This window comes from Micromonospora olivasterospora (assembly GCF_007830265.1).
Taxonomy (GTDB): Bacteria; Actinomycetota; Actinomycetes; order Mycobacteriales; family Micromonosporaceae; genus Micromonospora; species Micromonospora olivasterospora.
In genome coordinates, this window is record NZ_VLKE01000001.1 from 3,551,176 (window position 1) to 4,010,458 (window position 459,283).

Annotated in this window: 401 protein-coding genes, 5 tRNA genes, 1 other RNA gene and 23 pseudogenes (2 of these 430 running past the window's edge); 252 read left to right on the forward strand and 178 right to left on the reverse strand. The window is 73.3% G+C overall.

What is annotated here, in order from left to right; genetic code table 11:
• Positions 1-290, forward strand: the 3' portion of a protein-coding gene (locus tag JD77_RS16240; RefSeq protein WP_145775151.1) for a DUF742 domain-containing protein. It extends 88 nt beyond the left edge of the window; the window shows 290 of its 378 coding nt (coding positions 89-378); the start codon falls outside the window, past its left edge; its stop codon occupies positions 288-290.
• Between the two features lies 1 nt (position 291).
• Entirely contained in the window at positions 292-885 is a 594-nt protein-coding gene (locus JD77_RS16245) for a GTP-binding protein (protein WP_145775152.1), read from the forward strand.
• A gap of 162 nt (positions 886-1,047) precedes the next feature.
• Here the strand turns inward: JD77_RS16245 and JD77_RS16250 are convergent, their stop codons facing one another.
• Together JD77_RS16250 and JD77_RS16255 are read right to left on the reverse strand one after the other, a co-directional pair.
• Positions 1,048-3,405, reverse strand: a complete 2,358-nt coding sequence (locus tag JD77_RS16250) for a transposase (RefSeq protein ID WP_145775153.1) — start codon at positions 3,403-3,405, stop codon at positions 1,048-1,050.
• A 64-nt stretch (positions 3,406-3,469) separates the two neighbouring features.
• Complete coding sequence (locus JD77_RS16255) at positions 3,470-4,462, reverse strand: DNA primase (protein WP_145775154.1); 993 nt, start codon at positions 4,460-4,462, stop codon at positions 3,470-3,472.
• A gap of 116 nt (positions 4,463-4,578) precedes the next feature.
• On the opposite strand from JD77_RS16255, the gene JD77_RS16260 reads away from it, so the two are divergent.
• A complete protein-coding gene (locus JD77_RS16260) occupies positions 4,579-4,914 on the forward strand; it encodes a PadR family transcriptional regulator (protein WP_145775155.1) in 336 nt (111 codons plus the stop codon).
• Positions 4,915-4,952: 38 nt separating this feature from the next.
• Here the strand turns inward: JD77_RS16260 and JD77_RS33660 are convergent, their stop codons facing one another.
• From JD77_RS33660 to JD77_RS16280, 4 genes and pseudogenes are all read right to left on the reverse strand, one after another.
• A complete protein-coding gene (locus tag JD77_RS33660) occupies positions 4,953-5,627 on the reverse strand; it encodes a permease prefix domain 1-containing protein (RefSeq protein ID WP_145775156.1) in 675 nt (224 codons plus the stop codon).
• A 61-nt stretch (positions 5,628-5,688) separates the two neighbouring features.
• Positions 5,689-7,437: pseudogene (gene cydC, locus JD77_RS16270) on the reverse strand (thiol reductant ABC exporter subunit CydC); the annotation flags it as partial.
• On the reverse strand, positions 7,434-9,113 hold the full coding sequence (gene cydD / locus JD77_RS16275; RefSeq protein ID WP_145775157.1) for a thiol reductant ABC exporter subunit CydD: 1,680 nt from the start codon (positions 9,111-9,113) through the stop codon (positions 7,434-7,436). The pseudogene cydC and the gene cydD, both read right to left, overlap by 4 nt.
• Positions 9,110-9,952 (reverse strand): cytochrome d ubiquinol oxidase subunit II, encoded by an 843-nt coding sequence (locus JD77_RS16280; protein ID WP_246140698.1) that lies wholly within the window; start codon positions 9,950-9,952, stop codon positions 9,110-9,112. The genes cydD and JD77_RS16280 overlap by 4 nt, the downstream gene beginning before the upstream one ends.
• A 23-nt stretch (positions 9,953-9,975) precedes the next feature.
• Between JD77_RS16280 and JD77_RS16285 the strand changes: the two genes are divergently transcribed.
• On the forward strand, positions 9,976-10,563 hold the full coding sequence (locus JD77_RS16285) for an RNA-guided endonuclease InsQ/TnpB family protein (RefSeq protein ID WP_246140699.1): 588 nt from the start codon (positions 9,976-9,978) through the stop codon (positions 10,561-10,563).
• Here JD77_RS16285 and JD77_RS33665 read toward each other — a convergent pair.
• The 6 genes from JD77_RS33665 to deoC form a co-directional block, all read right to left on the reverse strand.
• Positions 10,513-10,827 carry a cytochrome ubiquinol oxidase subunit I gene (locus JD77_RS33665; RefSeq protein ID WP_246140700.1) on the reverse strand — a complete coding sequence of 105 codons (315 nt, stop codon included), beginning with the start codon at positions 10,825-10,827 and terminating at the stop codon, positions 10,513-10,515. The genes JD77_RS16285 and JD77_RS33665 overlap by 51 nt on opposite strands.
• A 139-nt stretch (positions 10,828-10,966) precedes the next feature.
• On the reverse strand, positions 10,967-11,872 hold the full coding sequence (locus JD77_RS16295) for a M56 family metallopeptidase (protein WP_145775159.1): 906 nt from the start codon (positions 11,870-11,872) through the stop codon (positions 10,967-10,969).
• Between the two features lie 10 nt (positions 11,873-11,882).
• On the reverse strand, positions 11,883-12,254 hold the full coding sequence (locus JD77_RS16300) for a BlaI/MecI/CopY family transcriptional regulator (protein WP_145775160.1): 372 nt from the start codon (positions 12,252-12,254) through the stop codon (positions 11,883-11,885).
• Positions 12,255-12,417: 163 nt separating this feature from the next.
• On the reverse strand, positions 12,418-13,242 hold the full coding sequence (locus tag JD77_RS16305) for an aldehyde dehydrogenase family protein (RefSeq protein WP_145775161.1): 825 nt from the start codon (positions 13,240-13,242) through the stop codon (positions 12,418-12,420).
• On the reverse strand, positions 13,235-14,665 hold the full coding sequence (locus JD77_RS16310; protein WP_145775162.1) for an aldehyde dehydrogenase family protein: 1,431 nt from the start codon (positions 14,663-14,665) through the stop codon (positions 13,235-13,237). The genes JD77_RS16305 and JD77_RS16310 overlap by 8 nt, the downstream gene beginning before the upstream one ends.
• Positions 14,666-14,670: 5 nt before the next feature.
• Positions 14,671-15,630: a deoxyribose-phosphate aldolase gene (deoC, locus tag JD77_RS16315; protein ID WP_145775163.1), complete on the reverse strand. Its 960-nt coding sequence runs from the start codon at positions 15,628-15,630 to the stop codon at positions 14,671-14,673.
• Between the two features lie 162 nt (positions 15,631-15,792).
• Here deoC and upp point away from each other — a divergent pair, with 162 nt between their 5' ends.
• Positions 15,793-16,425: a uracil phosphoribosyltransferase gene (upp, locus tag JD77_RS16320; protein WP_145775164.1), complete on the forward strand. Its 633-nt coding sequence runs from the start codon at positions 15,793-15,795 to the stop codon at positions 16,423-16,425.
• A gap of 157 nt (positions 16,426-16,582) precedes the next feature.
• A complete protein-coding gene (locus JD77_RS16325) occupies positions 16,583-17,260 on the forward strand; it encodes a GOLPH3/VPS74 family protein (protein ID WP_145775165.1) in 678 nt (225 codons plus the stop codon).
• A gap of 75 nt (positions 17,261-17,335) precedes the next feature.
• Here JD77_RS16325 and JD77_RS16330 read toward each other — a convergent pair whose 3' ends face one another.
• Entirely contained in the window at positions 17,336-19,006 is a 1,671-nt protein-coding gene (locus JD77_RS16330; RefSeq protein WP_145775166.1) for a phospho-sugar mutase, read from the reverse strand.
• A 66-nt stretch (positions 19,007-19,072) separates the two neighbouring features.
• A complete protein-coding gene (locus tag JD77_RS16335; protein ID WP_246140701.1) occupies positions 19,073-21,361 on the reverse strand; it encodes a protein kinase domain-containing protein in 2,289 nt (762 codons plus the stop codon).
• Between the two features lie 210 nt (positions 21,362-21,571).
• Between JD77_RS16335 and JD77_RS16340 the strand changes: the two genes are divergently transcribed.
• Positions 21,572-23,155, forward strand: a complete 1,584-nt coding sequence (locus JD77_RS16340; RefSeq protein WP_145775167.1) for an acyl-CoA mutase large subunit family protein — start codon at positions 21,572-21,574, stop codon at positions 23,153-23,155.
• Between the two features lie 446 nt (positions 23,156-23,601).
• On the forward strand, positions 23,602-24,864 hold the full coding sequence (locus tag JD77_RS16345; protein WP_145775168.1) for an amidohydrolase: 1,263 nt from the start codon (positions 23,602-23,604) through the stop codon (positions 24,862-24,864).
• Here the strand turns inward: JD77_RS16345 and JD77_RS16350 are convergent.
• Positions 24,821-25,711, reverse strand: a complete 891-nt coding sequence (locus tag JD77_RS16350; protein WP_246140702.1) for a DUF4349 domain-containing protein — start codon at positions 25,709-25,711, stop codon at positions 24,821-24,823. The two genes, JD77_RS16345 and JD77_RS16350, sit on opposite strands and share 44 nt — an antisense overlap.
• Before the next feature lie 196 nt (positions 25,712-25,907).
• Here JD77_RS16350 and JD77_RS16355 point away from each other — a divergent pair, with 196 nt between their 5' ends.
• From JD77_RS16355 to JD77_RS16370, 5 genes are all read left to right on the forward strand, one after another.
• Entirely contained in the window at positions 25,908-26,537 is a 630-nt protein-coding gene (locus JD77_RS16355; protein WP_145775169.1) for an MBL fold metallo-hydrolase, read from the forward strand.
• A 5-nt stretch (positions 26,538-26,542) separates the two neighbouring features.
• Entirely contained in the window at positions 26,543-27,502 is a 960-nt protein-coding gene (locus JD77_RS16360) for a hypothetical protein (protein WP_145775170.1), read from the forward strand.
• Positions 27,503-27,508: 6 nt separating this feature from the next.
• Positions 27,509-28,144 (forward strand): SCO6745 family protein, encoded by a 636-nt coding sequence (locus tag JD77_RS16365; RefSeq protein ID WP_425463572.1) that lies wholly within the window; start codon positions 27,509-27,511, stop codon positions 28,142-28,144.
• Positions 28,141-28,269 (forward strand): hypothetical protein, encoded by a 129-nt coding sequence (locus JD77_RS35510; protein WP_425463573.1) that lies wholly within the window; start codon positions 28,141-28,143, stop codon positions 28,267-28,269. The genes JD77_RS16365 and JD77_RS35510 overlap by 4 nt, the downstream gene beginning before the upstream one ends.
• Positions 28,270-28,416: 147 nt before the next feature.
• On the forward strand, positions 28,417-29,379 hold the full coding sequence (locus JD77_RS16370; protein WP_145775171.1) for a GNAT family N-acetyltransferase: 963 nt from the start codon (positions 28,417-28,419) through the stop codon (positions 29,377-29,379).
• 72 nt (positions 29,380-29,451) lie between these two features.
• Here JD77_RS16370 and JD77_RS16375 read toward each other — a convergent pair whose 3' ends face one another.
• Complete coding sequence (locus JD77_RS16375) at positions 29,452-29,907, reverse strand: gamma-glutamylcyclotransferase (protein ID WP_145775172.1); 456 nt, start codon at positions 29,905-29,907, stop codon at positions 29,452-29,454.
• A gap of 106 nt (positions 29,908-30,013) precedes the next feature.
• Between JD77_RS16375 and JD77_RS16380 the strand changes: the two are divergent.
• Positions 30,014-31,416, forward strand: a pseudogene (locus JD77_RS16380) (NAD(P)H-quinone dehydrogenase).
• Here JD77_RS16380 and JD77_RS16385 read toward each other — a convergent pair.
• Both JD77_RS16385 and JD77_RS16390 read right to left on the reverse strand, forming a co-directional pair.
• The gene (locus JD77_RS16385) at positions 31,394-32,113 is read right to left on the reverse strand and encodes a DUF998 domain-containing protein (protein WP_145775173.1); all 720 of its coding nucleotides are present in this window, start codon (positions 32,111-32,113) and stop codon (positions 31,394-31,396) included. The pseudogene JD77_RS16380 and the gene JD77_RS16385 overlap by 23 nt on opposite strands.
• A gap of 92 nt (positions 32,114-32,205) precedes the next feature.
• Positions 32,206-32,853, reverse strand: coding sequence for a DedA family protein (locus JD77_RS16390; protein WP_145775174.1), 648 nt, complete (start codon positions 32,851-32,853; stop codon positions 32,206-32,208).
• 704 nt (positions 32,854-33,557) lie between these two features.
• Between JD77_RS16390 and JD77_RS16395 the strand changes: the two are divergent.
• Positions 33,558-34,445: pseudogene (locus tag JD77_RS16395) on the forward strand (aminoacyl--tRNA ligase-related protein); the annotation flags it as partial.
• Positions 34,446-34,533: 88 nt separating this feature from the next.
• Here JD77_RS16395 and JD77_RS16400 read toward each other — a convergent pair.
• From JD77_RS16400 to JD77_RS16420, 5 genes are all read right to left on the reverse strand, one after another.
• Entirely contained in the window at positions 34,534-36,561 is a 2,028-nt protein-coding gene (locus tag JD77_RS16400) for an ABC transporter ATP-binding protein (RefSeq protein WP_145775175.1), read from the reverse strand.
• Complete coding sequence (locus tag JD77_RS16405; RefSeq protein WP_145775176.1) at positions 36,558-38,291, reverse strand: ABC transporter ATP-binding protein; 1,734 nt, start codon at positions 38,289-38,291, stop codon at positions 36,558-36,560. The genes JD77_RS16400 and JD77_RS16405 overlap by 4 nt, the downstream gene beginning before the upstream one ends.
• Positions 38,285-38,767 carry a MarR family winged helix-turn-helix transcriptional regulator gene (locus tag JD77_RS16410; RefSeq protein WP_145775177.1) on the reverse strand — a complete coding sequence of 161 codons (483 nt, stop codon included), beginning with the start codon at positions 38,765-38,767 and terminating at the stop codon, positions 38,285-38,287. The genes JD77_RS16405 and JD77_RS16410 overlap by 7 nt, the downstream gene beginning before the upstream one ends.
• A gap of 134 nt (positions 38,768-38,901) precedes the next feature.
• Complete coding sequence (locus JD77_RS16415; RefSeq protein WP_145775178.1) at positions 38,902-40,341, reverse strand: GuaB1 family IMP dehydrogenase-related protein; 1,440 nt, start codon at positions 40,339-40,341, stop codon at positions 38,902-38,904.
• Between the two features lie 60 nt (positions 40,342-40,401).
• Positions 40,402-40,998, reverse strand: a complete 597-nt coding sequence (locus JD77_RS16420; RefSeq protein ID WP_145777618.1) for a LysE/ArgO family amino acid transporter — start codon at positions 40,996-40,998, stop codon at positions 40,402-40,404.
• 84 nt (positions 40,999-41,082) lie between these two features.
• Here JD77_RS16420 and JD77_RS16425 point away from each other — a divergent pair, with 84 nt between their 5' ends.
• Positions 41,083-41,979: a LysR family transcriptional regulator ArgP gene (locus JD77_RS16425; protein ID WP_145775179.1), complete on the forward strand. Its 897-nt coding sequence runs from the start codon at positions 41,083-41,085 to the stop codon at positions 41,977-41,979.
• Between the two features lie 9 nt (positions 41,980-41,988).
• Here JD77_RS16425 and JD77_RS16430 read toward each other — a convergent pair whose 3' ends face one another.
• Positions 41,989-43,740 (reverse strand): acetyl/propionyl/methylcrotonyl-CoA carboxylase subunit alpha, encoded by a 1,752-nt coding sequence (locus tag JD77_RS16430; RefSeq protein WP_145775180.1) that lies wholly within the window; start codon positions 43,738-43,740, stop codon positions 41,989-41,991.
• 145 nt (positions 43,741-43,885) lie between these two features.
• Here JD77_RS16430 and JD77_RS16435 point away from each other — a divergent pair, with 145 nt between their 5' ends.
• From JD77_RS16435 to JD77_RS16450, 4 genes are all read left to right on the forward strand, one after another.
• The gene (locus JD77_RS16435; RefSeq protein WP_145777619.1) at positions 43,886-44,497 is read left to right on the forward strand and encodes a PadR family transcriptional regulator; all 612 of its coding nucleotides are present in this window, start codon (positions 43,886-43,888) and stop codon (positions 44,495-44,497) included.
• Between the two features lie 124 nt (positions 44,498-44,621).
• The gene (locus JD77_RS16440; RefSeq protein WP_145775181.1) at positions 44,622-45,581 is read left to right on the forward strand and encodes an ATP-binding cassette domain-containing protein; all 960 of its coding nucleotides are present in this window, start codon (positions 44,622-44,624) and stop codon (positions 45,579-45,581) included.
• 204 nt (positions 45,582-45,785) lie between these two features.
• Positions 45,786-46,541 carry an ABC transporter permease gene (locus tag JD77_RS16445; protein WP_145775182.1) on the forward strand — a complete coding sequence of 252 codons (756 nt, stop codon included), beginning with the start codon at positions 45,786-45,788 and terminating at the stop codon, positions 46,539-46,541.
• Positions 46,542-46,641: 100 nt separating this feature from the next.
• Entirely contained in the window at positions 46,642-48,018 is a 1,377-nt protein-coding gene (locus JD77_RS16450; RefSeq protein WP_145775183.1) for an MFS transporter, read from the forward strand.
• Here JD77_RS16450 and JD77_RS16455 read toward each other — a convergent pair.
• From JD77_RS16455 to JD77_RS16480, 6 genes are all read right to left on the reverse strand, one after another.
• On the reverse strand, positions 47,996-48,649 hold the full coding sequence (locus JD77_RS16455) for an O-methyltransferase (protein ID WP_145775184.1): 654 nt from the start codon (positions 48,647-48,649) through the stop codon (positions 47,996-47,998). The two genes, JD77_RS16450 and JD77_RS16455, sit on opposite strands and share 23 nt — an antisense overlap.
• 9 nt (positions 48,650-48,658) lie before the next feature.
• Positions 48,659-49,315 carry a Maf family protein gene (locus JD77_RS16460; RefSeq protein WP_145775185.1) on the reverse strand — a complete coding sequence of 219 codons (657 nt, stop codon included), beginning with the start codon at positions 49,313-49,315 and terminating at the stop codon, positions 48,659-48,661.
• Positions 49,316-49,719: 404 nt separating this feature from the next.
• Complete coding sequence (locus JD77_RS16465; protein ID WP_387226029.1) at positions 49,720-50,913, reverse strand: S8 family serine peptidase; 1,194 nt, start codon at positions 50,911-50,913, stop codon at positions 49,720-49,722.
• Complete coding sequence (locus tag JD77_RS16470; protein ID WP_145775187.1) at positions 50,910-52,304, reverse strand: hypothetical protein; 1,395 nt, start codon at positions 52,302-52,304, stop codon at positions 50,910-50,912. Before JD77_RS16470 ends, JD77_RS16465 begins: the two co-directional genes overlap by 4 nt.
• Positions 52,301-52,762, reverse strand: a complete 462-nt coding sequence (locus JD77_RS16475) for a hypothetical protein (protein WP_145775188.1) — start codon at positions 52,760-52,762, stop codon at positions 52,301-52,303. The genes JD77_RS16470 and JD77_RS16475 overlap by 4 nt, the downstream gene beginning before the upstream one ends.
• Positions 52,763-52,850: 88 nt before the next feature.
• Complete coding sequence (locus JD77_RS16480) at positions 52,851-53,063, reverse strand: acyl-CoA carboxylase epsilon subunit (RefSeq protein WP_145775189.1); 213 nt, start codon at positions 53,061-53,063, stop codon at positions 52,851-52,853.
• Between the two features lie 94 nt (positions 53,064-53,157).
• Between JD77_RS16480 and JD77_RS16485 the strand changes: the two genes are divergently transcribed.
• Both JD77_RS16485 and JD77_RS16490 read left to right on the forward strand, forming a co-directional pair.
• Positions 53,158-55,200: a serine/threonine-protein kinase gene (locus JD77_RS16485; RefSeq protein ID WP_145775190.1), complete on the forward strand. Its 2,043-nt coding sequence runs from the start codon at positions 53,158-53,160 to the stop codon at positions 55,198-55,200.
• 100 nt (positions 55,201-55,300) lie between these two features.
• On the forward strand, positions 55,301-55,546 hold the full coding sequence (locus tag JD77_RS16490) for a hypothetical protein (protein ID WP_145775191.1): 246 nt from the start codon (positions 55,301-55,303) through the stop codon (positions 55,544-55,546).
• A gap of 146 nt (positions 55,547-55,692) precedes the next feature.
• Here the strand turns inward: JD77_RS16490 and JD77_RS16495 are convergent, their stop codons facing one another.
• On the reverse strand, positions 55,693-56,142 hold the full coding sequence (locus tag JD77_RS16495) for a GyrI-like domain-containing protein (protein ID WP_246140703.1): 450 nt from the start codon (positions 56,140-56,142) through the stop codon (positions 55,693-55,695).
• Between the two features lie 61 nt (positions 56,143-56,203).
• On the opposite strand from JD77_RS16495, the gene JD77_RS16500 reads away from it, so the two are divergent.
• From JD77_RS16500 to JD77_RS16510, 3 genes are all read left to right on the forward strand, one after another.
• Positions 56,204-56,947 carry a M50 family metallopeptidase gene (locus tag JD77_RS16500; protein ID WP_145775192.1) on the forward strand — a complete coding sequence of 248 codons (744 nt, stop codon included), beginning with the start codon at positions 56,204-56,206 and terminating at the stop codon, positions 56,945-56,947.
• A 301-nt stretch (positions 56,948-57,248) separates the two neighbouring features.
• Complete coding sequence (locus JD77_RS16505; RefSeq protein WP_145775193.1) at positions 57,249-57,749, forward strand: SigE family RNA polymerase sigma factor; 501 nt, start codon at positions 57,249-57,251, stop codon at positions 57,747-57,749.
• Positions 57,742-58,605 (forward strand): hypothetical protein, encoded by an 864-nt coding sequence (locus JD77_RS16510; RefSeq protein WP_145775194.1) that lies wholly within the window; start codon positions 57,742-57,744, stop codon positions 58,603-58,605. Before JD77_RS16505 ends, JD77_RS16510 begins: the two co-directional genes overlap by 8 nt.
• 67 nt (positions 58,606-58,672) lie before the next feature.
• Here the strand turns inward: JD77_RS16510 and JD77_RS16515 are convergent, their stop codons facing one another.
• Positions 58,673-60,256 (reverse strand): acyl-CoA carboxylase subunit beta, encoded by a 1,584-nt coding sequence (locus tag JD77_RS16515; protein WP_145775195.1) that lies wholly within the window; start codon positions 60,254-60,256, stop codon positions 58,673-58,675.
• A gap of 107 nt (positions 60,257-60,363) precedes the next feature.
• Between JD77_RS16515 and JD77_RS16520 the strand changes: the two genes are divergently transcribed.
• Both JD77_RS16520 and JD77_RS16525 read left to right on the forward strand, forming a co-directional pair.
• Positions 60,364-61,239 (forward strand): biotin--[acetyl-CoA-carboxylase] ligase, encoded by an 876-nt coding sequence (locus JD77_RS16520; RefSeq protein WP_145775196.1) that lies wholly within the window; start codon positions 60,364-60,366, stop codon positions 61,237-61,239.
• Positions 61,240-61,334: 95 nt separating this feature from the next.
• The gene (locus JD77_RS16525) at positions 61,335-61,907 is read left to right on the forward strand and encodes a PH domain-containing protein (RefSeq protein ID WP_145775197.1); all 573 of its coding nucleotides are present in this window, start codon (positions 61,335-61,337) and stop codon (positions 61,905-61,907) included.
• Positions 61,908-62,222: 315 nt separating this feature from the next.
• Here the strand turns inward: JD77_RS16525 and JD77_RS35515 are convergent.
• The 3 genes and pseudogenes from JD77_RS35515 to JD77_RS16540 all read right to left on the reverse strand — a co-directional run.
• Positions 62,223-62,420, reverse strand: a pseudogene (locus tag JD77_RS35515) (MaoC/PaaZ C-terminal domain-containing protein); the annotation flags it as partial.
• A gap of 308 nt (positions 62,421-62,728) precedes the next feature.
• Positions 62,729-63,442, reverse strand: coding sequence for a GtrA family protein (locus tag JD77_RS16535; RefSeq protein WP_145775198.1), 714 nt, complete (start codon positions 63,440-63,442; stop codon positions 62,729-62,731).
• 63 nt (positions 63,443-63,505) lie between these two features.
• Entirely contained in the window at positions 63,506-64,042 is a 537-nt protein-coding gene (locus tag JD77_RS16540) for a GtrA family protein (RefSeq protein ID WP_145777620.1), read from the reverse strand.
• 397 nt (positions 64,043-64,439) lie between these two features.
• Between JD77_RS16540 and JD77_RS16545 the strand changes: the two genes are divergently transcribed.
• Genes JD77_RS16545 through JD77_RS16560 form a run of 4 tightly spaced genes read left to right on the forward strand, consistent with a single transcriptional unit; the run spans position 64,440 to position 69,150 of the window.
• The gene (locus JD77_RS16545) at positions 64,440-66,284 is read left to right on the forward strand and encodes a phosphoenolpyruvate carboxykinase (GTP) (protein WP_145775199.1); all 1,845 of its coding nucleotides are present in this window, start codon (positions 64,440-64,442) and stop codon (positions 66,282-66,284) included.
• Positions 66,285-66,321: 37 nt separating this feature from the next.
• Entirely contained in the window at positions 66,322-67,182 is an 861-nt protein-coding gene (locus JD77_RS16550) for a hypothetical protein (RefSeq protein WP_145775200.1), read from the forward strand.
• Positions 67,179-68,348, forward strand: a complete 1,170-nt coding sequence (locus tag JD77_RS16555) for a geranylgeranyl reductase family protein (protein ID WP_387226044.1) — start codon at positions 67,179-67,181, stop codon at positions 68,346-68,348. Before JD77_RS16550 ends, JD77_RS16555 begins: the two co-directional genes overlap by 4 nt.
• Before the next feature lie 31 nt (positions 68,349-68,379).
• Complete coding sequence (locus JD77_RS16560) at positions 68,380-69,150, forward strand: isoprenyl transferase (RefSeq protein ID WP_145775202.1); 771 nt, start codon at positions 68,380-68,382, stop codon at positions 69,148-69,150.
• Positions 69,151-69,188: 38 nt separating this feature from the next.
• On the opposite strand, the gene otsB is transcribed toward JD77_RS16560, so the two are convergent.
• The 3 genes from otsB to JD77_RS16575 form a co-directional block, all read right to left on the reverse strand.
• Positions 69,189-70,013, reverse strand: coding sequence for a trehalose-phosphatase (gene otsB / locus JD77_RS16565; protein ID WP_145775203.1), 825 nt, complete (start codon positions 70,011-70,013; stop codon positions 69,189-69,191).
• 68 nt (positions 70,014-70,081) lie between these two features.
• Positions 70,082-70,435, reverse strand: coding sequence for a hypothetical protein (locus tag JD77_RS16570; RefSeq protein ID WP_145775204.1), 354 nt, complete (start codon positions 70,433-70,435; stop codon positions 70,082-70,084).
• 162 nt (positions 70,436-70,597) lie between these two features.
• Positions 70,598-71,038: a helix-turn-helix domain-containing protein gene (locus JD77_RS16575; RefSeq protein WP_145775205.1), complete on the reverse strand. Its 441-nt coding sequence runs from the start codon at positions 71,036-71,038 to the stop codon at positions 70,598-70,600.
• Between the two features lie 264 nt (positions 71,039-71,302).
• On the opposite strand from JD77_RS16575, the gene JD77_RS16580 reads away from it, so the two are divergent.
• The 6 genes from JD77_RS16580 (at position 71,303) to JD77_RS16605 (ending at position 76,721) form a co-directional block, all read left to right on the forward strand.
• The gene (locus tag JD77_RS16580; protein WP_145775206.1) at positions 71,303-71,647 is read left to right on the forward strand and encodes a hypothetical protein; all 345 of its coding nucleotides are present in this window, start codon (positions 71,303-71,305) and stop codon (positions 71,645-71,647) included.
• Between the two features lie 77 nt (positions 71,648-71,724).
• Complete coding sequence (locus JD77_RS16585; protein ID WP_145775207.1) at positions 71,725-72,087, forward strand: hypothetical protein; 363 nt, start codon at positions 71,725-71,727, stop codon at positions 72,085-72,087.
• A 366-nt stretch (positions 72,088-72,453) separates the two neighbouring features.
• The gene (gene phoH2 / locus JD77_RS16590; protein WP_145775208.1) at positions 72,454-73,857 is read left to right on the forward strand and encodes an RNA 5'-3' helicase PhoH2; all 1,404 of its coding nucleotides are present in this window, start codon (positions 72,454-72,456) and stop codon (positions 73,855-73,857) included.
• Between the two features lie 285 nt (positions 73,858-74,142).
• The gene (locus JD77_RS16595; protein ID WP_211372586.1) at positions 74,143-74,829 is read left to right on the forward strand and encodes an aggregation-promoting factor C-terminal-like domain-containing protein; all 687 of its coding nucleotides are present in this window, start codon (positions 74,143-74,145) and stop codon (positions 74,827-74,829) included.
• A gap of 112 nt (positions 74,830-74,941) precedes the next feature.
• Positions 74,942-75,595, forward strand: a complete 654-nt coding sequence (locus JD77_RS16600) for a rhomboid family intramembrane serine protease (RefSeq protein WP_145775210.1) — start codon at positions 74,942-74,944, stop codon at positions 75,593-75,595.
• A gap of 157 nt (positions 75,596-75,752) precedes the next feature.
• Positions 75,753-76,721: an NAD(P)/FAD-dependent oxidoreductase gene (locus tag JD77_RS16605; protein WP_145775211.1), complete on the forward strand. Its 969-nt coding sequence runs from the start codon at positions 75,753-75,755 to the stop codon at positions 76,719-76,721.
• Positions 76,722-76,868: 147 nt separating this feature from the next.
• Here the strand turns inward: JD77_RS16605 and JD77_RS16610 are convergent, their stop codons facing one another.
• Both JD77_RS16610 and glpX read right to left on the reverse strand, forming a co-directional pair.
• Positions 76,869-77,867 carry a DMT family transporter gene (locus JD77_RS16610; RefSeq protein ID WP_145775212.1) on the reverse strand — a complete coding sequence of 333 codons (999 nt, stop codon included), beginning with the start codon at positions 77,865-77,867 and terminating at the stop codon, positions 76,869-76,871.
• Complete coding sequence (gene glpX / locus JD77_RS16615; RefSeq protein WP_145775213.1) at positions 77,864-78,895, reverse strand: class II fructose-bisphosphatase; 1,032 nt, start codon at positions 78,893-78,895, stop codon at positions 77,864-77,866. Before glpX ends, JD77_RS16610 begins: the two co-directional genes overlap by 4 nt.
• A 158-nt stretch (positions 78,896-79,053) precedes the next feature.
• On the opposite strand from glpX, the gene JD77_RS16620 reads away from it, so the two are divergent.
• Both JD77_RS16620 and JD77_RS16625 read left to right on the forward strand, forming a co-directional pair.
• Complete coding sequence (locus JD77_RS16620) at positions 79,054-79,776, forward strand: DUF4245 domain-containing protein (protein ID WP_211372587.1); 723 nt, start codon at positions 79,054-79,056, stop codon at positions 79,774-79,776.
• 236 nt (positions 79,777-80,012) lie between these two features.
• Positions 80,013-80,870: a hypothetical protein gene (locus JD77_RS16625; RefSeq protein WP_145775215.1), complete on the forward strand. Its 858-nt coding sequence runs from the start codon at positions 80,013-80,015 to the stop codon at positions 80,868-80,870.
• A gap of 105 nt (positions 80,871-80,975) precedes the next feature.
• On the opposite strand, the gene JD77_RS16630 is transcribed toward JD77_RS16625, so the two are convergent.
• Positions 80,976-81,197 (reverse strand): exodeoxyribonuclease VII small subunit, encoded by a 222-nt coding sequence (locus JD77_RS16630; RefSeq protein ID WP_145775216.1) that lies wholly within the window; start codon positions 81,195-81,197, stop codon positions 80,976-80,978.
• Between the two features lie 60 nt (positions 81,198-81,257).
• Entirely contained in the window at positions 81,258-82,487 is a 1,230-nt protein-coding gene (gene xseA, locus JD77_RS16635; protein ID WP_145775217.1) for an exodeoxyribonuclease VII large subunit, read from the reverse strand.
• A 178-nt stretch (positions 82,488-82,665) separates the two neighbouring features.
• On the opposite strand from xseA, the gene JD77_RS16640 reads away from it, so the two are divergent.
• From JD77_RS16640 to JD77_RS33680, 3 genes are all read left to right on the forward strand, one after another.
• The gene (locus tag JD77_RS16640; RefSeq protein ID WP_145775218.1) at positions 82,666-83,652 is read left to right on the forward strand and encodes a 4-hydroxy-3-methylbut-2-enyl diphosphate reductase; all 987 of its coding nucleotides are present in this window, start codon (positions 82,666-82,668) and stop codon (positions 83,650-83,652) included.
• Positions 83,653-83,794: 142 nt separating this feature from the next.
• Positions 83,795-84,055, forward strand: coding sequence for a hypothetical protein (locus tag JD77_RS33675; protein WP_246140706.1), 261 nt, complete (start codon positions 83,795-83,797; stop codon positions 84,053-84,055).
• Positions 84,052-84,249: a hypothetical protein gene (locus tag JD77_RS33680; RefSeq protein WP_246140707.1), complete on the forward strand. Its 198-nt coding sequence runs from the start codon at positions 84,052-84,054 to the stop codon at positions 84,247-84,249. Before JD77_RS33675 ends, JD77_RS33680 begins: the two co-directional genes overlap by 4 nt.
• Positions 84,250-84,419: 170 nt before the next feature.
• On the opposite strand, the gene rmuC is transcribed toward JD77_RS33680, so the two are convergent.
• On the reverse strand, positions 84,420-85,598 hold the full coding sequence (rmuC, locus tag JD77_RS16650) for a DNA recombination protein RmuC (protein ID WP_145775219.1): 1,179 nt from the start codon (positions 85,596-85,598) through the stop codon (positions 84,420-84,422).
• A 54-nt stretch (positions 85,599-85,652) separates the two neighbouring features.
• Here rmuC and JD77_RS16655 point away from each other — a divergent pair, with 54 nt between their 5' ends.
• On the forward strand, positions 85,653-86,447 hold the full coding sequence (locus JD77_RS16655) for a hypothetical protein (protein ID WP_145775220.1): 795 nt from the start codon (positions 85,653-85,655) through the stop codon (positions 86,445-86,447).
• 140 nt (positions 86,448-86,587) lie between these two features.
• On the opposite strand, the pseudogene ppc reads toward JD77_RS16655, so the two are convergent.
• The 3 genes and pseudogenes from ppc to JD77_RS16665 form a co-directional block, all read right to left on the reverse strand.
• A pseudogene (ppc, locus tag JD77_RS16660) lies at positions 86,588-89,373 on the reverse strand (phosphoenolpyruvate carboxylase).
• A 130-nt stretch (positions 89,374-89,503) separates the two neighbouring features.
• Positions 89,504-89,710 carry a hypothetical protein gene (locus tag JD77_RS33685; protein WP_246140708.1) on the reverse strand — a complete coding sequence of 69 codons (207 nt, stop codon included), beginning with the start codon at positions 89,708-89,710 and terminating at the stop codon, positions 89,504-89,506.
• A complete protein-coding gene (locus JD77_RS16665) occupies positions 89,686-90,252 on the reverse strand; it encodes a hypothetical protein (RefSeq protein WP_246140709.1) in 567 nt (188 codons plus the stop codon). The genes JD77_RS33685 and JD77_RS16665 overlap by 25 nt, the downstream gene beginning before the upstream one ends.
• A gap of 90 nt (positions 90,253-90,342) precedes the next feature.
• Here JD77_RS16665 and JD77_RS16670 point away from each other — a divergent pair, with 90 nt between their 5' ends.
• Positions 90,343-91,257, forward strand: coding sequence for an IS982 family transposase (locus JD77_RS16670; protein WP_145775221.1), 915 nt, complete (start codon positions 90,343-90,345; stop codon positions 91,255-91,257).
• A 92-nt stretch (positions 91,258-91,349) separates the two neighbouring features.
• On the opposite strand, the gene JD77_RS16675 is transcribed toward JD77_RS16670, so the two are convergent.
• Positions 91,350-91,607: a hypothetical protein gene (locus JD77_RS16675; protein ID WP_211372588.1), complete on the reverse strand. Its 258-nt coding sequence runs from the start codon at positions 91,605-91,607 to the stop codon at positions 91,350-91,352.
• Positions 91,608-91,716: 109 nt separating this feature from the next.
• On the opposite strand from JD77_RS16675, the gene JD77_RS16680 reads away from it, so the two are divergent.
• Positions 91,717-92,757 carry a S66 family peptidase gene (locus JD77_RS16680; RefSeq protein WP_145775222.1) on the forward strand — a complete coding sequence of 347 codons (1,041 nt, stop codon included), beginning with the start codon at positions 91,717-91,719 and terminating at the stop codon, positions 92,755-92,757.
• Between the two features lie 142 nt (positions 92,758-92,899).
• Here the strand turns inward: JD77_RS16680 and JD77_RS16685 are convergent, their stop codons facing one another.
• Positions 92,900-93,127 (reverse strand): winged helix-turn-helix domain-containing protein, encoded by a 228-nt coding sequence (locus JD77_RS16685; protein ID WP_145775223.1) that lies wholly within the window; start codon positions 93,125-93,127, stop codon positions 92,900-92,902.
• 207 nt (positions 93,128-93,334) lie between these two features.
• Between JD77_RS16685 and JD77_RS16690 the strand changes: the two genes are divergently transcribed.
• From JD77_RS16690 to JD77_RS16710, 5 genes are all read left to right on the forward strand, one after another.
• Positions 93,335-93,643, forward strand: a complete 309-nt coding sequence (locus JD77_RS16690; protein WP_145775224.1) for a hypothetical protein — start codon at positions 93,335-93,337, stop codon at positions 93,641-93,643.
• Between the two features lie 220 nt (positions 93,644-93,863).
• Positions 93,864-97,577, forward strand: a complete 3,714-nt coding sequence (mfd, locus tag JD77_RS16695) for a transcription-repair coupling factor (RefSeq protein ID WP_145775225.1) — start codon at positions 93,864-93,866, stop codon at positions 97,575-97,577.
• Positions 97,578-97,721: 144 nt separating this feature from the next.
• Positions 97,722-98,492: a SurA N-terminal domain-containing protein gene (locus tag JD77_RS16700; protein ID WP_145775226.1), complete on the forward strand. Its 771-nt coding sequence runs from the start codon at positions 97,722-97,724 to the stop codon at positions 98,490-98,492.
• Positions 98,489-99,484: a nucleoside triphosphate pyrophosphohydrolase gene (locus JD77_RS16705; protein ID WP_145775227.1), complete on the forward strand. Its 996-nt coding sequence runs from the start codon at positions 98,489-98,491 to the stop codon at positions 99,482-99,484. Before JD77_RS16700 ends, JD77_RS16705 begins: the two co-directional genes overlap by 4 nt.
• Positions 99,485-99,571: 87 nt before the next feature.
• On the forward strand, positions 99,572-101,191 hold the full coding sequence (locus JD77_RS16710; RefSeq protein ID WP_246140710.1) for a DUF885 domain-containing protein: 1,620 nt from the start codon (positions 99,572-99,574) through the stop codon (positions 101,189-101,191).
• 7 nt (positions 101,192-101,198) lie between these two features.
• On the opposite strand, the gene JD77_RS16715 is transcribed toward JD77_RS16710, so the two are convergent.
• Together JD77_RS16715 and JD77_RS16720 are read right to left on the reverse strand one after the other, a co-directional pair.
• Entirely contained in the window at positions 101,199-101,984 is a 786-nt protein-coding gene (locus JD77_RS16715) for an NAD(+) diphosphatase (RefSeq protein WP_246140711.1), read from the reverse strand.
• A 97-nt stretch (positions 101,985-102,081) separates the two neighbouring features.
• Positions 102,082-102,774: a hypothetical protein gene (locus tag JD77_RS16720; protein WP_145775229.1), complete on the reverse strand. Its 693-nt coding sequence runs from the start codon at positions 102,772-102,774 to the stop codon at positions 102,082-102,084.
• Positions 102,775-102,983: 209 nt separating this feature from the next.
• On the opposite strand from JD77_RS16720, the gene eno reads away from it, so the two are divergent.
• The 15 genes from eno (at position 102,984) to JD77_RS16795 (ending at position 116,041) form a co-directional block, all read left to right on the forward strand.
• Positions 102,984-104,267 carry a phosphopyruvate hydratase gene (gene eno, locus JD77_RS16725; protein ID WP_145775230.1) on the forward strand — a complete coding sequence of 428 codons (1,284 nt, stop codon included), beginning with the start codon at positions 102,984-102,986 and terminating at the stop codon, positions 104,265-104,267.
• A 29-nt stretch (positions 104,268-104,296) separates the two neighbouring features.
• The gene (locus JD77_RS16730; protein ID WP_145775231.1) at positions 104,297-104,929 is read left to right on the forward strand and encodes an FtsB family cell division protein; all 633 of its coding nucleotides are present in this window, start codon (positions 104,297-104,299) and stop codon (positions 104,927-104,929) included.
• Between the two features lie 34 nt (positions 104,930-104,963).
• Positions 104,964-105,521: a DUF501 domain-containing protein gene (locus JD77_RS16735; RefSeq protein WP_145775232.1), complete on the forward strand. Its 558-nt coding sequence runs from the start codon at positions 104,964-104,966 to the stop codon at positions 105,519-105,521.
• Positions 105,518-106,027: an amino-acid N-acetyltransferase gene (locus JD77_RS16740; RefSeq protein ID WP_145775233.1), complete on the forward strand. Its 510-nt coding sequence runs from the start codon at positions 105,518-105,520 to the stop codon at positions 106,025-106,027. The genes JD77_RS16735 and JD77_RS16740 overlap by 4 nt, the downstream gene beginning before the upstream one ends.
• A gap of 159 nt (positions 106,028-106,186) precedes the next feature.
• On the forward strand, positions 106,187-107,122 hold the full coding sequence (locus JD77_RS16745) for a Ppx/GppA phosphatase family protein (protein ID WP_145777622.1): 936 nt from the start codon (positions 106,187-106,189) through the stop codon (positions 107,120-107,122).
• Positions 107,123-107,269: 147 nt separating this feature from the next.
• Positions 107,270-107,947 carry a hypothetical protein gene (locus JD77_RS16750; RefSeq protein WP_145775234.1) on the forward strand — a complete coding sequence of 226 codons (678 nt, stop codon included), beginning with the start codon at positions 107,270-107,272 and terminating at the stop codon, positions 107,945-107,947.
• Between the two features lie 105 nt (positions 107,948-108,052).
• Positions 108,053-108,595: an LppU/SCO3897 family protein gene (locus JD77_RS16755; protein WP_145775235.1), complete on the forward strand. Its 543-nt coding sequence runs from the start codon at positions 108,053-108,055 to the stop codon at positions 108,593-108,595.
• Positions 108,596-108,825: 230 nt separating this feature from the next.
• Complete coding sequence (locus JD77_RS16760; protein ID WP_145775236.1) at positions 108,826-109,512, forward strand: dienelactone hydrolase family protein; 687 nt, start codon at positions 108,826-108,828, stop codon at positions 109,510-109,512.
• Complete coding sequence (locus JD77_RS16765; protein ID WP_145775237.1) at positions 109,505-110,245, forward strand: uracil-DNA glycosylase; 741 nt, start codon at positions 109,505-109,507, stop codon at positions 110,243-110,245. Before JD77_RS16760 ends, JD77_RS16765 begins: the two co-directional genes overlap by 8 nt.
• 18 nt (positions 110,246-110,263) lie before the next feature.
• Positions 110,264-111,031: a DUF4129 domain-containing protein gene (locus JD77_RS16770; protein WP_145777623.1), complete on the forward strand. Its 768-nt coding sequence runs from the start codon at positions 110,264-110,266 to the stop codon at positions 111,029-111,031.
• Complete coding sequence (locus JD77_RS16775; protein WP_145775238.1) at positions 111,028-111,612, forward strand: hypothetical protein; 585 nt, start codon at positions 111,028-111,030, stop codon at positions 111,610-111,612. Before JD77_RS16770 ends, JD77_RS16775 begins: the two co-directional genes overlap by 4 nt.
• A complete protein-coding gene (locus JD77_RS16780) occupies positions 111,609-112,616 on the forward strand; it encodes an AAA family ATPase (protein WP_145775239.1) in 1,008 nt (335 codons plus the stop codon). The genes JD77_RS16775 and JD77_RS16780 overlap by 4 nt, the downstream gene beginning before the upstream one ends.
• 4 nt (positions 112,617-112,620) lie before the next feature.
• Positions 112,621-113,982: a DUF58 domain-containing protein gene (locus JD77_RS16785; protein ID WP_145775240.1), complete on the forward strand. Its 1,362-nt coding sequence runs from the start codon at positions 112,621-112,623 to the stop codon at positions 113,980-113,982.
• A gap of 58 nt (positions 113,983-114,040) precedes the next feature.
• Complete coding sequence (locus JD77_RS16790; RefSeq protein ID WP_145775241.1) at positions 114,041-114,610, forward strand: hypothetical protein; 570 nt, start codon at positions 114,041-114,043, stop codon at positions 114,608-114,610.
• A gap of 102 nt (positions 114,611-114,712) precedes the next feature.
• Positions 114,713-116,041, forward strand: a complete 1,329-nt coding sequence (locus JD77_RS16795; RefSeq protein WP_145775242.1) for an NAD(P)/FAD-dependent oxidoreductase — start codon at positions 114,713-114,715, stop codon at positions 116,039-116,041.
• Positions 116,042-116,178: 137 nt separating this feature from the next.
• Here JD77_RS16795 and JD77_RS33690 read toward each other — a convergent pair whose 3' ends face one another.
• The 3 genes from JD77_RS33690 to JD77_RS33700 are packed head-to-tail and all read right to left on the reverse strand — an operon-like array spanning position 116,179 to position 117,946.
• Positions 116,179-116,664: a hypothetical protein gene (locus JD77_RS33690; RefSeq protein ID WP_246140712.1), complete on the reverse strand. Its 486-nt coding sequence runs from the start codon at positions 116,662-116,664 to the stop codon at positions 116,179-116,181.
• Positions 116,586-117,347 (reverse strand): hypothetical protein, encoded by a 762-nt coding sequence (locus JD77_RS33695; protein ID WP_246140713.1) that lies wholly within the window; start codon positions 117,345-117,347, stop codon positions 116,586-116,588. The genes JD77_RS33690 and JD77_RS33695 overlap by 79 nt, the downstream gene beginning before the upstream one ends.
• Positions 117,263-117,946 carry a hypothetical protein gene (locus JD77_RS33700; protein WP_246140714.1) on the reverse strand — a complete coding sequence of 228 codons (684 nt, stop codon included), beginning with the start codon at positions 117,944-117,946 and terminating at the stop codon, positions 117,263-117,265. The genes JD77_RS33695 and JD77_RS33700 overlap by 85 nt, the downstream gene beginning before the upstream one ends.
• A 232-nt stretch (positions 117,947-118,178) precedes the next feature.
• Here JD77_RS33700 and JD77_RS16805 point away from each other — a divergent pair.
• From JD77_RS16805 to JD77_RS16820, 4 genes are all read left to right on the forward strand, one after another.
• Positions 118,179-118,262 (forward strand) — tRNA-Leu (locus tag JD77_RS16805).
• A gap of 106 nt (positions 118,263-118,368) precedes the next feature.
• Positions 118,369-119,181 carry a Bax inhibitor-1/YccA family protein gene (locus JD77_RS16810; protein ID WP_145775243.1) on the forward strand — a complete coding sequence of 271 codons (813 nt, stop codon included), beginning with the start codon at positions 118,369-118,371 and terminating at the stop codon, positions 119,179-119,181.
• A 163-nt stretch (positions 119,182-119,344) separates the two neighbouring features.
• Positions 119,345-120,145, forward strand: coding sequence for a Bax inhibitor-1/YccA family protein (locus JD77_RS16815; protein ID WP_246140715.1), 801 nt, complete (start codon positions 119,345-119,347; stop codon positions 120,143-120,145).
• A 49-nt stretch (positions 120,146-120,194) separates the two neighbouring features.
• Positions 120,195-120,515 carry a hypothetical protein gene (locus JD77_RS16820; protein ID WP_145775244.1) on the forward strand — a complete coding sequence of 107 codons (321 nt, stop codon included), beginning with the start codon at positions 120,195-120,197 and terminating at the stop codon, positions 120,513-120,515.
• A gap of 128 nt (positions 120,516-120,643) precedes the next feature.
• Here JD77_RS16820 and JD77_RS16825 read toward each other — a convergent pair whose 3' ends face one another.
• From JD77_RS16825 to JD77_RS16835, 3 genes are all read right to left on the reverse strand, one after another.
• Positions 120,644-121,906: an acetyl-CoA C-acetyltransferase gene (locus JD77_RS16825; protein WP_145775245.1), complete on the reverse strand. Its 1,263-nt coding sequence runs from the start codon at positions 121,904-121,906 to the stop codon at positions 120,644-120,646.
• A gap of 90 nt (positions 121,907-121,996) precedes the next feature.
• On the reverse strand, positions 121,997-122,827 hold the full coding sequence (locus JD77_RS16830) for an SGNH/GDSL hydrolase family protein (protein WP_145775246.1): 831 nt from the start codon (positions 122,825-122,827) through the stop codon (positions 121,997-121,999).
• A complete protein-coding gene (locus JD77_RS16835) occupies positions 122,824-123,876 on the reverse strand; it encodes an SGNH/GDSL hydrolase family protein (RefSeq protein WP_145775247.1) in 1,053 nt (350 codons plus the stop codon). Before JD77_RS16835 ends, JD77_RS16830 begins: the two co-directional genes overlap by 4 nt.
• Positions 123,877-124,005: 129 nt before the next feature.
• On the opposite strand from JD77_RS16835, the gene JD77_RS16840 reads away from it, so the two are divergent.
• Together JD77_RS16840 and JD77_RS16845 are read left to right on the forward strand one after the other, a co-directional pair.
• The gene (locus JD77_RS16840; protein WP_145777625.1) at positions 124,006-124,362 is read left to right on the forward strand and encodes a YkvA family protein; all 357 of its coding nucleotides are present in this window, start codon (positions 124,006-124,008) and stop codon (positions 124,360-124,362) included.
• 75 nt (positions 124,363-124,437) lie between these two features.
• On the forward strand, positions 124,438-125,808 hold the full coding sequence (locus JD77_RS16845) for a cystathionine beta-synthase (RefSeq protein WP_145775248.1): 1,371 nt from the start codon (positions 124,438-124,440) through the stop codon (positions 125,806-125,808).
• 50 nt (positions 125,809-125,858) lie between these two features.
• On the opposite strand, the gene JD77_RS16850 is transcribed toward JD77_RS16845, so the two are convergent.
• Positions 125,859-126,368 carry a GNAT family N-acetyltransferase gene (locus tag JD77_RS16850; RefSeq protein ID WP_145775249.1) on the reverse strand — a complete coding sequence of 170 codons (510 nt, stop codon included), beginning with the start codon at positions 126,366-126,368 and terminating at the stop codon, positions 125,859-125,861.
• On the reverse strand, positions 126,365-127,294 hold the full coding sequence (locus JD77_RS16855; RefSeq protein WP_145775250.1) for a ribonuclease Z: 930 nt from the start codon (positions 127,292-127,294) through the stop codon (positions 126,365-126,367). The genes JD77_RS16850 and JD77_RS16855 overlap by 4 nt, the downstream gene beginning before the upstream one ends.
• A gap of 478 nt (positions 127,295-127,772) precedes the next feature.
• On the opposite strand from JD77_RS16855, the gene JD77_RS16860 reads away from it, so the two are divergent.
• Positions 127,773-129,425 carry a PKD domain-containing protein gene (locus JD77_RS16860; protein WP_145775251.1) on the forward strand — a complete coding sequence of 551 codons (1,653 nt, stop codon included), beginning with the start codon at positions 127,773-127,775 and terminating at the stop codon, positions 129,423-129,425.
• A gap of 45 nt (positions 129,426-129,470) precedes the next feature.
• On the opposite strand, the pseudogene JD77_RS16865 reads toward JD77_RS16860, so the two are convergent.
• A pseudogene (locus JD77_RS16865) lies at positions 129,471-129,548 on the reverse strand (peptide-methionine (S)-S-oxide reductase MsrA); the annotation flags it as partial.
• A gap of 31 nt (positions 129,549-129,579) precedes the next feature.
• Here JD77_RS16865 and JD77_RS16870 point away from each other — a divergent pair.
• From JD77_RS16870 to JD77_RS32125, 3 genes are all read left to right on the forward strand, one after another.
• A complete protein-coding gene (locus JD77_RS16870) occupies positions 129,580-131,220 on the forward strand; it encodes a recombinase family protein (protein ID WP_145775252.1) in 1,641 nt (546 codons plus the stop codon).
• 80 nt (positions 131,221-131,300) lie between these two features.
• A complete protein-coding gene (locus JD77_RS16875) occupies positions 131,301-131,609 on the forward strand; it encodes a hypothetical protein (RefSeq protein ID WP_145775253.1) in 309 nt (102 codons plus the stop codon).
• Positions 131,610-131,641: 32 nt separating this feature from the next.
• Positions 131,642-131,803, forward strand: coding sequence for a hypothetical protein (locus tag JD77_RS32125; protein WP_170286465.1), 162 nt, complete (start codon positions 131,642-131,644; stop codon positions 131,801-131,803).
• 131 nt (positions 131,804-131,934) lie between these two features.
• On the opposite strand, the gene JD77_RS16880 is transcribed toward JD77_RS32125, so the two are convergent.
• Positions 131,935-132,126: a helix-turn-helix transcriptional regulator gene (locus tag JD77_RS16880; protein ID WP_246140716.1), complete on the reverse strand. Its 192-nt coding sequence runs from the start codon at positions 132,124-132,126 to the stop codon at positions 131,935-131,937.
• Positions 132,127-133,234: 1,108 nt separating this feature from the next.
• Here JD77_RS16880 and JD77_RS16890 point away from each other — a divergent pair.
• From JD77_RS16890 to JD77_RS16915, 6 genes are all read left to right on the forward strand, one after another.
• Positions 133,235-133,471 (forward strand): hypothetical protein, encoded by a 237-nt coding sequence (locus tag JD77_RS16890; RefSeq protein WP_145775256.1) that lies wholly within the window; start codon positions 133,235-133,237, stop codon positions 133,469-133,471.
• Between the two features lie 335 nt (positions 133,472-133,806).
• Entirely contained in the window at positions 133,807-134,826 is a 1,020-nt protein-coding gene (locus tag JD77_RS16895; protein WP_145775257.1) for a hypothetical protein, read from the forward strand.
• 297 nt (positions 134,827-135,123) lie between these two features.
• Positions 135,124-135,972 (forward strand): hypothetical protein, encoded by an 849-nt coding sequence (locus JD77_RS16900; RefSeq protein ID WP_145775258.1) that lies wholly within the window; start codon positions 135,124-135,126, stop codon positions 135,970-135,972.
• 170 nt (positions 135,973-136,142) lie between these two features.
• Entirely contained in the window at positions 136,143-136,514 is a 372-nt protein-coding gene (locus JD77_RS16905; protein ID WP_145775259.1) for a hypothetical protein, read from the forward strand.
• Positions 136,515-136,552: 38 nt separating this feature from the next.
• Entirely contained in the window at positions 136,553-136,849 is a 297-nt protein-coding gene (locus JD77_RS16910) for a hypothetical protein (RefSeq protein ID WP_145775260.1), read from the forward strand.
• 341 nt (positions 136,850-137,190) lie between these two features.
• Positions 137,191-139,941 (forward strand): hypothetical protein, encoded by a 2,751-nt coding sequence (locus tag JD77_RS16915; protein WP_145775261.1) that lies wholly within the window; start codon positions 137,191-137,193, stop codon positions 139,939-139,941.
• 74 nt (positions 139,942-140,015) lie between these two features.
• Here JD77_RS16915 and msrA read toward each other — a convergent pair whose 3' ends face one another.
• Entirely contained in the window at positions 140,016-140,666 is a 651-nt protein-coding gene (gene msrA, locus JD77_RS16920) for a peptide-methionine (S)-S-oxide reductase MsrA (RefSeq protein WP_145775262.1), read from the reverse strand.
• 142 nt (positions 140,667-140,808) lie between these two features.
• Positions 140,809-141,219: an HIT family protein gene (locus tag JD77_RS16925; RefSeq protein WP_145775263.1), complete on the reverse strand. Its 411-nt coding sequence runs from the start codon at positions 141,217-141,219 to the stop codon at positions 140,809-140,811.
• A 127-nt stretch (positions 141,220-141,346) separates the two neighbouring features.
• Between JD77_RS16925 and JD77_RS16930 the strand changes: the two genes are divergently transcribed.
• The 3 genes from JD77_RS16930 (at position 141,347) to ilvA (ending at position 145,249) form a co-directional block, all read left to right on the forward strand.
• Positions 141,347-142,486: a cystathionine gamma-synthase gene (locus JD77_RS16930; protein ID WP_145775264.1), complete on the forward strand. Its 1,140-nt coding sequence runs from the start codon at positions 141,347-141,349 to the stop codon at positions 142,484-142,486.
• Positions 142,487-142,503: 17 nt separating this feature from the next.
• Positions 142,504-143,913, forward strand: coding sequence for an amidase (locus JD77_RS16935; protein ID WP_145775265.1), 1,410 nt, complete (start codon positions 142,504-142,506; stop codon positions 143,911-143,913).
• A 115-nt stretch (positions 143,914-144,028) separates the two neighbouring features.
• Positions 144,029-145,249 (forward strand): threonine ammonia-lyase, encoded by a 1,221-nt coding sequence (gene ilvA / locus JD77_RS16940; protein WP_145775266.1) that lies wholly within the window; start codon positions 144,029-144,031, stop codon positions 145,247-145,249.
• A 117-nt stretch (positions 145,250-145,366) separates the two neighbouring features.
• Here the strand turns inward: ilvA and greA are convergent, their stop codons facing one another.
• Positions 145,367-145,867 carry a transcription elongation factor GreA gene (gene greA, locus JD77_RS16945; RefSeq protein ID WP_145775267.1) on the reverse strand — a complete coding sequence of 167 codons (501 nt, stop codon included), beginning with the start codon at positions 145,865-145,867 and terminating at the stop codon, positions 145,367-145,369.
• Positions 145,868-146,013: 146 nt separating this feature from the next.
• Entirely contained in the window at positions 146,014-146,448 is a 435-nt protein-coding gene (locus tag JD77_RS16950) for a DUF4307 domain-containing protein (RefSeq protein WP_145775268.1), read from the reverse strand.
• Positions 146,449-146,669: 221 nt separating this feature from the next.
• Between JD77_RS16950 and mca the strand changes: the two genes are divergently transcribed.
• From mca to purE, 6 genes and pseudogenes are all read left to right on the forward strand, one after another.
• Positions 146,670-147,530: a mycothiol conjugate amidase Mca gene (mca, locus tag JD77_RS16955; RefSeq protein ID WP_211372818.1), complete on the forward strand. Its 861-nt coding sequence runs from the start codon at positions 146,670-146,672 to the stop codon at positions 147,528-147,530.
• A gap of 48 nt (positions 147,531-147,578) precedes the next feature.
• Positions 147,579-147,872: a hypothetical protein gene (locus tag JD77_RS16960; protein WP_145775270.1), complete on the forward strand. Its 294-nt coding sequence runs from the start codon at positions 147,579-147,581 to the stop codon at positions 147,870-147,872.
• A gap of 305 nt (positions 147,873-148,177) precedes the next feature.
• A pseudogene (locus tag JD77_RS16965) lies at positions 148,178-150,585 on the forward strand (putative bifunctional diguanylate cyclase/phosphodiesterase).
• 33 nt (positions 150,586-150,618) lie between these two features.
• Entirely contained in the window at positions 150,619-152,682 is a 2,064-nt protein-coding gene (locus JD77_RS16970) for a thioredoxin domain-containing protein (protein WP_145775271.1), read from the forward strand.
• Positions 152,683-152,823: 141 nt separating this feature from the next.
• A complete protein-coding gene (locus JD77_RS16975; RefSeq protein WP_145775272.1) occupies positions 152,824-153,978 on the forward strand; it encodes a 5-(carboxyamino)imidazole ribonucleotide synthase in 1,155 nt (384 codons plus the stop codon).
• A gap of 218 nt (positions 153,979-154,196) precedes the next feature.
• Entirely contained in the window at positions 154,197-154,688 is a 492-nt protein-coding gene (gene purE, locus JD77_RS16980; RefSeq protein WP_145775273.1) for a 5-(carboxyamino)imidazole ribonucleotide mutase, read from the forward strand.
• 124 nt (positions 154,689-154,812) lie between these two features.
• On the opposite strand, the gene JD77_RS16985 is transcribed toward purE, so the two are convergent.
• Positions 154,813-159,711, reverse strand: coding sequence for an SCO7613 C-terminal domain-containing membrane protein (locus JD77_RS16985; protein ID WP_145775274.1), 4,899 nt, complete (start codon positions 159,709-159,711; stop codon positions 154,813-154,815).
• Positions 159,712-159,910: 199 nt separating this feature from the next.
• Entirely contained in the window at positions 159,911-161,338 is a 1,428-nt protein-coding gene (locus JD77_RS16990; RefSeq protein ID WP_145775275.1) for a UDP-glucose dehydrogenase family protein, read from the reverse strand.
• A gap of 252 nt (positions 161,339-161,590) precedes the next feature.
• Here JD77_RS16990 and JD77_RS16995 point away from each other — a divergent pair, with 252 nt between their 5' ends.
• Positions 161,591-162,754, forward strand: a complete 1,164-nt coding sequence (locus JD77_RS16995; protein WP_145775276.1) for an acyl-CoA dehydrogenase family protein — start codon at positions 161,591-161,593, stop codon at positions 162,752-162,754.
• A gap of 50 nt (positions 162,755-162,804) precedes the next feature.
• Here JD77_RS16995 and JD77_RS17000 read toward each other — a convergent pair whose 3' ends face one another.
• On the reverse strand, positions 162,805-163,473 hold the full coding sequence (locus JD77_RS17000) for a hypothetical protein (protein ID WP_145775277.1): 669 nt from the start codon (positions 163,471-163,473) through the stop codon (positions 162,805-162,807).
• A gap of 23 nt (positions 163,474-163,496) precedes the next feature.
• Here JD77_RS17000 and JD77_RS17005 point away from each other — a divergent pair, with 23 nt between their 5' ends.
• Together JD77_RS17005 and JD77_RS17010 are read left to right on the forward strand one after the other, a co-directional pair.
• A complete protein-coding gene (locus JD77_RS17005; RefSeq protein ID WP_145775278.1) occupies positions 163,497-164,021 on the forward strand; it encodes an acyl-CoA thioesterase in 525 nt (174 codons plus the stop codon).
• A gap of 161 nt (positions 164,022-164,182) precedes the next feature.
• A complete protein-coding gene (locus JD77_RS17010) occupies positions 164,183-166,171 on the forward strand; it encodes an acetoacetate--CoA ligase (RefSeq protein ID WP_145775279.1) in 1,989 nt (662 codons plus the stop codon).
• 173 nt (positions 166,172-166,344) lie between these two features.
• Here JD77_RS17010 and JD77_RS17020 read toward each other — a convergent pair whose 3' ends face one another.
• Entirely contained in the window at positions 166,345-167,667 is a 1,323-nt protein-coding gene (locus JD77_RS17020) for an IS110 family RNA-guided transposase (protein WP_145773799.1), read from the reverse strand.
• 363 nt (positions 167,668-168,030) lie between these two features.
• Entirely contained in the window at positions 168,031-168,720 is a 690-nt protein-coding gene (locus JD77_RS17025) for a TIGR03089 family protein (RefSeq protein ID WP_145775280.1), read from the reverse strand.
• Between the two features lie 151 nt (positions 168,721-168,871).
• Between JD77_RS17025 and JD77_RS17030 the strand changes: the two genes are divergently transcribed.
• Both JD77_RS17030 and JD77_RS17035 read left to right on the forward strand, forming a co-directional pair.
• Positions 168,872-170,017: a glycosyltransferase family 4 protein gene (locus JD77_RS17030; RefSeq protein ID WP_145775281.1), complete on the forward strand. Its 1,146-nt coding sequence runs from the start codon at positions 168,872-168,874 to the stop codon at positions 170,015-170,017.
• Positions 170,018-170,080: 63 nt separating this feature from the next.
• A complete protein-coding gene (locus JD77_RS17035; protein WP_145775282.1) occupies positions 170,081-171,172 on the forward strand; it encodes a mannose-1-phosphate guanylyltransferase in 1,092 nt (363 codons plus the stop codon).
• Between the two features lie 47 nt (positions 171,173-171,219).
• Here the strand turns inward: JD77_RS17035 and JD77_RS17040 are convergent, their stop codons facing one another.
• Entirely contained in the window at positions 171,220-171,801 is a 582-nt protein-coding gene (locus tag JD77_RS17040) for an NUDIX hydrolase (protein WP_145775283.1), read from the reverse strand.
• 31 nt (positions 171,802-171,832) lie between these two features.
• On the opposite strand from JD77_RS17040, the gene JD77_RS17045 reads away from it, so the two are divergent.
• Positions 171,833-172,867 carry a DUF4185 domain-containing protein gene (locus JD77_RS17045; protein ID WP_145775284.1) on the forward strand — a complete coding sequence of 345 codons (1,035 nt, stop codon included), beginning with the start codon at positions 171,833-171,835 and terminating at the stop codon, positions 172,865-172,867.
• 315 nt (positions 172,868-173,182) lie between these two features.
• Positions 173,183-174,181 carry an ArsR/SmtB family transcription factor gene (locus JD77_RS17050; protein ID WP_145775285.1) on the forward strand — a complete coding sequence of 333 codons (999 nt, stop codon included), beginning with the start codon at positions 173,183-173,185 and terminating at the stop codon, positions 174,179-174,181.
• A gap of 96 nt (positions 174,182-174,277) precedes the next feature.
• Here JD77_RS17050 and JD77_RS17055 read toward each other — a convergent pair whose 3' ends face one another.
• Together JD77_RS17055 and cofD are read right to left on the reverse strand one after the other, a co-directional pair.
• Positions 174,278-175,378 carry a coenzyme F420-0:L-glutamate ligase gene (locus JD77_RS17055; protein ID WP_145775286.1) on the reverse strand — a complete coding sequence of 367 codons (1,101 nt, stop codon included), beginning with the start codon at positions 175,376-175,378 and terminating at the stop codon, positions 174,278-174,280.
• Entirely contained in the window at positions 175,375-176,331 is a 957-nt protein-coding gene (gene cofD / locus JD77_RS17060) for a 2-phospho-L-lactate transferase (RefSeq protein WP_145775287.1), read from the reverse strand. Before cofD ends, JD77_RS17055 begins: the two co-directional genes overlap by 4 nt.
• 101 nt (positions 176,332-176,432) lie before the next feature.
• On the opposite strand from cofD, the gene JD77_RS17065 reads away from it, so the two are divergent.
• From JD77_RS17065 to JD77_RS17075, 3 genes and pseudogenes are all read left to right on the forward strand, one after another.
• Positions 176,433-177,512 carry a hypothetical protein gene (locus JD77_RS17065; protein WP_246140718.1) on the forward strand — a complete coding sequence of 360 codons (1,080 nt, stop codon included), beginning with the start codon at positions 176,433-176,435 and terminating at the stop codon, positions 177,510-177,512.
• Between the two features lie 42 nt (positions 177,513-177,554).
• Positions 177,555-180,169, forward strand: a pseudogene (locus tag JD77_RS35520) (bifunctional FO biosynthesis protein CofGH).
• Positions 180,170-180,926: 757 nt separating this feature from the next.
• The gene (locus JD77_RS17075; protein ID WP_007074725.1) at positions 180,927-181,184 is read left to right on the forward strand and encodes a WhiB family transcriptional regulator; all 258 of its coding nucleotides are present in this window, start codon (positions 180,927-180,929) and stop codon (positions 181,182-181,184) included.
• 159 nt (positions 181,185-181,343) lie between these two features.
• Here the strand turns inward: JD77_RS17075 and JD77_RS17080 are convergent, their stop codons facing one another.
• Entirely contained in the window at positions 181,344-181,793 is a 450-nt protein-coding gene (locus tag JD77_RS17080) for a metallopeptidase family protein (protein ID WP_145775288.1), read from the reverse strand.
• Between the two features lie 175 nt (positions 181,794-181,968).
• Between JD77_RS17080 and JD77_RS17085 the strand changes: the two genes are divergently transcribed.
• Positions 181,969-182,376 carry a DUF3499 domain-containing protein gene (locus JD77_RS17085; protein WP_145775289.1) on the forward strand — a complete coding sequence of 136 codons (408 nt, stop codon included), beginning with the start codon at positions 181,969-181,971 and terminating at the stop codon, positions 182,374-182,376.
• Here JD77_RS17085 and JD77_RS17090 read toward each other — a convergent pair.
• Both JD77_RS17090 and JD77_RS17095 read right to left on the reverse strand, forming a co-directional pair.
• On the reverse strand, positions 182,361-182,558 hold the full coding sequence (locus JD77_RS17090; protein ID WP_145775290.1) for a hypothetical protein: 198 nt from the start codon (positions 182,556-182,558) through the stop codon (positions 182,361-182,363). The genes JD77_RS17085 and JD77_RS17090 overlap by 16 nt on opposite strands.
• Before the next feature lie 13 nt (positions 182,559-182,571).
• Positions 182,572-183,918, reverse strand: coding sequence for an aspartate aminotransferase family protein (locus tag JD77_RS17095; RefSeq protein WP_145775291.1), 1,347 nt, complete (start codon positions 183,916-183,918; stop codon positions 182,572-182,574).
• An 872-nt stretch (positions 183,919-184,790) separates the two neighbouring features.
• On the opposite strand from JD77_RS17095, the pseudogene JD77_RS17100 reads away from it, so the two are divergent.
• Positions 184,791-185,529, forward strand: a pseudogene (locus JD77_RS17100) (DUF5753 domain-containing protein).
• Entirely contained in the window at positions 185,520-185,717 is a 198-nt protein-coding gene (locus JD77_RS17105) for a DUF397 domain-containing protein (protein WP_145775293.1), read from the forward strand. The pseudogene JD77_RS17100 and the gene JD77_RS17105 overlap by 10 nt, the downstream one beginning before the upstream one ends.
• A gap of 18 nt (positions 185,718-185,735) precedes the next feature.
• On the opposite strand, the gene JD77_RS17110 is transcribed toward JD77_RS17105, so the two are convergent.
• Complete coding sequence (locus JD77_RS17110; protein WP_145775294.1) at positions 185,736-186,248, reverse strand: Lrp/AsnC family transcriptional regulator; 513 nt, start codon at positions 186,246-186,248, stop codon at positions 185,736-185,738.
• A gap of 207 nt (positions 186,249-186,455) precedes the next feature.
• Between JD77_RS17110 and JD77_RS17115 the strand changes: the two genes are divergently transcribed.
• From JD77_RS17115 to JD77_RS17140, 5 genes are all read left to right on the forward strand, one after another.
• A complete protein-coding gene (locus tag JD77_RS17115) occupies positions 186,456-187,640 on the forward strand; it encodes an ABC transporter substrate-binding protein (protein WP_145775295.1) in 1,185 nt (394 codons plus the stop codon).
• Between the two features lie 5 nt (positions 187,641-187,645).
• Positions 187,646-188,797, forward strand: coding sequence for an ABC transporter ATP-binding protein (locus JD77_RS17120; RefSeq protein WP_145775296.1), 1,152 nt, complete (start codon positions 187,646-187,648; stop codon positions 188,795-188,797).
• Entirely contained in the window at positions 188,794-189,708 is a 915-nt protein-coding gene (locus JD77_RS17125; RefSeq protein ID WP_145775297.1) for an ABC transporter permease, read from the forward strand. The genes JD77_RS17120 and JD77_RS17125 overlap by 4 nt, the downstream gene beginning before the upstream one ends.
• Positions 189,709-189,763: 55 nt before the next feature.
• Positions 189,764-190,606, forward strand: coding sequence for an ABC transporter permease (locus JD77_RS17130; protein WP_246140719.1), 843 nt, complete (start codon positions 189,764-189,766; stop codon positions 190,604-190,606).
• A 171-nt stretch (positions 190,607-190,777) separates the two neighbouring features.
• Positions 190,778-191,980: a saccharopine dehydrogenase family protein gene (locus JD77_RS17140; RefSeq protein ID WP_145775299.1), complete on the forward strand. Its 1,203-nt coding sequence runs from the start codon at positions 190,778-190,780 to the stop codon at positions 191,978-191,980.
• A gap of 48 nt (positions 191,981-192,028) precedes the next feature.
• Here JD77_RS17140 and JD77_RS17145 read toward each other — a convergent pair whose 3' ends face one another.
• From JD77_RS17145 to JD77_RS17165, 5 genes are all read right to left on the reverse strand, one after another.
• Positions 192,029-192,373, reverse strand: a complete 345-nt coding sequence (locus tag JD77_RS17145; RefSeq protein ID WP_145775300.1) for a DUF779 domain-containing protein — start codon at positions 192,371-192,373, stop codon at positions 192,029-192,031.
• Positions 192,373-193,878: an aldehyde dehydrogenase gene (gene adh / locus JD77_RS17150; protein ID WP_145775301.1), complete on the reverse strand. Its 1,506-nt coding sequence runs from the start codon at positions 193,876-193,878 to the stop codon at positions 192,373-192,375. The genes JD77_RS17145 and adh overlap by 1 nt, the downstream gene beginning before the upstream one ends.
• 46 nt (positions 193,879-193,924) lie before the next feature.
• Positions 193,925-195,202, reverse strand: a complete 1,278-nt coding sequence (locus JD77_RS17155; RefSeq protein WP_145775302.1) for a GAF domain-containing protein — start codon at positions 195,200-195,202, stop codon at positions 193,925-193,927.
• A 142-nt stretch (positions 195,203-195,344) separates the two neighbouring features.
• The gene (gene gabT, locus JD77_RS17160; protein ID WP_145775303.1) at positions 195,345-196,613 is read right to left on the reverse strand and encodes a 4-aminobutyrate--2-oxoglutarate transaminase; all 1,269 of its coding nucleotides are present in this window, start codon (positions 196,611-196,613) and stop codon (positions 195,345-195,347) included.
• Positions 196,614-196,681: 68 nt separating this feature from the next.
• Complete coding sequence (locus tag JD77_RS17165; protein ID WP_145775304.1) at positions 196,682-198,118, reverse strand: gamma-aminobutyraldehyde dehydrogenase; 1,437 nt, start codon at positions 198,116-198,118, stop codon at positions 196,682-196,684.
• A 141-nt stretch (positions 198,119-198,259) separates the two neighbouring features.
• Here JD77_RS17165 and JD77_RS17170 point away from each other — a divergent pair, with 141 nt between their 5' ends.
• Positions 198,260-199,699 carry an aldehyde dehydrogenase family protein gene (locus JD77_RS17170; RefSeq protein ID WP_145775305.1) on the forward strand — a complete coding sequence of 480 codons (1,440 nt, stop codon included), beginning with the start codon at positions 198,260-198,262 and terminating at the stop codon, positions 199,697-199,699.
• 9 nt (positions 199,700-199,708) lie between these two features.
• Here JD77_RS17170 and JD77_RS17175 read toward each other — a convergent pair whose 3' ends face one another.
• A complete protein-coding gene (locus JD77_RS17175; RefSeq protein ID WP_145775306.1) occupies positions 199,709-200,938 on the reverse strand; it encodes an SUKH-3 domain-containing protein in 1,230 nt (409 codons plus the stop codon).
• Between the two features lie 78 nt (positions 200,939-201,016).
• On the opposite strand from JD77_RS17175, the gene JD77_RS17180 reads away from it, so the two are divergent.
• The 5 genes from JD77_RS17180 to JD77_RS17200 all read left to right on the forward strand — a co-directional run bounded on the left by JD77_RS17180 (position 201,017) and on the right by JD77_RS17200 (position 206,953).
• Entirely contained in the window at positions 201,017-201,430 is a 414-nt protein-coding gene (locus tag JD77_RS17180) for a YbaB/EbfC family nucleoid-associated protein (protein WP_145775307.1), read from the forward strand.
• A 4-nt stretch (positions 201,431-201,434) separates the two neighbouring features.
• Positions 201,435-201,779: a hypothetical protein gene (locus tag JD77_RS17185; RefSeq protein WP_145775308.1), complete on the forward strand. Its 345-nt coding sequence runs from the start codon at positions 201,435-201,437 to the stop codon at positions 201,777-201,779.
• 18 nt (positions 201,780-201,797) lie between these two features.
• Positions 201,798-206,207 (forward strand): toxin glutamine deamidase domain-containing protein, encoded by a 4,410-nt coding sequence (locus JD77_RS17190; RefSeq protein ID WP_145775309.1) that lies wholly within the window; start codon positions 201,798-201,800, stop codon positions 206,205-206,207.
• Positions 206,208-206,216: 9 nt separating this feature from the next.
• Positions 206,217-206,654 carry a hypothetical protein gene (locus tag JD77_RS17195; RefSeq protein WP_145775310.1) on the forward strand — a complete coding sequence of 146 codons (438 nt, stop codon included), beginning with the start codon at positions 206,217-206,219 and terminating at the stop codon, positions 206,652-206,654.
• A gap of 226 nt (positions 206,655-206,880) precedes the next feature.
• Positions 206,881-206,953 (forward strand) — tRNA-His (locus JD77_RS17200).
• A 56-nt stretch (positions 206,954-207,009) separates the two neighbouring features.
• Here JD77_RS17200 and JD77_RS17205 read toward each other — a convergent pair.
• Complete coding sequence (locus JD77_RS17205) at positions 207,010-208,311, reverse strand: L,D-transpeptidase (protein WP_145775311.1); 1,302 nt, start codon at positions 208,309-208,311, stop codon at positions 207,010-207,012.
• A 201-nt stretch (positions 208,312-208,512) separates the two neighbouring features.
• Positions 208,513-209,784, reverse strand: coding sequence for a L,D-transpeptidase (locus JD77_RS17210; protein ID WP_145775312.1), 1,272 nt, complete (start codon positions 209,782-209,784; stop codon positions 208,513-208,515).
• Between the two features lie 187 nt (positions 209,785-209,971).
• Here JD77_RS17210 and JD77_RS17215 point away from each other — a divergent pair.
• From JD77_RS17215 to JD77_RS17275, 12 genes and pseudogenes are all read left to right on the forward strand, one after another.
• Positions 209,972-210,047 (forward strand) — tRNA-Lys (locus JD77_RS17215).
• Positions 210,048-210,649: 602 nt separating this feature from the next.
• Positions 210,650-211,471 (forward strand): annotated as a pseudogene (locus JD77_RS17220) (IS5 family transposase); the annotation flags it as partial.
• A 229-nt stretch (positions 211,472-211,700) separates the two neighbouring features.
• Positions 211,701-212,510, forward strand: a complete 810-nt coding sequence (locus JD77_RS32855) for a DeoR family transcriptional regulator (protein ID WP_246140720.1) — start codon at positions 211,701-211,703, stop codon at positions 212,508-212,510.
• A 143-nt stretch (positions 212,511-212,653) separates the two neighbouring features.
• The gene (locus JD77_RS17235; RefSeq protein WP_145775314.1) at positions 212,654-214,021 is read left to right on the forward strand and encodes an NsdA family TPR-like regulatory protein; all 1,368 of its coding nucleotides are present in this window, start codon (positions 212,654-212,656) and stop codon (positions 214,019-214,021) included.
• A gap of 7 nt (positions 214,022-214,028) precedes the next feature.
• Positions 214,029-214,913, forward strand: coding sequence for a phosphotransferase family protein (locus JD77_RS17240; protein WP_145775315.1), 885 nt, complete (start codon positions 214,029-214,031; stop codon positions 214,911-214,913).
• A 975-nt stretch (positions 214,914-215,888) separates the two neighbouring features.
• Positions 215,889-216,212 carry a hypothetical protein gene (locus JD77_RS32860; protein ID WP_211372589.1) on the forward strand — a complete coding sequence of 108 codons (324 nt, stop codon included), beginning with the start codon at positions 215,889-215,891 and terminating at the stop codon, positions 216,210-216,212.
• Positions 216,213-216,915: 703 nt separating this feature from the next.
• Positions 216,916-218,562, forward strand: a complete 1,647-nt coding sequence (locus JD77_RS17250) for a B12-binding domain-containing radical SAM protein (RefSeq protein ID WP_246141298.1) — start codon at positions 216,916-216,918, stop codon at positions 218,560-218,562.
• Positions 218,563-218,578: 16 nt separating this feature from the next.
• Positions 218,579-219,616 (forward strand): aldo/keto reductase, encoded by a 1,038-nt coding sequence (locus JD77_RS17255; protein ID WP_170286466.1) that lies wholly within the window; start codon positions 218,579-218,581, stop codon positions 219,614-219,616.
• A 13-nt stretch (positions 219,617-219,629) separates the two neighbouring features.
• Entirely contained in the window at positions 219,630-220,184 is a 555-nt protein-coding gene (gene cyaB / locus JD77_RS17260; RefSeq protein ID WP_170286467.1) for a class IV adenylate cyclase, read from the forward strand.
• A gap of 368 nt (positions 220,185-220,552) precedes the next feature.
• Positions 220,553-221,188: a hypothetical protein gene (locus JD77_RS17265; protein ID WP_170286468.1), complete on the forward strand. Its 636-nt coding sequence runs from the start codon at positions 220,553-220,555 to the stop codon at positions 221,186-221,188.
• Between the two features lie 307 nt (positions 221,189-221,495).
• The gene (locus tag JD77_RS17270) at positions 221,496-222,158 is read left to right on the forward strand and encodes a pentapeptide repeat-containing protein (RefSeq protein ID WP_145775320.1); all 663 of its coding nucleotides are present in this window, start codon (positions 221,496-221,498) and stop codon (positions 222,156-222,158) included.
• 14 nt (positions 222,159-222,172) lie between these two features.
• Positions 222,173-222,739, forward strand: a pseudogene (locus JD77_RS17275) (kinase); the annotation flags it as partial.
• A gap of 128 nt (positions 222,740-222,867) precedes the next feature.
• On the opposite strand, the gene JD77_RS17285 reads toward JD77_RS17275, so the two are convergent.
• The 4 genes and pseudogenes from JD77_RS17285 to JD77_RS17300 all read right to left on the reverse strand — a co-directional run.
• Positions 222,868-224,130 carry an IS701 family transposase gene (locus tag JD77_RS17285; RefSeq protein WP_246140722.1) on the reverse strand — a complete coding sequence of 421 codons (1,263 nt, stop codon included), beginning with the start codon at positions 224,128-224,130 and terminating at the stop codon, positions 222,868-222,870.
• Positions 224,131-224,302: 172 nt separating this feature from the next.
• Complete coding sequence (locus tag JD77_RS17290; RefSeq protein WP_145775321.1) at positions 224,303-225,508, reverse strand: pyridoxal phosphate-dependent aminotransferase; 1,206 nt, start codon at positions 225,506-225,508, stop codon at positions 224,303-224,305.
• A 74-nt stretch (positions 225,509-225,582) separates the two neighbouring features.
• Positions 225,583-226,497, reverse strand: coding sequence for an IS982 family transposase (locus JD77_RS17295; RefSeq protein WP_145775322.1), 915 nt, complete (start codon positions 226,495-226,497; stop codon positions 225,583-225,585).
• A gap of 138 nt (positions 226,498-226,635) precedes the next feature.
• Positions 226,636-227,049 (reverse strand): annotated as a pseudogene (locus JD77_RS17300) (transposase); the annotation flags it as partial.
• A gap of 252 nt (positions 227,050-227,301) precedes the next feature.
• Here JD77_RS17300 and JD77_RS17305 point away from each other — a divergent pair.
• Entirely contained in the window at positions 227,302-228,750 is a 1,449-nt protein-coding gene (locus JD77_RS17305) for an IS4 family transposase (RefSeq protein ID WP_170286341.1), read from the forward strand.
• 16 nt (positions 228,751-228,766) lie between these two features.
• On the opposite strand, the gene JD77_RS17310 is transcribed toward JD77_RS17305, so the two are convergent.
• From JD77_RS17310 to JD77_RS17325, 4 genes are read right to left on the reverse strand one after another with little or no spacing between them, the layout of a single operon-like run.
• Positions 228,767-229,390, reverse strand: a complete 624-nt coding sequence (locus tag JD77_RS17310) for an IS5 family transposase (RefSeq protein WP_145775323.1) — start codon at positions 229,388-229,390, stop codon at positions 228,767-228,769.
• A complete protein-coding gene (locus JD77_RS17315; RefSeq protein ID WP_145774161.1) occupies positions 229,387-229,647 on the reverse strand; it encodes a hypothetical protein in 261 nt (86 codons plus the stop codon). Before JD77_RS17315 ends, JD77_RS17310 begins: the two co-directional genes overlap by 4 nt.
• Positions 229,647-230,408 carry an IS21-like element helper ATPase IstB gene (gene istB, locus JD77_RS17320; protein WP_013289162.1) on the reverse strand — a complete coding sequence of 254 codons (762 nt, stop codon included), beginning with the start codon at positions 230,406-230,408 and terminating at the stop codon, positions 229,647-229,649. Before istB ends, JD77_RS17315 begins: the two co-directional genes overlap by 1 nt.
• On the reverse strand, positions 230,405-231,070 hold the full coding sequence (locus JD77_RS17325) for a Mu transposase domain-containing protein (protein ID WP_246140623.1): 666 nt from the start codon (positions 231,068-231,070) through the stop codon (positions 230,405-230,407). Before JD77_RS17325 ends, istB begins: the two co-directional genes overlap by 4 nt.
• A 113-nt stretch (positions 231,071-231,183) precedes the next feature.
• On the opposite strand from JD77_RS17325, the gene JD77_RS17330 reads away from it, so the two are divergent.
• Positions 231,184-232,590, forward strand: a complete 1,407-nt coding sequence (locus JD77_RS17330; RefSeq protein WP_145773096.1) for an IS4 family transposase — start codon at positions 231,184-231,186, stop codon at positions 232,588-232,590.
• On the opposite strand, the gene istA is transcribed toward JD77_RS17330, so the two are convergent.
• From istA to JD77_RS17575, 5 genes and pseudogenes are all read right to left on the reverse strand, one after another.
• Positions 232,579-233,370 (reverse strand): IS21 family transposase, encoded by a 792-nt coding sequence (gene istA / locus JD77_RS17335; protein ID WP_246140622.1) that lies wholly within the window; start codon positions 233,368-233,370, stop codon positions 232,579-232,581. The genes JD77_RS17330 and istA overlap by 12 nt on opposite strands.
• A gap of 154 nt (positions 233,371-233,524) precedes the next feature.
• A pseudogene (locus JD77_RS17340) lies at positions 233,525-233,863 on the reverse strand (IS5 family transposase); the annotation flags it as partial.
• A 253-nt stretch (positions 233,864-234,116) separates the two neighbouring features.
• Entirely contained in the window at positions 234,117-259,124 is a 25,008-nt protein-coding gene (locus JD77_RS32865; protein WP_211372590.1) for a WD40 repeat domain-containing protein, read from the reverse strand.
• Between the two features lie 51 nt (positions 259,125-259,175).
• On the reverse strand, positions 259,176-259,325 hold the full coding sequence (locus tag JD77_RS32870; RefSeq protein ID WP_211372591.1) for a hypothetical protein: 150 nt from the start codon (positions 259,323-259,325) through the stop codon (positions 259,176-259,178).
• A 1,160-nt stretch (positions 259,326-260,485) separates the two neighbouring features.
• Positions 260,486-260,962, reverse strand: coding sequence for a flavoprotein (locus JD77_RS17575; RefSeq protein ID WP_246140723.1), 477 nt, complete (start codon positions 260,960-260,962; stop codon positions 260,486-260,488).
• Positions 260,963-261,215: 253 nt separating this feature from the next.
• On the opposite strand from JD77_RS17575, the gene JD77_RS17580 reads away from it, so the two are divergent.
• Entirely contained in the window at positions 261,216-261,941 is a 726-nt protein-coding gene (locus JD77_RS17580; protein WP_145775326.1) for a Clp protease N-terminal domain-containing protein, read from the forward strand.
• Positions 261,942-262,053: 112 nt separating this feature from the next.
• Here the strand turns inward: JD77_RS17580 and JD77_RS17585 are convergent, their stop codons facing one another.
• Entirely contained in the window at positions 262,054-262,572 is a 519-nt protein-coding gene (locus JD77_RS17585; protein WP_145775327.1) for a hypothetical protein, read from the reverse strand.
• Positions 262,573-262,729: 157 nt separating this feature from the next.
• Here JD77_RS17585 and JD77_RS17590 point away from each other — a divergent pair.
• The 11 genes and pseudogenes from JD77_RS17590 to efeB all read left to right on the forward strand — a co-directional run.
• Positions 262,730-262,921 (forward strand): annotated as a pseudogene (locus tag JD77_RS17590) (endonuclease V); the annotation flags it as partial.
• A gap of 153 nt (positions 262,922-263,074) precedes the next feature.
• Positions 263,075-264,352 carry a hypothetical protein gene (locus JD77_RS17595; protein WP_211372592.1) on the forward strand — a complete coding sequence of 426 codons (1,278 nt, stop codon included), beginning with the start codon at positions 263,075-263,077 and terminating at the stop codon, positions 264,350-264,352.
• A gap of 25 nt (positions 264,353-264,377) precedes the next feature.
• Positions 264,378-265,763, forward strand: a complete 1,386-nt coding sequence (locus JD77_RS17600; protein WP_145775328.1) for a phosphomannomutase/phosphoglucomutase — start codon at positions 264,378-264,380, stop codon at positions 265,761-265,763.
• 61 nt (positions 265,764-265,824) lie between these two features.
• The gene (locus JD77_RS17605) at positions 265,825-266,010 is read left to right on the forward strand and encodes a Trm112 family protein (protein WP_145775329.1); all 186 of its coding nucleotides are present in this window, start codon (positions 265,825-265,827) and stop codon (positions 266,008-266,010) included.
• Complete coding sequence (locus JD77_RS17610) at positions 266,007-267,203, forward strand: SIS domain-containing protein (RefSeq protein ID WP_145775330.1); 1,197 nt, start codon at positions 266,007-266,009, stop codon at positions 267,201-267,203. Before JD77_RS17605 ends, JD77_RS17610 begins: the two co-directional genes overlap by 4 nt.
• Positions 267,200-268,207 carry a cation diffusion facilitator family transporter gene (locus JD77_RS17615; RefSeq protein WP_145775331.1) on the forward strand — a complete coding sequence of 336 codons (1,008 nt, stop codon included), beginning with the start codon at positions 267,200-267,202 and terminating at the stop codon, positions 268,205-268,207. The genes JD77_RS17610 and JD77_RS17615 overlap by 4 nt, the downstream gene beginning before the upstream one ends.
• Position 268,208: 1 nt before the next feature.
• Positions 268,209-269,372 (forward strand): mannose-6-phosphate isomerase, class I, encoded by a 1,164-nt coding sequence (gene manA, locus JD77_RS17620; protein ID WP_145775332.1) that lies wholly within the window; start codon positions 268,209-268,211, stop codon positions 269,370-269,372.
• A 399-nt stretch (positions 269,373-269,771) separates the two neighbouring features.
• Complete coding sequence (gene ahcY, locus JD77_RS17625) at positions 269,772-271,271, forward strand: adenosylhomocysteinase (protein ID WP_145775333.1); 1,500 nt, start codon at positions 269,772-269,774, stop codon at positions 271,269-271,271.
• Between the two features lie 170 nt (positions 271,272-271,441).
• Positions 271,442-272,323, forward strand: coding sequence for an iron uptake transporter permease EfeU (gene efeU / locus JD77_RS17630; RefSeq protein WP_145775334.1), 882 nt, complete (start codon positions 271,442-271,444; stop codon positions 272,321-272,323).
• Between the two features lie 21 nt (positions 272,324-272,344).
• Positions 272,345-273,481 (forward strand): iron uptake system protein EfeO, encoded by a 1,137-nt coding sequence (efeO, locus tag JD77_RS17635; RefSeq protein WP_145775335.1) that lies wholly within the window; start codon positions 272,345-272,347, stop codon positions 273,479-273,481.
• A 44-nt stretch (positions 273,482-273,525) separates the two neighbouring features.
• Positions 273,526-274,803, forward strand: a complete 1,278-nt coding sequence (gene efeB, locus JD77_RS17640; protein WP_145775336.1) for an iron uptake transporter deferrochelatase/peroxidase subunit — start codon at positions 273,526-273,528, stop codon at positions 274,801-274,803.
• A gap of 181 nt (positions 274,804-274,984) precedes the next feature.
• Here the strand turns inward: efeB and JD77_RS32200 are convergent, their stop codons facing one another.
• Positions 274,985-275,152: a hypothetical protein gene (locus tag JD77_RS32200; protein ID WP_170286470.1), complete on the reverse strand. Its 168-nt coding sequence runs from the start codon at positions 275,150-275,152 to the stop codon at positions 274,985-274,987.
• A gap of 497 nt (positions 275,153-275,649) precedes the next feature.
• Here JD77_RS32200 and mtrA point away from each other — a divergent pair, with 497 nt between their 5' ends.
• The 5 genes and pseudogenes from mtrA (at position 275,650) to hpf (ending at position 281,551) form a co-directional block, all read left to right on the forward strand.
• Positions 275,650-276,339 carry an MtrAB system response regulator MtrA gene (gene mtrA, locus JD77_RS17645; protein ID WP_145775337.1) on the forward strand — a complete coding sequence of 230 codons (690 nt, stop codon included), beginning with the start codon at positions 275,650-275,652 and terminating at the stop codon, positions 276,337-276,339.
• A 12-nt stretch (positions 276,340-276,351) separates the two neighbouring features.
• Complete coding sequence (mtrB, locus tag JD77_RS17650; protein WP_145775338.1) at positions 276,352-278,109, forward strand: MtrAB system histidine kinase MtrB; 1,758 nt, start codon at positions 276,352-276,354, stop codon at positions 278,107-278,109.
• Complete coding sequence (locus JD77_RS17655; RefSeq protein ID WP_145775339.1) at positions 278,106-279,926, forward strand: LpqB family beta-propeller domain-containing protein; 1,821 nt, start codon at positions 278,106-278,108, stop codon at positions 279,924-279,926. The genes mtrB and JD77_RS17655 overlap by 4 nt, the downstream gene beginning before the upstream one ends.
• 7 nt (positions 279,927-279,933) lie before the next feature.
• Positions 279,934-280,658 (forward strand): annotated as a pseudogene (locus JD77_RS17660) (ComF family protein).
• Positions 280,659-280,915: 257 nt separating this feature from the next.
• On the forward strand, positions 280,916-281,551 hold the full coding sequence (gene hpf, locus JD77_RS17665) for a ribosome hibernation-promoting factor, HPF/YfiA family (RefSeq protein WP_145775340.1): 636 nt from the start codon (positions 280,916-280,918) through the stop codon (positions 281,549-281,551).
• Positions 281,552-281,583: 32 nt separating this feature from the next.
• Here hpf and JD77_RS17670 read toward each other — a convergent pair whose 3' ends face one another.
• A complete protein-coding gene (locus tag JD77_RS17670) occupies positions 281,584-282,699 on the reverse strand; it encodes a GNAT family N-acetyltransferase (protein ID WP_145777631.1) in 1,116 nt (371 codons plus the stop codon).
• On the reverse strand, positions 282,699-283,868 hold the full coding sequence (locus tag JD77_RS17675; protein ID WP_246140725.1) for a GNAT family N-acetyltransferase: 1,170 nt from the start codon (positions 283,866-283,868) through the stop codon (positions 282,699-282,701). The genes JD77_RS17670 and JD77_RS17675 overlap by 1 nt, the downstream gene beginning before the upstream one ends.
• Before the next feature lie 160 nt (positions 283,869-284,028).
• On the opposite strand from JD77_RS17675, the gene secA reads away from it, so the two are divergent.
• Positions 284,029-286,944 carry a preprotein translocase subunit SecA gene (gene secA, locus JD77_RS17680; protein ID WP_145775342.1) on the forward strand — a complete coding sequence of 972 codons (2,916 nt, stop codon included), beginning with the start codon at positions 284,029-284,031 and terminating at the stop codon, positions 286,942-286,944.
• A gap of 251 nt (positions 286,945-287,195) precedes the next feature.
• On the opposite strand, the gene JD77_RS17685 is transcribed toward secA, so the two are convergent.
• On the reverse strand, positions 287,196-287,798 hold the full coding sequence (locus tag JD77_RS17685; RefSeq protein WP_145775343.1) for an Rv3235 family protein: 603 nt from the start codon (positions 287,796-287,798) through the stop codon (positions 287,196-287,198).
• Between the two features lie 100 nt (positions 287,799-287,898).
• The gene (locus JD77_RS17690) at positions 287,899-288,126 is read right to left on the reverse strand and encodes a helix-turn-helix domain-containing protein (RefSeq protein WP_145775344.1); all 228 of its coding nucleotides are present in this window, start codon (positions 288,124-288,126) and stop codon (positions 287,899-287,901) included.
• Between the two features lie 204 nt (positions 288,127-288,330).
• On the opposite strand from JD77_RS17690, the gene JD77_RS17695 reads away from it, so the two are divergent.
• Positions 288,331-288,840, forward strand: a complete 510-nt coding sequence (locus JD77_RS17695) for a DUF6912 family protein (RefSeq protein WP_145775345.1) — start codon at positions 288,331-288,333, stop codon at positions 288,838-288,840.
• Between the two features lie 119 nt (positions 288,841-288,959).
• Here the strand turns inward: JD77_RS17695 and JD77_RS17700 are convergent, their stop codons facing one another.
• Positions 288,960-289,955, reverse strand: a complete 996-nt coding sequence (locus JD77_RS17700; RefSeq protein ID WP_145775346.1) for a hypothetical protein — start codon at positions 289,953-289,955, stop codon at positions 288,960-288,962.
• An 893-nt stretch (positions 289,956-290,848) separates the two neighbouring features.
• Between JD77_RS17700 and pruA the strand changes: the two genes are divergently transcribed.
• From pruA to JD77_RS17745, 9 genes are all read left to right on the forward strand, one after another.
• The gene (gene pruA / locus JD77_RS17705) at positions 290,849-292,477 is read left to right on the forward strand and encodes an L-glutamate gamma-semialdehyde dehydrogenase (protein ID WP_145775347.1); all 1,629 of its coding nucleotides are present in this window, start codon (positions 290,849-290,851) and stop codon (positions 292,475-292,477) included.
• A gap of 167 nt (positions 292,478-292,644) precedes the next feature.
• The gene (locus JD77_RS17710; RefSeq protein WP_145775348.1) at positions 292,645-293,163 is read left to right on the forward strand and encodes a PadR family transcriptional regulator; all 519 of its coding nucleotides are present in this window, start codon (positions 292,645-292,647) and stop codon (positions 293,161-293,163) included.
• A 192-nt stretch (positions 293,164-293,355) separates the two neighbouring features.
• Positions 293,356-294,477, forward strand: coding sequence for a peptide chain release factor 2 (gene prfB / locus JD77_RS17715; protein WP_145775349.1), 1,122 nt, complete (start codon positions 293,356-293,358; stop codon positions 294,475-294,477).
• A gap of 118 nt (positions 294,478-294,595) precedes the next feature.
• Positions 294,596-295,276, forward strand: coding sequence for a cell division ATP-binding protein FtsE (gene ftsE / locus JD77_RS17720; protein ID WP_043962078.1), 681 nt, complete (start codon positions 294,596-294,598; stop codon positions 295,274-295,276).
• 67 nt (positions 295,277-295,343) lie between these two features.
• Complete coding sequence (ftsX, locus tag JD77_RS17725) at positions 295,344-296,219, forward strand: permease-like cell division protein FtsX (protein ID WP_145775350.1); 876 nt, start codon at positions 295,344-295,346, stop codon at positions 296,217-296,219.
• 167 nt (positions 296,220-296,386) lie between these two features.
• The gene (gene smpB / locus JD77_RS17730) at positions 296,387-296,866 is read left to right on the forward strand and encodes an SsrA-binding protein SmpB (RefSeq protein WP_145775351.1); all 480 of its coding nucleotides are present in this window, start codon (positions 296,387-296,389) and stop codon (positions 296,864-296,866) included.
• Between the two features lie 105 nt (positions 296,867-296,971).
• Positions 296,972-297,347, forward strand: a transfer-messenger RNA (tmRNA) gene (gene ssrA, locus JD77_RS17735).
• A 199-nt stretch (positions 297,348-297,546) separates the two neighbouring features.
• Positions 297,547-297,999, forward strand: coding sequence for a hypothetical protein (locus JD77_RS17740; protein WP_145775352.1), 453 nt, complete (start codon positions 297,547-297,549; stop codon positions 297,997-297,999).
• Positions 298,000-298,041: 42 nt separating this feature from the next.
• Positions 298,042-299,064 carry a hypothetical protein gene (locus tag JD77_RS17745; protein WP_145775353.1) on the forward strand — a complete coding sequence of 341 codons (1,023 nt, stop codon included), beginning with the start codon at positions 298,042-298,044 and terminating at the stop codon, positions 299,062-299,064.
• A gap of 15 nt (positions 299,065-299,079) precedes the next feature.
• Here the strand turns inward: JD77_RS17745 and JD77_RS33705 are convergent, their stop codons facing one another.
• The 3 genes from JD77_RS33705 to JD77_RS17755 all read right to left on the reverse strand — a co-directional run bounded on the left by JD77_RS33705 (position 299,080) and on the right by JD77_RS17755 (position 301,671).
• The gene (locus tag JD77_RS33705; protein WP_246140726.1) at positions 299,080-299,700 is read right to left on the reverse strand and encodes a thiamine pyrophosphate-dependent enzyme; all 621 of its coding nucleotides are present in this window, start codon (positions 299,698-299,700) and stop codon (positions 299,080-299,082) included.
• A complete protein-coding gene (locus JD77_RS17750; RefSeq protein ID WP_246140727.1) occupies positions 299,628-300,674 on the reverse strand; it encodes a thiamine pyrophosphate-binding protein in 1,047 nt (348 codons plus the stop codon). Before JD77_RS17750 ends, JD77_RS33705 begins: the two co-directional genes overlap by 73 nt.
• Positions 300,675-300,867: 193 nt before the next feature.
• Positions 300,868-301,671: an S-methyl-5'-thioadenosine phosphorylase gene (locus JD77_RS17755; protein ID WP_145775354.1), complete on the reverse strand. Its 804-nt coding sequence runs from the start codon at positions 301,669-301,671 to the stop codon at positions 300,868-300,870.
• 224 nt (positions 301,672-301,895) lie between these two features.
• Between JD77_RS17755 and JD77_RS17760 the strand changes: the two genes are divergently transcribed.
• The 3 genes from JD77_RS17760 (at position 301,896) to JD77_RS17770 (ending at position 303,575) form a co-directional block, all read left to right on the forward strand.
• Positions 301,896-302,486 (forward strand): YqgE/AlgH family protein, encoded by a 591-nt coding sequence (locus tag JD77_RS17760; protein ID WP_145775355.1) that lies wholly within the window; start codon positions 301,896-301,898, stop codon positions 302,484-302,486.
• Positions 302,487-302,588: 102 nt separating this feature from the next.
• Positions 302,589-302,661, forward strand: a tRNA-Ala gene (locus JD77_RS17765).
• Between the two features lie 158 nt (positions 302,662-302,819).
• On the forward strand, positions 302,820-303,575 hold the full coding sequence (locus tag JD77_RS17770; protein WP_145775356.1) for a class I SAM-dependent DNA methyltransferase: 756 nt from the start codon (positions 302,820-302,822) through the stop codon (positions 303,573-303,575).
• 302 nt (positions 303,576-303,877) lie between these two features.
• Here JD77_RS17770 and mgrA read toward each other — a convergent pair whose 3' ends face one another.
• On the reverse strand, positions 303,878-304,867 hold the full coding sequence (gene mgrA, locus JD77_RS17775; protein WP_145775357.1) for an L-glyceraldehyde 3-phosphate reductase: 990 nt from the start codon (positions 304,865-304,867) through the stop codon (positions 303,878-303,880).
• Between the two features lie 83 nt (positions 304,868-304,950).
• On the opposite strand from mgrA, the gene JD77_RS17780 reads away from it, so the two are divergent.
• The 3 genes from JD77_RS17780 (at position 304,951) to JD77_RS32875 (ending at position 307,196) form a co-directional block, all read left to right on the forward strand.
• Positions 304,951-305,919 carry an aldo/keto reductase gene (locus tag JD77_RS17780; protein WP_145775358.1) on the forward strand — a complete coding sequence of 323 codons (969 nt, stop codon included), beginning with the start codon at positions 304,951-304,953 and terminating at the stop codon, positions 305,917-305,919.
• 7 nt (positions 305,920-305,926) lie between these two features.
• Positions 305,927-306,424, forward strand: a complete 498-nt coding sequence (locus JD77_RS17785; RefSeq protein ID WP_145775359.1) for a hemerythrin domain-containing protein — start codon at positions 305,927-305,929, stop codon at positions 306,422-306,424.
• A 67-nt stretch (positions 306,425-306,491) separates the two neighbouring features.
• Positions 306,492-307,196 carry a hypothetical protein gene (locus tag JD77_RS32875; protein WP_211372593.1) on the forward strand — a complete coding sequence of 235 codons (705 nt, stop codon included), beginning with the start codon at positions 306,492-306,494 and terminating at the stop codon, positions 307,194-307,196.
• A 145-nt stretch (positions 307,197-307,341) separates the two neighbouring features.
• Here the strand turns inward: JD77_RS32875 and JD77_RS17800 are convergent, their stop codons facing one another.
• Positions 307,342-308,862: a DUF6297 family protein gene (locus tag JD77_RS17800; RefSeq protein WP_387225905.1), complete on the reverse strand. Its 1,521-nt coding sequence runs from the start codon at positions 308,860-308,862 to the stop codon at positions 307,342-307,344.
• 34 nt (positions 308,863-308,896) lie between these two features.
• Positions 308,897-309,547 (reverse strand): ABC transporter ATP-binding protein, encoded by a 651-nt coding sequence (locus JD77_RS17805; protein WP_145775360.1) that lies wholly within the window; start codon positions 309,545-309,547, stop codon positions 308,897-308,899.
• A gap of 320 nt (positions 309,548-309,867) precedes the next feature.
• Between JD77_RS17805 and JD77_RS32205 the strand changes: the two genes are divergently transcribed.
• The 8 genes from JD77_RS32205 to JD77_RS17845 all read left to right on the forward strand — a co-directional run bounded on the left by JD77_RS32205 (position 309,868) and on the right by JD77_RS17845 (position 319,324).
• A complete protein-coding gene (locus JD77_RS32205) occupies positions 309,868-310,035 on the forward strand; it encodes a hypothetical protein (RefSeq protein WP_170286471.1) in 168 nt (55 codons plus the stop codon).
• A 169-nt stretch (positions 310,036-310,204) separates the two neighbouring features.
• Positions 310,205-311,974, forward strand: coding sequence for an alpha/beta fold hydrolase (locus JD77_RS17810; protein ID WP_145775361.1), 1,770 nt, complete (start codon positions 310,205-310,207; stop codon positions 311,972-311,974).
• Positions 311,971-312,516 carry a hypothetical protein gene (locus JD77_RS17815; protein WP_145775362.1) on the forward strand — a complete coding sequence of 182 codons (546 nt, stop codon included), beginning with the start codon at positions 311,971-311,973 and terminating at the stop codon, positions 312,514-312,516. Before JD77_RS17810 ends, JD77_RS17815 begins: the two co-directional genes overlap by 4 nt.
• A complete protein-coding gene (locus JD77_RS17820; RefSeq protein ID WP_211372594.1) occupies positions 312,513-314,051 on the forward strand; it encodes a phytoene desaturase family protein in 1,539 nt (512 codons plus the stop codon). The genes JD77_RS17815 and JD77_RS17820 overlap by 4 nt, the downstream gene beginning before the upstream one ends.
• Positions 314,048-314,797 (forward strand): class I SAM-dependent methyltransferase, encoded by a 750-nt coding sequence (locus JD77_RS17825; RefSeq protein WP_145775363.1) that lies wholly within the window; start codon positions 314,048-314,050, stop codon positions 314,795-314,797. The genes JD77_RS17820 and JD77_RS17825 overlap by 4 nt, the downstream gene beginning before the upstream one ends.
• Positions 314,757-316,259 (forward strand): magnesium chelatase ATPase subunit I, encoded by a 1,503-nt coding sequence (locus JD77_RS17830; protein ID WP_387225900.1) that lies wholly within the window; start codon positions 314,757-314,759, stop codon positions 316,257-316,259. The genes JD77_RS17825 and JD77_RS17830 overlap by 41 nt, the downstream gene beginning before the upstream one ends.
• Positions 316,260-316,261: 2 nt before the next feature.
• Positions 316,262-318,214, forward strand: a complete 1,953-nt coding sequence (locus JD77_RS17835) for a vWA domain-containing protein (protein WP_145775365.1) — start codon at positions 316,262-316,264, stop codon at positions 318,212-318,214.
• 627 nt (positions 318,215-318,841) lie between these two features.
• Positions 318,842-319,324, forward strand: coding sequence for a hypothetical protein (locus JD77_RS17845; protein ID WP_145775367.1), 483 nt, complete (start codon positions 318,842-318,844; stop codon positions 319,322-319,324).
• 10 nt (positions 319,325-319,334) lie between these two features.
• Here the strand turns inward: JD77_RS17845 and JD77_RS17850 are convergent, their stop codons facing one another.
• Complete coding sequence (locus JD77_RS17850; protein ID WP_145775368.1) at positions 319,335-320,309, reverse strand: GlxA family transcriptional regulator; 975 nt, start codon at positions 320,307-320,309, stop codon at positions 319,335-319,337.
• A 73-nt stretch (positions 320,310-320,382) separates the two neighbouring features.
• Between JD77_RS17850 and JD77_RS17855 the strand changes: the two genes are divergently transcribed.
• Positions 320,383-321,696 carry an MFS transporter gene (locus tag JD77_RS17855; protein WP_246141302.1) on the forward strand — a complete coding sequence of 438 codons (1,314 nt, stop codon included), beginning with the start codon at positions 320,383-320,385 and terminating at the stop codon, positions 321,694-321,696.
• Here JD77_RS17855 and JD77_RS17860 read toward each other — a convergent pair.
• On the reverse strand, positions 321,618-321,902 hold the full coding sequence (locus JD77_RS17860; RefSeq protein ID WP_145775370.1) for a DUF427 domain-containing protein: 285 nt from the start codon (positions 321,900-321,902) through the stop codon (positions 321,618-321,620). The two genes, JD77_RS17855 and JD77_RS17860, sit on opposite strands and share 79 nt — an antisense overlap.
• Before the next feature lie 87 nt (positions 321,903-321,989).
• Here JD77_RS17860 and JD77_RS17865 point away from each other — a divergent pair, with 87 nt between their 5' ends.
• The 8 genes and pseudogenes from JD77_RS17865 (at position 321,990) to JD77_RS32880 (ending at position 329,541) form a co-directional block, all read left to right on the forward strand.
• The gene (locus JD77_RS17865) at positions 321,990-323,387 is read left to right on the forward strand and encodes an FAD-binding oxidoreductase (RefSeq protein ID WP_145775371.1); all 1,398 of its coding nucleotides are present in this window, start codon (positions 321,990-321,992) and stop codon (positions 323,385-323,387) included.
• Positions 323,384-324,727 (forward strand): annotated as a pseudogene (locus tag JD77_RS17870) (class I SAM-dependent methyltransferase). Before JD77_RS17865 ends, JD77_RS17870 begins: the two are co-directional and overlap by 4 nt.
• Before the next feature lie 94 nt (positions 324,728-324,821).
• Positions 324,822-325,382 carry a winged helix-turn-helix domain-containing protein gene (locus JD77_RS17875; protein WP_145775372.1) on the forward strand — a complete coding sequence of 187 codons (561 nt, stop codon included), beginning with the start codon at positions 324,822-324,824 and terminating at the stop codon, positions 325,380-325,382.
• Positions 325,375-326,223, forward strand: coding sequence for an SRPBCC family protein (locus JD77_RS17880; protein WP_145775373.1), 849 nt, complete (start codon positions 325,375-325,377; stop codon positions 326,221-326,223). Before JD77_RS17875 ends, JD77_RS17880 begins: the two co-directional genes overlap by 8 nt.
• A 166-nt stretch (positions 326,224-326,389) precedes the next feature.
• Positions 326,390-326,557 carry a hypothetical protein gene (locus JD77_RS32210; protein WP_170286472.1) on the forward strand — a complete coding sequence of 56 codons (168 nt, stop codon included), beginning with the start codon at positions 326,390-326,392 and terminating at the stop codon, positions 326,555-326,557.
• A gap of 96 nt (positions 326,558-326,653) precedes the next feature.
• Positions 326,654-327,769 (forward strand): hypothetical protein, encoded by a 1,116-nt coding sequence (locus JD77_RS17885; protein ID WP_145775374.1) that lies wholly within the window; start codon positions 326,654-326,656, stop codon positions 327,767-327,769.
• Complete coding sequence (locus tag JD77_RS17890; protein ID WP_145775375.1) at positions 327,766-329,292, forward strand: hypothetical protein; 1,527 nt, start codon at positions 327,766-327,768, stop codon at positions 329,290-329,292. Before JD77_RS17885 ends, JD77_RS17890 begins: the two co-directional genes overlap by 4 nt.
• Positions 329,293-329,313: 21 nt before the next feature.
• Positions 329,314-329,541 (forward strand): hypothetical protein, encoded by a 228-nt coding sequence (locus tag JD77_RS32880; RefSeq protein WP_211372595.1) that lies wholly within the window; start codon positions 329,314-329,316, stop codon positions 329,539-329,541.
• A 74-nt stretch (positions 329,542-329,615) separates the two neighbouring features.
• Here the strand turns inward: JD77_RS32880 and JD77_RS17900 are convergent, their stop codons facing one another.
• Positions 329,616-330,569: a S41 family peptidase gene (locus tag JD77_RS17900; protein ID WP_145775376.1), complete on the reverse strand. Its 954-nt coding sequence runs from the start codon at positions 330,567-330,569 to the stop codon at positions 329,616-329,618.
• 86 nt (positions 330,570-330,655) lie between these two features.
• Between JD77_RS17900 and JD77_RS17905 the strand changes: the two genes are divergently transcribed.
• The 3 genes from JD77_RS17905 to JD77_RS17915 all read left to right on the forward strand — a co-directional run bounded on the left by JD77_RS17905 (position 330,656) and on the right by JD77_RS17915 (position 334,478).
• Positions 330,656-331,285: an ArsR/SmtB family transcription factor gene (locus JD77_RS17905; protein ID WP_246140728.1), complete on the forward strand. Its 630-nt coding sequence runs from the start codon at positions 330,656-330,658 to the stop codon at positions 331,283-331,285.
• Positions 331,286-331,361: 76 nt separating this feature from the next.
• Positions 331,362-333,641: a putative bifunctional diguanylate cyclase/phosphodiesterase gene (locus JD77_RS17910; protein WP_246140729.1), complete on the forward strand. Its 2,280-nt coding sequence runs from the start codon at positions 331,362-331,364 to the stop codon at positions 333,639-333,641.
• Positions 333,642-333,719: 78 nt separating this feature from the next.
• Complete coding sequence (locus JD77_RS17915) at positions 333,720-334,478, forward strand: MerR family transcriptional regulator (protein WP_145775378.1); 759 nt, start codon at positions 333,720-333,722, stop codon at positions 334,476-334,478.
• A 95-nt stretch (positions 334,479-334,573) separates the two neighbouring features.
• Here JD77_RS17915 and JD77_RS17920 read toward each other — a convergent pair whose 3' ends face one another.
• Together JD77_RS17920 and JD77_RS17925 are read right to left on the reverse strand one after the other, a co-directional pair.
• Positions 334,574-336,094, reverse strand: a complete 1,521-nt coding sequence (locus JD77_RS17920) for a GntT/GntP/DsdX family permease (RefSeq protein ID WP_145775379.1) — start codon at positions 336,092-336,094, stop codon at positions 334,574-334,576.
• A 48-nt stretch (positions 336,095-336,142) separates the two neighbouring features.
• Positions 336,143-337,696, reverse strand: coding sequence for a gluconokinase (locus JD77_RS17925; RefSeq protein WP_246140730.1), 1,554 nt, complete (start codon positions 337,694-337,696; stop codon positions 336,143-336,145).
• Between the two features lie 229 nt (positions 337,697-337,925).
• Between JD77_RS17925 and JD77_RS17930 the strand changes: the two genes are divergently transcribed.
• Positions 337,926-339,098 (forward strand): hypothetical protein, encoded by a 1,173-nt coding sequence (locus tag JD77_RS17930; RefSeq protein WP_145775380.1) that lies wholly within the window; start codon positions 337,926-337,928, stop codon positions 339,096-339,098.
• A 301-nt stretch (positions 339,099-339,399) separates the two neighbouring features.
• Positions 339,400-339,951 (forward strand): membrane protein insertion efficiency factor YidD, encoded by a 552-nt coding sequence (yidD, locus tag JD77_RS33710; RefSeq protein WP_246140731.1) that lies wholly within the window; start codon positions 339,400-339,402, stop codon positions 339,949-339,951.
• A 130-nt stretch (positions 339,952-340,081) separates the two neighbouring features.
• Here the strand turns inward: yidD and JD77_RS17945 are convergent, their stop codons facing one another.
• Together JD77_RS17945 and JD77_RS17950 are read right to left on the reverse strand one after the other, a co-directional pair.
• Positions 340,082-340,609: a VOC family protein gene (locus JD77_RS17945; protein ID WP_145775381.1), complete on the reverse strand. Its 528-nt coding sequence runs from the start codon at positions 340,607-340,609 to the stop codon at positions 340,082-340,084.
• A gap of 123 nt (positions 340,610-340,732) precedes the next feature.
• Positions 340,733-341,089: a nitroreductase/quinone reductase family protein gene (locus JD77_RS17950; RefSeq protein WP_145775382.1), complete on the reverse strand. Its 357-nt coding sequence runs from the start codon at positions 341,087-341,089 to the stop codon at positions 340,733-340,735.
• Between the two features lie 221 nt (positions 341,090-341,310).
• On the opposite strand from JD77_RS17950, the gene JD77_RS17955 reads away from it, so the two are divergent.
• Complete coding sequence (locus JD77_RS17955) at positions 341,311-341,868, forward strand: class IV adenylate cyclase (RefSeq protein WP_211372596.1); 558 nt, start codon at positions 341,311-341,313, stop codon at positions 341,866-341,868.
• On the opposite strand, the gene JD77_RS32220 is transcribed toward JD77_RS17955, so the two are convergent.
• From JD77_RS32220 to JD77_RS17970, 4 genes are all read right to left on the reverse strand, one after another.
• On the reverse strand, positions 341,826-341,993 hold the full coding sequence (locus JD77_RS32220) for a hypothetical protein (protein WP_170286473.1): 168 nt from the start codon (positions 341,991-341,993) through the stop codon (positions 341,826-341,828). The genes JD77_RS17955 and JD77_RS32220 overlap by 43 nt on opposite strands.
• A 193-nt stretch (positions 341,994-342,186) precedes the next feature.
• Positions 342,187-342,555: a VOC family protein gene (locus JD77_RS17960; protein ID WP_145775383.1), complete on the reverse strand. Its 369-nt coding sequence runs from the start codon at positions 342,553-342,555 to the stop codon at positions 342,187-342,189.
• A 110-nt stretch (positions 342,556-342,665) separates the two neighbouring features.
• Positions 342,666-343,562: a phosphorothioated DNA-binding restriction endonuclease gene (locus JD77_RS17965; protein WP_145775384.1), complete on the reverse strand. Its 897-nt coding sequence runs from the start codon at positions 343,560-343,562 to the stop codon at positions 342,666-342,668.
• A complete protein-coding gene (locus tag JD77_RS17970; protein ID WP_145775385.1) occupies positions 343,559-346,618 on the reverse strand; it encodes a DEAD/DEAH box helicase in 3,060 nt (1,019 codons plus the stop codon). Before JD77_RS17970 ends, JD77_RS17965 begins: the two co-directional genes overlap by 4 nt.
• Positions 346,619-347,234: 616 nt before the next feature.
• Between JD77_RS17970 and JD77_RS17975 the strand changes: the two genes are divergently transcribed.
• Both JD77_RS17975 and JD77_RS17980 read left to right on the forward strand, forming a co-directional pair.
• On the forward strand, positions 347,235-348,503 hold the full coding sequence (locus JD77_RS17975; protein WP_145775386.1) for an AAA family ATPase: 1,269 nt from the start codon (positions 347,235-347,237) through the stop codon (positions 348,501-348,503).
• Between the two features lie 44 nt (positions 348,504-348,547).
• A complete protein-coding gene (locus JD77_RS17980) occupies positions 348,548-349,498 on the forward strand; it encodes a hypothetical protein (protein WP_145775387.1) in 951 nt (316 codons plus the stop codon).
• An 8-nt stretch (positions 349,499-349,506) separates the two neighbouring features.
• On the opposite strand, the gene JD77_RS17985 is transcribed toward JD77_RS17980, so the two are convergent.
• Together JD77_RS17985 and JD77_RS17990 are read right to left on the reverse strand one after the other, a co-directional pair.
• The gene (locus tag JD77_RS17985) at positions 349,507-350,340 is read right to left on the reverse strand and encodes an inositol monophosphatase family protein (RefSeq protein WP_145775388.1); all 834 of its coding nucleotides are present in this window, start codon (positions 350,338-350,340) and stop codon (positions 349,507-349,509) included.
• Positions 350,337-351,398: a DUF5919 domain-containing protein gene (locus JD77_RS17990; protein ID WP_145775389.1), complete on the reverse strand. Its 1,062-nt coding sequence runs from the start codon at positions 351,396-351,398 to the stop codon at positions 350,337-350,339. The genes JD77_RS17985 and JD77_RS17990 overlap by 4 nt, the downstream gene beginning before the upstream one ends.
• 200 nt (positions 351,399-351,598) lie before the next feature.
• Between JD77_RS17990 and JD77_RS17995 the strand changes: the two genes are divergently transcribed.
• The 3 genes from JD77_RS17995 to JD77_RS18005 all read left to right on the forward strand — a co-directional run bounded on the left by JD77_RS17995 (position 351,599) and on the right by JD77_RS18005 (position 354,401).
• A complete protein-coding gene (locus JD77_RS17995; RefSeq protein ID WP_145775390.1) occupies positions 351,599-351,811 on the forward strand; it encodes a hypothetical protein in 213 nt (70 codons plus the stop codon).
• Positions 351,808-352,734, forward strand: a complete 927-nt coding sequence (locus tag JD77_RS18000) for an FAD-binding oxidoreductase (RefSeq protein ID WP_145775391.1) — start codon at positions 351,808-351,810, stop codon at positions 352,732-352,734. Before JD77_RS17995 ends, JD77_RS18000 begins: the two co-directional genes overlap by 4 nt.
• Before the next feature lie 110 nt (positions 352,735-352,844).
• Positions 352,845-354,401: a hypothetical protein gene (locus JD77_RS18005; protein ID WP_145775392.1), complete on the forward strand. Its 1,557-nt coding sequence runs from the start codon at positions 352,845-352,847 to the stop codon at positions 354,399-354,401.
• 272 nt (positions 354,402-354,673) lie between these two features.
• Here the strand turns inward: JD77_RS18005 and JD77_RS18010 are convergent, their stop codons facing one another.
• Positions 354,674-356,230: a restriction endonuclease gene (locus tag JD77_RS18010; protein WP_246140732.1), complete on the reverse strand. Its 1,557-nt coding sequence runs from the start codon at positions 356,228-356,230 to the stop codon at positions 354,674-354,676.
• A 91-nt stretch (positions 356,231-356,321) separates the two neighbouring features.
• On the opposite strand from JD77_RS18010, the gene JD77_RS18015 reads away from it, so the two are divergent.
• On the forward strand, positions 356,322-357,638 hold the full coding sequence (locus JD77_RS18015) for an AAA family ATPase (RefSeq protein ID WP_145775393.1): 1,317 nt from the start codon (positions 356,322-356,324) through the stop codon (positions 357,636-357,638).
• Between the two features lie 75 nt (positions 357,639-357,713).
• Here JD77_RS18015 and JD77_RS18020 read toward each other — a convergent pair whose 3' ends face one another.
• Positions 357,714-358,511, reverse strand: a complete 798-nt coding sequence (locus tag JD77_RS18020; RefSeq protein ID WP_145775394.1) for a TolB family protein — start codon at positions 358,509-358,511, stop codon at positions 357,714-357,716.
• Positions 358,512-358,660: 149 nt separating this feature from the next.
• Here JD77_RS18020 and JD77_RS18025 point away from each other — a divergent pair, with 149 nt between their 5' ends.
• From JD77_RS18025 to JD77_RS18035, 3 genes are read left to right on the forward strand one after another with little or no spacing between them, the layout of a single operon-like run.
• Complete coding sequence (locus JD77_RS18025; RefSeq protein WP_246140733.1) at positions 358,661-359,293, forward strand: hypothetical protein; 633 nt, start codon at positions 358,661-358,663, stop codon at positions 359,291-359,293.
• A 13-nt stretch (positions 359,294-359,306) separates the two neighbouring features.
• A complete protein-coding gene (locus JD77_RS18030; protein WP_145775396.1) occupies positions 359,307-359,567 on the forward strand; it encodes a hypothetical protein in 261 nt (86 codons plus the stop codon).
• Positions 359,564-359,968, forward strand: a complete 405-nt coding sequence (locus JD77_RS18035) for a hypothetical protein (protein ID WP_246140734.1) — start codon at positions 359,564-359,566, stop codon at positions 359,966-359,968. Before JD77_RS18030 ends, JD77_RS18035 begins: the two co-directional genes overlap by 4 nt.
• 120 nt (positions 359,969-360,088) lie before the next feature.
• On the opposite strand, the gene JD77_RS18040 is transcribed toward JD77_RS18035, so the two are convergent.
• Together JD77_RS18040 and JD77_RS18045 are read right to left on the reverse strand one after the other, a co-directional pair.
• Positions 360,089-360,556 (reverse strand): hypothetical protein, encoded by a 468-nt coding sequence (locus JD77_RS18040; RefSeq protein ID WP_145775397.1) that lies wholly within the window; start codon positions 360,554-360,556, stop codon positions 360,089-360,091.
• A gap of 133 nt (positions 360,557-360,689) precedes the next feature.
• Positions 360,690-361,118: an aldo/keto reductase gene (locus JD77_RS18045; RefSeq protein ID WP_246140735.1), complete on the reverse strand. Its 429-nt coding sequence runs from the start codon at positions 361,116-361,118 to the stop codon at positions 360,690-360,692.
• Between JD77_RS18045 and JD77_RS18050 the strand changes: the two genes are divergently transcribed.
• A complete protein-coding gene (locus JD77_RS18050) occupies positions 361,095-362,084 on the forward strand; it encodes an MBL fold metallo-hydrolase (RefSeq protein WP_145775398.1) in 990 nt (329 codons plus the stop codon). The genes JD77_RS18045 and JD77_RS18050 overlap by 24 nt on opposite strands.
• A 67-nt stretch (positions 362,085-362,151) precedes the next feature.
• On the opposite strand, the gene JD77_RS18055 is transcribed toward JD77_RS18050, so the two are convergent.
• The 7 genes from JD77_RS18055 to JD77_RS32885 all read right to left on the reverse strand — a co-directional run bounded on the left by JD77_RS18055 (position 362,152) and on the right by JD77_RS32885 (position 365,511).
• Positions 362,152-362,436: a TM2 domain-containing protein gene (locus JD77_RS18055; protein ID WP_246140737.1), complete on the reverse strand. Its 285-nt coding sequence runs from the start codon at positions 362,434-362,436 to the stop codon at positions 362,152-362,154.
• Positions 362,437-362,447: 11 nt separating this feature from the next.
• Positions 362,448-362,612, reverse strand: a complete 165-nt coding sequence (locus JD77_RS32225) for a CysS/YqeB C-terminal domain-containing protein (protein ID WP_170286312.1) — start codon at positions 362,610-362,612, stop codon at positions 362,448-362,450.
• Positions 362,613-362,673: 61 nt separating this feature from the next.
• The gene (locus tag JD77_RS18060) at positions 362,674-362,937 is read right to left on the reverse strand and encodes a hypothetical protein (RefSeq protein ID WP_145775399.1); all 264 of its coding nucleotides are present in this window, start codon (positions 362,935-362,937) and stop codon (positions 362,674-362,676) included.
• A complete protein-coding gene (locus JD77_RS18065) occupies positions 362,930-364,141 on the reverse strand; it encodes a WXG100 family type VII secretion target (RefSeq protein ID WP_145775400.1) in 1,212 nt (403 codons plus the stop codon). The genes JD77_RS18060 and JD77_RS18065 overlap by 8 nt, the downstream gene beginning before the upstream one ends.
• A gap of 49 nt (positions 364,142-364,190) precedes the next feature.
• Positions 364,191-364,502, reverse strand: coding sequence for a type VII secretion target (locus JD77_RS18070; protein WP_170286474.1), 312 nt, complete (start codon positions 364,500-364,502; stop codon positions 364,191-364,193).
• Positions 364,492-364,917 carry a YbaB/EbfC family nucleoid-associated protein gene (locus JD77_RS18075; protein ID WP_170286475.1) on the reverse strand — a complete coding sequence of 142 codons (426 nt, stop codon included), beginning with the start codon at positions 364,915-364,917 and terminating at the stop codon, positions 364,492-364,494. The genes JD77_RS18070 and JD77_RS18075 overlap by 11 nt, the downstream gene beginning before the upstream one ends.
• Before the next feature lie 24 nt (positions 364,918-364,941).
• Entirely contained in the window at positions 364,942-365,511 is a 570-nt protein-coding gene (locus tag JD77_RS32885) for a hypothetical protein (RefSeq protein ID WP_211372597.1), read from the reverse strand.
• A gap of 367 nt (positions 365,512-365,878) precedes the next feature.
• On the opposite strand from JD77_RS32885, the gene JD77_RS18085 reads away from it, so the two are divergent.
• Positions 365,879-366,517: a DUF6642 family protein gene (locus tag JD77_RS18085; RefSeq protein ID WP_145777641.1), complete on the forward strand. Its 639-nt coding sequence runs from the start codon at positions 365,879-365,881 to the stop codon at positions 366,515-366,517.
• Positions 366,518-366,574: 57 nt separating this feature from the next.
• On the forward strand, positions 366,575-367,039 hold the full coding sequence (locus tag JD77_RS18090; protein ID WP_145775403.1) for a PPOX class F420-dependent oxidoreductase: 465 nt from the start codon (positions 366,575-366,577) through the stop codon (positions 367,037-367,039).
• Between the two features lie 262 nt (positions 367,040-367,301).
• On the opposite strand, the gene JD77_RS18095 is transcribed toward JD77_RS18090, so the two are convergent.
• Both JD77_RS18095 and JD77_RS18100 read right to left on the reverse strand, forming a co-directional pair.
• Positions 367,302-367,943 (reverse strand): NAD(P)-dependent oxidoreductase, encoded by a 642-nt coding sequence (locus JD77_RS18095; RefSeq protein ID WP_145775404.1) that lies wholly within the window; start codon positions 367,941-367,943, stop codon positions 367,302-367,304.
• A 132-nt stretch (positions 367,944-368,075) separates the two neighbouring features.
• Positions 368,076-369,308 carry a serine hydrolase domain-containing protein gene (locus JD77_RS18100; protein ID WP_145775405.1) on the reverse strand — a complete coding sequence of 411 codons (1,233 nt, stop codon included), beginning with the start codon at positions 369,306-369,308 and terminating at the stop codon, positions 368,076-368,078.
• A gap of 74 nt (positions 369,309-369,382) precedes the next feature.
• Between JD77_RS18100 and JD77_RS18105 the strand changes: the two genes are divergently transcribed.
• Both JD77_RS18105 and JD77_RS18110 read left to right on the forward strand, forming a co-directional pair.
• A complete protein-coding gene (locus JD77_RS18105; protein WP_145775406.1) occupies positions 369,383-369,976 on the forward strand; it encodes a pentapeptide repeat-containing protein in 594 nt (197 codons plus the stop codon).
• A gap of 135 nt (positions 369,977-370,111) precedes the next feature.
• Positions 370,112-370,444: a hypothetical protein gene (locus JD77_RS18110; protein WP_145775407.1), complete on the forward strand. Its 333-nt coding sequence runs from the start codon at positions 370,112-370,114 to the stop codon at positions 370,442-370,444.
• A gap of 96 nt (positions 370,445-370,540) precedes the next feature.
• Here the strand turns inward: JD77_RS18110 and JD77_RS33715 are convergent, their stop codons facing one another.
• From JD77_RS33715 to JD77_RS34745, 3 genes are all read right to left on the reverse strand, one after another.
• The gene (locus JD77_RS33715) at positions 370,541-371,023 is read right to left on the reverse strand and encodes a D-alanyl-D-alanine carboxypeptidase (RefSeq protein ID WP_246140738.1); all 483 of its coding nucleotides are present in this window, start codon (positions 371,021-371,023) and stop codon (positions 370,541-370,543) included.
• Positions 370,966-371,697: a D-alanyl-D-alanine carboxypeptidase/D-alanyl-D-alanine endopeptidase gene (dacB, locus tag JD77_RS33720; RefSeq protein ID WP_246140739.1), complete on the reverse strand. Its 732-nt coding sequence runs from the start codon at positions 371,695-371,697 to the stop codon at positions 370,966-370,968. The genes JD77_RS33715 and dacB overlap by 58 nt, the downstream gene beginning before the upstream one ends.
• A gap of 76 nt (positions 371,698-371,773) precedes the next feature.
• The gene (locus JD77_RS34745) at positions 371,774-371,899 is read right to left on the reverse strand and encodes a hypothetical protein (RefSeq protein ID WP_281292103.1); all 126 of its coding nucleotides are present in this window, start codon (positions 371,897-371,899) and stop codon (positions 371,774-371,776) included.
• Between the two features lie 245 nt (positions 371,900-372,144).
• Here JD77_RS34745 and JD77_RS18120 point away from each other — a divergent pair, with 245 nt between their 5' ends.
• Positions 372,145-372,426 (forward strand): iron-sulfur cluster biosynthesis family protein, encoded by a 282-nt coding sequence (locus JD77_RS18120; RefSeq protein ID WP_145775408.1) that lies wholly within the window; start codon positions 372,145-372,147, stop codon positions 372,424-372,426.
• Positions 372,427-372,463: 37 nt separating this feature from the next.
• Here JD77_RS18120 and JD77_RS18125 read toward each other — a convergent pair whose 3' ends face one another.
• Positions 372,464-373,552 (reverse strand): beta family protein, encoded by a 1,089-nt coding sequence (locus JD77_RS18125; RefSeq protein WP_145775409.1) that lies wholly within the window; start codon positions 373,550-373,552, stop codon positions 372,464-372,466.
• 89 nt (positions 373,553-373,641) lie between these two features.
• Between JD77_RS18125 and JD77_RS18130 the strand changes: the two genes are divergently transcribed.
• A complete protein-coding gene (locus JD77_RS18130) occupies positions 373,642-374,535 on the forward strand; it encodes a sulfotransferase domain-containing protein (RefSeq protein ID WP_145775410.1) in 894 nt (297 codons plus the stop codon).
• Between the two features lie 73 nt (positions 374,536-374,608).
• On the opposite strand, the gene JD77_RS18135 is transcribed toward JD77_RS18130, so the two are convergent.
• The 3 genes from JD77_RS18135 to JD77_RS18145 all read right to left on the reverse strand — a co-directional run bounded on the left by JD77_RS18135 (position 374,609) and on the right by JD77_RS18145 (position 377,372).
• Positions 374,609-375,148 (reverse strand): PepSY domain-containing protein, encoded by a 540-nt coding sequence (locus JD77_RS18135; protein WP_145775411.1) that lies wholly within the window; start codon positions 375,146-375,148, stop codon positions 374,609-374,611.
• Between the two features lie 260 nt (positions 375,149-375,408).
• Positions 375,409-376,683 carry a sensor histidine kinase gene (locus JD77_RS18140; protein WP_145775412.1) on the reverse strand — a complete coding sequence of 425 codons (1,275 nt, stop codon included), beginning with the start codon at positions 376,681-376,683 and terminating at the stop codon, positions 375,409-375,411.
• Positions 376,680-377,372, reverse strand: a complete 693-nt coding sequence (locus tag JD77_RS18145) for a response regulator transcription factor (protein ID WP_145775413.1) — start codon at positions 377,370-377,372, stop codon at positions 376,680-376,682. The genes JD77_RS18140 and JD77_RS18145 overlap by 4 nt, the downstream gene beginning before the upstream one ends.
• A gap of 102 nt (positions 377,373-377,474) precedes the next feature.
• Between JD77_RS18145 and JD77_RS18150 the strand changes: the two genes are divergently transcribed.
• Complete coding sequence (locus JD77_RS18150) at positions 377,475-377,930, forward strand: septum formation initiator (RefSeq protein ID WP_145775414.1); 456 nt, start codon at positions 377,475-377,477, stop codon at positions 377,928-377,930.
• A 257-nt stretch (positions 377,931-378,187) separates the two neighbouring features.
• Positions 378,188-378,580: a cupin domain-containing protein gene (locus JD77_RS18155; RefSeq protein ID WP_145777642.1), complete on the forward strand. Its 393-nt coding sequence runs from the start codon at positions 378,188-378,190 to the stop codon at positions 378,578-378,580.
• Between the two features lie 13 nt (positions 378,581-378,593).
• Here JD77_RS18155 and JD77_RS18160 read toward each other — a convergent pair whose 3' ends face one another.
• Complete coding sequence (locus JD77_RS18160) at positions 378,594-379,784, reverse strand: threonine synthase (protein ID WP_145775415.1); 1,191 nt, start codon at positions 379,782-379,784, stop codon at positions 378,594-378,596.
• Positions 379,785-379,804: 20 nt separating this feature from the next.
• Positions 379,805-380,854, reverse strand: coding sequence for a DNA polymerase ligase N-terminal domain-containing protein (locus JD77_RS18165; RefSeq protein WP_145775416.1), 1,050 nt, complete (start codon positions 380,852-380,854; stop codon positions 379,805-379,807).
• Between the two features lie 126 nt (positions 380,855-380,980).
• Here JD77_RS18165 and JD77_RS18170 point away from each other — a divergent pair, with 126 nt between their 5' ends.
• The 3 genes from JD77_RS18170 (at position 380,981) to ctaD (ending at position 384,941) form a co-directional block, all read left to right on the forward strand.
• On the forward strand, positions 380,981-381,766 hold the full coding sequence (locus JD77_RS18170) for an aldo/keto reductase (RefSeq protein WP_145775417.1): 786 nt from the start codon (positions 380,981-380,983) through the stop codon (positions 381,764-381,766).
• 180 nt (positions 381,767-381,946) lie between these two features.
• Entirely contained in the window at positions 381,947-383,053 is a 1,107-nt protein-coding gene (locus JD77_RS18175; RefSeq protein ID WP_145777643.1) for an FAD-dependent monooxygenase, read from the forward strand.
• A gap of 130 nt (positions 383,054-383,183) precedes the next feature.
• Complete coding sequence (gene ctaD / locus JD77_RS18180) at positions 383,184-384,941, forward strand: aa3-type cytochrome oxidase subunit I (protein ID WP_145775418.1); 1,758 nt, start codon at positions 383,184-383,186, stop codon at positions 384,939-384,941.
• A gap of 196 nt (positions 384,942-385,137) precedes the next feature.
• Here ctaD and JD77_RS18185 read toward each other — a convergent pair whose 3' ends face one another.
• From JD77_RS18185 to JD77_RS18200, 4 genes are all read right to left on the reverse strand, one after another.
• Positions 385,138-386,358 (reverse strand): MFS transporter, encoded by a 1,221-nt coding sequence (locus JD77_RS18185; protein WP_145775419.1) that lies wholly within the window; start codon positions 386,356-386,358, stop codon positions 385,138-385,140.
• Positions 386,359-386,430: 72 nt separating this feature from the next.
• Positions 386,431-387,012 (reverse strand): isochorismatase family protein, encoded by a 582-nt coding sequence (locus tag JD77_RS18190; protein WP_145775420.1) that lies wholly within the window; start codon positions 387,010-387,012, stop codon positions 386,431-386,433.
• Between the two features lie 25 nt (positions 387,013-387,037).
• Positions 387,038-388,324, reverse strand: a complete 1,287-nt coding sequence (locus JD77_RS18195; RefSeq protein WP_145775421.1) for a nicotinate phosphoribosyltransferase — start codon at positions 388,322-388,324, stop codon at positions 387,038-387,040.
• Between the two features lie 16 nt (positions 388,325-388,340).
• Positions 388,341-391,013: a LuxR C-terminal-related transcriptional regulator gene (locus JD77_RS18200; RefSeq protein ID WP_145775422.1), complete on the reverse strand. Its 2,673-nt coding sequence runs from the start codon at positions 391,011-391,013 to the stop codon at positions 388,341-388,343.
• 200 nt (positions 391,014-391,213) lie between these two features.
• On the opposite strand from JD77_RS18200, the gene JD77_RS18205 reads away from it, so the two are divergent.
• The 9 genes from JD77_RS18205 (at position 391,214) to rdgB (ending at position 398,293) form a co-directional block, all read left to right on the forward strand.
• Positions 391,214-392,812, forward strand: coding sequence for a P-loop NTPase family protein (locus JD77_RS18205; protein ID WP_246140740.1), 1,599 nt, complete (start codon positions 391,214-391,216; stop codon positions 392,810-392,812).
• Positions 392,813-393,001: 189 nt separating this feature from the next.
• On the forward strand, positions 393,002-393,292 hold the full coding sequence (gene clpS / locus JD77_RS18210; RefSeq protein ID WP_145775423.1) for an ATP-dependent Clp protease adapter ClpS: 291 nt from the start codon (positions 393,002-393,004) through the stop codon (positions 393,290-393,292).
• 2 nt (positions 393,293-393,294) lie between these two features.
• Positions 393,295-393,786, forward strand: a complete 492-nt coding sequence (locus JD77_RS18215) for a DUF2017 domain-containing protein (protein WP_170286643.1) — start codon at positions 393,295-393,297, stop codon at positions 393,784-393,786.
• A gap of 52 nt (positions 393,787-393,838) precedes the next feature.
• Positions 393,839-394,327, forward strand: a complete 489-nt coding sequence (locus JD77_RS18220) for a M67 family metallopeptidase (RefSeq protein ID WP_145775425.1) — start codon at positions 393,839-393,841, stop codon at positions 394,325-394,327.
• Between the two features lie 74 nt (positions 394,328-394,401).
• On the forward strand, positions 394,402-394,683 hold the full coding sequence (locus JD77_RS18225; protein ID WP_145775426.1) for a MoaD family protein: 282 nt from the start codon (positions 394,402-394,404) through the stop codon (positions 394,681-394,683).
• Positions 394,684-394,694: 11 nt separating this feature from the next.
• Entirely contained in the window at positions 394,695-395,660 is a 966-nt protein-coding gene (locus JD77_RS18230; RefSeq protein ID WP_145775427.1) for a PLP-dependent cysteine synthase family protein, read from the forward strand.
• Positions 395,661-395,882: 222 nt separating this feature from the next.
• Complete coding sequence (locus JD77_RS18235; protein ID WP_145775428.1) at positions 395,883-396,629, forward strand: MBL fold metallo-hydrolase; 747 nt, start codon at positions 395,883-395,885, stop codon at positions 396,627-396,629.
• A 100-nt stretch (positions 396,630-396,729) separates the two neighbouring features.
• The gene (gene rph, locus JD77_RS18240) at positions 396,730-397,455 is read left to right on the forward strand and encodes a ribonuclease PH (protein WP_145775429.1); all 726 of its coding nucleotides are present in this window, start codon (positions 396,730-396,732) and stop codon (positions 397,453-397,455) included.
• A 220-nt stretch (positions 397,456-397,675) separates the two neighbouring features.
• Entirely contained in the window at positions 397,676-398,293 is a 618-nt protein-coding gene (gene rdgB / locus JD77_RS18245) for an RdgB/HAM1 family non-canonical purine NTP pyrophosphatase (protein ID WP_145775430.1), read from the forward strand.
• 152 nt (positions 398,294-398,445) lie between these two features.
• Here the strand turns inward: rdgB and JD77_RS18250 are convergent.
• A pseudogene (locus tag JD77_RS18250) lies at positions 398,446-399,077 on the reverse strand (amidohydrolase family protein); the annotation flags it as partial.
• A gap of 31 nt (positions 399,078-399,108) precedes the next feature.
• Complete coding sequence (locus JD77_RS18255) at positions 399,109-400,311, reverse strand: allantoate amidohydrolase (protein ID WP_145775431.1); 1,203 nt, start codon at positions 400,309-400,311, stop codon at positions 399,109-399,111.
• A 640-nt stretch (positions 400,312-400,951) separates the two neighbouring features.
• Between JD77_RS18255 and JD77_RS18260 the strand changes: the two genes are divergently transcribed.
• Both JD77_RS18260 and JD77_RS18265 read left to right on the forward strand, forming a co-directional pair.
• Positions 400,952-401,803, forward strand: a complete 852-nt coding sequence (locus JD77_RS18260) for a hypothetical protein (protein ID WP_145775432.1) — start codon at positions 400,952-400,954, stop codon at positions 401,801-401,803.
• Entirely contained in the window at positions 401,779-402,234 is a 456-nt protein-coding gene (locus JD77_RS18265) for a hypothetical protein (protein WP_145775433.1), read from the forward strand. The genes JD77_RS18260 and JD77_RS18265 overlap by 25 nt, the downstream gene beginning before the upstream one ends.
• Before the next feature lie 68 nt (positions 402,235-402,302).
• Here JD77_RS18265 and JD77_RS18270 read toward each other — a convergent pair whose 3' ends face one another.
• The 7 genes from JD77_RS18270 to JD77_RS18300 form a co-directional block, all read right to left on the reverse strand.
• Positions 402,303-403,367, reverse strand: coding sequence for a glycosyltransferase (locus tag JD77_RS18270; RefSeq protein ID WP_246140741.1), 1,065 nt, complete (start codon positions 403,365-403,367; stop codon positions 402,303-402,305).
• An 85-nt stretch (positions 403,368-403,452) separates the two neighbouring features.
• Entirely contained in the window at positions 403,453-404,736 is a 1,284-nt protein-coding gene (locus tag JD77_RS18275; RefSeq protein WP_145775434.1) for an acyltransferase family protein, read from the reverse strand.
• Positions 404,733-406,304, reverse strand: coding sequence for a lipid II flippase MurJ (locus tag JD77_RS18280; protein ID WP_145775435.1), 1,572 nt, complete (start codon positions 406,302-406,304; stop codon positions 404,733-404,735). The genes JD77_RS18275 and JD77_RS18280 overlap by 4 nt, the downstream gene beginning before the upstream one ends.
• A gap of 1 nt (position 406,305) precedes the next feature.
• Positions 406,306-407,436: a glycosyltransferase family 4 protein gene (locus JD77_RS18285; RefSeq protein ID WP_145775436.1), complete on the reverse strand. Its 1,131-nt coding sequence runs from the start codon at positions 407,434-407,436 to the stop codon at positions 406,306-406,308.
• A gap of 53 nt (positions 407,437-407,489) precedes the next feature.
• Positions 407,490-408,503, reverse strand: coding sequence for a glycosyltransferase (locus JD77_RS18290; protein ID WP_246141303.1), 1,014 nt, complete (start codon positions 408,501-408,503; stop codon positions 407,490-407,492).
• Complete coding sequence (locus tag JD77_RS32890) at positions 408,457-409,953, reverse strand: O-antigen ligase family protein (RefSeq protein WP_145775437.1); 1,497 nt, start codon at positions 409,951-409,953, stop codon at positions 408,457-408,459. The genes JD77_RS18290 and JD77_RS32890 overlap by 47 nt, the downstream gene beginning before the upstream one ends.
• Positions 409,954-409,969: 16 nt before the next feature.
• On the reverse strand, positions 409,970-411,226 hold the full coding sequence (locus JD77_RS18300) for a glycosyltransferase family protein (protein ID WP_246140742.1): 1,257 nt from the start codon (positions 411,224-411,226) through the stop codon (positions 409,970-409,972).
• Positions 411,227-411,740: 514 nt separating this feature from the next.
• Between JD77_RS18300 and JD77_RS18305 the strand changes: the two genes are divergently transcribed.
• From JD77_RS18305 to JD77_RS33725, 3 genes are read left to right on the forward strand one after another with little or no spacing between them, the layout of a single operon-like run.
• A complete protein-coding gene (locus JD77_RS18305; RefSeq protein ID WP_145775438.1) occupies positions 411,741-413,009 on the forward strand; it encodes a DUF1800 domain-containing protein in 1,269 nt (422 codons plus the stop codon).
• Between the two features lie 19 nt (positions 413,010-413,028).
• Entirely contained in the window at positions 413,029-413,877 is an 849-nt protein-coding gene (locus tag JD77_RS18310) for a DUF1501 domain-containing protein (RefSeq protein WP_246140743.1), read from the forward strand.
• The gene (locus JD77_RS33725; RefSeq protein ID WP_246141304.1) at positions 413,820-414,287 is read left to right on the forward strand and encodes a DUF1501 domain-containing protein; all 468 of its coding nucleotides are present in this window, start codon (positions 413,820-413,822) and stop codon (positions 414,285-414,287) included. The genes JD77_RS18310 and JD77_RS33725 overlap by 58 nt, the downstream gene beginning before the upstream one ends.
• A 21-nt stretch (positions 414,288-414,308) precedes the next feature.
• Here the strand turns inward: JD77_RS33725 and JD77_RS18315 are convergent, their stop codons facing one another.
• Positions 414,309-415,856: a sugar transferase gene (locus JD77_RS18315; RefSeq protein WP_145775440.1), complete on the reverse strand. Its 1,548-nt coding sequence runs from the start codon at positions 415,854-415,856 to the stop codon at positions 414,309-414,311.
• Positions 415,857-415,960: 104 nt separating this feature from the next.
• Positions 415,961-417,040: an LCP family protein gene (locus tag JD77_RS18320; protein WP_145775441.1), complete on the reverse strand. Its 1,080-nt coding sequence runs from the start codon at positions 417,038-417,040 to the stop codon at positions 415,961-415,963.
• A 120-nt stretch (positions 417,041-417,160) separates the two neighbouring features.
• On the opposite strand from JD77_RS18320, the gene JD77_RS33730 reads away from it, so the two are divergent.
• From JD77_RS33730 to JD77_RS18330, 3 genes and pseudogenes are all read left to right on the forward strand, one after another.
• Positions 417,161-417,340 carry a hypothetical protein gene (locus JD77_RS33730; protein WP_246140744.1) on the forward strand — a complete coding sequence of 60 codons (180 nt, stop codon included), beginning with the start codon at positions 417,161-417,163 and terminating at the stop codon, positions 417,338-417,340.
• Positions 417,283-417,840, forward strand: coding sequence for a class I SAM-dependent methyltransferase (locus JD77_RS18325; protein WP_246140745.1), 558 nt, complete (start codon positions 417,283-417,285; stop codon positions 417,838-417,840). The genes JD77_RS33730 and JD77_RS18325 overlap by 58 nt, the downstream gene beginning before the upstream one ends.
• A pseudogene (locus JD77_RS18330) lies at positions 417,837-418,237 on the forward strand (MOSC N-terminal beta barrel domain-containing protein). Before JD77_RS18325 ends, JD77_RS18330 begins: the two are co-directional and overlap by 4 nt.
• Positions 418,238-418,247: 10 nt before the next feature.
• Here JD77_RS18330 and JD77_RS18335 read toward each other — a convergent pair.
• Together JD77_RS18335 and JD77_RS18340 are read right to left on the reverse strand one after the other, a co-directional pair.
• Positions 418,248-418,799 carry a GNAT family N-acetyltransferase gene (locus tag JD77_RS18335; protein ID WP_145775443.1) on the reverse strand — a complete coding sequence of 184 codons (552 nt, stop codon included), beginning with the start codon at positions 418,797-418,799 and terminating at the stop codon, positions 418,248-418,250.
• A 95-nt stretch (positions 418,800-418,894) separates the two neighbouring features.
• Positions 418,895-418,967: transfer RNA gene (locus JD77_RS18340), tRNA-Leu, on the reverse strand.
• Between the two features lie 331 nt (positions 418,968-419,298).
• On the opposite strand from JD77_RS18340, the gene JD77_RS18345 reads away from it, so the two are divergent.
• The gene (locus JD77_RS18345) at positions 419,299-420,951 is read left to right on the forward strand and encodes a hypothetical protein (RefSeq protein WP_145775444.1); all 1,653 of its coding nucleotides are present in this window, start codon (positions 419,299-419,301) and stop codon (positions 420,949-420,951) included.
• 46 nt (positions 420,952-420,997) lie between these two features.
• Here the strand turns inward: JD77_RS18345 and bcp are convergent, their stop codons facing one another.
• Positions 420,998-421,474 (reverse strand): thioredoxin-dependent thiol peroxidase, encoded by a 477-nt coding sequence (gene bcp / locus JD77_RS18350; RefSeq protein ID WP_145775445.1) that lies wholly within the window; start codon positions 421,472-421,474, stop codon positions 420,998-421,000.
• Between the two features lie 231 nt (positions 421,475-421,705).
• Here bcp and JD77_RS18355 point away from each other — a divergent pair, with 231 nt between their 5' ends.
• The 4 genes from JD77_RS18355 to JD77_RS18370 are packed head-to-tail and all read left to right on the forward strand — an operon-like array spanning position 421,706 to position 424,370.
• A complete protein-coding gene (locus JD77_RS18355) occupies positions 421,706-422,425 on the forward strand; it encodes an energy-coupling factor ABC transporter permease (RefSeq protein ID WP_145775446.1) in 720 nt (239 codons plus the stop codon).
• Positions 422,422-422,829 (forward strand): PDGLE domain-containing protein, encoded by a 408-nt coding sequence (locus JD77_RS18360; RefSeq protein WP_145775447.1) that lies wholly within the window; start codon positions 422,422-422,424, stop codon positions 422,827-422,829. Before JD77_RS18355 ends, JD77_RS18360 begins: the two co-directional genes overlap by 4 nt.
• A gap of 13 nt (positions 422,830-422,842) precedes the next feature.
• Complete coding sequence (gene cbiQ, locus JD77_RS18365) at positions 422,843-423,613, forward strand: cobalt ECF transporter T component CbiQ (RefSeq protein ID WP_145775448.1); 771 nt, start codon at positions 422,843-422,845, stop codon at positions 423,611-423,613.
• A gap of 7 nt (positions 423,614-423,620) precedes the next feature.
• Positions 423,621-424,370 carry an energy-coupling factor ABC transporter ATP-binding protein gene (locus JD77_RS18370; RefSeq protein WP_145775449.1) on the forward strand — a complete coding sequence of 250 codons (750 nt, stop codon included), beginning with the start codon at positions 423,621-423,623 and terminating at the stop codon, positions 424,368-424,370.
• 28 nt (positions 424,371-424,398) lie between these two features.
• Here JD77_RS18370 and JD77_RS33735 read toward each other — a convergent pair whose 3' ends face one another.
• From JD77_RS33735 to JD77_RS18390, 4 genes are all read right to left on the reverse strand, one after another.
• Complete coding sequence (locus JD77_RS33735; protein ID WP_246140746.1) at positions 424,399-425,058, reverse strand: hypothetical protein; 660 nt, start codon at positions 425,056-425,058, stop codon at positions 424,399-424,401.
• Positions 425,059-425,509: 451 nt separating this feature from the next.
• Complete coding sequence (locus JD77_RS18380) at positions 425,510-426,226, reverse strand: DsbA family protein (protein ID WP_145775450.1); 717 nt, start codon at positions 426,224-426,226, stop codon at positions 425,510-425,512.
• Positions 426,219-426,740: a MauE/DoxX family redox-associated membrane protein gene (locus tag JD77_RS18385; RefSeq protein WP_145775451.1), complete on the reverse strand. Its 522-nt coding sequence runs from the start codon at positions 426,738-426,740 to the stop codon at positions 426,219-426,221. Before JD77_RS18385 ends, JD77_RS18380 begins: the two co-directional genes overlap by 8 nt.
• Positions 426,741-426,771: 31 nt before the next feature.
• Positions 426,772-427,383 (reverse strand): sigma-70 family RNA polymerase sigma factor, encoded by a 612-nt coding sequence (locus JD77_RS18390; RefSeq protein WP_344750438.1) that lies wholly within the window; start codon positions 427,381-427,383, stop codon positions 426,772-426,774.
• 107 nt (positions 427,384-427,490) lie between these two features.
• Here JD77_RS18390 and JD77_RS18395 point away from each other — a divergent pair, with 107 nt between their 5' ends.
• The 4 genes from JD77_RS18395 (at position 427,491) to JD77_RS18410 (ending at position 431,435) form a co-directional block, all read left to right on the forward strand.
• On the forward strand, positions 427,491-428,135 hold the full coding sequence (locus tag JD77_RS18395) for a zf-HC2 domain-containing protein (RefSeq protein ID WP_170286476.1): 645 nt from the start codon (positions 427,491-427,493) through the stop codon (positions 428,133-428,135).
• A gap of 34 nt (positions 428,136-428,169) precedes the next feature.
• Complete coding sequence (locus tag JD77_RS18400) at positions 428,170-429,843, forward strand: copper resistance CopC/CopD family protein (protein WP_211372599.1); 1,674 nt, start codon at positions 428,170-428,172, stop codon at positions 429,841-429,843.
• Positions 429,844-429,859: 16 nt separating this feature from the next.
• Positions 429,860-430,600, forward strand: a complete 741-nt coding sequence (locus JD77_RS18405; protein ID WP_145775455.1) for a YcnI family copper-binding membrane protein — start codon at positions 429,860-429,862, stop codon at positions 430,598-430,600.
• 238 nt (positions 430,601-430,838) lie between these two features.
• Positions 430,839-431,435 (forward strand): hypothetical protein, encoded by a 597-nt coding sequence (locus JD77_RS18410; RefSeq protein WP_211372600.1) that lies wholly within the window; start codon positions 430,839-430,841, stop codon positions 431,433-431,435.
• 179 nt (positions 431,436-431,614) lie between these two features.
• On the opposite strand, the gene JD77_RS18415 is transcribed toward JD77_RS18410, so the two are convergent.
• Positions 431,615-432,922, reverse strand: coding sequence for a glycosyltransferase 87 family protein (locus JD77_RS18415; RefSeq protein ID WP_145775456.1), 1,308 nt, complete (start codon positions 432,920-432,922; stop codon positions 431,615-431,617).
• 67 nt (positions 432,923-432,989) lie between these two features.
• Here JD77_RS18415 and orn point away from each other — a divergent pair, with 67 nt between their 5' ends.
• The gene (gene orn / locus JD77_RS18420; protein ID WP_145775457.1) at positions 432,990-433,586 is read left to right on the forward strand and encodes an oligoribonuclease; all 597 of its coding nucleotides are present in this window, start codon (positions 432,990-432,992) and stop codon (positions 433,584-433,586) included.
• Positions 433,587-433,629: 43 nt separating this feature from the next.
• On the opposite strand, the gene JD77_RS18425 is transcribed toward orn, so the two are convergent.
• The gene (locus JD77_RS18425) at positions 433,630-433,821 is read right to left on the reverse strand and encodes a DNA repair protein (protein WP_145775458.1); all 192 of its coding nucleotides are present in this window, start codon (positions 433,819-433,821) and stop codon (positions 433,630-433,632) included.
• Between the two features lie 232 nt (positions 433,822-434,053).
• Here JD77_RS18425 and JD77_RS18430 point away from each other — a divergent pair, with 232 nt between their 5' ends.
• Positions 434,054-435,154: an NAD-dependent epimerase/dehydratase family protein gene (locus JD77_RS18430; RefSeq protein ID WP_145775459.1), complete on the forward strand. Its 1,101-nt coding sequence runs from the start codon at positions 434,054-434,056 to the stop codon at positions 435,152-435,154.
• Here the strand turns inward: JD77_RS18430 and JD77_RS18435 are convergent.
• A complete protein-coding gene (locus JD77_RS18435; protein WP_170286477.1) occupies positions 435,126-436,511 on the reverse strand; it encodes a hypothetical protein in 1,386 nt (461 codons plus the stop codon). The two genes, JD77_RS18430 and JD77_RS18435, sit on opposite strands and share 29 nt — an antisense overlap.
• 148 nt (positions 436,512-436,659) lie before the next feature.
• Here JD77_RS18435 and JD77_RS18440 point away from each other — a divergent pair.
• The 4 genes and pseudogenes from JD77_RS18440 to JD77_RS18455 all read left to right on the forward strand — a co-directional run.
• Positions 436,660-437,316 (forward strand): annotated as a pseudogene (locus JD77_RS18440) (glycosyltransferase family 2 protein); the annotation flags it as partial.
• 71 nt (positions 437,317-437,387) lie between these two features.
• Positions 437,388-438,112 (forward strand): annotated as a pseudogene (locus JD77_RS18445) (TIGR04282 family arsenosugar biosynthesis glycosyltransferase).
• Positions 438,109-438,768, forward strand: a complete 660-nt coding sequence (locus JD77_RS18450; protein ID WP_246140749.1) for a class I SAM-dependent methyltransferase — start codon at positions 438,109-438,111, stop codon at positions 438,766-438,768. Before JD77_RS18445 ends, JD77_RS18450 begins: the two are co-directional and overlap by 4 nt.
• Before the next feature lie 110 nt (positions 438,769-438,878).
• The gene (locus JD77_RS18455; RefSeq protein ID WP_211372601.1) at positions 438,879-439,541 is read left to right on the forward strand and encodes a GNAT family N-acetyltransferase; all 663 of its coding nucleotides are present in this window, start codon (positions 438,879-438,881) and stop codon (positions 439,539-439,541) included.
• 267 nt (positions 439,542-439,808) lie between these two features.
• On the opposite strand, the gene JD77_RS18460 is transcribed toward JD77_RS18455, so the two are convergent.
• Complete coding sequence (locus tag JD77_RS18460; RefSeq protein WP_145775462.1) at positions 439,809-441,260, reverse strand: glycoside hydrolase family 3 N-terminal domain-containing protein; 1,452 nt, start codon at positions 441,258-441,260, stop codon at positions 439,809-439,811.
• Positions 441,261-441,428: 168 nt separating this feature from the next.
• Between JD77_RS18460 and JD77_RS18465 the strand changes: the two genes are divergently transcribed.
• On the forward strand, positions 441,429-442,604 hold the full coding sequence (locus JD77_RS18465) for an ROK family transcriptional regulator (protein WP_145775463.1): 1,176 nt from the start codon (positions 441,429-441,431) through the stop codon (positions 442,602-442,604).
• Between the two features lie 93 nt (positions 442,605-442,697).
• Here JD77_RS18465 and JD77_RS18470 read toward each other — a convergent pair whose 3' ends face one another.
• Entirely contained in the window at positions 442,698-443,705 is a 1,008-nt protein-coding gene (locus JD77_RS18470; protein WP_145775464.1) for an ABC transporter permease subunit, read from the reverse strand.
• On the reverse strand, positions 443,702-444,724 hold the full coding sequence (locus JD77_RS18475) for an ABC transporter ATP-binding protein (RefSeq protein ID WP_145775465.1): 1,023 nt from the start codon (positions 444,722-444,724) through the stop codon (positions 443,702-443,704). Before JD77_RS18475 ends, JD77_RS18470 begins: the two co-directional genes overlap by 4 nt.
• A gap of 132 nt (positions 444,725-444,856) precedes the next feature.
• On the opposite strand from JD77_RS18475, the gene JD77_RS18480 reads away from it, so the two are divergent.
• Both JD77_RS18480 and JD77_RS18485 read left to right on the forward strand, forming a co-directional pair.
• The gene (locus JD77_RS18480; RefSeq protein ID WP_145775466.1) at positions 444,857-445,699 is read left to right on the forward strand and encodes an ABC transporter ATP-binding protein; all 843 of its coding nucleotides are present in this window, start codon (positions 444,857-444,859) and stop codon (positions 445,697-445,699) included.
• A gap of 10 nt (positions 445,700-445,709) precedes the next feature.
• Positions 445,710-446,469, forward strand: a pseudogene (locus JD77_RS18485) (PfkB family carbohydrate kinase).
• A 107-nt stretch (positions 446,470-446,576) separates the two neighbouring features.
• Here the strand turns inward: JD77_RS18485 and JD77_RS18490 are convergent.
• The gene (locus JD77_RS18490) at positions 446,577-447,059 is read right to left on the reverse strand and encodes a DUF6232 family protein (protein ID WP_145775467.1); all 483 of its coding nucleotides are present in this window, start codon (positions 447,057-447,059) and stop codon (positions 446,577-446,579) included.
• A gap of 316 nt (positions 447,060-447,375) precedes the next feature.
• Positions 447,376-447,900 (reverse strand): DUF6232 family protein, encoded by a 525-nt coding sequence (locus JD77_RS18495; RefSeq protein ID WP_145775468.1) that lies wholly within the window; start codon positions 447,898-447,900, stop codon positions 447,376-447,378.
• A 97-nt stretch (positions 447,901-447,997) separates the two neighbouring features.
• On the opposite strand from JD77_RS18495, the gene JD77_RS18500 reads away from it, so the two are divergent.
• Both JD77_RS18500 and JD77_RS18505 read left to right on the forward strand, forming a co-directional pair.
• On the forward strand, positions 447,998-448,771 hold the full coding sequence (locus JD77_RS18500; RefSeq protein ID WP_145775469.1) for an enoyl-CoA hydratase/isomerase family protein: 774 nt from the start codon (positions 447,998-448,000) through the stop codon (positions 448,769-448,771).
• A gap of 80 nt (positions 448,772-448,851) precedes the next feature.
• Positions 448,852-450,473 (forward strand): annotated as a pseudogene (locus JD77_RS18505) (acetolactate synthase).
• A gap of 13 nt (positions 450,474-450,486) precedes the next feature.
• Here the strand turns inward: JD77_RS18505 and JD77_RS18510 are convergent.
• The 3 genes and pseudogenes from JD77_RS18510 to JD77_RS18520 all read right to left on the reverse strand — a co-directional run bounded on the left by JD77_RS18510 (position 450,487) and on the right by JD77_RS18520 (position 451,621).
• Positions 450,487-450,905 (reverse strand): annotated as a pseudogene (locus JD77_RS18510) (PLD nuclease N-terminal domain-containing protein).
• 27 nt (positions 450,906-450,932) lie between these two features.
• A complete protein-coding gene (locus JD77_RS18515; RefSeq protein WP_145775470.1) occupies positions 450,933-451,232 on the reverse strand; it encodes a DUF202 domain-containing protein in 300 nt (99 codons plus the stop codon).
• Positions 451,229-451,621, reverse strand: coding sequence for a YidH family protein (locus tag JD77_RS18520; RefSeq protein ID WP_145775471.1), 393 nt, complete (start codon positions 451,619-451,621; stop codon positions 451,229-451,231). The genes JD77_RS18515 and JD77_RS18520 overlap by 4 nt, the downstream gene beginning before the upstream one ends.
• Before the next feature lie 41 nt (positions 451,622-451,662).
• Here JD77_RS18520 and JD77_RS18525 point away from each other — a divergent pair, with 41 nt between their 5' ends.
• The 9 genes from JD77_RS18525 to JD77_RS18565 all read left to right on the forward strand — a co-directional run.
• Positions 451,663-452,460 (forward strand): GNAT family N-acetyltransferase, encoded by a 798-nt coding sequence (locus tag JD77_RS18525; protein WP_145775472.1) that lies wholly within the window; start codon positions 451,663-451,665, stop codon positions 452,458-452,460.
• A 2-nt stretch (positions 452,461-452,462) separates the two neighbouring features.
• Positions 452,463-452,870: a hypothetical protein gene (locus JD77_RS18530; protein ID WP_145775473.1), complete on the forward strand. Its 408-nt coding sequence runs from the start codon at positions 452,463-452,465 to the stop codon at positions 452,868-452,870.
• Positions 452,871-453,073: 203 nt separating this feature from the next.
• Entirely contained in the window at positions 453,074-453,853 is a 780-nt protein-coding gene (locus JD77_RS18535; protein ID WP_145775474.1) for an electron transfer flavoprotein subunit beta/FixA family protein, read from the forward strand.
• 11 nt (positions 453,854-453,864) lie between these two features.
• A complete protein-coding gene (locus JD77_RS18540) occupies positions 453,865-454,824 on the forward strand; it encodes an electron transfer flavoprotein subunit alpha/FixB family protein (RefSeq protein WP_145775475.1) in 960 nt (319 codons plus the stop codon).
• A 231-nt stretch (positions 454,825-455,055) separates the two neighbouring features.
• Positions 455,056-456,231: a cysteine desulfurase family protein gene (locus JD77_RS18545; protein ID WP_145775476.1), complete on the forward strand. Its 1,176-nt coding sequence runs from the start codon at positions 455,056-455,058 to the stop codon at positions 456,229-456,231.
• A gap of 143 nt (positions 456,232-456,374) precedes the next feature.
• A complete protein-coding gene (gene mnmA, locus JD77_RS18550; protein WP_145775477.1) occupies positions 456,375-457,448 on the forward strand; it encodes a tRNA 2-thiouridine(34) synthase MnmA in 1,074 nt (357 codons plus the stop codon).
• A 36-nt stretch (positions 457,449-457,484) separates the two neighbouring features.
• Complete coding sequence (locus JD77_RS18555) at positions 457,485-458,489, forward strand: uroporphyrinogen decarboxylase/cobalamine-independent methonine synthase family protein (protein WP_145775478.1); 1,005 nt, start codon at positions 457,485-457,487, stop codon at positions 458,487-458,489.
• A gap of 35 nt (positions 458,490-458,524) precedes the next feature.
• The gene (locus tag JD77_RS18560) at positions 458,525-458,893 is read left to right on the forward strand and encodes a VOC family protein (RefSeq protein ID WP_145775479.1); all 369 of its coding nucleotides are present in this window, start codon (positions 458,525-458,527) and stop codon (positions 458,891-458,893) included.
• A 355-nt stretch (positions 458,894-459,248) separates the two neighbouring features.
• Positions 459,249-459,283 carry the 5' end (the start) of an ADP-ribosylglycohydrolase family protein gene (locus JD77_RS18565; RefSeq protein ID WP_387227233.1) on the forward strand. Its footprint extends 979 nt past the window's final position, so only the first 35 of its 1,014 coding nucleotides appear in the window; the start codon lies at positions 459,249-459,251; its stop codon lies off the right edge, out of view.

Genomic DNA, 459,283 nt, shown 5'->3' on the forward strand with positions numbered 1-459,283 from the left:
TGGAGGCGCTCGTCGAGACGACGGTGCGCGGCCGGGCCGCTGCCAGTGGCAACGGCGGCCAGGGCCGCGAGCACCAGTACATCGCCGCGTTGTGTGACGGACGCGTGCAGTCGCTCGCCGAGATCGCGGCGCGGATGCAGCTCCCACTCGGCGTGGCCCGGGTGCTCATCGCCGACATGGCGACGGACGGCCTGGTCGCGGTGCACGAGCCGACCATCCTGGACGACTCCGACGACGCGGTGGGCACTGAACTGCTGGAGAGGGTGCTGAGTGGACTTCGCAGGCTCTGACATGTCGCACCGCCTGCCCGCCCCGAGCGGGCGGGTGACGTCGGCGAAGATCGTTATCGCCGGTGGGTTCGGCGTCGGCAAGACGACGCTGGTCGGCTCGGTTTCGGAGATCACGCCGCTGACAACCGAGGCCATCATGACCTCGGCCGGCGTGGGCGTCGACGACACCCGGCAGGTGCCGGGCAAGGCGACGACCACGGTGGCCATGGACTTCGGCCGGATCACCATCGACCGGGATCTGATCCTGTACCTGTTCGGCACCCCCGGCCAGACGCGGTTCTGGTTCATGTGGGACGAACTGGTCCGGGGCGCCATCGGCGCGGTGGTGCTGGTCGACACCCGGCGGCTGGCCGACTGCTTCGCGGCCATCGACTTCTTCGAGCACCGACGGCTGCCGTACCTGGTGGCCATCAACTGCTTCGACGGGATGCAGTACCACGACCCGCAGGACGTCCGGGACGCGCTGGCGATCTCCCCGGAGATCCCGGTCGTGCCCTGCGACGCCCGCAACCGGGAGTCGACCAAGCACGTGCTGATCTCGCTGGTCGAGTACGTGCTGACCATGCGCCGCTCGCGGGCCGTCGCGCCGGCCTGAGCCGTACCGGCGGACGGGTTCCGGTGGCCTGGCAGCGAGCCGGGCCACCGGACCCGTCCGCGGGTTATCCACGCGGTGTCGGCGACATGGCGGCATCCCGTGGGCTCGGACACCCCCATGTCGCCGACCTCGAGTCACACAGGCCGGCGGTCGGCGGAGCGGTCAGGAACGGTAGCCGGCGGAACGGTACTCGTACTCCCGGTCGTCGTCGCGATCGCCGGTGTCCCGGGTGAAGTCCCAGCCGCCGGCCGCCTCCCGCCCGGGGCGCCCACCGACCGCGAACCCGCCGATCTCCTGCCCCCGGCGCCAGCCGCGGAAGTAGCCGGTGGTGTTCTCGGCCAGACTGGCCGCGTCGCGGATGATCCGCAGCGGACGCTCCTCGCGCAGCGGCGAGCCGGGCACCAGGTTGGCCTGCGGGACCCGCTTGGGCAGCCCCGCCTTGGTCTCGGCGCCCACCGCCGGGCGGGCAGCCTGCTCGGCGGCCTGCCACCCGCTGTCCGCGGTGCTCGACCAGTCCAGCTCGGTCTCGTCGCTCGGACCGACGAACCAGGCTGACTTGATCGAGGCGAAGATCAGCAGGTCCCCGTCGCCCTCGTCGGACACCGGCGGGGTGCGCCGTTCCACCGGGGCGGGAGGCGCCGGCCGCTGCTCCATGGCGGGACGCTCCGGCTCCGGCTCGGGCCGGCGGGCTGCTCCGGGGTCGACCAGTCGCAGCGGCGGGTTCTCCACCGGGACGCCCGACAGGCTCGGACCCTCACGCAGCGCCCGGTCGGCCAACGGCGGCGGCTCGACCAGCCGCAGCATGGGTGGCTCCTGCGGCAGGTCGTCGGCGAGCCAGGGCGGGGTGACGCGGCTCTCGCCCGTGCCCGGTTGGGTCGGCGCGTCGATCTGCCGCGGGCCCTGCTCCCCGAAGGGCCGGGCTGCCGCCTCGGCGGCGGCGGTGTCGGCGAGATCGTCGGCGTTGTTGACCAGCGGCCAGTTCGCCCGCGAGCCCGGGGGTGCGGACTCCGTGCCGGGGCGGGGGCTCGGCACCGGCACGCTCAGGTCGGTGGCGCTGAACCCCCCGGTGGGCGGGCGGCCGGCGTCGCCGGTCGTCTTGGGTCGGGGCGGGATCACGGTGCGCTGCCGTTCGGCGCGGGCGCTCTGGATCGCCGCCGTCGTGAGGGTGGGCCGGAACGGCTCGCCCACCTCGGCCGGCGGCACGGAGCGTTCCCGCTGCGCCGGGGCGATGGGCGTGATGCCTGGCGGCGGGGGCGGCGGTGCGGAGACCGGGCGGTTGGTCGGGGCGTCCACCGTGGACCGCGGCTCGGCGGACGGCGGGGCGGACACCGGCGGGGCGGCCGAGGCGGCCGGGGCCATCGGGCGCGGGGCGACCGGCGGCGGCGCCACGGGCTCCGGCGCGACCGGCGGTGGGCCGAGCGGCCGGGGCGGCGCGGGCGGGTTGCCGCCGGAGACCGGCTCGGCCCGGCTGCGCCGGCCGCCGACCGGGGCCGGGTCCTGGTTGCGCCGGCCGCCCATCGGCCCCTGCTCGGGCGGGGTGGGCCGGATCGTGCGCAGGCCGCTGCTGGTGCCGCCGGTGAGGCCCGGCCGCTCGCCGCCCGGCTCGGCACGGCGGCCGGGCGTGGGAGCGGGAGTGGTGACGCGGGTGCTCAGGGCGCCGACGAGCGCCTCACAGGCCGCGTCGCAGGCCCGTACCGAGGCGACGGCCTGGCGGACCGTCTCGGCCACGGCCGAGGTGAGCGCGCGGCTGACCGCCGCCCGGCGTGGGGTCTCCGAGATGGCCACCCGCAGCGCGGTCACGGCTTCGTTGATCACGTCGGCGTTGGCGACACCGTCGGCGGCCAGGTGGGCGGCGATGGCGTCCGCCGCCACCGACACCTCCCGGCCCCGGGCGACCGTGCCGCCGAGCATGCCGGGCTCGGGCAGGGCGTCCAGTACGGCGAGCGCGACCGGCTCGGCCGGGTCGGGGTACGCCCGCAGCGCGGCCGGGTAGACCTCGCGCAGCACCTCGCGCAGCGCCACGGCGGCGGAGTGCCGGCCGCTGGCGAGCGCGGCGTGCGCCGCGAGGACCTGCTTGTAGCCGGCGAGGTCCCGGGGGGCGGGCAGGGTGACGGCGGAGAGCGCGCCGGCCTGCAGAGCCCGGGCCAGCCCGACCGCCCGCCGCTCGGCCGGCGGGGACTGGATCTCGTCCGCCGACTCGTCGTCGGCGAAGCGCTCGGCGAGGTCGTCCACCGAGTCGTCGTCGGCGATGGCCAGCGGACGACCGGCGGCGCTGAGCAGCGAGGTGACCGTGTGGTCGTCGCTGTCGGCGGCGATCGCGGCGCCGCTCGGCCCGCCCGACCGCTCCACGAGCAGCGCGACCAGCTGGGCGTAGCCGGCCGGGTCGTCGCCGATCTCGCAGACATGGAGCAGTCGGCCTGCGTCGTCGACCACAGCGGACGTCAGCGTCGAACCGGCCGAGGCCGGTCGGTCGGCCGGATCCGCCGAGGCCAGACCGCAGTACACGCGCACGAGCGCCACGGCGTCGTCCTCCTCCCGGGACTGAGGTCTTTCTCTGCCAGAGACTGATGCTCCCTGGAACGCGTCAGTCGCGCCAGTCCACGACCGCAGAGATCTTGCCGACAATCGTGCGCCAACCGAGGCTCGCGGTCTGCGCGCCGATTTTCTTCAGCCGCCGCCGGCCGAAGAATCCGCCGACCCCGCCGTTGACCGAGGCGCGCAGCGCCTCGTCCAGATCGTCCAGACTGGACCCCGCGGAGAGCATGTCCAGCACCGCGGGCATGCGCAGCGCGTACGCGATGTCCCGGGCCACCTCGCCGGCCTCGATGAGCAGGGTCGGGTCCCAGGTGTCGTGCCCGCCGCGCAGGTTCTCCACGACCAGGTCCAGCTCGTACGTGTCCTCGTCGAGCGGAGCGATGTCGGCCGGCTCCACCCGTTCGGACAGTTCATTCCAGCTGTCCAGCTGAGCCATGTCGTTGGGTGCGCCGGACCGGACGAAACTGACCAGCGACTCAGGCGACTTGAACAGCAGCAGATGGCCCCGGTGGCTGAGGAAGACCGGCACCTCCTCGTCGCCCGACTCCTCCTCGTCCTCCTCCTCGGCCGCCTCGTCCTCCTCCGTCTCGGCGGCCTCGGTGTCGGCCTCGGCGTCCCGGCGGCGGGGCTTCGCCTCGGCCTCCTCCTCGTCGGCCTCGGCGAAATCGGCGGCCACCTCCTCGTCGAGGATCACGACCTCGTCGTCGTCCTCCACCTCGACCACCTGGCGGCGGGCGAGGAAGGGATCGTCCTGGTCCCGCTCGGTGACGTCGGTGGGGGTCAGCTCCCGCGCCGGCCGGTAGGCCCGCAGCGTGAAGCCGGTGCCGGCGGGCAGGGCGATCTCCACCGGGTCGATCCGCAGTTCGTCCCAGAGCGAGCGGTCGACGTTCCGCTCCGCCGGGCGGTCGGCGTCCTCGTCGACGGTGGCGTCGGCGTCCTCTGCGAGAGCGGCGTCGGTGTCGTCGAGCTCGGGCTCGTCGGCGTCGGGCCGTTGGGGCGACTGGCGGGCCACGCTGACCTCCGTGTGCTTCGGGCTGCCCACCCGGCGGCGTCCGGCCGCCGAGTGACTCTGGGCACATACCCTAGTGGGCGGCCCCGGCCGGCCGGAGCCCCCACCCCGGTGGCGGTCCGGCGGATGGACAAGTAGCGTTGCTACGCATGAAGGCCCAGGCGCTGCACGGACACCTCGACGCGCTGCTGCTCGCGGTGCTGGAGCGCGGTGCGCTGCACGGCTACGCCATCATCGAGGCGCTGCGCGCCCGCAGCGAGGGCAACCTCGACCTGCCCACCGGGACGATCTACCCGGCGCTGCGCCGGCTGGAACGGGCCGGGCACGTGGCCAGCAGTTGGAGCACCGTCAACGGCCGGGAACGGCGGACGTACGAGCTGACCGACTCGGGGCGCCGCGCGCTGGCCGGCGAGCGGGCCGGCTGGCGCGAGTTCAGCGCGACCGTCGGTCGCTTCCTCGGCGACAGCCCGGCCTCCCCGGCCTGACCCGCCCACCGCGCCGGCCGGGCCCTCCGCGCGGCCCGTCACCGGGCCGCGAGCAGCCAGGACCGGGCCGCTCGGGCGATCCACAGGAAGGCGGCGGTGGTCGCGACCCCGCCGACGATCATCGGCGGCCAGGTGAGGGCCGCCTCCCACAGGCCGAGCGACCACGCGTACAGGGCCGCGCCGGCGAGCGCGCCCAGCACCGGCGCCGCCGTCAGGCCGAGCCCGACCAGCCGGGCGAGCCGGGGCAGGGCGGGGTGCGCCGACCGGGCCGAGGCGGCCACCACCAGCAGCCCGGCCACCGCGAGCACGGCGGTCGCCAGCCAGACCGCGTCGAGCGACCCGGACAGCAGCAGATACCCGGCGGGCGGGCGCGGGCCGGCACCGCTCCAGCTCGACCCCTGCCAGGTCAGGTCGCCCGCGACCACCAGCACGCCGGCGACCGCGAGCACCCGCAGCGCCAGGCCGCGCAGCGAGCCGGCCGCCAGCTCCGCCTGGTAGGCCGGGGCGAGGCCGGCAGGGTCGCCGAACTCGGCCACCGCCCGCCGCTCGGCCTCCGCCGCCGACAGGCCCCCGTCCCGGTACGCCTCGACGGCGTCCTGCAACGCGTGCCGGGCCTCGGTCAGCAGGTCGGCCTTCAGCCGGACGGGGCCGCGCAGCCGGTCGTCCAGCTCGCGCAGCCGGTCCTCCACGCGTACGACGTCGCAGCGGCCCATGGGGCGAGCCTGCCACGCCTCGGCGGCCGGCGCGTCGGGGGGATTCCCCCAGTCCCGGCTCAGGGGCGGGGGCCAGGGCCAGGTACCCGCGCTCGGCCGCCTCCTGCAGCAGCCACTGGTCCCGGTACCAGCCCGGCGTCGCGACCAGCTCGGCGTGCCGGCCGCGCTGCACCACCCGCCCGGCGTCGAGCACCACGATCTCGTCGAGGCCGGCCAGCCCGCTGAGCCGGTGGCTGATCAGCAGCACGGAGTGCCCGGCCGGGGTGGCGGCCAGCGCCGAGGCGAGCACCGCGTCGGCGGCGGCCGGGTCCAGCCCCTCGGTCGGCTCGTCCAGGACGAGCACCCGGGGCGCGGCGAGCAGCGCCCGGGCCAGCGCGAGGCGCTGCCGCTGGCCGCCGGAGAGCTGGCCGCCCTCCTCGCCGACCACCGTGCCCCAGCCGGCGGGCTGGGCGCGCACCCAGTCCAGCAGGCCGGCCGCCCGGGTCGCCGCGGCCAGCTCCGCCTCGCCGGCGCCGGGCCGGCCGAGCAGCAGGTTCTCCCGCACCGTGGCGTGGAAGACGTACGCCTCGGCGAGCAGCCCGCCGACGGCCCGCGGCAGTTCCTCGGGCGGGTACGCCGACAGGTCCACCCCGTCCAGGGCGACCCGCCCGCTCTCGGGGCGCACCGTGCCGGTGAGGACGGCGGCGAGGGTGCTCTTGCCGGCCCCGCTCGGCCCGACCACGGCGACCCTGCGGCCGGCCGGAAGGTCCAGGGTGAACCCGTCCAGCGCGGGCGCGGCCTCCGCCCGGTAGCGGACGGTGACCCGCTCGAAGCGCACGTCGTGCGGGGTGTCCGCGAGCGTGGCGGCGGGCGCCGCCGCGGGTCGGTCGGCCTCCGGGCCGGCCAGCAGGGCGGCGACCCGGGCCAGCCCGGCCCGCAGCCCGGCCCGCTGCCGGGCGGCCCCGACCAGGGCCAGCGCCACCTCGACGGCGGCCAGCGTGCCGACCGCCAGCACCCCGACCAGCACCCCGCCGACGCCCGCGCGCAGCGCGGTGACCACGACCGCCCCGGCGGTCGCCCCGGCGACCAGCACCCCGGCCGCGTCGACCGCGAAGCCCGTCGCGGCGAGCCGGCGCTCCAGCCGGGCCAGCCGGCGGGCCCGCCCGGCGGCGGCGTCCAGCGCGTACCCGGTGGCGCCGAAGGCGGCCAGGTCGGCGGCGCCGTGGGTCAGGTCGACCGCGTCGGCGGCGAGCGCGCCGCGCAGCGGGGCGACCTCGTCGGCCGCGCGGCGGGTCAGCGCGGTGGCCGCCAGCGGCAACCCGACCCCGGCGACGAGCAGCCCCACCGCGAGCACCCCGGCCGCCGCCGGGGAGACGGCCGCAGCCCCCGCCACCGCCAGCACGCTGACCAGCGCGGCGGCCGCTCCCGGCACCAGCACCCGGAGCAGCAGGTCCTGGACCGCCTCCACGTCGGAGACCAGCCGACTCAGCGCGTCCCCGGAGCGCTGCCGGGCCGCGTCGCGCCGGCCGGCAAGGGTGGCGAAGACCCGCGCCCGGACGTCCGTGACCATCCGCAGCACGGCGTCGTGGCCGGCCAGGCGCTCGGTGTAGCGGAACACGCCCCGGCCGATCGCCAGCGCCCGGACGGCGACGATGGCCACGGTGAGCCGGTCCAGCGGCGGGCGGCCGGCGGCGCTCATCAGCAGCCAGGTGGCGGTGGCCAGCAGGGCCAGCCCGGCGAGCTCCGTGGCGGCGGCGAGCAGCCCCGCTCCGAGCAGCCGGCCCAGGTACGGCCGGGCGAGCCGGAGCACGTCCCGTTCGGCCGAACTCACGGGGCGACCTCCTCGGCCGGGGCCGGGGTCAGCTCGGTCACGCGGCCGTCCTCGACCCGCAGGATCCGGTCGGCGTCCTCCAGCAGGGCCGGCCGGTGCGCCACCAGCAGGGCGGTACGCCCGGCCACGAGCCGGCGGGTGGCGGCCAGCACCAGGGCCTCGCTGGCGCTGTCCAGCCGGGCGGTGGGCTCGTCGAGCAGCACGACGGGGGCGTCCCGGAGGAACGCCCGCGCCAGCGCGACCCGCTGCCGCTGGCCGCTGGACAGGCCGTGGCCGCGTTCGCCGAGCACCGTGCCGAGCCCGTCGGGCAGGGCGGCGACCACCTCGTCCAGCGCGGCGGCGGAGACCGCCGGGGCGAGGGCGTCGTCCGGGGTGTCCGGGGCCCCGAGCCGGATGTTGTCGGCCAGCGTCGCGGCGAACAGGTGGGCCCGCTGCGGCACCCAGGCCAGCTGGCGCCGCCACGCGTCCGGGTCGGCCCCGGCCAGGTCGACGCCGCCCACGGTCACCCGGCCCTCGGTCGGGGCGACGAACCCGAGCAGCAGGTTGAGCAGGGTGCTCTTGCCGGCCCCGCTCGGCCCGACGATCGCGACCCGCTCCCCGGGCCGGATCGTCAGCGACACGTCCCGCAGCGCCACGGTCCGCTCGTACGCGACGGTCACGCCCTCGAACCGGATCTCGCCCCGCCCGTCGGGAGTCGGTCGGGGCCCGGCGGCCCGGGCGGCGGCCGGACCGGCGGCGGAGAGGGTGAACGCCTCGTCCAGCGCGGTCAGCCCCTCCATGCTGGCGTGGAACCGGCTGCCGGCCGCCCGCAGCGGCAGGTACGCCTCCGGCGTGAGCAGCAGCACCAGCAGCGCGGTGGACAGGGTGAGCCCGCCGCCGAGCAGGCGGATGCCCACCGGCACCGCCACCAGCGCCACCGACAGGGTGGCGACCAGTTCCAGGACCAGGGCGGACAGGAACGCGATGCGCAGCGTACGCATGGTGGCGGCCCGGTGCCCGTCGGCCATCCGGCGCACCACCTCGACCTGGCTCCGGGCCCGGCCGAACGCGCGCAGGGTGGGCAGCCCGGCCACCATGTCGAGGAAGTGGCCGCCGAGCAGCGACAGCCGGCGCCACTGGCGCTCGGTGGCGGCCTGCGCCTGCCAGCCGAGCAGCGCACCGAAGACCGGGATCAGCGGCAGGGTCAGCGCGATGATCACCGCCGAGCCCCAGTCGGCGAGCGCGATCCGGGCGAGCACGGCCAGCGGCACGGTGACGCTGAGCACGAGCTGCGGCAGGTACCCGGTGAAGTAGGCGTCCAGCGCGTCCAGCCCGCGCCCGGCGAGGGTGGCGAGCTGCCCGGCCCGCTGCCCCGCGACCCAGGCGGGCCCGCGCCGGCCGACGGCGGCCAGCAGGTCCCGGCGCAGCGTCGCCTTCACGGTCGCGGCCGCCCGCGCCGCCACCGTGCCCTGGGCCCAGGCGACCAGCGCCCGACCGGCGACGGCGGCCAGGAAGCCGGCCAGCGCCGGCCGGTCCAGCCGGCCGTGGATCGCGGTGGCGAGCAGCGTGGCCAGCGCGGTGGCCTGCCCCACGACCAGCAGCGCCGTCAGCCCGCCGAGGACCGCGAGCACGGCGAGGTCGCGCCGGGCCGCGGGGACCCGGCGCAGCAGACGCGGGTCGAAGGGGCGGCGGTTCACCAGTACACCGGTGCCCTGCCGTCGGTCCGTCCCCGGAACACCCACCAGCACATCGCCTGAAAGCCTAATAGGGCCGGCAGAAGGGGCACCGTGAGCCAGCCCAGCAGGGACAGGGTCGGCCGGCTGGCCGCCGCGTCGGCCACGGCCAGCGAGGCGCCCGGGTCGACGGTGGAGACCAGCGCGTACGGCCACAGCGTGGCGCCGACCGCCGCCACGGGCAGGGCCAGCGCCGCGCCGGTGGCCGCGAAGGCCAGGCCCGGCCGCCGCCGGGCGAGCGCGGCCCGGGCCGCCAGCAGCGCCGCGAACAGCGCGAACGGCAGCAGTACGGCGAACATCGGGCGCTGCGCCGCGGCGCGTACCCCGGCGGAGAGCGCGCCCGCGACGGCGGCCAGGGCGACCGCGGCGAGCGCCACCGGCACCAGCCGGCGGGCGGTACGCCCGAGCACGGCGGCGTCGGCGGTCGGCAGCCGGAGCGTGAGGAAGGTCGCACCGTGCACGGCCACCAGGGCCGCCATGGCGAGCCCGCCGGCGGCCACGAACGGGGTGACCACGTGCCCGACCCCCGCCACCTGGCCGGCGGCGGTCAGCGGCACGCCCTGGAGCAGGCCGGCGAGCAGCGCACCCCAGCCGAGCGCGGCGAGCAGGCTGCCGGCGACGACCACGCTGTCCCAGCCGGCGCGCGCCGACGCGGCGGCCGGGCGGCCGCGCAGCTGCACGCCGGCGGTCACCGCGATCACCCCGACCAGCGCGGCGACGACAACGGGGTAGAAGCCGGGAAGCAGTTCCCCCTCCGAGAGTCCTCGGCGAATGTCCGGGTGTGGGGTCCATCGTGGTGACATGGACCAAATGACACAATGAGGGTGTGAAGTTGGTGGTGCAGGTGAAGCTCCTGCCGACGCCCGAGCAGGCGGCGGCGCTGGAGGCGACCCTGCGCGCCTGCAATGCCGCAGCATCCGACGTCGCGGTGATCGCGCGGGAGATCGACTGCTACCGCAACTACGACCTGCGCCGGCACGCCTACCATCGCCGCCGGAAGGAAACGCGGCACACCGCGAACATCAACCACGCCATCGCTAAAAGCATCGTGACCGAGGCTGCACGCACCGGCCGCGGAATTGCCGTCGAGAAACTGACGGGGATCCGCGACCGGGTCCGGCTGAGGAAGCCCCAACGGGTCACGCTGCACTCGTGGGCGTTCCACCAACTCGGCGCGTTCCTGATCTACAAGGCACGCCGCGCGGGTGTACCGCTGGTCGAGGTCGACCCGCGGTACACCTCCCAAACCTGCGCGGCTTGCGGGCATCGGGACAAACGGAACCGGCCCAACCAGGAAACTTTCCACTGTCGGTCGTGCGGGGTCGTTGCCCACGCCGACCACAACGCGGCTCGCAACATCGCCTCACGTGGCGTCGCGAGCTGGGGCGCAGTCAACCGCCCGCACGCGGCCTAGCCTCGCAGCCAGCGAGGACAGTGATCCGCAAACCCGCCCATTCATGGGCGGGTAGTTGACCCCGAACTGGAACTGCCCGTAGTTGATCACATAGAGCAGACCCCAGAATCGGGTCAGCCGCTCGTACGCCGGGTTGCCGGTGACCACCCAGGCGGTCTGGAGCCCGACCAGCAGGGTGACCAGCCCGAGCGTGACGACGACGAACAGGAAGTGCACCGAGGTGGTGGTGGCGAACTGTAGCCGGGCGAGGAGCAGGGGATCCATGGCCGCCCTCCAGGAGTTGGCTCGCTTGTCATAGTCAGCCTACACGTAGGCTTTCTACCTATTGGCTCGCCCGGGTCCGGTGGCTAACTTCCGGGTGGCTGAGCTTGGGATCGGGTCGTGGGTCAGGCGCGGGCGGAACTCAGCTCAGGAAGAGGGAGATCGGCAGCGCGACCAGGGTCGTCGCCACCGCCAGCGCGGCGGCCCCCAGCAGGCGGGGCGGCCGGTCGGCGACCAGCAGCCGCTGGACCCGGACGTCCAGGTCCCGGTCGCCCACGCCGAGCGCGCCGGCCGGGGTGATCCGGTGGCCGGCCGCGGCGAACCGCCGCAGCGCGCCCGCCAGCGGCGCCTCGGCGTGCAGTTCGCGGGCCTTGTCGTCGGCGCGCATCTCGACCAGCAGGGCGACCCGCTCGTGCGCGTCCCGCACCCAGCGGAACCACGGCAGCGCCCGGCGCAGCGCCGTGAACGGCAGCAGCACGAGGTCGTGGCGCTCCTGGGCGTGCGCCCGCTCGTGGGTCAGCACCGCCTCCAGCTCGGCCCGGTCGAGCAGGTCGAGCGCACCCGCGCTGACCACCACCCGCGGCTTCACTCCCGGCAGGCAGTACGCCGCCGCGCTCGGGTGGTCGAGCACCAGCGCCCCCGGGACGGCGGGATCCCGCCGGGCGACGAGGGCGAGCAGGTCCCGGTGCCGCCGCTGGGCCCGGACCGTCGCGTGGACGCTGCGTACCGTCGTGGTGAGCAGCACCGCCCCGATCCCGAAGCCGACGCCGACCAGCCCGAGGTGGACCTCCCCGAGGCCGGCCGGAAGGGTGCCGTGGGCCAGGTCGGTGGCGAGGGCGAGCAGGGCGCCGCCGGTCGGCCGGTCGTACGCGAGCAGGCCGAGCGCCATCGGCAGGCCCATCGCGGACAGGCCGAGCGCCAGCCCGACCGCCTGCCAGCAGACGATCGCCACCCGGGGGGCGCGCCACGTCCAGGTGGAGGACGCGAGGACCTGGGCCGTCAGGTAGCAGGCCAGGACGGTGGCGGCGAAGTGCACGGCGTACGCCATGGCGGCCGCCCTACCGGTCCGTCGCCTCGTCGGTCAGGGCGGCCCGCAGCACGTCGGCCTCGGTCCCGCTCACGGAGCGGGCGAAGCGCACCAGCGCCGCGTCCCGGCTGCCGCCCAGGTCCAGGGCGTCGAGCATGAGCTGGGCGATGTGGGCCTCGCGGCTGGCCGCGGCCCGGTACCGCCAGGCCCGCCCCTCGCGCTGCCGCTGCACCATGCCCTTGCCGGCGAGCCGGTCCAACACGGTCATGACCGTCGTGTAGGCCAGCTCGCGGCCGTCGAGCGCGTCGGCGACCTCGCGCACGGTCACCCCGTCCGACGTGGCTGGGACCCTGTCCCACAGCACGTCCATCACCGCACGCTCAAGATCCCCCAGCCGAGTCACGAGCCAATCCTACCCCCGGTAGTAGACCGCCCTCCCGGGGCAGCACCCCTGAGCTGACCACCCACGCGAACCCGGCTCACGACGGGTTTCCGGGGGAGCCCGCCCGCGGAGGGATCAAGCCTGACCGCCCGGAGCGGGTGGGCTCCCCCGGAAACCCCACAAGCTAGACCCCCTTGGGGTGCCAGACCGTCTTCGTCTCCAGCAGGGACGTCATCCGGGTCAGGCCCGGGTCGGCCGTCCAGTCGTGGTCGGCCGGGGCGGGCCGGAGCACCCGCTTCAGGTTCTCCGCCGCCTTGATCTCCAGCTCCGCCGCCAGTTCGGCGTCGGTCACCCCGGTCAGGTCGATCGCGTTGACGTCCATGTGCCCGGCCAGCGTCGGCACCGTCTCCGTGATCCGTCCGGTCAGGATGTTCACCACGCCTCCGGGCAGGTCGGAGGTGGCCAGCACCTCGGCCAGCGTCACCGCCGCCAGGGGCTGCACCGGCGAGGCCGCCACCACGACCGTGTTGCCGGTGACGATCGCCGGGGCGATCACGCTGACCAGGCCCAGCAGCGCTGGCCGCTCCGGGGCCACCACGGCCACCACGCCGGTCGGCTCCGGGGTCGACAGGTTGAAGTACGGCCCGGCGACCGGGTTGGCGCCGCCGTACACCTGGGTGAGCTTGTCCGACCAGCCGGCGTACCAGACCCAGCGGTCGGTCGCCGCGTCCACCTCCTCGCCCGGCACGCCGAGGGCGACGAACTGCTCGCGGCGGCCCTCCAGCATCTCGGCGACCCGGTAGAGGATCTGCCCCCGGTTGTACGCGGTCGCCCCGGCCCAGCCCTGCACGGCGGCCCGGGCGGCGACGACGGCGTCGCGCGCGTCCTTGCGGGAGGCCAGTACGACGTTGGAGTCCTGCACGATGTACGACCGTCCCGACTCGCTGCGCGGGAACTTCCCGCCGATGAAGAGTTTGTACGTCTTGCGTACCGCGACCCGCTCAGACATTGAGGTACGCCTCCAGCCCGTGCCGGCCGCCCTCGCGGCCGTAGCCCGACTCCTTGTAGCCGCCGAAGGGCGAGGTGGGGTCGAACTTGTTGAACGTGTTGGCCCAGACCACGCCCGCGCGGAGCCGGTCGGCCAGCCACAGGATGCGGGAGCCCTTGTCCGTCCAGATCCCGGCCGACAGGCCGTACGGCGTGTTGTTGGCCTTCTCGACCGCCTCGGCCGGGGTGCGGAACGTCAGCACGGACAGCACCGGGCCGAAGATCTCCTCCCGGGCGATCCGGTGCGCCTGGGTGACCCCGGTGAAGATGGTCGGCGCGAACCAGAACCCCCGGTCCGGCAGCTCGCACGGCGGCGACCAGCGCTGCGCGCCCTCGGCGGAGCCGGCCTCGGACAGCTCCCGGATGCGGGCGAGCTGGGCGGCCGAGTTGATCGCCCCGATGTCGGTGTTCTTGTCCAGCGGGTCGCCGACCCGCAGCTGGGCCATCCGGCGCTTCAGCGACTCCAGCACCACGTCGGCGACCGACTCCTGGACGAGCAGCCGGGAGCCGGCGCAGCAGACGTGCCCCTGGTTGAAGAAGATGCCGTTGACGATCCCCTCGACCGCCTGGTCGACCGGGGCGTCGTCGAAGACGATGTTGGCCGCCTTGCCGCCCAGCTCCAGCGTGAGCTTCTTGCGGGTGCCGGCGACCGACCGGGCGATGCCCCGCCCGACCCCGGTCGATCCCGTGAAGGCGACCTTGTCCACGCCGGGGTGCTCGACCAGCGCCCGGCCGGTGTCGCCGGCGCCGGTCACGATGTTGACCACGCCCGCCGGCAGGTCGGCCTGCTGGCAGATCTCGGCGAACACCAGCGCGGTCAGCGGGGTCGTCTCGGCCGGCTTGAGCACCACCGTGTTGCCGGCGGCCAGCGCCGGCGCGATCTTCCAGGCCAGCATCATCAGCGGGAAGTTCCACGGGATGACCTGCGCGGCGACCCCGAGCGGCCGCGGGTTCGGCCCGAAGCCGGCGTGCTCGAGCTTGTCGGCCCAGCCGGCGTAGTAGAAGAAGTGGGCGGCGACGAGCGGGAGGTCGACGTCCCGGGACTCCCTGATCGGCTTGCCGTTGTCCAGCGACTCCAGCACCGCCAGCTCGCGCGAGCGCTCCTGGATGATCCGGGCGATCCGGTACAGGTACTTGGCCCGGTCCCGGCCCGGCATCGGGCCCCACACCTTCTCGTACGCCCGGCGGGCGGCGCGGACGGCGCGGTCCACGTCCTCCCCGCCGGCCTCGGCCACCTCGGCCAGCACCTCCTCGCTGGCCGGGTTGACCGACTTGAAGTTGCCGCCGTCGGTCGGGTCGACGAACCTCCCGTCGACGAACAGCCCGTACGAGGGCTTGATGTCCACCACCGAGCGGGACTCGGGGGCGGGCGCGTATTCGAACATCGCTCTCAGTCCAGGGTGAAGTAGTCGGGACCGGAGTAGACGCCGGTCTTCAGCTTGGTGCGCTGCATGAGCAGGTCGTTGAGCAGGCTGGACGCGCCGAAGCGGAACCAGTCCGGGTCGAGCCAGTCCGCGCCGACGGTCTCGTTGACCATCACCAGGTACTTGATCGCGTCCTTGCTGGTCTTGATGCCGCCGGCCGGCTTCACGCCGACCTGCCGCCCGGTGGCGGCGCGGAAGTCCCGGACCGCCTCCAGCATCACCAGGGTCACCGGCATGGTGGCCGCGACGGGGACCTTGCCGGTGGAGGTCTTGATGAAGTCGCCGCCGGCCAGCATGGCCAGCCAGGAGGCCCGCCGCACGTTGTCGTACGTGGCCAGCTCGCCGGTCTCCAGGATCACCTTGAGGTGGGCGTCCCCGCAGGCGTCCTTGACCGCGACGATCTCGTCGTAGACCTCCTGGTAGCGGCCGGCGAGGAAGGCGCCCCGGTTGATCACCATGTCGATCTCGTCCGCGCCGTCCGAGACGGCGGCCCGGGTGTCGGCGAGCTTGACCTCCAGTGGGGCCTGGCCCGAGGGGAAGGCCGTGGCCACGCTGGCCAGATGCACGCCCGAGCCGCGCAGCACCTCGGCCACGTGCGGGACCATCGCCGGGTAGACGCAGACGGCGCCGACGTGCGGGCACGAGGGGTCGGCCGGGTCGGGGCGCAGCGCCTTGGCCGCGAGCGCCCGCACCTTGCCGGGGGTGTCCGCCCCCTCCAGGGTCGTCAGGTCGACCATCCGGATCGCCAGGTCGATCGCCTGGGCCTTGGCCGTGGTCTTGATTGAGCGGGCGCCGAGCTGTGCCGCCCGCTGCTCCGCACCGACCTGGTCAACGCCCGGCAGGCCGTGCAGGAAGGTCCGCAGAGCGGTCTCGGATCGTCCCAGCTCGGAGAGGTCCGACCGGGCCGACGTCGCTGTCGCCGTCATGCCCCGAAGTTTACGCATCCACCGGTGTAGTGGTATGTGTCACTGTCGCTGGTTCGAGGGGCGCCGGCCGGCCCGGCGGCCGCCGGTCGCCGGGTTGGCGGCGTCCCTGGTCCGGCCGCTCCCGCGCCCGGGAAAGCGGAGCGTTCGGTAGGTTGGGCGATCGTGGACGTACACGTCATTGACCACCCGCTCGCCCAGTCGCGGCTGACCGCCATGCGGGACGCGCGCACCGACTCCTCGTCGTTCCGGGCGGCGCTGCACGAACTCACCACCATGCTGGTGTACGAGGCGGCGCGCTCCTTCCCCGTCGAGAAGTACCCGGTGCGGACCCCGGTGACCGACACGCTGGGCACCCGGCTGGCGAACCCGCCGCTGCTCGTGCCGGTGCTGCGGGCCGGTCTCGGCATGGCCGACGCCGCGCTCGGCCTGCTGCCCGAGTCCTCCATGGGCTTCGTCGGCCTGGCCCGGGACGAGGAGACGTTCGCCCCGCGCGCGTACCTGGAGTCGCTGCCCCGCGACCTGAGCGGGCTGCCCGTGCTGGTCCTGGAGCCGATGGTCGCCACGGGCGGCTCGCTGGAGCACTGCTGCCGGCTGCTCGCCGACCGGGGCTGCACGGACATCACCGTCCTCTGCGTGCTGGTGGCGCCGCCGGCCATCGAGCGGCTGGAGCGGTCCGGCCTGCCGCTGCGCCTGGTCACCGCCTCGGTCGACGAGGGCCTCAACGACAAGATGTTCATCGTGCCGGGCCTCGGCGACGCCGGTGACCGCCAGTTCGGCGGAATGCCCCGCTTCTGACGCCGGTGGGCCGCCGCCCCACCCGGGGCGGCCCCGACGTGTCCCGTCCACTGGGCGGGTCAGCGGCGCCACTTTCGCCGGGCGGGCCAGGGGCGCCCTTCCCGGCGGGCGGGTCGGAGGCGCGCGGAGGTGCCCTCAGGCGCTACCGTCTCGGGCCATGACTGGTGTTGCGCTCGCCGAAGAGCTGCTGCTCCTCGCCTATGACGACGAATCCGGCAAGGCGACCATGCCGCGGATCAGCCTCGACCTGGGGATGGCCGCCGCCGTTCTGATCGAGCTGGCCCTGGCCGGCCGGATCGCGTACGCCGAGGGGAACCTGGCGGCCACCGACCCGACTCCCACCGGCGAGCCGATCCTCGACGACGTGCTGGCCCGGATCGCCGCCGACACCCCGCACACGCCCTCCTCCTGGGTGCAGCGGCTGCGCCACGGCCTGCGCGACCGCATCCTCGGCGACCTCGTGGCCCGGGGCGTGGTGCGGGACGTCGACGAGACCGAGCTGGGTTTCATCCACGTACATCGCTACCCCCTCGCGGACGCGGCGGTCGAGGCCGACACCCGGGGCCGGCTCGCCGAGGCACTGGCCGGCGGGAAGGTCCCCGACGAGCGGACGGCCGCCCTGGCCACGCTGGTGGCGGTGCTGCGGATGGAGCCGGCGCTCGGACTCGGCGGCGACGCGGCCCGGGAGACGCGCGCCCGCCTGGAGGAGATCGCCGGCGTTGCCGGCTTCTCCGGCGAGGTCAGCCTGGAGGACTCGGTGGTCCGCCCGTCCGTCAGCCTCGTCGTCGCCGCCCTCGCCCAGGCGGTCGACGCCGCACTGGGCAAGCGCGTCTGACGCCGCTCTGTTGATCAAGGGGGTTGCGTCCTCGGGATCGCTCTCCGAGACGCAAACCTCTTGATCGACGCGGGTTCAGAGGCCGAGGGCCGCTGCGACCTCGGTGCGAAGTGCCGAGACCGCCGACCGGGCGCGGGTGCGGGCTGCGGCCACGTCGCCGTCCGCGACCGGCTCCACCACCTCCAGGTACGCCTTCAGCTTCGGCTCGGTGCCCGACGGCCGGATCACCACCCGGGCCGCCCCGGTCCGCAGGATCACCACGTCCGCCTCGGGCAGCAGGTCCCGTGACTCGGTCACCGGCTGGCCGAGCAGCACCGTCGGCGTGGCCGCCCGGACCCGGGCCATCGCGTCGGCGATCACCCGCAGGTCGTCCACCCGGACGGAGAGCTGGTCGGTGTGGTGCACGCCGAACTCGGCGGCCAACTCGTCCAGCCGGTCGGTGAGCGTGCGCCCCTGCGCCTTCAGGCCGGCGGCCAGCTCGGCGACGGTCAGCGCGGCGGTGACGCCGTCCTTGTCCCGGACGTGGTCCGGGGCGACGCAGTAGCCGAGCGCCTCCTCGTAGCCGAACACCAGCGGCTCCGAGCCGCCCCCGGCCCGGACGATCCACTTGAACCCGGTCAGCGTCTCGTCGTACGGCAGGCCGCGGGCCGCGCACATCGCCCGCAGCAGGGACGACGACACGATCGTGGTGGCGTACAGGCCCCGGACGCCCCGGCGCATCAGGTGGTCGGCGAGCAGCGCGCCGACCTCGTCCCCGCGCAGCATCCGCCATCCGCCCGCCGAGGGGTCGCGCACTGCCACCGCGCAGCGGTCCGCGTCCGGGTCGTTGGCGACGGCGATGTCCGCGCCGGTCCGCTCGGCGAGCGCCACCAGCAGGTCCACCACGCCCGGCTCCTCCGGGTTGGGAAAGGAGACGGTCGGGAACGCCGGGTCCGGCTCCGCCTGCTCCGGCACCACGCCGGGCACCGCGAACCCGGCCCGGGCGAACGTGGCGGCCAGCACCGCGGCGCCCACGCCGTGCAGCGGGGTGTACGCCACGGCCAGGTCACGCGGCCCGTCGGGGGAGACCACGGCGGCGGCCCGGTCCACGTACGAGGCCACCAGGTCGTCGCCGAGCACCTGCCCGGAGGGACCGAGCGGCACCTGGGCCAGCGGGCCGACCGCCCGGATGGCCGCCTCGATCCCGGCGTCGGCCGGCGGCACGATCTGCGCGCCCGCGCCCAGCGCCCCGCCGAGCTGCGCGCCGAGGTAGACCTTGTACCCGTTGTCCTGCGGCGGGTTGTGGCTCGCGGTCACCATCACGCCGGCCGCCGCGCCCAGGTGTCGCACGGCGTACGCGAGCACGGGCGTGGGCAGCGGGCGGGGCAGCAGCAACGCCGGGCGGCCCGCGCCGGTGGCGACCTGGGCGGTGCGCTCGGCGAACTCCCGGGAACCGTGCCGGGCGTCGTACCCGATCACCAGGGGGCCGGCGGCGCCCTGGGCGGCGAGCCAGCCGACCAGCCCGGCCGCGGCCTGGGTGACCACGGCGAGGTTCATGCCGTTCGGGCCGGCGCGCAGCGGCCCGCGCAGCCCGGCGGTGCCGAAGGTCAGCGGGCCGGCGAACCGGTCGGCCAGCTCGGCCGCGCTGGCCGGCAGCCGGTCGAGTACGGCCCGCAGTTCCTCGCGGGCGGCCGGGTCGGGGTCGTCGTCGACCCACCGCCGGGCCCGCTCGCGAATGTCGTCGATGTCAGTGGTGTCCGCCGCCATTGCCACTTGATAGCACGGCGGCGGATCACCTTGTCCCGTCGGCCTCGACCGGCGCGCCCCCGGGCCTCAGTTGGCCCCGGTGAGCTGGAAGGACTTCACCATCTCGTCGAATATCGGCTTGCTCTCCGCGAACCGGGCGTGCGTGGCGGAGAGGTAGAACGAGTAGACCTTGCCGTCGTGCACCACCCCGCGCCACACGCCGTGGCGCATGCTGTCGCCCTCGCCGCAGGTGTACTCGAACTCGGCGGCCGCCTGCCCGGCCAGCTCCTGCTCGCTCATCGCGATCTGGTTGTACGGCTTCTTGCAGGAGTTGGAGTTGCCCCTGAGGCCCCGGGCAGCCGTCTCGGCCCAGCGCATCGACGACGTGCCGCCCCAGTTCTCGGCGAGGATGCGCACCTTGCGCCCGCTGTCCTCCGGGTCGACGAAGTCGACCCACACGCCCGCGCTCTTACGGTCCCATCCCTTGGGGACCCGCACCGTGATGCCCTTGGTCGAGTGCTCCTGCATCTCCACCCCGGCCGCGCCGGCGGAGGCGGTCGGCTGGGCCTGCGGGGTCGTCGGCGTCTCCGGGTCGCCGCCGCTGAGCAGGACGACCGCGCCGATCAGCAGCAGCACGGCCAGGCCGCCGGCCGCCGCCAACTGCACCTTGCGGGGCCAGCCCTTGACGGTGGCGACGAGTTGGCCGCCGGCCCGCCGGACCCCGCCGAGCGCGCCGCCGTCCGCCGGGGCGGGCGCGGGGGCGGGAACCGTCCACGGCTGGCCGGTGCCGGGCACCGCCCACGGGCCGGGGCCGTACGCGCCGACCGGCTGGGTCACCCCGGGCGCGCCCGGGTACCCGTGCACCGGCTGGGTCGCCTCCGGCGCGGCCGGGTAGCCCGAGACGGGCTGGGTCGCGTCCGGCGCGGCCGGGTAGCCCGAGACGGGCTGGGTCGCGTCCGGCGCGGCCGGGTAGCCCGAGACGGGCTGGGTCGCGTCCGGCGCGGCCGGGTACCCCGTGACGGGCTGGGTGGTGTCCGGGCGGGGACCGAAGGGGGTCCGCTGGGTGGCGTCGGGCGGGCCGCCGTACGGGACCCGCTGGGTGGCCTCGGGCGCGGCGGCGGCGTCCACCCGCTGGGTGGCCTCCGACCCGCCGTACGTCCGGCCGGCGGGCGGCGGTGGCACGGTCGGCGGCGGTGGCACGGCCGCGGGCGCGGGCATCGCCCTGGTAGGGGTGTGCAGCGGGCCCGCGAGCGCGTCGGCGCTGGTGTCGTCCAGCGCGGTGGCGCTCGCGGCGGCCGCCTCGGCCGCCGGCTTCTCGCCCCGGCGCAGCGCGGCCAGTCGGTCGGTCAGCGACTCGCCGGGGGCGAGCATCGCCCGGCCGCCGATCTTGCCGGTCTGCTTCGGCTGGGTTGCGGGCGGCGGCGGGACGACGACCGGCCGCGGCTGCACGGGCACCACCGCGTACGGGTCGGTGACCGAGTTGACCGCCGTGGCGGTGCTGGTCAACGGGCCGGCCAGCAGTTCGCGCAGCATGGCGCGGGCGGTGTGTACGTCGAGTCGGCGGGCCGGATCCTTCTCCAGCAGGCCCATCAGCACCCGGGTCAGCGGGCCGCTGCGCTGCGGGGTGGCCGGCGGGTCCTCGACCACGGCGTGCATGGTCTCGATCGGGTCGCCCCGGTCGAACGGGGGCCGACCCTCGACCGCCGTGTAGAGCGTCACGCCGAGGGAGAACAGGTCGCTGGGCGGCCCGAAGTCCTGACCCATGGCCCGCTCGGGAGAGATGAAGTGCGGCGAGCCGAGGACCATGCCCGGCGTGGTGAGCTGCACGTCGGTGGGCATCCGGGCCACGCCGAAGTCGGTCAGCACGCACCGACCGTCGGTGCAGATCAGCACGTTGGCCGGCTTGACGTCACGGTGCAGCACGCCGATCGCGTGCGCCACCTCCAGCGCGCCGAGCAGGGCAATACCGATCTTGGCGACCGCGCGGGGCGCGACCGGCCCGTCCTCGATCACCATGTCGGCCAGACTGCGGGCGTCCAGCAGTTCCATCACGATCCACGGCCGGCCGCCCTCGGTGACCACGTCGTACACCTGGACCACGGCCGGGTGCTGGATCGCGGCGGCGGCGCGGGCCTCGCGCAGGGTGCGCTCGTACATCGCGTCGCGGTCGCTCGGGGCGAGCCCCGGCGGTAGGACGACCTCCTTGACCGCCACGTCGCGCCGCAACAGGGTGTCCGTGGCACGCCAGACCGTGCCCATACCGCCATTGCCCACCGGGGACCGGAGCGAGTACCGGTCGCCGATGGTGGTGCCGGATGCCGCACGTCCGTGGGGTGGACTCACTGGTCCGCCGCTCCACGTCGGGATCTGAGTCACAGAAAAGCCACCGGGGAAATCGAGGGGGCTGGGACACAACCCCCCTATCTTGCTGGTTCCGACGCCCGATGCGAAACCCGACGCGACGGACGTTTACCGAACTCGACGGTACGTGGTCGGCTGTTCACCGTGGGGTCGCCCGATCGGGGGACGATCGGATGTGCCCAATCCCTCATCCGTCGATGCCTCGGCGCGTCCTACCATCCGGGAATGAGCGAACGGCGGTCAAGCGAGTCCGGCTTCCCGATCAAGGGCGTCTACACGGAGGCCGATCTGCCCGCGGACCTGGCCGCCGGGCTCGGCGGCCCGGGCGAGTTCCCGTACACCCGTGGGGTCTACCCCACCATGTACACCTCGCGCCCGTGGACCATGCGCCAGTACGCCGGCTTCGGCACCGCCGCCGAGTCCAACGCGCGCTACCACCAGCTGCTGCGCGCCGGCACGATGGGCCTGTCCGTCGCGTTCGACCTGCCGACCCAGATGGGGTACGACTCCGACGAGCCGATCGCGCACGGTGAGGTCGGCAAGGTCGGGGTCGCCATCGACTCCATCGAGGACATGCGGGTGCTCTTCGACGGCATCCCGCTGGACAGGGTCTCCACCTCGATGACGATCAACGCCCCGGGCTCCGTGCTGCTCCTGCTCTACCAGCTCGTCGCCGAGGAGTCCGGGGTGCCGGGCGCGGCGCTCAACGGCACGATCCAGAACGACATCCTCAAGGAGTACATCGCGCGGGGGACGTACATCTTCCCGCCGAAGCCCTCCCTGCGGCTGGTGGCGGACACGTTCGCGTACTGCCGCGGCGAGGTGCCGAAGTGGAACACCATCTCCATCTCCGGCTACCACATGGCGGAGGCGGGCGCGTCGCCCGCGCAGGAGATCGCGTTCACGCTGGCCAACGGCGTCGAGTACGTCCGCGCGGCGCTGGCGGCCGGGCTGGCCGTGGACGACTTCGCGCCCCGGCTGTCGTTCTTCTTCGTGGCCCGGACGACGCTGCTGGAGGAGGTGGCGAAGTTCCGCGCCGCCCGGCGGATCTGGGCCCGGCTGATGCGCGACGAGTTCGGGGCGAAGGACCCGAAGTCGATGATGCTGCGGTTCCACACCCAGACGGCGGGCGTGCAGCTCACCGCCCAGCAGCCCGAGGTGAACCTGGTGCGGGTGGCGATCCAGGGGCTGGGTGCGGTGCTCGGCGGCACCCAGTCGCTGCACACCAACAGCTTCGACGAGGCGATCGCGCTGCCCACCGAGAAGGCCGCCCGGCTCGCGCTGCGTACCCAGCAGGTGCTCGCGTACGAGACCGACCTGACGGCCACCGTCGATCCGTTCGCCGGGTCGTACGTGGTCGAGGCGATGACGTCCGAGATCGAGGCGGCCGTCGACGAGTTGATGGGCCGGGTCTTCGAGCACGGCTCGGTGGTGGACGCGATCGAGGCCGGCTTCCAGAAGCGGGAGATCGAGCAGTCGGCGTACCGGATCGCCCAGCAGATCGACTCGGGGGAGCGGGTGGTGGTCGGGCTCAACCGGTTCACCATCGACGCCGAGGAGCCGTACGAGCCGCTGCGGGTGGACCCCACGATCGAGGCGGCCCAGGCCGAGCGGCTGGCGAGGCTGCGCGCGGAGCGGGACGGCGACGCGGTCGAGCGCGCCCTGGCCGAGCTGCGCGCCGCCGCCGAGGGCACCCAGAACGTGCTCTACCCGATGAAGGAGGCCCTGCGCGCCCGCGCCACGGTCGGGGAGGTCTGCGGCACGCTGCGCCGGGTGTGGGGGACGTACCGCCCCAGCGACCGGTTCTGACCCGCGCCCGGCTTCGCCGTGTGCGTCCCCGGGGCGGTGGGTAAGCCCTCCGGGTGGCCGGGGACGGACAGCGTGTGCGGGAGCGTGGTGCCCCGCCGTGTCACCGTCGGGAGTCTTCCAGCCGATCGTCGCGGTCGGTTAGTTGTCCGAGCAGCCGTTTACCGGCGCGACTAATGCGACAATTCGGAACGACGGCCCCGGGTCGACGGTGACTTCGTGACCGCGTGAATCGGTTACGCGTTGTAGGAGGGGTGGGGCAGATGACGGCGTTCGATCGCGATCTACCTGCTGTCCCGCAGATTCTGGAGCCCCTGAGCCTGGGCATTCGTGACGCTGCGCGTTTCGATGATCACGAGAACGATGTCGCGCAGCGTCACCGCCGGAGGTCTAGGCTGTCTGCTGTCCTACCCGAAGATCCTTCCCTTTCTAGTGATCGAGAATTCGACGTGACGAGTGCGTTGACGCTGCCGAACGGCGGCCAGCTGGAGTCGTCCCCCTGGCCCGAGGCCCCGTCCGGGTTCCCGCCCCTGCCCTTCGGGCTCGACCACCTGCTCGCCCTCCGGCTACCCGGCCTCGTCGCCACCCGTCGGCACATCCACTCGCACCCGGAGCTCTCCGGCGAGGAGTTCGAGACCGCCGCCCTGATCGCCCGCGAGCTGTCGCTCGCCGGCCTGAACCCGCGGCTGCTGCCCAAGGGCAACGGCGTCATCTGCGACATCGACGGCCGCCCGGACGGCCCGGTGATCGCGCTGCGCGCCGACATCGACGCGCTGCCGCTGACCGACGTCAAGGACGTGCCGTACCGGTCCACGAAGGACGGCGTCTGCCACGCCTGCGGCCACGACGTGCACACCACCGTGATGCTCGGCGTCGGCATGCTGCTGGCCCAGCTCGCCGACCTCGGCGAGCTGGACGGCCGGGTCCGACTGATCTTCCAGCCGGCCGAGGAGATCCTGCCCTGCGGCTCGCTGGAGGTCATCGAGGCCGGCGGCCTGGACGACGTGGTGCAGATCTTCGCGCTGCACTGCGACCCCAACCAGCCGGTCGGCCGGATCGGCCTGCGGGTCGGCCCGATCACCGCCGCCGCCGACAACGTCACCGTCCGGCTCACCGGCCCGGGCGGGCACACCGCCCGCCCGCACCTGACCGTCGACCTGGTCGACGCGCTGGGCCGGCTGGTCACCGAAGTGCCCGCCCTGGTCAGCCGCCGGGTGCCGGCCAACAGCGGGCTGCTGCTGGTGTTCGGCCACGCCGCGGCCGGCACCCGGTACAACGTCATCCCGTCCGAGGCGTCCGCCTCCGGCACCCTGCGGGTGATGGACCGAGACACCTGGGAGCAGGCACCCAAGATCGTCGCTCAGGTGGTCCGCGACGTCATCGCCCCCACCGGCGCGACCGTCGACCTGGAGTACCTGCGCGGCCGGCCGCCGGTGACCAACGACGCCAAGGCGATCCAGGTGCTGACCGCCGCCACCGCCGCCGCGCTCGGCCCGGAAGGCGTCGCCGAGACCCCGCAGAGCATGGGCGGCGAGGACTTCTCCTGGTACCTGGAGTACGTCCCCGGCGCGCTCGCCCGGCTCGGCGTCGGCCGGTCCGGCCCGAACGTCGACCTGCACCGCGCCTCGTTCGACGTGGACGAGCGGGCGATCCCGGTCGGCATCCGGGTCATGGTGCAGACCGCGCTGCGGGCACTGGCGGCGGCTCGCTGACGGCGCCGGGGCCGCCGGCGGCCGCCTGCGCGACGGGCACCCGCCCGCGCCGGCGCAGCCGCAGCAGCAGCGCGACCACGACCGCCAGGGGCACCGCGAACGGCAGCACCGCACCGAGCACGGTCAGCAGGACGTTCACCGAGGCCACGAGGGCCTTCCAGCCGCCCTCCAGGCCGGCGAGGAAGCCCGTCCCGGTCTCCTCCTCGTCGTCGCCGGCGTCCGGCCCGACGAGGGTGAGCGTGATCGTGGACAGCGCCGTGAGGTCGGCCAGTCGGCGCTTCTTCGCCTCCAGCGAGGCGAGGTCCGCCTCCCGCCGGGCCACCTCGCCCTCCAGCGTCACGAGGTCGCCGATCGAGGTCGCCCGCGCCAGCAGCTTGCGGCCGCTCTCCACCCGGGCGCGCTGGGTGGCGATCCGGGCGTCCAGGTCGACGGTCTCCTCGGTCACGTCGTCGGTGCGCACCGAGCGCTGCTGCTGCCGGCCGAGCTTCGCCAGGTCCTCCAGCACGCCGGCGAACCGGTCGGCCGGCACGCGCAGCGTGAGCTCCGCCCGGGCGTCGGCGTCCCCGCTGCGCCGCTCGTCGCCGCCGACGAAGCCACCCGCCCCCGTCACCGTCGTGACGGCCGCACGGGCGGCGGCCTCCACGTCGTCCACGGCGACCCGCATCGTTCCCGTGTAGATGATCGACCGCCGGTCGACCCGTAGATCCGGCGACCCGCCGCCGGCGCCGGCCTTCGCGTCCGCGCCGCCCGCGTCCGCGTTGTTCCCGCCCGCCGGCCCGCCGGCCGGCGCCACCGCCGACGAGTCCCGGGCGCTCTCCGAGCCCCCGAGCCGCGGAATCCGCTGCACCCGCCCACCGCGAGCAGGGCCGCCAGCCCCAGCGCCGCCAGCAGCCGATGTCTGTTCCGTCCGTCCATCCCCGCTCCGATCGTCTTCTCCCGCGGGCCTTCCGGCGCCGCGGCGATACGTCAGACGTGACGCGCGGTCGCGCCGGTTCCGGCAGACTGCGCTGAGGACGTCACGATTCGATAATCCAGGAGCCACGATGCAGGTCACCAAGTACGCCCACTCCTGCCTCCGCATCGAGCACGACGGGGGAGTGCTCGTCGTCGACCCCGGCGTGTTCAGCGACCCGGCGGCACTGGACGGGGCGGACGCGGTGCTGATCACCCACGAGCACCCCGACCACGTGAACGCCGAGGCGATCACCCGGCAACTCGATCGGCGGCCGTTCCGCGTACACGGCCCGGCGTCGGTGGCCGGCGCTCTCGGCGACGCGGCCGAGGCGCTGGACCCGGTCACCCCCGGCCAGTCGTTCACCGCGGCCGGCGTTCCGGTGCGGGCGTACGGCGGGCGGCACGCCGTCATCCACCCCGACATCCCGGTGATCGACAACATCGGCTACCTGATCAACGACGCCGTCTACCACCCGGGCGACTCGCTCGTGGTGCCCGAGGACACGCCGGTGGACACCCTCTTCGCGCCGGTCCACGCCCCCTGGTGCAAGTTCTCCGAGGTGCTCGACTTCATCCGGGCGGTCGCGCCGCGCCGCGCGTACGCCCTGCACGACGCGCTGCTCAACGACAACGGCGTCGCCGTCTACGACCGCCAGTACGCGGCCCTGTCCAAGACCGACTACCAGCGCCTCGAACCGGGCAGCCGGTTCGTCGTCTGACCGCGGTGCCAGCCCCTCGGGACCTGGTCCGGCGGCTGTACACCGAGTCGCCGGACCGGTTCGTCGCCACCCGGGACGCCGCCGTCGCCGAGGCCCGCCGGGCCGGCGACCCGGCCACCGCCCGGGAGATCGCCCGGCTGCGCCGGCCGACCGTGGCGGCGTGGCTGGTGAACCTGCTCGCCGTCCGCCGCCCCGAGCTGGTCGCCGACCTGGCCCAGCTCGCCGAGGCGCTGCGCGCCGCCCAGCGCGACCTGCGCGGCCCCCGGCTGCGGGAGCTGTCCGCCCAGCGGCGGGCGGTGGTCGCGGCGCTCGTCGCCGAGGTGCGCCAGCTGGCCGCCGAGGCCGACGGCGGACCGCCGGCCGGGAAACTGCCGCTGGCCGAGGTCGAGGCCACCCTCAACGCCGCGCTGGCCGACGCGGAGGTGGCCGAGCAGGTGCGATCCGGCCGGCTGCTGCGGGCCGCCAGCTACGCCGGCTTCGGCGAGGTGCCCCGCCCACAGCTGCGCCTGGTCACCGGCGGCGAGGAGCCGGCCCCCGCGCCCCGGCGGGGCGGCGCCGCCGAACGGGACCGCGCCGCCGAACGGGACCGGGCGCAGCGGGAACGCGACGAGCGGGCCGCCGAACGGGCGGCCCGGGCCGAGCGGGCGCGGCAGCGGCGCGCGCTGGAACGCGAGCTGGCGAAGGCGCGTACCGACCAGGAGCGGGCGGAGGCGGAGCTGGCCGACGCGGCGGACGCCGAGCACGACGGCGCGGCGGAACTGGCCGACATCGAGCGGTCCCTGGCGGAGCTGGAGCGCCGCCGGGCCGAGGCCGAGCAGGAGCTGAGCCGGCGGAAGCTGGCCCGGCGAACGGCCGAGCGCGCGGTCACCGCCGCCCGCCGCCGCACCGGAGAGGTGGAGGGGGCCGTCGAGGCGCTCGACGCCGAAGAGGGGGCTGCCGTCGGCGGCGACGGCGGGGCAGACTGACTCACGATGACGCCGGAGCAGCTCGCCGCCGCGAGCAAGCCGTACGTGCTGGAGCTCGGGGACGCCTTCAGCCGCTGCCCCGACACCCTGCGCCGGGCCCGCCTGCTCGGCATCCCGGGCTGGGCCTTCTACATCGCGGGTCGGGCCGGGGCGCTCGGCGACGTCCGGGCGCCGACGGTGGCCGCCGCCCTCGGCTTCATCGCCCCGGACGCGGTCGCCGACGGCTGGGACGCCGCCGCCCGGGTGGTCCCTCCGGTCGAGGTGGCGGTGGCGAACCTCGCCGAGTGCTGCCGGTGGGGCGGCCAGCAGCTCGCCGGCGTGGCCGGGGTGACCCGGCTGGCCGGGCTGCTGCGCCGGGTGGTCGACGCCGCGGACGACAGCGCCATGCCGCTCTTCGCCGCCTGGCGGGCCATGCCGGTGCCGGACGACTCCCCGGGCGCCCGCGCCGCCGTCGGCCTGCTGCTGCTGCGCGAGCACTTCGCGGCGGCGTACCTGCTGGCGGTGCGGGCCGGCGGGATGACCCCGCTGGAGGCGGTGCTGGCGGGCCGGAGGGCGAGGCGGGCGCGCTGGCGTGCGGCTGGGAGCCGCCGTACCCGCACGTCGCCCCGCTGGTGCGGCGCCGGCTGTGGGCGGAGGCGGTGACCGACCGGTTGGCTTCGGCCGCGTTCCGGGCCCTCGCGCCCGGCGAGGGCCCGGAACTGCTGGACCTGCTCGCCGCCACCCAGGCCGAGGTGCAAGGAAGGGCCCCTTCCCAACGCCTGCGGTAGGGCGGGCCGCCCCTCGCACCGCCGGAGCCGCCGCCCGGGCCGCCACCCTGGCCCGTCGCCCGGGCCCCCGCCCGGGCCGGCGGCGGGAGCGCCGACGCGGGCGAAAAATGGGCGGCGTGTGGCGCTGCCGCCTGCCAGGATCGCCCCGTGACCCTTCCCGCCGGCTGGACCGCCCGCCGCCCCACCCTCGACGACGTGCCGGCGATCCTGGCCGTCGTGCACGCCGCCGACACCTTCGCGATCGGCCACCCGGACTTCGACGCCGAGGACGTCAAGGCCGCGCTGGCGGCCCCCCACGTCGATCCGGCCCGCGACTCGTGGCTGGTCACCGGCCCGGACGGCGTCGCGGTCGCCTGGGCCATCGTGGACAACCCGACCGGGATCGGCCGGGAGTTCGTGGACGTCTACGTGGACCCGGAGCGGGGCGCGCCGCTGCGCGCGCCGCTGCTGGCCCGCCAGCTCGACCGCACCGCCGAACGGGCTGCCGAGCGCGGGCTGCCGGCGCTGACCGTCCGCTGCGCGGCCTGCGCCCCGGAGACCCGGTGGGCGACCGAGCTGGCCGCGGCCGGTTTCGCCCGGGTCAAGCGGTACGTGCGGATGAACCGCTCCCTCGCGGACCTGCCCGCCGAGCCGCCGCCCCCGGCCGGGGTGACCGTCCGGTCGCTGCGCCCCGGCGACGAGGCCGACCTGCGGCTGTTCCACCGCATCTTCGACACCGCGTTCCGGGACACCCCCGACCACGAGCCGCTCGACTTCGACCAGTGGCGCGAGCAGCTCCCGTCCTACGGCAAGGTCTGGGACGAGTGGTTCGTCGCCGAGGTCGACGGGGAACCGGCGGGTGCCCTCCAGTCCGCCGACCAGGCGCTGGAGCACGACTCGGGCTGGGTACGCACGCTCTCGGTGCTGCCCGCGTACCGGCGGCGCGGGGTGGGCGCGGCGCTGCTGCGCCGGGCTTTCGCCACGTACGCGGCGAAGGGCCGCGCCGCCGCCGGCCTCGGCGTCGACCTCGCCAACCCGACCGCCCCGGTCACCCTCTACCGGACCGTGGGCCTGATTGAGATGCACTGGGTCGACATGTACGAGCGGTCGGTCGCCGCCACGGGTGTGTGATAGCCGACCCGGTGCGGGGGTGCCGCCCCGCCCGCCGCGGGCGCGGCGCAGACTGGGCGCGTGGGAGACGCGCTACGCCGACGCGGTGCCGGTGGGGCGGGACCGCAGCCCGCTGACGTAGTCGGCGGGGGCGCCCGCCTTCTCGGCCGCGGTCGCGATCTCCGACAGGTACCACGACGTCGGCAGGCCGCCCTCGTACCCGTCGAACACGTAGACCCAGGCGGTCACGTCCCCGTCCAGGGTGGAGACCCGGACGTGCAGCTTGCGGTACGTCCCGGCGGCCACCCCCTCGATCTCGTCGAGCTGGGCGGCGTCGTAGGGGTGGATGTCGTACAGCGCCACGAAGACCCGGTCGCCCGGGGACTCGACGACGGTGCTGACCGCGCCCTCCCAGCCGATCACGCCCTCGCCGGCGAAGGTGAGCCGCCAGCCTTCCAGCCAGCCGGTGCCCACCATCGGGGAATGCGGACAGTAGGCCCGCATCCGGGCAGGGTCCAGGTTTGAGCCGTAGGCGGCGTAATGACGCACGGCGATGACGATAGCCCGGCGGACGGGTGGGGGAGAATACGACGGTGCGTGTCGGACGCGTTGGGGAGAAGAAAGTCACTGTGGGCATCGACGAGGGGCGGGCGCTGTGAGCCAGATCGTGATCATCGGCGGGGGCCGGCCGGGTACGAGGCGGCCCTGGTCGCGGCCCAGCTGGACGCTGATGTCACCGTCGTGGAGGCGGACGGCGCCGGCGGTGCCTGCGTGCTCTCCGACTGCGTCCCCTCCAAGACCTTCATCGCCAGCTCGGAGGTGGTGACCGGGTATCGGGACACCGAGGAGTTCGGGGTGCACTCCGACGGGCTGGAGGCGGTCACCGTCGACGCCCAGGCGGTGCACGACCGGGTGAAGCGGCTCGCACTGGCCCAGTCCGCCGACATCCACGCCAAGCTGGTGAAGGCCGGCGTCACGTTCGTCTCCGGCACCGCCCGGCTGGGCGAGGACATGCTCGGTCACACCCACCGCGTGGTCGTCGCGCCGGCCGACGGCGCCGAGGCGTACTCGGTCGACGCGTCCACGGTGCTGATCGCCACCGGCGCCACCCCGCGCCAGCTCCCCACCGCCGTACCGGACGGGGAGCGCATCCTGACCTGGCGCCAGGTGTACGACCTGCCCGAGCTGCCCGAGCACCTCATCGTCGTCGGCTCCGGCGTCACCGGCGCCGAGTTCGCCAGCGCGTACCTGGCCATGGGAGTCGAGGTCACCCTGGTGTCCAGCCGGGACCGGGTGATGCCGCACGAGGACGCCGACGCCGCGATGGCCATCGAGCGGGTCTTCCGCTCCCGGGGCATGAGCATCCTCAACAACTCCCGCGCCGAGGCGGTCCGCCGGTCGGCCGACGGGGTGGAGGTCGAGCTGTCCGACGGCCGCAAGGTGCACGGCTCGCACGCCCTGATCGCCGTCGGCTCGATCCCCAACACCGCCGGCCTCGGCCTCGCCGAGTACGGCGTCGAGCTGGCCCGGGGCGGCTACGTCAACGTGGACCGGGTGTCCCGGACCAACGTCCCCGGCATCTACGCCGCGGGCGACTGCACCGGGGTGCTGCCGCTGGCCAGCGTCGCCGCCATGCAGGGGCGGATCGCCATGTGGCACGCGCTCGGCGAGGCGGTCCGGCCGCTGCGGCTGCGTACGGTCGCGGCGAACGTGTTCACCGACCCGGAGCTGGCCACGGTCGGCGTCTCGCAGGACGAGGTGGACGCCGGCAGGGTGCCCGCCCGGCAGGTGATGCTGCCGCTGTCGGGCAACGCCCGGGCGAAGATGGACGACCTCGCCGACGGTTTCGTCAAGCTCTTCTGCCGGCCCGCGAGCGGCCAGGTGATCGGCGGCGTGGTGGTGGCCCCGAAGGCCAGCGAGTTGATCCTGCCCATCACGATGGCGGTGGAGAACAACCTCACGGTCAACGAGCTGGCCCAGACCATCACCATCTACCCGAGCCTGTCCGGCTCGATCACCGAGGCCGCCCGCCAGCTCATGCTCCACGAACTGGAGTGATCTCCCGCGCGGCCCCGGCCGGTCGGTCGACCGGCCGGCGGGCCAGCCTCGCCGCGACCACGCCGAGCAGGGCGACCTCCGCGAGGATGAGCAGGCGCTCGGCGAGCCCGATCAGCAGGCGTTCGCCGGGATAGGCGGACCAGACCATCGCGCCGGCCAGCAGCAGGCTGGCCAGGGCGAGCCCGCGCACCCAGCCGGCGGCGCGGCCGCCCAGGTGCCCGGCGAGCAGCCAGCCGGCGACCGGCAGCGCGAGGAAGGCGACCACCGAGGCGTACCGGTGCAGGTAGGCCGCGGTGTCCATGGGCAGGCCCGGCCCGTTGGTGGGCAGCACGGCGGCGGAGACCAGGCCGGCGGCCCACGCGGCCAGGAGGATCCCGGCGGCGCGCCGCCGCCCGGCCCGGCCGAGCGCCGGCCCGCCGCCGGTCGGGGCCCGTCCGTGGCCGCCGGGCCGCGACCCGCCGCGGGCCGACCCCGTTCCGGTACGCCAGAGGGCCGGGATCAGCACCGCCGTCGCGGCGGCGAGCACGGCCATGGCCGCGTCGATGACGCCGCCCCGGTCGGAGACGGCGAAGTCGCTGACGGTCAGCGACCAGGGGCTCAGATCGTCGTTCACGTCGAGGTGACCGAGGACGGCGAGCGCCGCCGCCAGGGCGATCCCGCCGAGGGCGAGGAGGCCGCTTGTCCGGGTTTCGGGCATGCCCCAGCCTGTCGCCGAGGCCACCCGAAACGGATCCGGGACGGCCACCCACCCAGGATCCGGGGAAGTCCCCTACCTGCGGTGCCGGGGCGTCAGGAGCCGGGGTGCGCCGACCGGTCGGCCCCGACCCGGACCTCGGCCTCGATTTCCGGGCGGGCGTTGCGGGCGCTGATGGCGGTCATCGCCCACCCGGCGACGGTGAACCCGGCCGCCGCGACGGCCGCGACCACCAGCAGCCGCCAGGTCGACCCGGTCAGGGCCGTCCCGCCCAGGTGCCCGACGAGTGCCCCGTACGTCGCCCAGCCGCCCGCCGCCATCGCCTCGTAGGTGAGGAACAGCCGGTACGGGTACCGACTGCGCCCGGCCGCGAAGCAGGCCGCCATCCGGCCGCCGGGCACGAAGCGGCAGAGCAGAATGACGAGCGGGCCGGGGTGGCGCAGGCCGCGGGTGACCCGGCCGGCCACCCGGCGGGCCCGGCCCGGCTCGGCGTGTCCGCACTCCCGGCGGTCCGGCGCGCCCCGGCCGAGCAGGTAGCAGGCCAGGTCGCCGGCGAACACGCCCAGCGCGCCGACCCCGATCGTCAGCGGCAGGCTCAGCCCGCCGTACACGGTGAGCGCCCCGACGGTGATCATCACGGCCTGGGTTGGGACAACCGGCACGAACGCGTCGACCACCAGCAGCCCGAGCAGCACCAGGTACGCCCACAGCGGCGACGTGACGTCAGTGAGAAGTTCGGGCACGACTGCCACCTCGCCGGGGTCGGCTGATCGGGTCTACCGAGCCTGACGGCGTGTCCGGTGTCACCGGGGGCCGACCCTGGCCCGTGGTGACCACAAACACGGCGGGGCCACCAGGATAAAACGAGGTACGGCGGCGAAAGGTGACGATCCGCCGAGGCGTCCCGGCCCCGACCAGCGCCGCCGGCGCCGCGACCTCGGCGTCCGGCTGGTGGCGGGCGGCGAATCCGCCTGCGTGCGCGTACCGTTGTCGGCGCGCGGCCCCAGGCGCGTCGGGCCCCCCGTTCCCGACGACACCGGGCCGCCCTGGGCGGCCGACAGGTCCCGTGTCGGCCGCCCGCCCCTTTCCTGGCCTGCGGTTCTGCTGCGGACTGCGCCGGGCAGGGAAACCACCTGCGTCCGAGTCGCCGGGCTTCCTCCCACGAGGGCCGGGATCATGTCCATGGACCGTAGTGCATACGTCCCACTCCAGCGAGCCGATTGCGAAAGGTGACGAATCGCCTACAGTCGGGGCGGAGGTGTGGGTTTCGCAGGCCCGGTGCCGACGGGCCGAAGCCGCGCCGAGCCGCGCCCGCGCGAAACTCGGATGCGCGCCGCGCCGTCACACTCCTACCGTCTTCCCATGCGCAGCGCGGTACGGGCCACGACGCCGGGACACCCCGGCGCGCCGCACTGACGTCACCGTCAACCGAGGCCCCGGGGCGATCCGCTCGCTGCCGCTGCGGGTGGGCGAGCTGGGCGGCATGTACCGCGCGGAGCGCTCGGGGGTGCTCGGCGGGCTGTCCCGGGTGCGGGCGATCTCGCTCAACGACGCGCACAACTTCTGCGCCCTGGAGCAGGTGGGCGAGGAGGTCGCCGTGATCCTGTCGCTGATCCGCGAGGCGCACGCCGCGCTCGGCGTCCGCCCGGCGGGGTTCCGGCTGTCGCTGCGCGGGCCCGGGCAGCGGTACGTCGGCACCGACGACCAGTGGCGGCGGGCGGAGGAGCTGCTGCGGGGCGCCCTGGCCGGGGTCGACTTCGTCGAGGCGCCCGGCGACGCCGCCTTCTACGGGCCGAAGATCGACATCCAGATCGTCGACGCGGCCGGCCGGGAGTCGACCCTCTCCACCGTCCAGCTCGACTTCGACAAGCCCGAGCGGTTCGACCTGTCGTACGTCGACGCGTCCGGGGCCCGGCGCCGGCCCGTGATGGTGCACCGCAGCCTCGTGGGCAGCATGGAACGCCTCTTCGCCTACCTGATCGAGGTGCACCAGGGCGACTTCCCGCCCTGGTACGCCCCGGTGCAGCTGGTGGTGCTCCCGGTCGACCCCGGCGACGCCGCGCAGGCGGACGTGGCCGACCGGCTGGCCCGGGACGCCGTGGCGCTCGGCCTGCGGGCCGAGGTGGACGGGGGCGGGTCGCTGGGCGCCCGGGTCCGCGACGCCGCCCGCCGCCGCGTCCCGTACGTCGGCGTGATCGGCGCGCGGGAGGCGGCCCACGGCTCCGTCGCCCTCCGGCTGCGCGACGGCCGCGTCCCGGGGCCGCTCCCCGTGTCGGACGCCCTCGCCCTGGTCGGGGCCGTGGTCGCCACCCGCTCGGCGGACCTGCTGCCCTGACCGCCCCCGCCCGGGCGGGACCCGCCGTCCCGACCCGCCCCGCGATCCGGGGCGGGTCGCCGGCGGTCGATCCCCGGCCACGCCCGCCCTACACCGACGCGGGCTCGGCGGTGGCGAGGTCCGGCCCCGCCTCGGGGATCGCGGACTGGCTGAACTGGGACTGGTAGAGGTGGTGGTACGCCCCGTTCGCCGCCAGGAGTTCCTCGTGCGTGCCCTGCTCGACGATCCGGCCGTTCTCCATCATCAGGATCAGGTCGGCGTCGCGGATGGTGGACAGCCGGTGGGCGATGACGAAGCTGGTGCGGTCCGAGCGCAGCGCCGCCATCGCCCGCTGGAGCAGGACCTCCGTGCGGGTGTCCACCGAGCTGGTGGCCTCGTCCAGGATGAGCAGCGACGGCTCGGCCAGGAACGCCCGGGCGATGGTGATGAGCTGCTTCTCGCCCGCGCTGACGTTGCTGCCCTCCTCGTCGATCACCGTGTCGTAGCCGTCGGGGAGGCTGCGCACGAACCGGTCCACGAACGTGGCCCGGGCCGCGTCGACGATCTCCTCCTCGGTGGCGCCCGGCCGGCCGTACGCGATGTTGTCCCGGATGGTGCCGCCGAAGAGCCAGGTGTCCTGGAGCACCATGCCGATCCGGCCGCGCAGGTCGTCCCGGGCCAGGGTGGTGATGTCCACCCCGTCGAGGGTGATCCGGCCGGCGTCCAGCTCGTAGAACCGCATGATCAGGTTGACCAGCGTGGTCTTGCCGGCGCCCGTCGGGCCGACGATGGCCACGGTGTGCCCGGGCTCGGCGACCAGGGACAGGTCCTCGATCAGCGGCTTGTCCGGCTCGTACCGGAAGGAGACGTGCTCGAACTCGACCCGGCCGTGCGGGTCGGCCACCCGGGCCGGCACCGCCGGGTCGGGGCTCTGCTCCTCCGCGTCGAGCACCGCGAACACCCGCTCGGCGGAGGCCACCCCGGACTGGAGCAGGTTCGCCATGGAGGCGACCTGGGTCAGCGGCTGGGTGAACTGCCGGGAGTACTGGATGAACGCCTGCACGTCGCCGAGACTCATCGACCCGGACGCCACCCGCAGGCCGCCGACCACGGCGATCGCGACGTAGCTCAGGTTCCCGATGAACATCATCGCCGGCATGATGATCCCGGAGATGAACTGGGCGCCGAAACTGGCCCGGAACAGCTCCTCGTTCTTGGCGTGGAAGGCCGCCTCGACCTCGCGCTGCCGGCCGAAGACCTTGACCAGCTCGTGGCCGGTGAACGCCTCCTCGATCTGGCCGTTCAGCTCGCCGGTGTGCGTCCACTGGGCGATGAACTTCTGCTGCGACCGCTTCGCGATCTGCCCGGTCACGATCACCGACAGCGGCACCGCGACCAGGGCCACCAGCGCCAGCAGGGGCGAGATCCAGAACATCATGGCCAGTACGCCGACCACGGTGAGCAGCGACGTGAGCAGCTGGCTCAGCGTCTGCTGGAGCGTCTGCGAGATGTTGTCGATGTCGTTGGTGACCCGGCTGAGCAGCTCGCCGCGGGGCTGCCGGTCGAAGTAGGGCAGCGGCAGCCGGTTGAGCTTGTCCTCCACGTCGGCGCGCAGCTTCAGCACCGTACGCTGCACGACGCCGTTGAGCAGCCAGCCCTGCCACCACATCAGCGCGCTGGCGGCCAGGTAGAGCCCGAGCGCGAGCAGCAGCACCCGGCCGAGCGCGGGGAAGTCGATGCCGACCCCGGGCACCACGTCCATCCGGGCGAGCATGTCGGCGAAGTTGTCGTTGCCGCTCGCCCGGGCGGCCGCGACGGCCTGCTCCAGGGTGGTCCCGGCGGGCAGTTGCCGGCCGATCACCCCGCTGAAGATGAGGTCGGTGGCGCGGCCGAGCACCTTCGGCCCGTACACGCTGAATCCGACGCTGACCACGGCCAGGCCGATGATGACGACGAGCTGGAGCCGGTGCGGCCGCAACCGGCCCAGCAGCCGGCGGGCGGACGGCCCGAAGTTCATCGACTTCTCGGCCGGCATGCCGGCGCCCATCCACGGCGGGCCGCCGCGCTGGCCGCCGGGCGGCAGCCGCTTCGGCGTCGCCGCCTCCGGGGCGCGCTTCTGTTCCGGTACGGCGGTCATGCCGTCACCTCCGCCGTCTGCTGGGAGGCGACGATCTCCGCGTACGTCGGGCAGGTCTCCAGTAGTTCGGCGTGTCGGCCCATTCCGACGATGCCCCCGTCCTCGAGCACGATGATCTGGTCGGCGTCGACGATCGTGGAGACCCGCTGGGCCACGATCACCACCGCCGCGTCCGCGGTGACCGGCCGCAGCGCCGCCCGCAGCCGGGCGTCGGTGCCGAGGTCGAGCGCCGAGAACGAGTCGTCGAAGAGGTAGATCTCCGGCCGGCGGACCAGGGCCCGGGCGATCGCCAGGCGCTGCCGCTGCCCGCCGGAGACGTTCGTGCCGCCCTGCGCGATCGGCGCGTCCAGTCCGCCCGGCATCGTGGCGACGAAGTCGCGGGCCTGGGCGATCTCCAGGGCCGCCCAGAGCTCGTCGTCCGTGGCGTGCGGGTTGCCGTAGCGCAGGTTGCTGGCGACGGTGCCGCTGAACAGGTACGGCCGCTGCGGCACCAGCCCGATCCGCCGCCACAGCTCGTCGGGGGCCAGGTCGCGCACGTCCACCCCGTCGACCAGCACGCTGCCGGAGGTGGTGTCCACCAGCCGGGGAATCAGCGACAGCAGCGTCGTCTTGCCGGCGCCGGTGCTGCCGATGATCGCCGTGGTGCGCCCGGCCGTGGCCCGGAACGAGATGTCGTGCAGCACCGGCGCGCTCGCCCCCGGGTACTGGAACCGTACGTCGCGCAGCTCCAGCTCGCCCCGCGCGGCCACCTCGGCCACCGGCTGCGCCGGGGGCGCCACCGACGACCCCGTGTCCAGCACCTCGACGATCCGTTCGGCGCAGACCGCGGCGCGCGGCACCATCATCAGCATGAAGGTGGCCATCATGACCGCCATCAGGATCTGCATCAGGTACTGCAGGAAGGCGGTGAGCGCGCCGACCTGGATCTGGCCGGCGTCGACCCGCTCCGCGCCGAACCACAGCACGGCGACGCTGGAGACGTTGAGCACCAGCATGACCACCGGGAAGATCAGGGCCATCAGCCGGCCGGTGCGCAGGGCGGTCGCGGTGAGGTCGGCGTTCGCCCGGCCGAAGCGCTCCGTCTCGTACGGCTCCCGGACGAACGCCCGGACCACCCGGATGCCGGTGATCTGCTCGCGCAGCACCCGGTTGACGGTGTCGATGCGGGTCTGCATCAGCCGGAACCCGGGCACCATCCGCCGGATGATCAGCCCCAGCCCGATCGCCAGCACCGGGACGCAGACCAGCATCAGCCAGGAGAGCCCGAGGTCCTCGCGCAGCGCCATCACCACGCCGCCGACGCTCATGATCGGCGCGGCGACGAGCATGGTGCAGCTCATCAGCACGAGCATCTGCACCTGCTGCACGTCGTTGGTGTTGCGGGTGATCAGCGAGGGCGCGCCGAAGCGGGCCACCTCCCGGGCGGAGAACCGGTTGACGTGCCCGAACACCTCGGCCCGGACGTCTCGCCCGAACCCCATCGCGGTCCGTGCGCCGAGGTAGACCGCCGCGGTCGAGCAGGCGATCTGCACGAGGCTGACCAGGAGCATCCAGCCGCCCGTGTGCAGGATGTAGCCGGTGTCGCCGCGGGCCACGCCCTGGTCGATGATGTCGGCGTTGAGGCTCGGCAGGTACAGCGAGGCCATGGTGCCGACGAACTGGAACGCCACCACCGCCGCGAGGGCCCGGCGGTACGGGCGCAGGTGGGTGCGGAGCAACCGGATCAGCACGGCGGGGCCTCCGGTCTGGACTCGGGCGTCGTCAATGTGGGTTCCTCTCCCAGGCTGATGACTTCCAGCAGGAACTCCCGGATCACGGCCGCCTTCGCCGGATCGGCGTCGACCGAGGTGAGGGGCCTGCCGGAGTGGATGATCGTGGTGAGCGCCGCGACCCGCTCCCGGCCGGCGGTGGTCAGCGCCAGGCGTACGCTGCGTCGGTCGGCGTCGTCGCGTCGGCGCTCGACGAGGCCGTCGCGCTCGAGGGTGTCGACGATGCCGGTCAGGGTGGCCGGCCGGACGAAGCAGAGTTCGGCGGTCGCCCGGTGCGGCAGCTCACCGAACCGGGCGAGGGTCATCAGGGTGGCCATGCCCGCCTGGGTGAGCCCGTGCTCCTCGGCGAGGTAGCGGTTCCACCGCTGGCCGACGACGTGACCGGCGATGGCCAGCAGGCGGCCGAGCGGCACGTCGTGCAACGTGACCAGATCCATGCCGCCAACGTTAGCGTCCTGATCGTAAGGGGCCAAACGAATTTCGTCCGACCCGCGGGTGAACCTCCGCCCCGGGTAACGTACGCGCCGCGGGCAAGGTCACTGCCCGCGGCGCGTCTCGTCACCCAACGCGTTCACCAGCTCGTCGGCAGCGGCATCCCCTCGGTGTAGCCGGCGGTGCTCTGCACCCCGACGACCGCCCGCTCGTGGAACTCCGCCAGGTCCCGCGCCCCGGCGTACGTGAACGCGCTGCGCACCCCGGCGACGATCTCGTCGATCAGGTCCTCCACCCCGGGGCGGTTCGGGTCCAGGTGCATCCGCGCCGAGGAGATGCCCTCCTCGAAGACCGCCTTGCGGGCCCGCTCGAACGGGCTGTCGTCGGCCGTCCGGGCGCTGACCGCGCGGGCCGACGCCATCCCGAAGCTCTCCTTGTACCGCCGCCCGTCCGCGTCCGTGTACAGGTCGCCCGGGGACTCGTACGTGCCGGCGAACCAGGACCCGATCATCACGTTCGACGCGCCGGCAGCGAGGGCCAGGGCCACGTCCCGGGGGTGCCGCACCCCGCCGTCGGCCCAGACGTGCCGGCCCTGCCCGCGGGCCGCCGCCGCGCAGTCCAGCACGGCCGAGAACTGCGGCCGGCCCACGCCCGTCATCATCCGCGTGGTGCACATCGCGCCCGGCCCGACGCCCACCTTCACGATGTCGGCGCCCGCCTCGACCAGGTCGCGTACCCCCTCGGCGGTGACCACGTTGCCGGCCGCGACCGGGACGCCCGGATCGAGCCGGCGCACCGCCCGCAGCGCCGAGATCATCCGCTCCTGGTGGCCGTGCGCCGTGTCCACCACCAGCGTGTCCACCCCCGCCTCCAGCAGCGCCCTCGCCTTGCCGGTGACGTCGCCGTTGATGCCGACCGCCGCCGCGATCCGCAGCCGGCCCCGGTCGTCCACCGCCGGCCGGTAGAGGGTGGCGCGCAGCGCGCCCTGCCGGGTCAGCACCCCGACCAGGCGGCCCTCGCCGTCCACCACCGGCGCGAGCCGCCGCCGGCCCGCCGAGAGCCGGTCGAATCCGGTACGCGGGTCCGCGTCGGCCGGCACGGTGTGCAGCTCGGTCGACATGACGTGCCGGAGCTGGGCGAACCGGTCCACCCCGACGGTGTCCGCCTCGGTGACCACCCCCAGCGGCCGGCCGTCGGAGTCCACCACGACCACCGCGCCGTGGGCGCGCTTCGGCAGCAGGTGGATCGCGTCCCCGACGGTGTCGGTCGGGCCGAGCGTGATCGCGGTGTCGTGCACCAGGTGTCGCTGCTTCACCCAGGCCACGACGTTGGCCACCACCTCGATCGGGATGTCCTGCGGAATGACCGCGATGGCGCCGCGTCGGGCCACGGTCTCGGCCATCCGCCGCCCGGCCACCGCCGTCATGTTCGCGACCACCAGCGGGATCGTGGTGCCGGTGCCGTCGGCGGCGGCCAGGTCGACGTCCAGCCGGGAGCCGACCTCCGAGCGGGCCGGGGCCATGAAGACGTCGTTGTAGGTCAGGTCGTGCGCGGGAGCCGCGCCGGAAAGGAACCGCACCCGGTCATCATTCCTGGCCGCCCGCGACCCCGCCGCCGCTGGTCGCGGAAACACCCGCGCTCAGCCCGCGAGCAGCGCCACCGCCACCGCGGCCATCACGGCCGCGACCGCGCCGTCGAGCACCCGCCAGGCCGCGGTACGGGCGAGCAGCGGCGCGAGCCGGTGCGCCCCCGTGCCCAGCGCGGTGAACCAGACGACGCTGGCGGCCGCCGCTCCCGCGCCGAACCACCACCGGTGCTCGTGCTGCTGGGCGATCCCGCCGAGCAGGAGCACCGTGTCCAGGTAGACGTGCGGGTTGAGGTAGGTGAACGCCAGGCAGGCCAGGATGGTGGCGCGCAGCGAGGCCGGCGGTCGGTCGGTCGGTACGAGTGCGTCCGGGCGCAACGCGCGGCGCGCCGCGAGCACCGCGTAGCACAGCAGGAACGCCGCCCCACCGAACCGGACGGCGGTCAGCAGCGCCGGCCGCCCGGCGACGACCGAGCCCACCCCGGCGACGCCCGCCGCGATCAGGAGTGCGTCCGAGGCGGCGCAGGCGGCGACGACCGGCCCGACGTGCTCCCGGCGCAGGCCCTGGCGCAGCACGAACGCGTTCTGCGCGCCGATCGCGACGATCAGGGCGACGGAGACGGAGAACCCGGTTGCCGCCGAGGTGATCAGTTCTGGGTACGGCACGTCGGGGACGCTACGGCCGGCGGGAACCTGCGTCCAGCTGAACTTTTTCACGTTCCATAAGCTGTGCTGATGGAAGGTCTCGACTCCACCCAGCTCCGTACGCTCGCCGCCGTGGCCGCCGAGGGCAGCTTCGAGGGCGCCGCCCGGCTGCTGCACGTCACGCAGTCGGCGGTGAGCCAGCGGATCAAGTCGCTGGAGGAGACCGTCGGGCAGGTCCTCGTCCGCCGGTCCCGGCCGTGCCGGGTGACCGCGGCGGGCCGCCCCCTGCTCCGGCTCGCCGGTCAGCTCGTCCTGCTGGAGCGCGAGGCGCTGGCCGACGCGCGCAGCCCGCTGGGCGGGGCGCGTACCCGGGCCCGGGTCCCCGTGGTGGTCAACGCCGACTCGCTCGCCACCTGGTTCGTCGGCGCGCTGGCTCGGCTGCCCGGGGAACTGGCGCTGTCCTTCGACATCCGGCAGGACGACCAGGACCACACCGCCGAGCTGCTCCGGGACGGCTCGGTGATGGCGGCGGTGACCGCCCAGCGGGAGGCGGTGCAGGGCTGCCGCGTACGCCGGCTCGGCGCGATGCGCTACCGCGCGCTGGCGACCCCCGCGCTGGTCGACCACTGGTTCCCCGACGGCCTCACCGCGTCCGGCCTCGCCGAGGCGCCGGTGGTCGTCTTCGACCGCAAGGACCGGGTGCAGCACCGGTTCCTGCGGGCGGTGGCCGGGCGGGACCTGGACCCGCCCGTGCACTACGTGCCGTCCGTGCCGGCGTTCGGCGAGGCGATCCGGCGCGGGCTCGGCTGGGGCCTCGTACCCGAACAACTCGCCCGCGCCGACCTGGCCTGCGGGGCGTGCGTGGACCTCGACCCCGAGCGGACCGTCGACGTCCCCCTGTACTGGCAGCACTGGCGGCTGGACTCGGCGGTGCTCGGGGCGCTCACCGACGCCGTCCACGCGGCGGCCGCCGAGGCCCTCCGCTGAGCCGGTGCCTCAGGCGATGGTGCAGATCGCGGCCCCGGCCGGGATGACCGCGCCGACCTCGGCGGACAGGCCGCTGACCGTGCCGGCCTTGTGGGCGTGCAGCGGCTGCTCCATCTTCATCGCCTCCAGCACGACCACGAGGTCGCCCTCGGCGACCGTGTCCCCGTCGGCGACGGCGATCTTGACGATCGTGCCCTGCATGGGAGAGGCGAGCGTGTCGCCGCCGACCGCCGCGCCGGCCTTGGCCCCGCCGCCCCGCCGGGCCGGCTTCCGCACGGCGGGCGCCGCGGCGGCCGTACCCGCGCCGAGGCCGGCGGGGAGGGTGACCTCCAGCCGCTTGCCGCCCACCTCGACCACGACGGTCTCGCGCTCGGCCGGCGCCTCGGCGGGGCCGCCGGCCGGCGAAAACGGCGGCACGGTGTTGTCGAACTCCGTCTCGATCCAGCGGGTGTGCACGGTGAACGGCTCGGCGGTGAACGCCTCGTCGCGGACGACCAGGCGATGGAACGGCAGCGCCGTGGCCATGCCCTCGACGACCATCTCGTCGAGCGCCCGGCGGGCCCGCTCCAGCGCCTCGGTGCGGGTCTCGCCCGTGATGATCACCTTGGCCAGCAGCGAGTCGAAGTTGCCGCCGATCACGTCGCCCGCCGTGATGCCGGTGTCCACCCGGACGCCTGGGCCGGTGGGCAGCCGCAGCGCGGTGACGGTGCCCGGGGCGGGCAGGAAGCTGCGCCCCGGGTCCTCGCCGTTGATCCGGAACTCGATGGCGTGCCCGCGCGGGGTCGGGTCCTCGGTGTGGCGCAGCTTCTCGCCGTCGGCGATGCGGAACTGCTCCCGGACGAGGTCGATGCCGGCGGTCTCCTCGGTGACCGGGTGCTCGACCTGGAGCCGGGTGTTGACCTCCAGGAAGGAGATCGTGCCGTCCGCGCCGACCAGGTACTCCACGGTGCCGGCGCCGTGGTAGCCGGCCTCCCGGCAGATCGCCTTGGCAGAGTCGTGGATCTGGGCGCGCTGGGCGTCGGTGAGGAACGGCGCGGGGGCCTCCTCGACCAGCTTCTGGTGCCGGCGCTGCAGCGAGCAGTCCCGGGTGCCGACCACGATCACGTTGCCGTGCTGGTCGGCGAGGACCTGCGCCTCGACGTGGCGGGGCTTGTCCAGGTACCGCTCGACGAAGCACTCGCCCCGGCCGAACGCGGCGACCGCCTCGCGGGTGGCCGACTCGAACAGGTGCGGGATCTCCTCCATCGTGCGCGCCACCTTGAGCCCACGCCCGCCGCCACCGAAGGCGGCCTTGATGGCCACCGGCAGGCCGTGGTCGACGGCGAAGGCGATCACCTCGTCGGCGTTGCCGACCGGGTCGGGGGTGCCGGGGACCAGGGGCGCGCCCGCGCGCTGGGCGATGTGCCGGGCGGTGACCTTGTCACCGAGGTCGCGGATCGCCTGCGGGGTCGGGCCGATCCAGGTCAGCCCGGCGTCGATGACGGCCTGGGCGAAGTCGGCGTTCTCGGAGAGGAACCCGTAGCCGGGGTGCACCGCGTCGGCGCCGGCCCTGGCCGCGATGTCGATCAGCTTGTCGATGCGCAGGTAGCTGTCCGCGGCCGTGTCGCCGCCCAGGGCGTACGCCTCGTCGGCGAGGGTGGCGTGCAGGGCGTCCCGGTCGGAGTCCGCGTAGACGGCGACGCTGCCCAGACCAGCGTCGCGGCAGGCGCGGATGACGCGGACGGCGATCTCGCCGCGGTTGGCGATGAGTACCTTGCGCACCTTGGGCTCCTCCCGAGGGGTTACTGACCGGGAGTGTATCGGCCACCCTCCCCGGCGCTGAACGATCGATCAGGGTGGGATCGCGCACTGTCCCCGAGCGATAGTCAAACTTGTCTAATACGCTTCTCCGGTGTCTGCCACCCGGATGATGATTCTCGGCCTCGTGAAGTGGATGCAGCCGGTGCACGGCTACGACGTCCGCCGCGAGCTGCTCAGCTGGAGCGCCGACAAGTGGGCGAACGTGCAGCCCGGCTCGGTCTACCACGCGCTGCGCAAGCTCACCCAGGAGGGGCTGCTGCGCGAGGTGGCCACCGAGCAGGTCGGCGCCCGCCCGGCGCGGACGACCTACGAGATCACCCCGAAGGGGATCGACGAGTTCGAGACCCTGCTGCGCGACCTGTGGTGGGGCAACCACCAGGCGGCCGACCCGTTCGTGGCCGCCTTCGCGTTTCTGCCGGCCCTGCCGCGCGAGGAGGCGGCGGCCGCGCTGCGCGCCCGGGCCCAGGTGATGCGGGTCAACAACGAGACGGCCCGCGCCTCGATGGAGTCGGCCTGGATCCGGGAGTCCAAGCCGATCGGCGTCACCTGGATGTACGAGCTGTGGATCGCCCGCGGCGAGGCGGAGGCCGCCTGGTGCGAGCGGGTCGCCGACCTGATCGAGTCCGGCGTGCCGTACCTGCCGGAGCGGCTGGCCAACGCGCCGGGGTGGGGCGGGCTGGACGCCGGGTCCGGCGGGGGCGCCGACGGCAACGCGTAATAATCAACGTTGACTAAAAACGCTATATCGCGTTAGCCTCGGTGGGACGTTCCGGGGCCACCTCCTGCGTGGCGTCCCCGGGGAACGGCCGGCCAGGTCCGGCCACGGACGACCAGGAGCGCAAATGATCGAGACCAGGGGGCTGCGGAAGTCGTTCCGCTCGCGGGCCGGCCGGGAGAAGCGGACGGTCGACGCCGTCAGCGGGGTCGACCTGAAGGTGGCCGAGGGCGAGATCTTCGGCTTCCTCGGCCCGAACGGGGCCGGCAAGACCACCACGCTGCGGATGCTGGCCACCCTGATCGAGCCGGACGGCGGCGAGGCCACCATCGCGGGCGCCGACCTGCGCGCCAACCCCGCCGAGGTGCGCCGCCGGATCGGCTACGTCGCCCAGGGCGGCAGCACCTGGAACGACTCCACGGCCCGGGAGGAACTGGTCCTGCACGCCCGGATGTACGGCATCGGCAAGGCCGAGGCCCACCGCCGGGCCGAGCGCGCGCTGGCCGCCTTCCAGCTCACCGAGTACGCCGACCGCAAGTGCAAGACCTACTCCGGCGGCCAGCGCAGGCGGGTCGAGATCGCCCTCGGCATCATCCACGAGCCACGGATCGTCTTCCTCGACGAACCGACCACGGGCCTCGACCCGCAGAGCCGCGCCCACATGTGGGACGAGATCCGCCGCCTGCGCGCCGAGGGGATGACCGTCTTCATCACCACGCACTACCTCGAGGAGGCGGACGCGCTCTGCGACCGGATCGCCATCATGGACCACGGCGAGGTGGTCGCCGAGGGCACCCCGGCCGAGCTGAAGCGGGAGATCTCCGGCGAGGTGGTGTCCGTCGGGCTCGACGCCGACGCCACCGCGCGGGCCGCCGAGTTGCTGGACGCCGAGCCGTACGTCACCAAGCTGGAGACCGCCGACGGCGGCGGCCTGCGCCTCTTCGTCGACGAGGGGGCGACGGCCATCCCGCAGATCCTGCGCCGGCTCGACCAGGGCGGCCTCGCCCTGAACTCCATCGAGCTGCACCGCCCGAGCCTCGACGACGTCTTCCTCACCAAGACCGGCCGCTCGCTGCGCGAGTCCTGAAGCCGCCGCTCGTCCGCCGCTCGTCCGCCGCTCGTCCGCCGCTCGTCCGCCGCTCGTCCGCCGCTCGTCCGTCGCCCGTCCGCCGCCTCGGCGCACCGCCTGTCCGCCGCCTCGGCGCACCGCCTGTCCGCCGCCTCGGCGCCGCCGGGGCGCGAGCGTTCCAGGAGCGCGCCGAGGGGCGCGCCCGTCCCAGGAGAAGAATCCATGAAACTCGCCCGCGACACCTGGCTGATCTTCCAGCGCCAGATGCAGCTGCTGCTGCGCAACCCGGTCTGGGTCTTCGTCGGCGTATTCCAGCCGGTGATGTACCTGCTGCTGTTCGCCCCGCTGCTCAAACCGGCGCTGGGCGCGCCGACGCAGGCCGAGGCGTACAAGATCTTCGTGCCCGGCCTCCTCGTGCTGCTGGCCATCTTCGGCGGCATGTTCCAGGGCTTCGGCCTGATCGCCGAGCTGCGCGCCGGGGTGATCGAGCGGTCCCGGGTCACCCCGGTCAGCCGGGTCGCCCTGCTGCTCGGCCGGGCCCTGCGCGACGTGGTGTCGCTGCTCGTCCAGGCCGTCATCATCACCCTGCTCGCCCTGCTGTTCGACCTGCGGGTGTTCATCGGCGACCTGCTGCTGGCGTACCTGATGCTCGCCCTGATCGCGCTGATGACCGCGGCCGTCTCGTACGGCCTCGCGCTCAAGGTCAAGAGCGAGGACGCGCTCGCCCCGCTGATGAACACCGTGGCCCAGCCGGTGCTGCTGCTCTCCGGCATCCTGCTGCCGCTCACCTTCGCCCCCGGCTGGCTCCAGGGCATCGCCGAGTGGAACCCGTTCTCCTGGGCCGTCGACGGCACCAGGGCCCTGTTCGCCGGAGACCTCGGCGACGACAAGGTGTGGCAGGGGCTGACCATCGTCGCCGTGCTGGCCGCCGCCGGCGTCGTCTGGGCCGCCCGCCAGTTCGCCCGCAGCGTCCGCTGAGGGTGCGGGGCGCCCCTACGCACCGCCGCGCGAACGAGCGGCGAGAGTTGGCTCTCACGAGGGACGGGGCGCGGGTCCGGCGCGCGTAGCGTAAACGCCCGTGCCCCGCCTCGCCCATGACAAGATCACCTGGCTGACCTACGCCCAGCTGGGCCTGTGGGGCTTCTTCCTGTACGGCTTCGGCCCCGTCGTCCCGCTGCTGCGCGACGAGCAGGGCACCAGCGCAGCCGTCGCCGGCCTGCACAGCACCGCCATCGCCGTCGGTGCGATGCTCGGCGGGGCGCTCTTCCCCCCGGTCGCCCGCCGCGTCGGCCGCGGCCCGGCCATCTGGCTCGGCCTCGCCGGGGTCGCCGCCGGCGTAACCGCGTTCGGCACCCTCCGGGCGCTGCCCGCCACCCTCGCCGCCGTCGTCGTGACCGCCACTTTCGGCATGATGGTCATCAGCGGGGTCAGCGTCGTGCTCACCGCTCACCACGGGCCGGCCGCTCCCGCCGCCCTCACCGAGGCCAATGCCGCCTGCGCCGGCATGGGCATCCTCGCCCCGCTGGTCATCGGGTCGACCGTCGACGCGGGGCTCGGCTGGCGGCCGGTGATGGCCGTCGAGGTCGGCCTGATCGCGCTGGTCGCCCTCGCCGCCCTGATCTTCCGGGTACGGCTGCCCGGCCCGGCCGCCCCGACCCCAGCCCCGGCTCCCTCCAGCACCCCGCCAGTTCCGTCCGGTGCCACGCCTGTTCCGTCCGCTGCTCCGGCTGTTCTGTCCACCGCTCCGGCCGTTCCGCTCACCGCCCCGGCTGCCGCGCCGCGGGCGGGTGGGGGAGCCCTGCCGCGGGCGTACTGGATCGCCTGGGTCCTGATGGCCGTCACCGGGTCGATCGAGGTGTGCCTGTCGCTCTGGACCGCCGACGTGCTCCGCTCGCACGCCGGGCTCGGCGCCGGGGCCGCCTCGGCAGCCGTCGCCGCGATCGTCTCCGGGATGTTCCTCGGCCGGCTGGTCGGCGGCCGGGCCGCCCTGCGTTACCCGTCCGTACCGCTGCTGCTGGTCGCGCTCGCGGTCTCCCTCGCCGGGTTCGCCGTCTTCTGGACCGCCCCGATCGGCTGGCTGGCGGTCAGCGGGCTCGTCGTGCTCGGCCTCGGCAACGCGCTGCACTACCCCTTGGCGATCGCGATCGCCCTGGCCGCCGCCGGGCCCTCCGCCGACAAGGCGGCCGGTTGGGCGTCGTACTCGATGGGGGTCGGCTTCGGGATCGCGCCGGTGGCGCTCGGCTGGGTGGCCGACTCGGTCGGCCCGCACCTGGCCTTCCTCCTGTTGCCGGGGTTCATCGCGGCGGCGGTGCTGCTCGCCCTGCGACTCGGCCGCGCGCTGCGGGCCGCGGGCGGCCTCGGGGTGCGCCATGTCGCCGACGTGGCGGTGTCACCGGTTGGCGGAAGCCCCCACGTCGGCGACATGGAGTCGATCAACGCACGCGGGCGAGCGTGACGCCGTCGGCGATCGGCAGCATCACCACGTCCACCCGGACGTCGGCCATGATTTCGTCGTTGAACGCGGCGATGGCCCGGTCGTCGGCGTCTTGCGGGGCCAGCACCCGGCCCCCGCGCAGCGTGTTGTCGACCGCGATGAGCCCGCCCGGACGCATCCGGGGCACGAGCTCGGCCCAGTAGACCGGGTAGCCGACCTTGTCCGCGTCGATGAACGCCAGGTCCAGGTGCCGCTCGTACGGCAGTTCGCGCAGCGTGTCCCCGGCCGGGCCGACGCGCAGCTCGATCCGTTCCTGCACGCCGGCCCGCTCCCAGTACCGCCGGGCGATGCCGGTGTACTCCTCGGAGATGTCGAAGCAGGTCAGCCGCCCGCCCTCGGTCAGCCCCCGGGCGATGGCCAGCGCCGACAGCCCGGTGAACGTCCCCACCTCGACTGCCTGCCGCACCCCGAGTGCCCGGGTGAGAAAGGTCAGGAGTGCGGCCTGCTCGGGCGCGACCTGCATCCTCGCCTCGGCGGGTAGCGCGGCGCGCGTCTCCTCGGCCAGGTCGCGCATCACGTCGTCCGGTGCCGCGCCGTGGGCCACGACGTACGCGTGCAGTTCCGGGGTCAGCGGCAGGGTCTTGGTGCTCATGACCGGACGCTAAACGAGTGGCTCGACCGATTGGCCGCCGGGCGCGACCTTCGTCCACAGATCGGTGATCCGCAGGTCCAGTTCCCCGAGCAGCCGGCGCAGCAGCGGCAGGGACAGCCCGACCACCGTCCCCGGATCACCCTCGATCCCCGCAACGAACGCCCCGCCCAGCCCGTCGATGGTGAACGAGCCGGCCACCGCGAGCGGCTCACCCGTCGCGACGTACGCGGCGATCTCGTCGTCGCCGATATCGCCGAAATGGACGGTGGTCGACGCGACCGCCTCGGCGCGGGACGCGCTGGACACGTCGATCAGGCAGTGGCCGGTGTGCAGCACCCCGCTGCGCCCACGCATGCGCTTCAATCGTCGGGTCGCGTCCGCCGCGTCCGCCGGCTTGCCGAGGATCTCGCCGTCGAAGCCGAGCACCGAGTCGCAGCCCAGCACCAGCGTCCGCTCGTCCGGGGACGACCGCAGCCGGTCGAGGACCGCCTGCGCCTTCAGCCGGGCCAACTCCAGGCACAGGTCCTCGGGGTGTTCGCTGACCACCTGGGACTCGTCGACCCCGCTGACCAGCACGTCGGGTTCGATCCCGGCGGCCTGGAGCAGCTTGCGGCGGGCGGGGCTCGCCGAGGCGAGCACGAGACGGAGCGGCATCGAGTTCGGCACGCCGCCGACGCTACCGGCTGATCCTTGGCGCTTGGTGGTCCGTACCCCGACGCCCCCTCGGCGGGTCGCCCGCCCGGCCGCCCGACCGCCGGCCCGACCTCCTGGGCGGGTGGCGCCGGCGCTGGGCCGGGCACCGGCCCGCCGGCGCTGCGCCGGCCCTGCGCCGGCCCTGCGCCGGCCCTGCGCCGGCCCTGCGCCGGCCCTGCGCCGGCCCTGCGCCGGCCCTGCGCCGGCCCTGCGCCGGCCCTGCGCCGGCCCTGCGCCCCATGTCGGCGACATGGCGGTATCCGAACCGCGGGATGGCCCAATGTCGCCGATGTGGCGGTGTCCGGCGAGTGGGATGGCGCGATGTCGCCGCCATGGTGCCGGGGAGAGCGCCTCGGGCCGGCTGGCGTGGACTCTGGTCACCTGCTGATGCGTGGAGGCGGGTCGTCACCGCGCCGACGACGCCGCTGTATTAGCGCGTAAGCGCCCGCGCCGGCCGCAAGGACACCGAGAACGACTAGCTGGCGTGTTGTGCTGTTGCGGCCTCGTGCCCGTCGCCCGCCATCAGTAGAGATGACAGGGCCAGCCTGCGAGCCAGGCGGTGGTGCCGCCTCAGTTGGCGGAGTTGCCACTGCATCGAATCCCAACGGCGGTACGTCTGCGGTCAGAGCCGCGACCAAGTCGACGACGCCGTACCCGTACTCGTCGTCCCGACCCGGCGGGCCCTTGTCTACAGCGGTGGCAGTGAGACGGTGAGCGACCTCTTCAGCCGAAAGGTAGGGATAATTTGCCCGTATCAACGCTGCGGCCCCCGCGACCATCGCTGCAGCATCGGAGGTGCCGGTGCCTTTGCGGTATTTGCCGTCGATGCTCGTGCTATAGATGTCCACGGCTGGAGCGACGACGTCGATTCCGGGGCCGATCACCGAAACCTGTGCATGGTTACCGGCTCGATCGACGCCGCCAACCGCGATGACGCCGGGGTGGCTAGCAGGATAGCCAATTGCGCCCTCGCGAGGCCAATTGCCAACACCGGCAACTACGACAACGTTTGCGTTGAGGGCAGCCTTAATCGCTTGCTGTAGCGGGACGGTTGGGCTGCTCGTGGCAGAGACGCTAATTACGTCTACGCCTTGGAGAATCGCGTACTCGATACTTGCTGCAAGGTCATCAGCCTCACCAAGGCCGTTTTTTGGGGTGTCGTAAAGAGGGAGAATTTTGGCCTTAGGTGCGATTCCCAGAGCTCCAACGCCTCCCTTGCGGCCGTGGGCGGCGATCAGCCCGGCCATGCCGGTGCCGTGGCTATTCTGGTCCTGTTGGCCGTTACCATGGCCGCCGGAGATGATGTCTTTACCGGGCAACAAATTGTTACGTAAGTCTGGGTGTGGATCGACGCCAGTGTCCGGTACTGCGACGACGATCCCCTCGCCTTGGCTGATTCGATGTGCCTCGGCCACCTTGAGGTAACGCAGGTGCCACTGATCCCCTCGGATCCGTTCAAAACCTTCGGGGCGCGGTACGGCGCTTACGTGCCCAGCCGGGAGCAGGGCCACTGTCGACAGGCTCAGCGTTGCCAGCGTTGCGGCAGCGGTCCAGGCGAACTGTGGCTTCAACGACCGAATCCGATGGCTGGGCCCGGATCGATAGGACCTTCCTCGTTTGGCGGGCGGACTACCGGGCTCACCCCTTGCTGCGTCTCCCAGGGATTGTCTGGATCCCATTGGCGCAATTCACTTTCATCTTGCTTGCGGCCCGGCCGTCCGGGCGTCCCAACGGTTCTGGAGGTGCTGCCCGTGCTAGGGGCGCCGTTGATCGGCGGCATTCCGTGCATACCGCCGAGTAGGTTACCGCGTCCAACTCCCGGGCGAGTGCCAGCTCCGCCGGTCGGCGCGGTACCGGCACCGCTTCCAATTATCCCGCCGACAGGGTTAACGCGGCGCGCCGGATTGGCGCCGCCCGGGTGACCCATCCCCATTCCGGGCGCTCCGCCGATCAGGCCGCCTGGCGGCATGGGCCGGGAAGGCGGTGCCACTTGTGCTGCTCCATTCGCTCCACCCGACATGGCGCGGCCGACGGGTTCGGTCTGGCCGCCGCGGGATCCCGGGGCCGCACTGCGGTCCGACGATCCAGAAACCGGATGCGAGGGCGTGGGTAGTCCGATTTCCGGCGCTGGGGTGGGCGGGCCCGGTGGCGTCACGGCTGGCGGGCCAGGCTTGACCGGAGTCGGTACCAGGCCCGGGGCCCCGCCCAACACCGGCCCGACACCCAGGCTGGTTCGTGTAAGCGCTGGCCGCACTGCCGACGCCGGCCGATTGACCGAGGGTGTAGTGCTGCCTGCCGCTGCCATCGGTACCGGGACGATTGGTGGGATGACCGGAACGTTAGCTCCCGACGGGCCTTCAGGTGCAGCATCGTCGACCCTTGGCCCAGGCTTGGAAGGCGGCGGCCTTTGGAGCATTACTTGTGCCTGCTGTAGTTCGCCGCTGAGTCCGTACATCAGGCTCCGCGCCTGAACGTTGAGCCGTTCCAGGTCGGCGTCGGTCACCGGCTTGTCGGGTACCCGGCTGCCCATCACCGCCTTGGGGTCGGCGAGCGTCGCCTCGTACGTCCGCTTCTGCTGGAGCTTGTCGACGTACTCCTCGTAGAGCGGCTTGAGTTCCACCCGGGCGCCGCTGATGGCGCGGGTGGCGGCGGCGAGTGCGTCGTAGTTCGCGGCGGCCGCGTCGTGGGTGTGTTGCACCTTCTCGATCAGGTCGTCGAGCTCGGCGAGGTACGTCCGGGCGGCGGCGTTGGTGGCCGGCGGCCACGCCTCGGCCAGGCCGCGTCGGTACTCCTGGAGGCGGCCCAGGTGGGCCTGGGCGAGGTCACAGACCTTGCGCCAGCCGGCGACCTGCTTCCAGTGCCCGGTGGTGTCGTGGTCCTGCACGCAGGCCCACATGCTGAGCAGGTCCATCAGGTGCCAGTCGGTGAGGCCGGACGTCCGGCCGCTGCCCCGTTCGATCACGGCAGCACCCGCCGCGCCGCCCCGCTCTCGGGGCTGGTGGGATCGAGCAGGATGGGCGCGGGTCGGGCCGGCGCGGCGGTGCCGGGGTCGGCGAGGGCATGCTCCACGTCGGAGACGCGGGCGGCGGCGAACGCGTCGACGTCGGCGTACTGGGTGGCGATCCGATCGGCGGCGGCGGCCAGGTGGCCGGTGGCGCCGCCGACGGACCAGACCATCGCGACGGTGGCCTGCTGGGTTTCGTTGTGAGCTTGGAGGAACTGCACCAGCTCGACGAACGCGTCGGCCGGGTTGGGGATCGGGGCCTTCATGTCGTCCGCGATGTACGACAGGTGCGGCGCGTAGTTCCGCTCGACCTCGGCCTGGAGCTTGTCGGCGAACTCACGCATCTGGCGGATGTCCGCCTCGATGCCGCCGTAGCCACGCAACCAGGGCGCTGGCAGGTCCTCCTCCGGGATCATGGCCCTCCCTACCCGTCACGGCGCCGTCTCCCTGAGTGAGGTTAACCGCTCCCCGCGACACCCGTCAGCCCCGTACGGCGGCTCCGGGTCAGCGCGGCAGGCCGGAGGCGCGCCATGCGCCGGGACCGGCGGCGAGCGCCGCGCCGGTCGGGCGGCCGCTGCGGGCCCAGGCCGAGACGGCGGCCGGGGCGGGCGCCGCGACGGGGCGGGTCCGCGCGACGAGTACGCCGACCAGGGCGGCCAGGTCCTCGGCGGTCGGTACGCCCCGGGTCACCCGGAACAGCGGCTCTTCGGCAGGCATGGCCCCCAGCGTACGCGTACCAGAATTTGACCTTCGTCGCACAGTGGCGTGCCGGCGGTGTGCGCGGTGCGCGCTCCGGGTACCGTCTTCCCCGATGTCGAACGCGCTTCCCCAACTCGTTGCCGACCGGTACCGGCTCATCTCGCCGCTCGGCCAGGGCGGCATGGGCCGGGTGTGGAAGGCGCGCGACGAGGTGCTGCACCGTGACGTGGCGATCAAGGAACTCGTCCCGCCGCCCAGCCTGACCCCCGAGGAGCGCCGCGAGATGCGGGAACGCTCCCTTCGGGAGGCTCGGGCGATCGCCCGGCTCAACCACATCAACGTGGTCCGAATCTTCGACGTGCTGCGCACCGACGGCGACCCGTGGATCGTCATGGAGTACGTCGCGTCGAAGTCCCTTCAGGACACGCTGGCCTCCGACGGCCCGGTCTCGCCGGCCCAGGCGGTGGAGATCGGCCTCGGCGTGCTCGGGGCGCTGAAGGCGGCGCACAAGTCCGGGGTGATGCACCGCGACGTCAAGCCGGGCAACGTGTTGCTCGGCAATGACGGTCGCGTGGTGCTGACCGACTTCGGGCTCGCCACGATCCCGGGCGACCCCAACGTCACGCGGACGGGCATGGTGCTCGGCTCCCCGGCGTACATCGCGCCGGAGCGGGCGAAGGACGGCACCGCCGGGCCGGAGGCGGACCTCTGGTCGCTGGGCGCCACGCTCTACGCCGCCGTCGAGGGCAAGTCGCCGTACGCCCGGCCGTCGGCGATCGGCACGCTGGCGGCACTGGCCACCGAGCCGATGCCGCCGCCGAAGAACGCCGGCCCGCTCAAGTCGGTGCTCACCGGCCTGCTGCGCAAGGACCCGGCCGAGCGGATCGACGCCGACGAGGCCGAGCGGCTGCTCCGCCGGGCCGCCGGGCGCCGGTCCAAGGGCATTCCGCTGCTGGAGGGCGTACGCCGGCCGAAGCCGGACGGGATGCGCCTGCCCCGACCGACCGTGGTGCCCGCGCCGCGTCCCGCCGGGCAGCCTGCCGACCGGCCGGTCCCGCCGACCACCGCCGCGAACGCGCCGGCCACCACGCCGCTGGGTTCCGCGGGCGCGGCGGCGACCGGCGACGACGCGACCGCCAGGGTCGCCGACGGCGCGGACGCCGCGCCGACCGCGAAGGTCGAGCCGCCCGCGTCACACCCGGACGCCGACCCGACCGCCAAGGTCGAGCCACCTGCCTCGCGTCCCGACGCCGACCCGACCGCGAAGGTCGAGACGTCGACGTCGCGTCCGGGCGACGATCCCACCGCCAAGGTCGCCCCGCCCGTACCGCTCGACGACACCCGCGTCGAGCTGGCCGCCGAGGAGCCGCGGGAGCAGGCCAGGCGGACCTCCGTGCTGCCGACCCCGGTGAGCCCGCCGCCGGCGCCGTCGGGCCGGGCCGCCGTCGTTCCCGGTACGCGCCCCGACAACCGCCGCCGGAACCTGCTCGTCGGCGCGCTGGTCGCGGTGCTGCTGCTGGGCCTGCTGGTGGCCGTCCCGCTGCTGCGCGCCGGCGAGGAAGAGCCCGGCGGTGGCGGGCAGCAGGCTGGCGCCACCACGAGCGCGGGGCCTGCCGAGCCGTCCACAGGCCCGACCTCGGCGCCCGCCCCGTCGGCGACCAGCGCCGCCCCGCCGAGCCCCACCGCGTCGGCCAGCCCGACCGGGTTGGTGCTGCCTCCCGGGTGGAAGCTGCACCGGGACCCGACCGGCTTCTCGATGCCGCTGCCGGAGGGCTGGCGGCGCAGCGCGGGCGGAACCTGGGTGCAGTTCCGGGAGCCGAACGGCGTCCGCGAGGTCGTCATCGACCGGACCAGCACGCCGCAGCGCGATGCCGCCGCAGCGTGGCGGGCGATCGAGTCCGATCGGAAGAGCAGGGTCAACAACTACAAGTACCTGAGCATCCGCAGCGTCGACGGGTTTTGGAAGACCTGCGCCGACTGGGAGTGGCTGGAGACCCGGGACAACACCCGGATCCACGTCCGCAACCGGGGCTTCGTCACCGCCAGCGATCGGGGCTACGCCATCCGCTGGGAGGTGGCGGCCTCCGAGTGGGAGGCCAACCTCGACGAGTTCGAGCTGATCGCGCAGAACTTCGAGCCGGACAGGAAGGACTGACGACGGGCCGGTCCGGGGAATTCGGGTCGGCGCGAAAGCCGTTCGCATGACCTTCCATCGGGCGGGGTACCTGAACCCCGACGACGGAAGGAGGTACGACATGGGACGCCGATTCACCGACCGCCGGCCCCGGCTGGCGCTGTGGATGCTCGTCGCGCTCGGCGACGCGGTGTTGCTGCTGGTTGGCGTGGGCCTTCCGGTACTGGTCGCGCTGCTCAGCGTCGTGGCCGTCACCGTCGCCGGGGTGGCCGCCTGGCGGATGACGCGACGGTCCACGGTGGCTTCGAAGGACGTGCGACGGCCGGCGCCGGTCACGGTGCCGCACATGGCGCGGCGGCGGGCCTGACAACCGGGCGGACGGCAACGCCGGATGGACCGGCCGGCGGCGGCAGGACCAGCTCGCGACCGTACGGTCGCAGCCGATCCCGCCGCCGCCGACCGGCTCCCCCGGGGAGTCGGAACCGGGCGGGCGCGGCGATCAGGCGGTGACCGTCACGTCGGTTCGACGGGTAGCCACAGCTCGCAGGTCGCGGTGCTGAAGTCGTCCGCGCGCTCGAGGATCGCAACCATGGAGGGACCCGGCCGCAGGCGCCACGGGTTGGAGGGGAACCACTCGGTCGCGGTCGCGGCCCAGGTGTCCTGCAGGGCCTGCGGATGGGGTCCGGCGGTGCGGAAGATCGCCCACCTGCCGGCCGGTACCTCGATGGCGTCGAGGTCGTCGGGGAGCGGCGTGTCCCGGGACACAGCGACCCCGTGCAGGTAGGTCAGTTCGCTGCCCTCGGTGCCGTCGGGGTCGAGGTCGTCGCAGACTTGTAGCAGCCCACCCGGGTCGGTGTCGCCGAGGGCCTTCAGTCGGAGATGCTCCTGCGGCGGCAGCGCGGTGAGGTGCCGCTGGATGTGCGGGTTGATGCCCGCTCCGCGCGTCGCCGCCCAGTCTCGCACGGGCGGCACCCTGCTCGGGCGACCCACCGGCCCGCAGCCGCGCGGGGTAGGCTCGCGCCCCATGGTGTCGACCGACGGGCTGACGGCGCTCTGGGACCGGCTGTTCTCCGCCCAGCCCGACCCGCCGCCGCTGCTCGTGCTCGTCACCGCGGCGGTGGCGCTGCTGGTCGTCTCGGCCCGGATGCCCTGGCGGATCGCCCGCAACGCCGTCACCATCGCCCACGAGGGCGGCCACGCCCTCGCGGCCCTGTTCACGGGACGCCGGCTGCACGGCATCCGGCTGCACTCGGACACCTCGGGTCTGACCCTGTCGGCCGGCCGGCCCAGCGGTCCCGGCATGATTCTCACCCTCTTCGCGGGGTACGTCGCCCCGTCGCTGGTCGGGCTGGCGGGGGCCTGGCTGCTCGGCGGCAACCGGATCACGCTGCTGCTCTGGGTGGCCGTGGCGCTGCTGCTGGCCATGCTGGTGCTGGTCCGCAACGTCTTCGGCGTGTTGTCGCTGCTGGTCACCGGCGGCGTGGTGCTCGCCGTCTCCTGGTACGCCTCGCCGCAGGTGCAGGCCGCGTTCGCCTGGACCTGCGTCTGGTTCCTGCTTTTCGGCGGCGTACGGCCGGTGGCCGAACTCCAGCGGCTGCGCTCCCGGGGCCGGCTGCCGGAGTCCGACGCCGACCAGTTGGCCCGGCTCACCCCGTTCCCGCCGCTGCTCTGGGTGACGCTGTTCGCGTTGGTCAACCTGGTCGCGCTGGTCGCCGGGGCGGCGCTGCTCGCCGGCCCGATCCTCGCCGACGCGGGCCTCACCGGCTGACGCGGGCCTCATCGGCTGACGCGGGCCTCATCGGCTGACGCCGGCCTCACCGGCTGACGCCGGGACGGGCCGACCCGCCGTGGCGGCGGGGCGCACGCCCGGCTGAGGGCACAGTGGGCAGGTGCGATACGGAGCGGGCCGGCGCCGACCTGGACACCCTGGTCGCGGCGGAGGAGCGGCGCGGGCGTGCCGGGGCCGGGGAACCGGACCACGCCGGGGCCGGAAACCGGGTCCGCTGAGTCGGCAACCGGCGCACCCCGCCCGCGCGTGTCCTCTGCGACCGAGGCGGGGGAGGTAGCGGGTGCCGGACGTCGACGGGTTCGACGAGTTCTACCGGGGGAGCCGACAACGGCTGCTCGGCTTCGTCTACGTGCTCACCGGGAACCTCGCCGAGGCCCAGGACGCCGTGCAGGAGGCGTACATCCGGGCCTGGCAGCGCTGGTCGACGGTGCGCGGGTACGACGACCCGGAGGCATGGGTGCGGGTGGTGGCCGGCCGGATCGCGGTGAGCCGGTGGCGCAGCCTGCGCAGCCGGGCCCGGGCGTACCTGCGGCACGGGGTGCAGGAGACGGTCCCGCCGCCCAACACCGACACGGTCGAGGTGGTCACCGCGCTGCGCCGGCTGCCCGAGGAGCAGCGCGTCGCCCTCGCCCTGTACTACCTGCTCGGCATGCCGGTCGCCGAGGTGGCGCGGGAGACCGCCGCCCCGGTCGGCACGGTCAAGGCCCGACTCTCCCGGGGGCGCGCCGCGCTCGCCGGGCTGCTCGCCGTCTCTGACCTGGAGGAGGCCGCCGATGCCTGACGATCTGAGGTTCGTCGAACAGTTGCACCGGGACCTGCTGGCGGTCCGCTGGCCGGAGCCCGCGGAGATCCGGGCCAGGGCCGGCCGCCGCAGCCGGCGTACGGCGGTGCTGGCGGCCGTGGCGGTGCTGGTCGTCGCCTCGGCCTCCGCCGTCGCTGTGGCCGCGCGCCCCGGCCCGCCACCGGCTTCGCCGCCCGTGACGGCCATCGCCGGGCCGTCGCCGTCCGGGTGGGTACCGGCCGAGGTGCCGCTGGAGGTGCTGCTCGGCCCGGCCGACGTGCGGACGACGAGCGAGGCGCTGACCCAGGCGGGGCTCGGCGAGAAGGTCAGCGTCGACGAGCTGCTGCTCTACTGCCACCACGCCCAGCGGCTCACCGCGGACTGGGAGCCGTCGCGCTACTCGCGTTCGGTGACCCTGGTGCGGCGTTCGGCCGGTGCCAAACCCGAGTTCGTGCTCTCCGAGGACGTCTACCGGGTCGCGCCGGAGGTGGGCGGGCGGTTGTTCGCCGGGATCGACAAAATGCTGGCGCCCTGCGGCAACTGGCGGTCCCGCGGTCCGGTCACCCGGCAGGGCGAGGTGATCGACGCCGAGGCGATCCACCGGTGGGAGGTGGTGGACCGGAACTTCGCCGGCGCCGAGTCGGCCCTGCTGCGGCACTCGGTCAGCAAGCCGCGGAACCTGACGACCGGCCGGACGTTCGGGTCGCCGTCGTCGCCGGCGGGCACCGCTGTCGTCCGCGTCGGCGACCTGGTCGCGGTGATCAACATGGGCCGGGGCGGCACCGAGCCGGAGCTGCGCCGGCTGGCGGGGGTCGCGGCGGACCGCATGTGCCCCGCCGCCAACCCGCCCTGCTGACGGTCCTCGCTCGGTGAGCGGGGCTCCCTGCCGTACCGAATGCGTCAACAGGGGCCCTTCCGCACACCTACAGCGGGATGTTGCCGTGCTTCTTCGGGGGCAGTGTCTCCCGCTTGGTACGCAGCACGCGCAGCGCGCGGACGACCTGCGCCCGGGTCTCGTGCGGCGCGATCACGCTGTCGACGTACCCGCGCTCGGCCGCGATGTACGGGTTGGCCAGGGTGTCCTCGTACTCGGCGATCAGCTCGGCGCGCAGCGCCGCCGGGTCCTCGGCGGCGGCCAGTTCCTGCCGGTAGAGGATGTTCACCGCACCCTGTGCGCCCATCACCGCGATCTGCGCGGTCGGCCAGGCGAAGTTCAGGTCGGCGCCGAGGTGCTTGGAGCCCATCACGTCGTACGCCCCGCCGTACGCCTTGCGGGTGATCACGGTGACCTTCGGGACGGTGGCCTCGGCGTACGCGTAGATGAGCTTGGCGCCCCGGCGGATGATGCCGTCCCACTCCTGCCCGGTGCCGGGAAGGAACCCGGGAACGTCCACGAAGGTCAGCACCGGGATGTTGAACGCGTCGCAGGTGCGTACGAACCTTGCCGCCTTCTCCGAGGCGGCGATGTCGAGGGTGCCGGCGAACTGCAGCGGCTGGTTGGCCACCACGCCGACCGGCCGCCCCTCGACCCGGCCGAAGCCGATCACCATGTTCTGCGCGTAGAGCGGCTGGAGCTCCAGGAACTCCCCGTCGTCGAGGACGTGCTCGATCACCCGGTGCATGTCGTACGGCTGGTTGGCCGAGTCCGGGATCAGCGTGTCGAGCTCCCGGTCGGCGTCGGTGACGTCGAGGTCGGCGGGGGCGTCGAGGACCGGCGGTTCGTCCAGGTTGTTCGACGGCAGGTACGACAGCAGCGCCTTGACGTACTCGATGGCGTCCTCTTCGTCCGCACCCAGGTAGTGCGCGTTGCCGCTGCGCGTGTTGTGGGTCCGGGCACCGCCCAGCTCCTCCATCGCCACGTCCTCGCCGGTCACCGTCTTGATGACGTCGGGGCCGGTGATGAACATGTGCGAGGTCTGGTCGACCATCACCGTGAAGTCGGTGACCGCCGGGGAGTACACGGCGCCGCCCGCGCACGGGCCCATGATCAGGCTGATCTGCGGGATGACGCCGCTGGCCCGCACGTTGCGGAAGAAGATCTCGCCGTAGCGGCCGAGGGACGCGACGCCCTCCTGGATGCGGGCGCCGCCGGAGTCGTTGATGCCGACGACCGGGCAGCCGATCTTCATGGCCAGGTCCAGCACCTTGACGATCTTCTCGCCGAAGACCTCCCCGAGGGAGCCGCCGAAGACCGTGAAGTCCTGCGCGAAGACGCAGACCTGCCGGCCGTCGACGGTGCCGTAGCCGGTGATGACGCCGTCGCCGTACGGGCGGGTCCGCTCCAGGCCGAAGTTGGTGGACCGGTGCCGGGCGAACTCGTCCAGCTCGACGAAGGAGCCCTCGTCGAGCAGCATCTCGATCCGCTCCCGGGCGGTCTTCTTGCCCCGCGCGTGCTGCTTCTCGACCGCCCGCGCCGACCCGGCGTGCACCGCCTCGTCGACCCGTCGCTCCAGGTCCGCCAGCTTGCCGGCGGTGCTGTGGATGTTGATCCCGGTCTCGGTAGTCACCAACGGAATATAACGATGGTTCAGGACCGCGTCGGTGTGCAGTTCGCCTCAGGCCGTCGGCGCGCACGCGCCCGGGGCGCCCCCGGCGGGGGCCGTACGCTGGCGGGATGGCCGGCTCCCCGTACACCGATCTGGACCGCCCGCCGCTGTCGGCGGCCCGGCTGCGCCGCGCGGTGGTCGAACCGCACGGCCCCTGGCGGCGGCTGGAGCTGCGCGCGGAGACCGGCTCCACGAACGCCGACGTGGCCGAGGCGGCCCACGCCGGCGAGCCGGAGGGCCTGGTGGTGGTCGCCGAGCGGCAGACCGCCGGCCGGGGCCGGCGCGGCCGGGGGTGGCAGTCGCCGGCGCGGGCGGGCATCGCGACCAGCGTTCTGCTGCGGCCCGGCGAGGCCGTCCCGGAGCGCGGCTGGCCGCCGGCCCCCGTCACCGCGTACGGCTGGCTGCCGCTGCTCGCCGGGGTCGCGCTGGTCGAGGCGGTGGCCCGGCTCGCCGAGCTGGACGCCGCCCTCAAGTGGCCGAACGACCTGCTGGTCGACGGCGCGAAGTGCGCCGGCATCCTGGCCGAGGCGGTTCCCGGCCCGTCTCCGGAGCGGGCCCCGGCGATCGTGCTCGGCGTCGGCCTCAACGTGACGTTGCGCGCCGACGAGCTGCCGGAGAACCCGACGGGCCTGCCCGCCACCTCGCTGCAACTGGCCGGCGCCGCCGCCACCGACCGCGACCCGCTGCTGCGGGCCCTGCTGCGCTCCCTCGCCGACTGGTACGGCCGCTGGCGCGCGGCGGGCGGGGACGCGCAGGCGAGCGGCCTGCGGGAGGCGTACCTGGCCGCCTGCGCGACGGTCGGCCGCCCGGTGCGGGTGCTGCTGCCGGGCGGCGACGAGCTGACGGGCGCCGCCGCGGGGGTCGACGCCGCCGGCCAGCTCCTGGTCGACACCCCCGACGGCCGGCGCGCCCTCGCCGCCGGGGACGTCCTGCATCTGCGGTGAGGGCAGGGGCACGCGCGAACCACCGCACCGGATGATCCGTCGGGATGCGCCGACCGGTTACGGTCAGCGCGTCCTGTTTCGGCGAGGAGGTTCCCGTGGCGTTCCCCGAAGACGTGCTCACCGAGGACGAGCACGTCGTCCTGCACCTGCACCCGCACTGGAAGGCGGTGCTGCGGCCGATCCTGGTGCTGGTGCTCGCCGTCGCGGCCGTCGTGGCGGCCTGGATCCTGCTGCCGGCCGGCGGCGCCGCGACGATCGCGCTGTACGTCGTCGCCGGCCTCGCCCTGCTGTCGGTGCTCTGGCTCGGGCTGTGGCCGTTCCTGGTCTGGCGCACCACCCACTACCTGTTCACGAACGAGCGGGTACTGCTCCAGCAGGGGGTGCTCTCCCGGGACCGGCGGGACATCCCGCTCACCCGGGTCAACGACCACGCGATGAACCAGCGCTTCGTCGAGCGGCTGCTCGGCTGCGGCACGCTCACCATCGAGTCGGCGGGCGAGCGTGGTCAGGCGGTGCTCCGGGACGTACCCCGGGTGGACCGGGTGCAGACCAAGCTGTACGAGCTGGTCGAGGCGCACCACGACAAGCACTCGCTCGGCGACGGCGAGATGCGCGAGATCCTGGCCGACATGCGCGAGGGCAAGCCGCTGCGCGACCCCTCGGCCTGACCCGGTTCTTTCGTTGATCAAGAGGTTTGCGTCGTGCCGGGGCATCCATCCCGACGCAAACCTCTTGATCAACCAGCGTCTGCGGGGCCGGGGCCGGGGGGTGGGGCGGGTCGGGTGGGGGCGGGGCGGGGGCGGGCGGAGGGCGAACCAGCCGCGGAAGCGGGTGCGGAGCACCTCCTGCTCCGGCCGGTCGTCGGGGCCGAGCCGGAGCATGGTGCCGGTGAGGATCACTGTGCCGAGCCCGGGGCGGGCGGCGGAGGGGCGGCTGCCCATCACGTCGAGGCGCGCCGAGAGCCGGTCGCCGGCCCGCACCGGGGCCAGCCAGCGCAGCTCCTCCAGGCCGGGCGAGGCGTCCGCCGCGGCCCGGGACAGCACGTGGTCGACGTACGCGCGCATGAACAGGCTGACCGTGTAGAACCCACTCGCGATCAGCCCGCCGTGGTGGCTCGCGGCGGCGTGCTCGGCGTCGACGTGGTACCACTGCGGGTCGAACCGGCGCGCGAAGGCGACCATCTCGTTGCCGTCGACCTGGACCACCCCCAGGTCGAACGTGCGACCCGCGGTCAGGTCCTCGAAGAACAGCTCGGCGGGCGCCCCGGTGCCGGACCGGACCAGGGGGTCGGCCGCCCCGCCGGTGCCCGTACCGGAGTCGCCGGCCGCCGCCCCGGTGCCCGGCGCCGCGACGGCTGGGTCCCCCACCTGCTGCCCGGGGACGCCGGCCGGAGCCGGGACCGGGTCGCCGGAGCGCCCGGCGCCGACGGGCGTTGCCGTGTCGTCCGCCTGTGCCGTCCCGTCGCCGACGGCTGGCGCGACCGTGTCGCTCACCGGCGTCGCCGCCGGGTGCCGGCGTGCAGCTCGTCGGCGAGTTCCGCCGCCAGTTCGCCGTCGAGCGTGGCGCCGAACGCCGCGTCGGCCGGCACGGGCCGCTGCCGCGTCGGGGCGGCCCCGAAGGAGGCGCCGTCGCGTCGGCCGGTCGGCTCCGGCTCGGCCTGCTCCAGCTCGGTGACCGACTCGGCCAGCTCGGCCACCGGGTCCAGCTCGGCCATCGTGTCCCACTCGTCGCGCGGGACGCCGTGCCAGGTGTCGGCCTTCGGCGCGGCGGGAGCGGGCTGGAAGACGAACGTCCGGTACGACCAGAAGCGGAACAGGGTGGCCAGCAGCACACCGCAGGTCTTCGCCACGTTCAGCGCCAGCAGGCTGGTCACGCCGAGGCCGTACTTGGCCGCCGCCAGGACGCCGAGCTCGATGAGCAGGCCGGTGGCGTTGAACAGGAAGAACAGGGCGTATTCGCGGCGCATCGCCGACTTCGGCCGATCGCGGTACGTCCAGTGCCGATTCATCAGGTACGACGTGATCGTCGCCACGACGGTGGCGACGACCGTCGCCTTCAACTGGCCGTTCTCGAAGACGGTGAGTGCCAGCGCGTTGAACACCGCGTAATTGATGACGGTGTTGATGCCCCCGACGACGCCGAATTTGAGCGCCTCGTGTAGGAACTTCTGCCAGCGCTCAGGCAGCAGACGGACAAGACGCATGCGGAACACCTTAGGCGAGTGGACGGGGCCGGGTCGGTCCGGCCGGACGAGGTGGGCGACGCGTCACGCGGGGCGGTCCCGCTCGCGCGCCGCCTCCGGAAGGGACCGGGTTCCCGCTTCCACGAAGACGAACCGCCGGTAGGACCAGAACCGGAACAGCGTGCCCAGGCCGGTGCCGACCAGGTAGCTGGCGACGTTGTCGGCGACCGCGGTCTGGAACACCTCCGGCCAGACGGCGCCCAGGCCGTACCGGCTGATCGCGAGGCAGGCCACCGCGATGCCCAGGCCGACGCCGTTGAAGATGAAGAACAGCGTGTACTCGCGGGCCGGGTGGGAGCGCTGGCGGTGCCGCCAGGTCCAGAACCGGTTGCCCAGGAAGGCGAGGGTCGCGGCGATCACGGTGGAGATCGTCTTCGCGGTGACCTGCTCGACCTGCTGGGCGTGGGCGAAATAGTTGAACAGCGCGAAGTCGACGAGGAACGCGATGCCGCCCACGGTGGCGAACTTGCTCAGCTCCCGGACCAGATGACCGAACCGGTCGATCAGTGCGCGCACCAGGCTGGGGCGGGTCTGCGGGGACCCCGGCTGGTCTCCGGTCATCGTGGCGGCCACCGGCCGAGCGTACCGGTTACGCGTACTTTCGGTCGGTAGCAACGGGCGAGGCGCGCTGCGCGGCCGGGGCTGCCGGCGACCCGGCGGCGCCGCTTCCCCGTCCGGCGGACCCGCGCCGGCCGGTGCGCAGCCGCGGGTCCGCGGCGGTCCGCGGCCGAGGTTGACCAGAGGATTTGCGTGAAACTGCGCGTGAAAGCGGGTATCAGCTCTCGATGCCGCAGCGTGGCCCTAGCTTGTGCAGTTCTTCACAACCAGTCCCACTGACTCGCGACGCAACCCGGTTTACGCTGAGGCCAATCCCAGGTTTCCACGAAGGCGACGCATCGCGCCGCCAAGACTCGTGCATCCCATAGATCGGTCAGCGTCGACCACAAGGAGATGTGTCATGGTTGCTCCGGCTACCGTTCGGGGTATCGATCAGGCCCCGACGTCCCACCCCAAACTGCTTGCCTGGGTCCGAGAGGTCGCGGAACTGACCACCCCCGACCGCGTGGTCTGGGTGGACGGGTCCGACGAGGAGTGGCGTCGCCTCACCGACGAACTCGTGGCGGCCGGCACGCTGATCCGGCTCAACCCCGAGAAGAAGCCCAACTCGTTCTACGCGCGCACCGACCCGGGGGATGTCGCCCGCGTCGAGGAGCGCACCTACATCTGCTCCGTCGACGAAACGGACGCCGGCCCCACCAACAACTGGATGGCGCCGGACGAGATGAAGCGCATCATGACGGACCTGTACCGCGGCAGCATGCGCGGGCGCACCATGTACGTCATCCCGTTCTGCATGGGCCCCGTCGAGGCCGCGAGCCCCATGTTCGGCGTCGAGATCACCGACAGCCCGTACGTGGTCGCCTCGATGCGCATCATGACCCGGATGGGCAGCCGGATCCTGGAGGCGATGGGCGACGACGCGGACTTCGTCCACGCGCTGCACTCCATCGGCGCGCCGCTCGCCCCGGGCCAGCAGGACGTCCCGTGGCCGTGCAACGAGACGAAGTACATCTCGCACTTCCCGGAGACCCGGGAGATCTGGTCCTTCGGCTCCGGCTACGGCGGCAACTCCCTGCTCGGCAAGAAGTGCTACTCGCTGCGGATCGCCAGCGTGATGGGCCGCGACGAGGGCTGGCTCGCCGAGCACATGCTGATCCTGAAGATCACCTCACCGGAGGGGCGGGTCTACCACATCGCCGGGGCGTTCCCGTCCGCGTGCGGCAAGACCAACCTGGCCATGCTGGAGCCGACCATCCCGGGCTGGAAGGTCGAGACGATCGGCGACGACATCGCCTGGATGCGGTTCGGTCCCGACGGCCGGCTCTACGCGGTCAACCCGGAGTACGGCCTGTTCGGCGTCGCGCCCGGCACCGGCTGGAAGAGCAACGCCAACGCGATGCGCACCCTGGACCGGGGCAACTCCGTCTTCACCAACGTGGCCCTCACCGACGACGGCGACGTCTGGTGGGAGGGCATGGGCGAGCCCCCGGCCCACCTGACGGACTGGAAGGGCAACGACTGGACGCCGGAGAGCGACAGCCTCTCCTCGCACGCGAACAGCCGGTTCTGCACCCCGATCACGCAGTGCCCGATCCTCGCCGAGGACTACTACGACCCGAACGGGGTCCCGATCGACGCGATCCTGTTCGGCGGCCGGCGGCGCGACACCGTCCCGCTGGTCACCGAGGCCCGGGACTGGGTCCACGGGGTCTACCTGGGCGCCACCCTCTCCTCGGAGACCACCGCCGCCGCGTCCGGCGCGGTCGGTGTGGTGCGCCGCGATCCGATGGCGATGCTGCCGTTCATCGGCTACCACGGCGGCGACTACTTCCGGCACTGGATCGAGATGGGCAAGGGCGCCGACGGCGACGCGGCCAAGCTGCCCCGGATCTACTACGTCAACTGGTTCCGCAAGGACCCGGAGGGCAACTTCCTCTGGCCGGGCTTCGGCGAGAACGCGCGCGTGCTGAAGTGGATCGTCGAGCGGATCGAGGGCCGCGCGGAGGCCGTGGAGACCCCGATCGGCATGGTCCCGGCGCAGGACGCGCTGGACGTCGAGGGCCTGGACATGACCCCTGAGGACGTCCGGATCGCCCTGAAGGTCGACCCGGAGGAGTGGCGCAACGAGCTTCCGCTGATCACCGAGTGGTTCGAGAAGTTCGGCGACAAGCTCCCCGGCGTCCTCTGGGCCGAGCTGGACGCGCTGCGCGCCCGGCTCGACGCGGAGCAGCCCACGCGGTAGGTGTGCCGGTTGCCCGTACCGGGCACCATCGGATCCCATGAGGACGGCCGCCGAGACCCAGGTCCGGCGGCCGTCCGCCGTCCGGGCGCTCACCGTCCTGCTCGCCGTCACGGCGGCGGCCACCGTCGTGGTCGAGCTGCTCAACTGGTGGTACGCCCCGGAGCAGGGCTTCGGCCTCGCGGTACGCACCGGCTGGGCGATGCTGCGCTCGCTCGGCTTCCTGCTGCTGATCCGGCACGTCAACCGGGGCCGCGCCGGGGCCAGGCCGGTCGGGCTGATCCTCGCGGTCACCACGGTCTTCGCGGTGGGCCGGCTCGTCGTCCCCCGGCAGGGGCTGCCGTCGCCGCCCGGGCTGGCCGGGTTCGCCCTGCTCACCGCGCTCTGCGTGGCCGTGGTCGCGCTGCTGTACCGTTCGGACGCCGTTCGCGGGCACCTCGTCCGGCACCGCCGGCAGCTCGTCGTCACCCGGGACGGGATCGCCTGGCGGGAGACGCCCCCGAAGCGGCCGCCGGTCGCCGGCTGGCTGTTGACCAGCCGGGTCGCCGCGTTCACGTACAGCCCGTTGATGCTGGTCCCGGCGCTGGTGGCGGGCGGCGCCGTGCTCGACGGCCGGCTGGTCGCCGTACCGGCGGTGCTGTTCTGGTTCGTCGCCGGCCTCGGCGTGAGCTACGCCGTGCTGTTCTGCACCGCGTTCCTGATGCGCGGCCGGCTGTGGGCCCGCCCGCTGCTGGTGGCGATCACGCTCGGCGTGCTCGCCGTCGACCTGCCGCTGTGCGCGTGGCTGCTCGGCGTCGACGGCCTGGTCCGCGACGGCGGCCCGTTGCTCGCCGCCGCCGTGCTGGCGTTGTACGGGTTGTGGCGCGCCGGCCGGGCCGAGGACCCGGCGCCGGCGAGGTGAGCCGAGCGGAGCGAGGTGACGTCGTGACCGACGAGTTCGATGTGGTGGTGGTCGGGGCCGGGCCGGCGGGGTCGGCCGCCGCGCTGGCCGCCCGCCGGGCCGGTGCCCGGGTGCTGCTGCTGGATCGCGCCGACTTCCCCCGCGACAAGGCGTGCGGGGACGGCGTCGCCGCGCACGCGCTGGACGTCCTCGACGGGCTGGGCGTGACCGGCGCGGTGGCCGGCTATCCGCCGTTGCCGAGGCTGCGACTGGTCGGGCCGGGCGGCGGCGCGGTGGCCCGGGCGCTGCCCCGGCCGGCGTACACGGTGCCCCGGGCGGTCTTCGACGCCCGGCTGGTGGCGGCGGCGGTCGAGGCGGGCGCCGAGCTGCGCCGGCACACCGTGCGCCGCGTCGAGGCGCGCGACGCCCGGGTGGTGCTCGACGGCGTCGTCGCCGGCCGGGCGGTCGTCGGCGCGGACGGGGCCGGCTCGGTGGTCCGCCGGGCGCTCGGCCAGCCGGCGAACCCGGACCGGCACCTGGCGCTGGCCATCCGCGGGTACGCCCCGGCCCGGCCCGGGCCGCCCGAGCAGCTCATCGTCACCTCCGCCCCGCGCTGGCCGGCGTACGCCTGGTCGTTCCCGATCGGCGACGGCCGGGCGAACGTCGGGTACGGGGAGGTGCTGCGCGGCGAGCCCTTGACCCGGGCGCACCTGCTGGACCGGCTGGCCGCGCTGCTGCCGGGCACCGACCCGGCGGCCGTGACCGCGCTGCGGGCCCATCACCTGCCGCTGTCGACCCACCGCCCGACGCCCGGCCGGGGGCGGCTGGTGCTCGCCGGGGACGCGCTGTCGCTGATCAATCCGTTCACCGGGGAGGGGATCTTCTACGCCCTGCTCTCCGGGGCGCTGGCCGGCGCGGCGGCGGCCGGCGGCCCCGAGCACGCCGCCCGGCGGTACGCAGACGTGCTGCGCCGACGCCTCGGCGTGCACCTTCGGCACAGCTCGCTGGCGGCCTGGCTGGCCCGGCGGCGGTGGGTGGTCGACGGCGCGGTCCGGGCGGCCCGCCGCGACGACCAGGTCTTCGGCGCCGTCGTCGAGCTGGGCCTCGGTGACGGACGGCTGGACGCGCGTACCCTGGCGATGATCGGCCTCGGTCTCGCGTCCCGGGATCTGCCACCGCGGGACTGATCCGCCCGGCGGGTCGCTACCCTGCAAGGTGATGACTCTGCGGAACCTCCTCTACTCCCTGTACGAGCGGCGGCTGACGGCCACGCTCGCGGGCAAGCCGGTGCCCCGGCACGTGGGCGTGATGTGCGACGGGAACCGCCGCTGGGCCCGGGAGATGGGCTACGTCGACCCGAACGACGGGCACCGGATGGGAGCGGAGCGGATCAAGGAGCTGCTGCGCTGGTGCGACGCCGCCGGGGTGGGGCACGTCACGCTGTGGCTGCTCTCCACCGACAACCTCTCCCGCCCGGCGGAGGAGCTGGACCCGCTGCTGCAGATCATCGAGGACCTGACGACCGAGCTGGCCGAGGAGGGCAACCCCTGGCGGCTGCGGATGGTCGGCGCGCTCGACGTCCTCCCGGCGCACCACGCGGTCGCGCTGAAGGCCGCCGAGGAGCGCACCCGGGAGCGCGCCGGCGGCGCCCAGGTCAACATCGCGGTCGGGTACGGCGGCCGGCGCGAGATCGCCGACGCGGTCCGTTCGCTGCTGGTGGAGCACGCGGCGACCGGCGGCACCCTCGAGGAGCTGGCCGAGACGCTGGACGTCGACCACATCGCCGAGCACCTCTACACGCGGGGCCTGCCCGACCCCGATCTGATCATCCGGACGAGCGGCGAGCAGCGGCTCTCCGGCTTCATGCTGTGGCAGTCGGCCCACTCGGAGTTCTACTTCTGCGAGTTGAACTGGCCCGACTTCCGCCGCGTCGACTTCCTGCGCGCCCTGCGCTCGTACGCCAACCGGCAGCGCCGCTTCGGCGTCTGACCCCGCCTCCCGGCCGGGGGGAGCGGGCACCCGGCCGGTCAGCGGAGGCGGGGGACGGCCGCGGTGAGGAAGTCGCCGAGGGCGGCGGGGGAGTCGATGGTCAGGTCGGCCGCCTCGGCCACCTCGTGCCCGGTCTCCGGATTGGCGACGGCCACGCAGACCCCGAGGAACGCCGGGTCGGCGGCGGCGCGGGCGCGCAGCGCCGAGAACGCCTTGATGTCGGACACGTCGTCGCCGAAGTACCAGGCGCCGCCGGCGTCCCGGACCACCTCGCCGATCACCATGCCCTTGTCCCGGTCGACCGGTGGCTTGAGCTCCAGCACCATCCGCCCGGCCTGCACCCGCAGGCCGAGCCGGTCGGCCTGGCGCCGGCCCCACTCCTGCACCTCGGGGCCGAGCCGCGGGGCCGTCCGCCAGTGCAGCGCCACCGCGAGCCGCTTGTACTCCACCAGCGCCCCGTCGGGCAGTTCGGCGTGGGCGAGGTCGGCCAGCTCCCGCATGGTCGGCACCCAGGGCAGCGCGGCCGGCTCGGTGACCGTCTCCCCGCCGGAATGGCTGTGTTCCAGGCCGTACAGGCCGTAGAGGTCGACGCCGTCGAGCCCGCCGAAATGTTCACGCAGGAACTCCACCGGCCGGGCGGAGACGATCGCGATGCGGCGGACCAGCGGGGCGAGGGCCTCGATGGCGGCCAGCACGTTCGGTGCCGGCCGCACTGCCGTCGGGTCGTCGTCGACCGGCGCGAGGGTGCCGTCGAAGTCGAAGAAGAGCACGGTGTCCGCGGCCCGCCCGGCGGTCGCTCGCCAGGCGTGGTCGGCGTCCAACGGGGTCTTCGGCGGCTGGTTGCCCGGATTTGACGGCGGCACGCGCGTCAGCGTACCCCGGGGTGGGCGGCTCATTCGTGGTCGAGACGGCGACCCGGGCCGGTTTGCGGTCAGCGTTCGGCGGCTCCCCGACCCCGGCGCCCGAACGGCACCACCTCGGCCTCCTGACCGTGGCTGAGCAGGTAGCCCTCCACGAAGCCGGTGTTCCGGTCGCCGGTGCGGGCCTCGAGCTCGTCGAGCCGGGCCACCAGGAGCTCGCGGAGCTCGCTGATCCGGTCGTCGAGCCGGCCGTGCAACTCGGCGACGACGGCCAGGACGACCGCCGTGCCGGCGACGGTGAGCGCGAGGAGGTTGGCGACCAGGGGAAGCTCCCCGCCGCCCAGCACGCCGCTCACCACGTTGCCGGTCACGGCCGAGGTCAGCGACACCACCGCGACCACGACTGCCAACCACTTCAGGGTCATGGACGGACCCCTCCTTCTGTCCCGCAGGGCTGGGTTCGGCCTTGTCCCGTCCCCCCACCGACGACGAGCCCAAGCAGTACGAGTAGGGACGCTAGCGTGCCCGTTCCGGCCCCGGAGCGAAACGAATGGGGCTGACCAGGCGTTCTTTCGCCATCTGAGGAACTACCCGGCCCGCCTGCCTCTTTTTCGGACATCCGTCGGAAGGGTCGGTCGATACGCGAGGTAACGGATCGTTTCCCGGATGTGGAACTTCTCCGCGTCCGACACGTTCGGGTCGACCAGCCGGCGCAGCAGCGCCTCGACGTCCGGGTCCATGGGGGGCGGGGCGGTGGCGGCGCGGGCGGCGGCCGTGCGGTCCCAGCCGAGTGCCGCGAACGCGGCGGCGGGGTTGAGGCCGAGCCCCTCGCAGAAGGCGACGACGCGCTCGGCCTCCGGGTCGCTGGCCCAGTCGCCCCGGATCCAGCGGTTGATGGTCTGCCGGGAGACACCGGTGCGCCGCGAGACCTCGGTGCCGCTCCAGGCGCGCAGGGCGCGGGCGTCGTCGAGGGCCCGGCGGACGAACGCGGCGAACGCCGTCTTACGGGTGGGAGCGCTCTCGGTCATGCCGTGACCGTACGGCCCGCCCCGCCCGCGGGCAGGGCCGGCCGCGGCATTGTCCCGCGAACGAGACGGGTTCTCGTATCCGCGCCGAACTGGTCCGATGCTGTTGTCGAGGGGTGCCACCTGGGCAGGATAGATGTCCAGGAGTGCCGAGGTAATCGGACGAAAAGCTGATACTGTCACGTTCATGGGACAACTTACCGTGTGTCACGTGCATGAGACGACTGGTGCTCGCATGCGTCCCTCGCCCGGTACGAGGGAGGTGCGGTGACGGAACTCGCCACCCGCGCCCAGGCATTCGGCCTGATCGCGGACGGGGTGGCCGCCGGGCTCAGCGCGCCGTGGCGCCTCTACCTCGCCCGGGGTTGCCGCTACCTGTCCCTGAACGTGGGCGACCGCGCCGAGTGGAACGCCTGGCGTACCCACCTCGGCTGCCCGGAGCTGAGCGTCCGGGTCTACGACGCCGGCGGCGAGATCCGCCGGTCCTCCGTGGCAGAGGTCGTGCTGGACGGCTGCCGGATCAGCGTCGAGCTGATCGAGGAGATCCGCACGGACGACCTGGAGCGACTGCTCGTCGCTGATCCGAGCTCGATCGAGCCGGAGGAGCGGTGAGCGCCCGCGGCGGGGCGGCCCGGCCCGCCGGCCGGCCCGGCGCCCGCCCGGCCGGCCCGGCGCCCGGGAGCCGCCGGATGAGTCCCTTCCTCGCGGTCTTCCTCGTCCTCGTGCTCGGCTCGACCAGCTACGCCGCCGGGCGGCTGCACGGGCAGCTCAGTTACCGGATCGGTTACCGGTTCGGATACCGGCAGGGCTACTTCGACGGCGACCGCGGCGCCTGGCACCGGCGCCGCCGGGAGGCGCAGGCGGCCATCGCCTCCGCCCTGGCCGCCCCTCCCGTGGCCGGCGCCCGGTGCGGCCCGGCCGCCCGGCAGGGCACCACCTACACGGGCTCCTCGTTCGCCGCGCCGGCCACCGTCGCCGCCGTGGCCGCCAGGGCGACGACCACGGCCAGCGGCCGGCATCCGACCGGCACTCTCGTCCGCTGGCAGGGCTGACCGTCCGGAGGGCCGGCGGGCAGCGGGGCAGGAGCACGGTGCGCCGTTCGCGGCGGACGCGCACCGTCGGGACCGCGTCAGACCGGTGACGCCGGTCCCACCGGCCGGGATGCGCGCAGGGGGCATGCATCCCGGCCGGCTCCGCCGCGCCTGTTCACGCCGTCGTCGCCGGAGATCCACCTGTCAACCTCTGGTCGCGGCGCCCGGGTGCCGTTAGCGTCTACTCATGGCGCGGGGCTCCCCCGGGCCAGCCGGCCAGCCCGGACCTGCGACCTCGCGCACGGGGCCCCGCATCCGACCCCGTGTCCCCGGGCACCGGAGGAGGCGGAACGCGGATGGCGGATGCCCATCCGTCGGAGCAGGCCTGTGACGACTCGCCGTACCCCCGCCGGTGCCGACCAGACCCCGGCGGCGACTGCCACGACCCGCCGAGCCACCCGGACCCGCCGCCCGGCCGCCCCGGTCGAGCCCGAGGAGCCCCGACCAGCCGGCCAGGCGTTCGTCCTGGACACCTCGGTACTGCTCTCGGATCCCGCGGCCTTCCACCGGTTCGCCGAGCACGAGGTGGTCCTGCCCCTCGTGGTCATCTCCGAGCTGGAGGGCAAGCGGCACCACCCGGAGCTGGGCTGGTTCGCCCGGCAGTCGCTGCGCATGCTCGACGAGCTGCGGGTGCGCCACGGCCGGCTGGATCGGCCGGTGCCGGCCAACGACTCCGGCGGCACCGTGCGGGTGGAGCTGAACCACACTGACGACGGGGTGTTGCCGCCCGGCTTCCGTAACGAGTCCAACGACGCCCGGATCCTCTCGGTCGCGCTGAACCTCGCCGCCGAGGGGCGGGAGGTGACGCTGGTCAGCAAGGACATGCCGCTGCGGGTGAAGGCCGCCTCGGTGGGGCTGCGCGCGGACGAGTACCGGCACGGGCAGGCCAGCGACCCGACCTGGACCGGCATGGCGGAGCTGGAGCTGGGCGAGGACGAGATCGGCCGGCTCTACGCAGGGGAGACGCTCGACCTGGACGCCGCCGCCGGACTGCCCTGCCACACCGGGCTGGTCCTGCACTCCGGCCGGGGCTCCGCGCTGGGCCGCGTGCTGCCCGACAAGACGGTCCGGCTGGTCCGGGGCGACCGGGAGGCGTTCGGTGTGCACGGGCGCTCGGCTGAGCAACGGGTGGCGCTCGACCTGCTGCTGGACGAGTCGGTCGGGATCGTCTCCCTCGGCGGCCGGGCCGGCACCGGGAAGTCGGCGCTGGCGCTCTGCGCCGGGCTGGAGGCGGTGATGGAGCGCCGCCGGCACAAGAAGGTGGTCGTCTTCCGCCCGCTGTACGCGGTGGGCGGTCAGGAGCTGGGCTACCTGCCCGGGTCAGAGTCGGAGAAGATGTCGCCCTGGGCGCAGGCGGTCTTCGACACCCTCGGCGCGGTGGTGCACGAGAACGTCCTGGAGGAGGTCATGTCCCGGGGCATCCTGGAGGTGCTCCCGCTCACCCACATCCGGGGCCGCAGCCTGCACGACGCGTTCGTGATCGTCGACGAGGCGCAGTCGCTGGAGCGCGGGGTGCTGCTCACCGTGCTGTCCCGGATCGGTCAGGGGTCCCGGGTGGTCCTCACCCACGACGTGGCCCAGCGGGACAACCTGCGGGTGGGGCGCCACGACGGGGTGACGGCGGTGATCGAGGCACTCAAGGGGCATCCGCTGTTCGCGCACGTCACGCTGACCCGGTCCGAGCGGTCGCCGATCGCCGCTATGGTGACGGATCTGCTGGAGGAAATATAGCTCTGACTGCCCGCGATATGCCGGTTCAGGCCGGTTTTTCAGGTGACGCAGATCACAATTTTTCCTGATGGTTTCCCATCCGCCTCACCGTGCGCGATGGTGTCCAACGAGCGCCCACGCACCGCAGAGATCGTCTGTCGTCGTCCGTCCCAGGGCGACCGGGACCGGCGGGGAACGAGTGCGTCGGCTGCGACCGGCAGGGTCGGGGCGCTCACGGCGCGGGCCAGGCCCCTCCCCTGGGGGCAGGGTCGTGCCGTGTCCTTGCCCCCGACGAAGGGACACTTCGTGAGTCGGTCGTGGAGCCGTTTCGGCGCCCGCACCGCCGCCGTCGCACTGCTCTCCGTGGGCGTTGCCGGCGGTTTCTATCTGGGCGAAGACCGCCAGACCCAGCAGCAGGGCCTGACCGCGCAGGTGGGCCTCCAGGTGGACCAGGCGGAGTACGAATACCAGCACGAGCGGCAGGCCGAGCACCGGATCAGCTCGGCGAAGCAGCGGGCCGCCGAGTACCAGGCCAAGCTGCGCGCCGCCGAGGCGGCGAAGGAGGCCGCCGAGCGGGCCCGCGAGGCCGAGGCCGCGGCGGCGTCCCGAAAGAAAAAGCGCGAGGCGAAGGAGGCCGCGGCCAAGGAGGCCAAGCCGTACGACGGGCCGATCCCCGCCTCGTGCAACGAGTACGGCGGCAACCGGAAGATCGGCTGCGCGCTGATGATCGACGCCGGGTTCGGCATCGACCAGTTCCCCTGTCTGGACAAGCTCTGGACCAAGGAGAGCGGCTGGAACCACAAGGCCCGCAACTCCTCCTCCGGCGCGTACGGCATCCCGCAGGCGCTGCCGGGCAGCAAGATGGGCTCGGTCGCCGACGACTGGGAGACCAACCCGGCCACCCAGATCAAGTGGGGGCTCGGCTACATCGAGGGCCGGTACGGCAGCCCGTGCGGCGCGTGGCGGCACTCGCAGAGCACCGGCTGGTACTGATCGCGGAACGTCGTGACGGCGGGGTGCGTCCGCGCACCCCGCCGTCGGCGTACCTGGGCCGCCGCCGGGGCGCGGGTGGCGGGTGGTGGGGATTGCTGATAGCTGTTGGGGGGTGACCCTGCACGACGACCTGCCCGGCGGCGATCCGCAACGGTTCGGCACCGAGGCCTTCTACGCCGCGATCGGCCGGGCGTTCGTCGCCATGTGCGCCGTCGTGCCGGTGCTGTTCCTGGTCGAGGCCCTCGACGTCGGCCTCGGCTACGACCTCGACCTGGCCGGCGGCATCATCCCGCGCCGCGTCGAGGGGCTGGACGGCGTCTTCTTCTCGCCGTTCCTGCACGCCGACTTCAACCACCTCTACAGCAACAGCGTGCCGCTGGTCCTGCTCGGCACCTTCGTGCTCGCGGCCGGCTTCCGGCGGTTCGTCTGGTCCACCGTCATGATCGTGCTGGTGAGCGGCCTCGGCGTGTGGTTCACCGGCTCGCCCGACACGGTGGTGGTCGGGGCGAGCGGGGTCATCTTCGGCTACCTCGGCGTCCTGCTCACCCGGGGCCTGGTCGAGCGCAGCTGGTGGAACTTCGCGGTGGTGCTGCTGGTCGGCCTGCTCTACGGCTGGCAGTTGTTCGGCATCCTGCCCACCGACGAGCGGATCTCCTGGCAGGGGCACCTCTTCGGGCTGGTCGGCGGGGTCGCCGCCGCCATCGTCTTCCGCCGCCGCTTCGACGCGGGAAACCGGCACGGCCCCACGCTGACGCCCCCGCTGTAGCCCGTTCCCGTCACACCGCGCTCGACCGCGGCCCGCGGCCCGCCGCCGGACCGGCAACGCGTGACGCCACCGTGGGACGTGCTTGCCCAGGTCAGCCTGCCGGCCTACCGTCAGCAGCAGCACGCGTTTTGCCGTGAGCGGAAGGCGACGGTACGCCATGCGCGAGGTCGATGTCGCAGTGATCGGCGCCGGTCCGGCCGGGCTCTTCGCCGCGTACTACGCGGGGTTCCGGGGGCTCTCGGTCGCGGTGGTCGACGCGCTGCCCGAGGCCGGCGGCCAGATCACGGCCATGTACCCGGAGAAGCTGATCCTCGACGTGGCCGGCTTCCCGGCGGTCAAGGGCCGCGAACTGGTGGCCAACCTCGTCGCCCAGGCCGCCCCGTTCCACCCGGAGTACCTGCTCGGCACCCGCGCCGAGAAGCTGTCGCACGCCGACGGTCGGCCGGTGCTCGGTCTCGCCGGCGGGGAGCAGCTCGCCTGCGGGGCGGTCGTCATCACCGGCGGGCTGGGCAGCTTCACCCCGCGTCCGTTGCCGGTGGCCGACAGCTTCGCCGGCAACGGGATCGTCTACTTCGTACCGGAGCCCGCCGCGCTCGCCGACCGGGACGTGCTGATCGTGGGCGGCGGGGACTCCGCGTTCGACTGGGCGCTGGCGTTGCAGCCGCTGGCCCGCTCGGTCACCCTCGTACACCGGCGGGAGAAGTTCCGCGCGCACGCCGCCACCGTCGCCCGGGTGCTCGGGCTGCCCGTACGCGTCGTCGTCAACGCCGAGGTCACCCGGCTGCACGGGGGCGGCGCCGTGACCGGCGCCGAGATCACCGTCCGGGGCGGGGCGAGCGAACTCCTGCCCGTGGACACGGTGGTGGCCGCGCTCGGCTTCACCGCCGACCTCGGCCCGCTCGCCGAGTGGGGGCTGCGGCTGGACCGCCGGCACATCGTGGTGGACAGCGCGATGGCGACGAACCTGCCCCGGGTCTTCGCCGCCGGGGACATCACCGAGTACCCGGGCAAGGTCCGGCTGATCGCCACGGGCTTCGGCGAGGCGGCGACCGCGGTCAACAACGCGGCCGTGGCTATCGACCCGAGCGCACACCTCTTTCCCGGCCACTCCTCGGACGCCGGCTGACGTTCCCGCCCCAGGGCCCGCGAGGGGCGGCGGCGCGGGACCGCGCGGCGTCGGGTCAGTCGCGGGGCAGGCCGATCAGGTCGGCCATCAGCGCGGTCTGGTGGTCGAAGTAGGCGTCCCGGTGCGGCGGCGCGCGCCTCGCCCTTTTTACCGGCGGGGCGGCGCGGCGAACGCGGCGACCAGCACCGCGACCAGGGTGAGCGCGGCGCCCAGCAGGGTCGCCGGCCCCGGGTGCGACGCCGCCGTCGGCAGCAGCACGTCGAGCAGGACGGCGCCGACGACCTGCCCGGCGATCGCCGCCAGGCCGAGCAGGAGCACGCCGGTGAACCGGACGACCGCCGCGGCGATCACGATGAACACGATGCCGATCGGGCCGCCCAGATAGAGCCACGGCTCGCCGGGGAGGGCACCGCCGGGGCGGCCGCGGACCGCGACGTCCACCGCGAACGCGACGAGCAGGGCGACGGTGCCGACGGCGAAGCTGACCACGGTGGCGGTCAGGGCGCTGCCGACGGCGCCCCGAACCCGGCCGTTCACCGCCTGCTGCCACGCGATGCCCACCCCGGCCAGCAGGGGCAGCAGGGCCAGGCCCAGGGTGCTCGGATCGCCGAGCCGGTCGCCCACCGACAGCAGCACGGCCAGCACCGTCAGCACCGCGCCCGCGAGTCGGGTCGGGGTGACGGGCTGCCGGCCCGCCGGGCCGACGCCCCACCGGTCCACGGCGAGGCTGCTGCCGGACTGGCCGGCGACCACCGCCACCGTGAACACCGCCACGCCGAGGGAGCCGATCGTCAGCCCCTGGGTGGCGACCATGAACGCGCCGCAGCCGCCGCCGAGGCACTGCCACGGCCGCAGCGACCCGTCGGCCAGCGCCGCGCGCAGCCGCGCCAGCCCGCGCCGTCCGCCGGGAGTGGCGGGGACCAGCACCAGCAGGGCCAGCAGCCCCAGGCCGAACGAGACCACCGCGGCGGCGATCCCGTCGCCGAGGCGTACACCCAGCTCGCCGTTGATCCGCGACTGCACCGCCACGGCGACCCCGGAGGCGGCGGCCAGCACCACGCCCACGACCCGGCGGGCGGCCGGCGCGGGCGGCGGGGCCGTCGTGCCGGCGCCCGCTCCGGCGCGACTCGTTGCCGCCCGGCTCACTCCTGCTCGGCCAGGGGGCGGCCGTCGAAGTCGACCGCCGAGTACAGCGCCAGCTTCTCCAGCCGGTGGTACGAGTCGATCACCCGGATCGTGCCGCTTTTCGACCGCATCACGATCGACTGCGTGTACGCCCCGCCGGCCCGGTAGCGCACGCCGCGCAGCAGGTCGCCGGACGTGATGCCGGTCGCCACGAAGAAGCAGTTGTCGCCGGCGACGAGGTCGTCGGTGGTGAGCACCCGGTCGAGGTCGTGCCCGGCGGCCAGCGCCTTCTCCCGCTCCTCCTCGTCGCGCGGCCACAGCTTGGCCTGCAACATCCCGCCCATGCACTTGAGCGCGCAGGCCGACGTTATCCCCTCGGGGGTGCCGCCGATGCCCATCAGCACGTCGACCTCCGACTCGCCCCGGGCGGCGGCGATGGCGCCGGCGATGTCGCCGTCGGAGATGAACCGGATGCCCGCCCCCGTACGGCGGACCTCCCGCACCAGCTCGTCGTGGCGGGGCCGGTCGAGCACGCAGACGTTGATCTCGGACACGTCGGTGCCCTTGACCTTGGCCATCCGGCGCAGGTTCTCGGCGACCCCGGCGTTGATGTCGACCACGTCGGCGTACAGCGGGCCGACGGCCAGCTTCTCCATGTAGAAGACCGCGCTCGGGTCGAACATGGCTCCCCGCTCGGCCACCGCGAGGACGGCCAGCGCGTTCGGCATGCCCTTGCTCATCAGCGTGGTGCCGTCGATCGGGTCGACCGCGACGTCCACCTCGGGACCCGTGCCGTCGCCGACCTCCTCGCCGTTGAAGAGCATCGGCGCGTTGTCCTTCTCGCCCTCGCCGATCACCACGACGCCCCGCATCGGGATCGAGTTGATCAACTTGCGCATGGCGTCGACGGCGGCCCCGTCGCCGCCCTCCTTGTCGCCCCGGCCGACCCACCGGCCGGCGGCCATCGCCGCGGCCTCCGTCACCCGGACCAGGTCGAGGGCGAGGTTGCGGTCGAGATTCTGGGGGGTCCGCGTCTCGGTGTTCGTCATGACGGCTTCCTCCTCGCGACGATGCGGGGTGGACCGGCAGCATGCGGCCGTCGCCGCTGCCAGCTTTGTCGCTGATCCTCACACGATCGCCAACCTATCGCCGGGCCGGGGCGGCGGTGGCCTGCTTCGCGGCAACCGGGGGCTGGAAGAATGGTGAGGTGGAGCCCGCACAGCCAGTCGACCGAACCCCCGCCGAGCCGACCCCGCCGCCGCGCGCCGGAGCCGGCGAGCCGGCCCTCGTCGAGCCCGCGTCCGCCGCCGGGGCGTCGCCCGGACCGGCCGCCGCCGACACGGGCCGTGGCGACGTGGCCCTCGCCGACCCGGCGTCCGCCGCCGGGGAGTCCCCGGTGCCGCCCGCCGGCCGCGACAAGGTCCGCTCCGAGCGGTCGCCGAAGGACATGGCGATCTCGATGCTGGTGCTGCTGATCCCGATCGCCCTGCTGCTCGCCTTCTACCGGGGGTTCCTCGGCGGCGACCAGCCGGCCACCGTCGACCCGGCCCCGGCGCTGGACCAGGCCCGCGCCGCCCAGGCGTTCCCGGTCACCCGGCCGGCCGGGCTCGGCCCCGACTGGAAGACGGTCAGCGCCAGCTACCGGAGCGTCGAGGGCGGTTCCAACCTGCGGCTCGGCTACCTCACCCCCGAGGGGCGGGGCGCGCAGGTGGTGCAGAGCGACGTACCGCCGGAGCGGCTGCTGCCCGCCGAGCTGACCGCCGAGGGCCGCCCGCAGGGGCCGACCGAGGTGAGCGGGCGGAGCTGGCAGTTGTACACGGCCCGGGGCAACGAGCAGGCGCTCGTCCTGCTCGAACCCGACCGCACCGTGATCGTGGTCGGCGACGCGCGGGAGAACGAGCTGCGCCAGCTCGCCGGGGCCCTCCACTAGTTCTCGGGTCGTCCGGCCGCCGGGCGTCCGCCGCCCCGCCCCGGCCGGGGCACCCGGCGCGTGGACGGGACCGGACAGGGATTGCGGAAGGCGGCGGCAGGGAACAGAAGGTACGCGACCTCGCCGGCTCGCTCCGCCAGCCGGACGGGACTCGTGCGCCGGAGCCAGCGTTCGGGCTGCGGCGCCACGCCTCCGGCGCCCCAGCGGGGCCGGACGACCCACGTGGAGAGGCTGACGTGACCATTCGACGCTTCAGCGCGGCGGTCTTCGCCGCGACGCTGCTCACTCCCGGGCTGGCCGCGTGCAACAGCACCGGGACCGGCGAGGTGGGGGCCTCGGCGTCCCCGACCGTGTCCGGCGGTACGGCCACCGGCAGCGCGGCCCCCGGCGCTGCCTCGCCCGGCGCCGGGGACGCCAAGCAGGCCCTGCTCAACTCGACCCGCGAGATCAGCACCGGCAACTTCCGCTTCACCATGACGGGCGTGGGCACCACCGCCGAGGGGCAGGTGCACGAGCCCAGCCAGAGTGCCCAGCTGCGGCTGACCCTCGGCGACGCCTCGTCCGACGTCATGATGAAGCTCGACGTGATCCACGCCAAGCCGGACAGCTGGGTCAAGGTCGACCTGGGCGGCCAGGCCGCCAAGCTGCCGGGCGTGCAGAACCTCAACCTCGGCAAGTACCAGCACCTCGACCAGTCCCGGATCAAGGGCAACCGCAACCTGGGCTTCGACTTCGACAAGGTCGACCCGGCCGGCAGCGAGGTGCTGACCCAGGGCGTCACCGACGTCCGGCAGACGGGCGAGGCCGCGTACGCCGGCACGATCGACGTGACGAAGGCCGCCGAGGCCGGCTCCCTGAACGCCGAACTGATCAAGGCGCTCGGCCAGCAGGCCCAGTCGCTGCCGTTCACCGCGAAGCTGGACCCGCAGGGCCGGCTCAGCGAGCTGGTCATCCAGATCCCGGCGTCCGGCCAGACCAAGGCCCAGGACATCCGGATCACGTACGCCGACTACGGCGCCGCGACCGCCGCCCAGCGCCCGCCGGCGGACCAGGTCGTGGAGGCCCCGAACGAGCTGTACAACCTGTTCAACTGACGGCTGACCGGGTGCGGGGGCGGCGCGCACGCCGTCCCGCACCCGTCGTCGCCGGTCGTCCCGGCGGGGTCCCGGGCCGCTGCCGCCGTCGGCCGGGCGGGCCCGTCAGTTGCCGGGCTGCGGGCGGGCCGCCTCGATCCGGGCCCGCGCGCCGTCGAGCCAGCGCTGGCACACCTCGGCCAGCCGCTCGCCGCGCTCCCACAGCGCCAGCGACTCCTCCAGCGAGGTGCCGCCGGCCTCCAGCCGCTCCACCACGGAGGCCAGCTCGGCCCGGGCCTGCTCGTAGCTGAGCCGCTCGTCCGGCCCGGCGTTCTTCTCGTCAGTCATCGGTCCCCATCCCAGCACATTCCGGCCTACCCGCCAGCCCCCGACCGTCGCGGTGATCCCTCACCCCGTCGCGGCTCGACCCTCGACCGTCGCCGCCAGCTCGCCCTCGGCGAGGCGCACCCGCAGCCGGTCGCCCCCGGCCACCTCGCCGGCCGCCCGGACGACGTGGCCGTCGGCCCGCTGCACGATCGCGTATCCACGGTCGAGGGTGGCGGCGGGGGACAGGGCGCGCAGCCGGGCCAGGGTGTGCCGCAGCTCGTCCTCCGCCGCGCCGAGCCGGTGGGCCAGGCAGCGCCCGGCCCGCTGGCGCAGCGCGCCGACCTCCGTGGCGCGCTGCTCCACCATCACCTGCGGCCGGGCCAGCACGGGCCGGGAGCGCAGCAGGTCGAGGCGGTGCGACTCCCGGTCGACGAGGTTGCGCACCGCCCGCTGGAGCCGGTGCCGGGCCTGCTCGATCAGGCGCAGCTCCTCGCCCAGGTCGGGCACCACCCGCTTGGCCGCGTCGGTCGGCGTGGAGGCCCGTACGTCGGCGACGTAGTCCAGCAGCGGGGCGTCCGTCTCGTGGCCGATCGCACTGACCACGGGCGTCCGGCAGGCGAAGACCGCCCGGCACAGTGCCTCGTCGGAGAACGGCAGCAGATCCTCGATGCCGCCCCCGCCCCGGGCGATGACGATCACGTCCACGGTCGGGTCGGCGTCGAGCACCTTCAGCGCGTCCACGATCTGCGGCACGGCGGTCGGGCCCTGCACCGCCACGTTGACCGTACGGAACTCCACGGCCGGCCAGCGGCGGCGGGCGTTGGTGAGCACGTCCCGCTCGGCGGCGGAGGCGCGGCCGGTGATCAGCCCGATCCGGCCCGGCAGGAACGGCAGCCGGCGCTTGCGGGCCCGGTCGAACAGGCCCTCGGCGGCCAGCAGCTTCTTCAGCTTCTCCAGCCGCGCCAGCAGCTCGCCGAGCCCGACCTGTCGGATCTCGTCGGCGCGCAGACTGAGCGTGCCCCGCGCCGCGTAGAACTCGGGCTTGGCGTGCAGCACCACCCGGGCGCCCTCGCGCAGCTCGGGGGCGCCGGCGTCGAGGACGTCCCGGTTGGTGGTGACGGTCAGGCTCAGGTCGGCCGACGGGTCTCGCAGGGTGAGGAAGACCGTGCTGGCCCCGGGGCGCCGGCTGATCTGCGCCACCTGCCCGTCCACCCACACCCAGCCGAGGCGGGCGATCCACGCCCCGACCTTCTGGCTGACGACCCGCACCGGCCACGGCTCGTCGGCGCTGCTCTTCGGGACCTCGGTCACCCGCCCACCCTACGGCCCGGGGCCGACACCACCCGAGACGATCATGACGTTGCCGGCGATGTCGATCTCCCCGGCTGCCGTCAACCTCATGATCAACGGAGTCAGGCCGGCCCCGGCCGCCGCCGTGGTGACGGTCGCAGCCGGTGTCGGCGCGGAGGGGGACACGTAGGATGGGCGGGTGACTCAGGCTGATGCGACGTCCCGGACCGGCAAGCGCGTGCTCCTGGCCAGGCCCCGCGGCTACTGCGCGGGCGTCGACCGGGCGGTGCAGACCGTCGAGGAGGCCCTGAAGCTCTACGGCGCGCCGATCTACGTGCGCAAGCAGATCGTGCACAACAAGCACGTCGTGCGCACCCTGGAGGCCAAGGGCGCGATCTTCGTGGAGGAGAACGAGGAGGTGCCGGAGGGCGCCACGGTCATCTTCTCCGCGCACGGCGTCGCCCCCGAGGTGTACGAGCAGGCGAAGGCGCGCTCGCTGAAGGCGATCGACGCGACCTGCCCCCTGGTGACGAAGGTGCACCAGGAGGCGAAGCGGTTCGCCGCGGAGGACTACGACATCCTGCTGATCGGCCACGAGGGGCACGAGGAGGTCGTCGGCACGACCGGCGAGGCCCCCGCGCACATCCAGCTCGTCGACGGCCCGGACGGTGCCGACAAGGTGACCGTGCGGGATCCGGGCAAGGTGGTCTGGCTCTCCCAGACGACGCTGTCGGTCGACGAGACGCTGGAGACGGTGGCCCGGCTGAAGCAGCGGCTGCCGCTGCTCCAGTCGCCGCCCAGCGACGACATCTGCTACGCCACCTCCAACCGCCAGCACGTGGTCAAGGAGATCGCCCCCGAGTGCGACGTGGTGCTCGTCGTCGGCTCGCGCAACTCCTCCAACTCGGTACGGCTGGTCGAGGTCGCCCTGGACGCCGGCGCCCGCGCCGGGCACCTGGTCGACTTCGCGCACGAGATCGACGACGCCTGGCTGACGGGGGCGACCACCGTCGGCCTCACCTCGGGCGCCAGCGTCCCCGACGAGCTGGTCCAGGAGGTGCTGGCGTACCTCGCCGAGCGCGGCTTCACCGACGTGGACGAGGTGGTCACCGCCAACGAGCGGCTGACCTTCTCGCTGCCGCAGGAGCTCAAGCGGGACATGCGGGCGGCGGCCGCCCGCGCCTGACCGTTCCGGCCGTCCTCGGGCGCACCTGGTGCGCCGGCCGGGCGTCCTCGTCCGCGTCCGCCGCATCGGCCCGCACCCGGCCGGTCCGCCCGGTGCCGGCGGTGGCCGGAACGGATCACGGATGCGCTGCGTCCGATCGGGTATGAAGACTCCTCGGACGCTCCTGGTGGCCCTGGCCGTCTGCGCGACGCTGGGCGCCTGCGGCGGCCAGGGCGCCGGCGACGCCACCTCCGCCACCAGCCCCTCGGAAGGGTCGACGGTGACCAGCCCGCCCAGCACCGGCCCGGCGGGCCCGACCGACCCGACCGACCCGGTCGCCCCGACCGACCCGGTCGCCCCGACCGCGCCCCGCCCACGAAGCCCACCGCCGGCCCGAGCCGCCCGCCGGGCCCCGGCGCCATGACGCTCACCGGCGTCGTGGAGGCCGGCGTGGAGCCGGGCTGCCGGATGCTCGACGGCTACCAGCTCATCGGCGGCCCCGCGGACGTCCTCGCCGCCGGGGCGAAGGTGACGGTCACCGGCCAGCCGAAGCCCGACATGCTCACCACCTGCCAGCAGGGCACCCCCTTCGTCGTGGAGTCCGCCCGTCGGGGCTGACCACCGACCGTCGAGGGCCGGGAAAGGACGGAGCCCGTCCCCGCGAAGCGGGGACGGGGACAGCGGGCCGTGAAGGAAATCCTTCGCGTCGCCGCGCGTCGAGTCACCGTGTTTGATCAACCTGTGATCAGGTCGTGACGTGAAGAGGCTCCGCCGCCGCGTCGAAGGTGCTAGTGATCGGCCGGCGTCGACCGTTCCGGCACTGTGGACGGCGGCTCCACCAGCTCGGGCGCCTGCGGCTGCCGGGGCGCCACCTCGACCTGCGCGGGGGTGGCCAGCTCCGCACCGGAGACGCCCAGCTCGGCGAGCTTGCGCGCGCTCACCAGCACCCGCGCCTCCAGCGAGCCGACCGCCCGGTTGTACGCGGTCACCGCCCCGCCCAGCGCCGAGCCCAGCTTGCCGACGTGGTCGCCCAACGTGGACAGCCGGCCGTACAGCTCCCGAGCGAGGGTGTGCACCGCCACCGCGTTGCGGGCCAGCGCCTCCTGCCGCCACGAGTACGCCACCGTGCGCAGCAGCGCGACCAGGGTGGCCGGCGTCGCGAGCACCACGTTGCGGGCGAACGCGTGCTCCAGCAGCGCCGGGTCGCGCTGCAACGCCACGTCGAGGAACGGGTCGGCCGGCACGAACAGCACCACGAACTCGGGGGCGGGGTCGAACGCCGCCCAGTAGGACTTCGCCGCGAGGGCGTCGACGTGCGCCCGCAGGTGGCGCGCGTGCGCGTCGAGGTGGCTGTCCCGGCCGCGCTCGTCGCGGGCCTCCATCGCCGTCAGGTACGCGTCGAAGGGCGCCTTCGCGTCCACCACGACCGAGCGCCCGCCGTGCAGCCTGACCACCAGGTCGGGGCGTACCCCCTGGTGGTCTGTGGCGGCGGTCACCTGCTCGTCGAAGTCGCAGTGCTCCAGCATGCCGGCGGCCTCGACGATGCGGCGCAGCTGGTGCTCGCCCCACCGGCCGCGCACCTGCGGCGCGCGCAGCGCGGCCACCAGCTGCTTGGTCTCGGTGCGCAGCTCGCCGGAGACCGCGCTCATCGCCCGGACCTGCTCGCGCAGCTCGGCGTACGCGTCGACCCGGTCCCGCTCCAGCTCGGCCACCCGGGACTCGTACCGCCGCAGGGTGTCGTGCAGCGGGGCCACCGCCCGGGCCACCGCCTCCTGCGACTGCGCGGTCGCCTCGTAGCTCAGCGCCCGCATCGACTGCTCCAGCCGCCCCTCGCCCTCGCGCACGGCCGCCAGGGTGGCCTCCAGCCGGGCGATCTCGGCCGCCGCCCGGGACCGGGCGGCGAACCAGCCCAGCCCGCCGCCCGCCGCAAGGCAGAGCAGCACCACGGCCAGCGTCGAGAAGCTCATGCCCCGAGCTTGCCAAACGCGTACGACGTGACGCCGCCGGGTACGTTCGGCGGTATGAGATTTCTGCCCGTCCTGCTCCTGCTGGCGCTGCTCGCCGCCGGGCTGCTCTGGTGGCGCCGGGAGAGCGCGGCCCGGGAGGCGCGCAGCCTGGCCGACGTACGGGCGGACGCCCTGCGCTGGTACGAGCGCCTCGGTGGGCAGGTGATGAACCTGCACGGCGACGACCCGGCGGTGCGCCAGGCGCTGGTCGACGCCGGTGAGCGGTACAACGCGGCGGGCGGGCAGCTGCAGCAGGCGCGGACGATCCAGCAGTACCGGCTGGCCCGCGAGACGGCGCTGGAGGGGCTGGCGTACGTCCGGGCGGCCCGGATCGCGCTGGGCATCGACCCCGGCCCCGAGCTGCCGCCGCTGGCCGCCGCGCAGGGCACCGGAGAGGTGACCCGGGAGCGCCAGGTGAACGTGCAGGGGCAGGTCTTCAAGGCCGGCCCGCGCCCCGGCCGGGACACGCCCTACTACTACCCGGGCGGGCGGTACGGCGGCCGGGCGGTGCCCGCCGGCTGGTACTCGACGCCGTGGTGGAAGACGGCGCTCGGGGCCGGCGCCGGGGTGCTCGGCGGCATGCTGATCGCCGACGCGCTGTTCTCGCCCGCGTTCGCCGACCCCGGCTACGGCTACGAGGCCGGCTACCAGGAGGGCTTCGGCGACGGCGCCGACCAGGCCGGCGACTTCGGCGGCGGCGACTTCGCCGGCTCTGGCGACTTCGGCTCCGGGGACTTCGGCGGCGACTTCGGCTCCGGGGATTTCGGCGGCGGCGACTTCGGCGGTGACTTCGGCGGCGGCGACTGGTAGCCCGCCCCGCGCCCCCTGATCCGCTCCGGCCCGCCCCCTGCCCGCCCCGCGTCGGACCGCGCCCGCACCGGCCGGTCCGGGGTGTTGACCAGGGCCCCCTGCTGTCCCGAAGGCGTCGACAGGGGGCCCTTCCTTACCGCTCAGCCGGTGTTGCGCATGCCGGCGGCGATGCCGTTGACCGTGGTGAGCAGGGCCCGCTCCAGGGCGGTGCCGTCGCTGGGCGCCCGCCGGCCGCCGGGGCGGTCGCGACGGCCCGGCCGGCGGCGCCCGAGTCCCGGTACTGCCGCAGCAGCGCCACCTGGAGGTGGTGCAGCGGCTCCAGGTAGGTGTCCCGCACCGCGAGGGTGCGCTGGAGCACCGGCGAGTTCTCCAGCAGGGCCGGCGAGCCGGTGACCGCCAACACCTCCCGCTTGGCCAGCTCGTACTCTTCCTCGATCTTGGTGAAGATCGGGTGCAGCTTCTTCGGCACCAGCGTCTCGACGTACCGGCGGGCGATGGCCAGGTCCGTCTTGGTCAGCATCATCTCGACGTTCGACAGGAACGTGCGGAAGAAGTGCCAGTTGCGGTGCATCTCCGCGAGCACGTCGTCCAGCCCGGCCGCGCGGGCCGCCGCCAGCCCCGAGCCCACGCCGAACCAGCCGGGCACGATCTGCCGGGTCTGCGTCCAACCGAACACCCAGGGGATGGCCCGCAGCCCGGCCAGCCCCGCGCCGGTGTTCGGGCGCTTCGCCGGCCGGGAGCCGATGTTCAGGGCGCCGAGCAGCTCGGTCGGGGTGGCCGCCCAGAAGTACGCGGGCAGGTCCGGGTCCTCCACCAGCGACCGGTACGACCGGAACGCCGCGTCGGAGACCACGTCCATTGCCGCGTCCCAGCGCTCCAGCATCTCGGCGGGCTGCCGGGGCCCGGTGTGCAGCAGGGTCGCCTGGAGCACCGCCGCCGTGGTCAGCTCCAGGTTCTCCCGGGCCAGCGCCGGCAGCGTGTACTTGTCGGAGATGACCTCACCCTGCTCGGTGACCTTGATCGCGCCGTCCAGGGTGCCGTACGGCTGGGCCAGGATCGCCTCGTGGGTCGGGCCGCCGCCGCGCCCGACCGTGCCGCCCCGGCCGTGGAACAGCCGCAGGTGCACCCCGTGCCGGGCGGCCACGTCGCGCAGCGCCCGCTGCGCCCGGTGGATCGACCACTGGCTGGTGGTGATGCCCGCCTCCTTGTTGGAGTCGGAGTAGCCCAGCATCACCTCCTGCACGTCGCCCCGGGCCGCCACGAGGGCCCGGTACGCGGGCAGCGACAGCAGCTCGTCCAGCAGGTCGCCGCCGGCATTCAGCTCCGCCGGGGTCTCCAGCAGCGGCACGAAGCCGACCCGGGCCCGGCCGCTGTGCACGTCCACCAGCCCGGCCTCGCGGGCCAGCACCACCGCCGCGAGGACGTCGTCCACGCCGAGCGTCATCGAGATGATGTACGACTCGATGACCTCCGCGCCGAACCGGTCCTGCGCGTCCCGGATCGTGCCGAACACGTCGAACGTCTTGCGGGCGCTCTGCGTCAGCGGGGTGTCCAGCGTCGAGAGCGGCCGCCGGCCGGTCAGCTCGTCGGCGAGGAGCTTGGTGCGCTCCAGCCGGCTCAGCCCCGGGTAGTCCGACACCTCGCCGACGGCCGCGTAGAGCTGGGCGAGCACCGCGTGGTGCGCCTCGGCGTGCTCGCGGACGTCCATGGTCGCCAGGTGCAGGCCGAACGCGGAGACCGTACGGATGGTGGAGGCGAGCCGGCCCACGGCGGTGAGCTGGCCGGAGTTGCGGGCCAGCGAGGCGCGCAGCAGCTCCAGGTCGGCGATCAGCTCGGCGGAGCCCCGGTAGTCCCGCCCCGGCACGTGCGCGGTGCCGTGCCGCAGCCGCTCCCGGGTGTTGGCCAGCTTCGCCTTCACGCACCGGGCCTTCAGCCGGTACGGCTCCTCGGCGTTGACCCGGCGGAACCGGGGGGCCACCTCGGGCAGCGCGTCCAGGTCGGCGGCGAGGCTCGCGGAGAGGTCCAGCGACACCCCGCGCAGCCGGCGGGACACCGAGACCTCCTTGATGAGCTGGTCCATCGCCTTCTCGGTGGCCTCGATGCCGTGCTCGTGCTGGATGCGCAGCACCTCGCCGGTGACCTGCGGGGTGACGAACGGGTTGCCGTCCCGGTCGCCGCCGATCCAGGTGCCGAACGTCAGCGGGCGGGCTGTCGGCGAGGTCTCCACGCCGAGGGCGCGCAGCGTGTCGGCGAGGTCGTCGAGGACCTGTGGGGCCGCCTCGGCGTGCAGGTCGCGCAGGTAGTAGATCGCGTTGCGGGCCTCGTCGGTCGGGTCCGGCCGGTCCAGTCGCAGCTCGTCGGTCTGCCACATCAGGTCGAGCAGCTCGGCGAGGCGCCGGTTGGCGGGCCCCTCGTCGCTGGCCCCGTACAGGATGGCGTTGGTGGTCTCGGCGTCCAGCTCGTCGGCGATCGCGCGCAGCTTCGACAGGATCGACCGGCGGGCCGCCTCGGTCGGGTGGGCGGTGAACACCGGCCGGATCGCGAGGCGGCGGGCCGCCGCGGCGATCTCCTCGGCGGGCACCCCGCGCTCCGCGATCATCTTGGCCGCCTGGTCCAGCCAGCCGCCCTGGATCGCCCGGCGGCGGCGCAGGTCGCGGGCCCGGTGCACCTGCTCGGTGATGTTGGCCAGGTGGAAGTAGGTGGAGAAGGCGCGGGCCAGCTTCGTCCCGGTGGTGACGTCGAGCCCGCCGAGCCGCTGGGCGGCGGTGGGGGCGTCGGAGCGGACGAGCGCCCGGATCTCCTCCACCAGGTCGAGTAGCGGACGGCCCTCCTGCCGGGCGAGGGTCTGCCCGAGCAGCGTGCCGAGTCGGCGGATGTCGGCCCGCAGGGCGGCGTCGGGGCCATCGTGGTCGTGCTGGTCGGTCACGGTGCGCTCCTTCCCAGAGTACGAAGGACAGCGCTGTCCGACTCCCTGGATCGTATCCGCGTCCGTCCGGGCCGCAGGAGGGGGCCTGGTCGGGTCCGTTTCCTCACGACCGGCGGCACCCGCCGGCCGCTCAGCCGTCCGGGTGCCCATCGTCGCCGCCCTGACCTGCGGGAACGGGGCGTCGAGCGGCGGGGCGCCGGCCCCGGACCAGGGCCGCCGTGAGCAATCCCACGACGCCGGCCACGGCCCAGGCCGCCAGGCCGCCCGCCGGCCAGCCCACCGACCGGCGGTCGAAGTAGACCGCCGACTTGATCAGATCCGTGGTGAGCCCCGGCACGTTCCAGCGGTGCATCCCGCGCATCCAGTCGGGCAGGAACTCGGGGGCGTAGACCCGCCGGAGCCGGGGTTGCCGAGCACCACCAACAACAGGATGACGATTCCGGTGCCGAGCAGGCCGAGCCAGCCCTGCACGGCGGCGGCGACCATCGCGGCGGCGAAGACGGCGAGCGCCCCGACGGCGGTGACCGCTCCGACGGAGTGGGGCCAGACGTCCAGCCCCGGCCCGACCAGCAGCGCACCCACGGGGCCGAGCACCACCGCGTACGCCGCGAGCGCGGCGATCCGCAGCCCGGCGCGGGCGAGGCCGCGGGGCGCGGTGCCGGTGCGCAGCCCGAGCGCGGTCGAGGCGAGGTAGCCGCCGAGGACGTACCCGACCGCCAGGTAGAACGGCACCAGTCCGCGGGGGTCGCTGCCCGCCACCGGCACCTCGTCGACGACCTGGAGCGGCAGCCGGGCCTGCTGGGCGGCCCCGGTGAGCACCTGCTCGACCAGTTCGGTGGCGGCCGGCGCGGACGCGCTGACTAGACGAGTGATAACCACGGTGGCCTGTGTGGATGGGACGCAGGTGCGGTGAACGGACGAGGGCCTCCATGATCGACGTTGCTACGCAACTATGACCATGGAGGCCATGTGCACGTCGATCTGGAGACCCTCGCTACCGCACTGTACGTGAAGATCGATGACGAGTTGAAAGCCCACCCTGATCTACGTCCGGCCCGCCCGGTGACCGGGTTCACCCCAGTGCTGTCGGACGCCGAACTGATCACGATGGCGGTCATGCAGTCGCTGCTGAACATCCGCTCCGAACGCCGGTGGGTCCGCTACCTGGCGAAGAACCTACGCGCGTTGTTCCCGGTCCAGCTGTCCCAGCCCGGCTACAACAAGCGACTGCGGGCCGCCCTGCCGCTGATCCAGCACTTCATCCGAGCATTGGCCTTCGACACCGATTTCTGGTTCGACAACCACTGGATCCTGGACTCCACCCCGGTCGAGTGCGGCCGGTCGAGGCCCACCGTGCAACGCTCGGACGCCGCCGGCTGGGCCACCTACGGCTACTGCGCGTCACACTCACGGTTCTTCTGGGGACTGCGCCTGTACCTGATCTGCACCCCGACCGGCCTGCCCATCATGTGGGCCCTGGCTGATGCGAAGATCGGCGAACGCGAGGTCGTGGAGTACATGCTCGACCGCGAGCCCGCCCTGCTCGCCGGCCGGCCCGGGCTGCTGCTGATCACCGACAAGGGCTTCGCCGCGAAACGCTTCGAGCAGGACCTGGCCGACCGCGGTGTCACCCTGCTACGACCCAACCGCAAGAAGGAGAAGCAACGCCCCGGCCAGGGCCTCCTGAAGGCCGTCCGCCAACTGATCGAGTCGGTCAACGACACGCTCAAGGGCCAACTCGACCTGGAACTACACGGCGGCCGTACCTTCGAAGGCATCGCGACCCGCGTTGCTCAACGCCTGCTCGCCCTGACCGCCGCCATCTGGCACAACCACAAGACCGGCCAGCCCGTCACCCGCAGCCTCATCGCCTACGACCACTGAACGCGCAGCAAACGCCGGTTATCAGTCGTCTAGGGCCAGCCGCAGCCCACCCTCGGGGGTGGTGGTGAGCACGCCGTACACCTCGCGGGCGGTCAGCCCGTCGTCGGCGGCGCCCGGGTTGTCGTACCCGACGGGTTTGATCGTGTCGGTCCGGCCGGCACGGCGGCCAGGACCGCCTGGGCGCGCTGGTCGCCGTTCACCAACCCGACCGGCACGTCGCGCGGCGTGGGCTTGTGCAGCGCCCCCACGTAGGCGGCGATGAACGCGGTGGCGAGCGCCAGGGTGCCGACCAGCAGCGCGGCCGCGCGGGGCAGCCAGGCGCGCACCGGGACGTCCGGCTCCTGGGTCACGTGGCCAGCCTAGGGGGCGATCTGCCCGTTCTGCGGGGTTTCGTGGTGCCCTGGTCAGGCGGCAGTCCGAGCGCCGAAAAGCGGTCGCGGGGCTCGGTAGCGTCTGTGCGTGCAGCCCCTGAGCTATCCGCCGAAGCCCCGGCCCGGTGACCGCGTCGCCGTCGTGTCACCCTCCGCCGGGCTGCCGGCGATCTTCCCCCACGTGTACGAGCTGGGCCTGCGCCGCATGCGGGAGGAGTTCGGCCTGGAGCCGGTCGAGTACCCGACCACCCGGGTGCTGGGGGCCGACCCGCGCGACCGGGCCCGGGACCTCACCGCCGCCTTCGCCGACCCGTCGATCACCGCGGTGCTCGCCACCGTGGGCGGGGACGACCTGATCACGGTCACCCCGCACCTCGACGACGACGTGCTGCGGGCCAACCCGAAGCCATACTTCGGCTACTCCGACAACACCAATCTGCTCAACCATCTGCACCGGCTCGGGATCGTGGCGTACCACGGCGGGTCCGTGCTGGTGCACCTCGGCCGCCCGGGTGCGGCGCACCCGCTCACCTTCGACTCGCTGCGCGCCGCCCTGTTCACCTCCGGCTGGTACGACCTGACCCCCGCGCCCGAGTGGGGCGACCAGCCGAACGACTGGCGCGACCCGGCGACGCTCGGCAGCGAGCCGCCGATGTTCCCCGGTGAGGGCTGGCACTGGCAGGGGCCGCAGCGGGTGGTGCGGGGCCACACCTGGGGCGGCAACCTGGAGATCCTGCACTGGCTGCTGGCCGCCGGCCGGGTCGCCCCGAACGCCGAGCTGGCCGGCTCGGTGCTGCTGGTCGAGACGTCGGAGGAGCTGCCGTCGGCGACCGAGGTGTACCGCATGCTGCGCAACATGGGTGAACGGGGCCTGCTCGCCGGCTTCCCGGCGGTGCTCGTCGGCCGGGCCAAGGCGTGGGACTTCGCGCGCCCGCACACCGTGGAAGAGCGCCGGGCGTACGCCGCCGAGCAGCGGGAGGCAGTGACCCGGGCGCTGGCCGAGTACGCCCCGGACGCCGTGGCCGTCTTCGACCTCGACATCGGCCACACCGACCCGCAGCTGATCGTCCCGTACGGCGGCGAGATCGAGGTCGACGCGGTCTCCCGCCGCATCTCGGTGCGCTACTGACCCGCGCGCCTGTGCGCGCCCGCCGCGCCCGCCGCGCCAAGATCCGCGCAAGTTCATGGAAATAGTGGCCTCGCGAGGCGCCTGATACCACTATTTCCGTGAAACTGCGCGCGAAGGACGGCGGGCGCGAGTGTGGGCCGGTTCACTGCGTGGGGTGAGCGCGGACGAAGACACCCGCGCCCGGCGCACCCTCCACGAGTCCTCGTGCCTTGAGCCAGTCGACGGCGGAGCGCACCACCTGACGGGACACGTCGAACTCGGCGCAGAGTTCGGTGCCGGAGGGCAGCTTCGCGCCGGGCGGATACTCGCCCGACTCGATGCGCTCGGTCAGGGTGTCGATGAGACGTTGTTTCTTCGTGTACGCAGGCATGGGCTGACTTCCGTGGCAGGTAACGCCCATGTGATCACGGTTGCCGGTAGAGCGTCAATGAAATGTGGTGACAGGTGTTGGCCTGGCATGACAGGTAGTCATAGGTTGATCGGGGTGACCATGGCAGGTCTCCTCAGCCAACAGAGCGGCCCGGGGCGGAGGTGGCACTCCGCTCCCCGGGCCTTGACCGGGAAGGACCCCCGGCCCATGAGCAATCTATCGAACACTGGCCATCCGCCGTGGTGCCTGCGTGGCCCGGACTGTGCCGGCCCGAACGACCTGCACCTGTCCCGCCTGGTCGGCACCGCCGTCCGAGGGGACGAGGTGATCCAGGTCAGGATCGGCCTGTGGCGGATGGATGTCGGGAAGACCCCGCCGTCCGGCCTCCTGTTGGAACTCTCCGCGGGCTCGGACGTCGAACGGTGGCCGGTCGACCTGGCCCAGTCCCGTGCGCTGGCCCACCTGTCCCAGCGGTTGGTGCGTCAGCTCGATCCGGGATCGCTTCGCGCCGCGTGAGCCCTTGCCGAGCCGCTTGATCGACTCCAGTTCCCCGACATGGCGGCATCCGGCGCGCTCGGACACCGCCATGTCGGGGAACTGGCGCGAACGGCCCCGGCGCGGCGGGCCGAGTGCCGGGCGGGGCCGGCGAGCGGGGATAGGCTGGTGGTCGTGAACCCCCCGTCCGGCCGGACGCGGGGTCGTCGTCGTGCGTCGACCTCCTGGAAGTGATCTCGAGATGCTCACCGGACTCTTCGCCGCCGCCCTGGCCGACCCCGGGCTGGCCCGGGCGCGTGACCTGGCGCGCTCCGGTGCCGCCCAGGTCGACGGCCTCGACATCACCGCCCCGGCGGCGCTGCGCCCGTTCGCGGTGGCCGCCGTCGCCGCCGACGAGCCGGCGGGCGGGGCCGGCCGGCCCGTGCTGGCCGTGACCGCGACCAGCCGGGAGGCCGACGACCTGGCCTCCGCGCTGGGCAGCCTGCTGCCGCCCGAGCAGGTGGCGGTGTACCCGTCCTGGGAGACGCTGCCGCACGAGCGGCTCTCGCCCCGCTCCGACACCGTCGGCCGGCGGCTGGCGGTGCTGCGCCGGCTCGCCCACCCGGACGCCGCCGACGCGCACGGCCGCACCGGGCCGCTGCGGGTGGTCGTCGCGCCGGTCCGCTCGCTGCTCCAGCCGCAGCTCAAGGGCCTGGGCGACCTGGAGCCGGTGCGGCTCGCCGCCGGGGACGAGGCCGACCTGGAGGCCGTCGCCCGCCGGCTCGCCGACATGGCGTACGCCCGGGTCGACCTGGTCACCAAGCGCGGCGAGTTCGCCGTGCGCGGCGGCATCCTCGACGTCTTCCCGCCCACGGACGAGCACCCGTCCCGGGTGGAGTTCTGGGGCGACGAGGTCGAGGAGATCCGCACCTTCGCCGTCGCCGACCAGCGGACCATCGAGGCCGTACCGCTGCTCTGGGCGCCGCCGTGCCGGGAGCTGCTGCTCACGCCGGACGTGCGGGAGCGGGCCGCGGCCCTCGCGGTGGAGCATCCCGAGCTGGCCGAGATCCTCGACAAGCTGGCCGGGGGCGTACCGGTCGAGGGCATGGAGTCCCTGGCCCCGGCGCTGGTCGGCCCGGACTCGCTGGAGCTGCTGCTCGACTGCATGCCGGCCGGCACGCACGTGCTGCTCTCCGACCCGGAGCGGATCCGCACCCGGGCGCACGACCTGGTCCGTACCTCGGAGGAGTTCCTCCAGGCGAGCTGGGCCGCCGCGGCCGTCGGCGGCCAGGCCCCGGTGGACCTGGGCGCCGCGGCCTTCCGCACGCTGGCCGACGTGCGCGCCGCGGCCCGCGCCCTCGGCCAGCCCTGGTGGACCCTGGCGCCGTTCGGCCTGGTCGACGGCCTTGCTGCGGACCAGGGCGGCGACCATCGGCGCGGCGGCCGAACCACGGCCGGGGCCGCCGCCCCGCAGCCGTGGGAGGACGCGCCGGGCGAGGTCGACGTGACCCCCGACGACGCGATCGCGGTGACCCTGGCCGCCCAGCCCGCCCCGCTGTACCACGGCGAGACCGGCCGGGTGGTCGAGGACCTCAAGCGCTGGGCCGGCGACGGCTGGTCGACCGCGCTGGTGTTCGAGGGGCACGGTCCCGCCCAGCGGGCCGTCGAGGTGCTGCGCGACGCCGGCCTCGGCGCCCGGTTCACCGAGGAGGTGACCGCCCCGCCCGGCCCCGGCGAGCTGGTCGTGACCTGCGGCCGGCTGATCGCCGGGTTCGTCGCCGAGGCGTCCCGGTTCGTGCTGCTCACCGGCGACGACGTCACCGGCGGCCGGGGCACCTCGACGCGGGACATGCGCAAGCTGCCGAGCCGGCGGCGCAACACCATCGACCCGCTGGAGCTGCGGGCCGGCGACCACGTCGTGCACGAGCAGCACGGCATCGGCCGGTACGTCGAGTTGGTGCAGCGCACCGTCAACGGCGCGTCCCGGGAGTACCTGGTCATCGAGTACGCCCCGAGCAAGCGCGGCCAGCCCGGCGACCGGCTCTTCGTCCCCACCGACCAGCTCGACCAGCTCTCCCGGTACGTCGGCGGGGAGCAGCCGGCCCTGCACAAGATGGGCGGCGCGGACTGGCAGAAGTCCAAGGCCCGCGCCCGCAAGGCGGTGCGCGAGATCGCCGCGCAGCTCATCCAGCTCTACGCCGCCCGCAAGGCGTCCAAGGGACACGCCTTCGGGTCGGACACCCCGTGGCAGCGGGAGCTGGAGGACGCCTTCCCCTGGCAGGAGACGCCGGACCAGCTCGCCGCCATCGAGGAGGTCAAGCGGGACATGGAGCAGACCGTCCCGATGGACCGCCTGATCTGCGGCGACGTCGGGTACGGCAAGACCGAGATCGCGGTGCGGGCGGCGTTCAAGGCGGTGCAGGACGGCAAGCAGGTGGCGGTGCTGGTGCCCACCACCCTGCTCGTGCAGCAGCACTACAACACGTTCTTCGAGCGGATGAGCCAGTTCCCGGTCACCATCCGGCAGCTGTCCCGGTTCCAGACGCCGAAGGAGTCCGAGCAGACGCTGGCGATGGTGGGCGACGGCACCGCCGACATCGTCATCGGCACGCACCGGCTGCTGCAGACCGCCACCCGGTTCAAGTCGCTGGGGCTGGTCATCGTCGACGAGGAGCAGCGCTTCGGCGTCGAGCACAAGGAGCACCTGAAGACGCTGCGCGCCTCGGTCGACGTGCTGAGCATGTCGGCCACCCCGATCCCGCGGACGCTGGAGATGGCGATCACCGGCATCCGGGAGATGTCGACCATCGCCACCCCGCCGGAGGAGCGGCACCCGGTGCTCACCTTCGTCGGGGCGTACGACGACCGGCAGGTGGCGGCGTCCATCCACCGCGAGCTGCTGCGCGACGGGCAGGTGTTCTACCTGCACAACCGGGTCGAGTCGATCGACCGGGCGGCGCGGCGCATCCGCGAGCTGGTGCCCGAGGCGCGGGTCGCCGTGGCGCACGGCCAGATGGGCGAGGACGCGCTCGAGAAGGTCATGGTCGGCTTCTGGGAGAAGGAGTTCGACGTCCTGGTCTGCACCACGATCGTGGAGTCGGGCATCGACATCCCGAACGCCAACACCCTGATCGTGGAGCGCGCGGACCTGCTCGGCCTGGCCCAGCTCCACCAGATCCGCGGCCGGGTCGGCCGGGGCCGGGAGCGGGCGTACGCGTACTTCCTCTACCCGCCGGAGAAGCCGCTCACCGAGCACGCCCACGAGCGGCTGGCGACCATCGCCCAGCACACCGAGCTGGGCGCCGGCATGTACGTGGCGATGAAGGACCTGGAGATCCGCGGCGCGGGCAACCTGCTCGGCGGCGAGCAGTCCGGCCACATCGAGGGCGTCGGCTTCGACCTGTACGTGCGGATGGTCGGCGAGGCGGTGCAGGCCTTCAAGGGCGAGCGCCCCGAGTCCGACGGCACGGTGGAAGACGTCCGAATCGATCTCCCGGTCGACGCGCACCTGCCGCACGACTACGTCGGGGTGGAGCGGCTGCGGCTGGAGATGTACCGCAAGCTCGCCGAGGCGCGCGACGAGGAGCGGCTGCGCGAGGTGGTGGCGGAGATGACCGACCGGTACGGCGAGCCGCCCGCCCCGGTGCAGAACCTGGTCGCGGTGGCGCGGTTCCGGCTGCTGGCCCGCCGGTACGGCCTCGCCGACGTCTCGATGCAGGGCAAGCACATCCGGTTCGGCCCGCTGCCGCTGCCCGACTCGAAGCAGCTGCGGCTCAAGCGCTACCACCCGGACGCGGTCTACAAGCAGGCGACCGACCAGGTCAGCGTGCCCCGGCCGAGCACCCGCCGGGTGGGGGGCGAGCCGCTGCGCGACCAGGCCCTGCTGGAGTGGTGCGCGCAACTGCTCACCGATGTCCTCGGCGAGCCCGGGGAGCGGGCCGGTTCTGCCCGGCCCGCGGTGGCGAGCGGAAGGTGACACCGGGGGAGCCGGTCGCGGCGCAGCCGGTCGGGGCGGGCGCCCGGTGAGGCGGCGCCGACGGCCCCGGCGCGCCCCCGGTGACCGGTACGTTCCTGGTGGGCGGCGTCACAGCCGGCGGGCACGCATGAGAGAGTGACCGTCATGCGTGCTCGCCGTCTTCTCGCCGCCACCGTCGCGGCCTTCGGTGTCCTCTCCCTCGGTGCGTGCGGGAAGTCCGCGCCGAGCGTCGCCGCGTACGTCGGCGACACGACGTACTCGGTCGCCCGGGTGGACGACATCTACGACGACGTCCAGGCGAAGTTCGGCGCCGCCGTGCGCGCGCAGGCCGCGCAGACCGGCGCCACCCCGCCGCCGGAGCAGCAGCGCTCCGCGGTGACCCGGCAGGATGTGGTGAACCTGCTGGTCAGCCTCGAGCTGGGCCGGCGGGCGGTCGCCGCGCGGGGCGTCAGTGTGCCCGACCAGGTCACCCCGGAGCAGCTGGCGCCGGAGCTGCGGGTGCCGGCCGATGCCGAGTACGCCAAGCTCTGGGCGGAGTGGATCGACATCTCCCAGGCCCTGGGCGCCACGCTGCCCCCGGCCGAGCTGAGCGACGACGCGGTCATGGCCGTCTACCACGCCATCGAGAAGACCGGGCAGATCCAGGCTGGCCTGCCTGTGGTCAAGGTCCGGCAGATGTTCGGCGAGGGCGGCTTCGTGCGCGCCGCGACCGCGCTCAGCTCGGCCCTGCGCGAGGAGGCGCGGCAGGCCGGCGCGTCGATCAACCCGAGGTACCGGCCGATCGGCGTGCCGTCGGTGGTCAGCACCGGCCAGGCGCTGGTCTTCTACCACCTGCCGTACATCGACCAGGACGGCCCGGTAACGGACATCTCCACCCCGCAGGCGCCGGCGGCCTCGGCGGCAGCCGGGGCATGACCGCCCGGATCGTCCTCCTGGTGACCTCGCCCCGGCTGCCGGCGGGGCTGCTGACCGCCGCCGCCTGGGACGCCGTGCGCGGCAATCCGGTGCTGGCCGGGGCGGAGAGCCCGCTGACCGCGGCGGTGCGGTCGGCGGGCGCCGAGGTGACCGTGGTGGACGGCCCGGCGACGCAGGCCCTGCTGGACGCCGCGGCGGCGCACGGCGTCGCGGTCTGGCTGGCCGGCCCGGCCGGCGACGAGGCGCTGGCCCGGGAGCTGGGTCTGCGGCTGGCCCGCGAGCCCGGCCTGGCCGAGCTGGAGCTGATGTACGGCTCGTGGGACCCGCCGGGCGCCCGGCTGCTCGACGCGGTCGAGGTGATGGACCGGCTGGCCTCGCCGGGCGGCGACCCGTGGAAGCGGGCGCAGACCCACCGCAGCCTGGCCCCGTTCCTGATCGAGGAGTGCTACGAGGCGTACGACGCGATCGGCGCCGACGACACCGACGCGCTCCGCGAGGAGTTGGGCGACGTGCTGCTCCAGGTGCTGCTGCACGCCCGGCTGGCCGAGGAGTTGCCCGAGGGCGAGCGGTGGAATGTCGACGACGTGGCCGGCACGCTGGTCGACAAGATGGTGCGGCGCAACCCGCACGTCTTCGCCGGCGCGGAGGCGGGCACGCTGGACGACATCACGGCCGCCTGGGAGCGGATCAAGCGGGCGGAGAAGGCCCGGGAGTCCGTGCTGGACGGCATCGCCCCGAGTCTGCCCGCGCTCGCCCTGGCCGCCAAGATCCTGGAGCGCGCCGGCCGGGCCGGGTTGGCCGTCCCGCCCCCGCTCGCCGAGTCCCAGGTGGACCCGGAGGCCCGCCTCGGCGCAGGTCTGCTGGCCGCGGTGGCGGCGGCGCGCGAGGCGGACCTGGACCCGGAGGCCGCCCTCCGCCGCGCGGCCCTGTCGTACGCGGAGGCGATCCGCACGGCGGAGCGCGGCGCCGTCCCCCCGCCAGAGTCGAGTTGACCAAGAGGTTTGCGTCGGGCTGGAGATCGAACGTGACACAAACCTCTTGATCACCGCAAAGCGTCGGCGGTCGGTAGGGTCGGGTACGTGCGTCCCTTTCCTGCGCTTGCCGAGAGCGTCGTCGATGCGTTGCTGGACAGTCGGCCTGCCATGGCGTCGTGGGCCGGGGACCATCGGGCCGACGACCGACTGCCCGACCTGTCGCCCGACGCGGTGGCCGCCGACCGGGCGATGCTGACCGACGCCGCGAACGCGCTCTCCGAGCTCGACCCGGACTCCCTCGACGTCGCGGATCGGGTCGACCACGCCGTGCTCAGCGCCCTGGTCGACCGGGAGCTGTTCGAGTCGACCGAGATCCGGGCGCACGAGTGGGACCCGCTGAAGCACAACCCGGGCCCGCTGCTGCACGCCCTGCTCGCCCGCCCGTACGCCCCGGCCGAGGTGCGGCTGGCCCACCTCGCGGCCCGGCTCGCGGCCGTACCGGACGCCCTGGCCACGGCCCGCGCGACGCTGCGCGACATGCCGCGGGTCCACGCCGAGACGGCGGTCGGGCAGTTCACCGGCACGGCGGCGCTGATCCGCGACGAGGTGCCGGGGCTGCTGACCGAGGCGCCCGCGCTGTACGACCGGGTCGAGCCGGCGGCCACCACGGCGATCGCCGCGCTGGAGGAGTTCGTCGCCTGGCTGCGTGCCGGCCTGGCCGCCGACGTGGGGCCGGGGCGCGACCCCCGGTTGGGCCGGCGGCTCTGGGAGGCCCGGCTCTGGCACACCCTCGACACCGAGCTGGGCGCCGCCGAGGTGCAACGCCGGGCCTGGGCCAACCTGGACCGGGCCACCGCCGAGATCCGCGAGGCGGCCGTCGAGCTGGTCGGCGGCCCGGCCGACGACGAGGCGGTACGCCGCGCGCTGGATCTGCTCGCCGCCGAGCACCCGGACGACGCCACCATCGTGGACCTCGCCTCGGTCACGCTCGACGAGGCGACCGACTTCGTCCGCGCGCACGACCTGGTCACCCTGGTCGACGACCCGTGCGTGATCCAGGAGATGCCGGAGTTCGCGCGCGGGGTGGCGGTGGCGTACTGCGACGCGCCCGGCCCGCTGGAGACCGCGCCGCTGCCGACGTTCTACTGCATCGCGCCCACCCCCGCGGACTGGCCGGCGGCCCGGGTCGAGTCGTTCTACCGCGAGTACAACGACCACATGATCCGTAACCTGACGGTGCACGAGGCGATGCCGGGACACTTCCTCCAGCTCGCCCACGCCCGCCGGTACGCGGGTCGCACCCGCGTGCGGGCGCTGGCCGAGTCCGGGCCGTTCATCGAGGGCTGGGCGGTCTACACCGAGGAGCTGATGGCCCGGCTGGGATTCGGCGGGCTGCCCGTGCGGTTGCAGCAGCTCAAGATGCAGCTGCGGATGACCATCAACGCGCTGCTCGACCAGCTCGTGCACTGCGAGGGCCTGCCCGAGCCCGAGGCGATGGCGCTGATGACCGAGCGGGGCTTCCAGGAGGAGGGCGAGGCCGCCGGCAAGTGGCGGCGGGCGCTGCTCACCTCGACCCAGCTCTCCACCTACTTCGTCGGCTACAGCGAGGTGGCCGAGATCGCCGCGCTCCGTCCCGCCGGGGTGTCGGTCCGCGAGTGGCACGACGCGATGCTCGCCCACGACTGCCCACCGCCGCGCCACCTGCGCGCCCTGCTGGGCGTGTGAGGCGAGGTCAGGCGGCCGCCGACGCCAGGTGGTCGATCAGCCACCGCGAGATCGAGTACGCCGGGGGCAGCTCCGGCGGCAGCGCGTCGAGCGGGAACCAGCGGGCCCGCACCAGCTCCCGGCCGTCCACGACCGGCTCGGCGGCCGGGTCGGCGGCGGTGGCGGTGAAGCCGGCCAGCAGCGTGCCCGGCCCGGAGATCGCCCAGGGCTGGCTGCCGAAGTAGGCGAGCCGGCCGAGGGCCAGCCCCACCTCCTCGCCGACCTCCCGGCGGGCGGCCGCCTCCAGCGACTCGCCCGCCTCGACGAACCCGGCCACCAGCGCCCACAGGTCCGTCGGCCCCTGCGCGTGGCGGACCAGCAGCAGCTCGTCGGTGCCGCCGGGCGGCCCCGGACGGGTGACCGCCACCAGGACGGCGGCGGAGAGCCGGATCGGCACGTACAGCCCGCAGTCGGGGCAGCGCCGGGAGGACTCGCCCGGCACGTCGGCCAGTTCCGCCCGGCACGCCCCGCACCACCGGTGCGTACGCCGGAAGGTGAGCACGGCCAGCGCCCGCCCGGCCAGGTCGGCGAGCGGCGCGGGCAGCCCGGCGGCCAGCTCCCGCCACCCCCGCCAGCGGCCCGGCGGCTCGTCGCCGGCATCGACCGGCCCCTGCCAGCCGTCGGGCAGCTCCGCGCCCCAGGCCGGCCTCCCGTCCAGCGTGCCCAGCGGCACCCAGGCGGTGTCGGCGGGCAGCTCGGCCACCCGGGGGAAGCGGCCGTCCGGGCCGGCCAGCAGCTTCCGGCCGGCCACCACCAGGGCGAGGTCCTCCGGGGCGGGCGGCGCGGCCGGCTCGGCCCCGGCACGAACCCGCCGCCGGACGCCCCCGGCACGAATCCCGCCGCCACGGCGGTCAGGAGCTGGTGGCGCGGTGGTCGACCACGCCGGCGCCGGGCGGCAGCTCGAAGCTGGCCCCGTCGACCTCGTCGGACCAGCGGGTCAGCGCCAGCTCCACCGACGTGCCGTCCAGCTCGCCCGCGAAGCTGCCGAGCGCGCCCTCGTTCGTCACGCAGGCGGAGAAGTCGCCGGCCGAGCGGCGTACGCCGACGCACGTGGCGTGGTGCCCGGCGAGGGTCGTGTCGCTCTGGGTGATCACCGCCTCCGCGTCGAGCGCGGCCTCGGTGAGCAGCCCGACGACCACCGGCGGGGTGACCAGGCCGCGCCGCTTCGCCTCGGTGAACAGCGCCACCGAGGGCTTCGCGTTCGGGGCGGGCGGGGCGAGCAGCGTGCAGACCGCCTTCGCCCGGTCGGTCTCGCACTGGGCGGTCGCCTCGGCGGTGACCGTGAGCTTCCCACCCGGCCAGGTGTACGCCGAGCGGGCCGGGCCCTGGGCCTGGACGATCGAGGCGGCCCGCCCGGCGGGGAGCTGGTAGTCGGCCGAGTAGGTCAGCTCCAGCGCCCGGTCCAGCCGGGCCGCGAGGTCGTTGACCAGGTCCGCCCGCCCGATCGCCTGTCCGGCGTCGTGGACGGCCTGACAGCCGGTGACGGTGAGCGACGCGATGACCGACAGTGCGAGCGCGCGGAACGTGGTCGAGGCGGCGGGCATGACGACCAGCCTTGTCGATCGGGTCCACGTCGCGCAAACCCGTTGCCGGTTTAGGCACGATAATACGGGAATGTCCGACCTGCGGCCCTCGCGGTCCACCGACCGAGGCGGTGCGCCCGACCGTCGCCCGATACGCTGGTTCAACACCTGCCTCAGCCGCACCGTCGCGGCCCATACCGGACCGGAACACACAAACGAGGAGCGACTCAGTGGCAACCATCGAGGGAATCGTCGCCCGGGAGATTCTCGACTCGCGGGGCAACCCGACGGTCGAGGTCGAGGTCGGGCTCGACGACGGCACGATCGCCCGCGCCGCGGTGCCGTCCGGCGCCTCCACCGGCGCCTTCGAGGCGATCGAGCTGCGCGACGGTGACGCCGACCGCTACCAGGGCAAGGGTGTCGAGAAGGCGGTCGCCAACATCGAGGACAGGGTCGTCGACGAGCTGATCGGCTACGAGGCCAGCGAGCAGCGGCTGATCGACCAGAAGATGATCGACATCGACGGCACCGACAACAAGGCCGAGCTGGGCGCCAACGCCATCCTCGGCGTGTCGCTGGCGGTGGCCAAGGCCGCGGCGGGCAGCGCCGAGCTGAGCCTCTTCCGCTACCTGGGCGGCCCGAACGCGCACCTGCTCCCGGTGCCGATGATGAACATCCTCAACGGCGGGGCGCACGCCGACTCGAACGTCGACGTCCAGGAGTTCATGATCGCGCCGATCGGCGCGCCCAGCTTCCGCGAGGCGCTGCGCTCCGGCGCCGAGGTGTACCACGCGCTGAAGTCCGTGCTGAAGAAGAAGGACCTCTCCACCGGGCTCGGCGACGAGGGCGGCTTCGCCCCGAACCTGCCCACCAACGCCGCCGCGCTGGACCTGATCGCCGAGGCCGTCGAGAAGGCCGGCTACCGACTCGGCACCGACATCGTGTTCGCGCTCGACGTCGCCGCCACCGAGTTCTTCGACAACGGCACGTACACCTTCGAGGGCAGCGCCAAGTCCGCCGAGGAGATGAGCAACTACTACACCAAGCTCGTCGGCGACTACCCCATCGTCTCCATCGAGGACCCGCTGTCCGAGGACGACTGGAGCGGTTGGGCGACGCTGACCGCCGCCGTCGGCGACCGGATCCAGATCGTCGGCGACGACCTGTTCGTCACCAACCCGCAGCGCATCGCCCGCGGCATCGCGGAGCAGGCGGCGAACGCCGTCCTGGTCAAGGTGAACCAGATCGGCTCCCTCACCGAGACCCTGGACGCGGTGGACCTGGCCCACCGGGCCGGCTTCAAGTGCATGATGAGCCACCGCTCCGGTGAGACCGAGGACACCACCATCGCCGACCTGGCGGTCGCCACCGGCTGCGGCCAGATCAAGACCGGCGCCCCCGCGCGTTCGGACCGGGTGGCGAAGTACAACCAGCTCCTGCGAATCGAGGAGGAACTGGCCGACGCGGCGCGGTACGCCGGGGCTGGCGCCTTCCCGCGCTACCGTTCGGCCTGAGACGGGCAGCCTTCGGGGGAGGGGTGTCGATGCAGCAGCGGCGCACACCGGGTGGTCAGCGTCCCGTCCGCCGGCCGGGTCACGCCGGCCGGCCGGGCGCCGCCCGCGCGCGGGCGGCGGCCCGCGACGGCGTCCGCGCCGAGCCGCGCGCCGGCGGTCGGTCGCCCGGCGCGGCGCGGGCCGCCGACGGGGTACGCTCCGCGAACCGTCCCGCCGCGGCCCGTCGTACGGCGGCCGCCGGCACCGTCAAGCGGCTCTCCGCACCCCACCCCCGACGGTTCACCGGGCGGGCCACCGTGCTGTTCGCGGTGCTGATCGCGCTCGCCCTCGCGTACACGTACCCGGTGCGCGTCTACCTCGACCAGCAGGCCGACATCGAGCGGATGAAGGCGTCCCAGGCGGCCCAGCGCGCGCACATCGCCGAGCTCTCGGACCGGGCGGCCAAGTGGCGTGACCGCGAGTACATCCGCATCCAGGCGCGGGAGCGGTTCAGCATGGTCTACCCCGGCGAGGTGCCGGTGATCGTGCTGAACGACCCGGCGGGCGCGGCCCGGGACGCCGCCGCCGGCGGCCCGCCCGCGCCGCCGAAGGCCCCGGAACCCTGGTACGACACCCTGTGGTCCAGCGTCCGGGCCGCGAACGCCGAGCGTCCCGCCGGCTGACCACCCGACCCAGCACCGACGAGAGATGGGCACCGTGACTGTCGTACCACCGCAGGAGCCGGCGGCGGACTCCGTACCCCCGCCACGGCGGGAACCGGCCACCGAGGCCGACCTGGCCGCGGTGGCCGCGCAGCTCGGACGCCCCCCGCGCGGCACCCGGGCGGTGGCCCACCGCTGCCCCTGCGGCCTGCCCGACGTGGTCGAGACGACCCCCCGGCTGACCGACGGGACGCCGTTCCCGACGCTGTTCTACCTGACCTGCCCCCGGGCGACCGCCGCCTGCAGCCGCCTCGAGTCCGCGGGGCTGATGCGGGAGATGGCCGAGCGGCTGGCGGCGGACCCGGAACTGGCCGCCCAATACCGGGCGGCGCACGAGGACTACCTGGCCCGCCGGGAGGCGATCGGCGAGGTGCCGGAGATCGCCGGCATCTCGGCCGGCGGCATGCCCGGCCGGGTCAAGTGCCTGCACGTGCACCTCGGCCACGCGCTCGGCGCCGGGCCGGGGGTCAACCCGTTCGGCGACGAGACGCTGGCGCTGGTGGAGAAGTGGTGGGCCGCCGGCCCCTGCGTGGACGTACCGGAACAGCGGTGAGCGACGACGACGTCGTGGTGCGGCGGGCCCGCACCTCCGACGTGCGCGGCATCCGGCGGCTGGTGGACACCTACACCGACGACCGGCGGCTGCTCAGCAAGGCAACCGTCACGCTGTACGAGGACGTGCAGGAGTTCCGCGTCGCGGCCGCGCCCGACGGGACGGTCGTCGGCTGCGGGGCGCTGCACGTCATGTGGGAGGACCTGGCCGAGATCCGCACGGTCGCCGTGGACCCGGCGTACCGGGGGCGGCGGATCGGGCACCGGATCGTCGCCGAGCTGATCGACGCGGCCCGGGAGATCGGGGTGGGCCGGATCTTCGTGCTCACCTTCGAGACCCGGTTCTTCGGCGCGTTCGGGTTCGAGGAGATCGACGGCGCGCCCGTGCCGCAGCCGGTGTACGAGCAGTTGCTGCGCTCGTACGACGAGGGCGTCGCGGAGTTCCTCGACCTGGAGCGGGTCAAGCCGAACACCCTGGGCAACGTCCGGATGCTGCTGCGCCTGTAAGCCGCCCTTGATCGCGTCCGGCATCCTGATGCGACGGGTGTCCGGCCGGGCCGCGGGGGACGGCGCTGCGGGAGGCCCGCTGGGCTCTCGCCGGGGAAGCGCCGGCTCGGCCGGCCGCGCCCGGCCCGCTGCCGTAGGGTTGCTGCCGTGACGACGCGCGTGGCCGCCATCGACTGCGGGACCAACTCGATCCGACTGCTGGTCGCCGACCTGCCCGACCCTGACGCCGGGCCGGACGCCCCGCTGGTCGACCTGGTCCGGCGGCTGGAGATCGTCCGGCTCGGGCAGGGCGTCGACCGGACGGGCCGGCTCGCGCCGGAGGCGATCGAGCGGACCCGGGTCGCGTTGGCGTCGTACGCGGCCGACATCGAGAAGCTGGGCGCGGAGCGGGTGCGGATGTGCGCGACCTCGGCGTCCCGGGACGCCTCCAACGCCGGGGACTTCCGGGCGATGGTCGAGCAGACGCTCGGCGTCGCGCCCGAAGTGGTCACCGGCGACGAGGAGGCCCGGCTCTCGTTCACCGGCGCGGTCCGCGGCCTGCCCGCCGACGCGCAGCCGCCGTACCTGGTCGTCGACATCGGCGGCGGGTCGACCGAGTTCGTGGTCGGCACCCGCGAGGGCGGCGTGCGGGCCGCGATCTCGGTGGACATCGGCTGCGTCCGGATGACCGAGCGGCACCTGCACGGCGACCCGCCGGGCCCGGACCAGATCGCCGCGGCGCAGGCCGACATCGCGGCCGCGGTGGACCGCGCGCTGGCGGCCGTCCCCGGGCGGGAGGCCGCCACGCTGGTCGGGCTCGCCGGCTCGGTCACCACCGTGGTCGCCGTCGCGCAGGGGCTCACCGGGTACGAGCCCGAGCGCATCCACCACGCCCGCGTGTCGTACGACGAGGTGGCCCGGGTGACCGCCGACCTGCTGGGGAAGACCCGTGAGCAGCGGCTGGCCATCCCGGTGATGCACCCGGGGCGGGCCGACGTGATCGGGGCGGGCGCCCTGGTGCTCCGCGTGATCATGGAGCGCGCCGGGATGCCGTCCGTGGTCGCCTCCGAGCACGACATCCTCGACGGCATCGCCTGGAGCCTCGCGCAGCGGTAGCCCACGCCGAGGCCAGCGGCTCGCCGATCTTGCACTTTGGGCCCTCGATGTGGACGTTATGCCCCCTTTGTCGGGGCACAAAGTGCAAGATCGCGGGGACGTGAGTGCCGCCCGCAACCTGGACTCACCACGGTCACCACGGGCGCGGTGTTCGGGCTGCTGCCGAGGCTGGGCGGCAGCACCCTCGCCGCGCTGCTGCTCCTCGGCGCCTGCGTGGTCGCCTCGGTGTGGCTCGGCCGGCGCGGCCCGGCGCTGCGGCGCTGGCCCCGGCTCGCCGTCAACGCCGGCACTGCGGTGCTCGCCGTCTTCGCGATCGCCGGGTTCGCCGACGCGGACGGCCAGCTGGGCCGGAACGACTCCGGGTACCGGCCGGCCTCGGTGGACGCGCCGTACGTCCGGGACATCTTCGTGTACGACAGCGAGGGGCGGCTCGTGGAGAACGCCCGGCTGTTCGACCAGGACGGCAACCCGATCCGGATCGGTTACCCGGACTGCGCCGACGGGTTCGTCGTGCCGCAGCCGGGCGCCCCGACCTACCCGTACTGCCCGGAGCAGGCGCCGTACCGGGCCGGTCCGGGAGCGGCCCCGTGCCGACGCCGTCCGGCGCACCCACCGTCGGCCCACTACCCGCGGCGTCGGCGACGGCCGCTCCCTCGGGCGCGGCCACACCGTCCGGGGCGGCCACCGCCGGCCCCGCTCCGACGCCGGGCGCGTCCGCCTCGACCGCGGCGCCGGAGCCCACCTCCTGACCTATGTGGTACGTCACACGTCGGGGGCGCCCGGTCCTCTGGGCGTCCTGACGTGCCGTGCTGCCCGGCCGGGTGAACCTCGGGTGGAAATTGGCTGAACGGACGAGCCGGACGGGACATCGCCCCACGATGGTGATCGCTACGGTTTCGTCTGCTCATCCGCACCTCGGAAGGAATCCCCGTGTCAGAGCAGGTCGCCACGCCCCCCGCCGCGTCGCCCGAGGATGCGCCCCGGCCCGCCGAGCCGACGGCGGACGGGCAGGCGACAGAGTCGACAGTGGACGGCCAGGGGCCAGAGCCGGCGGAGGCGGACGGCGAGCAGCCGGAGGCGAAGCGGTCCGCCACCCGGAAGGTGGTCGGCGTCGTCGGCGCGGTGCTCGCCGTCGGGGTGGTCGCGGCGCTCAAGTTCGGGCTCGGCACCGCCGTGGCCGCCGCGTTCCACGAGGACGGCACGGCCGACGCCAAGGCCGGCGACTGCCTCGCCGAGCTGCCGGAGGTGGCCGACGGCGAGAGCAAGGACGTCAGCGGCGCGGAGATCGTCCCGTGTACCTCGACGAAGGCGGTGTACACGGTGGCCGGCCGGGTGGACGCGCAGAGCGAGGCCCAGGCCAGGACGGGCGACGCCTGCAAGCAGTTCCTCCAGCCGGGTCAGGAGGGCTACTTCTTCTACAACGTCAAACCGGGCAGCACCGGCTACCTGCTCTGCCTGACGAAGCGAGCCTGACCGGCCCGTACGCGCGCCGGGACCGACCCGAACGGGCCCCGCCGCCGGTCGGCGACGGCGGTGCGGGCGACCGCGCCACCGTCGCCGACCGGCGGCGATCGGCGGGCGAACACGAGGTGAATGCCACTGTTCCGGCGCCTTCCGGCGGCCGTCGCGGCGTGGGACGCTACCGGCACGTAGGAACACCCTGCGACCAGCCAACGATGACTGACCGCTAGGAGGACGGGCCGATGGGCGAGATGGTGAGCTTCACCAGCAACGGAGGGGCGAGCGAGGGGTATCTCGCGATACCCTCCGGCGGTGCGGCCAGCCCGGCGGTCATCGTCATCCAGGACTGGTGGGGCCTGGTGCCCCACGTACGGGCGGTGGTGGACCGCTTCGCGGAGGCCGGCTTCGTCGCACTCGCCCCGGACCTCCGCCACGGCGGGCCGGCCAGCAGGCCGAGTGAGCCGCGGCAGATGCTGAACAGCACGCAGATGGACGAGGCGGCCAGCGACCTAGCGGCCGCCGCGGCGTATCTCGCCGGCCGGCCCGAGGCGACCGGCAAGATCGGCTGCGCCGGGTTCTGCGCCGGCGCCAGCCTGGCCCTGTGGTCGGGGACGTTCTCCGAGCGGATCGTCGCGACCGCCGGTTTCTACCCCCGGCTGCCGTGGGAGGGCATGCGCGCCGACTGGGCCGACTACGCGGGCAAGGCGGCGCTCATCCACTGCTCCGAGGCGGACGGCACCTCCGCCGCCGACGGCGTGCAGGCCGCCCGCCGGGCCATCGAGGCGGCCGGTGGAGGCTGCCAGACGTACGACTACCCGGGCACCGCGCACGCGTTCTTCAACGAGGACCGGCCGGAGCGCTTCGACCAGCGCGCCGCGGCCACCGCCTGGGCCCGCACCCTGGAACTGTTCCGGGCGAAGCTTGGCTGAGCCGCGTACACCCGGCGAGGTCGTCGCCCGCGCGGCGCGGGCGACCGACCTGTCCGACCTCGACGGCGCGGTCAGCGGCTGCTTCGCCTGCCCGCGGCTGGTCGCCTGGCGGGAGGAGGTCGCCCGGACGAAGCGGGCGGCCTTCCGCGACCAGGAGTACTGGGGGCGGCCGGTGCCCGGCTTCGGCGCCGCCGACGCCCGGATCGCCATTCTCGGCCTGGCCCCCGCGGCCCACGGCGGCAACCGCACCGGGCGGATCTTCACCGGGGACCGCTCCGGCGACGTGCTCTTCGCCGCGCTGCACCGGGCCGGCCTGGCGAACCAGCCGACGAGCGTCGCCGCCGACGACGGGCTGGCCCTGCGCGACACCCGGATCTTCTCGGCCGTGCGCTGTGCGCCGCCGGACAACAAGCCCACGCCGGCCGAGCGGGACACCTGCGCCCCGTGGCTGCACCGCGAGGTCGCGCTCGTCAGGCCGGCCCTGCGCGTCGTGGTCGCGCTGGGGGCGTTCGCGTGGGCCGCGTGGTGGCCGGCGCTGCGCGCGGTGTACGGCGTCCGCCCGCCCAGCCCGCGACCGGCGTTCGGCCATGGGGCACACTGGTCCGGCGGGGCCGTACCGGATCTGCTCGGCTGCTACCACGTCAGCCAGCAGAACACGTTCACCGGGCGGCTGACGCCGGCGATGCTCGACGACGTGTTCGATCGGGCGAAGCGACTGGCCGGAGTGGACTGACGGCATGGGGCGGTGGCGATGGACCTCGGCGTGCTGCGCAGGTGGTGGCCGGTCGCTGGGGTGACCGTCCTGCTCGCCGTCGCCGCGCTCGCCGCAGGCCACTCGTCCATCGGGGCCAGCCGTGTCCCGCCGGCCGTCGACAACGTCCCGTACGTGCCGGAGTACCCTTCCGCCGAGGCGTCGCCGTCGATCCCGGCCGAGCCCCGCGACGCCGGGGAGGCCACCCGGGCGCACCTCCCCGAGTGGCTCGGCACCGTGGCGCTGGCCCTGCTCGGCCTGGCCGTCGCCGCCGCGCTCGGCTACCTGGTCTGGACCCTGGTCCGGGGCGTGGCCCGGCGCACCACCCGGGCGCTGCCGCAGGGGCGGGCCCGGCGCACCGCCGAGGGCACCGCCCGCGACGTGGTCGCCGCGCTCGACGCCGGCCTGGTCGACCTGGACGACGCCGACGTCGACCCGCGCACCGCCGTGATCGCCTGCTGGGTACGCCTGGAGGAGGCCGCCGCCGCGGCCGGGGTCCGCCGGCGGGCCGGCGACACGCCCACCGACCTGGTCACCCGCCTGCTGCGTGGCGACGCCGAGGCCGGGGTGCCGGCGATCGTCAGCGCCGACGTGCTGGCCGAGTTCGCCCACGTCTACCGCGAGGCCCGGTACGCCACCCGGCCCGTCGGCGAGCACACCCGCGATCAGGCCCGGGCCGCCCTGCGCCGGCTGCGCGGCGAGCTGACCGCCGTGGCCGCCGGGGTGTCGGCGGGCGCCGCTGCCGAGGGCGGGGCGGTGGGCGCGTGAGCACCAGCATCCACGACCTGCTGACGTTCGAGGAGGAACGTCCGCGGCCGGCAGGGCCGGCCGGGGGCAAGCGGGTCCGCTCGGCGCTGAAGGCCCTGACCGCGGCCGGGGCGCTGACCGTGGTGGTGGTCGCCGGCCTGCGGGCCGTCGGCCTGCAGGTCTCGCTCTGGATCGTTGTCACGGGGGTGCTCGCCCTGCTCGCCGTGCGCCGGGTCACCGCCGCGCTCGCCCCGCCGCCCCCGCCCCGGGCCGGGGCGCGGGTGCCCGCCGGCGAGGAGGGCGGCCGATATCACTGGGCGGCCCGGGACGCGCTGCGCGCCGCGGTCGACGGCTGGGAGCGCCCGCTGGACTGGTGCGGGGGCAACCCCGACCGGTTCGCCAAGGTGGTCCTGCCCCGGCTCGGGGAACTCGCCGACGAGCGGCTGCGCCAGCGGCACGGCGTGACCCGCGAGTCGGATCCGGCCCGCGCCCGCGCGCTGCTGGGCGACCGCCTGTGGACGTTCCTCGACACCCCGCCCCGCCGTACCCCGTCGCCGCGCGATCTCGCGGCGATCGTCGCCGAACTGGAGAAGATTTCATGAACGACGTGGACCAGACCGTGCCCGCCGTCGAGGTGGGCCGCCTGGCCCGGGCGGTGCTGGACGCGGTCGGCTCGGTCGTGGTCGGCAAGCGGGACGCCTTGGAGTTGGTCCTCGCGGGCATCCTGGCCGGCGGCCACGTCCTGCTGGAGGACCTGCCCGGCCTCGGCAAGACGCTGACGGCCCGGTCCTTCGCCCAGGCCCTCGGGCTGGACTTCCGCCGCCTCCAGTTCACCCCGGACCTGCTGCCCGCCGACGTCACCGGCTCGTTCCTGTACGACCAGCGCAGCGGCGACTTCTCGTTCCGCGCGGGCCCGGTCTTCACCAACCTGCTGCTCGCCGACGAGATCAACCGGACGCCGCCGAAGACCCAGTCGGCGCTGCTGGAGGCGATGCAGGAGAAGCAGGTCTCCGTGGAGGGCGTCACCTACCGGCTCGACGAGCCGTTCCACGTCCTCGCCACCGCGAACCCGATCGAGTACGAGGGGACGTACCCGCTGCCGGAGGCGCAGCTCGACCGGTTCCTGCTGCGGGTGTCGTTCGGCTACCCCGACCACGAGGAGGAGTGGGACGTGCTGCGCCGGCGCATCGCCCGCCGGCGCGAGGAGGCCGAGATCAAGCCGGTCGTCGACGCCGCCACCCTCCGGGCCATGCAGGCCGCCCTGGAGGACGTGGTGGTCGAGGACTCCGTGGGCCGGTACATCGTGCAGCTCACCGCCGCCACCCGGGAGCACCCGTCGGTGCTGGTCGGGGCGTCCCCGCGCGGCTCGCTGGCGCTGCTGCTGCTCTCCCGCGCCCGGGCGGTCCTCGATGGCCGGGACTACGTGGTGCCGGAGGACGTCAAGGAGGTGGCCGTTCCGGCGCTGGCGCACCGGATCACGCTGCGCCCCGAGATGTGGCTGCGCCGGGTCGATCCGTCCTTCGTGGTCGGTGAGGTGCTCGACCAGACCCCGGCCCCGGCGAGCGGCGCGCTGCCCAGCTACGCCGCCGGCCGGCCCGGGCGTTGACGTCGTGTCGACCGGACAGGGGCCGGCGGCGGGCTGGGCACCCACCTGGGCGCTCGGCCGCGCGGTGCTGCTCACCGGACTGCTGCTGATCGCCGGGGTGCTGCTCGGCCGGGTCGACCTGGTCGTGCTCGCCGTCCCGTTCGCGCTCGGCACCGCGTACGCGCTGCGCCGCCGGCCGTCCGCCGGCCCGCAGGTGTGGGTGGCCGCCGACGACGGGCACCTGGTCGAGGGCGGGGAGTTCACGGCCACGGTCACCGTCGGCAACCCGGACACGGTCGGGTACGACGTCGCGGTGGTGCGTACCCGGGTCTCGCCGTGGCTGCTGGTGAAGCTGGCCGGCGTGGGCGGGGCCCGGGCCGACCTGTCCCGCAGCGGGGTGGACCGTCCCTTCGTGACCGTCGTCGACCCCGGTACGGCCGTCGACCTGGAACTGTGCGGCACGGCCCGGCGGTGGGGCCGGCACCCGGTCGGCCCGGCCGGCGCCCGGGTCGCCGCCGCCGGCGGCCTGCTGGTGTCCCGGGCCGCGATCACCGACCCGGTGCGGGCCCGGGTGTACCCGAAGACGGAGCCGTTCGAGGCCGTGGAGGCGGTGCCCCGGGCCGCCGGCCTGGTCGGGGCCCACCACTCCCGCCGCCCGGGGGAGGGCGGCGAACTGGCCGGCGTCCGGGTGTTCGCCCCCGGCGACCGGCTGCGGCGCATCGACTGGCGGGTCTCGCTGCGTGCCCGGCAGTTGCACGTCGCCGCCACGTTGTCCGACCGGGATGCCGAGGTGGTGATCCTGCTCGACGTGCTCGCCGAGGCCGGCCGCTCCGGCGGCGTGGACGGTGCCGCCTCCGTGCTGGACACCACCGTCCGGGCCGCCGCCGCGATCGGCGAGCACTACCTGCACCGGGGCGACCGGGTGGCGATGCTGGAGTACGGGCCGGCGGCCCGCCGGCTGCGCCCGGCCACCGGTCGGCGGCAGTACCTGACGCTGCTGGAGTGGCTGCTCGACGTGCAGGCGGAGCCGGCGCCGCAGGAGCCGTACGACCCTGTCTTCGGCCCGCACCTGCTCTCCTCGGACGCGCTGGTGGTGGTGCTCACCCCGCTGCTGGACGAGCGGTCCGCGCAGATGCTGGCCCGGATGGCCCGCTCCGGGCGGTTCGTGGTGGCCGTGGACACGCTCCCCACCGACCTGCCGCCGCCGAGCCGCAAGGGCTGGTCGGAGGTGGCGTTCCGGCTGTGGCGGCTGGACCGGGACACCATGATCGGCCAGCTCCGCGAGCACGGCGTCCCCGTGGTCCGCTGGGCCGGCGCGGGCAGCCTGGACCTGGTCCTGCGGGACGTGGCCCGGCTCGCCTCCGCCCCGCGGGCGGGCGCGCGATGAGACAGGCGGGGTGGGTCCGCCCTACGGGCGGGCGCGCGTGCGGGAAAGGACGGCGCGGGTGAACCCGGTCGAGGTGGTGACGGAACGGGCCCGGGCGGTGCGCTGGGCCGTCGACCGGGTCAGCGTCGCGCCGCTGCTGATCCGCCTCGGCGTCTTCGTGGCCGGGCTGGCCGGCCTGCTGCTGGCGTACCCGGCCCAGGTTCTCACCGGGCGGCCGCTGGCCGCCCTGGCGGTGGTGGCGCTGCTGCCGGCGGTCGGGCCGCGCCGCGTGTGGCCGACCTTCGCCGCCCTGGTCACGGTGGGCGGCTGGCTGCTCGCCACCGAGGGGTACGGGCGGCCGATCGCGCTCTGGCGGCTGCTCGCCGTGGCGGCGGCGCTGTACCTGACGCACTCGCTGTGCGCGCTGGCGGCGCTGCTGCCGTACGACGCGGTCGTGGACCCCGAACTGGTCGTGCGCTGGCTCACCCGGGCCGGCGGGGTGCTGCTCGCCTCGGCGGTGCTGGGGGTGCTGCTGCTGCGGGCCGCCGACGTCGGGACCGACCGCGGATTCCTCGCCGCGACGGTGGCGGGGCTGCTCGTGGCCGTCGCCGTGAGCGCGTTGCTGGGGTGGCTGCTGCGTCGCAAATGACGGGACGCGGCCAGGCGTTGTGCAGCTCACAGCTGTTGTGTTCCGTCACAGAAGGGGGTCTCGCTCGGGATTAGCCGAGCCGCTCGGGGAAAGATAGATGGCGTGAACCCGAAGCGGATCCTTGTCGTCGGTGCCGGGCACGTCGGGCTGTACGCCGCCCTGCACCTGTCGAAGAAGCTCAGCTCGCGTGAGGCCGAGGTCATCGTCGTCGACCCGCAGCCGCACATGACGTACCAGCCGTTCCTGCCCGAGGCGTCCGCGGGCAACATCTCCCCGCGGCACTCCGTGGTGCCGCTGCGGCGGGTGTTGCGCCGGTGCACGGTGGTGGCGGGCGCGGTCACGCGGATCGAGCACGACCGCAAGGTGGCCACGGTGCAGCCGATCAGCGGCCCGACCCGGGAGATCGCCTACGACCACGTCGTCGTGGCCCCCGGCTCGGTCTCCCGGACGCTGCCGATCCCCGGCCTGCACGAGCACGGCATCGGGTTCAAGACCATCGGTGAGGCCATCTACCTGCGCAACCACGTGCTGGACCGGCTCGACGTGGCGGCCGCGACGCCCGACCCGGACCTGCGCCGCTCCGCGCTGACCTTCGTGTTCGTCGGCGGCGGCTACGCCGGCATCGAGGCGCTCGCCGAGATGGAGGACATGGCCCGGGACGCGCTGCGGTACTACCCGGAGCTCAAGCCGGAGGACATGCGCTGGGTGCTGGTCGAGGCGACCCAGCGGGTGCTGCCGGAGGTCGACCGGGACATGGGCGCCTACACCGTGCAGCAGCTGCTCAAGCGGAACATGGACATCCGGCTGGACACCCGGCTGGAGTCCTGCGTCGACGGGGTGGTCAAGCTCTCGGACGGGGACAGCTTCCGCGCCGACACCATCGTCTGGACGGCCGGCGTCAAGCCGTCGCCGATGCTGGACGCGACCGACTTCCCGCGCGACGACCGCCGCCGCGTCACCTGCCTGCCCACGCTGCAGGTCGCGGACGGCGACCGGGTGGTCGAGGGCGCCTGGAGCGCCGGGGACTGCGCGGCGGTGCCCGACCTGACCAAGGAACCGGGCAACTTCTGCTCGCCGAGCGCGCAGCACGCGGTGCGCCAGGCGGCCCGGATGGCCGACAACATCGCCAACGTGATCCGCGGGCGGGAGCCGGTGGACTACCGGCACAAGCACGCCGGCAGCGTGGCCAGCCTCGGCCTGCACAAGGGCGTCGCCCAGGTGTACGGGATCAAGATGACCGGCTGGCCGGCGTGGGTCATGCACCGGACGTACCACATGAGCCGGATCCCCTCGTTCAACCGCAAGGTCCGGGTCGTGGTCGACTGGACGCTGGCGTTCTTCCTCAAGCGCGAGGTCGTCGCGCTCGGCCAGCTGCACGACCCGCGCGAGGAGTTCGCCGTGGCGTCCCAACCGGCGGCCCCCCGCGTCTGAGCTGTACGGAAGGGCCCCTTCCCTCGCTTCCGAAGCGGCGGAGAAGGGGCCCTTTCGCGCACCCGCCGTGGGGCGGGGGTGGCGTGCGGCACCCCGTGACGCGGTGCCCGGCGGGGACGCGGCCCGCGCGGCGGGGGTCAGGGGCGCCAGACCCAGGCGTCGGCGATCCTCGTGGACGGGCCGTAGAGCTGGTCGAGGGTGGCCCGCAGGTCCTCGGCGTGCGGCGTGTCGACGGCCAGCGCGAAGCACGACGCCCCCCACCGGTCGGCGTCCTGGGCCGCCTGCCGCCGCTCCTCGTCGCCCACCACCGGCCGCCCGCCCTGCTTCGCCACCTCGGTGAGCAGCGCGGAGGTGGGCCGCTTCCAGGTGCCCATGGCGGCGGTGCCGTTCCGCCCGTACGGGCCGATGAAGAAGCCCTCCGGCATGCCGAAGGCGGCATCGGCCCCGGTGGCCCAGCGCATCGGCCAGGGCTCCTTCGGGGTGGCCAGCGGCACCGGCACCAGCACCCCGCCCGGGCGGACGCACTGCCGCCAGTGCCCGCCCGTCACGAACTCCGGCAGCGCCGGGCGCTCCGCGGTGGGCAGCGGCGCCGGGAAGATCGGCAGCAGCGCGACGCCGACCACCGCCGGCACCAGCCGGCGGGCCCGCCCGGGCAGGCCCAGCGCCCGGTCCACGGCGAGCACCAGCAGCGTCGCGGCCAGCGGCAGCACGGCCAGCGCGAACCGCATCGGCAGCGCGCCGTCCACCACCGGCAGGCCGGCGAGCAGGGCGTACGGGCCGGGGAAGCCGGTGCGGTCGCCGCCGACCACCACGGCGGGCCGAGCGACAGCGCGCCCATCGTCAGCGCGCCGGCCACGCACGCGATCACCAGCGGGCGGCGGCCCAGCCAGGCGGCGCACCCGGCGACGACCACGAGCAGCGGCCAGCCGAGGAACGTGTTGTACTCCGCCGGCCCGGTGGTGAGCCGCGCGGCGTCGTCGCTGCCGGCCACCGACAGCGGGGAGAGCGTCCACCAGCCGCGCAGGTCGGCCGAGAAGTAGTGCGGGCTGAACATCCCGTCCGCCACGCCGAGCGGGCCGGCGAACTGGAACCACAGCGGGTACGCCAGCACGAGCAGCGCCAGCCCGGCCGCGAGCAGCACCCCGGCGGCGAAGCCCGGCAGCGCCCGGCGCAGCAGCGCCCGGTCGGTCAGGGCGTACGCGACGGCCATCACCAGCAGCGTCACCGCGCAGAGGAAGAGCACCTCCTCGCCGACGAAGACCTGGACGCTGACCGCGGCGGCGAGCCCCACGGCGGAGGTGAGCACCCGGCGGCGGTCCGGGCCGGGGCGGCCCTCGCCACCGCCGCCCGGCCCCGGCGACCGCCGAGCGGGTCGGCGGCGCGCAGCAGCCGGACCACCAGCCAGACGATCACCGGCACCAGCCACTGGGCGGTCATGTGCAGGTGGCTGTTGGTCTGCGAGATCATGCCCGGGCCGAAGCCGCACAGCCCCGCGCCGAGCAGCGCGGCCGGCCGGCGGGCCCCCAGGACCCGGGCGAACAGCAGGTGCCAGGCGAGCGCGGTGCCGGCCAGGTTGAGCCCGGCGAGCAGGGCGAACGTGGCCGGGGCGCCGAACAGCAGGGTGACCGGGGCGAACAGCACGCCGAGCGCGATGACCGTGGTGTTGGCCATCAGGTTCACCCCGTCCGGGGCGTTGAGCCGGTCGCTGAGCAGGCCGAAGTCGCCCAGCAGCGCCCGCGCGTCGACCGCCAGGAACCACTCGTACAGGGTCTGGTCCTCCGGATTGAGCGCCAGCACCCGGCCGGACGGGTCCGGCCACAGCCCGTGGGTGAGCCAACCGGCCAGGGCCGCGAACGCCAGTCCGACGAGGATGTCGCCCCGGTTCCTGGCGGCGGCGGCTCGCACGCGGGCCCACCAGGAGCCGGCGGAGGCCCGGGCGTCGGCACGAATGTCCTGTTCAGGGCGGCGTCGGGGGCCGTGGGGGCTGCGCTGCTCACGGCTTGACCCTAGTGCGGTACGGCCTCCCGGGTTCGCCGGGTCGGCCCGGAACCGCTCCGGTGCCACTCCACACGGCGTGCGTGGACCCGCTACGGTGGCACTGCACACAGCGCGGGGTCGAGCCGCGTCGGTGGCGCCCGCCCGGGTGGTGGAACGGCAGACACGGCCGCCTTAAAAGCGGCTGCCGCAAGGCGTGCGGGTTCGACCCCCGCCCCGGGCACCACACTCTCAGCTTCCCTTCAGCTTGGCGATCTCCTACGAGCCGATCCGGGCGTTTACCCTTGAAGGGCACGTCCCACGTGCGACGACCCCCTGAGGGAGGCCAGACAGTGAAGACCTCGAACCCGGTGCTCGCCCGACTCGGCCAGGCGGCCGAGCGGGAACGGGCGGCCGGGTACGCCCCGACCGGGCCGTACGGACAGCCCGGCTATCCGCAGTACCCGGGCGCGACCGGGTACCCCGTCGCGCCGCCCACCGTGACGCCGATGTCCATCGACGACGTGGTGGTCAAGACCGTGATGCTCTTGGGCATCCTCGGCGTCTCCGCCGCGGCCGCCTGGGTGCTCGTGCCGGACGCGCTGCTCGGCGCCGCCTGGATCGGCGCCGCCGTGGTCGGCCTGGTCCTCGGCCTGATCATCTCGTTCTCCCGGATGGCCAACCCCGCGCTGGTCATCGCGTACTCGGTCGTCGAGGGCGTCTTCGTCGGCCTGGTGAGCAAGGCGTTCAACTCGCTCTACGACGGCATCGTGCTCCAGGCCGTGGTCGCCAGCTTCGGCGTCTTCTTCCTGATGGCCATGCTCTACAAGGCACGCGCCATCCGGGCGACCCCGAAGTTCGTCCGCGGCGTGACCGCGGCGATGGTCGGCCTGTTCGCGGTCATGCTGATCAACCTGGTGCTGGCGCTGTTCGGCGTCAACACCGGCCTGCGCGACGGCAGCCCGCTGGCCATCGGCTTCAGCCTGGTCTGCATCGTGGTCGCGGCGCTGAGTTTCGTGCTCAGCTTCCACGAGGTCGAGCAGGGCGTCCGGATGGGCCTGCCGCAGCGCTACGCCTGGACGGCCGCGTTCGGCATCCTGGTCAGCCTGGTGTGGCTCTACATCGAGATCCTGCGCCTGCTCAGCTACTTCCAGGGCGACGACTGACCCGCGCCGCCGACCGGCGCCCGCCACCGCTAACGCGGCGGCGGGCGCCGTCGTCTGTGCGCCCGGCTGTTCCGCCGGCTGCTACCGCGGCGGCGGGCGCCGTCGTCTGTGCGCCCGGCCGCCGCCCCACCCCGGCGTTTGCCCGCCGCCGCCGACCCCTGCGGTGCAGAGTGAGTGCGAGGGGTACGTCGGCCGGGAGGTGGCGGTGCGCAGTTCCAACCCGGTGCTGACCCGGCTGGACGACACCCGCCGGCTCGAACGCCGGGTGCTCGGGACGGGCGGGGCCGAGGCGATGACGGTGGACGACGTGGTGGTCCGCACCGTCGGGCTGCTGCTGCTCACCGGGGCCACGGCGGCGGCCGCCTGGGTGGTCGTCCCGCAGGCGGTGTGGATCTCCGCCGCGCTGGCCGGCACCGCCCTGGCCGGCCTCGTCCTGGCGCTGGCCATCTCGCTGCGCGGGAGCACCAGCCCGGCCCTGATCGTCGGGTACGCGGTGCTCCAGGGGCTGCTGCTCGGGGTGGCGAGCCGGGCCTTCCAGCTGGTCTACCCGGGGATCGTGGTGCAGGCCGTGGTGGGCACCCTCGGGGTGTTCCTCGGGATGTCGCTGCTGTACCGGTTCCGGGTGCTGCGGGCCACCCCCCGGATGGCCCGCCTGGTGGCCGGAACGCTGCTCGGCATCGTGACGCTCAGCGTGGCGAACCTGGTCTTCTACCTGTTCACCGGGCGGCAGGCGCTGGAGGTCTACAGCCTGACCGCCGAGGCCGGCTGGCTGGCGTACGTCTTCTCGGTGGTGGCGATCGTCGCCGGCGCGTTCAGCTTCATCCTCGACTTCGACCTGGTGGAGCGGTCGGTGCGGGCCGGTCTGCCCCGCCGGTACGCCTGGTACTGCGCGTTCGGGCTGCTCGCCGGGCTGGTCTTTCTCTACTGGCAGCTGCTGCGCCTGCTCAGCTACCTGCGTCGCTGAGCGGCGGTGCCCCGCCTGCGCCGCTGAACGGCCTCCTAGACTCGGGGCGGTGAGCGCAGCGGAACTGGACCGGGCGGTGGAGTTGCTGGTCCGTCAGGTCGGGCACTGGCAGCAGCCACGCTGGGCGGCGACCGCCGAGGGCGGCAACGTCCCCCGGGCCGACCTGGTGCATCGGCTGATCCAGGAACTGGCCAACCTGGCGGCGGACGCGGAGGGCGAGCCCCGGCGCACCGTCCCGCGCCTCGACAACGACCTCGTCCTGCCCGACCAGCTCCGGGTGGTCGCGGCCGACCTGCTGGCCGCCGATCCGCCCGCCGAGGCGCTGGCCCGGGCCGCCGCCGAGGTGACGGCGACCCGGAGCGCGCTCTGACGAGGGGATCCACCCCAACGCGACTGGCGGCATCCTCGGACACCACGATGTCGGGGAAATGGCGGCATCCGGCGCGTTCGGACACCGCCATGTCGGGGAACTGGAGTCGTTCAGGGCGGGGCCCGGGCTCAGCTGAGCCGTTCGAGGACCATCGCCATGCCCTGGCCGCCCCCGACGCACATCGTCTCCAGGCCGATGGTCTTGTCGTGCCAGTCGAGGGCGTTGAGCAGGGTGCCGGTGATCCGCGCGCCGGTCATGCCGAACGGGTGGCCGACGGCGATCGCCCCGCCCATCACGTTCAGCTTCTCCAACGGGATGCCGAGCTGCCGGTACGACGGGATCACCTGGGCGGCGAACGCCTCGTTGATCTCCACCAGGTCGACGTCGTCGATGGTCATCCCGGCCCGCCGCAGCGCCTGCCGGGACGCCTCGACCGGGCCCAGCCCCATGATCTCCGGCGACAGGGCGGTGACGCCGGTGGAGACGATCCGGGCCAGCGGCGTGAGGCCGAGGTCCTTCGCCCGCTGGGCGCTCATGACGACCACGGCCGCCGCGCCGTCGTTGAGCGGGCAGCAGTTGCCGGCGGTGATCCGGCCGTCCGGGCGGAACACCGGCTTGAGCCCGGCCACACCCTCCAGGGTGACCCCGGGGCGGGGGCCGTCGTCGGCGCTGACCACCGTGCCGTCCGGGGTGGTCACCGGGGTGATCTCCCGTGCCCAGAAGCCGTCGGCGATCGCCTTCTCCGCCAGGTTCTGGCTGCGTACGCCGAACTCGTCCATGTCGGCGCGGGTCACGTCGTACGCCTGCGCCAGGTTCTCGGCGGTCTGCCCCATGGCGAGGTAAATGTCGGGCAACTCGCCCGCCTCCCGGGGATCGGTCCACACCTCCGCGCCGCCCTGCGCCCGCCGGGCCGAGCGCTCCTGGGTGGCGGCGAAGCGCGGGTTCTCCCAGCCGCCGCCGACCAGCGCCTGCGCCTCCGGCGGCAGCGTGTCCGAGTTGCCCCGCGCGTACCGGGACACGGTCTCGACGCCGGCGCTGACGAAGACGTCGCCCTCGCCGGCCCGGATCGCGTGCATGGCCATCCGAGTGGTCTGCAGCGAGGACGCGCAGTAGCGGGTCAGCGTCGCGCCCGGCAGGCCGTCCAGCCCCAGCAGCGTGGCGACCACGCGCGCCATGTTGAAGCCCTGCTCGCCACCCGGCAGGCCGCAACCGAGGTAGAGGTCGTCGATCTCGGTCGGGTCGAGCTGCGGGACCTTGTCCAGGACGGCCCGGACGATGGTGGCGGCGAGGTCGTCGGGGCGGACGTCGCGCAGGGATCCCTTGTGCGCCCGGCCGATGGGGGAGCGGGCGGTGGCGACGATGACGGCGTCGCGGGACGACTCAGTCGGCATGAAACCAACGTTAACTCGCCGGTAACTTGGGGTGGAAGTGGCGACTGCGGCCGGCAATGTCACCCGGGGCGGCCGTCGGGTCGCCCGGGGTCACTGGTGGGGGGCGACGTTCGCGGCCGCGGCGACCGCCGGGAGCAGGGCGTGCGCCCAGACCCGGTAGCCGTCGGCGGAGGGGTGGAAGCCGTCGTGGCAGAACGTGCCCGCGTCGGCCCGGAACACCGGGCCGGTCTCGGCGGCCAGGTCGACCACGCTGCCCCCGGCGTCCAGCACGGCCACCGTCTGGGCCCGGGCGATGCGCCGCCCGGACCAGCCGACCACCTGCCGAAGCGGGGGCGCGATGGCGCGTACGGCGCCGAGGTCGGGGCAGGTGCCGACGACCACCTCGACGCCCGCGTCGCGGAGCCGCCGTACCGCCGCGCCCAGGTACGCCGCGGCCTCCGCCGGCCGGCGCAGCGCGGTGGCGTCGTTGGCGCCGATCAGGATAACCGCGACGTCGGGACGCGGGCCGAGCAGCGCCCGCGCCACCTGAGTGGCGAGGTCGGTGGAGCGGGACCCCGACACGCCCACGCTGGACAGGTGCACCCGCCGGCCGGCCGCCCCCTCGGCGAGCAGGTGGGCGAGCTGACCGCCGACGGTGTCGCCGAGCCGGGCCACGCCCACCCCGAGTGCGGACGAGTCGCCGAGCAGGACCAGCCGCAGCGGCGGCGCGCCGGCCCGCCCGACTGTGGCGCGCAGGGCCAGCCCGAGCTCCGGCTGGGCGTACGGGCGGTTCCGCGCGACGAACGCCTCTCCGGCCAGGACGGCGACGCCGCCGATGGTCCCGGCGATCAGGGACAGGGCCGCCGCCCGGCCCAGCCGGAGCGCGAGTTCCGCCCCGGCGCCCCAGTCGCCCACCCCGTGCCTGCCGCCACGCTCGGTCATGGCCGTCCCTCCAGTGTGGGTGTGTCGGCGGCCGGGCCGGGGTGCGGCACCGCGCCGACGCCGAAGAAGGCCCGCCGGCGCAGCTGCGCCCACCGCCCCCCCGGCCCGCGGTCGCGACCGCGGACCTGGGTGGCACTGACCTCCGTGCCGGCGTGCCGGGCCGCCTCCTGGGCGGCCTCAGGCAGCGACCGTACGCCTTCGACGCGCCCGAGGCCAGGGCGGCGTTCCTGCCCGGCGCCCAGCGCGGACAGCACGGTCGGCAGCATCGCGGCGGCGGCCACCGCGTACCCCTCCGCGGACGGGTGGAACCGGTCCCAGGCGAACATCCGGGTCGGCTCGGCCGCGAACCGGGGGCCGAGCAGATCGCCGAGGGAGACCGTCCAGCCGCCCGCCTCGACCACCGCGACCGTCTGCGCGGCCGCGAGCTGCCGGCTCCACCGCCTGGCCAGCCAGCGCAGCGGCGGCTGGATCGGCCGGATCGCCCCCAGGTCGGGGCAGGTGCCGACCACCACCTCGCAGCCGGCGCCGCGCAGCGCGCGGACCGCGTCGACGAGGTAGCGCACGGCCAGGGCCAGCGGGGTGCGGTTGGTGACGTCGTTGCCCCCGATGAGAATGATCGCCACGTCCGGCTCGCACTCCAGCGCGGACTCGACCTGCGGGCGCAGCCCGGCGGAGATGGCGCCCACGACCGCGAACCGGTGCAGCCGCACCGGCCGGTGCAGCCGGCGGGACAGGCCGGTGGCCAGCAGCGCCCCCGGAGTCTCCCGGCGGCGGTGCACGCCGTACCCGGCGGCGGAGGAGTCGCCGAGGATGACCATGGTCAGCGGCGGGCCGGGCAGCTTCGCCCCGTACACGCCGTCGCAGCGCGGTGGGGGCGCCTCGGCCATCGGGATCGTGCGCCGCGCCTGCCGGGCCTGGCCGACCAGCACCCCGGTCGTCGCCACCGCCGCCGCGGCGGTGGCGCCCGTGCCGAGCGCCGCCAGGCGGACGATCTGGCGGGCGCGCTGCCAGCGCGGAACGACCGGTGCGGCGGAACCAGCGACCCCCATGAGGCGAGATTATCGCGACCGCACGACACACCGCTGTCGTCGTACCGGCCGGTGGACGGCTGGGATCCGGCCGTTGCGGGTACCACTTGCGGGGACACCGCACGCTGTCGGAGGGAAAGGGGCGTGACGATGGGAAAGACACTGAAACGCAGCGCGGCGTTCGCGGCGCTGGCCAGGGCGCTGACCGCCGGGGCGCGGGGCGGGCCGGCGCTGGGCGCCCGGCTCGCGGCGCTGCCCCGGATGATCCGGGCCACCGCCCGGGGCGAGTACGACGGTGGCCTCCGGCTGGCCCTCATGACGGCGGCGACGGCGTACATCGTCTCGCCCGTCGACCTGCTCCCGGAGATTCCGCTGGCGGTCTTCGGCCTCGCCGACGACGCCGTGCTGGTGGCCTGGCTGGCCGGCGCGGTGCTCGCGGAGACCGAGCGGTTCCTGGGGTGGGAGGCGCGTCGCCGCTCCGTCATCCCGGGCCATGTGGTGCCCTGACGACACGTACCCTGGGCGTCGAAACTACGTCTGCCCGGCCGCCGTCGCCGGCGCCGCAACGAAGGGCACAACGAGGTGCAGTACTACGACAACGTCGTCGAGCTGATCGGCAACACCCCGCTGGTGCGGCTGCGCAACGTCGCCGAGGGCATCCAGGCGACGGTGCTGGCGAAGGTGGAGTACGTCAACCCGGGCGGCTCGGTGAAGGACCGGATCGCCCTGCGGATGGTCGAGGACGCCGAGAAGGCCGGCATCCTCAAGCCCGGCGGCACCATCGTCGAGCCGACGAGCGGCAACACCGGTGTCGGTCTGGCCCTGGTGGCCCAGCTCAAGGGCTACCGGTGCGTGTTCGTCTGCCCGGACAAGGTCAGCCAGGACAAGCAGGACGTGCTGCGCGCGTACGGCGCGGAGGTGGTGGTCTGCCCGACGGCCGTCGCCCCGGAGGACCCCCGCTCCTACTACAACGTCTCCGACCGGCTGGCCCGCGAGATCCCCGGCGCGTGGAAGCCGAACCAGTACAGCAACCCGGCCAACCCGCGCTCGCACTACGAGACCACGGGCCCGGAGCTGTGGAAGCAGACCGGGGGCCGGATCACGCACTTCGTCGCCGGCGTGGGCACCGGCGGCACCATCTCCGGCATCGGCCGCTACCTGAAGGAGGCCTCCGAGGGGCGGGTCCGGGTGATCGGCGCCGACCCGGAGGGCTCGGTCTACTCGGGCGGCACCGGCCGGCCGTACCTGGTCGAGGGCGTCGGGGAGGACTTCTGGCCGGAGACGTACGACCGCAGCGTCGCCGACGAGATCGTGGAGGTCTCCGACAAGTCGTCCTTCGAGATGACCCGGCGGCTGGCCCGCGAGGAGGGGCTGCTCGTCGGCGGTTCCTGCGGGATGGCCGTGGTCGCGGCGCTCGAGGTGGCCCGCAGGGCCGGCCCGGACGACGTGGTAGTGGTACTGCTGCCCGACGGCGGCCGGGGCTACCTGTCGAAGATCTTCAACGACCAGTGGATGGCCCGGTACGGCTTCCTGGACAATTCCGGCGCCGAGCCGACCGTGGCCGACGCGCTGGCCAAGAAGCCGGGCGGGCTGCCCGAGCTGGTGCACGTGCACCCCACCGAGACGGTGCGCGACGCCATCGACTACATGCGCGAGTACGGCGTCTCCCAGCTGCCGGTGCTCAAGGCCGAGCCGCCCGTGGTCACCGGCGAGGTGGCCGGCTCGATCGCCGAGAAGGACCTGCTCGACGCCCTGTTCACCGGGCAGGCGCACCTGCACGACACCATCGAGCGGCACATGGGCGACCCGCTGCCGATGGTCGGCGGCGGCCAGCCGGTGAGCGAGGCCGTCGCCCTGTTGGAGAAGTCCGACGCGGCGCTGGTGCTGGTGGACGGCAAGCCCAAGGGCGTGCTGACCCGGCAGGACCTGCTCGCCCACCTCGGCGCCCGCTGACCCCGACCGGTGCCCGGGGCTCTCGGAGGGAGGACCCCGGGGCACCGGCGTCACAGCTCGCGCGCGTACCGGAGCTGGGCGACGACGACCGGGCCGATCCGTTCGTCCCGGCGCGTGCCGGTGGCCGTCCAGCCGCCCCGCTCGTAGAACCGGCGGGCGGGCGCGTTCCGCTCCAGCACCCAGAGCACGGCCCGCGTCCAGCCGCGCGTCCGCAGCGCGGCCAGCGCGTCGACCATCAGCGCCCGCCCGGTGCCCCGGCCGCGTTCGTCCGGTTCGAGGTGGATCGCGTTGAGCAGTCCGGTGGCCGGGTCGCCCTCGTCGTCCGGGCCGAGGTAGCTGAAACCGACGAGCCGGCCGTCGCGCTCGGCGACCGTCATCCGGTGGTCGGCCCGCTCCCACTCCCAGCGCTCGACCCAGTACCGGCCCATCTCCCGCCCGCTCGGCCCGGCCAGCGCCTCCGGCGGCAGGAACGACGAGTACGCGGCCACCCGGGACCGCTGGTGCAGGGCACCGACCGCCATCAGGTCGGCCCCGCTGGCGGGGCGCAGCGTGACCGTCACCGGATCGAGGCTACCCGCCGGGGCGGGACCGGCACGGTCGTCAGGTCCTCGGCGACGACGAGGTCTCCGTCGAAGTGCCGGCGGGCCTCGTCGGCGAAGCGCCGGGCGTCGGCGTACCGCTGGGAGAAGTGGGTGAGCACGAGCCGGCGTACCCCCGACTCGGCCGCCACCCGGGCGGCCTGCCCGGCCGTGAGGTGGCCGACCTCGGCGGCGAGCCCGGCCTCGGACTCCAGGAACGTCGACTCGATGACCAGCAGGTCGGCGTGCTCGGCGAGGGCGTACACCCCGTCGCAGAGCCCGGTGTCCATCACGAAGGCGAACCGCTGCCCCGGGCGGGTCACGCTCACCTCGTCGCGGGTGACGCGGCGCCCGTCGACGTCCAGGTGGCCGGCGCGCAGCAGCTGCCCGACGGCCGGGCCGGAGATGCCGTACGCGGCCAGCCTCTCCGGCAGCATCCGGCAGCCGTCCGGCTCCACCAGTCGGTAGCCGTACGTCTCGATCGGGTGCCGCAGCCGGCGCGCCTCCAGCGTGCCGACGCCGAGCGTGATCCGCTCCCCGTCGGCGTCGATCGGCTCCACCCGCAGCTCGGCGGTCTCGTGGAAGGAGCTGGCGTGCCGCAGCCGGGCGAAGTACTCCGCGCCGCCGCCGGGAAAGTGCACCGCCACCGGGTGGGGCACCCGGTCCAGGGAGAGCCGCTGGACGATGCCGGGCAGGCCGAGGCAGTGGTCGCCGTGGAAGTGGGTGACACAGATCCGGGTCAGGTCGGTGGCGGTGACGCCGCTGTGCAGCAGCTGTCGCTGGCTGCCCTCGCCCGGGTCGAAGAGGATCACCTCGTCGTCCCAGCGCAGCACGTACCCGTTGTGGTTGCGCTGCCGGGTCGGCGCCTGGCTGGCCGTCCCGAGCACCACCAGCTCGCGCATGGACACGGCGGTCCTCCTTCCGGGTGACCGGTCCGGCGTCCGCCGGACATGAAGCGACCCCCGGGGCGTCCGCGCTCGCGCGCGGGCCGGCTGGACTGGGCCGGCACCCCGGGGGTCGGGTGGCTGTCGTGGATTCGCCGCACCGCTGCCACACGGTCTCGACGATGGTGCCTGGTGCCCGCCTCGCGGCGGACCTGTTCACTGTCGAGGACAGCGGCTAGCGGACAGCCACCTCACGAGTCCAACTGGCATACAAGTCTGGACCACCTCCTTTCCCGTGTACCGCCACGCTATCCACTCCTCGGGGCCCCCGGCAACGGATTTCGATCACAGCCGCCCCGGCGGGGCACCCGCGGGGGCGGTCGACGCTGCCGATCGGGCTCCGTCCGCCCCTCATCGGCCGGCCCGGACCAGCCCATCGGCTCATGGAGCGCGCTGGATCCGGCGTGCCAGGGTGAGCGGGGGACGGAAGGAGGCGGCGGGCATGCCGACGAGGGGACGACGAGCCGTGCGTACGGTCGGCGGGCTCGGCATGGCCGCCCTGCTGGCCGCCGCCGGGGTACTGGTGGCGGCCGCCCCGGCGCGGGCGGTCGCCACCAGGACGGTGGCGTTCTGGAGCATGGACGAGCCGACGGGCGCCACGGCGCTCGTCGACAGCAGCGGCAACGGCCGGCGCGGCACCGTCGGCGCGGAGGTGACGACCGGTGCGCTGTACGACGGCGCGACCGCACACCGGTTCGTGTACCACAACCCGGCCGACCAGGAGTACGTCCCGGGGCACGTCGACCTGGTGCCGGCGAGCGACGACTTCAATCCCGGGGCCGGGGACTTCTCGATCAGCATCCGGTACCGGACCACCCGCTCCTTCGGCAACATCATGCAGAAGGGGCAGGGCGGGACGGCCGGCGGCTACTGGAAGTTCGAGGCGCCGGCCGGCAAGCCCCGGTGCATGTTCCGGGGTGGCGACGGGTCCACCCGCACGGGGTACACGGGCACGTCGCTCGCCGACGGCCAGTGGCACACGGTGACCTGCAACCGCACCGCGACGTACGTCGAGATGTGGGTCGACGGGGTGCGGACCAGCCGGCTGACCGGTCCCACCGGGACCATCGCCAACAACTGGCAGTTCGCGATCGGCGGCAAGAGCTTCTGCGACGGGGTCGACGTCACCTGCGACTACTTCGCCGGGGACATCGACTGGATCAGGTTGGTCAAGGGCCCCGGCGGGGCCGCGAACACGCCGCCCACGGCCGATCTCGCGCCGTCCTGCTCGGGGCTGGTGTGCGCGTTCTCGGCCGCCGGCTCCACCGACCCGGACGGGGCGGTGCAGGACCACGCCTGGGACTTCGGCGACGGGTCGGCCGCCGGCACCGGCAGCGTGCGGACCGTGACCCACACGTACGCCGAGGCCGGCACGTACCCGGTCACGCTGACCGTCACCGACGACCGGGGCGGCACCGGCACCGTCACCCGGGAGGTCACGGTCGCGCCGCTGCCCGAGCTGATCTCCTTCGTCGGGCAGGCCACCCGCAACGGGAACTTCGTCACGCACTCGGTCGTGGTGCCCGCCGAGGTGCGGGCGGGCGACGCGCTGCTGCTGTTCCTCAGCCAGAACACCCACGCCGTCACCGGCGAGCCCACCGGGGTGACCGGCTGGACGCCGCTCGACCGCCTGGACGGCGGGTACGCCACCACCACGGCCTGGTGGAAGGTCGCCGCGGCGGGCGACGCGGGGACGACGCTACGGATCACCCTCGGCAAGCAGTCGAAGGGGAACCTCGTGCTCGCCGCGTACCGGGGGACGGATCCGGCCGCGCCGGTGGCCGCGTACGCCCGGGCCGCCGACCCGGCCTCCTCCGCCGTGCGGATCACCCCGACGGCGTCCGTACCGGCCGAGCGGGGCTGGGCGGTGTCGTACTGGCTGCACGGCGACGCGACGTCCACCGAGCTGGCCCCGCCGCCCGGCGTCCAGGTGCGCAGCAACAGCTCGCAGACCGGCGGCGGCCGGGTCACGGGCCTGCTCGCCGACTCGGGCCGCTCCGTGCCGACCGGCGGCTACGGCGGCCTGAGCGCGGTGGCCGCGGCGGCCAGCAACACGACGACGACCTGGACCGTCGCCCTCCGCGCCGCGGAGTGACGCCGGTCCCGGCCGTCGCCGTCGTGCGGTCCGGTTCGGCGTGGCTCAGGAGGTACGGGCCACGCCGACCGGGCAGCTCAGCCCGTTCGGGCCGTGGTTGCAGTACCCGTTCGGGTTCTTGGTTCCTGGCGGTCGGTGCACTACTTTCCTTGACATGACCGCAGCAAGTCCCGCCACCTACGTCAGGCAGTCCAGCGCCCGCCGGAACAAGTCCGAAGCCAGCCCGGAGACCCAACGTGCCGCGACCGGCGAGCGCGCCGCGTATGACCACCCCGGCCGCGAGGTACGACGGTATGAGGACATCGGCAAGAGCGGATACGACACGGAGGTGATCCGGCCCGACTATGACCGGCTTATCGCGGACATCAAGGCCGGACTCGTCACGCACGTCTATGTCTACTACGTCTCTCGGTTGACCCGGCAAAACCCTAAGCAAGCGCTCGCCGAACTACTGCCGTTGCTGGCTGGCGGGCTGACGATCGTCTCCACCACAGAGGGCACGTTCGGCCCGGACAACACGATGGACTTGATTCACCTCTTGCTTCGCCTCGACGCCGCGCACAACGAGAGCGCTAACAAGTCGAACGCCGTGCGCGGCGCGAAGGCCCTAGCACGTGCCGCGGGCGGTCACGTCGGCATGGCGCCCTTTGGATTTACCACCGTCGAGCGCGTCGAGCGGACGCCGGACGGCGCCCCGGTCGCTATCCGCGCATTAGTAGCCGAGCCGACTGAGGCACGTGCGCTTCGGCTAGCCGCGCGTGCCGTTCGCTGGGGCCATGCCGTGCACGCGGTCAGCCGCTACTTCGACCGACGAGGTATAGCGACCCGTGGTGCCACTGTTGGCCGTTCCCGCGCGGCGTCCGCGTGGTCCGATCGGGCGCTGGCGCTCCGGCTACGTGACCCGCGCATCGCGGGATTGGCCGCTGTGGCGATCAAGAACGCAAAAGGCGACACCACCGGGTACGGGCTTGCGACCGGCGTACCGGGAGAGAACGCACTCCCGGCGCCCGATACGGCCATCATCACACCCGACGAGTTTTGGTCGCTTCAGAGTGCTCTCAACGGGCGCGCGAGTATGCCACGGAGGCCGGGCGATACGCCCTCGTTGCTCTCCGGCCTCGGCATCCTGTTCTGCGAATGTGGGTGCCCGATGAAGTCTCGTCGGTTCAACGCCGCGCCGACTCGCAATGCCTACCAATGCTCTGCGCCCGCCGGGCGGCACTCCTGCACTGTGTCGATGGCAACCCTCGACGCCTATGTGCGGTTCCGCATCGGTCGTCTGATCGGCAGTGTCGACCCGGCCGACCCTGGCGACCGCGAGACAGCAGACGTGCTCGCCGAGGCCGCTCGCCGCTTTGCCGCCGCGCACGCCGACCCGGCCACCGTTGCCCAACGCGCCGCCGTTGCGGCCGAGCTGTCCGAGGCAACCGCGTCGCTTGACCGACTGGCTAAGACCTTGGCAACCGCCTCGGGTGCCGCCGCGCGAGTAGTGGAGCAGCAAGTAACCGCCGCCGGTGCCCGCGTAGACGCCCTAACCGCGTCACTGGCCGCGCTCGACGCAGCGGCAGTGCCGGCCGTCCCACTAACCGGATGGACCTCCGGTGAGTACGGCGACGATGGCGCATGGTGGGATACCGCGCCCATTGCGGAGCGCCGCGAGTTCGTCGCGCTGTTTATCGACCGGCTGACCGTCCGCCGTGCCGCCGCGAAGGGCGGTCGACCAACCCACGCGGACCCGTGGGGGATCGTCGCCCCGCGTGTTGAGTTCCTGTGGGCGCAGCCCACCTCAGACTGACCCCCAACCAAATAAGGCAGGCCCCGGGCGAGCGATTGCAGCGCTACCCGAGGCCCTAACGGAACGACGGAGGTTCCGCTATGTCCAACTCTACCCGCCCCTCGCTGTACCTCGCCGGCTCGACCAACGCCGGCAGTGCCGCGCTCCTCGCCGCGCTGGCACTGCTGACCGCTGCCGGCTACCTCGTGTCCACGCCGACGGACGTTGCCGGCATCGAGGACGTCGAGACGTTGACCGCAGTTATGGCCGCCGACGTTGACGCGTTCGACGCCGCCTCCGCCGTCGTCGCGCTGCCGGACTCCGATGACGTCTGGGAAGTCGTTGCGGCGCACAGTCTCGGCGTTCCCGTGGTGTCGGTCGCCGACGCGCTCGCTTGGGCGGCGCAGTGACCCGGGCACAGCGCGCCGCCCTAGTCGCAGCCATGCACAACCGTCAGGGCGTCGTCTACGCCGGGTCGATCCACGTTCGCACCCTCGCGGCGCTCGCCCGGCGCGGGCTGGTGACCCTCTCCGAAGGCGGCACCGCCGCTACGCTCACGGATGACGGGCGTACCGCCGCCATTGCCCAGGTCACACGCGTGTGACCGCTGTTGTAGCCGTTACTCCGCCGCCCGGCGTACCGCCATCGTCACTCCGGCTATGGCTGTGCGTCGGGCGGCGTGTGGCGGTGCACCGCCCGAGGAATGGCGGCGTGTGGCGGCGCGCCACCACGGCCTCAGGCGTCGCCGCCTTCGCTGTCGGCGAGTCGCCGCCCGCGGCGTTCGGCGTACGCGCGGACGTCGGCGGCATCCCAGATGCGGCCAACGGTGAGGGTGTCGATAGGTGCCGGGAAGTCCGGTCGGTCGACGAGAATCGCGGCTCTCTGGCGCGACACGCCGAGGTAGTCCGCGACCTCGGATAGCGCCATGACTCGCACGGGCGGACCCTCCGGCGACACGGGTAGGCAGCTTGTCACCGGAGGGGTTGACTACCTGTCAACTGTGCGTCAGCGTGAGCGTATGCCCGCACGTCGACACTCCAAACCCGTACCGTCCGGCCCCCGCCACCGCCGCCGTTGGTGGCTATCGCGGTGGTGTATCTGCGGCATTCCGTGGCGGCGCTGCCCGGACCGCCACCACCCTCCCGCCCCGGCAGAGCCGGAGCGCAGCCATGCCGACGCCACGTCGGGGCGGCGCGCCGCCTCCGTGTGGTTACCTCCCGCCCCGGAGCGCACGCCCGCGGCCCACATGCGAGGCGGGTGGTCGCGGTGACGGGCTTTGCTGTCGGCGACGTGATCCGTGTGGCGGAACCCCATTACGCGTACGGCGCGGGCACGCTCACGATGCACGTCGCGGAGGTCGTCAGTCGCGGCCCGCGCGACGGGGCGGTTTGGGCGGAGTTGAGGGGGCGTGACGTCCGTCCAGACGGCAGCCTCGCCCCCTGCGAGCGTTTCGCGTCGGTACGCGTGGACAAAGTCGCCGTAGTCCGGGTGCCGGTCCGATGACCGCCCGCCCGCACCGACCCGGCCGTCCTCACTGGCGTTGTACGGCGTGCGGCGCCCCGTGGCCGTGCTCTCCGGCGCGGCTCGACCTCCTCGCGGAGTACGGGCGTGACCGGGTCGCGCTCTGCGTGTACCTGGTAACCCGTGCCGAGGACGCGCGGCAGGACTTCGAGCGGTTGGGCCTGACGCCTGATCCCGCGCTGCTCACGCGCTTCACGGCGTGGGCGCGGAGCAGGGAAAGTGTTACCAAAGCGTGATCCGAGAAAGGCGCGATTTTTGAACACTTGGCGGGTGCTGGCCCATACGGAGGCGACGACATTTTTGCGCCGATTATGGGCCAGTCGCCGGCCCATACGGAGGCAGGTGCTCCCGCCTTAGCGGTTGAGCAACGCCGGAGTGCGGTAGCCCTCGTCGCGGGTGCCGCTACCGCCTCCGGCGCACTCTCTTAGCTAGCCCTCGCCAGGGTTCCCGGCTCAACCCTGGCGAGGGCTTTTTGCTGGGCCGTTAACCGTGACTCACGAAGGGAGGGCCGCCCGTGTCCTGTTCCGAGTGCCCCGCGCTGTTGACCGTGACCCCCGGGGCTCCCCAGCGCCGGACATGCTCCGACGCGTGCCGTCAGCGGCGCTCCCGGCGCCTCCGCGCGGAGGCGGCAACCGCCTTCCGCGCCCAGGCCGCCGACCTCCTACGCCGGCAGACGCGCGCCGTCATCGCTGGCGACGCCGCGGAGCTACGCCGGGTCGAGGCGGACGCCGCGAGGCTGTTCGCCGCGTGACCACGCCGGGCGGCGGCGCCGGGGTGAGTGTATGAGTTGTGAAACGTGGTGAAGGAACGTCACTTCTATATTCTCTCTCTAGTTTCTTCTCCTCCTCCAATGAAGAGAAATATAGAAGTGACGAAACAATCCCCTGTTTCACAACTCATACACCTCGCCTAGACCGGGCGCCGCCCGCGTCCCGAAGTTCCTCCCCGTGCGGGTGAACACCTCGCGCCACGCTGGCCCATACGGCGGTTGTCAGTCACAGAGCGCGGAGGTTCGACATGGATTCCGAACCGTCATCACGCCCGACCGCGGCCCGCGGACGGCGCCGACCCAAGGGGACTACTGCGATGGACGAGCCTGCCTCATCATCACCCGCCCGCGGCGCTGCCGCGCCGTCACCGGCCGACCGGGTTACCGCCGCCGCGCTGAGGTTCTACGCGGGCGGTCCGTACGTCGACATCGGCATGCCGTGCGCGGTGCTGGGCCGCGAGGTATGGCGGCTAAGGGCGCGGGAGGTTGGCGAGATGCTTGCCAGCCTCTTCGGCCAGCGATACCGCCGCGTAGACGAAGGCGAAGACCGGGCGCTAGTCGTCAAGCTGCGCACGGACGACGCTTCCGCGTGCGACCACACACCGCGGGCGGCTCTCTGCGCTGGCATCGCGGCGGTACTCCTGCGCCTACCCGACCCGCCGCCGGGCTCGCGTTCGGCGCTCTCCCGTGCTGTCATCGACGTCCGGGCGATTGCCGCTCACGGCGGCGGGGACGCGTGGACGCGGGAGGTAGCGACCTACCTCGCGCGCGGCTTGCCTCCCCTGGCGGACCTCGACCCGGCGCCCCGGGTTATCCGGTCGGGCACCTCACCCGTGCCGGTGTCCGACGAGGAGCGCGCGGAACGCCGTCGAGCCGCGCTCGCCAACCACCGCGACCGGCTCGCCGCCGCGGCACGTCCGGCCCTCGTCGAAGTCGTCGAGTGGGTCGACGAATGGCGGTCGAGCGTCCCACCCGCCGCGTACCCGATCGCCGACGTACACGCGGCCTACCGGGCGGCTAAACCGTCGTCGCCCGTCGGTCGCACCACGTTCCACAGACACGCAAGCGCGGTGCTCCGGCGCCGTCGCCGGGCCAGTGGCCCGGTTTACCTCGTCGCAGCCCAGGAGGCCGGACGAATGAACGCCACCCAACGCCGGGAACTCGCGTCACTCATCGTCGACAAGCTAGCCGCGGAGTGGTCGGAGCTTGCCCTTGACGGGCTCGCCGACCTTGTCGCGGAACACCTCGACGCCCGCACCACCACCGCACCACCCGCCCCCACCCGCACCGCGGGCGGCAACGTCGTCGATTTCACCCGTCGGCGCCGCGTTGCCTGACCCGCCCCCAACCACGAGAGCCCCGGCGCCCCGCCCCGCGTCGGGGCTCTCGTGTATCTGCCGACGAGAGGAACCCCCATGCGCCGCCGCCGTTCGAAGTCCCGCGCCGCCGCTCGCGTCGAGGGCTACCCGACTCCGCCAGTGAACCGCGCCCAGGTCGACGCGATGGCGCCCGTTCTCGTGCCGTTCCGAAGCACGTTGAACGGCGTCACCGTCTACCGCCTCGCGCCGGGGCATCGTGCGTAACCCGCGATCCCGCCCTCATCCCTAGCCACTGAGCCACCCAAAGGAGCCACCATGACTGACTTCGACCCTGCCGCCGTCGCCGCGGAGATGCACTCCGGCGGTTCGTCCGGCGCCGGGTACCTGCCTGGCGAGTTCCCAGAGCCGGCACGCCCGTTGATGCCGCCCGCGGGCGCCGACCTACCGGCCGCCGTCGCCGCGTCGCTGAAGGAGTACACCGACGCTCACACGGCGTGGGAGCGCGCGTGCGACGCGGTTTCGGAATACCAGGAAACCGCCCGCATCTCTCGCGTCCGGCGTGAGGACGCGATCCGCGCCGCCGGTCAAGCCGTCGCCCAGGGTAAGCCGCGCCCGAAGATTCCGGCGGAGGTGAGCGAGGCGGACGAGGCGACCGAAGTGAAGATCCTCGCCGCCGTCGTTGCTGACCGGCGCATGTCGGCCAACCGCGCCTCCCGCGCGCTGTCTGACGCCGTGATTGCCCACGCCCCGGAGTTTGTCGCCCCGCTGACGGCGCGCTTCGCTCCGGCCATCGAGGCGATTCGGGAGAAGGCGGGGGAGTTGCGGCGCATGGTCGAGGCCGCGGAGGGAACGGTATCGGGGGTTGCGCGATACCGGGCGCTGTCGCACGTCGGGGTGCTCCGCAAGATGGGGGCCTCTGTCAGTGATGCCGGCGTGGCCTCGCTCGTCGGGGAGTACTCCGCCGCTGTCCGGTCGCCCGCCGACCGTCTCGCCGCCGCGCGCGGGCGCTCGCCGCTACACCTCCTGATCGACATGACCGACGCTGTCAACGGCCTTGCTGACGCACAGCTCGACGCGATGCCGCACCCCGACACTCTCGGCGTGGTCGGCGTGGACGGTGCTGCCCAGCGTGCCGCGATTGCCGAGATGAAGAGCGCGAAGTAACCACGTCGACCCACCGCGCCCGGCCCGTGCCGTGATGGGTGCTGGCCGGGCGCGCTATGTCCGATATGGGGGATGTGCCCCCTTCGGGCTTCCTTGTGGATCGAGATGGCATAGCGGCGCGGGCTCGCTACGTAGCGGCCCCCTGCACACGCAACCCTGCCCTGCGAAGAATGGACGTGCTCCCCGTGCCTGATTCACCGTCGGTCGAGCCGCCGGACGGCCTCAGCGCCGACGCGCTCGACCTCTTCAACGACGTCGTCGAGGAGCAAGGCGACCGCCTCACGGCGTCTCAGTTCGCATCCCTCGTGCAAGCCTGCCGGCTGGTCACCCTCGCGGACCGCGCGGACGTCGAGATTGGCGACCGTTGGATCATCGACGGTTACCGCGGACAGCCCGTAGCTAACCCGCTGGTGTCTGAGGCCCGCATGGCACGCGCCGCCGCCGTTCAGGCGTTGAAGGCCGCCCGCCTCGACGTGAGCACGGCTAGCGCCTCCGCCGCGGGTACGGCTCTGGTGGGCCACCGCTACCGGCGCGGTCGCTGATGCCCCGCCGCACCGCGGGCCGCACAGCCTCGCGCGGCGTGCCGCACGCCGTCTCCGTGGCGCTCGGTGGCGCCGACCTGCCCGCGTTCGCGCCGACGGAGTACGCCGACTGTCCGGCGGCGGGCTGGACGGTCGAGACGTTGCGGGGAGCGGCGGAAGGCTACGCCCGCGAGCACGGCCTACCCTCCGGCGCGGTTCGCGCCGCGTGGCTCGCCTTCGCGACGGCGTACGACCTCGCGACCGGTAACGCCGTCACGGTCGCCCCGGGCGTGCGTCACTACGGCGCCGCGTCCCTCCGCCGCGCGGAGATTCAGGAGCGTTTCAGCGCCCGCTGACGCTCGATAATCCGCCGCCCTATACCGACCTACCCCCGGCCGCTTTTCGGCCGTCCTGAGCCGCTACGTGCCTCGCGCGTGGCGGCTTTTTGCTGCCCCGGATGGGATGACATGAGAAATCGACTACAGGTCGAGTACGCGGGGCGCCGATACACGGTCGACGCCTCCCGCGCCGCGGTACGCGAAGCGACCGCATTGGTAGCCGCTAACCGCCCTATGGCCGCGAGTCGTCGTCTCCTCGGCGATGACGGGTACGTGGCGTTTACCGCGCGGCATCGCACCGTCGGCGAAATGACGGAGTTCCACATCGAGGTTCGCCGCGTCGTGAGGGGCGGTCGATAATGGGCGCGAATGTCGGCTACGCGACCCTGTCCGTCATTCCCAGCGCCCGGGGCTTTGGCCGCCGGCTTCAGCGGGAAATGCGGACCGAAACAGCAAGGGTCAGCGCCGACCAGGGTAAGCGCTTCGGCCGCGACTTTGCCGCCCGCGTCTCGAAGGCGTTCCGTCCGACGACGGCGAAGATGGGTGCCGAATTCGCGGGCGACATCGCGAAGGGCGCCGTTAAGGGCTTCAGTGCGGCCACCGAAGCGGCGAGCAGCTTCGCGAAGTCGGCTAACACGCTTTTGTCGGGGGTCGCTTCGTCTGGCCTCTCGGCGCTTAGCGGCGCTATCTCGACCGGCTCAACCACCGCCGCGACGGGTGGCGCGAATCTCCTCGCGGCTGCCCTCCTCGCTGTGTCCTCCGCAATCCCAGCGGTGGCTATCGGCTTCACCGCACTCGCGCCCGCGGTACTCCTCGCGGGTGGCGCCATGGGTTCGCTCACCACCCTCGCGTTAGGGGGAGCGGGTGCCCTCGCCGTTTTCAAGCTGGGTACACGCGGCTTGGGCGCTGCCTTCTCCGAGTTGAGCGCTGAGGGCAAGGTCAGCGCCGAGACGTTGAAGAAACTCGCCCCAAACGCGCGCAAGTTCGTTAAGGCCGTCGCGTCGCTCCGTAAGCCTTTCGCGGCGCTGTCGAGGAGCGTTCAGAATAAGCTATTCGCGAACATCGGTCGTGACGTCCGCACCCTCGCTAAGCGGTGGCTCCCCGCGCTGAAGCCGGCACTAGGGAACCTCGCCAAACAGTTCAACGGCGTCGGGCGCGCGGTATTCAAGGCCCTTGGTAAGCGAGATTTCATCGCCAACATCAAGGCTGCGCTAGGCGGCTTCGGCGACTTCGTTTCCCGCATCGGTAAGGGCCTGGGGCCGCTAATCGGCGCCATCGGAAAGCTGGGGAAGGCTAGCGTTCCGTTCCTGTCGGCGCTCGGCGACGGTATCGGCGGCGGGTTTGAGAGATTCGCCGCGTGGATTAGCCGCGCCGAGAAGTCCGGTGCCCTGAAGACGTTCATGAGCGACGCCGCTAAGGCGCTGAGGGACATCGGTAACATCGGCCGGCAGGTCATCGGCATCGCGGGCGAGCTGATTAGCACCTTCTTTCCATCCTCGAAGCGCGCCGGGAACACGTTCCTAGGCGGCGTGAATGAGGGACTAGGGCGCGTGCGAGCGTGGCTCGCCGATCCCGAGAATAAGAAGAAGATCCAAGAGTTTATGGATCAGGTCGGCGACTTCGTGAAGAAGATCGTTACGGAGTGGGTGCCGCAAGCAATTGAGTGGACGAAGAAGGTCGGCGGGTGGATCGACAAGGTTGATAACTGGGGTCGAAAGCTCGGCGAGTGGAAGAACCGCGCGTCAACCGCCTTCAGCGACGTATATACGGCGGCGCGAATCTTCGTAAGCGCCATCACTGGCGCCTTCAACGCCATCCTCGACCCGATCCGCAACGCGCAAGCCGCCTTTACCCGACTGCGAACCACGGTCGTTACGCAGCTCAACCGCGCCGTCGCGATCATCGCCGACTTCCCGGGCGTCGTGGCGTCCGTAATGGGCAGCCTGCCGGGGCTGCTCTACAGCGCGGGCGTCAACGCCGTTGCCGGCCTCGTCGGCGGCCTCCTGTCGGGGCGCGGATCGGTGGCGGCTGCCGGCCGCTCTCTGGCGTCCGCCGCCCTGGGCGCCGTGACGCGAGCCCTCGACATTCACTCCCCGTCGCGCGTCATGCGCGAAGTCGGCAAGTTCTTCACCTCCGGCTTCGTACAGGGCATGGTCGGCGGGTCGGCGGAGGTCAAGCGCACCGCCGACAAGATCGCCACCATGGCGGCGAAGGCGTTCCGCCACAAGGGCCTCAGCACGACGGCGACGGACAAGGCCGTCGGCCGGCTCCTGAAGTCCCTCGCGCCGCGTCAGGGCCAGATCAACGCCCTTGCGAAGCGGTGGGACTCGCTGACGTCGAAACTGACCGCGGCGAAGGAGAAGCTCGCCGACGCGATCAAGGCACGCGACGACTTCGCTGGTGGCGTCCGCGACGGGCTCATTTCCGCCGCGTCGATCGCGAGCCTCGAAGCCGGCACGCCGAAGCTCCTCATCGAGAAAATGCGCGACAGCCTCGCGCAGACTCGCGAGTTCGCGGCGGTCCTCAGCGAGCTTCGTCGCCGCGGCCTCAACGACACGTCATACCGGCAACTCGTCGAGGCAGGCGTTGGCAGCCTGGGCACCGCGAAGGCGCTCCTCGACGGCGGCCCGAACGCCGTCCGCGAAGTGAACGCGATTCAGTCGCAGCTCAACTCCGCGGCCTCTTCGCTCGGTGCGACCGCGGCGAAGAACCTCTACCAAGCCGGAGTCGACGCGGCGTCCGGGCTGGTCAAGGGCCTTCAGTCTCAGATCAAGTCGATTGAGTCGGTCATGACTCGCATCGCTGAGGCGATGGTCAAGGCCATCAAGAAGGCGCTCGGCATCAAGTCGCCGTCGCGGGTCTTCCGCCGCCTGGGCGGCTTCGTCGGTGACGGCATGGCGCTCGGCGTCGACCGCTCGCGACCGCGGGTCACGAAGGCCGTCGGTGCGCTAGTGGCGGTTCCCGACGTGCGGCCCGCCCGCCGCGCTATGGCGACGGCGCCAGCACAACCGACGGTCATCAACATGTACAGCACTCAGGCGACCGTCGCCCAGGTGGAGGCGGCGCTCCGGCGCCGGGACACCCTGTTGCGCATTGGCAGGCCCCGGTAAGCGCCGAAACCCTTGCGCCGCAAGGGAAACGCCCCCGTCTCCGGTACTCCGGCGGCGGGGGCGCTTCGGCGTAACTACACCACCCCTACCGGGCAGGTCAAGCCGTTGGGGCCAATACCACAATATCCGCTAGGGTTCTTCGTCGGCGCCAGGTACTGCTGGTGGTAGTCCTCGGCGAAGTAGTAGTCACCGAGCCGGTCGATCTCCGTGGTGATCTCACCCTTGCCGGCGCGCGCCACGATCGGCGCGAACGCGTCCCGCGACGCCTCGGCGATCGCCAGCTGCTCGTCGGTGGTGGCGTAGATCGTCGACCGGTACTGGGTGCCCACGTCGTTGCCCTGGCGCATGCCCTGGGTCGGGTCGTGGTTCTCCCAGAAGACCTTGAGCAGGTCCTCGTACCCGATCCGGGCGGGGTCGTAGACCACCTGGACCACCTCGGCGTGCCCGGTCCGGCCCGAGCAGACCTCCTCGTACGTCGGGTTCGGGGTGCTCCCGCCCGCGTAGCCGACGGAGGTGGTGAGCACGCCGGGCAGCGTCCAGAACAGCCGCTCGGCGCCCCAGAAGCAGCCCATCCCGAAGACGGCGACCTGCGAGCCCTCCGGGAACGGCCCCTTCAGCGGCGAGCCGAGGACCTCGTGCCGGTCGCTGATCGGCATCGCGATCGCGCGGCCGGGCAGAGCCTGGTCGGGGGTGGGAAGTTCGGCCTTCATGCGGCGAAGGAACACGGTGCGACTCCTCTCGTACCTCTCCCCGCGCACAACACCGCCGGGCACCCGTTCCTTACCCGCCCCGGCCAGCCTCAGCCCGGGGCGCGGGCGGAACTTCGGGCGGCACGGCGGTTCGGGGTGCGCCGACGGTCGTGATCGGTCAGAGGGCGGCGGCGATGCGCTCAGCGTACGAGGTGGCCTCCGCGTCGTCGAGGTAGCGCGTGCGGGGCCAGAAGAAGCCGCGCAGCCCGTCGCCCTTCGTCCGCGGCACGACGTGGGTGTGCAGGTGCGGGACGGACTGGGACACCCGGTTGTTCATCGCCACGAACGTCCCACCCGCCCCCAGACCGGACTCGACCGCCACGGCGAGCCGCTGGACCAGCCCGAAGTAGCCGGCGAGGGCGTCGGCGGGCAGCTCCGCCAGGGTCACCAGGTGGGTACGCGGCACGACCAGCACGTGCCCCCGGAACACGGGCCGGGTGTCCAGGAACCCCACGCCCTCCGGCGCGTCGACCACCCGGAACGCGGGCGCCCCGCCCGCCACGATCCCGCAGAACACGCACCCGCCCATCGGGGCCAGGGTAGTCCCGGTGCGTGCCGTGCGGGCCCTGACCTACCCGGACATGTCTGGATGGGCCCTGCGGATGTCCGGCCGGGTTGGGCCCACCAGGCGGGACGGGCGGACTAACGTCTCGGGAATGAGTCACGGCTTCGAGACGCTCGCCATCCACGCCGGTCAGGACCCCGAGGCCCGCACCGGTGCGGTGATCCCGCCCATCTACCAGACCAGCACCTACGCCCAGGACGCCGTCGGCGCGCCCCGGCAGGGCTACGAGTACAGCCGCTCCGGCAACCCCACCCGCGACGCCCTGCAGGAGTGCCTCGCCGCGCTGGAGGGCGGGTCCGTCGGGCTCGCGTTCGCCAGCGGCCTGGCCGCGGAGGACACCCTGCTGCGCACCGTCTGCAAGCCGGGCGACCACGTGGTCATCCCCGACGACGCGTACGGCGGCACGTACCGGCTCTTCGCCAAGGTGGCCGAGCGCTGGGGTCTCGACTTCACCCCGGCCAAGGTGTCCGACCCGGCCGCGGTGCGGGACGCGATCCGCCCCACGACGAAGATCGTCTGGGTGGAGACGCCGACCAACCCGCTGCTCGGCATCGCCGACATCGCCGCCCTGGCCGCCGTCACCCACGACAAGAACGCGCTGCTGGTCGTCGACAACACGTTCGCCTCGCCGTACCTGCAGCAGCCGCTGGCTTTCGGCGCCGACGTGGTCGTCCACTCGACCACGAAGTACATCGGCGGGCACTCCGACGTGGTCGGCGGCGCCCTGGTCGTGGCCGACGCCGGGCTCGGGGACGGGCTGCGCTACCACCAGAACGCGATGGGCGCGGTCAACGGGCCGTTCGACGCCTGGCTCACCCTGCGCGGCATCAAGACCCTCGGCGTACGCATGGACCGGCACTGCGACAACGCCGAGCGGATCGCGGCGTACCTGGACGGGCACGCCAAGGTCGCCCAGGTGCTCTACCCCGGCCTGCCGTCCCACCCCGGCCACGAGACGGCCGCAAAGCAGATGCGCCGGTTCGGTGGGATGATCTCCTTCCGGGCCGCCGGCGGCGAGGAGCACGCCGTGGAGATCTGCAACCGGGCCAAGCTCTTCGTGCTCGCCGAGTCCCTCGGCGGCGTGGAGTCGCTCATCGAGCACCCCGGTCGCATGACACACGCGAGTGCCGCCGGCTCGCCGCTTGAAGTTCCCGGCGATCTCGTGCGACTGTCTGTCGGCATCGAGACGGTCGACGACCTGCTCGCCGACCTGGAGCAGGCGCTGGGCTGACCGCTTGGCTGGGGAGGGTGGCCGTGCAGGACATCATGCCGACCTGGGTGGGGGCGACCGCGAAGCAGATCGCCCGGGGCGTACGCCGGGGGGACATCTCCGCCACCCAGGTCGTGGCGGACCACCTCGAACACGTGGCCCGCGCCGACGCCGACCTCGCCGCGTTTCGGACGGTGCGCGGCGGGGAGGCGATCACCGAGGCGGAGAAGGTCGACGAGCAGGAGGACCTGGCGAACCTGCCGCTGGCCGGGGTGCCGGTGGCGGTGAAGGAGAACACCCCGGTCGCCGGCCTGCCCACCTGGAACGGCTCGGCCGCCGTGCGTACCCCGGTGGCGGAGGCCGACCACGAGGTGGTCCGGCGGCTGCGCGGCGCGGGCGCGGTGATCCTCGGGGCGACCCGGATGCCGGAGCTGGGCCTGTGGGCCGTCACCGACGACGACACCGCCGTCACCCGCAACCCGTGGGACCCCCGGCGCACCCCCGGCGGCTCCTCCGGCGGCGCGGCGGCGGCCGTGGCCGGCGGGCTGGTGCCGATGGCACACGGCAACGACGGCCTCGGCTCGATCCGCATCCCGGCGGCCTGCTGCGGTCTGGTCGGGCTCAAGCCCGGCCGGGGTGTGGTGCCGTGCCGGCTCGGCGCGGACGACTGGTTCGGCCTGACCGAGCACGGCGTCCTCGCCGGCACGGTGGCCGACGCGGCGGTCGGCTTCCAGGTGCTGGCCGGCCACCGCCCCGAGAAGCTGGTGCCGCCGCAGCGGCTGCGGGTCGGGGTCTCCCTGCGCTCCCCGGTGCGCGGCGTCTCGCCCGACGCCCCGAACCGCGACGCCGTCGCCGCCGCCGGCCGGCTGCTGGCCGCCGCCGGGCACGACACCGTCCCCGCCGACCCGGTGTACCCGACCGCGCTCGGCCTCCAGGGCATCGCCACCTGGTTCGCCGCGGCCGCCGCCGACGTGCGGGCCAGCGGCCTCGACCGCCGACGACTCCAGCGGCGCAGCCGGCGGCACGTCGCGTTGGGGGAGTGGGCGCAACGCCGGGGGTACGTCCGGCAGGCCGACCGCGCCGCCTGGCGGGAGCGCTCGATCGGGTTCTTCGCCGACCACTCCGTCGACCTGCTGCTCACCCCGGCGCTGGCCGGCCCGCCGCCGGAGGCCATGGCCTGGTCGGGCCGGTCCTGGCTGGCGAACATGCGGGCCAACATCCGGTACGCCCCGTACGCCGCGCCCTGGAACATCGCCGGCCTGCCGGCGCTCGTGGTGCCGGTCGGCCGCCGCCCGGACGGACTGCCGGTGGCGGTGCAGCTCGTCGGGCCGCCCGGCTCGGAGCTGCTGCTGCTCGGCGTCGCCGGCCAGTTCGAGATGCAGGCCCCCTGGGCCCGGCACGCTCCCGGCTATCCCCGCGTCGGAACGGGCTCGCCGGCCGTCGCGTGATCGCCGGGGCAGCCGAGCCGCGGCTGGCGGTGACGCTCTCGTCGCCGCGGGTAGCGGACGGTGGGGCCGCGGTGTCGCCGTCAGCTGAGAGCCCCGTGGGTGGCACGATCGGGGCATGACGGAACTGGTCGGTCTCGCCGACGTGCGGGCCGCGCGGGAACTGCTCGCCGGCGTCACCCGCACCACCCCGTTGGAGTCCTCCCGTCCGCTGAGCGCCGTGCTCGGCGGGCCGGCCTGGCTCAAGTGCGAGAACGTGCAGCGCGCGGGGTCGTACAAGGTGCGCGGCGCGTACGTGCGGATCTCCCGCCTGTCGGCGGCGGAGCGCGCCCACGGCGTGGTGGCCGCGAGCGCCGGCAACCACGCGCAGGGCGTGGCGCTGGCGGCCGGGCTGGTCGGCACGCAGGCCACCGTCTTCATGCCGGTGGGAGCGCCGCTGCCCAAGGTCGCCGCCACCAAGGGGTACGGCGCCCGGGTCGAGTTGGTCGGCAACACCGTCGACGAGTCGCTGGTCGCGGCGCAGACGTTCGCCGAGCGGACGGGTGCGGTCTTCATCCACCCGTTCGACCACCCGGACGTGATCGCCGGGCAGGGCACGGTGGCGCTGGAGATCCTCGAACAGTGCCCCGACGTCAAGACGATCATCACCGGGGTGGGCGGGGGCGGATTGGTCTCCGGGATCGCGGTCGCCGCGAAGGCGCTTCGCCCGGACGTTCGGGTGATCGGCGTGCAGGCGGCCGGCGCGGCGGCGTACCCGCCCTCGCTCGTCGCCGGCGAGCCGGTCCGCCTCCCCGCGTTCGGCACGATCGCCGACGGCATCGCGGTCGGCCGTCCCGGGGAGCTCACCTTCGTACACGTGCGCAAGCTCGTGGACGAGATCGTCACCGTCTCCGAGGAGGACATCTCCCGGGCGCTGCTGGTGCTGCTGGAGCGGGGCAAGCAGGTGGTGGAGCCGGCGGGCGCGGTCGGCGTGGCCGCGCTGCTGGCCGGCGTCGTGCGGGTCGAGACGCCGGCGGTGGCGGTGCTCTCCGGCGGCAACATCGACCCGCTGCTGATGCTGCGGGTCATCGAGCACGGGCTCGCGGCGGCGGGGCGCTACCTGCGGTTCACCGTGCGCTGCTCGGACCGGCCCGGTCAGCTCGCCTCCCTGCTCGCCGAGATCGCCGAGCACCGGGCGAACGTCGTCGACGTGGAGCACCAGCGCGCCAACCCCCACCTGCGCCTCGGCGAGGTGGAGGTGGCCCTGTCGGTGGAGACCCGCGGGATCGAGCACTCCGACGCGCTGATCGGCGCGCTGCGGGCCAGCGGCTACCAGGTGGTCTTCGCCGGCGAGGCGTGACCGGCGGCCAGTTCCCGCCGCGCCGCGTGCGCGAAGTCGTAGACCGCGAGCGTGCCGATGTTGGTCTGGCCGGCGGTCAACTCGTGGCCGAACTGGTCCGGGCGGACCCGGGCGCGGTCAGCTGGTGAACGGCTCGAACCCCACCACCGTCACCTTGATGTCCGCGCCGCTCGGCGCGGTGTAGGTGACGGTCTGCCCGGAGCGGCTGCCGAGGATCGACTTCCCCAGCGCCGACTCGGGGCTGTAGACGGTCAGGTCGGTGGTCGACGCGATCTCGCGGGACCCGAGCAGGAAGGTCTCCGTGTCGTCCGGGTCGTCGTCGAAGTAGATCGTCACGACCATGCCGGGCGAGACCACGTCTGCCGTCGGCGCCTCGCCGACCTTGGCCGTGCGCAGCAGCTCCTTCAGGTAGAGGATCCGCCCCTCCTGCTTGCCCTGCTCCTCGCGGGCGGCGTGGTAGCCGCCGTTCTCCCGCAGGTCGCCCTCCTCGCGCCGGGCGTTGATCTCGGCGGCGATGACCGGCCGGTTGGCGATCAGCTCGTCGAGCTCTGCCTGGAGGCGGTCGTACGCGTCCTGGGACAGCCAGGTGGCGGGCGCCTTGTTGTCGGAGTTGGACACAGGCGGTCTCCTTGGTCGTGCGGAACTGGCTGACGGGGTGAACTACCAAGTTACCAGTGCCGCGCCCGTCGGGGGTGTCGACGATCACCGGGAGGGCGTCTGCCCGGGCCGCCTTCCGGGTGCCGGCAGGTGGCGGGCTCCGGCGGTCAGCCGGCCGGCCGGCAGCGGACCACCTCGCCGACGAACGGCCGGGCGCTGGTGGTCAGCCGGTGCCGGGCGGTGACGTGCGACTCGCCCGGGCGGGCGGTCACCGTCACCTCCTCGCGGGCCACCTCGGCGCCGTCGTGCGAACGGGCCCGCAGCGCGCAGGTGGCCGATCCGCCCGCCGGCACGGTCACCCGGAAGTCGACCACCACCTGAGAGTCGGTGATGTCGGAGTAGCTGACCAGTTGGGCGCCGTACGCGGGGTCGCCGTACTTGTCGTACAGGCTGTACGACGCCAGGCCGAGCGCCGCCACCGCGGCAGCGACCAGCAGCGCGGCCAGTGCCGGACGGCGGCGGCCCGGCTCCCGGCGGCGGCCGTACCGGCCGGGCGGGAACACCGGCGCGCCCGGTGGAATTGTGGCGTGCGTCTCGCTCACCGGCGGGTATCTCCTGGCGTTGTTGTCGGCGGTATCGGCAAGAATGGCATGGTCCATCTTCCCAGCCCGGTGCCGGCCCTGAACGAGCGCCGAGTCGTCCCTGACAGCCAGGCCCGAGCGGTTCGGCCGAGCCGGCCAGTCAAGGATGACAGGTCGGCCCGCGGACGGCGCCGGTCGGGCACAGACGAGGAGCGCCGCAAGTGGCAGAGAAGCTGCGTCTCATGGCCGTCCACGCGCATCCCGACGACGAGTCGAGCAAGGGCGCGGCGACCATGGCGAAGTACGTCGCCGAAGGGGTCGACGTGCTGGTCGTGACGTGTACGGGCGGCGAGCGCGGCAGCGTGCTCAACCCGAAGATGGACCGCCCGGAGGTCTGGGCCAACATCGGCGAGATCCGTCGCGCCGAGATGGACGCGGCCCGCGCGATCCTGGGCGTCGAGCAGGCCTGGCTCGGCTTCGTCGACTCCGGGCTGCCCGAGGGTGACCCGCTGCCGCCGCTACCCGAGGGCTGCTTCGCGCTCCAGGACGTCGAGGCCGCCGCCGCCCCGCTGGTGCGGCTGATCCGCCAGTTCCGGCCGCACGTGATCACCACGTACGACGAGGAGGGCGGCTACCCCCATCCCGACCACATCATGACCCACAAGGTGACCGTCGCCGCCTTCGACGCCGCCGGCGACCCGGAGCGCCATCCCGACCTGGGCGAGCCCTGGCAGCCGCTTAAGCTCTACTACGACATCGGCTTCTCCCGCGGCAAGATCATGGCGCTGCACGAGGCCATGCTCGCCGCCGGCGTGGCCTCGCCGTACGAGGAGTGGCTCAAGCGCTGGGAGGAACGCCCGGACAAGGGTCCCCGGATCACCACCCGGGTCGAGTGCGCGGAATACTTCCCGGTCCGCGACGACGCGCTCCGCGCCCACGCCACCCAGATCGACCCGGACGGCTTCTGGTTCCAGGTGCCGATGGATCTCCAGCAGCGCGCCTGGCCGACGGAGGACTTCCAGCTCGCCCGCTCCCTGGTCGACAGCCCGCTGCCCGAGTCCGACCTGTTCGCCGGGGTGCGCGAGACGGCCCATGCCCGCTGATCCGCCGCAGGGCTACTCTGGTGACCAGCCGCACTTCGGAGGAACGCCATGCTGACCGCTGCCCAGGTGCTCGCGGAGAACAACTTCGGTGACACCCGCACGGGTGGTCTGGCCGGTCCGATGGGCCTCTTCCTCATCGTGCTCCTGGCCACCGCCACCGTGCTGCTGATCCGCAACATGAACGCCCGGCTGCGCCGGCTGCCCGACCGCTTCCCCGCGCAGGCGGCCTCCGCCGACGCCGACCGGGCCGACGCCACGGTCGTCGATCCGACAGACGGGACGGCGGGGCAGGACTCACGCGGGAGTGGGGAACAGGGCCGCCAGCAGCGGCGCAACGGTTGATCCGGGCATGATTCACGCCGAAGCCGATCGTCGCCCCCTGTTGCGGCCACCGGCTTTGGCTTAGCCTTCCGCCGGGGGGCCATACGTTCCCCGAACCGTCAGCGGGAGGGGGCGCCGATGACCGGGTCAGCGACGGCTGCCGACCGTGCCGTGCGGCGCCCGGCGGACGGGGGAGGTCGGTGAGCTCCCGCGGGGCGGGCGAAAGGCTCGACCGGCTCGGGGTGCGCGGCACCCCGCGCCGGGTGCTCCTGCTGACCGCCGCCCTGGTGCTGACCGCCCTGGTGGCCGCCGCGGTCGGCCTGGCGATGCCGAGCCGGCTGCCGGCCGACGACCCGCTCCCGGCGGTCGCCCGATTCGGCATCGCCGTCGCCGCCTTCGCGGTGGCCCAGCTCGCCCGGCTCCGGTTCCGTGTCGGCTCCGGGATGGCGAGCATCACCTGGGGCGAGGCGGCGCTCATCGTCTGCCTTCACCTCGTTCCCGGCGGCTGGCTCCCGGCCGCCGCGCTGCTCGGCGCCGGGCTGGCCTGGACGGTGCTGTCGCTGGCAGACCGCCGCCTGCCCGTGGAGACGGTCCGGATCGCCGCCTCGCTGACCGCCGCCACCGCTCTGGCCGTGGTCGTCGCCGCGTCCCTCGGCGCGCCGCTGCTGGCGGCCCCCACCCCCGAGCTTGCCCTGGCCCTGGCGGCCGGCGCGGTGACGTACCTGCTGAGCTGCGCGTGGCTCGGCGGTGTCACCGTGGCGCTGCGGCACGGCGTGCCGATGGGCCCCCGCTGTTCGCCGCGCTCCGCGGCAAGCTGCTGATGTTCGTCGGCAACGTGGGCGTCGGGCTGGTCGTGGTGGCGCTGCTGGAGATCGACGCCCGCTGGCTGCTGCTGCTCCCGCCCGCGCTCTGGCTGCTTCAGCAGACCTACCGGCATCGCCTGCGGGCCGAGGAGGAGCGGCGCGCCTGGCGCGCCTTCGCCGACGCCACCGCCGCGCTCAACCAGCTCGACGAGCGGGGCGTCGTCGCCGCCGCCGTGGCCGGCGCGCTGAACCTCTTCGGCGCCGAACTGGTCGACGTGGACGTGGCCCGGGGGGACGGCCGGTGGCGACGCTACCGGGGCGACAGCGGCGGCCAACTGGTGGACCGGGAGATCGCCGCGCCCGCCCGCTCGGAGCCGGGGCCGGGGCCGCAGGAGCTGGTCCGCCTGCTCACCGTCGGCGCCACCCGGGTCGGCGAGCTGCGGGTGCGCTTCCCCCGCTCGGCCCCGCCGTGCGACCGGGAACGCGACGCGCTCGCCGCGTTCTCCGACGCGCTCGCCGCCGCCCTGCACGACGCCGCCACGCACCGGGAACTGCGGCTGGTCACCGCCCGGTCGTCGTACGAGGCGGTGCACGACCCGCTCACCGGCCTGCTCAACCGGGCCGCCATGCTCAGCAAGGGCGATCAGGCGTTGCGCCAGCGCGCCCACGACCATCCGGTGGCGTTGCTGCTGCTCGACATCGATCAGTTCAAAGAGGTCAACGACACCCTCGGGCACGCCGCCGGCGACCAACTGCTCCGGCTCACCGCCAACCGGCTGGGCGCGCTGACCCGCCCCGGCGACCTGCTGGGCCGCCTCGGCGGCGACGAGTTCGCCCTGCTGCTCACCACGGTCCCGGTCGTCGGTGGCCGCACCGCCCCGATGGCGTACACCCTGCGCCAGGCTCGGGAGATCGCCGAGCGGCTGGCCGCCCCCACCGAGGTGGCCGGGGTGCGGATGTCCGTGGAGGTCTCCGTGGGGGTGGTCGTCGCCGACGCCGGCACCGCCGACCTGACCGAGCTGCTGCGCCGGGCCGACATCGCGATGTACCAGGCGAAGGAGGGCGGCGGCAGCGTCGCCGCGTACGACAGCTCCCGGGACGCCGCGAGCACGGACCAGCTGGCGCTGCTGGCGGAGTTGCGGGAGGCGCTCGCTACCGACGACCAGCTCGTGCTGGCCCTCCAGCCGGCGGTGGACCTGAGCACCGGCGCGCCGACCGGGGTGGAGGCGCTGATCCGCTGGCGGCACCCCCGCCGGGGCTGGCTCGGCCCGGGCGACTTCATCCGCCCGGTCGAGAACAGCGAGCAGCTCGGCACGTTCACCCGGTACGTGTTGGACAAGGCGCTCGCGGTGGCGGCCGAGTGGGGCCGGGAGGGGCTGGACGTGCCGATCTCGGTGAACGTCTCGGCCCGCAGCCTGCTCGATTCCAAGCTGCCCGCGGAGATCGGTGAGGCCCTGCGCCGGCACCAGGTCCCGCCGCACCGGCTGGTGCTGGAGATCACCGAGACCGTGGTGATGAGTGAGCTGGAGGTCATCGACGAGGTGCTCGCCACGCTCCGGTCCATGGGCGTGCAGCTCGCGGTCGACGACTTCGGCACCGGCTTCTCGTCGCTGACGTTCCTGACCCGGGTCGCCGTGGACGAGCTGAAGGTCGACCGCTCCTTCGTCATCCGGATGGCCGAGTCGCCGGAGGCGGCCGCGATCGTCCGGACCACCCTCGGCCTCGCCCACGAGCTGGGCCTGCGGGTCGTCGCCGAGGGGGTGGAGACCGCCGAGCAGCGGCTGGCCCTGGCCGATCTGGGCTGCACCGCCGCCCAGGGGTATCACTTCTTCAAACCGATGCCGGCCGACAAGGTCGGCGCCGTGCTCGGCTCGCTGCTCGACACCGCCCAGGGCAACGTTTTCCCGCTGCGCGCCGACGGCGCCTCCTGACGGGGGCGCCCGCGGGGTGGTTATGGTCGTCGGGTGAACCGACTCGCGAGCGCCACCAGCCCGTACCTGCTCCAGCACGCCGACAACCCGGTGGACTGGTGGCCGTGGTGCGACGAGGCGTTCGCCGAGGCGAAGCGGCGCGACGTGCCCGTGCTGGTCTCCGTCGGCTACGCGGCCTGCCACTGGTGCCACGTGATGGCGCACGAGTCCTTCGAGGACGAGGCGGTCGGCGCGCTGCTCAACGAGCACTTCGTGGCGATCAAGGTGGACCGCGAGGAACGGCCGGACGTCGACGCGGTCTACATGACCGCCACCCAGGCGATGACCGGGCAGGGCGGCTGGCCGATGACGGTCTTCGCCACCCCGGACGGCACGCCGTTCTTCTGCGGCACGTACTTCCCGAAGCCGAACTTCGTCCGCCTGCTGGAGTCAATCCGCACCGCCTGGCGCGAGCAGCGCGAGGCGGTGCTCCGGCAGGGGGCTGCGGTGGTCGAGGCGATCGGCGGCGCGCAGGCCGTCGGGGGTCCGTCCGCTCCGCTCACCGCCGAGGTGCTCGACGCCGCCGCGGCCCAGCTCGCCGGGGAGTACGACGACAGGAACGCCGGCTTCGGCGGCGCGCCGAAGTTCCCGCCGCACATGAACCTGCTGTTCCTGCTGCGCCACCAGCAGCGCACCGGCTCGGCGGAGAGCCTGGAGATCGCCCGGCACACCGCCGAGGCGATGGCCCGGGGCGGCATCTACGACCAGCTCGCGGGCGGCTTCGCCCGGTACTCGGTGGACGCGCACTGGACGGTGCCGCACTTCGAGAAGATGCTCTACGACAACGCCCTGCTGCTGCGGTTCTACACCCAGTTGTGGCGGCTGACCGGCGACCCCCTGGCGAAGCGGGTGGCCCGGGACGTCGCGCGGTTCCTCGCCGACGAACTGCACCGGCCCGGCGAGGGCTTCGCCTCCGCGCTGGACGCGGACACCGAGGGCGTAGAGGGGCTCACCTACGTCTGGACGCCAGCCCAACTCGTCGAGGCGCTGGGCGAGGAGGACGGCCGCTGGGCGGCCGACCTGTTCGGGGTGACGCAGGCGGGCAGCTTCGAGCACGGCACGAGCGTGCTGCGGCTGGCCCGGGACGTCGACGCCGCCGACCCGGAGGTGCGCGCCCGGTGGCAGGACGTCGTAGGGCGGCTGCTGGCCGTCCGGGACACCCGGCCCCAGCCGGCGCGCGACGACAAGGTGGTGGCGGCCTGGAACGGCCTGGCGATCACCGCCATCGCCGAGTTCGTCCGCCTCGTCGAGGCGCTGGGGGCGGCCGGCCATGCCCCCGTGGGCGGCGCGGCCGGCGCGGACGGGGACGCGAACCTGCTGGAGGGCGTCACCATCGTCGCCGACGGCGCCATGCGCGACGCCGCCGAGCACCTGGCCAGGGTGCACGTCGTCGATGGGCGGCTGCGCCGGGTGTCCCGGGACGGCGTGGTGGGCGAGCCGGCCGGCGTGCTGGAGGACTACGGCTGCGTGGCGGAGGCGTTCTGCGCGCTGCACCAGCTCACCGGCGAGGGGCGCTGGCTGGAGCTGGCCGGTCAGCTCCTCGACGTGGCGCTGGCCCGGTTCGCCGCCCCGGACGGCGGCTTCTACGACACCGCCGACGACGCGGAGCGGCTGGTCACCCGGCCGGCCGACCCCACCGACAACGCCACCCCGTCCGGTCGCTCGGCGATCGTCGCGGCGCTGGTGACGTACGCGGCGCTGACCGGGCAGACCCGGTACCGGGAGGCCGCCGAGGCTGCCCTCGCCACGGTCGCGCCGATCGTCGCGCGGCACGCCCGGTTCACCGGGTACGCGGCGACGACCGCGGAGGCGCTGCTGGCCGGGCCGCACGAGATCGCGGTGGTGACGGACGACCCGGCGGGCGACCCGCTCGTGGCGACCGCGTACCGGCACGCCCCGCCCGGCGCGGTGGTGGTCGCGGGCCGGCCCGACCAGCCCGGCGTGCCGCTGCTCGCCGACCGCACGCTGCGCGACGGCCGCCCGACCGCGTACGTCTGCCGCGGCTTCGTCTGTCAGCAGCCGGTCACCAGCGTCGACGACCTGCTCGCCCAGCTGTAGGGGCGGCCAGCCCGCCGGGGGCCACGCTCGTTCGGGCCCTATGGAGCTGCCCGCATCAACGGGGCAGCCCCCGACCGTGACCACCCACACGCTGACCTCGGCCGGTGGCCGGTCGGGGCCCGCGGCTAGGCTGGTCCCGAGATGGATACGCGAACCGGTCTGCCAGTTGTCGGCATGGTGGGGGGCGGGCAGCTGGCCCGGATGACCCACCAGGCCGCGATCGCCCTCGGTCAGTCGCTGCGCGTGCTCGCGCAGTCCCCGGACGACGGGGCGGCCCTGGTCGCCGCCGACGTCCAGTACGGCGACCACACCGACCTCGCCGCCCTGCGCACCTTCGCCAAGGGCTGCGACGTGGTCACCTTCGACCACGAGCACGTGCCGACGGAGCACGTCCGCGCCCTCGCCGCCGAGGGGGTGAAGCTGTTCCCGCCGGCCGACGCGCTCCTGCACGCGCAGGACAAGCAGGTCATGCGGGAGCGGCTCGGCGAGCTGGGTGCGCCCAACCCGGCATGGCGGCCGGTCGCCGAGCCCGCCGACCTGGTCGCCTTCGGCGAGGCGCATGGCTGGCCGGTGGTGCTCAAGGCGGCGCGGGGCGGCTACGACGGGCGGGGCGTCTGGATGGTCGCCGACGCGGCCCAGGCCGTCGAGTTGGCCGCCACCCTGCTCGCCGGCGGGACCCGGCTGATCGTCGAGGAGCGGGTGAGGCTGCGCCGCGAACTGGCCGTGCAGGTCGCCCGCTCGCCGTTCGGTCAGGTCGCCGCGTACCCGGTCGTCGAGACGGTGCAGGTCGACGGGATCTGCGTCGAGGTGCTCGCCCCGGCGCCGGGCCTGCCGGAGGAGCGGGCGATCGCCGCGCAGCAGCTCGCCATCGACCTGGCCACCGCCCTCGGCGTGGTCGGGTTGCTCGCCGTGGAGCTCTTCGAGACCCCCGACGGGCTGGTGGTCAACGAGCTGGCCATGCGCCCACACAACTCCGGGCACTGGACGATCGAGGGTGCGCGGACCTCCCAGTTCGAGCAGCACCTGCGGGCGGTGCTCGACTACCCGATGGGGGACACCTCGCTGACCGCCCCGGTGGTGGTGATGGCCAACGTGCTCGGCGGCGAGCCGGGCGGGATGCCGGTCGACGAACGGCTGCACCACCTCTTCGCGGCCGAGCCGGGCGCCAAGGTCCACCTGTACGGCAAGCAGGTGCGCCCCGGCCGCAAGATCGGCCACGTGACGGTGCTGGGCGACGACCTGGACGACTTACGGGCGCGGGCCGCGCGGGCCGCCCGCTGGCTCCGGGAGGGGTGACCGTGAGCGCGAGGAGTGAGCTTGCGAGCCCCGCAGTCGCGAACGAAGGAGGCACCGTGAGCGCGAGGAGTGAGCTTGCGAGCCCCGCAGTCGCGAACGAAGGAGGCACCGTGAGCGCGAGGAGTGAGCTTGCGAGCCCCGCAGTCGCGAACGAAGGAGGCACCGTGAGCGCGAGGAGTGAGCTTGCGAGCCCCGCAGTCGCGAACGAAGGAGATACCGTGAGCACGGTCGGCCTGATCATGGGCAGCGACTCGGACTGGCCGACCATGCGGGCCGCCGCCGAGGCGCTGGACGAGTTCGGGGTCGCGTACGAGGTCGGGGTGGTCTCGGCCCACCGCACGCCCGGCAAGATGATCGAGTACGGCCGCACGGCCGCCGACCGGGGCCTCAAGGTGATCATTGCGGGGGCCGGCGGCGCCGCCCACCTGCCCGGCATGGTCGCGTCCGTCACCCCGCTCCCCGTGATCGGCGTGCCGGTGCCGCTGAAGCACCTGGACGGGATGGACTCGCTGCTGTCGATCGTGCAGATGCCCGCGGGCGTGCCGGTGGCCACCGTGTCGATCGGTAACGCCCGCAACGCCGGGCTGCTCGCCGTGCGCATCCTGGCCGCCTCCGACGAGGGGCTGCGGGCCCGGATGGTCGCGTACCAGGAGAGCCTGGAGAAGCTGGTCGCCGAGAAGGAAGCCGCCCTCCGCGCCTCCCTGCCCTGACCCGCTCAGGCCGAGGGGCACGCGCCCCGCGATCTTGCACTTTCGGCCCATGCTATGCGGCATTCGCACTGTTTGCCGGGGCATAAAGTGCAAGATCGCTAGTGGGCACGCCCGGGCGCCCGGTTCATCTCATTCCGCGTAGCGCCGTCTGGAGGCGTTCCTGGGCCCGGCGGCGGCGCTCGTTGCTCGCGCCGAGGACCAGCAGCACCAGCCCGACAGGGATCAGCGCCAGCCACGGACCGAGGCTGAACAGGGCGTGCACGGCGGCGATCGCGGTCACCGCCGCGCCGACGATCACGGGCGCCTGCTGCTGGCTGGTGGTACCGAAGATCAGCACCGCCACGGCACCGAGCAGCAGCAGCACCTGCCGCAGCATGCTGGTGTCGGTGGCCAGCACGATCGCCAGGGTCGGCACGAACGCGGCGAACAGCGCCGGCCCGTACGCCACCCAGCTCGACAGGTCGGGCCGGTGCCGCAGCTCCAGCACGCCGACCAGCAGGGCCAGCGCCGCGAAAGGCAGCGTGTACGCCTCCGGCAGCGCCACGTCGGCGACCCGTATCAGGATCCACCAGGCCACGATCTCGCAGCCCACCACGGCCCAGAACAGGACGCGGCGCTCGACGGGGCGCCGGCCCGGGCGGGCGGCCGCCACTCCGAGCACCGCGCCCCAGGCGGCGAGCAGCGCCGCGATGTGCCGGGACGAGTCGTAGGCCAACGCCAGCGCGATCAGCGCGGCGGCGTACCCGCTCCACTCGACCGTGGCCGCCTCGCGCTGGGCCTCGGGACGGCGTAGCCGGGGCAGGGTCGTCGCGAAGACCAGCAGCGCCGCCCCCACCGCCAGCACCCCGAACGCGGACCAGACCGCGGCGAGCCCGGCCACCAGCCCGGCCACCAGCACGAACAGCTGCGCCATCAACGAGGCGAAGAGCCAGCCCAGGATGCGGGCCCGCTGCGTGGCGCCGTACAGCGCCGCGACGGTGCCCACGCCGACCGCTCCGCCCAGGGTGAACAGGGTCAGCTCCCGGGTGGCGAGGCTACCGAGCAGGCCGGCGCCGCCCCCGGCGAGACCGATGACGAAGACCAGCACCCGGGCGGTGCGCAGCGACTGGGCCCGCTCCGCCAGCGGCGGGGGCGGGGTGAGCGCCAGCCCGAGCATCGAGATGGTGAACACGGACAGGGCGGCCAGCACGCTCTCCGGCCAGCCGCGGCCGAGCGCGGTGGGGGTGATCAGCAGGGTCACCGCGGCGCCGGGCAGCACGACCGGCACCGCCCGGGACCGCCGGCCGCCGCTGAACCCGGTCGCGGCCAGCGCCGCGGTCACCGTGAGCAGCAGCGCCGTCAGCACGTGCGTGGGGTCGACCGCGTCGGCCGGCGGGGTGGGCAGCTCCGGCGCCGGCCCCTGCCAGACCCGGGCCAGCGACCGGTACGGGTCGACGAGCGCCACCTTCAGCGCAGGGGCGAGCGAGGCGAGGGCCAGCGCGGTCGGCACCGCCGCGGCGGCCAGCGCGCCCGCCGCCGGGCTGACCCGCCAGCGCCGCGCCGTGCCGTCGTCGGGCAGCCGGCGCAGGGCCCCGTCGAGCAGCACCGACCAGCGGCGCACCGGCTGCGCCGACCCGCTCGGCGGCACGGTGGCGGCGCGGATCAGCTCGGCGAGCACCCCGAGCAGGGCGGCGGCGGCCGCGTAGACCCCGGAGGGCAGACCCGCGACGATGGCGGCGACCGCACTGGCCGTCGCGCCGCCCACCACGGCGACGCTGGCGTAGGGCAGGTACTGCGGCACCTGCCGGCGGGCCGCGGCGATCGCGGCGAGCCCGAGGCTGGTCGCGGCCAGGGCGGCGGTCAGCACCACCTGGGGTGACCGGCCGAACTCGGCGGCCAGGGCGGCCACCGCCCCGGGCAGGGCCAGCAGCGCGGCCCCGGCGGCGATGCCGCCGATCTGCGCCAGGTGCGGCGGCAGCCCGTCGGCCTCGACGTCGTCCGCCAGGCGACCGCCGAAGACGCGGGCCAGGGTCGCCACGGTCGCGCCGATCAGCACGACGCTGCCGAGCGCCAGCGCCGTCGTCCACGGGCGGACCAGCCCGGCGCCGGCGGCGTGCAGGACGACCGCCCCGGCCACGGTGACCCGGGCCAGCCCGGCCCGCGGATCGACCGAGGCCGCGGCCGCCATGCCGAAGACCGTGGCGACCGCCGCGCCGACCAGCACCGGCGACCACCAGGGCAGGTCGAACGCGGCCGGCGCGCCGATCGTGGCGAGGACGGCGGCGACGCCCGACACGTCGTACTTCCAGGGGGACGGCAGGAGCACCCCGGCGGCGACCCCGAGCAGGGCCAGGGCGACCGGAGCCTGCCAGGCCGACCCGCCGGTCGGCGCGGCCGGCCAGCCGGTCAGGTCGCCGGCCCAGATCGGGCCCGGGATGGCCAGCACGCCCCACCCGCCGCGCAGCGCGCTCCAGCCGGCGATCAGCCCGATCAGGGTGCCACCGACGACGAGCCCGAGGATCGGGCCGCGCCGCCACTCCTCCGGCGTCGCCCTGGCGGCGACGGCCACCAGCGCCACCAGGGCGGCGGCCACCACGAGCTGCCCGCCGGGGGCGAGCACGGCCGCGATCCGGACCAGGGTGGCGACCAGCGCCGCGGTGACCGCGGCGGCGGCCAGGTCGGAGCCGTCCAGCGTCAGGTCGGAGCGGCGCCCCGCGTCGATCGACGGGGCCAGGAAGAGGAGCACGCCCGCCACCAGCAGCAGCGCGCCCACCCAGGCGTCCGCGACGGTGGCCCCGGGCGCGCCGAACGCGGCGGCGGTCACCACCAGCGCACCGAGCCCGGTGCCCACCGCCAGGGGCGCCGGGATGTGTCGCTGCGACACCTGCACCATGGCGGCGTACCCGAGGGTCACGCAGACCGCCAGGAACGTCGCCGCCAGCACGGGCACGGTGACCTCGCGCAGGCTCGCCGGGGTCGGCGTCGGGTCGGTCGGCACCGTCGCGGCGACGAACGCGGCGACCGAGCCGGGCAGCGCGAACGCGGCGCCGCCGGCCGCCCACGCGGAGACGACGCCCGCCGCAGCCGGGGTGATCCGGGCCCGGGGGGCCGCCGCGACCAGGGCGCCGGCCACGAAGAGGGCGAGCAGCACGGCGGCGGTCAGCGCCGGCCGGGCGAGCGCGGCGCCCGCGCCGAGCAGCCCCACCACGGCGGCGCCCACCGCGTGCGCGGTGGCGGCGCGCACCGTCGGCGCGGTGAGCCCGGCCACCCCGATGCCGATGGCGGTGAGCACCATCGGCCACGGCGCCACCGCCCAGCCCAGGCCGAACGACGCGGGGACGGCGAGCGCGGTCAGCGCCGCCCCGGCCACGGCGAACTCGCGGCGGATCTCCGGCGGCAGGGCCAGCACCGCGGCGACGGCGAGCAGGAAGGCGCTTGCGGCGAGCTGCCAGGCGGCCGGACCGACCGCGGCGGCCAGTTCGGCCGGGTACCGGTCGAGGTCCGCCGCCCAGGCCGGGGTGGCGGCCCGGAGCGGGGCGATCCCGGCACGCAGCGCGCCGCCCGCCACCACCAGCCCGGCGACCGTCAGCGCCGCCGCGGAGGCGAGCTGCGGCCCGCGCCGGGCCGCCTCCGGTACGGCCCGTACGGCCAGCCCCGTGAGCGTGATGACGGCCGCGATCAGCAGCAGCGCCCGGCTCGGGAAGGCCACCGAGGCGACCCGACCCAGCGCGCCGATCACCGCCAGGGTGACGATGCCGGCGGCCACGTCGGGCAGCGGCTGCCGGCGCAGCACGAGCGCGCCGCCCAGCCCCACCAGGGCGGCGAGCACCAGCACGGCTCCCGCTCCGGCGGCGGCCGGCACCGTGCCGGCGCGCAGCAGCGCGGTCACCGCGTACGCGAGGGCCAGCGTCACCGCCACGCCGTGCAGCGACCACGTCAGCTCCCGCAGCGCCGGCACCGGCCGGGCGGTGGGCGGCTCGACGTCGGCGGGGTCGAGCACCTCGCCGGACTCCTCCGGCGCGCCCTCCGGTCGGCCGTCCTCGGTGGAACCGCGGGGCGGTGGGGCGCTCGCCGGCGGGGTGGCCGGCAGGTCCCGGCGCACCGGCCGTTCGACGGTCACCGCGGAGCGCGCCAGCCAGAGGTCGACCACGGCGACCGCGGTCAGCACCAGCGCCCAGCCGGCCGGCCCGGTGACCAGGTCGTACGCGAGCAGCGGCAGCACCGGCTGCGCGGCCAGCACGACGGCGAACCGGGGCGCGCGCAGCCCCGCCCAGAGGGCGTAGCCGAACCCGACGGCGGCGGTGAGCGCGAAGATCATCCCGGCGAAGACGGCCCCGGAGACGGCGCCGCCGATCCGGTCCACGGCCCAGAGCGCATACCCCGCCAGCGGCACCAGCAGCAGCCCGACGGCGGAGACCGTCTCGGCGGTCGAGGTCAGCCCGCGGCGGGCCAGCACCGGCGGGGCGAGCAGCAGCAGCACCGTAGCCACGAGCAGGATGCCCAGCCGGCCCAGGGCGTCCATCGAGCTGGTGGCCACCGCCGCGAACACCACCGCGGCCACGCCGAGCAGCAGCGCGCCCAGCCCGAGGGGGATGTTCTGCACCTCCCGGGAGGACGCCTCCGGCGGGTGCTCGGGGTTGTCGGCGTCCAGCCAGCGCGCCTCCGACGGCGGGCGCGCCGGCGGATCCTCGGGCCCGGCCGGCGGGGTGCCCTGCCGGGGCACCCGGAACGGCTCGCCGGCGGTGGCCGTCGGCGGGCGGCGGCCGGGCCGGCGGCGCAGCACCCGGCGGGGACGGGTGGCCTGCCGGGTGCGCTCCTCACCCGCGTGCGCCAGGATGTCCCGCTGGAACAGCGCGGCCTGCATCTTGGCGGCGATCTGCCGCTGCTCGGCGAGGATGGCGGCCTCGCGGGCCTTCATCTCCGCGATGGAGCGCTCGATGTCCGCCAGGTGCGCGGCCCACTGGGGCTGCTCCGCCCCGCAGTGCGGGCAGCGCGCGGCCGGCTTGATCTCCCGCCCGCACGAGGCGCACTGAAAGCTCTGCACGACACCCCTCCGCCCGCGCACTGTGGACTTCCACTGTCGCAGCATGCCGCGAGCCGGCGCGGATTTCGACACCTGTCGGCGGTTTGGCGGGAACGAATGAATCACGGCGGCGGACCGGGGGCCGCGCGGCGGTGCCGAAAAGGGGCGCGGCCGGCCGCGGAACTCCTCCGCGACCGGCCGCGCCGGGTCGGTCAGGGGGTCAGGGGCGTCCCATGCCCCGGTACTCCCAGCCCGCCTGGGTCCACAGGGTGGAGTCGAGGCAGTTGCGGCCGTCGACCACGCGGCGGCCGGCGACCAGCTCGCCGAGGGCGACCGGGTCGGCGTTGCGGAAGTCGGCCCACTCGGTGAGCACACAGACCAGATCGGCGCCGGTCACCGCGTCGGCCATGCTGGTCTCGTACGTCAGCTCGGGGGCCACCCGGCGGGCGTTCTCGATGCCCTGCGGGTCGTACACGTGCACGTCGGCGCCGGCCTTGCCGAGCAGCCCGGCGACGGCGAGGGCGGGGGCGTCCCGTACGTCGTCGGTGTTGGGCTTGAACGTGGCGCCGAGCACGGCGATCCGGGTGCCGGAGAGGTCCGGCCCGGCGGGCCCGGAGCGGCGGCCGAGCAGCTCGGCGGCGAGCTGGACGACCCGGGCCCGGCGGCGCTGGTTGATCAGGTCGACCTCGTGCAGGAACCGCAGCGCCTCACCGGCGCCCAGCTCCTGCGCGCGGGCCTGGAAGGCGCGGATGTCCTTGGGCAGGCAGGCGCCGCCGAAGCCGAGGCCGGCCTGGAGGAACCGGTTGCCGATCCGGGGGTCGTACCCGATGGCCCGGGCCAGCTGGCTGACGTCGCCGCCGGCGGCCTCGCAGACCTCGGCCATCGCGTTGATGAAGGAGATCTTGGTGGCCAGGAAGGCGTTCGCGGCGACCTTGACCAGTTCGGCGGTGGCGAAGTCGGTGACCACCAGCGGGACCTCGCGGTCCTCGGTGGCGGCGAGGTCGAAGACTCCCTTGTGGGCGGCGTAGAGCATGCCGTTGGCCCACTCGCTCTTGACGCCGACCACGATCCGGTTGGGACGTAGCACGTCGTCGACCGCGAAGCCCTCCTGGAGGAACTCGGGGCTCCACGCCACCTCCACGCCCAGGTCCGCCGGGCTGTGCTTGCTGACGAGCTGCTCCACCCACTCGGCGGTGCCGACCGGGACAGTCGACTTTCCGACAATCAGGCACTTGCGGGTCAGGTACGGGGCCAGCCCCGTCACCGCCGCCTCGACGTACGACAGGTCGGCGCCCATGCCGTCGGCCCGCTGCGGGGTGCCGACGCAGATGAAGTGCACGTCGCCGAACTCGGCGGCCTCGGCGATGTCGGTGCTGAACCGCAGCCGGCCGGCCGTCAGGTTGCGCCGCAGCAGCTCGTCCAGGCCGGGCTCGTGGATCGGCACCTCGCCGGCGTTCAGCTTGGCGATCTTGTCCGCGTCGACGTCGAAGCCGAGCACCTCGTAGCCCAGCTCCGCGTAGCAGATGGCGTACGTCGCACCGAGGTACCCGGTGCCGAGGAAGGTGACCCGGGGCCGGGCCGCGCCCGAGGGCGGCGTGACCGCGGCGATGGCCGGCATCGGTTGGGTGTTCGGGTACGGGATCGTCACGCCTGTCTTCTCCGCTCGCGTTGGCGGCGCCTCGTTGCGTCGCGTTCGGCCGGGGCGCCGGGCGGGCCGGGCCGGGCACCGAAGGGGAATGTTGTCGTTTTCTGGGCGCCCTACCGGGTCGCCGCCCTATCATGCTCGAGCCTACGCGGCGGTAAGGATCTACCGAGCCATGGTCGCTATCCTCAGTCTGCGCGGCCGGCGGTTCCGAGACGCTACAGACTGCGCATGATAGCGGTGAAGGGAGGGGCCGACATGGGCGCAGAGCAGTCGTTCGACGTCTACCGGTTACCGGAGGAGCACGAGGCGATCCGGGAGGCGGTCCGTGAGGTCTGCACGGCGAAGGTCGCCCCGCACGCCGCCGAGGCGGACGAGACCGGCGAGTTCCCGAAGGCGTCGTACGACGCGCTGCGGGCGGCCGACTTCCACGCCCCGCACATCCCCGTCGAGTACGGCGGCGCGGGGGCGGACGCCCTGGCCACGGCCATCGTGATCGAGGAGGTGGCCCGCGCCTGCGCCGCGTCCTCGCTGATCCCGGCGGTCAACAAGCTCGGCACCATGCCGCTGCTGCTGGCCGGCTCCGAGGAGCTCAAGCGCCGCTACCTCACCCCGGTCGCGAGCGGCGACGCGATGTTCTCGTACTGCCTCTCCGAGCCGGAGGCCGGCAGCGACGCCGCCTCGATGACCACCCGCGCGGTCCGCGACGGCGACCACTGGGTGCTCAACGGCGTCAAGCGGTGGATCACCAACGCGGGCGTCTCGGAGTACTACACCGTCTTCGCCGTGACGGACCCCACAGCCCGATCCAAGGGCATCTCGGCGTTCGTCGTCGAGAAGTCCGACCCGGGCGTCAGCTTCGGCGCCCCCGAGAAGAAGCTCGGCATCAAGGGCTCGCCGACCCGGGAGGTCTACCTCGACAACGTCCGGATCCCGGCGGACCGGATGATCGGCGCCGAGGGCACCGGCTTCGCCACCGCGATGCGGACGCTGGACCACACCCGGGTCACCATCGCCGCCCAGGCCGTCGGCGTCGCCCAGGGCGCGCTCGACTACGCCAAGGGGTACGTCCGGGAACGCAAGCAGTTCGGCAGGCCCGTGGCCGAGTTCCAGGGCATCCAGTTCATGCTCGCCGACATGGGCATGAAGCTGGAGGCGGCCCGCCAGCTCACGTACACGGCCGCCGGCAAGTCGGAGCGGGGCGAGGCGGACCTGACGTACTTCGGCGCGGCCGCGAAGTGCTTCGCCTCGGACGCGGCCATGGAGATCACCACGGACGCGGTGCAGCTGCTCGGCGGCTACGGCTACACCCGCGACTACCCGGTCGAGCGGATGATGCGGGACGCCAAGATCACCCAGATCTACGAGGGCACCAACCAGGTCCAGCGCATCGTGATGGCCCGCCAGCTGCTGGGCGGCTGACGGACCGCCGACGGCGGGTGGCCCGGTTCACCCGGCCCGCCCGCCGTCGTTCACTTGATCTCGGTCGTGGTCGCGTCGTCCGACCGGCCCGGTGGGCGCGGCGGCTGCGACCACGGCGACTCCCCGCCCGTCCGCCGGGGCAGCGGCTCGATCGGGGTCGGGTCCGGGTAGCCGAGGGTCAGCGGGGCGGTGTCCCGGTCCGGGCTGCCGCCACCGGCCGGCGGCCAGTCGGTGAGCGGCAGGCCCATGTCGTCGGGCCGGTCCGCGGGCGCGGGACCGGGCTTCGTGGCCGGGCCAGGCCAGCGGCGCCAGCGCTGCCCGCTGAACGCCGCCATCAGCAGCAGCGCGCCGATCAGGAAGAGGGTGCCGTTCTGGGCCGGGAGGGCCAACGGCAGCGGGTCGCCCAGGACGTGCCAGTTCTCGGGGATCCGGTCGCGCACCGTGAACGGCGCGAGGAACATCCCGACGTACGGGGTGACCAGCAGCAGCCCGGCGACGAGCGGGCCGAGCGGCGAGACACGCAGGGTGCCGAGCAGGCCGAGCAGGATGCCCGCGACGGCCAGGTAGACGGCCGGCTCGATCAGGTTGGCCGTGTTGAACGTGCCGATCTCCACCCAACGGGTGATCGTGCGCGCCGACCCGTCCTGACCGAGGGTGACCAGCACCCAGGTGACGGGTGCCACCACCAACCCGGCGAGGAAGCTCCAGAGATGTCGCATCCGCGCACCGTACCGTTTTCCGCATGACAGATCACCCCTCCGCGACCTCGGCGGGCAAGCCCACGTCGTACTCGCGGGTCACGCTCAGCCGGATCATGACCGCCGTCGACGTCAACCTGTATGGGACCGTGCACGGAGGGGTGTTGATGAAGTTCGTCGACGACGTGGCGGGCGCGGCGGCGGCCCGGCACAGCGGCGGCACGGCGGTGACGGCCGCGATCGACGAGATCGTCTTCTCCGAGGCGGTGCGGGTCGGTGACCTGGTGCACGCGCACGCCCAGGTCAACTGGACCGGGCACACCTCGATGGAGGTGGGCGTCCGGGTGGTGGCCGAGCGGTGGGACTCGGCCGAGGACGAGCCGGTCCGGGTGGCCACGGCGTACCTGGTCTTCGTGGGGGTGGACGTCGGTGGCGCCCCGCGGCCGGTGCGGCCGGTGCTGCCCGAGACGCCGGAGGACGAGCGCCGCTACCGGGAGGCGGAGATCCGGCGCGCCCACCGGCTGGCGCGCCGCCGCGCCATCCAGGCCCACCGCACGGGCCCGGTCTGAGGGCCCTTCCTCACATCCCACACAGGTGGGCGGCTCGGGGTGTGGGGCGGGCACGCCCCGACGCCGGTACCCGGTGCGGAGAATGGCGCTGCGAGGTAGGGCAAGATGGCGCCACGGCCCGATTTCACAGTGTCGTGCGGGGCCACAGGGAGGGTGGAACAGTGGATGACGTGCTGTGGACGCCGCCGGCGGACGTACGCGAGCGGTCCCGGATCGGCGACTACCTGCGCTGGCTCGGTGAGCACCGCGGGCTCGACTTCCCCGACTACGACGCGCTGTGGCGCTGGTCGGTCACCGACCTCGACGCGTTCTGGCGATCGGTGTGGGACTGGTTCGGCGTCGTCGCGCACACCCCGCCGACGGCCACGCTGACCGACCCGGCAATGCCGGGCACCCGGTGGTTCCCCGGGGCGACCCTCAACTACGCCGAGAACGTGCTGCGGATGCCGGGGCTGGGCGACGACGACCCGGCGGTGATCGCCCACGGCCAGACCCGCGCGCCCGAGACCCTGACCGCGGCCGAACTGCGCGAGCGGGTCCGCCGGGTGGCGGCCGGGCTGCGCCGGCTGGGCGTCGGCCCCGGCGACCGGGTGGCCGCGTACGCACCGAACATCCCGGAGACGTACGTGCTGCTGCTGGCCACCGCCAGCCTCGGCGCGATCTTCTCCTCCTGCGCCCCGGAGTTCGGCACCCGCAGCGTCACCGACCGGTGGCGGCAGATCGAGCCGAAGGTCCTGGTGGCCGTCGACGGCTACCGGTACGGCGACAAGCCCGTGGACCGCCGCGGCGAGGTGGCCGCCATCCGCGCCGCCCTGCCGTCGCTGGAGCACACCGTTTGCATCCCGTACCTCGACCCGGCCGGTGCTCCGCCCGAGGGCGCGATCGCCTGGGCCGAGCTGGCCGCCGAGACCGACGAGCCGCTGGCCTTCACGGCGGTGCCGTTCGACCACCCGCTCTACGTGCTGTACTCCTCCGGCACGACCGGGCTGCCCAAGCCGATCGTGCACGGCCACGGGGGCATCCTGCTGGAGCACCTGAAGATGCTCGCCCTGCACCACGACCTCGGCCCGGGCGACCGGTTCTTCTGGTTCACCACCACGGGCTGGATGATGTGGAACTTCCTGGTCTCCGGGCCGGCGGTGGGCGCGGCGATCGTGCTCTTCGACGGCAACCCGGGCCACCCCGACCTGGGCGCGCTGTGGCGGCTGGCCGAGGAGACCGGCACCACGTACCTCGGCACCTCCGCGCCGTTCCTGCTGGCCTGCCGCAAGGCCGGCCTGGTGCCGCGGGAGATCGCCGACCTGTCCGCGCTGCGCGGGCTCGGCTCGACCGGCGCGCCGCTGCCCGCCGAGGGCTTCACCTGGGTGTACGAGAATGTCGGCGACCACTTCCAGCTCCAGTCGCTCTCCGGCGGCACGGACGTGTGCACCGGCTTCGTCGGCGGCGTGCCCCTGCTGCCGGTGTACGCCGGGGAGATCGCCTGCCGGGCGCTCGGCGCGAGGGTGGAGGCCCGTTCCGCCGACGGCACCCCCGTCGTCGGCGAGCTGGGTGAGCTGGTGATCACCGCGCCCATGCCGAGCATGCCGGTCGGGTTCTGGAACGACCCCGACGGCGTCCGCTACCGGGAGGCGTACTTCGAGGTCTACCCGGGGGTCTGGCGGCACGGCGACTGGATCACGGTCAACTCCCGGGGCGGCTGCTTGATCACCGGCCGCTCCGACGCCACCCTGAACCGGGGCGGGGTCCGGCTCGGCACGGCCGAGTTCTACTCGGTCGTCGAGGGGCTGGACGAGGTGGTCGACTCGGTGGTGGTGCACCTGGAGGACGCCGAGGGCGGCGCGGGCGAGCTGCTGTTGTTCGTGGTGCTCGGCGAGGGCCTGGAGCTGGACGACGCGCTGCGGGCGAAGATCTGCCGCGAGCTGCGTTCGGCCCTGTCGCCCCGGCACGTCCCCGACGAGATCCACCAGGTCCGCGCCGTGCCGCGCACCCTGTCGGCCAAGAAGCTGGAGGTGCCGGTCAAGAAGATCCTCACCGGCACCCCGGTCGACGACGCGGCGGCCAAGGGCGCCCTGGCCAACCCCGACTCCCTGACCGCCTTCGCCACCTTCGCCCAGCGCCGCTCCCACACCGACGACCCCACCCCGGCCTGACCCCCTCCCCGCCCCGCCCCCGCCCCTCCCGCCCCCTCCCCGCCCCACGCCCCGCCCTCCCGCCCCCCCGCAGCGCCGATCTGACCGGTAAATGACCTGTACCACGACGGGTTTTGGGGGCGGTGGGCTGGCCCGGTGTTGATGGCCAGCCCGGGCGGGGTGGGGGTGTGGGGTCAGGTTGTCGGTTGCAGGGTGACGGTGTGGCCGAGGGCTTCGAGTTGCCGGACCAGGCTGTTGATCTTCCGGGTGGTGTTGATACGGCGTTCGTGGAAGTCGGCGCCGAGATCGTGGTAACGGGCGGTTGGGTCGTTGAGCAGGTGCCAGATGATCACGAGGATGGAGCGGGCGACGGCGACCTTGGCCTTGCCTCTGCCTCGACGTGTGACCAGACGCCGGTAGCGTTCGGACAGGAACGTTCCCTTGCCGCGGGCGACGGTGGCTGCGGCCATACCGAGGGCGCCTTTGAGGTACGGATTGCCTTTGCCTGTCTTGCCCGCGGTGAGGCTGGTACCGGACTGGATGGTGCGCGGACACAGCTTCGCCCAGGACACCAGGTGCGCCGCGGTGGGGAACCGTGTCATGTCCAGACCGATCTCGGCGATGATCAGTTGCGCGGACTCGGTGCTGATGCCCGGGATCTCGGCCAGGCGCCGCCGGGCGTCTGGCGCCGGGGTGTCGCCGTCGCCGCCGCCCGGCTGGGACGGTGGGTCGATGTCGTCGAGTATCTGCCCGATCCGTGTGGTGAGTTTCGCGATCTCGGTGTCGAGGCGGTCGATCTGGTCGAGCAGGATCCGGGCCAACTCGCCGTGATGGTCGTCGAAGCGGCCGGTGAGTGCCTCGATGAGGGCGTTGCGTTTGCGGCGCAGCGCTCCGTGGGCCAGCGAGGCGAGGGTCGCCGGATCACGTTGACCGGCGATCAACGCCTCAACCATGTCCCGCGTCGACACCGTCCGCAGGGTGGAGGCCACCGACGACACCTTGATCAGGGCGTCTTCAAGCAGTTTCTCCAACCTCGACCAGTAGCGGGTCCGGTCCCGGACCAGATCCACCCGCATCCGGGTGTAGTCACGCAACACCCGCACCGGAGCCGCAGGCACGAACGAGGGCCGCAACAGGCCCTTCTCGGTGAGCTTGGCCAACCACACCGCGTCCAGCTTGTCGGTCTTCGGCCGCCCGGGCACGTTCTTGACGTCACGGGCGTTGACCAACTGCACGTCCAACCCGGCTGCCTCGAACAGGTAGAACCAGATCCGCCAGTAGTCCGACGTGCTTTCCACGGTGACCTTCTCCACCCCCGCCGCCACCAGATCGGCGGCAAGGTCACTGACCGCGTTCGTGGTCGCCGTCACCTGCCACACCCGGCTCACCCGCCGCCCACCCGCGGCGGGTAGCCGGGTACACACCATCCCCGACTCCTTGGCCACATCGACCGCACACACCCGCTCCCAGACCTTCTCGCTGTCAGCGTCCGGGATCTCTTCGGGTAACCCGCGCATCCGCCCGCGTCCCTCCTCACCGTGATCGACCAGTGGGTAGGTCGCCCGGGGGCCTCGGTCGGGAACCGAAAATCTGACCGGCGTGCTCGAAGCAACAGTGCGTGACCCACAAGAGTCCGGGCCCCGGCGCCAGACTTGCAGACGGCCTCAACTAGACCAAGATCGATCGGCGTCGGCGGGCGACCTGTCCACCATTTTCACGCCTGCGAGGCGTCCCGAAAAGACCGGGTGACTTGCAGTTGCTGCCCCGACGAAAGGGGCGTATCACCCCGAATCGAGGGCCGAAACTGCAAGATCGGCGGGGCGAGGGGGTGGGGGGAGGTGGGAGGGGAGAGGGGGAGGGGGAGGGGAGGGGTGGGTGGGTCAGGGCAGGGGGCGGGTGACCTTTTCCGAGGTCGCCCGGGAGTCCAGGCGGGAGCGGTCGAGGTGGCCGCAGAGCACGATCGTCGCGCCTGCCGTCAGGGGCGCGAGCAGCCAGTCGACCGGGTCGGGGTGCGTCGCCGCGTCGAGCAGCAGGCGGTCGCCGGGGGCGATCCCCAACTCCGCCGCGCGGGCGGCGGCGCGGGCCAACAGCTCCGCGTCCTGCGGCCCACCCTGGGCGTACGGGCTGAAGTAGTCACCGTGCCGGCGCACCTCGACCACGTAGTCGGCGAAGCCGTCCGGCACCTCGCGCAGCGGAAGGGCGAACGGGGCGAGCGCCAGCGCGTACCGCTCGCCGGCCGGCCACGCGCCCGCCTCGCCGGCCCGGTCGGCGGCGGCGAACAGCACCTCCACCGGGCCCGGCCGGTCGGCCACGGCCAGCCCCGCCGACCAGCAGCCCAGCAGTACCGCGGCGGTCTGCCAGTGCGGTGGCAGCAGCACCCCGGCCGACTCGCCGGGGCCGGCGGCCACCTCGTCCACGAGCAGGTTCGCGGTCTTGGCCACCCAGTTGGCCAGCGTCGCGCCGGAGAGCTCGGTGCGCTCGCCCGTGGCGTCGTCGTACCAGGTCAGCAGGGGGCGGGCGGGATCGGGCGCGATCGCGTCGGCGAACGCCCGGGCAATGTTGTCGGCCATCGACGCGAACGATACGCCTTCGGCGCCCGCACTCGATGACGGCGACAAGTCGACGTACGGTCGGGTCGCAGTCAGCGTCGGGGCCGGGCTCCGGCGTAGGCTTGCCCGGAGTGTTGTTTCCCACAGATCCACTCTCCCAAGGAGTCGCCCCGTGACCGCCGGTCGCCCGCCCCGCGTGCTCATCGACGCCACGAGTGTCCCCGCCGACCGAGGCGGTGTCGGTCGCTACGTCGACGGACTGCTCGGTGCCCTCGGGAAGGTGTGCGGCCAGGGGGTGGACCTGGCTGTGGTGAGCCTCCGCACAGATCAGGAGCGGTACGCCCGCATGCTGCCGAACGCCGAGGTGATCGCCGCGCCGGCCGCCGTGGCCCACCGACCCGCCCGGCTCGCCTGGGAGCAGACCGGCCTGCCGATGCTGGCCCAGCAGGTCGGCGCGCAGGTGTTGCACGCGCCCTTCTACACCTGCCCCCTGCGGGCCGGCTGCCCGGTCACCGTGACGGTGCACGACGCGACGTTCTTCACCGAGCCGGAGCACTACGACAAGTCCCGCCGGACGTTCTTCCGCAGCGCGATCAAGACGTCGCTGCGCCGGGCCGACCGGGTGATCGTGCCGAGCAAGGCCACCCGCGACGAGTTGATCCGGCTGCTCGACGCCGACCCGACCCGCATCGACGTCGCGTACCACGGGGTCGACCACGCCGCCTTCCACGCGCCGAGCGAGGAGGAGAAGGCCCGGGTCCGGGCCCGGTTGGGGCTGGGCGACAGCAGCTATGTCGCCTTCCTCGGGGCCAAGGAGCCGCGCAAGAACGTACCCAACCTGATCCGCGGCTGGGCCCGGGCCGTGGCCGACCGGGACGACCCGCCCGCGCTGGTCGTGGCGGGCGGCCAGGGCCACGACGACGAGATCGACCGCGCGGTCGCCGAGGTCCCCTCCCACCTGCGGCTGCTGCGCCCCGGCTACCTCCGCTACGCCGACCTGCCCGGGTTCCTCGGCGGTGCGCTGGTCGCCGCCTATCCCTCGTACGGCGAGGGCTTCGGCCTGCCGATCCTGGAGGCGATGGCCTGCGCCGCCCCGGTGCTCACCACCCCGCGGCTGTCGCTGCCCGAGGTCGGCGGCGACGCGGTGGCCTACACCAGCGAGGATCCGGCCCAGATCGCCGCCGACCTGGCGGCGCTGCTCGACGACGAGCACCGCCGGCGGTCGCTGGCGAAGGCGGGCTTCGATCGGGCCAAGGAGTTCACCTGGGCGTCCAGCGCCGAGGTGCACATCGCGGCGTGGAGCCGGGCCCGAGCCTGACGCGCCGCCGCGGGTCGGGCTGGACGACCGCCCGGCCCGTGGTGGTTCGGGCATGATGTGCTGATGCTCTACGCCGTCATTCCGGCGGGTGGCAGCGGCACGAGGTTGTGGCCGCTGTCCCGCGCGGGCCATCCCAAGTTCCTCCACCCGCTCACCGGCACCCCGGCGTCGCTGCTCCAGGCGACCGTGGACCGGCTGGCGCCGCTGACCACACCGGACCGCACCCTGGTGGTCACCGGAGCCGCGCACGTCGCGGCGGTGGCACGGCAACTGGCCGGCCTGCCGGAGGAGAACATCCTGGTCGAGCCCTCGCCCCGGGACTCCTGCGCCGCCATCGCGCTCGCGGCGGCGGTGATCGCGCTGCGCGAGCCGCGGGCGGTGATGGGTTCCTTCGCGGCCGACCACCTCATCCGCGACGCCGGCGCCTGGGTGGCGACGGTCCGCGAGGCGGTGCGCGGCGCCGAGCAGGGGCGGCTCATGACGGTGGGCATCACCCCCACGCGGGCGGAGACCGGCTACGGCTACCTGCACACGGGCGACCCGGTCGGGGACGGGTCGCTGCGCCCGGTGCTGGAGTTCAAGGAGAAGCCGGCCGCGGAGGTGGCCGAGGGGTACCTGCGCTCCGGGCACCACCTCTGGAACGCCAGCATGTTCGTCTGGCGGGTCGACGTGTTCCTGGCCGAGCTGGCCCGGCAGCAGCCGGCCCTGCACGCGGGGGTGACCGCGATCGCCGCCGCCTGGGGCGGCCGCGAGCAGGACGAGGTCCTCGGCGCGGTCTGGCCGACCCTGCCGAAGATCTCCGTCGACTACGCGGTGATGGAGGGCGCCGCCGCCGCCGGCCGGGTCGCGACGGTGCCGGGCGACTTCGGCTGGAACGACGTCGGCGACTTCCACACCCTCGGCGAGGTGCTTCCGGCCGACCCGGACGGGAACGTGGTCCTCGGCGCCGACGCCAAGCCGGGCGTGCTGCTGCGGGACGCCGGCAACCTGGTGGTGGTGCCGCAGTCCGGTCGGCTGGTCGCCGCGCTCGGCGTGCGCGACCTGATCGTGGTGGACACCGCCGACGCGGTCCTGGTCTGCCCGCGCGACCGGGCCCAGGACGTGAAGGCCCTGGTCGACGAGCTGAAGAGCCGCGGCGAGGAGGGTTACGTCTGACCTGGTCGGGTCCCTCGTCGGAGACGGCGCGGGGCCCCTCCTGACGCTCAGCCGGCGCGACGGCGCAGGGCGGCCAGGGCCGGGGCGACGAGTTGGGCCGTCCCGTGCGCGAGCGGCTCGGGCAGCCGGTCCGGCGGGAACCAGCCGAGCGCCTCGGACTCGTCGCTGACCCGCTCCGTCGCCCCGGCCGGGGCGACGATGGCGAACCGGACGTCGTAGTGCAGGGAACCGCCCCCGCAGGCGACCGGGTGGACGTCCACGTCGATCGGGACGGGGTCGACGACCAGGCCGGCGATGCCCGACTCCTCGCCCGCCTCGCGCAGCGCGGCGCCGGCCAGGGTCCGGTCGCCGGGCTCGCAGTGCCCGCCGAGCTGCACCCACCTGCGGAACTTGCCGTGCAGGCAGAGCAGCAGCCGAGCGCCTGCCGCGTCGAGCACCAGCGCGCTCGCGGTGAGGTGGCCGGCCCGGTGCTCCCGGCCCAGCGCCGCCGGCCCCTCGGCCAGCAGCTTCAGGGTGCGGTCCCGGGCCCGGCCGGCCGCCGCGCCGGTCGGCGTCCATCCTTCGAGTACGGCGACCGCGTCGGCGTGCAGCGCCGCGTACGCGGGGAGGTCATCTGACACGCCGCCCACTCTAGGTGCACGGGCTTCGTACGCTGGCCCGGTGACGCTGCGACTGGTCGAGTTCGTCGTCGCCGGCAACGAGGCCAGCGACCTGCTGCCCGTACGCTCGCCGGCCCTGCTCGCCGCCCACCGGGCCCGGCGCGGCTTCTGGACCGTGCTGGACGAGGGGCCGGTCGAGCAGTGCCTGGTACTCCTGCTGGAACGCGAGGATGGCGAGTGGACCGCCCACCACGTCGACGCCGACGCCGGCGCGGAGAACGGCCGCACCGAGGACGGCGAGGCGCTGGCCCACCACGACGGCTGGGTGTACGTCTTCGGCTCCCACTTCGGGTCGAAGCGCGGCCCGCTGCGTCCGCGCCGGGCGTTCGTGGCCCGGTTCCGCGAGGAGGACGCCGCCGGGGGACGGCTGCCGGTGCGGGTGGTACGCAACCGGTTCCGGCTGCACCGGGCGATCAACGACGCGCTGGCCGGGGCCGCCCTGAGCACGCTGCCCCCGGGGGAGCGGGTCCGGCAGCGGTTCATCGTCGAGACGCTGGCCCGGGGCGCCGCCCGGGAAAAGGGCTGGGTGAGCCGGCTGGCCGAGGGGGACCTGCCGGTCAACGTCGAGGCGGCCGCGTTCACCCCGTACGGCACGGTGCTGCTCGGTCTCCGGTTCCCGGTGACCGCCGCGGGGGAGCCGATCCCGGTGGAGCTGACCGGGGTGCCGGAGATGTTCACCGAGTGCGGCTGGCCGTGTGCCGTCGGGGCGTACGCCCTGACCGGGGTGACCCCGCCGGGCGCCCTCACCGGCTTCCGGGCGGTGGCGCCCCTGGCGACCGGCGGGTACGCGGCGGTCGTCGGCTCGATCGACGCGCCGGGCAAGGGCTCGGTGCTGCTCGACGAGCACCCGCAGGGCGGCGAGGTGACGTCGCGGCACGTCCGGTTCTGGCCGGAGAAGGCGTCGGGGCACCTGGTGCCGGCCGAGCTGGTGGCCGACCTGGCGCCGTTCCACCACGTGGAGGGCCTGGCCGAGGCGGACGGCCGCTGCTGGTACGTCACGGACGAGGACCATCGGGTGGCGCTCTGGCTCGGCTGAGCGGCCCGCCCGGGCCGTGAGACGGGAAACCTGCTTCAGGAGGGGCCTTGCCGGGCGGCGGCCGGGCGGCACCTCTGCGGAACGCGGGCCGCAGACCCTCGTGGTGCCGCCCGGCCGCCGGATCCTCCCCAGCCCCCCGGGCACCGTGGGCCGGCGTCGGTGACGGCGGCCCCTCTCGGGCACCCCAGAGCATGCCGAAGACGGGCCCGGCCGTCGAGGTTTTTCAGCCCACGCTGAAAAGTGGAGATATTTGCCGGCCGGGTACAGTGCAAACGGTCAGTGGGCACGCCTTCTGCCGCGGCACGGGAGCGCTCCATGCTGAAGATTCACTTTTCCGCCGACGACCTCCTCCGCACCCGGGTGGCCCCGGGGGCCGATCCGCTCTGGGAACTCGTCCTCAGCGTCCACCTGCTCGGCCTGCCCAGCCACGACCCGCTGACCTCCGGCTGGCGCCGGGGGGTCACCCGGGAACTGCGCCAGCAGGTGGACCGGGACCAGCTCCGGCTGCTCTTCGCGCTGAACCCGAACCGGGGATACTTTCCCGACTTTCTCACCCCGCAGCAGAGCGCGCAGGGCCCGGAGGCCGGCCTGGACGCGATCCGGAGCACGCCGGTGCCGCGGCTGCGCCGCGATCTGAGCCTGCTGGCCGCGGAGCACCCGCTGCCCGGCTGCGCGGCCGGGCTGGCCCGGGGGGAGAGCGAGGTGCTGCGGCACCTGACCGAGTCGATGGAGCACTACCGGACGCTGGCGCTGACGCCGTACTGGCCGCGCATCCAGGCGGCCGTCGAGGCGGACCGGACGCGCCGGGCCCGGGCGCTGCTGGACGGGGGCGTCGAGGGGCTGCTGACCAGCCTCCGCCCGCACGCCCGCTGGGAGGCGGGGGTGCTGGAGGTCCACGGCTACCCGGACAGCCGGGAGCTGCACCTGGACGGGCGGGGACTGCTGCTCGTGCCGTCCTTCTTCTGCGCGAGCACGCCGGTGGCGCTGCTCGACCCGGCCCTGCCGCAGGTGCTGGTCTATCCGGTGGACCGGCTGGGCGGCCTCGTCCCGCCGGGCGACGGCGGCCGGGCGGCACCGCCCGCCCGGGAGGCGTTGGCCGCACTGCTCGGCCGGACCCGGGCCGCCGTCCTGGAGGTCGCCGACGGGGGCTGCACCACGGGTGAGGTCGCCCGCCGCCTGGGCATCTCGCCTGCCGCGGCCAGCCAGCACACCACCGTGCTGCGCAACGCCGGCCTGCTGGTCAGCCAGCGGGAACGCAACCGCGTGCTGCACACGCTCACGCCGCTGGGCCGCGCCGTCCTCGACGCCGCCTGACAGTGAGCCCCCGGGCAGGGCGCCCGGGGCCCTGAGCGCCCGGGCGAACGGCGCGGCACCGCGCCAACAGGGGGCGCCGGAGGCCCGGGCCGGCCGTCAGATCGCCAGGCAGGCGCTGGCCGTGCTGCCGGTGGGCGGCGGCAGCAGCGCCGACGCGACGCCCTCGGCCGCCAGCGCGGCGCGCAGCCGCTGCAGGTCGGCGCCGAGGCGCACCAGTCCGGCGGGGTCGACCGGGGCCGCCGGCTCGCCGAGCACCAGGCCGGTGGCCCGCTCCGGCCAGCCGGGAACGGTGGCGACCAGCGCGGCGCGTACCTCGTCGTCGGTGACGTGGGTGAGGACCGTGCCGGGGGCGACCACGTCGGCCACGGCGGCGATCGCCCGGGCCACCGCCGCCGGGTCGGCCGGGGTGTCGGCCGGGGTGTCGGCCGGACCGTCGGGCAGCACCGCGGCGGCGGCCAGCCCGGCCGCCCGCGCCTCGGCCGTGCCGAGCGAGAAGAGATCCAGCTCCGCGTCGCGGACCAGAACGGCCGCGCCGGAGCCTTCCTCCGGGCCGGTGGCTGCGAGGTACCCGCGGACCACCGCGACGGGCACCTGGTCGCACTTGCCCTTGACCAGCTCGCCCGCGCCTGCCAACTCGTCCACGACCGCCATCTGGGTGAGCTGCAGCTCGTTGCCGTACGGGTCGACCTCGCCCCGGTGGTCGCGCATCGCCGGCATGCCGGCCACCCCGAGCGCGACGTCGGTCAGCCCGTTGCGCCACGGGCGGCCCATCGTGTCGCTGACGATCACCGCGACGTCCAGGGCGTAGCGCTCGCGCAGCGCGGCCCGCAGGGCCCGGGCCGAGGCGTCCGGGTCCTCGGGCAGCAGCACCAGCCGGGTCTTGTCCACGTTCGAGGCGTCGATGCCGGCGGAGGCCAGCACGAAGCCGTGGTGGGTCTGCACGATCCGGGTCGCCCCCCGGGTGGCCACGACCCGGGCGGTCTCGGCGGCCAGCACCTCGTCCCGGGCGGCGAGCCGCTCCGGGCCGTCGGCCGGCACGTCGACCAGCCGGCCCTCCGCCTTCGACACGATCTTGCTGGTCACCACGAGCACGTCGCCGTCGCGCAGCCAGGGCGCGGCGGTGGCGATCAGGGCGGCCAGGTCGTCGCCCTCGGTCACGTCGCCGATGCCGAGCACCGGCCGGATCTCCAGCCTCACATCAGCTCCAATGCGGCGCGGACCATCGCCGCCGTCGCCGACTCGTCCGTCATCCGCAGCGGCACCGCCCGTACCGTCACGTCCGGCACCACCGTCTCCTCGTCCTCGGGGGCCACCAGCCAGCCGTCCAGCAACCCGCCTGCCGCCCGGCCGCCGTAGAGCCCGCCCACCCCGGCGGCGCTGCACTCCACACCGAGCACCGCCAGGCAGCGGTCGGCCATGCCGCGCACCGCCGCCCCGCCGATGATCGGGGAGACCCCCACGACCGGGGCCGACCCGTCCACGACCGCCTCGCGCAGCCCCGGCACGGCCAGTATCGGCGCGATGCTGACGACCGGGTTGCTCGGGGCCAGCAGCAGCACGTCGGCCGCGCCGACCGCCTCCAGCACCCCGGGGGCGGGCTTCGCGTTCTCCGCGCCGACGAAGACGAACCGGTGGGTGGGTATGTCGGCCCGGTGGCGCACCCACCACTCCTGGAAGTGGATCGCCCGCTGGGCCCCGTCGCCGTCCGGGTCGCTCACCACGGCGTGCGTCTCCAGCCGGTCGTCGGTCGCCGGCAGCAGGCGTACGCCGGGCTGCCAGCGGGTGGCCAGCGCCTCGGTGACCGCCGACAGCGGGTACCCGCCGCTGAGCATGGTGGTGCGGACCAGGTGGGTGGCGATGTCCCGGTCGCCCAGGCCGAACCAGGTCGGCTCCGCGCCGTACGCGGCCAGCTCCGACTTCACCGTCCACGTCTCCCCGGCCCGGCCCCAGCCCCGCTCCGGGTCGGCGCCGCCGCCCAGCGTGTACATGACGCTGTCCAGGTCGGGGCAGACCTTGAGGCCGTGCAGGTACAGGTCGTCGCCGACGTTGACCACCGCGGTCACCTCGGCCCCCACCTGACGGGCGTACGCCCGGACGCCGAGCAGGAACCGGGCGCCACCGATGCCGCCGGCCAGAACCACGATGCGCATGGCGTCCATCCTTCCCCACCCGACGCCGCCGGGGCGGCGGTGGCCCGGGAGACTAGGCTCACGTCGGCAAACCGTCCGACAACGCCATCAAGGGGGAGTTCGTGACCAGCCCAGCCGAGCCCGCGTCGCCGGACGCGGCGCCCGCCTCCCACGCCGCCACGCCGGCCGCCCAGCTCACCAGGCCCCTGCGCGAACTGATCGCGCTCGTCCTGCTCGGCGCGAACGCCGTGCTGCTCTTCACCGCCCTGGTCCGGCTGCTGGACCCGACCGGGAACATGACCTTCACGACCCGGGCGGCCACCACCTTCTTCTCGTTCGTGGGAGTGGAGAACGCCGGCCTGCCCCTGCTGGCTGTGCTGCTCGCCACGCACCTGGCCCCGGTGGCGCCGCGGGCGAAGCTGATCACCCAGGTGGCGCTCGGCGAGTTCGCCGTCGGCGCACTCTTCGGCGGGCTCACCTTCCTGGTCTCGACCGTCGGCCGGCTGACGGACGGGGAGGTGCTCGACGCGTTCCTCAGCCTGCTGACCAGCCTGGCCGTGCTGGCGATCTTCGCGGCCGGGGCCTTCCTTGTCTACAAGGTCTGGCGCGGCCTCTACTACACGCCGAAGCCCAAGCCGCAGCCCGGCGTGTACGGCCAGCCGCAGCCGGGCTGGCCGCAGCAGCCCGCCGGCCAGCCGGGTCCGCAGGGCGGGTGGACCGCCCCCGGGCAGCCCACCGGCTGGTCCGTTCCGCCCCAGCCCGGCGGGTACCCGGTCGTCGGCCAGCCCGGCCCGGTCGTCGGCCAGTACGGCCAGCCGGCCCCGTCGTCGGCGCCCCCGTACCCGGCCGCGCCGCAGTCGGCACCGCCGTCCGCGGCACCGCAGCCGACGCGGCCGTTCACGCCCCCGCAGTCGGCCCCGCCGTTCACGCCCCCGCAGTCCGCGCCCCGCAGTCCGTCCCGCCGTTCGTGCCGGCGCAGCCGGCGCCGCCGTTCGGGCAGCCGCCGTCGGCCGAGCCGACCCAGGCCATCCCGCGCCAGCTCACCGAGCCGGGTCAGGCCGCCGGGCGCCCGGGCGACGACAGCGACCGCACCCAGCCGTTCAACCGGGACGACCCGAACCAGTCCCACTGACCCGCCGCCCCGCCCGGGTACGTCCGTCCCGGCCGCCCGGGTCGGACGCGCCCGGCCGCGCTTCCCGTAGGGCGCGGGCCGGGACGGCCGGCACAGCGCATAGGCTGGGCGGATGGTTGATCACACCGGGTCCGGCCCCACCGCGGCGAGCGTGGACCGGGCGCTGCGCCGGGCCGCGTCCGGCCGGGCGCTGGACGTCGACGAGGCCGCCGCTCTGCTCACCGCCCGGGGCGACGCCCTGGACGAGCTGCTCCGGGTGGCCGGCGAGATCCGCGACGCAGGCCTGCGCGAGGCCGGCCGGCCCGGAGTGGTCACCTTCTCCAAGAAGGTCTTCATCCCGCTGACCCGGCTCTGCCGGGACCGCTGCCACTACTGCACGTTCGCCACGGTGCCGCACCGGCTCCCGGCCGCCTTCCTCGACCGGGACGAGGTGCTGGCGATCGCCCGCGAGGGAGCAGCCCAGGGCTGCAAGGAGGCGCTGTTCACCCTCGGCGACCGGCCCGAGGAGCGCTGGCCGGCGGCCCGGGAGTGGCTGGAAGCGCGCGGCTACGACTCCACCCTGGACTATCTGCGCGCCTGCGCGGTGGCGGTGCTGGAGGAGACCGGCCTGCTGCCGCACCTGAACCCCGGGGTGCTCTCCTGGTCGGAGCTGCAGCGCCTCAAGCCCGTCGCGCCGAGCATGGGGATGATGCTGGAGACCACGGCGACCCGGCTCTGGTCGACCCCCGGCGGCCCGCACTTCGGCTCGCCCGACAAGGAGCCGGCCGTCCGGCTGCGCGTCCTCGACGACGCCGGCCGGGTGGGGGTGCCGTTCACCACCGGCATCCTGATCGGCATCGGGGAGACCCACGCCGAGCGGGTCGACGCGATCTTCGCGATCCGGCGGGCCCAGCGCGGGTACGGCCACCTCCAGGAGGTGATCGTGCAGAACTTCCGCGCCAAGCCCGACACCGCTATGCGCGGCATGCCCGACGCGGAGCTGCACGACCTCGCCGCCACCGTGGCGGTGGCCCGGGTGCTGCTCGGCCCGCGGGCCCGCATCCAGGCCCCGCCGAACCTCATCGCGGGCGAGTACGACCTGCTGCTGCGCGCCGGCATCGACGACTGGGGCGGCGTATCGCCGGTGACCCCGGACCACGTCAACCCGGAGCGTCCCTGGCCCCGGTTGGAGGAGCTGGCGCGGCACACCGCGAAGGCCGGCTTCACCCTGCGCGAGCGGCTGACGGTCTACCCCGAGTACGTCCGGGCCGGTGACCCGTGGCTGGACCCGCGCGTGCTGCCGCACGTCAGCGCGCTCGCCGACCCGGAGACGGGCCTCGCCGTCGAGGCGGCCCGCCCGGTGGGCCGCCCCTGGCAGGAGCCGGAGGAGGTCTTCGGCGGCCGGACGGACCTGCACGCCACCATCGACACGACTGGTCGCACCGGGGACCGCCGGGGCGACTTCGACAGCGTCTACGGCGACTGGTCGGAGGTCGCCGCCCAGGCCGACGCCAGCCGGGCGACCGGGTCGGGCGTCGACCGGGCGGGCGCGGCGGCCGGAGGCGTCGACCGCGCGGCCGCGTCCGGCGGGGACGCCGGCCGGGCGCGGCGCCGGCCGGGGCGTCGGCGGGCGTCGGGGACCCGGACCTGCGTACCGGGCTGCGGCTGGCCGCCGACGACCCGGCGGCGCTGCTCGAACCGCGCCACGCCGACGCCGCGCTGGCCCTGTTCGCCGCCGACGGTCCCGCGCTGGATCGGCTCTGCCGGATCGCCGACGACGTTCGCCGCGACGTCGTCGGCGACGACGTCACCTACGTGGTCAACCGCAACATCAACTTCAGCAACGTCTGCTACGTCGGCTGCCGGTTCTGCGCGTTCGCGCAGCGGGAGCGGGACGCCGACGCGTACCGGCTCTCCGTGGACCAGGTCGCCGACCGGGCCGAGGAGGCGTGGGCGGCCGGCGCGACGGAGGTCTGCCTCCAGGGCGGCATCGACCCGAAGTTGCCGGTCACCGGGTACGCCGACCTGATCCGGGCGATCAAGGTCCGGGTGCCGGGGATGCACGTGCACGCGTTCTCGCCCATGGAGATCGCGACGGCGGCGGCGAAGGCGGGGGTGTCGGTCCGGGAGTGGCTGACGGCGCTGCGCGACGCCGGCCTGGACACCATCCCGGGCACTGCCGCCGAGATCCTCGACGACGAGGTGCGCTGGGTGCTCACCAAGGGCAAGTTGCCGACCGCCGCCTGGGTCGAGGTGGTCGGCACGGCCCACGAGCTGGGCATCCGGTCCAGCTCCACCATGATGTACGGCCACGTCGACCACCCCGGGCAGTGGCTGGCCCACTTCCGGGTGCTGGCGGGGGTGCAGGACCGCACGGGCGGGTTCACCGAGTTCGTGGCGCTGCCGTTCGTGCACACCAACGCCCCGATCTACCTCGCCGGCATCGCCCGGCCGGGGCCGACGTGGCGGGAGAACCGGGTGGTGCACGCGATGGCCCGGCTGCTGCTGCACGGGCGGATCGACAACATTCAGTGCTCCTGGGTGAAGCTGGGCGACGCGGGCACCGTGGCGATGCTCGGCGGCGGCTGCAACGACCTCGGCGGCACCCTGATGGAGGAGACGATCTCCCGGATGGCCGGCTCGGGCAACGGCTCGGCGCGTACCGAGGAGCAGTTGCGGGCGATCGCGGCGGCGGCCGGGCGGCCGGCCCGCAGGCGCACGACCGCGTACGGGGATGTCCGCGCGTAGCGTCGTACCTTCCGCCTCGCGCGCCGTACCGCCGTCGGGCGAGTCGAGGCGAGATCGTCGCCGGCCACCCCGGTCCGCCGCCCCGGCAAGGCGGCCCCGGCTCGGGCGGTCCCGCCCCGCGACCGTCCGTGTCGGACGGCCACGGATCGCCGGGAGACCAAGGTCAGCGGGGTGGGCGTCCATACCGTCTGGTGGGACGGCCCACGAAAACGGCGGGGTCGTTTTCCGTGGCCGGCGGGGCAGTCGCCGCTCCCCCGATCGACCAGCGCCGCGGCCGGTCGCGCCGCGCCCGCGGCCGGCCTGGCTGTGGCGTTCCGTCCACTATGTGGGCCGGGCGCTCGCTCCGCCTCCGCGTCGGCGGGCGGTCGCGGTCAAGTCGCGTTAACCTGTCCCACCAAGATCAGCATGGCGGTGGGTGCCCTCCGGCGGGGCCGTCGCCGGCGCGTCCGGCGGCGTCGGTCGGCGACCCGCCGCGACAAAAAGTCGGGCAACTCGCCGGGGAGGGCGTTACTCGTCCGGGGTCTGAATCGATATGGCAGGTTGCGAGGCCGGGCGGCCGGAGTGGTCGTCCGTGGCGTGTCGGGAGGGCGACTCCATTATCAAGTTCGGCTTGACGGCGCACGGATTACACACGTGTAATTTGAATGGGGTTGTTCGCGCGGAACGCAACAAATTCGGACCGGACGGACAAGCACGCCTTTCGCGTGGGGGGTTGCAGCGGCGACGACGCCGGTGCGCGACAAGGAGGCATCTTTAGATGGACGGCCAGCTTGAGGTGGCCGACCTGCTCGGAAACGCGCCGGAGTGGCAGGAGCAGGCACTCTGCTCCCAGACCGATCCGGAGGCGTTCTTCCCCGAGAAGGGCGGCTCGACCCGCGAGGCGAAGCGGATCTGCTCGCGTTGCGAGGTCAAGACCGAATGCCTGGAATACGCTCTCGGCCACGACGAGCGGTTCGGGATCTGGGGCGGGCTCTCGGAGCGGGAGCGGCGCAAGCTAAAGCGGCGGGCCGCCTGAGCGTTCCCCGGGCCGCGGCGGTGGGGGCCGCCCGGCCCGGGCAGCCGGCTTTCGGGCGGTGACCGGCCGTCCGGCCCAGGCGGTTGGGGGACCGCCGGGCACGCCGGCCTGGATCAACACGCCGGCCCCGAACGGGAGTGGCACGCCGGCCCGGCGGCCTCAGGCCAACTCGTCCGGGTCGACCCCGAGCAGGTTCGCCACCTGCTCGATGATCACGTCGTGGACCAGGTCGGCCAGGTCCTCCCGGTCCATGGCGCGGAACTCCAGCGGCCGTCGGTAGAGCACGATCCGCGGCGGCACCTCCTGCCGGCCGGGCCGCCCCGGAAGCAGCCGGGCGAGCGGCACCTCGCCGTCCTCCAGCACGTCGGAGTCGTACACGTTCAGGTCCGGTGGCACGTCCTCCACCGCGAACTCGACGCCGGCCAGTTCCTTGGCGAACCGCCGCTCCAGCGACTCGACGGTGTCCAGCACCAGGTCGTCGAAGACCTCGGCCTTGGTCCGGGCCAGCGGCACGGTCGCCGGGACCAGCCGTCCGCGCAGGCCCCGCCCGTGCCGGTCGCGGTGGGCGCGCCGGCCGGCGCCGGGGCGGCGGTGTTCCGGACTCGTCATGCAGCACAGGGTAGCCCCCGTCGCCGCCCGGCCAGCGGCTGTGCCGGTCGCGCGGCGCGCCGGCGCGGCGGGGCCGCCACCCTCCCGTCGGATGCTGCGAATTGTGATCTCCGCGATGGGCGTGTCGCAACGCGAACCGGTGCGCCGGACCCGGTATTGGAGATACCCTCCCGCCGTGAGGTCACCACGGCGCTGCTCCCGAAATGGCTGCCCCCGGCAAGCGGTCGCCACATTGACCTATGTCTACAACGAGTCGACGGCGGTCGTCGGGCCGCTCGCGGCCTTCGCCGAGCCGCACACGTACGACCTCTGCGAACCCCACGCCCGGAGCCTGACGGCCCCCCGGGGCTGGAACGTGGTGCGCCACGAGGGTGAGTTCGAGCCCCCGCCGCCCACCACCGACGACCTGGTCGCGCTCGCCGAGGCGGTTCGCGAGGCCGCCCGCCCCGCGCCCCCGCGCCCGCCGGACGACGAGGCCGTCCCGCAGCACCCCCAGACGGGCCGCCGGGGCCACCTGCGCGTCATCCCCCCGACCAACGAGACGCCGCAGGAGCGGGCGACGAAGGGTCAGTGGCTCAGGTAGCGGGCGAAGAGTGCGGCCCGGCGGGACGGGCGGCCGGTGCGCCGCTCCGCCCGGTCGGCGGAGCGTCGGCGGAGCGTCGGCGTCGGCGGAGCGTCGGCGTCGGCGGCGCCGGGCAGCGGCGGGCGCGGCGTCAGGCGCTCGTCCAGGCTGGACAGCCAGTACGACAGGTCCCGGTAGCGCATCGGCGGCCTGTCGCTACAGCCGGGCCCACGCCTCGGTGAGCACCGCGCGCAGGATCTGCTCCATCTCGTCGAACTGTTGCTGCTCGGCGATCAGCGGCGGGGCGAGCTGCACCACCGGGTCGCCCCGGTCGTCGGCCCGGCAGTACAGCCCGCCCTGGAACAGGGCCGTGGAGAGGAACCCGCGTAACAGCCGCTCGGACTCGGCCTCGTCGAACGTCTGCCGCGTCGTCTTGTCCTTGACCAGTTCGATGCCGTAGAAGTACCCGTCGCCCCGGACGTCGCCGACGATCGGCAGGTCGCGCAGCTTCTCCAGGGTGGACCGGAACGCGTCCTCGTTGGCGCGGACGTGCCCGAGCAGGTCCTCCCGGGCGAACACCTCCAGGTTGGCCAGGGCCACCGCGCAGGAGACCGGGTGGCCGCCGAAGGTCACCCCGTGGGCGAACATGCCCGTCTCGGTGAGGAACGGTTCGATCAGCCGGTCGCTGGCGATCATCGCGCCGAGCGGGGCGTACCCGGAGGTGATGCCCTTGGCGGTGGTGATGATGTCGGGCTGGTAGCCGTACCGGGTCGCGCCGAAGTACTCGCCGAGCCGGCCCCAGGAGCAGATCACCTCGTCGGAGACGAGCAGCACGTCGTACGCGTCGCAGATCTCGCGTACCCGCTCGAAGTAGCCCGGTGGCGGCGGGAAGCAGCCGCCGGAGTTCTGCACCGGCTCCAGGAACACCGCCGCGACGGTGTCCGGCCCCTCCCGCTCGATGGCGCGGCCGATCTCGTCGGCGGCCCAGCGGCCGAACGCCTCGGGCGAGTCGCCGTGTTCCGGGGCCCGGTAGAAGTTCGTGTTCGGCACCTTCACCGCGCCGGGCACCAGCGGCTCGAAGTCGGTCTTGATGCCCGGCAGCCCGGTGATCGACAGCGCCCCCATCGAGGTGCCGTGGTACGCGATGTACCGGCTGACCACCTTGAACTTGGTGGGCTTGCCGACGCGCTTGAAGTACGCCCGGGCCAGCTTCCACGCCGACTCGACGGCCTCCGAGCCGCCGGTGGTGAAGAAGACCCGGTTCAGGTCGCCCGGGGCCAACGACGCCACCTTCTCGGCCAGCTCGACGGCCTTCGGGTGGGCGTACGACCAGAGCGGGAAGTACGCCAGCTCGGCGCCCTGCTTGGCGGCCGCCTCGGCCAGTTCGGTGCGGCCGTGCCCGGCGTTGACGACGAAGAGCCCGGCGAGCCCGTCCAGGTAGCGCCGGCCCTGGGCGTCCCAGACGTACGCGCCCTCGCCGCGGACGATGGTCGGCACCTCGCCGCCGGAGTAGCTGGCCATCCGGGTGAAGTGCATCCAGAGGTGGTCGGTGGCGTTGGCCATGTCAGCCCCATCGGTCTCGGGCCGGTCAGGGGTGACACCGGCCGCTCTGCCCACGGTTATCGCACAGCAGTACGGGGAAAATCAAGTGCTATCGGTGGTGCTTGCCGCTTACGGCAACGGAATCAGCGAGTGCTTGCGTTTATGGCAACGGATTCCGCATCGATGGGCCTGCTCGTGGAGGCCCCGCCGTACGGCGCGTCGCGGCGGGGCGCAGGGGTGGCTGCGGACGCTCTGGAGCTGCCCCGTCTGTGCTACCGCCCCCGTCGGCCCGCCCCGGCGCGGCTGCGCCTCGCCTCCGGCCCCGGCGCGGCTGCGCCTCGCCTCCGGCCCCGGCGCGGCTGCGCCTCGCCTCCGGCCTGACCGCTGCCCGTTGGCCTGCATCGGCACGCGGTGCCGGCGGACTGTGCCCCGGTGGCCCGAGTCGGCGCCCGTCGGCGGCGAGCGGTCCCGATGCCCTGGAGCGGGCGTGCGCCGGTCCGGGCACCCGACGGTCGGCCCGGACACCGGGGTGCCACGTGGCACGGCTCGTCCCGGCTGGTAGCACAAACGGGGCAGCTCCACAGGGGGCGGAAAAGGTTTCCCTCTGCCGTCCGGACCCGCTGCCGCCCGGACCCGCTGCCGTCCGGACCCGCCGTCGCCGGAACCTGCCGCGAGCCGGCTTTGCCACAGGCGAGCGGCGGGGGCAACCGGGGCGCGGCGGGGGACATTGCCAGGGCCTTTCCCGACACCTTGCGCGCAGCTCGAACGCGCCCGAGAAATCCCGCCGCCACCTGCCCTTTCGGGGCCGCCACGAACACGAAGCGTCGCTATCGTGCCCACCACGAGCAGCCGCGACGGGAGGTCCGATGGCGACCGAGGCGCTGCGGGTGGCGATGGCCGCCAAGGGCGAGACGGCCGAGTCGCTGGCGCAGAAGGTCCACGTGGACCCGAAGACGGCGGGCCGGTGGGTGGCGTCGGGGCGGATCCCGCACGCCCGCACGCGGGCCGCGGTCGCCGCCGTGCTCGGCAAGGAGGCGGCCGAGCTGTGGCCCGAGCCGTACCGCCGCCGGGACCGGCCCTGGTTCCGGCCGTGGCCCGAGCTGGAGCAGGCCGCCATCTCGATCCGGTCGTACCAGTCGCTGCTCGTGCCGGGCCTGCTCCAGACCGAGGCGTACGCCCGGGCGGTGCTGGGCACCGGCGGCCTGGTGCCGCCGGCCGAGGTGGAGGAGATCGTGGCCGGCCGGCTCGGCCGGCAGGCGGTTCTGTCCACAGAGGCTCCGCCGCAGCTCGTCGCGGTGATCGACGAGGTGGTGCTGCGCCGGGTGGCCGGCGACCGGGCGGTGATGGCCGGCCAGCTCGCCCACCTCGCCACGCTGGTCGAGCTGGAGCACGTCCAGGTCCGGGTGATCCCCGCCGAGACCCCGTGGCACACCGGGCTCGCCGGGCCGTTCGTTCTCGCCCCCCGACGGGACGGAATTGGCGTATCTCGACAACCAGCTCCGCGGCGACATCGTGAGCGACCCGGTCGACATTGCTAACCTGGGGCGCAGGTGGGAGAGCGTCACCGGCGAGGCGCTGCCCCGCCGCCGGTCGATCGAGCTGATCAGGGAAGTAGCGAAAACATGGAGCTGACCGAGGCCCGCTGGCGCACCGCCACCCGCAGCAGCAACAACGGCGGTGACTGCGTCGAGGTGGCCGACAACCTGCCGGGCCGGGTGCTGGTGCGCGACAGCAAGGACCGCGACGGCGGCACCCTGCGCTTCGCCCCGGCCGCCTGGCGCGACTTCGTCGACCTCGCCCGCCGCCGGCCGCACGCCTGACCCGTTCCGAGGGTCGGCTCAGGCCGTGCCCCAGCTGTACGTCTGCTTGCGCAGCTTGAGGTAGACGAACGCCTCCGTGGAGAGCACGCCCTCGACGGCGCGCAGCCGTTGCAGGATCTCCAGCAGGTGCGCGTCGTTGCGGCAGACCACCTCCGCCAGCAGGTCGAACGAGCCGGCGGTGATCAACACATAGTCGACCTCATCGAACACCGCGAGCCGGTCGGCCACCGCCTCCAGGTCGCCGTCGGTACGCAGGCCGATCATTGCCTGCCGGGGGAAGCCGAGCTGGAGCGGATCGGTGACCGCGACGATCTGCATCACCCCGGCGTCGAGCAGTCGCTGCACCCGCTGGCGTACCGCCGCCTCGGACAGACCGACCGCCTTGCCGATCGTCGCGTACGGTCGCCGGCCGTCCTCCTGAAGCTGCTCGATGATCTGCTTGGCCACGTCGTCCAGCAGGGCGTGACTGGCACCCTCACGAACGGCGACGCGCCGCCCCCCGTTGCCGTTCTCCTGCTGCCGGATGCCCATCGCCGCTCCCGTTGTCCGATTCCACCCAGGGATCGCATTGCCCCCGCGCAGTCTGGCGTATTTCGTCGCGCATGGCTAACCCCGCAACGGAATCCCTTGTACGGCACGTCAGCGCATGTCAGGATCAGTCCTCCATCGCCTGAAGACCCTCCGCCGTCGGGCCACCCCCGTCCCGCCCGCCGACGACGAGCCCACAGGAGTCGTCACATGCGTAGTCCCCTCCGGCCTCTCACCCGGCGTGGTCTGCTCACCGGCACCCTCGGATCGGCCGCGATGCTCGCCACCGCAGGCGTGCTCGCCGGCTGCGGCACCAAGGGCGCCAAGCAGACCGAGGCCGGCTGCGTCAGCGAAGACCTCTCCGGCACGGAGAAGAAGCTCGCGTTCTCGAACTGGCCGCAGTACATGGACGTGGACGAGTCCGACGAGTCGAAGCGCCCGACGCTGGACGCGTTCGTCGCGAAGAGCGGCATCCAGGTGACGTACACCGAGGACATCAACGACAACAACGAGTTCTTCGGCAAGGTGCAGAACCAGCTCGCCGCCTGTCAGGGCACCGGCCGGGACATCGTGGTGCTGACCGACTGGATGGCCGCCCGGATGATCCGGCTCGGCTGGATCCAGAAGCTCGACCCGGCGAAGATCCCGAACGTGGCGGCCAACATGTTGCCGTCGCTGCTCGACCGCTCCTTCGACCCGGACAACCGGATCTCCATTCCGTGGCAGTCCGGCCTGGCCGGGCTCGCGTACAACGGCAGCGTCACCAAGGAGATCCGCACAGTCGACGAACTGCTGACCCGCCCCGACCTCAAGGGCAAGGTCACCGCGCTGTCCGAGATGCGCGACACGATGGGCCTGCTGCTCCAGTCGAACGGCCACGACCCGGCGAACTTCACCGCCGCCCAGTTCGACGACGCCCTCAACAAGCTCAAGAAGGCCGTCGACTCCGGCCAGATCCGCAAGTTCACCGGCAACGACTACGCCCCCGACCTGGCCAAGGGCGACATCGCCGCGTGCGTGTGCTGGTCCGGCGACGTCATCCAGCTCTCCGGCGAGAACGAGAAGATCCGGTTCGTCTCGCCGGACTCGGGCGTGATGCTGTTCAGCGACAACATGATGGTGCCGAACAAGGCCACCCACAAGGCGAACGCCGAGCAGCTGATCAACCACTACTACGAGCCGGCGGTGGCCGCGCAGCTCGCCGCGTACGTCAACTACATCTGCCCCGTGAAGGGCGCCCGGGCCGAGATGGAGAAGATCGACCCGGAGCTGGCCGCCAACCCGCTGATCTTCCCGGACGAGGCCATGCTGTCGCGGTCCAAGGTGTTCATGACCCTGGACGAGAAGCAGGAGCGCGAGTACGAGTCGAAGTTCCAGCAGGTCATCGGGGCGTGATCGAGATGGGCGACGAAGCTCCGGCCGGCGACCTGCGGCTGGTCGGCCTGACGAAGACGTTCGGGGTCTTCACCGCGGTCGACGACCTCAGCCTCACCATCCCGCAGGGCTCGTTCTTCGCCCTGCTCGGGGCGTCCGGCTGCGGCAAGACCACCACCCTGCGCATGATCGCCGGACTGGAACAGCCGACGCGCGGCCAGGTGCTGCTCGGCGACCGGGACATCGCCCGGCTACGCCCGTACAAGCGCCCCGTCAACACCGTCTTCCAGAGCTACGCGCTGTTCCCGCACCTCGACGTCCACGAGAACGTGGCGTTCGGGCTGCGCCGGCGCGGCATCCGCGAGGTCGACGACCAGGTGCGGCGGATGCTGTCGCTGGTGCAGCTCGACGGGTACGGCCGCCGCCGCCCCGCCCAGCTCTCCGGCGGACAGCAGCAGCGGGTGGCGCTGGCCCGCGCCCTGATCAACCATCCGCAGGTGCTCCTGCTCGACGAGCCGCTCGGCGCGCTCGACCTGAAGCTGCGCCGGCAGATGCAGATCGAGCTGAAGCGCATCCAGACCGAGGTCGGCATCACGTTCGTGCACGTCACCCACGATCAGGAGGAGGCCATGACCATGGCCGACACGGTCGCGGTGATGAACGCCGGGCGGATCGAGCAGCTCGGCGCCCCGGCCGACATCTACGAGTACCCGGCCAGCGCCTTCGTGGCGAACTTCCTCGGCCAGTCCAACCTGCTCGCCGCCGAGGCCGCCGGCCCCGCCGGGTCCGAGGTGCCGGTCACCGCCCACGGCGCGCGCTACTCCGTCCCCGCCGACCGCGCCCGCGCCGACCGGGGCGCGGTCTACCTGGGGGTACGCCCCGAGAAGCTGCACCTCGTCGAGTCCGTCGACCAGGTGCCCGGCGGACACCAGCACCTCACCGGGGTCGTCACGGACGCCTCGTACGTCGGGGTGAGCACCCAGTACCTGGTCCGCACCGGCTGGGGCAGCGAGGTCTCCGTGTTCGCGGCGAACAGCGGGCTCGGCGGGCGGCTCGCCGTCGGCGCGTCCGTGGTGGCGCACTGGGACCCCCGGCACGCCTTCCTGCTGGCCCGGGAGCCGGGCGCGGACGACAGCACGAGCCCCGTGCTGGACGAGCCGGTGGGTGCGTCGTCGTGACCGCCCTGGCTCACGTACCCACCACGGGGGGGCCACCGGCCGGGCCCCCGCCGCCGCCCCGGCCCGGGCGGCACCGGCTGCTGCCGTACCTGCTGTTGCTGCCCGGCGCGGCCTGGCTGTTCCTCTTCTTCGCCCTGCCGCTGCTCCAGCTCGCCGCCGCCAGCCTGTACGACCCTGCCGGCTCGCTGTCCACCGGGTACGCCATGACCTGGGCGTTCGACAACTACCCGGACGCGCTGCAGGCGTACTGGCCGCACTTCGTCCGCTCCTTCGGCTACGCCGCCACGGCGCTGGTGCTCGCCCTGCTGATGGGCTACCCCCTGGCGTACGCGATAGCGCAGAAGGCCGGCCGGTGGAAGAACCTGCTGCTGGTGGCGGTGGTCGCCCCGATGTTCACCAGCTTCCTGGTCCGCACCCTGGCCTGGAAGACGATCCTGTCCGACAACGGCTGGCTGGTCGGGCTGCTGCGCGACGTACACCTGCTCGGCCCGGACGGCCGACTGCTCGCCACCCCGGTCGCGGTGGTGCTCGGCCTGACGTACAACTTCCTGCCGTTCCTGGTGCTGCCGCTGTACGCGAGCCTGGAGCGGCTCGACCCCCGGCTGCTGGAGGCGGCGGCCGACCTGTACGCCAGCCCGGTGCAGGCGTTCCGCCGGGTCACCCTGCCGCTGTCGATGCCCGGCCTGATCGCCGGCACGCTGCTGTTCTTCATCCCGGCGACCGGCGACTACATCAACGCGGAGCTGCTCGGCACTCCCAACGAGTACATGGTCGGCAACGTCATCGACTCGGCGTTCCTGGTCCGGCTGGACTACCCGCAGGGCGCGGCGCTGTCGTTCCTGCTGATGGCGGCGATCCTCGCGGTGGTCTTCGCGTACCTGCGCCGGGCCGGCACGGAGGAGGTCCGGTGAGCGCGAGGAGTGCAGCGAAGCGGAGCCCCGCAGTCGCGAACGAAGGGCGGACGCTGTGAGGTTCTGGCGCTGGCTGGCCGACCGGTGGGTGATGGGCGTGGCCCTGCTGGTGCTCGGCTACCTGTCGCTGCCGATCCTCGTGGTGGCCGGCCTGTCGTTCAACCGCCCGTCGAGCCGCCTGTCGTACGACTTCAACGAGTTCACCCTCGACAACTGGCGGCGCCCCTGCGCGACCTCCGACATGTGCGCCGCGGTCGTGCGCAGCGTGCAGATCGGCTTCCTCGCCACCGTGGTCGCCACGGTCATCGGCACGCTGATGGCGTTCGCGCTGGCGCGGCACCGGTTCACCGGGCGGTCCGGGATCAACCTGCTGATCTTCCTGCCGATGGCCACGCCCGAACTGGTGATGGGCACCTCGCTGCTGGCCCTGTTCGTCGCGGCCGGCGTGCCGCAGGGTTTCTGGACCGTCGTCATCGCGCACGTCATGTTCTGCGTGTCGTTCGTCGTGGTGACGGTCAAGGCGCGGCTCGCCGGGATGGACCGGCGGCTGGAGGAGGCCGCCATGGACCTGTACGCCGGCCCGTGGCAGGCGTTCCGCCGGGTGACGCTGCCGCTGGTGCTGCCCGGCATCGTCGCCGCCGCGCTGCTCGCGTTCTCGCTCAGCTTCGACGACTTCATCATCACCAACTTCAACTCCGGCACCACCGTCACGTTCCCGATGTACGTCTGGGGTGCCGCCCAGCGGGGGATCCCGCCGCAGGTCAACGTCGTCGGCACGGCGATGTTCGGGATAGCCCTGCTGCTCGTCGGGCTCACCTCGCTGCGTGGCCGGCGGGCCCGCCGCGCCGACCTCCGGGCCGTCACCACGGCCGGCCGACGGGCACAGGGCCCGTCATGATCGTCCCGCATACCGGCCGGGCGCTCGCCGACGCGGCGCCCGTACCGTACCGCCTCCACCTCACCCGCTGGTCCTTCACCCGCTGGCCCGCACCCGCGCCGACGCGCGCGACGGCCGGCGCAACCTCTGGCTCCGTACGCTCGATCGTCTTGGTTTGGGGTTCGATTCCTGATGCGTATCCTGCTCGTCGGCGCCGGTGGCGTCGGCTCCGCCGCCGTATCCATCGCCGCCCGCCGAGCGTTCTTCGAGACCATGGTCGTGGCCGACGCCGACCCCGCCCGCGCCGGGCGGGCCGTCGCCGGGCACGGCGAACGCTTCGTGGCCGCGACCGTCGACGCGTCCTCGGCCGACGCGGTCGCCGCGCTGTGCCGGGCGCACCGGATCACCCACGTGCTCAACGCCGTCGACCCGCGCTTCGTCATGCCGGTCTTCGACGGGGCGTTCGCCGCCGGGGCGAACTACCTCGACATGGCCATGTCCCTGTCCCACCCGCACCCCGAGCGCCCCTACGAGGAGGCCGGCGTCAAGCTCGGCGACGACCAGTTCGCCGTGGCCGAGCAGTGGTCCGGGGCCGGCCGGCTCGCACTGCTCGGCATCGGCGTCGAGCCGGGCCTGTCCGACGTTTTCGCCCGGTACGCCGCCGACGAGCTGTTCGCCGAGATCGACGAGATCGGGGTACGCGACGGCGCGAACCTGACCGTCGACGGCTACGACTTCGCCCCGTCGTTCTCGATCTGGACGACCATCGAGGAGTGCCTGAACCCGCCGGTGATCTGGGAACGTGACCGGGGCTGGTTCACCACCGAGCCGTTCAGCGAGCCGGAGGTCTTCGACTTCCCGGCCGGCATCGGGCCGGTCGAGTGCGTCAACGTCGAGCACGAGGAGGTGCTGCTCATCCCGCGCTGGGTCGACGCCCGCCGGGTCACGTTCAAGTACGGCCTCGGCGCGGAGTTCATCGAGGTCCTGCGGATGCTGCACAAGCTCGGGCTGGACTCGACCGAGCCGGTCACCGTGCGCGGCGTGCGGATGTCCCCGCGCGACGTGGTGGCCGCCACCCTGCCGGACCCGGCCACCCTCGGCGAGCGGATGCACGGCAAGACCTGCGCCGGCACCTGGGTCCGCGGGCGGGCGAAGACCGGCGAGCCCCGGGAGGTCTACCTCTACCACGTCGTCGACAACGAGTGGTCGATGCGCGAGTACGGCCACCAGGCGGTGGTCTGGCAGACCGCCGTCAACCCGGTGGTCGCCCTGGAACTGCTCGCCACCGGCGCCTGGTCCGCCAGCGGCGTCATCGGCCCCGAGGCGCTGCCCCCGGTGCCCTTCCTGGACCTCCTAACCGAGTACGGCTCGCCCTGGGAGATGGAGGAGCGGTGACCCGTTACGGCCCCCATGTTCGGCCCCGACGCGGGAGGCCCCGGCTGGTCAGGCGAGCTGGGAGCGGATGAGGAAGCGGACGCCCTCCGGGGCTTCGAGGGAGAAGCCGCTGCCCCGACCGGGGACCACGTCGACCGTCAGGCGCGTGTGCTTCCACAGCTCCCACTGGGCGCCGGACATCCAGAACTCGACCGGCTCGGGGACGCCGTCGACGTCGAGCGACGCCAGCAGGACGTCGGAGCCGCCGGTGCGGAACTCCCCGGCCGGGTAGCACATCGGGGCGCTGCCGTCGCAGCAGCCGCCGGACTGGTGGAACATGAGCGGGCCGTGCTGCCCCCGCAGCGACCGGATCAGGTCGGCCGCCGCGGGGGTCAGGGTCACCGGGTCACCCATCAGAAGAAGCCCAGCTTCTTCGGGGAGTAGCTGACCAGCAGGTTCTTGGTCTGCTGGTAGTGCTCCAGCATCATCTTGTGGGTCTCCCGGCCGATGCCGGACTGCTTGTAGCCGCCGAACGCGGCGTGCGCCGGGTAGGCGTGGTAGCAGTTGGTCCAGATCCGGCCCGCCTGGATCGCCCGCCCGGCCCGGTACGCGGTGTTCATGTCCCGGGTCCAGACGCCGGCCCCGAGGCCGTACAGGGTGTCGTTGGCGATCTTGACGGCGTCGTCCAGATCGGCGAAGGAGGTCACCGAGACCACCGGGCCGAAGATCTCCTCCTGGAAGATCCGCATCGAGTTGTCGCCCTCGAAGACGGTCGGCTGCACGTAGTACCCGCCGGAGAGTTCGCCGCCCAGGTCGACCCGCTCGCCGCCGGTCAGCACCCTGGCGCCCTCCTGCCGGCCGATGTCCAGGTAGGACAGGATCTTCTCCAACTGGTCGTTCGACGCCTGCGCCCCGATCATCGTCTCGGTGTCGAGGGGGTGGCCCTGGCGCACCGCCTTCGTCCGCTCCACGGCCGCCGCGAGGAAGTCGGAGTAGTGGCCCTGCTGGATCAGCGCCCGCGACGGGCAGGTGCACACCTCGCCCTGGTTCAGAGCGAACATGGTGAAGCCCTCGAGGGCCTTGTCGAAGAAGTCGTCGCGGGCGGCGCTGACGTCGTCGAAGAAGATGTTCGGGCTCTTGCCGCCGAGTTCCAGCGTGACCGGCTTGATGTTCTCGCTGGCGTACTGCATGATCAGCCGCCCGGTGGTGGTCTCGCCGGTGAACGCCACCTTCGCCACCCGGGGCGAGGAGGCCAGCGGCTTGCCCGCCTCGACGCCGAAGCCGTTGACGACGTTGAGCACGCCCGGCGGGAGCAGGTCGGCGATGAGCGAGAGCAGGTAGTGGATCGAGGCCGGGGTCTGCTCGGCGGGCTTGAGCACCACCGTGTTGCCGGCCGCGAGGGCCGGGGCGAGCTTCCAGGTCGCCATGAGCAGCGGGAAGTTCCACGGGATGATCTGCCCGACCACCCCGAGCGGCTCGTGGAAGTGGTACGCCACGGTGTCGTCGTCGAGTTCGCCGAGGGAGCCCTCCTGGGCCCGGATCGCCCCGGCGAAGTAGCGGAAGTGGTCGATCGCGAGGGGGATGTCGGCGGCCAGCGTCTCCCGTACCGGCTTGCCGTTCTCCCAGGTCTCGGCGACCGCGAGGGATTCCAGGTTCTCCTGCATCCGGTCGGCGATCCTGTTGAGGATGACCGCCCGGTCGGCGACCGAGGTGCGACCCCAGGCGTCGGCCGCGCCGTGCGCGGCGTCGAGGGCCTTCTCGACGTCCTCGGCGGTGCCCCGGGCCACCTCGCAGAAGGTCTGCCCGGTCACCGGGCTGGGGTTCTCGAAGTACCGGCCGCCGTGCGGCTTCACGTACTCGCCGCCGATGAAGTGGTCGTAGCGGGACTGCCAGTGGGTGGGGGCGTCGTAGCGCGCCATGGGTACCTCCGCCGTCCGTTGCTGGTGGATGGCGGGGACGTTAGTTTCAGCGACGTTGCAGGGACGTTGCGCGCGGCAGGTCGTACTCCTCGGCGAGCTGCCGGGCCCGCGCGACGGCGAGCGGCCGGCGGGGCGCGCCCGGCGGCAGCGCCCGCGCCAGGGCCTGCCAGGCGGTGAGATCGTCGGCGCCGGCGGGCGTCGCGGTCCAGGCCGCGAGCAGCGCCGGGTCCGCGCCGGCCAGCACGGCCGCGCGGAGCTGCCCGTCGACCAGCCGGCGCAGGCGTGCCACTCCCGGCGCGTCCGACCCGGGCAGCAACGGCCCGGGGTACGCCCGCAGCGCCCCCGCCGGATCACCGCGTTCCAGCAGCTCCGTGACGGTGTGGAAGTCCGCCCGCACGGTCGGCCGCAGCCGGTACGGGCGGGAGTCGAGCAGCTCCTCGCCGAGCGCCCGGCGCAGCCGGGACAGTTCGGCGCGCAGGGTGACCGGGTGCAGCCGGTCGTCGCCGTAGAGGTCGAGGCCGAGTTGTTCGCCGGTGCGCCCCTCGGGGTGGTCGACCAGCAGCACCAGCAGCTCGCTGTGCCGCCGGCCGAGCCGGATGCGCCGGCCGCCCACGCGCAGCTCCGCCTCGTCGCGGCCGAGCGCGGCGACGTGCACCACGTCGGGTTCGGCCGGTGCGGCGCTGGCCAGGAACGCCTCGGCGGCCCGGGCGGTGGCCCGGACCAGGGCGAGGCTCTGCGGGTTGGCCAGGTGGTCGCCGCCGGTGATGTCGACCGCGCCGAGCAGCCGGCCGGTGGCCGGGTCGTGGATCGGGGCGGCGGCGCAGGTCCAGCGCTGTACCGGCCGGACGAAGTGCTCGGTTGCGAAGATCTGCACGCCGTGGTCGACGGCGAGGGCGGTGCCGGGGGCGTTGGTGCCGGCGTGGGTCTCGTCCCAGCGGGCGCCGGGCACGAAGTTCATCCGCTCGGCGTGCCGGAGCACCCCCGGATGGCCCTCCACCCAGAGCAGCCGCCCGTCCGCGTCGCAGACCGCCATCAGGTGCGCGCCGTCGAGGGCGATGCCGCCGAGCAGGTCGCGGAAGAGCGGCAGCACCCGCGCGAGGGGGTGCGCCGCCCGGTAGCTCTCCAGCGCGTCGTCGGTGAGGTCGACCGGGGCGGTGGCCTCCGGGTCGAGTAATGCGGACCGCTCCCAGGACCGCCGGACCACCTCGCGGACGCGCTCCGGCGCCCTACCGCGGGCGAGGAACGCCTCGTGAGCAGCACCGACCAGCGCGATCCGCTCCGCCGGATCGGCACCGAATTCCAGGGCGAGCCACGGGTCAGCCACCAGACCTCCTCCCGCCCATGGTGACCCACCTCACCCCGATCCGCCAAGCCACTCCGCCCGCCGCCGGGCGGCGGGCGGCGCACCATGGATGGCCCGGGGGATGGCATTCATGGTGCGCCACGAACTCGGGTTGACCGGGGGGTCAGCCGAACGCCGCGTCCAGGATCTCCAGGCCCCGGGACAGCTCGCCGTCGGAGATGACCAGCGGGGGCAGGAAGCGCAGCACGTTCCCGTACGTGCCGCAGGTCAGGGTGAGCAGACCGGCGGCGTGGCAGACCGCCGAGATCGCCGCCGTGGCGGCCGGGTCCGGGACGAGGGTGCCCGGCTGCACCAGCTCCACGGCTTGCATCGCGCCCCGGCCGCGTACCTCGGCGACGCGCGGGTCGCGGGCGGCGATCGCGCGCAGCCGGGGCTGCATCGTCGCCCCGATCCGGCGGGCGGCGGCGGCCAGGTCCAGCTCGTGCATGGTCTCGATCGCGGCCAGCGCCGCCGCGCAGGCGACCGGGTTGCCGCCGTACGTGCCGCCGAGGCCGCCCACGTGCACGGCGTCCATCAGCTCCGCCCGGCCCGTCACGGCGGCCAGCGGCAGGCCGCCCGCGATGCCCTTCGCCAGGGTGACCAGGTCCGGCACCACGCCCTCGTGCTCGCAGGCGAACCAGTCCCCGGTCCGGCAGAACCCCGTCTGGATCTCGTCGGCGACGAAGACCACCCCGGCCGCCGTCGCCCACTCGCGCAGCGCCGGCAGGAACCCCTCGGCCGGTACGACGAAGCCGCCCTCGCCCTGGATCGGCTCGATCAGCAGCGCGGCGACGTTCTCCGCCCCGACCTGCTTCTCGACCGTCTCGATGGCCCGCGCCGCCGCCTCCGGCCCGGACAGGCCGCCGTCGCGCAGCGGGTACGACATAGGCACCCGGTAGACCTCCCCGGCGAACGGCCCGAACCGGTGCTTGTACGGCATGTTCTTCGCCGTCAGCGCCATGGTCAGGTTGGTCCGGCCGTGGTACGCGTGGTCGAACACCACCACCGCCGGCCGTCCCGTCGCGTGCCGGGCGATCTTCACGGCGTTCTCCACCGCCTCGGCGCCCGAGTTGAACAGCGCCGAGCGCTTCTCGAAGCCCCCCGGCGTCAGCGCGTTGAGCTGCTCGCACACCGCCACGTACGACTCGTACGGGGCGACCATGAAGCAGGTGTGGGTGAAGCGCTCGACCTGGGCGCGTACCGCCTCGACGACGCGCGGCGCGGAGTTGCCCACGTTGGTGACGGCGATGCCGGCGGCGAAGTCGATCCACTCCCGCCCGTCGACGTCGGTGAGGGTCCCGCCACCGGCCCGGTCCACGTACGCGGACACCACGCTGCCGACCCCGCGCGCGACGGCCGCGCCCCGCCGCTTGTGCAGCTCCTCCGAATTCATGGGGCTGTGCCTTCTTTCGTTCGAGACTGCGGGGCTCGCAGAAGCGGCTCACTCCTCGCGCTCACACGTCAGCCCTCGATGTTGTGCATGACGTGCTTGATCCGGGTGTAGTCCTCCAGGCTGTAGACCGAGAGATCCTTGCCGTGCCCGGAGTGCTTGAATCCGCCGTGCGGCATCTCGGCGACGAGCGGAATGTGGGTGTTCACCCAGACGCAGCCGAAGTCCAGCCGACGGGTCATCCGCATCGCCCGGCCGTGGTCGCGCGTCCACACCGAGGCGGACAGGCCGTAGTCGACGCCGTTGGCCCAGCGCACCGCCTCGTCCTCGTCGGAGAAGCGCTGCACCGTGATGACCGGGCCGAACACCTCGTCCTGGACGATCTCGTCGCCCTGCCGGACGCCCGAGACCACCGTCGGGGCGTAGAAGTAGCCGCGCCCGCCGAGCCGCGAGCCGCCCGTGTGGACCTGGGCGTGCTCGCCGAGCCGGTCGACGAAGCCGCTGACCCGGGCGAGCTGCTTGGCGTTGTTCAGCGGGCCGTACAGCACGTCCTCGTCGTCCGGGGCGCCCGTCCGCGTGGTGCGGGCCTGCTCGGCGAGCGCGGCCACGAAGTCGTCGTGCACGCCGGGGCCGACGAGCACCCGGGTCGCCGCCGTGCAGTCCTGGCCGGCGTTGAAGTAGCCGCCCACCGCGATGGCCTCGGCCGCCGCCGCCACGTCCGCGTCGTCGAAGACCACCACCGGGGCCTTGCCGCCCAGTTCCAGGTGGGTCCGCTTGAGGTCCGGCGCGGCGGCGGAGGCGACCTCCATGCCCGCGCGGGTCGAGCCGGTGATCGACACCAGCTGCGGGGTCGGGTGCGCCACGAGGGTACGCCCGGTGTCCCGGTCACCGCAGACCACGTTGAACACCCCCGGCGGGAGGAACTCCGCGGCGATCTCGGCCAGCAGCAGCGTCGACACCGGCGTGGTGTCCGACGGCTTGAGCACCACCGTGTTGCCCGCCGCGAGCGCCGGGGCGATCTTCCAGACCGCCATCATCAGCGGGTAGTTCCACGGGGTGACCTGGGCGCAGACGCCGATCGGCTCCCGCCGCACGTACGAGGTGTGCCCCGTCAGGTACTCGCCGGCCGAGCGTCCCTCCAGCAGCCGGGCCGCGCCGGCGAAGAAGCGGAACTGGTCCACCGCCGGCGGCAGCTCCTCCTCGGTCGTGAGCTGGCGCGGCTTGCCCGTGTTGCGTACCTCGGCGTCGACCAGTTCGGCCGCCCGGGCCTCGACCGCGTCGGCGATCCGCAGCAGCGCCTTCTGCCGCTCGCCCGGCGTGGTGTCCCGCCAGGTCTCGAACGCGGCGGCCGCCGCCCGCATGGCCGCGTCCACGTCCGCCGCCCCGGAGACCGGCGCCTGGGCGAACACCTCGCCCGTGCACGGATCGAGCAGGTCGGCGTACCCGCCGTCCACCGGGTCGACGTAGTCGCCGTTGACGAAGTTGCGCAGCTGCTGCTGGTCGCTCATCAGATGTCTCCGTGGATGGCCGGGGGTGTGGTCTGCGGAGGTTATCGGAATCTGACTGCCATCTTCGCTACCGAATTCGCGGCAGACAAGGCCTTGAGCGACCGTTTCCGTGCGGAGGTGCGTCGTCTACGCTGCCGAGGTGTGGAGCCGAGAGCCTTCTTCGTCGCCGGCCGCCCCGCACACGGCGAGGGTGAGCTGACCGTCACCCATCCGTACGACGGCCGGGCGGTGGGGCGTACCACCCTCGCCACGGCCGACCAGGTCGAAGCCGCGGTCGCGGCGGCGGCCGGCGTGGCCGACCAGGCCGCGGCCCTGCCCGCGCACGCCCGCGCGGCGGCCATGGACCAGGTGTCCCGGCGGCTCGCCGAGCGGGCCGAGGAGGTGGCGCGGCTGATCACCGCCGAGAACGGCAAGCCGGTCAAGTGGGCGCGCGCCGAGGTGGGGCGGGCGGTGTCCACGTTCCGCTGGGCGGCGGAGGAGGCCCGGCGGTTCTCCGGCGAGCTGCAGCGCCTTGACACCGATCCGGCGGCGACCGGGCGGATCGCGGTCGTGCGGCGGGCGCCCCGCGGCCCCGTGCTGGGGATCGCGCCGTTCAACTTCCCGCTGAACCTGGTCGCGCACAAGGTCGCCCCGGCGATCGCGGTCGGCGCCCCGATCGTCGTGAAGCCGGCCCCGGCGACGCCCCTGTCGGCGCTGCTGCTCGGCGAGATCCTGGCCGAGACCGACCTGCCCGAGGGCATGTTCTCGGTGCTGCCGCTGCCCAACGAGCGGGCCGCCGAGCTGGTCGCCGACCCCCGGCTGCCCGTGGTGTCGTTCACCGGCTCCGGGCCGGTCGGCGCGGCCATCCGCCGGTCGGTGCCCGAGAAACACGTCACGCTGGAGCTGGGCGGCAACGCGGCGGCGGTGATCTGCGAGGACTGGGCGTCCAACGAGGACCTCACGTTCGCGGCGCACCGGATCGCGACGTTCTCCAACTACCAGGCCGGGCAGTCGTGCATCGCGGTCCAGCGCGTGTACGTGCACGAGTGGCTGTACGACGGGTTCCTGCCCCGGCTGGTCGCGTCCGTGCAGGCGCTGCGCGGCGGCGACCCGTCCGACGAGCACACCGACGTCGGGCCGCTGGTTTCCGTCGAGGCCGCCGAGCGCGTCGAGGCGTGGGTCGACGAGGCGGCGGCGGCCGGGGCCACGATCGAGGTCGGCGGGCGGCGCGACGGCGCGACCTACCCGCCGACCGTACTGAGCGGAGTGCCCGCCGACGCCAAGGTCTGCGCCGAGGAGGTGTTCGGGCCGGTACTGGTGGTCGCCCCCGTCGAGAGCGACAGGGCCGCCTTCGCCGCCGTCAACGACTCGGCGTACGGGCTGCAGGCCGGCGTGTTCACCCACCGGCTGGACGTGGCGTTCGCCGCCCACCGGGCGCTGCAGGTCGGCGGAGTGATCATCGGGGACGTGCCGTCGTACCGGGCCGACCAGATGCCGTACGGGGGCGTGAAGGGCAGCGGCGTCGGGCGCGAGGGCCTGCGCAGCGCCATGGACGACTACACCGAGCCGCGGGTCATGGTCCTCACCGGCCTGGAGCTCTGACCGCGGGACTCACCAGGTGCCGTCGTCGCGTACGCGGGGCGGGGCCAGGCCGAGCAGCAGGGTGGTCAGGGCGGCGTCGATGTCCTCACCGAGAAACCACTCGCCGGCCTGGTCCAGCGCGAACACCCGCCCTTGCTCGTCCACGGCGAAGATGCTATCGCCGTCCTCTGCGCCGATCGGGAACAGGCGCGTGTTGATGACTGCGCCGAAGTCGGCCAACGTGTCGGCGGAGTGTGCAGCCCAGGTGGGGTTGGTGTGGAAGCGGCTGATCCAAACCAGGCGGCCCGGTCCTCGCCGGACGGGTCGGATGGCAGGAAATGCCGTGAGCGCGGCCTCCGCGGCAGCGAATGGCTGGTGCCGATGTAGGCGGCCAGTCACCTGGCAGGTGTCCTCGATGGCGCCCGCTGCCATCGCCGCATTGAACATCGTGTCTTCCCAGCCGCCGGCCATTAGTGCATGGCCCACCTCCTCTGGAAACCGGCCACGATGGATTGGCGGCTGCGGCTCCGGACGCGACTCCAGTGTGTACGCCAGATCCGACCAGTCAAGGGTGTGAAAATTGACGAGGAAGTTCACGCAGGAGTCGCAGGGGCGCTCGGCCAGGCCGCCCGCCGGGTCGCCCGGCTCGCGTACGCGGTAAACCTCCAGGTGCGAGGTCTCGAAGAGGACCCGCGCGTCGTCCAGCGTCAGCGGCGGCTGGCCGTCGGTCACCCGGCGGTGGTCGTACGCGTGCAGCACGTCCGACACTACGATCACCTCCGCGTGCCGGTCCCCGCCGCGCGCCAGGCGGCCCGGGGGCAGCGTGTCGAGGTAGGCGCGGACCAGCGGGTGATGCCGCAGCTCGACGTCCCCCTTCGCGCCCCGGCCCACGTACACGCGGCCTTCGACTGTCAGGTGGGCGGCGACGCCGGGCGTGGGCAGCCGGCGTACCTCGCGGAGCAACTGGCTCGCCGGGTCCACCGTGCGCGGCACGGGCTGCGCCGGACGGCTGCGCCGGTACATCTCGCGCACCGCCGGGAACGGCAGCCGCGGCCAGCTGGAGACCTCGCCGGTCTCCTTGTCCACCACCACGGTGGGCAGATCGCCGGGCGGCACGGCGGCCGCGGCGGCCACAGTGGATGTGATCAGGTACCCCAGGTCGAACTCCTCGACCAGCGGGACGCACTCGTGCCCGAGGCGCTGCGAGTCCCGCTGGGCCCAGACGGTGGCGAGCTGTTCGGCCTGGCGACGATCGATCACCCGCCTGAAGTTACCGGACCCCACGGAATCCGTGGCGCCGGGTATGGTCTGCCGTACTGACGGTGACGGGAGGGTGGCGTGGTCGAGAGGGCGGACCGGGATGCCAACCGGGCGCTGCGGGCCCGGTTCGACGAGGTGTTCGGGCAGTATCGACAGCTGCGCTCCGGACTGGACGAACTCCAGACCCGGCTCGCACAGTTGCGCGTCACCGAACGCTCTGACGACGGGCAGGTCACCGCCGTGGTGGGTGCCCGCGGCGAACTCATCTCGGTCGACGTCGAGCCGTCGGTCTTCCAGGAACGGGACGCCAAGGCGCTGAGCCGGAAAATCACGTCCACTGTGCACCGGGCCACCGCCGCCGCCGTCGCGGCCACCCAGGAGCTTGTCGCGGGCTATCTGCCAGCCGGGTCGGGCTCGGCGGAGTTCCTGCGCACCGGAGACTTCGGCGCCCTGCTGGGGCGGGCCGACGCCGTCATGCGGCGCGGGGAGTGACGCCATGAGCGAGGGGCAGCTCTGGCTCGATCCGGGCCGCGCCCGGCGAGGCGGCGCCGACCTGAGCCTGGCCGGCGAGGCGCTCACGGCCCGGCACGGCCAGGTGGGCGGCGCGATCGCGGCGGCCAGCGCGGCCCGGCCGTGGGGTCGGGACGACATCGGTGCCTCGTTCGAGAAGCAGTACCGCGGGTTCGAGGAGACGCTGCTGCGGGCCTGGTCGGGCGTCGGCCGGGCGATCGAGAGCCTGGGGGCGGACGTGGTGCGGTCGGTGGACAACGCCGTGCAGGCGGACGCGCGGAGCGCCGGACGGCTCGGCCGGGTCACCGACGAGCGGCCCGCCGGGCGCTGACGACCGCCGAGGACGCCCGTGAGCCTGCTGCCGAGCCCGATCCCGCATCCGCTCGACTACTCGCCCTGGGAACTGCCCGGCTGGGTCTACGGGGCCCTCGACTGGGTGGTCGGGGTGGAATGGCCGGAGGGCAACGAGCGCGCGGTCTGGGACCTCGCCGACCAGTGGTACGACGTGGCCGCCGCCCTGGCGGGCCCGCGCGATGACGCGATCGTCGCCGTCGGCGAGGTGCGCGGCGGGTTCGGCGGTGTCGGGGCGGTCGCCGAGGCGTTCGACGCGGCCTGGCGCCGGGTGGCCGAGGGCGACGAGGCGCCCCTGCCGGTCCTGCTCGCCGTCAGCACCGACCTCGGCCGGCTGGTCGAGGAGTGCGGCTGTGACATCGAGGGCGCGAAGCTCGAGGTCTGGATCGAGCTGGGCATCCTGGTCGTCGAGTTGCTCGCGCTCGCGGTGGCGGCCGTGCTCACCGTTGGGGCCGCCTCGCCCGCGGCCGGCGCCGCCATCGCCGCCACGCGTGTGGTCGTCCAGCAGATCTTCAAGCGGCTGATGGCGCAGTTGGCCCGCAAAACGCTCAGGCAGGGGCTGAAAGAGGCGGGCGAGCGCGCCGCCAAGCAGGTGGCCGAGGGCGGGATGCGGGGCCTGGCCCGGAAGGCGGCGCTCGGCGGGCTGGAGGAGGCGGCCCAGGAGTCCGGGGTGACGCTCGCCACGCAGGCGTACCAGAACTCCACCGGTCGCCGCCACGGCCTGGACGTGACGGACATCGGCATGTCGGCCCTGGGTGGCGCGGCCGGCGGGGCGGCGGCGCCATTGGCGGGCCTTGGCCGGCACGCCACCGGGCGGGCGGCGCGGATAGGCGAGCACTTCGGCCGGGAAATGGGCGGCGAGGCGATCGCGGAGCAGGCCGCCAGCCTCGCCACCGGCCAGGGACTCGTCTCGCTGGAGGACGCGGCCCGGGCGGCGGCGTCGGGCGCGACCGGGTCGGCCACCGGCCAGGCCGACGTGGCGCTGCACGCCAGGCTCGACGCGCGGATGGCCGCCCTCGCCGGGGCGCCCCTCGCCCCGGCGGACCTCGCCGTCCCGCCGGATACCGCCGTCGCCCCGGCGCCGTCGGCCCAGGGACCCGCCGAGGCTGCGTACGCCGGGCTGGAGTCGTCCGGAAGCGGTAGCCCGCCGGGGCGCGACGATGAGCGGACGCCCACCGATGCGGTGGATGCCGGTGTCGGTGGCGCCGACCAGGGGCTCGGCTCGTCGCAGGCGGTGGACGGGAAGCCTTCGCTCGACCACGCCGGTGGGGGCCCGCAGCCCTTGTCGGGGCCGACCGTCGGGGACGGGGTCGCCGCGTCGTCAGTGCCGGTCGACGCGCGTCTGTTCGAGTCGTCGCCGGTGCTGTCCGCCGTCGACACCCAGGCGGCGCCTGCCGTGACCGAGGCTCCCCGCTCGGCTCTCTCGTCGGTGGCAGCAGGAGACGTCACGCAGCTCGCGGGCCGAGGAGCGGACGCAGGCACCGGGGCGGCTGTCGGCGGCACGGGGTCGCTCGCCGGTGCCAATGCGTCAGTCGCCGGCAGTGCCGGGACCGGCACCAGTGGCATGGGGCCGGCCGCCGGCGCCGAAACCGGTGCCGGTGGGCCGTCCGCCGGCACGGCGTCCAGCGGCGCGCGGACTGTGCATTCCTCGGCGGCGCCTCCCTTGGCGTCCGTTCCGAACACGGCCGCGGCGGCGCCGATCTCTCCGCACAGCACGAGTGGTTCGGCAGGGCAGCCCGTTCCCGGCCCGAGGGGCGAGCCGGTGCCGCCGCGGTTTCCGAAGCTCGAGGCGCTGAACCCGAACCCGCGACCGGCCACGCCCCAGCCTTCTGCGGAGTCCGCCGACTCTGCCGTCCCGCTGCCGCGCTCCCCCGAGTGGTGGGCGGCGAAGTGGGCGGCCGACCGCGAGGCGTTCGACCGGCGCCGGTACCGGGACTACTTCGAGCGGCAGCGAGCCTGGTTCGAGGACAAGCGCCGCCGCGGAACTGCGGCCGAACTTCGTGCAACAGCCGCGCTTCACCTTGAGCAGGCTCGCTGGCTGATCCGGCAAGCCCACAGCCTGACGAGGGCGGGCCGTACACACGCCGCCGACGAGTTCATTCTGGGCGGCCGGGAGCGGGAGCGGGAGTCCTACCGGCAGACGGACCTAGCCGACGCCGTCCTGGAGGGCAGGGTGGCTCCGCCGGTCGTCGACATCGACAACTGGGACGACTTCTCGCGGATCAACACCGACGACCCCTCCCTCGTCGTCGCCACGGTGGAGGCGGGTGGCCCGTCCGCGCTGACAGGCGACGACGACCCGCCGCCGATCGACCGGTCCCGCCGGTACGGGGAGTGGGGTGGCCTGCGGCCGCCGCTGGCGCTGCACCAGTCCGACCTCGAAGGGACGATGCCCCGCGACGCCGCCGGACAGTTCCTCCGGACCGCCGATCCTCGGCGGGGCGGCTGGTTCAGGCTGGCCAACGACGGTGGTCCGAGTGCCGACGCCACCCGCGCGATCAACTGCCTGGACTGCACCCTGTCGCTCTACGAGACCTGGGTGCACGGCCGTCCCCGGGTCTCCGCGCCCCGCACCTTCGACTCGTACGCGGAGGGGGACATCACCAGGCCCCTCGGGGGTGAGATCGGTGGCCCGGGCCGCGTGGAGGCGGTCACCGGCGGACGCTTCCAGCAGTTGGCCGCGTGCGACCCCGGCGGGTCTCCACAGGACGCCTGGAAGGCGGTCAACAGGGGGTTCCGAACCATCGAGGACCAACTGCGGGCCGGCGGTCACGGCAGCTACGCGTTCCTGATCACCGCGTACGAGGGCGGCGGCTCGCACGCCTGGGTGGCGCTGAACCAGAACGGGTCCGTGCTCTACCTGGACCCCCAGAACGGCAGCGTGTCGGACATGCCGCTCTACACCCATGACGGCTGGACGGCCAGGCACAACGTCACGGATATCGACGCGCTGATCCTCGACCCGGACGGCCGGCCCATGCCGGTGCCGGGCGCGCCGCCGGGGCAGTTCAGCCAGTTCGGGGACTTCGTCGAGCCGGAGCCGGAGGACAGGAGCCGCGAGTGGCAGCCGGGCCCTGACGATCCCACCGACGACGAGCTGTACGTCAACCGGGTCCACCTGCTCGAGGGGCCGGAGCCGACGGGGCCCGCCCAGGCAGAGAGCGGCGGTGGGTTGCCGGGGAGCTCACCGGAACCGTCGCCGAGACTGAATGACGGGCAGGACAGCGCTGACGGAGTACGGCAGCCACGCGTGCAGGCCCGCACTGACCGCCTGGAGGCGGGCGTGTCCGTGCACGATGTGGTCGCCGACAGCGCCGATCTCGATCAGGTCTTCACCGCTGGCGTGGCGCCGAGCGAGGTGGCGGCTGTGCTGGACGGCCCGACGCTGCGACGCCTGGTGCCTCAACTCGACGATGCGGCGGCGCGGGACCTGGCGCGGTTGTTCGGGGATTCGAGAGTCCGGCAGATGCTCGACGCAACCTGGCAGGAGCCGCCCAGGGGAGAACCGCTGCTCGCGGAGGAGTTGGTCAAGCAGCTCGTCGCGAACCCCGATCTGGCCCGCCTGATCCTGTCGACACCGGAACTGGCCGACTCGTTGACAGCGCGCCCGCTAACCCTGCACCACCTTGCCGCCCACCGCCAGGCGATCGGGGTGCTGGAGTCGGTCCTGCGTGAACTCAATGAGCATGGCCCGCAGCTGATGAAAGCCCACGAATCTCCCACACCTAAAGCAACTCCGTTAAACGCCAACCATCGCCGAATCAGCGCGATGATCCAGACTGGGTCAGGTGTGGTCGCTCAGTCCGGCTTTGACCGCAATCGGATGGCTGACCCGAAGTACCGCGGCGAGTACCTCGATTCCCTGTATGAAATGGCCTCGGTGGCGCAGTCCGAGTTGGTGGAGCTTGCCAACTGGATTGCTCGGGTGGACGGGCGGGAGGTTGGCGCGGCAAACTGGCGACGTGAGCCCAAGGACCGCCAGCGAGCAGAGGACAAGATTGCTGAGTACGAGGGCGATGTGTCGCGCCTGTTAGACCTTGCTGGCGCCAAGGTGGAATTCTCGACCCTTGACGATTTATATGGAGCGCTTGAGCGTCTGGCGCGTCACCAGGGCGTGAGCATCGTCAGGTATAGGGACCGTTTTCAGAATCCGCAGGACAGCGGCTACCGTGATGTGCAGCTTGTGTTGAGGATGTCGAATGGGCACCTGGCGGAGTTTCGGCTCCATCTTGCCAGTCTCGACCGGGTCGCGGTCTGGGAACACGCCCTGTACGAGGTCCGGCGCGATCTCGACGCGTTGGCCCTCCAGGAACGGCGACCACTCACGCCACGTGAGCGCGCGATGTTCAACGGCATACTTGAGCGGGAACAGCGTCTATTCTGGGACGCGTTGGTTGCAGGCCTCTAAGGGGTAACTATGAGATTTTCGTCAGGGCTTGCTCTGCCTGCCTACTACCTCTATTACGACTCGCCGGTCAAGATTGTCGCCACGTTGGACGGAGGTGCTCGTGTGTGGCGTCTATCCTCCAGCACCGGGGGGTGGCAGGAGAGGAACGATCTCTTTGAGAAGATCGTTTTTGCGATTGGTGGTGAGGTGTTCAGCTCCTCGCCCGAGGAGTTCGTGCAGGACGTAGAGGAATATCGGGCACACTATCTGTCAGGGGAGGGGCCTATCTTCGCCCTGTATGAGACGGTGAAGGCGATCGTCGACGCGGAGGAGCGAGAAGGTCGCTATCTCACCGAGACGGAAAGAGCAATAGTGCAGGGCATCAGGCGGAGGACGTTCGTCATGTTCGAGGAGGAGTTGCAGCGGGCTGGCGACCCCGGCGCGGACCCCACCATCGCCTCGTCCTAGCGGCCGCCGGGCGTACCCCTCCCGCCCCTGTCTGGGCGCCGCCCCCCGTGTCGGCTGTCGCTGGTCGAGATCTCGGTGCGAACCGGTCCTTGAGGGGCGATTCGTGCCAGGATCTACCGTCCGGGGTTCGGGCGTCGCCGGGGTCGGGGGAACCCGGTGGACGGGAAGGGCGGGGGTGTGGCTATTATTAGTCCGCGCCGCCCGGCCCTGCCGGTCGGAGAGCATGGTGGCTGTAGCTCAGTTGGCAGAGCACCGGGTTGTGGTCCCGGTTGTCGTGGGTTCAATTCCCATCAGTCACCCGTCACACGAAGGCCCCCTCCGGCTCGGAGGGGGCCTTCGTCGTACCGGATGGCCGTCAGGCCGTCGGCTCGGCGCTGGGGGACTCGCCGGCGTCGTCGGGGGTGGCCTCGGGGCTCGGGTCGGCGGTCGCGTCCGGGTCGTACGGCAGGGCGCTGCCCTTGACGTACTCGTCCCAGCTCATGTTCCAGTCGGTCCAGCCGTTGCCGTTGGCGAGCTTGCGCTCGGTGCCCTTGACGGTGATCGGGTCACCGATACGGGTGTTGGCGAACAGCCAGGCGCCGTCCTTCATCGACACGTTCACGCAGCCGTGCGAGACGTTGACGCTGCCCTGCTGCCCCTCCGACCACGGCGCCGCGTGGATGAACTCACCACCCCAGGTGAGCCGCTGGGCGTAGTCGATCTTCGTGCGGTAGCCCTCCTCGGGGCCCAGCTCCTCGAAGGTGTCGAAGACGGTCTTGCGCAGCTTCTCGATGACCACCATTGTGCCGCTGGACGACGGGGTGCTCTTCTTGCCGAGGCTGACCGGCAGGGTCTTGATCACCTTGCCGTCCTTGGTGACCGTCATCCGCTTGGTCTTGTTGTCGACCGTCATGATCAGCGCCGGGCCGGTCTTGATGTCGACCGTCAGGTCGGCCCGGCCGTACCAGCCGCTGCCGAGGGGGAGACCGCCGGCCTGGACCCGGTACTTGATGGTGCTGCCGGCCTTCCAGAACTCCTTCGGCCGGTACCGGATCTCGGTGGGGCTGACCCAGTGCCAGATGCCCTCCTGCGTGGGCGTGGAGGCCACCGTCATCCGGCGCTGCACGTCGTCGCGGTAGCTCTCGGGGACGGCGCGGCTGAACTTGACGATCAGGGGCATCCCGACGCCGACCACCTGCCCGTCGCCCAGGAAGCTGGTGATCCGGACCTGCTTGGCCGGCTTGGCCATGGTCGTGAAGGTGCTGGTCGCGCTCGCGGGCTTGCCGTCGTCGCCGGTGGCGGTGACGGTGGCGGTGTAGGTCTCGCCGTACTTCAGGGCGCCCGCGGGCAGCCAGCTGTTGCCGTCCGCGGAGAGCGTGCCCTCGACGGCCTCGCCAGCGGAGTCCTTCAGCTCGACGGAGGTCTTCTTGGCGTCCTTGGTGCTGAAGGCGATGGCGGTGGACGCCGGCACGTCCTTGGCGTCGGCCACGGGCTCGCTGATGGTGGCGGTCGCCTTCGGTGCGCCCTCGCCGCCGCCGCCCTGCCAGCCCGGCGACTTGCCCCCGTCGCCGCTGGCGGTGCAGGCGGAGGTGAGCGCCAGCGCGGCGGCGAGCACGCCCGCCGCGAACAGGCGTCGGCGCCCCCCGCGCCGGATCAGCTGATCATGGGTTGCGCGCATGATTCCCTCACAGTCGTGGTGCCCCGGTTCCTCATCGTCTCTCACTGACGCACCGGAACAGGTACCCGTTTCCGGGGGTGAAGTGAAACACGCGGATCGTGATGTCCGAATGTGGATAGTTTCTTGGCCTCGCGAGCGTTGCTCGCGTACGACAGAAGCGGGGCACCCGGCTGGGGCGCCCCGCCCCTGTGCGTTCGCGGATCAGGCCAGGGCGGGGCCGGAGCCGCCCTTCGGCACCGGCAGCGCGCTGCCCTTGATGAACTGCGACCAGCTCAGACTCCAGGCCGTCCACCCGTTGCCGGGGGCCAGCTTGCGTTCGGTCCCCTTGATGGTGATCGGGTCACCGATCTTCGTCTGGGAGAACAGCCACTTCGCTTGCGCCATGGAGACGTTGACGCAGCCGTGGGAGACGTTCTGCCGTCCCTGGACGTGCTCGGACCAGGGCGCCGCGTGGATGTACTCGCCGCCCCAGGTCAGTCGCTGGGCGAACTCGATGTCCGTGACGTACCGATTGGCCGGGTCCGGGTCGTCCCGGGTGTCGAAGACCGTCGACTCCTTCTTCTCCATGACGACCATCGTGCCGCTGGAGGAGGGAGTGCTCTTCTTGCCCAGGCTCACCGGGATCGTGCGGACGACGTTGCCGTCCTGGTAGACGGTCATTTTCTTCGTGGCGTTGTCGACCTTCATCTCGAACGCGCGGCCGATCTTGGCGGTGGCGCTGCGGTCGACGTTGCCGTACTTGCCGTTGCTGAGCGGGATGCCAGCCAGTGCGATCCGCACGGTGATCGTGGTGTCTGGCTTCCAGTACTGCGGTGCCCGGTAGTACGCCTGGGTGCCGTTGTCGACCCAGTGCCAGGCCCCCGGCTGCGGCGGGTCGGTCCGGACGAACATCCGCTTCTGCACGGCGGCCCGGTCCTTCTTGGGGATGCCCGGGTGGAACTCGGTGACCACCGGCATGGCCACGCCGTACGTCCTGTCACTGAACAGGTAGAGCCCCGAGGTCATCATCGACTTCGGCTTGGCCATTGTCGTGAACGTGCTGGTGCCCTGCCGGATGTCGCCACCCTCGCCGGCCGCGGTGACGGCGGCCGTGTAGCGCGTGCCGTACTTCAGGGGGCTGTTCGGCACCCACGAGGTGCCGTCGGCGCGCCAGCGGCCCTGGACCTTGTCGCCGCCCGCGCTGGTGAGGGTGACATCGGTCACCTTGCCGCCCTTCGGGATCTCCGCGGAGATCTCCGTGCTGACGGGCCGATTCTTCGACCCGTCCGCGGGGCTGAGCGGGAGCGTCGGACCGGCGCTCGTGGGTGCGCCGTCGGGCGCCGCCCCTGTCTCCGGGGAGACGCTGCTGCCGCCGGCTGAGGCGCCGCCGACGAACTCCGGCTTCTTCTGGTCGTCGGTGCACCCGGTCAGTGCCAGCGACGCCATCAGGCTCAGGGCGCCCACCATCGCCCCGGCCCGCGCGAACCTGCCCATTACCACCTCTGTTCTCGCGTACCTGCCGGACATCGTGCCGCACAGCCTCCATGTGGTACCGCCCGCGCGTCTCCTCGGTGGGGGATTTGGGGGCTGGTGCCCGAAAAGCATGACCGAAGAGGGGAGCCGGGGATCGGATTGGAACCCGCAACGGGGGCCGTGCTAGTGTTCTCCCCGTTGCCAGCGAGCGCCGCTAGCTCAACTGGCAGAGCAGCGGACTCTTAATCCGCGGGTTCGGGGTTCGAGTCCCTGGCGGCGCACCAACAATCAGGGCCCTGACCTGGCGTTTCACGCTGGGTCGGGGCCTTTTTCGTGTCCCCGCCGACGGCTGGGTGCTCGGTGGGTGCTCGGGAGCGGTTGGACGGTTCCGGCAAGCCACGGACGCGGTGCCGTGACCGTGGACGCATGGGTCGGCCTGGCTCACGCCAGCATGGTCTGGCTGCCGCGGCGTTCCGGCCTGGCGACGGTTGGGGGAGCTTCGACGTTACTGTCAGCGACGGTCGTCGTGATGGCTCCGACGCGACGGCGTGCCTCCTTTGAGTCGGCGAGGCGCGGCCTTGGGGGTGCCTTTCGATGATCGTTGCCGGGGCGCGACCAGTTCTTAGAGATCAACTAGAGGTCGCCTGGTTTGCCTGTATCGCGACTTTCGGCATCAGCTTTTCGGTTGATTGTTTGAACAGTGATCTCCAAAATCGGCCTCAAAACCCCGTTTTAGAGACGCGGGTGCTCGCACGGCGGCGACAGGGCTTCGCCTTGATGACCGCTGAGAGACCGTCGGGTAACCAGCTCCGAGCGTTCTGTTACGGGGAGACACGTCGATGCCGGGTGCTCGACAAATAGATCATCCCCGCCATGATCGCGTTGTGTGCGCAACTGCAACTGTGGCGGGGATGACGCCCGTTCATGCTATCCGTCGAGCTTGACCGATGCGATGTGGGCGATCCTCGCGCCCTTGATGCCGGTACGCGACCTGCGTAAAGGCGGCCGGCCGCGCAAGTGGGGAGATCGGCTGATCCTGGATTCGATCTTCTATGTGCTGCGGTCGGGCTGTCCGTGGCGGATGATGCCGCGGGATCTGGCGCCACCGGACGCGGCACATCGCTGGTTCACGACGTGGCGGAAGAACGGAACGTGGGACGCGATCCACGACGAGCTTCGCCGGCAGGTGCGGGTAGCGGCCGGTCGTGAGCCGGAGCCGACAGCGGCGGTGCTGGACGCCCAGTCCATCAAATCCAGTGAGGGCGGCGAATGCCGTGGGTTCGACATGGGCAAGAAGACCACCGGCCGCAAGCGGCACCTGGTCGTGGACACGATGGGGCTGATCCTGGTCGTGATGGTCACCTCCGCCTCGGTCAACGACCGTCCCGGTGGCCGGCGGATCCTGGCGCGGCTGGCCGAGGCGTTCACCACCATCGCCCTCGTGTGGGCCGACGGCGGCTACGCCAACAGCATCGACTCCACTCTGCTGACCTGGGCGAAAGAGCAGCTCGGCATCCTGGTGGAGATCGTCAAGCGCAACGACGACGTCAAGGGCTTCAAGGTCCTACCGCGCCGGTGGGTGGTAGAGAGGACGCTGGGTTGGCTGGTCCGTAACCGACGCCTGGCCCGGGACTACGAACGGCTGACCGTCAACTCAGAGGCCATGATCAAGGTAGCGATGATTCGACTCATGACGATACGCCTGGCCGGTCAAACGATCCGCTGGGCCAACGCCACCGAGCGCGAAGCCGCCCAACGCATCAACGTTGAGCGACTTCTCGCCACGTAGTCACCCGGTTACCCGACGGTCTCTGAGAGCGTCGGTCCCGATGGCGGTTGCCCCGGTGTGGCAGGCCCGGAAGTCGGTTCACTGACCACCCTCCGTCACGGGCGAAACCGTGTGTTCGACTGCCGGTGTGTCAGGGGATCATCGGGAGATGGGTGACCACGCGGCCGTGCGGCGGTTGCCGCCACGGCGGTGGCGGATCCTGTCGTTCCTGGCGCAGCACGGTTCGACGTCGACGCTCGACGTGGCGCTGGTCTGTGACGTGTCGAGGCTGACGGCCCATCGGGACCTGGCCTGGCTGTACGAGGCGGGGCTGGTACGTCGTAGGCGCTCCGAGGAGGACCGCACGCACACCTGGTGGTACGAGGTCACGGCCGAGGGGGTCGAGGTGCTCCGCCGCGACCGGACGGCGTCGGGGCGGTCGGTGCCTCTGCAACTGGGCCGGCGGCGTCCGAGCCTGGCGGATGCGCTGCTGTTTCTGCCGTTGCTCGAGGTGTCACGGCGGAACCCGGGGCGGTGTGAGCTGTTCCAGTGGCTGGCGACCATGGAGACCTCGGCGTGGCTGCGCCAGCACGACCTGGCGCACCTGCGGGCCGACGGCTACGGAGTCTGGCTGGAGGACGGGCGGTGCCTACGGTTCCTGGTGCACGTCGATTCGGGACCGGTTGGCGATGCTGTCGCAGAGCGTGAGAAGCGGTCGTCGGGACTTGGTGGGCTGCTGGCCGGGTACCGGCGTATCGACCCGGCGGTTCCGGTAGGAGCGGTCTTGGTCATCGCTCAGGACGCCGAGCGTGAAGAGCAACTGCTGGCGGACCTGGGCCGTGAGCCGCTACGAGCGCGGATCGCTGTGACGGCGAGAGAGATGTTGTATCGGCATTGGTCCAATGAGCAGGTGTGGAGGCTGCCCGAGGGCAGCAACGCCAGGCGGCTGACGGACCTAACGGTGGACCGGTCACCGTGAGGGCCCATCGTGGGGGTTCCGTGCGCGACGGCAGGCCTCGACGCTGTAGATGGACGTTCATTGACGTCGACCCCATCTTGACTTGATGTCACGGGGTGAATGCGTTGAGCTGCTTATCGGTGGAATAGGTCGGCCGGGCGGGGGTGGTCGTGGGCATACAGGTGGATCCCGAGTGGTGGAGTTCGGGAGTCTGGAACGGCCGGCCGATCGGTGAGTTCCTGCGGCGGCGCGACGTAGCTGCTGTCTTCCGGTTCCTCCATGCTCGCGGTGTGTCCTACGGCAGGATCGCGGCGCTCGTCGGCGTCTCACCCAACCGTGCTGCGGAAATCGCGAAGGGCGCCCGGCAGGTCACGGCCTACGAGGTGCTGGAACGGATCGCGGTCGGCCTCAGCATCCCGCGTCCGGCCGTGGGTCTCGGCCAACACGAGGACGCTGGTGGGGTACAGGACGGCAGCCGCGCGTCCAGTGTGGGTGGCGGGGCGGGCCAGACGTTGGCCGGTGAGGGGGCCAGCGTGAAGGTGAGCAGTCTTGCTCGGCTCCGTTTGGACCTGGACGAGGCCCTTGCGTCGGCGAGTGTCGCTCCGCGGCATCTTGATTTGATTGAGGAATCGGCCGGCGAGCACATGCGGGTGTACCCGTCTGCTTCGCCCCAGGTGATGTTGTCGTTGTTGGCCGCTGACTGCCGGGAGATTCAGGTCCTGTCGCGTCGGCGGCAGCCGGCGGCAGTCCAGGCCCGGTTGTCTGGGGCGGCGGCACTGCTGGCGACGATGTGCGCCGATGCGTTGATGCGGCTGGGTGATGTGGCTGAGGCCCGGCGGTGGTACCGCACGGCGATCCATGCGGCGGATGACAGCGGGCAGGCCTGGTTGAGGGTGCTGGTGCGGGCGCAGGCAGCGATGCTGCCCTACTACTACGGAGATCCGCGCCAGACCGTTGCTATCGCTGAGGCGGCACTGGCGGTAACTCCGACCGCTTCGTCGTCAGGTGCCTTGGCGGCGGCGGGCCGGGCGCGTGCCTTGGCCCGGGTCGGGGCCACGGAGCAGGCGCGGTCGGCCATCGACCAGGCACGCCGGATGTTCGACCAGGCCGGCGATGGGGACACCGACGTGGCGTTCAAGTTTCCGGCGAAGCGTCTGCTGCTCTACCTCTCCGGGACGTACACCTGGCTCGGTGACACGAGTGAGGCGTACCGGGTCCAGGACGAGGCGTTACGGCTGTACGGAGCGGCTCCGGCAGCGCCGATCGACGTGGCGCTCATTGCCCTGGACAGATCGATGTGCCTGGCCCGTGACCTGCGGGCAGCCGAAGCAGCAGTGACCGCGCGCGAGGCCGTCGCGAACCTGCCTGAGGCGCAACGGACGGAGATCATCCTGACCAGGGCCACCGATGTGGCGTCGGTAATCCCCGAGAGGTACCACCGCGGTGAGGTGGCCGCATTGACGGACTACGTGCAGGCGTGCCGCGAGCGCGCCCGTAGGCTTGGGACCACAGCCGCCGCACTCGGTCCCTAGGAGCCCCATGTTCGTCGAGGCGCGCACCCGACCGGTGCTCGCCGAGGTCTGTCGTCGCCTGGGCTACTGCGGCTCTGACGCGATCCTGCTCCGGCACCACAGCAACGCCGTCTACGCCGTTGACGACGTGGTGATCAAGATCGCCCCCGGTGATCTTGGTGTCGAACGGGTGCGCGCCGTTGTAGCTGTGGTGGACTGGCTGACGACCCGACGGTTTCCCACGGTGGAACTTCATCCGGGCCTGGCCCAGCCATTAGAGGTGGGCGGGCACGCCGTCACGGTCTGGCAGCGCCTGGACCCAGCGCACCGTCACCCGATCACTGTCTCTGAACTCGGAACGCTTCTGCGTGACCTGCACGCCCTGCCCGCCCCGCCCATGGCGCTGCCCGCTCTGCGACCGATCCACGGCATCGTGCGATCCGTTGCCCGATCGGAGATCCTGACCGAGAAGGAGCGAGCTCTGCTGACGGGCCAGCTCGAGGTGCTGGCTGCGGGTTGGGAGACGATGCGGTTTCCCCGCGGTACGAGTCTGATCCAGTCCGACCCCCAGATCCGCAACGCGCTCCGGCGATTCGACGGTACGCCCGTGTTGGCTGACTGGGATGGAGCCGCCCTCGGGCCCCGGGAGTGGGACATCGCGACGATTGCCGTTCATTGCCGCCGGTTCGCCTCTCCCGGCCCGGCGGCCTTCGCTGACTTCACCGCCGCCTACGGCTGGGATGCCACCTCCTGGCCGGGATTCGAGGAGCTGTGTCAGCTCCGCGAACTGCAGATGATCGCGACCAACGCCCGCAAGTCCCGTCCTGGAACCGAGGCTGCCGACGAAGTGCACCACCGGATCGCGGGCCTCGTCGGCGACGAGGCAGAACTCCGTCGGTGGCGGATTCTCTGAACCCAGCTCACCGAGCAGCCGGCGTTACCAACGCGCGAGCATCCGCGCAGCTCGGACACCATGGGGTCCACCGTGACCCGCCACGCTGGGTCTATCTCCCACCCCGCCACGAAGCGATCGTGGACCTCAGGAACACATAGGCGGAACGGTCCGGGCATCACTGAAGCCCCAGTCGCCGCCCGTGTCCCGGCCGGAGTCAACACCGGTCGAGTAACGGCCCGAGGTGTGGCGCGGTACGGATGGCGCTTCCAGGTCCGCATTTCCGCGCCCACCTCGGTGCCCTTCCGAGAAGGGGTAGGACCATGCCCGCACGCAGAACGGCCTCCCGCAGGGTCCCGCGACAACCCAAAAGCCCAGGGTTCATGAGCGGTCCGATGATCGGCGGTGCGAACCGGGTCAAGATCGGCCCTGCCGGTCCGGACGCCATCGATGTCCTAGCGCGGATGCGCGCGCCCGCCACGCCCACACCGCCACCGCCCTTGACGACCACAATCCCGCCAGTCCGGGCCGTGCTCTTGGGGAGCTGGCTGTGACTCTGTACGTCTCCCACATCACCCAGCCCGATGCGCAATTTCCGACACCGGCCCCTGCCGCGCTTGGCTCGCCATGGCGGGAACAGACCCTGTCGACGGCTTCCCAGAGGCTGCGCCGGGCCTGGCGCCTTCTGACCGGACGCGAGGCGACCGTACCCAGCCGGGCGGCGCAATCCGACAACCGGCATTGCCGCGCCGGTGCCCACCGGGTGACCCCAGGGAGCACCCGGCCCAGCCGGAGTCAGAGTGCGCCGGTTGATCAGCGTCCGTACCAGCACCCGGCGGCAAGATCCGCCTCGCAGCCCCGAGCGCTGGGGCCGGCTAACACTGCGGTCGAGAACAACCCGCGGTGGGCGAAGGACGCTACCGTCGCCCTGCCGATGGTGGGGCAGGCCGGTTACCCGACTGTGGCGCAGGCGTGGCGCGGGCGGGGCGGTCGGTGGTGACCCGTACCGAACCGCCTCGCCCGCACCTGCCGATGCGCCCGTTGTGGCGGTGCCGGGCCTGCGGCGCCGAATGGCCCTGCTCACCGGCCCGGCTTCGTCTGCTGCGCGAGTACGACGGATATCGGCTTTCCCTGGCGTTCTACCTCGTCGTGATGCTCAACGAGGCCGTGCAGGACGCGCAGCGGCTCGGGCTCTCCATCGACCTCGCCGCCTGGTACACCCGCATGGTCGCTTGGATCCGCCGCCCTGAGGTGCCGGTGGAGAATGCACCCGGAGTAACCACACCGGTCACGAGCGCCACCTGCGGCCCCTCAAGCTGAGTGGCGCCGACACCGTGTAGCTGATGGAACCGCGCGGCGTGTGACGCCCGCGCGCGGGCTGGTTCCCGTCAGCTCGCACCGAGCAGACCGTCGCGGCCCTGTCCCGCCGCTGCCCGCGAATCCTCGCAGCTCCTTTCCTCCCGCCGCCGCCTCGGGCGGGCATTGGCGCATGTCCATGCCCGCAATCCTCTGCTTGTCACGGAGATATTCAATGCGTGATCTGGCCACGTCTGTCCACGCTCGGCTGCTGTATGCGTGCGCGCATGCCACCGGTTCAATCCCCTCACGTCGCGGGCTGTTGGCGGCGGTGCCGTTGGAGGATCCGAACGCCGTGCGTGCCGCGCTGACCTCGGTGGTCGGCGAGAAGCGAACGGTGGTGGTGACCGGAACACTCGACCGTCGGCTGGTCCTCATCCAGCAACAGTCAGGGCCGTGGACGGCGGCCGACCTGTCCGGGACGCCGCATCGCAGCCGGTTATGGCCAGCCTGGACTGCCGGCCATGTGGAGGTGGCTGACCCGGACAGCTGGCTGTCCACCGCACAAATCACCGCAGAGGGACAGCGGCGGTTGCTGCGGCCACGGTTGCTGTTGGCGTCGCTGTACCACCCGGAGCACTTTCCGCTTCCTCGGTTCCCGCTCGCGATCTCCGACCTGGCCCGGGCAGCCCGGTCCACCCTTCTCGGGCAGGTCGAGCTGATGGACATGCAACTCGGCATCGGGTTGGACGACATCGTCGACCGGGTCCGCGACGGAGTCGAGATACTCGGTGTGTCCGTGACTTTCGGCCAGCATGACCTGGCCACCCAGCTGTTGGATGCCGTTGCCGCCCTCGACCAGCCCCCACTGGTTGTCGCCGGCGGCTCGCTGACCGCCCGCAACGAGCGCATCCTCCTGGACCGGTATCCGAACATGCTCATCTGCCGAGGGGCGGGAGAACCCACTATTGCCGACGTACTGGCTCATTGGCACGGTGACCTGCGAATTGGGCAGATTCGGGGCCTCGGCTTTCGGGACATCTCGCAGGCCCCGACCTTGATGCCGATCAACCGCTCCCGCCGGACCGCGACGGTGGCGAACCGGTCGCAGACCGACATGTGGCCGGAGCTGGATCTACTCGATCGCACCTTCGCCCACCGAGGTGTCGCGCAACTGGAGTCGTCACGGGGCTGCACCAACTACTGCTCGTTCTGCCCCCGCGGCCACAAGGGGCAATGGTCCGCGGCGCAACCTGATGTGCTGCCCTGGCTCCTGCGTCAGATGAGTGCGGTGTTCGACCGGCATCCGAACCTGAACAGGACGATCTACCTGGTCGACGAGGAGTTCATCGGACGTGGCGACGACGCGGTCACCCGGGCCCTGCAGATCGCGGACACCCTCGCCCAGGCGGGCTTCAGCTGGGAGACGAGCTGCCGGGTCGACCAGGTCGTACGGCCCGACCGGGACCGCACCTGGCACCTCGAACGAGGCCACCTGTGGCGCGGCCTGGTCGACCGGAAACTGCGCCGCTGCCTGTTCGGCGTCGAGTCCGGGGTGACCTCGATCCTGGACCGCTTCCACAAGGAGACCACCAGCGAGCAGAACGCCCTGGCCATTCGCACCCTCACCGCGCTGGGAGTACCACCACGATTCACCTACATCACCTTCGACCAGCTGATGACCGCCGCCGAGCTGCGCCAGACGTACACCTTCCAGGGCCGCACCGACCTGCTGCTGCGGCCCCAGCCCGACCTGAGCGTGGCCGAGATCATCGACGGGGTGCGCGACGAGCGGTGGGTGGCCGCCCACACCACCGGGCGTCCCTTCTACACCAGCATTAGCTACATGCTTGTCGGCATGGAATGCCTGATCGGGTCGGCCTACAGCCGCCGCGCCGAAGCGGCCGGGCTCACCGGGCAGCCGGACCCGGCGATGGGACGGGTCGAGGCCCGCTACGCCGACTGGCGCATCGGCGTGCTCGCTTACCGCTCACAGCTGTGGATCGACCGGAACTTCGCGCTGGACTACACCCTCAAGTCCTTGGAGAAGACCCTCAGCGGCGCCCCCTACGCCATGGTCCGCGACCTGCGCCGGTTGCTGAAGAACGCCGCCTACCAGTTACTCGGCACGATGCTCGACGAACTCGTCCGTACCGACCCGACCGCCGCAGACCACGGCGACCTCGATGCGCGATGCCAGGCGGCAGCCGATGTCCTTCTTGCACAGCTGCGCAGCGACCTGGAACCGGTCGTCGCCACGGTCGGCGCGGGCCTGCCAGCGGACCGCCGGGACATCCTGCGGTACGAACACCAACGGTGGATTGCCGCCCGCAGCTGGCAGCTGATCAACGCAACCGACCCGTGCGGCACCTGAACGGACCATGACCCCCGTGCCGCGCCGTTACCTGAACGGCCTCAACGCCGAAGTCTCCGCGATCGGGGCCGGCTGCTGGACCATCGGCGGCCCCGCCACCAACCGGGGCACCCCCATCGGCTGGGACGACGTCGACCCTGACGCGGCCTTCGCCGGACTCGTTCACGCTCTCGAACGGGGCGTCACGCTCTTCGACACCGCTGACGTCTATGGCCTCGGCCGCTCCGAACGCCTTCTCGGTCAACTTCTCCGCGTCAGCGCACGCCAAGATTTGACCATCTCCAGCAAGGTCGGCCATTTCGCCGGCACCGCCCGCCACGCCTACCACCCCGTGCAGATGCGCGCACAACTGGTCACCACCCTGGACAACCTCGGCACCGACTACATCGACATCTACTTCCTCCACAGCAGCGACTTCGGGCCGCACGACCGCTACCTGCCCGAAGCGGTCGAGCTCATGCGCACCTGGCGTACCCAAGGCCTCATCCGCGCGGTCGGCATGCGCGCACCACACCGGTTCGCCGAAGAGTGGGCCGCCAGCGACCGGCCGCAGGCAGCCGAAACCCGCCGCTGGCTTTACCTGTTCGACCAGGTACGCCCCGACGTACTCGCCAGCCGCTATAACCTGTTGAGCCCGCTGTACGCCGATCATGAAACCGACATCTTCCGCTTCGCCCACCGTTACGGCGTCGGCGTCCTGATCAAACAGGTCCTCGGACAGGGCCTCTTCCTACACACAGGAACTCGCCCCGACCAGCGGCAGTTCAGCCCCTGCGACCACCGCAGCACCGACCCGGCCTTCACCCCGGACAACCGCCGGCAGCTACACGCTCGACTCGCACCCCTACGCGACCGATACGGGCATAATCACGTCTCCATGGCGCGCGTCTGCGTGCAGTACGCCCTGCACCACGCCCCCGACGCCGCGATACTCGTTGGCTTCCGCGACGCCAGCCAGATCGACACCATCATCGCCAGCCTCGACCACCCACTCCACGCCGACGACATCACCCAGATCCAAGGCGTGCTTCACGCCAACCCAGACACCTACTGATAGGAACTACACCGTGCGCTACATCGAGGTCGAGAAGAAGTACAGCCTGCCCGACGCCGAGGTTCTCAAGTCCAGGCTCGTCGAGCTCGGCGCGAAACCCGCTGAGCCCACCCGGCAGATCGACGCCTACTACAACGCGCCGCACCGTGACTTCCTCGCTCCCGCCACGATGTCCGAGTGGCTACGCGTTCGCACAGAGGACCACGGAGCGTCGATCAACTTCAAGCGTTGGCACCCCGTTGACGCTGTGACCAAGACCCACGCCGACGAGTACGAGACCTCCGTCGGGGACGCCGAGGCCGTCCGCTTGTTGCTGGCGGCCCTCGACTTCCAACCCCTGGTCACGGTCGACAAGACTCGCCAAGCGTGGACCCTGTCCGATGTCGAGATCGTCTTCGACCATGTGGTGGGCGCCGGTGACTTCGTCGAGTTTGAGTTCAAGGGCGAGGCCGTCGATGTCGTCGATGCCACCCAACGGCTGGATGAGTTCATCGCCTCTCTCGACGTCGCACTCGGTCAGCAGGTCAACAAGGGATACCCGCACATCCTTCTCGGCCGCGACCACTGACCTTCGTTGTTCATCACGTGTGCCCTCAGAACGGGGGCACAGATCGTGCCGTCATCCAGTGACAACCGGTGGTACCTGTAGGTTCCGCTTCTGAAGCCTCTCCTCCTTCCAGTAGGGGCTTCGGGCGGCATGCCTGGCCGGAACGTCCGCCCACCACGAGGTTCGGCCGACCGGGGCGTTGACTGTGGTCGGGGTGGTCGTGTCCGACGGGCCCGCTGGCTGGGACAACCGGAACGAGACGCAGCTCGCTGACAGGCCGGTTGAGGTCTGATGCGCGGGGGCCTCTTCGCCCTGCGCATCAACAGCCGTGCCGGTGCCCCTCTAGATGCGCCCGCGCCGACAGCAGGCGAACAACCAGGAGAGACTTCGTGGCCTATCAACCGGGGCCGAATAACCTGCTCCGTGCGGCGCGGCTGGCGCGGCGGTCCCCTACAGGGTCGGGGCGGCCGATGTCGCGGCAGGAACTGGCCGACGCGGTCAACGCCCACGCCTATGAACACGCGGGGCATCGCGTCGCCGTGGACGCCCGCTACATCGGCAGGCTCGAACGCGGTGAGCATCGGTGGCCGTTCGAGCCGTACCGCACCGCGTTGCGGGAGGTGCTGGGCAAGGCGACCAACGTCGACCTCGGGTTCTTCATCATTCATGGACATGCCAGGGACCTTGAGGTGAACCCGGAGGAGCCTGGAACAGGTGCCGACGCGCCCGTGCCCGGCGGTGACCTCGGTCGCCCGGTAGTGGCAGAGAAGGCCACCAATAAATTGGTCGGCACGGCCAGGGCGGCGACGGTACGGGTGAGCGTGAACGTCAACGCGGACGACGTCGCGGTGGTGCGTCATGACAGCCCGGCCGGCGGCGTCACAGTCCTGGCGGGGTCTGTCGAGGTGCTCATCAAACCGTCAGATGGCGCGGTGACCAGCCTTGTGGCTCTGCCGGATGGGCTTCCCGCCGTGGCCGGCTGCCGCCAGGTGCACTGGCTTACTGATCGACGGCGGTCCCAATGACGGAGCTGCAGATCGCCCGTCGGACTTGAGTGCCCGGTACCCGTCGACCCGACGCTTTCGAATTGCGAATCACGTCCAACGCGTGGCCGAGGCGCGCAGGAACCTCGGCCGACAGGCGCGTCGTGCCGGAACATCTCGCCCGTCTCGGGGTTGAGTCGACGCGGAGGTCACCTCGGGTGACGCGCCCGAGTCCGACAGCTGAATGGCTGGGACAACTGGAACAAGAGGAGGTAACCCGCCGACACGCGGAAACGATCGGATACGCGGGGTGGCGTGCCCACCCCGCGCCTACACAGGTTGAGGACACATGCGCACCACCATGCTCGGCGACGTGAAGATCCTGCTGCCGGATCTCGACCCGGACGATCTCGACAGCGTGACCGACCCGGCGGACAGTCTCGTCGAGGCCCTTGTCGAGGGCGCGCCCTGGCGCGGCACGCGGTTCGAGGACAGCAGCGTCCGCAGCAGCCGGATCACCGGCGCGGACCTCAGCGAGAGCACCTGGGAGGCCGGAGCGATCTACGGCTGCGAGATCAGCCGCACTGACTTCTCCGGCGCGACCCTGACCGGCATCACGATCGAGCGGTGCGCCGTCACCGGTGCACGGTTCACCGGCACCAGGCTCACCGATGTCCGCCTCAAGGACGTCCTGTTCGACGGCTGCCGTTTCGACTACGCCACCTTCCAGCGCGTCACCGCTGCTGGCTCGGTCGCCTTTACCGACTGCACCCTCGCCAATGCCACCTGGTCCTCCTGCCGGCTTCCTCGCGTAGCTCTGCGGTCATGCGACCTCGCTGGCCTGGACTTGGACTCGTGTCATCTCGACGGCGCCGACCTGCGGGGCAGCCGCCTCCAAGGGCTCAAGACACCCCTCGAGAATCTGCATGGCGTCACCCTCGGCGAGGACCAACTTCCCGACTTCACCCAGTTGACGGTCGACGCCCTGGGCCTGACTGTGCGCAACGACTGACTGCGAGGAGCACCGTGGTCACTGACGCCGTCCTGACCGGCAGTCCGGACACGATTCTCGTCTGCATCCGCGGCAACTCCGGCTCGGGCAAAAGCAGCATCGCCCGGGAGCTACGGCGCCGGCACGGCCGGGGTTGCGCCCTGGTGGAGCAGGACTACCTGCGCCGCATTCTGCTGCGCGAGCGGGACAAGCCCGGCGGCGCGGCACCGGCGTTGATCGGTCAGACGGTGCGCTTCGCGCTAGACCACGGCTACCACGTGGTGCTGGAAGGCATCATGCACACCAGCCGCTACCGGCCCATGCTGGCGGCCCTACGCGATGGCCATCGGGGGCGGTCACTGTTCTGCTACCTGGACGTGTCGCTGCCCGAGACCCTGCGCCGGCACCTCACGCGCCCGCAGGCCAGCGAGTTCACCGCCGAGCACATGAGCGGTTGGTACGCCGCGCACGACGTCCTGGGCTGGCCCGACGAACTCGTCCTCCCGGAGACCACCACGCTGCAGGACGCCGTCGGGACGATCGCCGCAGCCTCCGGACTGCCTCAGACTGGACGCGACGATGACGTGGTCCCGATCGTCCCCAATGCAGCAGGAAGCCGGGCTGGTAGTGCTTTGTTAGGTTGTGTCGTCGAATGGGCGGTTGCAGGTGTGGCAAGCGCCGGCCATGACGACGAGCAGTTGTTGTAGCTCGCGTACTACGGCGTAGAGGGTCAGGCCGGCGCATCCGCTTTTGGGTCCAGGCGTAGCAGGGTGCAGAAGGCTTGGGCGAGCACGGTGAGGGTGACGTGGCGATGCCAGCCGGTGAAGCTGCGGCCTTCGAAGTGGTCGATGCCCAGGCCTGTCTTGAGTTCGCGGTAGTCGTGTTCGACCCGCCAGCGGATCTTTCCGAGTCGGACCAGTGTCTTGGGTGATGTGCGTGGCTGCATGTTGGACAGCCGGTACTTGACTGGCTCGTCGGCGTCGGGTGGCCATTCGGCGATCAACCAGCATTCGGGCAGGCTGCCGTCGCCGCCGCGGGGGATGTCCCGGTTCGCGGGGCGGATGCGTAGCCGTAGGAAGTGCGAACGCATCGCCGCGGTCGGGTTCGTTGTGCTGCGCCGGCTGCCGCGCCGCCAGGTGACCTGCCGTGCGGTGCCGCGGCCCGCGGCCAGGACCAGGTCCTTGAGGGTGACCGGCGGGTCGGGGTAGGCCGGGCGGGGTGGGCGGCCCCGTCCGGAGTAGGCCGCGGTGACCGGGACCGCGTCGGCGGGGTGGGCGGTGGCGGTCGGGTCGACCTGGACCACGTAGCGCAGGCCACGTTCGGCCAGGCCGAGCCGGAACAGGGTGCAGTCGCCGTAGCCGGAGTCCGCGGCCACCGGCAGTCTCGGCAGCCCCCACAGGTCGATCATCTGGTCGAGCATGTCCAGCGCGAGGCGCCATTTCTCCCGGTGCCGCACATCGTCGGGCAGGCGGGCCCGGCCCCGCCGAGCCCGCACCGCCGCGGCCCGGTCGGGATCGGCGACCATGGTGTCGTCCCACGATCGCGGACAGAACAACCGCCAGTTCGCGGCCACCGACGCGGTGTCGGTGACCGCCTGGACGCTTACCCCGATCTGACAGTTGCCGGTCTTGCCCAGGGTGCCCGAGTACTGGCGGGCCACACACGGCGAGGCGGTGCCGTCCTTCGGGAAGCCCGAGTCGTCGATCACGTACGCGGCCGGGTCGATCGCGTCGACCGCCCACCGTGCCACGTTCGCCCGCACCGCCGTGTAGTCCCACGTCGAGGACGTGATGAACTGCTGCAACTGCTGATGATCGACGCCGAGGCGTTCCGCCATCGGCTGCATCGACTTCCGCGCCCCATCGGTGAGCAGGCCACGCATGTACAACTCGCCCTTGACCCGCTGATCCGAACGCCGAACCGCACCATCCAACATCGCCGCGGTGAACTCGACCAGCCGCGGACGCACCTTCTCGACCTGCTCCGGAGTCACACCACCAAGCCAAACACCAACCACGATCGGCAGCTACGCGACACGCCGTGAACCTAACAAAGCACTACTAGTGCGTTGACCACGAACGTTCGCCGGTTGGCGATACACCGGGACAGGTGGCCACGGGCCTTTGGCGTGCCCACGGAGAAATGCCGGGTGCCGCGCCGCCGCGCTACTGGCGGTAGGTGGAGAGGAAGGTGCGGATCCGGGCGACGGCGTCGTCGAGGACGTCCGTGGCGGCCAGGAAGACCAGGCGGAGGTGGTCTGGTGTGTCGAGGTTGAAGCCGGTGCCGTGGGAGATCAGGAGGTGCTGCTGCTCCAAGAGGTCGATCACCAGGCGCTCGTCGTCGTGGATTTTGTGGACTTGGGGGTCGAGACGGGCGAACAGGTAGAGGGCGCCGGCCGGCTTGACGCAGTCGACGCCGGGGATGTCGACGAGGGACTGCCAGGCGTGGTCGCGCTGCTTCAGCAGGCGGCCTCCGGGGCGGGTCAGCTCCTCGATGCTCTGGTAGCCGCCGAGCGCGGTCTGGATGGCGTGCTGGGCCGGCACGTTCGGGCAGACGCGCATGTTGGCGAGCAGCTGCAGCCCGTCCAGGTAGTCCGAGTCGCTGCCGCTGAAGCCGCTGGTGGCGAGCCAGCCGGAGCGGAAGCCCGCAGCCCGGTAGGCCTTGGACAGGCCGCCCATGCTGACCACCGGCACGTCCGGCGCGAGGGCGGCGAGCGTGTGGTGTGTCGATCCGTCGTACACAATCTTGTCGTAGATCTCGTCGGCGAAGATCAGCAAATCGTGCTTGCGGGCAAGTTCGATCATGCCGAGCAGCATCTCTCGGGGGTAGACCGCGCCGGTCGGGTTGTTCGGGTTGATCACCACGAGCGCGCGGGTGCGGTCGGTGATCTTCGACGCCATGTGCTCCAGGTCCGGCGCCCAGCCCGCGCTCTCGTCACAGCGGTAGTGCACCGCGCGACCGCTGCACAGGTTCACCGCGCCGGTCCAGAGCGGGTAGTCCGGGCTCGGCACCAGCACCTCGTCGCCCGTGTCCAGCAGCGCCTGGAGCACCATCACGATCAGCTCGGAGACCCCGTTGCCGAGCAGCACGTCGTCCGGCTGCACGCCGGGCACGCCGAGAGTCTGGTAGTGCTGGGCCACCGCGACGCGGGCGGAGTAGATGCCTCGCGCGTCGCTGTACCCCTGAGCGGCCACGATGTTCTGCACGACGTCGGCGACGATCGGCTCCGGTGTGGCCAGCCCCCACGGCGCCGGGTTGCCCAGGTTCAGCTTGAGGATCCGGTGCCCGGCAGCCTCCAGTTCCTGCGCCCGGCGCAACACCGGGCCGCGGATGTCGTACCGGACACTCTTCAGCCGCTGCGCCTGCCGCATCGGACCCCCTCCGCGAAACGTCGTGTCTCCGATGATCGATGCTAGACGACTGATAACCGGCGTTTGCTGCGCGTTCAGTGGTCGTAGGCGATGAGGCTGCGGGTGACGGGCTGGCCGGTCTTGTGGTTGTGCCAGATGGCGGCGGTCAGGGCGAGCAGGCGTTGAGCAACGCGGGTCGCGATGCCTTCGAAGGTACGGCCGCCGTGTAGTTCCAGGTCGAGTTGGCCCTTGAGAGTGTCGTTGACCGACTCGATCAGTTGGCGGACGGCCTTCAGGAGGCCCTGGCCGGGGCGTTGCTTCTCCTTCTTGCGGTTGGGTCGTAGCAGGGTGACACCGCGGTCGGCCAGGTCCTGCTCGAAGCGTTTCGCGGCGAAGCCCTTGTCGGTGATCAGCAGCAGCCCGGGCCGGCCGGCGAGCAGGGCGGGCTCGCGGTCGAGCATGTACTCCACGACCTCGCGTTCGCCGATCTTCGCATCAGCCAGGGCCCACATGATGGGCAGGCCGGTCGGGGTGCAGATCAGGTACAGGCGCAGTCCCCAGAAGAACCGTGAGTGTGACGCGCAGTAGCCGTAGGTGGCCCAGCCGGCGGCGTCCGAGCGTTGCACGGTGGGCCTCGACCGGCCGCACTCGACCGGGGTGGAGTCCAGGATCCAGTGGTTGTCGAACCAGAAATCGGTGTCGAAGGCCAATGCTCGGATGAAGTGCTGGATCAGCGGCAGGGCGGCCCGCAGTCGCTTGTTGTAGCCGGGCTGGGACAGCTGGACCGGGAACAACGCGCGTAGGTTCTTCGCCAGGTAGCGGACCCACCGGCGTTCGGAGCGGATGTTCAGCAGCGACTGCATGACCGCCATCGTGATCAGTTCGGCGTCCGACAGTACTGGGGTGAACCCGGTCACCGGGCGGGCCGGACGTAGATCAGGGCGGGCTTTCAACTCGTCATCGATCTTCACGTACAGTGCGGTAGCGAGGGTCTCCAGATCGACGTGCACATGGCCTCCATGGTCATAGTTGCGTAGCAACGTCGATCATGGAGGCCCTCGTCCGTTCACCGCACCTGCGTCCCATCCACACAGGCCACCGTGGTTATCACTCGTCTAGTGCCGTGACCACCAACGTTTCGGGGTGGTTCAAGCTACGCGGGTGGCGGGTTGGCCCCAGCGTCGTTGTCGTTCGCTGCGGATGCGGGCGCGTTCGCGGCGTTGGGCGGCGAGGATGTCGGGGTTGCGGGCGTTGGCGTTGCGCCAGCGCAGGTAGGTCTGCAGTTTCCGGGTCAGCGCCGGGTGGTTGGGGTGGTTCGAGCCGGCGATGGCGAAGGTGCGTAGCGGCCCGAACTGGGCCTCGATCGGGTTGGCCCAGGAGGCGTAGGTCGGGGTGAAGCAGAGCTCGACCTTGTTGCGGGCCGCCCATGCTCGGATCTTTCGGCCTTTGTGCGCGGACAGGTTGTCCAGGATCACGTAGATTGGTGCCCCGTCCGGGCGCGCGGCGCGGATCGACTTGAGTGCGGCGAGGGTGTTCGCGGCGCTCTTGCGCCGTCGGACGACACTCAGCCGCCGCACGCGTACAAGATCTGCCACCGCCACAGCCTGACCGGCACAACGCCGCCCGGCCGACAGGCCGCACGGCGTGTCAACCAACACCGTGAACGTTCGTGGTCACGGGCACTAGGCCCAAGGCCGGGTAGTTAGGCGGCGGGCGTGGCTGTCAAGCCGATGGGCCCGGGGGCGGTAAAAGCAACGGAACTCCGGTAGAACTGGCGGTCGACCAAGATCCACCGTTTCTGCCCGGGAGTTCCGTTGCCGGATCATTCTGCCCTGTCCCGCACTGTGGCCGCCATCACCCGCACTGTCCGGGTCGCGGCGGGAGTGTTCGCCCCGGGCCATCTCGGGGAACTCACCTCGATCGTGCCCTTTGAACTCGTCGATGCGGTGCTGGCCGAGACCGGTACGGTGCAGGCAAGACTACGGAACCTGCCGTCCCGGGTCGGGGTGTACTTCGTGCTGGCGATGTGCCTGTTCCCGGAGGTCGGCTACCGGCGGGTCTGGGCCAAGATGATCGCCGGGCTGGTGGGGCTGGTCGTGGTCGTCCCATCGGGTAAAGGGCTACGTGACCTGCGCCGCCGCGTCGGTCCCGCTCCGGTGAAGGCCCTCTTCGAGGTCCTCGCCGGGCCTCTCGCGCAGCCACACACTCCCGGGGTGCGGTTCGGCCGCTATCGCACGGTGTCCTTCGACGGTTGTACCTCCCAACGCACCGCCGACACCGCCCGCAACCGTGCCTGGCTCGGCAAACGCACCGGAAACGGCTACCCGGCGGTGGAGTTGATGACGCTGGTCGAGACCGGCACCCGCGGCATGCTCGGTGCGGTGTTCGGACCGACCGCCGAGGGCGAGACCAGCTACGCCAGCAAACTGCTGCATCTGCTGGATGCCGGCATGCTCGTGCTGTGGGACAAGGGCTTCGACTCCAACATGTTCCTGACCGCGGTCGCCGGCACCGGCGCCCAATTCCTGGGCCGGCTGCGCGGCAACCGCCGCCTGCCGGTCCTGGCCCGCCTCGACGACGGCTCATACCTGAGCGTCCTCAACCACGTCCCCGTCCGGGTCATCGACGCCACCGTCACCGTCACCTGCGCCGACGCCACCACCTACACCGGCGTCTACCGCCTCGTCACCTCCCTGCGCGACCCCCGCCGGCACCCGGCACACCGCCTGGTCGAGCTCTATCACCAGCGCTGGGAACACGAATCGGCGTACTACGCCCTGCGCCACACCATCCTGCACGGACGAATCCTGCGCTCCGGCGACCCGACCGGCATCCAGCAGGAACTGTGGGCACTGCTGACCGTCTACCAGGCGCTGCGCACCGCGATGGTCCACGCCACCGAAACCCGGCCCGGGACCGACCCCGACCGGGCCAGCTTCACCATCGCCCTGCACACCGCCCGGGAACAACTCACCAACGCCGCCGACGTCCTGCCCGAGAACACCGACCTCACCGGCGCTATCGGCCGCGCCGTCCTCGCTGAACTCCTCCCACCACGCCGAGCACGCACCAGCACCCGCCGCGTCAAATCACCACTGTCCCGCTACGCCAAACACCCACCCGGCAGACCCACCACCAACCAGAAGATCACCAACCTCGCCATCACCATCCACGACGACACCACCGAACCACTCCCACCACCCACACCATCCCCACCCCGCAAACCCCGCAAACCCCGCTTGACAGCAGCCGCAACGCCCTAACTACCCGGCCTTGGCACTAGGCCGTGTCTCGTCGATCTTGGGTGAGGTCACGTAGCCAGATCTTCATCGTGGCGATGTCGACGGTGGCCTGGTACATGTAGTCGCGCTTGTCGTACCTGGTCGCGACCGCCCGGAACTGCTTGAGCTTGTTGAACGCCCGCTCAGCGGTGTTGCGCTGCTTGTAGCGCTCCCGGTCGAAGTTCGGTGGCCGGCCGCCGCGGGATCCCTTCTTGCGGCGGTTGGCCGCCTGATCGGCCTTGATCGGGATCGTGGCCTTGATGCCGCGGCGGCGTAGGTGAGAACGGATGGCCTTCGAGCTGTACGCCTTGTCAGCCAGGACATGCCCGGGGCGGGTACGCGGCCGGCCGACCCGGCGGGGAATCCGGATAGCGGCCATGACCTGCGTGAAGCCGGTACAGTCGGCCCGCTGCCCGCACGTGGTGTGCCGGGCGATCGGACGGCAACGCCGGTCAGCGGCCAGGTGCAGCTTGGTGGTCAACCCGCCACGGGACCGGCCGAGGGCTTCCCTTCCGCCCTTTTCGTCCCTGGCGGCTTCCCCCTTTTCGGGTGATCCGCCGCTGGGGTGTCGGGGTACTCGTTGGAGTGCAGAGGTGAGTACGGCTGATCTTGCAGAGGTCAGGTGTCGCGGTGGGCGCCTTGTTCGTCACGGTGGGTTGCGTCTTGCAGGCGCAGGCGGGTGAGGCCGAGCATGTCGATCAGCCATCCGGGTCCGCCGGTGATGCCGCGGGCGCGTAGGAGGGTGTCGACCTCGTGGTGGGTCGCCGGAGTGGTGCGGGCGAGGAAGTCCTCGCAGATCTGGAGCAGGAGTTGCAGCAGGTCGCCGCGGTTGGTGTCGCTGGTGGCTGCGGGGTCGTCCGGGGTGGCCGGGGTGGGCATCAGGCGACGTTCTCGATGGCGGTGAGGCGGTTCTTGAGTCGGTAGCTGGGGCCGTTGATGGGGACGACGTCGCAGTGGTGCAGGAGCCGGTCGAGGATGGCGGTGGCCAGGACCTCGTCGCCGAAGACTTGGCCCCATTCGCCGAAGCCTTTGTTCGAGGTCAGCAGGGTGGAGCCCTTCTCGTAGCGTTTCGAGATCACTTGGAAGACGAGGTTGGCCTCGGGTCGTTCGAGGGGTTGGTAGCCCACTTCGTCGATGACCAGGACGGTGGGGCGTAGGTAGGTTTGCAGCTTGCGGGCCAGGCGGCCGATCGCGTCGGCGGCGGTGAGGTGGCGGACCATGTCGTCGAGGGTGGTGAAGTAGACGGTGAATCCGGCTCGGCAGGCGGCGACCGCGAGGGACACGGCGATGTGGGTCTTGCCGACGCCGGGTGGGCCGAGGAGAGCGACGTTGGCCTTGGCCTGCACGAATGCGAGGGTCGCGAGGTCACGGACCTTGCGGGGGTCCAGGTCGGGTTGGAAGCTGAAGTCGTAGTCGTCGAGGGTCTTGTGGTGCGGCAGCTTCGACAGGCGTAGCCCGGCGCGGAAGCGGCGTTCGTCGCGGACGGCGAGTTCCTCTTCCAGGACGAGGTCGAGGAACTCCAGGTAGCCCATGGCTTCGGTGTCGGCCCGGCCGGTGAGTTCCCGCAGCGTCTTGGCCAGGTGAGGCAGGCCGAGTTTGGTGGCGCTGGCGTGGATGCGGTTGGTGACCAGCTCACTCACTTCGAGACGTCCTTCAGGTGTGGGCGGTTGGTGAACGGGCTGGCCGCAGCGATCTGCTCATAGACCGACAGCGGCCGGGCCTCGACGGCGATCTGGGCGGCGGCGGCCCGGTTGAGCAGGGCTTGCAGCGGCCCCTGGCCGCCGTCGTGACGGGCCGGTCGGCGTGCGGTCGACTGCCCGCTGTCGGGGTCGCCGATGGTGACGGCCCGGGTGTGTCCGTCGGGCAGACCGTCCCAGTGGCTCTCGTCGACCACGCGGGCGCCGCGGCCCACGGCCCGCTGGTGCGTGGCCAGCAGCGTGGTGCCGTCCAGACCGGGCACGATGGCGTGAATAGTGATCGTGGCGGCGGTCGCCCGAATCTCCACGAGTTGGCGGTGGCGGACCCGTCGGGCCGGCACGGAGTAGAGGTTGCCGGCGTAGGCGACCAGGCAGTCCTTGCCGACGTGCCGCAGATGCCGGTCGGCGACCACATACGGCCGGGCGGGGATCGGTCGCAGCGCGGCGTGGTCGCGGACCGCCCGCACGCCGATGATCTCGCCGTGGGTGCGATGCCTTACGGCCCGCCGCTGTGGCACCCAGGCCATGAACGTGGCGTCGAGTTCGGCCAGCGACGAGAACGCCCGCCCGGCCAGGACATGATCGCGGATGATGGTGACCTGCAACGCCGTTGCGTTTGGCGATCGGCGGATGAGTCAAGGGGGACTTTGAAGACGCGAACGGGACTTCTGATAGATCAACTTGTGTCGAGCAAGAAGATCATGCCTCAGGAGTCCCGTTGCAGGAGAAGTCTGTCATCACCCGGTCGATCGAGGTAGCCGGGGGTGTGCACGCGCCCGGACATCTGGGCGAGTTGACCCAGATCATCGACTTCGACCTGGTCGACGCGGTGCTGGAAGAAACCGGGACACGCGAGAAGCGGCTGCGGCTGCTGCCGTCTCGGGTCGTGGTGTACTTCGTCCTCGCACTCGCCCTGCTCGACCGCTGTTCCTACCGAGCGACGTGGGGGAAGCTGACCGCGGCCCTGGCCGGCTTGTGCCTGACGCGGCCGAGTATCTCCTCACTGTCACGCGCTCGCCGCCGGGTCGGAGTAGCGCCGCTACGGCGCCTGTTCGAGACCCTGGCCGGTGCCGTCGGTCTGCTCGGCCAGCCCGGCGTGTTCTACCGGGGCCTGCGTACCGTGGCCATCGACGGCACCCACCTGCACGTGCCCGACGAGGAACGGGTCACCTGGCGCTACCCCAAACGCGTAGGAGACAAGCTGGAGTTCGGCTACCCGCTGCTACGGCTGCTCGTGGTGATCGAGTGTGGGACCCGCGCCCTGCTCGCCGCGGCCTTCGGCCCCGAAACAGAAGGCGAACTGGCTTACGCGCGGCGGCTTCTGGGCGTCCTGGACCGCACGATGCTGCTGCTGGCCGACGCCGGCTTCGACGCCGCGGAATTCCTGCGCGACGTCGGCGCCACCGGCGCGCAGTTCCTGGTCCGCTCATCCGCCCGCCGCTGCCCGACCATCCAGCGTCGCCTACCCGACGGCTCCTACCTGGCCCGCATCGGCTACGGCAGCCTACCCGCTCTCATCCTGGTGCGGGTCATCGAAGCGCAGGTCACCGTCACACTGGCCGACGGCAGCCTGCGGCGCGAGCAGTGGCGGCTGATCACCAGCCTGACAGACCACACCCGCTACCCCGCCCACGAACTCGTGGACCTCTACCACGAACGCTGGCAGGCCGAAACCACGTATTTCTCGATCAAAGCGACCATGCTCGACGGCCGCGTCCTGCGCTCCCGCAGCATCCCCGGGATCGAGCAGGAGGTGTACGCCCTGCTCACCGCCTACCAGGCCCTCATCCGCGCGGCAGCAGACGCCACCTGCACCCAGCCCGGCCTGGACATGGACCGGATCAGCTTCACCGTCCTCATCGACGCCGCCGCCGACACGATCACCACCGCCAGCGGAATCCTTCCCGGCAGCTCAACCGACCTCCTCGGCACGATAGGCCACGCCGCGCTGGCCGACCTCCTACCCGCCTGGCGCCGCCCTCGAATCAAGGCCCGCTCCCGCAAGAACCCGACCAGCAAGTACAGCCCGAACGCCGGACAGCACCCCGCAACCACGCAGACCTACACCTTCCACGCCGACATCACAATCTTCGAAAAGGGGCTTGCCTCCCGCTCACGGCGCTAAACGCAACGGTGTTGTGGTGACCTGCCGTTCGACCCGCCCTTTGCCGGTCGGCCGATAGGCGGCCAGCACATCGATGTCGAAGTCGTAGTGCCCGGCGAACGCGACCGCTTCCGGGTGCAGCGGCACCGCCTGGCCCGGGGCGACATGCCGGCGGACCACGGTCTTGGTCCGGTCGTAGACGATCGCCCCGGGAACCCCGCCGAAGTGCGCGAACGCCCGCCGGTGACACTCCCAGAACGCGGCCAGGTCCCGGCTGGTGGTGAAACAGCAGAACGGGTCCCGCGAGTACGACAGCACCATGTGAAACGAGTACACCTTCGGGATCCCGACATGGGCCAGGATGCCGCCTTCGTCGCCCCAGTCCACCTGCGCCTGGGCGCCCGGAACGACCTCGAACCGGCGGTGCAGCCCGGCCAGCTGATCCGGACTGATCCCCAACTCCGCAGCGATCCGCGGCCGGGCCTGCTGCAGATACAGCTTCACCCGCTGATAGTTGCCGGTGAACCCGTACTGCTCGACAAGGCGTTCATGGATCACCGTGCCCTTGAGCAGCAACTCCGCCCGCAGCCACGCATCGACCACGTGCGCGAACACGTCGATCAACTGCCCCCGAGCCGGCCGCGCCCGAACCGGCGGCACCACCTCGCCGCTACCAGCAGCCAGGTACTTCTTCACCGTCCGCCAGTTCAGGCCCGTCTCACGAGCGATCTCCGAGACACTCGCACCAGCCTCGTGCAACGCCCGGAACCGGCGCACATCCAGCCACCGCTGCTCATCCATCGCTCCCATCGCCAGCCGCCCCACGTCTGCCCGATCACGACCCGAGCAGCCTCACCCTCAGTCACCCGCTGACGACGGACAAACAGTGCGCACCTCTGCAAGATCAGCTGTACTTAGCTCTGCACTCCAGGCCGTACCCCGACACTGGGGCGTGCCGCGCATCCGCCGCGTGCTGGTGCGCCCGGATCGAGGAGGTGTCCACTCCGACCGTCCACTCGTCGCCTTCCTCGGCGTCGCAGTCGATCCGCAACGCCGCGCAGATCCGCGACCAGGTCCCATCCATCGCCCACCTGCGTTTGCGCTGGTAGACCGTCTTCCACGGACCGAACCGCTCCGGCAGGTCACGCCACGGAATCCCGGTACGTTCCCGGTACAAGATCCCCGAGACCGTCGTCCGATGGTCACGCCATCGGCCCCCACGCGGCGGATCCGCTGGCAGCAACGGCGCCAGAAGCGCCCACTCGTCATCGGTCAACTCATGCCGTCGAGACACGCCAATCTATCTACCAAAACCCGCCCCGAAGATCCACGAGACATGCCCTAGCGGTGCATCCGTCGCCCACCAGTGTCGCTTGGGTTGTCGAGTTCCGGCTGGTTGAGGATCTGGTTTAGTACTGCAACGGCGGGTCGTGGCTTCGAGTTGTGATCGCTCGTTAACTGGTTGTGGTGGATGCGCATGCCCGTACGAAGCCATCCACCGACCCACCATCGAGCGGAGTCAACAACGGCGTCGCTACCTCGTCGATCTACGACATGGACGAGTCCGGGTTGTCGTCCGCATCTTCCATTGGCGAGTCCGGGTCGTCATTCACATCTTCCATTGGCAAGTCCGGGTTGTCGTCCGCATCTTCCATTGGCGAGTCCGAGTCATTTTGGGCGGTCAATGCCGCAGGTTCGGGGTTGTTTCCAGCGGCAACCCGCCCACCCGGCACGGCAGGCAACCCCGCCAGCCCTGCGGCACCATCTGGCAGGGGCCACAACCGCACTGTCTCGTCCTGGCTTGCGGAGGCCAGCATCCGCCGGCCCGGCCCCGCCTGCCAGGATGTCACCCCCCACACCGGGCCGGTGTGGCCTTCCAACGTCTGGAGCAGGCGGCCGTCGGCCGTATCCCAGATCCGCACCGTCCGATCCGCGCTGGCGGAGGCCAGCAGCCGCCGGCCCGATTCCTCCTGCCACGACGTCACCGCCAACACCGGGCCGGCGTGGCCTTCCAACGTCCGGAGCAGGCGACGGTCGGCCGCATCCCAGATCCGCACCGTCCGATCCCTGCTGGTGGAGGCCCGCATCCGCCGGCCCGACGCCTCCTGCCACGATGTCACCGCCCACACCGGGCCGGTGTGGTCCAACGTTTGGATCAGGCGGCCGTCGGCCGCATCCCAGATCCGCACCGTCCGATCCGTGCTGGTGGAGGCCAGCATCCGCCGGCCCGACACCGCCGGCCACAACGTCACCGCCCACACCGGGCCGGTGTGGCCTTCCAACGTCTGGAGCAGGCGGCCGTCGGCCGCATCCCAGATCCGCACCGTCTGATCCATGCCGGCGGAGGCCAGCATCCGCCGGCCCGGCCCCGCCGGCCACGACGTCACCGCCCGCACCGCGCCGGTGTGGCCTGCCAATGTCCGGAGCAGGCGGCCGTCGGCCGCATCCCAGATCCGCACCGTCCCGTCCCCGGCGGCGGAGGCCAGCAGCCGCTGGCCCGACGCCTCCTGCCACGACGTCGACGCGTACACCGGGCCGGTGTGGCCGGTCAGCAGCTGCGGGGACACCACCGGTGGCGGCGTGGCAGCACCGGCGGGAGCCTGTCCGGCGTGCGCGTCCGATTCCGCGGCCGCTGCCTCACCCTGGCCAATCCGGCCGCTCAACTCCCCGACACTGGTCGCGGGCACAGGTGCGGGGTCGTTTCCAGCGGCAGCCCGCCCACCCGGCGCGGCAGGCAATCCCGCCAGCTCTGCAGCACGATCCGGCAGGGGCCACAACCGCACCGTCTGATCCCCGCCGGCGGAGGCCAGCATCCGCCGGCCCGGCCCCGCCGGCCACGACGTCACCGTCAACACCATGTCGGTGTGGTCTTCCAACGTCTGGAGCAGGCGGCCGTCGGCCGCATCCCAGATCCGCACCGTCTCGTCGTCGCTGGCGGAGGCCAGCAGCCGTCGGCCCGACGCCTCCTGCCACGACGTCACCGCCGACACTTCGTCGGTGTGGCCTTCCAACGTCCGGATCAGGCGGCCGTCGGCCGCATCCCAGACCCGCACCGTCCGATCCTCGCCGGCGGAGGCCAGCAGCCGCCGGCCCGACGCCTCCTGCCACGATGTCACCGCGTACACCGTGCCGGCGTGGCCTTCCAACGTCCGGATCAGGCGGCCGTCGGCCGCATCCCAGATCCGCACCGTCTCGTCCGCGCTGGGGGAGGCCAGCAGCCGCCGGCCCGACGCCTCCTGCCACGATGTCACCGCGTACACCGTGCCGGCGTGGCCTTCCAACGTCCGGAGCAGGCGGCCGTCGGCCGCATCCCAGATCCGCACCGTCTCGTCCCCGCTGGCGGAGGCCAGCATCCGCCGGCCCGGCCCCGCCGGCCACGACGTCACCGCCGACACCGTGCCGGTGTGGCCTTCCAACGTCTGGAGCAGGCGGCCGTCGGCCGCATCCCAGATCCGCACCGTCTCGTCCGCGCTGGCGGAGGCCAGCAGCCGCCGGCCCGGCCCCGCCGGCCACGACGTCATCGCCAACACTGTGCCGGTGTGGCCTTCCAACGTCTGGAGCAGGCGGCCGTCGGCCGCATCCCAGATCCGCACCGTCCGATCCCCGCCGGTGGAGGCCAGCAGCCGCCGGCCCGACGCCTCCTGCCACGACGTCACCGCCCACACCATGCCGGTGTGGCCGGTCAGCAGCTGCGGGGACACCACCGGTGGCGGCGTGGCAGCACCGGCGGGAGCCTGTCCGGCGTGCGCGTCCGGCTCCGCGGCCGCTGCCTCACCCTGGCCAATCCGGCCGCTCAACTCCCCGACACTGGTCGCGGGCACAGGTGCGGGGTCGTTTCCAGCGGCAGCCCGCCCACCCGGCGCGGCAGGCAACCCCGCCAGCTCTGCAGCACCATCTGGCAGGGGCCACAACCGCACCGTCTGATCCCCGCCAGCGGAGGCCAGCATCCGCCGGCCCGGCCCCGCCGGCCACGACGTCACCGTCAACACCATGTCGGTGTGGTCTTCCAACGTCTGGAGCAGGCGGCCGTCGGCCGCATCCCAGATCCGCACCGTCTCGTCGTCGCTGGTGGAGGCCAGCAGCCGCCGGCCCGACGCCTCCTGCCACGATGTCACCGCCGACACCGCGTCGGTGTGGCCTTCCAACGTCTGGAGCAGGCGGCCGTCGGCCGCATCCCAGATCCGCACCGTCTCGTCCCAGCTGGCGGAGGCCAGCAGCCGCCGGCCCGATTCCTCCTGCCACGACGTCACCGCCGACACCTCGTCGGTGTGGCCTTCCAACGTCCGGATCAGGCGACGGTCGGCCGCATCCCAGATCCGCACCGTCTCGTCCCCGCTGGCGGAGGCCAGCAGCCGCCGGCCCGACGCCTCCTGCCACGATGTCACCGCGTACACCGTGCCGGCGTGGCCTTCCAACGTCCGGAGCAGGCGGCCGTCGGCCGCATCCCAGATCCGCACCGTCTCGTCCCCGCTGGCGGAGGCCAGCATCCGCCGGCCCGACTCGTCCTGCCACGACGTCACCGCCGACACCGTGCCGGTGTGGCCTTCCAACGTCTGGAGCAGGCGGCCGTCGGCCGTATCCCAGATCCGCACCGTCTCGTCCGCGCTGGCGGAGGCCAGCATCCGCCGGCCCGACTCGTCCTGCCACGACGTCACCGCCAACACTGTGCCGGTGTGGCCTTCCAACGTCTGGAGCAGGCGGCCGTCGGCCGCATCCCAGATCCGCACCGTCCGATCCCCGCCGGTGGAGGCCAGCATCCGCCGGCCCGGCCCCGCCGGCCACGACGTCACCGCCCACACCATGCCGGTGTGGCCGGTCAGCAGCTGCGGGGACACCACCGCCGGCGGCGGTGTGGCAGCACCGGCGGGAGCCTGCCCGACGTGCGCGTCCGGCTCCGCGGCCGCTGCCTCACCCTGGCCAATCCGGCCACTCAACTCCCCGACACTGGTCGCGGGCACAGGTCCGGGGTCGTTTCCAGCGGCAACCCGCCCACCCGGCACGGCAGGCAACCCCGCCAGCCCCGCAGCAGCGCCCGGCAGGGGCCACAACCGCACCGTCCGATCCCCGCTGGCGGAGGCCAGCATCCGCCGGCCCGGCCCCGCCGGCCACGACGTCACCGCGAACACCGAGCGGGTGTGGCCTTCCAATGTCTGGAGCAGGCGGCCGTCGGCCGCATCCCAGATCCGCACCGTCTCGTCCGCGCTGGTGGAGGCCAGCAGCCGCCGGCCCGATTCCGCCGGCCACGACGTCACCGCCCACACCGCGCCGGTGTGGCCTCTTAATGTCTGGAGCAGGCGGCCGTCGGCCGCATCCCAGATTCGCACCGTCTGATCCCCGCCGGCGGAGGCCAGCAGCCGCCGGCCCGATTCCGCCGGCCACGACGTCACCGCCCACACCGTGCCGGCGTGGCCTTCCAACGTCCGGACCAGGCGACCGTCGGCCGCATCCCAAATCCGCACCGTCCCGTCGAAGCTGGCGGAGGCCAGCAGCCGCCGGCCCGACTCCTCCTGCCACGACGTCACCGCCGACACCGCGTTGGTGTGGCCTTCCAACGTCCGGATCAGGCGGCCGTCGGCCGCATCCCAGATCCGCACCGTCTCGTCCCCGCTGGCGGAGGCCAGCAGCCGCCGGCCCGACGCCTCCTGCCACGACGTCACCGCCCACACCGGGTCGGTGTGGCCTGCCAATGTCCGGATCAGGTGGCCGTCGGCCGCATCCCAGATCCGCACCGTCTCGTCCCCGCTGGCGGAGGCCAGCAGCCGCCGGCCCGACGCCTCCTGCCACGACGTCACCGCCTGCACCGTGCCGGTGTGGCCTTCCAACGTCTGGAGCAGGCGGCCGTCGGCCGCATCCCAGATCCGCACCGTCTCGTCCATGCTGGCGGAGGCCAGCAGCCGCCGGCCCGACTCCTCCTGCCACGACGTCACCGCCCGCACCTGCTCGGTGTGGCCGGTCAGCAGCCGCGGGGACACCACCGGCGGCGGCGTGGCAGCACCGGCGGGAGCCTGCCCGACGTGCGCGTCCGGCTCCGCGGCCGCTGCCTCACCCTGGCCAATCCGGCCACTCAACGCCCCGACACTGGTCCCGGACACAGGCCCGGGGTGATTTCCAGCGGCAGCCCGCCCACCCGGCACGGCAGGCAACCCCGCCAGCCCCGCAGCAGCGCCCGGCGGGGGCCACAACCGCACCGTCCGATCCTCGCTGGCGGAGACCAGCATCCGCCGGCCCGGCCCCGCCGGCCACGACGTCACCGCCACCACCGGGCCGGTGTGGCCGTCCAACGTCTGGAGCAGGCGGCCGTCGGCCGCATCCCAGATCCGCACCGTCCGATCCCCGCCGGCAGAGGCCAGCAGCCACCGGCCCGACGCCTCCTGCCACGACGTCACCGCCCACACTTCGTCGGTGTGGCCTTCCAACGTCTGGAGCAGGCGGCCGTCGGCCGCATCCCAGATCCGCACCGTCGAGTCGTCGCTGGCGGAGGCCAGCAGCTGCCGGCCCGACTCGTCCTGCCACGACGTCACCGCCGCCACCGGGCCGGTGTGGCCTTCCAACGTCTGGAGCAGGCGGCCGTCGGCCGCATCCCAGATCCGCACCGTCTCGTCCCAGCTGGCGGAGGCCAGCAGCCGCTGGCCCGATTCCTCCTGCCACGACGTCACCGCCGACACCGCGTCGGTGTGGCCTTCCAACGTCTGGAGCAGGCGGCCGTCGGCCGCATCCCAGATCCGCACCGTCTCGTCCCAGCTGGCGGAGGCCAGCAGCCGCCGGCCCGATTCCTCCTGCCACGACGTCACCGCCGACACCTCACCGGTGTGGCCTTCCAACGTCCCGAGCAGGCGACCGTCGGCCGCATCCCAGATCCGCACCGTCTCGTCCATGCTGGCGGAGGCCAGCAGCCGCTGGCCCGATTCCTCCTGCCACGACGTCACCGCCCACACCGGGTCGGTGTGGCCTGCCAATGTCCGGATCAGGTGGCCGTCGGCCGCATCCCAGATCCGCACCGTCTCGTCCCCGCTGGCGGAGGCCAGCATCCGCCGGCCCGACGCCTCCTGCCACGACGTCACCGCGAACACCGTGCCGGCGTGGCCGGTCAGCAACTGCGGGGACACCACCGGTGGCGGTGTGGCAGCACCGGCGGGAGCCTGCCCAACGTGCGCGTCCGATTCCGCAGCCGCTGCCTCAACCCGGCCAATCCGGCCGCTCAATTCCAGGTATTCGCGCAGGGTGGTGGGGCCACCATCGCGGGGCCGCCACTCCCCGACACTGGTCGCGGACACAGGTGCGGGGTTGTTTCCAGCGGCAACCCGCCCACCCGGCACGGCAGGCAACCCCGCCAGCCCCGCAACACCATCCGGCAGGGGCCACAACCGCACCGTCCGATCCTCGCTGGCGGAGGCCAGCATCCGCCGGCCCGGCCCCTCCTGCCACGACATCACCGCCCACACCCAGTCGGTGTGGCCTTCCAACGTCTGGAGCAGGCGGCCGTCGGCCGCATCCCAGATCCGCACCGTCTCGTCCCAGCTGGCGGAGGCCAGCAGCCGCCGGCCCGATTCCTCCTGCCACGACGTCACCGCCGACACCGAGCGGGTGTGGCCTGCCAACGTCCGGACCAGGCGGCCGTCGGCCGCATCCCAGATCCGCACCGTCTCGTCCCAGCTGGCGGAGGCCAGCAGCCGCCGGCCCGACTCCTCCTGCCACGACGTCACCGCCGACACCACGTCGGTGTGGCCTGCCAACGTCCGGACCAGGCGACCGTCGGCCGCATCCCAGATCCGCACCGTCTCGTCCCAGCTGGCGGAGGCCAGCAGCCGCCGGCCCGACTCCTCCTGCCACGACGTCACCGCCGACACCTCGCCGGTGTGGCCTGCCAACGTCCGGACCAGGCGGCCGTCGGCCGCATCCCAGATCCGCACCGTCTCGTCCAAGCTGGCGGAGGCCAGCAGCCGCCGGCCCGATTCCTCCTGCCACGACGTCACCGCCGACACCTCGCCGGTGTGGCCTGCCAACGTCCGGACCAGGCGGCCGTCGGCCGCATCCCAGATCCGCACCGTCTCGTCCAAGCTGGCGGAGGCCAGCAGCCGCCGGCCCGATTCCTCCTGCCACGACGTCACCGCCCGCACCGCGCCGGTGTGGCCGTCCAACGTCCGGACCAGGCGACCGTCGGCCGCATCCCAGATCCGTACCGTTCGGTCGTCGCTGGCGGAGGCCACCATCCGCTGGCCCGACGTCTCCTGCCACGACGTCACCGCCCGCACCTCCTCGGTGTGGCCGGTCAGCAGCCGCGAGGACACCACCAACGCCGACGGCGGTGTGGCAGCACCGGCGGGAGCCTGCCCGACGTGCGCGTCCAACTCCGCGGCCGCTGCCTCAATCCGGCCAATCCGGCCGCTCAACGCAGCGATGTCGGACACCGATCGGACGTACTCGCTCAGGTCACGCGACCCCCGCGCGAGCCTGAGGTCCCGCAGCCCGTCGAGGTACCGGTCGGACAGCCGATCCAGGACCGACCGCGCCTGGCCGACGTCCTGGCCGCGTTCGGCCGCCTCCACCAACGGCCTCTCAGCGGCTTGAAGTCTGTCAATACGCGCCGCATGGCCACCGACCAGAGCCTCCCACCGCTGGATGAGATGATCGGTGATGGTGGCCGCGCCACCGAGAGCAGCGGCATGCACCGTATCGACGAACAACGGATAGAACGTACCCATTTCCTCATCGGCCGGACCGCGCCGACCACCCGAACCGGGTGACACGAACTCGACCAACATCAACGGCGCGTTTCCGTCGCGTCCCACCACCGGGTGTCCGTACCACCTGCGGTCGCCTCCTTGCTCGACGACCTGGACCCGCACCTGGAAAAGCTCCGCCAACTCGTTGAGGAACCCACCCGAATACACTTCGGCACCGCGCGCAGACCGCAGATCCCGGATCACCACATGATCGGAACCCAGCCGCCCCTCCATCCGGTCCAGCAGCGCCTGCGCCCGTGTCTCCACGTTGTCGAACCCGTGATACTGGCCCGGCCGCACACCATTGAGCGTCTGCGCCAACGAGTCCAGCAAACACAGCAGCCCGTCGCCCCGGCGATCCCCCCGGTGCATCCACTCCGGCAACCCACCCGCCGACGGCTGCCCCCCACCCGGAGCCACACCGTCCGGCCCGGCCACCCACTCGTACACCACCGGAGCATCGCCGGCGTGTGGTGACGGTGCCGGTTGCGGTGGTGGCACGGTTACGCTGGCCTGCCCCGGCAACACCGCCGCCCGAGCCGGCAGCAACCGGATCTGTTCCTCCAACAACTCCCGCGCCAACCCGAACGCGCTCACCGCGGAGAGCAACTCCGCGCTCCGCTGCTCGGACACCCCCGGCACCCGCCCCACCACGTCCACCCGCCGCGGCACCAGCGGCACGTCCAGGGCAGCCCGGAGCCTGGAAACCCACGCTCGCGGGTCTGCCGGACCGTCCGCCGACCACAACAACGCCACGTCCCCGCCATGATCAGCCAGGAACCGGGTGAACTCCGCCCCACTGCCAGACCGCACGCGGGACAGGTCAGCCTGCCGCCGCCCAGCGTATCCTCGAACCACGACCGGTCCGTCCGATCCCGTAAAGAGGACCCAGGCGCCCAGATACACCGCCCGCAACACGTCCCGGACGGCGTCCGGGACCGTCGCGCCCCCTGCGGCCAAGACGATCCCCGGTGGCACCGCCGCGGCCCACACCCGCCCAATCTGGTCCGCTACCAGGCCTTCCACCTCACCGGTCAGCCCAGCCCTCGCGAACGCCGTCACCAACTGCTGACTGTCGCCGTGCCCCGCCCATTCCTCCAGCCGCAGATCGAGCCGATCCGTTACCGCAGCCCCACCCACCCACTCGCGTGTATGCCGGACCAACTCCGCACCCAACGCGACCAGCTGCTCCACCCGCTCACCCATCCGGCGGTGCGCCCGCACCCCTACCGTGCCGGCGGCGTCCGGGGTCGACAGGTCGACCGCCAGCGGATCGGTCACGGTCACATCGGGAAGCATCGCCGTCAGTTCCGGAACCCGAGCCCGCCACTGCTCAGCCGCCCCGCCCGGTTGCAGCGCCGCCGCGATCGGGGGCAACTCGGACCGCACCCGGGTCCAACTCTGCGCCTCGACGAGGTTCGACGCCTCCCGAGTGCCTACCACCGGCTGGCCGGCGGCCATCTCACCCATCCGCACCGGCCACAGGTCACCCTCCGCCACATGCGCCAACACCACCGGCGATGCCCGCCCACCGAACCCGTGCACCACCACATACACCGGCTCCCGCAACCCCGACTCCACCGGCGGCAACGCACTGTTCAGGAACGTGTCGAACAATGTGTCCACGACCGCCGTGGGATGCACCGGATGCGGTTGCGGCACACCCACCACCAACACCCGCGCGCCATCCGGCACCCACCCCACCGGCCCCACGTCCGGCGTCGCCCCCGCCACACTCTCCCCGGCAAGCAACCCCGCCTGCCGCAACTCCACCACCCGCCACCGACCAAGCCCTGACGACGGCACCGGAGGGAACACCCAATCCCGCATATACGAGGCCGCCTGCTGCCCGAACCGCGCCCAACGCCGGTCCGGCGGCAGAAGATACGGCGCATGCACACCGTGCAATCCCCGCGCCTCCCGGTAGAACTGAGCCGACCGGGCATCCTCCGGACGGATCGGACGCGCGTGGAACTCCCACAGCAACGCCCCACCCGCGAACGTCTCCCGACCCGAGAAATCGACAGGAATCAGACCCTGAGGAACAGACCTCGCCCCCACGCCCGCCACATAACGCGAACGGATCGCTACCGCCCCCGACTGGCCACGCCTTACCCGCAACGCCGCGACCTCGACCACCGTCCGAGGCTCCACCAACGGACCAGCACCATACGGCGACAACTCGATCACCGCCGTCGCAGGCACCTGCACCCCCGGGAGCCGGCCATCAAGCAATCGCCTCACGAGATCCAGCACACCCTCATGCCCGCGATCGCCGAACGCCAGCACCACCCGCCACACCCCACCACGGCCCTGCACCTCGTCCAGCAGCTCATCCGCAGACCGATTCCACGTCCTCTCAACCGCCCTCGCCGCCCACGTTTCGGCATCCGTCACCGCCTGCCGCTGCGCCACCACCGACAGACCTCGCGGATCAACCTCAGCGCCCACACCATCCGGATACACCACCACCGCCTCGGCGGGGCCGGCAGCACTGGCGACACCCCGAACCGTCAGGAACACCTCCAGGGGCCACAACCGCACCGTCTCGTCCACGCTGGTGGAGGCCAGCATCCGCCGGCCCGGCCCCGCCGGCCACGACGTCACCGCCGTCACCGCGCGGGTGTGGCCTGCCAACGTCTGGAGCAGGCGGCCGTCGGCCACATCCCAGATCCGCACCGTCCGATCCTCGCTGGTGGAAGCCAGCATCCGCCGGCCCGACGCCGCCTGCCACGATGTCACCGCCCACACCGCGCGGGTGTGGCCTTCCAATGTCCGGATCAGGCGACCGTCGGCCGCATCCCAGATCCGCACCGTCCGATCCTCGCTGGCGGAGGCCAGCAGCCGCCGGCCCGACTCGTCCTGCCACGACGTCACCGCCAACACCTCGTCGGTGTGGCCTTCCAACGTCTGGAGCAGGCGGCCGTCGGCCGCATCCCAGATCCGCACCGTCCGGTCCCTGCTGGCGGAGGCCAGCAGCCGCTGGCCCGGCTCGTGCCACGATGTCACCGCCGACACGTCGTCGGTGTGGCCTGCCAATGTCCGGAGCAGGCGGCCGTCGGCCGCATCCCAGATCCGCACCGTCCGGTCCCTGCTGGCGGAGGCCAGCAGCCGCTGGCCCGCCTCGTGCCACGATGTCACCGCCGACACCGGGCGGGTGTGGCCTCTTAATATCTGGAGCAGGCGGCCGTTGGCCGCATCCCAGATCCCCACCGTCCGGTCGTAGCTGGCGGAGGCCAGCAGCCGCCGGCCCGACTCCTCCTGCCACGACGTCACCGCCAACACCGCGGCGATGTGGCCGTCCAACGTCCGGAGCAGGCGACCGTCGGCCGCATCCCAGACCCGCACCGTCCGATCCACGCTGGCGGAGGCCACCAGCCGCCGGCCCGACTCCTCCTGCCACGATGTCACCGCCGACACCGGGCCGGTGTGGCCGGTCAGCAGCCGCGGGGACACCACCGCCGGCGGCGTGGCAGCACCGGCGGGAGCCTGCCCGACGTGCGCGTCCGATTCCGCGGCCGCTGCCTCAACCCGGCCAATCCGGCCACTTAACGCCCCGACACTGGTCGCAGGCACAGGTCCGGGGTCGTTTCCAGCGGCAGCCCGCCCACCCGGCACGGCAGGCAACCCCGCCAGCCCCGCAGCAGCGCCCGGCAGGGGCCACAACCGCACCGTCCGATCCCCGCTGGCGGAGGCCAGCAGCTGCCGGCCCGGCCCCGCCGGCCACGACGTCACCGCGAACACCGAGCGGGTGTGGCCTTCCAATGTCTGGAGCAGGCGGCCGTCGGCCGCATCCCAGATCCGCACCGTCTCGTCCGCGCTGGTGGAGGCCAGCAGCCGTCGGCCCGACGCCTCCTGCCACGACGTCACCGCCCACACCGCGCCGGTGTGGCCTCTTAATGTCTGGATCAGGCGGCCGTCGGCCGCATCCCAGATCCGCACCGTCTGATCCCCGCCGGCGGAGGCCAGCAGCCGCCGGCCCGATTCCGCCGGCCACGACGTCACCGCCCACACCGTGCCGGCGTGGCCTTCCAACGTCCGGACCAGGCGACCGTCGGCCGCATCCCAAATCCGCACCGTCCCGTCGAAGCTGGCGGAGGCCAGCAGCCGCCGGCCCGACGCCTCCTGCCACGACGTCACCGCCGACACCATGCGGGTATGGCCTTCCAATGTCTGGAGCAGGCGGCCGTCGGCCGCATCCCAGATCCGCACCGTCTCGTCCATGCTGGTGGAGGCCAGCAGCCGCCGGCCCGACGCCTCCTGCCACGACGTCACCGCCCGCACCGGGCCGGTGTGGCCTTCCAACGTCTGGATCAGGCGGCCGTCGGCCGCATCCCAGATCCGCACCGTCCGATCCATGCCGGCGGAGGCCAGCATCCGCCGGCCCGACGCCTCCTGCCACGACGTCACCGCGAACACCGTGCCGGTGTGGTCTTCCAACGTCTGGAGCAGGCGGCCGTCGGCCGCATCCCAGATCCGCACCGTCTCGTCCATGCTGGCGGAGGCCAGCAGCCGCCGGCCCGACTCCTCCTGCCACGACGTCACCGCCCGCACCTGCTCGGTGTGGCCGGTCAGCAGCCGCGGGGACACCACCGGCGGCGGCGTGGCAGCACCGGCGGGAGCCTGCCCGACGTGCGCGTCCAGCTCCGCGGCCGCTGCCTCACCCTGGCCAATCCGGCCACTCAACGCCCCGACACTGGTCCCGGACACAGGCCCGGGGTCGTTTCCAGCGGCAGCCCGCCCACCCGGCACGGCAGGCAACCCCGCCAGCCCCGCAGCAGCGCCCGGCAGGGGCCACAACCGCACCGTCTGATCCATGCCGGCGGAGACCAGCATCCGCCGGCCCGGCCCCGCCGGCCACGACGTCACCGTCGACACCGCGTCGGTGTGTCCTTCCAACGTCCGGACCAGGCGGCCGTCGGCCGCATCCCAGATCCGCACCGTCCGATCCGCGCCGGCGGAGGCCAGCAGCCGCCGGCCCGACGCCTCCTGCCACGACGTCACCGCCCACACTTCGTCGGTGTGGCCTTCCAACGTCTGGAGCAGGCGGCCGTCGGCCGCATCCCAGATCCGCACCGTCTCGTCCATGCTGGTGGAGGCCAGCAGCTGCCGGCCCGACTCGTCCTGCCACGACGTCACCGCCGACACTTCGTCGGTGTGGCCTTCCAACGTCTGGATCAGGCGGCCGTCGGCCGCATCCCAGATCCGCACCGTCTCGTCCGCGCTGGTGGAGGCCAGCAGCTGCCGGCCCGACTCGTCCTGCCACGACGTCACCGCCGACACCTCGTCGGTGTGGCCTTCCAACGTCTGGAGCAGGCGGCCGTCGGCCGCATCCCAGATCCGCACCGTCCGATCCCCGCTGGCGGAGGCCAGCAGCTGCCGGCCCGGCCCCGCCGGCCACGATGTCACCGCGAACACCGTGCTGGTGTGGTCTTCCAATGTCTGGAGCAGGCGGCCGTCGGCCGCATCCCAGATCCGCACCGTCTCGTCCGCGCTGGCGGAGGCCAGCAGCTGCCGGCCCGGCCCCGCCTGCCACGACGTCACTGCCCACACCGTGCCGGTGTGGCCTCTTAATGTCTGGAGCAGGCGGCCGTCGGCCGCATCCCAGATCCGCACCGTCCGATCCGTGCCGGCCGAGGCCCGCAGCCACCGGCCCGACGCCTCCTCCCACGACGTTGACGCGTACACCAGGCCGGGGTGGCCGGGCAGCAGCTGCGGGGACACCGCCGGCGGCGTGGCAGCACCGGCGGGAGCCTGCCCGACGTGCGCGTCCGGCTCCGCGGTCGCTGCCTCACCCTGGCCAATTCGGCCACTCAATTCCCCGATACTGGTCGCGGGCACAGGTGCGGGGTTGTTTCCAGCGGTAACCCGCCCACCCGGCACGGCAGGCAGCCCCGCCAGCCCCGCAGCAGCGCCCGGCAGGGTCCACAACCGCACCGTCCGATCCCTGCTGGCGGAGGCCAGCATCCGCTGGCCCGGCCCCGCCTGCCACGACGTCACCGCCACCACCGGGCCGGTGTGGCCTTCCAACGTCTGGATCAGGCGACCGTCGGCCGCATCCCAGATCCGCACCGTCCGATCCGCGCCGGCAGAGGCCAGCAGCCACCGGCCCGGCCCCGCCTGCCACGACGTCACCGCGTACACCGGGCCGGTGTGGCCTTCCAACGTCCCGACCAGGCGACCCTCGGCCGCATCCCAGATCCGCACCGTCTCGTCCCCGCTGGCGGAGGCCAGCAGCCGCCGGCCCGACTCCTCCTGCCACGACGTCACTGCCCACACCATGCCGGTGTGGCCTTCCAACGTCTGGAGCAGGCGGCCGTCGGCCGCATCCCAGATCTGCACCGTCTCGTCCCGGCTGGCGGAGGCCAGCAGCCGCCGGCCCGACTCGTCCTGCCACGACGTCACCGCCGCCACCGTGTCGGTGTGGTCTTCCAACGTCTGGAGCAGGCGGCCGTCGGCCGCATCCCAGATCCGCACCGTCTCGTCCCAGCTGGCGGAGGCCAGCAGCCGCCGGCCCGACTCCTCCTGCCACGACGTCACCGCCGACACCTCGTCGGTGTGGCCTGCCAATGTCCGGATCAGGCGGCCGTCGGCCGCATCCCAGATCCGCACCGTCTGATCCATGCTGGCGGAGGCCAGCATCCGCTGGCCCGACGCCGCCTGCCACGATGTCACCGCCCACACCGGGTCGGTGTGGCCTGCCAATGTCTGGATCAGGTGGCCGTCGGCCGCATCCCAGATCCGCACCGTCTCGTCCCCGCTGGCGGAGGCCAGCAGCCGCCGGCCCGACGCCTCCTGCCACGACGTCACCGCGAACACCGTGCCGGTGTGGCCGGTCAGCAGCTGCGGGGGCACCACCGGCGGCGGCGTGGCAGCGCCGGCGGGAGCCTGTCCGACGTGCGCGTCCAGCTCCGCGGCCGCTGCCTCACCCTGGCCAATTCGGCCACTCAATTCCCCGATACTGGTCGCGGGCACAGGTGCGGGGTCGTTTCCAGCGGCAACCCGCCCACCCGGCACGGCAGGCAACCCCGCCAGCCCCGCAGCACCATCCGGCAGGGTCCACAACCGCACTGTCCGATCCTCGCTGGCGGAGGCCAGCACCTGCCGGCCCGACTCCTCCTGCCACGATGTCACCGCGAACACCGTGCCGGTGTGGTCTTCCAATGTCCGGAGCAGGCGGCCGTCGGCCGCATCCCAGATCCGCACCGTCTGATCCCCGCTGGCGGAGGCCAGCATCCGCCGACCCGGCCCCGCCTGCCACGACGTCACCGCCCGCACCGTGCCGGTGTGGCCTTCCAACGTCCGGACCGGGCGGTCGTCGGCCGCATCCCAGATCCGCACCGTCCGATCCGCGCCGGCGGAGGCCAGCAGCCGCCGGCCCGACTCCTCCTGCCACGACGTCACCGCGAACACCGTGCCGGTGTGGCCTCTTAATGTTTGGAGCAGGCGACCGTCGGCCGCATCCCAGATCCGCACCGTCCCATCCATGCCGGCGGAGGCCAGCAGCCGCCGGCCCGACTCCTCCTGCCACGACGACACCGCCCACACCGAGCCGGTGTGGCCTGCCAACGTCCGGACCAGGCGGCCGTCGGCCGCATCCCAGATCCGCACCGTCTCGTCCAAGCTGGCGGAGGCCAGCAGCCGCCGGCCCGACTCCTCCTGCCACGACGTCGACGCGTACACCGGGCCGGTGTGGCCTTCCAACGTCCGGACCAGGCGACCGTCGGCTGCATCCCAGATCCGCACCGTCCGATCCCCGCTGGCGGAGGCCAGCAGCCGCCGGCCCGACTCCTCCTGCCACGATGTCACCGCCCACACCATGCCGGTGTGGCCTGCCAACGTCCCGAGCAGGCGACCGTCGGCCGCATCCGAGATCCGCACCCTCCCATCCCTGCTGGCGGAGGCCAGCAGCCGCCGGCCCGACTCCTCCCACGACGTCACCGCCGACACCGGGCCGGTGTGGCTGGTCAGCAACTGCGGAGACACCACCGGCGGCGACGTGGCAGCACCGGCGGGAGCCTGCCCGACGTGCGCGTCCAACTCCGCGGCCGCTGCCTCAATCCGGCCAATCCGGCCGCTCAACGCAGCGATGTCGGACACCGATCGGACGTACTCGCTCAGGTCACGCGACCCCCGCGCGAGCCTGAGGTCCCGCAGCCCGTCGAGGTACCGGTCGGACAGCCGATCCAGGACCGACCGCGCCTGGCCGACGTCCTGGCCGCGTTCGGCCGCCTCCACCAACGGCCTCTCAGCGGCTTGAAGTCTGTCAATACGCGCCGCATGGCCACCGACCAGAGCCTCCCACCGCTGGATGAGATGATCGGTGATGGTGGCCGCGCCACCGAGAGCGGCGGCATGCACCGTATCGACGAACAACGGATAGAACGTACCCATTTCCTCATCGGCCGGACCGCGCCCACCACCCGAACCGGGTGACACGAACTCGACCAACATCAACGGCGCGTTTCCGTCGCGTCCCACCACCGGGTGTCCGTACCACCTGCGGTCGCCTCCTTGCTCGACGACCTGGACCCGCACCTGGAAAAGCTCCGCCAACTCGTTGAGGAACCCACCCGAATACACTTCGGCACCGCGCGCAGACCGCAGATCCCGGATCACCACATGATCGGAACCCAGCCGCCCCTCCATCCGGTCCAGCAGCGCCTGCGCCCGTGTCTCCACGTTGTCGAACCCGTGATACTGGCCCGGCCGCACACCATTGAGCGTCTGCGCCAACGAGTCCAGCAAACACAGCAGCCCGTCGCCCCGGCGATCCCCCCGGTGCATCCACTCCGGCAACCCACCCGCCGACGGCTGCCCCCCACCCGGAGCCACACCGTCCGGCCCGGCCACCCACTCGTACACCACCGGAGCATCGCCGGCGTGTGGTGACGGTGCCGGTTGCGGTGGTGGCACGGTTACGCTGGCCTGCCCCGGCAACACCGCCGCCCGAGCCGGCAGCAACCGGATCTGTTCCTCCAACAACTCCCGCGCCAACCCGAACGCGCTCACCGCGGAGAGCAACTCCGCGCTCCGCTGCTCGGACACCCCCGGCACCCGCCCCACCACGTCCACCCGCCGCGGCACCAGCGGCACGTCCAGGGCAGCCCGGAGCCTGGAAACCCGCGCTCGCGGGTCTGCCGGACCGTCCGCCGACCACAACAACGCCACGTCCCCGCCATGATCAGCCAGGAACCGGGTGAACTCCGCCCCACTGCGAGACCGCACGCGGGACAGGTCAGCCTGCCGCCGCCCAGCGTATCCTCGAACCACGACCGGTCCGTCCGATCCCGTAAAGAGGACCCAGGCGCCCAGATACACCGCCCGCAACACGTCCCGGACGGCATCCGGGACCGTCGCGCCCCCTGCGGCCAAGACGATCCCCGGTGGCACCGCCGCGGCCCACACCCGCCCAATCTGGTCCGCTACCAGGCCTTCCACCTCACCGGTCAGCCCAGCCCTCGCGAACGCCGTCACCAACTGCTGACTGTCGCCGTGCCCCGCCCATTCCTCCAGCCGCAGATCGAGCCGATCCGTTACCGCAGCCCCACCCACCCACTCGCGTGTATGCCGGACCAACTCCGCACCCAACGCGACCAGCTGCTCCACCCGCTCACCCATCCGGCGGTGCGCCCGCACCCCTACCGTGCCGGCGGCGTCCGGGGTCGACAGGTCGACCGCCAGCGGATCGGTCACGGTCACATCGGGAAGCATCGCCGTCAGTTCCGGAACCCGAGCCCGCCACTGCTCAGCCGCCCCGCCCGGTTGCAGCGCCGCCGCGATCGGGGGCAACTCGGACCGCACCCGGGTCCAACTCTGCGCCTCGACGAGGTTCGACGCCTCCCGAGTGCCTACCACCGGCTGGCCGGCGGCCATCTCACCCATCCGCACCGGCCACAGGTCACCCTCCGCCACATGCGCCAACACCACCGGCGATGCCCGCCCACCGAACCCGTGCACCACCACATACACCGGCTCCCGCAACCCCGACTCCACCGGCGGCAACGCACTGTTCAGGAACGTGTCGAACAATGTGTCCACGACCGCCGTGGGATGCACCGGATGCGGTTGCGGCACACCCACCACCAACACCCGCGCGCCATCCGGCACCCACCCCACCGGCCCCACGTCCGGCGTCGCCCCCGCCACACTCTCCCCGGCAAGCAACCCCGCCTGCCGCAACTCCACCACCCGCCACCGACCAAGCCCTGACGACGGCACCGGAGGGAACACCCAATCCCGCATATACGAGGCCGCCTGCTGCCCGAACCGCGCCCAACGCCGGTCCGGCGGCAGAAGATACGGCGCATGCACACCGTGCAATCCCCGCGCCTCCCGGTAGAACTGAGCCGACCGGGCATCCTCCGGACGGATCGGACGCGCGTGGAACTCCCACAGCAACGCCCCACCCGCGAACGTCTCCCGACCCGAGAAATCGACAGGAATCAGACCCTGAGGAACAGACCTCGCCCCCACGCCCGCCACATAACGCGAACGGATCGCTACCGCCCCCGACTGGCCACGCCTTACCCGCAACGCCGCGACCTCGACCACCGTCCGAGGCTCCACCAACGGACCAGCACCATACGGCGACAACTCGATCACCGCCGTCGCAGGCACCTGCACCCCCGGGAGCCGGCCATCAAGCAATCGCCTCACGAGATCCAGCACACCCTCATGCCCGCGATCGCCGAACGCCAGCACCACCCGCCACACCCCACCACGGCCCTGCACCTCGTCCAGCAGCTCATCCGCAGACCGATTCCACGTCCTCTCAACCGCCCTCGCCGCCCACGTTTCGGCATCCGTCACCGCCTGCCGCTGCGCCACCACCGACAGACCTCGCGGATCAACCTCAGCGCCCACACCATCCGGATACACCACCACCGCCTCGGCGGGGCCGGCAGCACTGGCGACACCCCGAACCGTCAGGAACACCTCCAGGGGCCACAACCGCACCGTCTGATCCATGCTGGTGGAGGCCAGCATCCGCCGGCCCGGCCCCGCCGGCCACGACGTCACCCCCCGCACCGGGCCGGTGTGGTCTGCCAACGTCTGGAGCAGGCGGCCGTCGGCCGCATCCCAGATCCGCACCGTCTCGTCCCCGCTGGCGGAGGCCAGCAGCCGCCGGCCCGACGCCTCCTGCCACGACGTCACCGCCGACACCGCGTCGGTGTGGCCTTCCAACGTCTGGAGCAGGCGGCCGTCGGCCGCATCCCAGATCCGCACCGTCTCGTCCCAGCTGGCGGAGGCCAGCAGCCGCCGGCCCGACGCCTCCTGCCACGACGTCACCGCCGACACGTCGTCGGTGTGGCCTTCCAACGTCCGGATCAGGCGACGGTCGGCCGCATCCCAGATCCGCACCGTCTCGTCCATGCTGGCGGAGGCCAGCAGCCGCCGGCCCGACGCCTCCTGCCACGACGTCACCGCCAACACCGCGCCGCTGTGGCCTTCCAACGTCCCGACCAGGCGACCGCCGGCCGCATCCCAGATCCGCACCGTCTCGTCGAAGCTGGCGGAGGCCAGCAGCCGCAGCCGCCGGCCCGACCCCTCCTGCCACGACGTCACCGCCATCACCGGGCCGGTGTGGCCTGCCAATGTCCGGATCAGGCGGCCGTCGGCCGCATCCCAGATCCGCACCGTCCGACCCATGCCGGCGGAGGCCAGCAGCCGCCGGCCCGGCCCCGCCTGCCACGACGTCACCGCCATCACCGGGCCGCTGTGGCCTGCCAATGTCCGGATCAGGCGGCCGTCGGCCGCATCCCAGATCCGCACCGTCCGATCCCTGCTGGCGGAGGCAAGCAGCCGCTGGCCCGACTCCTCCTGCCACGACGTCGACGCGAACACCGGGCCGGTGTGGCCGGTCAGCCGCCGCGAGGACATCACCACCGCCGGCGGCGGCGTGGCAGCACCGGCGGGAGCCTGCCCGACGTGCGCGTCCAACTCCGCGGCCGCGGCCTCAACCCGGCCAATCCGGCCACTCAACTCCCCGACACTGGTCGCGGGCACAGGTGCGGGGTCGTTTCCAGCGGCAGCCCGCCCACCCGGCACGGCAGGCAACCCCGCCAGCCCTGCAGCACCATCTGGCAGGGGCCACAACCGCACCGTCTGATCCCCGCCAGCGGAGGCCAGCATCCGCCCGCCCGACCCCGCCTGCCACGACGTCACCGCCCACACCTGGCCGGTGTGGCCTTCCAATGACCGGATCAGGCGGCCGTCGGCCGCATCCCAGATCCGCACCGTCTGATCCATGCTGGCGGAGGCCACCAGCCGCTGGCCCGATTCCTCCTGCCACGACGTCACCGCCCGCACCTGGCCGGTGTGGCCTTCCAATGACCGGATCAGGCGACCGTCGGCCGCATCCCAGATCCGCACCGTCTGATCCATGCTGGCGGAGGCCACCAGCCGCTGGCCCGATTCCTCCTGCCACGACGTCACCGCCCACACCTGGCCGGTGTGGCCTTCCAACGTCCGGACCAGGCGACCGTCGGCCGCATCCCAGATCCGCACCGTCTCGTCCACGCTGGTGGAGGCCAGCAGCCGCCGGCCCGATTCATCCTGCCACGATGTCACCGCCGACACCGGGCCGGTGTGGCCTTCCAACGTCCGGACCAGGCGACCGTCGGCCGCATCCCAGATCCGTACCGTCCGATCCATGCTGGCGGAGGCCAGCAGCCGCCGTCCCGGCCCCGCCTGCCACGACGTCACCGCCCACACCCAGTCGGTGTGGCCCTGCAATGTCCGGAGCAGGCGACCGTCGGCCGCATCCCAGATCCGCACCGTCCGATCCATGCTGGCGGAGGCCACCAGCCGCCGGCCCGACTCCTGCCACGACGTCACCGCCCGCACCGTGTCGGTGTGGCCTGCCAATGTCCGGATCAGGCGGCCGTCGGCCGCATCCCAGATCCGTACCGTCTGATCCCTGCTGGCGGAGGCCAGCAGCCGCTGGCCCGACGCCTCCTGCCACGACGTCGACGCGTACACCGGGCCGGTGTGGCCGGTCAGCCGCTGCGGAGACACCACCGCCGGCGGCGTGGCAGCACCGGCGGGAGCCTGCCCGACGTGCGCGTCCAACTCCGCGGACGCTGCCTCAACTCGGCCAACCCGGCCACTCAACGCCCCGACACCGGTCGCGGGCACAGGTCCGGGGTCGTTTCCAGCGGCAACCCGCCCACCCGGCACGGCAGGCAACCCCGCCAGCCCCGCAGCACCATCCGGCAGGGGCCACAACCGCACCGTCCGATCCATGCCGGCAGAGACCAGCAGCCGCCCGCCCGACCCCGCCGGCCACGACGTCACCGCGAACACCGTGCCGGTGTGGCCTTCCAGCCTCCGGACCAGGCGACCGTCGGCCGCATCCCAGATCCGCACCGTCCCGTCCACGCTGGTGGAGGCCAGCATCCGCCGGCCCGACTCCTCCTGCCACGACGTCACCGCCGACACCGGGCCGGTGTGGCCTTCCAACGTCCCGACCAGGCGGCCGTCGGCCGCATCCCAGATCCGCACCGTCTGATCCCTGCTGGCGGAGGCCACCAGCCACTCGTCCGGCCCCGTCTGCCACGACGTCACCGCCCACACCGGGCCGGTGTGGCCTCTTAATGTCCGGAGCAGGCGACCGTCGGCCGCATCCCAGATCCGCACCGTCCGATCCCCGCTGGCAGAGGCCAGCAGCCACTCGTCTGGCCCCGTCTGCCACGACGTCACCGCCCACACCGCGCTGGTGTGGCCGTCCAACCTCCGGAGCAGGCGACCGTCGGCCGCATCCCAGATCCGCACCGTCCGATCCCCGCTGGCAGAGGCCAGCAGCCACTCGTCTGGCCCCGTCTGCCACGACGTCACCGCCCGCGCCGGGCCGGTGTGGCCTGCCAATGTCCGGAGCAGGCGGCCGTCGGCCGCATCCCAGATCCGCACCGTCCGATCCCCGCTGGCAGAGGCCAGCAGCCACTCGTCTGGCCCCGTCTGCCACGACGTCACCGCGAACACCGGGCCGGTGTGGCCTTCCAACGTCCGGAGCAGGCGACCGTCGGCCGCATCCCAGATCCGCACCGTCTCGTCCCCGCTGACGGAGGCCAGCAGCCGCCGGCCCGACGCCTCCTGCCACGACGTCGACGCGTACACCGGGCCGGTGTGGCCGGTCAGCCGCCGCGAGGACACCACCACCGCCGGCGGCGGCGTGGCAGCACCGGCGGGAGCCTGCTCGATGTGCGCGTCCGACTCCGCGGCCCCTGCCTCAACCCGGCCAACCCGGCCACTCAACCCTCCGGTGCCCCCCACGGTCGACGGGGCAGGAGCAGACGATCCGTCACCTTCCAGCGGATCGGACGGCTGCCTGCCCGGGGCGGAGCCGGCCGAGTCGGCCGGGTCGGTAGAGGCGGCTCGCATCGCCTGGGACGGACTGCGCGGCGTGCTGGTAGAGGCGAGCAGGAACGCGCTGGTGTCGGCGCCCGTCGTGGTGATCGGCCGCGGGTGGCGGGCGGCCTGGCCGAGTAGGTCGGTGATGGCGGCGGGTCGCCCGTCCCCGTCGAACGCGGCCACCCGGGTGCTGGACGCGAACAGGTGTCGCAGCCACGGATCACGTATCGGGTCGTCCGGCTCGGGCCGGTCGGCGGCGCCGGGCAGCAGAGGGTCCCGCACCTGGATCCTCGGCGGCCCGGATCTTTGTGGCTGGCTGTGGAGGGCGAACACGTGCTGCGGTTCGTTCGGTGGCGCGGCCCTGACCACCACCATCGACCCCGGCGCCGCCCGCAACGCGGCCAGCACGTCTTCTCCCGCGACCCCGTCCGGGTGGGCGACCCGCTCGGGCACCGTGTCGAGGATCTCCATCAGTTGCGGCCAGCCCATGGTGGGCGCGAGCCGGCCGTCCGGCCCGATGATCCGGTCGTCGAACACCACCCGGTTGCCCAGCCGCTTGTACACGGTTTGGAACACATCGAGCGTGGCCGCCACGCACCACCACAGGTCACCGCTGCTGCCGGGACGCACCTGCTTCCCAGCCGCCCAGTCGGCGGCCCGCTGCCCGGACCCGAACGGCGCGACAGCCTGCCCAGTTGCCGCGACAGCCGGCTCGCCGCGTCCGACCGGGTCACCACCGACCGGTTCGTCCAGGGAGGACACGTTGCTGAACGAATCCCTGTCGCCGGCATCGCGCCCGACCGGGTCGCCGCTGATCAACGCGTTCCGTGAAGAGGCGTCCCTGAACGGGTCCGTGTCCCTGAATTCGCGCTTGGCCGCTTCACCGTTGTCCGACTCGTTCAGCGACGGGACGCCAATGACCGAATCCCTGTCGATGAAGTCGCGTGTGACCGGGTCGCGGCTGATCGGCTCGTCCAGCGAGGAGAGGTCACTGACCGTGAAGGTGTCGTCGGGCCTGCCATCGCGGCTGAAAATGTCGTCGCCGGAGACGGACAGGTCACTGACCGATGTCCTGTCGCTGGTGTGGGCGTGGTTCGGCGTGCCGTCGGTGCGGGGGGCAACACCACCCGGCACCGTAGTACGGGCGCCGGCCGCATCCGGCGTGCCCGGAGTGCCCGGCGTACCCGGCGCGTTGGGTGTGGCCGGCACACTGGACGTGCCCGGCACGCTGGGGGTGGCGGGCGTGGCGTTGCCGGTGGCCTGGGCGAGTACCTGGTGGTATCCGTTGACCCAGTCCCGTCGGAAGGAACCGGCGAGGGTGTCGTGGCTGGCCGGTGCGACGACGCCGTACTTGCGGGCCAGGGCGGTGAACTGGGTTTCCGCCTGGCTGGTCGCTGCTGCGGTGTGCTGCTCGGGAGTCACCGGCACCGGCGGCGCGTCGGTACGCCGGTGTGCCGGGGTGTCCGTGCCGGAAGGGGTGGTGTCCGGTGCGGTGGTGTCGGGGATGACCGCGGCCGTGACACGGGCGGGCAGGTCGGTGACCGCCTGCCGGACCACGTCCGCCACGGCGCCCACCTGCGCGGCGTCGGGCCTGGCCGCCGCAGCCGGCGGCACGGCGGGCGGCACGGCCAGTGGTGCGGTCAGTGGTGCGGCGGGTAGGGGGGTGGCGCCGAGGATCGCGTCGAGGCTCCGGTCCACGTGGACCCGCACGTCCCGCTCGACCGCGGCGCGCACGGCGTCCGACGGTGGCGCCGCCGTCCCGGAACCCCCCGGCACGCCAGCCACCCCTGGCGGGACGACGCCGCCTGGCAGGGGGACGGTCGCCGGTGCGCCCGTGGTGAAGTACTGGTCGAGGTGATGCCCGACGGCCAGGTGCGCGATCGAACGCAACGCCTGCCGGTCGAACTCCCCGGGCAGCGCCGCGACAACCTGCTCCGGGCGTACCGCCGCCGGGATCTGCCCGCCCGCCGGGACCTGCCCCGCGAGGGTTTCGGTGACCTGGGCGACCGCCCGGTCCCGGACACCGAACAGGAACTGGTCGGTCAGGGCGGTGGCGGGCAGACCGACCTGAGACAGGAAAACGGGCACGGCCGGATCACCCTGCCGGGCGTCGGCCCACTCGGTGAACACCCGCTCGACCGACACGGGCAGCCCGGCCAGGAACTGCCGCGCCGGCCCCGTCCCGGCCAACAACCCACCATAGCGGTCCGCCAGATCCTGCTGGAACCGATGCCACTGCTCCACCACCGGCTCACCCGCTGCCGCGACCCACGCCGGCACCGGCGCAGCCGGCATCGACAGGTTCGACACCGACCACGACGGCACCGACAGATCCAGGTGCGGCGCGGGCAGGTCCAGGTGCGGCGCGGGCAGATTCGACGCCGGCAGCAGCGGCACGGGCGGGGGCGGCGGGGCCTGCCCGCCGGTCACCACAGGCTTCGGATCGTCGACCCCAGCCTCGTACCCGGCGGACGTGTCCCCACCCACCGGTGTCGGCCCCACCGGCAGGACCGGCCTACCGTCCGACGTGAGACCGATGTGAGGCACCCGCACCCGGGGCTGCATCACGGCGCGACTCACGACCAGCCCGAGCCCGCTAGCGGCCGCCCCGCCTGCCCCCGAAATCGCCCCGGACAGAAGATCCGCACCGAGATTACCGGGGTCCCAGTACCCCTCGACCATCAAGCTGGCACCGATACCGAACAGCCCCTCCCCGAGGGTCTCCGTCACCGGCCGCGTCAGCACATCGGTCAGCAGATGCTTGGTGGCATCCGACACGGCGAGCTTGCCGACCGCGCCCGCGACAACGCCAGCGGCCCTGCCCAACGCCGGCCCGCCCACCGTGGTCAGGAACGCCACCGCCCCCGCGAACGCCGCCTGCTTACCGACCGTCGACCAGTTCACCCCCGGCTGCAGACCATCGGTCATCATCGACACCTCGGCCAGCAACGCAGAACCCGGCATGAACAACATCTGCATCGCCGTGCCACTCGCCGCCGACCGCACCAACGCCGAACGCAGAATCGCCTGAATGATCGTCCGCGTCTGCGCGACGTGCGCCGCCGCCCCCACCGGATTCCAGAACCACATCGCCGCGGCGACAGCGAACTCGGCAATCATGAAGTTGAACATGGCCAACGCCGTACGCTTGCCGACCTCCGTCTCCACGAAGAACTTCTTCTCCGCCTCGACCACGGCGAGCATCAGGTCGGCCGTCTCGGCCATTTTCTTCACAAACGGAGCGGTCTGCGCCACGAACCGGTCGAAGGCCTCACCCTCCCCCGCCTGCCGGACCGCCCTGATCGTCTGCTCCAGCAACGGACCCAGCACCGTACGCACCCGAAGCGCCAGCGTTCCCAGCGTGCCGATGTCATCCCGCAACAACGGCAGCTCCGCCCGGGACACCCTCATCCCGGTGAACCGTTCCAAAGCCTGCAACGCGCTCTCGTTGAGCTCAAGGGTCGCAACGGCGGCGGCCAACGCGCAACGCTCCCTTCCTGCCCCGAATCAGGGGCACCCGGTGCGGATCAGTCAGCCACGTGCAAACCAGCCGCGCTGACCGCCGCTCATGTCCGGCACCAAATATGTGCCGGTCTCCTCCGTGTTGACCCCGACACGGTGATGGAGGTCCCACTTCTCGCCCTGGAAGCCGACCGTCTCACCCAACTCGGCAGACGCCACGAGCACAATGCTCGCGGGCAACCCTCCCCCACGGCCGCGGGGGCCTCGAAAAGTTCCCCATACTCGCGGCCGACCGCGCCGGGCGCCGCCGCGCCCGGCACGATCAGCCAGCAACGCGGCGGTACCCGCCATCGTCTTGCGCCCAGCGCCCTCACCGGCGAGACGCGCCGTCGCCACCACCAGGCCAGCCAACCCGGCCGGCCCGAGCCGCCGATGGCGTCCCCATTGGAGGCGATCCGAATCAGCTCGCCGCACCCACCCACAGTCACCAACAACAGCTTCTTCCACCCACTCCATAATGGCCCGTCAAGCCCCGGGTTTGATGGAGAGTTGGTCAGCTGGTTTCAGGGGTGCGGTGACCGGATGGGACATCGCGTGGAGTGCCCGTGTCCGGCGGCTGGGGACGTGTCCGAGTTCGCCGTGCAGGTCGAGTCGGCCTGGACCGCGGTGCTGGTGTTGCCACCAGCCCGTTTCTCCAGGCCGCTCGCCGAACCCACCGTGCGCCCCCGCCCTCAACCACACCCAGGGCCACACGCATCTCGACCAACAGTTCCTCGTCACCCGACGTGCTCACCCAAACACCTCCCTACCATCTCACGGCTGAACCGAAGCGCCGGTTCACGCTCGTGCAGTGGCTGTCAGGCACCGACCCGGCGATGCGCGGCACAGCACGGGACGCTCGCCCGACGCCTCGCGCACCCGGTCGCCCGCCGACTGGGCTGCGCCAGCATGACCTGGCGCACCTGCGGGCCGACGGCTACGGAGTCTGGCTGGAGGACGGGCGGTGCCTACGGTTCCTGGTGCACGTCGATTCGGGACCGGTTGGCGATGCTGTCGCCGAGCGTGAGAAGCGGTCGTCGGGACTTGGTGGGCTGCTGGCCGGGTACCGGCGTACCGACCGGGCGGTTCCGGTAGGAGCGGTCTTGGTCATCGCTCAGGACGCCGAGCGTGAAGAGCAAATGCTGGCGGACCTGGGCCGTGAGCCGCTACGAGCGCGGATCGCAGTGACTAGAAGGGAGATGTTGTATCGGCATTGGCCCAATGACCAGGTGTGGAGGCTACCCGAGGACAGCAATGCCAGGCGGCTGACGGACCTTGGGTCCTGATTCTCGGCTCATCCCTCCAAGCCGTTGCGCACGTTGACTCAGCTGCGATCGGTGTTACGGGCGCGGTGCCTTGCCTGCCAGTCGGGTTGCTGCTTCGAACGCCGCTGCCCAGGGGAATGCTCGCTGGCGGTCGTTGCCGCTGCCGGGTGGGTGTGGCTCCCATCCGTCGTCGGTGCCGAGGTAGACCCGTACGCGCTCGCTGCGGAGGCCGGCTACGGCGCGCTGGAAGGGTGCGCGGGCGGCCAGGGCGGCGTTGACGAACGGGACGACCACGGTCGGTACCTGCCGGCCGATCAGTTCCGCGACCGTCGTCATCGCGTAGTTGTCGGCGATGCCGAGCGCAATCTTGTTGAGGGAGTTGTAGGTGGCGGGAGCGATGATGAGCGCGTCCGCGGCGGGGAGGGCGCGGCGGGTGCCGAGGGACGACCGGTAGGTCGACCGGACCGGGTGCCCGGTCAGCCCCAGGGCGAAATTCGAGCGTTGTGAATCGGCAGTCGGAAAAGTATCCCCTCCGGCCGTTCTCCGTGTCACTGTCCCCAAAGGATTGCAGTGGCCTGCGTCGGTGTAATTCCGCAGCAGGGGCCCGACCGTTCCGCAGTGGTGAGGCCCCGGCGACCATGGGGGGAGAACAGGGCCTCACGCTGAATCCCTGTGGGGGATTGGCTGTCAAGGTGGTGGTTGCCTTGACCCCGCCTTCGCGCCGGTGGGTTGGTGCTGCACCGCACAGCCGGGCGAGCGTCAACTTGTGGTTGACGACGAGCATGCGTCAACCTATGGTTGACGCATGACGAATCCTGCCAAGATCCCCCGCGTCGTCCGGCTCGACGACCTGATCGAGGGCATCAAGAAGGCCCACACGGACGCCCTCGACCAGCTCGCGGGCGCGGTCGTGGTCGCCGAACACCTCGGCGACGTCGCCGACCACCTGATCGGCCACTTCGTGGACCAGGCCCGCCGCTCCGGCGCCTCCTGGACCGACATCGGCCGCAGCATGGGAGTCAGCAAGCAGGCCGCGCAGAAGCGGTTCGTGCCGAAGGCCTCCGCCGAGCCGTCGACCCTCGACCCCAGCCGGGGCTTCGGCAACTTCACCCCCCGGGCCCGCAACGTCGTGCTGGCCGCGCAGGAGGCGGCCCGTGCCGCCGGCAATGCCGAGATCCGCCCCGAGCACCTGGTGCTCGGCCTGCTCACCGAGCCCGAGGGGCTCGCCGCCAGGGCGATCGTCGCTCAGGGCGTACCGCTGGAGCGGGTGCGGGAGGCGACCAACGCGACCCTGCCGCCAGCGGCCGGGGAGGTGCCGGCCCTGATCCCGTACGACGCGCGGGCCGGCAAGGCGCTCGAACTGACCATGCGGGAGGCGCTGCGGCTCGGCCACAACTACGTGGGCACCGAGCATCTCCTGCTCGCCCTGCTGGAGCTGGAGGACGGCGCCGGGGTGCTGGCCGGCCTCGGGGTGGACAAGGCCGCCGCCGAGCGCGACGTCGCCGAGGCGCTCGCCACCCTCCGGAAGTGAGGAGGGGCGCTCCCAGGTAGAGAAGGTGCCCCGTCGCACGAAGGCCGGGCGCCCCGAGCGGGGGCGCCCGGCGGTGACCGGGAAGGCGTCAGAGCGGCCGGGGCGTGCGACGTCAGCCGGCGGTGGGGAAGCCGTAGCGGGCGGCGTGCTCCGGGTCGCTCGGGTCGACCTGCCGCAGGCCGGCCTCGGCCAGCCGCTTGTTGACCTCGTCGAGCTGCTCGCGGACCAGCCGGGCCTCCTCCTCGGTGACCCGCCCCCGGTGCGGCTTGCCGGCATGCTCGATGGTGCCGTAGTCCACCTTCTCGGCACTCCTGCGGGCCTTGGGCGGGCGGACCCGCTCGGCTGTCTTCAGCAGCTGGGCCATGGGCACGTCGGTGGCCATCGCGTCGAACTCGCTGGCGGTCAGCACCACCCGGCGCGGCTCCCCGCCGCCGTGCCGGTCGTGGATCTCGACCACCGCGACGTCCAGCGCCGCGTCGTCGATGCTCTCGATCTCGACCGGGGTCGCGTCCAGCTGCACGGGCCCGGCCACCAGGTCGGGGTGCTCCAGCACCACGACGCGGACCGCCTCGTCGTCCGGCCCCAGTGGGGTGCCGCTGAAGTCGGAGACGTGGATCGTCTTCTTGCCCATGCGCGGAGCTTCTCCTGTCGGTGGCGGGATTCGGGACCAGAAGAACCTACCCGACAGGTGTGCGAAAACCCGGACCGGACCGACCGGGTGTGTCGCCCTCCCGGCGCCGACCGGTGCGGCCGGCGTACCGGCCGGGCCGGCCCGTGATGCGGCCCGCGACGGGCACGGGCTGGCCCACCCGCGCCGGTTCGGGCTCGCCTGCCACCTCGGCGTGGTCACCGGCCTGCCCGCGATCGGGGTGGGCAAGACGCCGCTGGTGGGCCGGTGGGAGCCGCCGGGCCCGGAGCGCGGCTCGTGGTCGCCGCTGCGCGACGGCGACGAGGTGGTGGGCCGGGTGCTGCGCGCTGAGTTGCCCCTTCCCGCCCGCGCCGGCAACAGATACCGCCCGCTCCGGCAACAGATACCGCGTAACGCGGCGCACCTCCGGCGCGCTCGACCAGCTGGGGGTGTCCGGACCCGGTAGTAACCTGACCGGCGGACCCCGGGCGGGGAGGAGGACGAGGTGACCATGGCGGTACGTCGGCAGGCGACGCGGATCGCGGCGGTCTGCGTGATGCTGGGCGGCCTGGTGGCCGTCGGGGCCTCGCCGGCCCTCGCCGACGGCGACTCGGTGCGGGTGCGGGCCGCGAGCGCGTTCACCCCGGGCGGCTCACCCGGGGCGGTCTCGCTCGAGGTGCGCCGTCGCAGCGAGGGCTGCGTGATGGTGCGCTCGACGCTGGGCCTGCGGCTCGCCGGCCTCGCCGCCGACCAGGTCTCCGTCCAGTTCCCGACGGGCGGCCGCTGGTGGCCCGTGCCGACCGGCGGCGCCGGGGGCGTGGTGAGCACCCAGCAGGTCACGCCGGCGAACCCGACGCTGTGCAAGGGCAGGAGCGTCACGATGCGCTACCGGGTGGCCTTCCATCCCGGCGCCCCGGCCGGCCGGCTGACGGTCGTCGGCGAGGCGACCAACGCGCGCGGGCAGACCCTCGGCCGGGACGCCACGGCGGCCCGGGTCGCCGAGGGGAGGCGGACGCCCAGCCCGTCGCCGACCCCGAGCCGTCGGCCGTCCCCGACGGTGGCCCCGACCGAGGAGGCGCGGCCCGACGCGGGCCCGACCCTGGCCGCCTTCGGCGGCCAGGCCGGCGCGGCCAGCACGCTCGCCGCCGAGGAGGGCTCCGGGGGCAGCTCCCTGTTCATGCTCGTCGGCCTCGGCCTGGTTGTGGTCGGCGCCGGCCTGATCGTGCTGCTGGTCCGCCGGTCACGCGTCGACCGCGAGCAGGCCGACGGCGGCGGTCACCACCAGGGCGTCCCGCAGCCGCGCGGTCCGGGCGGCACCACGTACCGGGCGGGGGCGGGCGCGCCGCCGTACGCCGGTGGGGCGCCGTCCGGCGGCGTGTACGGCCGGCCGGCGGGAACCCCGTCCGGCTCCGTGTACGGCGCGCGACCGGCCACGCCGGTCACCCCGCCGGCCGGCGGCAGCGTGTACGGCGGCGGCACCACGTACCCGGCGCAGGGCGGGGCGACTCCCGCGGGCGGCGGCACCACGTACCCGGCCGGCGGCGTGCCGCCCCGGCAGGACGGGCCGGGGCGCGGGCCGCGCCGGGGCACGCGCCGACCTCGGGCGGTGGGGCGCCGGCCGGCCCGGTCTCCGGTCCGCCGGCCGGCCCGGTCTCCGGTCCGCCGGCCGCCGGGCCGGACAACCCGCCGGCGCCGGCGGGCGGCGACGCGACGACGATCATGCCCCGGCTGCCCGACTGATCCGGGGCGCGGCGGGGCGCTCCGATACGCTCAGGTGCGTTGACGACTGCGGCCAAGGAGCGAAACCGGTGTCTGATCTGTCCCAGATCGTGAAGGCGTACGACGTCCGCGGGACGGTGCCGGACCAGTGGGACGAACGGGCGGCCGAGGCGCTGGGCGCCGCCTTCACCCAGATGCTCGCGGCCACCGGGGAGGCCGGCGACGCCGTCCTGGTCGCGCACGACATGCGGGCCAGCGGGCCGGGGCTGGCCGAGGCGTTCGCCGCCGGCGTGCGGGCCGAGGGGCGCGCCGTGATCGAGCTGGGCCTCTGCTCCACCGACATGCTCTACTACGCCTCCGGCACCCTCGGGCTGCCCGGCGCGATGTTCACCGCCAGCCACAACCCCGCCAAGTACAACGGCATCAAGATGTGCCGCGCCGGTGCCCGCCCGATCGGGCAGGACAGCGGCCTGGCCGACATCCGCAACCGGGCGCAGGCGCTGCTCGACTCGGGCGCGCGCCGCCCGGCCGGCGAGCCGGTGCGCCCGGCCGAGCGGCGGGACCTGCGTCCCGAGTACGCCGCCCACCTGCGCGGGCTGGTCGACCTCACCGGCATCCGGCCGCTGAAGGTCGTCGTCGACGCCGGAAACGGGATGGGCGGCTGGACGGTGCCCAGCGTGCTCGGCGACGCCGTGCTGCCCGCGCTGCCGCTGGAGATCGTCCCGCTCTACTTCGAGCTCGACGGCACGTTCCCCAACCACGAGGCCAACCCGCTGGACCCGGCGAACCTGGTCGACCTCCAGCGCGCCGTCCGGGAGCACGGCGCCGACCTGGGGCTGGCCTTCGACGGCGACGCGGACCGCTGCTTCGTGGTGGACGAGCGCGGCGAGCCCGTCTCCCCGTCGGCCATCACCGCCCTGGTGGCGGTCCGCGAGCTGGCGAAGTACCCGGGCGCCACGGTGATCCACAACCTGATCACCTCCCGCGCCGTCCCGGAGATCATCCGCGAGCACGGCGGCGAGCCGGTGGTGGCCCGGGTGGGGCACTCCTTCATCAAGGCCGAGATGGCGCGGACCAACGCCATCTTCGGCGGGGAGCACTCGGCCCACTACTACTTCCGGGACTTCTGGTTCGCCGACACGGGGATGCTGGCCGCCATGCACACCCTCGCCGCGCTCGGTGAGCAGGGCCTCCCGCTGTCCGAGCTGGCCGCCCGGTACGAGCGCTACGTCGCCTCCGGCGAGATCAACTCGACCGTGCCCGACCAGGCGGCGAAGGTCGCCGAGGTGCGGGCCGCGTACCCGGAGGCGGCGGCCGACGAGCTGGACGGGCTCACCCTGTCCTTCCCCGACGGTGCCTGGTTCAACCTCCGCGCCAGCAACACCGAGCCGCTGCTGCGGCTCAACGTCGAGGCCCCCACCGCGGAGCGGATGGTCGCGCTCCGCGACGAGGTGCTCGACCGGGTTCGCCGTTAAGATCGCCTGCGCCGGTCGGCACCGCCGGCCGCCGACCCGCACCCGTGGAAGGAGCCGCGCCGTGGCCCTGGACCCGCAGTTGCTCGAGATCCTCGCCTGTCCGGACACACACCACGCCCCGCTGGACTACGACGCGCAGGCGCAGACCCTGACCTGCACCGAGTGCGGGCGGATCTTCGAGGTGCGCGACGACGTGCCGGTGCTGCTGCTCGACGAGGCGCGCGGCGGACCCGCGCAGCAGCGGTGATGGAGGGCACGGCCGGGGTCAGCGGGCACCGGCACGCCGACGAGTCCCTGTTGGACGACGCGGACGCCCTCGCCGAGCGCGATCCGGGCGGGATGCTGCGGTTCACCGCCTCCGCCGGGGCGCAGGTGCGGGAGTCGGCGGCCCTGGCGGCCGAGGCCAACCTCTCCGCGCTCGCCGACGAGGGCCGGCCGCGAGCGGTCGTCATCGCCGGCATCGGCACCGCCGGGCGTACGGGGGACGTGCTGGCCACCGTCGCCGGGCCGCGCTGCCCGGTGCCGGTCATCCCGCACCGCAGCGCCGGGGTGCCCGGCTGGGTGGGCGCCGCCGACGTGGTGATCGCGGTCAGCGCGTCCGGCCGCAGCCCCGAGGCGCTCGGTGCCGCCGAGGCCGCCCACCGCCGGGGTGCCCGGCTGGTCGCCGTCGGCGCGCCGGACTCGCAGTTGCAGTCGGTCGCCGAGCGGGCCCGCGCGCCGTTCATCCCGGTGCCCCGGCGCGCGCCGGCCCGGGCCAGCCTGTGGGCGCTCACCGTGCCGGTCCTGCTCGCCGGCCGTACGCTCGGGCTGGTGAAGGTCAACGAGGCGGACCTCGCCGAGACGGCGGCGCGGCTCGACGCGGACGCCGACCGGTGCCGTCCCACGGCCGAGTCCTTCGTCAACCCGGCGAAGTCGCTGGCCCTCGGGCTGGCGGGCTCGATCCCGATCGTCTGGGGATCGTCGCCGCTGGCCGCCGTCGCGGCCCGCCGGTTCGGCGACACCCTGTCGGCCAACGCCCGCTACCCGGTGGTCACCGGGGCGCTCGGCGAGGCCGGCCGGGGCCGCGTCGGCCTGCTCGACGGCGTCTTCGGCGGGCTCGCCGAGGGGGAGCGGAACATCTTCGCCGACCCGGGCGAGACCGAGGACGGCGCCACCCGGCTGCGGGTGGTGCTGCTGCGCGACGGCGGGCTCAACCCCGAGGACGACGCCGACGAGCCCCTCGCCGTCGAGGAGCGCCGCGCCGACGCCGTGCAGACGCTGGCCGAGCGGCGCGGGGTGCGCTGCGACGTCGTCACCGCCGAGGGCGGTTCCGCGCTGGAGCGGCTCGCCTCGCTGCTGGCGGTGCCGGACTTCGCCTCCGTCTACCTCGCCCTGGCGCACGGACTGGACCCGATGGCCGTGCCGGCCGTCACCGAGATGAAGGAGCTGGCCAACCAGTGAGCGCCAACGGCGGCACCAAGGCGATCGTCGCGGCCCTGCTGGCGAACGTCGGGATCGCGGTCACGAAGTTCGTCGCGTTCCTGCTGACGGGTTCCTCGTCGATGCTGGCCGAGTCGATCCACTCCGTGGCCGACTCGGGCAACCAGGGCCTGCTGCTGCTCGGTGGGCGCCGGGCGAAGCGGACCGCCACCCCGGAGCACCCCTTCGGGTACGGGCGGGAGCGCTACATCTACGCGTTCATCGTCTCGATCGTGCTGTTCAGCGTCGGCGGCCTGTTCGCCCTGTACGAGGCGTACCACAAGTGGTCGCACCCGGAGGCGATCCACAGCTGGCAGTGGGTGCCGGTCACCGTCCTGGTCGTGGCGATCGCGTTGGAGGGCTTCTCCTTCCGCACCGCCATCAAGGAGTCCAACCACATCCGCGGCAACCAGTCCTGGGCGCACTTCGTCCGTCGGGCGAAGGCGCCCGAGCTGCCGGTGGTGCTGCTGGAGGACCTCGGCGCCCTGGTCGGCCTGGTGTTCGCGCTCTTCGGCGTCGGGATGACCCTCGCCACCGGCAACGGCAGGTGGGACGCCCTCGGCACCGCCATGATCGGCGTCCTGCTGGTGACCATCGCGTTCATCCTGGCGGCCGAGACCAAGAGCCTGCTGCTCGGCGAGGGCGCCGAGCCGAAGGACGTGGCCGCGATCGAGCAGGCGGTCACCGCCGGCCCGGAGGTCGAGCGGATCATCCACATGAAGACGCTCTACCTGGGCCCGGAGGAGCTGATGGTGGCCGCGAAGATCGCGGTGCCGCCGTGCGAGACCGCGGAGGACCTGGCCCGGGGGATCAACGCGGTGGAGGCGCGGATCCGCGCGGCCGTGCCCCTCGCCCGGGTGATCTATCTGGAGCCGGACATCTGGTCGTCCGCCGCCGCGCAGGCCGGCACGGGCGCCGCGGCGCACACCCAGCCGGCGGACGCGGGCGGCGGGCCGGGCGTGACGCCCAGGCAGGCGGGGAGCTGACGTGGAGCTGCTGTACGGGCCGATCCGGGACTACGTCTGGGGCTCGCGCACGGCGATCGCCGGGTTGCAGGGGCGTCCGACGCCCAGCCCGGGCCCGGAGGCCGAGCTGTGGCTGGGCGCCCACCCGGGCGCACCGGCCACCGTGCGCCGCGACGGCGCGGCGGTGAGCCTGGTCGACCTGCTGGCCGCCGAGCCGGGGCACTGGCTCGGCGGGCGGCTCGTCGAGCGGTTCGGTCCCCGGCTGCCGTTCCTGCTCAAGGTGCTGGCCGCCGACGCCCCGCTGAGCCTCCAGGCCCACCCGGACGCCGAGCAGGCCCGCGCGGGGTACGCCGCCGACGCCGCCCGCCCCGAGGGCGAGCGCAACTACGTGGACCCGCACCACAAGCCCGAGCTGCTTGTGGCGCTGTCGCCGTTCGACGCCCTCTGCGGGTTCCGCGACCCGGCGGAGTCGGCCGGCGCGCTCGCCGCGTTCGGCGTACCCGAGCTGGGGCCCGTGGTGGGGGCGCTGCGTGGCGGCACGGCCGGGCTGCGTGAGGCCGTACGGCTGCTGCTGAGCTGGCCGGCGGCGGAGCGGGCGGATCTGGTGGTGGCCGTCGTGGCGGCCGAGGCCGACGGGCCGGACGCGGCGCTGGCCCGGGACCTGGCCGCCCGCTACCCGGGTGACCCGGGAGTGCTGGTGGCGCTGCTGCTCAACCGGGTCCGGCTCGCGCCCGGGGAGGCGATCTGGATGCCGGCCGGCAACCTGCACGCCTACCTGCGCGGCACCGGTGTGGAGATCATGGCCGCGAGCGACAACGTGCTGCGCGGCGGGCTGACCCCGAAGCGGGTGGACGTCGACGAGTTGCTGCGGGTGCTGCGCTTCGAGGTGCTCGACGACCCGGTGGTCGCGCCGCTGCCCGTGGCGCCGGGGGTGGTGCGCTGGCCGGTGCCGGTCGACGACTTCGCGCTGCACGGGGTGCGGGTGGACGGCCCGGAGTCGCCGGTCCGGCTGGCCGTGCCGGGGCCGCGGGTGGTGCTCTGCCACTCCGGGCGGCTCTCGGTCGACGACGGCACGGGGACGGTGGCCCTCGCCGCCGGGCAGGCCGCGATCGGCCCCGCCGGCGCCGGCCCGCTCGTCCTCGCGGGGGCGGGCGAGGGGTACGTGGCGACGGCCGGCCTGACCTGACGCGCCCAGCGCGACGGCGGGCCGGTGTGCCCCCGTGTCGGGTCCTGACCGGACGGCGACCCCGGGCGGGACGGCCGTTCGAGCGCCCGTTCGGGGGCCCGGCAGGACGCGGCGGGTCGGCGCGTTTCTGCGGCCACGCGCGTCCGGTGTCCGGCCACCGCAGGAGCGAGTCGGGAATTCCCGAAATAGCTTGACGCGTCGGTGGCTGAGTGTGACTCTATGGGTGCGCAGCGTTATCACGACGAAGGTCCGAGAGCGCGCGGGGAACCAAACCGGGGGGATGCACGGGGTGGCCGGCCGGTGGACGGAGAGTCCGTTCACCGCCGACCGCCCCGTGCGCTGTCCGCCTCCGCGCGTAATGTGGAAGGTCGCGCAGCACTTCGTCCGACAGGAGCTTCCATGACCAGCACCCTCCCGGCGGCCACCAGCGGCAAGCCGTCCGAGGCCCGGCCGAGCACCCTCGCCGAGGGCGACTACAAGGTGGCGGATCTGTCTCTCGCCGAGTTCGGGCGCAAGGAGATCCGGCTCGCCGAGCACGAGATGCCGGGCCTGATGGCGATCCGCCGCGAGTTCGCCGAGGCGCAGCCCCTGCGGGGCGCCCGGATCACGGGCTCGCTGCACATGACGATCCAGACCGCCGTGCTGATCGAGACCCTGGTGGCGCTCGGCGCCCAGGTCCGCTGGGCGTCCTGCAACATCTTCTCCACCCAGGACCACGCCGCCGCCGCGATCGTCGTCGGCCCCGACGGCACCCCGGAGGCCCCGGCCGGCGTCCCGGTCTACGCCTGGAAGGGCGAGACCCTCCAGGAGTACTGGTGGTGCACCGAGCGGGTGCTGACCTGGCCCGACGGGCAGGGCCCCAACATGATCCTCGACGACGGCGGCGACGCCACGCTGCTCGTCCACAAGGGCGCCGAGTTCGAGAAGGCCGGCGTGGTCCCGCCGGTCGAGTCCGCCGACTCGGAGGAGTACGCGGTCATCCTCGAGCTGCTGCACCGCTCGCTCGCCGAGGACGGCCAGCGCTGGACCCGGATCGCCGGCGGCATCAAGGGCGTGACCGAGGAGACCACCACCGGCGTGCACCGGCTCTACGAGATGCACCGCAACGGCACCCTGCTCTTCCCGGCCATCAACGTCAACGACTCGGTGACAAAGAGCAAGTTCGACAACAAGTACGGCTGCCGCCACTCCCTGATCGACGGCATCAACCGGGCCACCGACGTGCTCATCGGCGGCAAGATGGCCGTCGTGCTCGGCTACGGCGACGTGGGCAAGGGCTGCGCCGAGTCGCTGCGCGGCCAGGGCGCCCGGGTCGTGGTGACCGAGGTCGACCCGATCTGCGCTCTGCAGGCCGCGATGGACGGCTACCAGGTCTCCACCCTGGACGACGTGGTCGAGCAGGCCGACATCTTCATCACCGCCACCGGCTGCTTCGACGTCATCACCAACGAGCACATGGCCCGGATGAAGCACCAGGCCATCGTCGGCAACATCGGCCACTTCGACAACGAGATCGACATGGCCGGCCTGGCCAAGCGGTCGGACGTCACCCGGGAGAACATCAAGCCGCAGGTCGACCTCTGGAAGTTCGACGACGGCCACGCCATCATCGTGCTGTCCGAGGGTCGCCTGCTGAACCTGGGCAACGCGACCGGCCACCCGAGCTTCGTGATGTCGAACTCGTTCGCCAACCAGACGATCGCCCAGATCGAGCTGTTCACCAAGACCGACGAGTACCCGGTCGGGGTCTACGTGCTGCCGAAGCACCTGGACGAGAAGGTCGCCCGGCTGCACCTCGGCGCGCTCGGCGCGAAGCTGACCACCCTGAGCAAGGAGCAGGCCGCCTACCTGGGCGTCCCGCAGGAGGGGCCGTTCAAGCCGGAGCACTACCGCTACTGAGTCACCCCCGAAGGGGGCCCGGGTCGAGGACCGATCCGGGCCCCCTTCGCGTACGCGGGACCCGCGGCCGGGTGACATTCGCGGGAACGACTTGACGAGTTCCCGGATGAGGAGGAAGGTATGGCTGCCCTAAGTTAACCGAGGCATGCCTAACCGATCACGGAGTTCTGATGCTCGCCACGTACCTCATCGGCCTGCGGGAGGGGCTGGAGGCCACCCTCGTGGTGAGCATCCTGGTCGCCTTCCTCGTGAAGTCGCAGCGCCGGGACCGGCTGCCCCACGTCTGGGTCGGTGTCGCCGCCGCCGTGGCGCTCTCCGTGCTGTTCGGCTGGCTCATCGAGTTCACCTCGACCTCGCTGCTGTCCGACAGCGGGGACCGGGAACTGTTCGAGGCGGTCACCTCCGTCGCGGCGGTCGTCTTCGTCACCTGGATGATCTTCTGGATGCGCCGGGCCGCCCGGACGATCGCCGGCGAACTGCGCGGCAGGCTGACCGACGCGCTGGCCGTCGGGTCCGTCGCGGTGGCCGGCATGGCCTTCCTCTCGGTGATCCGCGAGGGCCTGGAGACGGCCCTCATCTTCTACTCCGCGGCCCAGGGCGCGGCCGCGGACAGCGGCCCGCTGCTGGCCCTGGCCGGTGGCATCGTCACCGCCGTGGCGATCGGCGTGGGCCTGTACTTCAGCGCCCTGAAGATCAACCTGTCGAAGTTCTTCAGCTGGACCGGGGCGCTGCTGATCCTGGTCGCCGCCGGCATCCTCAAGTACGGCGTGCACGACTTCCAGGAGGCCGACGTCCTGCCCGGCCTGCACGACCTGGCGTTCGACATCAGCGCGGTCCTCGACCCGAGCACCTGGTACGCCGCCCTGCTCGCCGGGATGTTCAACGTCACCCCCGCGCCGAGCGTCCTGGAGACGGTCGCCTGGGTCGCGTTCGCCGTACCGGTGCTCGTGCTCTTCCTGCGCCGGCCCGCGTCGCCGGCCCGACCCGCCCCGGCCGGCGCCACCGGGTCCACCGCCGGGAGCGGGCCGCTGCCCGCGTCGCCGCGCGCCTGACCTGACGAGGAGAAACTGCTGATGCGTACCACCCGCTTCGTGGTGCTCGCCGCCGCCGGCGTGCTGGCCACCACCGGCGTCGCCGCCTGCGGCGGCGGGAAGGACTCCGACCGCGGGACGGCCGACGGTGGCGTGGTCACCGTCAAGGCCACCGACACCGCCTGCGAGGTCGCCCGCACCGAGCTGGCCGCCGGCCAGACCCGGTTCAAGGTGACCAACTCCGGCGCCAAGGTCACCGAGTTCTACGTGTACGCCGCGGGCGACCGGGTGATGGGCGAGGTGGAGAACATCGCCCCCGGGCTCAGCCGCGAGCTGAACGTGGAGCTGCCCGCCGGGACGTACGAGACGGCCTGCAAGCCCGGGATGAGCGGCAAGGGCATCCGGGGAGCGCTGAAGGTCAGCGGCACCGCCGCGACCGTCGCCCCCGACGCCGCGCTCGCCGAGGCGACCGCGAGCTACCAGCGGTACGTCAACAGCCAGACCGCCGCGCTGCTGACGAGGACCGAGGAGTTCGTGGCCGCGGTCAAGGCCGGCGACGTGGCCAGGGCCAAGGCGCTGTACCCGGTGGCCCGCACCTACTGGGAGCGGATCGAGCCGGTCGCGGAGAGCTTCGGCGACCTCGACCCGAAGATCGACGGCCGGGAGGAGGTCGTCGAGGAGGGCATGGAGTTCACCGGCTTCCACCGGATCGAGAAGGACCTCTGGACGACCGGCGACGTCAGCAAGGACGGCCCGATCGCCGACCAACTGCTCACCGACGTCAAGGCCATCGTGGCGAGGGCGAACGCGGAGAAGCTCACCCCGCTGCAGCTCGCCAACGGCGCCAAGGCGCTGCTCGACGAGGTCGCCAGCGGGAAGATCACGGGTGAGGAGGAGCGGTACTCGCACACCGACCTCTGGGACTTCAACGCCAACCTGGAGGGCTCGAAGGCCGCGATCGCCGCGCTCCGCCCGGCGCTGGAGCAGCGCGCGCCCGACCTGGTCGGCGCGCTCGACCGCGAGTTCGCCAACGTGGAGACCGCGCTCGGCCGGCACCGCGACGGCGACGGGTGGAAGCTGCACACCGCGCTGAGCGAGGCGGAGCTGAAGGAGCTGTCGGACCGCATCAACGCGCTGGCCGAGCCGATCAGCAAGGTGGCCGCCGCCGTCGCCCGCTGACGGCCGGCCCGACGAGACCCACGACCGACTGCGGAGGAAGCGGCATGACCGGGAACATGTCCCGACGGCGGGCGATCGCGCTCGCCGGGGCCGGAGCCGCCGGGGTGGCCGGCGTCGCCGCCGGTGCGGGCGCGCTGGTCCGCGTCGCCACGGAGCACGCCTCGGCCGACCCGGGCGCGGCGTCCGGCGCCGTGCCGTTCCACGGCGAGCACCAGGCCGGCATCACCACCCCGGCCCAGGACCGGCTGCACTTCGTCGCGTTCGACGTGATCACGAAGGACCGGGCGCGCCTCGTCGAGCTGCTCCAGGAGTGGACGGCCGCCGCCGCCCGGATGACCGCCGGGAAGGACGCTGGCGTCCTCGGCGCGGTCGGCGGCGTGCCGGAGGCCCCGCCGGACGACACCGGCGAGGCGCTGGGGCTGCCCCCCTCGCAGCTCACCCTCACCGTCGGCTTCGGCCCGACGCTGTTCCGCGACGCGCAGGGCAGGGACCGGTTCGGCATCGCCGACCGGCGTCCACCCGCGCTGGCCGACCTGCCGCACTTCGCCGGGGACGCGCTGCGGCCGGAAATCTCCGGCGGCGACCTCTGCGTCCAGGCGTGCGCGAACGACCCCCAGGTGGCGGTCCACGCCATCCGCAACCTCGCCCGGATCGGGATGGGCGTGGTGAGCGTCCGCTGGTCCCAGCTCGGCTTCGGGCGTACGTCGTCGACCTCCCGCGACCAGGCGACCCCGCGCAACCTGTTCGGGTTCAAGGACGGCACCGCCAACCTCAAGGCCGAGGACGCGGGGCTGCTGCGCGACCAGCTCTGGGTGCAGCCGGGGGACGGGCCGGACTGGATGACCGGCGGGTCGTACCTGGTCACCCGGAAGATCCGGATGCTGATCGAGACCTGGGACCGCAGCCCGCTGGCGGAACAGGAGCAGATCGTCGGGCGGGCCAAGGGCACCGGGGCGCCGCTGGGCAGGACCGGCGAGTTCGACGACCCCGACTTCGCCGCCAGGGGCGACGACGGCCAGCCGGTGATCGCCGAGACGGCGCACGTACGGCTCGCCCACCCGGCGCAGAACGACGGCGCGCACCTGCTGCGCCGTGGCTACAACTTCGTGGACGGCTCGGACGGGCTGGGCCGCCTCGACGCCGGGCTGTTCTTCATCGCCTACCAGCGCGACCCGCGCCGGCAGTTCGTGCCGACCCAGACCCGGCTGTCCCGGCAGGACGCGATGAACGAGTACCTGCGGCACGTCTCCAGCGGTCTCTTCGCCTGCCCGCCGGGCGTGCGCGACGGCGGCGACCACTGGGGGCGGGCGCTGTTCGCCTGACCCGGGCGGCCCCGGCGTGCCGCCCTGGCCCCGCGCTGTCCTAACCCCGCGCGTGCCGTCCTGGCCCCGCGCCGCCCTAACCCCGCGCGTGCCGTCCTGGCCCCGCGCCGCCCTAACCCCGCGCCGTCCTGGCCCGGCGCGTGCCGGCCCGATCGGCGCCGGCTGGCGGCGGGCGCGCGCGTCAGTCCCCGGGCCGGGCGGACGGGATGGCGGGGCGCAGCGCCGTGCCGTCGGACCGGACCGGCTCGGCCTCCGGCGGCGTCGGGGCCAGTTCGGGCCAGAGCGCCGCGGTGAGCGTCCGGGCCCGGTACAGCCGGTGGGTCGCCCGGCGGTGCCGCTCGGCCAGCACGTCAGCGCCGACAGGCAGAGCGCCAGGACCAGGGCGAGGACGGCCTGCGGCACCAGGTCGAGCAGCAGCGCGAGCACCCGGGAGCCGATCCGGGCGGCCCGTACGTCGAGCTCCACGGCCTCCCCGCTGATCAGGCCGGCGTCGAGCACCTCCCCGACGGTGAGCGGACGCCTCGGGAGCACGGCTGTCGGGCCGACGTCTGGCACGCGTACTCCTGGAGGACGGCTGGCGGTGGCCGCCGGCTCGCGGCACCCGCACCGATCATGGTGACACCGCCGGCCCCCGACGGTGGACCCGCACGCCCCCGGCGTCGGCGTGGCCCGCTCCGGCCGCGGTTACGGCCACGGGTCGCGCCGGGGGGCGCGGTGGACGTACGGTGAATGGTCATCCGGCACCACCGTCGCCGGGTGACGCCCAGCCCGGCCGGCCCGCAGCCACGGCCCGTTCCGGGCGACGCCGATTCCACCGAATCGAACGGGGATGGAAATATTAATCCCATGAGAGCCCGGGTACTGGTGGTCGACGACGACCCCGCGCTCGCCGAGATGCTCGGCATCGTGCTGCGCAGCGAGGGTTTCCTGCCCTCGTTCGTCGCCGACGGGGAACGGGCCCTGGCCGCGTTCCGCGAGAACCGGCCCGACATCGTCCTGCTGGACCTGATGCTGCCCGGGATGAGCGGCATCGACGTGGCCAGGGCGATCCGGGCGGAGTCCGGCGTGCCGATCGTCATGCTCACCGCGAAGAGCGACACGGTCGACGTCGTTCTCGGGCTGGAGTCGGGCGCGGACGACTACGTGGTGAAGCCGTTCAAGCCGAAGGAACTGGTGGCCCGGATGCGCGCCCGGCTGCGCCGGGGCGAGGACGCGGCCCCGGAGATGCTCACCATCGGGCCGCCCGGCAACCAGATCACCATCGACGTGCCCGCCCACACCGTCAGCCGCAACGGCGAGGAGGTGAAGCTGACGCCGCTGGAGTTCGACCTGCTGGTCGCGCTCGCCCGCAAGCCGCGTCAGGTCTTCACCCGAGAGGTGCTGCTGGAGCAGGTCTGGGGCTACCGGCACGCCGCCGACACCCGGCTGGTGAACGTGCACGTGCAGCGGCTGCGGGCCAAGATCGAACCCGATCCGGAGCGGCCCGAAATCATCCTCACCGTGCGGGGCGTGGGCTACAAGGCGGGTACCGGATAGCCTGGTCACACCGTGACCACATCCCCGGCGTCCAGCCCTCCGCCCCCGGTCACCCGCCGGCCGCCCGCCGTGCGGGAGCTGTGGCGTGCGCTGGCGGGGCGGGTGGCCCGGCTCGCGGCCGGCACCCGCGCGACCTGGCGCCGCTCGTTGCAGCTGCGGGTGGTGACCATCACGCTGGTCACCTCCAGCCTGCTGGTCGGCGGGTTCGCGTACCTGATCGCTGACAAGATCACAAACATCCTGTTGGAGAACGCCGAGACCGACGTCCAGGCGCGGCTGAGCAGCGGCAGCGACTACGCGGCCAAGCAGCTCAGCCTCTACAGCCAGCCGCAGGAGGCCCAGCTCCAGGAGACCATCGACGGCACGGTCAACTACCTGGCCGGCGGCGACCCGCAGCAGACCAGCGGGGTGGTGGTGGGCATCGCGGCCGAAAAATACGCCGGCATCATCAAGCCGCGCTTCTCGCCCGACGTCGAGGTCGGGCCGCTGATCAGCCGGGAGCTGCGGGCCTCGGTCGCCGCCGGCAACATCGCCAGCCAGATCCGCACCGGCGAGCTGGCCGGCAAGCGGACGAAGTACCTCGTGTACGGCTCGCCGGTGCCGACCCAGTTCGAGGAGGGGGTGCAGCTCTACTACCTCGTCCCGCTGACCCGGCAGGACGCCGCCGCCCGTGACGCCCGGGCCACGGTGTTGGCCACCGGGGCCGCCCTGGTGCTCCTGCTCGGTCTGCTCGCCGCCCTGGTCACCCGGCTGGTGGTGTCCCCGGTCCGGGTCGCCGCCCGGACGGCCCAGCGGCTCTCCGCCGGCCTGCTGGACCAGCGGATGGCGGTCAACGGCGAGGACGACCTCGCCCTGCTGGCCGCCTCGTTCAACCAGATGGCGACGAACCTGCAACGGCAGATCCTCCGGCTGGAGGAGATGTCCCGGCTGCAGCGCCGGTTCACCTCGGACGTCTCGCACGAGCTGCGTACGCCGCTGACCACGGTCCGGATGGCCGCCGACCTGATCTTCGCCGAGCGGGACGCGTTCGACCCGGCGGTGGCCCGCAGCGCCGAGCTGCTCCAGGCCGAGCTGGACCGGTTCGAGGAGCTGCTCACCGATCTGCTGGAGATCAGCCGGTTCGACGCCGGGTTCGCCATGCTGGACGCCGAGCCGACCGACCTGGTGCCGGTGGTGCACCGGGTCGTCGACCGGCTGGCCGGGCTCGCCGAGCGGGTCGGGGTGCCCATCGAGCTGGACCTGCCGGACGCCCCCGTGATCGCCGAGGTGGACCCGCGCCGGGTCGAGCGGGTGCTGCGCAACCTGGTCGGCAACGCCGTCGAGCACGGCGAGGGCAAGCCCGTGCGGATCACCCTCGGGCAGGACGAGACGGCGGTCGCGATCACCGTCCGGGACCACGGAGTGGGGCTCAAGCCGGGGGAGGAGAAGCTGGTCTTCAACCGGTTCTGGCGGGCCGACCCGTCCCGGGCGCGGCAGACCGGGGGCACCGGCCTCGGCCTGTCCATCAGCCTGGAGGACGCCCGGCTGCACGGCGGCTGGCTGGAGGCGTGGGGCGCGCCCGGGCAGGGCGCCCAGTTCCGGCTCACCCTGCCGGCCCGTGCCGGCGACCGGCTGACCACGTCCCCGCTGCGGCTGGTCCCCGCCGACGCCACCCTGCCCTTCGGCGGCCCCCGCCACGGTGGCCTGCTCGCCATCGGCCCCGGCCCCGGGGGAGCCCTCACCGTGGCGCCGGTGCCCGGAGCCGACGACCGCGCGGAGGTGGGTTCGTGAGACGGCGCCCCTGGTTCGCCGGCGCGCTCGGTGCGGCGCTGCTGCTCACCGGGGTGGTCGGCTGCGGTATCCCCGGCGAGTCCGAGGTCAGGGTCGACGGGCAGGTCAGCGCCGCCAGGCCGGGCTCGTCGAGCTACCGGGGGGACGAGCCGCCGAACCGTACGGCCACCGTGACCGACCGGGTGGAGTACGTCGAGAACTTCCTCCTGGCTCCCGCCGGCGAGGCGGACAAGGCGTACGAGCGGGTGAAGCCCTTCGTCGCCCCGGAGAATCGCGCGCAGGTCCAGGCGAAGCCGGCCAGCGAGGTGACTTTCAACGTGGTGCGGCTGCTGGAGACGCCGGTCATCACCGACACCACCGACGGCACCAAGGTCACCCTCCGGGTGCAGCAGATCGGCCTGCTGCGCGCCGACGGCACCCTCGTGCCGCCCGTGTCCACCGACACCGAGTACCAGTTCGGGCTGCGCGCGGCGCAGGAGGACCGGCCGGAGCTCGGCTGGTACGTCACCGATCCGCCGCCGAACGCGCTGCTGCTCAGCGACAACGCGCTGCAGCGGTACTACCAGGCCCACACCATCTACTTCTGGAACACCGACCGCAGCCGGCTGGTGCCGGACCAGCGTTACCTGCCGCGGGCCGTGCCGGACGAGCGGCGGGTGACCGAGGTGGTGCGGTGGCTGACGGCCGGGCCCTCCGAGTGGCTGCTGCCCGGGACGACCCGACTGCCCGACGGCACCCGGTTGATCAACAACGCGACCGGTGCGGACGACCAGTGGGAGGTCAACCTCGACATGCCCGTCGACGTCGGCGAGGCGCGGGTGGAACAGTTCCTCGACCAGCTCGCCCTGTCGCTGCCCGAGCTGAACGGCCGGCTGGAGCTGAAGATCCACAACCAGTCCCGGGAGACCATCGACGACCTCGCGGCGCACCGGCTGGCCCACCCGGCGTACCCGATCAGCGGGGACCCGCTGCGGTTCTGCGTCTACGACAGCGCGGTGCATCCGCTCGCCGTCGACCCCGACGAGGCGAAGGGCCCGGTGCCCATCGCGCCCGAGGCGAACAGGGACGTGGTCTCGGCCGGACTCAGCCGGTCCCGCGACGAGGTGCAGGCCGCCCTGGTCACCGCCGGGGCGGGCCAGCGGCGGCAGCGGCTGGCCGTCGGCGCCGGCCCGGCGCCGGTGGCCGACTTCCGGCGCAGCCCCGGGGCGTACGCGTCGATGGGCCGCCCGGTCTGGTTGCGCTCGGCCAACCCCGAGCGCCCTCAGGGGCTGGTGGTGGCCGACGGGAAGCTCTACCGGTTCGACGTGAACGCCCAGCTCAGGACGGTGCCGCTGAGCGTGGAGGGCAAGGTGACCGCGGTGGCCGCGTCGCTGGACGGGCACCGGATCGCGGTGATCGTCAACGGCGCCCTGTACGTCGCGGCGGTCAACACGGACGGCGGGGTGGTCTCCGTGGGGCCGGTCCGCCGGCTCGTCACCTCGCTGACCGACCTGTCGGCCGTCGAGTGGGCGCGGGAGAACACCCTGTACCTGGCCGGCTCGGCGGGCCAGCCGGCGGTGTACGAGATCAGCGTGGACGGCGCGCTGGAGACGGCGCTGAAGAAGAACGTCGGGGCGCGGGTGACCCACATGTCGGCGTACCCGATCAACGCGGTGGTGCCGTTCAACGCCGCCAACCTGATGTACGAGGCGAGCGGGGTGGCGTACTGGAACAGCAACCCGCACGACAAGATCAAGCGCGAGCAGGTGCCGGACCTGACGCCGCCGCCCGCGGGGGTCCAGGTCGGCGAGCCGACCGCGCCGTTCTTCCTCTACTGAGGCCCGCGTGCGCGGCGTCGGCGGGCTCTGGGCGGATCTGACCGACCTGGTGCTGCCGGCGGAGTGCGCGGGCTGCCGGGACCGGGCGGCCACCCGGCACGGGTTCTGCCCCGGCTGCGTGGCCGCCCTCGATGCGCTGCGCCCGCGGCCGGCCCGTCCGACCCCGGCGCCGCCCGGCCTGCCGCCCTGCGTGGCTCTCGGCCCGTACGCCGGGCCGCTGCGCGAGGCCCTGCTGGCGTACAAGGAACGCGGCCGGCACGGGCTGGCGCGTCCGCTGGGCGGGCTGCTCGCCGACGTGGTGGCCGAGGCGCTGGCGCCGGGCCCGGCGGGGGAGGTCCTGCTGGTTCCGGTGCCCGACACCGCGGCGGCGGCCCGCGCCCGGTACGGCGACCACCTGGGCCGGCTGGCCCGGCACGCGGCGACCCGGCTGCGGCGGGCCGGCTGGCCCGTGCGGGTGGTGCGACCGCTGCGCGCGCTGCCCCGGCCGGACTCGGTCACCCTCGACAGCGCCGGGCGGGCCCGGGCCGCGGAGGCGGCGTTCCGGCCCGGCCCGGGCTCGCCGCCGCTCGCCCCCGGGGCCGCGCGCCCCGGGCGGCGGTGGTGGTGGTGCTCGACGACATCGTCACCACGGGCGTCACCCTCGCCGCGGTGAGCCGGGTGCTGACCGCGAGCGGGCTCTCACCGACCGTCGCCGCGGTGCTCGCCGCGACGCGGAAGCGTCGGCCGTTGTGACCCTTCGTGTTTCCATTTCACCCGTAGGTGTATGGGCTGGGAAGAATCCCGGGCCTTTCCTGCGACTTGGGGTGACTGGTGAGGCGTACAGGGGTTAGCGTTTCCATGTCGGGGGTAGGAGGGGCAATCCCATCCACCGCCGGCGGTGAGAGGAGGCGTAGCCGTACTGACCCGGTCGACGCCTGAACGCGGGCCTCCCCGCGGGCGAGCCGACCGGGATTTCCGGATCGAACGACCGTCCGAACAAGGGAGGTCACGTGGACATCGTGGTCAAGGGCCGCAATGTCGAGGTCCCGGATCATTACCGGGTGCATGTAGCCGAGAAGCTCGCGAAGATCGAACGCTACGACCACAAACTAATTCGCGTCGATGTCGAGTTGTTCCACGAGCGCAATCCGCGCCAGTCCGACCATTGCCAGCGGGTCGAGATAACGTGCGTCTCGCGGGGCCCGGTGATCCGGGCCGAGGCGTGCACCAGCGATTTCTACAGCGCGCTCGACGCCGCGATCGCCAAGCTGGACACCCGCCTGCGCCGGGCGGCGGACCGCCGCCGGGTCCACCGCGGCCGGCACGCGCCGATCTCCGTCGCGGCGGCCACCGCCGACCTGCCGGTCGCCGGTCTCGACCAGCCGGCGGGCGCCCTCGCCCGGCGGCACGGCACGGCCACCGCCGTCGCCGAGCGGTTCGAGGAGGACGAGTACGACGACCAGCCCTGGCACATCGCCCGGGCGAAGGTCCACCCCGCCGAGCCGATGACGGTCGACGACGCGCTGTTCCAGATGGAACTCGTCGGGCACGACTTCTACCTGTTCCACGACAAGGAGTCCGGCCGCCCCAGCGTCGTCTACCGCCGCCACGCCTACGACTACGGCATCATCTCCCTCGACGCCTGACCCCTGACCGGCCTCCCCGCTGGCCCGGCGGGTCAGCGGGGAGGACCCGTGGCGAGCAGGCCGTAGAGCACCGAGTCGACGCGGTCGCCCCCACCGCCGGGCAGCCGGCCGCGCATCAGGCCCTCGCGCCGGAAGCCGGCCTTCTCCAGCACCCGCTGCGAGGCCGCGTTCTCCGGGCGGGTGCCGGCCCAGAGCCGCGCGATCCCGACCTCCTCGAACGCCCAGCCGGCGACGAGGCGTACCGCGCGGGTGGCGAGACCCCGGCCCCGCGCCGCGGGCAGCATGCTGTAGCCGATCATCGCCTGCGCCGTGCTCGGCTCGTCGTGGTACAGCGCGCAGCCCCCGACCAGCTCCCCGGTCGCCGCGTCGAGGATCGCCAGGTCGGCGCCGCTGCCGGCCAGCCACTGGCCCTCCGCCAGCCGGCAGCGCCGCTCGATCTCGGCGTACGTCGGCGGCACCGGGGGCACCCGGCTGGCGACCACCTCGGGCCGGCTGTGCAGCCGGTGCATTCCCGGCGCGTCCTCCGGGCCGACCCGGCGCAGGGTCACCACGCCGTCGGTGAGCCGGCCGCCGGGCAGGTCCGGCAGTGTGCGGACGGCCGGCCCCGGCGGGTCGTCGGCCAGCCGTACCCAGCAGACGAGGTCGTGCCGGGCGCCGTCGGCGGCCCGGCCGGCCGCGCGGCGTACCCCCTCGTGGCGGAACCCGGCGGCGAGCGCGACCCGCTGGCTGGGCCCGTTCTCGGCGTGGGTGAGCAGCTCCAGCCGGGCCGCGCCGTGCGCGAGGGCCGCCTCGGCCAGCGCTCGGGTGGCGGCGGTGGCGATCCCGCGACCGCGCCCCCACGGGGCCACCCAGTAGCCGATCTCGGCCTGCCCCCGGGCCGGCAAAGGGTTGCTCAGGCCGATCGCGCCGAGGAGCCGGTCGGTCGCCGGATCCGCGATCGCGTACGCGGCGCCGCCGCCGGCCCAGGCCGCCGGGGCGCCCTCGGTGATCCACCACCGGGCGTCCGCCTCGGTGTACGGGCTGGGCAGCCGGGAGATGAACCGCTGGGTGAGCGGGTCCGCGCAGGCCACCGCCGTGTCGGCCGTGTCGCCGGGGCGGAACGGCCGCAGCCGGACCCCGTGGGCCTCGACCAGCCGGGGCGGCGCGATCACGTCAGGTCCCCGGGGAGCAGCGAGGCGACCCAGGCGTCGACCCGGCCGCCGTCCCGGTCGACGAGCGCGCCCCGGGCGACGCCCTCCAGGGTGAAGCCGGCCTTCTCCGCCACCCGCCGGGACGCGGTGTTGCCGACCAGCGCGCGCCACTCCACGCGGGCCAGGCCGAGGGTGGTGAAGCCCCACGCGGCCAGGGCGGCGGTCGCCGCCGGCATGTAGCCCCGGCCCCGGGCGTGCGGCGCGGTCATGAAGCCGACCATGCCCTGCGCCGGGTCGGCGGCGAGGATCCGCAGGTCGACCGAGCCCACGTAGCGGTCGTCGGCGTCGGCGATCGTGAAGTACGCCCCGGTGCCGCGCGCCCAGGCCGCCTCCGCGAAGTCGCGCTTGAACCCCCCGGCGTGTGCCCGCTCGTACGGCACCGGGACGGTCGTCCACGCGATCGTGTCCAGGTCCCGGCAGGTCTCGGTGATCGCGTCCAGGTCGCGCTCCTCCATCGGTCGCAGCCGCAGCTCGGCGCCCCGGACGGTGGCGAAGAGGGTCGGCTGGGGGCGCCCGAAGACGGCGGCCCGGCGGGCCTCCGGACTCCCCGGGCCGGCCGGGCCGGGCTCGCCGGGCGGGGGGACCTCGCCGGGGAACAGCGAGCCGATCCAGCCCTCCCGGCGGCCGTCGGGCGCGGGGCAGGCCAGTCGCAGCTCGCCCTCCACCCGGAACCCGCTGCGGAGGGCGACCAGCCGCGACGCGTGGTTGCCGATCGCGGCCTGCCAGATCAGCCGGCGCAGCTTGAGTGCCTCGAACGCCCACCGGGCGACCGCCCGGGTGGCCCGGACGGCGACGGCCCGCCCCCGGGCCCAGGGCGCCACCCAGTAGCCGACCTCCCCGCTGGCGGTCGCCCGGTCCAGCGAGACCAGGCCGCAGGAGGCGAGCAGCTCGCCGGTGCCGGCGTCGCAGACGGCGAACGGTGCTCCGGTGCCGTCCCGCCAGGCGGCCGGGCTGAGGTCGGCGACGAAGCCGTGGGCGTGTTCGGGCCGGTACGGCCGCGGTACGGTGGTCCAGCGCTGGATGTCCGGGTCCTGGCACGCGCGGTGTACCGCGTCCGCGTCCGTCTCCCGCCAGGGGCGCAGCAGCAGGCCGTCCTCGATGATCTCCACGGGCTCCACCTGACCCATCGTGCCGGATCGTTCGCGCTGGGCGTAACCGGATATTCGCCGTCGGTCCCACGCCCGGAGCGTTATGTCGGGTTCGACCGGTCGGACCGCCGCCACCAGTGACCATCGCGCCGACTGAGCGCCTACGATGGTTCGAGACTGTCTAGGGGAGCGTTGATCCGTGTCGATTCTGGAAAAGGTCCTCCGCGCCGGCGAGGGCCGCATGGTGCGCCGGCTCAAGGCCATCGCGGCCGCCGTCAACTCGATCGAGGACGACTACGTCAACCTCACCGACGCCGAGCTGCGCGAGATGACCACGCAGTTCAAGGAGCGGCTGGACGACGGCGAGACCCTCGACGACCTGCTGCCCGAGGCGTTCGCGGTATGCCGGGAGGCGGCCGCCCGGGTGCTGGGCCAGCGCCCGTACGACGTCCAGGTGATGGGCGGCGCGGCGCTGCACTTCGGCAACATCGCGGAGATGAAGACCGGTGAGGGCAAGACCCTGACCTCCGTCATGCCGGTCTATCTCAACGCGCTGTCCGGCAAGGGCGTGCACGTGGTGACGGTCAACGACTACCTGGCCCAGCGCGACGCCGCCTGGATGGGTCGGGTGCACGAATTCCTCGGCCTCACCGTCGGCGTCGTCCTGCCCAACCGGCCGGCGAGCGAGCACCGCGCCGCGTACGAGTGCGACATCACCTACGGCACCAACAACGAGTTCGGCTTCGACTACCTGCGCGACAACATGGCCTGGTCGCGGGACGAGCTGGTGCAGCGCGGGCACAACTTCGCGGTGGTCGACGAGGTCGACTCCATCCTGATCGACGAGGCCCGGACGCCGCTGATCATCTCCGGCCCGGCCGAGCACTCCGCCCGCTGGTACCAGGAGTTCGCCACCGTGGTGGCCCGGCTCCAGTCCGGCAAGGACGGCGAGGGCGACTACGAGGTCGACTACGCCAAGCGCACCATCGCCGTGACCGAGCGGGGCGTCGCCAAGGTGGAGGACCGCCTCGGCATCGACAACCTCTACGAGTCGGTCAACACCCCCCTCGTGGGCTACCTGAACAACGCCATCAAGGCCAAGGAGCTCTACAAGCGCGACAAGGACTACATCGTCAGCGAGGGCGAGGTCCTGATCGTCGACGAGTTCACCGGCCGCATCCTGCACGGCCGTCGCTACAACGAGGGCATGCACCAGGCGATTGAGGCCAAGGAGGGGGTGGAGATCAAGCAGGAGAACCAGACCCTGGCCACCATCACCCTCCAGAACTACTTCCGCCTGTACGAGAAGCTCTCCGGCATGACCGGCACCGCCCAGACCGAGGCGGGCGAGTTCAACAAGGTCTACAAGGTCGGCGTGGTGACGATCCCGACCCACCGACCGATGGTCCGGCAGGACCGGCCGGACGTCATCTACAAGACCGAGAAAGCCAAGTTCAACGCCGTGGTCGAGGACATCGCCGAGCGGCACGAGCAGGGCCAGCCGGTGCTGGTCGGCACCGTCTCGGTGGAGAATTCCGAGATCATCTCCCAGCTGCTACGCCGCCGGGGCATCCCGCACGCCGTGCTGAACGCCAAGTTCCACGCGAAGGAAGCGGAGATCGTCGCCCAGGCCGGGCGCAAGGGCGCGGTCACCGTCGCCACCAACATGGCCGGCCGGGGTACGGACATCCTGCTCGGCGGCAACGCCGAGTTCCTCGCCGCCAGCGAGCTGCGCCAGCGCGGCCTCGACCCGGTCGAGCAGGCGGAGGAGTACGCCAAGGCGATGGAGGAGGTCCTGCCCAAGTGGAAGCAGGCCTGCGACGTCGAGGCGGAGGAGGTCGCCGCGGCCGGCGGGCTCTACGTGCTGGGCACGGAGCGGCACGAGTCCCGGCGGATCGACAACCAGCTGCGCGGTCGGGCCGGCCGGCAGGGTGACCCCGGCGAGTCCCGCTTCTACCTCTCCCTCCAGGACGAGCTGATGAAGCGGTTCCGGGCGGGCGCGGTCGAGGCGGTGATGGAGCGCTTCAACATCCCGGAGGACGTGCCCATCGAGTCGAAGATGGTCACCCGCCAGATCAAGAGCGCCCAGGCCCAGATCGAGGGCCAGAACGCCGAGATCCGCAAGAACGTCCTCAAGTACGACGAGGTGCTCAACAAGCAGCGCCAGGTCATCTACGCCGAGCGGCTGCGGGTGCTCAACGGTGAGGACCTCTCCGACCAGGTCCGTAACATGATCGACGACGTGGTCGGCGCGTACGTCATCGGCGCCACCAGCGATGGCTACGCCGAGGACTGGGACCTCGAGCAGCTCTGGGCCAGCCTCAAGCAGCTCTACCCGGTGGGCGTGACGCTGGAGGAGCTGGAGGAGGAGGTCGGCTCCCGGGCCGGCATGGACCAGGACTTCCTGCTCGCCCGCCTCAAGGAGGACGCGCACGCCGCGTACGACCGGCGCGAGGAGCAGCTCGGCGAGGAGGGCGTGCGGCAGCTGGAGCGGATGGTGCTGCTCCAGGTCATCGACCGCAAGTGGCGTGAGCACCTCTACGAGATGGACTACCTCCAGGAGGGCATCAGCCTGCGGGCGTACGCCCAGCGCGACCCGGTGGTGGAATACCAGCGCGAGGGCTTCGACATGTTCGCCACCATGATGGACGGCATCAAGGAGGAGACGGTCGGCTTCCTCTACAACCTGGAGGTCCAGGTCCAGGAGGCCGAGCCCGAGGCCGAGGAGGTCCAGCTGCTCGAGAAGCCGGTCGAGATCCGGGCCAAGGGCCTCGGCCGCGCGCCGCAGCAGCAGGGCCTGCAGTACTCCGCGCCGACCATCGACGGCGAGGCCGGCGCCGGCGCGGTCGACGTCGAGCGGGCCGACGAGCAGGCGCCCCCGGTGCGGGCCGGCCGCCCCGAGAGCACTGCCCGGCCGGCGGCCCCGGCCAAGCCGGACGCGCCCCGCGTCCCCGCCGCGTTCGGCGGCAGCGGCCAGGCCGTCGCGGCCGCCTCCGCCCGCCGGGCGACGCCCGGCCAGGTGGAGGCGGGCAGCCCGTCGCGCAACGCGCCCTGCCCCTGCGGCTCCGGCCGCAAGTACAAGCGCTGCCACGGCGCCGCCAACGGCGGCAACTGACCAGCACGACGCGGACGCGGACGGGCCCCGCCACTGGCGGGGCCCGTCCGCGTCGTGCTGTCCGCCCGCGGTGCCTCGCTGATCGAACCCGCCGTGTCCCGGTGATCAAGGGCTTTGCGTCAAGCCGCCGCCGGATCGCGACGCAAACCTCTTGATCGCCGGGGCGGGGAGGGGGGAGGGGCGGGGGGCGAGGCGGGCGGGGCGGGGGCGGGGCGGGCGGGGCGGGGCGCGGGGGCGGGCGGGGTGGGGTCTTAGAGGACCTGGAGGGTCGTGCAGAGCCAGCGGCCCCGGCGGTGCTCCAGCCGGAGCGCCATCGCCCAGGTGCGCCCGTTGGTGCCGGCCAGGACGGCGGCGGCCTCCACCGCGGCAGGGCGGGGCTCGCAGACCCGCAGCCGGCGCAGCCGCACGGTCGGGCGGGTCGAGCGGCGGCGTACCGGGCCGGTGCGGGCGGCGGCGCGGGCCAGCTCCTGCACCACGTCCGCCGAGCGGGCCGGCTCGCTCATCGGGCGGATCTGGCCGAGCGGCCGGTATCCGTTGAGGATCTCCAGGCAGGTGGCGACGAACCGCTGGGCGGCCCGGGTGGCCTCCGGCGTGGCGGTGACCAGCGCGGCGGGCGGCGGGATCGACGACGCGGACCGCCCCGGGCCGGCCGGCGTGGGACGCGGGCCGGGCGTCCGCCCGGCGGGCCGAGCCGCTGACCGCCGGTGTGCCTCGAACAGGTCGAGGGCCAACTGGGCGGCGGCGGGGCGCGGCCAGCCGTCCACCGGCTCGTCGGTGCAGGGCGGATCGATCGGTGGCGCCGGACGCAGCCGAACGGCGGGGCGCACCGGCCCGGGATGACGTGACTCAACCACCGTTGCCCCCGATCCTTGCGTTTGCCTTCGTTTGCTTTCGACAACGCCGATTCTCGGGGATGGCAACGCCCGGGGTCAATGGCTGCCGGCGATGCGGTGACTACTCGGGGTCGCGGTCGGTCAGCGGGTTGCCCCGCACCCACTCGGCCGTCTCGTCGTACTTGCGCTGGATGTACTCCTCCAGGCGGGCGCGCTCCACCCGCCACTGCCCCCGCCCGCCGATCTTGATTGCGGGCAGCTCGCCGCTGCGCACCATGTGGTAGACCTGCGAGTCCGACACGTTCAGCTCGGCGGCCACGTCGGAGAGCAGCAGGAACCTCGGCTCCACGGAAACTCCCGGGGTTGGCGTCGTTTGCTTCAGTTTGCCACCAACTGCTGACACCGGAGCCGCTCGCCGGGCGGAACCGACACCGGGCCACCGCGCGGCAGCTTCCCGCCGGGTGGGTGCGGGGTGTATGACGGTCACGGCGTACGGCATGATCGGCGCCCGGGCCGGCGCGTGCCGGCCGAGACGCGGAGCGGGAGAGACGACGTGGCCGACGAGCTTGTCCGGGTGTACGTGCCGGCGATCCTGCCCATGCTGGCCCGGCTGCGCGACGAGGGCCTGCCCGAGTCGGACGCGCACGCGGTCACCCCGTCCCTGCGCGAGTGGTACGCCGAGGGCGACGAGGAGGAGCTGGAGTACGTGGCGTTCACCCGCGCCGCCCAGGACGCCCTGCTCCTGCTCCGGGACGCCCCGGCGGCGCCCCGCCGGCGCGTGGTGGTCTCGGTGGACGTCCCCGCCTCGGCGCTGCGGCGCACTGACGACGTGCTGGGCTCCAGCGCCGTCCGCGTGGTGCGCCCGGTGCCGGTGGCGGCGGTCGCCGCGCTGCACCTCGACGGCGAGGACGCGGTCGGTGACGTGACCGCCGCCGCTGCCGTCGCCGCCGAGGCGCTGGCCGGCGACCCGGACGCGCAGTTCACGGTCGACAGCGCCGAGGACCACGAGCTGGAGTGGTACGACGTCACCGAGCTGGAGCAGCTGCTGCGCCTGGCACCATGACCGCCTCCCGCGATCTTGCACTTACTGCCCGGATAAGCCGGACAGATCGCCCAGATTGAGGGCCGAAACTGCAAGATCGGCGATGTCGTGGGCGGCTCGCGGAGCCGTGCAGGGGCGCGTCAGCGGGTCGCCGCCTCCTTCGGGGTCTCGTCGTCGCCGGGCCTCGGGCCGAGGGTGCGACCGAACGCGATGAGCGCGGTGAGCGCCCCGACGAAGAGCACCCAGATGCCGTTGTCGATCCGGGACGTGCCGAGGGAGGTCTGCGCCACCGCGTCCGCCTCGCTCAGCGCGGCGGCCAGCTCGAGCAGGGATCGCCCGCCGACCCGGATGACGATCTCGGCGAGCAGCAGGAGCAGGCCCGGGCCGGCGCCGGCGAGCAGGTAGCCGGGCCAGCGCGGGGCCGGACCGGTCTCGTTCCGCCGCGCGGCCCGGCGCCGGGCCCAGGCCAGGTAGCCGAAGGCCATGAGCCCCGCGAGCAGGCCGGCGAGCAGGGACTCGGTGCGGGACACCCACTTGGCGGCGGTGACCATCGACTCCTGGGTGTCGCCGGCGCCGAACAGGTCGAACAGGGGGTCGCGGGCCTGGCTGAACGCCACCACGAAGACGAGCGCGGTGAGCGCGGCGGTGACCGCGGCCCCGGCCACCCGGGCGTTGCCCGCGCCGGCCACCGCGCCGCCGACGATCGCCGCGGCGGCGGTGGTGCCCGCGATGACGTTGGTGGTCGCGTTGTCGAAGTAGGTCAGGTTGATCGCGAGCGCGGCGCCGAGCCCGACCAGCAGGCCGGCGCCGACCGCGGCGACGAAGCGCAGGGTGACCCGGTCCATGCCGCGCCAGGCCAGCAGGTTGGTCACCGCCAGGGCGACCGCGCCGCCGGCCACCAGTGCCGCCGAGATCACCCCGGGGAGCGCGAAGGCGGAGAGGCTGACCGCGGTGGCCCCGGCCTCGGCGGAGTTGATCGCCGCCCGGGTCGACCAGAGCATCGCGGCCAGCCAGCCCACGGCCAGCAACGCGAGCACGACCGCCCCGGGGGCGCGCGCCGGCGCGGCAGCCGGACGCTCGCCGTCCGGCTCCGGCGCGTCGGCCGGGCCCACGGCCCGGTCGCCGGGCTCCGCCACGTCGGTGCGAGCGGTCCCGCCGGCCCGAGTGGTGGCCTCGCCAGCCGGAGCCGTCCCGCCGGTCCGCGCGGTGGCCTCGCCGGCGCGCGCGATAGCCTCGTCGGCCCGAGTGGTGGCCTCGCCAGCCGGAGCCGTCCCGCCGGTCCGCGCGGTGGCCTCGCCGGCGCGCGCGATAGCCTCGTCGGCCCGAGTGGTGGCCTCGCCGGCCCCGCAGCCTCGTCGACCGGCTCCGGCTCGGCGGCCGGGACGGTCGCCACCGACCGGTCCGGCTGCGCGGCGCTGGAGCTGCCGGGCTGGTTGCTCATGGTCTCCCCTTCGACGGGCGCCGGGCCGCACCGGCGCGGCCGGGCGGGCGGGCAGGTCACCGGCTATTCAGGGTACGCGGCACCCCACCCCCGCCCGGCCACCGTCCCACCCGCCCCGCGCCCCGCCTCTACCGGCGCTCAGGAGGTTGACGGCCGTCAGGGAGATCAACTCAACCGCCAACTCCAGGGTCACGCAGCGAGGGCGGGGGCGGGCGGGGGCGTAACTGTCGTTTCCGTGCGTGTCGATGTCTCCGGGGCGGGGTGGGGGGGGCGGCGAGAGTCGTAGGCGCCAGGGGTGCCGATGGATCGTAGGGTCGGTGGCTCGTCGGCCGATGGTCCTGCTGATGTGGCAGCAAGGATTCCGACGGTCCGACGGGTGGCGCTCGGCGGAACGCCCCGGCCCTGACCGCCGGCGCAGGCCCGTGGCAGGGGTCGGGGCGGGGCGGGAGCGGGGCCGTCGCATGGAAGAATCTGGGCAGGTCCCGCCGCCGTGAGCGATCCACCCCGCGGCGCGCGGCACCGGCCGCTGTCCGGCAGGTGCCCGCGGGTCCGATTTCGCCACCGCCGTCGAGATCGCCAGGAGCCCTCATGGACGCCGTGTTCTCCGTACCCGAGCCGCGTAACGAGCCGGTCCGCAACTACGAGCCCGGCAGCGCCGAGCGGGAGCGGCTCCAGCGGCGGCTGACCGAGCTGGCCGCCGAGCGCATCGACCTGCCAATGACCATCGCGGGCGAGCAGCGGATGGCCGCCGGTGAGTCGATCGACGTGGTGCAGCCGCACAGGCACGCGCACGTGCTCGGCGTCACCGCGCACGCCACCCACGACGATGCTAGGGCCGCCGTCAAGGCCGCCAAGGACGCCGCCCCGATGTGGCGAGCGCTGCCGTTCGCCGAGCGGGCCGCCATCTTCCTGCGCGCCGCCGAACTGCTCTCCGGCCCGTGGCGGGACACCCTCAACGCCGCCACCATGCTCGGCCAGTCGAAGACCGCGATCCAGGCCGAGATCGACTCGGCCTGCGAGCTGATCGACTTCCTCCGGTTCAACGTGCACTTCGCGCGGCGCCTGCTGGAGGAGCAGCCGCTCTCGTCGCCCGGGGTGTGGAACCGCTTCGACCACCGCCCGCTGGAGGGCTTCGTCTACGCCATCACCCCGTTCAACTTCACCGCCATCGCCGGCAACCTGCCCTCCGCGCCGGCGCTGCTCGGCAACACCGTGGTCTGGAAGCCGGGCCCGACCCAGCAGTTCGCCGCGCACTTCACGATGCGGCTGTTCGAGGCGGCCGGTCTGCCGCCCGGCGTGATCAACATGGTGACCGGGCGCGGCGAGGAGGTCTCCGACGTGGTGCTCGCCGACGCCGACCTCGCCGGCATCCACTTCACCGGCTCGACCAAGGTCTTCCAGCACCTGTGGCGGAGCGTGGGGGAGAACATCCACCGCTACCGGGGCTACCCCCGGCTGGTGGGCGAGACCGGCGGCAAGGACTTCGTCCTCGCGCACACCAGCGCGGACGTGGACGCCCTGCACACCGCGCTGATCCGCGGCGCGTACGAGTACCAGGGCCAGAAGTGCTCGGCCGCCTCCCGGGCGTACGTCCCGCGATCGATCTGGGAGGGCGGCCTGCGCGACCGGCTGGCCGCCACCACCGACTCGCTGACCTACGGCGACGTCACCGACTTCCGCAACTTCGGGGGCGCGGTGATCGACGCCAGGGCGTTCGACCGGCACGCCGCGGCGCTGGAGCTGATCAACGGCGACGACGCCTGCACCGTGCTGGCGGGCGGCACCGCCGACGACTCGGTCGGGTGGTTCGTCCGGCCGACCCTGTTCGAGTGCACCGACCCGGCCCACGAGACGTTCACCACGGAGTACTTCGGGCCGATCCTGGGCGTGCACGTCTTCGACGACGCCCGGTTCGACGAGGTCGTCGCCCAGGCGGAGGCGATCGCCCCGTACGCGCTGACCGGGTCGGTCTTCGCCACCGACCGGCGGGTGGTCGACGCGGTGGCCGAGAAGATGCGGTACGCGGCCGGCAACTTCTACGTCAACGACAAGCCGACCGGCGCGGTGGTCGGGCAGCAGCCGTTCGGCGGCGCCCGGGCCAGCGGCACCAACGACAAGGCCGGCTCCTGGCACAACCTGGTCCGCTGGATGTCCCCGCGGACGATCAAGGAGACGTTCGTCCCACCGACCGACCACGCGTACCCGCACATGGCCTGAGAGTGAGGAACGGCCCCCTGCGCGGCAGGGGGCCGCGCTCAACATCAACACCCCGCTACCGGCCCTCAACGGACAGTCGTCCGCCGACAGTGCACATTGGAAGTCTCCAGGGTGGCGAAAACGGCAAATCCTGGACGCCGCGTCGGCAAAGTGGCAGCGTAATGGGCATGGCGGAATCCGGAGTCAACCCCACCGCGGCGGCCCTTCTCGGGCTGCTCCACGAGGGGCCCATGACAGGCGGCCAACTGATGGCCGCCGCCGAGCGCAGGCTCGCCCCGTATTGGTCGATGACCCGCAGCCAGGTCTACCGGGAGCTCCCGGTGCTGGCCGAGCGCGGTCTGGTGCGGATGGGCAAGCCCGGCCCGCGGTCCAGCCAGCCGTACGCGATCACCGCAGCCGGGAAGCGGACGTTCTCCCGGTGGCTGGCCGAGGATCCGGGGCGGGACACCATCCGCAACCCGATCGCCCTGCGGTTCGCCTTCGGCAACCTGCACTCGAGCAACCAGTTGCGCAACCTGCAGGCGACGGCCAACGATTACCACACGGAGGCCCTCGCCCGGGTGCGGGAGCAGGTGAAGAACGCCAAGAAGGAGGGCGAGACCTACGACGCCAGCGCGTTGGAGTTCGCCGTGGCGTACCACAAGGCCGCCCTCTCCTGGCTGAAGACCGCCCCGGTCGGCGGCTGACCTCCATCCCGTCGCGGCCGCCACCCCGCCACCGGGCCGCGACGGGGCCTCCCGCCGGGGCGGGCGGGCCGCAACCCCGCCCGCGCCCCGGCCGGCCGTTGCCCCGGGCCCTCGCCGGTCCCGGGGCTCTTTCGGCATCTCACCGCGGGGCTGGCAAGCCCGTCGCGCGCCCCGGCAGTACGCTTGTCTGTCGTGACCGCTGCCGATTACGCCGAACAGCTCAAGGACCTCGACGCCACCTTGCGCAACATCGAGGCCGTGCTCGACCTCGACAGGCTGCGCGAGGACAAGGCCCGCCTCGAGGAGCAGGCCTCCGCGCCGGACCTGTGGGACGACCAGGCCAAGGCGCAGCAGGTGACCTCGCAGCTGTCGTACGTCAACGGTGAGATCAACAAGCTGAGCGGCCTGCGCTCCCGGCTCGACGACGCCGGCGTGCTGCTGGAGCTGGCCGAGGCCGAGAACGACCCCGGGGTGCTCGCCGAGGTCGAGTCGGAGATCGGTGGGCTCACCAAGGCCATCCAGGAGATGGAGGTCCGCACGCTGCTTTCCGGCGAGTACGACTCCCGGGAGGCGCTGGTGGCCATCCGCGCGGGTGCCGGCGGGGTGGACGCGGCCGACTTCGCCGAGATGCTGCTGCGGATGTACCTGCGCTGGGCGGAACGGCACGGCTACCCGACCGAGGTCTACGAAACCTCGTACGCGGAGGAGGCGGGCCTGAAGTCCGCCACGTTCACGGTGAAGGTCCCGTACGCCTACGGCACCCTCAGCGTCGAGTCGGGCACCCACCGGCTGGTCCGGATCAGCCCGTTCGACAACCAGGGCCGCCGGCAGACCAGCTTCGCCGGGGTGGAGGTGCTGCCGGTCGTCGAGCAGACCGACCACATCGACATTCCCGAGAACGAGATGCGCATCGACGTCTATCGGTCCTCGGGTCCGGGCGGGCAGAGCGTCAACACCACCGACTCGGCGGTGCGGATCACCCACCTCCCGACCGGCATCGTGGTGACCTGCCAGAACGAGAAGTCCCAATTGCAGAACAAGGCGTCCGCGCTGCGGGTGCTCCAGGCCCGGCTGTTGGAGCGCAAGCGGCAGGAGGAGCAGGCCAAGCTGCAGGGCCTGAAGACCGAGGCCGCCGGCTCGTGGGGCGACCAGATGCGCTCGTACGTCCTGCACCCGTATCAGATGGTGAAGGATCTGCGCACCGAGCAGGAGACAGGCAATCCGAGCGCGGTCTTCGACGGTGAGTTGGACAGTTTCATCGAGGCCGGTATCCGGTGGCGCAAGCAGCGGCAACTCTCCGGCGACGCAGCGTGATCGATCGAGGGCGGAGCGCGTCATCGATCTCCCGTCAACCGGCCATTTCGATGACGCGCCTCGCACCCATGGGGCGCGGCACTTGGCTCATCGGTTACACCGCGTAGACTCACCACCCGTGATTCAGCTTGAGCAAGTGACGAAGACGTACCCGAAGGCGTCCCGGCCTTCGCTCGACAACGTGTCCGTCTCGATCGAGAAGGGCGAGTTCGTCTTCTTCATCGGCCCATCCGGCTCCGGCAAGTCCACCATCATCAAGCTGCTGCTGCACGAGGTCACCCCCAACAAGGGGCGCGTCATCGTGAACAGCAAGGACGTCACCTCGATGCGCTCGTGGAAGCGGCCGCACTTCCGGCGTTCCATCGGCTGTGTCTTCCAGGACTTCCGGCTGCTGCCGAACCGCACCGCGTACGAGAACGTCGCGTTCGCCCTCGAGGTGATCGGCAAGACCAAGGCGGTCGCCCGCCGGGTCGTGCCCGAGGTGCTGGAGCTGGTCGGGCTCGGTGGCAAGGAGCATCGCTACCCGCACGAGCTCTCCGGCGGTGAGCAGCAGCGGGTCGCCGTCGCCCGGGCGTTCGTCAACCGTCCGCTGATCCTGCTCGCGGACGAGCCGACCGGAAACCTGGACCCGGACACCTCGATCGAGATCATGCGCCTGTTGGACCGGATCAACCGCACCGGTACGACTGTGGTGATGGTCACGCACGACTCCAACATCGTGAACCAGATGCGCCGCCGGGTGGTCGAGATCGAGAGCGGTCGCATCGTGCGTGACCAGGCCCGGGGCGTCTACGGGTGAGCCGGCGCTCCACCCCCGTTCAGCCTGACGACGATCACCTCACGCCGGAGACCCGGAGGAATTCCCGATGCGCGTGAAATACGTCCTGTCCGAGGTACTGGTCGGACTGTGGCGCAACGTCACCATGACCATCGCCATGATCATCACGATGGCCGTGTCGTTGACCATGCTCGGTGTCAGCGGCCTGGTCTACACCAAGGTCGCGGACATGAAGGACCTGTACTACAAGAACATCCAGGTCTCGATCTTCCTCGACGAGCAGGTCACCGAGCAGCAGCGCACCGACCTGCAGGCGAAGCTCGACAGCGACCCGCTGGTCAAGGACGTCATCTACGTCAACAAGGACGAGGCGTACAAGCGCTTCCAGGAGATGTTCCAGGACGCTCCGGATCTGTTGAGCGCGGTCAAGGCCGACAGCCTGCCCGAGTCGTTCCGGCTCACGCTGGTCAACCCCGAGCAGTACAAGGACATCTACGAGCAGTACAAGGCCACCGAGGGCGTCGACGAGATCGTCGACCAGAGCCGGCTGCTGGACAAGATCTTCGACCTGTTCACCGCCGCGCAGAACATCGCCCTGGTCGCCGCGATCGCGATGGCCATCGCCGCCCTGCTGCTGGTCGCCAACACCATCCAGGTGGCCGCGTACAGCAAGCGGCGCGAGGTCGCCGTCATGAAGCTGGTCGGCGCGTCCAACTGGTTCATCCAGGCGCCGTTCGTGCTGGAGGCCGTGGTCGCCGGGCTGATCGGCTCGGTGCTGGGCCTCTGCGCGCTGATCGGCCTGAAGTTCTTCCTCTTCGACGGCTCGCTGAGCGCCCTGCAGGGCCTGTTCTCGCCGGTGAGCTGGGGCGACATCTTCCTGATCTTCCCGGTCATGGCGGCTGTCGGCGGCCTGGTCAGCGCCGTCACCGGCTGGGTCACCCTGCGGTTCTACCTGCGGGTCTAGCTCCCGCCCGGGTCTCCTGACCGCCGCGGGTGCCCTCCGGCGCGGAATAATCCGCGCCGGAGGGCACTTGTGGTTCGGGTAGCATGATCCCGCTTCCGGCCGCCCGGCGTGCTCCACGCCCAGCACTGCGCGGTCCGCAGGAAGCCGCACGGGAGGAGGTGGCGCCGATGCCACGCGAGAAGGGGCGCAAGGTCGTCGCCTCCAACAAGAAGGCACGCCACGACTACGCCATCCTCGACACGTACGAGGCGGGCATGGCGCTGACCGGCACCGAGGTCAAGTCGCTGCGCGCGGGGCGGGCGTCGCTGGTCGACGCGTTCGCCCAGGAGCGCGACGGCGAGCTGTACCTGCACGGCATGCACATCCCGGAGTACGTCCAGGGCACCTGGACCAACCACGAGCCCCGGCGCACCCGCAAGCTGCTGCTCAAGCGGCTGGAGATCGACCGGTTGATCGGCAAGACCCGGGAGAGCGGGCTCACCCTGGTGCCGCTGCAGGTGTACTTCGCGGACGGCTGGGCCAAGGTGGAGATCGGCCTGGCCAAGGGCAAGAAGGCGTACGACAAGCGTCAGGACCTGGCCAAGCGGGACGCGCAGCGGGAGATGGTTCGCGCGGTCGGCCGCCGCGGCAAGGGCATGGACGACTGAAAAGTCCCGTATGTCCGGCTGACCCGCCGGACCGGGGCTCGGGGATGAAACCCGTTGCGGCAGGCGTTAGGCTAGGTGGCGCCGCCACAGGGGCGGTCCTCCCGAGGGGGTGACAGGTTTCGACTTCGTACGTTGCGGCAGGGGAAGCGAGCCGAGGAAGCCGACGTCGTCTCGTGAATCGTTCGTCGGAAAACAATAAGCGCCAAGAGCAATCGCGCTGACTTCGCTCTCGCCGCCTGAGGCGAGTAGCAAGTCTGTCGGCCTGGGAGCGCCTTCGACCCAGTTAGCCGGCATCAGCTAGGAGGCTGGCCAATCGGACCCGGTCGCGGGGTCCGTGCGGCGAGATCAATCAGCGACTGGGCCCGTCACACCGACTCGCTCGCGTGATCGGAGGGGCCGAGTAGAGGCACAGCGAGCTGCGCTCGGAGAAGCCCTGACAAGGCGGCGAAGGACCCGGGTTCGATTCCCGGCACCTCCACCACCTGACCTGCGCGCCCCGGTCCTCCGGACCGGGGCGCGCAGTCGTATCCGCCGCCGTCTCCGGATGCGTCCTGGTGCTGTTGGGGTTAACGTGGCGATTGGGCCCAATGGGGCAGATGAGGCGAGTCGTGCATCTGGACACCGCCTGCCGCTGGGTCCACCATCGCGGTACGCGGTAGCGAAGCAGCGCGGGAGGTGCCATGGTCACCCAGATCCAGCAGCCGTCCACCGTCGCCCCGGCGGTCCACCCGCCCCGGCCCACCCTCCTCGCAGACGTGCCCGCCCTGACCCGGGCCCTCGCCGCCCCCGCCGGCGCGCCCCGCTGGCGGGAGCACCTGCTCACCCGGCTCGGCCCGCTGCACCAGGGGTTCGCCGAGCACGTCGAGGCCACCGAGGGGCCGGCCGGGCTCTACGCCGAACTGATCGCCCACGCGCCCCGGCTGGACCACGGGGTGCGGCTGCTCACCCAGGAACACGCCGGCATCACGGAGGCCCTCGCCGCGCTCCAGCGTGCCGCCGAGCGGGCCGGTGTACCGGCCGAGGAGGTCCGGCTGCGGGCCGGGTACCTGGTCGAGCTGCTGTCCCGGCACCGCCAGCGCGGCGCGGACCTGCTCTGGCAGGCGTACGAGACGGACCTGGGCGGGGAGACCTGACGCCGGCAGGAACCGCTGCCCGCGGGGCCGCGTCCAAGGGGTATGCGCCGAGTATCTGTCCTGGTGAGTCTGCCTTTGTTGGTCCTCGCGGCCGGGTGTGCCCCGGCGGGCACCGACCCCTCCGGCGGCGTCGGAGACCCCGGTTCCCAGCTGGCGGCGTTCCGGCAGCGGGCCACCGCGGTGGCCGAGGCGTGGCGGCCGGGGCAGGACTGGGCGAGCGGTTACCTGCCGCTCCAGGACCCGACCGTGCTGGTCGGCGACCCCGGCTTCACCACGGACACCGAGCAGGCGTTCCGGGCCGGCTGGTACCGGGAGCAGATCACGTTGCCGACCGACGAGCCGGCCGACGGCACGATCCGGTTCCCCGACGGGACGCTCACCGCGCCGCTGGTCAGCGCCGTCGACGCGTACCGGCAGCTCGACCAGGGGGATCCGCCCCCGTGCCCCGGCCGACCGGCAGCCCCGAAGCCCGAGCAGAAGCCGGGATTCCGCCCGAAGCCGGGGGCGACGGGGGGCCCGATCGTCGAGCCGGGCCCCGACGGTTCGCTCGTCTCGCCCAGCCCGGACCCGGACGCGCCGGTCAGCGGCATCCCGGCGTCCGGCTGCGTACCGCTGACGGTCACCGCCGTGCGGCTCGGCGCCGCGCCGGTGCGGACCAGCCGGGGCGAGGCGCAGGTGCCGGCATGGCTGTTCACCGTGGAGGAGCTGAAGGCCCCGGTGGCCCGGCTCGCCGTCGCGCCGGGCGCGGCCACCCCCGTACCGCAGGCGCCGGCGCCCGCCGGGCAGGTGCCCGACGGCGTGGCCGGCGCGCAGGACCTCACGGCCCTCTCCGGGACGCGGCTGACCTGGCGGATCGGCATGGGCGCCTGCGACACGGGCGGCACGCCGCTGGTGGAGGAGCGCGACGACGTGGTCGTGGTCGGTGGCGCCGTCACCCCGGCCACCGGCGTCTGCACCGACCAACTCCTGCTCAAGCCGGTCACCGCGACGCTGAAGGCGCCGCTCGGCGCCCGGCCGGTGCTCGACGTGGCCACCGGCGCGCCGCTGGTCCTGCGTCCCCTCTAGGAGCCCGCGCGGGCCCTAGAGCAGCCGGGGTACGTCGGTGCTGATCGGCACCGGCAGCACGGTGGGCCGGTCCGCGGCCAGCGCCGCGCGCAGCGCCTCGCCGAGCTGCTCGGGCCGTTCGACGGCCTCGCCGGCGCAGCCGTACCCCCGGGCCACCGCCGTGACGTCCAGCCCCGGCAGGTCCAGCCCGGGCACCCCGGGGGTGTGCTTCAGCTCGGCGAACGACTTGAGGATCGCGTACTGCTGGTTGACCGGGACCACGACGGCCAGCGGCAGGCGCAGCCGTGCGGCGGTCCACAGCGCCTGCACCGAGTAGTGGAACGAGCCGTCGCCGATCACCGCGACCACCGGGCGGCACCGCCCGGTGTCCCGCTCGGCCAGCGCGATGCCGACCGCCGCCGGCAGCCCGAATCCCAGCCCTCCACTGGCCATCGTGAAGTACGACCCGGGTCGGGTGGTCGGCAGCCGGCGGCGCAGGGCGGCCAGGTTGGACGGTGACTCCTGCACCAGCACCCCGTCCGGCGGCCAGTGCTCTGCCAGGGTGGCGAAGAGGCCGTCCGGGCTCAGCGGCGGGCCGCAGTCGGGCGGCGGCGGGGCGGCCCGGGGCGGTGGTGGCGGGCGGTCGGCCGGCGGCACGAGGTCGGCCAGGGCGGCCAGGGCCAGGCCGGCGTCGCCGAGCAGGCTGTCCCCGACCGGCGCGCGGGCGGCCTCGCCCGGATCGTCGGTGACGTGCAGCAGCCGGGTGCCGGCGGGCAGGTAGTCCCCCGGCACGTACGGGTAGTACCGGAAGACGGGGCGCCGACCACCAGCACCGTGTCGTGCCCGCGCAGCGCCTCGGCCAGCGGCCCGATCGCGTACGGCAGCACCCCCCGGAAGTGCCGGTGGTCCTCGGGGAACGCGGCGCGCTCCGGGGCCGGGGCGGACCAGACCGGCGCGGCCAGCCGCTCGGCCAGCGCGACCGCAGCCGGCCACGCCCCGGCCCGGTCCACGGCCGAGCCGAGGACCAGCGCGGGGGAGCGGCTGGCGGCCACGGCGTCGGCGAACTCCCGCAGCCGCTGCGGGTCCGGGGCGTACCGGGTGGCCACCGTACGCACGACGGGCGCGCCCGCCGCCGGCTGGTCCCAGTCGTCCAGCGGCAGGGAGAGGAAGACCGGCCCGGCCGGCGGCTGCACCGCTGTGGCGTACGCCCGCATGAACGCCGCCGGGATGTCCTGTGCGCGGGCCGGCTCGTAGCTCCACTTCACGTACGGCTGGGTCAGCTCGGCCGCCCGGGGGTTGGCCAGCCGCGGCTCGATCAGCAGCATCTGCCGGGTCTGCTGCCCGGCGGTGACGATCAGCGGCGTCTTGTTGTGCCAGGCGGTGACCAGATTGCCCATGCCGTTGCCGGTGCCCGGGGCGGTGTGCAGGTTGACGTGCGCGGGGCGGCCGGTGGCCTGGGCGTACCCGTCGGCCATGGCGACGGCGGACGCCTCGTGCAGGGCGTGGACGTACCGGAAGTCGCCGGGGAAGTCCTGGAGGAAGGGCTCCTCGGTGGAGCCGGGGTTGCCGAAGACGGTGGTCAGGTCCAGCGCCCGGAGCAGGTCGTAGGTCGTCTCGCGGACCGTTGCCATCGGCGGGCCTCCGTCTCGCGGCGCGTGCTGCCTCCTGGCCGGAGGACGCCCGGCGACCGTCCCCGACCTGCCGAATCTATCGGGAGGAGACTCACCTATCGGGCGCTTTGCCGCGCTTCTGCCGGGGCGACCCGCCGCGGCTCCGGTCCGGCGGCTCGCGGCGCCCGCCGGGACGCCGCGAGCCGCCCGGCCGTCAGGGCAGCGGGAAGGGGAGCTTGATCCCGTCGAGCGCGTGCCCGCACGGGCAGTCCCGCTCGGTGGGCAGGGCGGCGACGGCGTCCCGCAGCACCCCGCGCAGCCGGTCGGTGTTCTCCCGGAACACCCGGAAGACCTCCTCCTGGGTCACCGACTCCCCGGCCTCCACCCCGGCGTCGAGGTCGGTGACCAGCGCGATCGGGGTGTAGCAGAGGGCCAACTCCCGGGCCAGCACCGCCTCGGGGTGGCCCGTCATGTTGACGATGGCGCCGCCGATCGCCGTGAACCACCGGGACTCCGCCCGGGAGGAGAAGCGGGGCCCCTCCACGACCACCATCGTGCCGCCGTCGACCGCCGCAACGCCCTGGCCGGCGGCGGCGCCGAGCAAAGTACGCCGGCCGACCGGGCAGTACGGGTCGGCGAAGGCGACGTGCACCGCGCCCTGGTCGTAGTACGTCTGGGTGCGGCCACTGGTCCGGTCGATCAGCTGGTCCGGCACGACGAAGGTGCCCGGCCCCAGCTCGGGGCGGAGCCCACCGACCGCGCACGGGGCGATGACCTGACGCACCCCGAGCGACCGCAGGGCCCACAGGTTCGCCCGGTACGGGATCTTGTGCGGCGGGTACCGGTGGTCACGCCCGTGCCGGGGCAGGAAGGCCACCTGCCGGCCGCCCATCTCCGCCACCGTGACGGGGTCGGACGGCTCCCCGTACGGCGTCTCCACGCGGTGCTCGCTGGCCCCTTCCAGCAAGGCGTAGAGGCCGGAACCGCCGATCACTCCGATGTCCGCCGTCGGGCCCATCGCCGTCCCTTCGTTCGTGATCGATCACCTACCGGTCAGACCTTAGCCAGTGCGCGGGGAGGCAGGCTATGGTGCCAGGCATGGCAGTGACAGCACGGATGGGCCCGGTGTCCGGAGCCGCCCTCGACACTGTCCGGCTCCGGGCCGGCGGTGCAGTTCAGGGCGGTTGTGCCGGCCGGGGCGGCGGCGCCCCCGTCCCCGCGCACGGCTGACGGGTGTCCGACATGCAGGGAGAGGACCAGGCGATCGGCGGGCGGGCGATGGAGTCGATGGCCGGACGGCTGCTGGTCGCGACCCCGGCGCTCAAGGACCCGAACTTCGACCGGACGGTGGTGCTGCTGGTCGCGCACGAGCCGGGCGGCGCGGTGGGCGTCGTGCTCAACCGGGCCACCGAGGTCCCGGTCGCCGACGTCCTCGGCGACTGGAGCGACCTGGCGCGGGACCCGGCGGTGCTGTTCGAGGGCGGGCCGGTCCAGCCGGACTCGGCCATCTGCCTGGCCCGGATGCGCAACCCGGTGAAGCGGCTGCGCGGCTTCCATCAGGTCTCCGGCGCCGTCGGCACGATCGACCTGTCCGTCGACCCCGAGCGGATGCGGGACAGCATCGGCGGCATCCGGGTCTTCGCCGGCTACTCGGGGTGGGGATCGGGCCAGTTGGAGCAGGAGATCGAGGGCGGTTCCTGGTTCGTCCTCGACGCGCTGCCGGGCGACGCCTTCGTCGACCGGCCCGACGACCTGTGGCCGATGGTGCTGCGCCGGCAGGGTGGGATCATGGCCGCCGTCGCCCACTTCCCGCCCGACGTGGCGCTGAACTGAAGCGTCCGGCGGGGCCTCACGACGGGGGGACCCCGCGAGATGACCATGCGGGTCGGCGTGTGTATAGTTCTCTCCGTGCCCGGGCGACCGGGACGAAGGCAAGGGGCCGTGGCGCAGCTGGTAGCGCACCACACTGGCAGTGTGGGGGTCAGGGGTTCGAGTCCCCTCGGCTCCACCCTTGCGAAAAAGCCCTGGTGCGGGATCGAATCCCCCCACCAGGGCTTTTCTTCATAAATCCGGCACGATCCGGCCCGTGCTGGCGGTGTGGGCGACGCGCGCCCCCATCCCGTTAATGAATGGCGCAATTTCGGGGAGTCGAGCAGGCTCCAGGCCATGACGAGCAGCGACCGGTGGGACGAGGACACCGCGGAGCGGTACGACGACATCTCGGCCGAGATGTTCGCACCCCAAGTGCTCGACCCCGCCGTGGACTTCCTCGCCCGGCTGGCGGGCTCCGGCCCTGCGCTCGAGTTCGCGATCGGCACGGGGCGGGTGGCGGTCCCGCTCGCTGCCCGGGGCATCCCCGTGACCGGGATCGAGCTGTCGGCGCCGATGGCCGCCCGGCTGCGACGCAAGGTGCCGGCGGCAGAGTTGCCGGTGGTCGTCGGCGACATGGCCACCACGACCGTCCCCGGTCGGTTCTCGCTGGTGTACGTCGTGTGGAACAGCATCGGCAACCTGCGCACCCAGGACGAGCAGGTGCAGTGCTTCCGCAACGCGGCCCGGCACCTGTCGCCGGGCGGGCGGTTCGTCGTCGAGCTGTGGGTGCCGGGCATCCGGCGGTTCCCGCCGGGGCAGTCGGCGGTGCCGTTCGAGGTGAACGACCGGCACGTCGGCTTCGACACCTACGACATGGTCACCCAGCGGGGGACCTCGCACCACTACTGGCGGCTGGACGACGGGAGCCTCGGCTACGGCTGCAGCAACTTCCGCTACATCTGGCCGGCCGAGTGTGACCTGATGGCCCGGCTGGCAGGGCTGGTGCTGGAGCAGCGGGTGGCGGACTGGACCGGAGCGCCGTTCACCTCGGACAGCGAGAGCCACGTGTCGGTCTGGCGCAGGCCGCTCGACGCCTCCGATCAGGGCTAGCCGCCCGTCCGGCTTCAGCCATCCGTCGGCGCGCGGCGGCGACCATCGCCCTCTGCCCCTGAGCTGCGGAGTTCGGTTCGAGTCCTGCCATGTCCGGTCGCCCTCTTGAAGCGCCCTGGCGAGGGGCATGATTCCCGCCAGGGCGTTTGCCGCGTGGATCAGACGGTCCCGGTGGGGCGCTGGTGCGCCGGGCTCCTTCTGCTCCGCCGGGGTCCGACGATCCATCCTGGACCGACGCCCGGAGCGGGCAGCGGCGTGCCCGGCGGGCTGTGACAGCTCGCACGGTGTGGACGACGCGGCGCTCAGCCCAGCAGGCTGTCGATCTCGGTCAGCTCCTCGGCGGTGAGGTCGAGGTTGTCCAGGGCGGCGACGTTCGCCTCCAGTTGCGCCACGCTGCTCGCGCCGATGATCAGACTGGTCATCCGGGGGTCGCGCAGCGCCCAGGCCAGCGCGAGCTGTGCCAGGGACTGACCGCGCCGCCGCGCGATCGCGCCGAGCGCCCGGATGGTGGCCAGCTTCTTCTCGTCGAGGTCGCTCTCGTTGAGGAAGACGCTCGTGCGCACTCGGGAGTCCTCCGGGACGCCGCCCAGGTAGCGGTCGGTGAGCAGCCCCTGGGCGAGCGGGCTGTACGCGAGGCAGCCGGCCCCGACCCGCTCCAGGGTGTCCAGCAGGCGGTCGCGCTCGGTCCAGCGGTTCAGCATCGAGTACGCCGGCTGGTTGATCAGCAGCGGCGTGCCGAGGTCCCGCAGGATCGCGGCGGCCCGCTCGGTCTGCTCGGAGTCGTAGTTGGAGACGCCGACGTACAGGGCCCGGCCGGAGCGGACGATGGCGTCCAGCGCGCCCATCGTCTCCTCCAGCGGGGTGTCCGGGTCGAACCGGTGCGAGTAGAAGACGTCGACGTAGTCCAGGCCGAGGCGGCGCAGTGACTGGTCCAGCGAGGCGATCAGGTACTTGCGCGAGCCCCACTCGCCGTACGGCCCGGGCCACATCAGGTGGCCGGCCTTGCTGGAGACGATCAGCTCGTCCCGGTACGGCTTCAGGTCGGTGGCCAGCAGCCGGCCGAAGTTCTCCTCCGCGGCGCCGGGCGGCGGGCCGTAGTTGTTGGCCAGGTCGAAGTGCGTGATGCCGAGGTCGAACGCGCGCAGGACGATGTCCCGCTGCCGCGCGAAGGGGCGGTCCGGCCCGAAGTTGTGCCACAGCCCCAGCGAGATCGCCGGCAGCCGCAGCCCGCTGCGACCGCTGCGCCGGTAGGTCATGGTCTCGTAGCGGTCGTCCGCTGCCAGGTACGTCACGCCCCGACCCTAGCCCCCATCCGGGCACCGCGCCGGGGCCGGAAAGCGCTTGCCGTCCCGCTTGTCCGGGTAGGTTCGGTGCCATGCGCTTCGTCCAGCTCGACACCCCGAAACCGATCTCGAAGATCGGCCTGGGCACCTGGCAGTTCGGCTCGCGGGAGTGGGGCTACGGCCCCGACTACGAGCGCCGCGCCCGGGACATCGTCCGGCGCGCGGTGGAGCTGGGCGTCACCCTGTTCGACACCGCCGAGCTGTACGGCTTCGGCCGCAGCGAGCGCATCCTCGGCGCGGCGCTCGGCGCGGACCGGGACAAGGTGGTGCTCGCCAGCAAGATCTTCCCGGTGTTGCCGGTCGCGCCGGTGGTGCAGCAACGGGCGGTCGCCTCGGCGGCGCGGCTCGGCGTCACGGGCATCGACCTGTACCAGGTGCACCAGCCCAACCCGGTCGTCGCCGACACCACCACCATGCGGGGCATGCGGGCGCTGCAGGACGTCGGCCTGGTGGCCGAGGTCGGGGTGAGCAACTACGGCCTGCGCCGCTGGCGGTTCGCCGAGGCGGCCCTGGGCCGGCGGGTGTTGAGCAACCAGGTCCGGTACAGCATGATCGACCGTGGGCCCGAGCGGGACCTGCTGCCGTACGCCGAGCAGCACGGCCGGATCGTCATCGCGTACAGCCCGCTCGCGCAGGGGTTCCTCTCCGGGCGGTACGACGCCGCGAACCCGCCCCGCGGGGCCGTGCGCCGGGCCAACCCGTACTTCCTGCCCGAGAACCTGGAACGCGGCGCCGCGCTGATCAATACGCTGCGCGAGGTGGCCGACGCGCACGACGCGACGCCCAGCCAGATCGCGCTGGCGTACCTGCTGCGCCACCCGAACGTGGTGGCCATCCCCGGCGCGTCCGGGGTGGAGCAGATGGAGCGCAACGCGGCGGCCGCCGAGATCGACCTCACCGACGACGAGTACGCCGCCCTGGCCGCCGCCGCCCGCGCGTTCCGCCCGGTCACCGGCCTGGCGGCGGTACCCGGGCTGATCCGCGCCCGAGCGGGGAAGTGAGCACCCGATGGACGACATCACGGCACTGATCATGGACGACCACGCCGCGTTCCGGCGCGGCTTCGCCCGGCTCGACGACGCCCGCGACGACGCCGAGCGGCTGGCGATCTGGGAGGCGCTGGCCCTGCACCTGGACGTCCACGCCGAGGCGGAGGAGACGATCCTCTACCCCCACCTGGTGCGGCACGGCGACGACGGCGAGGACGAGACCCTCGACGCGATCGGCGACCACAACAAGATCCGCGACGCGATCGCCGAGTCGAAGCTGCACCCCGTCGGCTCCGACGCGTGGTGGGCGGCCGTCTGGACGGCCCGGCGGGAGAACAGCGAGCACCTCGCCGAGGAGGAGGACGAGGCGCTGCCGGACTTCCGCCGGCACGCCGGCGTCGAACTGCGCGCCGAGCTGGGCGCCCGGTGGCTGACCTTCTACGGCGACCACAAGAACGGCCGCAACCTGCGGTTCCAGGACAAGGACCCGAAGGAGTACGTCGAAGAGCACCGCTGAGCGCGTACCGGCGCATCTCCCCGTCCGGGGGAGTCGGGGCGGGGCGGGGCGGCGGGGCAATGGCGGGATGGGTCCCCGGCTCCTCCTGGCGCCGCTGGCGGGCGGCAGCACCTGGCGGCGGGGCGTGTTCCTGCTGCTCGGCGGGGTGCTCGCCCTGCCGTACGCGCTGCTCGCCGCCGCCTTCACCCAGCTGCTCACCCGGGGCGAGGTGCCCCGGCCGCTGGTGCTGCTGCTGTTGGCGCCGGCCGTCGCCATCGCCGCCGTGCCGGTCTTCCTGGACGGCAGCCGCGCGCTGGAGATCGCGGCCGCCCGGGCGCTGCTCGGGGTCGACCTGCCGGAGCCGGCCGCCGGGCACCGGATCGACCGGGAGACCAGCCGGCGCGCGGCGGACGACCTGGACCACGTGCTCGGCCTGCTCCGCGAGGCCGACGTACGGCGGGCGGGGCGGCTGGCCGCGTTCGCCACGGTCGGGGCGGTGCTCACCGTCGGGCTCACCCGGCCCTGGGGGGAACGCTTCCCGCGCTGGATGCCCCGGCTGGCCGGCCGGCGGGTGCCGCCGCGGCTCGCCCTGGTCCCGGCCGCCCTGGTCGCGCTCGCGGTGACCGGTGCGGGCGTCGCCGAGCTGGGCAACCCGGGGCACCTGCTGGACGGGTTCAGCTCCGCCACCGCCCCGCTGCTGCTCTGGCCGCTGTGGGGGCCGGCGCTGGGCGCGGCGGCTCTGGCGTACCACCTGCGGCGGCGCGGTGCCTGCCGCCGCTGCGGCCGGGGCTGACCCGGCCGACGCGGCCCCGCGCCGCCGGACACGGGGCCGGTGGCGCGGGGTCGCACGCGTGGCGGTGGGCGGGCGGCCCCGGGTCGTCGGCACGCGGGGTGGCGGGGCGGTGGCACCCCCAGGGACAGGCGGCCCGGCAGGAGCCTCAGTCGGGGCGGCGGCCGGTCGCGAGCGCCAGCACGACGACGCCGAGGGCGGACGCCCCGGCCTGCGCGGCGACGGTGTGCCAGCCGAGCACGGAACCCGACGTGAGACCGATGACGGCCGGAAGGGCCAGCACGGCCAGTACGTCCACGCCGTTCACGAGCCAGAGCAGCATCCCCGAGGGGAAGGCGCCGAATGGCGTCTCGACAAGGGTGGTGCCGATCGTCGCCGCGCTTGCCCTGGCTCGCTGCATCGCAGCGAGCGAGGCGGCCGGCCCGATCGCCAGGCCGAGCAGCCACCACTGCCCGGCCAGCACACCGGCCGCCTGGAGGCCGGCCGTGGCCGCAGCGCACCACAGGGCCGCCACCACGCTCGGCACGGCGAGCCGCTGGAGGGCCACCTGGCGTCGGGAGAGCCCCATCAGCCGCACCATGGACCGGTTCGCGGCGTCGCTGTGCGTCGACTCGGAGGTGATCCCGGCGGCGGCCATCGCGCCCAGCAGGACGAGCGGGAGCAGCAGCCACGCGGGTGCGTCCCCCAGCGCCGTCGGCAGCGCCGCCAGTGCGGCCAACCACGGGAGCCGGGTGGCCTTGCGTCGTACGACGAGCAGGTCCTGCGCCAGGAGCGGTGGGATGCCGGGGCGGCGGATCAGGCGACTGCTCCGGATTCCGGCTCGGCCCCGCCAGTACCGCCTCGTGCTGGACTCCGTGAGGAACGAGGGTTCCACCGCGTAGACCATGTCCGCGTACACGCCGGTGACGGCGGCCGCCTCCATGAGCCGGTGGGTCGGCCAGCGGTCCAGGCCGGCCCAGGCCCGGTGCAGGCCGAGCGCCACCAGCAGGAGCGCGGCGAGGCAGAGCGCGAGGCCCACGGCATCCGGTGCCGGGAACGCGGGCGGGTCGGGCGATCCGTCGACCAGCCGCGAACCGACGAGCGCCGCGAGCAGCAGCCCGGCGGCCAGGGCGACTGCCCGGTCGAACGCCCGTCCGCCGGCCCGTTGCGCCTGGATCGCCGACCAGGCGAGCCCGAGGGCGAGGACGGCGCCAGCGAGGAGAGCCGCCACGAGCACGGCCGCCGACAGGGGCCGCGGGGCGACGTGCCCGGCGACGCCGAGGGCCGTCAGCGCACCGACGAGCGCGGCGGAGGCGACGGTCAGCAGGAACGCCGGGGCCAACAGCGCCCGGCGCGGCACCGGGGCGGTCAGCAGCCAGGCCGCGTCGCTGCGACTCGCCGCCAGCGGGCCCAGCTGGCGGAGAACGCCGTAGTAGCTGAGGAGGGCCAGCCCGGCGGCGGCCAGGGGTATGAGCTCCGGTGCGTCCGCGGCGGGCGCCGACGCCGGCCACACGATGGCGATCGCCGGCTGCCCGAAGAGCGCGACCGCCATCGCCGCCGCAAGCAGCAGCGAGTAGACGGCGGCGGGGTCGACCCGACCGTTCGCCGCGATCTGTCGTTGGCGGATCCAGCGCCGTACGTCGGTCGGGCTCGCCCGCCTCGCGGGGCGGATCCCGTCGGTCACGGTCACGGGCGGCCCGCCCCACCGGCGCCGGAAGCCACCCTCACCGGTGTCCACCCACGACGACCCGGTCCGCCCCGACCGATCCGACGAAGTCCTCGTCGTGACTGGCCATCAGCAGAGTGCCGCCCGTCGCGACGTACGACCGCAGGCAGGCCACGAGGTCGCGCTTGACGGTCTGGTCGAGCCGCTGCTCGGGCTCGTCGAGCAGCAGCAGGCGGCTGGGCCGCACGAGGGTCGCGGTCAACAGGAAGCGCTGGCGTTGCCCCGAGGAGAGCGTGCTCGGGAGGCTGTCCTCGAGGCCGGTGAGTCCCAGGGTGGCACTGACCTCCTCGATCCGGCCGTCCTCCGGGTCGCAGCCGTTGGCGACCCGGACCAGGTCCAGGTGCTCCCGGACGGTCAGGCCCTGATACCAGCTCGGCGACTCCACGGTCGTCGCCACCTGACGCCAGAACTCCACCGTCTTGCCGGGCGGTTCCCCGAAGACCGTGACCACCCCGCCGGTCGGCTCCTGAAGGCCCGCCACGCAGCGCAGCAGGGTGGACTTCCCCGCCCCGTTGTGGCCGGTCAGAGCGCGGGCGGACCCGGCCGGCACCGTCAGGCTGAAGTTGTCCAGAACCGGCGTGGAGCCGTACGCGACGGAAAGATCGTCGATCACGATCGCGTTGTCGGCGTCCGGCGTCGTCGAACTCATCCAGGCTCCCTCAAGCCACCGGCTCCCCACTGGTACGCGTCTCTCGGGTGATTCAGGACATGTGAAGCGCATCATACATTCCGGCCGTTGATGTCCGGGGGTATCGATATTTCCGGGTCGCGATCTCCGGGACTGTGATCTGCGTCACTAGAAACGGGACAGTGGCAAAGGTGATTATCTCCGTACCGTAAATCCGGTCTGCAGACCGCTTCCTACTTTGTCACCCGTGATTGCGTAAACGTTGATCGGGTCAATGGTGAGACTGCTGATCGACCCGGCAGCGTAAACAGCACAGCGGGCCCAAAAGATGGAGGGTTCAGATGCGTAACGTCGCTCGCCACGCCAACCGAGTATCGACCGCCCGATTCGGCAGCCTGACGGCGGGTGCCCCGGCCAAGAAGATGGCCGACAGTGCTCCGGTGCTGTTCACCCCCGCCGTCGCCGTCCTCGGTGCCGCGGCCCTGATCACCGCCGTCGGCTCCATCTGACAGTGACGGGCAGGGGGCGGCGTCGGTTCTTCGTCGCCCCCTGCCCGCGCCACTCCGCAAACAGGACGGCCGATCCCCTCGAGAGGTGACGAAACCGGTGGGAATCATAGCCCGGGTCGCGCGCTCGCTTTTTGCGCCGCGTTCCCTCAGCCGCTCCGATACGCTCGCCGTGGCCGAGCGCCTGAGCGCCGCGACGCATCTTGTGGCGAGCCTGGAGCTGCTGCGCAGAAGCGGAGACCGAAAACCCGGTGGCGTCAACAACTGGGCCATCAGCCGGGAGAACATGAGCCACCAGGCCATGGCGACCAGGTTCTTCGACAAGGTGTCCGGGCCGCGGGCTAGTGCCGCCCTGCACCTGGCCCGGGCCGCCTCGGCCGCCTTCCTGCTGGCCCCCACGGACAGAATGCGAAAGAGCCGGCTCTCGGCGAACGCAATCATCACCGGGGCGTCCATCGGAACCTTTCCCAGCCAGCTCTACGGCACCGACGGGTCCGACCAGGCGTCCTTTCTCGTCCAGGCGGCGGTCACCGTCGCGCGTTCCAGCCGGCAGCCGCGGGTCGCCGACGCCGCCCTCTGGTTCCTCGGGCTCCAGTCGACGTTGAACTACGCGGCGTCCGGCTGGGTCAAGATGGTCAGCCCCACCTGGCGTACGGGCCGGGCGTTGCCCGGCGTGATGCGGACCGTCACGTATGGGCACGAGGGTGCTTGGCGGACGGCGGAGCGGTTCCCCGTCGCCGCCCGCACACTGGGGCACGCGGTGCTCGCCATGGAATGCCTGTTCCCCCTGGTGTTCGTCGCCCGCGGTCGCCTCGCTCCCACGTTCGTCGGCTCCGCCGCCGCCTTCCATGCCGTGAACGCCGCAGCCATGGGGCTCGGCCGGTTCGTCGGCGCCTTCTGCGCGATGCACCCGGCCGTGCTCTACGTGACCGATCCCCGCCGCAGGTCCCGTGGCACGGCTGGCGAGCCGCCCCGGAACGACCTGCTCCCCGTCGTTGCGGCGGGGCTGGCGGCGGCGACCCTCGCGGGTGGGATGGCGGCGCAGGCGGCCCGCGCCCGGAAGGTGGCGCGTGGCCGGCAGGGCATGCGTCGCGTACGCACCCGCAGCGGCAACGTCCTCGCCTACCTCACGGAGAACCCGCAGGCGGCCGGGCCGGTCGTCTTCTTCGAGTCCGCCCTCGCGGCGAGCGACCTGCACTGGGAGTGGCTGCGTCGGGAGGTCTCCCAGCACCTCTCGACCGTCGTCTACCAACGCGCCGGCTATGGTGCCAGCGAGTCCCGGGACCGGCGCCCGTTCCGGCTGGCGAGCGCCGTCGAGGACTTCGCGGACCTGGCCCGCGAAACGGCGGGGGAGCGGCCCGTCATCATCGTCGGTCACTCCCTGGGCGGATACCTCGCCCTGCGCTCGGGGCAGCTCCTCGGCGACCAGGTGAAGGGGGTCGTCCTGCTCGACTCGAGCCACCCCGGCGAGCTCGACCGGTCCCCACGGCAGGCCGGCGGCGCGGTCATGCTCGACACCACCCTGCGGCTGATGGCCCCGTCCATGCGCATCGGCATGGGCCCCCTGCTGCAGATCCCCCGAGCGATCCACCGGCTACCGGCCGACGTGCTGGAGTTGGCGCTGTGCCAGTACCGCGACGCCCGGCTGTGGAACGCGAGTCACCGGGAATGGAAGGCCACGAGAGCCGAGTTCGCTGCCTTCGACGGAATGTTGCCAAAGCTGACCGCGGAGGTGCTGTGCCTGTCGGCCGAGGCGACGCTGACGGACGACCCGGTCCAGACGGAACTGCACCGGGAGCTCGCGGAATCGGGCCGGGCCGGGGCACACCACGTGGTCGAGGGGGCGGACCACGAGTCGATCGTCACCGAGGAGCGGCACGCGACCGAGGTCGCCGCGCGGATCGGGGCGTTCGTGCGTGGGCTGACGGAGGGGCGGCCGTGACCGCGCGGCAGCCGGGCCGGAGCGGCCTCGTGACGCTCGGGGCGTGCCTCGGCCTCGGCGCCTGGTTCGTCGCCAGCGTGTTGAGCCAACATCCGCAACGCGTCTTCGACAAACTCCGGCGCCATGATCCGACCGGCACCATGCTTCCCGACTGGCGGTTCTTCGCCCCGGAGCCGGCGCAGCACGACTTCGTGCTGCTCGTCCGGTGCCTGGGGCACGACGGCGCGGAGTCCCCGTGGGAGAGCGTGGTCGAGATCAGCCCGCGGGCCTGGACCCACGGGTTCTGGCACCCGGCACGCCGGATGGACAAAGCGGTGCACGACCTGTGCGACCAGTTGACCCGGCATCTCGGCCTGCTCGGTGACGACGGCACGTCCACTCCCGCCTACGCCCTGATGCGGGGCGTGGTGGAGCGACACGTCAGGGCGAAGGCCGGTGGGCCTCCGCCGAAGGGGTTCCAGTTCGTCATCGCCCGTGCCGCCGGCTACGACGACCGCGAGGAGCCCGAGTACGTCTACCTCTCCCGATTCGAGTCGCTGTGACGGCTCGCCAGGAACCACCACCCGCCGAGGCCGACGATCCGGACGTCGTGATCGTGGGCTCCGGACACAACGGGCTGGCGGCAGCGGTCCTGCTGAGCCGGGCGGGCCTCCGGGTGACGGTGTACGAGGCGGCGGAAGAGGCGGGCGGCGGGGCCCGGACCGTCGAGACGATGGGGCGGGGGATCTGGCACGACATCTGCTCGTCCGTCCACCCGATGGGACTCGCCTCTCCCTTCTTCGCGGCGTTCGACCTCGCGGCGCACGGCGTGACGATGCTGCAACCCGAAGCGGCGTACGCCCACCCCCTCGACGGAGGACGCGCGGGGATGGCGTGGACCGACCTGGACCGTACGGTGGCGGGGCTCGGGGGGGACGGTCGGGCGTGGCGTCAAATTTTCGCCCCTCTCGTCCGAGACTGGCGCGAGATCGCCGCGACCGTCATGTCAGACCTGCGCAACCCGCTGCGGGGGCTATCCCCGGCCACCGTGCGGTTCGGTCTACGCGCCGCCCTGCTCGGCCGCCGCCACCTCCCCGCCCGCCTCCACGACACCGTCGCGGGAGCCATGCTCACGGGCGTCAACCTGCACGGAGTCGTCCGGCCCGACGCGCTGGCGCCGACGGCGGTCGGGCTGACGCTCGCCCTGCTGGCGCACGCGGTCGGGTGGCCGATCCCGCAGGGCGGCAGCCGGTCGATCGTCGAGGCACTCGTGGCCGACCTGCGGCGGCACGGCGGCCGCCTCCACACCGGGCACCGAGTGGACGACGTACGGGAGTTGCCCCCGGCGAGGGCGGTGATCCTCAACCTCGGGCCGGCGGGAGTGACGCGGGTGGCCGGGGCTGTGCTGCCCGACCGGTACCGCCGGCGGCTCCGCCGCTACCGGTACGGCCCCGGTGCCTGCAAGATCGACTTTCTGCTCGCCGATCCGGTGCCGTGGGACAACCCCGAGTGCCGGCGCGCGGGCACGTTGCACCTCGTCGGCGGGCGCGCCGAGGCGCTGGCAGCGGCGCGGCAGGTCAACGCCGGATCGCACGCCGACCGGCCGTACGTGCTCGCCGTCCAGCCCGGGGTCGTGGACTACGGCCGCGCGCCGGCGGGCCTGCACGTCCTCTCCACGTACTGTCACGTGCCCCACGGGTCGCCGGTCGACGCCGGCGACATCGTGACCGCGCAGATCGAACGGTTCGCGAGCGGCTTCCGTGGGACGGTACTCGACCGCCGGGTGCGAACGGCTCGCGATCTCGCCCGGTACAACGAGAACTACGTGGGGGGCGACATCATGTCGGGCCGGCTGACCCTCCTCCAGACCGTACGGCGCCCGCGCCCCGGCCTGCACCCGTACGCGACCCCGATGCCCTGGCTCTACCACTGTTCGGCCGCCAGCCCCCCTGGGCCGGGAATCCACGGCATGGCCGGATACCACGTGGCCCGGCGGGTGCTGCGCGAGCGGTTCGGATTCGAGGCGGATCCCCTCACGCTCCTGCGCCGCGAGGCCACGAAAATTGACGCCGCGAATGGGGAGAATGGCCGCAGATGATCACTCACGCGTATTACCGCGAGAAATTGGCAAGCGTCTACGACCGGATGTACCCCTTCATCGAGGTGGACACCGGCCACACCGTCGACCTGCTGAGCAGGCTCGTTCCTCCGCCCGCGCGGGTCCTCGAACTGGGCGTCGGGACGGGCCGGCTGGCGCTCCCGCTCGCCGACGCGGGATACCGGGTGCGCGGCATCGACGGGTCGGCGGCGATGCTGGCCCGCCTCAAAGAGAAGGATCCGGAGGGCCGGGTCGAGGTCGAGTTGGCCGACTTCACCTCCTCGCACACCGGCGGGACGTACGACCTGATCTTCACGGTGCTCAACACGTTCTTCTCCGCCGTGACCCGGGAACAGCAACTGGGCTGCCTACGCCTGGTACGAGAGCAGCTGGAGCCAGAGGGACGCTTCCTGATGGAGGTGTTCGAGCCGACCCTGTTCCACGGCCTGGACCAACCGTCGTTCTCCGTCCGGCATCTCGGGGACAAGGGCGTGATGCTCGACATGCTGAGCGTGGACCGGTCGCGGCAACTCATGGTGGGCACCCACACCGTCATCGACGGAGGCGTACCCGAGACGACGCAGCACGTCGTGCGCTACGCGTTCCCCAGCGAGCTGGACCTGCTCGCGGAGCTGAGCGGCCTGCGCCTCGTGGACCGGTGGGGCGACTTCACCGGTCAGCCGTTCACGAGCGCCAGTCATCGGCATGTCTCCGTCTACGCGAGGGCGGACCACGAGCCGCGCTAGCGTTGGTCGGGTGACTGAGCCGAACCAGGTCCTCCCGGCCCCGCCCGCCGACCTGCCCGCCACCCTCGGGGCGCTGCGGGCGGCCGGGCACCGCCACCGCACGGTCAAGCAGGAACTCCGCGACAACCTCCTCGCCCGGATGCGCACGGGCGAGGAGCGCTTTCCGGGCATCGTCGGGTACGACGACACGGTGCTGCCCGAGGTCGAGCGGGCGCTGCTCGCCGGCCACGACATGGTGCTGCTCGGCGAGCGCGGCCAGGGCAAGACCCGGCTGATCCGCTCCCTGGTCGCCCTGCTCGACGAGTGGACCCCGGTCATTCCCGGCTCGGTGCTCAACGAGCATCCCATGCGCCCGCTCACCCCGGCCGCCCGGGCGCTGGTCGCCGAGCGCGGCGACGACCTGCCGATCGGCTGGCTGCACCGCTCGGTGCGGTACGGCGAGAAGCTGGCCACCCCCGACACCAGCGTCGGCGACCTAATCGGTGACGTGGACCCGGTCCGGGTGGCCCAGGGGCGCACCCTCGGCGACCCGGAGACGATCCACTTCGGGTTGGTGCCGCGCACCAACCGGGGGATCTTCGCCGTCAACGAGCTGCCGGACCTGGCCGAGCGGATCCAGGTGGCGCTGCTCAACGTGCTGGAGGAGCGGGACATCCAGGTCCGCGGCTACCAGCTGCGGCTGCCGCTCGACCTGTTCCTGGTGGCCAGCGCCAACCCGGAGGACTACACCAACCGGGGCCGGATCATCACCCCGCTGAAGGACCGCTTCGGCGCGGAGATCCGTACCCACTACCCGCTCGACGTGGACCTGGAGCTGGCGCTGATCCGGCAGGAGGCCGACCTGGTGGCCGAGGTACCGGAGCACGTGCTGGAGGTCCTCGCCCGGTTCGCCCGGGCGGTGCGCGAGTCGCCGTCGGTGGACCCGCGCTCCGGCGTCTCGGCCCGGTTCGCCATCGCCGCCGCGGAGACCGTCGCCGCCGCCGCGCTGCGCCGCTCCGGCCTGCTCGCCGCCGGTCCGGCCGCCGAGGGGGTACGCCCCGAGGCCCCGGTCGCCCGCGTGGGCGACGCCGTGTCGGTGACCTCCACGCTGCGCGGCAAGGTGGAGTTCGAGAGCGGTGAGGAGGGGCGGGAGACGGAGATCCTGGCCCACCTGCTGCGGACCGCCACGGCCGAGGCGTTCCGGGCCCGGCTCGCGGGGCTGGACCTGTCCGGCTTCACCGCCCTCGTGGCGGACGGCAGGGTGGTCGAGACCGGCGAGCTGGTCTCCTCGGCCGAGTTGCTGCGCCAGGTCGGCACGGTGCCCGGGTTGGCCAAGGTGCTCGACCGGCTCGACCTGGGCGACGCCCCGACGCCGGAGGAGGCGGCGGCCGGCGTCGAGTTCGTCCTGGAGGGGCTGCACCTGACCCGCCGGCTGGGCAAGGACGTCACCGAGTCCGGGCGCACCGTCTACGGCCAGGGCTGAGCGTGGCGGGCAACCGGTTCCGGTACGGGCAGTGGCGCGGCGGCCCCGACCCGCTCGCCCCGCCGTACGACGTGCGGGCCGCGGTGGACGCCGTCGGCGCGGAGGTGCTGTCCGGCGGCAGCCTGCGCGAGGCGCTGCGCGACCTGCTGCGCCGCGGCCCGCAGGGCCGGGGCGGCCTGGACGACCTGGCGGCCCGGGCGCGGCGCCTGCGCCGGGAGGCGATGCGCCGGGGCGACCTGGACGGGGCGGTGACCCGGGCCCGGGCCCTGCTCGACCAGGCGCTCGCCGCCGAGCGCGACGAGCTGCGCGGCCGGAACGGCGACGACGCCCGCTTCGCCGAGGCGGTGCTGGACAGCCTGCCCCGGTCGACCGCCCGGGCGGTGCAGGAGCTCGCCGAGTACCGGTGGGCGAGCGACGAGGCGCGGCAGACGTACCAGCGGATCCTCGACGGGCTGCGCGGCGAGGTGCTGGAGCAGCGGTTCGCCGGGCTGCGGGACGCGGCGCGGGCCGCCGCCGACCCGGCCGCGCAGCAGCGGCTCGCCGAGATGATGCGCGACCTCAACGACCTGCTGGCCCGGCACGCCCGCGCGGAGGACACGACCGACGCGTTCGCCGAGTTCATGCGCCGGCACGGGGAGTTCTTCCCGGAACGCCCGGAGACGGTCGACGAGCTGGTGGACGTGCTGGCCCGCCGGGCCGCCGCGGCCGAGCGGCTGATGCGGTCGCTGCCGGACCGGCAGCGCGAGGAGCTGGCCGGGCTGATGCGCCAGTCCCTCGGCGACCGGCTGGCCGGGGAGCTGGCCGCGCTGGGCGAGAACCTGCGGGCGCTGCGCCCCGATCTGAACTGGCACCGGGGCGAGCGGATCCGTGGCGAGCAGCCGCTCGGCTACGGTGCGGCGACGGGCGCGCTCGACGAGATCGCCGAGCTGGACGAGCTGCTGGACTCCCTCGACCAGGACCATCCGGGGGCCAGCCTCGACGACGTGGACGTCGAGGCGGTGGCCCGGACGCTGGGCCGGGACGCCGCCGACGACGTACGCCGGCTGCGGGAGCTGGAGCGGGAGCTGCGCCGGCAGGGGTGGGTGACCCGGGACGCCGACGGGCTGACGCTGAGCCCGAAGGCGCTGCGCCGGCTGGCGGGCACCGCCCTGCGCCGGGTCTTCGCGGACCTGACCGCCGGGCCGCGCGGGCAGCACGACCTGCGCTCGGCGGGCGCGGCCGGCGAGGTCAGCGGGGCGTCGCGGCCCTGGGAGTACGGCGACGAGCAGCCGCTCGACGTGGTGCGTACCCTCACCCGGGCGGTGCGCCGGGGCGGTCCGGGCGTGCCGGTGCAGTTGGCGGTCGAGGACTTCGAGGTGGTGGAGACCGAGCGCCGGGCGTCGGCGGCGGTGGTGCTCTGCGTCGACCTGTCGTACTCGATGATCTCGCAGGGGCGCTGGGGGCCGATGAAGCAGACGGCGCTGGCCCTGTCGCACCTGGTGGCGACCCGGTTCCCGCAGGACGCCCTGCAGATCGTCGGGTTCGGCCGGGAGGCGGCGCCGCTGAGCCAGCAGGAGCTGGCCGCGGTGGAGCCGGACCTGCGGCAGGGCACCAACCTCCAGCACGCGCTGCGGCTGGCCGGCCGGCACCTGCGCCGGCACCCGGGCGCGGAGCCGGTGGTCCTCGTCGTCACCGACGGGGAGCCGACCGCCCACCTCGACCCGGACGACGGGGAGGCGCTGTTCCACTGGCCGCCCCTGCGCGAGACGATCGAGGCCACGATCCGCGAGGTGGACCGGCTGACCCGCGCCGGCGCCACGCTCAACCTGTTCATGCTCGGCGACGATCCGGGCCTGCGCCGCTTCGTCGACGCGGTCGCCCGGCGCAGTCGGGGCCGCATGTTCACCCCCGACCTCGACGACCTCGGCGAGTACGTCGTCTCCGACTACCTCCGCGCCCGCCACGGCCGCCGCTGACCCGACCTGATCCGCAGCGGACGCCGGCCTGTCGGTGGGACGCGCCGGCCTGTAGGTGGGACGCGCTGGTCTGTCGGTGGGCGCGCTGGTCTGTCGGTGGGCGCGGGCTGATCGCTTGGCTGGTCGCGGCGGGCTGCGAGGGATGGCCGCGGCCGACAGGTGGCCGTGCCCTCGGGACAGGACTGTTCTCGCGCCCCTGTGGAGCTGCCCCGCCTGTGCTACCGCGCTCGCCCACGGCATCGGGCCCGCGCTGCCGGGGCCGCGTGCTGCCGGTGTCTGCGCCGCGCGCTGCCGGGGCCCACGCTGCCGGGGCCACGCTGCCGGGGCCCACGCCGCCGGGCCCACGCCGCCGGGGCCCACGCCGCCGGGGCCCACGCCGCCGGGGCCCACGCTGCCGGGGCCCGCGCTGCCGGTGTCTGCGCCGCCGGGGCCCACGCGGCCGGGGCCCGCACCGCCGATCGCCGGTAGCGCCGATGGGGCAGCTCCACAGTGCCGGCACGGCACCGTCGTGCTGGCGCCTGAACGCGCCGCCATCCGAGTGTGCCGACGTCGTCGGCGAACCCGTCCGGGTGAACCAGGGCCGCCGCTCCGCCGGCCCGCCCCGGGCGGCGGGGTTGACTGGGAGCCGTGGACAGCACCGGGTTGCGGCGGGCGTACGACGAGGTGCTCGCCGAGGTGACGGCCGGCGGGTTCGAGCCGCCAGCCGACGGTGGGCTGAGCGCGGAGCAGATCGTGGCGCACCTGGCGGCCAACGACGAGCTGATGAGCGAGGCCACCGAGGCGGTGCTGGCCGGGTCCCCGTTCGCCTACTACGACCTGGAGACCATCCACCGTACGCAGCTCGACGCGTTGGTCACCGAGTACGGCGGGCTCGACGGGCTGGCCGCCCTGCTGCGCGCCACCAGCCAGCGGCTCTGCGCCCTCGTCGACCGGCTGGGGCCGGCCGCGGACACCCCGGTCGACACCCACCTGCACGAGGACGTCGACCTGCGGGCGGGCGAGCCGCTGCCCTGGCGGCGCACCCTCGACCTGCACACCCGCGTCCATCTTCCCAAGCACCTGGCCCAGCTCCGCGCCCTCCGCCCCGAGTTGCACCCGCACCGCCGGTGACCCCGCGAGGTCACGCGCGGGGGCGGAACGTGCGTCGGTAGGTGGAGGGAGACACGCCGACGCGCTCGTGCAGGCGCTGGCGGAGGGCGGCGGCCGTGCCGAAGCCGGATCGCCGGGCCACCTGCTCGACGGAGAGGTCGGTGGTCTCCAGCAGCAGCCGGGCGTGCTCGGTGCGCTGCTGGAGCAGCCACTGGGCCGGGCTGAGCCCGGTCTCGGAGCGGAAGTGCCGGGTGAAGGTGCGTACGCTCATCCGCGCGTGCGCGGCCAGGTCGCGCAGGGCGACCGGTTCGTGGAGGCGCTGCCGGGCCCACTCCCGGGTGGCGGCGGTGCCCGTCCGCGTGGCCTGTGGGACGGGGCGCTCGATGTACTGTGCCTGGCCGCCCTCCCGCCACGGCGGCACCACGCAGCGCCGGGCCGCCCGGTTGGCCACCTCGCTGCCGTGGTCGGTGCGGACGACGTGCAGGCACAGGTCCATTCCGGCGGCGACACCGGCCGAGGTGAGCACGTCGCCGCCGTCGATGAACAGCACGTCCGGGTCCAGGTCCACCCGCGGGTGCAGCCGGCGGAACCGGTCGGCGTACGCCCAGTGGGTGGTGGCCCGCCGCCCGTCGAGCAGGCCGGCGGCGGCGAGCACGAACGCGCCCGTGCAGATCGACATGATCCGCGCGCCCCGGGCGTGCGCCGCGCGCAGCGCCGCGACCACGTCCGGGTCGACGGTGCCGTCGACCACGGGGGCGCTGCCGTGGACGCCGGGCACCACCACCGTGGCGGCCGCCTCGACCAGGTCGAGCCCGTGGTCGGGCAGCACCCGGAAGCCGGCGCTGCTGCGTACGGGGTGGCCGCCCGGGGTGCAGGTGTCCACCGCGTACAGGCGGGCGTCGTCGGCGTCGCGGGCGGACCCGAAGACCTGGGACGGGGTGCCGAGGTCGAGGCCCACCACCCCGTCGACGGCGAGCACGGCGATCCGGTGCGGCGACCTGGTCATGGCCCGATTATTGCGGACGATGGCATTCCGGCCACTCGTCGGGCGCCGCCGGGCGACCGAGACTCGGGACGTGATCCGTAACCGCCGCCTCCACCCGGCCTGGACCGTGGCCGCCGTCGCCTTCGTCGCCCTGGTCGGGGCCGCCGGCTTCCGCGCCACCCCCTCGGTGCTGCTGCACCCGCTGCACGCGGAGTTCCGCTGGCCGCTGGCGACCATCTCCGCCGCCGTCTCGGTCAACCTGCTGCTGTACGGGCTGACCGCCCCGTTCGCCGCCGCGCTGATGGACCGGTTCGGCATCCGGCGGGTGGTCGCCGGCGCGCTGGCGCTGGTGGCGCTGGGCAGCGGGCTGACCGTCTTCATGACGGCGAGCTGGCAGCTCGTCCTCTGCTGGGGCGTGCTGGTGGGGCTGGGCACCGGTTCGATGGCGCTGGCGTTCGTGGCGACGGTGACCGGGCGCTGGTTCGTCCGGCGTCGGGGCCTGGTGACCGGGGTGCTGACCGCCGGGGGCGCCACCGGCCAGCTCGTCTTCCTGCCGCTGGTGGCCGTGCTGGTGCGCGACCACGGCTGGCGCGCGGCGGCGCTGGTCGTCGCCGGGGCCGCGCTGGCGGTCGTACCGCTGGCGTGGTGGCTGCTGCGGGAGCACCCGGCGGACCTCGGGCTGCCCGCGTACGGCGCGGCGGAGGTGGTGGCGCCCGAGCCGCCGGCCGGCGGGGCCGCGGCCCGCGCGGTCGGCGCGCTGGCCGCCGCCGCGCGGACCCGGCCGTTCTGGCTGCTCGCCGGCGGCTTCGCGATCTGCGGCGCGACCACCAACGGGCTCGTCGGCACGCACTTCGTGCCGGCCGCGCACGACCACGGCATGCCGGAGACCACGGCCGCCGGGCTGCTCGCCCTCGTCGGGCTGTTCGACATCGCCGGCACGGTCGCCTCCGGCTGGCTCACCGACCGGGTGGACAGCCGGCTGCTGCTCGGCGCGTACTACGCGCTGCGCGGCGCGTCGCTGCTGGTGCTGCCCGGGCTGTTCGCCGAGACCACGCAGCCGAGCATGCTCGTCTTCGTCGTCTTCTACGGACTGGACTGGGTGGCCACCGTGCCGCCGACCGTGGCGCTGTGCCGGGAGTACTTCGGCGCGTCCGGCGCGGTGGTGTTCGGCTGGGTCTTCGCCGCCCACCAGGTCGGCGCGGCCATCGCCGCCACCGGGGCGGGCCTGGTCCGCGACTCGCTCGGCGACTACGCGCTCGCCTGGTACGCCGCCGGGGCGCTGTCGATCGCCGCCGCCGGGCTGTCCCTGCTGCTGCGCCGGCGGCGGGACTACCCGACGACCGAGACGTCCTTCCAGAACGCCACCCGGTCGCGGACCATCTCGGCCTCCGGCTTCGGATCCGGGTAGTACCAGACCGCGTCGGCGCTGGTCCGCCCGTCGTGCTCCAGCGTGTAGTACGACGCGGTGCCCTTCCACGGGCAGACCGTGTGCGTCGACGACTCGCGGACCACGTCGTCGCGCAGCGCGGCCCGCGGGAAGTAGTGGTTGCCCTCGACCACCACCGTGTCGTCACTCTCGGCGATCACCATGTCGTTCCAGACGGCTCTCGGCATGGCGTACAGGCTATGCGGGCCTGGCAACGTGGGAAAGGCCACCATGGAGGGCCGACGCGACCAGCAGGGACGGCGTAGAGTCGGCTCATGCGCGCCGAGCGTGTGGATCATCAAGTCGACCATGACCGGGCGGTGGACCTGCTGCGGCGGTCGTACGCGGCGGTGCCTCCCGGTGAGACGGTCCGGCTGGCCAAACGCACCTCCAACCTGTTCCGCCCGAGGTCGGCGCCGAGCGCCCCGGGGCTGGACGTCAGCGGCCTCGGCGGGGTGATCGGGGTGGACCCGGTCGCCCGCACCGCCGAGGTGCAGGGCATGTGCACGTACGAGAACCTGGTCGACGCGACGCTCGCGCACGGGCTGATGCCGCTGGTGGTGCCGCAGCTGCGCACCATCACCCTCGGCGGCGCGGTGACCGGGCTGGGCATCGAGTCCACCTCGTTCCGGCACGGCCTGCCGCACGAGTCCGTGCTGGAGCTGGACGTGCTGACCGGGGCCGGCGAGATCGTCAGCTGCCGGCCCGAGGGCGAGCACGCCGACCTGTTCGCCGCCTTCCCGAACTCGCTGGGCAGCCTCGGGTACGCCACCCGGCTGCGCATCGAGCTGCAACCGGTGCGCCGGTACGTGGCGACGCGCAACGTCCGCTTCACCCGGCTGGAGGAGCTGACCGACGCGATCGGCGAGGTCGTCGCCAAGGGCACCTGGGACGGCGAGCCCGTCGACGCGATGGACGGGGTGGTCTTCAGCCCCGGCGAGGCGTACCTGGTGCTGGCGAGCTTCACCGACGACGCGCCCCGGCCCAGCGACTACACCGGCCAGGACATCTACTACCGCTCCCTGCGCCGGCGCACCCGCGACTGGCTGACCACGTACGACTACCTGTGGCGCTGGGACACCGACTGGTTCTGGTGCTCGGCCGCGTTCGGGGTGCAGCACCCCGTCGTCCGGCGGCTCTGGCCGACCCGGCTGCGACGCAGCGACGTCTACCACCGCATCGTGCGACTGGAGAACCGCTACCGGGTGTCCGCCCGGATCGACCGGCTGCGCGGCCAGCCCGACCGGGAGCGGGTCGTGCAGGACGTGGAGATCCCGCTGGAGGGCACGGCCGACTTCCTGCGCTGGTTCGCGAAGACGGTGCGGATGTCGCCGGTCTGGCTGTGCCCGCTGCGGCTGCGCGAGCCGGCCGGTCCCGGATCGACCCGGGTCTGGCCGCTTTATCCGATGCGGCCGGGGCAGACGTACGTCAACATCGGCTTCTGGGGGACCGTGCCGATCGCCGAGGGCGCCGCCGACGGCGACGTCAACCGGACGATCGAACGCGCGGTGTCCGAGGCGGGCGGCCACAAGTCGCTCTACTCGGACGCGTACTACGACCGCGAGGCCTTCGACCGCCTCTACGGCGGCGAGACCTGGCGTGCCGTGAAGGACCGTTACGACCCGGACCACCGGCTCACCGGACTGTACGAGAAGGCGGTAGCGCGAAGATGAGCCTGACCGATCGAGAGCAGGGGGCGGCCAGCGAGCCGTCCACACCACCGCAGGCGGGAAGCCGGCGCCCGGGCCCGACCGTGGCCGACGTCGTCCGGGCCGTCACGGCCAGGGCCCTGCCGATCCGGGTCATCGGGTACGACGGCAGCGTCGTCGGCCCGGCCGACGCCGGGTACACGTTGACCATCCGCACCGAGCGGGGGCTGTCGTACCTGCTGACCGCCCCCGGCGACCTGGGCATGGCCCGGGCCTACGTCAGCGGCGACCTGGCGCTGGACGGGGTGCACCCGGGCGACCCGTACGAGGCGTTCCGGGTGCTCCAGGACCAGCTGCGGCTGCGCCTGCCCTCGCTGTCCGAGGGGCTGGCCCTGGTGCGCGGGCTGGGCTGGGACCGGCTGAAGCCGCCGCCGCCCCCGCCGCAGGAGGCCGCGCCGCGCTGGAGGCGGGTGATGAACGGGCTGCGGCACTCCCGCACGCGGGACAGCAGCGCGATCTCCCACCACTATGACGTGTCGAACGCCTTCTACGAGAAGGTGCTCGGCCCGTCCATGACGTACACGTGTGCGGTGTTCCGCAGCCCGGACGACACGCTGGAGCAGGCGCAGGCGGCCAAGTACGACCTGGTCGCCGGCAAGCTGGCGCTCAAGCCGGGGATGCGGCTGCTCGACGTGGGCTGCGGCTGGGGCGGCATGGTCCGGCACGCGGCCCGCGAGTACGGCGTGAAGGCGCTCGGGGTGACCCTGTCGAGGGAGCAGGCGCAGTGGGCGCAGGCGGCGATCGAGCGTGAGGGGCTGGGCGAGCTGGCCGAGGTGCGGCACATGGACTACCGGGACGCCCCCGCGAGCACTTCGACGCGGTTTCCTCGATCGGGCTGACCGAGCACATCGGAGTGCGCAACTACCCCGCGTACTTCGGCGCCCTGCGCGACCGGCTGCGCCCGGGGGTCGGCTGCTCAACCACTGCATCACCCGGGCCGACAACCGCGCACCGCACCGCTCCGGCGCGTTCATCGACCGGTACGTCTTCCCGGACGGCGAGCTGGCCGGCCCGGGCCGGCTGATCGGCGAGATCCACGACGCCGGGCTGGAGGTGCACCACGAGGAGAACCTGCGGCAGCACTACGCGCTGACCCTCGCGGGCTGGTGCCGCAACCTGGTGGAGAACTGGGACTTCTGCGTCGCCGAGGTCGGCGAGGGCACCGCCCGGGTGTGGGCCTCTACATGGCCGGGTCGCGGCTGGCGTTCGAGCGCAACGAGATCCAGCTGCACCAGGTGCTCGCGACGCGCAACGCCGCGGCCGGGGTGAGCGGCTACCCGCTGCGCCCGGACTGGACGCCCTGACCCGAGCCTGAACCGAAAGGGGCGGCCAGCGTCGGCCGCCCCTTTCGTCGAACCTATTGACAAAGAAGTTTTGTACGTTCAAACTTATTTTGCCATGAGAGACGTTCTGTACCTGGAAGAGTTCGCGCAGGCGGAGGCCCTGCTCAAGCCGCAGCGGGTCGAGGTGCTGCGGCAGCTCGCCGAGCCCCGCACCTGCACCGAGGTCGCCGCCGCGCTCGGGCAGACCCCGCAGCGGGTCTACTACCACGTCAAGCAGCTCGTGGCGGCCGGCCTGGCCGAGCAGGTGTCCGAGCGCAAGGTGCGCGGCATCAGCGAGGGCATCTACCAGGCGGCAGCCCGGTCGTACTGGCTCTCGCCCCGGCTCGTCGGCCGCATCGGCGGGCTGCGCCGGGCCCGCGACGAGCTGAGCCTCGGCTACCTGCTCGACCTCATGGAGGAGGTCCAGGCCGACGTCGCCGCCCTCGACCGGGCGGCCCCCGAGCTCCCCTCGCTCGGGGTCTCCGGCGAGATCCGCCTGCCGCCGGAGCGTCGGCAGGAGTTCCTGGACGACCTGCGCACCACGCTGCAGGACCTGTTCACCCGCTACGGGGGCGCCGAGGGGGACGCCTTCAAGCTCGCCGTGGCCTGCTATCCCAAGGGGGAAGACCGTGACTGAACCGATGACCATGCGCGCCCGGCTCGCCGCGCCCGTCGAGGCCGTGCACCGGGCCCTGACCGACCCGGCCGAGCTGCGCGTCTGGCTCGCGGAGCACGCCGAGGTCGAGCTGCCCGACCGGTACGCGTACTGGGGGCGCTACACGCCCGAGGGGGACGCGCCGCACCAGCGGCTGCTGCACGTCGACGACCGGACGCTGCGCTTCGCCTGGACGCTGGACGGGGTGGAGACCACCACGGAGATGGCGCTGGAGCCGGAGGGCGACGCGACGCTCCTCACCCTGCGGCAGAGCCACTTCGACTTCGCCGAGGCGATCAGCGGCAGCTCGATCCGCGGGGTGCTCCAGACGTTCTGGGCCCTCTCGGTCGCCAACCTGGCCGCCATGCTGGAGGGTCGGCCGCTGCTGCCACGTACGGACTTCACCTCGGCCGACCTGCGCGGCGAGCTGCTGATCGCCGCCCCGATGGACAAGGTGTACGAGTCGCTGACCGACTCGGAGCAGGCCAGCGCCTGGTTCGGGTACCCGATCGGCATCGAGCCCTGGGTCGGCGGCCGGTACGCCATGGGCGGCTTCGAGTCCGGCTACGCGGCCAAGGTGATCGACCTGGACCCGGGCCGGAAGATGTCCATCGACTGGGGGCCGACCGGGGTCAGCACCTGGAAGCTGGCCGAGTCCGACGGAAAGACGAAGCTGACCTTCGTGCAGAGCGGCTTCGACGAGCAGAACCCGCCGTACGCGGCGTGGTGCGGCTCGGTCTCCGGCCTCGCCGAGCTGCGCCGCTACCACGAGGTGCCCGACTGGCAGCCGATCTGGCTCCCCGACCCCACCCCGGTCGCCTGAGAAGGCGGGCCCCCTGTCGACGCCTTCGGTACGGCAGGGGGCCCCTTTCAACAGGTGGCGGGAGGGCGGTGCGAAACGCCGGGCCCGTGGGTATAGCCGGACGATGTTCTTCATCTACGACGTGTCCCGCGCCGAGGCCGAGCGCCTCCCGGTCGGCTGAACCGGGATGGCCCGCTTCCTCTGCTGGCTGATCGGCCGCGAGCCGACCGGCGCCCCGTACACCGTCTCCCGGCCGCCCTGCACCCCGGGCCGCCGCAAGCGTCGCCGCGCCCGCCGCCCGCTGGCCGGCACCGCGCTGCCCCGCTCGCCCTGGAACCGCTCCGCCGGCCGCTGACGGGCCCCGTCCGAGCGGCAGTCGCTGGTCGCCGCGCCGGTCCACCCGAAGGGCGGTCCGCGCCGAAGCGGCGCCGACCGCCTATCGTGGCGTGTCGTGACGAGCACCGAGCAGCGACTCGCCGAGATCCGGGGCGGCGTGCCCGCGCGCCGGCACAACGCCCGGACCATCGCCGCGCTCACCGGCAACCCCGGCTGCGCCCGGCGGGCCGTGCTGGACAGCGCCGGGGTCGACAAGCCGAAGCTGGCCGCGCGGATCGGGTTCCCCGCCCGGTTCGGGCAGTCCCGGTTCGCCATCGGCCGGGGCAACGCGTTCGAGGCGCAGGTCAAGGCGGACGGCGGGGCGGAGCTGCTGCGGCTGGTGGCCGAGCGGCTGGGCGTCGACCCGGGCGGCCCGGCGACCTGGACCGACCTCGGCGCCGACGATCGCGACGGGGCCGGCCCGCCGGATCGGTCCGCCCGCTCGCGGGCCGCGCTGGTCGCCGCCGCGCCGACCGGCGCCGCCGCGCCGGCCGCCCTGTTCGACCACCCCCTGCTCGGCCTGGACGTCGCCGGCCAGCGGGTGCACCTGGAGCCCGACCTGGTCGCCGCCCGGCTCGCCGGCCGGTACCACGTCGTGGAGGTCAAGTCGTTCCCCGTCATCGACGGGCAGGCCGACCCGGCGAAGGTCGCCGCCGCCGCGATCCAGTCCGCCGTCTACGTGCTGGCCTTGCGCGAACTGCTCGCCGCCGAGGGGCACGCGGAGGAGCTGGTCTCCTCCGACGTGGTGCTCGTCTGCCCGCGCGACTTCGCCAACCAGCCGGTGGCCAGCCTGGTCGACGTACGCAAGCAACTGCTCGTGCTGCGCCGCCAGCTCGACCGGATGGCCCGGATCGACGACCTGCTGGCCCGCGTCCCGGCTGGCTTCACCGCCGACCCGTCCACCGATCCCGCCGAGCTGCGGCGTGCCCTCGAGTCCGTCGAGGCCCGTTACGCCCCGGAGTGTCTGGCCGCGTGCGAGCTGGCGTACTTCTGCCGGCACGAGGCGCGCGCGCAGACCGCCGCGCTGGGCCGGCCCGTCCGCGAGGCGCTCGGCGGGGTGGCGGCCGTGACCGAGGCGTTGGCGCTGGCCGCCGGGGAGGACCCCGGCGAGCCGGGGCAGGCGGAGGCCGCCGCGCTGCTGCGGGCCGCGGCCCGGCTGCGCGCCGACGCCCTGGCCGGGCAGCCCGCATGAGTACGCTGCGCGCGCTCGCGAAGGCGCAGGCACTCGCCGCCGGGGTCGCCCAGCCGGTGGCCACCGTACGGCACCTGCACCTGTCGCCCCGGCCGCTGGTGCTGGTGCCGCTGGCCATGGCCGGCGAGGCGAACGCCCCCCTCGCCGTGCTGGCCGGCACCGCCCCGGACGACGCCCGGCTGCTGATCGTGCCGCAGCCGCGCAACCGGGACCAGCGCTTCGCGTTCGCCGCCGAGCTGGCCGGGATCGTCCTGCCGTACCTGGACGCCTTCCGGGGCGTCTCCGAGGCAGTCCCGGTCGACCGGGGCCGGGACGTCCGGTACCGGTACGCCGACGCGCCGCAGCTGCTGGTGCCGAACCCGGCCGGGGTGACGTTCCTGCGGCTGCTCGGCCGCTCCACCCGGTTCCGCCGCCCCGACGGCGAGTACCCCGTGCATCCGGCGGTGCCGCTGCTCGGGCGCTGGCTGACGTTCTTCGCCGAGCGCGCCGAGCACCCCGGGTCGTCGGCGCTGCTGGCGATGACCGAGGCGCTGACCCTGCACTGGGCCACCGGGCAGAGCGCGGTGGAGGACCTGCACCTGCCGGCGGTGCTCGGTTGGCTCGACCCGCCGCCGGGGCTTGACGGCGCGCAGGCGGCGGCCCGGGCCGAGGACCCGTCGGTGTGCCCGCCCGCCGGCCCGGCCACCGACCCGGACTTCGACAACGGCGTGCTCGCCCCGGCCGTCGCCGCGTACGACGAGGCGCCCGACGACGACGCCCGGCGGGCCGCGTACGCGGAGCTGGAGCGCGTGCTGCGCGGCCAGCTCGCGCCCACCTGGGAGCTGATGTGGCGCGGCGTCGGGCTGCTCGCCGCCCTGCCGCCCGGCGCCCGCGTCGAGGGGCGTTGGGCCGGCGACCGGGACGCGTTCACCGCCCACGCCGAGCACGTCGACTCCGGCGGCGGCCCGCAGCCGCGCCGGGACGGCGCCGTGGCGGCGGCGGTCCGGCTGCACCGGCTGGAGCGGGCGCTCACCTCGTACGCCGTGCAGCGCGCCTACGACGATCCCCTCGTCATGGCCGAGCACCGGCTGACGGGGGAGGCGTTCGTCGGGGAGGTGACGCTCGCCGACCCGAGGCGGGTGGACGACACCGGCAAGCGCCCCGTGCTGCGCCCCCGCATCCAGGTCGTCACCGCCGAACCGGTGGCGGTGCCGGTCGGGGCGACCCTGTACTCGCCGGCCCGGCCCGCCCAGAAGGCGAAGGTGATCTTCGTGACCCCCGGCGGCGACGGCAAGACCGAGGTGGTGCTGGAGCTCTCCGGTGGCATGGGCCGGGGGCTGACCGCGCCGCCGGGCTCGGTGCCGGAGGTGGGGGAGCGGGTGTGCCTGACCACCCTGTCGGACGCGTACCTGCCGGCGGGGGCGTTCCCCGCGCCGGAGGAGACCCCGTGGACCCACGGCGGCCCGCCGGTCTCCGCGCCCGGCCCCGACCCCGATCCGGGCACCCCGTCGCCCGACGGCGACCCGGCGGAGGCGTGGGCCTGACGGCCCGTCGTCGGGTGGCCCGTGGAGCTGCCCGCGCGGACGGGGCACCGGGAACCGCCGTGCGATGCTGGCGCGAGGGAGATCGAGACCCGGGTGACCGGCGGGCCGGTGGACTTCCGCTTCTTCGACGCGGACACGGTCGCGAAGGCGCTGACCGAGGCGGGCTTCACGGTCGAGGCCACGCTGGAGCGGGCACCGTACCCGCAGGAGGCCGAGACCCGGCGCGGGTACCTGCTGGCCCGCGCCTGACCGGCGCGCCGGCGACCCACCCCCGTGGTCGGGCCGTCGGCGCGCCGGCGTCGGAGGCGACCCGGCCGAGCGGGTCAGGCTGCCGCGGCGAGGGCGGCCCGGGCCTCGTCCGCCGCGGGCCGCCGCGGGTCGTCGGCCAGCAGGGCCCGCAGTGCCATCCGGTACGCCACCGCCTCCGCCGCGTGGGCCGGTGCCTCGACGTCCGGCAGCACCCCGCGCCCCTCCCAGTTCGTGCCGGAGACCGGGTTGACGGGCCGGGCCACCGGCACGGTGAGCTCCAGGTGGGGGTGCAGCCGCCGGCCCACGCACGGGTGCGCCGCCCCCGGGGTCCGCTCGCCGACCACAGTGGCCCGGCCGAGCTGCTGGAGGCCGTACGCCAGCTCCTCGCCGCCGGAGACCGTCCGCGCGGAGGTCAGGACGTGGACGGGTTTCTCCGGCGCGTACCTCGGCGCCGGCAGGTACGCGGCGCTCCAGAACTGGCGGGCGTCGCCGGCCCGGTCGTGCATGGTGTGCAGGTGCGCGGGCTCGGCGAGGAACCAGCCGCAGACCAGGGCGGTCATGTCGGGGCTGCCGCCCCGGTTGCCGCGTAGGTCGAGCAGGAGCGCGTCGGTGCCGCCGAGCAGCCGCAGCGCCGCCACCATGGCGTCGCCGGCGACCTGTGGCGGGAAGAGGCAGGGGCGGATCTCCAGCAGCCCGACGTTGCCGGCCAGCCGCTGCACCCGGGCGATGCCGCCCATGGTCACGGCCGCCTGCCGGTCCCACCACTGCTCGTCCAGGGTCGCCTCGCGCTCCGGCAGGGCCTCGGCGCTGTGGTTGAGCCGCAGGTGCTGGTCGCCGTTGACGGACTGGAGGTCCTCGGTGACGACCGTGGCCAGCGCCGCCGGGTCGGCGGCGTCGGTGTACCGGCCGTCGCGGAGCCGGTCGCCGAGGCGCGCGGCGATGCGCTCGGCGACGTCGGGAAAGACGTACCGCTCGGCGACCAGTCTCCCGGCCCGCTCGACGACGTCGGTGATCTCGTCCTGCCGCATCGGCCACCTCCGTCCGCCGGTCCACTGTGGTGTGGGTAGTAGAACAGCCGATTGACAAAGCGTCAAGGGAAGTGGACGCTTTCGGGGTGAGCGACGAGATCGCCGAGGCGCTGGAGGCCCGCACCCCGGCCCACTTCAAGGCGCTGGCCCACCCGTTCCGCCAGCGGCTGCTCTACGCGCTGGGCGCCGGCCCCGCCACCATCAGCCAGCTCGCCGCCGGGCTGGGCGCGGCGAAGGGCACCGTCGCCCACCACCTGAAGGTGCTGACCGAGGCGGGCATGGTCCGGGTCGCGCACACCCGGCAGGTGCGCGGCGGCACGGAGCAGTACCACGAGCGCACCTACCGCCGGCTGGTCGGCGGGGCGCACGACCCCGCCACCACCACCGCCCTGCTGCGCGCGGTCGGCGAGGAGCTGGCGGGCGACGACGATCCGCTGCTGCACGTGCGCCACCTGCGGCTCACCCCGGCTCAGGCGCGGCGGCTCCGGTCCACCCTGGAGGACCTGGTCGCCGCCGCCGAGGAGGCCGGCCCGGACGAGCCGCGGTACGGCGTCCTGGTCGGTCTCTACCGCCAGGCGGCCATGCCGCCCGCCCCGCCCGTGCGGGCGGCCGCGGAGGACCGCCGCCCCCTTCCCGCTGGACGGCGCACGGCGACGGCGGACCGAAGCCGCCGACCGAGCCCGGAGAACCTGGCGGCCCGCCCGGCACCGCACTAGGCTTTCGGCGTCCGTCTCCATGACCGGTCCTCGCCGCCCGAGGGTGCACACAGGAGAGAGAGCCGGAGCGACCGCTGTGCTGCCCCAGGACGCCCGCCAGGCCGGCGCGACCCCCGACCTGTGGTCCGGGGCCGGGTTCGCGGCGGCCGTGGCGATCCTGCTCGCCGAGGCGGCCTGGCTCGTCGCCGGGCTGCCCGGCGCGGCCCTCGCCAGCGACCTCGGCGCGGTCGCCGTGGCGGGCTGGTCCACCGTCGCCTGCGTCGGCGCGGCCCGTCGCCACCCGGCGCAGCTGCGCCGGTTCTGGACGCTGCTCGCCGCCACCATGTGCCTGGCCGCGCTCGGCCGGGCGGTGTGGACCGCGCAGCGCCTCGGCGACGACTCCCTGCCGCACACCCCGCTGATCGGCGCCCTGTTCACCGCCGGCATCGTCACCGGCACCGCCGCGCTGCTGTGCTCCGTCACCGCCCGCAGTGCCGTCGGCCGGGCCCGGGCGGTGCTGGACGGGGTGATCGTCGGGCTCTCCCTCATCCCGATCGGCTGGGTGCTGGTCTTCCGGGACGTGGCCGCCGCCGACCTGGCCGACCCGGTGCGCACCCTCGGGCTGCTCTACCCGATGCTCGACCTGGCGCAGCTGACCATCCTGGTCGCGGTGGCCGGGACGGTCCGGCCGAGGTGGCGGCCGCTCACCGTGATCGGGGCCAGCCTCGTCACCCGGGCGGTCGCCGACGCCGCGTACGTGTCCCTGGTCGCCCGCGGCGACTACGCCCCCGGCCACCCGATCGACGTCTGCTGGCCGCTGAGCTACCTGCTGGTCGGCGTCGCCACCCGGTACGCGCCGCCCGCCCCCGACGAGACCGACGAGACCGCCGAGGCACCCCTGCCGCCGTGGTGGCGGGTCGCCCTGCCGTACCTGCCGGTCGGCGGGGCGATCGTGGCGGTGCACCTGGCCCGGCGACCCGACGGGCAGACCCCGCAGCTCGTCCTCCTCACCGTGATGGCGCTGCTCGGCGTCCTGGCCGCGCGTCAGGGGCTGGCGGCCAACGAGAACCTGCGCCTGGTCGCCCGGCTGCGCATCCTCGCCTACACCGACCAGCTCACCGGCCTGCCCAACCGGCTGACGTTCAACCGGCGGCTGCGCCGCGCGCTGCGCGCCGGCGCCCCGGTCTCGGTGCTGCTGCTCGACCTCGACGGGTTCAAACAGGTCAACGACCGGTTCGGGCACGGCACCGGCGACGCGCTGCTGACCACCATCGCCGGCCGGATGCGCCGGGCCGTCGGCGACGACGGCACCGTCGCCCGGCTCGGCGGCGACGAGTTCGCCGTCCTCGTCGACGACCGGCCCCAGGTACGCCCCGAGCACCTGGCCGAGCGGCTCCTCACCGCCCTGCAACCGGCCGAGGAGGACGAGGAGGACGGGGTCGGCGGGCACACCACGGCCAGCATCGGCATCGCCGAGTACGGCCCCCAGCACGCCTCCCACACCGACCTGCTCCGCGACGCCGACATCGCCATGTACGCGGCCAAGGCCGCCGGGAAGTCCGCGTACCGGACGTGCACCGCGGAGCTGCGTGAGGCGGCGGTGACCCGGGCCGAGCTGATCGACGACCTGCGCCGCGCCGTCGACGAGCGGCAGCTGCACCTGGAGTTCCAGCCGATCGTCGACCTGGCCAGCGGCGAGGTGCGCAGCGCCGAGGCGCTGGTGCGCTGGCGGCACCCCCGGCTCGGCCTGCTGCCCCCGGCGCGGTTCCTGCCGCTGGCGGAGGAGACGGGGCTGATCGTGCCGATCGACCGGTGGGTGATCCACGAGGCGTGCCGGGCCGCCGCGACCTGGCGGGACCGGGCCCCGGACGCGACCGTGGCGGTGAACATCGCCGCCGCGCACCTGCGCCGCCCGGACCTGATCGCCACGGTCAGCGAGGCCACCGCCGGGGCCGGCCTGGCGCCCCGGGCGCTCACCCTGGAGCTGACCGAGTCGGCGCTGATCGAGGGCAGCGACACCGTGCTGGAGCGGCTGCGCCAGCTCCGCGAGCTGGGCATCCACATCGCCATCGACGACTTCGGCACCGGCTACTCGTCGCTGAGCTACCTGCACCACATTCCGGCCACCGAACTGAAGATCGACCGGTCGTTCGTGGCCCGGCTCGGCGCGGACGCCCGCGCGTACGCGACGGTGGAGATGGTCACCCAGCTCGCCGGGGCGTTCGACCTGAGCGTGATCGCCGAGGGAGTGGAGACCGAGGGGCAGCACGCGGCGGTCACCGCGATCGGCTGCGTCCACGGCCAGGGCTGGCGGTACGGTCGTCCCACCGGCCTCGCCGACCTGCGCGCCGCCCTGCTCCCGGCGGCGCCCGCCTGACCCCGCGGCGGCCCGCGCAATCGGGCTTGACCCTCACGCAACGGTAGGCGGCAGCCTGGTCGTGGAAGGGAGGGAACCATGGCCTGGACGGTGGGACGGGTGGCGAAGGCCGCCGGCGTGACGGTGCGGACCCTGCACCACTACGACGAGATCGGCCTGCTCTCGCCCAGCGGGCGCAGCCCCGCCGGGTACCGGCGCTACGACGACGCCGACCTGGAGCGGCTGCAGCTCATCCGCTACTACCGGGAGCTGGGGTTCCCGCTGGAGGAGATCGCCACGATCCTCGACGACCCGGCCGCCGACCCGGCGGCGCACCTGCGCCGGCAGCACGAGCTGGTCACCGGACGGATCAAGCGGTTGCAGGGGATGCTCACGGCGATCGAGTTCGCGATGGAGGCGAGCAGGGTGGACATCAGACTGACTCCGGAGGATCGGTTCGAGGTCTTCGGCGACCTCGACCCCGACGAGCACGCCGAGGAGGCGCACCAGCGCTGGGGAGACACCGACGCGTACCGGGAGTCGGCCCGGCGCACGGCCCGCTACGGCAAGGAGGACTGGCTGCGCAACAAGGCCGAGAACGAGGACTGGCTGCGGCGGTTCGCCGCGGTGATGGAATCCGGGGCGCCGGCCGACGGCCAGGAGGCGATGGCGCTGGCCGAGGAGCACCGGCAGCTCGTCAGCCGCTGGTACTACGAGTGCACCTACGAGATCCACACCGGCCTGGCCGACATGTACGTGGCCGACGAGCGGTTCACCGCGTACTACGAGCGGACCCGCCCCGGCATGGCCGCCTACCTCAACGAGGCGATCCACGCCAACGCGATCAGCCGCGCGTGAGCGGGGCCGGCCAACGCGATCAGCCGCGCGTGAGCGGGGCCGGCCAACGCGATCAGCCGCGCGTGAGCGGGGCCGGGGCGCGGCGCGCCCCGGCCTCACAGCAGCAGGTCGAGCACGAGTACGCCGGCGAACCCGACCACGGAGATGATCGTCTCCATCACCGACCAGCTCGCGATGGTCTGCCCGACGGTCAGCCCGAAGTACTCCTTCACCAGCCAGAAGCCCGCGTCGTTGACGTGCGAGAAGAACAGCGAGCCGCAGCCGACCGCCAGCGCCAGCAGCGCCACCCCCGGCCGGTCCAGGGTCACCGCGAGCGGGGCGACGATGCCGGCGGCGGTGATCGTCGCGACGGTCGCCGAGCCGGTGGCCACCCGGATGCCGACCGCGACCAGCCAGCCCAGCAGCAGCGGGGACAGGCTGGCGTTCTCCGCCGCGTGGGCGACCAGGTTGCCCACCCCGGCGTCGACCAGTACCTGCTTGAACCCGCCGCCCGCGGCGACGATCAGCAGGATGCCGGCGATCGGCGGCAACGACCCGCCGAGCACGGACGAGACCTGGGCGCGGTTGAACCCCGCCTGGTAGCCGAGGGTGAACATCGCCACGATCACGCCGGTCAGCAGGGCGATGATCGGGGTACCCACGATGTCCAGGGCGCGACGGCCCCCGCTGCCCTCGGGCAGGGTCAGCTCGCCGACGGCCCGCAGCAGCATCAGCACCACCGGCAGCAGCACGGTGATCACCGCCGGCCAGAACGCCGGCGCCCGCCGGGCCGTCTCGGTGCCCGTGTCGTCGACCGGCGCGCCGGGCCGGCCCGTACCCGGATTGACCAGGTCGTCCTCGGTGAGCAGGTCGCCGTCGACGTCCACCGGTGGGCGGGTCGCCGCCCCACGCTCGGCCGGGCCGCCCCCGCCGGGCACGGGCGCGCGGGTCGGCAGCAGCGACGCGGGGGCGGTCGCGGTGACGTACCGGGAGATCATGAGGCCGAAGACCGGCCCGGACAGGATCACCGTCGGAATCGCGATCAGCAGGCCCAGGCCCAGCGTCAGCCCCAGGTCGGCGTTGAGCGAGGAGATCGCCACCAGCGGCCCCGGGTGCGGCGGGACCAGGCCGTGCAGCACCGACAGGCCGGCCAGCGCGGGAATGCCGAGCCTCATCAGCGGCACGTCCGTACGCCGGGCCACCAGCAGCACGATCGGCACCAGCAGCACCACGCCGACCTCGAAGAACAGCGGCAGGCCGATCAGCGACGCCACCCCGGCCATCGCCCACGGCAGGGCGTTCCCGGACACCCGCCGGACCGTGCGGGTGACGATGTTGTCCGCGCCGCCCGACTCGGCCAGCAGGCCGCCGATCATCGCCCCGAGGGCGATCAGCAGGCCCACCCCGCCGACCGTCGAGCCGACCCCGCCGCTGAAGGACGTGACGATCTTGTCAGGGGCGACCCCGGCGACGATGCCGAGCACGGCCGCGCCGAGGATCAGCGCGAGGAACGGGTGGACCCTGCCCCAGGCGATCAGGAGCACCACCGCGGCGATGCCCAGCAGCGCCGCGGCGACCAGTTGGGCGTCACCGGCGTCGCTGAGCGGCGCCACCGGCGCGGCGAGCAGTGTGACCACGGCTATCACGACCTCCTTGGGGAGCCCCGCGGGCGGCGGAACGGACGGTCACAGGGGCGGCGGTGCGGGTGGCGGCTCGGGCGGCAGGCTCGGCGCCAGCCGACGCAGCGACGCGAACGTCGGCACGAGCGCGTCGTACAGCTCGGAGAACAGCGGGAGCAGGGCGGCGTACGTGGCGGCGGCGGCCGGGTCGGGGCGTACCGTCTCGTCGATCCGCACCAGGTCGGCCGCCACGTCCACCGACGGGATCAGGCCCAGGGCCTGCATGCCCAGCAGCGCCGCGCCGAAGCTGGACCCCTCGTGACCGACCGGGAACCGCACCGGCATGCCGAGCACGTCGGCGAGCATCTGCCGCCACAGGCGACTGCGGGCGAAGCCCCCGCCGGCCCGCACCTCCCGCACCTCGTTGCCCGCCGCCCGCACCGACGACAGCACCAGCGCCAGCTGCTGGCAGACCCCCTCCAGCGCCGCCCGGACCAGGTGCTCCCGGCCGTGACCGTGGGTCAACCCCACGTACGCCCCGCGCGGCAGCGCGCTCCAGTGCGGGGCGCGCTCGCTCAGCAGGTACGGCAGCATGATCAGCCCGCCCGAGCCGACCGGCGCCCGGGCGGCCAGGTCCAGCAGTTCCTCCTCGGCGTGCTCGCCCAGCTCCGGGGCCAGCGCCTCGCCCGCCCACTGGAGCACGATCCCGCCGTTGTTGATCGCCCCGCCGACCACCCACCGGTCCTCGGTCAGGGCGTAGCAGAACACCCCGCCCAGCGGGTCCACGGCCGGCCGTTCGACCATCACCCGCATCGCCCCGCTGGTGCCGATCGAGCAGGCCACCTCGCCCGGGTGGACCGCGCCGAGCCCCAGGTTGGCCAGCGGCCCGTCGCCCGCGCCGACCACCACCGGCGTGTCCGCCGGCAGGCCCGTCGCCTCGGCCGCCGCCGGAGTCAGCCCCGGCAACACCGTGGTGGTGGGGACGAGCCGCGGCAGCTGCTCCTCGGTGATCCCCGCCCGGCCCAGCGCCTCGGCGTCCCAGGCCAGCCGGTGGATGTTCATCAGCCCGGTGCCCGAGGCCACCGAGTGGTCGGTGACCATGGCCTCGCACAGCCGCAGCAGCACGTAGTCCTTGATGCCGACCCAGTGCGCGACCCGCTCGAACAGCCTCGGCTCCTGCTCGGCGAACCAGACCAGCTTCGAGAACGGCGCCATCGGGTGCACGGGCGTCCCGGTCCGGCGGTGCAGCGCCAGCCCCGACGGCACGGCCCGCATCCGCTCGGCCTGCCGGCTGGCCCGCGAGTCCGCCCACGTCACGGACGCGGTCAGCGGCTCGCCGTCGGCGTCCAGCCCGATCAGGCTGTGCATCGCCGTGCTGAACGACAGCCCTGCCACCGGGCCGGGCAGCTCCGCCACCACCGCGCGGACCGTCTCCAGCACCGCGTCGAGGATCAGCCGCGGGTCCTGCTCGGCGTACCCGGGGTGCGGCTCGTCCAGCGGGTAGCCCGCCGAGTGCGCGGCCAGCTGCCGCCCCTCGGTGTCGTACGCGACGCTCTTCGTGCTGGTGGTCCCGATGTCGACCCCGATCACCACGCGGGGGTACGCGTCCGGGCCGGTCACGGGCCCACCCCCCTCGCGTCGGATGGCGCGGGGCACGCCCTCGTGACCCGGCTGGGATCCTGTTACCCAGAGACGAACCACCCACACGGTCCGTCCGGTCGACTCCCCTGTGCGTACCAGTCCATCCCCTGATCGGGTATTTCAGCGGCTTCGACGGGTTTGTGACGCGTTCGCCTCGTTGAATCGGGTGACACCCCGGTTGGTGGTTCGCGCGGGCGGAGGAGTCGGCGTGGCGAGGACTGGATCCACGGGCAGCACCTGGCGGTACCGGTGGGCACACCGGCAGAACGAACGGCGCCACCGTACGTACCGCGGCGCCGAGCAGGCGTGGCGGCGGCGCGACGAGGAACTGCGGCGGCTGCGCGACACCGCGGCCGGCTTCGGCAGCTCCCCGGGAGCCGGCGCCGGCCTGCCCCTGGAACTCGCCCCGGGCGAGGTCGTCTTCTGGGCGCTGCCCGCCGCGCAGCTCGTCGAGGTGCGGCACACCGCCGTGCTGCCCGCCCCCGACCTCAACGTCGACCCCGACCGGCCGCCGCTGCACCACCGGCGCCCCGAGGGCGTCAAGGCCGTCGACGCCGGCATCGCCGTGGTCACCGACCGCCGGCTCGTCCTGCTCGGCGGGCGCGGCCGGCGCGACTGGGCGTACGGGAGAATCACCGGCCTCGCCCACGACCCGACGGCGCCGGTGACCCTGATCCAGGTCCTCGACCGGCGGCGCACCTCCGGGCTGCTGCTGCCCCGCGACGCCGCCGCCGAGTTCCGGTTCATCCTCACCCTGGCCTTCGCCGAGGCCATCGAGCAGCGCCCCGCCGTGGTCGCCCAGCTCGACGAGCTGATCGCCGAACACGAGCGGGCCCGGCCGACGCGGCCGTCCGTCGTCACCCCCGCCCAGGCCGGGATGGCCGCGCGGCTGCCGGGCGGCCGCCGTACGGTCGCGGTGGCCGCCGCTGCGGCGCTGCTGGTGCCCGCGCTGCTGTTCGAGTCGGACCCGCCGGCGCGGCCCGGCCCGGAGGTCGCCGTGGCCGCCACCGCCCCGCCCGCCACCGCTTCGCCCTCGGCCCTGCCCTCGGCCCTGCCCTCGGCCCTGCCCGTGCCCAGCCCGCGCCCGGCCGGCCGCGTCCCGGTTCCGGCGAAGGTGGCCGCGCCCCGCGTCGCGTCACCCACGCCCGTGCGGGAGCGGCGCTGCGGCGCCCCCGCCAACCCCCTCGGGTACGACTACTGCGGCGGCTCCCGCATCCGCAAACCCAACTGGCGGGTGTGCGACTACTTCGAATGCGGGCGGGAGTTCTGGGCGGGACGGGGATACCTGGTGCAGTGCCGCGACGGATCGGTCAGCCTGACCGGCGGGCAGCGCGGCGTCTGCTCCAGCCACGGCGGCCTGCGCCGGACGGTCTGGACGTGAGCCGGATGGTCTGGACGTGAGCTGGACGGTCTGGACGTGAGCTGGACGGTCTGGACGTGAGCCGGATGGTCTGGACGTGAGCTGGACGGTCTGGACGTGAGCTGGACGGTCTGGACGTGAGCCGGATGGTCTGGACGTGAGCTGGACGGTCTGGACGTGAGCTGGACGGTCTGGACCTGAGCCGGTCCGGCCCCGGCACCCTCAGCTGACGGGGTGGCGCGCCCGGTCCCCGGCCGTGTCCCGCGGCAGCCACCGCCGGCCGCGTGTGGCGGGGTGGCGCGCGTGCCGCATCATGATCGGCATGTTCAGCCTCAAGCGGAAGCAGCATCGGACGAAGAAGCGCGGCTCCGGCTCCTCGTGCGACGGTTGCGACGGCTGCGACTGCGACGGCCCGGACTGCTGCGACTTCGGGCTCTTCTCGTTCATGCTCACCCTCGGCTCCGTGACGGCCGGCGCTGCCGCCCGGCTGCCCGGGGCCGGTGCTCGCCGTTCCGGGCCGGGTGCCGTGCGTTCCGGCGCGGGTGCGGTGCGTTCCGGGCCGGGTGCCGTGCGTTCCGGCGCGGGTGCCGTGCGTTCCGGGGTGGGTGCCGTGCGTTCCGGGCCGGGTGCCGTGCGTTCCGGCGCGGCCCGGGCGTCGGTGGTCGACCGGGCGGGTCGGGCCGCGATCCTCGCCTACCGGCGCTGGCTGTCGCACCGCTGGCCCGGTCAGTGCCGGTACACGCCGACGTGCAGCGCGTACGGGCTGGCCGCCGTGGAGCGGTACGGACTGGCGGTGGGCGGGCGGATGGCGGCCAACCGGCTGCGGCGCTGCAAGCCGGGCGTGCCGCGGGGCACGTACGACCCGGTGCGCTGAGCCGTCGTCGTCTCCGGCCTGCCTCCCGGCCTGCTTCTCCGGCCTGCTTCTCCGGCCTGCTCCTGCGATCGGTCTCCGCGGCCTGCTTCTTCGGCCTGCCTCCGCGACTTGCTTCCGCAGTCGGGCGGCGTCACGGCTGGCCGAAGTCGGGGATCGTGATCGTGCCATCGTCCGCGAGCGGGAAGCCGGGATTCCAGGCGATCTCCCACACGTGCCCGTCCGGGTCGGCGAAGCAGCCGGCGTACCCGCCGTAGAAGGTCTCCCGGGCGGGGCGGGTGATCCTCGCCCCGCCCGCTGCCGCCACCGCCAGAACCTCGTCGACCTCGGCCCGGGAGCGGACGTTGTGCGCCAGGGTCAACCCGCCGAAGCCGTCCCCGCCGCGGACCGTGGCTCCGGCTCGGCTGCCTCCGGCGCCGCTGCCCCCTGCTTCGGTGATCCCGGTGCCCTCGTCTTCGGGGATTCCGGCGCCCTCTTCTTCGATGATCCCGGCGTCCTCGGCCAGCTTCTCCCGTGACCAGAGCACGACGCCCAGGCCGCCGGCCTGGTAGAAGACGGTCTCCTCGACCTCCTGGCCCCGCCAGCCCAGCCGCTCGTAGAACGCGCGGGCGCGGGCCAGGTCGGCCACGCCCAGGGTGACGAGGCTGATGCGCTGCTCCATCCCCGGACCGTACCGCCGGCGCCGGCGCCCCGTCCGCACGCGGCCGCCATGTCGGCGACATGGCGGTATCCGAGCCGCCTGGACACCGCCATGTCGGCGACAAGGAGTGGATCTAGCCCCGATCTAGCCCAGCGCGACCTGGACGGCCACGTCGCGCTTCGGGTAGTACGAGTCCACCTGCTCCGAGCCGTACTTCGCGCGGAACATCTCCTCGATGCGTCGTACCCGGTCGGCGTCGGTGATGGGGGTCGCGGACGTGCTCAGCGCCATGCCGTTCCTGGCGATCTCCACCATCGGTGTGCGCCGCACGTTCTTGTACCAGTCGCTGTCCGAGCCGGTCACCGGCATCAGGAACATGCTGTCGTCCTGCTGCACGAACCAGACGGGCCGCGAGCTCTGCCGCCCCGACTTCCGGCCGGTCACGGTGAGTTCGATCTCGCGGGCGTCCGCGAGGGCTTCCCTGACGGCGGGATTGGTCACGGTGTCCTCCGGCAAGTTCCGTAGGTGCTCCCGCCTGCCAGGCTATGGCCCTTCGCGGTCGGCCGCCGCCGGATCGGGGAGACCGCGCCACCCGTGATTCTCACCGAACCGGGGAATCGCGGTGGCCGCAACTCGCAGTCACCCCGTGTGTCGTTGACTTGGGCGCAGCGGTGGCTGTGATTGAGTGACCGGGTCCACGACGGCCACGCCACGGAGCTGGAATGACCGACGGAATACGGGAGATCGAGGTCAAATACCGCGTAGCCGACCCGGCACCGCTGGTGTGGGCGCTGCGGGAGCGCGGCGTGGTGCTCTCCGCGCCGATCCTGCAGGACGACCAGGCGTACGCGGCCAACGGCTGGAGCTACGGGCAGAGCAAGACCGGCGCCGCGTTCGCCCGACTGCGTACGGAGAACGGCCGGCACACCTTCTGCGTGAAGAAGCCGCTCGACAACGAGTTGGCATGTGCGGAGCACGAGACCGAAGTCCTCGCCCGGGGCGAGATGCACCAGGCGATCCTCGCAATGGGCTTCTACCCGACCATCCGGATCGTGAAGACCCGGCGCACGGGTCGGTTCGACCGGATGCTGCTCTGCCTCGACGACGTCGACGGGCTCGGGGCGTTCTTCGAGATCGAGGCCATGGTCGGTGGCGACCGGCCGGCCGCCGAGGTGCAGAGAGATCTGGACAGGTTCGCCAGATCCCTCGGCGTCGACCTGGTACGCAGCACGGAGACCTACGATTCGCTGATCCGAGCGAGCCTGCCTGTCGGCGCCTGACCGACTGTCTCGTCGGGCAGCAGCCCGATGCGGGTCAGCAGTTCGGCTGCCACCTCGTCCGGCTTCTGCTCGCCCACGTCGTGCAGGTGCACGGGGAAGCCTGCCTCGGCGAGCTCCACCGCCACCCGGTCGTACCATTCGCGCTCGCGTCTCCCCGCCTCCGGCCCGCAACGGTGAAAGCGGCTGTGACCAGGCAGCGAGGGTCGGCCCGTGGTAGTCGTCGGTCCCGTACCGGGCCGTCTCGCCTCCACGACGGAGCAAACCTGGCCGGCCGGCCCGCCGATCAGCCGGCGAGGCTGGGTGGGCCGGGTGCGGCCATCAATCCGGGGCGTGGCAGACGGCCTCGACGTTGTTGCCGTCGGGGTCGCGGACGAACGCGCCGTAGTAGGTCGCGTGGTACTCCGGCCAGACCCTGGGGGCGTGCAGCACCTCCGCGCCGGAGGCGACCGCCGCGTCGTGGAACGCCCGCACCGCCGCCCGATCCGGGGCGGTGAACGCGATGTGCGCCTCGTGCGCGTTACCCGGGGAGGTCACCGGGCTGAGCCAGAAGTCGGGACTGTCGCCGCCGTACCCGATCACGTCGCCGAACTGCATCAGGCGGCGCGCGCCCAGCGGGGCGAGGACGGTGTCGTAGAAGGCGGCGCTGGCCGGAACGTCGCGGACCTGGATGCCCAGGTGATCGAGCATGGCGAACTCCCTCACATGTCGTGGCGCCGGTGACACTAACGCCCGGCTATGACACTCCCCTCCGCGCTGACGCTGCCTGAGCAACCATGCCAGGCGTGCCACGGCACCCGCTACGCGGCCAGTGCGTCACCCTTGAACACCTCGCGCCGGTGCCAGTCGACGTGCGCGGGGGCCGGGAGCGGGGTGCCGGGGCGGGGCCGCAAAGCGCGGCCGTGCAGGTCGTACACCGATCTGCCGACGTCGGTGCGGGCGGTGAAGGCCGCCGACACGGTGATTCCCATGCCGCCGTCGAGCCCGACCGCCCCGAAGTCGAACAGCTTGTGGTGCAGCACGCACAGGGCCAACCCGTTGTCGGGATCGTCCGGCCCGTCGTGGGAGAACCAGCGCACGTGGGCCGCCTCCACACCGACCGAGGCGTGGCCGAGCTGCCCGTCGTACCCGCAGAAGGCGCACTGGCGGTCCCACGCCCGCAGGATGTCGGCGCGCCAGCCACCCCTTCGGCGCCGCGCGGCTACCGCCGTCGGTGCCGTGGCGTGCAGGATCTCGTCGGCGTCCAGCCCGGCCGCGACGAGCACGTCGGGTGCGATGGTGGGCGGGAAGTGGCTCTCCACCAGGGCCCGGGCGACCGACCGCAGCAGCTCCGGGTCGCCCCGCAGGGCTGCCTCGACCGACTCGGCGAACCGCCCGGAGACGTCGTGGGCGCTCAGCGGCCCGACCAGATCCATCGGTACGTCCCGGCTCAGCGTCCAGACGCCGTCGCTCCGCAGCCGGGTGAACGGGTACGCCGCGCTCTGCGCCCGTCCCGTCCTCGACGCCGGCCCGAACTCGGCGATCAGGTCGCTGAGCCCCTGCTGCGCCTCCGACCAGGGCAGCTCGCTGGATCCGGTGCCGGCGAGACGCCCGAGTGCCAGCAGCACCAGCAGGGGTTTGTGCGGGGCCCGGCGGCCCTGCTGCTGGTGCAGGCGCAGACTGGTCAGCCGGTCCAGCACCTCGCGCCTGGTGCTCATGCGGCGATCGCCCGGGCGGCGCCGTACACGTCTGCGGGCAGCGCGTACGCCAGCTCCCAGACGATCCGCATCGGCCGGTCCCCGACGTGCGACCGGTACGTCATCGGCCCCGCGTACAGGTACGGCGGCACGCCCAGGTCCCCGTCGGCGACCTTCGTCTCCCGGACGAACAGGTGCACGGTCGACCCGCGCTCGGCGTGGTGGATGTACCGCTGCCCGGTCGGCGACGCCGCCGACGTGGTGCTCTGCGACTCCCACTGGAACAGCGTCTCGGTGACGGCCCGGTCGGCGTACATCGTCGTGGGGGAGTAGTGCCGCTCCGACTTCACCAGCGTCACGAAGAACAGGTCCGCCCGCTCGGACTCCAGCCACTTCACGCCCTCCCGCAGCGACCCCGGGTTCGGCATCCCGAACGCGGCGCACGCCTCGTTGCGGCTGTACCGGGCGTGCACCCGCAGCGCCCCCGCCCGCGCCGTCACCCGGTGGATGCGTTCCCGCAGCACCTCGGCCACCTGCCGCAGCTCGGCGCAGCGGGCCGGCTCCGCCCGCAGCCGCGCCAGCCGCTCGTCCCGCGACGACAGCGGCGCGTTCGGCCCCCACAGGTCGTAGTGCAGCATGTCCCAGAGCCGCCCCGGCTCAGGCCGCTCGCCGGCCGCGACCCGGGCCAGCAGGCCCAGCCGGTCGACGTCGTCGATGTGCAGCATCCGACCGATGGCCCGCCCCAGCTCGCGGTCGTCCGGCCCGGGCGCCGACGCCTCAAGACCGGCAAGCCGCCGCAGCCCGGCCCAGCCGCCGAGCGCCGCCGACCGGTACACGTCCTCGACCTCCAGCCTGGTCTCCCGCAGGAACTCCGCCAGGCCGACGTCCCCGAGCTGCCGCAGCTCCGCGACCAGGTCGCTCTTCTTCGGCGTCTTCAGAGCTGATTCCAGGTTGGCGAGCACCGTCTCCTTCGCCACCCGGTCCAGCTGGATGTGGCAGCCGCTCGGCAGCGACGGGAAGTCCTGCCGGACCGCCTCCACGATCGCCCGCCGGCTGACCCCCGTCAGTGCCCGCCACCGCAGGTCGAAGCGGAAGTTCGCGTGCTGCCCGCCGATGAAGTCCAGCACCGTCAGGCACGGCTTGCCGTCGTCCAGCCGCAGGCCACGGCCGAGCTGCTGGAGGAAGATCGTGGCGCTCTCGGTGGGCCGCAGCATCAGGATCGTGTCGACCATCGGCAGGTCGACGCCCTCGTTGAACAGGTCGATCGTGAACAGCACGCGCAGCTTCCCGGCCTTGAACTGCCGCAGCAGGTCGTGCTGCGCCGGCCTGCCGACCTGCGAGGTAACCGCCGCCGACGGTACGCCGTGCCGGCCGAACCAGTCCGCCATGAACTCGGCGTGCGCGATGCTGACGCAGAACCCGAGCGCCCGCATCCGGTCGACGTCCACCGTGTCCCGTACCGCCCTGAGCACCAGCCGCGCCCGCGCGTCGTTGCCGGTGTAGACGCCGCTCAGCTCGCCCAGGTCGTAACCCTGCCCGCGCTTCCACCGCAGGTGCGACAGGTCGACGTCGTCGTGCACCCCGAAGTACTGGAACGGCGCCAGCAACTGCCGCTCCAGCGCCTCCCACAGGTGCAGCTCCACGGCGGCGCGGCCGTCGAACCACCGGCGCACGTCGCCGCCGTCGGCCCGGTCGGGGGTCGCCGTCAGCCCCAGCAGTACGCGCGGACGCAGCCGCTCCAGCAGCCGCGCGTACGTCGGCGCCTCCGCGTGGTGGAACTCGTCGACGATGACCATGTCGTACGCCTCGGGGTCGACCTCCCGCCGGTGCAGCGACTGGATCGAGGCGAAGACGTGCCGCCAGTCTTGTGGTCTGTCGCCGGCGACCAGGATCTCGCCGAAGCTGCCGTCGCCCATCACCTGCCGGAACGTCGACAGGCTCTGCCGCAGGATCTGCTCCTGGTGGGCGACGAACAGCAGCGAGTCGACCTGTCCGCTTCTGTGCAGCCGCCGGTAGTCCAGCGCCGCGACGACCGTCTTGCCGGTGCCGGTCGCCATCACGACCAGGTTCCGGTACCGGCCGTGGACCTGCCGCTCCGCGTCCAGGTCGGCCAGGATCTCCGCCTGGTACGGGTACGGCCGCACGTCCAGGCTCGCGATCTCGGCGCTCTCCCGCTTCTCCCCGCGTAGGGCCTGACGCAGCCGATCGGTGTCCCGCGTCGGGTCGTACGCCTCGAACGCCGGGTCGTTCCAGTAGTCCTCGAACGTGGCCGTGAACGTGTCGATGACGTGCGGCTGCTCGACGTTCGAGATCCTGACGTTCCACTCCACCCCGTCGACCAGCGCTGCTTTGGAGAGGTTCGACGAGCCGACGTACGCGGTGGTCATGCCATTCTTGCGGCGGAACAGCCACGCCTTGGCGTGCAGCCGGGTCGTACGCGTCTCGTAGGAGACCTTGATCTCGGCGCCCAGCTCGGCCAGCCGGTCGAGGGCCCGCTGATCGGTCGCCCCCAGGTACGTCGTGGTGATGACCCGCACCCGGCCGCCCCGCCGGATCAGCTCGCGTACGGCCGGCTCGACGATGCGCAGGCCGTACCACTTGATGAACGCGCACAGCAGGTCGACGGAGTCGGCGGAGGCCATCTCGTGGGTGACCTCGTGGCCGATGCGTGGCTGGTGGCGACCGTTGACCAGGAGCGCGCCGGTGGAGAGCGGCGTGGTGGGGCGGGCCGGGAAGGTCGGCTGCGCCGGTGGGGTGGGCGGGGCGGCGATGGCGTGCAGGAGATTGCGGGCGTCGGCGATCTGGTCGTCCTGGGTGGCCGCGCTGGGGCTGAGTGCTGTGATCGCCTCGGCGATGCGGTTGGCGAGGTCGACCTGGCGGTGTAGCTTCTCGTCGCCGCCGGGGACGGCTTGCAGGGCGCGGCTGACGAGGGCGGCGAGGTGACGGGTCAGGTACTCGTGCGAGTCGGCGGGGTCCAGGGGACGGTGCTGGACCAGGGCGGTGTCATGGCGGTCGAGCTGGTCAGCGAGCTGGTGGGTGATCAGGTGCTCATAGCTGCCCCGCTCAAGATCCGTCACCCGGGCACCGTAGCCGGCAGCGGCGAATGACTGGGCATGCTGTCGGGTCCCTGACAGTCAATCCTTCAATGACGATCGAACACGGCCCTCCCTATGGCTGTCAGATTGGTGCGCTTGCTGACACGCCACCGGGTTTGACCAGCGAAAATCGCCGCTGTGCTGGGAGTGCCATTGCAGGCCGGGAAGGCTAAAGTTCTTCACGCAGAGTATGACACAGACTCCTAGGGCCAAAAATGCCCCAACTGCGGGTCGAGCTTGCAGTGCTCTTGCCGGTAGTGTCCTCGGAACACCGTGTGGGCCGGGTGAGGGGCGTTGTTTACTGTGCTAGACGTGCTGTCGGCCGTCGAAAAAGAACAGCAGCCTCTCTGTCGGCGACTCTGGGCGCAATTCTGGGACCTCACGGTCCTTATTCTAAAGGCTGCCAGGTCACTGTTACCGTCGGAAGGACCGAGACGGTGTAAACGTCCGGCATTGTTTTCGAATCCAAGGGTTTTGATGGTTGCAGTTCGGTTGACGGTGAATCGGGCGGCGCCTGTACACCCGTTGCCGTCACACATGGGTCCGCAATTTGCGGCGGTTAGAAGTTGCAGTCTCTTCGTTTGCGAGGCAAAGGTTCATGTCGCTAGTCGCTGAAGTTGCTGTAGAAACGCTCGCCGGTCGGTCTGATCGCTTCGAATGTCAGCTCAACTCGGATGTGAATATATTCTTCGGGGAGAATGGGACCGGCAAAACTGGCCTGCTTAAGATTCTGCACGGCGCCTTGGCGCTCCAGAATGGATCATTGGCGGTGGTGGCCTTCACGCGAGCCCGAGTTTGGGTGGAGCCAAATCACTCCTTACCTGATGTCAGGACGTTTCATCGCCCCGAGGAGCTTGACCTACTATTATCCGATATTGCCCCGCGTGGTCGAGGTTACTCCCAATCTATTCTGGATGACTTGGTGCGTAGTGACAATTTCGGCTGGTCTATAGAGCAGTTTAACCCTCAAAAGCGGCCGGCTTCTAAAGCGGCGGCGAGTGGGACCAAGCCCGTCATATCTCGGCCGTCCGATAGGGTAAAGTCCCGCGATGCTGCTCTCCATCGGGCCAGGCATGCAGTCATGCATGGCTATCTACCGATTACCCGTCTCACTACGGACGTGATTCGCAGTAACCGCTACTATTCGCAATCGGGCGCAAGTGGCGGAGATGACGTAGATATGGATGAGTTCTTCAGTGAGTCTCTCCAGGATAGGTGGAAGACCTACACGAATCGTGTTTTGTCAAATGTGCGACGAGCCCAAGAAGACGCTTTGGCTCAGGTTCTGGAAGTGGTGCTTTCGCCGGTAGCACCTGATGAGTCGGCGGTTGATGATATCAATACGGAGCAGGCATACCAAAGAGTCATTAGCTTCCTGGGGAGGCAAAGATCTTCCAAGCGGCTCGGTATAGATTTGAAGAAGCTTGAATTCGGTCGTGAGTATCGAGCTGATCCAAAGCTGCGCCGAGTGGTTAACCTGATTGATCAGGTTGAAGGTCGCATCGAGGAAATCATGAAGACGCGGGTAGCCCTCCAAGATCTCGTAACGGAGCTAATGGGCCAAAATAAGACGGTTTACTTCACTGACGAAGCGATCTACGTAGAGCTGAATAGTCGCCAGCAGCGCATTGGGTTGGCGCGCCTGTCGTGTGGCGAGAAGCAGCTCTTAAGGATCCTCGTGGAAACCATGATGGCGGGCAATAACCCAATTATCATTGACGAGCCCGAGCTGTCGATGCATATTGACTGGCAGAGGCGATTGCTGTCTGCAATGAGAACTGTGAACCCCGATGCTCAGATAATAGTAGCTACTCACTCGCCCGAAATCATGGCCGACTACGATGACGACAAGGTCTTTTCTCTATGAAAAAGCGGCGCCTGGTTCACTCTCCCAAGGGTTACCTTCGCCAGATGCAAATGTCGTCTTCTCGCGTATGGATATTTGTCGAGGGGAAGACCGACTTGTATTCTTACTCAAAATTGGCTGATGCGGTGGTAGTCGAATTAGGTGCGCATGAGGACTTCTTGGTGGCTTCGGCTGAAGAGTTGGCTCCTGACGGAGGTGGCAAGACGGTGTTAATGCGATTCTTCGATTTTTTGAAGAAGGAGAGTGGTCTTGTAAGTGATTTTGCGGGGCGACGAACTCGCGCGGTCTTCTTTCTTGATAAGGATGTTGACGACTTGGTGGGTAGGCGACGAGTGTCCCCCCATCTGATCTATACAGAACACTATTCTATGGAGAATTACCTCTTCCGTCACGGATCTATCGCCGACGCATCCTCTGCTGCATTATGTGTTCCTGTTCAGCGCATACGTAAAGCAATTCCTGATGCTCGCGCATGGAGGATTTCGAGTGCCGACCTTTGGATGGACTGGATAGTCATCTGTCTCTACGCCGCGAAGTACGGCAAAGGGGAGGCTAACTTCGGGTCTCACTCTAAAGTTAACGTTAACGCCTTTGGGCCAGTTGCGCCATCCAGACTAAAGCTGATCGAGCAGCAATGCGCTGTAGCGCATCGCGTTTCAGGGGTCGATCCCACGCAGGCGTTCGATGAGTGTCGCCAGCGGGTGGTGAGGTATTACTCTGCTGGTCGCCATGATAGGGTTTTCAACGGTAAGTGGTATGCATACTTTCTTGAGGCGCACCTGGGTTCGCAACTCAAGGGGGTAAAAGTGCAAGGATTGGCGCGTCATATTAGCTCGCGGCTTGTGCAAACGTTGGATTTTAACGGTACCTGGTCAAAGGATTTGCGGCGGCGGCTTTCCCCTCACCTGTCACTTGCGGCGGGGTATAGGCCACCTATGCAGCGTTCCTCGATGGACTCTACGGTGTCAGCGATGGCGCGGACTCACACCTTGTGAGTCGCGGCTCAGCTATCGGGCGCGTGACTGGCGATTTCTGAATGATGTAATGGCTCGGAGCACTTACTGATCAGCTCTCCTATTTCACTTATCAGGCCCGGCGCCATCCCCCACGTTGTAGCAGCGGAAATGCTGTGAGCGCTCCCATCGCTGTCGATGACCGTAGCCCCCGCTTCACGGGCGATGGCGACGCCCGCTGTCATGTCCCAAGGCTGGTTGGATAAGGTTATCGCTGCATCGATTTTGCCGTCCGCCAGCCAGGCAAGGTCAAGGGCTGCTGTGCCGGTCATGCGTACCCGTTGTGCGGTCTCAGCCAACTGAGCCGTCAGAGAAAGTCGGGTTCGGTTCTTGGCTGTCGAATTGGTGCCAACAGCATAGTCGCCGATAGCTACGATAGCCTCGCTGAGTCTGTTGGTCCTGCTTACTTTGATTGGCCTCCCATTTGCTGTTGCGCCACCGCCCTTGGTGGCGGCGTAGCAGCTATGGAGGAAGGGCAGTTGAATTACACCAAGAACGGCCTCGTTGCCGTGTATTAGGCCTAACGATACGGCGCAGAGTGGGATGCCTCGCACGAAGTTTGCCGTCCCGTCAATCGGGTCGAGCACCCATCTCATGTCTTCGCCAATTTTCTTTGCTCCCTCCTCTTCGCCTAGGAAACCGATGTCGGGGGTTGCAGTTTCAAGGAAGGAACGGATCTCGCGCTCAATGTCGTAGTCGAGTTCCGATGCGAAGTCTCGGTCTCCTTTTGTCGTCAGTGCACCGGGCGAGCGATGCAGCATCATGTCTGCCGCAAGCATGACCGCCTTCGTAGCGATGGGCAAAAGTCGACCGTAATTGTTCATAGCTTCAGGCCTCGTTCCCACTGCGTCTCGAAGAATTGCTCGAACACCGGATACAGGCACGGGTGATCTGGTCGTCGCCTGATGACGAAGGCTGGGGAATCGACCCCCCGACTTTTTGTCAGGTATGGCTGGGCGATGCATGTGTCGTCGGCTAGGACCACGTTGAAGCGCAGCGTATCGTCGTAGACGGCCAGTTCCATCCGGTCACGCAGGTGCTCGGGCAGGCGGTCACGCACGCGCTTGAGTGTCTCGATGTTCAAAATTGTGAGGCCGGATAGCTGCCCGGCAGGGAATGCCTCTTCCTTCTCGCGTGCCCGGATGGCTGACCCGGCGGGATCTAGAAAGAGGCAACGGGCCCTGGTGCCGCTTTCGATTAGGTCGTGCCAACGGCGGTCGGCAAAACTTTGCGTCAGTAGGTTGAGTGAGAGCCCCACGGCCCGCACCTCCTTGGCGCCACCTAAGAGTTGGTTCGGTGGTAGATAAGTGGAGAACTCCGACCGACTCCGATACACAGCCACAAGGTCCCCGAGCCGTTCCGAGTTGGCGCTAGACATTTCTGCCTGTCCGGTGATTTTCTTTAGTGCGAGGATGACGTCACCCGGGGGTACAGTGGTGGTCTCCCATGTGATGACCTCGCCCACACTCGGCCGCCACATCAATGCGGCACTCAACACCGAAGCAAACTCTTCGACGCTCAAGCCGAGCGCGCGACGAGTCCGCGCCACCTGCTCGCGTGCGGCCGCCGCCAAGTCAGGTTGCACGGATGGTGCGCCAACCGATGCTGATAGGGAAACATGCAGCGCGGATGAGAAACGGCTTCGTGCTTCCGACGAAGCCTTCCCGAGTGCGGTGTCGAGCGCGGCTTGCATCTCCGGCCGCGGCGTTATGGTGGCCGCACCAGCCTCCCATTTGGAGACCGTCCGTTCAGCCACGCCGAGGTGCGTTGCGAAGTCGCGGACGCTCATCCGGAGGGCGTGGCGTAGCGCCTTGCTCTCCTGACCGGTCCATCGCTGCACGGTCGTCATCGTGCCGCCTCTGCGCGCGTCGAGATAGGTCACTGTGCACCTTATCGGCAGCAGGTGCGGCGTGGTTGCCGGCTAAGTGCAGCGCGTAGTCATTCTGTTGGTCCGGGTCTTCATGGAGGGTCGGCGCATGGCCCGGGGCGGGTGCTGGGCTCCGGTCGCGTCGACCCGAACGACGGCGGCCGTCCCCGCCCGTCCCGGCGCCACTCCACGAACCCGAGCCCCCAGGGACGCCCATGACCACGCTGACAGACGACTTTCCCGTACCCACCCCGGTCACCGACGAGGACCTGCACTACGCCCGGCGGGCCGTCCACGTGCACGCCCCCGAGCCCTGGCCGCACGGCACGCTCTGCCGCAGCGAGCGCGTCCCGTACCCGTGCCGCCTCGCCCGCTGGGGCCGCGCCACCCTCGCAGCCGCAGGCCGCGCAACAGGGGAGACCGTGTGACGGAGCCACAGATACGCGAGGCAGCCGCCCGCTGGCTGAGCCTGGTCGCGGCGGACGCGGAACTCTCGTCGTACCTGATCGGGGTGGACTGGGACCGGCTGAAGGCGCACCTGGCGCGGTCGCTGACCAGCGCGCCCACCGGCGAGGCCGAGGTTCCGGACCTGGGCTGGTCGGAGGCGCAGCACCGGCGGGCCGCCGACTACCTGACCTGGGCGCTGGCGGCGCAGGCCCGGCAGACCGCCGAGGTGGTCGACCACGACCGGGCGTGCGACGGCGTCGCCATCCTCACCGTACGGCCGTCGCGGCCCCTGCCGCACCGCCCCGGCCAGGCCGTCCCGGTCTGCACGCCGCGCCACCCCGGCCGGTGGCGCTGGTACTCCCCGGCGAACGCGCCGCGCCCCGACGGCACGATCGAGCTGCACGTCCGCGCGGTCCCCGCCGGCACCGTCTCCCACAGCCTCGTCCATCGGGTACGCCCCGGCGAACCGCTCCACCTCGGCCCGCCTATGGACACCGGGCTGAGCCTGAGCGGCGGGCGGGATCTGCTGCTGGTGGCCGGCGGCACCGGGCTGGCGCCGCTGCGCGCCCTGGTCGAGCAGGTCGCCGCCGCACCGGACGGCCGGCGGGTGACCCTGGTCGTCGGAGCCCGCACGGTCGCCGAACTCTACGACGCCGTCACGCTCGACAAGCTCCAGCAGAACCATGGCTGGCTGACGATCGTGCCGGCGTTCTCCCACGATGCTTCCGCCGAGCCGGGGGAGCGGGGCGACGCGCTCACCGTCGCCCTCGATCATCTGCGCCCCGACCAGGACGTCTACGTCTGCGGGCCGCCGCCGATGCTGGCCGGCTCCCGGCTGCGGCTGCTCGCCGCCGGGGTGCCCGCCGATCGTATCCACCTGCCGGAACGAATCCCGTGGCGATGACCGCCGATCAGCGATAGCACAAATGGGGCAGCTCCACAGCGCGCCGACGGGTGCGGCGGAAGCCAGGCCGAGCAAGCCCCGGGGCGCGTCGGCCCTCCACCACGCCGGTAGTGTCGGCCGTCATGCGGATGGTCTACACCTCGGCACCGGACGACGTCTTCTACCCGGCCCGCGAGCGGCTGCTGCGCAAGTTCGACCGGTGGGCCCGCAAGCAGCGCCGGCCGGTCGACCTGTTCGTCGTGGCGGAGTTGCTCGAGCACCGCTGGTCGGACGGTGACGGGCTCCTCGGGCGGTGGCAGCCCGAGGACCTGGAGGAGGCGCTGCTCGACTGGTTTCCCCGCAAGGTGACGTTGCCGCCCGACGAGTGGGCCGCGGTCCTGCCGACCGTGGGCGCGTTCGTCGACTTCCTCTTCGAGCAGGATCTCGCCGACCGGCACTGCGCCGAGCGGCAGCTGCTGCACGGCTTCCTGGACAAGATCGCCGCCCCGTTCGAGGACGCGATGGCCGACCAGACCCGGTACGGGCTCGCGAAGTTCTGGGCCATGCGGATGCTCGCCGAGGGCGTCGACCCGACCGACCAGGTAGCCGCCGAGCGGTTCATCGCCGACCTGCACGCGGGCCGCGTCGCCGTCAACCAGGCGCTGCTGAACCGCGTGATGGCCAACCACCTGCGCGCCGAGGACTCCGACCGGCACCCGCCGGTACCGCTGGTGGCGGTGCCCGACGACGACACGCTCCGCGGGCTGGCCGCCGAGTCGGTGGTCGTACGCCGGCTGCGGGAGTTGGTGCGGTGGCTCGGTGACGGGCGGGCGCTGACCACGACGGGCAGGCTGCGGCTGGCCGACGCGCGGGAACTCGTCGCGCTGATCGACACCGGCGACGTGCTCGACCCCGTGATCGGCGACCGGGTGTTCAAGACCCGCAGCAGCGACGAGCTGTACGGGCTCACGGTGCTGGTCACCTGGGCCCGGGCGGCCCGCGTCGTGCGCGTGGTGAAGGGCCGGCTGGTGCCGGTCAAGGGTGCGGCGAAGGATCTGGCGGACCCGCTCGCGCTGGCCCGGCGGGCCTTCGACGGGCTGTTCGAGCTCGGCAAAACGGTCTGCGGCGAGGGGTGGGCCGAGTCGGTCCTGCGGTGGCGGTTCGACGACGCCGTGTTCGCCGTGCTGATGGCGCTGTTCGTCGCGCCGGAGCCGATGCCGGTCGACGAGTTGCGGCAGCTCGCCTACCAGGTGGCCTGCGAGGGGCTGGGGTTCGAGCCCGGCACGGAGGAGCAGGAGCGGGGCTGGCGCCAGCTCGCCGACAACGACACCGACCGCCTGCTCGACCAGCACGTCAGGCTCGGCGCGGTCGACAAGGACGGCAACCTTGTCGTACTGACGGCCCTGGGCGTCGGCCTGCTCGCCGGGCACCTGCGTGCGCAGGGCGTGGCCGTGCCGACCGTCGACCAACTGCTGGCCGAGACCGCGGAGGTGGTGGTCGCCACCGCCACCGGCAGCCCGGCGGAAACAGCCGCCGCCCTCATGCGCGGCTGGTGCGCGCGCAATCCCGCCGCCGCGTCGGCGGAGTTGCGGGCACTGGCCGAGCGCACCGACGACCCCGAGCACCGCAGGCTTGCCCTGGCGTACGCCTCCGATCCCCAGCTGGAGCCGGGTCGATCAGGGCTGTAACTGGGGCAGCGGCCCCCGCTCTGCGGGGAGCCTCGCCTCTGGGGCGACCGCCGTCCGTAGCCGGTCGAACCACTTCGCGAACTGAGGGTCGTCGTCCAACCTGCCGCAGAATGCGGCGTAGCCCATCACCTCCAGGCTGCTGACCTCGGACGACTCGGTTCGGGTCAGCATGAGTTCGCCGATGGCACGTTGCTGGCCTCGGAGCAGCCGGAACGGTCCAGCGAATGCTTCGGTGGCAAGCACGTGCTGGGTCTGGCCGTGGCCGCCATCGCTCAGTCCAGGTCGCTCGGGTCGATCCGGGCCTTCACCCCCGCATGTTCCGCGAGCAGGTAGAGCAAGTTGGAGCCGTCGATCAGCTCCAAGGGCTTGCCCGAGGCGAACTCGTACGAGGCGGGTCCGTAGCCGCTCGTCGTGACGAGGATGCCCTTTGATGCACCCTCGTTCTGGAGTGTGCCGAACAGATCCCGGACAGACGAGACATCGACGGTGTTGCGGTAGCGTTTGGCCTGGATGACGACCTTGCCGCCGAAGATCGGGCGCGGATCGTACGCCACGCAGTCGACGCCACCGTCCCGGGATGGCCGGGTTTGCTTGGTGTCCAAACCCATCTTGGCGAACAGGTTCTGGATCAGGCCCTCGAAATCGTTCGGGCTCAGCTTGAGCAGGTTTGGCCGCTGGTCGAGGTCGGCCAGCACGTCGACCTCGTCGATGAACCTCTTGTCGACCATCCCGAACTCCAGAACTGGCCGCACTGGCGCCAGCTCAGCAGGCCGCTTTGACACCGACGCGTTCAGGTGGGCCAGGCAGGCGAGCGGCTCGACCAGGCGAAGGTTGAGCCCGGTGAAGACCTCCCGAGTGGTCCGCAGCGTCACCAGGCACGGCTGGACAGACGCGCCGGTCCGAGGGTCGGTCGTGTCGACGATGCCGTTGAACGTCACGGTGTCGACGAGCCCCGACCGATCGGCCTCGAACAGCTCGTGCACGGTCCTCAGGGTGACCTGTGCGACGAGGTTGGCGTACCGATCCTTGATCTCCTTCGCAGGCCGTGCCGTGGTCGTGATTTCGTCGCGCGACTTGACGTAGCGGAACTCTCGTACGGCGGGGATCACGTCCAGCGTCGGCAGGTGGTACTCCACCACCAGTTGCCGGGACTCCGGCACGTAGGCCAGACGGTAGTGCTGTGGGAAGTCGTCGGGGTATACGGAGTTGCCCAGCACCATGCCGAAGTACTCGACGACAGCGGCCGGATCGGCGGCCGCGAAGGCCGCGGCGAAGCGGTCGATCTCGGCGTTGTGTGCGCTCACCTCCGCCTCGACCTTGGCGCATTGCTGCTGGTGTCGCCGGTGTGCGACGGACAGTCGTCGCTGTCGGTCGGCTTCAGCGGCGGCGTGCTGCGCTTGGGCCTGCCCGAACGCCTGTTGCGCTGCGGCGAGCTGCTGCTGGTACTTCGCTTGGCCGCCGAAGAGCTTGCTCAGGCCGCTCGGCGGTGGCGGCTCGAACGTTCGCCAATCGGGTGGTGCCAGGGGAGTGCCTAAAGTGCCCGGGTTGAAGGGCGGGTGCTGCGCCGATTTCCGGAGCCGGCGGAGGTCGATGTGGTCGTCAACGTCGAGTGTTGTGGCTAGAAGGTTGTCCAACTCCTCAAGGTGGGCTTGGAGGCCTGAGTTGTCGGCGCCAACCTCAGCAACACGCGCCTCGACGTACAGCCGCTTGCGCTCACGCTCGCTGGCCGCGGCGGTCCGCTGCGCAGCCTTCATGGCGCGTTCGGCCTCTCGGCGAAGTTGCTGGTGGTGCCGGTATGCCGCGGCTTGAGCCTGCTTCTGTGCGCGCACCTGCCGCGCGAGCGGCTGCTGTCAGCCACTGACCGTCTCCGGGCAGAACCCTCACGGTAGTGTCCGAGGCGTCTCCTGGGAGGTGGGGTCGATGCTGGCTGGGCTGGAGGTGCCGCCCGCCGTCGAGGCGGAGCGCGTCATCACGGCCGTGCTGGCCGACCTGCGCTCCGGTGACCACCGCGGGGTGGTCGTCGACTCGCCGCCCGGCGCCGGCAAGTCGACCCTGGTCGTCCGGGCCGCCGTCGAGCTGGCCGCCGCCGGCGAGCCGCTGATCGTCATCGCGCAGACCAACGAGCAGGTCGACGACCTCATCGACCGGCTCGCCCGCAAGGCCCCCGAGCTGCGCATCGGCCGCCTCTCCGCCGCCGACTACAAGGAGACCGACCGGGTCAGGGGCCACGACACGGTCCGGGTGGCCGCGAAGGTCGCCGACCTCGCCGACTCTGCCGTCATCATCGGTACGGCCGCCAAGTGGGCCACGGTCACCGACGGCTCCTGGCCGTGGGCGATCGTCGACGAGGCGTACCAGATGCGGTCGGACGCCCTGCTGCGCGTGGCCGGTAGGTTCGAGCGGGCGCTGTTCGTGGGGGACCCCGGGCAGCTCGACCCGTTCTCCACGGTCGACACCGCGCGCTGGACGGGCCTGACCTGGGACCCGATGCAGTCGGCGGTCGCGGTGCTGCTGCGGCACAACCCCGAGCTGCCGGTGCACCGGCTGCCGGTGTCGTGGCGGCTGCCCGCGTCGGCGGCCCCGGTGGTCGCGGCCGCGTTCTACCCGTTCACCGGGTTCCGCGCCGGGACGGGCGAGGCCGACCGGGTGCTGACGTTCACCGAGGCCGGGCCGGGGGACCGGGTCGACGCGGCGGTGGAGCTGGCGGCATCCTCGGGCTGGGCGCTGTACGAGCTGCCGGCCCGGCACACGCTGCGCACCGACGCGGAGGCCGCCTCGGCGTGCGCCGCCCTGGCCCTGCGGGTGTTGCGGCGCGGCGCGGTGGCGGTCTCCGAGCACGCGCCGGCCGGCGCGCCGGTCACCGCCGACCGGATCGCCGTCGGGGCCGCCCACCGTGACCAGGTCGCGGCCATCCGCGCGCACCTCGGCGAGGCCGGGGCGGTCGTCACGGTGGACACCGCCAACCGGCTCCAGGGCCGCGAGTACGACGTGACGATCGTGCTGCACCCGCTGTCGGGGCGGCGGGACGCGACCGCGTTCCACCTGGAGTCGGGGCGGCTGTGCGTGCTGACGTCCCGGCACCGGCACGCATGCGTCGTGGTGGCGCGGGCGGGCATCGCGGAGCTGCTGGACGCGCACCCGTCGTCCGAGCCTGTCTATCTCGACGTCCCCGTCAAGTTCCCGGACGGCTGGCAGGCCAACCAGGCCGTCCTCGCCCACCTGCACGGCTCGGACTAGGCGCGGCGCTGGCGGAGTGGTGAGGGGGCGCCCTGCTCTGCCTCAGGCGTTGGTAGGGGCCCCTCCCTGTACCTCTCAGCGCGTGATGGGGCGCGGTATCTCCATACGGAAGATGTCGAAGCGCCCGTTGGTGTCGCCGGCCACCAGCCCGGTGCCCTGCGAGTCGTACGCGACGAACTGGCCGTCGGCCGAGATGTCGGAGTGCTCGCCGCCGCCGTCGGTGCCGTGGCGGGGCACCGCCACGAGGATGTTGGTGCGGCTCAGCCGGTCGAACCGGAACACCTGCAGCTGCCAGGGGATGTCGTATCCGGTCAGGTCCTTGGCGTTGGACCAGAACGTGACGTACCGACCGTCGGCGCTGACCCGCGGGGAGAGGGCGGTGCCGTTGCCCGGCACGCCGGCCGGCGTCGCGGACACCGGGACGGTGGTGCCGGTGGCCGCCTCCCAGAGGAACACGTCGGTGGTGGCGTTGGCGTCGCCGGGGACGAGGTTGGCCGCGTTCGAGGTGAACGTGACGTATCTGCCGTCGCCGCTGACCTCCGCGCTGCCGGAGGCGGCGGACGCCGCCGGCGCCCCGGTCTTCGGGGTGGAGACGAGACGGGTGGTGCCGAGCTGCCGGTCGTACAGGTAGACGTTGGCCCCGTCGGAGACCGGCTGGGTGACGATGTCGTCGGCCGTGGACTGGTAGGCGACGTACCGGCCGTCGCCGCTGATCGAGGGCTGGTGCGAGTCGCTGGTGGCCTGGGTGCCGTCGGTGGCGACCGATACCCGGACGGTGCGGTCGGCGGCGTGGGCGACGGTGGCTGGAAGCGCCGCGATCAGTACGCCGATCGCGGTGGCGCCCGCCAGGCGGGCGCGCGGAGTTGCGTACAACTAGATCCTCCCCGTTGGGCCCCGGGCCGGCGGTGATGGGTGCTGCCCGCCCAGTGAATGCATGGAATTGAATTTCGCGCCACCACTCTTCCCTCTCCCGTCGGCGGCTGCTCGTCGGCGCGGCGGCGGCCTCGGCGGCGCTCACCGCCGTGGGCCCGGCCGCCGCCGAGGCCGCCCCGCCCGGCGCGTCCAGCGCGCCCACCCAACCCCTCGTCCCGTACGACCGGATCGCGGGCGCCCGCCTCCTGGCGACCCGGGTCGGCCCGACCTCGGCCCGCTTCCAGGCGGACTTCCACGAACGGCTCGCCGCCTGGCTCGCCTTCTGGTCGGCCAACTCACCCCCGTCGTGGAGCACACCCGTGGAGGTGGTCGCCGAGGTCGCCCCCGCGGGCGACGCCCTCACCCTGCACAGCGTCCGGGTACGCCGGGGCGAGGACCTGGCCGACAGGTTCACCGCGGCCCGGCTGGACGCGGCGCACCGGGCCACCGAGGCCAGCCTGCACCACCATTTCCCGTCCGTACGCCGGCTGCCCGACGGCACCCTGCGGGTGCGCGACGGATCCGCCGCGTTCACCGGCTCGCCCGACCAGCTCGCCTTCGTCGCCGGGGCGTGCCGCGAGCTGTGGGGCCTGACGGCGGCCGGCGCGGCGGACTGGCGCGACCACGCCAACGCCGCCCTCGGCCGGGCCGGGCACCGCCTCGACGTCGCCTCCCGCTCCGGGTGGGCGGCCTTCACCAGGACGAGCCTGCGGCTCGGCCTGCGCACCGAGACCTACCAGTAGAGGGAGACAGCAGATGGCACGCAGTGAGTTCCGGTTCGTGGTCGACGGGGTCGAGCTGATTCCCGAGCAGCAGGCCGCCATCGCCGGCGAGATCCAGAAGGCGGGCCTCGCCGCCCTGTCCACCGTCGGCAGCAAGCTGACCAACCCGCTCACCGTGGGGCACGGCAACATCCGGCTCCGGCCTGAGTGGTACGGGCTGTGGGTGGTCAACGGGCCGTTCGCCGACGAGCTCGGTCAGAGAATCAACGACCTCGGTTTCTGGATGCAGAAGTGACCCAGCCCGTCCACCGGCCGGACCCGCCGGAGCGGATGTGCCCGAGCACCCCCGCGGCCAACGCCACGGTGTTCCTCGGCATGATCACTCCGGCGGGCCGGGTCGCCTACGTCACGCCGCAGCTCCCGGCCGAGGTGGCGCTGGCCACCGCGGCCGGGGCCGAGGGGCCGGTGGAGTCCCGGTACCGGCTCGCCGGGCCCTGCGTCACCTCGTCCTGCGGGTTCTGGACCGGCGACCACTGCGGCCTCGGCGAACGCCTCGTCGCCTCCTACCAGGAGACGACCGGCTCCGCCGAGGCGGAGCTGCCGCGCTGCGCGATCCGCCGGTCGTGCCGGTGGTATGCCGAGCATGGCCCGTCGGTCTGCGCCGCCTGCTCCCACGTGGTCACCGACGCCCGCTGACCGGTCACCGACGCCGGTGGTCAGGCGCCCGCCGGCCTGCGCGCGGCCGCGCGCGACATCGCCGGCCACCTTCGCGCGCAGGACGGGATCACCCCGCAGGCGACCTGGGCAGACCCCGCGTCAGCGCGGCCACGTGTAGCAGGACGAGGCCGATCGGGTGCAGTCCGCCCACCCGTGACCCAGATGGGTGCTGTCGTAGACGTCGATCACCACCTCGGTGATGCCGCCGGAGAGCCCGCTGCCGTCGAGCGGGATGTCGCCGTACGAGATCCATCGTCCGGTCGACCCCGCGCACTGCTTCGGGATGTCGAAGTAGTCGAGCCGCGAGCCGCCCTGCCAGGCCTCGACGGTGAAATAGCCGCACTCGTTGGCGGCGACGTAGAACCGGACCGATGTCAGCGTGACCGACCGGTTGTACCAGGCGATTCCACCGATCGCCTCGGCTGCGAGCGCGCCCGCCCCGCCCCCATGGATCGACGCGGCGATGAAGCTGCTCGGGGCCGCGTTGGCCGCCGGGCTCATCCCCAGGAGAGCGGCCGCGACCACGCCGATCGTGACCCCCACCCGCAGCAGCCGTCGTCTGAGCATCGTTCTCCCTCACCTCGCGGTACGGCCTGTCACCATCGGGCGGCCCCGCTCAGCCTAACGATCCACAGTGGCCCGCAAGGAGGCGGTCGGCGGGTTCGGCCGCCGGTGAGCCGCTCGGGCCGGTACGCCCGACTCAGGCCGGGGCGTGGTCGAAGGTGTCCGGGTTGGGGCCCTGCCGCCCCGCCTCGCCGCGGTCGAGAATGCTGATCCGGTCCATCGTCACGTCGTCCAGCTCGAAGTCGAAGATCCGGAAGTTCTCCTCCATCCGGCTGGGCGTGACGGACTTCGGGAAGACGATGTCGCCGCGCTGGACGTGCCAGCGGAGTACCACCTGGGCCACCGTCCGGCCCGCCTGCTCGGCAATGTCGATCAGATCGGGGTCGTCCAGCACCTTGCCCTGGGCGATCGGCGCCCACGCCTCGGTCAGGATGTTGTGTTCGTGGTCGTACGCGCGCACCTCCTCGTTGCCGAAGTACGGGTGCACCTCGATCTGGTTCACCGCCGGGACGATGTCGGACTCGGCGGCCAGCCGCTCCAGGTGGGACACCTGGAAGTTCGACACCCCGATCGAGCGGGCCCGGCCGCCGGGGCCGCCCTCGTCACCGCCGGGGGCCTCGCCGTCGCCGCTCCCGTCGGCCCGGCCCGCGCCGCCACTCCGGCAAACGCCCCCGCCCCGGCCGGCGCCGCCCGCCGCTCCGGCCCGGTCAGCTTCCGCTGGTGGGGCACCTCCGGCTGGCACGTCGACATCGGCGACCGGACGGTGCTCGTCGACCCGTACCTGAGCCGCTACGACACCGGGCTGTTCACGGGCGCGTTCGACCCGGCGACCGGGCTGACGGTCGACGAGACCGCCCTCGACCGGCACGCCGACCGGGCCACCACGATCCTGGTCACCCACACTCACTGGGACCACTTCAACGACGTGCCCCGGATCGCCGAGCGCACCGGCGCCCGGGTGTTCGGCACGCTCACCGCCTACCACCTGGGCCTGGCGTACGGACTGCCGTCGGGGCAGCTCAGCCCCGTCAAGGGCGGGGAGGTGCTGGACTTCGGCGACCACACGGTCGAGGTGGTGTCGTCGCTGCACAGCCGCAACGCGTCGTACTCGTTGGCGTTCCCCGGCGTACGGGTGAGCCGGCCCGCGCGGCCGGCGACCATCGCCGACCTGCCCGAGGGCGACACCCTCGCCTACCAGGTCCGCGTCGCCGACGGCCCGGCGGTGTTCTTCATGGGCGCCAGCGACTTCGCCGAGCGCGACCTCGCCGGCCTGGCCCCGGACGTGGCGATGGTGGCCCTCCAGTCCAGCACGGCTACCGCCGACTACGTGCCCCGGCTGATGGCCGCCCTCGACTACCCGAGGGTCGTGGTGCCGGTGCACTGGGACAACTTCGAGACGCCGCTGACCAACCCGCCGACCGTCGCCCCCAACGACCGGCAGCGGCTCGACGCCCTGGTCGCCGCGGTGCGCGAGGCGTCCCCGCGCAGCCGGGTGCTGGTGCCCGAGTACCACACGGCGTACCACTTCTGAAGCCGCCCCGCGACGACGGTGCGGGCCGGGATCGACGATCCCGGCCCGCACCCGCGTCACCCGGTCGTCACCGGGCGAGCGGCTGGCCCTGCTTGTCGCGGAAGCCGCCGACGAGGATCACGATGAAGTCGATCAGCGTCCAGAGGCCGAGGCCCCCGAAGGTGATGATCTGCAGGATGCCGGTGCCGACCTTGCCGACGTAGAAGCGGTGCACCCCGATGACGCCGAAAAAGAAGCACAGCAGCAGGGCGACGACCCACGAGCGCTGGGCGGTGACAGGAGCGTTCACAATGGTCTTTCGTGGATGACCGGCCGGGAGCGTATCGAGGCCCGCGAGCAGCAACAAGATCACTGGACGCAGGATCAGCCGTACGGGTGGCCGCTCCGGGCCGAAGCGGTGCCGCCGCGGGTCAGCCGCCAGTACTGCCGCTTCTCCTCGTCCCGCACCACCACGCCGACGCGGGCCAGCTCCCGGCGCAGGTCCCGGGCGTCGCCGCCCCGGCCGGCAGGCCCGGTGGTTGCCGCCATGTCGCCGAAATCGGGGTGTCAAGGGCGTCTCGATACCGCCATACCGCCGACATGGTGTGGATCAAACGCGCCGGGAGATGACAGAGCCCGGCTTGACGGCGTATGCGAGGTCGCCTGCGACCGCGATCGTCACCAGCCCGGGGCGGCCGTGCAGCTCCACGGTCTCGACCGTGGCGGCGAGCGTCGCCTGGTCGCTCTCGATCGTCACCCGGTCCCCGATGCGCAGTGGCGCACCTTCGAGGACGCCGGAGGCGAATACCCACGGCCGCCCGGACAGTCGGTGCACGGCGTCGACGACGAGCCGCGATACCTCTGGGCTATCCATGCTGACTCCTCCGCCAGTTGTCGACGAACGCTTCCTCGGCGGCATACGCCTCGTCCTCCAGAGGGCCGGTGACCGAGTCCACACGGCCCTGCCGGTACTGCTCAACGTGGACCCTCTCATGGGCGAGCGTCCTGACCAGCGTCTCCTCGTCCTGGAAGGCCGCGGGGCCAAGCTGGACGCCCAGCGGGTCCGTCCGCGCGATCGCGCCGGTGAAGTCGAGGTACGTGATGTCATCAGGCATCGTGACGACCTGGACGTCGACGCCGTCGAGGTCCACCCCCGCCAGGCGCGCGTAGTGGTCGATCGTTTCTCTGGACATGGGCAAGGGCGGTCCGCCCGCGTCCATCACCTCGCGGTTGCTGAGCGTGCCTGCGCGGGAGTGCAGATCTCCGGTGCGCCGGGGCGGGGCCGGCGGTGGGGTGGTGGGGTCGTGGCGGGCGAGGCGGCGCAGCTCCGCTTCCAGCCGCCCCAGTACGCCGTTCAGCCGGCGCAGCATCGGAGCGACCCGGCGCAAGCTCCCAATCAGCCCGGTGAGCAGTCGGGCGATCTTCGCCGCCCAGCGCGCGGCCAGCGTGGAGACCTGGGCGACCACCCAGGGCGTGCCGGCGCCGAGGGTGCCGCCGGCAATGGCCAGCCACTCCCACAGCCGTACGGCGAGCACCGAGACGAAGTCGGCGATCAGGTCGCGGACGAGCTCCCGGACCAGCGCGACCACCAGCCCCGTGCCGGTGGTGACGACCGCCAGGGCGTCGGCCCCGGCGGCCATTGTGGTCAGCGCCCCGCGCTGCCGCCCGGCGTGCGCCCGGTACGCGGTCGCGGCCCCGCCTGACCAGGTTGCCAGGTCGGCGGCCACGGCCGCATCCAGGTCGGCCGCCGAGGAGCGCAGCGCGGCCGCGACGTTGGACCAGGTGCCGGCGTACGCCTCGACCTGGTCGGGGTCGCCGGCCAGCCAGTCCAGCGCGTCCGAGAGCGGCTTGAAGTGCTCGATCAGCCAGGCCACACCCCACGAGACGAGCTGGCCGAGCGGGTCGACCACGACGGCCAGGGCGTCCAGGCCGGCGGCGAAACCGCCGATCGCGCCGTCGATCCAGGAGCCGCTGCGGAAAGCCTGGACCAGCAGCTCGACGTCCTCGGCCAGCCCCACGCCGGACCAGCCGGTGGTGCTGTCGACCCGCTGGGCGACCAGCGGGTTCGGCGCGGTCACCGGGGCGGCCGGGCCGCCGGGGCGACGGCCCTCCGCGGCGGGGGCGCGGTCATCGCGGCGCGCCGAGCCGGTGGGCGGCCCGCTGGTCGCTGCCGTCGTACCGGGCCGCGGCCGCGCGCACGCCGTCAGCGGTCTCGTCCAGCGCGTCGCGCGCCTCGCGCAGCACCCGCTCGGCCAGATCGTGCAGTGGCTCCAACATCGCCGGGAACGCCGCGCACAACTGCCCGTACGCCTGCCCGCCCAGCCGTACGCCGCCGGCCGCCCCGATGGCCTGCCGCACCGTGCCGCCGATCCGGTCCAGGCTGGCGGCGTGCCCGGTCAGCGCCTGCGGGGTGACCTCCAGGGCCGGGTCACCGGGCACCGCGCGCCCCGGGGGAGCCGTCGTCGGGGGCGGGGAAGCGACGGTCGTACCCGTCGAGGACGGCCCGGCCCGTCTCGGAGTCGGCGCCGACGGTGTCCGCCACCGCAGCGGCGACCCGGTCGGTCAGCCCGGCCTGTGCCCGGCGCAGCGCGGTCATGATCTCCCGCTCGACGCGGGCCGCCGGCCAGCCGGTGAGCCGGTCGTCCAGGTGCAGCGCGACCAGGGCGCCGCCGCTGTCGACCCGCACCTCGACCAGGCCGCCGGCCGCCTCGGCGCTGCCGATGAGCTCCGCGACGCGCTCGGCCAGCCGTCGGGCCCGTTCGGCGCGCTCGGAGATCGAGGCCGACCAGTCGGCCACCCATCGTTCGGCGTCATCCAGGTCCCGACCGAGCACCGTCGCCTCCCCGCCGTCCAAGCCCGCCCAGCGTAAGAGATTCACTCACCTGTCGCGACCCCGCCACCGCAGCCTGTCACCTCGCCCGAGCATGCGGAGTGACCCGTGCGCGATCTTGCACTTTCGGCCCTGCAAATGGGTTGTTCGCCGGATTTGCCGGGGCCAGAAGTGCAAGATCGCTGGGGGTGGGGGTGGGGGTGGGGGTGGGGGTGGGGGTGGGGTGGGGTGGGGGTGGGGTGGGGTGGGGTGGGGTGGGGTGGGTGGGTGGGGGGCCTCCGGTGCGTGGAAGGCATGCTCGGCGAACCCGGCCTCGGCCAGCCAGGCCCTGATCGCCGGCGTCAGGTCCGGCGCCCGTCGGGTCCTGGTCCAGATCACCGTGGCCTCGGGAGCGCACAGCTCCGGCAGGGCGCCGATCGTCGTCCGGGCGTCGGCGTCGCTGATGTTGCCCAGGTCCCCGGCCAGCAGGACGAGATCGACAGGCACCGCCCCCGCGTAGGAGGCCGGGTCACCGGCGTCTGCCCGGACGACCGTCACGCCGTCCAGCCGCTCGGCGGCCACCCTGGCCCGGGCCGCCGCCACGTTGCGCGGGTCGTACTCGATCAGCCGGGCCCGCACCCGCCGCGCGTCGGCTGGCCGCGCGGCCAGGGACGCCCAGCAGGTCGTGCCCCTGGCCGGCGCAGACGCTGACCACCGACAGCGAGGCGTCCGGCCGCTCGTCGAGCCAGCTCGCGATGTGCCGCTGGACCAGCCGCAGCCGGCGTGCCAGCGGCGAACCGGGATCGGCGTAGGGGAGGCGCCAGTCGTACCAGTCCTTGCCGTCGCCCATCCGGCAAGCCTGCCAGCCGCGGGCGGACGGGGAAAAGGTGACGAGACGGGACGGGCGGCGCGCCGCGGCGGAAACGTCACCTGAATTCGACGGAGGGTGACTGTGGCCGGTCCAGCCGGCGGCGGTAACGTCGGCGTCGGGCTCGGGGAGGTGGGCGTGGCACGGGGTGGGGTGTTCTGTGTCGAGGGGCAGTGGCACCGCGACCTCAACGAGCGGGGCTCGGTCCTACCGACGCTGGAGCTGCTGGAACGGCTGGGAAAGATCCGCTTCATCCACAAGGACGCCGCGACCCGGGACGAGCTGTTCTACTTCCTCGACCGCTGGCTGCTCAGGCAGTACGCCGACTACCGGGTCGGCTTCTTCGCCATGCACGGCGAGCCGAGCCGGCTCCGCCTCACCGACTGGGACTCGGTCGAGCTGGCCGACGTCGCCGACCTGATGGCCGGCCGCTGCGAGGGTCGCCGGCTCTACTTCGGCAGTTGCTCGGTGCTGCGGGCGTCCGACGCCGCGCTGCGCGAGTTCCTCGACGTGACCGGGGCGGCGCTGGTCTGCGGGTTCACCCGGGAGGTCGACTGGGTGGAGTCGGCCGCGTTCGAGACGGTGCTGCTCGACGTGCTCGCCAACGGGCAGCGGCACAACGCCGCCGAGCTGCGGATGGGCTCGGCGCACTGGGCGCCGCTGGCGGCGTACCTGGGCTTCCGGGTCATCTACGCCAACGGCCGCGCGTGGCGTCCGGCCGCCCGCCCCCGGGTGCCCGCCCAGCCCACGGGCCGGGCCGCCACGGGGCAGCGCTGAGGCCGCTACGGGGCAGCGCTGAGGCCGGCGACCGGTGTCTGCTGGTAGAAACGGGTGATGGCACGCAGCATCGCGAGCAACACCCGGGTCGACCGGGCGGCTCTGATCGAGTTCCTCCGCCCCCGGCACCGGGTGGTGCTCACGACGACCCGGTCCGACGGCCGACCCCAGTCCTCCCCGGTCACCGGCGGTGTCGACGCCGAGGGCCGCCTGGTGATCTCCACCTATCCGGAGCGGGCCAAGGTGGCGAACATCCGGCGGGACCCGTTTGTCTCGGCCTGCGTGCTGTCGGACGAGTGGAACGGCCCGTGGGTGCAGGTCTACGGCACCGCCGAGGTGTTGGACCTGCCCGAGGCGCTGGAGCCGCTCGTGGAGTACTTCCGCGGTGTCTCCGGGGAGCACCCGGACTGGGACGAGTACCGGGAGGCGATGGTGCGCCAGGGCAAGTCGCTGATCCGGGTCACCATCGACAGCTGGGGGCCGGTGGCCACCGGCGGCTTCCCGGCCCGCCTCGCCGGCTGAGAAGCGCCGACCGAAGAGCGCCGACTGAGAAGCGCCGACCGAAGAGCGCCGAGTGAGAAGCGCCGACCGAAGAGCGCCGAGTGAGAAGCGCCGACCGAAGAGCGCCGAGTGAGAAGCGCCGACCGAGGAGCGCCGAGTGAGAAGCGCCGACCGAGGAGCGCCGAGTGAGAAGCGCCGACCGAGGAGCGCCGACTGAGAAGCGCCGACCGGAGAGCGCCGACCGAAGAACGCCGGCTGAAGAGCGCCGACTGACGGCCGCGCCTCAGTACGCGGCGGTGAAGCGCATGTTCTCGAAGCGCGGGTGCTCGATCTCGTCGACGACGGCGACGGCCAGGTCCTCGTAGCTGAGCACCGACCGGCCCTGCGCGTCCGTGACCGGCCGGTCGGTGCCGGTGCGGTAGTGGCCGGTGCGCTCGCCCGGATGGAACTCCAGCGGCGGCGGGGCGACGTACGTCCAGGTCACGCCGTCGGCCGACGAACGGTACAGGGCCAGCGCGTCGGCCTGGCCGAGCGCCGAGTCCCGGTACTCCTCCGGGAAGTCCGGCTCCTCCAGGTATGGGGTGCCCTTCGGCGTCAGCAGGGTCGACCCGCCACCGACGTGGATGATCCGGGGCGGATTCGGCTGGTCCCGCAGCACCGTGACCAGGGTTTCCGCGGCCTCCCGCCAGAGCGACCGGTCGCCGCCGCCGATCGCCACCACCATCACGTCCGCCTCCGGGGCCAGCTCCCGCACACTGCGGTCGGAGGTGGCGTCCCCGGTGACCACCCGGACGCCGGCCGGCAGGTAGTTCGTCGCCTCCGGGCGGCGCACCGCCGCGGTCACCCGGTGGCCCCGGCTCACCGCCTCGGCGGTGATCCGCGAACCCGCCGTGCCTCCGGCACCGAACACCACGATGTCGCTCACCTGACCGCCTCCCGCGCCCGGTCGGGCCCGGCCCGACGTCGCCCGCCTCCCAGGCTATGAAGTGGGCCGGGGCCTCGGGCGCGAACGGCGATCCCCGCCGGGGGCCGCCGCCCGGCCGGACGAAGAAGAGGGTCAGTCGACCAGGGCGGAGTAGACGAGCTGGCGAAGCTGGGACCGCAGCGGGTACGTGCTCGACGGCATGAGCTGGGTGAACAGCAGCGCCGTCACCTCCTCCACCGGATCGACCCAGAACGCGGTCGAGGCCAGGCCGCCCCAGTAGTACTCGCCGACGCTGCTCGGCACCCGGGCCGGGACCGGGTCCTGCACCACCGCGAAGCCGAGGCCGAACCCGATGCCGTCCAGCACCGTCTCGGAGAAGCCCTCGGGGGAGAACGAGGCCAGGTCGCGCCCGTCGGGCAGGTGGTTGCGGGTCATGAAGCGCACCGTGCGCGGGCCGAGCAGCCGTACGCCGTCCAGCTCGCCGCCGCGCAGCAGCATCTGCGTGAAGCGGTGGTAGTCGGCGGCCGTGGAGATCAGGCCGCCCCCGCCGGAGTGCCACGTCGGCTCGGCCAGCGCGGCCCGGCCGATCGTGTCGGCCCGGAACGCCTTGCCGGTCGCCGGGTGCGGGGCGTACAGGGCGGCCAGCCGCTTGGCGTCCGCCTCGTCGACCCACCAGCGGGTGTCCGTCATGCCCAGCGGGCGGAAGATCCGCTCGGCGAAGAACTCGTCCAGCCGCTGCCCGGAGACCACCTCGACCAGCCGGCCGAGCACGTCCGTGGAGACGCTGTAGTTCCAGCTGGTGCCGGGCTGGAACAGCAGCGGCAGCCGGGCCAGCCCCTGCGAGGCGGCGGCCAGGTCGGCCCCGGCGGGCACGCCGAGGTCGTAGCCGGCCGCCCGGTACAGGCCGTCGACCACGGAGACCTGGGCGAAGCCGTACGTCAGGCCGGAGGTGTGGGTGAGCAGGTGCCAGATCCGGATCGGCTCGACCGCCGGCACCGTGTACGGCTTGAGCACCGAGCCCCTGTCGTAGACCCGGACGTCGGCGAACTCGGGGAGATAGCGGCTGATCGGGTCGGTCAGCTCGATCCGGCCCTCCTCCCACAGCATCATCGCCGCGACGGAGGTGACGGGCTTGGTCATCGAGTAGATGCGCCAGAGGGTGTCCTGCTCGACCGGCGCGCCGGCCTCCAGGTCGCGCATCCCGTACGTCGAGGAGTGGGCGATCTCACCGCGGTGGGTGACCACGATCTGCCACCCGGCGAGCCGGCCGTCGTCGACGTACCTGCGGAAGTGCTCGTCGATCCGCCCCAGCCGGGCGGGGTCGAAGCCGATACGGTCCGGGTCGATGCTGCGTGCGACGCTCACCCGGAAAAACCTACTAGCCGGTACGCCCCGGACGGAAGAGCCGCCGGCGCCGGTGGCGCCACTAGCCTGGGCCGATGCGCGAGCCGATCGAGGACGTCACGTTCCGCCACGAGGACTGGTACGGCGAGGAGTTGGCCGACCGCCACTTCGTCCGCTGCGAGTTCTTCCACGTCGACCTGACCGAGGCGGTCAGCCGGGGAGCGGTCTTCACCGACTGCACCTTCGGCAACGTGGCGTTCAATGCCTCCCGGCACACCGACTCGGCCTTCGCCCGCTGCGCCTTCAAGCGGTGCAACTTCTTCGAGGCCGAGCTCACCGGCTGCAAGCTGGTCGGCAGCAGCTTCGCCCAGTGCGACCTGCGCCCGCTGCGCATCGACGGCGGGGACTGGTCGTTCGCGGTCCTGCCGGGCGCCGACCTGCGCGGGGCGCGCCTCACCGACGTACGGATGCGCGAGGTGGACCTGACGGCGGCCAACCTGACGGGCGCCACGGTCACCGGCGTCGACCTGTCGGGAGCGCAGCTGCACGGGTGCCGGCTCGGCGGCGCGGACCTGCGCGGCAGCGACCTCACCGCGCTCGATCCGACCGTGGTCGAGCGGGCCGGCGCGCGGATCGACGCCGAGCAGGCGGTCGTACTGGCCCAGGCGCTCGGCTTCCGGGTCGGCTGACCGGGCCAGTCGCGGGGCGGCCCCGCGGCGGCCGGTGCGCGTCGGGCCGCGGGACAGTTTGTCCGTCGCCGCGACCGGAAGCCGCCGTACGTTCGCGCTGTTCCGGTCCGTCCGTCCCCTGTGGAGGTCCTTCCGATGAGCCGCACCGGCGCCCGTACCGTCCGTCCCGTCAGCCCGGCGCGTCCCGGCCAGAAGCAGGGCGAGACGCTGCGGGAGATTCCGCTGCCGCCGTACGTGACGGTGGAGGACGCGCAGTTCGCCGTGCGGGCGGTGGTCGTGCACGCGCCGCGGCGCTGGTCCGGCGGGACGATCTGCCGCAACGACGCCAGCCCGCACCCGTGCCGGCTGCACCGATGGGGCCGGCGGGTGCTGGCGCTGCACGGGCTGCGGACGGCCGAGATCGACGCGCTGATCGAGCGGGGCGACCCGGCGGCGCTGCCGCCCGCACCGGAGCGTCCGGGCGCCTGAGCGCCACCACGACGGGCCCGCGTACCCGGTGCGGGCCCGCCGCGGCGCCCCAGGACCCGGGCCCCTTCCTCCGCACCCGGAAGGGGCCCGGGCAGGTCAGCAGAGGCTCGGCTTGACCCAGGAGCACTCGACGCCCTCGGGCGTCCGCGGCGTCTCGGGCGCCGTCGGCGGCGCCACCCGCGCCGCGCCCGCGCTCCGCCCGTCGTACGGCGCCAGCGCGATCGCGATCTGGTCCTCCAGCCCCTTCACCGAGGACGCGACGTAGTTGTTCAGCACGACGGAGAACGCGAGCAGGTGGCCGTCGGCGGCGGTGACGTACCCGGAGAGGCTGGACACGCCGGTCAGGCTGCCCGTCTTGGCGTGCACGTTGCCGGCCGCCGGGGTGCCCCGCATCCGGCTGCGCAGCGTCCCGCCGACGAAGCGGTCGGCGTTGCCCGCCACCGGCAGCGCGGCGTACCAGGCGTCGAACCAGGGCTCGGAGCGCACGGCGTGCAGCAGCGCGGCGAACTGGGCCGCCGGGATCATGTTCCGCCGGGACAACCCGGAGCCGTCCCGCTGGCGCAGGGTGCCGGTGCCCATGCCGGTGTCGGCGACGTCATGGTGACCACCGGCCGGCCGCCGGCCGTGGCGGCCGGGGCGGCGTGCACGATCACGGTGCCCGCGTCGTAGTCGGTGTCCGGGGCGACGGTCAGCGCGGAGACCTGGGCGGCGTAGTAGTACGACTCGTCGTCCCACGCCCAGTCCGGGCCCAGCCGGGTGCCGTCGTAGCGGGTGTCGTCGGCGACCAGGTCGCCGGTCACCACCCGTACGCCGGCGGCGGCGACCTGCGCGGCGAGCTCGTCGTAGTCGGCGGCGAGCATCGTGGGGTCGCCGCCCCCGCGCAGGTAGAGGTCCCCGGTGAGCAGCCCTGCCCGGCGCTGCCCGTCGGTGCTCACGTCGGTGGTGAACCGGTGGCCCGGGCCGAGCAGCGCCAGGGCCGCCGTCGAGGTCAGCAGCTTGGTGCCGGAGGCGGGGACGAGCCGGCGCTCGCCGTTCCGGTGGTACAGGGTCTCCCCGGTCGCGGTGCCGACCACCACCACGCCCGCCTGCGCACCGGCGAGCCGGGAGTCGGCCAGGATCGCGTCGATGGTCGCGTTGAGCCGCGTGAGCGCGGGGGTGGGCGCCTCGGCGGTCGCGGTGGGCGCGCCGGCCGTGGCCGCGGCCGCGACCAGCGCGGCCAGGGCGACCGCCCGGGGAAAGAGGCGACGATGCATGGACTGATGCTGCCACGGAGCTTTCTGCCGGGAAATCCTGACGGCCGAAAGTTTCTGCCGGACCGGGGTGGCGGGGTCAGCCGTCGAGCCGGTCGGCCGTCACCGGACCGGCCGCCGGATCGGCGGAGGGTGTCAGGACGGCCGCGGCCCTGTCGGTGATCAGCCGGCGGGTGTCGCGCCCCCGTCGGCGCGGGTCGGCCATCGGTCCAGCCTAGAGGCGTCCGGGCAGGTCGGGGGCGGTTCGGGCGGTACCGCGGCTCCCCGTCCCGTCGACCGGTCACTATTTGACGGATGCCCCGGCAGGGGGCACCGTAGGCAGAGAGGGGCGTTCGACCTGCCCTGTTTCGTGCGGAGGCGACCGTTTCGCCGCGTAGCCTGCCCGGCGAGCCCGTACGCGGGCCCAGCCCGGTTGCGCCGACCGCGATCCGACCGACGAGGAGTCCCATCATGCTGACCATGACCGACAACGCCGTGCTGGTGATCCGAGATCTGGCCAACCAGGAGGACGTCGCCGATGCCGGCGGGCTGCGGATCGCGGCGGACACCGAGGCCGGCTCACTGACCATCGAGCTGGTGGCCGAGCCGACGCAGGGTGACCAGGTGGTGGACACCCAGGGCGCCCGGATCTTCCTCGACTCGGACGCCGCCGAACTGCTCAACGACAGCTCCGTCGACGCCACCGTCGACGACGAGGGGATCGTGCAGTTCGGCTTCACCGAGAAGCAGTAGCGATGAGTCCCGCCAGTGGCGGGGCCAGGAGTAGCGATCAGCCCGCCCGCCGGGACTCGCCGCCGCGGTGGGACCGGGCGGCTCGGCCGCGCTCGTTACGCCACGGCCCCGGACGGTCCTCCCACGTCGGGACCGCCAGCGCGCGCAGCACGTGCGCCAGATGGTGGGACGTGCTCCATGCCGCCCAGTTCGTGCTGTGCCCCGCCCCGACCACCCGGCGGGCCCGGCGCACGATCTCGTGGTCGCCCCAGGAGAAGGCGGCCCCGTCCACCGGCCAGTGCGGTGCCGCCACCAGCGTCCGGCACAGGTCGGTCACCCGGTCGTCGCCCCGGCCGCCGCGCCGCGACCAGCGGTACACCCACCACGCGTCGTCCGTGGTGTACCGGACGGTGGGCAGCCGGTCCCCGGCCGAGTCCGCACCCGGCACCGCGCAGCCGACCCCGTAGTCGCCGTACCCGACGTCGAGGTCGGCCAGCCGCCGCCAGAGCAGCCAGTCCCAGCGCTCCAGGCGTACCGGCTCGTCGGTGGGGAGCCGCGACAGCGTCGGCGGCAGCCCGCCGGCGGCCACCGTCACCGTCCGCCAGGCGTGCCGCCGGGCCCAGTCCGTTAGCCGCCGGACGCGCGGCTCGGCCTGCCGTACGTCGGCCGCGCAGCAGACGTCCCCGAGGTCGACCAGCAGTTCGCACTGCTCCGGCACCAGCCGGGTGAGCCGCCAGATGCGCTCCACCGCGTCCGTCGCCGCGTCCGGTCCGCAGCGGTCCCGCCCGGCCCGCAGCCGCACCACCATCCGCCCGCCGTACGCCCGCGCCGCCAGGCCGTGCGCCACGAGCCGGTGGTCGCTGTCCGCGAGACCCGCCACGGGCACCAGCGGTACGCCCCACCGGTGCAGGTCGCCCTCCGGCCCGTCGGGCAGCGCGGTCACGTCGACCGCCGGCACGAGGCCGGCCGGCAGCCGAGCGAGAGCGTCCGGAATGGAGGGATCCACCGTGGACACGTCGAAAACCGGAGCGAGCAGGGGTGCCGTGGCACCGTCGAGATGGCACAGTGCCTCGAGCTCGCCCCGTCGGCTGGCGAGGACGGGGCGGTAGACCGGTTCCGCCACCCGGCCCCCGTGGGCGGGCACCATACTTCAGCGTACCGACCGGATCGACGCCGGACACAGGGTTTGCCGGAAATGCCGCGCCGGGCTGGCGGCCCCGTGGTTACCATCCCCGGATGCCCGAGGCCCCGTACCGTTACCGCTCCCCGGACGAGGACAGCGCGCGCTGGCTCGGCTTCCCGTTCCGCGACGGCGACATCGTCATCAGCACCCGGTCGAAGAGCGGCACCACCTGGATGCAGATGATCTGCGCCCTGCTGGTGCTCGGCACGCCCGACCTGCCGGCCCCGCTGCCGCGGCTGTCGCCGTGGCTCGACTGGCTGGTGGAGCCCCGCGACGAGGTGTACGCCCGGCTCGCCGCGCAGCCGCACCGCCGGTTCGTCAAGACGCACACTCCGCTCGACGGCGTCCCGCTCGACCCCCGGGCACACTACGTGGTGGTGGCCCGCCACCCGCTGGACATGGCGGTCTCCCTCTGGCACCAGGCCGGCAACCTGGACCGGGTGCGGATGGCGGAGTTGACCGGTCAGCCGAAGCCGGAGGGGCCGCCCGGCCCGCGTACGCCCCTGGCGGAGTGGCTGCCGCGCTGGGTGGACCGCGAGGCCGACCCGCGCGAGGAGCTGGACTCGCTGCCCGGGGTGCTCTGGCACCTGACGGACGCCTGGTCCCGCCGCGACCAGCCGAACGTCACGCTCGTGCACTACGACGACCTGGTCGCCGACCTGCCCGGGCAGATGCGCGCCCTGGCGCACCGGTTCGGCATCGACGTGCCCGAGGCGCGCTGGCCGGAACTGGTGGAGGCCGCCACCTTCGAGCGGATGCGCCGGCGGGCGGACCAGCTCGCCCCGGACCCGGCGGGTGTGCTCAAGGACCGGTCCGCCTTCTTCCGGCGCGGCGGCTCCGGCCAGGGCCCCGAGTTGCTGGACGCGGAGACGCTGGCCCGCTACCGGCGGCGCACCGCCGCCCTCGCCCCGCCGGACCTGCTCACCTGGCTGCACCGGGACGGCTGACGCACCCCACCCGATCCCGCGATCTTGCACTTGTGGCCCCGGCAAACCGAGCAAAACGCCCGTACTGCGGGCCCTAAGTGCAAGATCGGCGAAGCGGGCGGGCCGGTCGGCTGCCGCCGTGGTCGTCGGCGCTCGGATGGTCGTCGCGAGCGCCGCTGCCGCGGCGGTGGTCGGCGCCGGGGCGGTCGTCGGAGCCGCCGCCACGCCGGTCGTCGGCCGCCTCCTGCCTGACCCGGCCGACCGCGCCGGTGGACCGGTCGACGTCGACCTCGTACGTCCTGCTGCCGGCCACGATGTCCACCCGCCACACCGAACGGGCGTGCTCCGACTCGGCTTCGATCTTGACGATCCGGCCCTGGCCCACGGCGTCGAGCGCGATCCGGCCCGCCCGGTCCCGGGTCACCTGACCGGCTGCCGGCGCGCCGGTCGTCGCGGTGGTGGACCGATCGTCGCCGGCCGGCCTGTCGTCCGACGTCGCGGCGACCGCCGTCAGGGCCGCGCCGCCGGCCGGGCGGCCGGTGCGGTCCGCCGCGCCGACGCCGAGCGCCGCGCCGGTGACCGCCAGCGCGGCCGCGCCGCCGACCGCCGCCAGGATCAGGGAATTGCGCCTCATGGTTGCCGCCTTTCCTCGGTGGTGCTCTGTGTTGTGCTTCCGAGGATCGGCCGGACGCGGATAGCGCCGCGCTGTCCGTCGGTGAAGGCGCCGTTAAGGCTCGCCGGGCCCCCGTACGCCGGTCGCCGGCCCAGGGTGACCGTGCCCTGTGGAGGCCACGAACCGGCCCGCAATACGCGACCAGGTCGCGTCGTCGAGCTGCCCCTCCTGTGGAGCTGCCCGCACGGACGGGACAGCCTCCGGCGGGACACCCGGCCGCGTCAGTCCTCGGCGCGGCCCAGCCGCAGCAGCACCCGCGCGCCGCCGCGCAGGCCCGCGTGCAGCTCCAGCCGCCCGCCGCTGGCCTGCGCCGCCCGGCGGGCGATGTCCAGGCCCAGCCCCGTGGAGCCGGCGGTGCTGGCCCCCCGGCGCAGGGCGTCGGGAGGCAGCCCCGGCCCGTCGTCGGCGACGGTCAGGACGACCTGCCCGGCCGCGGCCTCCAGGGCGACCGTGAACGGGGTGCCGTCAGGGGTGTGCGCGAAGACGTTGCCGAGCAGCGCGTCCACCGCCGCCGCCAGCTCGTCGGCGGGTGCCCGGACCGGCAGCGGGCACGGGGCCAGGTCGAGCGTCACCTCCCGGCCGGTCTCCTCGGCGAGCACCGACCAGAAGGCCACCCGTTCGCCGACCACCCCGGCGGCGTCACAGCGGGCCGGGGCGGACGTCGAGCGGCGCCAGCGCGCCTGGCGGATCAGCCCGGTCACCGCCCGCTCCAGCCCGTCGACGGCGGCGGTCATCCGGACCGCGTCGTCCGGGTCGCGCAGCGACTCCGCCTCCAGCCGCAGCGCGGTCAGCGGCGTACGCAGCCGGTGGGACAGGTCCGCCACCTGCTCCCGTTCGTCGTGGAGCAACTCCTGGATGCGCCCGGCCAGGTGGTTGAGCGCGCCGGCGACCTCCCGCAGCTCCGGCGAACCGGCCGGCGTGACCCGGGCGTCCAGCTCGGCGTTGGCCAGCCGGTGGGACACCCGGGACAGCTCGGCGATCGGCCGGACCAGGGTCCGGGCCAGCCGATCGGCCACCGCGAGCCCGACCAGCACCAGCAGCACCCCGAGCGCGGCGAGCACCAGCCACGCCCGGGCCACCCCGGCGGTCAGCTTGGCCCGCGGCACCACGGTACGGATCACGGCCGTACCGTCGGGGCGTCCCCGCACCGCGATCACCACCTCACGGCCGTCGTCGCCGCCGACGGTCAGGCTCTCCCCGCGCGCGGCCAGCGCCACCGCGGGCGTCCGGGGGGCGGGCGCGCCGAGCACGGTGCCGTCGGGCAGGAAGACCGTCACCGGGTGGCCCGAGTCCGCGGCGAGCCGCTCGACGGTCAGCCGGACCGTCGCCGGGTCGGCGGCGCCGACCACCGGGGCGAGGCTCTGCGCGTCGGCGGTGGCCCGGACCGTGGCCCGGTCGGCGGCCACCGTCCGCACCAGCAGCGCCAGCGGCGCCAGGAAGGCGGTGAGGATGAGTACGCTGACCGCCGCGACGAGCAGCGCCAGCCGGCGCCTCATCCGGCGTCCCCGGGGGCGGCGAGCCGTACGCCGACGCCGCGCACCGTGTGCAGGTAGCGGGGGCGCTGGGCGCTCTCGCCGAGCTTTCGGCGCAGCCAGGACAGGTGCACGTCGACGGTCTTGTCGGCCCCGCCGTACGGGATGTGCCAGACCTCGGTGAGCAGCTCCCGTTTGGTCACCACCTGGCCCGCCCGCGCGGCGAGGTGGTGCAGCAGGTCGAACTCCCGGGGCGTCAGCTCCACCGCGACCCCGTCCAGGGTGACCTGCCGGGACCGGGGGTCCACCCGCAGCCCGGCGACGACCAGGGCCGGGTCGCCCTCGGCGGTGGCGGCCGCCCGGCGCAGCACCGCCCGGACCCGGGCGTCCAACTGGGCGGCGGTGAACGGCTTGACCACGTAGTCGTCGGCGCCGGCGTCGAGGACCCGGACGATCTCCGTCTCGTCGTCCCGCGCGGTGGCCACGATGACCGGCACGGCGCTGACCGCGCGCAGCATCCGCAGCAGCTCCCGGCCGTCCAGGTCGGGCAGCCCGAGGTCGAGCACGACCAGGTCGGGCCGTTCGTCGAGGGCGTCGCGCAGGCCGTCCAGCGCGGTGGACGCGGCGGCCACCGCGTGCCCCCGCTCGCGCAGCGCCCGCACCAGCGGCGTCCGGATCGTCAGGTCGTCCTCGATGAGCAGCAGGCGGGGCACGCACGCAGGCTAGCCCCTCGGCCGTCGCGGGCCCGAGCCCGTTAACCGTCCCTTAGGGTTGCCCGGTGCCGGCCGTAACGTGGGATCGGGGATAGTCGGGGCATGGGCCGTCACCCGCTCCTCGCCGTCACCGGTTGGCTGGTCGCCGTCGCGGTGGCCACCGTCGTCGGGCTGGCCGCGATCCGGCTGATCGGGGACAGCATCACCGGTACGCCCGGCGGGTGCGCAGCGCCCGGGACGTCGCCGAGGACCTCGCCTCACCCGCGCCGTCGCCCGCCACGTCGGGCCCGTCGCGTCCCCGTCCGCCAGCCCCGCCCCGACGGGCGGCACGGCGGCCCCCGCGCGAGCCGGCAGTTCGCGGTGCGGGGCGGCAGCGCGGTCGCCGAGTGCGGGCCGGCCGGCGTGTGGCTGGTCACCTGGACCCCGGCGCCGGGTTACCGGGAGGGCGAGGTCGAGCGGGGGCCCGGCCACGAGGCGAAGGTCCGGTTCGTCGGGCCGGACGGCCGGGCGGAGCTGAAGGTGCGCTGCTCCGGCGGGCAGCCGGTGCTCGACGACTGAACGACGCCGGCGGGCCGGCGGAGACGGGCGCACGGCGCCGCCCCGACCCTGAGGTCGTAACGTCGCCGCGCTCCGGCCGTCTCCCACCATCGCAGCCATCCGGCGGTACGCCAGCGGGGACTTGGCTCGACCGGCCGGGCGGGCCGGTCGATGCTGTCGATGCCCGGTGCGGCGGGGTCCAAACCTCCGGAGAGTGGCGAATTCCACCATCTGGGGTTACCGGCGTGACGCGCGCCGGCACCGGGTATGTGCGCGCCATGGAGCATTACACGATCGCGACCGTGGCCGAGAAGAGCCCCGACTTCCGGCGGGTGCTGTGGACCGGCGAGCACACCCAGTTGGTGATCATGACCATCCCGCCCGGCGGGGAGATCGGGGAGGAGGTCCACGACGGAATCGACCAGATCCTGACGTTCGTCAGCGGCACCGGCGAGGCCCGGGTCGCCGGCGAGAAGAAGGAGGTCGCCCAGGGGGACCTGGTGGTGGTGCCGGCCGGTACGAAGCACAACTTCGTCAACACCGGCCCGAACCCGCTGGTCCTCTACACCGTGTACGGCCCGCCGGAGCACGCCGACCAGGCGGTGCACCGGACGAAGGAGGAGGCCGAAGCGGCGGAGGCGGCCGGCGCGGACGAGCCGCCCACCGCCTGATCCGCGGGCCCGGTCAGGCCACCACGGGCACCGCCGAGACGTCCACCGTCTCCGGGTGCTTCAGGCCCGCGCCCGTGTTCAGCACCACCACCCGCTCGTCGGCCCGGATCCACCCGCCGGCGCGCAGGTGCCGGGCGGCGGTCAGGCACGCGGCCCCCTCAGGGCAGAGCAGCAGCCCCTCGTCGGCGCCGAAGTCCCGCAGGTCGGCCAGGATCTCCGCGTCGTCGACGGCGATCGCCGTGCCGGCGCTGGCGCGCAGCGCGGCCAGGATCAGCTCGTCGCCCAGCGGCGCCGGCACGGTGATGCCGAACGCCACCGTGCGGGCGTCCGCCCACGGCTCGGCCCGCTCGTCGCCGGCGGCGAAGGCCCGGACGATCGGTGCGCAGCCGGTCGACTGGACCGCCACCAGGCGGGGTAGTCGGTCGCCGATCCAGCCCAGCCCGCGCAGCTCCTGCATCGCCTTGTGGATGGCGATCAGCCCCACCCCGCCGCCGGTCGGGTAGATGATCACGTCGGGGACCTGCCAGCCGAGCTGCTCGACGATCTCGTACCCCATCGTCTTCTTGCCCTCCAACCGGTAGGGCTCGCGCAGCGTGCCGGCGTCGAAGACCGCGCCACCGGAGGACGCCACCAGCGCGGCGATGTGCCGGCCCGCGTCGCTGATCAGCCCGTCGACCAGGCGCAGGTCGGCGCCGGCGGCCAGCACCTCGCGGCGGCAGATCGCCGGCGCGTCCAGCGGCATGGCGATGGTCGCCCCGATCCCGGCCCGGGCCGCGTACGTCGCCCAGGCCGCGCCCGCGTTGCCGTTGGTCGGCATGGCGATCCGGGTCGCGCCCAGCTCCCTGGCCCGGCTCACTCCGACGGCCGCCCCCCGCGCCTTGAACGAGCCGGTCGGGGTCAGCCCCTCGTCCTTCACGATCAGGTCCGGGACGCCGATCCGGGCGCCGTACGCCGGGGCGCGCAGCAGCGGCGTCCAGCCCTCGCCCAGCGTGGTGACGTGCCGGGGGTCGACCACCGGCAGCAGCTCCCGGTAGCGCCACAGGTCGGCCGGGCGCAGCGTGAACCGTTCCGGGGTGACCGTGGCGGCGACCGCCGCCAGGTCGTACCGGGCCAGCAGGGGCGAGCCGCACTGGCACAGGTTCTGCAGCTCGGTCGCCGGGTACGCCCGGCCGCAGCGCGGGCACTCCAGGTGGGTCAGGTACACGGTGCCTGCTCCTCGCGTCCTCAGCTCGCGTCGATGCTCAGCCAGCTCCTGCTGCGCCGCCCCGGCTCGTACGCCGAGTCCAGCCGCTTCGCCACCACCCCGGGCAGCCCCTGCTCGCGGCCCGCCCGCAGCGCGTCCGCTCCCGCGCCGGGGAACCACGGCGGAGTCTGCCAGCGCGCCCCGGCCAGCGCCAGACCGTCGAGCAGCTCGCGACGCTGCGCGTACGGCACCTCCACGCTGGGCACCCCCTCCAGCCACAGCAGGTCGAAGATCAGGTACTGCCCGGTCGGGCCCGCGCGCCCGCCCGCGCCCGGCCGGGCCGGCCGCACCCGGCCGCGCCGGTCGATGTCGACCAGCACGCCGTCCAGGACCGCCTCCGTCGGCGCCAGCTCCTCCGCCAGCTCCCGCAGCCACGGGTACGCCCCGGTGACGTCGGCGTCGGAGTCGTCGAGCAGCCGCAGCCGGCCACCGGAGACGTACGCCATCGCCCGGACGCCGTCCCAGCGCAGCTCGTACCCCCAGTCGGCCTCGTCGCGGGGCAGCCGGGCGGCCCGGGCGGGCCGCATCGGGCGGACCAGCTCGGGCATGCCGGTCCAGCCGGGCGGCGCGGGGTCGGTGCGGCGGACCATCCAGTCCCGGCCTCCGGTGGCGAACAGGACGTAGCGCCCCCGCGTCCGCCTGCCGTCGAGGACGACGACCACCTCGTCGTCGCGCCACTTCTCCGCGCGGTACGTCCCGGTGTCGTGGACGGTCATCTTCCCGCCGCCGTACTCGCCGGCCGGGATCTCGCCGTGGAAGGTGAGGTACTCCATCGGGTGGTCCTCGGTGTGCACGGCGAGGTGGTTGCGGCCCGGCTCCCGGGGCAGGCCGCGCGGCACCGCCCAGGACACCAGCACGCCCTCGCGCTCCAGCCGCAGGTCCCAGTGCAGGCGGCGGGCGTGGTGCTGCTGGATGACGAACCGGGGGCCGCGCCGGGCGGTCCGCTCCGGCGCGGGCGTCCGCTCCGGCACCGGCTCGGGGGTACGCTTCGCGTTCCTCCTGCGCCGGTACTCCTCCAGCCGGTCGGCCATCCCCGCATTCTCCGGCACGCGGTGCCGGTCGGCAGCGCCGACCGTCCGGTTCGTGCTGTTCCGGGCGCTTCGGCCCGCGGGCCAGCCCCGCGCATGTTCGCCGTGATCAGGGGTAGAGCAGCCGGCATGACGAGCGTTGACCAGCTCACCGTTCCGCTCTCCGGCGACGTCCGGATGCCGCTGCTCGGCTTCGGCACCTGGCAGGCCACGGGCCGGGCCGGCTACGACGCCGTGCTCGCCGCCCTCGACGCCGGTTACCGCCACATCGACACCGCCACCATGTACGGCAACGAGAAGGAGGTCGGCCGGGCGGTCAGGGAGAGCGGGCTGCGCCGCGAGGACCTCTTCATCACCACGAAGCTGCCGCCGGACCGCGTGGGCCGGGAGCGGGAGACCCTTGAGGAGAGCCTGCGCGCCCTCGACACCGACCACGTCGACCTGTGGCTGATCCACTGGCCGCCGGCCACGCCCGGCGACAGCATCCCCACCTGGCGGGAGCTGCTCGCCGCCCGGGACGAGGGCCTGGCGCGCACGGTCGGGGTCAGCAACTACAGCGTCAGCCAGATCGACGAGCTGATCCAGGCCACCGAGGAGATCCCGGCGGTCAACCAGATCCGCTGGAGCCCCACCCTGTACGACCGGCGGACGCACGCGGCGCACCGCGACCGGGGGGTCGTGCTGGAGGGCTACAGCCCGTTCAAGACCAGCGACCTTTCCGACCCGGTGCTGACCCGGGTCGCCGCCGCGCACGACGTGTCCCCGGCGCAGGTGGTGCTGCGCTGGCACATCGACCACGAGATCGTGGTGATTCCCAAGTCGGTGACGCCCGAGCGGATCCGCGCGAACTTCGACGTCTTCGGCTTCTCGCTGACGGCGGAGGAGATGCGCGACATCGACGCCCTGGGACGGTGAACCGCCCGCTCCGTACCACGGGTCGGCCGTGATCGCCCGCCCGTGTGCTCGTGCAGCCGTGCGATCCGGGCGCGACGGCCGCTGGTCAGGACGGGACGAAAGGGCTCTACCGTGCACTCATTGCACCGAGTAGTCTCTTGACTTCAGCGCGTGCCGACCCCTCCGGAGGCGTACACCACCATGCGTGGCTCCACCCTGCGCATCCTCGTCGTCGGCGCGGGCATCGCCGGACTGGCCGTGGCCCGGGCACTGCGGATGGTGGGCTTCCGGCCCGACGTCACCGAGAAGCTGCCCGCGGCGGAACTCGTCGACACCGGCCTCTACCTGCCCGGCAACGCGGCGCGGGCGCTGCGCCGGCTCGACCTGCACGATCCGGTACGCCCGCTCGGGCGGATCATCCACCGGCAGCGCTTCTTCGACGCCGCCGGGGCGCCGCTCTGCGAGGTCGACCTCGACGCCCTGTGGGCGGGCGTCGGCGAGTGCCGGGCGCTGCCCCGCGCCGAGCTGCACCGCGTCCTGCTCACCGGGGCCGGCGGCGCCGTCCGGCACGGCGCCGAGGTGAGCGCCGTCGAGCTGCTGCCCACCTCGGTGGGCGTCACCTTCGCCGACGGGACCGCCGCCGAGTACGACCTGGTGATCGGCGCGGACGGCCCCCGTTCGACCGTACGGTCGCTGGCCGCACTGGGTGGGCCGCCCCGCCCCGCCGGGCAGGTGATGTACCGGGGGATCGTCCGGGGCGGCCCGCAGGTCACCGAGTGGACCGCGCTGCTCGGCCAGCGGTCCGGCTTCCTCGTGGTGCCGCTCGGCGCGGGGCGGCTCTACTGCTACGCCGACGAGGCGGGCACCGTCGCGCCGGCCGATCCGCTGGCCCGGCTCCGCGAGCTGTTCGGCTCGTACGGCGGGCCCGTGCCGGGGGTGCTGGAGGCGCTGGAGCGGGTGCACGTCAGCGCGACCGACGAGGTCGAGCTGGGGCGCTGGTCCCGGGGGCGGGTGCTGCTGGTCGGCGACGCCGCGCACGCCACCGCCCCGACCCTGTCCCAGGGCGCGGCCATGGCGTTGGAGGACGCCGTGGTGCTGGCCGAGGCGCTGAAGGCCGCAGGCTCGGTCGAAGCGGCCCTGGTCGCGTACGAGAGTCGGCGGCGCCCGCGTACCCGCTGGGTGCGGGACCGGACCCGGGACCGCAACCGGACCCGCGACGTGCCGCCGGCGCTGCGCGACCCGCTGCTGCGCGGGCGCGGCGGGCGCATCTTCGGCGAGCACTACCGGTTGCTCGTCGACCCGCTGTAGCGCGACCCTCCAGCCTGCCCGGCCACCCCACGCGGGGCCCCCACCTGCCGGGGACTATCCTCCTTGCGGATGACGGCTCGCAGATAACCAGCGCGTGCCGAGCGGGACAAACCAGAACCGGAGGCCACTCGTGACCACCGTCGCACCCAAGCCGGTCGTGACCCGGCCCTGGCCGGTCCGAGAGCCGGTCAAGGGGTCGGCCATCGCGCGGCTGCTGCGGACCACGGACGCGAAGCAGATCGGGATCATGTACATGGTCACCGCGTTCGCGTTCTTCATGATCGGTGGCCTGATGGCCCTGATCATGCGGGCCGAGCTCGCCCGCCCGGGCATGCAGTTCCTGTCGCCCGAGCAGTTCAACCAGCTGTTCACGATGCACGGCACGATCATGCTGCTGTTCTTCGCGACGCCGATCGTGTTCGCCTTCGGGAACTACGTGGTGCCGCTGCAGATCGGCGCGCCGGACGTGTCGTTCCCCCGGCTCAACGCGTTCGCGTACTGGCTGTACCTGTTCGGCGGCACCATGGCCACCGCCGGCTTCATCGCCCCGGGCGGCGCCGCCGACTTCGGGTGGTTCGCGTACGTGCCGCTGAGCACCGCCGAGCACTCGCCGGGTGTGGGCGCCAACATGTGGATCGTCGGCCTGGCCATCTCCGGCCTCGGCACGATCCTCGGCGCGGTGAACATGATCACCACGATCCTGACCCTGCGCGCCCCCGGCATGACCATGTTCCGAATGCCGATCTTCACCTGGAACCTGCTGGTCACCAGCCTGCTGGCGATCCTGGTCTTCCCGCTGCTGGCCGCCGCGCTGTTCGCGCTCGCCGCGGACCGGCTGATCGGCGCCCACGTGTACGACTCGGCCACCGGCGGCCCGATGCTGTGGCAGCACCTGTTCTGGTTCTTCGGTCACCCCGAGGTCTACATCATCGCGCTGCCCTTCTTCGGCATCATCTCCGAGATCATTCCGGTCTTCTCCCGGAAGCCGATCTTCGGTTACAAGGGCCTCGTGGCCGCGACGGTCGGCATCGCCGCCCTGTCGCTGAGCGTCTGGGCGCACCACATGTTCGTCACCGGCCAGGTGCTGCTGCCGTTCTTCAGCTTCCTCAGCTACCTGATCGCCGTACCGACCGGCATGAAGTTCTTCAACTGGATCGGCACCATGTGGCGGGGCCAGATCAGCTTCGAGACGCCGATGCTGTTCGCCGTCGGCTTCCTGGTGACGTTCCTCTTCGGCGGTCTCACCGGCGTGCTGCTGGCCAGCCCGCCGCTGGACTTCCACATCTCCGACTCGTACTTCGTGGTGGCCCACTTCCACTACGTGCTCTTCGGCACCATCGTGTTCGCCGTTTTCGGCGGCATCTACTTCTGGTTCCCGAAGATGTTCGGCCGGATGCTCGACGAGCGGCTCGGCAAGGTGCACTTCTGGCTGACCATGATCGGCTTCCACACCACGTTCCTGGTGCAGCACTGGCTGGGCGCGGAGGGCTTCCCGCGGCGGTACGCCGACTACCTGCCGTCCGACGGCTTCACCTTCCTGAACACGGTCTCCACCATCGGCGCGTTCATCACCGGTATCTCGACGCTGCCGTTCATCTACAACTGCTGGAAGTCGTACAAGACCGGCCCGGTGGTCGAGGTGGACGACCCGTGGGGCCACGGCAACTCGCTGGAGTGGGCGACCAGTTCGCCGCCTCCGCTGCGCAACTTCGACCGGATGCCGCGGATCCGTTCCGAGCGTCCCGCGTTCGACGCGAAGTTCCCGGAGCTGGCCGCCGGCCAGAGCCTGGCCGGGCCGCCGGAGGGTGGCGCCAAGCCGCTGACCAGCGAGTCCGACGGTGGCGCCAGCTACCAGGAGGACACTGCGAGCAACGCCGACCGGCACTGACCAACCGACACGACGGGCGCCGCACCCACCCGGGTACGGCGCCCGTCGCCGTTCCCCCGGCCGTGCCCCCGCCCCGGCGATCAAGAGCTTTGCGTCATGATTCGTCCCCAGGCGAGACGCAAATCTCTTGATCGTCCGCTGGCTCGCGCCGGGAGGGGGAGGGGGCAGGGGAAGGGGGGCCTGGGGGCGGGGAGGGTCAGCCGGGGAGGCCCGCTGGCTCGGGGGCCAGGGTGGGCTCGGCCGCCGAACTGCGGCGGTGCCGCAGTTCGGCGGGGAGCACGGCGGCGGCGATCAGCACGCCGACCACGCCGGTGACCACGAATCCCCACAGCGGCGCCGTGGCGTCGATCACCGCGCCGGCCAGCGGGGCGCCCAGCGCGACCCCGGTCGTCACGGCCGAACCGTGCAGGCCCATCGCCTCGCCGCGCACCGCTGCGGGGGCGAGCCGGCTGACCGCGTCGGCGGTGGCGGCGATGCTCGGCGCGCAGAGCAGCCCGGCCGGGACCAGGGCCAGGCCGAGCAGCCACCAGTGTCCCCCGCCCAGCCCGACCGGGATGGTGCACAGGCTGAGCGCCGCCACCAGCGCCAGCGGCGGCACGGCGCGGCTGACCGCACCGTACGCGAAGCCGCCGACCAGCGACGCGGCCGCCCATCCGGCGAGGACCGCGCCCGTCCACCCCACCTCGCCGCCGGCCCGCAGCACGGCGACCACCGCGACGTCGGTGCCCCCGAGCACGAGGGTGGCCGCGAAGCTGATCGCCAGGACGGCGAGCAGCCGGGGCGTGAGCCACTCCCGGCGGGGCACCCGGCGCGGCTCCCGGGCCGGCTCGTCCGTCTCGCCGGCCTCCCGCACGGGCGGGTTCATCAGCCACAGCGCGATCCCGGCGGCGACGATGCCGGCGCCGACCGCGTACAGGGTGAACCGGGAGGACACCGTCGTGCACAGGGCCACGGCGAGCGCCGGGCCGACCATGAACGACAACTCCACCGACATCGAGTCCAGCGCGTACGCCGGGCGGCGCTGCTCCGGCGGCGCCAGCGCGGCGACCGACTGCCGGACCACCGAGAACAGCGGCAGGGCGAGCAGTCCAGCGACGAACGCGGCGGGCAGCAGCAGCGGGTACGGAAGCGCGGGCGCGGTGGACCAGAACACGCCCTCGGCGACGGTGGTGACGACGAGCACCGGCCGCAGGCCGCGCCGGTCCACCAGCCGGCCGAGCAGCGGGCCGCCGATCGCGGAGCCCACGGTCATGGCCGCGCCGACCAGGCCCGCCGCCCCGTACCCGCGGCCGAGGTCGAGCACCACGTGGAAGGTGATGGTGACCCCGGTCGCGGTGAGCGGGATGCGGGCGAGCACGGACACCAGCAGCAGTGACCGGAGTCCGGGCAGGGCGAGCGCCTGCCGGTAAGGCTTCATGTTCACGACGGTGGAGTACCTCCGGCCGCCATCCTCGGCCCCGGGTACGACACCCGCCAGCGGTTTACCGCCTCAGGCGACCCTGATCACAGGCTGCCCGCGCAGCGCCACCCCGGCGCCCTCCATGGCGCGCAGCGCCACGTCGGTCGTCGCCGGCGCCACGGCGGCGGTCAGGTCGAGCAGCACGGTGGTGGCGAACCCCTCCCGGGCCGCGTCCAGGGCGGTGGCCCGCACGCAGTGGTCGGTGGCGATGCCGACGACGTCGACCGTGTCGACGCCGTGCCGGCGCAGCCAGTCGGCCAGGCGCTCACCGTCGGCGGCGTGCCCCTCGAACCCCGAGTACGCCGCGGCGTACTCGCCCTTGTGGAAGACGGCCTCGACGCGGCTCGTGTCCAGCTCCGGGTGGAACTCCGAGCCGGTCGTGCCGACCACGCAGTGCGCGGGCCAGCACTCGACGTAGTCCGGCGGGTCACCGAAGTGCGCCCCGGGGTCGACGTGGTAGTCCTTGGTGGCCACGACGTGGTCCCACCGGCCGGGCTCGGCGGCGAGCAGCCGGGAGATGCCGGCGGCCACGCCGGCTCCGCCGGCCACGGCGAGGGACCCGCCCTCGCAGAAGTCGTTCTGCACGTCGACGATGATCAGCGCGTTGCCCACGGGGGTGCTCCTTCGCGGCGCGGGATCAGGCAGCGGGGACGACGATGACCGGGATGGCCGGGTCACCGGCGGAGAGCTTCAGGCCCTCCCAGGGGATGGAGATGAGGCACTGCCGCAGGTGCTCCCGCGACTCGTCCAGCGTGGGCAGCTCGACCGGCTCGCCCCCGACCACGTACGACCGCTGGAGCAGCCGGTCGTGGGGCTGCCGGTCCGGCACGCCCTGCGGGACGACGACCTCCTCGGTGGCGGTGCCGGTCGGCTTGTGCCGGCGGACGGCGACCTTGCGCCCGCCGATGGTGGCCTTGTGCTCGGAGCGTTTCACCACCGGCTGGCCCGCCACCTCGACCAGCTTGTAGACCAGGCCGGCGGTGGGCGCGCCGGAGCCGGTGACGACCGCGGTGCCCGCCCCGTACATGTCGACGGGCTCGGCGGCGAGCGCGGCGATGGCGTACTCGTCGAGGTCGCCCGAGACGATGATCTTCGTCTCGGTGGCGCCGAGGGAGTCGAGCAGCTCGCGGGACTGCTGGGCGATGACCGCCAGGTCGCCGGAGTCGATCCGGACGGCCCGCAGCTCGGGCCCGGCCACCTCGATCGCGTTGCGGATGCCCTGGCTGATGTCGTACGTGTCGACCAGCAGCGTCGTGTCCTTGCCCAGCGTGGCGACCTGCGAGGCGAACGCCGCCTTCTCGTCGTCGTGCAGCAGCGTGAACGCGTGCGCGGCGGTGCCGGCGGTGGGGATGGCGTAGCGCTCCCCGGCGGCCAGGTTGGAGGTGAACCGGAACCCGGCCAGGTACGCGGCGCGGGCCGCGGCCACCGCCGCCTCCTCGTGCGCCCGCCGGGCCCCCATCTCGATCAGCGGCCGCCCGCGGGCCGCGGTGACCATCCGGGCGGCGGCTGCGGCGACGGCGCAGTCGTGGTTGAGCACCGACAGCACCAGCGTCTCCAGCACCACGCACTCGGCGAACCCGCCGGAGACGGTGAGGATCGGGGAGCCGGGGAAGAACAGCTCGCCCTCGGCGTACCCGTCGACGTCGCCGGTGAAGCGGTATCCGGCCAGCCACTCGGCGGCCCGCTCGTCGACCACGCCGGTGCGGCGCAGGAAGTCGATCTCGGCGGCGGAGAACCGGAAGTCGCGGATCATCTCGACCAGCCGGGCCGTGCCCGCGACCACCCCGTAGCGGCGCCCGGCGGGCAGCCGCCGGCTGAACACCTCGAAGACGCAGGGGCGGTCGGCAGTGCCGTCCCGCAGGGCGGCGCTGATCATCGTCAGCTCGTAGTGGTCGGTCAGCAGCGCGGGACGAAGGGTGCTCACCCGGCCAGCCTAGAGTTCAGCCCGTCGGCTCGCCGTCCTGGCCCGGCAACGACCGCAGCGCGGAGCGCAGCTCGGCCCGCCCGGCCACCCCCAACTTGCTGTAGACGCGTTGCAGGTGGTTCTCCACCGTCCGGCTGGACAGGAAGAGTCGCTCGGCGATGGCCCGGCTGGTCACCCCCTGGGCGGCGAGGCGGGCGATCTCCCACTCCCGCTCGGTCAGGGAGGGCTGGCCCAGCCGCAGCGCGGGGGTGACGACCTGGTCGCACCGGCCGAGCAGTTCGCCGAGGCGCTCGTGCGCGGCCGTGGCCGAGCTGGACCGGTCTCGGCGCAGCCGGTGCAACGCCGCCGCGGTCGCCTCGGCGGCGAACAACCGCAGGTCCAGCGCGGCGAAGTCGTCGGCCACGGCGAGCAGGTCGTCGGCCGCGTCGGTGCCGGTGGCCCGGGCGTACCGGGCCAGCAGCGGGGGCAGCGGGCCGTCGACCCGCTCGGACAGCTCGGTCAGCCGCTGGGCGACCGTCCGACGGCCGCCGTCGACGCAGGTGGGGCCGACGGGGGCGGCGGCCTGGTCCAGTCGGACCAGGTCGTGCAGGACGAGCACCTCGTGACCGGCGAGCCCGTCCTCGCGGAGCCGGTCGGCCAGGGCGGCGAGGTGCTTGGCGGCGGCCGGCAGGTCCCCGGCGGCGAGCACGGCGCCGCGGGCCTGCTCCAGCCAGGGGTAGAGCACCGCCATCCCCGGCGCGTGTGTCCGGTCCGCCTCGGCCATCGCCTCCGCGGCGTGCGCGGCGTCACCGCGCAGCGCCGCCGCCTGGGCCCGTTCGGCCTGGGCCAGGCCCGCGTACACCCGGCTGGTGGCCAGCACCGCGCACGCGCCGAGGCTGGTCTTGAGCGCCGCGCCGCTCTGGCCGCGCAGCCGCGCCGCGTACGCCTGGAGGATGGCCAGGTAGCCGGTGCCGAGCCGGAAGTCACCCTCGCCCGCGAGGTCGGCGAACTCGTCGGCCACGATCGCGTCGATGCCGGCCAGGTCGCCGCCGAGCGTGAGCCGGGTGCCCCGGGCCAGCTCCAGCGCCAACTGCAGATAGGGCATGTCCCCGCGCCAGCGGGCGGCCTCGGCCTGCACCTGCCGGATCGCGGCGGCGCTGCGGCTCAGCTGCCCCTGCGCGGCCTGGAGGTGGGCGAGCGTGCACCGGGCCAGCTCGCGGGCGGCCACCCCGGCGGCCGGCCGGTCCAGCACCGCCCGGGCCAGCCGCACCGCGTGGGTCGTGTCCAGCCGGTGCAGCCGCATGATCGCCTCGAAGGCGTTGACGCGGGCCCGCTCGCTCGCGTCGGTCAGCTCCGCGCCCCGGGCCGCGATCTCGTCCACGGTGGACTCCTGGCTGAGCCCCCAGTAGCTGACCATGCCCCGGACCGTGAGCCACCGGGCGCGCCGCCCCGGCCCGGAGGCGTCCCCGGCCACGGCGTCCAGCATCGCCAGGGCCTCGTCCGGCCGGTCGGCGAACATCAGGATGGTGGCCAGCAGCTCCGCCGCGTCGAAACCGCCGTCGGCGTCCAGCGCCGCGCGGGCCAGCCGGGTCCCCAGCGGTACGTCGTACCGGGCGAACGCGTGCGCGGCGGCGTCGAGCAGCAGCGCCGGGTCCTGCGCGGTGCCGGAGTCGAGCCGCCACACCGCCACCCGCAGCAGGTCGCCGCGGCGGCGCTTGCCCACCGCCTCCAGCAGCTCGGCGAGCCGGGCCTGCAACCGGCGGGTGCGGCTGACCGGGCAGCGGCGGCGCATCACCTCGCCGTAGAGCGGGTGGCCGAGCCGCACGTCGACCCGGCGGTCGTTGTGCTCCACCGCGATCAGCCCGCGCTCCTCGGCGGTCTCCACGTCGGTCGGCTCCACCGCCTGGTAAAGCAGGTGCAGGCCCAGCGGCTCGCCGAAGGCGACCAGCTCCAGCACCGCCCGCACGCCCGGGGTGAGCTGGCCGATCCGGGTGTCGATCAGGTCGGACAGGCTCGGGGCCAGCTCCAGGCCGCCGGTCCAGCGCCACACCCCGTACGCGCGGCTCAGCTCGTCGTTCGGGGCCGCCATCACCAGCTCGCGCAGCAGCAGGGGATTGCCGCCGGAGAGCCGCCACAGCCGCTCGGCGGACCGGCCGTCGACCGGCCCTCTCAGGATGGCCGCGAGCAGCCCGGTGGTGTCGGAGAGACCCAGCGGGCTCAGCTCCACCTGGTCCACCAGACCGTTGGTCCACAGGGCCCGGATCGGCAGCGGCAGCTGCTCGCCGTCGCGGAGCGTCCCGATCACCGTGGCGTTGTCGGCCCGGGCGATCAGGTGGACCAGCGCCGCCGACGGCGGGTCCAGCAGGTGCGAGTCGTCGACCGCCAGCACGATCCGCCGCCCGGCCGCCTGTTGCTGCAGCTGGTCCACCGCCCAGCGCAGCATCCCCGCCGGGGACAGCCCCTGCGGCTGCTCGGTGGGGAGGACCTGGATGAGGCCGCCGAAGGGCAGGGCCGCCGTGGTGGCGCTGGCGGCCACGGACCACACGGCGTACCGGTCGGTGGGCAGGGCGGCCAGGCACTCGCGCAGCAGCCGGCTCTTGCCCACGCCGGCCGAGCCGCTGTAGATGAGGCCCCGCCCCTCGACCCCGGTCGCCGCCGCCAGCAGACGGTCGAGCTCATCCCTGCGGCCGACGAACTCCCACCGACTCATCGGAGCAGCATATCGATGCGGATACGTCCGCGTACGTACCGTCACCGTGGCGGAAATTGAGTAACCTCGTGACTACCCCTGAGTACCGGAGTGCCCTGTCGCCGACGGCGTCCGCCCGTACTCTTCCGGCATCCGGCTGTCTCGGCCGGAGAAGCCACGCGGCCGGGTCCGAGCGCGGCCGCCTCACCGGGAGGCACCTGATGAAGCCGGGCCCTCTCCCCGGGGTCGACGTGCCCGACCACGCCGGCGGTGGTCCGTTCGGCCCGCCGCGGTGCGCTCCGCTGCCGACCCGGCTCGGGTTGGCCGAGCCCCGGCCGGACGAGCCGCTGGCCGTGGTCGCCGCCGGTCCGGCCGGCGCCGCCCGCCGCGACGTGCTCGCCGCGCTGCTGCGTCTCGCCCCGGACATGCTGGCCGTCCCTGCGGGGAGCTGGCTGGTGGTCGACCACGCCCGCGCGGCGACCCGCGCCGCCTACGTGCCGGGCTACCGCGAGCCGCACAGCTACGCCCCGGACGGGTCGGCCGCCGGTCCGGCGCTGGCCCGGCCGCCGCGCCGGGTGGAGCTGAGCGTCGCCGAGCCGCTGCTGCGGCACTTCACCCTGGTCGACACGCCGGACAGCGAGACCCTCGGCGCCGCCGGTGGGCAGATCCTGCGCGACGCCGTCGGCCGGGGCGGGGCGCTGCTGTTCGTGATCGCCGCCGACCAGGCGTTCACCGCCGCCGAGCTGCACCTGCTGGCGGAGGTCGCCCGCACCCGGGTAGAGGTCTGCTTCGTCGTCACGCCGGGCGGCTCGGGCTGGGCGCCGCCGTCCGACAAGGTGCCGCCCGCCGGGGCCGACCCGGCGGAGCCGGAGGGTCGGGTGATCCGTGGCCGCCGGGGCCGGGCGAGGCAGGCCGGCGCCAGCGCCGCCGGCGAGGCGGGGCGGGGCCCTGCGCCGGCCTCGCCCGGGAGCCCCGGCGCCCCGGTGGATCCGGGGTCGACCGTCGACCAGACCGAGGTGGTCGTCGCGGCACACCGCGCGGCGCTGCTCTCCGCCGTGCCCGGGCTGGCCGGGGCGCGGTGGTACCCGGCGCGGCCCGAGGAGATCGATGCGCTGCGCCGGTCCCTGGTGGGCTGGGCCGCCGAGGAGGGGCTGCGCCGGTCCAGCGCCCAGCCGCCCGTGCTGCCGGGCACGCACGGCCGGGTGTCGGTGCTGCCCGGCCCGGACTCGACCGAGTGGTCCGAGCAGCTCGACCGTCAGGCGCGCGCCTGCGCCCAGCGGATCCGCGAGCACCTCGCCCTGGAGCTGGCCAACATCCACCTGCGGGTGGTCCAGGAGATCGTCTCCGGCGTCGGCTGCGCGGGCCTGCCGCAGCTGCTGGACCGGGAGATGGAGGCGCTCGCCCTGCTCGCCACCGACCGGTGCGACCGGGCGGTGCGGGCGATCCTGGACGACGCCGCGGCCCGGGTCTTCGGCGCGCCGGTCGCGGACGGGGTGCGGCGGCGGATCGCCGACGCCGTGCGCTTCGGGCTCGCCGACCACCTGGCCGGGCGGGATCTGGACCGGGTGCTGCTGGTCACCAGCACCGCCGGGGTGGCCGAGCTGACCGGCGCGGGCGCCGTCGACTCCGTCTCCGGCTACCCGGGGCGGCGCGCGCCGAGGTGCTGCCGCCCGTGGCCGTGGCGCTCTCCGGCGGGTGCTGGCAGCACTGGCGTACGCCGGGCAACGACGACCCGGGCGGCGCGCGCTCCTGGGCGCAGCGGGCGCTGCGGGAGGTCGAGTTGGAGCTCACCCGGGAGGTTTCCCGGCGGTTCGAGGTGATCCGCCTCTCGCTCGGCGCGGTGCTCTCCGATGCGGTCGACCACGGCATCCTGCTGGCCTGAGGCGCTGCCGGCCGTCCCGGCGGCCGGCCTCGGCCGGGAAACCGCCGCGGCGGCGCCCGGCGCGGATCCGGGTCGGTCCGGCGCTCCGGTTCATCGCCGCGGCGCGACCGGTGGCACGATGGGGGGCATGGCGGCTCCGCAGGTTGCGCCGGTCGAGACGCCGGACACCGAAGAGGTGCCGGTCTCCGACCGGCCGTGGGTGACGATCGTGTGGGACGACCCGGTCAACCTGATGTCGTACGTGACCTGGGTCTTCCAGAAGCTCTTCGGTTACAGCCGGGAGAGGGCGGAGAAGCTGATGCTGGACGTGCACCACAAGGGGCGGGCGGTGGTCTCCGGCGGCGCCCGGGAACGGATGGAGCACGATGCGGCGCAGCTGCACGCGTACGGACTGTGGGCCACGGTGGAGCGGTCGTGAGCATGTTCCACCGCCACGGCGACCGGTACGTGGTCGCCCTCGCCGTGGACGAGGTCCGCGTGCTGCGCAAGGTGGCCTCCGAGGTCGTGGGCCTGCTCACCGACGGCTTCGACCACTCCGACCCGGTGGTCGGCCGGCTCTTCCCGGAGGCGTACCCCGACGACGCGCCCGACACCGCGGAGTTCCGCCGCTACACCGAGGGCGACCTGAAGACGGGCAAGATCGACCAGGCGGGCGCGGTCCTCGCCGCGCTGCCCGAGTCCAGCGGCGAGGTGGCGCTCGACGCCGAGGCGGCCGAGGCCTGGCTGCGGGCGCTCAACGACGCGCGGCTGGCGATGGGCGTCCGGCTGGAGATCAAGGACGGCACGGACCTGGGCGCGGAGCTGGACGCGGCGGTGGCCGCGGATCCGTCGTCGAGCCGGGTGTTCCAGCTATCGGTATACGCCTATCTCGGGTACCTCCAGGAGTCCCTACTCAACGCCATGGTCGACTGAGCGTGACCGCTGCCACTTCGGGTGACGGCCAACAGGCGTTAGGCTGGACGGCGTGCTGAGCATCGACCGGTCGATTGTTGACGTGATCGTCGCCCACGCGCGTCGCGACCACCCGGATGAGGCGTGCGGCGTGGTCGCCGGCCCCGCCGGCAGCGACACCCCGACCCGGCACATCCCGATGGAGAACGCCGCCCGCTCCATGACCTTCTACGAGTTCGACTCGATGGAGCACCTGCGGGTGTGGCGGGAGATGGACGACCGCGACGAGGAGCCGGTCGTCATCTACCACTCGCACACCGCGACCGAGGCGTACCCCTCCCGCACGGACATCTCCTTCGCCGGCGAGCCCAACGCGCACTACCTGCTCGTCTCCACCCGGGAGCCCGACACCGAGGAGATCCGTTCCTACCGGATCGTCGACGGTGTGGTGACCGAGGAGCCGGTCCGGATCGTGGACGCCAACGTGGACCCGCACGCCGTCCAGTCCTACATGTTCGGGCAGAGCCCGGCGACGGTCGACTACGAGTGTTCCGACCGCTGACATCCGCAGCGCCGAAACATCCTTCTTCCCCCCGTCACCGTGCGACCGCACACCCGAACAAGGAGTACGACACCATGGCCATCGAGGTTCGCATCCCCACCATCCTGCGCAGCTACACCGGCGGCGCGAAGGTCGTCGAGGGCACCGGCGACAGCCTGGGTGACCTGCTCACCGACCTGGACTCCCGGCACAGCGGCCTGCGCGCCCGGCTGGTCACCGACGCCGGCACGCTGCACCGGTTCGTCAACGTCTACGTCAACGACGAGGACGTCCGTTTCCTCGGTGCGCTGGACGCCAAGCTCAACGACGGCGACAGCGTGACCATCCTGCCGGCCGTGGCCGGCGGCGCCCGCTAGGGCTGCCCGCGATGGCGCGGTACGACAGCCTGCTGGACGCCTGCGGGGGCACGCCCCTGGTCGGGCTGCCCCGGCTCTCCCCGACCGTGCCCGAGGGGGCGCCGTCGGTGCGACTGTGGGCGAAGCTGGAGGACCGGAACCCCACGGGCAGCATCAAGGACCGCGCGGCCATGTTCATGGTCCGCCGGGCCGAGGAGGAGGGCCGGCTGCGCCCGGGTGACACCATCCTGGAGCCGACCAGCGGCAACACGGGCATCTCGCTGGCGATGGTGGCCAAGCTGCGCGGCTACCGGCTGGTCTGCGTGATGCCGGAGAACGTCTCCGCCGAGCGGGTCCAGCTGCTCCGGATGTACGGCGCGGAGATCATCTTCTCGCCGGCCGCGGGCGGGTCGAACCAGGCCGTCGCCACCGCGAAGCAGATCTCGGCCGAGCACCCCGACTGGGTGATGCTCTACCAGTACGGCAACGAGGCCAACGCCCGGGCGCACTACGAGACGACCGGTCCGGAGCTGCTGCGCGACCTGCCCACCATCACGCACTTCGTGGCCGGGCTGGGCACCACCGGCACCCTCATGGGCACCGGGCGCTACCTGCGCGAGAAGGTCGAGGACATCCAGGTCGTGGCCGCCGAGCCCCGCTACGGTGAGCTGGTCTACGGGCTGCGCAACATCGACGAGGGGTACGTCCCGGAGCTCTACGACGCCACCGTGCTGTCGCGGCGGTTCTCCGTCGGCACCCGCGACGCGGTGCTGCGTACCCGTCAACTGGTGGAGGTCGAGGGCATCTTCGCCGGCTTCTCCACCGGGGCGATCCTGCACGCCGCCCTGGCGGTCGCGCACGAGGCCGTCCGGGACGGCCGCGCGGCCGACGTCGCGTTCGTGGTGGCCGACGGCGGGTGGAAGTACCTCTCCACCGGCGCGTACGGCGGCACGCTCGCCGACGCGGAGGAGGCCCTCGAGGGCCAGCTCTGGGCCTGACGACATCGACGGGTCGTGGCCGGTGACGGCTGCGGCCCGTCGCGTCCGCTCCGGCCCGGTGCGCTCGGCGCGGGTGTCACCTTGGTGACAACTTTCACGAGATGATTCTTGCTCCGCTGTGCGCCAGCGTAGGCTGCGCAGCGTGGCGTACGCGTCGGTGGAGATCATTCCCGGGGTGCAGGCCGACGTGACGACTACCATACGTTACAGCGGGACGACCTGATGCGACTGACCGTCCTGGGCTGCGCCGGTAGCTTCCCCGGCCCCGAGTCTCCGTGTTCGGCCTATCTGGTCGAGGCCGAGGGCTTCCGGCTTCTGATCGATTTCGGTCCCGGCGCCCTGTCCACCCTCCAGCGGTACGCCGGGCTGCACGCCCCGGACGCCATCCTGCTGACCCACCTGCACTGCGACCACATGCTCGACGCCGTGTCGTACGTCGTGGTGCGCAGGTACGCCCCGGACGGCCCGTACCCGCCCCTGCCCGTGTACGCGCCCCCCGGCGCGCCGGACCGGCTCGCCGCCGCGTACGGGCAGGAGGGCAGCACGGTCGAGGACGTGTACCAGTTCTACGGCCTGCAGCCCGGCACCTTTCCGATCGGCCCGTTCACGGTCACCGTGGACCGGATGAACCATCCGATCGAGACGTACGGGGTGCGGCTGGAGCACGACGGCCGGGTGCTCTGCTACTCCGCCGACACGGCGCCCTGCGAGGCGCTGCTGCGGCTGGCCCAGGGCGCCGACGTCTTCCTCTGCGAGGCCAGCTATCTCGACGGGGTGGAGAACCCGCCGGACCTGCACCTGACCGGCCGGGAGGCCGGCGAGGCGGCCACCAAGGCGGGAGTCGGGCGGCTGTTGCTGACCCACCTGGTGGCCGCGTGGGGCAGCGAGGCGATGACCGTGGAGGCGGCCGGAGCGGCGTTCGCCGGCCCAGTCGAGGTGGTTCGCCCGGGCGCCGCGTACGACGTCTGAGCACTGCTCCGACGACGCGTCGCGGGCGCCGGACACGCCGTGAACCGGGCCCGGGGGAACCCCGGAGCGATGCGATCATCGGACCGCATAGGGTGCAGGCATGGCGCGACCTGACGGGCGGCGGCCCGACCAACTCCGACCGGTGACGCTGACCCGGGGCTGGAGCACCCACCCGGAGGGCTCCGTGCTCGTCGAGTTCGGCGGGACGCGGGTGCTCTGCACGGCCAGCGTCACCGAGGGGGTGCCCCGCTGGCGCAAGGGCTCCGGGCTCGGCTGGGTCACCGCCGAGTACGCGATGCTGCCCCGGGCCACGAACACCCGCTCCGACCGGGAGAGCGTCAAGGGCCGGGTCGGCGGGCGTACGCACGAGATCTCCCGACTGATCGGGCGCAGCCTGCGGGCCAGCGTCGACCTCAAGGCCCTCGGCGAGAACTCGATCGTGCTCGACTGCGACGTGCTCCAGGCCGACGGCGGCACCCGTACGGCGGCCATCACCGGCGCGTACGTGGCGCTGCACGACGCGGTGACCTGGCTGGCCGAGCGCAAGGCGTTGGCCGGCAAGGTGGAGAGGGTGATGCACCGGTCGGTCGCCGCGGTGAGCGTCGGCGTCATCGCCGGCGAGCCGCGCCTCGATCTCTGCTACGAAGAGGACGTGGTGGCCGAGGTGGACATGAACGTGGTCTGCACCGGCACCGGCGACTTCGTCGAGGTGCAGGGGACGGGGGAGTCCGGCGTCTTCGCCCGGGACCGGCTCGACGCCCTGCTCGACCTGGCCGTCGCCGGCTGCGCGGAACTGGCCGAAGCCCAGCGGAAGGCTCTTTCGTGAGCGCGAGGAGTGAGCTTGCGAGCCCCGCAGTCGCGAACAGAGGCGGAACAGTATGAGCGCGAGGAGTGAGCTTGCGAGCCCCGCAGTCGCGAACAGAGGCGGAACAGTATGAGCGCGAGGAGTGAGCTTGCGAGCCCCGCAGTCGCGAACAGAGGCGGAACAGTATGAGCGCGAGGAGTGAGCTTGCGAGCCCCGCAGTCGCGAACAGAGGCGGAACAGCATGAACAAGGTCCTGCTCGCCACCCGTAACCGCAAGAAGCTCATCGAGCTGCAGCGGATCCTCGATGGCGCGCTCGGCGTGCACCGGATCGCCCTGCTCGGTCTCGACGATGTCGAGCAGTACCCGGAGCTGCCGGAGACGGGCCTGACCTTCGGCGAGAACGCGCTCATCAAGGCGCGGGAGGGCTGCCGGCGTACGGGCCTGCCGACCATCGCCGACGACTCCGGCATCGCGGTCGACGCGCTCAACGGCATGCCGGGGGTGTTCAGCGCCCGCTGGGCCGGCCGGCACGGCGACGACCAGGCCAACCTCCAGCTCGTGCTGGACCAGATCGCCGACGTGCCGGACGAGCACCGGGGCGCCGCCTTCGTCTGCACGGTGGCGCTGGTGCTGCCGAACGGCAAGGAGCACCTGGTCGACGGCCGCCAGGCCGGCCGGGTGCTGCGCGCCCCGCGCGGCGAGGGCGGTTTCGGGTACGACCCGATCTTCCTCGGTGACGGGCAGGACCGGACCAACGCGGAGCTGACCCCGGAGGAGAAGGACGCGGTCAGCCACCGCGGCAAGGCGCTGCGCGAGCTGGCCAAGCTGGTCGCGAAGGTCCTCCCCCCGGCGCCCTGATTTCCGCCCCGTGTCCCGGGCGGCCCCGGCCGCCTGCGGCGCGCAGCGCATCGAGTACGCCTCCTGCACGGCGTGCGCCAGGTCGTGGCGGTGCGGGTCCATCACGTGCCGCGGGCGACAGCGAGCACGTCGGCGGGGGAGGGCGGTGGTACCCGGCCCGAGCCCCCGTGGTCGGCGAGCAGCCGGGTCGGGGTGCACCCGTGCACGGCCCGGCAGGCGTCGTTCTCGGCGGGCTGCTCGGACAGGCGGACGTGCAGCGGCGCGCCCCGCCGGTCGGCCCAGCCTGCGACCGTGGCCAACTGCTCTGCCGGCACCGCGCGGACCGAGTGGACCGCCGCGCCGACGAGCGCGTGCGGGCCGTCGGGGGCGAACGCGGCCACCCGCTCGGCCCAGCGCAGCGCGTCGCCGTCGCCGAAGCGCCGCTGCGGGCCGGCCAGCGGCGCGCCGTCCACGGTGGCCGTCAGGCAGCAGGTGTCCAGCAGGGTGATCCGGACGCCGGCCTGCGCGGCGGCCTCGACGAGCGCCGCCCCCATCGCGTTGGCGTCGCCGTACGGGGTGCCCTCGGGGCCGTGGTGCAGGTAGTGGAACTCGCCGACGCAGGTGATGCCGGCCAGCGCCCTCTCGGCGTACGCGGCCCGGGCCAGGGCCAGGTCGGGGCGCCGCCCCGGCGCAGCGGTGTGACGCCGGTGATCCGGCCGTCTTCGGCCTCGATCAGCACCTCGGGCGTCGGCTCGGGCCGGTCGGGCAGCCAGGCGTGCTCGGCCAGCCAGCGGGTGGCGGTCACCGTGCCCACCCCCGGTGGAGCGGCGGATCGGTCACGCACGTGTCAGGTCCCCGAGAACGCGGGCCAGGGCGGCCACCCCGGCGGCGCAGTCGGCGTCGGTGGCCGCCTCGCCCGGCGCGTGCGACACCCCGGTCGGGTTGCGCACGAACAGCATCGCGGTGGGCAGGTGCCCGGCCAGCACCCCGGCGTCGTGGCCCGCCCCGGTGGGCAGCACCGGCGCGGCGAGCAGCGCCGCCAGGCGGTCGGCCAGCCCGCCGTCGAAGGCGACCAGCGGGGTCGCCGACTCCTCGGTCAGGGCGACCTCCGTGCCGTCCCGCCGCGCCCGTTCGGCCGCCTTGGCGCGCACCGCCTCGACCAGGCCGGTCAGCGTCTCCGGCTCCGCCGCCCGGGCGTCCAGCCAGCCCGTCACCCGCGCCGGGATCGCGTTGGTGGCGTTCGACTCGACGGCCACCCGCCCCACCGTGGCGTGCGCGCCGCGCAGCCGGGCCTCCTTGTTCGCCGCGAGCACCGTGAACGCGTACGTGAGCATGGGGTCGCGGCGGTCGGCCATCCGGGTCGTACCGGCGTGGTTTCCCTCGCCGGTGAAGTCGAAGCGCCAGCGGCCGTGCGGCCAGATCGCGCTGGCCACCGCGACCGGCGCGGCCCGCTCGACCAGCGCACGGCCCTGCTCGACGTGCAGCTCCACGAACGCCGACCAGCCGGCGATCAGGTCGGGCCGGGCGCCCGCCGGGCGGTCGCCCAGCGCCTTGGCCAGGCTCACCCCGTCGGCGTCGCGCAGGCCGGCCGCGCGGCCCGGGTCCAGCGCCCCGGTGAGCAGCCGTGACCCCAGACACGGTACGCCGAACCGGGCGCCCTCCTCCTCCGCGAACGCGGCCACCACCAGCGGCCGGACCGGGGCGGCCCCGGCGGCCCGCAGCTCGTCCACGGCGAGGAACGCGCTGACGATCCCGAGTGGCCCGTCGTACGCCCCGCCGTGCGGCACCGAGTCGAAGTGGCTGCCGGTCAGCACCGCGTCCCCGGCGGCCGGATCGCCCCAGCGGGCGAACAGGTTGCCGTTGCCGTCGGCGGTGACCGGCATGCCCCGGCGTTCCGCCTGCTCCCGGAACCAGTCGCGCAGCGTCAGCTCCGGCTCCGTGAACGCGTACCGCAGGTAGCCGCCGCTTCGGGCGTCCCGCCCGACCGGCGCGATCTCGTCCCAGAGCTTGCGGAACCGGGCGGTCAGATCCTCGCTCACGCTGCACTCCTCGCGCTCACGCTGTACCTCTGTTGTTCGCGACTGCGGGGCTCCGCTGCGCTGCACTCCTCGCGCTCACGCTGTACCTCTGTTGTTCGCGACTGCGGGGCTCCGCTGCGCTGCACTCCTCGCGCTCACGCTGTACCTCTGTTGTTCGCGACTGCGGGGCTCCGCTGCGCTGCACTCCTCGCGCTCACGGGTCGCCCTCCGCCATCGGCACCCGCACCCCGGTGCGCCCGGCCACCTTGCGGGCGGCGTCGTAGCCGGCGTCGACGTGCCGGCTGCGGCCACCCCTGGGCGATCAGCGCGGCGCCGCGAGGGGCGCGGACGGACTGGGACATCTCGGTATCCTCTCAGCCGAGGAACACTGGCGGCGGACGGCGGTCTCGGCGACCTCGGCCGCGGGAAGGTACGCCGCCGCGGCGGCGTGCTGCACCAGGCTGTGCGCGACCGGCGCTGCGTCGGGGTGAGCCGGCCGCCCTGGAACAGGTCGCGCACCCGGTCCGCGGACGCCCCGACGGCACCTCCGTCTCCCCTGCGGCGACTGTATGCACAAATCGTTCAGGGGCAACCCGCGGCGGTTCGTACCGTCGTCCCGCGTCTGTACTATCCGCACGGCAGGTAGCAGAGGGAGTGGGGCATGCAGCCGGTTGGTCCGTACAGGTTCACCGAGACGATCGGCACCTCCCAGGTCGGCAAAGCCTGGTGGGCCGTCGACGGCCAGGACCGGCTGGTCACGGTCGCGGTGCTCGACACCGCGGTGGCCGAGCACCCGGGCTGGCGGCGCGCCTTCTCCGGCATGGCCGACGCGCTGGCCGCGCCCGGCGGCGGTGGCCGTTCCTACCTCAACGCCGACTTCGACGCCCCCGCGCCCTGGGTCGCGTACGCCGCCGACGGCGGCCCCGGCGCCGAGCACCTCTTCAAGGCACTCGGCCACCCGATCCGGGCCGAGCACGCGGTCGAGGAGAGCACCGTCGCGATGCTCCAACTGCCCGTCCGACCGGTGCCCGCGCCGGACGTCCCGCCGGCGTCGCAGGCCGACCCGTCGCAGCCGCAGTCGGTGTCCGGACCCCCGCGGCAGGTTTCCGCGCCCCCGCAGCAGGTCTCGGGGCTGCCTTACCAGGTCTCGGGGCTGCCTCAGCAGGGCTTCCCGCTCCCACAGACCCAGCCGGTGAGCGGTCCGCCCCACGACCCGTTCGCCTCGCCGGTTCCCCGAATCCAGCCCTCCGAGCCGCCTCGCCGGCGTACCGGGCTCTGGATCGGGATCGCCGCGCTGGTTCTGCTGGTGCTCGCCGGCGCCGGAGGCGTGTTCGTCTGGTACGGGTCGAATGACGACGGTCCGGCGCAGGTGGGGCCTCGCCGAGCGGCACGGCCGCGCCAGCGGCGTTGCCGACGTCGCCGCCGCAGTCGCCCGGTCTCGAGCCACCCAAGCCCGGCGCTTGGCCGACCCAGTGGCCGAAGTTCACCGTGCGGGACAACGTCCGCACCCTGACCGGTCTGGAGGGTGTGGGCTTCCCGGTCAAGGTCCCGATGGACTGGCAGTGCACGCTGGCCGGCCGTGCCGACGGCTACGTCAAGCACCACTGCGGTGTGTCGGCGGCAGAGAGCCCCACGATGGGCGGCGAGCTGATCGTCCGGGACTGCCCGCAGCCGTGCGACGAGAAACGCCAGACGGCCATGCGCATGTCCGAGGAGGCGTGGGGCGCGCAGTGGGTCCGCGGCGGTCAGTACGCGACCTACGCCGAGGCGCTCGTCGAGGTCGACGGCGAGCAGCGGCACGGCCTCGTCGTCGTCGCCTACTACCGTGGCGGCGCGGACGGGCTCACGGACCGGCAGCTCGTCCTGCGGATGACCGCGCCGGTACAGGACGGCCACGTGCTACGCCGCGTCGCCACCTATCTCAGGGACGTCGTCGTCTTCTGAGCACGGCCCGGTAGCTCACCCTCGCTGATATGCGGGCCGCCCGGCCCGCATATCAGCGAGGGTCGACCTCATCGCAGGGCGTCGGCGATCCACGCCGCCATGCGCGCGGCGAACTGTTGCTCGGAAAAGCCGGCGGCGTGCGCCCGGACTCGGTCTGGTGACAGCTCACGCAGCTGGTGGACCGGAGGAACGAAGCTGCGCGGGTCGAGGGAATCGACGAGGAACCCGGTTTCGCCGTCGACGACGGTCTCCAGCAGGCCGCCCCGGCGCAGGCCCACCACCGGTGTGCCGCATGCCTGGGCTTCGACCGGGATGATGCCGAAATCCTCGTGGACCGGGAACAGCAGGGCCCTCGCGCCCCAGTAGAGCTGGCGCAGCCGCTCCTTCGAGGGCCGGACCTCGAACGTGACGGGCACGCGGACCCGCTCCGCGGCGCGTCGGAGGGCCGCCTCCTCGGGCCCCGAACCGGCGATCACCACCGGGAGACCGGCCGCGTCGGCGATCTGGATGATCAGATCGAAGTTCTTGTACGGGATCCACCGCCCCATGCCGAGCAGGTAGTCACGCGTCTGGCCCTGGTCAGCGGCAGGTGCGGAGGCGAAGTAGTCGACGTCCACCGGCGGATTGATGACGACCGCGTCGCGCCGCCAGTAGCGGGCGATCCGCGCCCGCACCTCCTGCGAGTTCGCGGCGTAGCTGTGCACGTGGCGGCTGAGCCGGACGTCGGCGCTCTGCAGGATGCGCCGAGGCAACGCCAGCAGCGGGCTGGATCCCCGACCGTCGAAGTCCGGACTCCAGACGTAACGCGCGGGGGAGTGGACGTAGCTCAGGTAACGGGTCTGCTCGGGTGAACCGAGTTGCACGGTGTGGGCGAACGCGTGGCTGGAGGAGATGACGACGTCGAACCGCTCGCGGCTGAGGGTCCGCCAGACCAGGGGCATCATCGGCAATGCCCCCGCCTTCGTATGCCGCAGCGGCGTCCGCGACAGCCACGACTCCCGAAGGTTGGGCTCGGTGGCGTCGTGGTCCTTCCAGAGCACGAAGCGCTCCGCGTGCGGCAGAAGGTCACTGATCTGCCGGAAGACGTTTTCCGAGCCACCCGTGGCGCCGAACCACTCGTGGACGAGCGCCACCCGGCGACTTGCCAGGTGGTCCAGCGGGTTCGCCGGATTGGCGTGGGGAATGGCCGTTGTGCCTTGGTCTACCACTGGTCGCTCCTCATGCCACACTCTCGGCGTCCGTCCGTGGGGACCGGGCCGGAGCGCTTCGTTGATCGATCTTCGCCATCCGGCGATCGTTTCGGTGCTCGTTGTCGTCCGACCCGCCGCGGATCTGCGCGAAGCCTTCCCGCAACTTCTGGCGCAGCACCCTGGCGACCGGCTTCTCCACGAAGCGGTGCGTGAGATAGGCGAGCAGGAGCACACCGGTCACCACACCAGCCAGCAGCACCCAGGGCGACACCGTGTCGTGCAGCCGGTCCACGGCGATCCGGCTGAGTTGCATGTGCATCAGGTAGACCGGATACGTGAGCGCGCCGATCACGGTCAGCCCACGCCACTTCACCCAGGAGAACCAGCCGAGCGCCACCGCGATCATCAGCCCGTAGAAGAGGAACATGATCGGCAGGGCGACCTCGAAGGAGATCACCGGCCGCTCCGCGTTCTGCCCCGCGACGCGCCGGCCGAGTGTGATCAGGCCGATGACCATCGACGTGCCGAGGATTCCCCACAGCACGAGGTTCGGCCCGAACCGGTGGATCAGGTACAACGCGATGCCGGCGACGAAGTACGGGGCGAATCCCGACTCCACGAACTGGATCAGTGGCCGGAGCTGCGAGTGCTCCGCGTACAGGGCGGCGACCATCCACAGGGCGCAGAAGAGGACGACCCGGCGGTAGGTCAGGCCGAACCAGACGACGATTGCGAAGAGCAGGTAGAACTTCAGCTCGATGAAGAGGGTCCAGTACACCGAGTCGATGTTCGTGATCCCGACGAACGTCTGCAGCATCGTCGCGTTGATCAGCACGTGCGACGGTTGCGGCCGGCCGGTCTCGAGCGGCCAGAGGGTGAGCGCGGCGGACGTGACAAGGACCGCGAAGACGTACGCCGGCATGAGGCGGGTCACCCGCGACACCGCGAAGTCGGTGACCGACCGGCCCCAGCAGCTCATGCAGATGACGAAGCCGCTGATGACGAAGAAGAACTCGACGCCCATCCAGCCGTACCGGAAGACGGTGACCAGAGCGCCACCGAAGATCTCCTCGACCCCGGCCCCCCAGGCCCCACGATTGTCGTTGTCGACGAAGACGTGAAAGCCGAGGACCGAAATTGCGGCGAAGAAGCGCAGCAGGTCCAGCACGTAGAGCCGGCCGCGCCTCTGCTGTCCCTGGACATCCCGGCGTGACGGCGTGATCTCGGAGGGACGCTGTCCGTGTCCCTGACGCGGAAGCTCCTGCTTCACCATCGCGTCGGGTCCGGCAATGCCACCGGCGTGCACAGTCACTGGCTCCTCACCTGATCGCCGGGCCTCACGGGTGCTGACTTGATCGTCACCAGGTCGTCCTTGGGGGTCTCGCTCGTCCCGCGGCCCAGCTTCTTCAGGAGGAAGGACAGGAACGTCCGGCGGAGCTGCGGCACGGCCGCCACGTACAGCGCCCAGACCAGCAGGATCGCCGCGCACGAGGCGGCCAGGCGTAGCACGCCGGTGCCGGACAGCAGGTATCCGACGGCGGCAGCGGCGGCCGCGCCGGGCAGCGCGATGGCGAGCAGGCGGGTGCTGAATCCCAACACCCGCAACCACGCGGCCGACGCGACGAACATCAGCAGCCCGCCCACGGACGAGGCGGCACCGAGGGTGAACGCGCCCCAGTGGCGGTACGTCAGGAGATTGATCCCGATCGGGACGCCGAAGGAGAGCGCCATCACGATCGCGACCTGGAAGTTCGCGCCCCGAGCGTTGAGCACCTTGACGAAGGTGTAGCCGAGCACCTGCGCCCAGATGCCGAGGGCGAAGCCCAGGAGCATCACCGACGAGATGTCGACGGCACGGTCGTCGAACTGGCCCCGGGCATACAGGAGGGTCACGATCTCCCGGCTGTTGACCGACAGAACCAGCGCGAGGGGAATGGCCACCAGGATCACCGGCGGGATCATGCGGCGGAGCCCGTCGCCCACCTCGCTAGCCTTCATCTTCGCGAACGACGCCAGACCGGCCAGGCCCAGCGGAGCCGCGAGCAGGGCCATGCAGGAGTCGACCACGAAGCGCGCGTACTCGGTCGCCGCGACCACCTCCACACCGAGCAGCGAGCCGACGGCCCGCTCGACGGCGATCGACCCCTGGAGGATCACGGGGATCAGCAGGAGCGGCCGGAGCCGGCGCCAGAACATCCCGAGCGCCACCTTCGCGGCGGCCCGATCCGGCTGTCGGGGGCCGTGCTCGTCACCCTCGCGCAGATAGCCCTGCCGACGGATCGAGTAGGCGCCCCAGCACCACAGCATTACGTACGGCACCGTGAAGCCCCAGGCGAGCACGGAGACGTGTCCGGTCAGGTACGCGATCACCGTCGCGCCGATCAGCCCGATGCTCTGGCAGGAGGGCCGCAGGTTGATCAGACGGACGTCGTCGTTCGCCAGGCCGACCAGCGTGTACAGGTTGTAGAGGACGTAGAACGGTACGCCCAGCGCGGCGATGGCCAGCATGGTCGCGGCGATGTCCGCCGTGTTCGGGTCCAGCCCCGGGCCCAGGAGTCCCACCCATACGTCGCGGCCGAAGAGGAGCGCCACGACGAGGGCCAGGGAGAACGCCGCCAGCAGCAGGTGGACCGTGCGGAAGAGCGCCTGCGCCATCGCCGGCCGTTCCTGGCGGTACTGCACGTACAGCGGCAGAAAGCCCGCCGAGAGCGCGTCGGCGGTGAAGAAGTTGATGGGGATCAGCGTCGCCGTCAGCGCGATCCGGTTGGCCGCTACGACCCGCCCCGCTCCGAAGAGCGCGGCCAGCAGCACCTCGCGGAGCAGCCCGAGGATCTTGCCCGCGATGCCGCCGAGGACCAGACGGAAGAAGACTCTGGCCATGTCAGGACCGGCTGAGCGCGATGAGGTGCGCGAAGTCGGTCAAGTAGTCCCGGGCGCACTGGTCGAGCAGGAAGCTCGGCGGTAGCAGGTTGGTACGCGGTGCCCGCTCCTGGGCCACCTTCTGCACCACGTCGGCCAGCGCACCGGCGTCCGTCGGGTCGACCTCGTGAAGCACCCGGTTCAGTGCCTCCGACCTGATCGACCCGGCCGTGACGACACAGGGAAGACCGCAGGCCAAGGCCTCAAGCACCGCCATCGGCAGCCCTTCCAGTCGTCCCGTGGTGAGCAGCGACACGTCCGCCGCGGAGTAGTAGTCGCGGACGTCGCCCGCGTCCACCCGCCCGGTGAAGACGACGAGGTCCTCGATCTGGAGCCTGCGGGCCAGGCCCCGCAGCCGTCCCTCGTCGGGGCCGTCCCCCACGACGACGAACCGGAAGCGGTCGCCGAGGCCACGGTCACGGATCACCGCGGCCGCGTGCATGGCCCGGTCGACCCGCTTCTGCACATGCAGGCGACCGACACAGCCGGCCACCACGGTGTCCTCGTCGATCCCGAGCGCCCGCCGGACGCGGCCCCGGGCCGTGGCGTCGAAGGCGTGGTCCTCGGCGCGGACACCGTTCGGGATCAGGTGGACCTTGTCCGGCGTCGCCGACCAGTTCTGCGGCGACGCCGCCAGCGAATCGACCACGTTCTCGCCGACCGCGACCAACCGGTCGAAATCGCGGTAGCGGGCGAGGTCGCGGACCAACCCGATCGCGTTCTTGGGGGCGCCCGCCAGGGACCGCGCGGTACGGGCCCGAAGCTTCGATCCGAGTTCCATGGCGGAGGTGCCGTGGACCTGCAACACGAACGGCACCTGCGGGTGTCGGGCCCGGTCGCGGACCGCCGAGTAGGCGCCGGCGCTCACCGAGAAGACCACGCTCGGCGCGTCGGTGAGCGACCGCCAGTGCTCCCGGGACGCCTCCCACCAAGCCCGGGAGTAGCGGCCCGGCCGCGTCCCAGGCAGGGGGGTCACCGCGACGCCGTCCTCGGTGAACGGTTCGGGCCGGCCCGGAATGGCGGTGGTGACGATCCGCACCTCGGGAACCGCCGTGCCCCATTCGGTGGCCAGCCGCCAGGCGAGGGTCTCCATGCCACCGGTATGATGGTGTGGCGTGGACCGGGAGTAGATTAGAATAGACTCGATCACGACAGGTTCCTATACAACGACTCGAGCTTGTCGGTCTGCTGGCGCAGGTTGAACCGTTCCTCGACGGTCCGGCGCCCAGCCTTGCCGAACTGGTCACACAGCTGCTCGTTCCGGAGCAGTTCGAGCAGCCGGTCCGCGAGGGCGGCGACGTCCCGTTCCGGCACCAGGAATCCGTTCGACCCGTCCGTCACCGCCTCCGGGATCCCGCCGTGGTGCGTACCGACCACCGGCTTGCCGCAGGCGGCCGCCTCCAGCAGAACCATCCCCAGCCCCTCCTGGTCCCCGTCCGACGCGGTCACGCTCGGCAGGCAGAGCAGCCTCGACCGGCTCAGCCACTGGAGCGTGTCACTGTGCTTCTGCGCGCCGAGGAAGCGGACCGAGGCCTCGATGCCGAATTCACGGGCGAGCGCGCCGAGCGAGTCGCGGAGCGGGCCCTCGCCGATGAGCACCAGTTCGGCGTCGGGGACCGCCCTGCGCACCTCCGCGAACGCCCGCAGCAGGTACCTCGTACCCTTCTTCTCCACCAGCCGGGCGACGTGCAGGATCCGGGGCTTCCCGACGAACCCCGCCGGCTGGATGGCCTCGACGTCCACGCCGATCGGCAGGACCACGCAACGGTCCGGCGGGTAACCCCACTCCACGGCACGCCTGCGAATGTGCTCGGACACACAGATGAAGACCGCGCCGTCGGTGAAGAGCGAGTTGCGCCAGGTGACGTAGTTCAGCCACGACGCCTTCTTCGAGGCGAGCATTTTCGCCCGGGTGACGGTCACGTCGAAGCCGTGCAGGGTGGTGACCAGCGGGACCCCCAGGGCCTTCGCCGTGGGGACCGCGTACACCCCCTCGACGCCGAAGTGGGCGTGCAGCAGCGCGGTGCCACGCTCCGCGAGTGCGGTGGCCAGCGCCTCCGACCGGCGGGTCAGCGTGTATGACAGGACGGCCGGCCGGCCGAACTCGGCGACGCTAACCGACTCGATCCCCGGCGTGGCCGGGACCGGGTCCCGGCCCACGAACAACGGTCGGAAGCTGCGCAGTGATGTCGCCTGACTCGCGATAAAGGCCTCCGACGGCCGGAACTGCTGGTGACGCAGGATCCCGACGGTGGGCATGGGCATGGTCGTTCGACTCCTCGCCGCCGCCCACGATGAGGTGAGCGAGCAGCAGTGAAAGAATGGGAATGAGATGGATGTCGCCGAAGATATCGGTGTTGTCGCCCAGCCCGTGGATGAGCGTCCACCCGACCGCGGCGGCGGCCCAGAGCGCGAGGACCCGGCGGCCCTGATTGCCGCCGGTGAGGACGGGGAGCGCCAGGCGCAGCGCGAGCGTGAAGAACGCGACGGTCAGCACCAGCCCGGCGAGGCCCGTCGCGGCCCACGCCGACAGCAGCACGTTGTGCGGGGGGAAGCTGCGGTAGATGCCGTGCTCCCGTGCGTACGCGTCGAAGCCGGCGTCCCAGCCGCCATATCCGAGCCCCAGGACCGGGTCCCGCAGAAACGCCTCCGCACCGAAGCCCCAGATGGCCGTCCGGTCCCCGAACGACTTCGCCAGCGCCTGGACGAAGCCGAAATCGGCGGTGAGCAGCACCACCACCGCGCCGAGCGCGCCCGCTGCGGTCAGCCCCACCCACAGGTGGCCTTGCGTCCATGTCCCCGGCCGTCGGCGCGTGTTGCGTCGGGCGACCCCCGTCGGGGTGGTCCGAGCGGCCCGCGGGCCGAGACGCCGGACGGCGAGGACAGCCGTGGGGAGGGTGACCGCGAGGACGGTGGCCGACTTCGAGCCGGTGAACGGCACGGCGGCCAGAGCGATGAGGCCGACGACGCGTACCCACCGGGCGTGGGTGACGGCCGCCATGGCGAACGCGGCGACGGCGTTCACGCCGAGGAACAGCCCGGCGACGTTCGCGTTGACGAACAGGCCGCCGGACTTCGCCGGGTCGAAGACGTTGTTCGGACTTCCGCCGAAGAGGGCCGCCACGGTGTTCTGCCCGATGAAGATGCCGCCGACGGAGCGCAGGAACGCGTCCTCCACGTCGGGCAGGAACCGGAAGGTCAGCACGAGGACCGCCTCGAGGAGGACCCAGGGCCAGTACCAGCGCGCCAACCTACGCGGCAGCTCGGGGTCCTGCCGGATCGCCTGAACCATCAGCGCCAGCGTGACGACGAACTGCCCGACCAGCGCGATCAACGGCATCCCGGCCCGCGGGTCCGGTGACCAGGTCAGCGCGAGCAGCCGCACCACGAGCAGCGCGACCAGAACGCGGAACAGGCCGAGCCGGAGCAGGGCGACACCGGAGCCGCGTCGGGCGGCGAGGAGCACCCCGGGCACCAACAGTGCGGTGATCACCGTGGTAGCCGCGATGTCGGTGCTGCCCTCGGGCATGAGGTAGAACTGGGGCAGGGCGAGGAACAGCACGAGACACGCCGCGGTCCGCGGCGAGGAGCCGGCCGCGATCGCCCACACGCCCCCTGAGCGGAGCCTAGCCACGCGGTTCTCCCGCACCGTCTCCCACCGCGTCGTGGGCGCGCCGCGGCATCCGGTGCGCGATGTCGCGCAGGAGGCCGCCCCGACCGCTCCAGCCGTAGTCTCCGGCGTACCGGACGCGGGCGGCGGCGACGTCGTCTTCCGCGGGCCGGATCGTGTCCAGCACCCGGCGGACGAAGTCGTCCGCCGAGGCGGCGGCGACGATCTGGTCGGTACGTGCCGCCGCCTGGACGACGTCCGGGATGGCGGTGCTGACGACGTTCAGGCCGGATGCGAGGTACTCGTAGCACTTGAGCGGGCTGACGCCGGCGGTGTACTCGTTCAACGCGTACGGGATCAACCCCACGCTGCACGTGCCCGCGACCTCGGCCAGCCGGTCGAGGGTGAGCACCCCCAGGTACCGTGCGCCCAGCCGTTCGAGCTCGGCGAGTTCGCGGTCGAAGCCGCCGCCGCCGGCCGCGATCGGGCCGGCGAGGAGCAGCTCGCCGTGGCCCCGGAGCGCGGTGGTCAGGGTACGGAGTAGCGCGAAGTCCAGTTTGTGCGGGGAGAGGTTGCCCGCGAACAGCGCCGCCGGGCGCCGCTCCGCCGCCGGTCGGCTGCCCGCCGAGAAGACGTCGATGTCCGCGACGTTCGGCAGGGTGAGGACCTCGGTGAACCCGGCGTCGGTCAGGTGGGCGGTCACCGCCCCGCTGGTCCCGATCGTCAGGTCGGCCCGGTGCGCGAGGTTCCGTTCGCCGACGGACACGGCCGAGGCGTCGATGCCGGGGAATGCCTGGAGGATGTCGACGCAGTGGTAGAGGGTGTAGTCCGCGTACTGCTCGAGGTCGTACGTGACGGGAGTGAACGTCCAGAGGATCCGGGGCCGCGGGCTGCGCCGCCACTCGGCCACCGCGCGTTCGAGGAGCAGCCGGTTGGGCAGGCGCGTCGGCGCCTGGTGGATGGGCACGATGAGCGGCGAGATGACCTTGGCCCGCTCGGGGATTGGGCGATAGGCGTTGGCCTTCTCGTGACCGACCACCGCGTGCCGGAGTCGTTTGGCGAGCCGGCTGACGTCCTTCGAGTCGAGCCGTACCCGCCGCAGACCCAGTGACTCGACGAAGTACGTGTCGAAGTCGCGCGCCAGCTCCCGCACGACGTAGTGCTGGTTCGTGGCGATCTGCGAGTTCCACTCGGCGGTGCCCAGGACCAGGATCGTCGGTTGCGACGAATCGGCCCCGGCGGTGGATCCGGCGGGCGAAAGTGGTGTCGTCACGTGTCTCTTCCGGGTTCGTCCGACCACTCGGGCTCGCTGCGGCCGCAGGTGTGCAGACCGCGCGGAAACGGCGATGCGCGCATGGCGGGACGCACCCCCCGTCACCTCTTGGTCCCCGTTCGGTTCGGTGTGCTCCGCCGGCCCGATACGGCCACCGGGGCGCACACGAGACGAGCGACGCCGAGGCCGCCCGTCAAGCCCGGGCCAATAGATCCTAACGCCGGCCGTTCTGTCAACGGCGGCCCGTGCGCTCCGGGGGTCCGGCGGCGACGGGAGGGGCGCGGTACGTCTACTCGGTGTTCTCTTTACCCCGTGATGCACCCGCGCGAGCTGCCCCGCGACCCGAAGAAATAGCCGTTCGGCCAGGTCGCTTCACCCCAGTCCTCGTTCCTGACGTGGCCACCCCCGGACTCCGGCGCCGCCGCACTGACGCCGTGCGTCGCGCGCCCCCGGTGGGTCCGCTGGCGAGCGGCCCGTCACGGGGCGGTGCCGGCTCTCCCTTACTGTGGAACCCATGCCCGACGACATCATCCTCCTGCTGAGGCGGGCGGGGTTCGGTCCTACGGCGGCGGAAGCGGGGGCTGCTCGGCAGCTCGGATACGCGGCAGCACTGTCCGGTGTGGTCGCGCCGGCGGGGCCCGACGTGGGCGCGACCAGCGCGCCGGTGCCTGATCTGGGGCCAGATCCCTTCGTCCGTCTGGCCCGGCCCACCGACGCGCAGCGGGCCGAGGGTGACCGTCGTCGCACCGAGCAGACGGTGTTGCTGGCGCGCTGGTGGCTCGACCGGATGACCGTGGCGGACCACCAGGCGGTCGAGAAACTGGTGTTCTTCTGGCACGGGCACTGGGCCACGTCGGTCGCGAAGGTCCGCAGCCCGCAGCTCATGCTCGGGCAGCTCCGCACGTTCCGCGAGTCCCGCGACTTCGCCGAGCTGGCGCACCGGATGGTGCTCGACCGGGCGCTGGTCTACTGGCTGGACGGGCAGCACAACAAGAAGGCCGCGCCGAACGAGAACCTCGCCCGCGAGCTTTTCGAGCTCTTCATGCTCGGCGTCGGGCAGTACAGCGAGCGGGACGTCAAGGAGGCCGGGCGGGCCCTGACCGGCTGGCGGGTGGCCCTCGACCGCGAGACACTGATCTCCGATCCTCAGCACCGCGACACCGGCCGCAAGACGATTCTTGGTACGACCACCACCTTCGACGCCCGCACCCTCGTCGACCTGCTGCTTCGGCAGCCGTCGTGCCCTCGGTTCATCGCGTCCCGGCTGTGGTTCCGGTACGCGTCCTCCACCCAGCCGATCCCGGAGCGCACCCGGGAGGCCATGGCTGCCGCGTTCCCCGCGCCCATGGCGATGCTCCGGGCGCTCTTCGAGGACGAGGCGTTCCGCGCGACCCGGGGGACGATGGTGAAGCAGCCGGTCGAGTGGCTCGTCGGCGCCATGCGCAACCTGGGGATCCGGCCGGCGGCGATGCCCGAGCAGGTGTTCACCCAGATCTACTGGGCTCTGGAGGCGCTCGGGCAGCGCCCCTTCGCCCCGCCGAGCGTGGGCGGCTGGCCGGCCGGAGCAACCTGGCTGACCTCGGCCGCCGCGCAGGTGCGGCTGAAGATCGCCAGCACCCTCGCCGGCCTGCTGCCCCCAGCACCGCTGACGCCGGAGGCCGTCGCCCACCTGCTCTGCGTCGACCGGTGGACCGATCGAACCTACGCCGCGCTGCGGGACGCCCGCGACCCCCGACTGACACTGACGCTCGGGCTCTCCAGCCCCGAGTACCTGGTGACCTGACCCGAGTGGATATGTGGACATGGATGCGTTGACCCGACGTCGGTTCCTCATCTCATCCGGCGTGCTGGGCGGCGGCGCGTTGGCGGCCGGCGCGGGTGTGCTGGGATTCTTCGATCTGCTCAGGACCGCGGAGAAGACCGCCTCCGGCGACGCCCAGCCCGGCCGGCCCGCGCTGGTCCTCGTCACCCTGTACGGGGGCAACGACGGCCTCAACACCGTCGTCCCGTACCTCGACCCCGCGTACCACAGCGCCCGCCCGGAGCTGGCGTACGCGCCGGAGGACGTCCTGCACCTGGACGGCGCGTTGGGCCTCAATCCCGTGCTGCGGGGGATGAAGCGCCTCTGGGACGCCAAGCGGCTGGCCATCATGCTCGGCGTCGGTTATCCGCAGCCGGACCGGAGTCACTTCAAGTCGATGGACATCTGGCAGACCGCGTCGCCCGGCAGCCCCGCCCCCACGGGCTGGGTGGGCCGCTGGTTGGACGCGACCAAGGCGTCCACGGAGACGGCTGTGAGCTTCGAGCCGGTCCTCCCACCCGTGCTGGTCGGCAAGACCCACTTCGGGGCCTGCGTGAGCTACCGCGGGCTCATCCTGCCGCCCGGCGTCACGCCGGACAATGTGTCGGCGCTCGGCCGGACCGAGCCGGGCGAGCCGGAGATGCAGGCCCGTGCGGCGGCCACGTATGCCGACCTGATCACGATGAACCGGCTCGTGCGGGAGAGCGCGGGCGGCCCCGACGCGCCGAGCAGCGCCCCCGGGGCGGCGTCCCGGCCACCGGCACCGGCGGGGACAACGCCCTCGCCACGCAGCTGGCACTCGTCGCGCGGTGCGTCGAGACCGGAGTACCCACCCGGGTCTACTCGGTGAGCCTCGGCGGCTTCGACACGCACGCTGGGGAGCGGGTGTGGCAGGAAGCCCTGCTGCGCCAGCTGGACGAGGCGCTGACCGGCTTCGTGGACCGGATGGCCCGCACCGAAGCCGGCCGGCGCGTCACCGTCCTGGTCTACAGCGAGTTCGGCCGGCGCGTACGCGCCAACGCCTCCGACGGCACCGACCACGGCACCGCCGGCCCGGTGTTCGTGCTGGGCCACGGCGTGACCGGCGGGTGCTACGGAGAGCAGCCGAGCCTGACCGACCTGGACGACGGCGACCTCAAGGCGACGATGGACTTCCGCGACATCTTCGGGACGGTTCTTGCCTCCGTGCTGCAGGGCGACCCCGACCGTTACCTGGGCGGTTACCGGGCGCAGCTGCTGCCGATCGTGACAGCCGACTGACCGGGCGTCGGCCGCCTCAGGTCAGCGGCCACCGCCTCGAAACACCTCGGCCACCGTGCGGAGCACGATCTTGGCGTCGAGCCACAGCGACCAGTTCTCCACGTAGTAGTTGTCGAACCTCGCCCGGTCGGAGATCGGCGTGTCTCCCCGCAGGCCACTGACCTGCGCGAGCCCGGTGAGGCCGACGGGCACCCGGTGGCGCATCGCATAGTTCGGGTACTCGGCCGAGAACTTCTCGACGAAGTACGGCCGCTCCGGCCGCGGCCCGACGATGCTCATGTCGCCGCGCAGGATGTTCCACAGCTGGGGCAGTTCGTCCAGCGACGTGCGGCGCATGAACCGGCCGATCGGACCCACCCGCTTGTCGTGCGCGATCGACCAGTTCGTCTGGGACTCCTGCTCGTTCACGGGCCGCATCGACCGGAACTTGATCACGTTGAACGGCTTGCCGTACCGGCCGATTCGCTCCTGGTAGAAGAAGATGCCCCGGCCTCCGTCGACGAACGTGGCGATGGCGCAGAGCAGCAGCACCGGGCTCAGCACGACGAGCGCCACCGCGGCGAAGAGCACGTCGGACGCGCGCTTCGTGGCCCACCGCGGGCCGGAGAAGGTGGTGTCGCCGATCTTGACGATCGGGATGGCCCCGACATGGTCGGGATACCCGCCGTGGGACCGGGAGCCCCAGAGGCGCGGCACGGCCCAGAGATCGCAGCGGGAGCTGGCCGGCCGAAGCAGCAACTCCATCAGGGCCGGCTCCGGACAGGCCGGGTCGGCGATGACCAGGACGTCGCACTCCAGCATCGTGGTGAGCTTCTCGAGCTCGTCGAGGGTGCCGATGAGCGGAAGCCCTGGGACGCCCTCGCGCGACGGGGCGTCGACACAGCCGACGAACCGCAGGCCGTACTGGGGGTAGCGGCGTAGCAGGCGGGCGAGTTCCACCGCGACCGGGCCGCTGCCGATGACGATCGCGTTGTGCTCGACCCACCGGCGCTTACGCGCGACGATGGTGAGCTTCCGGCTGAACACGCGCCCGACGATCACCAGACCGGCGGAGAGCGCGACGCCGCGCATGAACCCACCCACGTACGCCACCGAGTAGTGGCGTTCCGCCGCGATGATGGCCACCACCGCGGCGGACGCGAGCAGCCGCACGCAGAGGCTCGGCAGCTCGTCCAGGATGCTGATGTGCCGGCGGGCCCCGTAGAGCCCGCCGGTGGCGAAGATGGCGACCGTGAGGCCGGCGTTGACCAGGGTCCCGCGCCAGTAGTCCTGGGTCAGCAGCAACGGGACGAGCAACGCGACCACGTCGACGGGAGCCGTCATCATCCAGGCCCGTAGCTTGCGCGTCCGCCCCGACGTCCGGGAGCTGGCGTACGGCAGTACCGCCGTCGTGTCGAGACCGGCACGCGCGGCAGCGGTGGCCAACGGCTTGCTCGCCGGCCGGGCGGAGGGAATGGCCCTCCCGTCCGTGCCCACCGCCTCACGAACTTCCACCACCGCCTCGGTCGGTTCGCCGGCGGCACGGGCCGCGGGAGCGGCCGGCTGGCCGGCAGCCGATTGGCTTGACATGGTCGATCCTTCCCCGTGGTCGCCCGGGCTTCGCGGCCTGATGGGCGAGGTGAGGATACGGCCTGGTCAGCCGTGGTGCCTCAGCCGAGGAGCCAGTTCGAGTGCTACTTTCCGGCGGCCAGGATCTCGGGGACCGAGTCGCGGCGAACCGCGTCGAACACGCGGGCGGCCTTTGCCTTGTCCACGATCACGACGCTCTCGCTGCCGACCCGGCCGGTCCCCTTCGTGGGGCAGGTGAAGAACCCGAGGTTGCCGCTCCTGAGGTGGCGGAGCTCCATGGCCAGGTCCAGCAGGGACATCGACCGGTCGACCGCCACCGCGTCCGCCGTGGCCTTCACGAACGAGTTCAGCTTGGCGGGGTTGGTCACGACGCCGCCGGACACCGCCTTGTCCAGAATGGCCTTGATCACCTGCTGCTGGTGCTTGATCCGCGCGAAGTCGCCGTTGGCGAAGGCGTACCGCTCCCGTGCGTAGTCCAGCGCCGCCGCACCGTCCATGGTCTGCCGGCCCTTGACGAACTCCCGCCGACCGTCGGGATTGAGCGAGTGGGTCGAGGTGAAGCTCTGCTCGACGTCGATCTCGACGCCGCCCAGGGCGTCGACGATCTCCTTGAAGCCGGAGAAGTCGACCAGCGCCACGTGGTCGATGCGGACGCCGGTGAACTCCTCCACCGTCTGGACCATCAGCGGGATGCCGCCCCAGGCGTACGCTGCGTTGATCTTGGCGTCCCTGCCGCCCCGCCCGTCCTTCGATGTGGGCACGTGCACCCAGGAGTCACGCGGGATCGAGATGAGCTGGGCGCTCGACCGGTCCTTGGGCAGGTGGGCCAGGATGATCGTGTCGCTCCGGGAGCCCGAGCCGTTCTCCGGGTCGCGGGAGTCGCTCCCCAGCAGCATGATGTTCATGGCGCCGTCGGCCACGACCTGCGGACGGGACTCCTCGGGCACACCGGTGAAGGCGTCGACCCGCTCGATGCCCGAATCGATCGAGCGGACGTACAGCCCGGCCGCGAGCATGCCCCCGCCGCCGACCAGCATCACCGCCAGGAAGGTGATCAGGGCGACGCGCCGCCACCGGCGGCGCCGCGGACGCGGCTGCCCGCTCGGCTGCGCTGCTGGCTGCTCAAAGACTGGCTGCTCAAAGAGCTGGGTCTCGGGCTCCGCATACTCCTGGCGATGGCGCATGGGCGAAGATGCTACTAATTCCGCCTCCCGTCCGCCTTCCCCCTTCCGTCGCGGATCAACGCCCTCGCGAATGACAACTCTCACAGGTTCTTTTTCCCTTCGGCTGATAGAACCCTCCCCGTGGAGGTAACGACGCTGCGCCGGACGATCGCCCGCACCCGGCTCGCCCCGATCGCTGCCTTCCCCAAGCGACTCGCCCGGGTGGCCCGGCACGACGCCAAGGTGCTGCGCACCTCGGCCCGGTGGCTGGTCACCTCCCGGTCACCTCCCGGGAGCACCACAACTACACGTACGAGCTGACCAGACTCAGCCGGCACCACCTGGCCTGGTACGCCATCGTCCGCGCCACCCGGCCCGCGCACGTCGTCGAAACCGGCGTCGACAAGGGACTGGGCACCTGCGTCGTGGCCGCCGCCCTGCTGCGCAACGCCGCCGAGGGGCGTCCGGGCCGGGTCACCTCCCTCGACATCAACCCCGAGGCCGGCTACCTGGCCCGCAGCGCGCCCTGGTCCGCGGTCGTCGACCTGGTGGTCGGTGACTCCATCGCGTCCAGCGCCGCCCTCGACCGGCCCGTCGACCTGTTCCTGCACGACAGCGACCACAACCGGGAGCACGAGAGGCGTGAGTTCGAGGCGGCCGAGGCGAAGTTGGCCCCCGGCGCGCTGCTGCTCACCGACAACGTCACCCACACCAACGTGCTCGCCGAGCACGCCGAACGCACCGGCCGGCGCTTCCTGGCGTACCGGGAGACCCCGGCCCGGCACTGGTACCCCGGCGACGGCATCGGAGTCGCCTGGTGAGGCTCGCGGCCGTCCACACGTACCCGGTCAAGGGGTGCCACCGCCTCGACCACGACGGCGCCCGCGTCGAGCCCTGGGGCCTGGCCGGCGACCGCCGGTGGATGGTGGTCGACGGCGACGGGCTCGGCGTCACCCAGCGGCAGGCCACCGCGCTGGTCGGGCTACGCGCCGGGTCGGCCGCCGGCTGCGGATCGGGTCGGCCCGGTGCGCCGGCGGGACGTGCGGCCGCTGCGTGGTCACCACGACCGACCAGGAGACGGGGGTACGCGGAAAGGAGCCGCTGTTCACCCTCGGGCGGCGCCGCAACATCGACGGCAAGCTCCGGTTCGGGCTGAACCTCGTCCCCGAGGGGCCGGGCACGGTGCGGGTCGGCGACCCGGTGGTCGTGGCGGACTGAGCGGGGCGGCTCAGGCGGTGCCCGGCCGGCTCGTGGCCGCCGGCGCCGCCAGGTCGAGCCACATGAAGATCTCGTCCCGGTCGTCACCCGGGGCGACCCGGAGCGCGCCCGGCAGCCGGCCCACCTCGCGGTACCCGAGGCGCTCGTAGAACCGCTCCAGCCCCAGCCCGCCCCGCACGGTGACGTGCAGTGCCTCCCAGCCCATCGCGCGGCCGAGCCGTTCCGCCTCCCGCATCAGCGCGTACCCGTGACCCCGGCCCTGGGTGTCCGGGTGCACCATCACCCGCTTCAGCACGCACCAGTGCGTCTTCAGGTGGAACCGGTTGTCGGCGAAGATCAACATTCCCACCGGGCGTTCCCCGTCGTACGCGACGAGCAGCCGGTCCGGGCCGTCGGCGATGGCGGCGAAGGTCGGCCCGGCGATGCCGAGGACGTCCGCGGCGGTGACCGGGGCGACGAAGCCGACGGCGCCGCCGGCGTTGGTGACGTCGACCCAGAGGGAGAGGAGCTGCTCCCGCAGCTCGGCGGTGAGGTCGGGGTCGAGGACGAAGCGCAGACTCACGGGGCCATCCTGGCCCAGGTCCCGCCCGCGGGCTCGCGATCGTGACACGTCCGACAGCCGCTGGGGCAGGCATGGGCGGACCCGGAGTGAGCGAGTAGGGCCGGCGGGATTCGAACCCGCACTGGCGCGGACCTAAACCGCGTGCCTCTGCCGTTGGGCTACGGCCCCTTCATCGTGTACACCGTCATCTTCCACGACCACTCGGGCGGGCGACGGTGCGCCGGCCGGTCGGGAATCCGGTCGGCGTCACGGCCTCGGATCGTAGACCACATCCGGCGCGACCACATCCGGCCGTCGCGAGCCGGCGTACGTGACCGTGGCGGTTCCTGGTCCTCGACCTGCCGCTGTCGGAGCGGCGGCCCCGCCTGGAGCCGATCGGCGGCACGCCGGCGCAGCTCACCGGGGCACCGCACCAGGCCCGCGCCCGGCTACCTCCGACAGTCGTAGAAAATCTCAACTACCGGCTGTGGCAGGCGGCTCGATTAATTGATGGTGCGAAATGTTATACTTCGCCGTGCCCGATTCCTCCGGATCCGCGGAAACGACGACCCGTGGCATGCCGTGGTGGGATCTTCCCGCGAAGGTCGCCGGCCTCGTCGGGGTTGGCGGGCTCGCCTATCGGGCGGTCCTCGTCGTTCTCGGAGTGCCCGCCACAAACAGTGACGAGGCGACAATGGGGTTGGCGGCTCTCCATATCTCGCAAGGGCGCGATTTTCCGGCATTCTTCTATGGTCAGTCCTACATGGGGACTTTGGAGGCGTATCTCGCGGCACCGCTGTTCTGGCTGTTTGGGCCAACCACGGTGGCGCTCCGACTGCCGACCCTGTTGCTCTACGGGGTGTTCGTAGTCGGGATGTTTGCCCTGACGCGCCTGATCGTTGGCCCGTGGCCCGCCGTGGTAACCGTTGCCGTCCTGGCACTGGGATCGGACCGGATCGTCAAAAATCAGCTCATCGCGGCTGGCGGCTACCCCGAGATCAGCCCCGGCGCGGCGGTGCTGTTTCTTTTGGCTACCCTGCTCGGCCTGGGTCTGATCCCTCCGCGCCGGCGGACGTTCATGCTGTGGGGGCTGATCTCTGGGCTGCTCTTCTGGACCCACTGGCTGATTCTGCCCTACCTCGGGGTCGCTGGCCTGGTCCTGATCGCCGCCGCCCGGAAGAACCGGAACCGGATGAACCTGGGTTCCGTTGCCTGGGCGACCGTGCTCGGCTTCGTCGTCGGGTCGTTGCCGCTGCTGGTCTACAACCTGTCGTCGCCGTTCTCAAGCAATTCCGTCGGTGTTTTCCTGAGTCAGAACGCCTCGGCTGCTGATTCTTCACTCGCCGACAAGATTTACGGCGGGGTGCTTCTGGGTATCCCGATGGGAGTGGGTCTCTGCTCGCCCGGCCGCTGCGAGACGTGGCACCTGCTCTGGTCGTTTCCCTACCTCGTCGCCCTCCTTGTCGCCGGGTTCATCGCCGTCAAAGGACTTCGCCAGGGCGCCGACGAGGGGTTCCGAAATCTTGTCCGCCTCGGGCTGGTTGCCGCCGCCGGTACGACCGTCCTGGCATACGCGAGAAGTTCATCGGCCGCCGAGACTCCTGTGGAGAGCGCGCGGTATCTGTCGCCGTTGCTCGTCTCGACCCCGGTATTGCTCTGGCTGGTGTGGACGCTCGCCGCCCGACTGGTTCGCCTCGGTGAAGGACGGAACGTGTCCACCGCCCGGCGTCGTCTCTTCACGCTTGCGGTGACCGTGCCGGCCGGCGCCGTGCTGGCCGTAATGGCGGTCGCGACATCCGCCCTGGCCCTTGAGGTGCCGGCGATCCGAGAGGCCGAAGAACGCCGTGACTCGCTGGCGGAGTACCTGCTGGCTCAGGGGAGCCGGTACGTCTACGCCGACTACTGGACATGCAACAGGCTCACCTTCCGTGCTCGGGAGGAGATCCGGTGTGCGGTCCTCAACGACGACCTCACACGTGGGCACGACCGATATGCGCCGTATCGCCGGGCGGTGGAGTCGTCGGCCAATCCTGTTTACGTCGTCCCGGAGAGCCTTCCGCTTGATGGGCACGTGCGCGCTGCGCTCGACACGTCTGGGGTCGCCTACCGGGTAAGCAGGGTGGCCGGTCACAACATCTATGTGCCGGCCCGGCCCTTGCCGATCCCCAGCTAGGAGCCGGTGCGCCACGGTCGGTCGCAATCCGGTACGACTGGATCAGTCAGTCCAGGCCGAGGTCCCGCCGGAGCTTGGCCACGTGCCCGGTGGCCTTGACGTTGTAGAGGGCCCGCTCGATCTTCCCGTCCGGGTGGATGACGAAGGTGGACCGGATCACCCCGGTCACCGTCCGGCCGTACGACTGCTTCTCGCCGTACGCGCCGTACGCGGTGAGCACCGCCTTGTCGACGTCGGCGACCAGGGGGAAGGTGATGGCGTCCCGCTCGCGGAACTTCGCCAGCTTCTCCGGCTTGTCGGGGGAGATGCCGACGACCTCGTAGCCGGCCGCCTGGAGCGAGGCGAGCGAGTCGCGGAAGTCGCACGCCTGCTTGGTGCAGCCGGGGGTCATGGCGGCGGGGTAGGCGTACAGGATCACCCGGCGGCCGCGCAGGCCGGCCAGGGAGAGCGTGCCGCCCGTGTCGGTGGGCAGGGTGAACTCGGGTGCGGGGTCGCCGGGGCTGAGGCGGGCGGGCGCGGTCATGGCTGGAACCCTACCGCCGGCTGCGGCGCCCGGGCCGGGGACGACGCGCCGAGGGCTCCGGCCGGGGCGAGGCCGGGTCCGGTGCCGGACCGCCCCGTCGGGAAGTGGGCGCGGGCGCGACGGAGCGTGATCAACACCTCGGCTTGTTGCAAGCTGTTGGCAACAGCACTCCGGCGGAAATAGGCTGACCCCGTCGGCGTGGAGCGTCCCGCCGCGCCCTCGGGAGGTCGAGTGGAAACCCTGGCGATGCACATTTCGAACGGGATCGTCAACGGTCCCGTCGCCGCCGTCTTCGCCGCGTTCGCCCTGGCCGTGCTGACCCTGTGCGTGCTGCGCGGGCGGCGGGACCTGGACGACCGGCTGGCCCCGATGGCCGGCCTGGTCGCCGCGTTCATCTTCGCCGTGCAGATGCTCAACTTCCCGATCCTCACCGCCGGGGTGAGCGGCCACCTGCTCGGTGGTGCGCTCGCCGCGCTGCTGGTCGGCCCGTGGGTCGGCGCGCTCTGCGTGGCGGTGGTGCTGGTCGTCCAGGCGCTGGTCTTCGGCGACGGCGGGGTGGCCATGCTCGGGCTGAACATCACCAACATGGCCGTGCTCGGCACCGCGGCGGCGTACCTGCTGATCGCCCTGCTGCTGCGGGTGCTGCCCCGTACCCCGGCCGGCCTCGGCGTCACCGCCTTCGTCTCGGCGCTGGTCAGCGTCGTGGTCGCGGCTATGGGCTTCGTCCTGCAGTACTGGCTGGGTGGCACCACCGACCTCGGCGGCAACCTGGCCGGGCTCGCCGGCACCATGGCCGGCGTCCACCTGCTGATCGGCGTCGGCGAGGGGCTGATCACCGCGACCACCGTGGTCACCGTCGCGAAGGTGCGCCCCGACCTGGTGTACGCGCTGCGCGCCCTGGAGCCGGCGGCGCCGGCTCCCGTCGTCCCGGTCGCCGGAGGTGCCCGATGAACAAGCGTCCCTGGGGATTCGTGGTCGGCGGTCTGCTGGTCGCCCTGCTGCTGGCCGGCGTGGTGAGCAACTACGCCTCCGCGCACCCGGACGGGCTGGACTCGTCGCTGCTCAAGGGCTGCACGGTGGACGCCGAGGGCGAGATCACCGGCGGCAGTTGCCCGGCGCAGCGCGAGCGGCACCACGAGCTGGGCGACAGCCCGCTGGCCGACTACGGCGTGCGCGGCCTGGACAACGACTTCCTCTCCACCGGGCTGTCGGGCGTGCTCGGCGTGCTGCTGACCTTCGGCGTCGGTGCCGGCGCGTTCTGGCTGCTGCGCAGGCGCGGCTCCGCCGGCCCGGACGGCCCGGGCGAGGGGACCGGCGACCGGGCCGGCACCGAGCGCGCCGCGTCGGCCAGGTAGGGCGGGCACCTCGATGGGAGCCGGGCACGCCCACGTGCTCTACCGGGAGGCCGCCTCCCCCGTGCACCGTCTTCCGCCCGAGGTGAAGATCGCCGCGATGGTGCTGTTCACGCTGGCGGTGGTGGCCACCCCACGGACGGCGTACTGGGCCTTCGGCGGGTACGCCCTGCTGATCGCCGTCGTGGCGGCGCTGGCCCGGGTGGGGCCGGGCTGGCTGCTGCGCCGGGCCGCGATCGAGCTGCCGTTCGTGCTGTTCGCGTTCGCGCTGCCCTTCCTCGGGGCGGGGGAGCGGGTCGAGGTGGCGGGCGTCGCGCTGTCGGTCGACGGGCTGCTCGGCGGGTGGAACATCCTCGCCAAGGGCACGCTGGGCGTACTGGCGTCGCTGCTGCTGGCCGCGACCACGACGACCCGGGACCTGATCCTCGGCCTGGACAGGCTGCGCTGCCCGCAGCTGCTCACCCAGATCGCCACGTTCATGCTCCGCTACCTGGACGTGCTGGTCGGCGAGGCCCGCCGGATGCGGGTGGCCCGGATCTCCCGGGGCGACGACCCGCGCTTCCTGTGGCAGCTGCGCGGGTTCGCCGCCGGGATCGGGGCGCTGTTCCTGCGCGCCTTCGAGCGCGGCGAGCGGGTGTACCTGGCGATGGTGTCGCGCGGCTACTCCGGCCGGATGCCGGCGGTCTGGCAGGGTGCGGGGGCGGCGACCGCCGGGCAGTGGCTGGTCGGGGCGAGCGTGCCGCTGGTCGCGGCCTGCATCGCCGCGACCGCCGTCACCCTGGGATGATCGGGACGTGCAGACCACGGCTGTCTCCCTCGACGTGCGCGGCGTCCGGTACGCGTACCCGGACGGGCACGTCGCCCTGCACGGGGTGGACCTGACGGTGCCGCGCGGCGGGCGGGTGGCGCTGCTCGGCCCGAACGGCGCGGGCAAGACGACCCTGGTGCTGCACCTCAACGGCATCCTCACCGCGTCCGAGGGCTCGGTGAGCGTCGGCGGGCTGCCGGTCAGCCGGGACCGGGACACCCTGGCGGAGATCCGCCGCCGGGTCGGCATCGTCTTCCAGGACCCGGACGACCAGCTCTTCCTGCCCACGGTCGCCGAGGACGTGGCGTTCGGCCCGGCGAACCTGGGGCTGCGCGGCGCGGAACTGGCCGCCCGGGTGGACGAGGCCCTGGCGGCGGTGGGGATGAGCGAGCACCGGGACCGCGCCCCGCACCACCTGTCGTTCGGGCAGCGCCGCCGGGTGGCCGTGGCCACCGTGCTGGCCATGCACCCGGAGATCCTGGTGCTCGACGAGCCCTCGTCGAACCTCGACCCGGCGGCCCGCCGGGAGCTGGCCGAGATCCTGCGCGCCCTGCCGGTGACGCTGCTGATGGTCACCCACGACCTGCCGTACGCGCTGGAGCTGTGCGACCGCTCGGTCATCCTCGACGGCGGGCGGATCGTCGCCGACGCGCCGACCCGGGAACTCCTCGCGGACTCCGAACTGCTCGCCCGCCACCGCCTGGAACTGCCGTACGGCTTCGCGCCGCACCCCTGACCGGCCTCCAGCCCCGACCCCGGGGGCGTCAGCCCGCCCGGCCGACGGCCACGGGCGGCACCGGGACCGGGGCGGCCGGTCGAGCCGCCGCCCGGGCGGTGGCCCGCAGGCGCAGGAGACCGGCCGCGGTGGCGCCCGCGCCGGTCGCGAGGACCAGGACGACCAGCAGGCGGGCCAGCCCGGCGGGCCAGGGGACCGGGGGCACCGAGCGGGCGAGCGCGGCGGCGTTGGTGACGCCGACGAAGAGCGCCAGGCACGCGCCGGCCAACGCGAGGGCGAAGTCGGCGGCGGGGCGGCGGGCCAGCGCGTACCCGCCCGCGGCGACCGCGCCGAGGCCGGTGAGCAGCGCCCAGACGCCCCCGCTGAGCAGGCCGGCCAGCACCCCTGTGGGGCCGGTCGCGCCGGCGTCCAGTTCCCGGCCGACGGTGAGCGTGAGCGCGGCGACCCCGCCGGCCGCGAGCAGGCCGCCGACGGCGGCCAGCGCCCGCGCCCCGGCGGTGGTGCCGGCCGCCAGCAGCCCGGCGGCGGCCACCGCCAGGAAGCCCAGGGTGGCGGCCACGGACCAGGGGTACGGATCCGGCGGCGGCACCCAGTCGAGCGTCCCGCGGATCTCCACCGGCTCGGCGCCGTCGCGCAGCGGGACGACCCAGTCCCGGACCCGCTGTTCCCGGGTCGGGTCGGCGCGCACCGACAGCGGCGGTCCCGACTCCTGCCACAGGATGCGCTGGTCGTGCCAGCGGGCCGCCGGCCGTCGTCGACGCGCCGCCAGTCGGGCGCGGCCGCCGGGTCGGCCCGCTCGGGGAGGGTGGCGTCCCCGGTGAGGGTCCGGTTCAGGTACGTCGCCGGGGAGCGGTTGTTCTCGTACACGCCGTCGGGGCCGATCCGCAGGTAGGGCTCGCCGGAGTAGCCCACCACCTCGACCGGGTGCCCGGTGCGGTTGACCAGTTCCAGCCGCGCCCCCGCCTCCACCACCCGGACGGTCAGCCCGGGGCGGGCCGGGGCGACGCCGGTCACCGCCGCCCGGTAGTCGGCGCCGTTCGGGGCGTCCGCCCCGTGCGCGGCGGCCGGCGCGGCGGGGGCGAGGACGGCGGTGAGCGCCGCGGCGGCCGCGAGGGCGGCCCGGCGCAGTGGAGCGGGGATCACTTGCCGGCCGCCGCCACGGCCGCCCGGATCCCCTCGGGGCTGCGGTCGGCGACCTCCTTGCCGGCCACCCGCACGGTCGGCGTGCCGGTCACGCCGGACTTGGCGGCGTCGTCGGTGACGTGCTTCGTCCACGACTTGTACGTGCCGTCGGACACACAGGAGGCGAAGTCGTCCCGGTTCAGCCCGACGCCGGCCGCGATGTCGGCCAGCTCGGCGTCGCTCAGCCCGGCGCTGCCCTCCGGCGGCTGCCGGTCGAACAGCGCCGCGGCGTACTCGCGGAACTTCCCGCCGTTCGCGGCACAGCCGGAGGCGGCGGCGGAGCGGGTGGAGTACTGGGTGGTGGAGAACCTGTCCAGGAACGCCACCGGGTGGAAGACCACCGTCGCCTTGCCCTCGGCGACGAGCTGCTCCACGGTCGGGCCGCTGGTCTGCTGGAACTGCTTGCAGATCGGGCAGAGGAAGTCCTCGTACAGGTCGATGACGACCGGGCCGGAGCCGTGCGCGATGCCGGTGCCGGCCACGGTGGCGCCGGGCGGGGCGGTGTACCCGCTGCCGCGCTGGCCGGACCAGACGGCCCAGCCGATCAGGCCGGCGATCACCAGCACGGCGACCGCCGCCACCGAGGTCCAGATCGTGCGCCGGCGGCGGCGCTCCCGGGCGATCTGCTGCCGGACCACCCGGGCGGCGTCCCGCTGCCCCTTGCGACTACTCATCCTCGTCCTCCACGGGTGGGCCCGCGAGCCAGCCGTCGACCGAGACGGGCGTGCGGGGCCAGATCAGCAGGAAACCGGCCAGCGCCAGGAAGGCGACGTCCCGGAGGATCTCCGGGAGGTAGCTCGGGGCCTGCCCGGCGGCGAGCTCCCCTCCGCTGCCGAAGCAGCCGCAGTCGATGGCCAGGCCGCGCGCCCAGGCCGAGGCGATGCCGGCGACGAAGACCACCAGCAGCGCCGCCGAGACCGCGGCGGCCAGCCGGGTGGCCAGCCCGACCAGCAGCAGCACCCCGAGGGCCAGCTCGACGAAGGGCAGCGCCGCGCCGACCACGGTGGCGACGTCGTACGGCAGGAGCTGGTACGCGTTGACGGCGCGGCCGGAGGCGGCCAGGTCCTCGGCCTTGGCGGCGCCGGCGACCAGCCACACGGCCGCCAGCCCGAGCCGGGCGGCGACGCCGATCCAGGGCCGGACGGCGGGCCAGCGGGCGGCCCGGATGCGGGATGCGGTCACGGTCATTGGTCGCCCTGCCCCCGCCGGAAGTTCCCGCTCATCCGGCAAGGGCGTCGCCGACCGCCTCGACCAGGTCGTCGCGGGCCCGGGCCACCCGGGAGCGGATCGTGCCCACCGGCACCCCCTCCACGGCGGCGGCCTCCGCGTACGACAGGCCGAGCAGCTGGGTGAGCACGAACGCCCCGCGCCGCTCGGCGGGGAGCCGGCGTACCAGGTCGGCGGCGCCGAACTGCCCGGCGGGGTCGGGGTACGGGCGGCCGGTGTGCGCCTCGGCGGTCAGCCGCTCGGTGAGCCGGCGGCGGCGGACCACGGTGCGCAGGTGGTCGGCGCAGGCCCGGCGGGCGATGCCGAGCAGCCACGTGCGGGCGCTGGAGCGCCCCTCGAACGCGGGCAGCGCCCGGAACGCCCGCAGGTACGTCTCCTGGGTGAGGTCGTCCGCGCTGTCCGGGTCGACGAGCGCCGCGGCGAACCGCCATACCTCGGCCTGGGTGGCCCGGACGAAGGCGGCCTGGGCGACGGGGTCCCCGTCGCGGGCGGCCAGCGCCCAGGCGGTGGCCGCCTCCCGGGCGTCGGTCGCCGCCTCCGGCCCAGCGCCGGGCACCGCGTCGGCGTTGCCGGCGGCGGTACGATCGCGCGGGGCGGGGATCACGACAGTCCAGGTTACGCGGCCCCCGAGGGCCGGGGAGGTCCTTCCGCCCTTCCATGGCATGGCCCACTCGGGGGAACTTTTCCTCGGTCCCCGCCGACTACCCGCTCATGACATGCGACGACGTACGCGCGGCGCTGTCGGCGCGGCTGGACGGCGAGGACCCGGGGGCGCCGCCGGCGGCGCTGGACGCGCACACCGAGGGCTGCCCGGGTTGCCGGTCCTGGCTGGCCCGGGCCGAGCAGGTGACCCGGCTCACCCGGGTGCGCGCGGTCCAGGTGCCGGACCTGACCGCCTCCGTGCTGGCGGCGGTGGCCGCCGACCGGGCCTCGGCCGTGGGCGCGACCTCGGCGGCGGCCCGCGCGCGGCGGCAGGTGCTGCGGGTGGCGGTGGCGGTGGCGGCGATCGCCCAGCTTGCCGTCGCGCTACCGATCCTGCTCGCCGGGCTGGGGGTGGGCGTGGATCCGCACACCAGCCGGGAGATGGCCTCGTTCGACGTGGCGCTGGCCGTCGGCTTCGCGCTGGCCGCGTGGCGGCCCGAGCGGGCCCGGGCGTTCCTGCCGGTCGCCCTGGTGCTGGCGGTCTGCCTGGCCGCGACCAGCGCGCTGGACATCGTCAACTCCACCACCGCCCTGGTACACGAGGTCGGGCACCTGGCGGCCGTGGTCCAGGCCGGGCTGCTGTGGGCGCTGGGGCGGGTCAGCGGCGAGCCGGACCGGCCGCTGACGACGGCGGTGGCGGCGGGCCGCGGGTGAGTGGGCTCGCCGATCGACCGGCACGTGGGCGAGCATGGCCGGCATGACTGTCGCTGATCTCCGGCCCCGCCGCCGGCTCGCCCGGGTTGGCGTGCTCGCCGGCCTGCTGGTCACCCTCCTCGGCCTGCTGCTCGCCCCGGCCACCCCGGCGAGCGCCCACGCGGTGCTGGTGAGCAGCAGTCCGTCCGCCTCGGCGGTGGTGCCGAGCGCACCCGGCGCGGTGGTGCTGACGTTCAGCGAGCCGGTGCGGAAGGTGCCCGGGAAGATCCGGGTGATCGCCCCGGACGGCGCGCGGGCCGACCGGGGGGAACCGTCCTTCTCGGGGACGGTGGTGACCGTGCCGGTGGACCCGTCCGCCGGGCGCGGGACGTACCTGGTCAGCTACCGGGTGATCTCGGCCGACAGCCACCCGGTCTCGGGCGCGTTCACGTACTCGGTGGGCGCCCCGTCGACGCCGCCAGCCGACACCGGCACGGACAACCGGGCCGACCCGGTGGTGGAGAACGCGGTCAAGGTCGCCAAGTATCTCGGGTACGCCGGCCTGCTGCTGCTCGTCGGCCCGGCGCTGGTGCTCGGCGCGCTCTGGCCGCGCCGGCTGTCCCGGCGGGGCCCGGCCCGGCTGGCGTGGGCGGGGCTGGGCGTGCTGGCGTTCGCCACGGTCGCCGAGCTGTGGCTGCAGGTGCCGTACACAGCCGGGGGCGGGCTGCTCGACATCGGCGGGACGGGCCTGGGCGCGGTGCTCGGCAGCCCGTACGGGACCGCGCACCTGGTCCGGCTGGGCCTGCTCGCGGCGGCGGCGTTCCTGCTGCGGCCGCTGTTCGCCGGCCCGGTGGGCCGCACGGACGCGGTGATCCTGGCGATCCTCGGCGGCGCGGCGCTGGTCACCTGGCCGCTGGCCGGGCACCCGGCCGCCTCCCCCGCCCCGGCGGTGTCGGTGGTGGTCGACGCGGTGCATCTGGGCGCCATGGCGGTCTGGCTCGGCGGCCTGGTGATGCTCGGGGGCTTCCTGCTGCGCCGCGCCGACGAGCGCGAGCTGACGGCGATCCTGCCGGTCTGGTCCCGGTGGGCCGCCCTGGCCGTGGCGGCGCTGCTGCTGGCCGGCACCGTGCAGGCCCTGATCGAGGTGGCCACCCCCGCCGCGCTGGTCGAGACCACGTACGGCCGGCTGGTGCTGGCCAAGATCGGGCTGTTCGCCCTGGTGCTGGCGGTCGCCGCGTACTCCCGGGCGCTGACGCGCCGGGCCGACACCGCGCGGCAGCCCCGGGCCGTGCGCCGGGCGGTCTGGGTGGAGGTGGCGATCACCGCCGTGGTGCTCGGCGTCACGGCGACCCTGGTGCAGACCACCCCGGCGCGCACCGCCGCCTCCGACGTGGCCGGCCCGGGCGCGGGCTACTTCACCGCCACCCTGTCCAGCCCCCTCTATTCGCTACAGGTGGAACTGGACCCGGCCGAGCGGGGCAACAACACGGTGCACCTGTACGCGTACACCAAGGACAACCGGCCGCAGCCGGTGGTGGAGTGGAAGGCCACCGCCGCGTTGCCGTCGGCCGGGATCGAGCCGATCGAGATCCCGCTGCTGGCCCTGACCGACACCCACGCGTACGGGGACGTCAACCTGCCCGCCGCGGGGGACTGGCAGCTCCGCTTCACGGTCCGGACCTCGGACATCGACCAGGCCACGGTGAGCGCCACCGTGCCCATCCGTTAGAGAGAGGCAGTCGCACATGCTCCGTTCCCGTCGTCCCGCAGCCGCCGCGCTCGCCCTGGGGGCGGTCGCCGCCGTGGTGCTCGGCGTGGCCGCGCCCGCCGCCGCGCACGTCTCCGTCAACCCGAAGGAGGCGACCCAGGGCGGCTACAGCCGGTTCGCGTTCCGGGTGCCGAACGAGAGCGACTCCGCGTCCACGACGAAGGTGGAGGTCGTGCTGCCGGAGAACGCGCCGGTCGGCTCGGTGTCCACCATGCCGGTGCCCGGCTGGACGGTGGCGGTGGAGAAGCGCAAGGTGGACCCGCCGGTGGAGGTGCACGGCAGCCAGGTCGCCGAGGCCGTGTCGAAGCTGACCTGGACGGCGACCGGGGACGCGGCGATCAAGCCGGGGCAGTTCCAGGAGTTCCCGGTCTCGATGGGGCCGCTGCCGCAGGTCGACACGATGGTGTTCAAGGCGCTCCAGACGTACTCCGACGGCAGCGTGGTGCGCTGGATCGAGGAGCCGACGCCGGGCGGCGAGGAGCCGGAGAAGCCGGCGCCGGTGCTCACGCTGACCGCGGCCACCCCGTCGGCCGGGGCGTCCGCGCCGGCCGCCGCTCCCGTCGCCGCGACGTCCGACGACGGTGATGACGACTCCGCCGGCGGCGCGGGCACGGCGCTCGGCGTCGCGGGCCTGGTCGCCGGCCTGGCCGGCCTGGTCCTCGGCGGCCTCGCGTTCGCCCGTACCCGCCGCACCACGCCCCCGACCGCCGCGTCCTGACCTGCCGCCACCCTGCGCGCAGATGCCCGGAGAGCGGGGGCTTGAGCGCCGCCGAGGGGTCCGTTTCCCGTGAATCTGCGCGGATGTTGAGGTCCGCTCGCCCCGGCCCGCCGGCATCGCCGGCGGGCCGGGGTGTTTCCGGGTGCCAATGTATGCCGTTGCTGGTGTTATCGGGCGATTGTGCCTTTTGCCTCGGTAAGGTCGTCCGGGTACTCGGCCACGGAAGGGAACGACACGGATGCGGTTCGCTCGCGCGCTCGCCGGCATGCTCCTGTTGACCATCGGAATCCCGGCGTTGCTGGCCGGCGGTGCGCTCGGCCTCGCCGCCGGCGACGGTGCGGGCGGCGTCGCCGCCCGGCTCGGGGCCCTGGACCTGCGGGTGCGGCCGGACGCCGACTGGCTCCCGGTGGCCGCGTGGACCCTGGTCGGCCTCGGCGCCCTGCTGGTGGCCGCCGCCGTGCTGCTTCTGCTCCGCCCGGTGCGCCCCCGTGAGGTGGTCTTCGTGGTCGAGCCCGACCAGGTCCCCGTGCTCGCCGACCGGCTCGGGGTGGCCTCGCTCAGCGGGCTCGGCGCCCGTCCGGAACCCGCGCCGGCGCTCGCCGCGGAACCGCAGCTCGCGGAGGTGGGCGCCCCGGCCGTCCGGCCCCGGCCGGCCCTCGGGCCGGCGCCGGCGCGCCGCCCGGCCACCCTCGCCGACCTGGCCGCCGCCCCCGCGCGCACCCCGCCGGCCTGGCCGCCGCTGACGCCGGAGAAGACCGTCCCGCCGGTGCGGATCGAGACCCGGCGCATCCGCCCGGCCGCGCCCGGCGGCGTCCGCGCCCGCCAGCGCTCCTGACCCGGCCCGATCCGGCCCCCGGTACCGGCCCGATCCGGCCCCCGACACCGGCCCGGCCGGCGGGATTGTCGCGCGACGGCGAGCGGCCCTCCGCGCTGCCGACGCGAAGGGCCGCCTCACCGGGGGATCGGTGCTACGGGGAATGCCCGAGTTACGTGACAGATTAGCCGGAAACCGCGTTACTCGGCAGGTCTGTCCAGTTGGTGCGATTTTTGGGGTCGCGGGGTGCGCCGGGAGGGCCCGGGAGCGGGGCGGCGCGCCGGCGCGACCGGCAGGGCCACCAGCAGCGCCAGGCTCAGCAGCACGTACGCGTTGCGGACCAGGAACTCCCCTGGTGAGTCGGTGTGCACCGGGGCCACCCCCCAGTCCTGGAACGACACGACCCCGTAGATGATCACCGCGCTCACGACCACCGCCAGCCCGGTCAGCCGGCGGCGCCGCCGGGCCCCGCCCGGGGTGGTCGGGTCCGCGCCGAGCGCCCCGTCGGCGAGCGCCACCACCGCCGGGACGAACCAGTAGATGTGGTGGGTCCAGGTGATCGGGCTGACCAGCCCGCCGACCAGCCCCGTCAGGGCCAGGCCGGTGAGCGCGTCACCGGAGCGGGCGGCGCGCGCGGCCCGCCACAGCCCGTACGCGGCGACCACGCCGACCAGCGCCAGCCAGAGCGCCCGGTTCGGCTCCGCCGGGGCGGTGAACCGGCTGAGCAGGCCGAACAGCGACTGGTTGCCGGTGTAGTCGGTGCGCCCGACCCGGTCGGTGGCCCACAGTTCGTGGGTCCAGAACCGCCACGAGTCGGAGGGCGCGACCGCCGCGGCGAGCAGGGTCGCCGCGGCGGCCGTCACCGACGCCACCCCCGCCTCCCGCCACCGCCGGGTGGCCAGCAGGTACACGACGAAGATGCCGGGGTAGAGCTTCAGGGCCGTGGCCAGCCCCACGCCCACTCCCGCCCAGCGCCGCCCCCGCGGTACGGCGAAGAGCAGGTCGGCCAGGATCAGCACGACCAGCAGCATGTTGATCTGGCCGAACGTGATCGTCTCCCGGGTGCTCTCCACAGCGAGGACGAGCAGCACCGCCACGGTCAGGGTGAACAGCCGGGGCAGGCCGCGCCGGGCGACGACCGGGTCGACCAGCCAGCGCGTGGTCGCCACCACCCCCGCCACGGTCAGCGCGGTGAAGACGGCGACGGTGAGGCCCAGCGGCAGCAGCGCGAACGGGGACAGCAGCAGGGCGCTCAGCGGCGGGTACGTGAAGTAGAGCGCGCCCTGCACCCGGTCCGGCTGCACGTAGTCGTAGAGGGGGTGACCGGCGGCCCACCAGTCCATCGCCCGCATGTAGATCTTCAGGTCGAAGAAGTCGTGCACCAGCCCGGGCAGGTAGAGCGCGGGCAGTACGGCGGCCAGCGCCAGCACCGTGACCAGCCGGCGGACCCTCCGGCCGCCCGCCTCGTCGGTGGCGACGGGCGGTGGCGCGATCCGTTCAGCTGGCACGGGGGAAACAGTAGCGGTCTCGCCCGCCTACGGCGCCGAGGCACGTGGCGTGGGCTGCGCGTAGTCTGTGGCGGTGGCTGATCTTCTCGTCTGGATCGACTGTGAGATGACCGGGTTGGACCTCCGCAGGGACGCCCTGATCGAGGTCGCCGCGCTCGTTACCGACCCCGACCTCAACGTCCTCGGCGACGGCGTGGACGTGGTGATCCGGGCGGACGAGGCGGCGCTGGAGGGGATGCCGGAGATCGTCCGGACCATGCACGCCAAGTCCGGGCTGACCGAGGAGGTCCGGCGCTCGACGGTCACCCTGGCCGAGGCCGAGGACATGGTGCTCGACTACGTCACCACGTACGTCAAGGACCCACGGACGGCGCCGCTGTGCGGCAACTCGATCGCCACCGACCGGGGCTTCATCACCCGGGACATGCCGCGCCTCGACGCGCACCTGCACTACCGGATGATCGACGTCTCCTCGATCAAGGAGCTCTGCCGCCGCTGGTACCCCCGCGTGTACTTCGGCCAGCCGCAGAAGGGGCTGGCCCACCGGGCGCTGGCCGACATCCGGGAGAGCATCCGCGAGTTGGAGTACTACCGGCGGACGATTTTCGTACCGCTGCCCGGCCCGGACGTCGACAGCGCCAAGGCGATCGCCGCCCAGCTCTGATCCGGGCCTGCCGGAAAAGGGGCGGGCGGCGTCACCCGCGGGGTCAGCGGGCGTTGAGGCCGTGCCGGCTGGCGGCGCCGGCCGGCTGCCGGTCCAGCTGCGCCCAGGACAGCGTCGCCTCCGTCCCGCGCGGGACGCGGGCCTCCCGGTACGGCGGCTGCGCGGGGAACCCTCCGGCGTCCCGCCAGCGCCGCTGGTTGTCCTGCTGGTACCGGTCATCGGGCAGATTGGGCATGACCATACCGTCCCAAGAGAAGTCGTCTATGTATGGAAATAGATATGACGCGGCGTGGATGCGTCCGGTTCCCGTCGCCGACCGGCCGAGCCGGCCATCGGTGATGTTCTTTACGCTTACCCGCTCGCCGTGCCCCTCAACCAGCCCGTCCCGGCACCGGGGCGGGGGCCGATCTCCCGCGGGTTTCCCGTGACCGGGCCCGGGCGGGCCGCCACCGGCCTACGGTGGTCGGGTGCGGATCCTGCTGACCGGCGCGGCCGGCTTCATCGGCTCACACGTCGCCGACCTGTTGGCCGGGCACGGGCACGAAATGGTGGCGCTGGACGCCCTGCTGCCCGAGGCGCACGGCGCGGCGGTGCCGCCCTGGTCGGCCCGGCACGGCCTGGTCCGCGGCGACGTCCGTGACGCCGAGCTGCTGGACGCGCTGCTGACGGGCGTGGACGCGGTCTGCCACCAGGCGGCGATGGTCGGCCACGGCCTCGACCCGTCCGACGCCCCGGCGTACGCCGGGCACAACGACCTCGGCACGGCCGTGCTGCTCGCGGCGATGCACCGCGCCGGGGTGCGCCGGCTGGTGCTGGCCAGCTCGATGGTGGTCTACGGCGAGGGGCGCTACCACTGCGCCGCGCACGGGGTGGTGCGGCCCGGACGCCGCCGGGACGCCGACATCGCCGCCGGCCGGTACGACCCGACCTGCCCGGCCTGCGACGCGACCCTGATCCCGGGACTGGTGCCGGAGGACGCCCCGGCGGAGCCGCGCAGCACGTACGCGGCCACGAAGCTCGCCCAGGAGCACCTGGCCGGGGCGTGGGCGGCCCAGACCGGCGGGGAGGTGTGGGCGCTGCGTTACCACAACGTGTACGGCCCCCGGATGCCCCGCGACACCCCGTACGCCGGCGTCGCCTCGATCTTCCGCTCGGCCCTGGCCGGCGGGCGCCCGCCCCGGGTGCTGGAGGACGGCCGGCAGCGCCGCGACTTCGTACACGTCACCGACGTGGCCCGGGCCAACCTGCTGGCGCTCACCACGCCGGCCCCGCAGCCGCTGACCCCGGTGAACGTCTGCTCCGGCGAGCCACGCACGATCGGCGAGCTGGCCGAGGAGTTGGCCGCGGCGATGGCGGGCCCCACGCCCGAGGTGGTCGGCGGGGCCCGGGCCGCCGACGTGCGGCACGTGGTGGCCGATCCGTCCCGGGCCGCCGCGCTGCTCGGCTACCGGGCCCAGGTCGGGTTCGCCGAGGGCGTCGCCGGGTTCGCCACCGCCGAGCTGCGCGAACCGGCGCGTGGTGCGGGCGGGGGTGGCCCGGTCAGGACACCGTCCAGAGCAGGTGGTTGACCACCAGCGCGGTGGCCGCCTGGCCCGCCAGCCACCAGCGGTGGTGGGCCGCCGGCAGCCGGGCGACGGCGGCCAGCAGCCACACCGCGAACGGCAGCCAGATCCGCTCCACCTCCGCCTTGGACAGCCCGGACAGGTCGGCGGCGAGCACCGCCACGGCGGCGGCCACCGGCAGCCACACCGCCGGGTCGCGGCCCGCCGACCGGCGCACCGCCGGGCCGAGCGCCCGGGCCAGCGCCGGGCCGGCCGCCGGGCCGGCGCAGAGCAGCAGCGCGGCCAGGTTCGCCCAGATCCAGTAGCCGTACGGGCGGTCCGCCGCCCAACCCTGGTAGTAGCGCTCGACGACCAGATGGTATCCGTCCAGCCACCAGAATCCGGCGGCCACGAACGCCCCGGTCACCGCCGCGACCCCCGCCCCGGCGAGCGCGAGGACGCGCCACCGGTCGGCCCACCCGTCCCGCCGGTCGGCCGGGCGCAGCGCGACCACGGTCAGGGCGAGCACGCCGGCCAGCACCAGCCCGTACGACAGGTGCAGCGCGAGGCCGAGCAGCAGTCCCGCCGGCAGCGCGGCCCGCCGTCCCGGCCGGGCGAGCAGCGCCAACCCGGCCGCCAGCACGGCGGCGAAGATCCCGTCGGCGGACGCCCCGACCCAGACCGCGCCGGGCAGCAGCACCAGGAACGGCAGCGCCGCCCGGGCGGCGGCCTCGCGGCCGAGCGCGCGCAGGGCGGCCGGCACCGAGACGCTGACGGTCGCCCCGGCCAGCACGCAGGCCAGCGCGGCGGCGGTCCCGCCGCCCAGCCCGACCCGGTCCAGCGCGACGAAGAGCAGCAGTGCGCCCGGCGGGTGCCCGGAGGTGTGCGTCGACCACGAGTCGGGCTGGAAGTCGAGGATGCGTCCGGTGAAGCCGGCCAGCATGGCCGGGACGTCCCGCACCCCCGGCACCTCGTGCAGGTACTCCGCCTGCACCGTGAGCCGCTCCGCGAACCCGGCCGACCAGCCGTCCACCAGGGCGAGGCTCAGCGTCCAGGCCAGGGCGGCGAGGTAGCCGCCCGCCAGCAGCCGGGGCCACGGGGCGCGGCGGGCGAGGCCGGGGCCGTACCGGACCACGGCGGCGGCGACCAGCAGCGCCGGCACGGTCCCCCAGCCGACGTGGGGCCGCCAGCTGGCGTAGAGCGGGGCGGCGTCCGCGTGCAGGTCGACCCCGCGCCGGTCGAGCAGCGCGCCGACGGCGACCGCCGCGCCGAGCAGCGCCGCCTCCACGGCCAGCACGGTCGCGTCGCGGCCACCGCGCCCGGCGGCCCGCGGCGGGTGGCCGGCGCGGCGCCCGGCGGCCGTGCGGGGCGGGTGGGTGGTCATGGTGAGCGTGACGGTACGGCCCAGCCGGCCCGCCGGTGCGCGGTTCCACCGGTACGTCAGGGGTTCGTAACATTCGGCTGCGGCGTACGGGTTCCGTACCCGGTGAACGGGGTCTGACCAGGCGGCCGGCCGCCTAACGTCCGGTGGTGTGGACAGCTGGATCGACGTGGTGCTGCCGTGCCTGGACGAGGCCGCCGCCCTGCCGGGCGTGCTGACCGGGCTGCCGCCCGGCTACCGGGCGGTGGTGGTGGACAACGGCTCGACCGACGGGTCGCCCGAGGTCGCCGCCCGGCACGGCGCCCTGGTGGTGCGCGAGCCTCGGCGCGGCTACGGCGCGGCGGTGCACGCCGGGCTGCTGGCGGCCCGCACCGAGCTGGTCTGCGTGCTCGACGCGGACGGCTCGTTCGACCCGGGCGTGCTGCCCCGGCTCGCCGCCTCGGTGGGCGAGGGCCGGGCCGACCTGGTCGCCGGCCGCCGCCGGCCGGTGTCGGTGACCGCCTGGCCCTGGCACGCCCGCGCCGGCAACGCGCTCGTCGCGGCCGGGCTGCGCCGCCGGGGCGTGCCGGTGCACGACCTGAGCCCGATCCGGGTGGCCCGCCGGGCGGCGCTGCTGGAGCTGGGGATCGTCGACCGGGCCTTCGGCTATCCGCTGGAGCTGCTGCTGCGCGCCGCCGCCGCCGGCTGGCGGATCGTCGAGCAGGACATCCCGTACGGGCCCCGCGCCGCCGGCACCCGGTCCAAGGTCTCCGGCTCGGTACGCGGCACCGCGCGCGCGATCCGGGACATGACCGCCGTGCTGCGCGCCGGCGTCTCCCCGGCTCCCCACGACGCCGACGCGGACCGCGACCGGGCGGCGGCGCGCGGGGGAGGGACCCCGTGACCGTGCTGCTGGTGCTGGCCAAGGCCCCGGTGCCGGGCCGGGTGAAGACCCGGCTCTGCCCGCCGGTCCGGCCGGCCGAGGCGGCGGAGGTCGCCGCGGCGGCGCTGCTGGACACCCTGGACGCCGCGCGCGCGGCGCCGGACGTCGTCCCGGTGCTCGCCCTCGCGGGCCGGCTGGCCGGCGCCGTACGCGGCGCGGAACTGCGGGCGGCGCTGGCCGGCTGGCGCGTGCTGCCGCAGCGCGGGGCGGGGCTGGCGGAGCGGCTCGCGCACGCGCACGCCGACGCCGCCGCCGCGTTCCCCGGCCGGCCGGTGCTCCAGATCGGCATGGACACCCCGCAGGTGGGGCCGGCGGAACTGGCCGCCGCCTCCGCCCGCCTGGCCACGGTGGACGCGGTGCTCGGTCCCGCCGCCGACGGCGGCTGGTGGGCGCTCGGGCTGCGCGACCCGGGGCGGCGGTGGCCCTGCGCGACGTCCCGACGTCCACCCCGGAGACGGGGCGGCTGACCCGGGCGGCCCTGCGGGCGCGGGGGCTGCGGGTGGCGGCGCTGCCCGTGCGCACCGACGTCGACGACTGGGGCGCCGCGCTGGCCGTGGCCGGGGAGGTTCCCGACGGGCGGTTCGGCCGGGCGGTCCGGCGGATCGCGGCCGGCCTGGCGCCGTACGCGCAGATCCGCGCGACCGCGGCCGGGCCCAGCCTCGCCGCGAGCGACGTCCCGTGACCGGGCCGGCCGCGCTGCTCGGCGGCTTCGAGGCGGCGCTGGCCGGCCCGCCCGGGGCCGACCGGTGGTGGCTGGTGACGGAGGACGGCGTGCGGGTTCCGCTGCCGGTGCGCCGCTGGCACGGCGGCCCCGAGCCGGCGCTGGCCGGGGTTCTGGACCGCTGCGCCGGCCCCACCATCGACCTCGGCTGTGGGCCCGGCCGCCTGGCCGCCGCGCTGGCCGGGCGCGGCCTGGTGGCCCTCGGGGTGGATGTCTCGCCCGCGGCGGTCCGGCTGGCCCGGGCCCGGGGCGCGGTCGCGGTGCGCCGGGACCTGTTCGGGCCGCTGCCCGCCGAGGGACGCTGGGCGCATGCGCTGCTGGTCGACGGCAACATCGGCATCGGCGGCGACCCGGTACGCCTGCTGCGCCGCTGCGCCGGCCTGGTGCGCCCGGGCGGGACGACGCTGGTCGAGTTCGCCCCGCCCGGCTCCGGGCTGTGGCGGGGCGGCGCCAGAGTCACCTCGGGCTCGCCCGGCGGCGAGCGGCTGGGGGCGTCGTTCCGCTGGGCGTGGGCCGGCGTGGAGTGGGCACCCTCCCTGGCGGCGGCCGCCGGCCTCACCGTAGCGGCCGTCCTGCCGCTCGACGGCCGGTGGTTCGTGGAACTCAGCCGGCCGTGAGCGGCCGATGTCGGTGACATGGCGGGGTCGGGGCGGCCCGGATGGTGCCATGTCGCCGACATGGCACCATCACCGGCGGGGCGAAGCGGCGGGCGGAGGGAGGCGAACCGGTGCTCGACCGGCGGCTGCACCTGCACCTGGTGACCTGGCTCGGGCAGTGGCCGGCGGGCCCCGGGCTGCACGTCGTGCGCTCGCACCGGCGGGCGCTGCCCGCCTGGGACGGCCGGCTCCGCCCGGCGATCGCGGTCGGCGTCGGCGACAGCACCGTGCTTTCGGTGGCGCCCCGCCACGTGCCGGCCGTACGCGCGCTGGCCGCCCGGTCGCCCCGGCGGCTGCTCGCCGACCTGCCTGCCGCCGTCGGCCATCCCCGCTGGGCGCCCACCGACGACGTGTTCCGCTGGTCCACCGCGCCGGCGCCGCTGCCCGAGGTGGGGGAGTGGGTGTCGCCCGCGGAGCCGGGGCTGCCACCCTGGCTGCGCCTGTTCGACGAGGAGGTGCTGGTGGTGCGGGACGCCGACGGCGCCTACCTGGCCGGCGCGGCGATCAAGCGGCACGACGCCCACGGGCACGAACTGGCCGTGGGCACCGTCCCGGCGGCCCGGGGCCGGGGCCTGGCCCGCCGGCTGGTCGCCCGGGCCGCCCGGCGGGTGCTGGACGAGGGCGCGGTGCCGACGTACCGGCACGACCCGGCCAACGGGGCGTCGGCCCGGGTCGCGGAGGCGGCCGGCTTCCCCGACCGGGGCTGGCGGTCGTACGGCGTCTACCCGGCCTGACGGGCCGCCGGGGCGGCGGCAGGGCGCGGACCGTGGATCCCGGGCCGGATCCACGGTCCGCAGCCTTCCCCCAGGCCCGCCGCGGGGCGATCGGTCGTTCGCGTCGGTCGACGTCCCGCCCATGACGCTACGTATCGGAGACGGTCCGGGCAAGATGCGGTGGGCCGGTCGGCGGTGTCGAAAAGCGGACTTGACCTGCGTGGGAGCGATCTCGGGTGGCCGACCGGGCTTGGTCACGCAGCGTGTGGCCGCCCGGGGTGAGGGCGGTCAGCCGGCGAGGCCGAGCGCCTCCGCGGCGGCCCGCCCGTTGGCGTGGCTGGCCCCGTACGTGGTGACGAAGGCCCGGGCGCGGGTGGGCCGCCACCGGCCCGGCCAGCCCATCTCGACCACGGTCACCGGGTGCGCGGCGGCCAGCGCGTCGATCAGCTCGGCGCCGCCGGACAGCCGGTGCAGGTGCCGGCCGACCAGCACGATCGGCCGGGAGCCGGCGAGCCCGCGCAGGGTCTCCGGGTCGGTTTCGGCGGCCACCACCCGGATCTCCTCCAGCCCGGCCAGGTGCGGGCCGAGACCCCACGGCACCCGGCCCTCGGCGATGGTGGACGCGGCGTGCAACTGCACCACGAGGGGCCGGTCCAGCCCGGCGACGTCGCCCTCCACGCGTACGGCGCGCCGGGCTGCCGCGTACCCGAGGTCGGTCGCGGTGGGCGGCGGCGTGCCGGCGGCCCGGGTCCAGGCGGCGAGCGCGGCGGCCCGGTCGGCGGCCTCCTCCACCCGGGCCCGGTCCAGCCGGCCGTCGCCGAGCGCGCCGACGATCTCGGCGGCGACCTGCTCGACCAGCTCGGCGTCGACCTGCGCGCCGATGCAGAGCAGGTCCGCCCCCGCGGCCAGCGCGCGGACCGCGGCCGGGCCGACGCCGCCGGCGGCCAGCGCCGCGCCCTTCATCTCCAGCGCGTCGGTGATGACCGTGCCGGTGAAGCCGTACTCCCGGCGCAGCAGGTCGACCAGGACGGCGCGGCTGAACGTGGCCGGGCCGTCGCCGGTCAGCGCCGGCACCCGGATGTGCGCCGTCATGATCGAACGCACCCCGGCGTCGATCACGGCGGCGAACGGGGGCAGGTCGCGTTGGCGCAGCACCGCGGGCGGCACGTCGACGGTGGGCAGTTCGTGGTGGGAGTCGGCGATCGTCGCGCCGTGGCCGGGGAAGTGCTTGGCGCAGGCGGCGACCCCGACCGACTGGATGCCCGCGACGGCGGCGGCGGAGTGGGCGGCCACCCGCTTCGGGTCGGCGCCGAACGAGCGGGTGCCGATCACCGGGTTCTCGTCGGCGGTGTTGACGTCGACGGTCGGCGCGAGGTCGACGGTGATCCCCAGCACGGCCAGTTCGGCCCCGATCGCCGTGTAGACCCGCTCGGTCAGGGCCACGTCGTCGACGGCGCCGAGCGCGGCGTTGCCCGGGTACGGGCTGCCGGTGGCGTGGGCGAGCCGGGTGACGTCGCCGCCCTCCTCGTCGATCGCGATCAGCACGTCGGCCCGGGCCGCGCGCAGCGCGGCGGTGCTCGCCGCCACCTGGGCCGGGTCGTGCACGTTCGTGCCGAACAGGACGTGCCCGGCCAGGCCCTGGCCCACCAGGTCGACGGCCCAGTCGGGCGGCACCGGCCCCGGGTACGCGGCCAGCAGGGTGCCCAGCGCGAGCCGGCGCAGTCCTGGATCGAGCCCCACGAGATCTCCCATCCTCGTGCCCGAGGGCACGAACGTCGTACCGGCGGGACGCCGGCCGCTGCCCGGTCGTCCGTGTACCCCGCTTCCGGGTGGCCGTTACGCTTGCGGGCACCCGTCTACAGGTCGGTTTTTGGGTTAGGAAAGTTTACGGAAAATAGAGGACGTGGCATGAGTGCGACCCGGCTGCCCGGCACCCCCCGCCTGTTGCGGGCGCTCAACGACCGCGCGGCGCTGGAGCTGCTCCTCGAGCGCGGGCCGCTCACCCGGGCCCGACTCGGCGAGCTGACCGGGCTGTCCAAGGTCACCGCCTCCCAGTTGGTGGAGCGGCTGGAGGAGCGCGGCCTGGTCGCGCGGGTCGGCGAGCAGGCCGGCGGGCGGGGCCCGAACGCCCAGCTCTACGCCGTCCGGCCGGGCAGCGCGTACGTGGTCGGGGTGGACGTCGACGCGGAGCGGGTGGTGGCGGCCTGCGCCGACATCACGGGCGAGGTGGTCGCCCGGGTGGAACAGTCCACCCGGGACACCGACGACCCGGTCGGCGTCGTGCACAACGCCGTGGTCCGGGCCGCGAGCAGCGCGGGCGTGGAACTGTCCGGCGTGCGCCGGGTGGTGCTGGGCACCCCCGGCCTGGTGGACCCGGGCACCGGCGACATCACGTTCGCGTTCAACCTGCCGCGCTGGCACCGGGGGCTGCTCGCCGCGCTGCGCGAGGATCTGCACACCCCGGTCGTCTTCGAGAACGACGTCAACCTGGCCGCCGTCGCCGAGGCGCAGTCCGGCGCGGCCCGGGAGCTGACCGACTTCGTGCTGGTCTGGGTGGGCGTGGGCGTCGGCCTGGCGATCGTGCTGGGCGGCCGGCTGCACCACGGCAGCAGCGGCGCGGCCGGCGAGATCGGATACCTCCCGGTGCCCGGCGTGCCGATCCCCCGGGACGTGTCGCGACGCGCCAAGCCCGCCTTCCAGCAGCTGGCGGGCGGCGAGGCGGTGCTCGCCGTGGCCCGGGAGCACGGCTTCGGCGCCGCCTCCGCCGCCGACGCGGTGGGCAAGGCGATCGCCGCCGGTACCGCCGGCGCCCCGATGCTGGACGAGTTGGCCCGCCGGTTGGCCCTCGGGGTGGCGAGCACCTGCGTGGTGCTCGACCCGCCGCTGGTGGTGCTGGCCGGCGAGGTGGGGCAGGCCGGCGGCGCGGCGCTGGCCGAGCGGGTGCAGCACGAGGTGGCCGCGATCACGCTCGTCCGCCCCCGGGTGGTGCCGACCGGGCTGACCGAGGAGCCGATCCTGCGCGGCGCGCTGCGCACCGCGCTCGACGCGGTGCGCGACGAGGTGTTCGGCAGCACGGTGGGCTGACCGCCCGCCCGCCCCGCTCCCCACCATGTGAAGGAATTCTTCACCCAGCACCCGGGATGCGGCAAGGAGTTGCCACGCCCCGGGCGCGGCGGTTCAGACCAGGTCGCGGCGGCGGAACGCGGCGAACGCCGCGACCGTCAGCACGCCGGCCAGCGCCAGCAGCACGGTCAGGCCGACCCCCCAGCCGAGCTGGTAGTTGCCGTCGCAGTAGCCCTCCACGCCCAGGCAGAGGCTGGCGTCGGCCAGCCGGGCCTCCCCGGTCAGCCAGGCGTCCAGGTACGTGGAGAGCATCCAGTCCGCCGATCGGGGCGCGTTGATCACCTCCATCACCACCCGCAGGCCCAGCTCCCACACCACCGCGTACGCCGTCACCGCGCCCAGCGCCGCCGCCGTGCGCCGGCCCAGCGTGGCGATGGCGAAGCCGATCGTCGCGGCCAGCAGCACCAGCACCAGCCCGCGCAGCCAGACCACCCCCAGCGACGGCCAGAAGTCCCCGCCCGTCGCCCCGGGCAGCCCGGCGGTCTGCCCGATCAGCCAGAACGTCCCCAGGTACGCGGCCGTCGCCAGCACCGTCAGCAGGGCCAGGGCGCCGAGCAGGGTGCCCAGCTTGGCCCCGAGCACGGCGAGCCGGCGGGGCCGCCAGATCAGCAGGTTGACCACCCCGCCGGTGGCGATGTCCGCGCCGATGTACGACGCGCCGACGAGGAAGCCGAAGAGCACCAGGAACGCGACCAGGAAGTACAGCAGCAGCCGGGCCTGGTCGGCGAACATGAACACCCCGGAGAGGTGGTCGGCGGCCACCGGCAGCCGGTCCCGCCGCGCCGGGTCGAACCCCGAGCAGTCGTCGGGGTATTCCTCGGCCTCCTCGAGCGGCAGGTCGCCCTGCACGGCTGCCACGCACCGGCGGTACTCGTTCTCCAGGTCCTGCCGCTGCTCGGCCGCCGCCTGCCCGGCGGCGACCACCTCGTCCGCCGACGGCCGGTGCGAGCTGACCAGCGTCGTCATCGCGGTCACGGCGAACGCCAGCACCAGCAGCACCAGCATGAGCTGGACGAAGCGGCGGGCCGCCAGCCGCTCCAACTCGGCCCGTACCAGGTTCACGCCCCCACCTCCCGGGTCCCGCCGACGGTCACGTCGAGGTCGATGAGCGGGCCCCCGCCCGGGCCGGCCAGGGCCGCGCCGTCCACCTGCCGGGGCAGGTCGGGGTCGGGGCTGTCCCCGGTGAGCTCCAGGAACACGCTCTCCAGGTCGGGGCGCAGCGGGACCAGCTCGCGGACCCACAGCCCCTGCTCGCCGAGCAGGCGGCTGATCTCGCCCCCGTCCGGCGCCCCGCCGACGACCAGGTGCCCGGCGTGCTCGTCGACCGCCAGCCCGGCGCGGCGCAGCAGGCCCGCCGCCCGCTCCGGCTCCGGGACGCCGACCCGCCACTCGTGCTGGTCGTGGCCGGCCAGCACCTGCTCCACCGGCCCCGTGGCCACGCGCCGGCCCGCGGAGATGATCGTGACGTGGTCGCAGATCAGCTGGATCTCGCCGAGGATGTGACTGGAGAGCAGCACCGTGACCCCGGCGGCGGCCAGGTCGCGCATCAGGTCCCGCATCTCCCGGATGCCGGCCGGGTCGAGCCCGTTCGCCGGCTCGTCGAGGATCAGCAGCTCGGGCTCCTTGAGCAGGGCCGAGGCCACGGCGAGCCGCTGCCGCATGCCGAGCGAGTAGCCCCTGACCTGGTCCTGGCCCCGGCCGCGCAGCCCGACCTGCTCCAGCACCTCGTCCACCCGGCGGGGCGGCACCCCGCCGGCCAGGGCGAGCAGTCGTAGCGTCCGGTGCCCGGTGAAGTTGCCGAAGAACTGCGGGGTCTCCACGATCGCGCCGACCCGGCCCGCCACCCGCGCCTGGTGCCGGGGAACGTCCTCCCCGAACAGTCGCATCCGGCCGCCGTCCGCGCGGACCAGGCCGAGCAGGGCGCGCAGCGTGGTGGTCTTGCCCGAACCGTTCGGCCCCAGGAAGCCGTGGATCTCACCCCGCCCGACCAGCAGGTCGAAGCCGTCGACGGCGACCTGACGGCTGCGGTGCGGGCCGTGGAACGTCTTGCGCAGCCCCTCGATCTCGATGACCGCGCTCACCGGAGAGGCCCCCGGTCACGATGCGGCATGCCAGTCCTTCCCCCGAACGGTGACCAACGACACGGCGCCCCACCCTATGACCTGGACGCCGCCCGTGGGGGGCGGCGCGGCGGTGCGTGGTTGGATGGGCGGGTGACTGGTGACCTGATCCCCGGCGCCGTCGGCGCCGCACCCGCCGCCGCACCCGTGGACGCGGATCTGGTGGTCAGCCTGAACGGTGTCGGCGTACGCCGGTCCGGCACCGCGCTGCTGCACGACGTGGACTGGCGGGTCGAGCTGGACGAGCGGTGGGTGGTGCTCGGCCCCAACGGCGCCGGCAAGACCACCCTGCTCAGCCTGGCCGCCGGCCGACTGCACCCGACCACCGGTGTCGCGCACGTGCTCGGCGAGCGGATCGGCCGCACCGACGTCAACGAGCTGCGCACGCGCATCGGCCTGTCCACCGCCGTGCTCGCCGAGCGCCTGCCCGCCGAGGAGCGGGTCAGCGACGTCGTCGTCACGGCCGCCTGGTCGGTGGTGGGGCGCTGGCGGGAGAGCTACGACCGCACCGACGAGGTCCGGGGCCGCGCCCTGCTCAGCCAGCTCGGCATCGGCCACCTCGCCGACCGGGCGTACGGCACGCTGTCCGAGGGGGAGCGCAAGCGCGTCCAGATCGCCCGCGCGCTGATGACGGACCCCGAGCTGCTGCTGCTCGACGAGCCGGCGGCGGGGCTCGACCTGGGCGGACGCGAGGACCTGGTGGCCCGGCTGGCCGACCTGGCGTACGACCCGGACGCGCCCGCGCTGGTCCTGGTCACCCACCACGTCGAGGAGATCCCGCCGGGCTTCACCCACGCGCTGCTGCTGCGCGAGGGCGGGGTGGTCGCCCAGGGGCTGCTCCGCGACACCCTCACCGCCGACAACCTCTCCAAGACCTTCGGTCTGCCGCTGATCGTGGAGCGCTCCGGCGACCGCTGGACCGCCCGCGCCGCCTGAGGCGGCAGGGGTGCGGCAGACCCGGGTGGTCGTGGCCGGCAGCGCGAACATGGACCTGGTCGGCACCGCCGCGTTCGGGGTCACCCTCAAGGCCCGGATCGCCGCCGCCGGCGTCGACACCAGCCAGCTCCGGGTGGTGTACGGGACGTCGGGCTTCGCCCTGGTCATGGTCAACGCCGAGGGCGAGAACGTGGTCCTGGTGACCCCGGGCGCGAACGCCGCCTTCACCGGCCTCACCGAGGGCGAGCTGGCCGTCGTACGCGCCGCGGACGTGCTGGTCGCCCAGCTGGAGATCCCGGTCGAGACGGTGACCGAGGCGGCGCTCGCCGCCCGCGCCGCCGGCACCCGGGTGGTCCTCAACGCCTCGCCGGCCCGGCGGGTGCCCGGCGACCTGCTCGCCGCGGTCGACCTGCTGGTGGTGAACGAGACCGAGGCGCGGACGCTCACCGGGCAGGGCCGGGAGGACCCCGCCGCGCTGCTCGCGCTGGCGCCCCGGGCGGTGCTGACCCTCGGCCGCGACGGCGCGTGGTATGTCGAGCGCGGCGCGGCGGCCGCGCACGTCCCGGCGGTCAAGGTGGACGTGGTCGACTCGACGGCCGCCGGGGACGCGTTCACCGCCGCGCTCGCCGTCGCCTGGGGCGAGGGGCGGGACCTGGTCGACGCCGTGCGCTGGGCGGCGGCGGCCGGCGCGGCGTGTACGCCGGCTCGGCGCCTCCGTGGCGCTGCCCCGCCGGGCCGAGATCGACGAGCTGTACGTCCCGCCGGCCTGACCGCCCGCGCCCGCCGCGGGTCAGCCGGCGTCGTCGGCCAGCTTCTCGCCGGACGGGCCATGCCGTCCAGTGTGCGTCGGGCCGGCCAGCGGCGCCCGGCGCCGGGATCACCGGTACTCGCCGTGCTGCTCCACCGCGCGCTGCACCGCCCGGTAGATCTGCCCGAACCGCAGGGCGTCCGGCGTGCGCAGCAGCATCTCCTCCCGGCCGTGGTGCTGCACCCACAGCTCGTGCACCCGGCTGCCCCGCTCGTACGACCGGTCGAGCCAGCCCAGCGGCACCTCCAGGAACGGGACCAGGGCCAGCGCGCCGACCGCGCACGCGGCCAGCACGAGCAGGGCCAGCGTCCAGTTGCCCCGGTCCTGCGCCGACCAGGCGAGCGACACCACGCAGACCAGGGCCACCAGCGGGGGCAGCGACAGCAGCAGCACCAGCACGCCCCGGCCCAGCACCCGGCCCCGTACGGCGAGTGTGGTGCGGCCGCGCGCGTGCCAGACGTACGTGACGTCCGCGATTCGGACGGCCTGGCCGCCCGCCCGGATCGACTCGGAGGTCACCTGCACCGCGTCGTCCCGGTAATAGAGGGTCATCACTAAGCCTAACCGGCCGCGCCCCGGTTGCGCGCTCGCGGACTGCCCGGCCCCAGGTAGTCGCAGCGGGGCGCTGTGGAGCTGCCCCGGCTGTGCGCCCAGGTGCCAGCGACGAAGCACGGACGGCCTCCACCTGGCGTACCGGTGGACGGCCGCCGACATCGGCGCAGGCGGGGTCCAGCGGTGTGCGACCAGCGGTCAGGGCGTGCCCCGTCTGTGCGGGCAGCTCCACAGTCGCACGGGGCGGGGTCGGGCACCCCGCCGCGAAGGGCCCCTGGCCGACCTGGCCGCCGACGTCGTCGGTCCCTCCGGACCGCTACGGCCTGCTGCGGGGCCTGGCGATGCCGCCCGAGGAGCCGATCGCGTTCCGCGGCCGGCGGGTCGGCGGGGGGCCCGCCTCCACCGCCCGCTGCACGGCCCGGTAGATCTGGCCGAAGCGCAGCGCGTCGCCCGTGCACAGCAGCCGCACCGGCCGCCCGCGCCAGCGGACCCAGAGCTCCAACTGCCGGCTGCCCCGGGCGTACGAGCGGTCCAGGTGCTCGAAGAGGAAGTCGGCCACCGGCCCGACGGCGAGCCCGACCAGCACCGACGCCCCGACGACGGCGATGGTCACCGTCGCCGAGCGGTGCAGCCACAGCGCCAGCGCCACCCCGAGCCCGGCGGCCACGAGCGGGCCGGCCAGCGCCGCGCCGATCGCGCCCCGGCCGGCGAGCACGCGCCAGGAGCGGCTGCCCCGGTGGTGCCAGACCCCGCTGATCTCGGCCAGCGGGTACGTCCGGCCGCCCACCCACAGCGCGGCTGAGGTGACCTGCACCGACCTGTCGTCGTAGTACGTGACCATGCTGGACTCCCGGTGACGGGGCGAACACCAGACTACTTTCCCCAACGAGGCGGGCCGTATGGTTGGCACGCGACTTCGACGAGGAAGTGAGGGCGGCGTGAGCGAGTTCGTGCGGCTGGAGACCAAGGACGGCATCGGCACCATCCGGCTGGAGCGGCCGCCGATGAACGCGCTGAACAAGCAGGTGCAGGAGGAGTTGCGCGCCGCCGCGACCGAGGCCGCCGCCGACCCCGAGGTCCGCGCCGTCATCGTGTACGGCGGGGAGAAGGTCTTCGCCGCCGGCGCGGACATCAAGGAGATGGCCGACATGTCCTACGTGGACATGGCGGCGCGGGCCGCCGACCTGTCCAGCGCGCTCGGCGCGTTCGCCCGGATCCCCAAGCCGGTCGTCGCCGCGATCACCGGGTACGCCCTCGGCGGCGGCTGCGAGCTGGCCCTGGCCTGCGACTGGCGGGTGGTGGCCGAGGACGCCAAGCTGGGCCAGCCCGAGATCAAGCTCGGCATCATCCCGGGGGCGGGCGGCACCCAGCGGCTGGCCCGCCTCGTCGGCCCCGCCCGCGCGAAGGACCTGATCATGTCGGGCCGGATGGTGGACGCCCAGGAGGCGCTGCGGATCGGCCTCGCCGACCGGGTGGTGCCGGCCGCCGAGGTGTACGCGACGGCCGTCGAGCTGGTCACGCCGTACCTGACCGGCCCGGTGCAGGCGCTGCGCGCGGCGAAGCTCGCGGTCGACGGCGGCCTGGACATGGACCTGAACTCGGGCCTGGCCTGGGAGAGCCAGCTCTTCGCGGCGCTGTTCGCCACCGACGACCGGCGCGAGGGCATGGCCGCCTTCGTGGAGAAGCGCAAGCCGGACTTCACCGGCCGCTGACCACCGGCAGATCGAAGGCCGTTCACGTTTTTTGACCGGCCGGTAACGTCGGGGCCCGGCAACCGACGAGGGGAGCGGCGATGACGCAGCGGGTCGAAGGTCACGGCGGGGAGCTGGCGCTCGCGGCGCTGCGCGCGCACGGCGTACGGGAAATGTTCACCCTCTCCGGCGGGCACGTCTTCCCGCTCTACGACGCCGCGCACAAGTCGGGCTTCCCGCTGTACGACGTCCGGCACGAGCAGTCCGCGGTCTTCGCGGCCGAGGCGGTCGCCAAGCTCCAGCGCCGTCCCGGCCTCGCCGTGCTCACCGCCGGCCCCGGCGTCACCAACGGCGTCTCCGGGCTGACCAGCGCCTACTTCAACGCCTCGCCCGTGCTGGTGCTCGGCGGCCGGGCGCCCCAGTTCCGCTGGGGCTCCGGCAGCCTCCAGGAGATGGACCACCTGCCGCTGGTCGCCCCGGTCACCAAGCACGCCGAGACGGTGTTCAGCGCCGACGACGTGCCGCGCGCGGTCAGCGCGGCGCTCACCACCGCCCGCACCCCGCACCGCGGCCCGGTCTTCCTCGACTTCCCGCTGGAGGCCGTGTTCTCCGTCGGCGACGCCGACCTGCCGGCGGCGACCCCGGTCGCCCCGATCGAGGCCGACCCCGACGAGGTGGCCAGGGCCGCCCGGCTCATCGCCAACGCGGCCCGCCCGGTCATCGTCGCCGGCTCCGACGTGTACGCGGGCGACGCCATCGACGCCCTGCGGGCCGCCGCCGAGGCGCTGCGGGCGCCGGTCTTCACCAACGGGATGGGCCGCGGCGCGCTGCCCGGGAGCACCCGCTCGCGTTCGCCAAGGCCCGCCGGGTCGCCCTGAAGAACGCGGACGTCGTCGCGGTGGTCGGCACTCCGCTGGACTTCCGGCTCTCGTTCGGCGACTTCGGCGACGCGCAGGTGGTGCACGTCGTGGACGCGCCCAGCCAGCGCGCCACCCACGTCCAGCCTGTCGCCGCCCCGGCCGGCGACCTGCGGCTGATCCTCACCGCGTTCGCGGACCACCGCGGCGACCTGGCCGACCACGCCGACTGGGTCGCGCGGCTGCGTACGGCCGAGGACGCCGCGAAGGCGCGCGACGCCGAGGAGATGGCCGCCGAGACCGACCCGATCCGCCCGGCCCGGGTCTACGGCGAGCTGCGCAGGGTCCTCGCCCCGGACGCCATCACGATCGGCGACGGCGGCGACTTCGTCTCGTACGCGGGGAAGTACCTGGAGCCGGCGCAGCCCGGCACCTGGCTCGACCCCGGCCCGTACGGCTGCCTCGGCACCGGCATGGGCTACGCGATGGGGGCCCGGGTCAGCCACCCCGACCGGCAGGTGTGCGTGCTGATGGGCGACGGCGCGGCGGGGTTCTCGCTGATGGACGTCGAGTCCCTGGTCCGGCAGCAACTGCCGGTGGTGATCGTGGTCGGCAACAACGGCATCTGGGGCCTGGAGAAGCACCCGATGCGGGCCATGTACGGCTACGACGTCGCGGCCGACCTCCAGCCCGGGCTGCGCTACGACAAGGTCGTCGAGGCCCTCGGCGGCGCCGGCGAGATCGTCGAGAAGGCCGGGGACCTCGGCCCGGCCCTGGAGCGGGCGTTCGCCTCCGGCGTGCCGTACCTGGTCAACGTGCTGACCGACCCCGCCGACGCGTACCCGCGCTCGTCCAACCTGGCCTGACCCGGCCACCGGCTCACACCTCGGGGCGGTGGTCCTCGCGCGGCGGGTCGCCCTCCCGGCGGCGCAGGTCGTCCTCGCGCCGGCGCAGGTCCTCCTCCCAGCGGCGGAACAGCTCCTGGTCCTGCCTCCGGGAGCGGTCGGCGAGGGACTCGAGGAACTCCGGGTCGTCGTCCGGGGCGACGGGCCGGCGCCGGTCGCGCCGGGCCGGGGCGCCCCGGTGGGCCGGGGCGTACGGGGCCCCGCCGGGTCGGGCTCCCGTCCCGCCAGGAACCACGCGATCGAGCCGAGCAGCGGGAAGATCAGGATGATCAGCACCCACGCGATCCGGGGCAGCGCCCGGATCCGATCCTCCTCCGCGGACAGGCAACTGATCAGCGCGGCGACCGCGAGGACGATCTGGACGAGGAACAACAGGACGTACAGCCGGGCCATGCGCCCATCATGGCGTACGGAGGCCGGTCACCACACCCCGCGCAACGCCAGCAGCACGCCCAGCGCCGCGTGACCGACCGCGGCCAGGGCGATCACCGGCATGGTCCGCGAGGTGGCGCGGACGGGGCCCGAGCCGGTGGCCCGCGGCCAGCACAGCGCCAGCGTGGCCGCCCAACCGAGCAGCGCCGCGCCGGCCAGCAGCGCCCCGGCCAGGCCCCCGGTCAGCGCCTGCCGGACGGTCAGCACGGTGACCGCGGTGAGCGCGAGCAGCGTACGCCGCCAGGCCAGCCGGGTCCGCTCCGGTTGCAGTCCCGGGTCGCCGGTCACCGGCGGCCGACCGTTCCGGCGAGCACCGCGACCACCAGCAGCAGCGCGCCCAACCCGACGGCGAGGGCGAGCACGGCCGGAAAGCGGGACGCCGGCAGCTCCTCGCCGAGCCGGATGGCCCGCTCCGTGCGGGCCCAGTGGTCGACGGCCCGTACCGCGACCGTGCCCCCGAGCAGCAGCAGCGCGACGGCGATCACCTCGCGCAGGTGCGCCAGCGGCAGCGGGGGCAGGAACTGGGCGGCGGCCAGCCCGCCGCCGACCAGCGCCAGGCCGGTACGCAGCCAGGCGAGGAAGGTGCGCTCGTTGGCCAGGGAGAACCGGTAGTCGGGCCTGCTGCCCACCGACCGCAGCTCCCGCGGGTCGAACCACCGTCTGATCGCCTCCCACACGCCGCCGATTATCCGCTTTGCCCGATGCCTAGTCTGAGGGGATGACCGATCTTGACCCCCGCGCGCTGCGGGACGCGTACGACACCCAGATCCGCCCGGAGATCCCCGACCCGCCGCCGCCCGGGGTGACCGTCGAGCGGGACGGCCCCCTGGTCCGCGTCCTCGGGTTGGACCACGGGGGCTTCCTCACGTACCGGGACCTGGGCGGGTTGGCCGGGGCGGAGCTCGACGAGCTGATCGCCCGGCAGGTGGAGTTCTTCCGTGCGCGGGGCGAGTCGGTGGAGTGGAAGCTCAACGGCCACGACGAGCCGGCCGACCTGGGCGACCGGCTGCGCGCGGCGGGGTTCGTGCCCGAGGACCTGGAGACCGTGGTGGTGGGCCCGGTCGCGGCGCTGGCCGCCGCCGTCCCGGTCCTGCCCGACGGGGTACGCCTGCATGAGGTCACCGCCCGCGCCGACCTGGAGCGGATCGCCGCCATGGAGGAGGCGGTCTGGCACGAGGACCGGAGCCACCTGGTGACGGGGCTGGCGAGGGAGATCGAGGCCGACCCGCAGTCGATCACGGTGGTGGTGGCCGAGGCGGGGGACACGGTGGTCTGCGCCGGCTGGGTGCGGTACGTCAGGGGCACCGGCTTCGCCACGCTCTGGGGCGGCTCCACGCTGCCGGAGTGGCGCGGCCGGGGCATCTACCGGGCGCTGGTGGCGTACCGGGCGCGGCTGGCCCAGCAGCGCGGGAAGACGCTGATCCAGGTCGACTGCTCGCCGGACAGCCGGCCGATCCTGGAGCGGCTCGGGCTCGTAGCGGTCACCACCACCACCCCGTACATCTACACTCCGTGACCATGGAGCAGTGGCTGACGGACGAGGAGCGACTCACCCTGAAGACGGGCGCGTTCGGCGCGGTCTTCCTGGTCTCGAACGCCGAACCCGGCATGTTCGCCCTGATCCGGGAGAGCTTCGCCGCGTCCGACGTGATGTCGGAGGCGAGCGGCGAATTGAAGAAGGCCCTCACCACCGGCCCGCTGCCCGAGCTGCCCCGGGACTCGGTGCTGGACATCGAGTCGGTGGTGCTGCCGGCGCTGCGCCGGGCGGTGGCGATCCTGCGGGAGAAGGCGTCGGGTGACGTGGCGGGCTACCGGTCGCTGGTGCTCGCCGCCGCCGAGCGGGTGGCCCGGGCGGACCGGGGCGTGGCGCCCGTCGAGGCGCAGGTGATCGACCGGATCAGGGACGCGCTGGCCGAGTCGGCGTGACGGGCGCCTCCTCACCGGGCCGCGGACGGGCGGTGAGTTGTGTCACCCTGGGGCCCCGGGAGGCAAAAGCTACTTGCGGGTAACGTTGCGCTATGGGCAACCGCACACAGCTCGAGGTTGACCGATCGTTAAGTCACGCGGGAGGCTGCGGCCGTGACCGGGCGAGCAATCGCACCACCAACCAGGAGGGTCGTCGAAGCGCGATGAACATCGTCGTACTCGTCAAGCAGGTGCCTGATTCGGGCGCGGACCGCAACCTGCGTTCTGACGACAACACCGTCGACCGCGGTTCGGCGAACAACGTCATCAACGAGATGGACGAGTACGCCATCGAGGAGGCGTTGAAGATCAAGGAGGCGCACGGCGGCGAGGTGACCGTCCTGACCATGGGTCCGGACAAGGCGACCGAGTCGATCCGTAAGGCGCTGTCCATGGGGCCGGACAAGGCGGTGCACGTGGTGGACGACGCCCTGCACGGCTCCTGCGCGGTGGCGACGTCGAAGGTGCTCGCGGCCGCCCTCGGTCAGCTGGGTGCGGACCTGGTCATCTGCGGGGCGGAGTCCACCGACGGCCGGGTGCAGGTCATGCCGCACATGATCGCCGAGCGGCTCGGCGTGGCCGCGCTGACCGGGGCGCGGAAGCTGACCGTGGACGGTTCCACCCTGACCGTGGAGCGGCAGACGGAGGAGGGGTACGAGGTCGTCACCGCCTCCACCCCGGCCGTGGTCTCCGTGTGGGACACGATCAACGAGCCGCGGTACCCGTCGTTCAAGGGCATCATGGCCGCGAAGAAGAAGCCGGTCCAGACGCTGTCCCTGGGCGACCTCGGCATCCCTGCTTCGGAGGTCGGCCTCGACGGCGCGACCAGCGCGGTGCTGGAGCACTCCAAGCGCCCGCCGCGCTCCGGCGGCACCAAGGTCACCGACGAGGGCTCCGGCGGCGTGCAGCTGGTCGAGTTCCTCGCCACCGAGAAGTTCGTGTGAGGGGTCTGGACATGGCTGAGGTTCTCGTCGTCGTCGACGCCACCCGGGAGTTCGGCGTCAAGAAGGTCACCCTGGAGATGCTCACCCTCGCCCGCGAGTTGGGCACCCCGAGCGCGGTCGTGCTCGGCGGCCCCGGCGCCGCGCAGGCGCTGACCGGCAAGCTGGGCGAGTACGGCGCGGAGAAGGTCTACGCCGCCGAGAGCGAGGACATCGACGGCTACCTGGTGGCCCCGAAGGCCACCGTGCTGGCCGACCTCGTGAAGCGGGTGCAGCCGGCCGCGGTGCTGCTCGCCTCCGCCCAGGAGGGCAAGGAGATCGCCGCCCGGCTGGCGGTCAAGCTGGACAACGGCATCCTGACCGACGTGGTCGCCCTGACCGCCGACGGCACCGCCACGCAGGTGGCGTTCGCCGGTTCCACCATCGTCAAATCCAAGGTCACCCGCGGGCTGCCGTTGGTCACCGTGCGGCCGAACTCGGTGACCCCGGTCCCGGCCGCGGCGACCCCGGTCGTCGAGCAGTTGACCGTCGCTGTCGCCGAGGGCGACAAGCTGGCCAGGGTCGTCGACCGGGTCGCCGAGCAGAAGGGCTCCCGCCCGGAACTGACCGAGGCGTCCGTGGTCGTCTCCGGCGGCCGGGGCGTCGGCAACGCCGACAACTTCAAGCTGGTAGAGGAGTTGGCCGACCTGCTCGGCGGCGCGGTCGGCGCGTCCCGCGCGGCCGTGGACTCCGGCTTCTACCCGCACCAGTTCCAGGTCGGTCAGACCGGCAAGACCGTCTCCCCGCAGTTGTACGTCGCGCTGGGCATCTCCGGCGCGATCCAGCACCGCGCCGGCATGCAGACCTCGAAGACCATCGTCGCGGTGAACAAGGACGCCGAGGCGCCGATCTTCGAACTCGCCGACCTCGGCGTGATCGGCGACCTGTTCAAGGTCGTCCCCCAGGCCGCCGAGGAGATCCGCAAGCGCCGCTGACCGTCGGGTCCACGGGAGGCCGCCGTCCGCTTCGCGGGCGGCGGCCTCCGCGTCGAGTGGAACTGATCGGCGGGCCGGGGAGCTGAGCCGGCCCGCCGCTCAGCCCTTTGACGGTACTACCCCGACCGGGAAGGGCAGGCCCCTTGCTGACAGCTCTGGTGCAGCAGGGGTCCCTTGTCAACACCCTCCAGCGTCCGGGCGGGGGAATCCAGGTCAGTAGGCTGAGCGGTGATGGCATACCTGGATCACGCCGCGACGACCCCGATGCTGGACGAGGCACTCGAGGCGTACGTGGCCACCGCCCGCGAGGTCGGCAACGCGTCGTCGCTGCACGCGGCCGGCCGGCGCGCCCGCCGCCGGGTGGAGGAGTCCCGGGAGCGGGTAGCGGCCGTGCTGGGCGCCCGCCCGTCCGAGGTGATCTTCACGGGCGGCGGCACGGAGAGCGACAACCTCGCGGTCAAGGGCCTCTTCTGGGCCCGCCGGGCCCAGTCGGCCGACCGGCGCCGGGTGGTCTCCAGCGCCGTGGAGCACCACGCCGTCCTCGACGCGGTGGACTGGCTCGCCGACCACGAGGGCGCCGAGGTGGGCTGGCTGCCGGTGGACCACGCCGGCCGGCTCGACCCGGACGCGCTGCGCGCCGAGCTGGCCGAGCACGGCGACCGCGTCGCCGTGGTCACCGCGATGTGGGCCAACAACGAGGTGGGCACCCTTCAGCCGGTCGCCGCGCTGGCCGCCGTCGCCGCCGAGCACGGGGTGCCGTTCCACACCGACGCGATCCAGGCGGTCGGCCAGGTGCCCGTCGACTTCGCCGCCACCGGCGTCTCCGCGCTCACCGTCACCGGGCACAAGCTGGGCGGCCCCGCCGGCGTCGGCGCACTGCTGCTCGCCCGGGACGTCGCGGCCACCCCGCTGCTGCACGGCGGCGGCCAGGAGCGCGACATCCGGTCCGGCACGCTGGACACCGCCGGCATCGTCGCCTTCGCGGTCGCGGTGGAGGCCGCCGTGAAGGGCCAGCAGGAGTACGCGGCCCGGGTGGCCGCCCTCCGCGACGACCTCGTGGAGCGGGTACGGCACGCCGTACCCGAGGTGATCTTCAACGGCGACCCGACCGAGCGGCTGCCCGGCAACGCCCACTTCTCGTTCCCGGGTTGCGAGGGGGACGCCCTGCTGCTCCTGCTGGACGCCCAGGGGATCGCCTGCTCGACCGGCTCGGCCTGCTCGGCCGGGGTGGCGCAGCCCTCGCACGTGCTGATCGCGATGGGCGCCGACGACGACCGCGCCCGCTCCTCCCTGCGCTTCACGCTCGGCCACACCAGCACCCAGGCGGACGTCGACGCCGTGATCACCGCCCTCCCGGCGGCGGTGGACCGCGCCCGCCGCGCCGCCGCCCTCCGCACCCCGCGCTGACCCCTCGCCCCGCCCGTTCCCCGCGATCTTGCACTTTGTGCCCCTCGTTCGCGGCTTTTGTCGACTTTGTCGGGGCGGAAACTGCAAGATCGCGGCGGCCCCTGGGGGACGGGATAGGCTGCCCGGGAAGGGAGCGTGGCGCGGTGAGGGTGTTGGCGGCGATGTCGGGCGGGGTGGACTCCGCCGTGGCGGCGGCGCGGGCGGTGGAGGCCGGGCACGACGTGACCGGAGTCCATCTGGCGCTGGCCCGCAACCCGCAGACGTACCGCACGGGGGCGCGCGGGTGCTGCACCCTGGAGGACTCCCGGGACGCCCGGCGGGCCGCCGACGTGATCGGCATCCCGTTCTACGTCTGGGACATGGCCGACCGGTTCCACGCCGACGTCGTCGACGACTTCGTCGCCGAGTACGCCGCGGGGCGTACCCCGAATCCCTGCCTGCGCTGCAACGAGAAGATCAAGTTCGCGGCGGTGCTGGACCGCGCGGTGGCCCTCGGCTTCGACGCCGTGGTCACCGGCCACCACGCCCGGCTCGGCCCGGACGGCCTGCTGCGCCGCAGCGTCGACCTGGCCAAGGACCAGTCGTACGTGCTGGCGGTGCTGACCCGCGCGCAGCTCGACCGGTCGCTCTTCCCGCTCGGCGACTCGACGAAGGCGCAGGTCCGCGAGGAGGCGGCCCGGCGCGGGCTCGCGGTGGCCGACAAGCCCGACTCGCACGACATCTGCTTCATCGCCGACGGCGACACCCGCGGCTTCCTCGCCCAGCGGCTCGGCGAGGCGCCGGGCGACGTCGTGGACGCGCTCACCGGCGTGGTGGTCGGCAGCCACAGCGGCGCGTACGCGTACACGGTGGGGCAGCGGCGCGGCCTGCACCTGGACCGACCCGCCCCCGACGGCCGCCCGCGTTACGTGCTCTCGATCACCCCGAAGACGAACACGGTCACGGTGGGGCCGGCGGAGGCGCTGGAAATCTCCACCGTACGCGCCGAGCGTCCGGTGTGGACGGGCGGCGAGCCGCCGGCCGGGCCGGTCGAGTGCGAGGTGCAGCTGCGCGCGCACGGCGACGTGGTGCCGGCGACGGTGTCGCTGGACGACGACGGGCTGCACGCCGAGCTGCGCCGCCCCGTCCGCGGCGTCGCCGCCGGCCAGGCGATCGTCGCCTACCGGCCGGCCCCGGCCGGCGATGTGGTCCTCGGCTCCGCCACCATCGCCGCCTGACGCCGTTCCGCCCCGGGCGTTGGATACCCTTCGGCCGTGACTGATCAGCCCTGGCCCTGGCCCGCCGGCGCGGCCACCGGCATCGGCTCCCTGCCCGGCACCGACGTCGCCGAGGCGCTGCGGGTCGTCCTCGGGGAAGTGCCCGCGCTGCCCCACCTGCCCGAGCTGCCGGCCCGCGGCCCGGGTGCCGACCTCGTCGGACGCGGCGCCGGCCTGCTGGTCGAGCTGCCCGTGGAGCTGTACGCCGCCCGCTGGCGGGTCGCCCCGCGCCCCGGGCGGGACCTGCGCCGGGCCCGGGACCTGATGGAACGCGACCTCGACCAGCTCGCCGAGCAGGCGGAGGAGTACGCCGGCGCGCTCAAGGTGCAGGCGGCCGGGCCGCTCACCCTGGCCGCCGCGATCGACCGGCCGATCGGCGGCCGGATGCTGCGCGACCCCGGCGCGGTCCGGGACCTCACCGCCTCCCTCGCCGAGGGGCTACGCGCGCACGTCGCCGCGGTCACCCGTCGGGTGCCCCGCGCCTCGGTCCTGCTCCAGCTCGACGAGCCGTCCCTGCCGGCCGTGCTCGCCGGCCGGGTGCCGACCGAGAGCGGCTTCGGCACGTACCGGGCGGTGGAGCGGCCCGACGCGGCGGCCGCGCTGCGCACGGTCGTCGAGGCGGCCGGGGTGCCGACCGTGATCCACTGCTGCGCGCCCGACGTGCCGCTGGACGTGGTCCGCTCGGCCGGCGCGGTCGGGGTCGCGCTGGACCTGGCCCTGGTCAAGGACCTGGACCCGCTGGGCGAGGCGATCGACGCCGGGCTCGGGCTGCTGGCCGGCGCCGCGCCGGCGACCCCGCCGCCGGCCGGTCGCGCGCCGACGTCGGCCCAGGTCGCCGACCGGGTACGTCAGCTCTGGGACCGCCTCGGCTTCCCCCGCGCCCGGCTCGCCGAGCAGGTCGTCGTCACCCCCGCCTGCGGCCTGGCCGGGGCCACCCCGCAGTACGTCCGCGCGGTGCTCGCCGCGTGCCGGGACGCCGGCCGGCGACTCGCCGAGGACTGAGGTTTCTTGTCGTGCCCAGCGGGCAGGATGCGGGCATGATTGGAGAGCTTCGTTCGACGGTCATCGACTGCCCCGACCCGAGGGCCCTCGCCGCGTTCTACAGCGAGCTGCTGGGCCTGCCGCTCCTCGAGGGCGACTCCGAGGGCGACGAGTGGGTGGTGCTCGGCGGCCCCCCGGGGCGCCAGCCGCGGCTCGCCTTCCAGCAGGCGCCCGACCTGCGCCCACCCACCTGGCCCGACCCGGAGCTGCCGCAGCAGTTCCACCTCGACGTCACCGTGGAGGACATCGAGGCGGCCGAGAAGGCGGCGCTGGCCCTCGGCGCGCGGCGGCTGCCGGGCGAGGGAACGGGCTGGCGGGTGTACGCCGACCCGGCCGGCCACCCGTTCTGTCTCTGCTGGGAATGACGCTCGGGCTGCTCTGCCGGCGCTGAGTTCCAGCTTCCCGGCGTGCCAGCCCTCGGCCGGAGGCGCCAGTGTTCCAGCCCGCCGTGCCCTGGCTGAAGTCGACGTGCCAGGCCTTGGCCGGAGGCCGACGTGCCAGGCCTTGGCCGGAGGTCGACGTGCCAGGCCTTGGCCGGAGGTCGACGTGCCGGGCCCCGGCCGGCGGTCGGTGTGCCAGGCCTTGGCCGGAGGTCGACGTGCCCGGCCCCCGGCCGGCGGTCGGTATGCCAGGCTCCGGCCTTCCAGCGGGACGCGCCGCGGTCGACGCCGGGCCACCGGCACGTGGCGGCGGTTTCCGCCGCCCGGCATGATCGCGGGCGTGACCGACTCCACGCTCCAGCGGGCCGCCGGCTC

What these genes read in the sequence shown, in the direction of transcription:
- JD77_RS16245 (WP_145775152.1), top strand. Translation starts at nt 292, where the DNA reads ATGTCGCACCGCCTGCCCGCCCCGAGCGGGCGGGTGACGTCGGCGAAG.
- JD77_RS16260 (WP_145775155.1), top strand. Translation starts at nt 4,579, where the DNA reads ATGAAGGCCCAGGCGCTGCACGGACACCTCGACGCGCTGCTGCTCGCG.
- JD77_RS33660 (WP_145775156.1), bottom strand. Translation starts at nt 5,627, where the DNA reads ATGGGCCGCTGCGACGTCGTACGCGTGGAGGACCGGCTGCGCGAGCTG.
- JD77_RS16280 (WP_246140698.1), bottom strand. Translation starts at nt 9,952, where the DNA reads ATGTCACCACGATGGACCCCACACCCGGACATTCGCCGAGGACTCTCG.
- JD77_RS33665 (WP_246140700.1), bottom strand. Translation starts at nt 10,827, where the DNA reads ATGGATCCCCTGCTCCTCGCCCGGCTACAGTTCGCCACCACCACCTCG.
- JD77_RS16295 (WP_145775159.1), bottom strand. Translation starts at nt 11,872, where the DNA reads ATGGCGTACGCCGTGCACTTCGCCGCCACCGTCCTGGCCTGCTACCTG.
- JD77_RS16305 (WP_145775161.1), bottom strand. Translation starts at nt 13,242, where the DNA reads ATGTCTGAGCGGGTCGCGGTACGCAAGACGTACAAACTCTTCATCGGC.
- JD77_RS16310 (WP_145775162.1), bottom strand. Translation starts at nt 14,665, where the DNA reads ATGTTCGAATACGCGCCCGCCCCCGAGTCCCGCTCGGTGGTGGACATC.
- deoC (WP_145775163.1), bottom strand. Translation starts at nt 15,630, where the DNA reads ATGACGGCGACAGCGACGTCGGCCCGGTCGGACCTCTCCGAGCTGGGA.
- JD77_RS16325 (WP_145775165.1), top strand. Translation starts at nt 16,583, where the DNA reads ATGACTGGTGTTGCGCTCGCCGAAGAGCTGCTGCTCCTCGCCTATGAC.
- JD77_RS16330 (WP_145775166.1), bottom strand. Translation starts at nt 19,006, where the DNA reads ATGGCGGCGGACACCACTGACATCGACGACATTCGCGAGCGGGCCCGG.
- JD77_RS16340 (WP_145775167.1), top strand. Translation starts at nt 21,572, where the DNA reads ATGAGCGAACGGCGGTCAAGCGAGTCCGGCTTCCCGATCAAGGGCGTC.
- JD77_RS16355 (WP_145775169.1), top strand. Translation starts at nt 25,908, where the DNA reads ATGCAGGTCACCAAGTACGCCCACTCCTGCCTCCGCATCGAGCACGAC.
- JD77_RS16365 (WP_425463572.1), top strand. Translation starts at nt 27,509, where the DNA reads ATGACGCCGGAGCAGCTCGCCGCCGCGAGCAAGCCGTACGTGCTGGAG.
- JD77_RS16385 (WP_145775173.1), bottom strand. Translation starts at nt 32,113, where the DNA reads ATGCCCGAAACCCGGACAAGCGGCCTCCTCGCCCTCGGCGGGATCGCC.
- JD77_RS16400 (WP_145775175.1), bottom strand. Translation starts at nt 36,561, where the DNA reads ATGACCGCCGTACCGGAACAGAAGCGCGCCCCGGAGGCGGCGACGCCG.
- JD77_RS16410 (WP_145775177.1), bottom strand. Translation starts at nt 38,767, where the DNA reads ATGGATCTGGTCACGTTGCACGACGTGCCGCTCGGCCGCCTGCTGGCC.
- JD77_RS16425 (WP_145775179.1), top strand. Translation starts at nt 41,083, where the DNA reads ATGGAAGGTCTCGACTCCACCCAGCTCCGTACGCTCGCCGCCGTGGCC.
- JD77_RS16435 (WP_145777619.1), top strand. Translation starts at nt 43,886, where the DNA reads ATGATGATTCTCGGCCTCGTGAAGTGGATGCAGCCGGTGCACGGCTAC.
- JD77_RS16440 (WP_145775181.1), top strand. Translation starts at nt 44,622, where the DNA reads ATGATCGAGACCAGGGGGCTGCGGAAGTCGTTCCGCTCGCGGGCCGGC.
- JD77_RS16445 (WP_145775182.1), top strand. Translation starts at nt 45,786, where the DNA reads ATGAAACTCGCCCGCGACACCTGGCTGATCTTCCAGCGCCAGATGCAG.
- JD77_RS16455 (WP_145775184.1), bottom strand. Translation starts at nt 48,649, where the DNA reads ATGAGCACCAAGACCCTGCCGCTGACCCCGGAACTGCACGCGTACGTC.
- JD77_RS16475 (WP_145775188.1), bottom strand. Translation starts at nt 52,762, where the DNA reads ATGATCCCGGAGGAGGACCTGCCAGCGCCCTGGTTGCGTGGCTACGGC.
- JD77_RS16480 (WP_145775189.1), bottom strand. Translation starts at nt 53,063, where the DNA reads ATGCCTGCCGAAGAGCCGCTGTTCCGGGTGACCCGGGGCGTACCGACC.
- JD77_RS16485 (WP_145775190.1), top strand. Translation starts at nt 53,158, where the DNA reads ATGTCGAACGCGCTTCCCCAACTCGTTGCCGACCGGTACCGGCTCATC.
- JD77_RS16490 (WP_145775191.1), top strand. Translation starts at nt 55,301, where the DNA reads ATGGGACGCCGATTCACCGACCGCCGGCCCCGGCTGGCGCTGTGGATG.
- JD77_RS16500 (WP_145775192.1), top strand. Translation starts at nt 56,204, where the DNA reads ATGGTGTCGACCGACGGGCTGACGGCGCTCTGGGACCGGCTGTTCTCC.
- JD77_RS16510 (WP_145775194.1), top strand. Translation starts at nt 57,742, where the DNA reads ATGCCTGACGATCTGAGGTTCGTCGAACAGTTGCACCGGGACCTGCTG.
- JD77_RS16520 (WP_145775196.1), top strand. Translation starts at nt 60,364, where the DNA reads ATGGCCGGCTCCCCGTACACCGATCTGGACCGCCCGCCGCTGTCGGCG.
- JD77_RS16535 (WP_145775198.1), bottom strand. Translation starts at nt 63,442, where the DNA reads ATGCGTCTTGTCCGTCTGCTGCCTGAGCGCTGGCAGAAGTTCCTACAC.
- JD77_RS16540 (WP_145777620.1), bottom strand. Translation starts at nt 64,042, where the DNA reads ATGACCGGAGACCAGCCGGGGTCCCCGCAGACCCGCCCCAGCCTGGTG.
- JD77_RS16545 (WP_145775199.1), top strand. Translation starts at nt 64,440, where the DNA reads ATGGTTGCTCCGGCTACCGTTCGGGGTATCGATCAGGCCCCGACGTCC.
- JD77_RS16550 (WP_145775200.1), top strand. Translation starts at nt 66,322, where the DNA reads ATGAGGACGGCCGCCGAGACCCAGGTCCGGCGGCCGTCCGCCGTCCGG.
- JD77_RS16560 (WP_145775202.1), top strand. Translation starts at nt 68,380, where the DNA reads ATGACTCTGCGGAACCTCCTCTACTCCCTGTACGAGCGGCGGCTGACG.
- JD77_RS16570 (WP_145775204.1), bottom strand. Translation starts at nt 70,435, where the DNA reads ATGACCCTGAAGTGGTTGGCAGTCGTGGTCGCGGTGGTGTCGCTGACC.
- JD77_RS16575 (WP_145775205.1), bottom strand. Translation starts at nt 71,038, where the DNA reads ATGACCGAGAGCGCTCCCACCCGTAAGACGGCGTTCGCCGCGTTCGTC.
- JD77_RS16585 (WP_145775207.1), top strand. Translation starts at nt 71,725, where the DNA reads ATGAGTCCCTTCCTCGCGGTCTTCCTCGTCCTCGTGCTCGGCTCGACC.
- JD77_RS16605 (WP_145775211.1), top strand. Translation starts at nt 75,753, where the DNA reads ATGCGCGAGGTCGATGTCGCAGTGATCGGCGCCGGTCCGGCCGGGCTC.
- glpX (WP_145775213.1), bottom strand. Translation starts at nt 78,895, where the DNA reads ATGACGAACACCGAGACGCGGACCCCCCAGAATCTCGACCGCAACCTC.
- JD77_RS16630 (WP_145775216.1), bottom strand. Translation starts at nt 81,197, where the DNA reads ATGACTGACGAGAAGAACGCCGGGCCGGACGAGCGGCTCAGCTACGAG.
- JD77_RS33675 (WP_246140706.1), top strand. Translation starts at nt 83,795, where the DNA reads ATGAAGACTCCTCGGACGCTCCTGGTGGCCCTGGCCGTCTGCGCGACG.
- JD77_RS33680 (WP_246140707.1), top strand. Translation starts at nt 84,052, where the DNA reads ATGACGCTCACCGGCGTCGTGGAGGCCGGCGTGGAGCCGGGCTGCCGG.
- rmuC (WP_145775219.1), bottom strand. Translation starts at nt 85,598, where the DNA reads ATGAGCTTCTCGACGCTGGCCGTGGTGCTGCTCTGCCTTGCGGCGGGC.
- JD77_RS16655 (WP_145775220.1), top strand. Translation starts at nt 85,653, where the DNA reads ATGAGATTTCTGCCCGTCCTGCTCCTGCTGGCGCTGCTCGCCGCCGGG.
- JD77_RS16685 (WP_145775223.1), bottom strand. Translation starts at nt 93,127, where the DNA reads ATGCCTGCGTACACGAAGAAACAACGTCTCATCGACACCCTGACCGAG.
- JD77_RS16690 (WP_145775224.1), top strand. Translation starts at nt 93,335, where the DNA reads ATGAGCAATCTATCGAACACTGGCCATCCGCCGTGGTGCCTGCGTGGC.
- mfd (WP_145775225.1), top strand. Translation starts at nt 93,864, where the DNA reads ATGCTCACCGGACTCTTCGCCGCCGCCCTGGCCGACCCCGGGCTGGCC.
- JD77_RS16700 (WP_145775226.1), top strand. Translation starts at nt 97,722, where the DNA reads ATGCGTGCTCGCCGTCTTCTCGCCGCCACCGTCGCGGCCTTCGGTGTC.
- JD77_RS16705 (WP_145775227.1), top strand. Translation starts at nt 98,489, where the DNA reads ATGACCGCCCGGATCGTCCTCCTGGTGACCTCGCCCCGGCTGCCGGCG.
- JD77_RS16720 (WP_145775229.1), bottom strand. Translation starts at nt 102,774, where the DNA reads ATGCCCGCCGCCTCGACCACGTTCCGCGCGCTCGCACTGTCGGTCATC.
- JD77_RS16730 (WP_145775231.1), top strand. Translation starts at nt 104,297, where the DNA reads ATGCAGCAGCGGCGCACACCGGGTGGTCAGCGTCCCGTCCGCCGGCCG.
- JD77_RS16760 (WP_145775236.1), top strand. Translation starts at nt 108,826, where the DNA reads ATGGGCGAGATGGTGAGCTTCACCAGCAACGGAGGGGCGAGCGAGGGG.
- JD77_RS16770 (WP_145777623.1), top strand. Translation starts at nt 110,264, where the DNA reads ATGGACCTCGGCGTGCTGCGCAGGTGGTGGCCGGTCGCTGGGGTGACC.
- JD77_RS16780 (WP_145775239.1), top strand. Translation starts at nt 111,609, where the DNA reads ATGAACGACGTGGACCAGACCGTGCCCGCCGTCGAGGTGGGCCGCCTG.
- JD77_RS16825 (WP_145775245.1), bottom strand. Translation starts at nt 121,906, where the DNA reads ATGCCGACTGAGTCGTCCCGCGACGCCGTCATCGTCGCCACCGCCCGC.
- JD77_RS16830 (WP_145775246.1), bottom strand. Translation starts at nt 122,827, where the DNA reads ATGACCGAGCGTGGCGGCAGGCACGGGGTGGGCGACTGGGGCGCCGGG.
- JD77_RS16835 (WP_145775247.1), bottom strand. Translation starts at nt 123,876, where the DNA reads ATGGGGGTCGCTGGTTCCGCCGCACCGGTCGTTCCGCGCTGGCAGCGC.
- JD77_RS16840 (WP_145777625.1), top strand. Translation starts at nt 124,006, where the DNA reads ATGGGAAAGACACTGAAACGCAGCGCGGCGTTCGCGGCGCTGGCCAGG.
- JD77_RS16860 (WP_145775251.1), top strand. Translation starts at nt 127,773, where the DNA reads ATGCCGACGAGGGGACGACGAGCCGTGCGTACGGTCGGCGGGCTCGGC.
- JD77_RS16870 (WP_145775252.1), top strand. Translation starts at nt 129,580, where the DNA reads ATGACCGCAGCAAGTCCCGCCACCTACGTCAGGCAGTCCAGCGCCCGC.
- JD77_RS16875 (WP_145775253.1), top strand. Translation starts at nt 131,301, where the DNA reads ATGTCCAACTCTACCCGCCCCTCGCTGTACCTCGCCGGCTCGACCAAC.
- JD77_RS32125 (WP_170286465.1), top strand. Translation starts at nt 131,642, where the DNA reads ATGCACAACCGTCAGGGCGTCGTCTACGCCGGGTCGATCCACGTTCGC.
- JD77_RS16880 (WP_246140716.1), bottom strand. Translation starts at nt 132,126, where the DNA reads ATGGCGCTATCCGAGGTCGCGGACTACCTCGGCGTGTCGCGCCAGAGA.
- JD77_RS16895 (WP_145775257.1), top strand. Translation starts at nt 133,807, where the DNA reads ATGGACGAGCCTGCCTCATCATCACCCGCCCGCGGCGCTGCCGCGCCG.
- JD77_RS16900 (WP_145775258.1), top strand. Translation starts at nt 135,124, where the DNA reads ATGACTGACTTCGACCCTGCCGCCGTCGCCGCGGAGATGCACTCCGGC.
- JD77_RS16905 (WP_145775259.1), top strand. Translation starts at nt 136,143, where the DNA reads ATGGACGTGCTCCCCGTGCCTGATTCACCGTCGGTCGAGCCGCCGGAC.
- JD77_RS16915 (WP_145775261.1), top strand. Translation starts at nt 137,191, where the DNA reads ATGGGCGCGAATGTCGGCTACGCGACCCTGTCCGTCATTCCCAGCGCC.
- JD77_RS16925 (WP_145775263.1), bottom strand. Translation starts at nt 141,219, where the DNA reads ATGGGCGGGTGCGTGTTCTGCGGGATCGTGGCGGGCGGGGCGCCCGCG.
- JD77_RS16930 (WP_145775264.1), top strand. Translation starts at nt 141,347, where the DNA reads ATGAGTCACGGCTTCGAGACGCTCGCCATCCACGCCGGTCAGGACCCC.
- ilvA (WP_145775266.1), top strand. Translation starts at nt 144,029, where the DNA reads ATGACGGAACTGGTCGGTCTCGCCGACGTGCGGGCCGCGCGGGAACTG.
- mca (WP_211372818.1), top strand. Translation starts at nt 146,670, where the DNA reads ATGGCCGTCCACGCGCATCCCGACGACGAGTCGAGCAAGGGCGCGGCG.
- JD77_RS16960 (WP_145775270.1), top strand. Translation starts at nt 147,579, where the DNA reads ATGCTGACCGCTGCCCAGGTGCTCGCGGAGAACAACTTCGGTGACACC.
- JD77_RS16975 (WP_145775272.1), top strand. Translation starts at nt 152,824, where the DNA reads ATGGATACGCGAACCGGTCTGCCAGTTGTCGGCATGGTGGGGGGCGGG.
- JD77_RS16995 (WP_145775276.1), top strand. Translation starts at nt 161,591, where the DNA reads ATGGGCGCAGAGCAGTCGTTCGACGTCTACCGGTTACCGGAGGAGCAC.
- JD77_RS17000 (WP_145775277.1), bottom strand. Translation starts at nt 163,473, where the DNA reads ATGCGACATCTCTGGAGCTTCCTCGCCGGGTTGGTGGTGGCACCCGTC.
- JD77_RS17005 (WP_145775278.1), top strand. Translation starts at nt 163,497, where the DNA reads ATGACAGATCACCCCTCCGCGACCTCGGCGGGCAAGCCCACGTCGTAC.
- JD77_RS17020 (WP_145773799.1), bottom strand. Translation starts at nt 167,667, where the DNA reads ATGCGCGGGTTACCCGAAGAGATCCCGGACGCTGACAGCGAGAAGGTC.
- JD77_RS17025 (WP_145775280.1), bottom strand. Translation starts at nt 168,720, where the DNA reads ATGGCCGACAACATTGCCCGGGCGTTCGCCGACGCGATCGCGCCCGAT.
- JD77_RS17035 (WP_145775282.1), top strand. Translation starts at nt 170,081, where the DNA reads ATGCTCTACGCCGTCATTCCGGCGGGTGGCAGCGGCACGAGGTTGTGG.
- JD77_RS17050 (WP_145775285.1), top strand. Translation starts at nt 173,183, where the DNA reads ATGCTGAAGATTCACTTTTCCGCCGACGACCTCCTCCGCACCCGGGTG.
- cofD (WP_145775287.1), bottom strand. Translation starts at nt 176,331, where the DNA reads ATGCGCATCGTGGTTCTGGCCGGCGGCATCGGTGGCGCCCGGTTCCTG.
- JD77_RS17075 (WP_007074725.1), top strand. Translation starts at nt 180,927, where the DNA reads ATGGACGGCCAGCTTGAGGTGGCCGACCTGCTCGGAAACGCGCCGGAG.
- JD77_RS17080 (WP_145775288.1), bottom strand. Translation starts at nt 181,793, where the DNA reads ATGACGAGTCCGGAACACCGCCGCCCCGGCGCCGGCCGGCGCGCCCAC.
- JD77_RS17090 (WP_145775290.1), bottom strand. Translation starts at nt 182,558, where the DNA reads ATGCGCTACCGGGACCTGTCGTACTGGCTGTCCAGCCTGGACGAGCGC.
- JD77_RS17095 (WP_145775291.1), bottom strand. Translation starts at nt 183,918, where the DNA reads ATGGCCAACGCCACCGACCACCTCTGGATGCACTTCACCCGGATGGCC.
- JD77_RS17105 (WP_145775293.1), top strand. Translation starts at nt 185,520, where the DNA reads ATGGAGCTGACCGAGGCCCGCTGGCGCACCGCCACCCGCAGCAGCAAC.
- JD77_RS17110 (WP_145775294.1), bottom strand. Translation starts at nt 186,248, where the DNA reads ATGGGCATCCGGCAGCAGGAGAACGGCAACGGGGGGCGGCGCGTCGCC.
- JD77_RS17115 (WP_145775295.1), top strand. Translation starts at nt 186,456, where the DNA reads ATGCGTAGTCCCCTCCGGCCTCTCACCCGGCGTGGTCTGCTCACCGGC.
- JD77_RS17120 (WP_145775296.1), top strand. Translation starts at nt 187,646, where the DNA reads ATGGGCGACGAAGCTCCGGCCGGCGACCTGCGGCTGGTCGGCCTGACG.
- JD77_RS17140 (WP_145775299.1), top strand. Translation starts at nt 190,778, where the DNA reads ATGCGTATCCTGCTCGTCGGCGCCGGTGGCGTCGGCTCCGCCGCCGTA.
- JD77_RS17145 (WP_145775300.1), bottom strand. Translation starts at nt 192,373, where the DNA reads ATGGGTGACCCGGTGACCCTGACCCCCGCGGCGGCCGACCTGATCCGG.
- adh (WP_145775301.1), bottom strand. Translation starts at nt 193,878, where the DNA reads ATGGCGCGCTACGACGCCCCCACCCACTGGCAGTCCCGCTACGACCAC.
- gabT (WP_145775303.1), bottom strand. Translation starts at nt 196,613, where the DNA reads ATGAATTCGGAGGAGCTGCACAAGCGGCGGGGCGCGGCCGTCGCGCGC.
- JD77_RS17165 (WP_145775304.1), bottom strand. Translation starts at nt 198,118, where the DNA reads ATGAGCGACCAGCAGCAGCTGCGCAACTTCGTCAACGGCGACTACGTC.
- JD77_RS17185 (WP_145775308.1), top strand. Translation starts at nt 201,435, where the DNA reads ATGAGCGAGGGGCAGCTCTGGCTCGATCCGGGCCGCGCCCGGCGAGGC.
- JD77_RS17195 (WP_145775310.1), top strand. Translation starts at nt 206,217, where the DNA reads ATGAGATTTTCGTCAGGGCTTGCTCTGCCTGCCTACTACCTCTATTAC.
- JD77_RS17205 (WP_145775311.1), bottom strand. Translation starts at nt 208,311, where the DNA reads ATGCGCGCAACCCATGATCAGCTGATCCGGCGCGGGGGGCGCCGACGC.
- JD77_RS17210 (WP_145775312.1), bottom strand. Translation starts at nt 209,784, where the DNA reads ATGGGCAGGTTCGCGCGGGCCGGGGCGATGGTGGGCGCCCTGAGCCTG.
- JD77_RS32855 (WP_246140720.1), top strand. Translation starts at nt 211,701, where the DNA reads ATGGGTGACCACGCGGCCGTGCGGCGGTTGCCGCCACGGCGGTGGCGG.
- JD77_RS17240 (WP_145775315.1), top strand. Translation starts at nt 214,029, where the DNA reads ATGTTCGTCGAGGCGCGCACCCGACCGGTGCTCGCCGAGGTCTGTCGT.
- JD77_RS17250 (WP_246141298.1), top strand. Translation starts at nt 216,916, where the DNA reads ATGCAACTCGGCATCGGGTTGGACGACATCGTCGACCGGGTCCGCGAC.
- JD77_RS17270 (WP_145775320.1), top strand. Translation starts at nt 221,496, where the DNA reads ATGCGCACCACCATGCTCGGCGACGTGAAGATCCTGCTGCCGGATCTC.
- JD77_RS17290 (WP_145775321.1), bottom strand. Translation starts at nt 225,508, where the DNA reads ATGCGGCAGGCGCAGCGGCTGAAGAGTGTCCGGTACGACATCCGCGGC.
- JD77_RS17315 (WP_145774161.1), bottom strand. Translation starts at nt 229,647, where the DNA reads ATGCCCACCCCGGCCACCCCGGACGACCCCGCAGCCACCAGCGACACC.
- istA (WP_246140622.1), bottom strand. Translation starts at nt 233,370, where the DNA reads ATGGATGAGCAGCGGTGGCTGGATGTGCGCCGGTTCCGGGCGTTGCAC.
- JD77_RS17580 (WP_145775326.1), top strand. Translation starts at nt 261,216, where the DNA reads ATGACGAATCCTGCCAAGATCCCCCGCGTCGTCCGGCTCGACGACCTG.
- JD77_RS17585 (WP_145775327.1), bottom strand. Translation starts at nt 262,572, where the DNA reads ATGGGCAAGAAGACGATCCACGTCTCCGACTTCAGCGGCACCCCACTG.
- ahcY (WP_145775333.1), top strand. Translation starts at nt 269,772, where the DNA reads ATGACCAGCACCCTCCCGGCGGCCACCAGCGGCAAGCCGTCCGAGGCC.
- efeU (WP_145775334.1), top strand. Translation starts at nt 271,442, where the DNA reads ATGCTCGCCACGTACCTCATCGGCCTGCGGGAGGGGCTGGAGGCCACC.
- efeO (WP_145775335.1), top strand. Translation starts at nt 272,345, where the DNA reads ATGCGTACCACCCGCTTCGTGGTGCTCGCCGCCGCCGGCGTGCTGGCC.
- efeB (WP_145775336.1), top strand. Translation starts at nt 273,526, where the DNA reads ATGACCGGGAACATGTCCCGACGGCGGGCGATCGCGCTCGCCGGGGCC.
- mtrA (WP_145775337.1), top strand. Translation starts at nt 275,650, where the DNA reads ATGAGAGCCCGGGTACTGGTGGTCGACGACGACCCCGCGCTCGCCGAG.
- JD77_RS17675 (WP_246140725.1), bottom strand. Translation starts at nt 283,868, where the DNA reads ATGGGTCAGGTGGAGCCCGTGGAGATCATCGAGGACGGCCTGCTGCTG.
- pruA (WP_145775347.1), top strand. Translation starts at nt 290,849, where the DNA reads ATGGACGCCGTGTTCTCCGTACCCGAGCCGCGTAACGAGCCGGTCCGC.
- JD77_RS17710 (WP_145775348.1), top strand. Translation starts at nt 292,645, where the DNA reads ATGGCGGAATCCGGAGTCAACCCCACCGCGGCGGCCCTTCTCGGGCTG.
- ftsX (WP_145775350.1), top strand. Translation starts at nt 295,344, where the DNA reads ATGCGCGTGAAATACGTCCTGTCCGAGGTACTGGTCGGACTGTGGCGC.
- smpB (WP_145775351.1), top strand. Translation starts at nt 296,387, where the DNA reads ATGCCACGCGAGAAGGGGCGCAAGGTCGTCGCCTCCAACAAGAAGGCA.
- JD77_RS17740 (WP_145775352.1), top strand. Translation starts at nt 297,547, where the DNA reads ATGGTCACCCAGATCCAGCAGCCGTCCACCGTCGCCCCGGCGGTCCAC.
- JD77_RS17745 (WP_145775353.1), top strand. Translation starts at nt 298,042, where the DNA reads ATGCGCCGAGTATCTGTCCTGGTGAGTCTGCCTTTGTTGGTCCTCGCG.
- JD77_RS17750 (WP_246140727.1), bottom strand. Translation starts at nt 300,674, where the DNA reads ATGGCAACGGTCCGCGAGACGACCTACGACCTGCTCCGGGCGCTGGAC.
- JD77_RS17755 (WP_145775354.1), bottom strand. Translation starts at nt 301,671, where the DNA reads ATGGGCCCGACGGCGGACATCGGAGTGATCGGCGGTTCCGGCCTCTAC.
- JD77_RS17760 (WP_145775355.1), top strand. Translation starts at nt 301,896, where the DNA reads ATGCAGGGAGAGGACCAGGCGATCGGCGGGCGGGCGATGGAGTCGATG.
- JD77_RS17770 (WP_145775356.1), top strand. Translation starts at nt 302,820, where the DNA reads ATGACGAGCAGCGACCGGTGGGACGAGGACACCGCGGAGCGGTACGAC.
- JD77_RS17780 (WP_145775358.1), top strand. Translation starts at nt 304,951, where the DNA reads ATGCGCTTCGTCCAGCTCGACACCCCGAAACCGATCTCGAAGATCGGC.
- JD77_RS17785 (WP_145775359.1), top strand. Translation starts at nt 305,927, where the DNA reads ATGGACGACATCACGGCACTGATCATGGACGACCACGCCGCGTTCCGG.
- JD77_RS32875 (WP_211372593.1), top strand. Translation starts at nt 306,492, where the DNA reads ATGGGTCCCCGGCTCCTCCTGGCGCCGCTGGCGGGCGGCAGCACCTGG.
- JD77_RS17805 (WP_145775360.1), bottom strand. Translation starts at nt 309,547, where the DNA reads ATGAGTTCGACGACGCCGGACGCCGACAACGCGATCGTGATCGACGAT.
- JD77_RS32205 (WP_170286471.1), top strand. Translation starts at nt 309,868, where the DNA reads ATGCGTAACGTCGCTCGCCACGCCAACCGAGTATCGACCGCCCGATTC.
- JD77_RS17825 (WP_145775363.1), top strand. Translation starts at nt 314,048, where the DNA reads ATGATCACTCACGCGTATTACCGCGAGAAATTGGCAAGCGTCTACGAC.
- JD77_RS17830 (WP_387225900.1), top strand. Translation starts at nt 314,757, where the DNA reads ATGTCTCCGTCTACGCGAGGGCGGACCACGAGCCGCGCTAGCGTTGGT.
- JD77_RS17850 (WP_145775368.1), bottom strand. Translation starts at nt 320,309, where the DNA reads ATGACCAGGTCGCCGCACCGGATCGCCGTGCTCGCCGTCGACGGGGTG.
- JD77_RS17860 (WP_145775370.1), bottom strand. Translation starts at nt 321,902, where the DNA reads ATGCCGAGAGCCGTCTGGAACGACATGGTGATCGCCGAGAGTGACGAC.
- JD77_RS17865 (WP_145775371.1), top strand. Translation starts at nt 321,990, where the DNA reads ATGCGCGCCGAGCGTGTGGATCATCAAGTCGACCATGACCGGGCGGTG.
- JD77_RS17875 (WP_145775372.1), top strand. Translation starts at nt 324,822, where the DNA reads ATGAGAGACGTTCTGTACCTGGAAGAGTTCGCGCAGGCGGAGGCCCTG.
- JD77_RS32210 (WP_170286472.1), top strand. Translation starts at nt 326,390, where the DNA reads ATGGCCCGCTTCCTCTGCTGGCTGATCGGCCGCGAGCCGACCGGCGCC.
- JD77_RS17890 (WP_145775375.1), top strand. Translation starts at nt 327,766, where the DNA reads ATGAGTACGCTGCGCGCGCTCGCGAAGGCGCAGGCACTCGCCGCCGGG.
- JD77_RS17900 (WP_145775376.1), bottom strand. Translation starts at nt 330,569, where the DNA reads ATGCGGCAGGACGAGATCACCGACGTCGTCGAGCGGGCCGGGAGACTG.
- JD77_RS17915 (WP_145775378.1), top strand. Translation starts at nt 333,720, where the DNA reads ATGGCCTGGACGGTGGGACGGGTGGCGAAGGCCGCCGGCGTGACGGTG.
- yidD (WP_246140731.1), top strand. Translation starts at nt 339,400, where the DNA reads ATGTTCAGCCTCAAGCGGAAGCAGCATCGGACGAAGAAGCGCGGCTCC.
- JD77_RS17945 (WP_145775381.1), bottom strand. Translation starts at nt 340,609, where the DNA reads ATGGAGCAGCGCATCAGCCTCGTCACCCTGGGCGTGGCCGACCTGGCC.
- JD77_RS17955 (WP_211372596.1), top strand. Translation starts at nt 341,311, where the DNA reads ATGACCGACGGAATACGGGAGATCGAGGTCAAATACCGCGTAGCCGAC.
- JD77_RS17960 (WP_145775383.1), bottom strand. Translation starts at nt 342,555, where the DNA reads ATGCTCGATCACCTGGGCATCCAGGTCCGCGACGTTCCGGCCAGCGCC.
- JD77_RS17965 (WP_145775384.1), bottom strand. Translation starts at nt 343,562, where the DNA reads ATGAGCACCAGGCGCGAGGTGCTGGACCGGCTGACCAGTCTGCGCCTG.
- JD77_RS17975 (WP_145775386.1), top strand. Translation starts at nt 347,235, where the DNA reads ATGTCGCTAGTCGCTGAAGTTGCTGTAGAAACGCTCGCCGGTCGGTCT.
- JD77_RS17980 (WP_145775387.1), top strand. Translation starts at nt 348,548, where the DNA reads ATGCAAATGTCGTCTTCTCGCGTATGGATATTTGTCGAGGGGAAGACC.
- JD77_RS17985 (WP_145775388.1), bottom strand. Translation starts at nt 350,340, where the DNA reads ATGAACAATTACGGTCGACTTTTGCCCATCGCTACGAAGGCGGTCATG.
- JD77_RS17995 (WP_145775390.1), top strand. Translation starts at nt 351,599, where the DNA reads ATGACCACGCTGACAGACGACTTTCCCGTACCCACCCCGGTCACCGAC.
- JD77_RS18015 (WP_145775393.1), top strand. Translation starts at nt 356,322, where the DNA reads ATGCTGGCTGGGCTGGAGGTGCCGCCCGCCGTCGAGGCGGAGCGCGTC.
- JD77_RS18030 (WP_145775396.1), top strand. Translation starts at nt 359,307, where the DNA reads ATGGCACGCAGTGAGTTCCGGTTCGTGGTCGACGGGGTCGAGCTGATT.
- JD77_RS18040 (WP_145775397.1), bottom strand. Translation starts at nt 360,556, where the DNA reads ATGCTCAGACGACGGCTGCTGCGGGTGGGGGTCACGATCGGCGTGGTC.
- JD77_RS32225 (WP_170286312.1), bottom strand. Translation starts at nt 362,612, where the DNA reads ATGGCGGCAACCACCGGGCCTGCCGGCCGGGGCGGCGACGCCCGGGAC.
- JD77_RS18060 (WP_145775399.1), bottom strand. Translation starts at nt 362,937, where the DNA reads ATGGATAGCCCAGAGGTATCGCGGCTCGTCGTCGACGCCGTGCACCGA.
- JD77_RS18090 (WP_145775403.1), top strand. Translation starts at nt 366,575, where the DNA reads ATGGCACGCAGCATCGCGAGCAACACCCGGGTCGACCGGGCGGCTCTG.
- JD77_RS18105 (WP_145775406.1), top strand. Translation starts at nt 369,383, where the DNA reads ATGCGCGAGCCGATCGAGGACGTCACGTTCCGCCACGAGGACTGGTAC.
- JD77_RS18110 (WP_145775407.1), top strand. Translation starts at nt 370,112, where the DNA reads ATGAGCCGCACCGGCGCCCGTACCGTCCGTCCCGTCAGCCCGGCGCGT.
- JD77_RS33715 (WP_246140738.1), bottom strand. Translation starts at nt 371,023, where the DNA reads ATGGGCACCGGCACCCTGCGCCAGCGGGACGGCTCCGGGTTGTCCCGG.
- dacB (WP_246140739.1), bottom strand. Translation starts at nt 371,697, where the DNA reads ATGCATCGTCGCCTCTTTCCCCGGGCGGTCGCCCTGGCCGCGCTGGTC.
- JD77_RS34745 (WP_281292103.1), bottom strand. Translation starts at nt 371,899, where the DNA reads ATGGCCGACCCGCGCCGACGGGGGCGCGACACCCGCCGGCTGATCACC.
- JD77_RS18120 (WP_145775408.1), top strand. Translation starts at nt 372,145, where the DNA reads ATGCTGACCATGACCGACAACGCCGTGCTGGTGATCCGAGATCTGGCC.
- JD77_RS18125 (WP_145775409.1), bottom strand. Translation starts at nt 373,552, where the DNA reads ATGGTGCCCGCCCACGGGGGCCGGGTGGCGGAACCGGTCTACCGCCCC.
- JD77_RS18130 (WP_145775410.1), top strand. Translation starts at nt 373,642, where the DNA reads ATGCCCGAGGCCCCGTACCGTTACCGCTCCCCGGACGAGGACAGCGCG.
- JD77_RS18135 (WP_145775411.1), bottom strand. Translation starts at nt 375,148, where the DNA reads ATGAGGCGCAATTCCCTGATCCTGGCGGCGGTCGGCGGCGCGGCCGCG.
- JD77_RS18140 (WP_145775412.1), bottom strand. Translation starts at nt 376,683, where the DNA reads ATGAGGCGCCGGCTGGCGCTGCTCGTCGCGGCGGTCAGCGTACTCATC.
- JD77_RS18150 (WP_145775414.1), top strand. Translation starts at nt 377,475, where the DNA reads ATGGGCCGTCACCCGCTCCTCGCCGTCACCGGTTGGCTGGTCGCCGTC.
- JD77_RS18155 (WP_145777642.1), top strand. Translation starts at nt 378,188, where the DNA reads ATGGAGCATTACACGATCGCGACCGTGGCCGAGAAGAGCCCCGACTTC.
- JD77_RS18165 (WP_145775416.1), bottom strand. Translation starts at nt 380,854, where the DNA reads ATGGCCGACCGGCTGGAGGAGTACCGGCGCAGGAGGAACGCGAAGCGT.
- JD77_RS18170 (WP_145775417.1), top strand. Translation starts at nt 380,981, where the DNA reads ATGACGAGCGTTGACCAGCTCACCGTTCCGCTCTCCGGCGACGTCCGG.
- JD77_RS18175 (WP_145777643.1), top strand. Translation starts at nt 381,947, where the DNA reads ATGCGTGGCTCCACCCTGCGCATCCTCGTCGTCGGCGCGGGCATCGCC.
- JD77_RS18185 (WP_145775419.1), bottom strand. Translation starts at nt 386,358, where the DNA reads ATGAAGCCTTACCGGCAGGCGCTCGCCCTGCCCGGACTCCGGTCACTG.
- JD77_RS18200 (WP_145775422.1), bottom strand. Translation starts at nt 391,013, where the DNA reads ATGAGTCGGTGGGAGTTCGTCGGCCGCAGGGATGAGCTCGACCGTCTG.
- JD77_RS18205 (WP_246140740.1), top strand. Translation starts at nt 391,214, where the DNA reads ATGAAGCCGGGCCCTCTCCCCGGGGTCGACGTGCCCGACCACGCCGGC.
- clpS (WP_145775423.1), top strand. Translation starts at nt 393,002, where the DNA reads ATGGCGGCTCCGCAGGTTGCGCCGGTCGAGACGCCGGACACCGAAGAG.
- JD77_RS18215 (WP_170286643.1), top strand. Translation starts at nt 393,295, where the DNA reads ATGTTCCACCGCCACGGCGACCGGTACGTGGTCGCCCTCGCCGTGGAC.
- JD77_RS18225 (WP_145775426.1), top strand. Translation starts at nt 394,402, where the DNA reads ATGGCCATCGAGGTTCGCATCCCCACCATCCTGCGCAGCTACACCGGC.
- JD77_RS18230 (WP_145775427.1), top strand. Translation starts at nt 394,695, where the DNA reads ATGGCGCGGTACGACAGCCTGCTGGACGCCTGCGGGGGCACGCCCCTG.
- JD77_RS18235 (WP_145775428.1), top strand. Translation starts at nt 395,883, where the DNA reads ATGCGACTGACCGTCCTGGGCTGCGCCGGTAGCTTCCCCGGCCCCGAG.
- rph (WP_145775429.1), top strand. Translation starts at nt 396,730, where the DNA reads ATGGCGCGACCTGACGGGCGGCGGCCCGACCAACTCCGACCGGTGACG.
- rdgB (WP_145775430.1), top strand. Translation starts at nt 397,676, where the DNA reads ATGAACAAGGTCCTGCTCGCCACCCGTAACCGCAAGAAGCTCATCGAG.
- JD77_RS18260 (WP_145775432.1), top strand. Translation starts at nt 400,952, where the DNA reads ATGCAGCCGGTTGGTCCGTACAGGTTCACCGAGACGATCGGCACCTCC.
- JD77_RS18280 (WP_145775435.1), bottom strand. Translation starts at nt 406,304, where the DNA reads ATGGCCAGAGTCTTCTTCCGTCTGGTCCTCGGCGGCATCGCGGGCAAG.
- JD77_RS18285 (WP_145775436.1), bottom strand. Translation starts at nt 407,436, where the DNA reads ATGGAGACCCTCGCCTGGCGGCTGGCCACCGAATGGGGCACGGCGGTT.
- JD77_RS18305 (WP_145775438.1), top strand. Translation starts at nt 411,741, where the DNA reads ATGCCCGACGACATCATCCTCCTGCTGAGGCGGGCGGGGTTCGGTCCT.
- JD77_RS18310 (WP_246140743.1), top strand. Translation starts at nt 413,029, where the DNA reads ATGGATGCGTTGACCCGACGTCGGTTCCTCATCTCATCCGGCGTGCTG.
- JD77_RS18315 (WP_145775440.1), bottom strand. Translation starts at nt 415,856, where the DNA reads ATGTCAAGCCAATCGGCTGCCGGCCAGCCGGCCGCTCCCGCGGCCCGT.
- JD77_RS18320 (WP_145775441.1), bottom strand. Translation starts at nt 417,040, where the DNA reads ATGCGCCATCGCCAGGAGTATGCGGAGCCCGAGACCCAGCTCTTTGAG.
- JD77_RS18345 (WP_145775444.1), top strand. Translation starts at nt 419,299, where the DNA reads ATGTTATACTTCGCCGTGCCCGATTCCTCCGGATCCGCGGAAACGACG.
- bcp (WP_145775445.1), bottom strand. Translation starts at nt 421,474, where the DNA reads ATGACCGCGCCCGCCCGCCTCAGCCCCGGCGACCCCGCACCCGAGTTC.
- JD77_RS18360 (WP_145775447.1), top strand. Translation starts at nt 422,422, where the DNA reads ATGAACAAGCGTCCCTGGGGATTCGTGGTCGGCGGTCTGCTGGTCGCC.
- cbiQ (WP_145775448.1), top strand. Translation starts at nt 422,843, where the DNA reads ATGGGAGCCGGGCACGCCCACGTGCTCTACCGGGAGGCCGCCTCCCCC.
- JD77_RS18380 (WP_145775450.1), bottom strand. Translation starts at nt 426,226, where the DNA reads ATGAGTAGTCGCAAGGGGCAGCGGGACGCCGCCCGGGTGGTCCGGCAG.
- JD77_RS18385 (WP_145775451.1), bottom strand. Translation starts at nt 426,740, where the DNA reads ATGACCGTGACCGCATCCCGCATCCGGGCCGCCCGCTGGCCCGCCGTC.
- JD77_RS18395 (WP_170286476.1), top strand. Translation starts at nt 427,491, where the DNA reads ATGACATGCGACGACGTACGCGCGGCGCTGTCGGCGCGGCTGGACGGC.
- JD77_RS18400 (WP_211372599.1), top strand. Translation starts at nt 428,170, where the DNA reads ATGGCCGGCATGACTGTCGCTGATCTCCGGCCCCGCCGCCGGCTCGCC.
- JD77_RS18405 (WP_145775455.1), top strand. Translation starts at nt 429,860, where the DNA reads ATGCTCCGTTCCCGTCGTCCCGCAGCCGCCGCGCTCGCCCTGGGGGCG.
- JD77_RS18410 (WP_211372600.1), top strand. Translation starts at nt 430,839, where the DNA reads ATGCGGTTCGCTCGCGCGCTCGCCGGCATGCTCCTGTTGACCATCGGA.
- JD77_RS18425 (WP_145775458.1), bottom strand. Translation starts at nt 433,821, where the DNA reads ATGCCCAATCTGCCCGATGACCGGTACCAGCAGGACAACCAGCGGCGC.
- JD77_RS18435 (WP_170286477.1), bottom strand. Translation starts at nt 436,511, where the DNA reads ATGACCACCCACCCGCCCCGCACGGCCGCCGGGCGCCGCGCCGGCCAC.
- JD77_RS18465 (WP_145775463.1), top strand. Translation starts at nt 441,429, where the DNA reads ATGAGTGCGACCCGGCTGCCCGGCACCCCCCGCCTGTTGCGGGCGCTC.
- JD77_RS18490 (WP_145775467.1), bottom strand. Translation starts at nt 447,059, where the DNA reads ATGACCCTCTATTACCGGGACGACGCGGTGCAGGTGACCTCCGAGTCG.
- JD77_RS18495 (WP_145775468.1), bottom strand. Translation starts at nt 447,900, where the DNA reads ATGGTCACGTACTACGACGACAGGTCGGTGCAGGTCACCTCAGCCGCG.
- JD77_RS18525 (WP_145775472.1), top strand. Translation starts at nt 451,663, where the DNA reads ATGACCGATCTTGACCCCCGCGCGCTGCGGGACGCGTACGACACCCAG.
- JD77_RS18530 (WP_145775473.1), top strand. Translation starts at nt 452,463, where the DNA reads ATGGAGCAGTGGCTGACGGACGAGGAGCGACTCACCCTGAAGACGGGC.
- JD77_RS18535 (WP_145775474.1), top strand. Translation starts at nt 453,074, where the DNA reads ATGAACATCGTCGTACTCGTCAAGCAGGTGCCTGATTCGGGCGCGGAC.
- JD77_RS18540 (WP_145775475.1), top strand. Translation starts at nt 453,865, where the DNA reads ATGGCTGAGGTTCTCGTCGTCGTCGACGCCACCCGGGAGTTCGGCGTC.
- JD77_RS18545 (WP_145775476.1), top strand. Translation starts at nt 455,056, where the DNA reads ATGGCATACCTGGATCACGCCGCGACGACCCCGATGCTGGACGAGGCA.
- JD77_RS18560 (WP_145775479.1), top strand. Translation starts at nt 458,525, where the DNA reads ATGATTGGAGAGCTTCGTTCGACGGTCATCGACTGCCCCGACCCGAGG.